This window comes from Pantoea cypripedii, from assembly GCF_011395035.1.
Classification (GTDB): Bacteria; Pseudomonadota; Gammaproteobacteria; order Enterobacterales; family Enterobacteriaceae; genus Pantoea; species Pantoea cypripedii_A.
This window is the reverse complement of sequence record NZ_CP024768.1, coordinates 2,593,673-3,055,045: the sequence shown is the minus strand read 5'-3', so window position 1 is coordinate 3,055,045 and position 461,373 is coordinate 2,593,673. Positions and strand designations below refer to the sequence as shown.

Below are 461,373 nucleotides of genomic sequence, written 5' to 3'. Positions count from 1 at the left end.
CGGCAGGAGAATCCGTGTGAATATCCGTCGTCGTAACCGCCTGACTGTGGTGGTGGCGGTGCTGGTGGGCTTAGGCCTGGCCACCGCGTTGGTGATGTACGCGCTGCGTTCCAATATCGACCTGTTCTACACCCCGAGTGAAATTTTGTATGGCAAGGGCGAGGATCATCAGAAACCTGAGCCTGGTCAGCGTCTGCGCGTGGGGGGCATGGTGATGCCGGGAAGCGTGAAACGCGATCCGAAAACCCTTGCCGTGTCGTTCAAAATTTATGACGCCAACGGCGTGGTGAGCGTCAGCTACGAAGGCATCCTGCCGGACCTGTTCCGCGAAGGGCAGGGCATCGTGGCGCAGGGCGTGCTGGAAGACGGCAACCTGGTGAATGCTAAAGAAGTGCTGGCGAAGCACGATGAAAAATATACGCCACCGGAAATTCAGGACGCGATGAAGAAAAACCACAAAGGACCTGCGGCATCATATCAGCAGGCGGGTGCCCAATCATGATGCCAGAAATTGGCAGCTTTCTGCTCTGCCTGGCGCTGGGACTGGCGCTACTGTTAAGTGTTTATCCGCTATGGGGCGCAGTGCGCCAGGATGCGCGTCTGATGGCGCTGGCACGACCGCTGACCTGGGGCATGTTTGCCTGTATCGCGGCCGCGTTTCTGGTGCTGGTACACGCGTTTATCGTCAACGATTTCACCGTGGCCTATGTCGCCACCAACTCCAACACGCTGTTGCCGGTGTACTACCGCATCGCGGCGACCTGGGGCGCGCACGAAGGTTCGTTGCTGTTGTGGGTACTGTTGCTCAGCAGCTGGACGCTGGCCGTGGCGATTTTCAGCCGTGGCATGCCGCAGGATGCGCTGGCGCGCGTGCTGTCGGTGATGGGGATGATCAACCTTGGCTTTTTGCTGTTTATCACCCTGACATCCAACCCCTTTACCCGCACCTTGCCGAACTTCCCGATAGATGGCAACGATCTTAACCCGATGTTGCAGGATATCGGCCTGATCTTCCATCCGCCGCTGCTGTATATGGGTTATGTCGGTTTCTCGGTTGCTTTTGCCTTTGCCATTGCTTCGCTGATGGCGGGGCGACTGGATACCGCCTGGGCGCGCTGGTCACGTCCGTGGACCACCGCCGCCTGGGTATTCCTGACTATCGGCATCGTGCTTGGCTCGGCCTGGGCCTATTACGAGCTGGGCTGGGGTGGCTGGTGGTTCTGGGATCCGGTAGAAAACGCTTCCTTTATGCCGTGGCTGGCCGGTACTGCGCTGATGCACTCACTGGCGGTGACGGAAAAACGCGGCAGTTTCAAATCCTGGACGGTGCTGCTGGCGATCACGGCGTTCTCGCTCAGTCTGCTTGGTACGTTCCTCGTGCGTTCCGGCGTGCTGGTGTCGGTACACTCGTTTGCGTCCGATCCGGCGCGCGGTATGTTTATCCTCGCCTTCCTGGTGATCGTGATTGGCAGCTCGCTGCTGCTGTACGCGATTAAAGGGGGCCAGGTACGCAGCCGGGTGCAAAATGAAACCTGGTCGCGTGAGTCTTTCCTGCTCGGCAATAACGTCTTGTTGATCGCCGCCATGCTGGTGGTGCTGCTGGGAACCCTGTTGCCGCTGGTGCATAAGCAGCTGGGGCTGGGCAGCATTTCTGTCGGTGAACCCTTCTTTAATACGATGTTCACCTGGCTGATGGCGCCGTTCGCGCTGATGCTCGGCATTGGGCCGCTGGTGCGCTGGCGTCGTGACGAGCCGCAGAAGTTGTGGAAACGCCTGGGGATCGCGCTGCTGGTTACGCTGATCCTCTCTATCGCCCTGCCGTGGTTGTTGCAGGATCGCATTGAAGCAATGACGGTGATCGGGCTGCTGATGTCGATTTGGGTGATCCTTCTGACGCTGATGGAACTGCATGAACGCGCCACCCATCGTCACACCTTCTTTGCTGGTCTGCGTCATCTGACGCGCAGCCACTGGGGTATGGTGCTCGGCCATCTTGGTGTCGCGGTGACGGTGATTGGCATCGCCTTCAGCACCCAATACAGCGTGGAACGCGATGTGCGTATGAAGTCGGGCGATAATGTTGATATCCATAATTATCACTTCATTTTCCGCGATGTTCACAATCTGCAGGGGCCGAACTACAGCGGTGGCGTCGCCATTATCGACGTGACCCGTGATGGCAAACCGGAAGCGGTGCTGCATGCGGAAAAACGCTTCTATACGGCGGCGCGTACCATGATGACCGAAGCCGCGATCAGCGGTGGCTTTACCCGCGATCTCTACGCCGCGTTAGGAGAGGAACTGGATGACGGTTCCTGGGCGGTGCGTATTTACTACAAACCGTTCGTGCGCTGGATTTGGTTCGGCGGCGTGTTTATGGCGGTGGGTGGCCTGCTGTGTCTGCTCGATCCGCGTTATCGTTCGCGCAAAAAAGCGCCACGGGAGGAGCAGGCATGAACAAGAAGATCCTTTTTATTCCGCTGGTGTTGTTTCTGCTGCTGGCTGCGGCGCTGCTGTGGCAGCTGTCGCGCAATGCTAACGGTGACGACCCGACGTTGCTGGAATCTGCGCTGATCGGTAAACCGGTGCCGGTATTTAAGCTGGAAGCCCTCGACAAGCCGGGCAAAATTTACAGCCAGCAGGTTCTGACCGATGGCAAACCGATTCTGCTTAACGTCTGGGCCACCTGGTGCCCCACCTGTCGCGCTGAGCATGAATACCTCAACACCCTGGCGGAAAAAGGTATTCGCGTAGTCGGTCTTAATTATAAAGACGATCGCACCAAAGCCGTGACCTGGTTGAATACGCTGGGCAATCCCTATGCTCTCAGCCTGTATGACGGTGATGGGATGCTCGGTCTCGATTTGGGCGTCTATGGCGCGCCGGAAACCTTCCTGATTGATGGTAAAGGCATTATTCGCTACCGCCACGCGGGCGACATGAACGAACGCGTCTGGCAGCAGGAAGTGAAACCGCTGTGGGATAAATACAGCAAGGAGGCGGGCGCGTGAAACGGCTGCTTCTTTTGCTCGCGGGGGTGCTGCTGAGCACCAGCCTGTGGGCAGCCATCGATACTTACCAGTTCGATTCAGTACAGCAGGAGGAGCAGTACCGCGACCTGACGGGTTCGCTGCGCTGCCCGAAATGCCAGAACAACAGCATTGCCGATTCCAACGCGATGATTGCGGCGGATATGCGCCTGAAAGTCTATGAATTGATGAAGCAGGGGCAGAGCCGACAGCAAATCATCAATTACATGGTGGCGCGCTATGGCAACTTCGTGACCTATGAGCCACCGGTTACGCCATCGACCCTGATTTTGTGGGTTGGCCCGGCGCTGTTTGTGGTGCTGGGTGGCCTGATCATTATCCTGCGCAGTCGCCAGCGTAAAACGCGCAGCGAACTGGATGAAAACGAACAACAGCGCCTTGCGGCGATTTTGAAGCGTGACGGGAAGTCGTAATGAGTGGATTCTGGATTACCCTGATTATTTTGCTGGCTGCGGCCTGTGCGCTGTTTCTCAGCGCGGGCTGGCGTCAGCGCGAGGCCAGCAATGGTGACCGCGATCGTCTGAATACTGATTTTTATCAGCAACGCCTGCGTGAGCTGGAGCGTGACGAAGAGGAAGGCGTGGTGGCGGAGCGCCCGGAAATGGTGCGCGAGCTGCAGCAAACCTTGCTGACTGATGTTCCGCAACAGAATGAAGCGACGCGCAAACATCAAAGCAGCCGTTGGATCCTGTTGCCGGGTGTCGGATTGCTGGTGGTGGTGTCGCTGGGAATGTATCTGAAAACCGGTGGGTTGGCCCAGCTGGCGGGCTGGACGTCAGTGCAGGAGGAATATCCGGCGCTGCGTGCCCGCGTGATGGACCCGCAGGCCAAACCGCTGACCATGGAAGAACTGGCGCGTCTGCAGCTGGGGTTGCGCACTTCATTGCAGTCTGACCCACAAAACCTGAATGACTGGACCATGCTGGGCCGCCTCGGCATGGTGCTGAACAATGCCAGCGATGCCAGCCAGGCATTCGAACGGGCGTTACAGCTGGCTCCGAATAATCTGGAACTGCAACAGGATTACGCCGAGGTACTGACGCGTTCCAGCGATCCGCAGGATAATCGTCAGGCCAGCGTGTTGCTGCGTGACCTGCTGAAACGCGATCACAGCAACGTGCGTACCCTGAGTTTGCTGGCCTTTAACGCCTTCGAGCAGCAGCAGTATGACGAGGCGATTGGTGCCTGGCAGATGATGCTGAAACTGTTGCCGGCAGGGGATAAGCGTATCGCGATGATCGAGCGCAGTATTGAACAAGCGAAAACTGACGCGGGACAGCAAAATACGCATCTGGCATTGACGGTGAGTTTAAATCCGCAGGCAGAAAAAATGTTGCCGCAAGGCGGAGTGATGTATATTTCTGTTACTGACGGTGTATCACCGGTGCCTGTGGCTGTGAAGCGTTTTCCGCTCAGCCATTTCCCGTTATCGCTCACGCTGGATGACAGTAACGCTATGATGCCTGACCGTTTATTGTCGGCGCAGCATCAGGTGCAGATCCGGGTTCGTATTTCGCGCGATGGTAGCGCCAATCCTCAGTCTGGCGACTGGTTTGGTTTAAGCGCGGTTACCCCCTGGGATGGTCATCAGCAACTTGCTGTGGAAATTAATCAGCAGCAGCCCTGAAGCGATACACCATTTTCACGCACAGGGAGATAAGAATGAATTACCGCCTGACCGGTCTGGCGCTGGCCAGTGTAATGCTGGTGGGATGTGCCAGTTCCAAACCGGCTGACAACGACGTACCTGCGCAGCGCAGTGACCCGCTTGAAGGCTTTAACCGCACGATGTTTAACTTCAACTACAACGTGCTGGATCCTTATGTGGTGCGTCCGGTAGCGGTGGCCTGGCGTGATTACGTGCCAGTGCCGGCGCGTACCGGGCTGAGTAACTTCCTCGGCAACCTCGATGAACCGGCGAGCATGGTCAACGCCTTCCTGACCGGCGAGCCGCGTCGGGCGATGATCCACTTTACGCGCTTCTTCCTGAACACCACCTTAGGCCTGGGTGGTTTTATCGACGTTGCGGGTAAAGCGAACCCGGAGCTGGCGCGTGAAGAGCCCCATAAATTTGGTAGCACGCTGGGGCGCTACGGAGTCGGTTATGGTCCGTATGTGGAGCTGCCAGCTTATGGTAGCTTTACGCTGCGTCAGGATGGTGGGGATTACGTTGATACACTCTATCCGGTGTTAAGTTGGCTCACCTGGCCGATGTCGATCGGTAAATGGACGCTGGAAGGGGTGGAAACCCGCGCCCAGTTGCTCGATTCCGACGCTATCCTGCGTCAGCAGCAGGACCCTTATGCGTTTGTGCGTAATGCTTACTTCCAGCGTAACGACTTTCTCGCCAATGGCGGTAAGCTGAAGCCGGAAGAGAACCCGAACGCGAAAGCGATTCAGGGTGAGCTGAACGAGATTGATGCGGAATAAATAATAAGAAAGGCGGCTGATTCAGCCGCCTTTTTTTCAGGTCGCCATTAATGGCGACCCTACATCTGTAGGGTGCGCATTCATGCGCACCTGAACACATCAGAACTTATAGTTAAAGCCCGCCGCATACAGCATCGCTTTACCTTCAGATCTAAAGGTGTAATTACCTTCTTTGATGGTCACGTTCTGGCCGTGCATATAAGAAACACCCACATCCACTGACGCATCCTTATTGAAGGCATAAGACGCACCGGCGCTCAGCCACAGACGATCCTGGTCAGGAATGGAGATGGAGCGTTTATCGGCCGGAACCGGGCTGTCATCAAAGGCGATACCGCCACGGAAGGTCCAGTTATCATCGTAGAAGTAAGTGGTACCCAGCGCGATGCGGTAGGCATCGTGGAAGCCTTCATCTTTGTAGAACAGGGTCTGACCATTGTTAGTGGCTTTCAGCTCCTGGAACTGGCTCCAGCTGGTGTAGGTCAGGCTGTAGTGAACCGCCCATTGTGGTGCCACTTTATGCCAGCCAGACACTTCCCACATTTCCGGCAGATTCAACGTCAGAGAACCCGGAATAGTCGATCCACCGGTGGCATATGGCAGACCTAAACCCATTGCCTGGTTGATCGGGTTAACGTATGTCGGCAGGTTACTTTTATATTCGCCGTCGAAGTCGATTTTTACTTCAGAGCGATAGGTAAAGCCAAAGCGGTTATTTTTATCCACTTCATACAAAATACCGGCATTCCAGCCATAGCCCCATTCGTTGCCTTTCAGGCGGGCGATTTGTGTATCAGCAGGAATACCGAGTGCGGCACCCGATTCACCGGCGTAACGTTCGATTTTGGCTTTGGCATATACCGCATCAAAACCGACACCGAAACTGAAATGTTCATTCAGGCGATAAGCCGTGCTGAGGTTAAAGTTGCCGGTCGTCAGATCGGTAGTACCGCCATAACCGCCTGCGGTATAACCGTTATTAAATTCGGTTGCCAGTCCGTAGTTAGAGGTCACGGAAGCGCCCACCCACCATTGATCATTGATGGGATGAACGTAGTGGATATTGGGGATCCACTGATTAGGTGCGATATTTTTAGCATCAAGGCTGCGGCCGGTAGGGCTGGTGCCGCTGATATTTACGTCGGGATCAATATAAACCGCGCCGATGGAAAATTCAGGACGATCCATCAATGCCATGGTTGCCGGGTTACGGCTGGCGGAGGCGGCGGTATCCCCCATTGCTCCTTCACCAGAATATGCACGACCTAAACCAATTGCTGAAAATTCGTTAAGTTGAAAGCCCGCTGCGTAAACATGAGAAGAGACGAGCGCCACTGCAGCTGCCACAGCCGACTTTGCAAACAGGTTCTTATGGTTCATGACCACAACCTCATATGAATTATTATTGAACGTTGTTACATCGCGTAACAAGGGACGGCGGATTGTAGGGACTGACGACAAAGACACATATCAGACCAGTGCGACGAGTATAGGTCGGACCTGTGTCATTGTTGCAATAATGTTTTTAAAATATTTCCAGTTTGATCGATAAAATCAGATCTGCTTAACAAAATCTTTGCCATCAGCTTTCAGCATAGCGAGTCAAATTTGTTCTGGATCAATTTATAGTGTGATATTCGTCACTTAGCAGGCTGTGCGTGGCGATGGTGGGGTATCAGGCGTACACTTTGAGGCAGAAATAATCCCTTTTTGTCTGTTTTATCATCAGGAGAAGACGATGACTGATGCCATTAAAAACTGTAGTGCGAACGAGACAGCAGCCTGCTGCTGTGTGGATGTTGGCACCGTCATGGATAACACCGACTGCGCTGCAAGCTGGTCCGGCTTGTTTGCTGACCGCCACGCGGCGGAAGCGATGCTCAAACATTTAACTGATCGGGCGCGCCAGGTCGAATCCGATCCCTGCGATATCCGCTCACGCTTTGTTGAAGAAGCCGCCGGTGTGCGCCTGAATATTGATTTCACCTTTGCCTGCCAGGCAGAAGCACTGATCTTCCAGCTCGGCCTGCGTTAATCCTCCCTCGTCTGCCGGACACCGTTCCGGCAGCGTTTTTCAATTTCGTGTTTCTCCTCGCACTTTTTCTCTCTGCATATTGGCGACTTACACGCTCCTGGTTAACACTGATGATCAGGTCAGACCTCTTTGGGCAATGACGCCCCGGTCAAATAGCACAGGTGACAGTTGATGAGCAAAGCGCAGCCGCTGCTGACGCGTCAGGGCGAACGCATCGCCATAACCCACGGACTCCGTACTCCTTTTGCCCGCCAGGCGAGTGACTTCCATGGCATTCCGGCGCTGGAACTGGGGCGCATGGTGGTGAGTGAACTCATGGCGCGCAGTGAACTGCCGATAGACGTCATCGATCAATTGGTGTTTGGCCAGGTGGTGCAGATGCCGGAGGCCCCGAATATCGCCCGTGAAATCGTGCTGAGCAGCGGCCTGAGTGTGCACACCGATGCTTACAGCGTCAGCCGTGCCTGCGCCACCAGCTTCCAGGCGGTGGCGAATGTGGCGGAAAGCCTGATGGCGGGCAGCATCGATGCCGGGATTGCTGGCGGGGCTGATTCCTCATCCGTGTTGCCGATTGGTGTCAGCAAAACCCTGGCGCGGGCGCTGGTTGATCTCAACAAGGCACGCCGCTTCAGCCAGAAATTACAGATTCTGCGTCGCCTGCGTCCGCGTGACCTGCTGCCGGTGCCACCTGCCGTCGCGGAGTACTCCACCGGCCTGCGCATGGGCGACACTGCGGAGCAGATGGCAAAATCGCACGGCATCACCCGTGAACAACAGGATGCGTTAGCGCTGCGTTCACACCAGCGTGCGGCGCGCGCCTGGGAATCGGGGGTGCTGGCGCAGGAAGTGATGCCCGCCTTTGTGCCACCGTGGAAAGCACCGGTCGAGCAGGACAACAACGTGCGTTTCAACGCCAGTGCGGCGGATTATGCCCGGTTACGTCCGGCATTTGATCGTCGCCACGGCACGGTGACCGCGGCCAACAGCACGCCATTAACCGATGGTGCGGCGGCGGTGATCCTGATGCGTGAAGGCCGCGCCCGCGAGCTGGGCATCACGCCGCTGGGCTATCTGCGCAGCTATGCCTTTAGCGCTATTGATGTCTGGCAGGATATGCTGTTGGGACCGGCGTATGCCTCGCCGCTGGCACTGGAGCGCGCAGGCGTTAGCCTGAGCGACCTGACCTTAATTGATATGCACGAAGCCTTTGCGGCACAGACGCTGGCAAATCTGAAAATGTTCAATGATGAGCGTTTTGCGCGTGAGGTGCTGAACCGCCCACACGCCCTCGGCGAAGTAAATGAAGAACGATTCAACGTGCTGGGCGGCTCGATCGCTTATGGGCATCCTTTTGCCGCCACCGGTGCGCGTATGATCACCCAGACTTTACAGGAACTGCGGCGGCGCGGTGGCGGGCTGGGCCTGGTCACCGCCTGTGCAGCGGGTGGATTAGGGACAGCGATGGTACTGGAGGCCGAATAATGAGTGATTCCGCATTCCACCTGCACATGCGCCTCGACCATATCGGTGTGATCACCATCGATGTACCGGGTGAAAAGATGAACACCCTGAAGGCGGAGTTTGTGCCGCAGATTATGGCGGTGCTGGCTGAAGCGCGGCGCGATCCGCAGCTGGCGGGGCTGGTGTTAATCTCCTGCAAACGCGATAACTTTATCGCCGGGGCGGATATCAGCATGATTGACAGATGTACGACTGCCGAAGAAGCCGAGGCCCTGGCACGCCAGGGGCAGGAAGTGATGGCGATCATTGCCGCGCTGCCTTTCCCGGTGGTGGCGGCGATTCACGGTGCCTGTCTCGGCGGTGGCCTGGAACTGGCGCTGGCATGCGACGCGCGTATCTGTTCGCTCGATGACAAAACCCGTCTTGGCCTGCCGGAAGTCCAGCTGGGCTTATTGCCGGGCTCCGGAGGCACGCAACGGCTGCCACGGTTGATTGGGGTGCAGCAGGCGCTGCCATTGATCCTGACCGGCAAACAGCTGCGGGCAAAGCAGGCATTGAAACTGGGGATAGTGGATGATGCGGTGCCGCAATCCATTCTGCTGGAAACGGCCGTTGCGCGGGTATTGCAGGGTAAAAAGACTTTGCGAACGCTGCCGTGCCGCGACCGCCTGATGCAGGGGCCGATCGCCAGACATCTGTTGTTCGCGCTGGCAAAACGTCAAACCGACAGCAAAACCCACGGCAACTATCCGGCTGCCGATCGTATTTTGCAGGTGGTGCGCACCGGGCTGGAGCAGGGCAGCAGTGCCGGCCATGAAGCCGAAGCGCGTGCTTTTGGTCAACTGGCGATGACCAGTGAATCCGCCGCGCTACGTGGCCTGTTCTTTGCCTCCACGGCGATGAAGAAAGAAGCCTTTGCCGATGCCGCTCCGCATGAGTTAACGCATATCGGCGTATTAGGTGGCGGTCTGATGGGCGGGGGTATCGCCAGCGTGACGGCGCTCAATGCCGGATTGCCGGTACGTATCCGCGATATCAATCTCAGCGGCATCAACCATGCGTTGCAGTACAGTTGGGATCGGCTGACGCAGCGGCTGAAGCGGCGGCAGATCAATGCTGCCCAGCGTCAGCAGCAGATGGCGTTGATCAGTGGCAGCCAGGATTATCAGGGCTTCGCCCGGCGCGATCTGGTGATTGAGGCGGTATTTGAAGATTTGGCGCTGAAGCAGCAAATGGTGGCAGAAATTGAGTCCCATTGTCAGCCGCATACCGTTTTTGCTTCCAACACCTCATCGCTGCCGATTAGCGCTATTGCGGCCAATGCGCAGCGCCCGGAAAACGTTATCGGCCTGCATTTCTTCAGCCCGGTGGATAAAATGCCGCTGGTGGAGGTGATTCCCCATAGTGGCACCTCGGCGCAGACGCTGGCGACTACGGTGCAACTGGCACGTGAGCTGGGTAAAACCGCGGTGGTGGTGGCGGACCAGCCGGGTTTCTACGTCAACCGCATTCTTGCGCCCTATATAAATGAAGCGATACGTTGCCTGCTGGAAGGTGAGCCGATTGAGCATATTGATCGTGCGCTGGTGAAGTTCGGTTTTCCGGTGGGTCCGTTACAACTGCTGGATGAAGTGGGTATCGACGTCGGCAGTAAAATCAGCCCGATTTTGCAACAGGCATATGGTGAACGTTTCAGCGCCCCGGAAGCGGTTGGGAAGATTCTCGCCGACGATCGCAAAGGGCGTAAGAACGGCAAAGGTTTCTATTTATACCTGCGCAGCCGCTGGCCGACGAAGCGGAAAGCCGATGTGTCGATTTACCGTTTGCTGGGGATTAAACCGCAGGCGCAGCAGAGCGAGCTGCAAATTGCAACGCGCTGCGTGATGATGATGCTGAACGAGGCCGCGCGCTGTCTGGATGAAGGGGTGATCCGTAGCGCGCGCGACGGTGATATTGCTGCCGTGTTCGGTATCGGTTTTCCCCCCTTTCTTGGCGGGCCTTTCCATTATATGGATCAACGCGGGGCCGGGGAGATGGTCAATACATTAAATGCTTTAATGCAGCGTCATGGCGATCGTTTCACCCCTTGTGACGCCCTGATGACGGCGCTACAACAACAAACGAAATTTTACATTTCTGCACAAATTTGAATAGGCTTACAGATTCAGCGGGTTAGATAGCATGCTAAGAAATGGCTTATGCAGCAGCATTCCGAGATATGCTTATTTAATAAACAACCGGTTGACTATACTGAAGCCATTGCGGTAAAACACAGCGTTCATTCGCAGAATGAAGCGTCTGGTGCTGTGGTACCGGACGATATCGACAAACAACAGCGGTGCTTTATGCAAGTTTTTATCATGCGTCATGGCGATGCGGCTCTGGAAGCAGCAAGTGATTCAGTCAGGCCACTCACGATTTGTGGATGTGACGAATCACGCCAGATGGCGAGCTGGCTTAACGGCCAGGCGCTGGATATCGAACGGGTGCTGGTCAGCCCCTATCTGCGTGCCGGGCAAACCCTCGCAACGGTACGCGAAGCTCTGCCTCTGCCGGCAGAGCAGGACGTGTTGCCAGAGCTGACGCCAGGGGGCGATCCGGGGCTGGTGGCCTGCTATTTGCAGACGCTGGCGAACGAAGGGGTGAAATCGGTACTGGTGATTTCGCATCTGCCGCTGGTGGGATATCTGGTTTCTGAACTCTGCCCGCAGGAAACACCACCGATGTTTGCTACCTCGGCGATTGCCTGCGTCAATTTTGACCCGGCAGCCTGTGAAGGTAAGCTGGAGTGGCAGGTCAGTCCATCCAAACTGGCTAAAGCGATGTAATCCCGCCGTGGGCCGCTGGTGCGGCCCTGATTCTTTATGGCAGCTCTGGCGGTTGCCACTCTTCAACTTCAATCAGCACCAGTAACGCGGCGTCGCCGCCAAACATTTTCGGTGCCTGATGAAATGCCATCACCCACGGATGTTGTGCCAGCCACAGCGGCGTTTGCTGCTTGAGGATGTGTTTGCCGTGGCCGGTCATCACGCTGGCGCAAAACAGATGCTCACGACGACAGGCGGCAATCAGCGCGCCCAGTTCCTGCTTGGCCTGCATCTGGGTTAAGCCGTGCAGATCGAGAAAAATTTCCGGGGTATAGTCGCCGCGCCGCAGTTTTTTCAGCTCATAATGGCTGACATCCGCGCGCACGTAGCGCATCGGACCGTCACTGGACAGCAGAGGCTGAAACTCATCAGAGAAGTAATGGCTGTTGTCGGCCTGCTCGGAAAGCAACCTTTTCAACGGGACTTCGCGTGTTTTCACCACCGGTTTATGCACGATGGTGTCCTGTTTCATTTTGCGCGTTCCGCTCATTAACTGGCGAAACAGCGCCTGATCGTCCTGGCTTAGCGGCGTCTTCTTACTCATGTCTCAATAAATATCATCAGAAATGGCGGGGGAACCCGATGCCATACCTTACCTTTAAGTGTTAACTAATGTCAGCTTTTTCACCTTGCCGCGCTGAATTCTGCCCGGCTTCGTGGCAAACTATCGGCCGATTGATTTTATGGCCTGCTGGAGGGCTACGTGGACAAAATTTTCGTCGATGAGGCAGTCAATGAACTGCACACCATTCAGGATATGCTGCGCTGGGCTGTCAGCCGTTTCTCTGCGGCCGGTATCTGGTATGGCCACGGCACAGACAACCCCTGGGACGAAGCGGTACAACTGGTCCTGCCCACCCTCTGGCTGCCGCTTGATATCCCGGAAGACATGCGCCATGCGCGCCTGACGGCCAGCGAACGTCATCGCATCGTGGAGCGTGTGATTCGCCGCGTGAACGAGCGCATTCCGGTAGCGTATCTCACCAATAAAGCCTGGTTCTGCGGCCACGAATTTTATGTTGATGAGCGCGTGCTGGTGCCGCGTTCACCGATTGGTGAATTGATTGAAAACCGTTTCGCCGGGCTGATTAGCGATAATCCTGCGCATATTCTCGACATGTGTACCGGCAGCGGTTGCATCGCCATCGCCTGTGCTTATGCTTTCCCGGAAGCCGAAGTGGACGCGGTGGATATCTCCACTGACGCGCTGGCGGTGGCGGAACGTAATATTGAAGAACACGGTTTGCTTAATCATGTGACGCCGATCCGTGCCGATCTGTTCCGTGGTCTGCCGGGCGTGAAATACGATCTGATCGTCACCAACCCGCCGTACGTCGATGCGGAAGATATGGACGATCTGCCGGGTGAATATCGCCACGAGCCGGAGCTGGGCCTGGCGGCAGGCAGCGATGGCCTGAAGCTGGTGCGCCGCATCCTCGCCTGCGCGCCGGATTACCTGAGCGAGCAGGGCGTATTGATTTGTGAAGTGGGTAACAGCATGGTGCATATGATCGAGCAATATCCCGATGTGCCCTTTACCTGGCTGGAGTTTGACAACGGTGGCGACGGCGTATTTATGCTGACCCGTCAGCAGATCGTTGATGCTCAGCATCACTTCTCTTTCTACAAAGACTAAAAACGAGGGCGAATATTCGCCCGCAACAAGGAATTAGCATGGCCGGAAACAGCATCGGACAATTTTTTCGCGTTACCACTTTTGGCGAGTCGCACGGTATTGCGCTGGGCTGCATTGTTGATGGCGTGCCCCCCGGCATTCCACTGACCGAAGCGGACATTCAGCACGATCTGGATCGTCGTCGTCCTGGTACGTCACGCTATACCACGCAGCGTCGTGAGCCGGACCAGGTGAAAATTTTGTCTGGTGTGTTTGAAGGCGTCACCACCGGGACGTCAATTGGTCTGCTGATTGAGAACACCGACCAGCGTTCACAGGACTACAGCGCCATTAAAGACCTGTTCCGTCCTGGCCATGCGGATTACACCTACGAACAAAAATATGGCCTGCGCGATTACCGTGGTGGTGGCCGTTCTTCGGCGCGCGAAACGGCGATGCGTGTGGCGGCGGGTGCCATCGCGAAAAAATACCTGCAGATGAAGCACGGTATTCAGGTACGTGGCTATCTGGCACAGATTGGCGATGTGGCCTGCGAGCTGAAGGACTGGAGCATCGTGGAAGAAAACCCGTTCTTCTGCCCGGATGCTGACAAACTGGAAGCGCTGGATGAACTGATGCGCGCGCTGAAAAAAGAAGGCGATTCCATCGGTGCCAAAGTGACGGTGATGGCGGAAAACGTGCCACCGGGTCTGGGCGAGCCGGTATTTGATCGCCTGGATGCGGATCTGGCGCACGCGCTGATGAGCATCAATGCGGTGAAAGGGGTGGAAATTGGCGACGGCTTCGCGGTGGTTAACCAGCGTGGCAGCCAGCATCGTGATGAAATCCGCGCCAATGGTTTCCAGAGCAACCATGCGGGCGGCATTCTCGGCGGTATCAGTAGTGGCCAGACCATCAGCGCCAACCTGGCGATGAAACCGACCTCAAGCATCACCGTGCCGGGCAAAACCATCACCCGCGATGGCGAAGAAGTTGAGATGATTACCAAAGGTCGTCACGATCCTTGCGTAGGTATCCGTGCAGTGCCGATTGCCGAAGCGATGATGGCGATCGTGCTGATGGATCACCTGCTGCGCCAGCGGGCGCAGTGTGCTGATGTTCATTCCACTGTTCCGCGCTGGTAAATCGATGCATCGCTTGCTGCTGACTCTCGCCGCGCTGCTGTGCAGTGCGGTTGCCGGGGCTGCCACGCCCTGGCAGCAAATTTATCAACCGATTAGCGGTGCGCCGCAGTCGATTGGCAGCTTTGCCAATGGCTGTATCGTCGGTGCTGCGCAATTACCGCTGAATTCACCCAATTACCAGGTGATGCGCCAGGATCAGCGGCGTTATTACGGCCACCCGGATCTGATCGCCTTTATACAGCGTCTCAGTACCCAGGTGCACCAGCTGCAACTGGGGCAGGTGCTGATTGGCGATATGGGAATGGCGGCGGGAGGGCGCTTCAGCAGCGGTCACGCCAGCCACCAGACCGGGCTGGATGTCGATATCTGGCTGCAACTGCCGCAAAGCCGCTGGACGGCGCAACAATTGCTGAAACCGCAGCCACTCGATCTGGTCGCTCCCGACGGTAAACAGGTCGTGGCGCGCCACTGGCAGCCGCAGATTGATAGCCTGATCAAACTGGCGGCGAAAGATGATGAAGTGACGCGTATCTTCGTCAATCCGGCGATTAAAAAGCAGCTTTGTGCCGACGCGGGTAGCGATCGTGCCTGGCTGAATAAAGTGCGTCCGTGGTTTGCCCATCGTGCGCATATGCATGTCCGTCTGCGTTGCCCGCCAGGTAGCCTGGAGTGCCAGGATCAGGCTCCTCCGCCGCCAGGTGATGGCTGTGGTGCTGAGCTGAACAGCTGGTTCCTGCCGAAGCAACCTGGCAGCACGCCACCGGTTAAAAAAGAACCGCCGCCGTTGCCACCTTCTTGTCAGGCGTTGCTTGATAAACATCTTCTGTAGGAATAGCCATGGAATGGTTCGTTGCCAGCCCTTTGGCGCTGGTCGTGTTGTTTGGTGTGTCGGTTCTGGCCGCATTTATTGATTCCATCGCCGGTGGCGGTGGCCTGCTTACCCTGCCGTCGCTGCTGGCGGCAGGACTCTCTCCCGCTCAGGCGTTAGCGACCAATAAACTGCAATCGGTCGGCGGATCTTTCTCCGCCAGCCTGTATTTTGTGCGGCGCGGCGCGGTGAAGTTGCATGCACAGCGACTAAATATCGCCATGACCTTTATCGGTGCGGTGTGCGGTGCGGTGCTGATTCAGCATATGCATGCTGACGTATTACGCCAGATGCTGCCGCTGCTGCTGATCGGTATTGGGCTGTGGTTCCTGCTGATGCCGCGCATCGGCGAGCAGGATCGCGCGCAGCGCCTGCACGGCCTGGCCTACGCCCTGGTGGGTGGCGGTTGCGTCGGTTTTTACGATGGCTTCTTTGGCCCCGGTGCCGGGTCGTTTTATGCGCTGGCTTTCGTCACCTTATGCGGCTTCAACCTGGCAAAGGCTACCGCGCACGCCAAAATCCTCAACTTCACCTCCAACTTTGGTAGCCTGCTGTTTTTTATGTTTGGCGGCAAAGTGGTGTGGGGCACCGGGCTTATCATGCTGCTGGGTGCGTTTTGTGGTGCCAGGCTCGGCGCGCGCCTGGTGCTGAGCCGTGGACAGAAACTGATCCGCCCGATGGTGGTGACGGTGTCAGCGGTGATGAGCGCCAAACTGTTATGGGATAGCCACGGCAGCGCGCTGCTGGCATGGATGGCCACCCTGTGATCAAACACTCGTCAATACCGGCGCCCGATGCGACAATGACGCCGGTTTTCAACAGAACAATGACATCATGAGTACAACACATCATTACGAGCAGCTGATTAGCGTGTTCGATAGCTGCTTTCAGGATGAGTTTCAGACGCGTCTAATTAAAGGCGACGATGAACCCATCTATCTTCCCGCTGATGAGACTTCGCCGTGGCATCGTGTGGTGTTTGCTCACGGCTTTTATGCCAGTGGATTGCATGAAATTTCTCACTGGTGCATCGCGGGTGCCGAGCGGCGCAAGCTGGTGGATTTTGGTTACTGGTATTGCCCGGATGGGCGCGATGCGCAGACGCAAAGCCAGTTTGAATCGGTAGAGATCAAGCCGCAGGCGCTGGAGTGGTTGTTTTGTGTGGCGGCGGGCTTTCCCTTCAACGTAAGTTGTGACAATCTCGAAGGAGATTGTGAGCCAGATCGCATCGCGTTTCAGCGTAAGGTGCATGCCCAGGTGATGGCCTACCTTGAACAAGGCATCCCGGCACGTCCGGCGCGTTTTATTCAGGCTTTAACCGATTATTACGGTACGCCTGCGCTGACGGCAGCACACTTTCCCTGGCCGGAAGATCTGTGATCAAAAATGCGTAGCAACGCGATTTATCGCGCCGCTACAACTGAACAGCATATGAGGATAAAGATGATCGTAGAGTTTGAGTCACGCATTCTGGCGCTGATTGACGATATGGTGGACCACGCCAGTGACGACGAGCTTTTTGCGGGCGGTTATCTGCGCGGACATCTGACGCTGGCAGTGGCGGAAATTGAGCAAACCGGTGAACACACACCGGAAGCGTTGCAGCTTCAGGTGACCAACAGCCTGCAAAAGGCCATCGCGGCGGGTGAACTGTCACCGCGTGACCAGGTGCTGGTGGTCGGCATGTGGGATAATCTGTTTAACCAGGCGCGCAAGTCTGCCTGATGAATCGGGGCGGGGATCGCTTACCGTCCCGCCTTCTTTCCTTTCAGCAGTTTTCTTACCCAGTATCGATTCGGATTCATCGCCGCCAGTGTGGCTGCGTCCAGCGGCTGCGGCTCTCCACTCATTTGTGCGGCCAGCACTTCAGCAGCCATTGGCGCACTGCATAATCCGCGCGACCCGAGCGCACCCAGCACAAACAATCCCGGATAGAGTGGGGCATCTGCCACCGCTGCGCCTTGCGCGCGTTGTTCGGCGAGTGTGGCGTATTGCGTCAGCGTTGCCTCGTAGTCCGGCACGCTGCCTGCCATTGGCAAATGGTCGCGCGTGGCACAGCGCACACCGTTACGCGCTTCGCCACGGCTGACATCAACCTGGGCTGGCCATCCGGCATCCGGCAGGCAATTCATCAGGCGCTGGCGATTTTCCTGCTGGTCATCGGCGCGATACGCCGTATCGGTTGCGCCACGATGGTAGCTGGCCCCGATGCAGTGGGTGGCGTAATTTGGGCTGACCGGCGTGAGATAACCGTCATAGCACAGCACGCAACGCAACGCCCCCAGCGCTGGGTTGGTGGGGACATGACTCACCTGGCCTGCCACCGCATACACCGGTAGCGGCTGGCTTTGGGGGATATCCAGCAGCGCATGACCGTTAGCCAGCACCACCTGTTGATGCTGCACTTCCTGCTTATCAACGAAACTCAGCTTCCAGCCATCTTCCTGACGTTGTAACTGGCTGAGGCGATGCAGCCAGTGAACCCGCAGGCCCTGGCTTTGGGCAAATTCCAGCAGGTTGCTGGTCAGTTCAGAAGGCGACAGCCAGCCGCCGTGCGGGTAGTAAATACCGCCCATACCCAGTTCAACACCGGCCAGCGCTTCCGCTTCTTCTTTATTCACGCCATAGGCGATGTCGCGCGGCAGGCCCATATCCAGCATCTGGGCAATTTTGTCAGCGCTTTTCTCGTCCCAGCCCAGTTGCAGCACGCCGCTCCAGTCGTGCTCAAATATCACCGGCAGCGCATCATACAAGCGGCGGGCGAAGCTGAATGCAGCCGGGAAAAAACAGGCCAACGCCGGATCGTGCTGATTCAGTAGCGGGTAGAGCGCGCCCTGGCGATTGCCAGAGGCACCCAGTGCCGGAGCGGCATCGGCACAGTACAGGGTCACGCGCCAGCCACGCCGCAACAGCGCCAGCGACAACACTGCGCTGGCAACGCCGCCGCCAATCAGCGCCACTTCCTGGCTCTCCGCTTTGGGTCGTGCATACCACGGCTGACGCGGCGGCAGGGCCGGGGTAGTGGTTAATTCACCGGTCAGCATTTCGCGTTTATGACCAAATCCTTTGCGTTTGGTGATGCTAAAACCGGCTTCCTGCAAACCACGGCGGACAAATCCAGCCGAGGTGAAGGTGGCCAGCGTGCCGCCTGGCCGCGCCATGCGTGCCATGGCGGCAAACAGTTCTGGCGTCCACATCTCCGGGTTTTTCGCCGGGGCAAAGCCATCAAGAAACCAGGCATCTACCTGACGATGCAGACTGTCATCAAAGGTATCAATTAGCGCGTTAATATCCCCTAGCCACAGGTCAAGCGTGACCTCGCCGCCTGCAAACAGCAGTCGCTGGCAGCCCGGCAACGCCGCGGGCCACTGCTGCTGGAGTTGTCTGGACCAGGGTTGCAGTTCCGGCCAGTGGGCGTGGGCAGCGACCAGGTCCGGATGCGTCAGCGGGAATTTTTCACAGCTAATAAAGTGCAGACGCCGCAGGCGGGCAGTGGGGTGCTGAGTACGGAAATGGTCGAACGCCTGCCACAGCGTGAGAAAGTTGAGGCCGGTGCCAAATCCGCTCTCTGCAACAATAAACAGGTCGCGATCGTGTTCAGGGAAGCGCCGCGGAATCCGATTGCCATCAAGGAAGACATAACGCGTCTCCTCCAGACCATTATCGTTGGAGAAGTAGACATCGTCGAAGGCTTGCGAAACAGGTGTACCCTGTTCGTTCCAGTTTAATTGTGCGTGCTCAACCGGGGATAACTTCAAGGGAAAGGTCCATATTTCAGGCAGTGGCGTGATTTTAGCGAGAGCTGTCACATGACGCAAATTTACAAAAGGAAATGGCTGATCGGACTTGTTCGGCTTACAACTGTAAGCTAGAGTGCACGTCAATCCAAAAGAAGTGGAAGAGGACTATTTTAATGAAACGTGCAGTGATTACTGGCCTGGGTATTGTTTCCAGCATTGGTAATAACCAGCAAGAGGTGCTGGCATCTCTGCGTGAAGGGCGTTCTGGTATCACTTTCTCCGAAGAGATGAAAGAAGCCGGGATGCGCAGCCACGTATGGGGTAACGTAAAACTGGACACCACCGGCCTTATTGATCGCAAAATCGTGCGTTTCATGAGCGATGCCTCTATTTACGCGTACCTGTCGATGGCGGAAGCCGTTAAAGATTCCGGCCTGACTGAAGAACAATATCAGAACAACCCGCGTGTGGGCCTGATTGCTGGCTCCGGCGGCGGTTCCCCGCGTTATCAGGTGTTCGGTGCCGACGCTATGCGTAGCCCGCGTGGTCTGAAAGCGGTTGGTCCGTATGTGGTGACTAAGGCGATGGGTTCTGGCGTGTCTGCCTGCCTGGCGACCCCGTTCAAAATCCACGGCGTGAACTACTCCATCAGCTCCGCCTGTGCGACCTCCTCGCACTGTATCGGTAACGCGGTTGAGCAAATCCAGCTGGGCAAACAGGACATCGTGTTTGCTGGCGGCGGCGAAGAGCTGAGCTGGGAAATGGCGTGTGAGTTTGATGCAATGGGCGCGCTCTCCACCAAATACAACGAAACCCCGGAAAAAGCGTCACGTACCTATGATGCTAACCGTGACGGCTTCGTTATTGCTGGCGGCGGCGGTATGGTGGTGGTGGAAGAACTGGAGCACGCACTGGCTCGCGGTGCGCACATCTACGCTGAAATCGTCGGCTACGGCGCTACCTCAGATGGCGCGGACATGGTCGCTCCGTCAGGTGAAGGCGCAGTACGCTGCATGAGAATGGCGATGCAGGGTCTGGACGCACCGATCGACTACCTCAATACCCACGGTACTTCTACCCCGGTTGGCGACGTGAAAGAGCTGGGTGCGATTCGCGAAGTGTTCGGTGAAAACACCCCGCTTATCTCTGCAACCAAAGCGATGACTGGCCACTCACTGGGTGCAGCAGGCGTGCAGGAAGCGATCTATACCCTGCTGATGCTGGAGCACAACTTCATTGCGCCAAGCATCAACATTGAAGAACTGGACGAAGCGGCGAACGGCATGAATATCGTGACTAAGCCGACCGAAAAAGCGCTGACTACCGTGATGTCGAACAGCTTCGGCTTCGGCGGTACTAACGCCACCCTGACCATGCGTAAATATAACGCCTGATTTCAGGACGCTTTTCCCACGAGGGCCGGTTAATCCGGCCCTCGCTGTTTTGACATTCTGCGCTTCGCTTGCCACAATCAATTCCCTCATCTCGTTATACGTAAGCGTTCACGTGAATCAACGCACCCGTTTCTGTTAATCACAGAAGACGTGCGTGTGTCTGGTTTTCGCCTGCATGGCACGTCTCACAACAAGGAGTGACGTCCATATGTCTATGGCTGCAAACGCGCAGACGCAATCTGTGTTCCCTTTAGCCTGCACCTCATTTGCGGTGTTTCTGACTTATCTCACCGCAGGGCTGGCGCTGCCGGTCATCCCGTTATATGTCCACCAGGAGCTGGGCATGAACAACGTCATGGTTGGCGTGGCGGTGGGGATTCAGTTCTTTGCCACCCTGCTGACGCGCAGTTTCGCCGGTCGGCGCGCCGATCAGCACGGCGCGAAACTCACTACTCAACATGGCATGATGGCGATCGCGCTGGTGGGCGTGGCCTATCTGGCGGCGGCGCTGTTGCCGGTGTCGCCGTGGGCGAAATTCGGCCTGCTGGCGATAGGTCGCCTGCTGCTCGGCTTCGGGGAAAGCCTGCTGCTGACCGGCAATCTGACCTGGGGTATGGGCCTGGTGGGCAGTAAACGCTCCGGGCTGGTGATGTCATGGAACGGGATGGCGATTTATGGATCGCTGGCTGCCGGTGCGCCCCTTGGTTTATTGATCCACGATTACGCCGGATTTGCCGCGCTCGGCGGGGTAGCCCTGTTGCTGCCGCTGTTGTCGCTGGCGCTAAACAGCTGGATTTCAGCGGTGCCAGTGGTGGGCGGGGAACGCCCCTCACTGTTCAGCGTGATAAAAACCATCTTTCAACCGGGTCTGGCACTGGCGCTGCAGGGCACCGGTTTTGCGGTCATCGGCACCTTTACCTCGTTGTATTTTGCCGCTGAGCAGTGGGGCAATGCCGGTTTCGCGCTGACTGCCTTTGGCTGTGCCTTTGTGCTGGTACGTGTGTTCTTCGGTGGCTTGCCGGATCGTCACGGTGGTGTCCGGGTGGCGATGGTCTCGCTGCTGGTGGAAGCCGCCGGTCTGACGCTGCTGGCGCTGGCTGGTCAAGGCTGGGTTGCGCTGCTGGGGGCGGCGCTCACCGGATCCGGTTGTTCGCTGATCTTCCCGGCGCTCGGCGTGGAGGTGATCAAACGTGTTTCGCCGCAGATACGCGGTACGGCGTTGGGTGGTTTCTCCGCGTTTCAGGATATCGCTTACGGGGCCAGTGGTCCGCTGACCGGGCTGCTGGCCACGGCGCTCGGTTATGGCTCGGTGTATGTCGCGGGAGCCTGCTGTGCGGCGCTCGGCATGGTGGTTACCTGGCGCTTTGCCCGTCACGCGACAGCAGCATAACCAGCTTATCGCAGGCAGCAACAATTTCGCCGGGCGTCAGCGCGGCGAAACCCAGTATCCAGCCAGGCTGCCGCGTCTCCCCCGCGTACAGCGGCGACAGACGCGGCAGTTGCAGGCCTATCGCTCGCCCCTTATCAGTCAGCCCCGCTTCATTGTCCTGCCATAACTTCACCGTCAGTTGCAGGCCGCCTGCTGCCGGGAGCGGCGTCAGCCAGTCGGCGCAACGGGTGTGTAGCTGTTGCAGCAGCACATCACGACGGCTGTGATACAGCTGGCGCATCAGGCGCAGATGGCTGGCAAAATGCCCTTGCTGAATAAATTCGGCGGTAATCGCCTGTGGCAACAGCGCGCTGTGCCCATCCAGCACGCTGCGCGCGCGGCCCAGTGCCTCCACCAGCGCCGGGGGCACCACCATCCAGGCCAGACGGAGCGAGGGGAACAGCGTTTTGGAGAAGGTGCCGAGGCTAATGACCCGACTCTCCGCTTCCAGCCCCTGCATCGCAGGCAGCGGGCGTTCACCATAGTGAAACTCGCTATCGTAATCATCCTCAATCAGCCAGCTATCCTGCTGGCGCGCCCACGCCAGCCACTGTAAGCGCCGGGCAAGGCTCATGGGCGTACCGGTGGGATAATGGTGTGAAGGGGTGAGGTAAACCAGTTTTGCGCGGCCAGCGAGGGGCTGCGCGCCCTCCGCATCCAGCGGCATTGCCCGGCAGTGCGCACCGGCAGCGAGAAAGGCATTGCGTGCGCCAGGGTAACCCGGTTCCTCCAGCCAGACGTCATCGCCGCTATCCAGAAACATCAGCGCCAGCAGCTGTAACGCCTGTTGTGAGCTGGTCAGAATCATCACCTGCCCGGCCTCACAGCGCAGGCCACGCGACAGCGCCAGATAGTCCGCCACTGCCTGGCGCAGCGGCGGGTAGCCACAGGGATCGCCATAACCCATCACCTTGCTGCCCAGCGAACGTTGCACACTGGCGCTGATACGTCGCCAGTGCGTGTGGGGAAAAGCACGTAATTCCGGTGAACCGGCGGCAAATGCATGGGGGAAGGGCGGGTCCTGGCATCCTCCCGTTGCCAGCACCTGACGACCGCGTGAGGAAAAACTTAGCGCGTCATGTTGCTTCCCTGGCTGCGCGCGCAGCGGCATGGCGATGGCAACAAAGGTGCCGCGCCCGCTCTGGCGTTGCAGATAGCCTTCACTCTCCAGCTGGGCATAGGCGGCCTCCACAGTGACGCGGGAGAGACTGAGATCCAGCGCCAGCTGGCGGCTGGAAGGCACCTTTTGCCCGAAACGCAGGTGGCCGCTGGCAATCGCCTGGCGCAGCGTACCGCATAACCGTTCGCGCAGGCCGCCCTGGCTTTGATGGCTGAACAGGGTCAGCAGGGGAGATGATGTCATGGTGGTCTTATCTGGTGTGACAAAGTGGTATCAGAATTCAGACCACTTTGCCGTACACTGAGGGAAATACACAACAGGAGAATGCGATGTCATCGGTTTTAGCCTTCCCCCCGGCCAGTGCGGCTGAAAGCCTGGCTTACCTGCAACACAAGCTGGCGTATTACACCGACGCCTGGGATTTAGCCGAAGACCTGGCGGCAGGTATTACGGAGATTGTGGTCTTTGATGCACGCGCTCCTGAGGCCTATCAGGCCGGGCATATTTGTGGCGCGATCTCGTTCCCGCATCGCACCATGACTGCCGACACCACCGCGCAGCTGGATCGACAAAAAGTCTACATCACCTATTGTGACGGTATCGGCTGCAATGGTTCGACCAAAGCGGCACTGAAGCTGGCGGCATTGGGTTTTCAGGTGAAGGAATTGATTGGCGGGCTGGATTTCTGGCAGCGTGACGGCCATCCAATGACGTGGGGCAGTGCGGTCGGCGAATGGCCCAGCGCTGCCCCGGTCGCACAATGCGGTTGCTAGATCAGAGGAAAACCCACAGCAGGAAAATAAACACCACCAGCGCCAGGCTTAGTGTCAGCGCCGGACGCTGTGCCAGCGGCGTCGGTAACTGATTGAAGATCGGTGCCCAGATGGGTTGTGGCCGCAGTTCGCTGGCGGACAGCGGCTGTTCGAGGTTTTTTTCGGCACGACGGCTGAACAACAGGTTGAGCAAATCCTGGGTTTGCGCTGGGGTCAGCACCATCTGCGGCGTGGCCTGGAAACGCTGCTGGCTGTAATCCTCCAGCAGACGCTGCTCAGCGGATGTCAGCGGTTGTTTCAGCGAGCTTTCCAGCGTGTGCAACGTGGGTGAACTGAGCTGGCTCAGCGTCTGACGTACCTGTAAATACTGGGTTAACAGCGGAAAATGGCGTGATGGGATCGGATCGCCACTTTTCAGGTTAACCAGCTTCAGGACATCCGCCAGCACTTTCACCGGCGATTCACCGGTGCTGGCGGCGAGGCGCGTCACCTGCTGATTCAGTGCCTGATGCTCGGCAGGCAACAGAGACCGATCGCTGATACGCGTCTGCTGCGGCTGCGGAATCGCCATCTGGCCGTTCTGTAGCATGGTCAGCACCTGGCGCAGCTGGTCTGGCGACAATGCGCTCAGTACCGTCTGGTTAAACTGCTGACGGATAAAATCACTCACCGCCTGGCGGTTATTACCCAGCGGCAGTTTCTCCAGCAATTGCTGTAACAACTGACGCGTGGCGTGGCTGTCCTGCACCTGGGTTAAGCGACTATTGAGATGCTGCTCGGCAGCGGGAAAGTGACGCGATTGCAGTTCAGCATCGTTTTTCACGCCAACTTCATGACGCACGCCAGCCCACAGTTCCGGCGCTTTCAGGGTGCTGAGCGACATAATACGCACGATCAGGCGTTCCAGCGTGGTGCGCTGAGCAGGAGATAATGGCTGCTCGCCTGCCGGGCCGCCAGGGCGCGCAGAGCCAGCTGCGTTGGTAAGAGGGGAACGATCGCCCGAGGGCACACCGGGACCGCTGAGAGGTTGCATGGCGGAATCCTTGAAAACCGAGTCAGATCCGGGTGCGCCGGAAAAACGAGGCCATATGATAGCAAAAGCCCCCGGGAAATCCACGGGGGCAGCAGGTAGCAGGAAATTATTTTGCCTCGGCCAGCTTCAGGCGCTTGCGTCGCCACCGTTTCCACAACGGTGGCACCACCAGCACTGACACCGCCAGCACCAGCAATACCTTGCAAATCAGGCTTTCCCACAGGATTGGCAGGTTGCCGTTGCTGATTGACAAGGCACGGCGCAGGTTCTGCTCCAGCATCTCGCCCAGCACAAAGCCGAGGATCAGCGGTGACATCGGAAAATCCATCTTGCGCAGGATATAGCCGAAAATGCCCAACCCCACCATCAGCAGCAAATCAAAAGTGGTACTGTGCACCGCGTAAACGCCCACCGCCGATATCGCCGCAATCGCCGGAACCAGGAACCACAGTGGAATGGTCAGCATACGGGCGAAAATATTGATCATCGGGATGTTCATGATCAGCAGCATGACGTTGCCGATCAACAACGCGGCAATTAATCCCCAGACGATATCGGGCTGCTCGGTAAACATCGCCGGGCCGGGGGTGATGTTATACAGCGTCAGCGCACCCACCATCACCGCCGTGGTGCCGGAACCGGGAATGCCCAGCGTCAGCATCGGAATGAAGGAGCCACAGGCCGAGGCGTTATTCGCCGCTTCCGGCGCAGCCACACCGCGAATATCGCCTTTACCGAATTGATCGCTGCCGCTGATCTTCTTCTCGCTCATATAGGCGATGGCGCTGGCAATGGTGGCACCGGCACCGGGCAGCACGCCGACAAAGAAGCCAATAAAGGACGCGCGCAGCGTCGCCCCGGTCGACATGGCCGCCTCTTTCATATTGAACATCATTCGGCCACTGGCACGTACCATTTTCTGGCCGCTGCTGGTGGATTCCAGCATCAGCAGAATCTCACTGACCGAGAACAGCCCAATCACCACCACCACGAACTGGATGCCATCGGAGAGATGCACGCTGTCAAAGGTAAAGCGATACACGCCGGTATTGGCGTCAACGCCCACCGTCGCCATACCCAGCCCTATCAGCGCCGCAAGAAACGACTTCAACGGATTGTGGCTCATCATGCTACCGAGACAGGCGATGGCGAAGACCATCAGCGCAAAGTATTCCGCCGGACCAAACGCCAGTGACCAGTTAGCCAGCAGCGGCGCGAACAAAATAATGCCGATGATGGCGATGGTGGACCCGACGAAGGAACTGACCGCAGAGATGGAGAGCGCCACCCCCGCTTTACCCTGCTGCGCCATCGGGTAGCCGTCAAGCGCGGTCATAATCGCCCCGGCATCGCCCGGCACATTGAGCAAAATTGAGGAGATGCGCCCGCCGTATTCGCAGCCGATATAGACGGTCGCCAGCAGGATCAGTGCCGACTCTGCCGGCAGGTGCAGCGCAAACGCCAGCGGCATCAAAATCGCTACGCCGTTAATCGGTCCAAGGCCGGGCAACAGCCCGACAATGGTGCCAATAAAGCAACCGATCAGGGCGATCATCAGGTTTTCCGGCGTCATGGCGACGGCGAAACCCTGCATCAAAAAGGACCAGGTATCCATCATAATCTCCCGTTAACTGAACCAGCTGCCGAGCGGCAGCGTGACATCCAGCAGATGATCAAAGGCGTAAAACAACGCAATCCCCATCACGCCGCCGGAAATTACCGCCGCCCACCAGCGTGCGCCAAACAGCAGGCCAATGCCGAAGGTCAGCAGTGTGGTGCACAAGGCAAAGCCAAGGCGTTCAAAGAACCAGCCGTACAGCATCAGCATCACGCTAAGCATCAGTAACTTCTTCAGCGTGGCAGGCGCCGGCCATTGCACGTTATCGGGCTTACGCAGCAACATCAGTAACGCACATACCGCCATCAGCCCCAGCAGCATCATCGGAAAAGGACGGGGTCCAACCGGTTCATAGCTGTATTCGCTTTGAATTTGCCAGGCGATAAATAATCCGGCGATACAAAGCGCCAGCCAGATGGCGGCGAAAATACGATCGCTCATCATCGCCTCCGTTATTTCGCCAGACCGAAAGATTTAGCCTGCTCGCGGTAGTCAGCCACTTGCTTCTTCACATAGCTATCCAGCTCGCTGCCGAACAGGTTGAATTCGAACAGGCCGCGCATATCGCGCTGCTGCTGGAATTCTTTCGTCGTGACCAGCTTTTTAAACGCCGCTTCCCACCATTGGTAGTCGGCATCACTCACTTTCGGGCCAAGATAATAGCCACGAATGATCGGCCAGCTGACGTTAAAACCTTGCTCTTTGGCGGTGGGGACCTGCGCCAGTTCACCCGGCAGACGCTGATCGGCCATCACGGCCAGCACGCGTAACTTGCCACTTTGCAGATGAGGCACCATTTCACTCATATCTCCCGAGACAACCTGGATATGGTTGCCGAGCAGTGCAGTGACAGGTTCACCGCCGCCTTCAAAGGCGACGTACCGCATTTTGCGGGGATCGATACCGCCCTCGCGCGCCAGCAGCGCGGTCTTCATCCAGTCCTGGCTGCCGATTGACGCACCCGCACCCACCACCACTTTGGTGGGATCTTTTTTCATCGCCTCCATCAGCTCGCCGAGGTTTTGCCACGGCGCATCATTGCGTACCGCGACCATGCCGTAATCCGTACCGATTGCCGCCAGCCACTTCACATCATCCACGGTATAGCGACCAAACTTGCCCTGGGAAAGATTGAGCAATGACCCGCCGGAATAGGCCACCACCGTCCCGGCTTCCGCCGGACGCTGCGCAATGATGGCGTTATACGCCACTGCACCAACGCCGCCGGGCATATAGGTAACGCGCATTGGGGTGGTGATTTGTCCGGTTTCCTGCATCGAGACCTGCAACAACTTACAGGTGAGATCAAAACCGCCGCCCGGTTTTGCCGGGGCGATACATTCAGTGCGTTCTGGTGCCGCCGCGAACGCGGAGGAAACCGACATAGCCAATAGGGTGGTGGCGAGGACGGTGCGAATGTTGTTTTTCATTTGTCGCTCCATTGATGATTCCAGAGTGTGATTGCCGCCGAACATTCGGGGTTAATGGATTGTTAATGTGGAAACCTTTCATTTACCTTTCACTTTTCAGGGAAAATGGCAGGGTGTGATATGCGTCTCTTACTGGTAGAAGACACAACCGAGCTGGCGAGCTGGCTGCAAAAAGCGCTGACGCAAAAAGGATTTGCGGTGGACTGGGTTGCCGACGGTGTCGCCGCCGACCATGTACTGCAAAGCGAAGAATATGCCCTGGTGGTACTGGACGTGACGCTGCCGCGCATGAATGGCCTTGAGGTGCTGGCACGGCTGCGCCGACGTGGGCTGAAGGTTCCGGTATTGTTGCTGACGGCGCGCAACGCGCTGGCACAGCGGGTGCAGGGATTGAACGCCGGGGCCGATGATTATCTCACTAAACCCTTCGAGCTGGATGAGCTGGAAGCCCGGCTGCGCGCCTTGCTGCGCCGCAGCCACGGGCAAACACCGCAATCGCAGGTGATTGGCCAGCTGGAACTCGACAACGAAGGCTGTTTTCTGCTGAATCGTCAACCATTACGTCTGACCCCGCGTGAAGCCAGCGTGCTGACCACCCTGATGCGGCGTCCAGGCCACCCGGTGTCGCGCCAGCATCTTTATGAACAAACCTTCTCCCTGCGGGATGAAGCCAGCCCTGAAAGCATCGAGTTATATGTTCATCGGGTACGCAAAAAACTGGCGGGTAGCGATGTGGCGATTATCACGTTGCGCGGGTTGGGCTACAGCCTTGAGTGCCAGCCATGCGGCTGATTCGTTCGCTACGCGGCGAGTTGCTGGCATGGCTGGGTGTACCGCTGCTGCTGCTGTGGGGATTATCGGTATACACCCATTATTACAGCGCACTTCAGGCGGCGAACCAGGCTTATGATCGTTCGCTGGTCGCTTCCGCGCGAACCGTGGCCGAGCGGCTGGTGGTGCGGCAGCGACAATTGCAGGTGGATGTTCCCTGGGTGGTGCTCGACAGTTTTGAACGCAATATGAACGATCAACTTTTCTATCAGGTGATCTCGCCAGAAGGGCAGACGTTGTCAGGATACGAAGATCTACCGCCGCTGCCACGCAATGCGCCGCTCTCCACGCTGTTTCCGGCACTGGTCCATTTCTACGATGCCCATTATCGCCAGCAGCCTATTCGGGTAGTTGCCCTGTGGCAACCGATCAGTGAGGAGGGAGTAGAGGGCATGGCGCTGGTACTGGTGGCGGAAACCCTTAATTCGCGCCACGCCTTTGCCGAGGGATTATTACGTACCGCACTGATCAGCCAAAGCATTCTGGTGTTGATCACCCTGATTCTGGCAGGGTTGTTGCTGCGCAAGGTGCTGCGTCCACTGCGGCGTTTGTCACGCATCGTTCTGCGCCGTGCGCCAGGGGAGCTGCAACCTTTGCCGTCGGTGCTGCCCTGGCCTGAATTACAGCCGTTGATTATCGCGTTCAACCGCCATCTGGAACGGTTGCGCGGCCTGCTGGCACGTCAGGAACGTTTTAGCGCCGATGTTTCTCATCAACTGCGCACGCCACTCACCATTCTGAAAACCCAGCTGGGTGTGGCACTGAACAGCGACGATCCACGGCAATGGCGTGAGAGTTTGCAGGGAATGCGCCACACCCTGGACGACACCGTACATCTCACCGATCGTTTGTTGCAGCTGGCGCAGATCAAAGCCCGCCACGGTGAAGATAAACCGCTGGAGCGTGTCGATCTGGCTGCCATCGTGCAGCAGGCGTGTTTCAGTGGTTATGCGGCGGCGCGCCACAAGCACATCGACCTCGGTTACGAAGGGGATAGCCAATGTCAGGTACAGGGTGATGCGCTGCTGATGGCGGAGTTATGCAGCAACCTGCTGGATAATGCCATCAAATACACCCCGGCGCACGGCACCGTGACGGCACGCATCGGGTCCGGGATGATGGAAATTGAGGATAGCGGGCCGGGGATTGACGATGCCCAGCAGCAGCAGGCGCTGCAACCCTTCGCGCGGCTGGATAACGGCCAACAACAACCCGGTGCGGGTATCGGCCTGGCGCTGGTAAAAGATATTTGCGCCTGGCATGGCGCAGAGTTAAAGCTGGACCGCAGCCCACAACTGGGCGGGCTACGGGTGACGATCAACTTTCGCTGACGGGCGGCGTGGCAGCGCGGCTACGACGCAACGGAGTACGCAGCCGCTGCGCCAGAATCACCCCCAGCAGCGTCATACCACCGCCAATCCAGTGGTAACCATGCAATTGTTCATGCAGGAACAGTATCGCAATCACGGCGGTAAAGGCCGGGACAAAATTCATAAAGATGCTGGTGGTACTGGCTCCGAGGCGCTGCACGCCGAGGATCCACAGGAACGGGGCGATGATTGAGGCGAATAGCCCGGCAAACAGCACCAGCGGGATATTGTGCGCGTTGAGCGAGACATCCGGCGTGCGCAGAAAGCCGGGCAGCAGCAACAGCACGCCAAAGAAAATCTGCACATATAAACTTTGCCAGGTCGGCAACGGGATGGCCAGGCGTTTGGTCAGCACGCCGTACAACGCGTAGGAGGCTGAAGCGGCCAGCATCATCAGTTCACCATTGCCGAGACGTTGATGCAGCAGCTGTGCCGGGTTACCTGCGCTGACCAGCCATACCAGACCGGCAAACGACAGCAATCCGCCAATTAAAATTCCGCGCGTCGGGGCCAGACGTAACACCACCAGGCTGAGCAGGATTGTCAGCAGGGGAATGGTGGCCCCGAGGATGCCCATCATCACCGCCGACACGCTATGCGCCGCGTAATAGGCAAGGCTTTGATACAGCACCATACCGAGCAGGCCGAGGATCAGCAGGCGTCCGCTACTGGCGATGATTTGCCGACGATGACGCCAGACGCCGGGCAGCACAAACGGCGTCAACACCACCAACGCCAGGACCCAGCGATAAAAGGAGATGGCGGCAGGATCGATGCTTCCGGCAGAGAGTTTGCTGACGATGGTATTGATCGACCAGATCAGCACCGCCACCAGCGGAAAGAGAAAATTCATCGTACGGCTCCAGAAAGTAAACGCGAAAAGTTTACATTTGACCGGTTTAAGACAGATAACTAAAATCGGACAAAAATCATTAATGACCGGACAGAATGAGTTTACAGGTTGAATATCAGCCGCCGCTCGATGCCTCACAACTGCGCTACTTTATCCGCTTCGAGCAGGCCAATGCGAAAACCGAATATCTGCCCCACGCCCACGCCTGGGGGCAGCTGATTTTCGTCAAAAGCCATGTGCTGGAGATGGAGGTGGAAGGGGAGCGCCTGCTGACACCCGCCGATATGCCGATCTGGATCCCACCCGGCCAGCGCCACAGCAGCTATAACCACCGTCAGGCGCAGTTTCGCACCTTCAACATTGCCGCCGATCTTTGCCTGGGTTTGCCGCCGCAAGCCTGCCTGCTGAATGCGGATGCTATCGTTCATGCCATTATGGATGAATTTGCCCAACGCAACCTGGAGCAACCGCGCAGTGACGCAGACTGGCGACTGTGCGAGGTGCTGTGTGACCGGCTGCGCCTCGCACCATTACATAAAAGTTACCTGCCTACCTCGGACGACAAATTTCTTGCACCGATTCTGCACGCCTTACAGGCACACCCCGGCGATAACACCACGCTGGCACAATGGGCTAAGCGGGTGTTTACCACCGAGCGTACGCTGGCGCGGCGTTGTCAGCAGCAACTGAATATGTCCTTCAGCGAGTGGCGACAACGCCTGCGCTTTTTGCGCGCGATTACCTTGCTGGAGCAAGGGATGAGTGTCCAGGCGATAGCTTTTGAGCTGGGCTACAGCTCTGCTTCGGCGCTGATTGTGATGTTTCAGCACCAGGCGGGGACCACACCGGATCGCTATCGCAGCCGGTTAGGTTAATCAAAGGCTTTGTGCCAGAATATGGGCCTTTCGAATTTACAGGACTGCCGTGGTGAAAATTCTCGTCGATGAAAACATGCCGTATGCCCGTGAACTCTTTAGCCGCACCGGTGAGGTGCTGGCGGTACCGGGACGTCCCTTACCGGAAGCTGAGCTCGCTGACGCCAGCGGGCTGATGGTGCGATCGGTGACCAAAGTTAACGCGGCGTTGCTGGCCGGTACGCCGGTGAAATTTGTCGGCACCGCAACAGCGGGCACTGACCATATCGATGAGACCTCGCTGGCGGAAGCGGGCATCGCCTTCTCCGCAGCACCGGGCTGCAATGCCATTGCGGTGGTGGAATATGTTTTCTCTTCGCTGCTGCTGCTGGCGGAGCGCGATGGTTTTAACCTGCGTGACCGTACCGTAGGGATTGTTGGCGTGGGCAATGTCGGTGGGCGTCTGCAAAAACGCTTGCAGGCCTGGGGCGTGAAAACTCTGTTGAGCGATCCGCCGCGTGCCGATCGTGGTGATGCAGAGGATTTCCACTCGCTGGATGAACTGGTGGCGCAGGCCGATATTCTCACCTTCCATACGCCGTTATTTAAAGATGGCCCATATAAAAGCTGGCATCTGGCCGATGCGGCGCTGCTGATGGCGCTGCGGCCCAATACCATTCTGATCAACGCCTGCCGTGGTCCGGTGGTGGATAACGCCGCGCTGCTGGCAGTGCTGAACATGCGCCAGGATCTCAGCGTGGTGCTGGATGTGTGGGAGCCGGAACCCGAGCTGTCGCTGGAACTGCTGGATAAAGTGGACATTGCCACTGCGCATATCGCGGGTTACACCCTTGAAGGCAAGGCGCGCGGCACCACCCAGGTGTTTGAAGCCTGGTGCGAGTTTCTCGGCCAGCCGCAGCAGGTGCCGCTGGAAAGCCTGCTGCCCGCCCCGGAATTTGGCAGCATTCGCTTACACGGCAAGCTGGATCAGCCGGTGCTGAAACGTCTGGTGCACCTGGTGTATGATGTGCGCCGCGATGATGCCCCTCTGCGTAAAGTGGCGGCGCAGCCGGGCGAGTTTGACCGCCTGCGTAAGCAATATGAAGAACGTCGTGAATGGTCGTCGTTGCAGGTGATTTGCGATGATGCTGCCGCGGCTGACATGCTTAATCAACTTGGGTTCCGCGCCACGTTGCAATCGGCAGATGCCTGAGTTGTCCGAATTAATGGGCGGTGAATATCACCGCCTTCTGTTTTTATGTCATTGTCTGGAGTAAACCAACATGTCTGACGGCTGGAATATTGCGCTACTGGGCGCGACAGGCGCAGTAGGGAACGCTGTACTGGAACTGCTGGCGGAACGCCAGTTCCCGGTTGGTGAAATTTATTTGCTGGCGAGCGAAAACAGCGCCGGAGAAACGTTGCGTTTTGATGGCCGCTCGGTGCGGGTGCAGGATGCGGCAGAATTTGACTGGTCGCAGGCGCAGCTGGCGTTCTTTGCCGCTGGCCCCAGCGCGGCGGCACGTTATGCCGAAGAAGCTGCCAGCCAGGGTTGCCTGGTGATCGACAGCAGCGATGTGTTCGCGCTGGAGCCGGACGTGCCGCTGGTGGTGCCGGATGTGAACCCGCAGGTGCTGGCGGATTACCGCAACCGCAACATTATCTGTGTGGCGGATAGCCTGGTCAGCCAGCTGCTGAGCGCCATCAAACCGCTGGTTGATGCCGCGGGTCTGGGACGTTTACAGGTGACCAACCTGATCTCCGTTTCCAGTGACGGCAAAAAAGCGGTGGATGCGCTGGCGGGAGAGAGCGCGCGTTTGCTGAACGGCGTCCCGGCGGATGAACATTATTATGGTCGCCAGCTGGCGTTCAACCTGTTGCCACAGCTGGTGGACAATCAGGGCAGCGTGGAAAGCGAACGTCGCCTGGTGGATCAGGTGCGTAAGGTGTTGCAGGACGAAGGCTTGCCGATTGCGGTCAGCAGCGTGCAGGTGCCGGTGTTCTACGGCAATGCGCAGATCGTGCATCTGGAGAATCTGCGTCCGCTGTCTGCCGAAGAAGCGCGTGATGAACTGGCGCGGGCGGATGATATCCGTCTGAGCGACGAGGGTGACTATCCAACCCAGGTACAGGATGCTTCCGGCAACGGTGAACTGAGCATCGGTTGTGTCCGCAATGATTACGGTATTCCTGAGCTGCTGCAATTCTGGTCAGTGGCTGACAACATTCGTTTCGGCGGCGCGCTGATGGCGGTGAAAACTGCTGAGAAGTTGGTGCAGGAGTATTTGTATTAATGTTGTCTGAAGGTAACACGCATAAGCTGGCGTTGGGTATTGAGTATGACGGCAGCCGTTACTACGGCTGGCAGCGGCAGCAGGAAGTTCGCAGCGTGCAGGAAAAGCTGGAAAAAGCACTGTCGATAGTGGCGAACCATCCGGTCAGCGTATTCTGCGCCGGGCGGACTGATGCCGGGGTGCATGGCACTGGCCAGGTGGTGCATTTTGAAACCACTTCGCAGCGTGCTGACGGTGCCTGGACGCTGGGTGTCAATGCCAATCTGCCACCGGACATTGCGGTGCGTTGGGTTAAAGCGGTGCCGGACGCGTTTCACGCCCGCTTTAGCGCCACGGCACGCCGTTATCGCTACGTGATCTACAACCAGCGGCTGCGTCCGGCGATTCTCGGCAATGGCGTAACGCATTTTTACCATCCACTGGATGCGGAAAAGATGCAGCGCGCCGGTCAATGTCTGCTGGGCGAAAATGATTTCACCTCATTTCGCGCGGTGCAGTGTCAGTCACGCACGCCGTGGCGCAATGTGATGCATCTCAACGTCACGCGTCAGGGGCCATACGTGATTGTTGATATTAAGGCCAATGCGTTTGTGCATCATATGGTGCGCAACATCGTGGGCAGCCTGATGGAAATTGGCTGTGGTAATCAGCCGGAAGACTGGATGGCGACGTTACTGGCAGCGAAAGATCGCACACTGGCGGCCGCCACTGCCCGAGCCGAGGGTTTGTATTTGGTGGCGGTGGATTATCCATCTCACTTTGCGTTACCTCAGCCTGCGCTGGGACCGTTGTTCCTCGCAGATTAATTGTTACCGAAGGATGTAAGGAGCCTGGCTTTATGGAGTTCATCCATTTTATCGTCGATTTTATCCTGCATATTGATGTGCATTTGGCCGAACTGGTGGCGCAGTATGGCATCTGGATTTACGCTATTTTGTTCCTGATTCTGTTCTGTGAAACCGGGCTGGTGGTGACACCTTTCCTGCCAGGCGATTCGCTGTTATTTGTGGCCGGTGCGCTGGCAGCGTTGCCCGGCAACGATCTCAATGTGCATATGATGGTGGCATTGATGGTGATCGCGGCGATTCTCGGTGATGCGGTTAACTACACCATTGGTCGCCTGTTTGGTGAGAAGTTGTTCAGCAACCCCAATTCGAAGATTTTCCGTCGCAGCTATCTGGACAAGACCCACGCCTTCTATGCGCGGCACGGCGGTAAAACCATTATACTTGCGCGCTTTGTACCAATCGTGCGAACCTTTGCCCCCTTTGTGGCAGGGATGGGACATATGTCTTATCGCCACTTCGCGCTCTTTAACGTCACAGGTGCGCTGCTGTGGGTGCTGCTGTTCTCTTACGCGGGTTACCTGTTTGGGGATCTGCCGGTGGTGCAGGAGAACCTGAAATTGCTGATCGTCGCGATTATCGTGGTGTCGATCCTGCCGGGCGTGATTGAAGTCTGGCGTCATCGTCGTCAGGCACGTCAGCAGAAATCTCAGTAAGCGCGAAACCAGATTTTTATCCACAGCGAGAAGCGGTTGTGGTTTAATGAGCGACATTTACGGCCTGCTGAAGGTGATTTCAGCAGCAATGAGAAGACTGGACCAGGTCGGTTTTAAACAGAAAGGTCATCAATGAGCTGGATTGAACGCATACTTAACAAAAGCAATATTACGCCGACGCGCCGTGCCAGTATCCCGGAAGGGGTGTGGACCAAGTGCGACAGCTGTGGCCAGGTGCTGTATCGCGCCGAGCTGGAGCGTAATCTTGAGGTCTGCCCGAAGTGCGACCATCACATGCGCATGCATGGCCGTGAGCGCCTGCATAGCCTGCTGGATGAAGGAACACTGGTAGAATTAGGTAGCGAGCTGGAACCGAAGGATCTGCTGAAGTTCCGTGACTCGAAAAAGTACAAAGATCGTCTGTCTGCGGCGCAGAAAGAAACCGACGAGAAAGATGCCCTGATCGTCATGAAAGGCCAGCTGCACGGTATGCCGGTGGTGGCTGCGGCGTTTGAGTTTGCCTTTATGGGCGGCTCAATGGGTTCGGTGGTGGGTGCTCGCTTTGTGCGTGCAGTTGAGCAGGCGCTGGAAGATAACTGCCCGCTGATCTGCTTCTCCGCCAGTGGCGGTGCACGTATGCAGGAAGCGCTGATGTCGCTGATGCAGATGGCGAAAACCAGTGCGGCTCTGGCAAAAATGCAGGAACGCGGTCTGCCGTATATCTCGGTACTGACTGACCCGACAATGGGTGGCGTCTCTGCCAGCTTCGCGATGCTGGGCGATCTCAACGTCGCGGAACCGAAAGCGTTGATCGGCTTTGCCGGTCCGCGTGTTATCGAGCAGACCGTACGCGAAAAACTGCCGCCGGGCTTCCAGCGCAGTGAATTCCTGATTGAGAAAGGCGCGATCGATATGATCATCCGTCGTCCGGAAATGCGCTTTAAGCTGGCAAGCCTGCTGGCGAAAATGATGAACCTGCCAGCGCCGCTGCAGGATGGTGATCAGCCGACAGCGGCTGAGCCGGAAAGCAACGAGGCCTGACAGGCAACGGAAAGGCGCAGCAATGCGCCTTTTTAATTAATGCCGCGACAAATGCTAACGGGACACATGGATACTCTTCATCTTCCTCCTCAAGCCACGTCGCCTTTGGCCACGTGGCTTCATTATCTTGAACATCTGCATTCTCAGACCATCGAACTGGGTCTGGATCGTATTCAACGCGTCGCTGCACGCCTTAACCTGCTAAAACCCGCCCCCTTCGTCTTCACCGTTGCCGGAACCAATGGCAAAGGCACCACCTGCCGCACGCTGGAAACGTTACTGATGGCCGCCGGTTTCCGCGTCGGGGTTTACAGCTCACCGCATCTGGTGCGTTACACCGAACGGGTGCGCATTCAGGGCGAGGAACTGGATGAAGCCCTGCACAGCGCCAGTTTTGCCGCCATTGAAGCCGGGCGCGGCGATATTTCGTTGACCTATTTCGAGTTCGGCACCTTATCCGCGTTAAACCTGTTCCGTGAAGCGGGCCTCGATGTGGTGATCCTTGAAGTCGGCCTGGGTGGACGCCTCGACGCGACGAATATCGTTGATGCCGATGTGGCGGTGGTCACCAGCATCGCGCTGGACCACACCGACTGGCTGGGGCCGGATCGCGAAAGCATTGGCCGCGAAAAAGCCGGCGTGTTCCGTGCAGGCAAACCGGCTGTGGTGGGTGAACCCGATATGCCGCATACCATCGCGGACGTTGCGGCAGAGAAGGGCGCATTGCTGTTGCAGCGTAACCGCGACTGGCAATGGCAGCAGCAGGGCGACAGCTGGACGCTACAGGATGCGCAGGGTGAATTGCGTGACCTGCCTCTACCGCAGGTGCCGTTACCGAATGCCGCCACCGCGCTTATCGCGCTGCGCGCTTCCGGTTTACCGGTCAGCGAAGCGATTATTCGTCAGTATCTGCCGCTGGCTATTTTGCCGGGGCGTTTTCAGACGGTAAGTACATCGCCACGCGTGATCCTGGATGTGGCACATAATCCCCATGCCGCTTATTATCTGGCTTCACGTCTGGCGGAACTGCCGCGTTCCGGTAAGGTTCATGCGGTAGTGGGTATGCTGCATGATAAAGATATCGCGGGCACGCTGGCGGCGCTGGCACCGCAGGTGGATAGCTGGTACTGCGCGCCACTGGATGGGCCGCGCGGCGCGACGGCCGAGCAGCTGATTGCCCATCTGGCGAGCGGCGACGCATTTGCCAGCGTGGATGCTGCCTGGCAGGCGGCGCGTTTGCAGGCCCGTCCCGAGGATGTGATTCTGGTGTGTGGTTCTTTCCACACCGTGGCACAGGTAATGGAATCGATGGCAGCGGAGAACGGCAGTGGCAAGTAAGTTTCAGAACCGTTTGGTTGGCACGGTAATTCTGGTGGCGGTTGGCGTCATCGTGTTGCCTGGCCTGCTGGATGGCAAGAAAAAGCACTACAAAGAGGAGTTCGCTGCGATTCCGCTGGTGCCGAAACCGGATGACCAGCAGGACAGCGAGATGGTGCCACCGGTAACCCAGCCGTTGCCCGCTCAGCCGCCGGAAGGCGCGGGTACGACGACGGAGCCAGGTGCCTCCAATAGCAAAACCACCAGTCCGGCTGAGAGTGGCAGCACTCAGCCTGCGCAGAATAGCGAACCCAGCGTGGTGACACCGCCGCCAGTGCATCAGAGCGTGCCGGTGCCGAAACCAAAACCTGTTGAGCAACCGAAGCCGAAACCGGTAGAGCAGCCCAAACCGAAACCGGTTGAACCTAAGCCCGTGGAGCAACCCAAACCGGTCGAAACGCCGAAGCAAAGTGAAGCGGAAGCGCCAGCACCAGCGGGTCAGGCTTATGTGGTGCAGCTTGGTGCGTTGAAAAACGCGGCGAAGGTCAACGAGATTGTCGCGCAGTTGCGTCTCTCGGGGTATCGCGCCTTTACGGTGCCGTCAACGCCGGTTCAGGGACAGATCACGCGTATTTATGTCGGGCCGGATGCGTCAAAAGCGAAGATGCAGGCGGCGTTAGGTGAGCTGAAAAACCTTTCCGGGCTCGGTGGGGTCGTCAAACCCTACAGCACGCGCTAAACCGTTGATAAGCCGCGCCGATAGCAGAAAAAGGCGCGGCATAGCACAGGTTGTTCATCAAATTGATGACAGAAAAATTATTTTATTTCAGTTGGTTACCTTGCTGAGATACGTCGGGGCGAGGTGATTTTTTTTCTTCGCCCTTTTTATGGATACGGAACCGGAAAACCCTACGCAAACGTTTTCTTTTTCTGTTAGAATGCGCCCCGAACTGGATGCAGGGTGCAATCGCGCTGGCGCTGGAAGAGTTCATGATCTGGATTGATTACGTCATTATTGCGGTAGTTGGTTTTTCGGCTCTGGTCAGCCTGGTTCGCGGGTTTGTCCGGGAAGCCTTATCTCTTGTTACCTGGGGATGTGCGTTTTTTGTCGCCAGTCACTACTACGCCTACCTTGCAGTCTGGTTTACAGGTTTTGACGATGAACTGGTTCGTAACGGTATCGCTATCGCGGTGCTGTTCGTTGCTACCCTGATTGTGGGTGCCATCGTGAACTATGTGATCGGCACGCTGGTTGAAAAGACCGGCCTGTCGGGAACCGACAGGGTGTTGGGGGTCTGTTTCGGGGCGTTGCGTGGCGTGCTGATCGTTGCCGCTATTCTCTTCTTCCTTGATACATTCACCGGCTTCTCGAAAAGTCCGGACTGGCAGCAGTCCCAACTCATTCCCCAGTTCAGTTACATCATCAGGTGGTTTTTTGACTATCTGAAAAGCACGTCGAGTTTTTTACCCCGGTGACGCCACCGGGAGTGCGGCTAATGAGGAAATGACAACATGTGCGGTATTGTTGGTATCACCGGTTTTATGCCAGTAAACCAGTCGATCTATGACGCGTTAACGGTGCTGCAGCACCGCGGGCAGGATGCCGCCGGCATTTGTACCATCGATGCGCTTAACTGCTTTCGCCTGCGCAAAGCCAACGGGCTGGTGAGCGATGTGTTCGAAGCACGCCACATGCAGCGTCTGCAAGGCAACATCGGGATTGGTCACGTGCGTTACCCTACAGCAGGCAGCTCCAGCGCCTCTGAAGCGCAACCTTTCTATGTGAACTCCCCTTACGGCATTACGCTGGCGCACAACGGTAACCTGACCAACGCGCACGAACTGCGTAAGCAGCTGTTCGAAGTGGGTCGCCGTCACGTCAACACCACCTCTGATTCCGAAATCCTGCTCAACATCTTTGCGCAGGAGCTGGACCGTTTTCAGCACTACCCGCTGGAAGCTGACAACATTTTTGCCGCGGTGGCTGCCGTGCACCAGCAGGTGCGTGGTGCTTACGCGGTGGTTTCGATGATCATCGGTCATGGCATGGTGGCCTTCCGCGATCCGAACGGCATCCGTCCGCTGGTGCTGGGTAAACGCCAAATCGCAGATGGTCGTATCGAGTATATGGTTGCGTCTGAAAGCGTGGCGCTGGATACGCTGGGCTTTGAGTTCATTCGTGACGTGGCACCCGGTGAAGCCGTCTACATCACCGAGCAGGGCCAGCTCTCAACGCGTCAGTGCGCTGAGAACCCGAAAAGCAATCCGTGCCTGTTCGAATATGTTTACTTCGCACGTCCGGACTCCTTCCTCGACAAAATTTCGGTCTACAGCGCTCGCGTGCGCATGGGCACCAAGCTGGGTGCGAAGATTGCCCGCGAGTGGGAAGATCTCGACATCGATGTGGTGATCCCGATTCCGGAAACCTCTACCGATGTGGCGCTGGAAATCGCACGTATCCTCGATAAACCTTATCGTCAGGGATTTGTGAAAAACCGCTACGTTGGCCGTACCTTTATCATGCCGGGCCAGCATCTGCGCCGCAGCGCGGTACGCCGCAAGCTGAACGCCAACCGTGCTGAGTTCCGTGATAAGAACGTGCTGCTGGTGGATGACTCTATCGTGCGTGGAACCACCTCGGAACAGATCATCGAGATGGCCCGTGAAGCGGGAGCGAAGCGTGTCTATCTGGCGTCAGCCGCGCCGGAAATTCGCTTCCCGAACGTGTATGGCATTGATATGCCGATCGCAACTGAGCTGATCGCGCATGGTCGTGAAGTGGAGGAAATTCGTCAGCTGATCAAAGCTGATGCGTTGATTTTCCAGGATCTGGACGATTTGATCGAAGCAGTACGTGAAGAGAATCCGGATATCGCGCAGTTCGAGTGTTCGGTATTTAACGGTATCTACGTTACCAAAGACGTTGACCAGCGTTATCTCGACTATCTCCAGGCACTGCGGAATGACGATGCGAAAGCCATTGCGCGTCAGACTGAAGTAGAAGGTCTGGAATTGCATAACGAAGGTTAAGTTCTTTTGCCCGCTTTTAATGGATAATTAAAAGCGGGCGTTTAATTATTATCCCATCCGAAATAACTACCCCACAGCCTGCGTCATGGTTATTCCCCATCCTGCTATTCCTCAGCGTTTACCTGACTGAATGATAAAGATATGTCTGACATCATAGCGTCAATTATCTGAAGTTAATGAAGTAATCCTGTATTCCGGGCGTCACAAAGAAATCATGACAATCTCATTACCCGGTTTTATCGTCCGTGTTTAAAAATCCCACAGAAATGGAGTGAAAAAATAATCTCTGTTTGTTCCATTTTGCATGTCGGTTTTTTATTAATCAGGATGATTTCAAATGACGTCTGGAAAGAAATATAAACTTTCAGCAATTACCCGCGCTATTCTGGTGCCGCTCTCCCTCTCGTTGTTTTGCCTGCCAGTCAGTGCGCAGAAAAGGGGGGATAATTATCAGGAAACCACTGTTCAGTCCGTGAAATTAAAACCGGGTGAAAATATTCAGGATATTGCGCGTTCAAATAAAGTCTCGATCGATCACTTATGGGAGATTAATTCTTTCGCGTTTAGCGACAAAGCCACCTTCCTGGCCGCGACTGCGGGTCAGACTGTCTGGCTGCCGGTAAAAAAATCCACTGCACAGCCGCAGGTGCAACAGACGAAACAACCGGAACCGGTTCGCCAGGTTGAGCCGCAGGCGGGAGGGAAAGCGAATCCGCGCAATATGGATGCGCGTCAGTTTGGTCAGAATCAGCTCTCTTCACTGGCGGGGCAGCAAGCTGAAGAGTGGTTAAGCAGTTTCGGTGGTAGCGCGCGGATTTCCATCAGTGCAGACAAAGATTTTTCAGACTACAACTATTCCGGTGATGTGCTGGTGCCACTGTGGGACAGCCACAAAAATATTCTGCTGTTTACTCAGCTCGGCGCGCGACGTGTTGACGATCGTAACACCGGCAATATTGGCCTCGGCGTGCGTTATTTTGCTGATGGCTGGATGCTGGGCAATAACGTCTTTTTTGATAATGATTTTAGCGGTAACAACCGTCGCGCGGGGATCGGGGCTGAGTTGTGGACCGAAGCGCTACGATTGGCGGCGAATGGCTATTACGGTTTGAATGGCTGGCATCAGTCGAAGCTGATGGCTGACTATGATGAACGTCCGGCTAATGGCTGGGACATTGAGCTGTCCAGCTGGCTCCCCCTCTACCCACAATTGGGTGGCAAGGTAAAATATGAACAATATTATGGTGATAACGTTGCGCTGATCAGTCGCAATAACCTGCAGAAAGATCCTTCTGCCGTGACAGTCGGCCTTAACTGGACGCCGGTTCCATTGGTTTCAGTGGAAGCCGCACAGCGCAATAGCATGCAAAGCGGCAAAGATACGACGGTTGGCTTGAATCTGAACTGGAACTTTGGCCGATCGCTTGGCTGGCACCTGTCGTCAGCTGCGGTGGCGGAACAGCGAAGCCTGGCGGGTTCGCGTTATGAGCTGGTTTCCCGTAATAACCAAATCGTGATGGATTATCGCGAACAGACGGTGATCACGTTCTCACTGGCGAGTGCGATTCAGGGCGTGGAAGGCAGTTCACAGCCACTTGGCGTCAGTATCTGGGCAAAACATGGTCTGGGGAAAATTGTCTGGGATGACGCTTTGCTGGTAGCGGCAGGAGGAAAAATCCTCGGCCAGGGCGCAAATTCAGTGCTGGTGTTGCCAGCGTACCAGGAGGGTACGAATAACCATTACACCCTGAGCGCGGTGGCGTATGACACCAAAGGTAAAGCTTCGCAGCGTACGCAGGTCCAAATCACGGTAGAAAAAGCAGAACAAATTCAGCCGGAAGAGCCAACTGAGCCTGAGCAACCGGTTCAGCCGGAAGAGCCGGGACAACCCCAACAGCCTGATGCCGCAAAAACCGTGTTTAATCTTGATATTCATGAGCTTGTAGCGGATGGCAGCGGACATGCGCAGGCTGCGATTGAGTTGAAAGATGCAGAGGGTAAACCCGTCAGTGGGCAGGCCGCCAATCTGCGTGTGGAAGCCTCTTTGCAAAGTGCGCGAAGTGGTGCCGGTGTTACTGTCGGGGAAATCAAAGAAGAAGGGACGACAGGCCGTTATCTGGCAGATGTGACGGCGGGTGCCGAATCCGGCGTAGTGACGCTGGTGCTGTATCATGGTGCAAATGTGCTTGGGCAGCAGCAACTGACGCTGAAAGCCGCTGAGCCTGAAGTTGTTGAGCCTGCCAATATTGAACTGTTGTCTGCGTCAGCTGAATATCATGCTGGTAGTGTGATGAGTTTCAGCGCGACAGTGACTGACAAACAGGGTAACCCGATGAAAGATGTCGTTGTGGCATTCACGGATGAAGCAGGCAATGTCCTTGCAGCCAACAATGACGGTAAAACCGATGAACAAGGTAAAGTGACCCTTTCCCTGAAGCGGGAAAAAGCGGGCACCTATCTAATCATCAGTCAGGTGGGCCAATTAAAATCACAGAAGTCGGTCAATGTGGTGGCTGATGAGGCCTCGGCCATGATCAAGTCTTCTCATTCTCAGGATGGAAAATTCAGGCAAGGCCAGGCGGGCTCCACGGTTACAGCTCAGTTTTCGCTGACGCTGGTCGATCAATATGATAATCCACTGGCTAATTTCGCAGGCATCGACCTGAAAGAATTGAATCATTATGATCACCAGATTGTTATCGAGTCGAACAATAAAACCGACGCCAACGGCGTTATTGAGGGCACCGTGGCACTGGCTGGCAGCTTCACGCCACAGAATAATAAGACGGTCTATAAAATTTACCCGCTGATCTATGGCATTGGTGTTGGTAAGACCGGCATCGAAATTACGTTTCTGGCTGAATAAGTTCTAAAAGTAGCCCCCTGCAAGGCGATCGCTGCGGTGATTGCCTTTTTTTATCCGCCCGAAGGATAATTTGCTCCTGACTATTCCCACCTGGTTTGTCTTCCTCTTTGCCTGCAGGTTATGATTGCGGTTTACCTGCATGGCACAATAATTATGAAACGACTTATCATTGGTATTTCCGGCGCCAGCGGCGCGATCTACGGCGTGCGCCTGTTGCAGGTATTACAACCGCTGGCCGAGGTGGAAACCCATCTGGTGATGAGTCCGGCGGCACGTCAGACACTGGCGCTGGAAACCGATTTCAATCTGCGCGAGGTGCAGGCACTGGCCAATGTGGTGCATGACGTGCGCGATATTGCTGCCAGCATCTCCTCCGGTTCATTTAAGACACTTGGCATGGTGATCCTGCCCTGTTCGATGAAAACCCTGTCCGGCATTGTGCACAGTTACAGCGATAGCTTGCTGACGCGTGCTGCGGATGTGGTATTGAAAGAGCAGCGCAAACTGGTGCTGTGTGTGCGCGAAACCCCGTTGCACGTAGGCCATTTGCGTATGATGACCACGGCCGCCGAGCTGGGCGCAGTGATTATGCCGCCAGTGCCCGCGTTTTATCATCGTCCGCAAAATATTGCCGAGCTGGTGGATCAAACGGTCAATCGCGTGCTGGATCAGTTCGATATTGAGTTACCGCAGGATCTGTTCACTCGCTGGCAAGGCGCATAAATGGTGCAGAGTTGCACTGATATGGTGCAAAATAGCGCGCAGGATCACTCTTCGTGCATTTCATGCACCAAAAGTTAACAATGTCGCTTTTTCCTGCTCACCCGACTGTTATATTTTCCTCACAAACTAAGTGCTTGCGCCCCTGGTGGACGCAGTATTTAGTGCGTCTGTACAGGCTTTCGCCAATTTGCACAACTGGCATGAAACATGCAAATTAAACAGCGCAAACACATCACGCACCACATAACAAAAAGCACTTCACTTGAGGGTTACCTATGAAAAAGCGAGTTCTGGCTCTTTCTCTGATGCTGGCAATGTCCAGCGCCGCGAGCGTGTTCGCGGCGGTACCGCATACGCTGCGCATCGGGACTGACCCGACTTACCCGCCGTTTGAATCGAAAAACGCGCAAGGACAGTTAGTGGGTTTTGACATCGATCTGGCTAACGAGATCTGTAAACGCATCAAGACTAAATGTACTTATGTGGAAAGCGATTTCGATGCGCTGATCCCGTCGCTGAAAGCGAAGAAGATCGATGCCATCATCTCTTCACTCTCCATTACTGAAAAGCGTCAGGAAGAGATTGGTTTCTCTGAAAAACTCTACGCAGCAAACGCCCGTCTGGTTGCACCAAAAGGTTCCACCATTCAGCCAACCATTGAATCGCTGAAAGGCAAAAATATCGGTCTGCTGCAGGGTACCACTCAGGAAACCTATGCGAATCAATACTGGCGTCCGCAGGGTGTCACCGTTACGCCGTATGCTAACCAGGACCTGGTGTATCAGGACCTGAATGCTGGCCGTATCGATGCCGCTTTCCAGGACGAAGTACAGGCGAGCGAAGGCTTCCTGAAGCAACCGGTAGGTAAAAACTACGCCTTCGCTGGCCCGGCGGTAAAAGATGACAAAATCTTTGGCGTCGGTACCGGTATGGGCCTGCGTAAAGATGATGCGGACCTGAAAGCCGCCATCGACAAAGCCTTCGAAGCCATGCGCAAAGACGGTACTTACGATAAGATTGCGAAGAAATACTTTGATTTCAATGTGTACGGTGACTGATTATCCTGTCTACCAGACTGCCCGCTACGTGCGGGCAGTGCTTCGTTAATTTCCCCACGACAGGATCAAATTCATGTTGTATGGCTATTCTGACGTCATTCTAAAAGGCACCCTGGTTACGCTGGAACTGGCGCTCAGTTCAGTGTTGCTGGCTGTAGTGCTTGGTTTAATTGGCGCTGGCGCCAAACTTTCCCGCAATCGCCCGCTGGCGATGCTGTTTGAAGGCTACACCACGCTGATTCGCGGCGTGCCGGATCTGGTGCTGATGCTGCTGATTTTCTACGGTCTGCAGATCGCCCTGAACTCCCTGACCGATGCGATGGGCGTAGCGCAGTTTGATATCGACCCGATGGTGGCCGGTATCATCACCCTCGGCTTTATCTATGGTGCTTACTTTACTGAAACCTTCCGTGGTGCGTTTCTCGCTGTGCCGAAGGGGCAGATTGAGGCGGCAACCGCGTTTGGCTTTACCGGCGCGCAAACTTTCCGCCGTGTTCTGTTCCCGGCGATGATGCGCTTTGCGCTGCCGGGAATCGGTAATAACTGGCAGGTCATCCTCAAAGCCACCGCGCTGGTTTCGCTGCTCGGCCTTGAGGATGTGGTGAAAGCCACCCAGCTGGCGGGCAAAAGTACCTGGCAGCCGTTCTACTTTGCGATTGTTGCCGGGGTGATTTATCTGGTTTTTACCACGGTGTCGAATGGCGTGCTGTGGTGGCTTGAACGCCGCTACTCAGTCGGTGTGAAAAGGGCAGAGCTATGATCGATATTATTCACGAGTATTGGAAATCCCTGCTCTGGACCGATGGTTACCGTTTTACCGGCGTGGCTATCACCCTGTGGCTGTTGATTATTTCTGTGGCCATTGGCGGCTGTCTGGCGGTGTTGCTGTCGATTGCCCGCGTCTCACCCAATCGCTTTATCTCCACCCCGGTATGGTTGTTCACCTACGTATTCCGTGGTACGCCGTTATATGTGCAGCTGCTGGTGTTCTATTCCGGCATGTACACGCTGGAAGTGGTGAAAGGCTCCGAGTTACTGAACGCCTTCTTCCGCAGCGGACTTAACTGTACTCTGCTGGCGTTTACTCTGAACACCTGCGCCTATACCACTGAGATGTTTGCCGGGGCCATTCGCGCCGTACCACACGGTGAAATCGAAGCGGCACGCGCCTATGGATTCTCAACCTTTAAATTGTATCGTTGCATCATTCTGCCTTCGGCGCTGCGTACCGCGCTGCCTGCCTATAGCAATGAAGTGATCCTGATGCTGCACTCCACCGCGCTGGCGTTTACCGCCACAGTGCCAGACCTGCTGAAAGTGGCGCGTGATATCAACTCCGCTACCTATCAGCCGTTTGTCGCTTTTGGTATTGCTGCAGTGCTGTACCTGATTATCTCTTACGTGTTGATTAGCCTGTTCCGCATGGCGGAGCGTCGCTGGCTGGCCCACGTGAAACCTTCTTCATCGCATTGAGTAACCTATGGCTGAAAATAAATTAAGCGTTACCGAACTGCACAAGCGTTACGGTGAACATGAAGTCCTGAAAGGCGTGTCATTACAGGCGGATGCCGGTGACGTTATTAGTATCATTGGCTCGTCCGGTTCCGGGAAAAGTACCTTTCTGCGCTGCATTAACTTCCTCGAAAAGCCGAGTGAAGGCACCATCGCAGTCAACAATGAGCAGATCAACCTGGTGCGCGACACCGATGGTCAGCTGAAGGTATCGAATAAGGAGCAGCTGCGTTCGCTGCGTACCCGTCTCACTATGGTGTTCCAGCACTTCAACCTGTGGAGCCATATGACGGTGCTGGAGAACGTGATGGAAGCGCCGATTCAGGTGCTTGGCCTGAGCAAAACCGAAGCACGCGAACGGGCTATTAAGTATCTCGATAAAGTCGGGATCGATGAACGTGCCCGGGCCAAATATCCGGTGCATCTGTCCGGTGGTCAGCAGCAGCGTGTCTCTATCGCCCGTGCGCTGGCGATGGAACCGGAAGTGCTGTTATTTGATGAACCGACTTCCGCACTCGATCCGGAACTGGTCGGTGAAGTGCTGCGTATCATGCAGAAACTGGCTGAAGAGGGCAAAACCATGGTGGTGGTGACCCACGAAATGGAGTTTGCCCGCCACGTCTCCAGCCATGTGATTTTCCTGCATCAGGGGAAAATTGAAGAGCAGGGTGCACCCGATGAAGTGTTCAACAACCCGAAAAGCCCGCGCTTGCAGCAGTTCCTGAAAGGCTCGCTGAAATAACCCGTGGTCACCAGGTCGCCATGAATGGCGACCCTACGCGTAGGGTGCACATTCATGTGCACCTGGTTTAAGCCGCAGTATCCTGTAACGCCTCCTGCAAGTCATACCAGCGAAAACCAAATCCTGACTCCTCCAGCCGTTTCGGCAGCACATGCTGGCCGCCCAGCACCAGCACGGCGGATTCGCCCATCATTAGCCTGATCGCGCTGGCGGGGGTACGCATAAAGGCCGGACGATGCATCACCTGGCCGAGTGTGGCAGCAAATTGCTCGTTACGTACCGCATAGGGTGACACCAGATTGAATGGTCCCTGTAACGGATTATCAATCAGCCACCAGATAGCATTCACCAGATCGTCAATATGAATCCACGGCAGATACTGTTTGCCGCTACCGATGGGGCCGCCGACCCCGAGTCTGAACGGCAGCTTCATTTTCGCCAGCGCGCCGCCTTCTTTCGCCAGCACCACGCCGGTGCGCAGCAGGCACACCCGGGTGCGCTCGCTTTGTGCTGCCAGCGCCAGCTGTTCCCAGCGGGCACACAGCGTATGGGTAAATTCTTCATGACCGGGATCGTCTTCGGTCAACACCAAATCACCGGTATCGCCATAGAAACCGGTGGCGGAACCGGATATCAAAAATTTCGGTGGCTGGCTGCTGGCATTGATCAACGACACCAGCCGCTCGGTGATCTGCCAGCGACTTTCGCACAGCAGCTGCTTCTGTTCTGCTGTCCAGCGTTTGTCGGCGATAGGTTCACCGGCAAGGTTAATCACCCCATCGACACCATTGAGGTCCTGCTGCTGCGCAAGGCCAGACCAGCACGCAACGCGTGGATCCAGCTTCTCGCGTGCTGCTGCTACGTCACGCGTCACCACGCTCACCTGTTGACCAAGTTGTAACAGGCGCGGGATCAGATGGCGGCCAATCAAACCGGTGCCGCCGGTAATAAGCAGATGCATGTTGAGCCTCCTTGTGCTTGTTATGTGCTCAGTTTCAGCATAGAAGAGAAGCGTGCGGCTGGCGTGACCGCGCCGACGCTTACGATGAAAAAACCGTAGTCTGCGCTGGTCTTACCGGTTCAGATCCACATTGCCTTACTAAATAAAAATCGGTAAACATGAAGCACTCCAGATGCACATCCGAGGCAGCCGATGAATTACCCGAACATGACGTTGTGGTCCGATGCTTCATTCTTCAGCCCTTATGCTATGTCGGTCTATGTGGCACTGACCGAAAAGGGCATTCCCTTTACCCTGAAACGTGTTGATCTGTCGCGCGATGCGCAATGGGATGATGATTATCGTGCGCTGTCGCTCACCTGTCGGGTGCCGACGTTGCAAATTGATGATTTTATCCTTAATGAATCTTCAGCCATTGCCGAATATCTTGAGGAGCGCTTTCCGGCACCGGAGTATGAACGTCTGTACCCCCGCGACCGGGAAAAGCGCGCCCATGCCCGTGAAATTCAGGCATGGCTGCGCAGCGACCTGATGCCGCTACGTCAGGAGCGCCCAACCGAAGTGTTGTTTGCCGGTGAACGTTTTGCGCCGCTCAGCCCCGCAGGCGAACAGGCGGCACAGAAGCTGATTACGGCGGTGCTGCGGCTGTTGCCGGATGGGCAGCAGAACCTGTTTGGTGAATGGTCGATTGCGGATACCGATTTGGCGGTGATGATTAATCGTCTGGCGTTACACGGTGATGCGCTACCGGTGAAGCTACAGCATTACGCCGAGTTCCAGTGGCAGCGGGCGTCAGTGCAGCTGTGGCTGACAGAATCGGGCAAACAACGCTGAGCACGAAGAGGTCTTGCGGTGGGGAAAAGAACCCTTTACCTTACCGCACACTCTAATAAAGAACAGTAAACAGGCGCGTGCCCGGCACGCCTAAACAGAAAAGGGTTACGGATGGTGGATCAACCTGCAGATAGCGGTATCGAATGGGTAGATATCGTTAACGAAGAGAATGAAGTGATTGCGCAGGCCAGTCGCGCGCAGATGCGTGCGCAGTGTTTGCGTCATCGCGCCACCTACATCGTGGTGCATGACGGCATGGGTAAGATTCTGGTGCAGCGTCGTACCGAAATCAAAGACTTCATGCCCGGTATGCTCGATGCGACCGCAGGTGGCGTGGTGCAGAGCGGTGAAGACATGCTGGAATCAGCGCGTCGTGAAGCGGAAGAAGAACTGGGTATCGCCGCGGTGCCGTTTGCTGAGCATGGAAAATTCTACTTCGAAGATGAACATTGCCGCGTCTGGGGCGGTTTGTTCAGCTGCGTATCGCACGGTCCTTTTGCGATGCAGGAAGAAGAGGTGGATGAGGTCTTCTGGATGACGCCGGAAGAGATCACTGCCCGCTGTGATGAGTTCACTGATGATTCACTGAAAGCCTTATCGTTATGGCTGAGTCGCAATAGCGAATCATAAAAGTAAAGGCACCGCTTGCGGTGCCTTTTGTCTTAATGGGCGGGATGCGACTGACGCATGCGCTCACCACGCCGCCGCAGTATCTCCATCACAATCAGCAGCACCAGCGAAGCCGCAATCATCAGCGTTGCCGCTGCTGCAATGGTGGGATCGAGGTTTTCGCGAATCCCGGCGAACATCTGAATTGGCAGGGTGCGCTGGCTTGGGCTGGCGAGAAACAAGGTCACCACCACTTCATCAAATGAAGCAGCAAAGGCAAACAGCGCGCCAGAGAACACCCCCGGAGCGATGAGCGGCAGGGTGATTTTGCGAAAGGTCAGCAGCGGTGACGCGCCGAGGCTGGCCGCCGCGCGTGACAGGTTAGTGTCATAGCTTTTCAGCACCGCAACCACGGTAATCACGACAAAGGGTACGCCAAGCAGCGTATGCGCCAGCACCAGTCCCAGATAGCTGTTCAGCAGCGATAAACGGGCGAAGAAGAAAAACATCCCCACCGCGATGATCACCACCGGCGCGACCATCGGCGAAATGATAATCGCCATCACGATGCCTTTGCCGCGAAATTCGCCGCGTACCAGCCCCATGGACGCCAGCACCCCAAGAATGGTGGCGAGCAGGGTCGCCAGCGGCGCAATCAGCAAACTGTTCCCCAGCGCGCCCAGCCACTCCTGAGAATGAAAGAAGGTTTGATACCAGCGTAGCGAAAAACCGCTCAGTGGGTAGCTGAGGAATGAGCTGGAGTTAAACGACAGTGGCACGATCACCAGAATCGGCAGAATTAAAAACAGCAGCACCGCCGCGCCATAGAAGTTGAAGAACGCGCCCCACAGGCGCAGCAGGGTGGAACCTTGTTGTCTCATTTCTTCGCTCCTTAGCGCGCCGCCGCTTCTGCGGAGGTACGGGTGACACGGATATAAACGATGTACAGCAACATCACGATAATCAGCAGCTGGCTGCCCAGGGCGGCGGCCATGCCCCAGTTCATGGTGCTGTTGGTGAAGAAGGCCACAAAGTAGCTGACCATCTGGTCATCCGGGCCACCGAGCAGCGCCGGGGTGACGTAATAACCAATCGCCATCATAAACACCAGCAGCGCACCGGCCGTGATGCCCGCGAAGGTTTGCGGCACATAGACGCGCCAGAAGGCGAGGAACGGATGCGCTCCGAGCGAGATAGCTGCACGCATATAGCTGGGGGAAATGCCTTTCATCACCGCGTACAGCGGCAGCACGATAAACGGCAACAGAATATGGGTCATCGAGATATAGACGCCAAGGCGGTTAAACACCAGCGTCAGTGGATGGTCGATGATACCGATGCCCATCAGCGCCCGGTTAATCAGACCGCCTGATTGCAGCAGCACAATCCAGCTGGCGGTACGCACAATTAATGAGGTCCAGAACGGCAGCAGCACCAGAATCATCAGCAGATTGGCGCGGCCAGAAGGCTGTTTCGCCAGCCAGTACGCCAGCGGATAACCAATACCGACGCACAGCAGCGTCACCACCGTCGCCATCCATAAGGTCCGCAGCAGCACATTCACGTACAGCGCCTGGTCAGCAGGCTGGCTGACGATGTCACCGGTTTTGGCATCGACTTTACGGTCAAACACCGACAATAAGTAGAGACTGGTCAGTGGCTTCGCGGCACGTTGCAGCGTGCGCCAGGTCGTTAGATCGCCCCACAGTGGCTGTTTGGCGATCAGGGTGTTTTTCACATCCACGCCGTCGGCAGGGGCCTGACGCGGCACGGCGAGGATCAGGCGACGGTAGCTGGCATCTTCGTAGCTGAGACGTTTTGCCACGCTGGAGATTTGTCCCTGATCGCGGGCGGCAATCAACTCTTTCGCCAGCAGCGCATAGACACGCTCATCCGGCAGCGCCTCGCCAGACCACTGCTGCAACGCTTTGCTGGTTTGTGGCAGCGCTTCCGGCAGCTCCGGGTTATTGATGCTCATGCTCAGGATCGAGCCAATCGGGAACAGAAAGCAGACCACCACGAACACCAGCAAGGGTGCAATCAGCAGCAGCGAACGTCGCGTCTTTGCAAACTCGCTGCGTTGCAGGCGCTGGCGCAGCGTCGGGACGCGCGGGTTGGGCACTGATTGTGCTGGGGGATCCAAAACGGGATTTTGGCTCATGGCCGGACTCCTTACTGATATTTCTGCGATTCGTAGCGGCGCGATTTATCGCGCGGTCTTCAGACATAAAACCTGCGCGATAAATCGCGCCGCTACAGAACGTGCCCTTGCAGGCCGGGAGTGTTACTTCGCGGCCCAGCTGTTAAAGCGCTGTTCCAGTTCTTCACCATGTTCGAGCCAGAAATTGGCATCCACCTGCACCGATTTCGCCAGGTTATCCGGCGAGGTAGGCAGCTGCTTCAGGCGTTCAGGTGCCAGCAGGGAACCGGCCTTGATATTGGTCGGGCCGTAAGGAATATTTTCGGCGTAGACTTTCTGATTTTCTGGCTGGTTAGCGAAGGCGATAAACTGTTCTGCCAGGGCTTTATGTTTCGAGCCTTTGACGATGGCCCAGTTATCCAGGTCATACAGGCCGCCGTCCCAGACGATTTTGAAGTTGTGGCCTTCCGCCTGAGCGGTGCCGACACGGCCGTTGTACGCCGATGCCATTACCACGTCACCCGATACCAGCCACTGCAGCGGCTGTGCGCCGGATTCCCACCACTGGATATTCGGTTTCAGCTCATCCAGCTTTTTGAAGGCGCGATCAACACCGGCCGGGGTCGCCAGCACTTTGTAGACATCTTCACGTTTTACGCCATCCGCCATCAGCGCGATTTCGAGGGTATATTTGGCGCTCTTACGCAGCGCGCGTTTACCTGGGAATTTCTTCACATCCCAGAAATCGGCCCAGCTGGTGGGGGCAGTTTTCAGTTTGTCGGCGTCATAGGTCAGCACGGTAGACCAGACAAAAATCCCGGCACCACATTCGCTGACGCTGCCAGGAATGAAATCACTTTTGTTGCCCAGCTTGCTCCAGTCGAGCGTCTCGAACAGACCTTCATCGCAGCCACGCAGCAGTTCCGGGGTTTCCAGCTCAACCACATCCCAGCCTACCTGTTTGGTTTCCACCATGGCACGGATGCGCGCCATTTCGCCGTTGTATTCGCCCGCGTCGATGGTGCCTTTCCCGGCTGCGGTAAAGGGTTTATAGAATGCTTTGTCCTGGGCGTCTTTATTGGTGCCACCAAAAGAGATCACAGTCAGGGTTTCTGCCTGTGCTTGCAGTGCTATGGTAGCGAAAATGAGTACAGCTAACTTTTTAACCATCCCACAACTCCTGAATTATTATTGATGTGCAGGCGAACCTGCGTGGTGTTTGCAATGCAGCTTTTATGCCAGGTACCGATGCATAGCGGGAACGGCGCTATGCATCGGCGGAGAGACTTAGTGTTGCGCCAGAATGCCGGACAGCAGTTGCAATGCGCTGTTGAACTGCGCATCCGGAATGGTGAGCGGGTAAAGGAAGCGGATCACGTTACCGTGTACGCCACAGGTCAGCAGAATCAGCCCCTGTGCCAGAGCCTGCTGCTGAATGGCGCGGGCGATATCGGCAGACGGTTTGCCTGCGGCATCATTAAACTCAGCCGCAATCATCGAACCGCGACCGCGCACGTCAGCCAGTGAACGACACCCGGCACCCTGCAGGGTTTCACTCAATTTTGCGCCGAGCTGGTTCGCTCGCTGACACAGTTGTTCTTCGTCGATCACGTCGAGCACCGCGTGGGCCGCAGCAATTGCTGGCGGGCTACCGGCGTAGGTGCCTCCGAGGCCGCCCGGTTGCGGTGCATCCATCACCTCAGCGCGCCCGGACACCGCTGACAACGGCATGCCGCCCGCCAGGCTTTTCGCCATGGTGATCAGGTCAGGCTTCACGTCGTAATATTCGCTGGCAAACAGCTTACCGGTACGGGCAAAACCACTCTGAATCTCGTCGGCAATCAGCAATATGCCGTGCTGGTCGCACAGCTTACGCAACGCAGTGACGAATTCCGGGGGGGCGACGTTGAAGCCACCTTCACCCTGGATCGGCTCGAAAATAATCGCCGCAACCTGTTGCGGGCTGATATCGCAACGGAAAATTGACTCGATACTTTCCAGTGCTGCTGCCACGCTGTGGCCATGCAGCGCATTGGGGTAGCGGGCATGAAATACTGAACTGGCGAACGGACCAAAGCCGGTCTTGTAGGGGACCACTTTGCCGGTCAGCGTCATGGTCATATGGGTGCGGCCATGAAACGCGCCGGTGAAGGCGATGATGCCGGGACGACCGGTCGCTGCGCGGGCAATTTTCACCGCATTTTCCACCGCTTCGGCACCGGTGGAGAAGAAGGTGGTTTTGGCCGGGCCGGTAACCGGTACGCGCTCATTCAGGCGCTCGGCCAGGCTGATGTAATTCTCGTAAGGGATCACCTGGAACGCGGTGTGGGTGAAGCAATCCAGCTGCTGTTTCACCGCAGTCATCACTTTCGGGTGACGGTGGCCGGTGTTCAGCACCGCGATACCGGCGCTGAAATCGGTGTATTCACGGCCCTGATGATCCCAGAGCGTGGCGTTTTCCGCTTTCACGGCATAGAAATCGCACATCACACCGACACCGCGTGGGGTGGCGTTTAAACGACGTGCCTGTAATTCGCTGTTACTCATAGCTCAACCTCATCATGTGATTCGCCGGCTGACTTCACGCCGGAAAACTGCCCTGCTTGCTTTTTAGCGTTTTCAGGGTTTTATAATCCAGAGCCAGTTTTTTTTATTTTGAGGTACCAATTTTGCGCAGCTTACTGGGTGACCTGCTGTTTCAGCGTTTAAATCAGCTTGCCGGCGGTTCGTTGGCGAAGCGCCTGTACGACGTGTTGCAGGGAGCGATTCAGGAAGGTGCCATTGCCACCGGCGTGCGGCTGCCCGCCAGCCGTGACCTGGCGCGTGAACTTTCCGTGTCGCGTAATACCGTGCTGGCGGCCTACGAAAAACTGCAATCGGAAGGCTATCTGGAAACCCGCACCGGAAGTGGTACCTTCGTCTGCCTGGTGCTGCCGGAAGAAAGCCCGGAAGTGGCTCCGACGCCGACGCCGCGGGCACGTGGTATGAATACTATCCGCCTGTCACGACGTGGGGCGCGTCTGCTGTCACAAAGTGGCGCCGGGGCGTTTCAGTGGGGCGCGTTTATGCCGGGCGTACCGGATGTGAGTTACATGCCGCACGATATCTGGCGCAAAATCCAGCTGCGCATCAGCCGTCGCCTGCCGGTGGAATCCCTGAGTTATGCCAACCACGGCGGATGTGTCGAGCTGCAACAGGCGCTGGCCGAGTATCTGCGGGTTATCCGTTCGGTCAACTGCACGGCAGAGCAGGTGCTGGTGACAGCGGGCACCCATCAGTCACTCGATTTACTGGCGAAAATGCTGTGCGATCCGGGTGATAGCGCGCTGGTGGAGGAACCGGGTTACTGGGGCATCCGCAATGTGCTGGCGGTCAATGGTATCGACCTGATCCCCACCGAGGTGGACGACCAGGGGCTGGTGCTGCCCGCAGAGCAGAGCGACCGTCCCGCGCCGCGCCTGATTTGTGTCACCCCCTCGCATCAGTACCCGCTGGGTGCAGTGATGAGCCTGCAACGCCGCCATGAGCTGCTAAACCGCGCCAAAAGTACCGGTAGCTGGGTGGTTGAGGATGATTACGACGGTGAGTTTCGCTTTGCCGGTAGCCCGATTCCGGCGCTCCAGGGGTTGTCGCCCGATGCGCCGGTGATTTATCTCGGCACCTTCAGCAAGACGCTCTATCCGGGCATTCGCCTGAGTTACATGGTGGTGCCAAAACCTCTGGCGACACGCATGAAAATGGCCCATTCGGAACTTTATCGTGGCGGGTATGGCCTGGTGCAGCTGACGCTGGCGGAGTTTATTCGTGAAGGGCACTACGCGGCCCATGTGCGGCGGATGCGGCAGATTTACAGCCGTCGCCGTGCTGCGCTGGTGGCGCTGATTACCGACACCCTCGGCGCGTCCTGGGTGGTGCATCACAGCAATGCCGGGCTGCACCTGATTCTCGGCCTGCCGGAAAGCATCGACGATGTGGCTTTCAGCGCTGAACTGGAGCAGAACGGCGTGCTGACACGTCCGCTCTCCTCGTACTACCAGCGCGGGACCTTGCGTCGTGGCCTGCTGCTGGGCTATGCCTGCGTTGACGAAGCGCAGATGGCCACCGCCTTCGCGCCGATTCTGCAACGCCTGCAACACCATCTCAACACCACACCGGTTCCGATGTGACCGACGCTGCCCTGTCCCGGTGCAGGGCACGTAATCAGTGCATTAGCGGTATTATTAACATTTTGATAACGTTAATTTTTAAAAGACAATAGAAATCAATAGCCTGCGATTTTTGATTCAGGCTAACTTTGTATTCAAATTGTCAAATTTCTCTTGTGTTCCTGAAATGCGTTGTGGTAGTGCTAAAAAAAGAGCCGCCAGTATGCGCATGTCAGACATGTCGATGCAGGAATCGTGCCTGGATTACTTTTCCTTCACGCTTTACGAGAGAACGTCATGAGAAATTTCGTTAGTTTCAGGAACATAAAAAAGAGTTACGACGGCGATAAGCTGGTAGTACGTAACCTCAATCTTGACGTGGAGGAAGGGGAGTTTCTCACGCTGCTTGGTCCATCCGGTTCAGGTAAAACCACCAGTCTGATGATGCTGGCGGGCTTTGAAACGCCAACCGATGGTGAGATTTTATTGCGGGATAAACCGCTGCATACCTTGCCGCCACACCAGCGCGATATCGGCATGGTGTTCCAGAACTATGCGCTGTTTCCCCATATGACGGTGGCGGAAAACCTCGCCTTTCCGCTGTCGATTCGCCGCATGAACAAAGCTGACATCAAATCCCGCGTCGATCGCATTCTGGACATGATCAAACTGACGTCGCTGGCGGATCGCTACCCGGCACAAATGTCCGGTGGGCAACAGCAACGTGTGGCCCTGGCGCGTGCGCTGGTGTTTGAACCGAAGCTGGTGTTGATGGATGAACCGCTCGGTGCGCTGGATAAGCAGCTGCGTGAACATATGCAGATGGAAATCAAACAGTTACACGATATGCTGGGTCTGACGATCGTCTATGTTACGCACGATCAGAGCGAAGCGATGACCATGTCCGATCGGGTCGCGGTCTTCAACGATGGCATGATCCAGCAGATGGACAGCCCGGATAAACTTTACGAGCAGCCGGAGAATGCGTTTGTCGCGCAATTTATCGGTGAAAACAACAGCTTACTGGCGACTCAGGTGACGCAGAACGGTGATTTTTATCAGGTGAAACTGGATGATGGTACGCAGCTTGATGCGCTGAAAGTCCGTCCCAGCTCACCGGGCAAAAAGATCCAGCTCAGCATTCGCCCTGAGCGTGTCAACGTCAATGCGCCGGAGCAGGGCGATCAGATCGTGCAGGCGCAGATCCAGCAATTTATTTATCTCGGCGATCATGTGCGTATGCTGACCAGCGTGGCGGGGCAGGAGAACTTTATGGTGAAACTGTCGCCGTCGAAGATGGACAAAAGCTGGCAGCCGGGCGCGCAGGTCACCCTGTCATGGCAGCCGCAGCATCTGCGTGCGCTGGATGTGATGTTGCAGTAAAGCCTGGCGAGCCAGGCTTTACCCGGAGCGGCGCGATTTATCGCGCGGGTTTTATCCCGGCGTGCTGCTAAAGACGCGCGATAAATCGCGCCGCTACGATAGTTGCACGTATTTATCGCACAAAAAAGGCGTCCCGCAGGACGCCTTATCCGTATTTAACGACCGTTAGCCTTCAGCCTGCTGAGACTGAATCGCTGTCAGGGCGATGGTGTAGACGATATCATCCACCAGCGCGCCGCGTGACAGGTCGTTGACCGGCTTACGCATACCCTGCAACATCGGCCCGATGGAGATCAGGTCTGCTGAGCGCTGTACCGCTTTGTAGGTGGTGTTACCGGTGTTCAGGTCAGGGAAGATAAACACGGTAGCACGGCCCGCAACCTGCGAGTTCGGCGCTTTAGATTTTGCCACGTCTTCCATGATCGCGGCGTCATACTGCAACGGACCGTCGATCACCAGATCCGGGCGTTTTTCCTGCGCAATACGCGTGGCTTCACGGACTTTTTCCACGTCGCTACCGGCACCGGAATTACCGGTGGAGTAGGAGATCATCGCCACGCGCGGATCGATACCGAAGGCTTTGGCAGAATCGGCAGACTGGATAGCGATTTCGGCCAGCTGTTCCGGGTTCGGGTCCGGGTTGATGGCGCAGTCGCCATACACCAGCACCTGCTCCGGCAGCAGCATAAAGAACACAGATGAAACCAGCGAGCTGTTCGGCGCAGTTTTGATCAGCTGTAACGGCGGACGAATGGTATTGGCGGTGGTATGAACGGCACCCGATACCAGACCGTCAACTTCGCCACTTTCCAGCATCATGGTGCCGAGCACCACGTTGTCTTCCAGCTGCTCCTGCGCAACCACTTCGGTCATGCCTTTGCTCTTACGCAGTTCAACCAGACGCGGCACATAGTTCTCACGTACCACTTCCGGATCGACAATGACGATGCCTTTGCCCAGTTCCACGCCCTGAGCCGCAGCCACACGCTGGATCTCATCCGGGTTACCCAGCAGCACACAGGTGGCGATACCACGTTCGGCACAGATGGCGGCCGCTTTCACGGTACGCGGCTCGTCGCCTTCCGGCAGGACGATACGCTTGCCCGCTTTGCGCGCCAGCTCAGTCAGCTGGTAGCGGAAGGCTGGCGGTGACAGACGACGGCTGCGCTCGGAAGTGGCGGTCAGCGATTCGATCCAGTCGTCATTGATGTAGCTGGCAACGTATTCCTGCACTTTTTCAATACGCTGGGTATCGTCAGCCGGGACTTCGAGGTTGAAGCTTTGCAGGCTGAGTGAAGTCTGCCAGGTGTTGGTTTTCACCATAAATACCGGCAGGCCGGTCTGGAAGGCGCGCTCGCACAGACGACCGATACGCTCATCAATCTCGTATCCACCGGTCAGCAGAATGGCACCGATTTCCACACCATTCATCGCGGCCAGACAGGCTGCCAGCAACACGTCAGGACGGTCTGCTGAGGTCACCAGCAGAGAACCCGGACGGAAGTGCTCCAGCATGTGCGGAATGCTACGGGCACAGAAGGTGACAGATTTCACCCGGCGCGTCTGGATTTCACCTTCGTTGATGATGTCGGCGTTCAGGTGGCGGCACATATCAATCGCACGGGTGGCGATCAGATCAAAGCTCCACGGCACACAACCCAGCACCGGCAGCGGGCTGTTGGTGAACAGCGTTTTCGGGTCGATGTTGGCGATGCTGGCTTTGGAAGAGTCATCAAAAATCTCTGACAAATCCGGACGCGTGCGTCCCTGTTCATCCACCGGTGCATTCAGTTTGTTGATGATCACGCCGGTGATATTTTTGTTCTTGCTGCCGCCAAAGCTGCTTTGCGTCAGTTCGATACGTTCTTTCAGCTGGGCCGGAGAGTCATTACCCAGCGCGGTGACGAAGACGATTTCGGCGTTCAGGGTTTTGGCAATTTCATAGTTCAATGCGGAAGCAAACTGGTGTTTGCGCGTCGGCACCAGACCTTCCACCAGTACCACTTCGGCATCTTTGGTGTTTTCGTGGTAGCGGGCGATGATCTCTTCCATCAGCACGTCCTGCTGGTTGGAACCCAGCAGCGACTCAACACGCGACATCAGCAGCGGTTCAGCGGCTGGGATCGTGGAGTTCTTACGGATGATGGTGGTGGTCTGGTCCGGTTTGTCGCCGCCAGTGCGTGGCTGCGCAATCGGTTTGAATACGCTCAGGCGCACGCCTTTGCGTTCCATCGCACGGATCACGCCAAGACTGACGCTGGTCAGGCCGACGCTGGTGCCGGTTGGAATGAGCATAATTGTACGTGACACTTTATAACCTCTCAGGTGTTGCAGGGTGTCAAAAACAACTCCGTCAGCCTGAGCTGACGGAGAGAAGCATTTACGCGGTGAGACGCGCGGCGTCCTGGGCGATAACCAACTCTTCGTTGGTGGGGATCACCACCGCCGGGCGGGTGCCTTCTTTATTAATGAAGCCGGATTTACCGAAGCGCGCCGCCAGGTTGCGTTCGTGGTCCACTTCAAAGCCCAGCAGGCCCAGTTTTTGCAGCGACAGCTCACGCACCATCGCGGCATTTTCACCGATACCACCGGTGAAGACGACCGCGTCCAGGCGGCCTTCCATCAGCGAGGTGTAGCCGCCGATGTACTTCGCCAGGCGATGGCAGAACACGTCCATGGCGCGTTTGGCATCGGCTTTGGTGGTGTAGTTGTCTTCTACGTAGCGGCAGTCGCTGGTGACTTCAGTCAGACCCAGCAGGCCAGACTCTTTGGTCAGCAGTTTGTTGATCGCATCAACGCTCATGCCGAGGGTGTCATGCAGGAAGAAAACGATGGCCGGATCGATGTCACCGCTGCGGGTACCCATTACCAGACCTTCCAGCGGCGTCAGACCCATTGAGGTATCGACACAGACGCCGTTACGAATAGCGGAAACAGAACCGCCGTTGCCGAGGTGGCACGTGATCACGTTCAGTTGTTCTACCGGTTTACCCAGCATTTTTGCTGCTTCCTGGGTGACATAGTAGTGGCTGGTACCGTGGGCACCATAACGACGCACGCCGTGTTCTTTATACAATTTGTACGGCAGAGCGTAGAGATACGATTCTTCAGGCATTGTCTGATGGAATGCAGTATCAAAAACCGCCACATTCTTATCTGAAAGGTGCGGGAAATTTTTCATTGCTTCGTCGATACCGATCAGATGTGCCGGATTATGCAGCGGAGCAAATGAAGAGGCATCTTTAATGCCCTGGATAACGGACTCATCAATCACCACAGATTTCGTCAGCTGTTCGCCGCCATGAACGATACGATGGCCGATTGCAGCGATTTGTGCCGAAAGCTCTGGTTTTTGTGCCAGAATAGTTTTAACAATGAAGTTGAGGGCTTCGCTGTGCGCTGCGCCCGCGCCCAGAGGGGCTTCCTGTTTGCTACCCTCGAGTTTCCATTTAATACGCGCTTCAGGCAGGTGGAAGCATTCAGCCAGACCGGAGAGGAATTCGTCGCCGTTGGCGGGGTTGAGGATGGCAAACTTGAGTGAAGAGCTGCCGCAGTTCAGAACCAGAACTAACTTCGTCGACATGGAAGTACCTATTGGTTAAATAGTGGCGAGAAATAACGCAATCAGACTAACAGCGTAGTTCATGAAAGCTGGTAAATTAATGATTAACATCATGCGGTAGTCAAAAAGAGACCGATCCGCAAAAAAATTTTGGTAATTTTACGCGATTTTTTTAAATCGGCTTAGCGAAACATGGCTCTAAACCGCGCTTTTATTGAGCAGAAGCTTCCGGTAATGTTGCTGAAACGGCGTCAGAATACCCAGTGTCACCCTTAAAGACAAAAACTTTTGAAGGATGTCACGTAAAGTTGTGTGGTTGTCAGTTTATTTTAAATCTTGCAGTAATAGTTGAGGTCTACCATGGCGAATGATACAGGTAATCCAGGCTGGTTCGGCTTATTTCAGCGCGGCCAGCACTACATGAAGACCTGGCCAGCCGATAAACGCCTGGCTCCGGTGTTTCCTGAAAATCGTGTGGTGACGGCGACACGTTTTTCCATTCGCTTTATGCCGCCATTGGCAATTTTTACCCTGACGTGGCAGATCGCCATGGGCGGACAGCTGGGGCCAGCAGTGGCGACGGCATTGTTTGCCTGTAGCCTGCCGATGCAGGGGTTGTGGTGGCTGGGTAAACGCTCCATGACACCGTTGCCGCCCTCTTTACTGCAATGGTTCCATGAAGTCCGCGCCAAACTGGAAGAAGCCGGACAGGCGATTGCGCCGGTTGAAGGTAAGCCCACTTACCAGGCACTGGCCGACGTGCTGAAACGCGCATTTAAACAGCTGGATCGGACCTTCCTTGACGATCTTTGATCGTTAAACGTTTCTCACCGGGACAGAATTCGCCGCTGATCCCGGTTCAAATCAAAGAAAAGTGGTGCGGACATACCCGCATCCGTTCCCTTGTGCAATCATTTCTCTATTACCTAAATTGATGCCCCGGGAGAACAACCATGGAAATGACCCACGCACAGCGGCTCATCCTGTCAAATCAGTACAAAATGATGGCGATGCTGGAGCCGGACAACGCTGAACGGTACCGCCGTTATCAGACCATCATTGAACGTGGCTATGGCCTGCAATTGCGCGAACTGGATAAAGAGTTTGGTGAGCTGAGCGAAGACACCTGTCGCACCCTGATCGATATTATGGAGATGCACCACGCGCTGCATGTTTCCTGGTCCAATCTCAAAGATTCCGCGCTGATTGAGGAACGCCGTCTGGCCTTTCTCGGTTTTGACGCCGCCACTGAAGCACGCTACCTCGGCTATGTGCGTTTTATGGTCAATACCGAAGGGCGTTACACCCACTTTGATTCCGGCACCCACGGGTTTAATGCCCAAACGCCGATGTGGGAAAAATACCAACGTATGCTGGCGGTGTGGCACACTTGTCCTCGTCAGTACCATTTGAGTGCGAATGAGATCGCGCAAATCCTTAATGCCTGAAGAAGGAGCATCGAGTGAAGTACAGGGGTTTTCTGTTTGATTTAGATGGCACGCTGGTGGATTCACTGCCTGCTGTAGAGCGCGCGTGGACACAATGGGGTGAGCGTCATGGTTTTGCGGCGGAAGAAATCCTGAGCTTCATTCATGGCAAACAGGCGATAACCTCGCTGCGTCATTTTATGGCGGGCCAGAGCGAGGAAGCGATCCAGGCGGAATTTTTGCGTCTGGAACGTATTGAAGCGGAAGACACTGACGGGGTGCGTGCCTTACCTGGCGCACAGTCACTGCTGGCGACGCTGAATGAGCTACACATTCCGTGGGCGATTGTCACTTCAGGTTCAGTACCGGTTGCCCATGCGCGTCACAAAGCCGCCGGACTGCCTGCGCCCGCCGTGTTTATCACTGCTGAGAATGTAAAACGCGGCAAGCCGGAACCCGATGCCTATTTGCTGGGCGCAGAGAAGCTGGGTCTGGCTGCTGGCGAGTGCGTGGTGGTGGAAGATGCGCCTGCGGGTGTGCTGGCCGGATTGAATGCGGGCAGCGCGGTGATTGCGGTAAATGCACCGCAGGACACGCCCCGTCTGGATGAGGTGACCTTCTCCCTGACTACGCTGGAAGCGCTGGTGGTGACCGGTGACGGGAAGGGCGGTTTTACCTTGTCGCTGAACGCATAATCCGTAGCGGCGCGATTTATCGCGCAATTTCGTGCGCGATGCCAGAAAAATCCGCGCGATAAATCGCGCCGCTACAACGGCGTATCCTGCGAAATTTCATCCAGCGACAGGCTGAAGCTGGGGATGAAAACCTCGACAAAATAATCCATTTCCGGCGAGCGGCGTTGGGACAGGGTTTTTTCCAGACGCGCTTTTGCCAGTAAAAACTCGTTGTTACCGGCAGACAGCTCCTCAAGGCATTTTACGTACGCACACAGGGCATCGGCCTGCTTCACCACCGCCTGTTCTGCTTCGCTATGCAGATGTTCGTCCAGCAACGGACGAAAATCCTCCTGAAGTTCCGCCGGAAGCATTTCAATCAGTTTGTGTTGGGCAATCTTCTCGATCTTCTTGTATTCATGGGCGATTTGCGCGTTGTAATACTTGACCGGGGTCGGTAGATCGCCGGTCAGCACTTCACTGGCATCATGATAAAGCGCCAGCATGGCAATGCGATCGGCATTGAGATTGCCGTTGAATTTTTTGTTTTTAATCACCGCCAGCACATGAGCGACCATCGCGACCTGAAGACTGTGCTCAGAGACGTTTTCGGTGCGCACATTACGCATCAGTGGCCAGCGGTTGATCAGTTTAAGACGGGAGAGATGGGCGAAAAAGTGGCTACGGGTCATGAGCAGTTCCTGATCGAACGGCGGGGAGAGCGGCCTCTCCCCGAAATACAATCACTATACGCGTATGACGCTACTGACGATACCCTTGCAGGAAGCGGCCAAATTTGGTGATGGCCATTTCCAGATCGTCAACGCGGGGCAGGGTGACGATGCGCACATGATCCGGCCACGGCCAGTTGAATGCAGTGCCCTGCACCAGCAGCACTTTTTCCTGGAGCAGGAAATCAAGCACCATTTTCTGATCGTCGAACAGATTGAATTTCTTCGCATCAATGCGCGGGAACATATAAAGCGCACCCTGCGGCTTCACACAGCTGACGCCTGGGATGTCATTAATCAATTCCCAGGCGCGCTGGCGTTGTTCATAGAGACGACCGCCCGGCACGATAAATTCACTGATGCTCTGATAACCACCCAGCGCGGTCTGAATCGCGTGTTGCGCTGGCACGTTGGCGCACAGACGCATCGAGGCCAGCATTTCCAGGCCTTCAATGTAGCCTTTGGCGTGTTTCTTCGGTCCGTTCAGCACCATCCAGCCCTGACGGAAACCGGCAACGCGATAGGTTTTTGACAGGCCGTTAAAGGTCACGGTTAACAGGTCCGGGGCCAGCGCGGCGATGGAATGGTGCTGCGCTTCGTCATACAGGATCTTGTCGTAGATCTCATCGGCAAAGATGATCAGATTATGCTGGCGGGCAATCTCAACGATTTCCATCAGCAATTCTTTGCTATACACCGCACCGGTGGGGTTGTTCGGGTTGATAATCACGATACCGCGCGTGCGCGGAGTGATTTTGCTGCGGATATCATCCAGGTCCGGGAACCAGCCTGCGGATTCATCGCACAGATAATGCACCGCTTTACCGCTGGACAGGGAGACGGCAGCGGTCCACAGCGGATAATCCGGCGCAGGCACCAGCATTTCATCACCGCTGTTCAGCAGTGCCTGCATGGCCTGCACGATCAGCTCTGAAACACCGTTACCAATATAGATGTCTTCAACGGTCATATCGCGCATTTCGCGCGCCTGATAATGCTGCATAATTGCTTTGCGCGCCGAGTAGAGACCTTTCGAGTCACAATATCCCTGGGCACTGGGCAGGTTGCGGATCACATCAACCAGGATTTCATCGGGGGCTTCAAAACCAAACGGGGCAGGGTTGCCAATGTTGAGTTTGAGAACTTTGTTGCCTTCTTCTTCGAGACGTTTCGCCTCTTTCAGTACCGGGCCACGGATGTCATAACAGACATTATCCAGCTTGCCGGATTTATCAATTTGAAAATTCATCGCTACCGCCTTAACGGGCAGAGTCCATTTAACCTGCCTCAAAAAACAAACCCGCCCAATTTACTCCTCTCCCCGTAACAAAAGAAGGGTAACGAAAGGTTTTGGCGAGTTTGGCAATTTTTTATGCTGATACTGGCTGAAAAGGCATTTTACACTGATTAATCTGGTTGAATTATCCAGTAAAGTTACCAGGGTTGATATTTAATGCTGATGGCGGGCCGGGGAGCTGTAAACTCCTTAATCCAGACGTAAAGGAGGGGATTGCGCATATTTTTATTCACAACTGTCGCATTGAATCGTTAGCGACGTAATGAAATAGTTAAAGAATCCTTGTAGGAAGTCGAATAATTAGTCATTGCCGGTTTATTGTCCGCTGGCGTCAGAAATTGTCACCGATTCTCATTCAGTTTTCGAGGCAGAATCAGATAACCATCGGCAGCAAGGCGGTGTCCGTAGTCTGCATTAAATAGCATTTGCGCTGAAACTTAAGCTTTCCCTATGAAGTTTCAGAACCTGGGGGGCTTAAAAAATGAACAGCTTTGTGGCAGGATGTGCGGGAAAAGGGATCAGGTCAAAAATTATGAGCTTTCTAACAAAAACATTTCCATTTCTGGCGCAAAAATGATTAAGTATAATTTATTATTTGATGCACTTTACCTCTTCGCATCACCATAACATACAGTTATCATTTTTTGACCCGCGCACGGTTTTGGCGGGAAACCAGGCAACTACACAGCTTCCTGCATTTGCGCGATTTACGCTTTCGGCCCGAGAAGTTGTTCTGTCTTTGTGACGCCGCTGCTCTGTTTTCAGAGTGACGTAATCGTTGGAATCCGCCTGATCCAGTTTTTTTCATGACAGTCTCCACACAGGACTGTCATTAAGCACCATTACCTCTTATCCCAATGATAAGTAAGGTAATACACCAGGGTAGTAGTTTGTAAAAAATCTTATAAGTGAAGAAAAAACATGACTAATGCAAATCGTCCGATACTGAATCTCGACCTCGATCTGCTGAGAACTTTCGTCGCCGTTGCTGACCTGAACACCTTTGCGGCTGCGGCTGCGGCCGTGTGCAGAACGCAATCAGCAGTAAGCCAGCAGATGCAGCGTCTGGAACAATTGGTAGGTAAAGAGCTGTTTGCCAGACATGGACGTAATAAATTGCTGACGGAGCATGGCATACAACTGCTGGGCTACGCCAGAAAGATCCTTCGTTTTAATGACGAAGCTTGTACCTCTCTGATGTATAGCAATATTCAGGGCGTGCTGACTATTGGCGCTTCTGATGACACCTCAGATACCATTCTGCCTTTCCTGCTTAATCGCGTGACCTCGGTTTATCCGAAGCTGGCGATTGATGTCCGCGTGAAGCGTAATCCATTTATGATGGAAATGCTGAACCAGGGAGAAGTGGATTTGGTGGTCACGACTTCCAGTCCAGGTAACTTTACTCACCAGGTTCTGCGTACCTCGCCGACCCTGTGGTATTGCGCGGCTGATTACATCTTCCAGCGCGGTGAAGCGATTCCACTGGTGCTGCTGGATGAACCCAGTCCGTACCGCGATATGGCGATTGACCATCTTAACGAAGCGGGTATCCCGTGGCGCATTTCTTATGTGGCCTCCACGCTGGCGGCAGTCCGTGCGGCAGTAAAAGCCGGGCTTGGCGTTACCGCGCGTCCGGTGGAAATGATGAGCCCGGAACTGCGTGTGATGGGGGCTGCTGAAGGTCTGCCCGTTCTGCCGGATACGCAATATCTGCTGTGCCGTAATCCGGACAGCGATAACGAACTGGCACTGGCCATCTTCAATGCTATGCAGTCCACTAACGATCCGTACAATCTGAGTGCAAATCCAGACGGCACACTGTTGCTGGATGACGAAGAGTAAGCACAATCTGCGCTGGTAATCTTTCTCAAATAGAATACCGGGCAATTGTTAAAACTTAGATAAATAAGCCTTAGCATGGTTTTTTCCGGCTAAGGCTTTTTTTATGCCATTTATCTCAGCCTTTCTGACGCCACTGAGCCACCCGTAAATTTATCCCCCCCTGAAAAAATGAAATGCGTTTCATTTTCATCTGAAGTGGAACGATTTTCTCATTTCGTGCCATCTTTCCCTGGGCATCTGCCTGCGAGAATTGTCTCTTTTTACAGCAAAAAGCATTGTTATGTGTCCTGGATCAAGAAAATAGCCCTGAAAAGGACAAGGAAATCCGGTTAATTCCTGTCAAAATATGATTGTTAAATGCACGATCCATGCATGTGAATACCCGCTACACTAAAATTAACCTCACAAACTGAAGCGATTTAGCTGGCGCAACGGGCCTTGTATGTTAATAATATGCTGCGGATGTAAAATAATGTTTGGATACTTTTGTCAAAGTTGACAAAAGGTTATAGAAAGGAGTAAAAAACCCCATAAAATTGCTGCTTAATTGATAATGACAGCAAAGTTTATAAGGTTTTTTATCCTTCCCTTGAATCGATGTGGTGCGTTTGCTGCGAATGTGCAGGATGCCATCGCCACTTTTGATGAGTAAGCAAAGAGTATGTCAACAACCACAGAAGTGATCGCTCATCACTGGGCATTTATTGTTTTCATTGTTCTCGCGTTCGGTCTTTGCGCCTTTATGTTGACCGGTGGCTGGTTGTTAGGTGGTCGTGCCCGCGCGCGTTACAAGAACACTCCGTTTGAATCGGGTATCGACTCGGTCGGTGACACCCATATTCGCCTCTCTGCAAAATTCTATCTGGTTGCGATGTTCTTCGTTATTTTCGACGTCGAAGCCCTCTTTTTATACGCATGGTCGACTTCAATCCGCGAGAGCGGCTGGGTCGGCTTTGTCGAAGCCGCAATTTTCATTTTGGTGCTACTGGCAGGCCTGGTTTACCTGGTTCGTATCGGTGCGCTGGATTGGGCACCGGCGCGTCGTCGCGTGGTGGTCAAGTCAAGCCCGGTCAGTCACAGCCACACCAATCCTCAAAAGCAGTAAAAGCGAGGCAATAAGATGGACTACACGCTGACACGCGTAGACCCGAATGGGGGCGATAACGATCGCTATCCGCTGCAAAAACAGGAGATCGTCGCGGATCCACTGGAGCAGCATGTTCACCGCAGCGTCTACATGGGCAAACTCGAAAATGCCCTGCACGACATGGTGAACTGGGGTCGTAAAAACTCTCTCTGGCCGTATAACTTCGGCCTTTCCTGTTGCTACGTGGAGATGACCACGTCATTCACTGCGGTGCATGACGTGGCGCGTTTTGGTGCGGAAGTTATGCGTGCCTCACCGCGTCAGGCTGATTTCATGGTGATTGCCGGTACGCCGTTTACCAAAATGGCCCCGGTTATTCAGCGTCTGTATGACCAGATGCTGGAACCCAAGTGGGTGATCTCGATGGGTGCCTGTGCCAACTCTGGCGGCATGTATGACATCTATTCTGTGGTGCAGGGCGTGGATAAATTCCTGCCAGTGGATGTGTATATCCCAGGTTGCCCGCCGCGTCCGGAAGCTTATATGCAGGCGCTGCTGCTGTTACGTGAATCCATCGGCAAAGAGCGTCGTCCGCTCTCGTGGGTGGTGGGTGATCAGGGCGTTTATCGCGCGAATATGCAATCAGAACGCGAAAGAAAACGCGGTGACCGTATCGCTGTCACCAACCTGAGAACACCCGACGAAGTTTAAGCTACCCGTACACGGATGGAGCCACGGCCGCAGCAGAACACCACAATTTAATGTGTGCCGCCATCCTGACGCCTTCTTTTGAGTGCCTGATAACAGGCCGGAATGGTGAGTAACGTATGACAGATTTAACCACGCAAGATCTCGCTCAGCCTGCATGGCAAACCCGGGATCACCTGGACGACCCGGTGATCGGCGAGCTGCGTAACCGTTTTGGGCCGGATGCCTTTACCGTTCAGGCCACCCGCACCGGTATTCCGGTGGTGTGGGTGAAGCGTGAACAATTGCTGGAAGTTGTCGAATTCCTGCGCAAACTGCCGAAGCCTTACGTCATGCTGTATGATTTGCATGGCATGGATGAGCGTTTACGCACTAACCGCGCGGGCTTGCCTGCCGCGGATTTTTCCGTTTTCTATCATCTGCTATCGATTGAACGCAATCGCGACATCATGCTCAAGGTCGCGTTGTCTGAAAACGATATGCGTCTGCCGACCATCACCAAAATTTTTGCCAATGCCAACTGGTATGAGCGCGAAACCTGGGAAATGTTTGGCATGACCTTTGATGGTCACCCGCATCTGACGCGTATCATGATGCCGCAGACATGGGAAGGGCATCCGCTGCGTAAGGACTATCCGGCGCGTGCGACCGAGTTTGATCCCTTCACGCTGACCAAACAAAAAGAAGACCTCGAAATGGAGTCGCTGACCTTCAAACCCGAAGACTGGGGCATGAAGCGCAGCACCGCCAACGAGGACTTTATGTTCCTGAACCTCGGTCCGAACCACCCGTCTGCGCACGGTGCGTTCCGTATCATTCTGCAACTGGATGGCGAAGAGATCGTCGACTGCGTGCCAGATGTGGGTTATCACCACCGCGGTGCCGAGAAGATGGGTGAGCGCCAGTCCTGGCACAGCTACATTCCGTATACCGACCGCATCGAGTATCTCGGTGGCTGCGTTAACGAAATGCCTTATGTGCTGGCGGTGGAAAAACTGGCGGGTATCACCGTACCGGATCGCGTCAATGTGATTCGCGTGATGCTGTCGGAACTGTTCCGCATCAACAGCCATCTGCTGTACATCTCCACCTTTATCCAGGACGTCGGTGCCATGACACCGGTGTTCTTCGCCTTTACCGACCGCCAGAAAATCTATGACGTGGTCGAAGCCATCACCGGTTTCCGTATGCACCCGGCATGGTTCCGTATTGGTGGTGTGGCGCACGATCTGCCGAAAGGCTGGGAACGTCTGCTGCGTGAATTCCTCGACTGGATGCCAAAACGTCTCAAAGAGTACGACAAAGCCGCACTGCGCAACCGCGTGCTGATGGGCCGTTCTCAGGGCGTTGCCGCGTACAACATGGATGAAGCGCTGGCCTGGGGCACCACCGGTGCCGGTCTGCGCGCCACGGGTCTTGATTTTGACGTGCGTAAATGGCGTCCCTACTCCGGTTACGAGAATTTCGATTTCGAGATTCCGGTTGGTGCCGGGATCAGCGATGCCTACACCCGCGTGATGCTGAAAATGGAAGAGATGTGGCAGTCGCTGCGCATTCTGGAACAGTGTCTGAAAAATATGCCGGAAGGGCCGTTCAAAGCGGATCACCCGCTAACCACGCCGCCGCCAAAAGAGCGCACGCTGCAACACATCGAAACCCTGATCACTCACTTCCTGCAGGTTTCCTGGGGTCCGGTCATGCCGGCCAACGAATCCTTCCAGATGATCGAGGCGACCAAAGGGATCAACAGTTACTACCTGACCAGCGATGGCAGCACCATGAGCTACCGCACCCGCGTGCGCACGCCGAGCTTCCCGCATCTGCAACAGATCCCTTCGGTGATCCGTGGCAGCCTGGTATCCGACCTGATCGTTTACCTCGGTAGTATCGATTTTGTTATGTCAGACGTGGACCGCTAATTATGCACGATCAAAAAATTGCCATCCAAACGATCGACCCGAATGAGGTCTTTGTGCTGAGCGAGGCAGAACACCACGCGATTGAGCACGAAAAACACCATTACGAAGATGCGCGCGCGGCTTCGATTGAAGCCCTGAAGATCGTGCAGAAACAGCGTGGCTGGGTGCCTGACGGCGCGATAAATGCCATCGCGGACGTGCTCGGTATTCCGGCCAGTGACGTAGAAGGCGTGGCGACGTTCTATAGCCAGATCTACCGTCAGCCAGTCGGGCGTCATGTGATTCGCTACTGCGACAGCGTGGTGTGCCATATCACCGGTTATCAGGGGATTCAGGCCGCTTTAGAACAAAACCTGCACATCAAACCGGGTCAGACTACGCCGGATGGTCGCTTTACGTTGCTGCCAACCTGCTGCCTGGGCAACTGCGATAAAGGCCCGACCATGATGGTGGATGAAGATACCCACGTTCATCTGACGCCGGAAGGTATTGCCAATTTACTGGAGCAATATCAATGACAATCAAACAGATCATTCGTACTGCGGAAACGCATCCACTGACCTGGCGTCTGCGCGATGACAAACAGCCGGTATGGATCGACGAATATCGCAGCAAAAACGGTTACGTTGGCGCGGAAAAAGCGCTGAAGGGCATGAGCCAGGACGAAATCGTCGCAGCGGTGAAAGATTCCGGTCTGAAAGGTCGTGGTGGTGCGGGCTTTAACACCGGCCTGAAGTGGAGCCTGATGCCAAAAGACGAATCCATGAACATCCGTTACCTGCTGTGTAACGCCGATGAGATGGAACCGGGCACCTATAAAGACCGCCTGCTGATGGAGCAACTGCCGCACCAGCTGGTGGAAGGGATGCTGATCAGCGCCTTTGCACTGAAAGCCTACCGTGGCTACATCTTCCTGCGCGGTGAATATATTGAAGCCGCTGTGCATTTGCGCCGCGCGATTGCCGAAGCCACCGAAGCCGGTTATCTCGGCAAAAACATCCTCGGCACCGGTTTTGATTTCGAACTGATCGTGCATACCGGGGCTGGCCGCTACATTTGTGGTGAAGAAACCGCGTTAATTAACTCACTGGAAGGGCGTCGCGCTAACCCGCGTTCCAAACCCCCGTTCCCGGCCAGTGCTGGCGTCTGGGGCAAACCGACCTGTGTAAACAACGTCGAGACCCTGTCGAATGTACCGGCCATCTTCCTCAATGGGGTGGAGTGGTACAAGAACATCTCTAAAAGTGACGATACCGGCACCAAAATGATGGGCTTCTCGGGGCGCGTGAAAAACCCGGGCGTCTGGGAACTGCCGTTCGGTATCACTGCGCGCGAGATCCTGGAAGATTATGCCGGTGGCATGCGTGATGGCCTGAAGTTCAAAGCCTGGCAACCAGGCGGCGCAGGCACTGACTTCCTCACCGATCAACACCTCGACCTGCCGATGGAATTTGCCAGCATTGGTAAAGCCGGTAGCCGTCTGGGGACCGCGCTGGCGATGGCAGTTGACCATGAGATCAACATGGTGTCGCTGGTGCGTAATCTGGAAGAGTTCTTTGCCCGCGAATCCTGCGGCTGGTGTACGCCATGCCGTGATGGTCTGCCGTGGAGCGTGAAGATCCTGCGTGCGCTGGAGCAGAAACAAGGTCAGCCGGGTGATATCGAAACCCTGCAACAGCTTTGTCGCCAGCTTGGCCCAGGTAAAACCTTCTGTGCCCATGCGCCTGGCGCGGTAGAGCCGTTGCAAAGTGCCATTAAATATTTCCGTGAAGAGTTTGAAGCTGGCATTGCGCCGCAGGTGTTTGGCAATACCCGTGCCATCGGCGGTATCCAGCCGAACCTGCTGAAAGCGCGCTGGTAATCAGCCGCCGTACACGGATTACCCGGCGCGACAGCCTCGCGCGGGGAAAGAAATAGATGTTTAACGCTCGTCCCCGGACGGGCCTTACGGAAGCATATTCACTATGGCTACTATCCATGTAGACGGTAAAGAGTATGAAGTGAACGGGTCAGACAACCTGCTACAGGCTTGTCTGTCTCTGGGCCTTGATATTCCTTATTTTTGCTGGCATCCGGCGCTGGGAAGCGTAGGTGCCTGTCGCCAGTGCGCGGTTAAGCAATTCCAGAATGCCGAAGATACCCGCGGTCGCCTTGTCATGTCATGCATGACGCCCGCAATGGACGGCACCTTTATTTCCATCGACGATGGCGAAGCGAAAGAGTTTCGTGAAAGCGTGGTGGAATGGCTGATGACCAACCACCCGCATGACTGTCCGGTGTGCGAAGAGGGCGGTAACTGCCACTTGCAGGATATGACGGTAATGACGGGCCACAGCTTCCGTCGCTATCGCTTCACCAAACGTACTCACCAGAATCAGGATCTCGGCCCCTTCATTTCTCATGAAATGAACCGCTGTATCGCCTGTTATCGCTGTGTGCGTTACTACAAAGATTATGCCGATGGCACAGATCTCGGCGTCTATGGCGCGCATGACAACGTCTACTTTGGTCGTCCGGAAGATGGCACGCTGGAAAGCGAATTCTCCGGTAACCTGGTAGAAATCTGTCCGACCGGGGTCTTCACCGATAAAACCCACTCCGAACGTTATAACCGTAAGTGGGATATGCAGTTTGCGCCGAGCATCTGCCAGCAATGCAGCGTCGGCTGTAACACCAGCCCCGGTGAGCGTTACGGTGAACTACGCCGTATCGAAAACCGCTATAACGGTACGGTCAACCACTACTTCCTGTGTGACCGTGGTCGCTTTGGTTACGGTTACGTCAACCTGAAGGACCGTCCACGCCATCCGGTACAGCTGCGTGGTAATGACTGGGTCACCCTGAATGCCGAGCAGGCCGTGAATGCGGCGGCGGATGTACTGCGTCAGGCGAAAAAAGTCATCGGGATTGGTTCTCCGCGTGCCAGCATCGAAAGCAACTTTGCGCTGCGCGAGCTGGTGGGAGCAGAAAACTTCTCCACCGGGATGCCAGCAGGCGAACAGACGCGTCTGGAACTGATGCTCAAAGTGCTGCGCGAAGGCGGTATCTATACCCCGTCACTGCGTGAGATTGAAAGCTACGATGCGGTGCTGGTGCTGGGCGAAGACCTGACTCAGGTGGGTGCGCGTGTGGCACTTTCTGTGCGTCAGGCGGTGAAGGGTAAAGCACGCGAAATGGCCGCAGCACAGAAAGTGGCTGACTGGCAAATCGCGGCGATCCTCAACATTGGCCAGCACGCCAAACATCCGCTGTTCGTGACCAACGTCGATGAAACCCGTCTGGATGACATCGCGGCGTGGAGCTATCGCGCTCCGGTGGAAGATCAGGCGCGTCTCGGTTTTGCCATCGCGCATGCGCTGGATGAAAGCGCACCCGCCGTCGGCGATTTCGATAAGACATTGAACGGCAAGCTGGATGTGGTGGTACAGGCCCTGGCAGGGGCGAAAAAACCGCTGATCATCTCCGGTACGCACTCGGGCAGCACCGCAATGATTGAAGCGGCCGCCAACGTGGCCAAAGCGCTGAAAGCGCGCGGTGCGGATGTCGGTATCACCCTGCTGGCGTCAGCTGCTAACAGCATCGGCCTTGGCCTGATGGGCGGTGCATCGCTGGATAGCGCCCTGGCGCAACTCAGTAACGGCGAAGCCGATACGCTGGTGGTGCTGGAAAACGATCTGTATCGTCACGCGCCGAAGGCGACGGTGGACGCGGCACTGGCGCAGGCTGCTAACGTGATTGTGGTCGATCACCAACGCACCGCCACGCTGGAAAAAGCCAATCTGGTGTTCTCGACAGCCAGCTTTGCTGAAAGCGACGGCACCTCAATCAACCATGAAGGCCGCGCGCAGCGTTTCTTCCAGGTTTACGATCCTTCTTACTACGACAACAGCGTGGTGATGCTGGAAAGCTGGCGCTGGCTGCATTCGCTGCACAGCACCGTGGAAAGCCGCCAGATTGACTGGACGCTGCTTGATCATGTGATTGATGCCACCATCGCGGCATTGCCGCAGTTGAAAGGCATCAAGGACGCGGCACCGGATGCCAGCTTCCGTATTCGTGGTCAGAAACTGGCGCGTTCACCGCATCGCTCCAGTGGCCGTACGGCGGCGCGTGCCAATATCAGCGTGCACGAACCGCGTCAGCCGCAGGATAAAGACACCATGTTTGCCTTCTCGATGGAAGGGAACAACCAGCCAGGCGCGGCGCGTTCGCAGATTCCGTTTGCCTGGGCTCCAGGCTGGAACTCCCCACAGGCATGGAACAAATTCCAGGCCGAGGTGGGCGGTAAGCTGCGTAATGGCGACCCGGGTGTGCGTCTGTTCGAGGCGGCAGAAGGTTCACTGCCGTGGTTCAGTGCCGTGCCGGAAAGTTTTGTCGGTGGCAGCCAGTGGCGTGTGGCCCCTTACTATCAGCTGTTTGGTAGCGAAGAGATGACCCAGCGTTCACCGGTGTTCCAGAAACGTATGTCTCCCGCCACGCTGGTGATCAATCCAGCCGATGCTGAAAAACTCGGTGTGAACAACGGTGCGGCGGTGGAGCTGGTGTGTGCCGGTGAAACGCTGCGTCTGCCGGTACGTTTCTCCGCTTCGTTGCAGGCCGGCCTGGTGGGGCTGCCACTCGGTATGCCGGGTGTACCGCCGTTCCTCTCGGGTGCGCACATTGACAAATTGCAGGAGGCAGCGCAATGAGCTGGCTGACACCGGACGTTATTGACATCCTGATTAGCATCGTCAAAGCCATCGTCATCCTGCTGGTGGTGGTGGGCTGTGGTGCCTTCATGAGCTTCGCCGAGCGTCGTCTGCTCGGCTTATGGCAGAACCGTTACGGACCGAACCGTGTAGGTTGGGGCGGCTCGCTGCAATTGGCAGCGGACATGATCAAAATGTTCTTTAAAGAGGACTGGGTTCCGCCGTTTACCGACCGCTTCATCTTTACCCTCGCACCGGTAATTGCCTTTGTTTCGCTGCTGCTGGCCTTCGCGATTGTGCCGGTCACGCCGACCTGGATGGTGACCGACCTGAATATCGGTCTGCTGTTCTTCCTGATGATGGCGGGTCTCGCGGTGTACGCGGTGCTGTTTGCGGGTTGGTCGAGTAACAACAAATACTCGTTACTGGGGGCGATGCGTGCTTCCGCGCAGACCCTGAGCTACGAAGTGTTCCTCGGTCTGTCGCTGATGGGCGTGGTGGCGCAGGCGGGTTCGTTCAATCTGAACGCCATTGTGGAAAGCCAGGCGCATCTGTGGAACATCATTCCGCAATTCTTCGGCTTCCTGACTTTCTGTATCGCAGGCGTTGCCGTGTGTCACCGTCATCCGTTTGACCAGCCGGAAGCCGAGCAGGAACTGGCCGATGGTTATCACATCGAATATGCCGGGATGAAGTTCGGTCTGTTCTTTGTCGGTGAATATGTCGCCATCACCACCGTATCAGCGCTAATTGTGACGCTGTTCTTCGGTGGCTGGCAGGGACCGTTCCTGCCGCCGATCATCTGGTTCGCCGTTAAGACCGCGTTCTTTATGGTGATGTTTATCCTGATTCGTGCTGCGCTTCCGCGTCCACGCTATGACCAGGTGCTGTCGTTCGGCTGGAAAGTGTGTCTGCCGTTGACGCTGTTGAACCTGCTGGCGACCGCCGCAGTGATTCTGTCTGCGCAGTAAGGGGTTTTGAGATGACTTTAAAAGATATTGTCGTTGGCTTCGGCACGACAGTGCGCAGTATCTGGATGATAGGCATGCATGCCTTCGCCAAACGCGAAACCCAGATGTACCCGGAAGAGCCGGTGTACCTGCCGCCACGCTACCGTGGCCGTATCGTGCTGACGCGCGATCCGGACGGTCAAGAGCGTTGCGTTGCCTGTAACCTGTGTGCAGTAGCCTGCCCGGTAGGTTGTATTTCGCTGCAAAAAGCTGAAATGCAGGATGGCCGCTGGTATCCGGAATTCTTCCGCATCAACTTTTCACGCTGCATTTTCTGTGGCCTGTGCGAAGAAGCCTGTCCGACTACGGCCATCCAGCTGACCCCGGATTTCGAACTGGGTGAGTTTAAGCGTCAGGATTTGGTGTACGAAAAACAGGATCTGTTGATCTCCGGACCGGGTAAATATCCGGAGTACAACTTCTACCGCATGGCAGGTATGGCGATTGACGGGAAAGGCAAAGGCGACGCGGAAAACGAAGCCAAACCGATCGACGTCAAAGGCTTGTTACCTTAAGGAGCCAGGTATGGAATTTGCGTTTTATCTTTGTGGACTGGTGGCGGTGTTGACGACGCTACGCGTCATCACTCACACCAACCCGGTACATGCGCTGCTGTACCTGATTGTTTCGCTGCTGTCGATTGCGGGTGTGTTCTTCTCGATGGGCGCTTACTTTGCCGGTGCGCTGGAAATCATCGTCTACGCCGGTGCCATTATGGTGCTGTTCGTGTTCGTGGTGATGATGCTGAACCTCGGCAAAACCCAGCAGGATCAGGAGCGTGAGTGGCTGAAGCCGTCATTGTGGATTGGTCCGGGCATCGTGTCCTTGCTGCTGCTGGTGGTGATGATTTATGCCATCAGCACTGCGCACGATCAGGGTATTGATGGCACCGTTATTGACGCCAAAGCGGTGGGTATCAGCCTGTTCGGTCCTTATGTTCTGGCTGTGGAGCTGGCGTCGATGCTGCTGCTGGCCGGCCTGGTTGTCGCCTTCCATATCGGACGTGAAGAGCGTCAGGGCGAAGTGTTAAGCAACCGTCCGGCAGAGGCGCAAGCGAAAAAAGAGGAGCACGCATGATCCCGTTACAACACGGCCTGATTCTGGCTGCTGTGCTGTTTGTTCTCGGCCTGACCTCACTGGTGCTGCGCCGTAACCTGCTGTTTATGCTGATTGGTCTGGAAATCATGATCAACGCCTCCGCACTGGCGCTGGTGGTGGCAGGCAGCTACTGGGGACAAGCAGACGGCCAGGTGATGTATATCCTGGCCATCAGCCTCGCAGCGGCGGAAGCCAGTATTGGTCTGGCGCTGCTGCTCCAGCTCTATCGTCGTCGTCAGACGCTGAACATTGATACTGTGAGCGAGATGCGCGGATGAATCTTCTCTACTTAACCGTTTTATTTCCGCTAATTGGCTTCGTGCTGTTGGCATTTTCCCGTGGTCGCTGGTCGGAGAACCTGTCTGCCGCTGTGGGGATGGGGTCAGTCGGTCTGGCTGCCCTGACCACAATTTATGTCGGCATGGATTTCTTCAGCCAGGGGCAACAGCCGTTTACTCAGGCACTCTGGACCTGGATGAACGTCGGGCACTTTGATATCAAAGTCAACCTGGTGCTGGATGGCCTGTCGCTGACCATGTTGTCAGTGGTGACCGGTGTCGGCTTCTTCATCCACATGTTCGCTTCCTGGTACATGCGCGGTGAAGAGGGATACTCACGCTTCTTCGCTTACACCAACCTGTTTATCGCCAGCATGGTGGTCCTGGTACTGGCCGATAACCTGATGCTGATGTATCTCGGCTGGGAAGGGGTGGGGCTGTGTTCCTATCTGCTGATCGGTTTCTACTACAGCAACCCGGAAAATGGCAAAGCCGCGATGAAAGCCTTCATCATTACCCGTGTGGGTGATGTGTTCCTGGCTTTGGCTTTGTTCATCCTCTACAACGAACTGGGCACGCTGAACTTCCGCGAATTGGTGGAGCTGGCTCCGGCACACTTTGCGGCTGATAACCATATGTTGCAGTGGGCTACCCTGCTGTTGCTGGGTGGTGCAGTGGGTAAATCCGCGCAGCTGCCGTTGCAGACGTGGCTGGCCGATGCGATGGCCGGTCCGACACCGGTTTCTGCGTTGATCCACGCCGCAACCATGGTGACCGCCGGTGTCTATCTGATCGCCCGTACCCACGGCTTGTTCCTGCTGACGCCGGAAGTGCTGCATCTGGTCGGTATCGTGGGTGCCATTACCCTGGTGCTGGCCGGTTTTGCCGCGCTGGTGCAGACCGATATCAAACGCGTGCTGGCTTACTCCACCATGAGCCAGATTGGCTACATGTTCCTGGCACTTGGCGTGCAGGCGTGGGACGCGGCGATTTTCCACCTGATGACCCATGCGTTCTTTAAAGCGCTGCTGTTCCTCTCTTCAGGTTCGGTGATTCTGGCCTGCCACCACGAGCAGAACATCTTCAAGATGGGTGGCCTGCGTAAGAGCATCCCGCTGGTGTATGTCTGTTTCCTGGTGGGTGGTGCCGCACTGGCTGCGCTGCCGCTGATTACCGCAGGTTTCTACAGTAAAGATGAAATCCTGTTTGGTGCGCTGGCGAATGGTCATATCAATCTGATGGTTGCCGGTCTGGTCGGGGCGTTCCTGACGTCTATCTATACCTTCCGCATGATTTTCATCGTCTTCCACGGCGAAGAGAAAATCCATGCGCATGCCGGTAAAGGCATTACTCATCATCTGCCGCTGATGGTGCTGCTGGTACTGTCGACCTTTATTGGTGCGATGATTACCCCGCCGCTGGCTGGCGTCCTGCCGCAGAACGAGTTTGGCGAAGGTGGCAAAGTGGGGCTGGAAATCGCCTCTGGCGTAGTGGCTATCGTCGGTATCCTGATCGCTGCGGCGCTGTGGCTGGGCAAACGCCAGCTGGTGACCAGCGTTGCCAACAGTGCGCCGGGTCGTTTCTTCGGCACCTGGTGGTTTGCGGCCTGGGGCTTCGACTGGCTGTACGACAAAGTGTTCGTCAAACCATTCCTCGGCATTGCCTGGCTGCTGCATCGTGACCCACTGAACTCGCTGATGAATCTGCCCGCGCTGATTTCGCGCATTGGCAACAAGGGCCTGGTGGTCAGTGAAAACGGTTATCTGCGCTGGTATGTGGCGTCCATGAGTGTCGGTGCTGTGGTCGTGCTGGCACTGCTGATGGTGGTGTAAAGCTTGATGAGCGGGGTGGGCATGGTTCGCCCCGGTTAAGAATGTCAAAAATTGCCTGATTTCAGGCAGAAAAAAGGGAACAAACCGCCGTGTTATTACCTTGGCTAATTATAATCCCATTCGTCGGTGGGCTGCTGTGCTGGCTGGCTGAGCGCCTTGGCGCGAAGGTGCCACGCTGGATTGCCCTGATCACAATGGGGCTGACGCTGGCGCTTTCACTGCAGCTGTGGTTGCAGGGAGGCTACTCATTGACGCAGGCGGCAGGTATGCCGCAATGGCAATCGACCTTCTCAGTACCGTGGATCCCGCGTTTTGGTATCAATTTCCATCTGGCGATTGATGGTCTGTCACTGCTGATGGTGGTGCTGACCGGTCTGCTCGGCTTGATGGCGGTGCTCTGCTCGTGGAATGAAATCGAGAAGTATCAGGGCTTTTTCCACCTTAACCTGATGTGGATCCTCGGTGGCGTGATTGGCGTATTCCTCTCCATCGACATGTTCCTGTTCTTCTTCTTCTGGGAAATGATGCTGGTGCCGATGTACTTCCTCATCGCACTCTGGGGTCATAAAGCGTCGGACGGTAAAACCCGTATCACCGCCGCCACCAAATTCTTTATTTATACCCAGGCATCGGGGCTGGTGATGCTGATTGCCATCCTGGCGCTGGTGTTTGTGCACTACAACGCGACCGGCGTATGGACCTTCAGCTACGAAGAGTTACTGAAAACGCCGATGTCCCACACGGTGGAATACCTGCTGATGCTGGGCTTCTTCATCGCCTTTGCAGTAAAAATGCCGGTGGTACCGTTACACGGTTGGTTGCCTGATGCGCACAGCCAGGCACCGACGGCAGGTTCGGTGGACCTCGCCGGGATTCTGCTGAAAACCGCGGCTTATGGCCTGTTGCGCTTCAGTCTGCCGCTGTTCCCGCATGCCTCGGCGGAGTTTGCACCGATTGCCATGTGGCTGGGCGTCATCGGTATCTTCTACGGTGCCTGGATGGCGTTCGCGCAGACGGATATCAAACGCCTGATTGCCTACACCTCCATTTCGCACATGGGCTTCGTGCTGATTGCCATCTACACCGGCAGCCAGCTGGCGTTCCAGGGCGCGGTGGTACAGATGATTGCGCATGGCCTGTCCGCCGCCGCGCTGTTCATCCTGTGTGGCCAGCTGTATGAACGTCTGCATACCCGTGATATGCGCCAGATGGGTGGCTTGTGGTCACGCATCAAGTGGATTCCGGGCCTGTCGCTGTTCTTTGCCGTTGCCAATCTGGGGATGCCTGGCACCGGTAACTTTGCCGGGGAATTTATGATTCTCACCGGGAGTTTCCAGGTGGTGCCGGTGATTATCGTGATTGCGACCTTTGGTCTGGTTTTCGCCTCGGTCTATTCGCTGGTGATGATGCAGCGCGCTTATTATGGTGAAGCAAAATCACAGGCGCCGCTGCCAGGCATGTCACCGCGTGAGTTCATTATGATTATGGTTCTGGTGGTGCTGCTGGTTCTGCTCGGGGTATATCCGCAGCCGATCCTCGACACTTCCCATGCTGCAATGAGCAACATTCAGCAGTGGTTTACCGCTTCAATTTCAACTACAAGGCCGTAATTCGCCATGACAATAACTCCTCAACAATTGATCGCGTTACTGCCGCTGTTGATCGTCGGATTGACGGTGGTGGTTGTGATGCTGTCCATTGCATGGCGACGCAACCACTTTGTTAATGCCACGCTGACGGTCGTTGGTCTTAACCTGGCGCTGCTTTCGCTGTGGTTTGTTGCCCATGTCGGGGCAATGGATGTCACGCCGATGCTGCGTGTCGATGGCTACTCCATCTTCTACACCGGGCTGGTGATGCTGGCGAGTCTGGCGACCTGTACCTTTGCCTACCCGTGGCTGGCCGGTTTCCCGGACAACAAAGATGAGTTCTATCTGCTGGTGCTGATTGCTGCACTGGGCGGTATCGTGCTGGCCAGCGCCAACCATCTGGCGGCGCTGTTTATCGGTATTGAACTGCTGTCGCTGCCACTGTTTGGTTTGATTGGTTACGCTTTCCGCCAGAAACGTTCACTCGAAGCGGCACTGAAATACACCATTCTGTCGGCGGCGGCGTCATCGTTCCTGCTGTTCGGTATTGCGCTGATTTATGCGGATTCCGGTAGCCTGAGCTTTGTTCAGCTGGGTAAAAGCCTGAACGATAGCATGATGCAGCAGCCGCTGTTGCTGGTTGGCCTCGGCATGATGATTATTGGCCTTGGCTTCAAACTGTCGCTGGTGCCGTTCCATCTGTGGACGCCGGATGTGTACCAGGGGGCACCTGCTCCGGTATCAACCTTCCTCGCGACTGCCAGCAAAATCGCGATCTTCGGCGTGATCATGCGTCTGTTTATGTACGCACCAGTCACCGACAGCGAGGCAGTACGCACCGTGCTGGGTGTGATTGCTTTCGTCTCCATCCTGTTCGGTAACCTGATGGCGATTTCGCAGAGCAACATCAAGCGTCTGCTGGGTTACTCCTCCATCGCCCATCTGGGTTATCTGCTGGTGGCGCTGATAGCAGTGAAAACCCATCAGCTGTCACTGGAAACTGCCGGGGTGTATCTGGCCGGTTACCTGTTCAGCAGCCTGGGTGCCTTCGGTGTCGTCAGCCTGATGTCCAGCCCGTATCGTGGCCCGGATGCCGACACGCTGTACTCTTATCGTGGCCTGTTCTGGCACCGTCCGATTCTGTCAGCCGTGATGACTATCATGATGTTGTCGCTGGCGGGTATCCCGATGACGCTGGGCTTTATCGGTAAGTTCTACGTGATCGCGTCGGGTGTGAATGCGCACCTGTGGTGGCTGACCGGCGCAGTGGTGGCGGGTAGTGCCATCGGTCTTTACTACTACCTGCGTGTCACGGTGAGTCTGTACCTCAGTCCGCCGGAACTGCATACGCGCGATCGTGATACCCCGGCCAACTGGGCATTCACTGCCGGTGGGGTGGTGGTACTGATTTCCGCCATTCTGGTTCTGCTGTTGGGTGTCTATCCGCAGCCGCTGATCACGCTGGTGCAAATGGCTCAGCCGCTGATGTAAGCATTTTGCTAGTGACAAATCAGGCCCCCGGGCCTGATTTTTTTTGCCTGTCATCTCAGACAACCCCGCCACCGATTGCTAACTTTTAAGTCATGTTCATCCCGCTGCGCTGAGGTAATGTGATTAAGTTGATCTTTCTTCTGACCGGTGCCCAGGTGATCCGTCGGCGCTGGTATTGGCTGGCTTTGACTGGCATGGCGTTGCTGCTGTTAGCGGCATTGATCTTCTACGATATTGCCAGTGACGGCCTGCTTTCGGTGCCACTGGATATGCTCGCGCTATTTTTTATTATTGAAGGCATGGTGCAGATGACGCTGGCCTTTATCCGCGAAATGCGCGTTGACGGACTGACGCTGCTCAAGGCGCTGGGTTTGTGGCTCATCGGTTTTCTGATTCTCAATATCCCGCAGGATAACAATGATGTATCGGCAATGCTGTTTGGCATTGCGTTTATGATCGATGGTTTGTTCCGCTTTATGGCCGCTATCGTGTTACGTGGCTGGCGCTGGAAAAAACAATGCGTTACCGGCGTGGTGGAATGGTTTATCAGCATTCTGATCATCAGTGACTGGCCGTTCCATCACCATATTGCGGTCCCACTGTGCTTTGCATTGTTGTTGCTGAGTATCGGCACCACGTTGCTACAGATGGCGCGTCAGGCGAACCTGCTGACGGCTAACAGCACGGTGACCACGCTACCCCTGTTTAAAGTAGGGGGATTACGGCAATGGCACAGCAGCCAGTATGTGCATCCGCCATTTCCTCATCATCCGCCCCCGCAGTTACTTAAAGTCTATATCTGGACCCCGTTAGGCTCGGTCAGGCTGCGTGAGAGTTACCAACTGATCAATCGTTATATCGCCGCGGTCGATCAACATGGGGTGATCTCGACCGGGCATGCTTCGCTTGCTGTCGGAGAGGATCTGTATATCAGCCACTATCCGCTCGACGATATTGATCGCGATAGCAGTAACTTCCGCGCAGTGTTGCGCTCGGGTGAGCATAACGATGTTGCCGGGCGCTTTCTGGCTTCGCTGTCGCTGGAGGTGGCCGACTGGTGTCAGCCCGATAAACAGATCCTTTTTCCGCATTACAATTTTAAGGCATTGCAAAATTTCTGGCACAGCTACCGGCTGGACAGCACCTACAACCTGACGGCGCGTAATTGCTCATCCGCCGTGATCCAGGCGCTGGATGTGGCGATTGAAGGGATTCTGGCACGACAGCCTTATGCCGGATTTCGTCTGCTTGCTGACCCCAATTTTTGGTTATTGGGCGTGGTGCGCGGCCGGGCAGAGGAGATGACCTGGACACCGGGCCTGGTACTGGATTACGTGCGCCTGCTCAAGCGGGTGATTGAACCACAGCCCAGCACCTTGTGGCCTGTGCGTTTGTGGCAAAGTTTACGTTTACGTCATGCCCTGTGGCAGCAGAAACGGACGCCTTCGCGCAGCGTGATAAAATGACGCGTAATCGCGCGATGATCCTCCTCGCCATTACCATCTTTGGTCTGACCTACGGCTTAAGTGCGCCGTTAATCGCGCTGCGGCTGTCGGCAGCGGGATACAGTGAAACGCAAATCGGTATCAATGCCGCGATGCATGCGCTGGGTGTGCTGCTTATCGCGCCCGCATTGCCTGCCTTCATCCGTCGCTTGTCGCCTAAGTGCTTACTCACCGTGTCGCTGCTGGTCACGGTGTTGCTGTTGGTCCTTTTTCCTTTACTGCCGATCAGCAGCAGCTTCGTGCTACGGCTGTTGCTGGGTATGGCTTCTGAAGTGATTTTGGTGGTGACGGAAACCTGGCTGAATCAACAATCTGCGGAGCATAACCGGGCGAAAATACTGGCCACTTACACCGCAATGCTGTCAGCAGGATTCGCACTTGGCCCCTTCATCCTGACATTGCAGGGCAGCGGTGACGGGGCATTTATCACCGGCGCGGCCTTATCAGCCCTTGCTGTATTGGCGTTGTGCGCCAGCGGTAAACTGCGCTTCAGAGCTGAACAGGGTGTACCGCGAAAATTATCGCGCTGGCTGCGGTTGTTACCGCTGGCACTGGCGGCAACCCTCCTCAATGCGGCATTGGAAGCGGCTGGGATGAATCTGCTGGTACTGTATGCGATAAATCTTGGCTGGTCTCAAGGGCAGGCGACATCGTTGATCACCATTTTGCTGGTCGGGGCGATTTTGTGGCAGCTCCCCATCGGCTGGCTGGCCGATCGCATGGATCGTCATCACTTAATTGTCTGGCTGGCGGCGTTATCCACCCTTGGGGCGCTGGCCTGGCCGTTCGCGCTTCAGTCGCTATGGCTGGCGCGCTTGCTGCTGTTTTGCTGGGGCGGAGTATTTGTCGGTATTTACACCGTGATCATCACTCTGGTGGGCCAGCGTTTTCAGGGATCTGAGCTGGCTGCGGCTTATGCCGCGCTTTCAGTGGCCTGGGGGATCGGTGCCTTTATTGGCCCGGCATTGGGTGGGCTGGCGATGTCGCTGACGTTGCACGGTCTGCCGTGGCTGGCGGCGTTGTTGTGTGCGTTCTTTACCGGTTTTGCAATGCAACAACGACGCTCATGAGGTAAATTGATTGCCCAACAAGGAGGCTTTATGGAAATTAACTGGCTGGATATTCATCATCGTGATTTGAGCCTGCAACAATTGTATGCGTTGCTGGCACTGCGCAGTGAAGTGTTTGTGGTGGAGCAGCAATGCCCTTACCTTGATGTCGATGGGCAGGATCTGGTGGCAGAGAATCGTCATCTGTTAGGGATGCACGGTGATCAACTGGTGGCTTATGCGCGTCTTCTGTCACCCGCTGATGCGCAAAGTCCGGTGAAGATAGGCCGTGTTATCGTCTCGGATCGTGCACGCGGTATCAATCTGGGTAACCGTTTAATGACCCAGGCATTGCAGGTTTGCCAGCAGCACTGGCCGCAACAGACACAATTCCTCTCTGCCCAGGCGCATCTGCAATCGTTCTATGGTCGCCATGGCTTTGTCGCGGTGAGTGACATTTATCTGGAAGACGATATTCCGCATATCGACATGCAAAAATAATGGCGAGGTATGCACCTCGCCATTTTCATCAGCCCGGCGTCATCTGCCGGTCATCAACGTATTTACGCTGATCCGGCGGCGGCGGGAAGTACTGATACAACCAGGTTTCACTCAGGGTTTCGTCTTTGGTGCGCAGGAACAGGCGCATATCCACCGGCTTAGTGGAATCGCTGTTCGGATACCAGTCAAACAGGATGCGGTAGCCATTCAGCGGTTCCACGTAGAGAATCTCAATCTGTTTAATGGTACCGGCTGACACGGTAATCACCGGTTCGATACCCTTAGGTGCAGCGGCTTTCAAATCGCCACCGACGAAATCCACCGCAAAACGACGGCTCCACTGCTCCGGGAAATGCTCGCCCGGCGCCCAGCCTTCCGGGAAGCCACCGATACCGGTACGGGTGGCATCAACGCGCGCCAGACCGCTACGCACCGGCGGCAGACCGCTCCAGTACAGTTTGTACTGGAAGTTGAATTCGCTGCCGGCTTTCACCGGTTCAGCCGGTTGCCAGAAGCAGACGATGTTATCCAGCGTTTCACCGGTGGTTGGGATTTCCATCAGATTGATGGCCCCTTTACCCCATTTGCCAATTGGCTCGACCCACAGGCTCGGACGTTTGTCATACCAGCCAATCACATCCTGATAATCTTTAAAGTCATGATTGAGCTGCAACAGGCCAAAGCCACGCGGGTTCTCGTCCTGATAGGCGTTGAACTGCAAACGCTGCGGGTTGTTCAACGGACGGGCGATCCATTCACCGTTACCGGTCCACATCGCCAGACGATCGGAGTCATGGATCTGCGGATGATAGGTGTTGCACATGCGACGTTCATTGGTGCCGCAGCTGAACATGCTGGTCATTGGCGCGATACCCAGCTGACGGATCTCGTTGCGGGCAAACAGGTGATTTTCCACCTCCATCACCACGCGTTCTGCTTCGCAGTGAATGGTGAACTTGTAGGCACCGGTGACGCTGGCACCATCCAGCAGGGCATACACCACAAAGGTGGTGTCTTCGGCTTTCGGGGTTTCAAACCAGAAGGCAGTGAAGTCCGGAAACTCTTCATGACCGTTGCTGAAGGTATTTACCGCCACGCCACGGGCAGAAAGGCCGTACTGATAAGTTTCATCGACGGCGCGGAAGTAGCTGGCGCCGAGGAAGGAGACGATATCGCGACGCGCCAGCTCCGGCTTTTTAAACGCGCGGAAACCGGCAAAGCCGAGATCGGTTTTACCGACCAGCTGTTTGGTATCAACGTTGGCATTGTTGTAGTTGAACAGTTCCGGGCGGAAGTGGATTTCACGCGCCTCACGGCTGTCGGCATCGACGGAAAACATGCGGATACGGCGTTTGAACCCCATGCCGACATGGAAAAATTGCACATCCAGTTCGCGATTGGGGATGTTATTCCACAGCGAATGGTTGGCGTCGTACTGAATTTCGTTATAGGCCTGTGGGGTCAGATTGGCCAGGGTATCAGGCAGCGGGCCAGGTGCGCCACCCCAGGGCTGTTTGGCGAGTGCGGCGGCTTTCTTTTTCAGTACATCGAAATCGAAGCGAACCGCAGTCCCGTCGGCGATGCCATCATCGGCCCAGGCGGACTGCGCAAACAACGTGGACAGACCCGTCATGCCGCTCAGGGCAGAGAGGGCCATTGACGCTTTCATAAACTTTCTACGATTCATGCCAGAAATCTAATCCTTAGCTGCTCGGGTTTAAGGTGACTGCCGTGCATTACGCACACATTTCAGACCTGATAGCTTCAGGCTACAGGGGGATACGACAGTCGCCGAATGAAAAAATTCAGTCCGGAGAAATTTATCAGATAAATCAGGGAAGCGAAGCAGATTTCAGATCTTTACGCTTTCGCGACGAAACTCGGGCGATTCCTGGCCGCTTCTGGTTTTTAGTGACTATAGTTAACCGACAGGTAAGTTAAATACATGGAGGAACTGCGTAATGTCATCTTCTGATCAATTTGAAACCCGTCTTGATGACGATCTGGCCTTGCTGACCGAAACGCTGGAAGAAGTGCTGCGTTCATCGGGCGATCCGGCCGATCAAAAGTATATCGAACTGAAAACCAAAGCGGAGCAGGCGCTGGAAGAGGTGAAATCACGCGTCAGCCATGCCTCTGACAGTTACTACTATCGGGCGAAAAAAGCCGCTTATCGTGCCGATGATTACGTGCACGATAAACCCTGGCAGGGGATTGGCATCGGTGCCGCCGCCGGGTTGTTCTTAGGGTTGCTGCTGGCCCGTCGTTAATGCTTTTCCGGGCGTGAATCCTTCGCGCCCATTCATCCTGTCTTACTGAAAATCCTCCGCTTCCGCACCCACAGTGATTGTGTTTCTCTCGCCTGGTTCCTACAGTAAAGCGACAGGGAATAAGGAGAATAAACGTGATACGAGTTGAAATGCTCTCAACGGGCGATGAAGTGTTACATGGGCAGATCGTGGATACCAACGCAGCCTGGCTGGCTGATGTGCTGTTTCAGCACGGTTTGCCGATGACCAGCCGCAGCACGGTAGGTGATACACTGCCATCGCTGGTGGAGGCGCTACTGGGCCGTAGCCAGATTGCCGATGTGCTGATTGTCAATGGCGGCCTTGGCCCTACCAGCGATGATCTCAGCGCCCTGGCGGCAGCCACGGCCAGCGACAGCCATCTGGTGCTGCATCAGGAGTGGCTGGAGAAAATGGAAGCCTGGTTTGCCGGACGTGGACGCATCATGGCACCGAGCAACCGTAAGCAGGCAGAAATACCCGCTAACGCTGAATTGATCGATAACCCGGTCGGTACTGCCTGTGGTTTTGCGCTGCAACTCAATCGCTGCTGGATTTTCTTCACCCCAGGCGTGCCATCAGAATTCAAAGTGATGGTCGAGCAGGAGATCCTGCCGCGTCTGAAAGCGCGCTTCGCATTGCCGGAACCCCCCTTGTGCCTGCGTCTGACCACCTTTGGTCGCGGCGAAAGCGATTTAGCGGCGGAACTGGAGCCGCTGCCACTCCCTGACGGCGTGGTGATGGGCTATCGTTCCTCGATGCCGATTATTGAAATCAAGCTCACCGGCCCGGCCAGCCAGCGTGTGGCGATGGAGCAGGTGTGGCAGCAGGTCAAACTGCAACTGGCGGAATGCACCATTTTTCACGGTACCGAAGGCTTACCGGCGTTGCTGGCGCGTGAGCTGGCGGCGCGTGAGTTGACGCTGACGATCAGCGAATCTTACACCGCCGGTTTGTTGCAGTGGCAGCTGGCATCAGCCGACGTACCGTTACGGGCTGGCAATGTGTTGCCGGAGCAGACGGAAACGCTGGAGCAACAGGTGCAGCGCATCCGTGATTTTGCCGCGCAGCAGCAGGCCGATGTGGCGCTGGCAGTGGGCACGTTGCGTGAAGGAGAAGTGTCGATTGCGCTGCACACCCCGCAAGCCAGCTGGGGTCAGCGGGTGAAATTTAACCACGGGCGGCATAACCTGGAGATTCGCCAGAAGGTGGTGGCGATGATGGCGATGAATATGCTGCGTCGCTGGCTGCACGGTAGCGAAGTCAGCACCGGACACGGCTGGATTGATGTGCTGGAGACGGTGAAGCTGTAAATATTTACCCGGTGCGCATGAATGCACACCCTACAAGCGTAGGGTCGGCATTCATGCCGACCGGACGGATTACAGCTCGATCTCAATCTCGCCTTTGGCTTTACAACAGCAGGGCAAAAACTCGCCCTGCTGGATAAACGCCAGCGGTGTCTCAGCGTACTGCACTTCACCCTTCAGCAAACGCATCCGGCAGGAACCGCAGTAGCCTTCGCGACACTGGAACTCAACACACAAATTATGCGCTTCGAGTGTAGCGAGCAGGTTGGGATGTTCTTCTGCGCACTCCAGCCGGGTGCCGGAGCTGCGCAGAATGACGACGGAACGGCTCATACTTACAGCTGGAAGTCGTTGAAGTCGTCTTCGCCCACTTCAGAGTCGATCTGACCTACCAGATAAGAGCTGACTTCCACTTCCTGCGGTGCGACCTGCACGTTATCAGACACCAGCCAGCTGTTGATCCACGGAATCGGGTTGGAGCGGGTCTGGAAAGGCAGATCAAGACCTACCGCCTGCATACGAATATTGGTGATGTATTCGATGTACTGGCACAGAATGTCTTTGTTCAGGCCGATCATGGAGCCGCCGCTGAACAGATATTCTGCCCACTCTTTTTCCTGCTCGGCTGCCTTTTTGAACAGGTCAAAGCATTCGTCACGGCACTCTGCCGCAATCTCTTTCATTTCCGGATCGTCTTCACCGGTGCGCATCAGGTTCAGCATGTGCTGAGTCCCGGTCAGGTGCAGCGCTTCATCACGGGCAATCAGGCGGATGATTTTGGCGTTACCTTCCATCAGCTCGCGCTCGGCAAAAGCAAAGGAGCAGGCGAAGCTGACATAGAAGCGAATCGCTTCCAGCGCGTTGACGCTCATCAGGCAGATGTAGAGTTGCTTCTTCAGGCTACGCAGACTGACGGTAACGCTTTTGCCCGCCACCTGGTGGGTGCCTTCGCCCAGCAGATGCCAGTAGTTGGTCATCTCAATCAGGTCGTCATAGTACTTGGAGATATCCTGCGCACGGGCGAGGATCTGCTCGTTAGTGACGATGTCATCGAACACCAGCGCCGGATCGTTAACGATGTTGCGGATGATGTGGGTGTAGGAGCGCGAGTGGATGGTCTCGGAAAACGCCCAGGTTTCTATCCAGGTTTCCAGTTCCGGGATCGAAATCAGCGGCAACAGCGCGACGTTCGGGCTACGACCCTGAATCGAATCCAGCAGCGTCTGATACTTCAGGTTGCTGATAAAAATGTGTTTTTCGTGTTCCGGCAGCGCCTGATAGTCGATGCGATCGCGGGAAACGTCCACTTCTTCCGGACGCCAGAAGAAGGAGAGTTGCTTCTCGATCAGCTTTTCGAAGATGTCATATTTCTGCTGATCGAAACGGGCAACGTTGACCGACTGACCGAAAAACATCGGCTCTTTCAGCTGGTCATTCTTGGTTTGCGAGAATGTGGTGTAAGCCATAGGGATGTCCAAATGTGAACGGGCCGACAGCTGTCGACCCCGAAACCGAAGGGCGGAGCGGTGTGCTCCGCCCTTTAATTAAATCTTACAAGCGCCGCTTTCGCAGCCGTCATCCTGAATGGAAGGGGCCAGATCGTCCTGTGCATCCTCGGCACCGTCGCGGGTGTTTTGGTAGTACAGGGTTTTCACGCCAAACTTGTAAGCGGTCAGCAGATCTTTCAACAACTGCTTCATCGGCACTTTGCCGTTGGCGAAGCGGTTCGGATCGTAGTTGGTGTTCGACGAAATCGCCTGGTCAATAAACTTCTGCATCACGCCAACCAGCTGCAAATAACCGTCGTTGGAAGGCATTTCCCACAGCAGCTCGTACTGATCTTTCAGACGCTCGTATTCCGGCACCACCTGGCGCAGGATGCCATCTTTCGAGGCTTTGATGCTGATATGACCGCGCGGCGGCTCGATACCGTTGGTGGCGTTAGAAATCTGCGACGAGGTTTCAGACGGCATCAGGGCAGACAGCGTGGAGTTACGCAGGCCGTGGGTTTTGATCGACTCACGCAGCGTTTCCCAGTCGAGATGCAGCGGTTCGTTGCAGATGCTGTCGAGATCCTTTTTATAGGTATCGGTCGGCAGAATGCCCTGCGCATAGGTGGTTTCGTTGAACCACGGGCAGGCACCTTGCTCTTTCGCCAGTTCGTTAGACGCCTTCAGCAGATAGTACTGAATCGCTTCGAACGTTCTGTGCGTCAGGTTGTTGGCGCTGCCATCGGAGTAACGAACACCGTTTTTCGCCAGGTAGTAGGCGAAGTTAATCACACCAATTCCCAGGGTACGACGGCCCATCGCGCCACGCTTAGCGGCCGGGATCGGGTAGTCCTGGTAATCGAGCAGGGCATCGAGGGCGCGCACGGCCAGGGTCGCCAGTTCTTCCAGATCGTCGAGGCTGTCAATCGCGCCGAGGTTGAACGCAGACAGCGTACACAGGGCGATTTCACCGTTTTCGTCGTTAACATCATCCAGCGGCTTGGTCGGCAGGGCGATTTCCAGGCACAGGTTAGACTGACGCACCGGCGCGATAGCCGGATCAAACGGGCTGTGGGTGTTGCAGTGGTCAACGTTCTGGATGTAGATACGGCCAGTTGAGGCACGTTCCTGCATCATCAGCGAGAACAGATCGACCGCTTTCACGCGCTGTTTACGGATGCTGTCGTCTTTCTCGTAAGTGGTGTACAGACGCTCAAATTCGTCCTGATTGGCGAAGAAGGCATCATACAGGCCAGGCACGTCAGACGGGCTGAACAGGGTGATCTCTTCACCTTTCAGCAGACGCTGATACATCAGTTTGTTGATCTGCACACCGTAGTCCATATGACGGACGCGGTTGCCTTCGACGCCACGGTTGTTTTTCAACACCAGCAGGCTTTCAACTTCCAGATGCCACATCGGGTAGAACAGGGTGGCTGCACCACCGCGCACGCCACCCTGCGAGCAGGATTTGACCGCAGTCTGGAAATGTTTGTAGAACGGGATACAACCGGTGTGGAACGCTTCACCGCCACGAATCGGGCTGCCCAGCGCACGGATGCGGCCAGCGTTGATACCGATACCGGCACGCTGTGAAACGTATTTCACAATGGCGCTGGAGGTGGCGTTGATGGAGTCGAGGCTGTCGCCACACTCGATCAATACGCAAGAGCTGAACTGACGCGTCGGGGTACGGACACCGGACATAATGGGCGTCGGCAGCGAAATCTTGAAGGTGGAGACCGCATCATAGAAACGTTTGACGTAATCCATGCGCGTGTCACGCGGGTAGCCGGAGAACAGGCAGGCCGCCACCAGAATATACAGGAACTGCGCGCTCTCGTAGATTTCACCGGTCACACGGTTCTGCGCCAGGTATTTACCTTCCAGCTGCTTCACCGCGGCATAGGAGAAGTTCATGTCGCGCCAGTGGTCAATAAAGCCGTCCATCTGCTCGAACTCTTCTTTGCTGTAGTCTTCCAGCAGATGGCGATCGTATTTGCCCATCTCGACCATTTTGACCACCTGGTCGAACAGCGACGGCGGTTCAAACTGGCCGTAGGCTTTCTTACGCAGATGGAAAATCGCCAGGCGTGCGGCGAGGTACTGATAATCCGGGGCATCGCGAGAAATAAGGTCTGCAGCGGCCTTGATGATGGTCTCATGGATGTCGGAGGTCCGAATACCATCATAGAACTGAATGTGGGAACGCAGTTCAACCTGTGACACTGAAACGTTGCTCAGCCCTTCGGCTGCCCAGTCCAGTACACGGTGAATTTTGTCGAGATCAATGCGCTCCTGGCGGCCATCGCGTTTAGTAACGAGCAGACTTTGGTTCATGTCGCGTTTTTACCTTTGCGTGAGTATCCAAAAATTAAAAGAAATCCCGGTTTATGCACAGCATATTCATTGTGAATAATGTTGTGGATAAACACTATATCTAGGGGGTGAAGGGTAAAACCATAACAACATGGAGGCATATTTTAGTATTTTAGCGCGGGTTAACAAGAGGAAAAAATGATGTTTGCAGGGGTTGTAATTTTTGCGAAATTTCTTAGGCCTTGTCTTATAAGGCCCGACATCATGTCAACCAGAATGCTTTTTTTTTTCAGAACTTGATCGAGCGCGTATTTCTTATTCAATCCTCTCCGGCAACTCAAATTTCTGGTGAAAAAATGCCAGGATACGCTACGCCGTTACGGACTTTTCCGAGTTTGCTTATGAATTTTTTATGACTCGCCCGTAGCGGCGCGATTTATCGCGCGGGTGTTTTCTGCATCGCGCACAGGATTGCGCGATAAATCGCGCCGCTACATTAGTGTGCGGGGGTTGGCACCCTAACGCCATGTCGCACCAGGCTGTAGCGGCGCAATTTATTGCGCGGGTTTTACAACCCCGGTGCTTTCCACATGGAGGTGGTCAGGCCGCTATCCACCAACGTCAGCTGGTCAGCATACACCTGCTGCCATACGGTTTTTTGCTGCTGGTAGAGCGTATGATTATCCGCATTCGGCTGGAACTCCCGTTCCCAGCGCACCAGGTCACGTCCGGTCTCGGCCAGATTGCTGTAAAGTCCGGCAGCGACCCCCGCCGCAATGGCACAGCCCAGCGCTGTCGCTTCTTTTACCTGCGGCACTTTCACCGTCAGGCCGGTGACGTCGCTTAAGATTTGGCTCCACAACTTTCCTTTGGCACCGCCGCCCGCAAACACCAGATGCGACGCCCGCACGCCGGAAAACGCCGCCACCTGATCAAGATTGCAGGCTGAAACAATGGCGGCGTTCTCTTCGAGTGCCCGGAACAGGGTTTGCTTATTACAACGGTCCGGGTCGATGGAGAGATTAATGAACGACGGGGCGGCGTGATACCACTTGTTAAAGTGCATCGCATCAGAAAACACCGGCATCACCCCCCAGGATCCGGCCGGAATCCGGGCGGCCATCTCTTCCAGCAGGCTATAGCAATCGACCCCCAGCCGTTCCGCCAGCAGTTTTTCCTCACCGCAAAAGGCATCGCGGAACCAGCGCATGGTCAGGCCGGTAAAAAAGCTGATGGCTTCCGCTTGCGCCATGCCGGGAATCACATGTGGATTGATGCGAATATTCATCGCCGGATCGACCTGTGGCTGCGGCAGATTCACCACCTGCTGCCAGAAGGTGCCACCCAGCACCGCCGTCTCTCCGGCATTGACCACCCCCAATCCCAGCGTGCCCAGCTGTACATCGCCGCCCCCCATCGCCACCACCGTGCCCTGTAGCAGACCACAGGCATCGGCCGCGTCGGCGGTGACAAAACCTAACGCTGTACCGGTTTCCGCCACCGGAGACAGCATATTGCCGCGTAAACCGGCCATCTCCAGCAGCTCCGGCCGCCAGTTGCGGGTACGTAAATCGAGCAGCCCGGTGGTGCCAGCATTGGAAGGATCAACCGCCAGCTCGCCACTGAGGCATTTTGCCAGCCAGTCGCTGATCATGGTCAGGGTGGCGGCCTGGCGATAGATATCAGGACGATGATGTGCCAGCCACAGCAGGCGTGGCATGGCACCGAGCGCCAGCGTTTGCCCGGAGCATTGATAGATTTCACGCTCGAACTCGCCGTGATGGATCTCTTTCAGTTCACTGACTTCACGGCTGGCGCGGGCATCAACGTTGGCACAGGCCCAGATGGCCTCACCGGCTTTGTTATACAACACGATACCTTCGCGCATGGAACAACAAGCCACACTACGGATGGCGCTGGCGGGGAGCTGTGCCCGTTGCAGGACCTGGCGCATACACTGACAGGCCAGCTGCCAGTTTTTACTCAGGTCGAACTCCATCGAACCGGGCACATCGGGTAGCGCCAGGTGCTGCCATTCGGCCTGCGCGACGGCAATTTGCTCACCTTGCAGGTTAAAAATCACCGCGCGAATGCTGCCGGTGCCGGCGTCGAGCGCCATTAAATGCGGGGCGTGCGAGTGCGTCATCTCTGTTTCTCCAGTAAGAAATCTGACCGGATCGACCCCGCCGCAGGGCTACTGCAATAACGCCAACATCGCGCGGGCTGTGTCCTCTTCTGTTACCAGGGCATTAATGCGCGCCCCCTTCAGGGCGGCAATGATGGCTTCTGCTTTTTCGGTGCCGCCAGCCACCCCCACGACGACAGGTATCGTCGCCAGTTCGGCAGGACTGACGGCAATCAGTTCGTCATGGATTGGCATCGCATCCGCCAGTTGTCCATCGGGGCGCATAAAGTAGCCAAGAATGTCGCCCACCGCGCCTTTTCGGCCATACATCAGCTGTTCACCCTCGCTGATATAACCCGAGCGCAAAATGGTGGCCTGCCGCTTCTGGCTGAGCGCACCGATGCCGACAATCGCCACATCGGCGGCGCAGGCGGTCAGCATCACGTCCTGCACGCTGCGCTCCTGACGCAGGATTTGCGCCACGCTGGCATTGGAAGCCCGCAGCGGTGCCGGAATAATGCTGATGCCACAAGCCGGATCCAGCTGACCGATACCGGTCATATAAGGTCCGACGCCGCCGGACAGCGTCACCATACGGATCTGCTGCGAGGCAATAAAGCCGCTCAGATGTTGCAGGGTGTTCATACTGGTCTCGCCAAAACCTACCCCCAGCAACTGCTGTGGCTGGAGTAGTGACATCAGCATCTGGGCAGCTCCCACCCCGAGCCGCTGGCTAAGATTCGGTCCGTGAAGCTGCGGTAGCACCCGTACCTGCTTCAGATTGAAGCGTTCGAGCAGCGCATGTTCCAGTGCGAGGCATCCCTCAAAACGCGAATTAATCTGCACGCGAATCACCCCGGACTGGCGTCCTTTCTCCAGCAGGCGTGACACTTTCAGGCGAGTCAGACCGAGTCGCTCACCAATTTCGTTCTGTGTCAGTCCGTCGTGGTAATAGAACCAGGCGGTACGCGCCAGTAGCTCTTCTTCACTCATACTGTTTTCCACAGTGAAACCCGTAGCCGGGCTAAGATCGCTTTTCATGATGAACACTTTATAAAAAGTAAATCAATTGTTCGTTTTGGTTGTTGACGAAAATGTGACTGTGCTGGCAGTTCACACAACAAGTCAGCCACAATCATACGCGCCATACTGGCGAAATAACAATCTGTGACCGCTGCGAGAGTTTTATCGAAAAAGCTTATCCAGGATTGTGAACATAATGTTATTTAAAAATCATTTGTTCTCATCGGGAGCGGCAATGGTGCAGGATCAGGTCAACGGGCAATCCAGCGTGCTGTTACACATCACGGCGGTCTGTAAGGCGTTTTCTGGTGTGCCGGTGTTACGTGGCATTGATTTTCAACTGCATGCCGGGCAAATCCACGCCTTGCTGGGAGGCAATGGCGCAGGCAAATCGACGCTGATGAAAATCATTGCCGGTATCGAACAACCTGATAGCGGCACGCTTACCCTCGCCAATCAGCCCCTGACCTTAATGACCCCTGCCAAAGCACACCTGTGCGGTATCTACCTGGTGCCGCAGGAGCCCTTGTTGTTCCCCAGCCTGACGGTGCGCGAGAACATCCTGTTTCGCCTGCCGCGCGCCCAGGCCGATAACCAAAAACTACAAAACTTACTAAGCCAGATGGGCAGCGCACTGCCGCTGGATGCGCTGGCCGGTACCCTGGCAGTGGCTGACCAGCAACAGGTGGAGATTCTGCGTGGCCTGATGCGCGACGCCAGAGTGGTGATTTTCGATGAGCCAACCGCGTCATTAACCCCGGTGGAAACCGAACGTCTGTTCCGTCTGGTGCGCCAGCTGGCCGGGCAGGGCGTTGGGGTGGTGTTTATTTCCCATAAGCTGCCGGAGATTCGGGCGCTGGCGCATCAGGTTAGCGTGATGCGCGACGGCTGCGTGGTGCTACAGGGCAGCATTGGCGTGCTGGATGATGACGCGCTGGTGGCGGCAATGATGCCGCCCGAACGGCAAGCCCCGTTGAGTGCAGAGCAGCAGCTGTGGTTACAGGCGGGTAACCTGCCTGCGGAGCGAAAAGGCCAGGTGCTGTTGCAGGTTGATGAGTTAAGTGGCGAAGGTTTTCGTCAGATTTCGTTGCAGGTGAAAGCGGGAGAGATCCTTGGCCTGGCGGGCATTGTCGGGGCCGGGCGCACCGAACTGGCGGAAACGCTGTACGGATTACGCACCGCCAGCAGCGGCACGGCGCGTTTGCAGCAACAGGATCTGCTGTCGCTGCCGACAGCAGCGCGTCTGCGCGCCGGGTTGGTCTATCTGCCGGAAGACCGGCAAACCTCCGGTCTCTATCCGGATGCCCCGCTGGCGTGGAATGTCACCGCATTAACGCTGCCACGGCGCAGCTGGTGGCTGCGACCCCAGCAGGAGAGGGCAGTGCTGACCCGCTACCAGCGCGCGCTGGGGATCAAATTCAGTCACAACGACCAGCTGGCACGCACCTTGTCTGGGGGCAATCAGCAAAAGTTATTGCTGGCAAATTGCCTGGAGGCGACACCGAAAGTCCTGATTGTCGATGAACCGACACGCGGGGTGGATGTGGCGGCTCGTGCCGATATCTATCAGTTATTGCGCTCGGTGGTGGCGCAGCAAATCGGCCTGATCATTATCTCTTCGGATCTGGATGAGGTTGCGCTGCTGGCGGATCGCGTGGTGGTGATGCATCAGGGGGCGCTGGTGGGGGAATTATCCGGTGCGGCGGTGAGTGCGGAAAATATCATTCAGCTGGCCTGGGGACGTAGCGCCCAGGCGGCGGGAGAATACTGATGCTGAAATACCTGCAAACCCATCGGGAGCTGAGCACCCTGCTGGCGATCCTGGTGCTGTTTATGCTGCCGTGGTTGCTGGATCGACAGAACGTTAGCCTGCAATTAGTGGGGATGATTTTTGGCAGTGCGCAGATCGCCATTCTGCTGGCGATGGGCGCTACGCTGGTGCTGCTGACGCGTAATATTGACGTGTCCTGCGGTTCCACCATGGGGCTGTGCGCTGCGGTGCTGGGCGTTCTGCTGAATCAGGGAGTCTCACTGCCGCTGGCCTGTCTGGCGACGCTGGGCACCGGCATGTTAGCCGGATTGTTTAACGGTGTGCTGGTCACCGGGCTGCGTATTCCGGCGATTGTCGCCACCCTGGGCACCCTCGGGTTGTATCGCGGCCTGATGTTGTTGCTGACCGGCGGCAAATGGATTGAAGGGTTGCCGGAGCAACTGAAAACCCTGGCTGCGCCGGTGGCGGCGGGGTTGTCACCGCTGGGCATCATGATTCTGCTGATCGCGCTGGCGATGATGTTGTTCCTGGCAAAGACTGCTGCTGGTCGCAACTTTTATGCCACCGGCGATAATTTGCAGGGCGCACGCCAGTTGGGTGTGCCGGTCAATCAGGTGCGTTTACTCGCCTTCACCGCCAACGGCGCGCTGGCGGCACTGGCCGGGATGGTGTTTGCTGCGCAAATTGGTTTTGTGCCCAATCAAACCGGCACCGGGATGGAGATGAAAGCCATCGCGGCCTGTGTGCTGGGCGGTGTCAGTTTATTGGGCGGCTCTGGCACCCTGCTAGGGGCGATACTCGGAGCCTGGTTCCTGACGCAAATTGATAGCGTGCTGGTGCTGCTCAGGCTACCCGCATGGTGGAATGATTTTATCTCGGGACTGGTGTTGCTGGCGGTGCTGGTCATTGACGGACGATTACGTCAGGCGCTGGCCCGTCGTCTGCATCGGCAAAAGTACGCCCGTTTTTTATCCCCTCCGGCACGAAAAAAAACTGTTAAACCCCCACCGACAGCGGCCTCGCGCCGGGGAGCGACCGAATGAAGCGCTATCTGAACTGGGAAGGCGCGCTGGCGCTGCTATTGGTGCTGGAAATCCTGCTGTTCGGCTGGGGTAACCCACGCATGCTGAATATCGACACCCTGCTATTCAGCACCAGCGATTTTATCACCGTTGGCATTGTCGCCTTGCCGCTGACGCTGGTGATTGTCAGTGGCGGTATCGACATCTCCTTTGCCGCCGTGACCGGCTTATGCGCTATTGCGCTGGGTATCATGTTGCAAAGTCACTGGCCTTTAGCGGTTGCTTTGCTGTGTACGCTGTTGCTGGGCAGCCTGTGTGGATGGCTCAATGGCGCGCTTATCCTGTGGACCGGTGTGAACCCGCTGGTGATCACCCTTGGCACGCTTTATCTCTACGGTGGCGGTGCGCTGCTGCTTTCCGGGCTGGCCGGGGCCACCGGCTTCGAGGGGATCGGTGATTTTCCGGCGACCTTTACCGATCTGGCCAATCTCGCTCCGCTTGGCATCCCGATGCCGCTGCTGCTGTTTACGCTGCTTTGCCTGTTGTTCTGGCTGCTGATGCACCGCACCCGTACCGGACGCTATGTGTTTCTGCTCGGCCAGAACCTGCGAGCGGCGCGCTATGGCGCATTGCCGGTCAACCGTACTCTGCTGCTGCTTTACAGCCTGGTTGGGCTGGCATCGGCGCTGGCGGCGGCGGTGATGAGTGCGTACTTCGGCTCGGCGCGTGCCGATCTCGGTGCGCCGTTGTTAATGCCCGCGATCACCGCCGTGGTGCTGGGCGGTGCCAATATTTACGGCGGGGCGGGTTCGGTGCTGGGCACCGCGCTGGCCACGCTGGTCATCGGCTTTTTGCAGCAGGGTTTGCAAATGGTGGGAGTGTCGAGTCAGGTCAGTAGTGCGCTTTCCGGCGCATTGCTGATTCTTGCGGTGATCGGACGCTCCTGGAGCCTGAATCCAGGCATTGTGCGCCAGCTTAGCCGGCGTTTGCGTGCGCGATTCACGCGCGATCGCGCATCTTACCAGGAGTAAAAATCATGAAAATGCAGCGGTTATCACTGGCTCTGTGCTGTGTACTCGGTGCCAGTCTGAGCGTTCAGGCAGCCGAACGTATCGCCTTTATCCCCAAGCTGGTGGGGGTAGGCTATTTCACCAGCGGCGGCAAAGGGGCGACCGATGCCGGAAAAGCGCTGGGCGTCGATGTGACCTATGACGGCCCCACTGAGCCGAGCGTCTCCGGCCAGGTACAGATGATCAATAACTTCGTCAACCAGGGATACAATGCCATCGTGGTGGCAGCGGTTTCACCGGATGGTCTTTGCCCGGCACTGAAACGCGCGATGCAACGTGGCGTGAAGGTGCTGACCTGGGACTCTGACACTAAGCCGGAATGCCGTTCAATTTATATTAACCAGGGCACCCCTGCGCAGCTGGGCGGCATGCTGGTGGACATGGCGGCCAGCCAGGTGAAAAAGGACAAAGCGAAGGTGGCGTTCTTTTATTCCAGCCCGACGGTGACCGATCAGAACCAATGGGTGAAGGAAGCGAAAGCGAAGATCGCCAAAGATCATCCCAACTGGGAGATTGTCACCACGCAGTATGGCTACAACGATGCCACCAAGTCGTTGCAGACGGCAGAGGGGATCCTGAAATCCTGGAGCGATCTGGATGCGATTATCGCGCCGGACGCCAACGCATTACCGGCTGCGGCTCAGGCAGCGGAAAATCTCGGACGTAAGGATGTGACGATTGTTGGTTTCAGTACCCCGAACGTGATGCGACCTTATGTGAAGCGCGGCACGGTGCAGCAGTTCGGGCTGTGGGATGTGGTGAAGCAGGGCCGGATTTCGATTGCGGTGGCGAATCAGTTGCTGAAAGGCGATCTCAATCCCGGAGACAGTTTACAGGTGCCGGATGTTGGCAAAGTGACGGTCTCCGACAACAGCGTACAGGGCTACAATTATGAAGCCAAAGGCAACGGTATTGTGCTGCTGCCTGAACGCGTGGTGTTTACTAAAGACAACATCGACAACTACGATTTTTAAGGAGAACGTGAATGGAAGTCACTCTGGTGGAAATCAATGTAAAAGCCGACAGTATCGACGAATTTTTACAGGTATTCCGCGAAAATCATTTAGGGGCGGTACAGGAGCCAGGTAACCTGCGTTTTGATGTTTTGCAGGACAGCAACGTGCCGACGCGTTTTTTTATTTATGAAGCTTATGCGGATGAGGCGGCGGTGCTGGCCCATAAAAAAACACCGCACTATCTGGCTTGTGTCGAGGCGCTGGAGGCGCTAATGACCGAACCCAGAAAGAAAACGGTGTTTAAAGGGATATATCCTTGATGGTTACGGGCTGGCCCGGGATTTTTAGTTCAAAGGTGATTTCGTTCGCTACGGGCTGAGGGAGTTTCAGTTCGCCGGTGCGGCGACCGAGCAAAGGGGACCTGGCCGTCCCCTTTGCATTCCCCGGCCTTGCGCCGCCTACCTCGCCGCTTCGCGGCTTTTTTGCGCGATAAATCGCGCCGCTACGACAGCGTGCAGTTATTTGTAGCGGCGCGATTTATCGCGCAACTCAGATAGCACGGGCTTTCAGGCGGTGGTGTTGGCGGCATTCGCAGCGCCGAGTGCAGAGGGAAGGCCAGGACGAGCCGCATGGATGCGGCGAGAGCGCGGCATGAGCCATGGATGGCGAATCCGCGAGGTCCGTTCGGCCTGAGTGATAAGCGAGGGAACAGCGCGAAGCGCTGCGCGAGGACGCCGCAGGGCGCGGATTGCAAAGGTGCGCGCCATCGCACCTTTGCCCGTCCGCCTGTATGGCGATCCTGAAACTACCTAAAGCCTGGCGGGCGGAACCTTCTCATAGCCAGACAGCTGCCAGCAGGCGGAACCCCTGCGGAGCTAAACCTCCGTCTGGCGGTGCGTATGCACCATATAATTTACATCTACGCCACGACCCAACCGGAACTGATTCGTCAGCGGATTATAATGCAAACCGATCATCCCCTGCTCACGCAGCGGGGTTTCATCCACCCAGTTCAGCAACTCCGCCGGACGGATAAACTTCTTCACGTCATGGGTACCGCGCGGCACCATGCGCATCACATATTCGGCGCCAAACACCGCCAGCAGCCAGGCTTTCGGGTTGCGGTTGATGGTGGAGAAGAACACTTCACCGCCAGGCTTAACCAACTGGGCGCAAGCCAGCACCACCGAACGCGGATCCGGGACGTGCTCCAGCATCTCCATGCAGGTCACCACGTCATATTGGCCAGCATGGCTGATGGCATGATCTTCCACCGTTTGCTGCACGTAGTTGACGCTGATACCGCTTTCCAGCGCATGCAGACGCGCCACTTCCAGCGGTTCCGCACCCATATCTAATCCGGTGACGTCTGCACCTTCGCGCGCCATGCTTTCCGCCAGAATGCCGCCGCCGCAGCCCACATCCAGCACCTTCTTGCCAAACAAACCATGGCTGTGCTGGGCAATCCAGCCAAGACGCAGGGGATTAATGCGGTGTAACGGCTTAAATTCACCCTCTAAATCCCACCAGCGCGATGCGACTGCCTCAAACTTGGCAATTTCGTTGTGATCGACGTTCTGGCGGCTTTCCTGCGGTTGTTCATTCATTGAATCATGACTCCAGACAAAATGTGGCTTCAGTATAAACGCTTAAGCGCGGCCCGCGCACCTCTCAGAACAAAGGAAAAGCCGGATTAAACCGTGCTTAACATTCACCCTGGGTAAGCAATGTGATATACTTTCGCACCTTTGAATTCCGGGATTATGTAGAGGGATAGCGGCTCCATGAGCGACCTTGCGAGAGAAATTACACCGGTCAATATCGAAGAAGAGTTGAAAAACTCGTATCTCGATTACGCCATGTCGGTCATCGTTGGCCGAGCCTTACCCGACGTCCGTGACGGCCTGAAGCCAGTGCACCGCCGTGTGCTTTTTGCCATGAGCGAACTGGGTAACGACTGGAACAAACCCTATAAAAAATCCGCCCGTGTGGTCGGTGACGTTATCGGTAAATATCACCCGCATGGTGATTCTGCCGTTTATGACACCATCGTTCGTATGGCGCAGCCGTTCTCCCTGCGTTACATGTTGGTAGACGGTCAAGGCAACTTCGGCTCCATCGACGGCGACTCTGCTGCAGCGATGCGTTACACCGAAGTGCGTATGGCCAAAATCGCCCACGATCTGTTAGCGGACCTGGAAAAAGAGACGGTCGATTTCGTTCCTAACTATGACGGAACCGAGCAGATTCCTGAGGTTCTGCCGACAAAAATCCCTAACCTGCTGGTAAACGGTTCTTCCGGTATCGCCGTCGGTATGGCCACTAACATTCCGCCGCACAACCTGCGCGAAGTGATTAACGGCTGCCTGGCTTATATTGATGATGAAAACATCAGCGTTGAAGGGCTGATGGAGCACATTCCGGGGCCAGATTTCCCGACCGCCGCCATCATCAATGGCCGTCGTGGTATCGAAGAAGCCTATCGTACCGGTCGCGGCAAAATCTATATCCGCGCGCGTGGCGAAGTGGAAGCTGACGCGAAAAGCGGCCGTGAAACCATCATCATTCACGAGCTGCCGTATCAGGTGAACAAAGCGCGCCTGATCGAGAAGATTGCCGAGCTGGTGAAAGAGAAGCGTGTCGAAGGCATCAGCGCGCTGCGTGATGAGTCGGATAAAGACGGCATGCGCATCGTTATCGAGATCAAACGCGATGCGGTCGGCGAAGTGGTGCTCAACAACCTCTACTCGCTGACGCAGTTGCAGGTGTCGTTTGGTATCAACATGGTGGCGCTGCATCAGGGCCAGCCGAAGATTATGGCGCTGAAAGAGATCCTGGAAGCTTTCGTTCGCCATCGTCGTGAAGTGGTGACGCGTCGTACTATTTTCGAACTGCGCAAAGCGCGCGACCGTGCCCATATCCTTGAAGGTCTGGCGATTGCGCTGGCTAACATCGATCCGATTATCGAGCTGATCCGTCGCGCCCCGACGCCAGCAGAAGCGAAAGCCGGCCTGGTTGCACAGGCGTGGGATCTCGGCAATGTGGCAGCGATGCTGGAACGTGCCGGTGATGACGCTGCGCGTCCGGAATGGCTGGAAGCGGAGTTCGGTATTCGCGATGGTCAGTATTACCTGACTGAGCAGCAGGCTCAGGCCATTCTGGATCTGCGTTTGCAGAAACTGACCGGCCTGGAGCACGAGAAGCTGCTCGACGAATACAAAGAACTGCTCGACCAAATCGCTGAGCTGCTGCATATCCTTGCCAGCGCAGAGCGCCTGATGGAAGTGATCCGTGAAGAACTGGAAGCGATGCGCGACCAGTTTGGCGATGAGCGTCGTACCGAGATTACTGCCAACAGCGCTGATATCAACATCGAAGACCTGATCAACCAGGAAGATGTGGTGGTCACGCTGTCGCATCAGGGTTATGTCAAATACCAGCCGCTGACGGACTATGAAGCTCAGCGCCGCGGTGGTAAAGGCAAATCCGCCGCACGTATTAAAGAAGAAGACTTTATCGACCGTCTGCTGGTGGCCAACACCCACGATACGATTCTGTGCTTCTCCAGCCGTGGCCGTCTGTACTGGATGAAGGTGTATCAGCTGCCGGAAGCCAGCCGTGGCGCACGCGGTCGTCCGATCGTCAACCTGTTACCGCTGGAAGCGAACGAACGTATCACCGCCATTCTGCCGGTACGTGAGTACACCGAAGGCTTCAACATCTTTATGGCAACCGCTGACGGCACCGTGAAGAAAACGGCGTTGCAGGAATTCAGTCGTCCGCGTAGTGCGGGCATCATCGCCATCAATCTGCGTGAAGATGATGAGCTGATCGGTGTGGCGCTGACCAATGGCAGCGACGAAACCATGCTGTTCTCTGCCGCCGGTAAAGTGGTGCGCTTCGCTGAAAGTGCCGTCCGTGCGATGGGGCGTTCAGCTTCAGGTGTACGCGGTATCAAGCTGGCTGAAAACGACAAAGTGGTCTCTCTGATTGTGCCGCGTGAAGAGGGCGCTATCCTGACCGTCACGCAGAATGGTTACGGTAAACGTACCGCCAACAGCGAATACCCGACTAAATCCCGTGCGACTCAGGGTGTGATCTCCATTAAGGTCACCGAGCGTAATGGGCCGGTAGTGGGTGCGGTGCAGGTGGACGACTGCGATCAGATCATGATGATCACCGATGCCGGTACGCTGGTGCGTACCCGCGTGTCAGAAGTGAGCGTGGTGGGTCGTAACACCCAGGGCGTGATTCTGATTCGTACCGCAGAAGATGAAAACGTGGTGGGTCTGCAGCGCGTGGTCGAACCGGTGGAAGAGGAAGAACTCGACGCCATCGACGGTAGCGTTGCCGAAGGCGAAGAGGATATCGCGCCGGAAACAGACAACGACGATGACGCACCGGAAGCGGACGAAGAAGAGTAATCCGTCACGGTGACAATCAACGGCAGGTCAGGGCAACCGACCTGCCGTTTCTTTTTCTGAGTTTTGGCCTGAAGCGGCGCTCTGTCTGGCTTTTTCGGGATGATAAAGCTAGTGTATGGGCATAATAATTCCCTGACCTTTACCCTTGCCGTGAGTTGAGCCTGCATTGAAATATCTCGTCTCCTTCCGTACCACGCTGCGTATTTCGCGCTACCTGTTTCGCGCACTGGCGTTGCTGCTTTGGTCGCTGGGTGCGTTGCTGACCACCTTTTACATCATCAATGTGCTGCACGAGAAAGAGAATGCGGTTCGCCAGGAGTTTGACACCAACTACGGTCAGGCGGAATGGTATGTCCGCCACTCGGCGGATGTGATGCGTGAGCTGAAGTACATCACGGAAAATCGCCTCACCAGCAGTGCCAGCGGCCTGGATGTGCTCAACGGCATGCCGACCAGCAAAGGGACGCTGCCGCAATTCACTCCGCTGTTTTCCGACGGTGATTGCACCTCAATGAGCAGCACCTGGCGTAACTCGCTCGATTCCCTCAGTTACTACATCAATTACTGGAAAAGTAACTTTGCTTCGGCCTATGAGCTGAATCGGGTGTTCTTTATCGGCGGGGAAAATCAGTGTCTGGCTGACTTCACCATCGGCAGCAATACGGTGGACCGGGAACGCAGCCTGAAAGCACTGCGCGAGCAGGTGCTGCACTATCGCAGCAGCAATGAAGACGAACGCCGCAATCCAATGTACTGGATCACCGCAGGCATGCAGCCAGGGGTGGGCAGTTTCTATATGGTGATGCCGGTCTATGTGGCGAATAAACTGCAGGCACTGCTCGGGGTGGAGCAAAATATCCGCCTCGACGAATTTATTCAGCCGGGTGGATTGCCGCTGGTGGCCACCATCACCGATGAAAATTATCGTCCTCTGCTCACTACGCGTCGCGGTGGTCCGGGCTACTCCCTCGATGATCTGCCTGATGACAAAACCTGGTTTGGTTATCTTGATGGTTACCGCCAGCTGGTGCTGAAAAAGCCACTGCCGCCATCGGATCTCAATATCGTCTGGTCGCTCTCCACCGATGTGCTGGTGGATCAGCTGAAACTGATGTTGATTAACGCGCTGCTGCTCAACATTTTCAGCGCGTTGTTGCTGTTTACCCTCGCGTGGATATTTGAGCGCCGGATGTTTTTGCCGGCAGAAGATAATGCGCATCGGCTGGAAGAACATGAGCAGTTCAACCGCAAGATCGTGGCATCCGCCCCGGTGGGGATTTGTATCCTGCGCACCAGCGACGGCACCAATATCCTCAGCAATGAGCTGGCGCACAACTATCTGACGCTACTCACCCAGGAAGACCGGCAGCGCCTGAACGAAATCATTGGCGGCCAGCAGGTGAACTTTGTTGATGTGCTGACCGGCAGCAATACCAACCTGCAAATCAGCTTCGTTCACTCACGCTATCGCAATGAAAACGTAGCGATCTGCGTGCTGGTGGATGTGTCGGCGCGCGTGCGTATGGAGCAGTCGTTGCAGGAGATGGCGCAGGCGGCGGAGCAGGCCAGTGCGTCGAAATCGATGTTCCTTGCCACCGTCAGCCATGAATTGCGCACACCGCTGTACGGTATCATCGGTAACCTCGATCTGTTGCAGACCAAAGCGCTGCCGAAAGGGGTGGATTCGCTGGTCACGGCGATGAATAACTCCTCCAGCCTGCTGCTGAAAATTATCAGCGACATTCTCGATTTCTCGAAAATTGAGTCCGAGCAGTTGAAGATCGAGCCACGTCCTTTCTCGCCGCGTGAGGTCATCAACCATATTGTTGGCAACTACCTTTCGCTGGTGGTACGCAAACGCCTCGTGCTGTATGTCTTTATCGAAAATGATGTGCCGCTGGCGCTGGATGGCGATCCGCTGCGTCTGCAACAGGTCATCTCTAACCTGCTGAATAACGCCATCAAATTTACCCATACCGGTTGCATCATCCTTCATGCTTATGAGAAAGAGGGCTATCTGGCGTTTCGCGTGCGTGATACCGGCGTCGGCATTCCGGCGAAAGAGGTGACGCGGCTGTTTGACCCGTTCTTCCAGGTCGGCAGTGGTGTGCAGCGAAACTTCCAGGGCACTGGCCTCGGGCTGGCGATCTGTGAAAAGCTGATCAATATGATGGATGGTGATATTGAGGTGGATTCCGAGCCGGGCATGGGCAGCCAGTTTGTGGTGCGTATCCCGATTTACGCCGGACAGCAGGCTGCGCCGCCTCTGCTGGAAGGGCTACAGGAAAAAGCGCTCTGGCTCGATCTGCGTAACGATTACCTTGCCAGCTTCCTGCTGCGCCTGCTGCAACAGCAGGGCATGCAGGTGGCCCGTTATCAGGGACAGGCCGGTAGCGACGATGTGATCATCAGCGACCATGACGATTTGCCGCTGCAAAGTATCAGAGCGCGTGTCCGTATCAGCGGTGAACACATCGATATGCCGCAGGAGATTACCGCAGGGCAGTGGCTGCACAGCAGCGCTACGCTGCATGAATTGCCGGTGTTGCTGGGTCGTATCTATCGCATCGCGATTGATAGCGAAACCACCACGCCGCTGGCGCTGCCGGGCGCAGTCGCAGAGCAAGCCAGCTATGAAGATATTATGATATTGATCGTCGATGACCATCCGATCAACCGTATGCTGCTGTCAGAACAACTCAGTACGCTGGGGTATCAGGTGAAAACCGCCCAGGATGGTGTCGACGCGCTGAATGTCATCAGCCGTACTCACATTGATATCGTACTCAGTGACGTTAACATGCCCAATATGGATGGCTACCGTCTGACACAACGTCTGCGTCAGCTGGGACATGCCTTCCCGGTGATTGGCGTGACAGCGAATGCGCTGGCCGAAGAGAAGCAACGTTGTATGGAAGCGGGTATGGATAACTGCCTGTCCAAGCCGGTGACGCTGGATGTACTGAAAACCACCCTGGCGCAATATGCCGAACGTGTGCGTAAGGGACGTGTGCATACTGATTAATGCAGCGTAGTGCGGAATAACAGGCGGTGCGTGGGCACCGCCTGCCACAGATTACTCTTTGTCGACCTGAGTGGCGCTGACGGAAGAGAGGTAATTCAGCAGCGCGATATCGTTATCCACGCCCAGCTTCATCATTGCCGATTTTTTCTGGCTACTGATGGTTTTGATACTGCGGTTCAGCTTCTTGGCGATTTCGGTAACCAGGAAACCTTCTGCGAACAGACGCAGCACTTCACTCTCTTTCGGTGACAGGCGTTTGTCGCCATAACCACCGGCACTAATTTTCTCCAGCAGCTTGGCCACGCTTTCCGGCGTGTATTTTTTGCCTTTCTGCAATGCTGCCAGCGCTTTTGGCAGGTCAGTCGGTGCACCCTGTTTCAGCACGATCCCTTCAATGTCCAGGTCCAGCACGGCACTCAGGATCGCCGGGTTATTGTTCATGGTCAGAACGATAATCGAGAGGTCCGGATAATGACGTTTGATGTATTTGATCAGGGTGATACCGTCACCGTATTTCTCACCTGGCATAGAGAGGTCAGTAATCAGGACATTGGCATCGAGTTTGGACAGGCTATTAATCAGTGCTGTTGAGTCTTCGAACTCACCTACAACGTTGACCCATTCAATCTGTTCCAGAGACTTACGGATACCAAACAGAACAATTGGATGGTCATCGGCAATAATTACATTCAGGTTATTCATCTTATGGGTTACCTTGCTGCAGCAGTTGATTGACATAAGCGTCAATTTCACTGGTGGTATTTTTAATGGTTGAATCGTCACATACTTTAATGTGCTGTTCTAACTCTTCACAAAGCTGTTTACCTGGCACCAGATTTAGCATGGCAAACACGCCTTTCAGGCGATGCGCTGTCTGAGCAAGCGAGGGGTAATCCTTCTCCGCTGCTTCAGTATACAGTCTCTTGACATCAGGCGGAACTGTCTCGGTAAACAGCTGAAAATAGCCTCCGCTTAGTAGCGGTGTGGCAGCCTCATCTTCGTTAGTCTCCTCCATTAAATCATGGGCCAGTTGCTTCTCGATCAATGCCAGCAACGCATCGAGTAATGCATTACTGAGGTTAAAGTTAACGCGGTATTGTTGATCGTTCAGCGCGTGGTGACCCATCTCATCACCCGCCAGTAACAACGCCCAGCCGTTGAGGCGTGAAGGGTCGTCAGTTACCAGCACATCATGTTCCTGCCCTGACAAACGTTCGTCAGAGGTCAGGCACTTCGCCCCCCAGTTCTCCAGGTGGCGACAAACAATTTTATGGACATCTTCCATGGCGATATCGACCAGCACATTCACACCTTCCAGCAGCTTTTCTTCCTGCTCGGTGTGCTGTTCCAGCGCCAGCGGTAGCTGGATATTGTAGCGGGTGCCAATATCAGGTTTTGCTACGATTTCCAGAGAACCTCCCATCTGTTTACACAGCTGTTTGCACAGAAAGAAGGCCATGCCCGATGCCTGACCAAAACGATCCTGTGTGGTATCACCCAGGAACGGGAAATCGACGTTGGCCAGTTCGTCAACCGTCAGGCCGGAACCGGTATCGACCAGCTGCAACAGGATGCGATCGGGTTTGCTTTCACTGGCCTTGATATCGAGGGAAATCTTGCCCCATAGCGTGGTGGTCAGGGAGTAATGCATCAGGGTTGTCAGCACTTTGCGCAGCGCACGACGATCGCCAAAACGCATCTCGTCATTGGCGAGATGATTATTCACCACCAGCGCCAGCCCTTTGCGTCGCAGCAGCGGCAGGCTTTCCAGGGCTATTTCATCCAGCAGCTCCTGCAGGTTGAAACGGCTGGCATCGGGTGACCAGTCATGAGCTTCCAGGCGGTTCAGCAGCACGATGTCATCCACCAGACGCGCCAACCCCTGGCTCTCGTCGAGCAGGTCAAGCACGCTTTCATCGCTGTCGCGCTGGCTGAGCTGGACCAGCTGCGCCACCATACTTTCCAGTGGACGGTGCAGGGCATGGCCAAGGTTATGCATCAGCTGCTGACGCATCTGGTGATTACGATCCAGTACCTGCTGGGCTTTTTGCAGCTTTTTGTTAACCAGCAACTCACGATCCTGATCGCGCATCATAAACAGCTGGGTATGCGGCGACAGCACGCTACGCGCGTGGCGGATTTCATACACCTCGTTGTTGATGGTGGCCTGCAACACGCCCTGATGTTGATCGGACATATTGATGATTTTTTGCAGATTCAGATGCGGCAGCAAATGTTCAGCGATCTTGTTGCTCAGCAAGGTACGGTTGGTGGCGAAATCGTACACCAGCAGACCAACCGGCAAGCTGGCGACAATCTCTTCATTCAGCAGGCGCAGGGAGTCCAGCTCCGCGCTCTGGTTTTCATTCGGGCGCAGCGACTGCTGGCGCAGCAGGGTGATACCGGCTATCGACAGCAGGAACAGCACCAGATTGATCAGTAACGGCCACAGCAGATTATGCAGGCTATCAACGATCAGGTTGGTGATCGGGACACGGTACACCAGCTGCAACGAGGTGCTCGGCAGCGATGCCGCAATCTCCAGATTAGGATTAACCAGTGAGACATGGGTGGTTTCGCTGGTTTCATCATCAGTGCTGCTGCTGGACTGGGTGGTGTCCTGACGCAACAGGAAATTCTCCAGCGGCATGCTGCGCGGGATCAGATCATTCACCGGTAAATCGAAAGCTACCACCGTGGCTAAATGGCCTGGCTGATTAAAGGTGGTGCGCAGTGTGAAGTAATGATCATTCTGCCAGGCAAAGTGGCGCAGCGGTGAAAAGCTTTCGCGCTCGTCGAGGGCATTGGCCTGCTGCAACATCTCGGCACGGCGGCTATCCACCAGCGAATTGATTGCGCTTTCTTTATAGCGTGTCGCCATATCCTTCAGCGGCAGGGTAGAGATCATGATCAGGCTGTTGTCCTGACCATTAAGGAAATACATCGACCAGGTGGGATTTTCCGCGCCCCACAACGTATCGAGGTAGTTGGACATGCGCATGGTCATATCCAGCGTACTGCTGTCGTGGGAACCAAAAATCAGCGCTTCGGTTTTACGACGCGTTTTTTCCAGGTAATACACATCCGGACGCAGACGGGTTTCCTGCAGGCTGCTGTTCGGTGTGGAACCGGCTGCGCTGGTCGCAAGGTTTTCATAGATCTGCCAGGTGGCGAAGCGGTAGGCATCAATGCGCTTCTGCATGGCGCGCGCCAGATCGGTCATGGCGTAGCGCTTATCGGTGATCCAGGCATTCACACTGTTGTGCACCATCGCGCCCAGCGCCAGGAACAGCACCAGGTTGAACACCACAAAAAAGCGGGTCACATTGCCGGATGTCAGAGGAAATTTGTAAGGCAACATAGGGTCTCAGGCACCTGAAATTATCGCGCAACCAGTCGGGCGCTGGCAGCTACGGCCAGCAGCAGCAGGGCGATAAGCAGAAATGCGCCGCTCAGGCTGATCCACTGGGATATTAATCCGATCAAAGCCGGACCTGAAAGAATACCTGCATAGCCTAAGGTTGTCATGGCGGAAATCGCCAGATTTGACGGCATATCGTGTTGATTTCCAGCAGCATTGAACAACATCGGCACCGTATTGGCCAGGCCAAACCCCACCAGCAGGAAGGCCAGCAACGCCAGACCAGGCCAGGGAAGCATCACTGCCAGCGTCATGCCTGCCGCGGCAGCCAGAGCACCACCCAACATCACCGGATAACGCCCACAGCGCTCGATGATTTTATCCCCGGTAAAACGCCCCAGGGTCATGGCGATAGAAAACACCGCATAGCCCAGTCCGGCCCAGGTGGCTGGCATCTCCGGACTTTGTAACAGCAGCAAGGCACCCCAGTCGAGTACTGCCCCTTCGGCGAGAAACAGAATAAAGCACAGCAGGCCGAGAAAGGCCACCCAGCCGCGTGGCATCACCAGCCACGGCTGATCGGGCTGATGTAAGCGGGTGGTCATCATCCCCGGCTGGCAGCGCAACAGCAGCAACACCATGACCACCATCACCACACCCACGGCGGCGAGTGGCGACAAACCGACACTCATCAACAGGCTGACCGTCGCGGCTCCGACAATACCGCCCAGACTAAAGAACGCGTGGAAGCCGGACATCATCGGACGGCGCGCCGCCTTTTCCACTTCTACGGCCTGGTAGTTCATCGCAACATCAAGCGTGCCCAGCCCGGCACCAAATAGCATCAACGCCAGCGCCATCACCGGTGTCTGACTGGCCGTGGCCAGCAGTGGCAGCATCATGAGCACCAGTGTGGTGGAGCAGAGCATGACGCGTCGACACCCATAGCGTGCCACCAGTTTGCCGGTAACCGGCATCGCGGCCAGCGAACCAATACCCAGACAGAGCAGCAATGCACCGAGCATGCTGCCGGTTAAATGCAGACGATCGCGGGCAAACGGCACCAGAGGGGCCCAGGCAGACATACCCAGGCCATTGATCAAAAACACGGTACGGGTTGACCAGTGCAGAAGGCGAGCGTCTCGCGGATGTTGTGCGGCGTCCAGTGCTGTCATGAAGTTATTATCTTTCTCGTCAAAAGGGCGATTTTAGCATCAACCCGCTGCAACGGCAGGTTTAGAGGTCGTCCCATGCCATGAATTACCGGCAAAAGGGCATTTTACCGACTTTTCAGCCACTGCATTTTTTTTCCAGAACTTTCCTGGCAGAGGAACGGGACCTAAAAGCGACTTAACTCAAATTTTGTTATATGGATTCAATAGGTTAGCTGAAAAGCAGCGTCCCGGCTGCCGAATAATTTGTGATGTTGATCACGAGATAAATAGAAAATTTCAGGTTTTGCGGAAGATTAATTGAGCGATTTATCAGGAAAGGAATAACCAACAACATTATCTCACCTTATTGTCGATTAATGGACTGGCTATTTCCCCCGCTGGAGCGAGCCATGTATAAATTAAAACGGCCAGAATGACGTAATGAATGCTGAGCTTAAGCTGCTGAATAAAGTCAAAGAAGCGATGTAGCCGGGGTAATATTACGGTCCGCAAATAATTACTATGATCTTTGTTGCAGCGGGAAATTAACATGGTTAATTCCTGACTTGTTATTGAACAAAATGTGCGAAAATAAACAAATAATGTGATTGAGGTATTGTCTTAATTAAGGGCGGTCAAGTAAGTTTACGGAAGATGACAAAAGACGGTAAGTGGCAGGCAAAAAAATGCCGGACAAACATGTCCGGCGGGAATTTAGGGTAAACATCTCATTCGGGGTGAATGAAGGTAATAATGAAATAAATGATGATAGCGGGAGTAATTGTATTCTCTGATGGCTGAAAAGTTTTATCATTCAGTGCTGAAAGGGTTCTGTATGTAACTTATTGATGTTTAATAACTAAAAAGCGGTTTATCAATCTGTGCTATATTTTTTACCGATGCGTGCTGCTTATTAGTTCCCCGAAATTTACATCTGGAAATATTTATTTCATACAATGAAACACTTTCGGAAATTTAGTATCATTTTCGTGATAGATTATTGCCCTCTATAAAATAACAATGGCTTGCCGGCTGAATTTTTAATCATTCAGTTAGCAGTGGCATAAATAAAGGCACATTACAGAGGGTAATAAAATGAAACTTCGTGTTCTCTCCCTGATGATTCCTGCGCTTCTTGTTGCAGGTGCTGCAAACGCAGCGGAAATTTACAATAAAGATGGCAACAAATTAGATCTGTACGGCAAAGTCGACGGTCTGCACTATTTTTCTGATAACTCTGGCAGTGACGGTGACCAGTCTTACCTGCGTTTTGGTTTCAAAGGTGAGACTCAGATAACCGACCAACTGTCCGGTTACGGCCAGTGGGAATATCAGGCTGCGCTGAATACCACAGAAAACCAGGGCACCGCCAACAGCTTCACCCGTGTGGGCTTTGCTGGTCTGAAATTCGGTGATGCCGGTTCATTCGACTACGGTCGTAACTATGGCGTGCTGTATGACATCGGTTCATGGACCGACGTACTGCCTGAGTTCGGTGGTGATACCTACGGCGCTGACAACTTTATGTTCCAGCGTAGCAACGGTCTGGCGACTTACCGTAACACCAACTTCTTCGGTCTGGTGGATGGCTGGAACTTTGCCGTGCAGTACCAGGGCAAAAATGACAACCCGACTGAATCCTCATCTGGCCGTGATGTGCTGGGCGAAAATGGTGACGGTTATGGCCTGAGCACCACTTATGATATCGGTTCTGGTTTTGGCATCGGTGCAGCGATGATGTCGTCTGACCGTACCAACAACCAGAACGGCGGTTCTGCCGGTATCCTGGGTCGAGGCGATCGTGCGGATGCTTACACCGGTGGTCTGAAATATGACGCCAACAACATCTACCTGGCCGCGATGTATACCCGTTCGTTCAACGCAACCCGCTTTGGCTCCAGCGATGCCACTGCTTACGGTTACGCGAACAAAGCGGATAACTGGGAATTGGTTGCTCAGTACCAGTTTGACTTCGGTCTGCGTCCGTCTCTGGCCTTCGTCTCCTCTCGTGGTAAAGACATCGAAGGTTATGGCAGCCAGAACCTGAAAAAATACATCGACGTAGGTGCGACCTACTACTTCAACAAAAACATGTCCACCTATGTTGATTACCAGATCAACCTGCTGGACGACAACAACTTCACCCAGGCCGCCGGTATCAACACCGACGACGTCGTGGCTCTGGGGCTGGTTTACCAGTTCTAAGAAGTTTGCTGGAGCGTGGCCTGCCGGTCACGCTCCGGTTTTTAGTAACGTAGTTAGTGCGCCACGTAACGTCTCAATAATCTGCTCTGCCTTCTCGCCCAGTTGAACCTGCACAATCGCTCCCTCCACCAGTAAGACAATCTGTCCGACTATTTTCTGCTGTTCTGCCGTGAGCTGCTGAGCGATCGCCGCCGCCATTTCTCTTTTATGTTCCAGAATCAGGGCACTGGCTTCCGGCAGGGTGTCCGCCAATTCCGCCGCACTGTTTATAAAGGCGCAGCCACGGAAATCCGCTTCGGCAAACCAGCTGTGCAGCGCCGCGGGCAGGGCATCTGCCAGCACCGGCTGCTGTTCCAGTGCGGCGCAAAATGCCGTCATCCAGCGTTGATGACGCTGTTGCAGAAACGCCAGAATCAGGGCGTTCTTGGCCGGGAAGTGTCGATAGAAGGTCACTTTGGTGACGCCCGCCTCGGCAATTACTTTATCAATGCCGGTGGCGCGAATGCCCTGCTGATAAAACAAGCGCTGGGCGGTATTGAGGATGCGATCGCGCGCGGCGGCCTGCGGATCAAAGGTCAGAGGAGCGAGCATAACGTCACCATAAAAAAAGAAAGTAGACAAAATTGTCTACATACGGCAGGATGAATCAAGTAGACAGACCTGTCTACATAAAAAAGGAGACTATGATGCTGATCCCCCCGTTTGATGAACAAAGTGCCACGCAGAAAGTGCGCATGGCTGAAGATGCCTGGAACAGCCGTGACCCTCAGCGGGTGGCGCAGGTGTACAGTGAAGATACCTATTGGCGTAATCGCAGTGAATTTGTCAACGGACGGGCCGAAGCCGCGGCGTTTCTGCAACGTAAATGGAGCAAAGAGCGGGAATATCGGCTGATTAAAGAGTTATGGGCGTGGCACAACGACAAACTGGCGGTGCGCTTTGCCTATGAATGGTGTGATGACAAGGGTAACTGGTTCCGCAGCTACGGTAATGAGAACTGGCACTTCGGGGCAGATGGTCTGATGATAACGCGCTACGCCTGTATCAACGACCTTGCCATCACCGAGGCACAGCGTTTATTCCATTGGCCGCTGGGAACACGCCCGGATGATCATCCGGGCCTGAGTGAACTGGGGCTGTAAACGCAGAATTACTGCGCAGTGCGCCACTTTTTCGCTTTTGGCAGTTGCTGTTGTTGCGCTGGAGGGAGGCTGCCTTCCAGCGCCACGCCTGCCAATGTAAATGCTGAGAAGCTCAGCCACTGCTGCCATTTGCCATGTTGTGTTTTCGACTTTTCCATTCTGCTGCCTCACTGATATTCAACTCAGCTTAAACATTGCAGAATTCATGCCACAACACCGCTCTCAGCGCCACGCGGATCGAGCTGACTTTGCTACACTGCGCCAGCGCTGAAGCGGTGCAACGCGGGTTTTTCTGGTGCAGAAATTTAACGCCCGCGCAGATGACGCATATGACGCTGACGATAAAGCCGCCAGCATTGCAGGCTGCTGTAGAAAAACAGACCAGTGGCCACCACAAGAATTGTATAAATCATCTGACGCTCCCGTATTCGCGGTTGTGCAGGAACGGGTTATCCTGTGACAGCCTTCAGTCAACTTCAAGCAGCTTTAGCCTGATTTACAAGCGAGTTATGCTTTGTAACACGCTTAATTAAAGCGTTACAGATGAGGATTAGATGCGTTTTCAGAATATTCTGCTGATTGGTCTGGCAGTGATCGGGGTGAGTGGTTGCGATCAAACGCCTACCCGGCAAAGCCTGGTGCTGGAGGGTAAAACCATGGGCACGGTATGGCGAGTCAGCCTGGCGGGGGTCGATGCGCAGCGTAAAGTGGCGCTACAGCAGGCGATCCAGCAGCAGCTGGATCGTGATGATGGTGAACTCTCCACCTGGAAGCCGGATTCGGTGTTGTCGCGCTTCAATCAATATCAGGGCACCTCACCGCAGCCGGTCAGCGCCGATATGGCGGATATTGTTACCGCAGCACTGCGCATCGGCAATAAAACCGGTGGTGCGATGGACATTACCGTTGGGCCGCTGGTCAATCTGTGGGGTTTTGGGCCGACTAAACCACCTGCGCACACGCCAACGGATGCTGAAATTGCTGCGACTAAAGCGCTGACCGGTTTACAGCATTTACGGGTGATTCAGGCGGTTGACGGCCAGTGGCTGCAAAAGGATCTGCCGGGCTTGTATGTTGATCTCTCCACCATGGGCGAAGGCTATGCAACCGACCATCTGGCACGCCTGATGGAGCAGCAGGGCATCACCGATTATCTGGTGTCGGTGGGCGGAGCGGTACTGAGTCGCGGACTGAACGCGCAGAACCAACCCTGGCGCGTAGCGATCCAGAAACCGACCGATCGGGAGAATGCGGTGGAAGCGCGGGTAGATTTGCAGGGCCACGGGATCAGTACATCCGGCAGCTATCGCAACTATTATGAACTGGATGGCAAACGCATTTCGCACGTTATCGATCCCGCCACCGGGCGGCCGATCCAGCATAAACTGGTGTCGGCAACGGTGATCGCCACCACCGCGCTGGAAGCGGATGGCTGGGATACCGGGTTGATGGTGCTGGGCACCGAGCGTGCCAAAGCGCTGGCGCTGAAGGAGCATCTGGCGGTTTATCTGATAAGCAAGCAGGGCGACGGCTTCAGTCACTGGATGTCGCCGCAGTTTAAACCCTTCCTGATTTCGCAGGATGACAACTGATTACGGAGGCGCAGATGCTGGATCTGTTTAGTGACGAAGCGCCGTGGCAGGAACCACTGGCTGAGGGGGCGGTGATTTTGCGGCGTCGCGCCCGTGAGCAGGCGGAGGCATTGCTGGCGGAAATTCATACCATCGCCGCACTTAACCCGTTTGCTCATCGCATTACGCCGGGCGGGCACCGTATGTCGGTCGCCATGACCAACTGCGGTGATTTGGGCTGGTCGAGCGATTCACGTGGCTACCAGTATACCGGGCAGGATAACCTCAGCGGGCAGACATGGCCGCCAATGCCAGCGTTGTTCCGTGAGCTGGCGCAGCAGACGGCGCTGGAAGCCGGGTTCAGCGGTTTTAACCCGGATGCCTGTCTGATCAACCGTTATGAACCGGGTGCCAAACTGACGCTGCATCAGGATAAAGATGAGAAGGATCTGCGTCAGCCGATCGTTTCCGTGTCACTCGGGCTGCCCGCCGTGTTTCAGTTTGGTGGGTTCGAACGCGGTGATGCGACACAGCGCGTGTTACTGGAACACGGCGATATCGTGGTATGGGGTGGGCCTTCGCGCCTGCGCTATCACGGCATTCTGCCGCTCAAATCGGGTATTCATCCGCAGGCCGGTGCCTTTCGCTACAACCTCACTTTCCGGCGCGCCCATTAAGGGCGCATTGGATGAGAATTATTCTTGCTATCATCTGATGCACCATTAAACTGCAGGCTGCAAAAGTTTACTGCTGGAACCGTTTAATGGCTCTGCTTCAGGTTGTCTATCGCCAGTACCGCTGGCCCTTTATTGGCGTCATCCTTCTTACTTTACTTAGCGCCGCGCTCGGCATTGGCATGATCGCCTGGATTAATAACGAGCTGATCACGGCAGTTAATACCTCGGTTAGCGTATTACCGGCTTTTCTGCTGCAGCTGTTTCTGCTGATGGCGGTGACGCTGGGTTCACAGTTATCGCTGACGTTGCTGGGTCATCACTTTGTCTGGCGTCTGCGTGGCGAGTTTATCAAACGTATTCTTGATACCCGCGTGGAGCGTATCGAGCAGATTGGCAATGCACAATTGCTGGCCGGGCTGACCAGTGACGTGCGTGCCATTACCATTGCTTTTGTTCGTCTGCCGGAGTTAATCCAGGGCATCATCATTACCCTGGGTTCCGCGCTGTATATGGCGTGGTTATCACCGAAAATGCTGGCGGTGACCTCGTTGTGGCTGGTGGTGACGCTGGTGGGTGGCTGGTTACTGGTGTCGCGGGTTTATCAACACATGGCGAAGCTGCGCGAGGTGGAAGATGACCTCTATCGTGACTATCAAACCATCATTGAAGGGCGTAAAGAGCTACAGCTGAACCGCGATCGCGCGCAGCAGATTTACGACAGCGTTTATCAGGAAAACGCCAAAAGCTATCGCCACCATATCGTGCGTGCCGACACCTTCCATCTCAGTGCGGTGAACTGGTCAAACATTATGATGTTGGGGGCGATTGGCATCGTGTTCTGGATGGCCAACGGTCTTGGCTGGGCCAATACCGCCATCGCGGCAACGTACTCGCTGACACTGTTGTTTCTGCGCACGCCGCTACTGGCGGCTGTGGGCGCATTACCGACGCTGCTCAGTGCCCAGGTGGCGTTCCGCAAGCTGAATACTTTTGATCTTGCGCCTTATGAAGCAGAGTTCAAAGCCTTGCCCACGGCCAGCGAGTGGCAATCCCTCGAGTTACGTGATGTTTGCTTCCATTATGGCGAACATGGCTTCGAAGTGGGGCCGATCAACCTGACTCTGCGCCGGGGCGAGCTGGTGTTCCTGATTGGTGGTAACGGTAGCGGTAAATCGACGCTGGCGATGTTACTGACCGGCCTGTATCAGCCGCAGTCCGGTAGCGTGTTGCTGAATGGCAAAGCGGTTGACTGGCACAATCTGGACGCTTATCGCCAGCATTTCTCTGCGGTGTTCACCGATGTGCATCTCTTTGATCGTCTGATTGGCCGTAGCGGTCAGCCTGCCAATCCGGCGCTGGTGCAGCAGTGGCTTGAGCGTCTGAAGATGCAGGATAAACTGAAGCTGGCAGGCAACAAGGTACTGAATCTGCAACTGTCGAAAGGGCAGAGTAAGCGTCTGGCGCTGTTGCTGGCAGTTGCGGAGGAGCGCGACATCCTGCTGCTCGACGAATGGGCCGCCGATCAGGACCCGCATTTCCGCCGGATTTTCTACCGCGAGCTGCTGCCCTGGTTACAGGAGTCCGGCAAAACGGTGTTTGCTATCAGCCATGACGATCACTACTTTATTCACGCCGATCGCCTGCTGGAAATGCGTGACGGTAAGCTGAGTGAGTTGACGGGCAGCGAACGTGAAATGGCGACGCTGGATGCGGTAAAACGCACCGATACCGGCCATTAGCGCCAGCTGGCAAAGCTTAGCGAAAAGGGTTATTGGGCACGTTGGGCTTGTCGGGATAGAGTGAAAGCCAGCAGAAACTTAGGTTTCTGCCTCCCTGGAACACTTTTCTGTCGTCTTGTGTTATTGCCGGCTCTGGTTATTTCTGAGCCGGTTTTTTATTGCCTGACAGCGGGATGGGTGACCAGCGTGACCACGCGCTGCTCGCTTTGGCTGAAACGTGCCTGAAGCGTGGTTTGCCGATTAAATTGCGCAGAAAAATCCGTGGTTAAACGCAGCCGGGCGGTATGGGTCGCCAGATCGAGATGGATCAGCTCCGCCTGGAGAAAATCCATTGGCTGATGCAACTGCGGCCACAACGTTTTATACACACTTTCCTTCAGTGAAAACAACAGCGTCGCCCCCAGAGCAAAGGGCAGCGCAAGCTGTTGCAGCAACGCGCGTTCCTGGGCGTTCATCAGCATATCCGCGGTTTCCTGAGCCGTGTTGGCAGCCATCATTTGTTCCACATCGATCCCCACATACAGCGGCTCACGCGTTACCGCAATCACCGCCATATCATGGCTATGCGACAACGATCCCTGCACGCCTGCGGGCCAGCAGGGTGAACGGTCGGTGGCATTGAGCAGCACAAAATCCGGCACGCCAAATTGCGTCATCACTTCGCGTGCCAGCCAGCGGCTGGCCAGATGTTCGGATTTCCGTTTGATGACGGCGTTTTCCAGTGTTGCAGGCAGTGGCAATTGCCAGCGCTGATGCAGGTCAGCTTGCCAGTGCTGTTTATCGAACTGACACCAGGCGAGCAACGGGGAGCCAGGCGTGGTGCCAGCGGCCAGCAAAAAGGGTGATTCAGGAACGGTAAGCGGTGTTGCGGGTATAAACATAAGGAATCACGGCTGACGGAAAAAGGCATTTAACCAGTCAGCCGAAGAGAGGGCAAGCTCAGTGCTCACCGTCTTTAGTCATTAGGGGGAATGGCAAAACTCTTGATCGATACCACAAAGTGCTGATGGCCTTTACTGATGCGCGCGCCGCGATCGCACCAGCGAGACGCCAGGCGGAAGAAATCGTCGCTGCCGATATCATAAGCCAGCTCGACTTTACTCATACCGGAGTGCAGGAGTTCTTCAGCGTCCTGCAGATTTTTTGCTTTGATGACCATAACGGTTTTCCATCGTAAAACAGGAGACTAAAGGTTAGGGTAATAGTGTGACAGTTTTGTTTCACTCTGATGAATTGCTGTCACAATCTGGCAGAAATGTGATCTGGGGCAGAATTTGTTGCGCCCGGTAACTTACTGATTATTTGGTGAAAGCAATGTTAATACTGGTTATTTTCTGATACCCATTAAGGGATTAGACAACAGGAGGTTGAGATGACAGTACCCCGGCTCGAAACGCCACGATTGATTCTGGAACCGCTACAAAGCAGTGATGCAATTCAGGTACAACAAATCTTCCCACGCTGGGAAATCGTGCAGCATCTGACTAACGCGGTACCCTGGCCATATCCTGCGAACGGTGCCAGTTATTACATTGACGACATCGCGTTACCTGCCATGGCAGCTGGGCAAGCCTGGCACTGGAGTTTACGGCATCGTTCGGCACCCGAGACAGTGATTGGGCTGATCTCCCTGCGTGCCGGTGCAGAAGATAACCGGGGTTTCTGGCTGGTGCCTGAGTGGCAGGGGCAGGGGTTGATGAGCGAAGCCTGTGCCGTGGTGACGGATTTCTGGTTTATGACGCTGAAGCAGCCTCGTCTGCGCGTGCCAAAAGCGATGGATAACCTGGCGTCATGTCGTATCTCCGAACGCAGCGGAATGCGGCTGATCGACACTTTCAGTAAAACCTTTGTCGGCGGTGAAATGCAGGCGGGCAACTGGGAAATTACCCGGGAAGAGTGGTTGGTGCGGCAGACGCAAAAATCGTAAATGCCGCTCGGTAACTTGATATCGCACCAGGTCGTAGCGGCGCAATTTATTGCGCGCCTTTTGGCGGAGGCACCGCTGATAATCGCGCGATAAATCGCGCCGCTACGCGTGCGTGCACAACCCGAAACCGCTATTTAACTGATTAACATGAAGTCATTGTGAGCGGCATTTTTTTACGACGGAGATACGCGGATGAAAAGGATTCCAGTTTTAATAGCATCCCTTGTGCTAACAGGATGCCCCGGAATAAGGGATCGTATTCCTCTATCGGAAAAAGCCGGAGTTACCCTCAAAGGTGATCATGTCTGTGTCACTGTTCAGCCACGTAATGATGAAAAGCTCGAAGCAATCTCGATCTATAAAGTGGATCTTCCTGATGATAGAAAAAACATTTTTTTCTCGCCTCCTGAGTCAATTGATGCTGCCAGATGTGTTCCTGATAACGGATATATTTTTGAGGAAAATATTACTTATTACTTCTCAACTAAACTCACATCTGCTGCTCGAGAACGAGCCGGAGAATGGCCTTTCAGCCGGGAGTTTGCCGTTGAGTTTCGTTTAAGATCCAGCAACGGAAAAGTCACTATTGAGGAACCGGGTGAGGGGACACGGTAAATCGAGGCGAGTGTTCAGGTTGGAAAATAGCACCCTCTGTCATGACCTGCCACCGCGCCGGGTAAACAGCCACATCATATAAGGTGCGCCGAGCAGGGTGGCGACCAGCCCGGCGGGGAGTTCGCGTGGGGCCAGTAACGTGCGTCCGGCCCAATCTGCCAATACCATAATCAACGCGCCACTTGGCAGGGCAAGCAGGAGTTGCTGCCCGGGTCGCCGCGCTCCCAGCAGGCGCGCAATATGCGGAGCGGTGAGGCCGACAAAAGAAACCGGGCCGACGATCAAGGTGGCTGATGCCGTCAGCAGGGCGATAAATGTCAGAGTGAGCAAGCGTGCCTGCGCCAGAGTGACGCCGACGGAAGCCGCACAGGCTGCACCCAGCGGTAAAATGCTCAGCCAGCGCCGGAAAAACAGCGTCAGTACACTTAATATCAGTGCCATCCCCGCCGCTACTGCCGCATCGCGCGGCATGATGGAGTAAGTCGAGCCGGATAACCAGTTCAGTAAGGTGATGGCGCGCTCATCACCAGCTGCGATGACGGTTGCCACCAGGGCCTGAAACAACGCGCTGATGGTCACGCCAGCCAGCAAAACGCGCTCCGGGGAGAAATGATGGCGGCGTGAAAAAGATAAAATAATCAGCAGCGTAACCAGCGCCCCGCCGGTGGTCACGCCAAGGCGCAGCGCATGCGATGTGCTTCCCACCATCAGCGTTAATGCCAGCATCCCCAAAGCCGCGCCAGCACTCACCCCCATCATTTCCGGGCTTGCCAGCCGATTGCCGGTTAACCGTTGCAGTAAAACGCCCGCTGCGGCCAACATCATTCCGGCGGCACAGGCGGCTACCGCTCGTGGTACGCGCCACGGCAACAGTGGTGCCAGATGCGAGAGCGGCGTAAACGCCCAGCCGCTGGGGGATCGCCCAAAAATCAGCGATAGCAGAAGAAACAGCGCCAGCAGCAGAAACAAACCGAGGCTGAGTGGATAGAGACGATGATCTGCCTGGATCGACTCACCCGCACCGGCAGGCATTGGGGCCAGCGGCATGGACGCTGTGCGCAGCCTGAGCAGTAACCATAATATCAGTGGAGCACCAAACAGCGCCGTGGCCGCTCCGGTCGGTACCAGCTCTCCCAGTGCATTGGCAAAAGGCTGGACTGCCTGATCGGTGCCCCACAACAACGCGGCACCACACAGCGGGGCCAGCAGCAACTGGTGCAGCAGGCGACGCGCACCCAGCAACCGCGCCAGGGCAGGAGCCGCCAGTCCGACAAAGCCAATCACCCCGACCGCACTGACCACCGCCGCCGTCAGCAGCACCGCCAGACCAAAACCCGCCAGCCTGGCGTATTGGGTGCGTAACCCAAGGCTGCTGGCGTGCAGCTCGCCCAGTCCCAGCAGTTGCAGCGGACGTCGTAATAGCAGCGCCAGCAGCCAGCCAGGCAGTAGCTGGCCGCCAAGCTGACGTACCGATCCCCAGCCTGCCTGTACCAGCGAACCGGCTCCCCAGATAAACAGGCTATGCAGATAAGGAGCGTACAGCAATTGCAGCACGGTGATCACTGACCCACAGAATAAGCTCACCACCAGACCGGCAATCGCCACCCGCGAAGGCTCCAGCCCACGCGAGGCTGAAAGGGCCAGCACCAGTCCGGCTGCCGCCATCGCCCCGACCAGTGCCACGGTTTGCGTCCCTGCTGCCAGCCAGTGCGGAAGAAATACCGTCACCAATGAGAGCGCGAGCTGTGCACCGGCAGCGACGCCCAGCGTCATCGGTTCTGCCAGCGGATTACGCAGCGTTTGCTGAAACAGCAGACCGGCCAACCCCAGGGCCGCACCGCACAACAGGCTGATCACCAGACGCGGCAGCCATCCCTGCAAAACGATCAGTTGCCGCATAGCGTGCGTTGGCATCGGCAACAGCAGCGCAAGGTTATGCAGACTCAACAGCACCAGTGGCAGCAGTAACGCCAGCAGCAGCAGTATCCGGCCGCGCAGAGGCAATTTTTTCATGCTGAACGGTCTCTCAGGACGGCGGACAGTTGCCGGGCAAAACGCATGGCAGAAGGGAGCATGCCAAATCCCCAAAAGGCGGGTAACGCGGCACTATGACCTGCCTGGACCGCAGGTAACGCCTGCCATAATGCATTATCCGTCAGGCCGTGCGGCATACTGGCGGGCAACGGGGTGAAATAGAGAATCTGTGCCTGATTGGCCGAGGCCAGGCTATCCAGCCCGGCGACGCTGATCCCCCAGTAATCGGTCGCTCGCTGCCAGCCATTATTGATGCCCATGGCGGTGAGAACGTCCTGAAACAGGCTGTGCTGACCATACACACCGATATGGCGGGCATCAAAAAAGCGGATAAGAAAAACGGTTAAGTCGGACGCGTGGCCTGATGCCGACTGGCACAGGGTCGCTGCGGCCGCGCTGATCAATTGTGCGGCGGCGGCCTGACGGTGACATAACATTCCCAGCTGGCGGGTGGCCTCGATGGCGTGTTGCCAGGGGGTTCCCGTGTCGCTGTAAATGGTGAATGCACGCACCGGAGCAATGCGCTCAAGGATTTCGCGCTGTGACTCCTGGCTGGAGTTGATCAGGATATAATCCGGGGACAGCTGTTGTAGCCACTCCAGATTGGGGGCCAGACGCAGGCCGACATCCGCTACCTGCGCCGGAACCCTGGGTTCGACAACGTTGTCGTGGTAGCCATCAATTTCAGCTACGCCTGTCGGGATCACCCCTAGCGCCAGTAGCGTTTCTACCAGCCCCCAGTCGAGCACCACCAGACGTGGGGCTGGCAGTGAAGACGCACGCACACCACGCGTGATCCCCACCAGGGAGAACAACGCGCACCACTGTAAAAACATGCGTCTTCTCATGCCATTACCAGCGATAACGTGCGGTGGCCAGTACATTTGCCCCTGCGGCATAGGTACAGGTGGTGGCGCTGTAGCACGAGGCGACATAATGGCGGTCCAGCAGGTTGCTGGCATTGAGACTCAATAGCCAGTGGTCACCCGTATCGTAATGGATACCGGCATCCATCACGGTTGCCGACGCCACGCGGATGGTGTTTGAGGTATCTTCACTGGATCCGATGTACCGGACACCGGCGTTGACGCCGAATCCCTGCATCACACCCTGATGGAAGCTGTAGTCCAGCCAGGCCGAGGCGGTATTGCGCGGCATCCCCCACAGACGTTTGCCTTCCAGTGAGGTGGTGCCGCCGTCCAGCGTGCTGGCGCTGTCGTTGGAGTCAATGGTGACCGCGTTCAGCCAGGTATAAGCGCTGATCAGCGTCAATGATGGCGTCAGGTTGGCATGCGCTTCCACCTCGACACCTTTCGATCTGACGCGTCCGGCTTGCGTGTTGTACCCCGAATGCTGCGGATCGCTGGTCAGCACATTCTTCTCGGTGAGATCAAACCAGGACGTGGTGATAAAGCCGCTAAAGCCGGTCGGCTGATATTTGACACCCACCTCATATTGGTTCGCCGTGGTGGGTTTGGCCATGCCGCCGCCATATAACGTTCCAACCTGAGGAATGAATGATTTGGCGAAGCTGGCATACGGGGCAATGCCGTTATCAAACTGGTAAACCAGCCCGGTACGCCAGGTAAAGGCACGGGCGGATTGTTCGGTAGAGGAATCGGTCACCGGGTTGACGTCATCGGCGTGCGCCCAGTCTTCCCGCATGCCCAGCAGGTAACTCCAGTTGCCCAGACGCATCTGATCCTGGGTATATACGCCCAGCTGTTTCTGGCGGATATGATCGTCTGAAGTGGTGTTGGGCATGGTAACTGAGCTGTAATCTGGCGCGAAGGCATCCAGCGTTGGCGCAGCCCCCAGCCCCACGGTTTCGCGATACAGCACCCGCTGGAAATCGACGCCTGAAAGTAACTGGTGCGAGATCGCGCTGGTATCAAAATCGGCTTCCAGCTGGTTATCCACTGAAAGGGTTTTCGCCTGTTCATGGTTAAAGAAGGCATAGCGATTCAGTACCCGGCTGGAGCCACTGGCGTAACCGTTGGTGAAGACATTTTCGAGATTATCTTTTACATCGCTGTAATGCACATTTTGCCGCATCATCAGGGTGTTATTCAGGCGATGCCAGAACTCATAGCCCACGGAGAACTGGGTGCGTGAATGATGATCAAAGTTGGGATCGCCGAGGTTGGTATGCGGTGAGATCTTACCGTTCGCCGTACTTAATACGCTGCCGACGGCCGGAACAAAGTTGTAGTAACCGACATCAGGATCGCGCTGATACTTAGCCAGCACCGTCAGCGAGGTATCTTCGTTGGGTTTCCAGGTCAGAGCCGGAGCGACGTACACATGTTTTTGCCGCGTATCATCGACCTGCGTTTTACTGTCGGTGCCGCTGGCTGTCAGGCGATACAGTAGCGTGCCATCGTCGTTGGCTTTGCCACCGATATCAAAACCGGTTTGCAGATGGTCGTGGCTCCCTGCGGTGACAAACACTTCGTGCACTGGCGTTGCCGTCGGTTTTTTACTGGTCAGATTGACCACGCCGCCGGGATTGACCTGGCCATATAACACCGAGGCGGGTCCATGCAGTACCTCAATGTTGCTAAAGCCATAGGTATCATAATTGGCAATGGCATAACCGAAGCTGCTGTCGCTCGGCATTCTGGCACCGTCGAGAAATTGCTCCAGATAGAAACCCCGGCTGAACAGATAACCCGCGCCGCTGCTGGATGCGCCACGTATTTCTGACACCACACCCGAGGTGTAGCGCAAGGCTTCAGCCGTGGTCTGGGCCGCCTGTAAATCCATCTGCTTACGCGTCACGCTGGATACCGATTGCGGCACCTCGATTTTCGGCGTTGCGGTTTTCGTTGCGCTGGTGCTGCTGGTGGACACCACGCTGGTGTCATCTGTCGATAGTGGCGCGGCCTGGCTGGCCGTTACCACCATTTGCTGATCTGCTGCACTGACTTTAAAAGCCATCAGCGTTAACGCAAGCGCGCTCAGTACGAATGGACCCTTACCCATGCCTGTCATCTTGCACATCAATTTTCCCTATCTCTGAATAAGTTAAATAAATGCTCACCACATAAAAGTTTGTCTGGATAAGGCTTTTTTGACTCGCGTTACGCAAGCTATGACAGCAGCGTAACGGGCAATCCCGACCAGGAGAAGGCGAATGATAATGATTTTATTTCTTATTAAAAGGTGGTGACTGTCTGTTATTCTGTGTCGTAGTAAAACACCCTGAAAAAGCGACAAAGGTTGTCGCAAACGATAAATAGTGGCGAAATTTTTGGGTTACGAGCGGGGGAGAGGAGAAGGCAGTGGGAGAGATGAATAGCGCACTCAAACTAAAAAGTAAAATTCCGCAGCTGAAAACGGAGATGTTAATCCCGGCACCCTCTGTTGTTTCCTACTACTACACACGCCAGCAGGCGCAGGCCTGGCATTCACACGCCACGGCGCAGTTGACTTATTGCAGCAGCGGGGCGATCACAATTCATACCGCGGAGGCGAGCTGGACATTAGCGCCTTACCGCGCGTTGTGGATCCCCTCCGGGCTGACACATCAAACCCATGCGCAGGCAGGGACGCAGACCCATAATGTGTATCTGTCCGATCGGGGTGAGAAAAAATGTATCGAGGCACTTTGCCCTTTGCTGATCACTCGTCTCGTCCATCAGCTGGTGACCGAACTGGATGATGTATCCCAACATCAGCGACGTAATGCGCTAATCCTGGCGCTGTTGTTCCATGAGTTGAGCCAGGCAGATTCGGCTCGGGTGAGCTGTCTGCCGGTGGCAAAAGAGCCGCGGCTGCTCGCCTTAACCGGGCAGATGTTACAACATCCTGGCAATAGCGAAACGCTGGAGAGCCTGAGCCGCCAGGCTGGCATAACCCCGCGCACCTTGTCCCGTTTATTTCGTCAGGATACCGGGTTGAGCTTTGCCGAGTGGCGTCAGCAGTTAACGATCACCATGACGATTAATTTGCTGTCGCAGGGGGGAGCGGTGGAGGTGATTGCCAGCCAGCTGGGATATTGCAATGGCAGTGCGCTGATAGCCATGTTTAGTAAGGCAATGGGGCTGACGCCGCAACGCTACTTTGCATTGCAGGCTTGAGGCAATACCTCAGGAATTAATGTGCTCTTTACAATAGCGTCGCTTCCAGCCAGCCGGCGTCAGGCCGGTGTGTTTACTGAAGATTTGCCGAAAATAACTGGTATCACTAAAACCGCACTGCCGTGCCACTTCGGTTAACGACAGCGAATTGCTAATCAGCAGCTTTTCCGCTGCCAAAACGCGCTGACGATGGATAGCTTCCGTCAACGTCAGGCGAAATGCCCGGCGGTACACCCGGCCAAGATAATCGGCATTGCAGTGCAGCTCTTTTGCCAGTATTGAGGTGGAGAGCGGCAGGTGGAATCGGCTGCGGATGAGCTGATGCGCTTTCCAGGCCAGCGCGACGCCGGGGCTGTTATCGGCACTCTCCTGCGGACCCGGGGCAGCGATTTGTTGCAGAATCAGCAATAAAATGCACTCCAGCGCGATGCTGCGATGAATGTTCTCCTGCTCACTAAGAAACTGGCGAAACAGCGCAATAACGTATTGCGGATCGCCAATGCGCGTGTGCTGCGGAAGCGTTAATAACGCGTGATGCAGCCCGGTCTCCCTGGCCCCTTTCAGCCATTCAAAATGCAGCCAGTAGAATTTCAGATCTGGCGGAAATGTCCCTTCGCCAATATGTCGATAGCCGGGCCGCAGCAGCAGGCTTTCACCTGCCTGCACGGTAAATAAGCGCTCCTCTTCACGAATTTGCAGCTGACCCCGCTCGACAAAGATCACCTCCCAGGAAGTCAGTGTCCGTGCCGGATGGCTGCCATAACCGCGCGAAATAAATAAGCCGCCGTTTTGCACCTGAATCGGAAACGCTATGGATAATTCGAACATCGATATTCAATTTCCTGCTTTTCATTGGCCGTAAAATCACTTTGTGTCTGATTATTAACCATAAAGTGATGTGATGCCCGATCCAGTTCACATTTCAGCTATCAGGTCGGAATTACCCTGTTTTTATACTTTTCCGTTCCCTTGTTGGTCGCCAGATTGCAGGCAGAATGAGTCAGGTACCTGTAAATAAGCCCGCCATGATGCGGGTAATGTACTCTGACCCTTACGAGGAGTTTTCGATGACTTCTACCCCGATTACACAAACCGAGCTGACGCAGCAGGCCACCAGCGATGTGCTGTCGATGCGTGAGAAAATCGGTTATGGGCTGGGGGACGCCGGCGGTACGGTGATCACCTGCCTGATTATGAATTTTCTTACTTTTTTCTATACCGATGTCTTTGGCCTGACTCCGGCACTGGTCGGCACCTTGTTTATTGCTCTGCGCGTGTTTGATGCGGTATCCGATCCGATCATGGGGGTCATCGCCGACCGTACCCAAAGCCGCTGGGGACGTTTTCGCCCCTGGCAGCTGTGGGTTGCTGTGCCGATTGGCATCATTGGCGTACTGACCTTTACCGTCCCTGACGTCAGCATGAACATGAAAATCGCCTGGGCTTTCGGGACTTATCTGCTGCTCTCCGTCAGCTATACGGCGATTAACGTGCCTTACTGTGCGCTGATCAACACCATGACCACCCGTCATACGGAAGTGATTTCCTGTCAGTCATGGCGTTTTGTGTTGTGCGGCGTGGCGGGTTTTCTGGTCTCCGTCGGCCTGCCGTGGCTGGTGTCAGCGCTGGGTAAAGGCAATGTCGCACTCGGTTATCAGGCTGGCGTTGGGCTGCTGTGCACGGTGGCGGTGGTGATGTTTCTGTGCTGCTTCTTCTGGGTACGTGAACGCGTACCGCTGGACAGCATGGGTAAATTTACCCTGCGGGAACATCTGGCCGGGCTACGCCGCAACGACCAATTGTTGCTGATGTTATTGATGTCCTTCCTGCTGATTAATGTGTTTAACATCCGTGGTGGTGGCTACATGTACTTCATCACATATGTGCTGAAGGGCAGCACCGCTTATACCTCGCTATTTTTCACCATGGTGACCTTTGCCTCGATTCTTGGCTCGGTGATCGTCAGCCCTCTGTCAAAACGTATTGATACCGTCAAACTTTACTACCGGACCAACATCGTGCTGGCTGCACTGGCGGCTTTGATGTGGTTGCTGCCCACTGGCCCGGCGTGGCAGACGCTATGGCTGGCGGTGATCCTGGGTAACGGCATTATCCTGGGCTTTACGCTGCCGCTGCATTTTGCGCTGATGGCGTTCGCCGATGATTACGGTGAGTGGAAAACCGGTGTGCGCTCGTCAGGGATGAACTTTGCCTTCAACCTGTTTTGTATCAAGCTCGCCTGGGCTTCCAGTGCCGGGATCATTAGCCTGGTCTTTATCTTTGTGGCTTATCAGCCGGGAGCCGGTAATCAGACCACGGCCTCATTGCAGGGGATTACCACCATGGAAACCTTGCTCCCCGCCTTATTTCACCTGCTGCTGGCGTTCAGCATTCGTGCCTGCAAACTCAATAACCCCATGATGGCGCGCATTGCCAGTGACCTGCACGTCCGCCATGTTCAGTCTTAAGGAGAACATTATGTCTGTGATGGAAGTTAACCTGCACAAGCTTAAAATTAGCGACCCTTTCCTCGGCCAGTATCAGCAACTGGTACGCGATGTGGTGATCCCTTATCAGTGGGATGCGCTTAATGACCGTATACCAGAAGCCGATCCCAGCCATGCAATAGAAAATTTCCGCATCGCTGCTGGTCTGCAACAAGGGGAGTTTTACGGCATGGTGTTCCAGGACAGTGATGTGGCGAAATGGCTGGAAGCGGTCGCCTGGTCGCTGTGTCAGAAACCCGACGCGGAGCTGGAGAAAACCGCAGATGAGGTGATTGAACTGGTGGCGGCCGCTCAGTGCGACGATGGCTATCTCAACACTTATTTCACGGTTAAAGCGCCAGCGGACCGCTGGACCAATCTGGCCGAGTGCCATGAACTTTACTGCGCCGGACACATGATTGAGGCGGGTGTTGCCTTCTTTCAGGCTACCGGCAAACGCCGTTTGCTGGAGGTGGTCTGCAAACTTGCCGACCATATCGATAGCGTCTTTGGTCCGGGTGACACCCAGCTGCATGGCTATCCGGGGCATCCGGAAATTGAACTGGCGCTCATGCGTTTACATGAAGTGACCCAGGAACCCCGTTATATGAAGCTGGTGAACTACTTCGTTGAACAGCGCGGCACGCAGCCGCATTTCTACGATATTGAGTATCAAAAGCGGGGTGAAACCTCCTACTGGAATACTTACGGTCCGGCATGGATGGTGAAAGACAAGGCCTATAGCCAGGCACATCAACCCATCGCAGAACAACAGACCGCGATTGGTCACGCGGTACGTTTTGTCTATCTGATGACCGGTGTAGCGCACCTGGCAAGACTCAGCCAGGACGAAGCAAAACGGCAGGACTGCCTGCGTCTGTGGCACAACATGGCGCAGCGCCAGCTTTACATCACCGGTGGCATCGGTTCGCAAAGCAGTGGGGAGGCATTCAGCAGCGATTACGATTTGCCGAACGACAGCGTCTATGCCGAAAGCTGTGCGTCGATTGGCCTGATGATGTTCGCACGGCGTATGCTGGAGATGGAAGCTGACAGCCAGTACGCCGATGTGATGGAGCGTGCGTTATATAACACCGTGCTGGGAGGGATGGCGCTGGATGGCAAACATTTCTTTTACGTCAATCCGCTGGAAGTGCACCCTAAAACCCTCAGTTTTAACCATATCTACGATCATGTTAAACCGGTACGCCAGCGTTGGTTCGGCTGCGCCTGCTGCCCGCCGAACATCGCCCGTGTGCTGACCTCGCTGGGGCACTATATCTATACGCCACGCGCGGATGCGCTCTATATCAATCTTTATATCGGCAATAGCGTGGAAGTGCCGGTGGGCGAGGAGACGTTGCGACTGCGTATCAGCGGTGACTTCCCATGGCAGGAAACGGTGACCCTCTCCATCGATTCAGCGCAGCCGGTACGGCATACACTGGCGTTGCGCTTACCAGACTGGTGCGATGCGCCACAAGTGGCACTCAATGGCGTGGCGGTAGCCAATGATATCCGGAAGGGGTATCTGCATATCAATCGGCTCTGGGTGGAGGGCGACACGCTGACGCTGACGTTGCCCATGCCGGTACGTCGCGTTTATGGTAATCCGCTGGTACGTCACGTTGCAGGCAAAGTGGCGATTCAGCGCGGTCCGCTGGTGTATTGTCTGGAGCAGGCGGATAACGGCGAACAGCTGCACAACCTGTGGTTGCCTGACACCGCCACCTTTACAACTTTCGCTGGCAAAGGGCTGTTCGCGCATAAGGTGCTCATTCAGGCCGAGGGCAGCAAGCAAACTTCTCCAGCGCCGGAGCAGCAATTGCTTTGGCATTATGATCGTGCCCCCACCACCCGACAAACTCAGACCTTAACGTTTATTCCGTGGTTTAGCTGGGCGAATCGTGGTGCAGGGGAGATGCGGATTTGGGTCAATGAGGGGTGATTACTGATTTGTAACACCGAACTGGAGCAAGAACACCACCAGGGGGCTTCCCTGGTGGTGGTATAAAATAGCGTAATTTGATTTAAGACTAATAACTTATTTCACACCATGATTGAGCACGGCGCTGGCATTGATGATCAGGCAAGGCTCAGTGCAATGGTTGTTGATGCCAATAAACGGTGTTTCCGTAATGACATAATTCATCGCGTGCTCTTTTTTGACAGAATAAGCCATGCCAGCAAATGTCCATGGCATGCCTAATGAAAGCGCGCCGAATTCATCATACTTAGTGGATTTGGCAATTCTCGGTAAATTATCTTCATCGATTTTGTAATACACATTGCCGGTGAATTCTTTTGGCACCGCACTCATAATGGCTGAAGTGATCAGTTTATATTCCTGCTGCTGAGGTGAAGAAAATCCCTCTCTGATATTCTTGTTGCTGATGAACACCGTCAACAGAATGAAAATAAAATAAGGTATTTGGGGGTATTTAATCTTGCTAAACATCATCAGCAATCCAAAGAGGAAAGCCGAGGTGGTGATCAATGTGACAGCCACTATCGTGCGATAAGCCGCCCAACTTTCACTAACCAGTAAGTTGGGTAATGCCGCTGCGAAAACAAAAATGATAAACAAATAAGGTTTATCTTTGCCATTCTTTCTCATCGCAGCGACACCAACGCCAATAATGATAATGGAAAGGGTGACGGATAATAACGTTCTGCCCAAATCATAATTGGAGATGGCATTTTTTAACGGTTCCTGAATGAACCACAATAATTTTTTTCCCAACGCCAGAGTCATGTTGGTTCTGCCCAGCGTGTCATGGTAAAGCTGATATGGCAGCACTTTCGCAAACAGCAGCGCACTGAGCATGCCAAAGCATAACATCAACATCGTCTTGAGGAAGATCTTACGATCAGTCTTTCGTTTTGACAGACAAAGGTCAACCATCGCAAAGAACAAAAAACTCATGCCAGCGGGTTGATAAATGGCAAAAGAAGCCGAAATAAAAATCGCCGATAATAATAGCCTGCTGAATGAAGCTTTGTGATGGGTGAGGTGGCTATAACTCAGACCAGAGAAAATGACAGCCAGTACATAGGGGAAGCATACCGACCAGGCGGTGAATACCTGAAACGAAGGCAGCAAACATAGCATAGTACTGAAAGTAAAACGTTGCAGGTCATTTTCAAGAATTTGTCGTTTGCTGATAAAATTATAGAGGTAACATCCCAGCGTAATCAGTGACAGCAGCGAGAATACCCGGAGAATGATAAGGCTATGAACGCTGTCAATCAGGAATGAGAAAAGATAATGAAAACAACCATACAATGGCCTGCCAGATAAAACATCCCATTTTAATATACTGTAGGGATCTGTGTTCGATGCGTATAAATAAAACCAGTCATCAGAAAAGGCATAACTTGAGAGATATGTCGGGCTGTAGCCTGTTAATATTAAAAAAGCGATAAAGAAATAAAATTTGATATTGTGGTTTGATTTTAAAATATTAATCATGTCCTGTTCTTCTTAGAATATCCTGGTCCACGCGTGGAATGGTCATTGGGGCCATAAAGGTTAGCATGTTGAACCACGATATTGCCATCCCGGGATTCAGGCAATAAAAAAGCAGCCGTTGAAGGCTGCTTTTTTTGGGAATTTTGGTCGGCACGAGAGGATTTGAACCTCCGACCCCTGACACCCCATGACAGTGCGCTACCAGGCTGCGCTACGTGCCGAACGTGGAGGCATATACTACCGTTTCCGCGCACGATTGCAAGATGCGACCGGTTTAACTGCCTCATATTTAATCAGTTTGCGATGAAGCGCTTCTCTTCAGTCAGCACCTGCAACAACAACGCCAGCTGAGGTTTATGATCCTTCAGCGCTTTACCCTGTGCATCGTAAGCACGGTAGCTGCCATTGTTGTTGAGCACCAGAGTAATGTCTGGTGTGGTCACCACCAGCCTGCCATCTTCGCTGCTCGCTACCCAATTATGGTTGCGTTGCGCGGCAAACAGATCTTCACCCTGAGAATAGTTCACCGGGTTGGTGCGTACATGCAGCAGACGCTGCATCAATGTCACCATGACATCCTGCTGATCGGTAAGACGATCGATAGTCTGTGCTGGCGTATTCGGCCAGTGCACCACCAGCGGTACCTGCAGGGTAGCGCGGTTGCCTGGGTTGTCATCGCCATCCAGGGCAATGGCGCGCTGAGCGGTAATCACCACCACGGTATTTTTCAGTAAATCGCGCTGTTGCAGGGTTTGCAGTATGGCGGCGATTTGCGTGTCAACACTCGCGGCCTGACGTAAATAGCTACGCTGTTGCGCTTTCACGCTGTCACCATTGACGGTGACGCCATTCAGTGCCACCCAGGAGAACCAGGGGGTGCTGTTGTCCTTCTGACCATTAAGCCAGCTTTGCCATTGAGTCACAGTTGCGCTATTCGGCTGACTGTCCATGGCGGGCAGGGAGTAATCCGCCAGCAGTGCCTGACGATATAACGGCTGATTAAAGCCATCAGAGGAGAACAACCCAAACTGATAACCCTGGCTGTTCAGCGCGCTGAGCAATGTGGAAGGGGTACGTGCTGCCAGCACACCATCCATATAGCTTGATGAGATGCCGTAGAACAGACCAAACAAGCCTTTTTCAGGCTGGTTTCCGGCGCTGTAGTGCTGCGTAAAGCGGACGTTTGCAGTCGCGAACTGATTAAGCGACGGCAGGGCTTTTTCCATGTTGGCGTTATTCAGCCCATCCACCGTCAGCACCAGCAAATTATGGCGCGTGCCACCATCGCGGAAGGTGATATCGCTTAATGGATATTGCACCGATAACGCTTCCGGGTCGCCTTGCTGCACCAGGCGTTGCTGGTACGCCTGCGCATCCAGCAGGCCGTGGCGTTCAAGGAAACGTCGCGCAGTCATCGGATAAGAAAGTGGCAGGTTAGCGCGTTGCATGGTAATCGGGCGATAGAAGTTGGCATCGGCCCAGATATACAGCAGATGGCTGGCGAAGAACGCACAGATAAACAGCGCTGCCAGCGGTTTGCCAAACGAACGACGGTTAAGGCTGCGCAGTTTCTGCCAGCTCCAGGTGGCAAACAGCATTTGTACCAGAAATATCACCGGTACACTGATAAACATCAGCTGCCAGTCGCGCGCCATCTCACTTTGGTCGGGGTTTATTACCAGCTCCCACACCACCGGATTGAGATGGAGATGGAAGCGGTTGAATACCGCACTGTCGACCATAATCAGCGTCAGACCCGCGGTGGCAATCATCGCAGAGAGGAATCTGAGTAATCGCTGCGACATCACCACAAAGGTGAGGGGGAAGATCACCAGCAGATATACGGAAAACACCAGAAAGCTAAAGTGGCCAATCCAGCTGGTGTAGGCATAGATACGACCAGCCAGCGACGCTGGCCAGTCGGAAACCAACAGGTAGCGGCTGCCTAAAACTAACGCGAAGAGAATATTAAACAGGGCAAACCAATGCCCCCAGCTGATCATCTGGGAGACTTTGTCACGGTAGCGCTGCCGGTTGGTTACCATATTATAAGGTCAAATCTGCAAATTAATGGGCGTTGTCATCGCGAACCGACGCTTGCAACGCATCGGCAAAAGATCGTGCCAGGCTGCGGCGCTGTGCCGGAGAGACGCTGGTGTTGATCAAATTGGTTACCATATTCCCCAGTACCATCAGGGAAAGGTCGGTTGGCGCTTGGTCTTTTTCAAGAATCTGCGCCATTTGCGCGAGGAGTTTCTCCACGCGTTCGTCACTGTAACGGGATGATTGTGGCATATCGTCGACTAATCAAGTATCAAAAGGCGGTATATTACCGTAACAACGCGATTTTTTCCGCAATTTTATCAAACGCGAAACGTTCGTGTTGTGTATGGAGTTGAAAGCAGCGGCGTGCGGTGATTGAATACGCGCCTGAGCTTAAAGGAGAGTCTATCATGAGTCTGGATATCGACCAGATTGCCCTGCATCAGTTAGTGAAACGTGATGAAAATCAGCTTGAACTAGTGTTGCGTGATACCCTGCTGCCTGCCACCAAAGCGGTAGAGGAAATGGCGGAAGAGTTGCATCGGGTGTACAGCGCCAAAAACAAAGCCTATGGGTTGTTCAATGAAGAAAGCGAACTGGCCGCTGCGCTGCGTAATTGCCGCAAAGGGGAAGATGACTTTCTCGCCTTTAGCCGGGCAGCGACCGGGCGTCTGCGCGATGAACTCGGCAAATATCCTTTTGCTGAAGGCGGTATCGTGCTGTTTATCCATTATCGTTATCTGGCGGTGGAATACCTGCTGATTGCGGTGCTCAACAGCCAGTCCAGCATGCGTGTTAACGAACAGCTGGATATCAGCAGTACCCATTATCTCGATATTAATCATGCGGATATTGTCGCGCGCATTGATCTTACTGAATGGGAAACTAACCCGGAATCCACCCGTTATCTGACGTTTCTGCGCGGGCGGGTAGGGCGCAAAGTGGCCGATTTCTTTATGGACTTCCTCGGTGCCAGTGTGGGTCTTGATACCAAAGCACAAAACCGTGGTTTATTGCAGGCGGTGGATGATTACTGCGCGGAATCAAACCTGGATAAAAATGAACGCCAGAATTACCGTCAGCAGGTTTACAGCTACTGTAATGACCAGTTACAGGCCGGTGAGGAAATTGCGCTGGAAGATCTCTCCAGTGAACTGCCCCCGCTGGGCGAGAAGACTTTCCAGGCGTTTACCCAGGAACAGGGCTATGAGCTGGAAGAACACTTTCCCGCCGATCGCAGCACCCTGCGCCAGTTGACTAAATTTGCTGGCAGCGGCGGCGGTTTAACCCTGAACTTCGATGCCATGCTGCTGGGCGAGCGTATTTTCTGGGATCCGACGACGGATACGTTGACGATTAAAGGCACGCCACCCAATCTGCGCGATCAGCTGCAACGCCGCACTGGCGGCAACTGATTTCCGCCCATAAAAAAACGCCGCAGATGCGGCGTTTTTTCTTCAACTCGTCAGGCGATTAAGCGCGAACGAAGTCGATGTGGTGCAGTTTCGGCTTGAACGGGTGACGCTGTACAGCCTGAACTTTAACTTTGATTTCTTTACCGTCAGCAACGATGGTCAGAACTTCAGTATAAAAACCTTCTTTAGCCTGCATGTTCATCACTACATCGTGGTCCAGTTCGATAGCAACTGGTGCTTCAGTTCCGCCATAAACGATGGCCGGGAACTTGTTAGCGTGGCGCAGGCGGCGGCTCGCACCCTTACCCTGCTCTTTACGTACTTCTGCGTTGATAGTAAACATCTTAATATCTCTTCGTTGATTCCTGTTACAGGCGACCCAGCAACAGAACGATTATTCAAACGCTAATGCGGATGCAAAAGCGGGCGGCATTATAGCCGCTATACACCTTACGGGCAAATGATTCCGTGGCTCAGCGCAGTTCATTGGCGCGGCGAAAGCGACCCTGATAATCAAATATCTTTTCGCGCACCTGCCAGAAATGCCCTTTAGCACGCGCCACCACGAAATCAGGGTGGCGCAGCAACGGTTGCAGGGCCACCACATCGCTGGCGGTCTGCCATCCGAGCGGCACACCGGGTGCGCGCTGATGCGGTCGCATAAACAGTTGTTCAAACGCCTTACGTTGCGCCGGTGTGTGCAGGCGAAAACGTTCGCTGACGTCCAGCCCATCCTCATCATAATAGGTCGCCTTCAGCCACTCGCCTTTCTCATCACGTCCCTGCGTCAGCGTCATGCCGCCGCAACGCAACACACGAGCATCTTTGAGTTTCAGCGCGGCTTTTAGCATGTCATCCGGGTCCACCAGCACCTTGTCGCACTGGTGACAACGGCGCGCGGCGATATCGTTTTCCGCGCCACAATCCGGGCAGCTTTTGAAGCGGAAGCGATAATCACATTGCTCACGCTGCCCGTCATCGTCTTCCAGCACCCCCTGGCAACGGCGACCAAAATGCTCAATGACGTGACCATCAGCAGTGGCTTTGCCCCAGAAGGTATTGGCGAAGCCGCAGGCTGGACAGAAGACCTGGACGGGCTGATTGTCGCTGGCCCCTTTGGGTGCGCCCACTTCCGGCGTGAAGAGATCGTGTGGGTTACCGGCGTAATCAAGGATCAGGCAGTCAATTTTGCCGGGGGAAAGGCGCAGGCCACGTCCGACAATTTGCTGATACAGGCTGACAGATTCTGTCGGGCGCAGAATGGCGATCAAATCGACATGCGGGGCGTCGAAACCGGTAGTCAGCACCGCGACGTTCACCAGGAACTTCAGTTGCTGAGCCTTAAACGCGCTAATCAGGCGGTCACGCTCTTTCACCGCCGTTTCTGCCGAAACCAGGGCGCTATTTTCTGGCAATAACGTCAGCACCTCACGCGCGTGTTCGACGGTGGCCGCAAAAATCATCACACCATGACGATCTTCAGCAAACTCAACGATCTGGCTGATAATGTGCGGCGTAACGCGTTGCTGCTGCTTCAGCTCACGATTCAGGTCGGCTTCGCTGAACAGGCCGTTATTTTGCGGGACGAGACGACTGAAATCGTATTGAACCACCGGCATATCCAGCCGTTCAGGCGGCACCAGAAAGCCATGTTTGATCATGTATCGCAGCGGCAATTCATAGATGCAATCACGAAACAGCGCTTTTTCATCGCCGCGTACCATCCCGTGATAATGAAACTGATAGATCCAGCCTTTGCCAAGGCGGAACGGGGTAGCCGTCAGCCCCAGCAGCCGTAACTGCGGATTATGCTGGCGCAGATGGGTGAAAAGTTGCTGATACTGGCTTTCGCTTTGGTCACTGATGCGGTGGCATTCATCGACAATCACCAGGGAAAAGGCGCTGTCGAAACGATCGAGATTGCGCGCGACCGATTGCACGCTGCCAAACACCACTTTGCGTTCGCTTTGTTTGCGCTGTAGCCCTGCTGCGAAGATATCGGCTTCCAGCCCGTATGCCTGGTATTTGCTGTGATTCTGCTCCACCAGTTCTTTGACATGCGCCAGCACCAGCACGCGTCCGCGCGCCAGTCGGGCCAGCTCGGCAATCACCAGGCTTTTTCCTGCCCCGGTGGGCAGCACAATCACTGCGGGTGTCGCATGCTGACGGAAGTGAGCAATGGTCGCGTTAACGGCTTCTTGCTGGTAGGGGCGCAGGGTGAAAGACATCGGGCCAAAACTTTTTTCTGAAACGGACGCGTATTATGCCATGAAAGCGCCTGAAACGCAGGATCAGCTCTGTTAGCCGCCGATGGTTCAGGCTATACTGCCCTCACATTTTCAACGGATAAAAACACCGTTTCAGTTTCCCTCCGCAGTAACAGGCAAAGCGAATTCATGCGACTCGACAAATTCATATCTCAGCAACTGGAAATCAGCCGTGCCATTGCCGCACGTGAAATACGTGCAAAAAAAATCACCATTAATGGTGAAACGGTGCGCGACACCGCCTACAAAGTGCTGCCGGATGACGAAGTAGAATACGACGGTAATCCGCTGGTGCAGCAGCATGGCCCGCGCTATTTCATGCTGAACAAGCCGCAGGGTTATGTCTGCTCCACCGACGATCCGGATCATCCGACCATCCTGTTCTTTATTGAAGAACCGATGGCCTGGAAACTGCACGCAGCAGGGCGTCTGGATATTGATACCACCGGGCTGGTCTTGCTGACTGATGATGGCCAGTGGTCGCACCGAATTACTTCGCCGCGTCATCACTGTAAAAAAACCTACCGTGTCGGCCTTGAATCTCCGATCGACCCGGCGCTGGTGGACACCTTTGCCGCCGGTATCCAGCTGCACAATGAAAAAGATCTGACCAAACCCGCAACGCTGGACATTATCGGCCCGCAGGAAGCGCTGCTGATCATCAGCGAAGGGCGTTATCACCAGGTGAAACGCATGTTTGCGGCGGTGGGTAATCATGTAGTGACCCTGCATCGCGAACGTATTGGCGACATCGCCCTCGACGCCGATCTTGAAGCAGGGGAGTACCGTGAATTGACGGCGGAAGAAGTCGCGAGCATTGGTTTACCTGACGAATTAAAACAACAGAAATAGCGGGAGCACGGGGTGCCAAAGGAAAAGAACTCACCGGTCGGGTTAGTGGTTATTCTCGGATTGCTGGCGATGTTGATGCCGCTCTCCATCGATATGTATCTGCCAGCAATGCCACAAATTGCACGTCAGTTTGCTGTTTCATCCGGCAGCGTGCAGATGACGCTAAACCTTTATATTCTCGGCTTTGCTATTGGTCAGCTGGTATATGGACCGCTGGCGGATAGCTATGGCCGCAAACCGGTGATCGCCCTTGGTACGCTGATTTTTGCTTGTGCGGCAGCCGCCTGTGCGTTGTCGCAATCGATTGATCAACTGATCTTCATGCGTTTCCTGCACGGCCTGTCGGCGGCGGCAGCCAGCGTGGTGATTAACGCCCTGATGCGTGACAGCTACTCGAAAGAGGAATTCTCGCGCATGATGTCGTTCGTGATGTTGATCACCACGATTGCGCCGCTGCTGGCACCCATTATCGGTGGCTGGTTGCTGCTGTTGTGGAGCTGGCATGCCATTTTCTGGACGTTGTCGATTGCCGCAGTGGTTACCACGGTGCTGGTGGTGACCCAAATCCGCGAGACGCTCAAGCCTGAGCAGCGTCAGCGCTTCCATCTGCGCACCACGCTGGGTAATTTTGTCGCGCTGGTGCGGCATAAACGTGCGTTCAGTTACATGCTGGCAAGCGGCTTCTCGTTTGCCGGGTTGTTTGCTTTCCTTAACGCCGGTCCTTTCGTTTATATCGAGGTGAATCACGTTTCGCCGCAGAACTTCGGTTACTACTTTGGCCTCAACGTGGTTTTCCTGTTTGTGATGACATTGATTAACAGCCGTGCTGTGCGTCGTTTTGGCCCGCTGGCGATGTTCCGTATCGGGCTGGTGATCCAGTTCTGTATGGGTGTCTGGCTGCTGGTAGCGAGCGCACTCAACCTCGGCTTCCTGCCGCTGGTACTGGGTGTGGCGATGTTTATCGGCTGCGTCTCAACCGTCTCCTCCAACGCGATGGCGGTGATTCTTGATGAGTTTCCGCATATGGCGGGGACTGCATCGTCACTGGCCGGTACGCTGCGTTTCGGCGTCGGTGCGCTGGTGGGGGCGCTGCTTTCTATGGTGAACGTCAGCAGCGCCTGGCCGATGGTCGCGACCATTGCGCTCTGCGCCACCGTTTCCATCGTGTTGTTCAGCTACGCGGCACGGCCTCGTCATAATATCGCCTGAATGCGTTGTGCGAACGCGTAGCGGCGCGATTCCGGCACTGTGCATGGAATTGCGCAATAAATTGCGCCGCTACAATACCTGCCAACTGTAAATCCTCTTCGTACAAATCGCGGCGCTACCCACCCTTTCCCGTTGGTGATGTTTCCATATTGTGAAAATTAATAAGTAAAAAAGTAACCATGTTGCGTCTAAAATGATTGTTAACTGCCGCTGAACAGGGTACATATAGCGATAAATGCGAGCACTCTCGCAAATAATAAATCTGCTACATGTTTTGTGCTTAAAACGAGAAGGCGAGCCTTGACGTCCGTATTCTGAGTTAACCAGGAAAGGGATTCACTGCGTGTGCGCTATTCGTCGTGAATGAAGTTAACGTCTCTGGGGATTACGTATCTATGCTGCAACTTTCGGTTGTGCATCGTCTGCCGCAACATTATCGCTGGTCGGTTGATCATGCTGGTGAGATTGAGCGACAGGAATCTGCCGATGCTGAAAATGACCAGGATCTGGTCGCACTACGTCTGCTCAGCCATGATGGGCATCCGGCGATGGAAATCCTGCGCCAGTTGCAGGACACGCTGGCGCAGATTCAGGTTGAATGCCAAATCGTCCATTGTGAAGGGCAGCCTTGTTTGCTGATCCAGCGCAGTGACGAAAGCGCCACCAATTGCTGCCTGAAAAATCAGGGTGTGGCTATCGCCGAAACCTTTGACGGCCATTAAGTCAGGCTTTCGCCCTGAGCGGAAGCCAGTAGCTGACGGGTGTATTCCTGCGTCGGTGCATTGAATAGCGCATCACATTCCCCCTGTTCCACCACTTCCCCCTGACGCAGCACAATCAGCTGATGGCACAGGGCGCGTACGACCTGCAAATCATGGCTGATAAACAGATAAGCCAGTTGATGCTGCTGCTGTAAACGGCGTAGCAGGTTGAGGATCTGTTTCTGAACGGAACGGTCCAGCGACGAGGTGGGTTCATCCAGCACCATCAGTTGTGGTTCGAGGATCAAAGCGCGGGCAATAGCGATACGCTGGCGTTGCCCCCCTGAAAATTCAGCCGGATAGCGTGACCGGGTCTCAGCATCCAGCCCCACCTCCTGCATCACCGCAATGACTTTCGCTTCCTGTTCGGCTGCGCTGAGTGTCGGGCGATGAACGGCCAGCCCTTCAGCGATGATCTGTTGCACCGTCATGCGCGGATTGAGCGAAGAGTTGGGATCCTGAAACACCACCTGAATCTTTTCCCGCAGCGGCAGCAACTGTTTGGATGACAGCTGATGCAGCGGTTGATTATCGAACCAGATTTCCCCGCGAGCGGCAATTAAACGCAACAAGGCCAGCCCGGTGGTACTTTTGCCGGAGCCGGACTCACCCACCAGACCCAGGCTCTCGCCGCGTCGCAGGGTAAAGCTCAGGTCTTGCACCGCCATCTTTTCAGCCACAGTACGCTTCAGCAATCCGCGCCGAATCGGAAACCCGACATGCAGATTCTTCACCTGCAACAATGGCGCGCTGTCGCTGAGGGGAGCCGGTCGGCCATCAGGCTCGGCGGCGAGTAACTCGCGGGTATAAGCATGTTGCGGCTGGTTGAACAACGTCGCACAACGGTTATGTTCCACTTCACGGCCATTGCGCATCACCGTCACGTTATGCGCCAGCTGACGCACAATGCTGAGGTTATGGGTGATAAACAACATGCCCATATTCAGTTCGCGTTGTAATTCGCGCAGCAATTGCAGGATCTGCGCCTGCACCGTGACATCGAGTGCGGTGGTGGGTTCATCGGCAATTAACAGCTTAGGCTGTGTCAGTAGCGCCATGGCGATCATCACGCGCTGACGCTCACCACCGGAAAGCTGATGCGGAAAATCCTGCAGGCGTGTCGCCGCCTGGCGGATACCGACGCGGTCGAGGCAGCTGAGAATTTCCGCCCGCGCCGCTTCACGCCGCATGCCCCGATGCAGCGAGAGCACTTCATACAATTGCTTCTCTACGCTATGCAGCGGATTAAGCGACACCATCGGTTCCTGAAAAATCATCGCCATCTGGTTACCGCGTAAACCGCGCAGCGCACGCTCACTGGCCTGAAGCAGGTTCTGCCCGTTAAACAGAATTTCGCCTCGTGGGTAGGTGACGGGTGGCTGAGGCAATAACTGCATGATCGATAACGCGGTGACGCTTTTACCGGAACCGGATTCTCCGACCAGCGCCAGGGTTTCACCCGCATCTACCCGCAGCGAAATGTCTTCTACCACGGTACGTTGCTGAAAGGCGACGGCGAGATGATTGACGGTGAGTAAATTGCTCATTCAGCTTCCCCGGCTTGGATCGAAGGCGTCGCGCACGGCTTCACCAATAAAAATCAGCAGTGACAGTAAAATCGCCAGCGCAAAAAAGCCCGACAGCCCGAGCCACGGTGCCTGTAAATTATTTTTTCCCTGCAACAGCAGCTCACCCAGCGAAGGTGATCCGACTGGCAAACCAAAGCCGAGAAAATCCAGTGAGGTCAGCGTGGTGATGGAGCCGCACAGAATAAAGGGTAGAAAGGTCAGGGTGGCGACCATCGCGTTGGGCAACATATGGCGCAGCATGATGCGGCTATCGCTGACCCCAAGGGCGCGTGCGGCGCGGATATAGTCGAAATTACGTGCGCGCAGAAATTCTGCGCGTACCACGCTGACCAGGCTCATCCAGCCAAATACCACGGTCACCAGCAGCAGCCACCAGAAACCGGGCTGGATCACGCTGGAGAGCAGAATCAGCAAAAATAGCGATGGCATACCGGACCACACTTCAATCAGGCGTTGCCCCACTAAATCGACACGTCCACCAAAGTAGCCCTGTACCGCACCCACCACGATGCCAATGACGCTGGAGAACAGCGTCAGCAGCAGGCCAAACAGCAGAGAAATTCGCGTGCCATAAAGTAGGCGGGCCAGTACATCGCCGCCGTTGGCATCGGTGCCGAGCCAGTTCTGCTTCGAGGGCGGGGAAGGGAAGGGCACCTGAGTGGCAAAGTTGATGGTACTGTCACTGAAGCGAATCGGTGCCCAGATGGCCCATCCCTGCTGATCGATACGCTGCTTCAGCCAGGGATCCTGATAATCTGCCGGGGTGGGAAAATCTCCGCCGTAGTCGCTTTCGCTGTAGTTAAACAGCAGCGGGACATACCAGCGCTGCTGATAATGCACCAGCAGCGGCTTATCGTTCGCCAGTAGCTCGGCCCCCAGCGATAACAGGAAAACCACCAGGAATATCCATAATGACCAGTAACCGCGGCGGTTATGGCGAAAGCGCTGCCAGCGCTGCTGGTTCAATAGAGACAAGCGCATCAGCGACCCTCAAAATCAATGCGCGGATCGACCAGGGTGTAGGTCAAATCGCTGAGAATATTCATCAGCAGGCCGATCAGCGTGAAAATGTACAGCGTGCCAAACATTACCGGATAGTCGCGTTGAATAGTGGCGTCGTAGCCCAGCAGGCCCAGACCATTCAGTGAGAACATGACTTCAATCAGCACTGAACTGGTGAAGAACATGCTGATAAAGGTGGCCGGGAAACCGGCAATCACCAGCAGCATGGCGTTGCGAAAGACGTGGCCGTACAGGATACGCTTTTCATCCAGCCCTTTGGCGCGTGCAGTGACCACATATTGTTTGCGGATCTCATCAAGGAACGAGTTTTTGGTCAGCATGGTCAGGGTGGCAAAACCGCCAATCACCGTCGCCAGCACGGGCAGGGTGATATGCCAGAGGTAGTCTGTGATCTTGCCGTACCACGGCAGGGAATCAAACTGGGGAGACGTCAGGCCGCGTAACGGGAACCAGTCGAGATAGCTGCCACCGGCAAATAACACGATCAGCATGACGCCGAACAGAAATGCCGGAATGGAGTAGCCGATGATAATAAAGCTGCTGCTCCAGATGTCGAAGGCGCTGCCGTTACGCACCGCTTTTTTGATGCCAAGCGGAATCGACACAAGATAAATAATCAGCGTGCTCCACAATCCCAGGCTGATGGAGACCGGCAAGCTGTCCTTAATCAGTTGTAATACCGAAGCGCTACGGAACAGGCTATCGCCAAAATCAAAGCGGACATAATTCCACAGCATGTCTACGTAGCGCTGCCACAGCGGTTTGTCGAAGCCGTAGCGTTTTTTGATTTCGGCAATCACTTCCGGATCCAGGCCGCGTGCGCCACGATACTGGCTATCACCGGGATTTTCGCGACTCAACGCACCGCGTGTGCCGCCACCACCGCTATCGCCAGCACCAGGAATGATGCTGCTGTGGCCGAACTGGATATTCGCCAGCGCCTGATCCACCGGACCCCCCGGTGCTATCTGCACAATAAAAAAATTGAGGGTGATAATGGCCCACAGGGTGGGGATGATTAGCAGTAACCTGCGCAGGAAATAAGCACCCAAACCGCACTCCTCAGCGTCGATCCGCCGGCAAACGCGCGGCTTTGTTCACATCGTACCACCAGTTTTCCAGCCCGGTGGCGAAGGCTGGCTTAATTTCGGGGTGCGAGAATTTATCCCAGTACGCTAGTCGCTGTTCAGCGTTGAACCACATCGGGATCATATAGGCACGCCACAGCAGAATACGATCCAGCGCCTGGCCCAGCGGCAGCAAGGCTTTCTCATTCCCCTGGTCCGCAACAATCTGCTGCACGAAGTGATCAACGATCGGATCTTTCACCCGCGCGGTATTCCATGTTGAATCGATGTACTCCGATTGCCAGATGGTTTGCAGATCGGTCGATGGCCAGGGCATAGCGTAATACACCGATGGCGTCATATCATAATCGCCGTGGCGCAGGCGGCGCAGATATTGCGAGCTATCCACCTGACGCAGCGAAACCTGAATACCCAGCCGTGCGAGGCTATGCTGGAATGGCAGCGTCCAGTCATTGCTGGAGCCGCTGTTCAGCAACAGTTCAAAACGAAACGGCTGGCCGGTTTTAACATTGACCAGTTGCTGGTTCCTGATCTCCCAGCCTGCTTCTTTCAGCAGATTCATCGCCTTCAGCAAATTACCGCGATCAAAACCGCTGCCGTCAGAATGCGGTGGGGCGTACTCGTTATTAAACACTTCCGCAGGTAACTGCGCCTTGTACGGTGCCAGTAAAATCAGCTGTGCGGCATCAGGGTAGCCTGCTGCGGCATAAGCGGTGTTCTGAAAATAGCTGCTGGTGCGTTTATAAGCGTTGTAGAACAGCGCTTTATTCATCCATTCAAAATCAAAAGCCAGGCTGAGCGCCTGACGAACCCTGATATCGCTAAACAGCGGTTTCTCATTGTTGAACGCCAGCCAACTGGTGTTGGTGGAGACATCATTGGGTGTGACCTGTTTGACGATGGCGTGACTGTCAAAGTTGCGCCCCCGATATTGGGTGGCCCATTTTTTTGCTGAGCCTTCAATGCGTAGATCGAAGGCTCCGGCTTTGAACGCTTCAAACGCCACGTTATCGTCAAGGTAGTAGTCATAGCGGATGGTATCGAAGTTAAAACGCCCGCGGTTGACCGGCAAGTTGGCTGCCCAGTAATTTTTTACCCGGCTGTACTGGATAAACTGCCCGGGTTTGTAAGAGGTGATGCGGTAAGGTCCACTGGCCAGCGGCGGATAGCCAATAGGCTCATTGAATTTTTTGTTCTGCCAGAACTTCTCTGGCAGCACCGGCAGCGTCAGCCAGCTCAGCGCCAAATCTTTATCCGGCTTAGGCAAATTAATACGCACCGTCAGACGATTCAGGGCCTTCACTTCCACGCCACGAAATGCCACGCGGAACTGGGGTACCCCTTCGGTCATAAACTTGTTGAAGGTGAAAGCCACATCCTGGGCGGTAATCGGTGTGCCATCCTGAAATTGCGCATGAGGATTAATCGAGACTTCCATCCAGTGAAAATCGCTGGGATAACGCGCCGACTCGGCAATCAGAGGGTAGTAACTGGCTGGTTCATCGTCAGAGGTTGTGAACAGGCCGTCATACAGGGTATCGGTTGCAGCACCTGGGTTACCGCGCGAGGCATAACGATTGAAGTTATCGTAAGTACCAATGACGGCCAGGGTCAGCTTGCCGCCTTTTGGCGCTGCCGGATTGGCATAGTCATAATGGGTAAAGTTCACCACATACTTCGGCTCACCCAGTTTGGCAAAGGCATAGCTTTCGTTGATGGTTTCCGCATGCAATGGCGACATTACACAGCCAAGCAGCAACGCTGTGACTAAACGAAGCAGCATAAGAGGGACGCTCTCCTTTCGTTATCCGCACCTTATGGTAGCAGTTTCATGACGTTTGCGTGACGTTAACCGGCAGTAACCAGTTGCTGCTGCTGATAATAGTCCACCAGATTTTCCGGCTTCAATGGTCGGCTAAACAAATATCCCTGTAAATGGGTGACGCCACGATTGACCAGCCAGGCAGCCTGGTCACCGGTTTCCACGCCTTCTGCCACGGTTTTCAGGTTGAGCTTTTTCGCCAGTTGCAGCACGGCATCCAGCACCGGTGAGGTGACGGTTTCAGTGCCGATGCTTTGCACAAAACCACGGTCGATCTTCAGATAATCGAAGGGATATCTTTCCAGGTAAATCAGCGCGCTGTGTCCGGTACCAAAGTCATCAATGGCAATCTTGATATCGTTATCATGCAACCAGGCAAAGATTTCACCGGCGTTTTTTTCCTTCACCATCGTGCGTTCAGTTATCTCAAACACATAGTTGAAGTGATTAGCGGGCATATCGGCGATCCAGTTTTGTACATCGTTGCGGAAGCTCTCTGAGGCCAGATGCAACGGTGACAAATTCAGCCCCATCCGGGTGCCGCGCGGCAGTTGGTCACACATCGCATGGGCATCGCGAGCGACCAATTTAAACAGATGACGGGTGAGAGGGATGATCAGATTCTGTGCTTCGGCATAACTGATAAACGCATCGGGCGGGATCAACCCTTCGCTGGGATGGGTCCAGCGTAGCAGGGCTTCGACGCCATAGGGTCGGCCATCATGTGCCGTCACCAGCGGCTGATATTCCACATGGAACTGACCACGTTTGATTCCCTGCATAATCTCTTTGCCGGGGCGTTGATGCAGCATCAGCAACAACCAGCAGGTTCCTCCCGCTACCAGTGAAAACAGGATAGCGCTCAGCAGAATCAGATGGTAGTCACGCAAGGCGAGGGTGGTACCGAAGAGGACAAAGCGCATCGCATCATTATTTAGCGACAGGGAGGCCAATGCGGGTGGCAAATCGCTGACGCGCACCACCTGATTGCTACCACTCATGATGGCCCGGTCACCCACTATCAGCGCCATCCCGGTAATTTCCGGATGGTATGAAGCCAGTAGCTGATACGGCGTCAGGCTGAGATTCATGGTGGTGAGGATGCCGGTTTCTGCTTTGCCGGGGGTTTTTAGCCACAGCGCCAGCGCCGGTTTGGCGGGTTGCAGCGGAGTGCCTTCCAGCAAACGCAGATCGCGATCGCGTTCAAGTTCAGATTCAGGGGAGATATCCGCCACCGGTAACCTGAAGGCACCTGTGGCCGAAGAACAATAAGCATCACCATCGCGTACCAGCAAAATGGCGCGAATATTACCGGCAAAGGCTGCGCGTGAGGTGAGTTCGCGACCAACGTTGCTGCACTCCAGCTGAGTATATTGCTGCAGTGGATAAAGGGTACCGACCAGGGTTGTCATCACCTGCTGTAAATCGTCCCGACTGTGTGTCAGTAACAGCGCATGCTGCTGTACTCTTTTTTGCCAGGCCAGTGTCAACATCACAGTGACGAACAACAGAAAGAACACAACACCTACAATCACGCTGCTCCAGGCGATCCGGCGCGAATAGGTTGCATGACGTTTAAACGTCCCCGACAGTGGCATGGAGTGAATTCCCCTTGTCTTGCCATTTTATTATGTTAACTGCGCACTACTACTCTCTGGTGTAGCCCGTCATTAACTCGGTCGATGCAGCCGGTAATTGCCTGCATATGACACGAATTAGTTGGGGTAAGTAAGTAAACGAGAATATAACGAGAGCGCGCGAAAAGTCTTGTTATATTTTTGATTCTCAAAAACTTTTTATGAATTTCGCCAGGAAAAAAAATGACAGACGAAAAAAAACGCTGCCGGGGCAGCGTTTTCTGATTCTCTGGCTGAGAGGATCTTCAAAGGGTATTCATTAGCTGGGATTTCGCCCTAAAACACGCCGTGCTTCACGGTAACGTGCTTTCCAGTAACTGTCGTTAAGGCTGGAAATCATCACACCACTGCTGGTGGAGGCGTGCACGAAATTGTCATTGCCCAGATAGATGCCGACGTGGCGACCGGTGGAACCGGCGCGGAACAGCACTAAATCACCCGGACGCAGTTTCGTGCGTGAAACCTGCTTACCTGTATCTTCCTGTTCATAGGTTGAACGCGGAAGATCTAAACCAAACTGTTCGCGAAAGGTGCGCTGAACAAAAGCAGAACAATCGATGCCGCGCTTGGTGTCACCGCCTAAACGGTAACGCACGCCTTTCCAGTCATCGTATTGGTCCATGATGCGGGATTTGATATCCACGTTCCGCACCATCTGTTCGAATTCGTCCTGAGACGCCTGAAGTAAAAAACCATTCTGGTTGTTAACTTCATGATTCTCGTTATTCGCGTTCTGACCGTTATGGGTACTGCTACATGCTGATAAAAGTGCTGCTAAAGCTACCGCGGGAATAATCCGCCTGAGGTATCTCAGAATTGGTTGAGACTTGACCATTATGGGTGTTTTCCTTCGAAATCCTTACGACAAAATGTCGCCAGCCAGATGACAAAACGAGTCGAGATTAATAAGAGCGACCAGCTAAGACAATTCCTTAATTACCAAAATGTGTTTAAGAACACATTTTTGTTGCCTTCGGAACCACATTTTATGCTGTTCACCTACTAATTGCGTTTGAGGTTAACCGATTACAGACCGCGTGGCGAGTGCTTTTATATAAATTTTTATAGGTTTTTTCGATGTGAAATCAATCCGTAACACAATGGCTACTTTATCGACAACTGGCAGCGTTTAAACAGGGAAATAGCGGCGGGATCAGGGGCTAATTCTGGCGTTAAGGCCGATTTTAAGAGGGTTCTGACTGGACAGCTTAGGAAAAAGGCTATTGTGCGGCAGATTCCATCATAATCTTTTCTTTTTATAAAAATTTATTAGCAGGCTAATAATCTATTTCCGGTTTCATTAAGCGCGAGCGATCGCTATTTTACGCTTTGATCACTCGCGCTAAACAATTATGGCTGCGGCTTATGTTTGCCCGGTAAAGAGCGATACAGCCAGTTAACTAATTTGTCACTTGCTGGTGTTAATAACCACCAGCTCAGGCCCACTAATACCACCGACAGTGAACCCACAGCGATATCGGTAAACCAGTGTGCGCCTGCCATCACGCGCGGCAGACCAAACACCACCACAATCAGCAAACCCATCAGGAAAGCGCGGAAACCGAAATAGCGCCACATAAAGCAGGCGAAAATCATCAGCATCATACCGTGGTCACCCGGGAAGCTGTCGCTTGACGCATCTTTCGCCGGAATACCGGTGAGTTCGCTCACGCGATGGACGTGTTCAAAAAACAGCGTCGGGCTGGCGTGTTGTACCGGGATTAAATGCCCCAGCTGGTTGAGAATGACGGCGGTCAGCAGCATGGTGATACCAATCGCCAGCATACGGCGACGTCCCTGTGGCGTTTCACGTCGCCAGAACCACATATAAAGCAGACCCATCGCCAGCAGTGAAACCAGGTCAAAACCACGGAAGTTAGTGATGGCCACCAGCAAGGCAAAACCGTGGTGCACGACCATCTGATCGTTGAAACCGAAGAAAATGGCTTTGTCGAGACCAAACCAGAAACCGTGCTCAGGCGGCAGATACCAGGAAAAGAAAATCACCACACCCAGCACATTGAGGAGCAGGATGGTGAATAAACGAGAAGCGCGCATAGTCCAACTCAAAAAAGAAAAATAACGGGAAAACCTACCGCATCTATTTTAAACGAATCTTCAACAGCCCACTCTGTAACAGGTTCCAGTCAGCGGGTTGATGATGGATCAATTCAATACGGCTGTCGGGTGGTGTCGTCGGACGCGTCTCGATAAACACGTCCTCACCCTGACGATTGATGGTCACTAAACCCTCGGCAGTGCGTAGCACCCCTTTAACCCGGTCAACCGGCGCAAGCCGCGCCCAGTCAAGGATCCTGATGGTATCGAACACCGTATCACTATCAAAAATCCAGCCGCAGGCGGCATAACCCTGGCCTTCATTGAGCGCACGCCGCCAGCGTGCCTGGCCGTCAAGTTTGAGTGCCGCCAGCCCCTGCGGGCGTGATTCAGCGTGATGATGCAATGCATCAGGAACCGCACGATCGGCCAATCCCCTTTGGCTGAGCAGCGCGGGATCGATCTCTCCCCAGGCGGCTTCCACCCATTGGCGATCGGCAAGATGCTGCTGACGCCAGTCTGCAAGTAACTGACGATCTTCGTCGCCCCAGCGATCGCTTTTGGTCGCAATGACAATATCGGCGGCGGTGAGTTGATCCTGGAAATTTTCATTCTGCACAATGCGCGGATCAGCCAGATGGCGGGGATCGAGTAATGTCAGCGTGGCATCAACCTGTAACCAGGGCTGATACACAGCAGCGCGCAGCATATTCAGCAACTGTTTGGGATGGCCAAGACCGGTGGGTTCAATCAGCAGGCGATCGGGTTTGGTCTGCTTCAGCAGCATATTAAGACCTACCTGCAACGGCAGGCCGTTGACACAGCACATACAGCCGCCGGGGATCTCTTTCAGCGTGGCACCCCGATCGGCGAGCAAGGCGCCATCAATACCTATTTCGCCAAACTCATTGACCAGCACCGCCCAGTTTTCATTGGCAGGTTTACTGGCTAACAAATGCAACAGAGCGGTGGTTTTACCGCTGCCGAGAAATCCGGTAATAACATTTACGTGCGTCACAATCATGCCTCAACGAACGAGAACAACGCGCGCGGGAAATATCCATCCGGCGCACACAACAGATTGTTATACTATAACATTTGCTGCGCGCCGGACAGAGCAGTCTGCTTAGTCAGAGCGTCCCATATAGCGACGTTCGGCGATATGAATACGAATACGGTCGCCGTTGCTGAGATATTCCGGCACCTGGATAACCAGACCGGTGCTCATCCCGGCAGGTTTGGTGCGCGCACTGGCGGAGGCCCCTTTGATGCCCGGTGAAGTATCAACAATCTCCAGGTCAACGGTTTGTGGCAGCTCCAGCGCCAGCAGCTGGCCATCCATTGTCAGGACCTGCATGCCAGGCATGCCGCCTTCAGGAATAAACAGCAACTCTTCTTCAATCTGATCTTTTTTGAAGGTGTATGGCGTGAAATCTTCATCATCCATAAACACGTACTCATCCCCATCTATATAAGAGAAGGAGACGAAGCGACGGGTCAGGGTGATGGCTTCCAGGATGTCATCGCCTTTAAAGCGTTCTTCGACTTTCATGCCAGTACGCACGTCAGTAAAACGCATCTTATACAGGGTAGCCGCACCGCGTGCGCTGGGGCTTTGAATGTCGATATCTTTCACCAGCAGCAGTTTGCCGTTCCAGGTGAGCGCCATTCCTTTTTTAATCTCGTTTGCCTTTGGCATCGTCGTGTAACTCGCGAAGTAGAAATAGATCGCGCCAAGTTACTCGCGCCGGGAAAAACAGGCAAGCGGGCTGACACAAATTTTGTTGTGATAAAGGACATGGTATTACTACGGGCAGCCTGCTATTGTCGCCGCGAAATCCCCATGCAGGAGCGCCTGATGTTGTGTCGTGACCATTGCGGTGCTTGCTGCATTGCTGCTTCCATCTCTTCCCCGATCCCAGGTATGCCCGACGGCAAACCGGCGAATACCCCTTGTATTCAGCTTGATGCGCAGCTGCGTTGTAAAATATTCGGTTCCCCGTTGCGCCCGGCGGTGTGTGGCAGCCTGCAGCCCAGTGCTGAAATGTGCGGCAACAGCCGTGCGGATGCCATGACTTATCTGCTGAAATTAGAAGCCGAAACTGCCCCCTGAATCGTTGCTGACATTTTGCTGAAGCATTTGCCTTAAATGTCGCTGGCGTTACAGCAAAAACGTCAGCGTTGCATGTGGCTAAAATCCTAAATCACCTCTGAAGTGTGCGTAGCTTCAAAAATCTGCTACGTCATTTACGCATTTTCTTGCCTGCCTGGCACAGCTGTACCATATTCCCTGAAACGTTTCAGCGTTGTCGTCCCGGCTAAGCCGATGTCGTACAGCGTATTTTTTCGCCATCAAGCTGAAACGATTCAATTCAGCAAGCGAGGAGAAATATGTTCCAGCTCGAAGTTCAGGCCATTCATACCGGTGCCAGTGCGCAGAATAAAGAAGAGGCCATTCGTCAGGTTGCGGCGGCATTAACCGCTGCGGGCAATGTCGCGGAAGGCTACGTTAACGGCATGCTGGCGCGCGAACAGCAAACCACCACTTTCCTGGGCAACGGCATCGCCATCCCTCACGGCACCACGGATACCCGTGATTTAGTGCTGAAAACGGGCGTGCAGGTTTTCCAGTTTCCGCAGGGTGTGGCATGGGGCGACGGTCAGACAGCCTACGTCGCGATCGGCATTGCTGCAAAATCTGACGAACATCTCGCGCTGTTGCGCCAGCTGACTCATGTACTTAGCGACGACAGCATTGCTGAACAACTGAAAACCGCTTCAGCGGAAGACCTGCGCGCGCTGCTGATGGGTGAGAAGCAGGCGGCGGAATTCCAGTTCGATACCTCGCTGATCGCCGTTGATGTGGCCGCCAGCGATCTGATGACGCTGCAGGCGCTGAATGCCGGTCGCCTGCAGGCGGCAGGTGCTGTCGATGCCAGTTTTGTCGCTAACGTCGTGTCTAACACCCCGTTGAGCCTCGGGCAGGGTATCTGGCTGAGCGACAGCCCGGTGGGTAACCTGAACAGCGGCGTCGCAGTCAGCCGCGCAGCAACGCCATTTGACCATGCCGGTGCCAACGTCGCGCTGCTGGTAACGGTTGCCGCCAGCGACAACCGTCCGCTGGAAGTGCTGGGTTACCTCAGCAGCTTGCTGCATGCCAGCAAAGCTGAACGTCTGCTGAAAGCCGATGCCGCCGGGATTCTGGCGCTGCTGACCAGTGAAGTGGATGAGCAGGCCGATGTGCTGACCGCAGAGTTCACCATCCGTAACGAACATGGCCTGCATGCCCGTCCGGGTACGGCGCTGGTTAGCGTTATCAAACAGTTCAACAGCGATATCACCGTCACTAACCTCGATGGCAGCGGTAAACCTGCCAATGGGCGCAGCCTGATGAAAGTAGTGGCGCTTGGCGTCAAAAAAGGTCACCGCCTGCGCTTTACTGCCAGCGGCGAAGATGCACAGCAGGCACTGAATGCCATTGAAGAGGCCATTAATAGTGGCCTGGGCGAGGGGGTAGCATGAGTCGTCGCGTAGCCACCATCACTCTGAACCCGGCTTACGATCTGGTTGGCTTTACGCCGGAGATCGAGCGCGGGGAAGTGAACCTGGTCAAAACCACCGGTTTGCATGCCGCGGGTAAGGGCATCAATGTCGCCAAGGTTCTGAAGGATTTAGGTATCGATGTCACCGTAGGCGGTTTCCTCGGTAAAGAGAATCAGGATGGTTTCCAGCAACTGTTCAGCGAGCTGGGCATCGCCAACCGTTTTCAGGTAGTGCAGGGCCGTACCCGTATTAACGTCAAACTGACTGAAAAAGATGGTGAAGTGACTGACCTGAATTTCTCTGGTTTTGACGTCACCGCCCAGGACTGGGATCGCTTCACTGCAGATTCTCTGACCTGGCTGGGTCAGTTCGACATGGTGTGTGTCAGCGGCAGCCTGCCTGCGGGTGTCGCACCAGAGGCCTTCACCCAGTGGATGAGCGATCTGCGTACCCAGTGTCCATGCATTATTTTCGACAGCAGCCGTGAGGCGCTGGTCGCGGGCCTGAAAGCTGCGCCATGGTTGGTGAAACCCAACCGTCGCGAGCTGGAAATCTGGGCCGGACGCAAGCTGCCGACGCTGCAAGATGTGATTGGTGCCGCGCATGAGCTGCGCGAACAGGGCATAGCCCATGTAGTGATTTCACTCGGAGCAGAAGGGGCGCTGTGGGTGAATGCTTCAGGCGAATGGATTGCCAAACCACCTGCGTGTGAAGTGGTCAGCACCGTAGGTGCCGGGGATTCGATGGTTGGCGGGTTGATTTACGGCCTGCTGATGCGTGAGTCCAGTGAACATACCCTGCGCCTTGCAACGGCGGTGGCGGCAATGGCTGTCAGCCAGAGTAACGTAGGGGTTACCGATCGTACCCAGTTGGCCGCGATGATGGCGCGTGTTGACTTACAACCCGTTAACTAACAGCAGGAGAGGTATAATGAAAACGCTGCTGATTAAAGATTCTTCCCTGGGCCTCGCCTCAGGACATTTAGCGATGGAAAGTCTGCGTGCTGTTGCGGCGCAGGCTGGTCTTACCCTTACCGAAAATGCCGCTGACGCCGATCTGGTGCTGGTGGCGGGTCACAACGCACCCAATGATGCACAGCTGGCAGGCAAATCACTGGCGCTGGTTGATGTTCAGCAGTTGCTGCGCGATCCGCTGGCAACGATCAACCAGGCAAAAGCCAATGCGCAGACGGTGCAGAATGTGGCTGTTGCCGCACCGGCTGTGGCGCAGAGCAGCGGTCAGAAACGCATCGTGGCGGTGACAGCCTGCCCGACGGGCGTCGCTCATACCTTTATGGCGGCAGAAGCCATTGAAGCCGAAGCCAAAAAACGTGGCTGGTGGGTGAAAGTGGAAACCCGCGGCTCCGTGGGTGCCGGCAATGCTATCACCCCGGAAGAGGTGGCGGCGGCTGATCTGGTGGTGGTAGCGGCAGATATCGATGTGGATCTGGCGAAATTCGCCGGTAAGCCGATGTATCGCACCTCAACCAGCCTGGCGCTGAAGAAAACCGCCCAGGAACTGGATAAAGCGCAGACTGAAGCCAAACCTTACCAGCCGAGCGGTGCTCGTGCTGCGGGTGGTCAGGAAGATAAACAAGAGAGGGCCGGTGCGTATCGTCACCTGCTGACTGGCGTGTCTTACATGCTGCCAATGGTGGTCGCGGGTGGTCTGAGCATCGCACTGTCATTTGCGTTTGGTATCACCGCGTTTAAAGAGCCGGGCACCCTGGCGGCAGCATTGATGCAGATTGGTGGCGGCAGCGCGTTCGCCCTGATGGTGCCAGTGCTGGCGGGCTTTATCGCCTTCTCCATTGCAGACCGTCCCGGTCTGACCCCTGGTCTGATTGGCGGTATGATCGCCACCAGCATCAACGCCGGTTTCCTTGGTGGGATTATCGCTGGTTTCATTGCCGGTTATGCCGCGAAGATGCTCAGCAGCAAAGTGAAGCTGCCGCAGAGTATGGAAGCATTGAAGCCGATACTGATCATTCCGCTGGTTGCCAGCCTGATCACTGGCTTGCTGATGATTTATGTGGTGGGTAAACCGGTCGCGGGCATCATGAGCGGCCTGACCCACTGGCTGGCAAACATGGGGACAGCTAACGCGGTTCTGCTGGGTGCCATCCTCGGTGGCATGATGTGTACGGATATGGGCGGTCCGGTGAACAAGGTGGCCTACGCGTTTGGTGTTGGCCTGTTGAGTTCGCAGACCTACGCGCCAATGGCCGCGATCATGGCTGCGGGTATGGTTCCGCCACTGGCGATGGGGCTGGCGACTATCGTGGCACGTCGTAAGTTCAACAAAGGTCAGCAGGAAGGTGGCAAGGCCGCGCTGGTGCTGGGTCTGTGCTTCATTTCTGAAGGTGCGATTCCGTTTGCCGCTCGTGACCCGATGCGTGTACTGCCGTGCTGTATCATCGGTGGTGCGGTGACAGGCGCGATCTCAATGGCGATTGGTGCCAAATTGATGGCACCGCACGGTGGCCTGTTTGTGCTGCTGATTCCGGGAGCGATTACGCCGGTGCTGGGTTACCTGATGTCCATCGTGATTGGTACTGCGGTGGCGGGCCTGGGCTACGCTATCCTGAAACGTCCGGAAGAAGAGCTGGCTAAAGCCGCCTGATAACGTTTATCGACGCCAACACCAGGCATAGCAAAGGGGCGGTCCGCAAGGCCGCCCCTTTTTTTACCCTTGTTGCTCCGACTTCAGCCACGCAATCTCGTCTTTCCAGATATCCGGATTGATGGTCTCCAGGATCATCGGAATACCATCAAAGCGTGCATCTTTCATTAGCCAGCTAAACACCGTCTTGCCAATATTGCCTTCGCCAAGGCTATGGTGGCGGTCAACGCGGCTACCGAGCGCACTCTTGGCATCGTTGAGATGCATGCCACGCAAATATTGAAAACCGACGATGCGAGCAAATTCATTAAAAGTTGCCACACAGGCATCTTCCGTGCGCAGGTCATAACCGCCGGCAAAGGCATGGCAGGTATCAATACAAACACCGACGCGTGATTTATCTTCCACATGCTCAATAATGGTGGCGAGATGTTCAAAGCGAAAACCAAGGTTACTTCCCTGGCCAGCGGTATTTTCAATCACTGCGGTGACGTTGTGCGTCTTATCCAGCGCAATATTGATGGATTCTGCGATACGCTTCAGGCACGCCTCCTCATCAATCTGTTGCAAATGGCTGCCTGGATGGAAATTCAGCAGCGTCAGGCCGAGTTGTTCGGCACGTTGCATTTCATCAATAAACGCATCGCGGGACTTCTCCAGTGCTTCCATCACCGGATGGCCAAGATTAATCAGGTAGCTGTCGTGCGGCAAAATCTGGCCCGGGGTGAATTTATAGGTTTCGCAGGCAGTTTTGAACGCATCAATCACTTCACCAGAAAGCGGCGCGGCCTTCCACTGGCGCTGATTTTTGGTGAACAGCGCGAACGCGGTGGCTTCCAGTTCATGGGCGCGGATTACCGCCTGGTCTACGCCGCCTGATGCGCTGACATGTGCGCCGATATATTTCATGACATTCTCCTGCTATTAACCGCTTAATGTACGCGGCGTATCTGTTTTTCTGTTGATTAAATAAGTTTAAAATCAATGCAATGTTAATAAGTATCTCAGATATATCTTGTGTGTGCAAAGACTGAATATTGCTGCGCTCGACTTAGCGCATGCAAACCTTAGCCTGACGAAAAGTAAAACGCCTGACATCGCACTGCCTTATTATTACTGTATCCAAATATGAGTTGGGAAATTCGCTTAAGAAAGGAAACGGTTAATAGAAATCATTTACTCAAGTGAAGTTAATGTTTTTCATGATTCCGATCACAGATATAAGTATTTAACGATCTCAACTTAATTAAATTGGTTAGTATCTTTCCTGGTTAACAAGTTTTATGGTTTGTAATTCATTAATTTATGAAGTTGAAGGTAAATGGAGTTTTATTATGGAAGATAAGGTCTGTCATTACGTTCTGGATATTGTGATCAACGATGTGAGTTTTCTGCAGGATGAAGTACGACTGCAAAAGTTTTTCTCAGAAATCCTGAGCGTAACGGAACTTAATGTTATTGGTTATCTCTCACAAAAATTCACTGCAGAAGGTGAGGGTGTAACGGGGTTGTTTTTACTCAGCGAATCACATCTTTCATATCATACCTACCCGGAAAGTCACTACATCAGCATTGATCTCTATACCTGTGACAGCAGATGCTTGTCTGCACTGCGTGAAATCAAATCACGTCTGGATTCCGCAACTAACCTGCTGGTTCGTTGCATAGAACGTGGCAGTAATATTGCGGGATATAAAAATACCAGCGTGTATATCATCCCGGAACCAGACAGTGCCAATTGATAGGGATTCATAAGATGATGATAGTGTCAGGCTCGATGAATTTATCACTTCATTGCCTGGCTTTTTTTCAGCCACCATTATCCCGACCAATGTATCTACGCCATGAAATGTTGCACCAGTATATTCAGTGTCCCGCCACCGACAATCAGCCAGAAAAATACCAACATTCCCAGCAGCAGCGGTTTGCAACCTGCCTGCTTCAATGCGCTGAAACGCGTAGTTAAACCGAGAGCAGCCATTGCCATTGCCAGCAGCAGATTCGCCAGCTGATTAAATCCATTGACTACGTTCACGGGCAGCAAATGCAGTGAATTAAACAAGGCCACGATAATAAACAGCAGCGCGAACCAGGGAAAAGTAACCGACTGTGCACCTGAATCAGCAGGATTGTGATAACGCCGTAACCAGCTCCCCAGGATTAACAGAAAAGGGGCCAGCATCATTACGCGCAGCATTTTGGTTATCACCGCGTTGTTTTCTGTTTCCGCACTGATGGCGTGACCCGCAGCCACCACTTGCGCCACCTCGTGGAGGGTTGAACCGGTGAACACGCCAAATTGTGCAGTGTTCACCTGTGGCAGCAGGGTCCAGATAAAGGGGTACAGTACAATCCCGATAGTGCCAAACAGCACCACCGTAGCCACTGCAACTGCTACCTTAGAGGGGGCCGCTTTGACAACGGGTTCGCTGGCCAGCACCGCTGCTGCTCCGCAAATACTGCTGCCTGCGCCAATCAGCCATACGGTTTCACGATCCATTTTCAGCAGACGGATACCGAGAAAACAGGTCAGCAGGAACGTGGAACTCAGCACCAGCACATCGATCAACACGCCACTCAGGCCGACATCAGCAATCTGTTGGACGGTGATGCGAAAACCATACAGGATGATACCCAGTCGCAGCAGACGTTGTTTGGCCAGCATCACGCCGCTATCACAATGCGTTGCCAGCCGGGGATAAACACTATTCCCGAGCAGGATTCCCAATATAATGGCGAGCGTTAACGCGCCAAATCCGGCACCAGCCAGCCACGGCTGCTGCGCCAGTAACGCGGCACAGCCTGCAATGGCAGCGGTCAGTAACAAACCGGGTAGCCAGTGCTGCAAGGGAAACGGTGTTTTGCTTACACTTATCTCAGCCATACTTTTCTCCTTAAGTCTGGCTTTAGCGTGCGCGTGGCTAGCTTAAAAGTAAAATTGATAATATATTTATAATTAACCATTATAAGTGGTAAGAAATGTGAGGAGGACGCGTGCACATTACGCTGCGTCAGATCGAAGTTTTTACCGAAGTGTTGAAGAGTGGTTCCACCACTCAGGCTTCACAGGTGCTGGCTCTGTCCCAGTCAGCAGTAAGTGCGGCACTGGCAGACCTCGAAAGCCAGCTTGGCGTGCAATTGTTCGACCGTGTCGGCAAGCGGCTGGTATTGAACGAACATGGCCGCTTACTTTATCCGCGTGCGGTGGGGTTACTGGAGCAGGCCGGTGAAATCGAGCAGCTGTTTAAAGAGGACAACGGTGCCATTCGATTGTTCGCCAGCAGCACCATCGGCAATTATCTGCTGCCGGGGATGATCGCTGCTTATCGTCGCGATTTTCCCTCACTGCCGCTGGAGCTGAGTGTCGGCAATAGCCAGGATGCTATTAATGCGGTGGCTGACTTCCGGGTGGATATTGGCCTGATTGAAGGGCCGTGCCATGTACCGGAACTGATCAGCGAACCGTGGCTGGAAGATGAGCTGGTGGTTTTTGCTGCGCCGGATGCCACCATCCTGCAACAACCCGTCACTCTGGAGAGCCTGGCTGCGGCGCCGTGGATCCTGCGTGAGCGCGGTTCCGGTACGCGTGAAATCGTCGATTATCTGTTGCTGTCCCATCTGCCGCAGTTTCAGCTGGGTATGGAGTTGGGCAACTCAGAAGCGATCAAACATGCGGTGCGCCACGGCATGGGCATTAGCTGCCTGTCACGACGGGTGATCGCTGATTTGCTGGAGGCGGGTACGCTGGTGGAAGTGGCGGTGCCGCTGCCGCGTCTGACACGCACCCTGTATCGCATCCATCATCGCCAGAAACATCTCTCCAAAGCGCTTAACCGCTTTTTAACCTATTGCCGCGAGTGAGCAGAAACGCACGCGGCTAATAATTTCGTGGCGATTATGAAGGTAACTAATAACCCGACGTGAATGCTATACAGAGCAGGCTTAGCTGCTACAATCGCGCCTTATTTTTATCCGGCATAGCGTTTACACATGCATAATGACTCAAAAACAACACAACAACCTGCGTTACGACGCGAATTAAAGGCACGTCATCTGACGATGATCGCCATTGGCGGATCGATCGGGACAGGCCTCTTTGTCGCCTCGGGTGCGACGATTTCACAGGCAGGCCCGGGTGGCGCACTGCTTTCTTATGCGCTGATTGGCCTGATGGTTTATTTCCTGATGACCAGCCTCGGCGAGCTGGCCGCATTTATGCCGGTGTCCGGCTCTTTCGCGACTTACGGCGCAAAATATGTTGAGGAAGGCTTCGGCTTCGCCCTCGGCTGGAACTACTGGTACAACTGGGCGGTCACCATCGCTGTTGACCTTGTGGCATCCCAACTGGTGATGAACTACTGGTTCCCCGATACCCCCGGCTGGATCTGGAGCGCGTTGTTCCTCGGCCTGATGTTCCTGCTCAACTACATTTCCGTGAAAGGCTTCGGTGAAGCGGAATACTGGTTCTCGCTGATCAAGGTCGCTACCGTCATCATCTTTATTGTGGTGGGTGTGCTGATGATCGTGGGTATCATGCGCGGCGCGGAAAACGCAGGCTGGCACAACTGGACGGTAGGTGATGCGCCTTTTGCCGGTGGTTTTGCGGCGATGATTGGTGTGGCGATGATTGTCGGTTTCTCTTTCCAGGGGACTGAGCTGATCGGTATCGCTGCCGGTGAATCAGAAGATCCGGCGAAGAATATTCCGCGCGCTGTGCGTCAGGTGTTCTGGCGTATCCTGCTGTTCTATGTCTTTGCCATTCTGATCATCAGCCTGATTCTGCCTTATACCGATCCGAAGCTGCTGCACAACGATATCAAAGATATCAGCATCAGCCCCTTCACCCTGGTGTTCCAGAATGCCGGTCTGCTGTCGGCTGCGGCGGTAATGAACGCGGTTATCCTGACGGCGGTGCTGTCAGCCGGTAACTCCGGTATGTATGCTTCCACCCGCATGCTGTTCAACCTGGCAAGTGAAGGCAAAGCGCCGCGTATTTTCGCCAAACTGTCGAAGGGCGGTGTTCCGCGTAATGCGTTGATTGCGACCACCGTGGTGGCTGGCCTGTGCTTCCTGACCTCCAAATTTGGTAATCAGGAAGTGTACCTGTGGTTGTTGAACACCTCAGGTATGACGGGTTTTATCGCCTGGCTGGGTATTGCCATCAGTCACTACCGTTTTCGTCGTGGTTACATGGCGCAGGGGCGTGATCTGGCCGATTTACCCTACCGTTCGGGTTTCTTCCCCATCGGACCGATTTTCGCCTTTGTGCTCTGTCTGATCATCACCCTCGGCCAGAACTACCAGGCCTTCCTTGCCGACCGTATCGACTGGTATGGCGTAGCGGCAACCTATATTGGTATTCCGCTATTTTTGGTGATTTGGTTGGGTTACAAACTGGTACGGGGTTCCCGCTTTGTGAAATACAGCGAAATGGAATTCCCGACGTTTAAAGAGTGATCGCAACATATTGAAAGGCGCGGCAATGTCCGCGCTTTTTTTTGGCGTTTTGTAACACAGATAAAATTGATAATTATTATCACCTGCTCTATTGTGGCAGCCGTTATGATTGCGACGAGAAACAGGTAAAACAATGCGTACCTCGGAAGCCGCGCTGGTGGCGGAAAACGGCAACGATGTCGATACCATGACGCACTATCATCAGGTGCTGCGTCAGCGGATGTTGCTGATCGGTGTTCTGGTGCTGGCCATACTGGCATCGTTAGTTCTTGATTTCACGCTCGGTCCGGCCGGGCTTTCCCTGCACACCCTGTGGCAGACCCTGACACAGCCCGACAGCGTTGATGCGGGTACGCGGGTCATTGTCTGGGACATCCGCCTGCCTTATGCGCTGATGGCGATTGTGGTGGGCTTCTCCCTTGGCCTCGCCGGGGCAGAGATGCAAACCATCCTGAATAACCCACTGGCGAGTCCCTTTACCCTCGGTGTCTCTTCCGCTGCGGCCTTTGGTGCGGCACTGGCGATTATTCTCGGAATTGGTATCCCCGGTGTGCCGGATCAGTGGTTTATCTCGGCCAATGCTTTTATTTTTGCGCTGTTTGCCGCGCTGATGCTGGATGGCGTGACGCGCTGGACACGGGTTTCCACCTCGGGCGTGGTGCTGTTCGGTATCGCGTTGGTGTTTACCTTTAATGCGCTGGTCTCCATGATGCAGTTTATCGCCAGTGAAGATACCCTGCAGGGGCTGGTGTTCTGGACTATGGGCAGCCTGGCGCGCGCCTCGTGGGAGAAACTTGGCGTGCTGACGGCAGCCTTTGTCATCCTGATTCCGTTCTCCATGCTCAGCAGCTGGAAACTGACGGCGCTGCGCCTTGGCGAAGATCGCGCGATCAGCTTTGGTATCGATGTGCGTCGCCTGCGTCTCGCCACATTATTGCGCATCAGTATTCTCTCAGCGCTGGCGGTGGCCTTCGTCGGGCCGATTGGTTTTATTGGCCTGGTGGCCCCCCATATTTCCCGTATGATGTTTGGTGAAGACCACCGCTATTATCTGCCTGCCAGTGCGCTGACCGGTGCGCTGGTACTGTCGCTGGCGTCAGTGGCATCGAAAAACCTGATCCCTGGCGTCATCATTCCGGTTGGTATCGTCACCTCGCTGGTTGGCGTGCCGTTCTTCCTGAGCATTATTCTGCGTCATCGGGGGAATGTGTAATGGAACAGGGATTAAGCCTCAGCCATTTTTACGCGGGCTATCCGAAGCGTAAAGTCATCGAGGACCTCAACGTTCCACAGCTGCCGCGTGGCAAGATCACCGTACTGCTGGGGCCGAACGGTTGTGGCAAATCGACGCTGCTGCGCGCACTGGCGGGTTTGAGCAAAGGGCAGGGCGAGCTTTGGCTGAACGGTGAAGAATTAATGACTCAGCCGTTTGCCCGTCGTGCGCAGCGCGTGGTGTACCTGCCGCAAACGCTGCCTGCCGGGGTGCATCTGCACGTGCTGGAATCAATCATCGTGGCACAGCGCGCCTCAGGCGGTTTGCATAGTGCTGCCAGCGAGACCGAGATTATGCATCTGCTGGAGCAGCTCGGCATCGCTCACCTGGCAATGCGCTATCTGGATCAGCTTTCCGGCGGACAGAAGCAGCTGGTGGGTCTGGCCCAGTCGCTGATTCGTCGTCCCGAGCTGTTGCTGCTGGATGAGCCGCTCAGCGCGCTGGATCTCAATTACCAGTTCCACGTGATGGACCTGGTACGCCGTGAAACGCGGCTGCGTAATATCGTTACGGTGGTTGTGGTGCATGATATTAACATCGCCCTGCGCCATGCTGACCACGCCCTGATGCTGAAGAACGGCACTTTGCTGGCCGATGGCGCACCGGCGCAGGTCATTACCCCGGATACGCTGGCGCAGGTTTACGGTGTGCGTGGCCGTATCGAATGTTGCTCACAGGGGATGCCGCAGGTCATGATTGATGGCCTGGTAGCGGAGTCGATTATTTAGCCCTTTCATCACGGCGCGATATATCGCGCCGCTTTCTTAATGATATTTTGTCGACCCCATCACTGATCGTCGGGCTAATCCAGGATAAAACCACGGAACGCATTTTTATGGAGAAAAAATGATGAAGATACCCCGTGCGGCGCTATCCTTTTGGACCGATCGCCCAGCAACCCCTCCTGACGTGATTTTTCAATGTACGCCAATGATCGAACAAATTAAAAATTCCCCGGTATCATTATTTGAAGAGGTAAGAGCTAATGACATTGTTTGTCAAAATCTTATCTTTGATCCTGCGGGAGCGATGTTAATTAGCCGCGATAACCCCATTAGCTCGGTACGCGTGGTCAGGCAGGATATTCTTGATGCAGTAAAAATATTGTTTGGCCGTAAGAAAATAAAAAAGATCGAGACGAAAACGCTGATTGTCGCGCCGAATTACCATGTTAGCGCCACAGAGCGCATGGCAGCAGAGGGAGAAGTGCGTTGTCGTGTGATGGTGGCCAATAATAGACCTGAACACGAATCGATGGATTTTTGTTATTTTTATCGACCGATAGTGAATTATGACACGTTACTTGCAGATAAAACCGCGCATTTTTCCGCCGACACCATGGTGATTAAATCATTAAAGGCGATGAGCATCACCACCAATAAAGTCTTTAATGTTGAGAATGAACAGGGAAGTTTCACCCTGAAACATGATTTCGCGACTCCCCACAGCTTCACACCACGCTTTTTATAAGCAAAAAAAAGCCGCGAACGTTCGCGGCTTAGTTTTATTTTTCCCTACACCAGCAAATGTTTCGCGTGAAAACGCAGATGGTCTTCAACAAAACTGGCGATAAAGAAGTAGCTATGGTCGTATCCCGGCTGAATACGTAATTCCAGCGGGAAACCCTGCTCACGTGCCACCGCCTCCAGACGTTCCGGACGCAGCTGATCGGCAAGGAACTGATCGCTGTCGCCCTGGTCAATCAGGATCGGCAGACGATGTTCTACTTCTTGCATCAGCAGGCAGCTATCGTATTGGTGCCAGCTGGCGCGATCGTCACCGAGATAGGCGCTGAACGCTTTCTGTCCCCAGGGGACTTCGGTTGGGTTGACGATTGGCGCAAAGGCCGAAGCCGAAGCAAAACGCCCGCCAAGACGCAGCGCCAGCAGCAGGGCACCATGACCCCCCATCGAATGCCCCATTACCGCATGTCGCTCGCTCAGCTTAAAGTTATCGGCGACCAGCGCCGGTAACTCATGGCTGACGTAATCAAACATGCGATAGTTCGCCGCCCACGGTTGTTGTGTGGCGTTGAGATAGAATCCCGCACCCTGACCGAGGTCGTAACCGCTGTCATTGGCTACATCGTCACCGCGCGGGCTGGTATCCGGCATAATCAGCACCAGACCCAGTTCCGCCGCAACGCGTTGAGCGCCCGCTTTGGTGGTGAAGTTCTCATCGGTGCAGGTCAGCCCGGCGAAGAACCACACTACCGGCGGCGGTGTGTCGTCCCTGGGCGGTGGCAGAAAAATGCTGAACGTCATCGGGCAATTAAGCACCGATGAAGCATGCCGCCAGCGCTGTTGCCAGCCGCCAAACATGCGATGTTCTTCAAGCAATTCCAGCGTGGTTGCCATAACGCCTCCTGGTTATTTGTTGAAATGCACCACGGAACGGATTGATTTCCCTTCGTGCATCAACTCAAACGCTTCGTTGATATCTTCCAGCGGCATGGTATGGGTAATGAAGTCATTGAGCGCGAATTTACCGTCGAGGTAATCCTGCACAATGCCTGGCAGCTGTGAACGGCCTTTTACGCCGCCGAATGCCGAACCACGCCAGACGCGACCGGTAACCAGCTGGAACGGACGGGTGGAGATTTCCTGACCGGCACCAGCGACGCCGATAATCACCGATTCACCCCAACCCTTGTGGCAGCACTCCAGCGCGGAACGCATCACGTTAACGTTACCGATACACTCAAACGAGTAATCTACGCCGCCATCAGTCAGCTCAACGATCACGTCCTGAATCGGCTTCTCATAATCTTTTGGATTAATCAGATCGGTTGCGCCCAGTTTGCGCGCCAGGTCGAATTTGCTGGTGTTGATATCGATACCAATAATGCGACCGGCCTTCGCCATTTTCGCGCCGATAATCGCTGACAGGCCGATACCACCGAGACCGAAAATGGCCACGGTATCGCCTTCTTTCACTTTGGCCGTGTTCATTACCGCGCCCATGCCGGTCGTCACGCCACAACCCAGCAGGCAGACTTCTTCCAGCGGAGCTTCTTTGCTGATTTTCGCCAGTGAAATCTCCGGGACTACAGTGTATTCAGAGAAAGTGGAGGTACCCATATAGTGGAAAATCGGCTGGCCGTCTTTGAAGAAGCGCGTGGTGCCATCCGGCATCAACCCTTTACCTTGCGTGGCGCGGATCGCCTGGCACAGGTTGGTTTTGCCTGACAGACAGAACTTACATTTGCCACATTCCGGGGTATACAACGGGATCACGTGGTCACCGACGGCTACGCTGGTGACGCCTTCACCCACGGCTTCCACGATGCCGCCACCTTCATGACCAAGAATCGCCGGGAACACGCCCTCCGGATCGGCCCCCGACAGGGTATAAGCATCGGTATGGCACACACCGGTCGCCACGATGCGCACCAGCACTTCGCCTTTCTGCGGTGGCATCAGATCCACTTCTTCGATTTTCAGTGGTTCGCCAGCTGCCCAGGCAACGGCGGCACGGGTTTTAATCATGTTCATGCAATTCCTCTTCCTGTAGATGCGGGCCAGCAGGCGGCCCGTTGGTCGTGATAACGGTTAAAATTACTCGGTCGCATGCAGCGGATGCATCAGCTCATCGTTGAGCGGCCGGTCATCAAATAATTCAATAATCAAATACTTCAATGCTTCGACATTGGGGGTGAACGCATCCCGACGCCACATGAGCCAGGTGGCGGTATCACGGTACGCCGGTGGCAGCGCATGTTCCTGTACCCGGACTTTGCCCGGCATCTGGTTCAGCACCGATGCCGGAATCATCGCCACACCCGCACCACCTGCAACGCAGGCCATCATGGCGTGATAAGACTGGATTTCCATCACGTTATCCGGCGCGGTCTGGCTGTCGCGATACCAGGATTCCAGTTTGACGCGATACGAGCAGCTGTTACGAAAGGCGAACAGTGTATCGCCCTGCGTATCCCGCGCATTGGTGATCGGCTTATGTTCGAGGCTGGTGATTAACACCATCTCCTCACGAAAGGCGATACAGCCGTTGAGATCATCGTGGGTCACCGGGCCATCGACCAGCGCGGCCGCCAGCGTGCCTTCGCGCACTTTATCGATGATTTCGCCCGAGGTGCCGGTAATCAGCGACAGTGCCACCGAGGGAAAACGCTGGTGATACGCCGCCAGCAAGCCTGGCAGGCGTGTTGCTGCGGTGCTTTCCATTGAACCAAGAGCAAAATTGCCACCGGGTTCACCGGCGCGTGCCATACTCAGCGCTTCATCGCTCAGTGCCAGAATACGCTGGGCATAGTTGAGAAAGTTATGGCCCATCGGCGACAGGCGGATGCGTTGCTTCTCGCGGATAAACAGATCCACGCCCAACTCTTCTTCCAGCTGGCGCAGACGGGTGGTGAGGTTCGAGGGAACCCGATGCAGCTGTTCTGCCGCACGAACCAGCGAGCCGGTTTCAGCCACAGAACAGAACATGCGTAGTTGGACCAGATCCATATTCTCTTCTCGTAAACAACTTAGTTAGTATTATTCACTTTTCGTGAGTTTAAACATCACGCATGCTTGAAGCAAGTGATAAAACAACATCAGGGGTTGGTAATGGCGTTTCGCGTTGCACTCAGTGCGTTCTTAAGTTTAGTGGTTGCGATGGGGATTGGGCGGTTTGCTTTTACGCCACAGGTCCCATTAATGATTCAGGACCATCAGCTGACGCTGACCAGTGCCAGCCTGGTGGCGGCCCTGAATTATCTGGGGTATTTATGCGGCTCGTTTGATGCCATGCGCGCACGCACACGCGTCGAATGGCGTTTGCAGCTGGGGATTTGGGGCGCGGTGGTGTTGACGTTGCTCTCCGCCTGCGTATCCGGTCCGTGGCTGCATGGTCTGATTCGTTTTCTGATCGGTGCTGCCAGCGGCTGGGCAATGGTGCTGGTGGCGGCGTGGAGCAATGAACAGCTGCTGCATCATGGACGTCCGGGATTGTCAGCGGCGGTATTTGCCGGGCCGGGCACCGGAATTTTCCTCAGCGGGATGCTGGCAGTGTTGCTACATGCCACGGGGGCCAGCGCCGCGCTGGCGTGGGGCGCGTATGGTTTGCTGGCGCTGCTGCTGATTGCGGCCATTGCCCGTTTCCTGCCCCGTCATGGCCAGCTGCACCGGCCCGATCAGGCCCCTGAGCCGCTGGTGCTGAATAGCAATCTGAAACGGCTGGTGCTGAGTTACAGCCTGGCCGGATTTGGTTACATTCTGCCCGCGACCTTTCTGTCGCAAATGGCGGCCGCGCGTTTCCCGCATAGCGCCTTCGCGCAGTTTGTCTGGCCGGTATTTGGCGGGGCGGCGGTCATCGGCATCCTGCTGGGGATCATTACCCGCCACTGGGGCAGCAGCCATCTCCGCCTGGCGCTGGTGTTGTGGGCGCAGGCACTGGGGGTGATCGCCGCAAGCGTGCTGCCAGGGTTGAATGGCCTGATGATCGGTGCCGTGCTGATCGGGGGTGGTTTCCTGTGCGTGGTACAACTGACGTTGCAATATGGTCGTGAGCTGGCTCCGCAGCATACTCGTTATCTGGCGGGGCTACTGACCACGGGTTATGCCGTCGGGCAACTCGGCGGACCACTGCTGTCGTGGCTCTCTTCTCTGCTGTGGCACCAGCTGGAACCGGCATTATGGGTAGCCGGAGCAGGTTTGCTGCTGGCGGGAGCGCTGGTGCTCCGTCGTAGCACGCCATGAAAAGCTTTCATCTCCAATCAGATTGATTGCTGGATTAAGGGCGCGGAGTGTTTCACAATACGCGCTCAGAAATTCCCCCGCAGGCACAGACCCTGCGGGCGCATCACCTGCCGGAGAAGATTACGATGAGCACCTTAAGTCAGGAAGCCGCCCTGGTTCATGAAGCGCTGCTGGCGCGTGGCCTGGAAACGCCGTTACGCGCCCCGGTGCGTGAAATGGACGATGAAACCCGCAAACGTCAGATCGCCGGTCATATGACCGAAATCATGCAACTGCTGAATCTTGACCTGGAAGATGACAGCCTGATGGAGACCCCTCATCGCATCGCTAAGATGTATGTTGATGAAATTTTTTCAGGTCTCGACTACGCCAACTTCCCCAAAATCACCGTTATCGAAAACAAGATGAAGGTTGATGAGATGGTAACGGTGCGTGATATCACGTTGACCAGTACCTGCGAACATCACTTCGTGATCATTGATGGTAAAGCGACTGTCGCTTACATCCCGAAAGATAAAGTGATTGGCCTGTCGAAAATCAACCGCATCGTGCAGTTCTTTGCGCAGCGTCCACAGGTGCAGGAGCGTTTGACTCAGCAGGTGCTGATCGCGTTACAGACCCTGCTGGGTACCAACAATGTGGCGGTGTCGATTGATGCGGTGCATTACTGTGTCAAAGCGCGCGGTGTGAAAGATGCTACCAGCGCCACCACCACCACCTCGTTAGGTGGCTTGTTTAAATCCAGTCAGAATACTCGTCAGGAGTTTCTGCGCGCGGTACGTCATAACTAAGACGGTTTGGGCGGCGTTTGCCGCCCGTTTTCTTTTTTCCCTCAGGACACCCGATGCAACGCTATCTCGCGCTGGATTTCATTCGTGGTTGCGCCATTCTCGGCATTCTGCTGTTAAACATCGTTGGCTTCGGCTTACCGGCCGCGGCATACCTGAATCCGGCCTGGCAGGGTGATATCTCGCTGTCTGATGCCTGGACCTGGGCGGTGATGGACGGACTGGCACAACTCAAATTCCTGACGCTCTTCGCGTTGCTGTTTGGAGCCGGGCTGCATATGCAGATTCCCCGTGGCAGCCGCTGGATTTCGGCGCGCTTATCGTGGCTGGTGCTGCTGGGTTTGATCCATGCGCTGTTTTTCTGGGAAGGGGATATCCTGCTGGATTACGGCCTGATTGGGCTGGTTATCTGGCGTATGTTACGTGAAGTTCCTTCGAATCGCGCATTGTTACAAACCGGCGTGCTGCTGTATCTGGTGGGGTGCGGCGTGCTGCTGGTGTTTGGCGCCATTTCCACCCCGCAACCGAGCCGTTCCTGGTTGCCGGGTGCGGCCGATCTCCAGTATGAACGTTACTGGAAGCTGTTGGGAGGCTGGGAAGCGGTGCAAAACCGTCTCGATCATCTCTCCTCCAGTTTGATGGCGCTGGCCTCGCAATACGGCTGGCAGCTGGCAGGCCTGATGCTGATTGGTGCTGCCCTGATGCGCACCGGCTGGCTAAGTGGGCAGTTCAGCGTGCAGCATTACCGCCGGGCAGCCGTGATATTGCTGAGCGTGGGCTGGCTGATCGCCATTCCGGGCATCATCGGGCAATGGCATCTTGGCTGGGAATTCATCTGGAGTGGTTTTTATTTGCAGGTGCCGCGTGATATCGCCAGCCCGTTTATCAGCCTCGGTTATGCTGCGCTGTGTCTTGGGTTCTGGCCACAGATTGCTGCAACGCGGATCAGTTTCGCCATTCAATGCGTCGGGCGAATGGCGCTGAGTAACTACCTGCTGCAGACCCTGATCTGCACCACGCTGTTTTATCGTTTCGGCTTGTTTATGCAGTATGACCGCCTGCAATTGCTGGCTTTTGTACCGCCTGTCTGGCTGGTTAATATCCTGTTTTCCGTGCTGTGGCTGCGTCGGTTCCGCCAGGGGCCGATGGAGTGGTTATGGCGCAAACTCACGGCACTTGCTGCGGGTAAAACGCCTAACACGATCGCGTAAGATAATGACGGCCATCACAAAGGTTGCAGAATTGTATGTAACCGTTTTCATTCGTGTGACGTAATTCACGCTGCATCCCCAGAGGCCCTGACAGAATAGCGCCGTTACGCGCACCAGGCGCATTTTCTCCTCTGTGGAACAGCTGCATGATAACGATTCGTGATGTCGCCCGTCAGGCCGGCGTGTCGGTAGCCACCGTCTCGCGTGTGCTCAATAACAGCAGTGCCGTTACCGCGGATACCCGCGACGCCGTGCTCCAGGCGGTAGATACCCTCGGCTATCGGCCAAATGCCAATGCCCAGGCACTGGCTACTCAGGTCAGCGATACCATTGGCGTGGTGGTCATGGACGTCTCCGACCCCTTTTTTGGTGCGCTGGTGAAATCGGTGGATACCGTGGCCCAGCGCATGCAAAAGCATGTGTTAATCAGCAATTCGTGGCATCTGGAAGAGAAAGAACGCCATGCCATTGAGGTGCTGATCCGCCAGCGTTGCAACGCGCTGGTGGTGCACGCGAAAACGCTTTCAGACGCCGAACTGGCGCATTTCCTCGAACAGGTTCCTGGTATGGTACTGATAAACCGTACTATTCCGGGTTTTGAACATCGTTGCGTCTGTCTCGATAACGTGACCGGTGCGCTGGTTGCTACGCGCATGCTGTTACAACAGGGGCATCAACGCATTGGTTTTCTCAGCTCCAGCCACCCGATTGAAGATGTGGCCCAGCGACGTGAAGGCTGGCTCCAGGCCCTGGCAGAGCAGGGCATTCGCCCGCCTGAGAGCTGGATCGCCCAGGCCGAGCCAGATATGCAGGGCGGCGAAGCGGCGATGGTGGAGTTACTGGGACGTAACCAACATTTAACCGCGGTATTTTCCTACAACGACGGCATGGCCGCAGGCGCGCTCACGGCACTGAAAGATAATGGTATTCAGGTACCTCAACACTTCTCCGTCATCGGTTTTGATGATATTCCCATCTCACGTTATACCGATCCGCAGTTAACGACTGTGCGCTATCCCATTGTTTCTATGGCGAAACTGGCCACCGAGCTGGCGCTGAAAGGCGCAGCCGGAGAACTGGACCAGAATGCAACGCATTGCTTTATGCCGACGCTGGTGCGCCGCCATTCGGTAGCCCAGCGGCAAAATGTGGAGTCTGTCACTAATTCAGGCGATGGGGCTGTGTAACCGTTTTCAATCTGTGATTGTATTCACAGTTAATTAACATGCCGATCACTATGATGGCAGCGTCTTACCGGACTGAAACATTATGTAACGCCGGGTTTTCCTTCCCCGACATGGTTTCAGCAGCCGATTGAAATGGTTCACAACATTCTTCAGGAAGCGGTTACGCACAGGGAAGTCAGGAAAACGGTGGTGGTTTGGCTTTGAGCTTGCTGCATCCGCCCCACCAGAGAGTTTCAACCGACTGCGCTGTCTGCCAAAGAGCAGCATGGCGCGATGAAATACCCTGCATAAAAAAACCGGAGATACCATGAATAAGAAGGTTTTCACGCTCACAGCACTGGTTGCCAGCATGATGTTTGGTGCGACTGCACACGCCGCAGATGCCCGCATTGGCGTCACCATTTACAAATATGACGACAACTTTATGTCCATGGTGCGTAAGGACATTGAGAGTGAAGCGAAGAAAATTGGTGGCGTACAGCTGCTGATGAATGACTCGCAGAATGACCAGTCAAAACAGAACGATCAGATTGACGTGCTGATGGCTAAAGGCGTGAAAGCGCTGGCGATCAACCTGGTAGATCCGGCTGCTGCTGCAGTGGTCATTGATAAAGCGAAAGCCAATGATGTACCGGTGGTGTTCTTCAACAAAGAACCGAACGCTAAAGTGCTGGCCAGCTATGACAAAGCCTACTACGTGGGTACCGACTCCAAAGAGTCTGGCGTAATCCAGGGCAAACTGATTGAGAAACACTGGAAAGCGACCCCGGCATGGGATCTGAACAAAGATGGCGAAATCCAGTTCGTGCTGCTGAAAGGCGAGCCGGGCCATCCGGATGCCGAAGCACGTACTAAATACGTTATCGATACCCTGAACAAAGACGGCATCAAAACGCAGCAGTTAGCGATGGATACCGCAATGTGGGATACCGCACAGGCGAAAGACAAAATGGACGCCTGGCTGTCAGGCCCGAACGCGAAGAAAATCGAAGTGGTTATCGCCAACAACGACGCCATGGCAATGGGTGCAGTTGAAGCGCTGAAAGCGCACAACATGACCTCTATCCCGGTGTTCGGTGTTGATGCCCTGCCAGAAGCTCTGGCGCTGATCAAATCTGGCGCACTGGCCGGTACCGTGCTGAACGATGCGGAAAACCAGGCGAAAGCGACGCTGGATATGGCGAAAAATCTGGCTGATGGTAAGCCTGCGACCGAAGGCACCAGCTTCAAGATGGTTGATAAGATCGTCCGCGTTCCTTATGTACCGGTAGATAAAGATAATCTGTCTCAGTTTGTGAAGTAATCCGTCCCGGGCGCGGCATTTCGCCGCGCCTGATTGCATCTGACCAACGCTTTTTTTAGCCAGGTAAATTATGGCCAGTGATAATCCGACCACACAGCGTGAATATCTGCTGGAGATGACGAATGTCTCGAAATCATTTCCAGGGGTTAAAGCCTTAGATAATGTGAATTTAAAAGTGCGGCCTCACTCGGTTCACGCATTAATGGGTGAAAACGGTGCCGGCAAATCCACATTATTAAAATGTCTGTTTGGGATTTATAAAAAGGATACGGGGAGCATCCTGTTTCAGGGTGAAGAAATTGATTACAAAAGTTCCAAAGAAGCGCTGGAAAATGGCGTGTCGATGGTGCATCAGGAATTAAACCTGGTTCTGCAACGCAGCGTGATGGATAACATGTGGCTTGGCCGCTATCCCCGCAAAGGCGTATTTGTGGATCAGGACAAAATGTATCGTGATACTAAGGCGATCTTTGAAGAACTGGATATCGATATTGATCCACGCGATAAAGTTGCCAATCTTTCTGTTTCACAGATGCAGATGATTGAAATCGCCAAAGCTTTTTCCTATGACGCCAAAATCGTTATTATGGATGAGCCAACATCATCGCTGACGGAAAAAGAAGTTAATCATCTTTTCACTATCATTCGTAAGCTGAAAGATCGTGGCTGCGGTATTGTGTATATCTCGCATAAGATGGAAGAAATTTTTCAGCTGTGTGATGAAATAACTATCCTGCGCGACGGACAATGGATTGCCACCCAGCCACTGGAAGGGCTGGATATGGATAAGATCATCGCCATGATGGTTGGCCGTTCACTGAACCAGCGCTTCCCGGACAAAATTAACGTACCCGGTGAAGTGATTCTGGAAGTGCGTCATTTGACGTCGCTGCGCCAGCCGTCGATTCGCGATATCTCGTTTGATCTGCATAAAGGTGAAATTCTTGGCATTGCCGGGCTGGTGGGTGCTAAGCGTACTGATATCGTCGAGACCCTGTTTGGTATTCGCGAGAAATCAGGCGGCACCATTAAGCTGCATGGTAAAGCGATTAATAACCACAGCGCTAACGAAGCCATTAACCATGGTTTTGCCCTGGTCACGGAAGAGCGCCGTTCCACCGGTATTTATGCTTACCTCGATATTGGTTTTAACTCACTTATTTCCAATATCAGAAAGTATAAAAACAACATGGGGCTGCTGGACAATAAACGGATGAAAAGCGATACCCAATGGGTTATTGATGCGATGCGGGTGAAAACCCCGGGTCATCATACGCAAATTGGATCGCTCTCTGGGGGTAACCAGCAAAAGGTGATTATTGGCCGCTGGTTATTAACTCAGCCGGAAATTCTGATGCTGGATGAACCGACGCGCGGTATTGACGTCGGTGCAAAATTCGAGATTTACCAGCTGATTGCCGAGCTGGCGAAGAAAGAAAAAGGCATCATTATTATCTCTTCTGAAATGCCAGAACTGTTGGGCATTACCGATCGCATTCTGGTGATGAGTAATGGACAGGTAGCGGGCATTGTTGATACTAAAACGACCACGCAGAATGAAATCCTGCGTTTAGCGTCATTACACCTTTAATGAAGCAAGGGCTTTAACATGAAAGCGACTACTAAAAAGAATGCGCTAACCTGGTTAAAAGAGGGCGGCATTTATGTTGTCCTGTTTGTACTGCTGGCTATTATTATTTTCCAGGATCCGACATTTTTAAGTTTAATGAACCTGAGTAATATTCTGACCCAATCGTCAGTGCGTATTATTATTGCACTGGGCGTGGCCGGGTTGATTGTCACCCAGGGTACTGACCTGTCGGCGGGGCGTCAGGTGGGTCTGGCGGCGGTGGTCGCGGCAACCTTGTTGCAGGCCATGGATAACGCTAACAAAGTCTTCCCGCATCTGGATACGGTGCCGATTCCGCTGGTAATCCTGACGGTGTGTATCATCGGTGGCATCATTGGTCTGGTGAACGGCGTGATTATCGCCTATCTGAAAGTGACCCCGTTTATCACCACACTGGGTACCATGATCATCGTTTACGGCATCAACTCGCTGTACTACGACTTCGTGGGTGCTTCGCCGATTGCGGGTTTTGATGCTGGCTTCTCGAAATTTGCCCAGGGCTTCTTCCGCTTTGGTGATTTCAAACTGTCATACATCACTTTCTACGCGATTATCGCCATCATCTTCGTCTGGATTCTGTGGAACAAGACGCGCTTCGGTAAAAACATCTTTGCTATCGGTGGTAACCCGGAAGCAGCGAAAGTCTCCGGTGTGAACGTACCGCTGAACCTGATTCTGGTGTATGCGCTGTCCGGGGTGTTCTATGCCTTCGGTGGGATGCTGGAAGCCGGTCGTATCGGCAGTGCGACCAACAACCTCGGCTTTATGTATGAACTGGATGCGATTGCGGCTTGCGTGGTCGGCGGCGTCTCCTTCGCCGGAGGGGTGGGTACGGTAGCAGGCGTGGTGACCGGTGTGATCATCTTTACCGTCATCAACTACGGTCTGACCTATATCGGCGTTAACCCTTACTGGCAGTACATCATCAAGGGCGGCATCATCATCTTCGCAGTGGCGCTCGACTCACTGAAATACGCCCGTAAGAAATAATAACGTTCCGTGTAGCGGTGCGATTTATCGCGCGGGTTTTAAAAGACGCGCAATAAATTGCGCCGCTACAGTCTATTTCTTCAGCTTCTGTTCCAGCTCCAGCAACTGTTCTGGTGTCACTGCCGGGTAACTCTGCGCATCCTCAGGCACTTCATGTACCGCCGGAATCGGCACCAGCGGACCGAGGAAACGGGGTTCGCGTTTCATCAGGTATAAATCTGCCAGCGCACCTAAGCGCGCGCCCACTTCGCGGAAACGCACTGTCAGCATATTTTTCGGTGATGGCACGGCATAGCACTGCGCCTGAATCCCCAGATGTAAGGCAATAAACAGCGCACGTTCACAGTGGAAACGCTGGGTAATGATGATGAAATCATTGGTATCGAACACTTTGCGGGTACGCACGATCGAATCCAAGGTGCGGAACCCGGCATAGTCGAGCACGATATCTGCCGGATCGACGCCTGCTTTGATCAAATCACGGCGCATCGTCATCGGCTCGTTATAATTTTGCTGCGCATTGTCGCCGCTCAGCAGCAGGTAATTCACCTTGCCGCTGTTGTAGGCGTTGAGGGCTCCCTGAATGCGATACAGGTAATATTGGTTGATAACGCCGGTTCGATAATATTTGGCCGTTCCTAACACCACACCCACCTGGCGATGCGGTAATGAGGCGACATTTTCATAAATGAAGGGTGCTGTTTTCCAGCTGATCCAGCGATCGAGGCCAAGTGCGGTCGCCACCATCAGTAAGATGATGAAAAGCAGACCAAAGAAAACGCGTTTAATCATGCGCGCAGGCACTCGGTTGGCGGAAACAGGAATGGTTCAAGGCTACTTGAGGCATCTGCGGGAAGCAAGTTAACGCCAGTCGGCTGGCGCTTTTTTGCGCATTGCCGGGCGTGTTTGCCCGGCAATCAGCCTCAATCAAATCGAGGTACGACGGTAATGACGATACTGCGGTAGCCAGAAGTTGTTATTGATGGCCCTGGACAGCACGTCTTCCGACGTGACCACCGCCACGCCAGCCAGCTGTGCCGCTTTACCCACTTCCATAGCGATCACTTTGGAGACGCCCTGGATGTCCTTGATTTCCGGCAGCACCGGGCCTTCACCGTCATTCACCAGCGGTGAACAATCTGCCAAAGCACGGCTGGCGGTCATCAGCATGGTATCGGTAACGCGCGAAGCACCCGAGGCGATCACACCCAAACCGATACCCGGGAAGATGTAGGAGTTGTTGCACTGGGCAATCGGATACGTTTTGCCTTTCCAGCTAACCGGTGCAAACGGGCTACCGGTTGCCACCAGCGCAGCACCATCGGTCCAGGCAATAATATCTGCCGGGGTGGCTTCCACGCGTGAGGTCGGGTTTGACAGCGGCATGACAATCGGGCGTTTGCAGTGCTTGTTCATCTCACGGATGATCTCTTCCGTGAACAGCCCCGGCTGGCCTGATACGCCAATCAGGATGTCCGGTTTGGCGTTACGCACCACATCCAGCAGGGAAATCGAATCGCTGGAGATATCCCACTCTTTCAGGTTGCCACTCTTCTGCACCAGACGGCTCTGGAAATCGAGCAGGTTCGGCAGCTTATCGGTCAGCAGACCGAAACGATCCACCATCAACACGCGAGAACGCGCTTCATCATCGCTCAGGCCTTCAGACTTCATCTGCGCGATAATCTGCTCGGCGATCCCACAACCGGCTGAACCGGCCCCGAGGAACACCACTTTTTGTTCGCACAGGCGGCTGCCAGCAGCACGGCTGGCGGCAATCAACGTACCGACGGTCACGGCTGCGGTGCCCTGGATGTCATCGTTAAAGCAGCAGATTTCATCGCGATAGCGTTCCAGCAGCGGCATGGCATTTTTTTGCGCGAAGTCTTCAAATTGCAGCAGCACTTGTGGCCAGCGGCGTTTTACCGCCTGGATAAATTCGTTAACGAATTCTTCGTACTCTTCGCCAGAGATACGTGGATGACGCCAGCCCATGTACAGCGGGTCATTCAGCAGTTGCTGGTTGTTGGTACCCACATCCAGCACCACTGGCAGGGTGTAAGCCGGGCTGATACCACCACAGGCGGTATACAACGACAGTTTACCGATCGGAATCCCCATGCCGCCGATACCCAGGTCGCCAAGGCCGAGGATGCGCTCGCCGTCAGTCACCACAATTACCTTCACGTTCTGCTTAGTGGCGTTTTGCAGCATGTCTTCAATGCGATCGCGGTTGTTGTAGGAAATAAACACGCCACGCGCACGACGGTAGATCTCAGAAAAGTGTTCACAGGCTGCGCCGACAGTCGGGGTATAGATGATTGGCATCATCTCTTCCAGATGATTGTCCAGCAGGCGGTAGAACAGGGTTTCGTTGGTGTCCTGGATATTGCGCAGGTAAACGTGCTTGTCGTTATTGTTCTTAAAATCCTGGAATTGACGCCACGCACGCTCAGCCTGTTCTTCAATGGTTTCAACTGCTTCGGGTAGCAGGCCATTGAGATTGAACTCATTACGTTCTTCGAGGGAGAAGGCGCTGCCTTTATTCAACAGCGGAAATTCCAGCAGGATCGGACCGGCGTAAGGAATATACAGCGGACGTTTACTTTCGTACTCGAGTTCCATGCAGTTTTTGCTCCGGTTGCAGTGTTTTCTGGCGTGTCGCCGGGAAAGGTAACGCCAGCCTTTCTTATTGTGAAGTGATTTCTGCCGCCAGATCCTATGAAATTTCCTGCAGATGTACAGCTTTTGTTAATAAAAGGTCACAAAAGCGGTAAAAAGATCACTTAACTGCGCAGACTGACAAGGTGACAGTGGTCAAATCGTCACATCCCAACGCGGAGAGTGTGGCACGCGTGGCGTCCAGCTGGCTCAGTGTGGCGCTCTGACATTCTGCCAGCACGGCCTGCTGCACGCTGTCCAGCGCCTGGTTGTGCATATTCAGCAGAATCAATGCCGCCTGTAACGGGGGAAGGCTGGGGTTGAAGGCCGCATTTTCCGCATAGCGACCGGTAAAAATCTGCCCGCTACGGCTGCGCAGTGCCACTCCGCTGTAGCTCTGGCTATAGGGTGCATGGCTCTGATTCGCCGCATCAATGGCGGCCTGTTGCAAGGTATCTCCCTGTAAGCTAAAGCCATGATTGACCGGGGTCAGCAGGCGTTCAGCGATATTCAAATCCGCCGGGCCGAAGGCATCCGGCAAATAATCGCCCAGCGTGCTGACAGCGCGGCCCGGCAGGCTGATACGCATGGCAGTACCGCTGTTCAGTTCATTCATAAACTGGCGGCAGTGGCCGCATGGCGTGTAATTGACGGTGATGGCTTCCAGCTGCGTTTCACCGCGCAGCCAGGCATGGGTGATGGCGCTTTGTTCCGCGTGAACCGTTTGTTGCAGCGGTGCACCCCGGAACTCCATATTGGCACCGAAATACCAGTTGCCGCTGATGCCGCGTGCAATGGCACCGACGTTAAAGTTTGAAACCGGCGCGATGGCACAGGACGCAGCCAGTGGCAGCAAGGTGAGGGCGAGGGCATCGGCTTCCAGGGCGGTAGCCTGCTGTAACTGCGTCACTTCACTGGCCTGCAAGACACCATGAAAATCAGCGGCATCCAGAATGGGTTGCAACGCCTGTTGCAGATTGACCGGCAGGGCAGAGAAAGCGGAAGTGAATCTTGGATGCATGATGGCCTCGTTAACGCGTCAGCGGCGGTGCGCCGCCTGAACGGTTATATGTGATCTGTATCGCTCTGACAATGTAAGCTGCCTTGCTTGTTTCAACTTTGCGAGATCTCTCGCAAGTTTAGCCCAGCCAGTGCATCAGCACCGGGTAGAGAAACGGTGCCAGTAGCGATGTAATGATGCCGCAAATCACCAACGCCAGCGAACTGAACGCCCCTTCCTGATAATCAATCTCCGCCGCGCGTGCGGTACCCAGCGCATGTGAGGCATTACCTATCGCCAGCCCGCGTGATGCTTTGCTTTTTATCTGCAACAGGTTCAGCAGCATATGACCGAATACCGCGCCCAACACCCCTGCAATCAGTACGCAAATGGCGCTGATTGCCGGAATACCGTGCATGGAGGCGGAAACCGCCATGGCAATCGGCGTCGTGACTGACTTCGGCATGATGGTGGCGGCAATCTCCGGGGTGGCACCCAGCCATAAGGCGATGGCCGTGCCGGAAATCATCGCCGTGAGGCTGCCAATAAAACAGACGCTAATAATGGTTTTCCAGCGTGCACGGATTTGATGCATCTGCTCATACAACGGCAGCGCCAGCGCCACCACAGCGGGTTGCAGTAACTGATTGAGCAGTGCGCTGCCAGCAAAATAGCGGGCATAAGGCATATGCGTCAGTAGCAAAATCGGGATCACAATCGCCATCGCAACCAGCAACGGGTTAATGATGGAAATTTTGATTTTGGCCGCCAGCTTCCGGGCGAGGAAATAGGCCAGTAAGGTGAGCGGCAACGACCACCAGATATCACTCATCTCCCGGCTCCTTTGGTACGCCAGGCCGTTGCATACGTTCGGCGCTCAGGCCAACCACCACCAGCACCAGGAAGGTACTGACCAGGCAGGAAACCACGATGGGACCGAATTGTGCGGTAAGAATATCGGTATAACTCATCACCCCGACGCTTATCGGCACGAAAAGCAGCGCCATATAGCGAATCAGCAAATGGCAGCCCGGTTTGACCCAGTCAACAGGCAGGATTTGCAGCGCCAGCAGCAGAAACAGCAGCAGCATGCCAATGATGCTACCGGGAATGGTAATAGGAAGCAGAGCAGAAATGCCGATCCCGGCATAAAGAGCAGCGTAAATGATGACAAAGGCGCGCAAATAGCGCCAGCTGACAGACAGCACGGTAGGCATGACAGGCTCCTGTTTTCATAGGGCTTCATCATACGCATTAAGCGCTTAGCGTGCTAGCGATCACATTTCGTACGGGCGGCATTTATGCCGACCCGGTAAATTAAAAAGCCGCCATGGTGTGGCGGCTTAGATCCTTATTTCACCGGCATCCCAGGCTGCGCACCGCTATCTACGGACAGCACAAACAGGTCTTTGCCACCAGGTCCTGCTGACAGCACCATGCCTTCCGACACACCGAAGCGCATCTTACGCGGTGCCAGGTTCGCGACAATGATAGTCATCTTGCCGACCAGTACTGATGGGTCCGGGTAGGCTGCACGAATACCGGAGAAGATCTGGCGTTTCTCGCCACCCAAATCCAGCTCCAGGCGGAGCAGCTTGTCCGAACCTTCCACCAGCTCCGCTTTTTCGATCAGCGCCACGCGCATATCGACTTTGGCAAAATCATCGATGGTGATCGCATCACCAATCGGTGCGTCAGCCAGAGGGCCGGTGACTGCGGGCTTGTTCGCGGCGGCGGCATCTTCTTTCGACGCTTCAACCAGCGCGTCAACTTTTGCCATTTCGATGCGGCCATACAGCGCTTTGAACGGCGCAACGCGATGATCCAGCAGCGGCTGCTGAATGGCATCCCAGCTCATTTCGCTCTGCAGGAAGGCTTCAGCGCGGGCGCTCAGGGACGGTAACACCGGTTTCAGCCAGGTCATCAGCACGCGGAACAGGTTGATACCCATTGAGCAGATGGCTTGCAGATCGGCATCACGGCCTTCCTGTTTCGCCACCACCCACGGTGCCTGCTCATCCACATAACGGTTGGCGAGATCCGCCAGCGCCATGATTTCACGGATGGCACGATTGTATTCGCGGCTGGCCCAGGCTTCACCGATTTTCTCTGAGGCATCGACAAAGGTCTGATACAGCACCGGATCGGCCAGTTCGGACGACAATTTGCCGTCAAAGCGTTTGGTCAGGAAGCCAGCGTTACGTGACGCCAGGTTGACCACTTTGTTGACGATGTCCGCATTCACGCGCTGTACGAAATCTTCCAGGTTCAGGTCGATATCATCGATACGTGAAGAGAGTTTCGCCGCGTAGTAATAACGCAGGCTGTCGGCATCCAGATGCTGCAACCAGGTGCTGGCTTTGATAAAGGTGCCGCGTGATTTCGACATCTTCGCGCCATTGACCGTGACATAGCCGTGAACAAACAGGTTGGTCGGCTTACGGAACTGGCTACCTTCCAGCATCGCCGGCCAGAACAGGCTGTGGAAATAGACGATGTCTTTACCGATAAAGTGGTACAGCTCGGTGGTGGAATCTTTCTTCCAGAACTCGTCGAAATCGATATTGCCGCGCTTGTCACACAGGTTTTTAAACGAACCCATGTAGCCGATGGGCGCATCCAGCCACACGTAGAAGTATTTGCCCGGCGCACCTGGAATTTCGAAGCCGAAGTAAGGGGCATCGCGCGAGATATCCCACTGCTGCAGGCCGGATTCGAACCACTCCTGCATCTTGTTCGCTACTTGCTCCTGCAACGCACCAGAACGCGTCCACGCCTGCAGCATTTCACTGAAGGAAGGCAGATCGAAGAAGAAGTGCTCGGAATCACGCATTACCGGCGTCGCGCCAGAAACCACGGATTTCGGTTCGATCAACTCGGTCGGGCTGTAAGTGGCACCACAGACTTCACAGTTGTCGCCATATTGATCCGGCGATTTACATTTCGGGCAGGTGCCTTTAACGAAACGATCGGGCAGGAACATGCCTTTTTCCGGATCGTACAGCTGAGAAATGGTGCGATTTTTAATGAAGCCGTTCTCTTTCAGGCGGCCATAGATCAGCTCCGACAGCTGGCGGTTCTCGTCGCCGTGGGTCGAGTGGTAGTTGTCATAGCTGATGTCGAAGCCCGCGAAATCAGTCTCGTGCTCCTGCTTCATCTCAGCAATCATCTGCTCAGGTGCCACACCGAGTTGCTGTGCTTTCAGCATGATCGGTGTGCCGTGCGCGTCGTCGGCGCAGATGAAGTAAACCTGATTGCCACGCATTCGCTGGTAACGCACCCAAATGTCTGCCTGGATATGCTCGAGCATGTGGCCGAGATGGATTGAACCGTTCGCGTATGGCAGCGCGCACGTCACCAGAATTTTTTTAGCGACTTGAGTCATAGTTTGCGTAGCTTTCTGTAAATGAAAAATCGGGCTTAAGATGGTAACCGAAGCACTCTCTGGCGTAAACACAACCTGACAGCCACGTCACTTTATGCCCTATCTGATATTATTGAAAACACACCGCTGAAATTCAGCGTCAGAATAAAGAGTAAGGAGCGGGGATGACTTCACAATCCCGGGAACAACATTCACCCGAAGCCTTGCGCGCCGTGGTGATAGGCGTGCTGAGTGGCTTTGAACATCCGACACTGAAGCACAATCTTACGACACTGAAAGCCTTGCGCCACGTCGCGTTGCTGGATGACAAACTGCATCTGGAACTGGTGATGCCATTCGCCTGGGCCAGCGCGTTTGAAGAATTAAAAGCACAAACCAGTGGCGAGCTGCTGCGCCTGACGCAGACGCGCGCCATTGACTGGCGGTTGCGCCACGATATCGTCACCCTGAAACGGGTGAAAAATCATCCCGGCGTCAATGGTGTGAAGAACATCATTGCGGTCAGTTCCGGCAAAGGGGGCGTGGGTAAATCCAGTACTGCGGTGAATATGGCGCTGGCGCTGGCGGCAGAAGGGGCTCGTGTCGGGATTCTCGATGCTGACATCTATGGTCCGTCGATTCCCAACATGCTCGGTACGGAAAACCAGCGACCCACCTCACCGGATGGGACCCATATGGCACCGATCATGGCGCACGGCCTGGCGACCAACTCGATTGGTTATCTGGTGACTGACGATAACGCGATGGTGTGGCGCGGGCCAATGGCCAGCAAGGCCCTGATGCAGCTACTCAATGAAACGATGTGGCCTGAGCTGGATTATCTGGTGCTCGACATGCCGCCCGGCACCGGCGATATCCAGCTGACGCTGGCGCAAAATATTCCGGTAACTGGCGCGCTGGTGGTGACGACGCCACAGGATATCGCGTTGATTGATGCGCGTAAAGGTATCGTGATGTTCGAGAAGGTCAACGTACCGGTGCTGGGTGTGGTGGAAAATATGAGCATCCATATCTGTAGCGAATGTGGTCATCATGAGCCGATCTTTGGCACGGGTGGTGCGCAGAAACTGGCGCAGGACTACAACACCCGACTGCTGGCGCAGCTGCCGCTGCATATTAATCTGCGCGAAGATCTTGATGATGGTGAGCCAACGGTGGTGCGTCGTCCCGACAGCGAATTTACCGCCCTGTATCGTGAGCTGGCCGGGCGCGTGGCGGCGCAGCTTTACTGGCATGGGGAAGTGATCCCCGACGATATCGCCTTCCGCGCCGTTTAACCGCAAACTATCCGCTGGCGCGTGCCGTCAGCGGATAGTGCATCAGCAGGTATTTCCCCTGATCGCTCTCGCCCTGAGCCACCTTTTGCCAGCCGTGTTTCAGATAGAAGGTTTGCGCTGGCTGGTTCAGCAGCAGGCATTTCAGCGCCCCGGTGCTGGTAAAACGTGCCTGCACTGCGTCCAGTAACGCACTGCCCACCCCCTGGCCCTGAAAATCGGGGGCGACATACAGGCTGTGCAGGAAATTATCATTATCGAGCACACCGGCAAAACCGGCGCGGTGGCCGTCAATCTCCGCCACCAGCACGGTCTCGCCGAGGATCACCCGGTCAAAATCCTCCAGCTGCCAGTCATCACCGTCGAGCCAGGTCCAGTTGGTCCGGCGCGCCGCCAGAAACAGCGTGCGCAGAAAAGGGCGGTCAGCTTCCTGAAACAATCGAATATGCACAGATGGACTCCAGCAGTCACGTCACTCAAAAGTAGCAGTTCCGCTACAAAAAGATAAACCACGTTAAATCAAGGTGGTTTCTGTGTAGAATGCCGCGGCAGGCCGCAGCAATCGGGCCTTGCCGCGTTTGATAGCTTTTGTTTATCTAATTGATAACGGCTGCATATTAGATGTTGGCCCGAAAATTATGTAACCTGCATCACATCTTTTATATGGAGGTCACCCGATGTCTATCATTAATACCAAAATCAAACCGTTCAAAAACGCAGCATTCAAAAACGGCGAATTTATCGATGTAAGCGAGAAAGACGTTGAGGGTAAATGGAGTGTTTTCTTCTTCTACCCAGCTGACTTTACCTTCGTATGCCCGACCGAACTGGGCGACGTGGCTGATCATCACGAAGAATTCCAGAAACTGGGCGTAGATATCTACTCTGTTTCTACCGACACCCACTTTACCCACAAAGCCTGGCACGGTTCTTCTGAGACCATCGCTAAAATCAAATATGCGATGATCGGCGACCCGACGGGTGCACTGACCCGCAACTTTGAAATCATGCGTGAAGCTGAAGGCCTGGCAGATCGTGGTACTTTCATCGTTGACCCGGAAGGCATCATCCAGGCTATCGAAATCACTGCTGAAGGCATTGGCCGTGACGCCTCTGACCTGCTGCGTAAAGTGAAAGCGGCTCAGTATGTTGCTTCTCACCCAGGTGAAGTTTGCCCGGCTAAATGGCAGGAAGGCGACGCGACTCTGGCTCCATCACTGGACCTGGTTGGCAAAATCTAAGCCACCACGCAGCCCTTCGATGTTTCTCCAATCGGGTGCTACGGCACCCGATTTTTCGACCAGCAACAGGAACTCATTATGCTCGACACCAACTTAAAAACCCAACTCAAGGCTTACCTTGAGAAATTAACGAAACCGGTTGAGTTAATTGCCACACTGGATGATGGCGCCAAATCCGCAGAGATTCGGACCCTGCTGGCTGATATCGCGACCCTGTCTGACAAAGTCAGCTTCCGCGAAGAGAACGATCGTCCGGTGCGTAAACCTTCGTTCCTGATTACCAACCCTGGCAGCCACAGCGGCCCGCGTTTTGCCGGTTCGCCGATGGGCCATGAATTTACTTCACTGGTACTGGCACTGTTGCAGACCGGTGGACACCCTTCGAAAGAAGCGCAGAGCCTGCTGGAGCAGGTGGCTCAGCTTGAAGGGGAGTTCCATTTTGAAACTTATTATTCCCTGTCATGCCACAACTGCCCGGATGTTGTTCAGGCGCTGAACCTGATGGCCATCCTCAATCCAAACGTCAGCCATACTGCGATTGACGGTGGCATGTTCCAGAAAGAAATCACCGAACGTAACGTGATGGGCGTTCCGGCGGTCTATCTGAACGGCAAAGAGTTTGGTCAGGGCCGTATGAGCCTGGCGGAAATCGTCGGTAAAGTGGACACCAACGCTGACAAACGTGCGGCGGAAGAACTGAATAAGCGTGATGCCTATGAAGTGCTGATCGTGGGTAGTGGCCCGGCGGGCGCAGCAGCAGCGATTTACTCAGCACGTAAAGGTATTCGTACCGGCCTGATGGGTGAGCGTTTTGGTGGCCAGGTGCTGGATACGGTGGACATTGAAAACTACATCTCCGTACCGAAAACCGAAGGGGCGAAGCTGGCTGGCTCACTGCGTGCCCACGTTGATGATTACGATGTGGATGTGATTGATACCCAGAGCGCGATCAAGCTGATTCCCGCAGCCAAAGAGGGCGGTCTGCATGCCATCGAAACCGCTTCTGGCGCGGTATTGAAATCACGTAGCATCATCCTGGCAACCGGCGCTCGCTGGCGCAATATGGGTGTGCCGGGTGAAGAAGAGTATCGCACCAAAGGCGTAACCTATTGCCCGCACTGTGACGGTCCGCTGTTTAAAGGTAAGCGCACGGCGGTTATCGGTGGCGGTAACTCGGGTGTTGAAGCGGCCATTGACCTCGCGGGTCTGGTAGAGCACGTCACCCTGCTGGAATTCGCCAGCGAAATGCGAGCTGACAAGGTATTGCAGGACAAACTGCGCAGCCTGAAAAACGTGGATGTGATCCTTAACGCACAGACCACGGCAGTGAAAGGCGACGGCAGCAAAGTGACCGGCCTTGTTTATACCGATCGTACCAACCAGAACAGCCATGAAATCGCGCTGAGCGGCATCTTTGTGCAGATCGGTCTGCTGCCGAATACCACCTGGCTGGAAGGCGTTGTTGAGCGCAACCGCATGGGTGAGATCATCATTGATGCGAAATGCGAAACCAGCCTGAAAGGTGTGTTCGCGGCGGGTGACTGTACTACGGTGCCGTACAAGCAGATCATCATTGCCAGCGGTGAAGGTGCCAAAGCTTCACTGAGTGCGTTTGATTACCTGATCCGCACCAACCCGGCTGAATAATTTTGTTGCGATAGCCACGCAAATGCCCCGCAACCTGTGTTGTGGGGTTTTTTTTTGATTAAACCCGTGTGCCTGCACACATTCGTAGCGGCGCAATTTATTGCGCGTCTTTGGATGTGAAAGTGCTGAAATTAGCGCGATAAATCGCGCTGCTACAAGGGGGGATTAATACCCCGCCAGCGTCATCAGCATCATCCACACGGGTGTGGTCACCGCCGCGAACAGCGTGGAAAACAACATACTGGCCGCAGCCGGGCCGGTCAGTACCTGAAATTTTTGCGACATCAGGTAGACATTGACACCCACCGCCATCGATCCCAGCAGCACCACCACTTTACTCTCCAGAGCCGGTAAATCTGTCAGCCAGGCGATTGCCCAGATGCACATCGGCTGAACAATCAGCTTGAGCAGGCAGATGCTGTAACTCTCTTTCAGGCCATCACGCACCCGATAGTGCGCCAGGCTCATGCCAAGCGTGACCAGCGACAGGGGGGCGGCAATCGATCCCAGCAGGTCAATCGGTTGCGCCGCAATCAGTGGCAGCGGTTGTTGCAGAAAGCTCCAGGCCGTGCCACTGAGGATGCCGATAATCAGCGGGTTTTTCAGTACGCTAATCAGCGTTCGGCCCAGCCCCTGTACCGAAAAACTGCCGTGTTTTGACCACTCGACTGACACCGTCAGCAGTGTCCAGAGGATCAGGCTATTAAACACCAAAACCAGCGCCACCGATGGTAGCGCCTGCTCGCCCAGCAACACGGTAGCAATCGGAATACCCAGCATCACGTTGTTGGAAAAAATACCGCCCAGTGCAAACACCGATCCGGCAATGCTTTCCAGTCGGAATACTTTTGCTGCGATCACGCGTCCGGCAATAAATACCAGCAAACAGCTGCCAAAAAATGCCAGCAGCAGACGAAAATCCACCGGCGGGCTTTTGTAGAAATCACTCATCACATCAAACAGCATGCAGGGCAGGGCGACATTGAACACAAAACGGTTCATCCCTTCACTGATACTGGCGGGCCATTTGCCAAAGCGCGTCAAACAGTAACCGAGAAAAATAAGAATAAATAATGGGGCCGAGAGGTAAATCTGGTGACTCAATGTGGTTAACAAATCAGGCATAGCAGTGATATTGGCAAGAGGTCAATATCGGCAGAGTACCATGTCATAACATCTCTGCAACATACAATCCGCTAATATCTGCCTGATTATCCTAACCAGCGACGTGCTTCCGCATCACTGATATCACGATAATAAACCCGATGAATACGTTCCCCGCATCCTTTGCAATGCGCCTGGATATGTGTGGAATGGTAGTGGCGACCAGAGGGTGAAACCGCGCCTTTACGTGAGATCTGAATATTACGCCATTTATGTGCATGCGGGATAAAACTGAATAATTTTAATTTCATTATGTCTGCCGGATTTAATTATATTCTTCAGGTCCGGAATGAAATTAGGCCGTTTTTTACCCGTTCATAGTTTGATATTAATCAAGCAACAGTGATGTTGCTCCCATTTTGAAATTATTTATTAATTTCAGATAAAAAAGCGCGCAGGGGACTCAGCCTGCGCGCAATATAATTTGATTTACCCGGTCTTATTTTATTAATGCGGATAACTATTTTGAGTTATTTGTTGCGCCACCTCCTTTTTCACTATTCAACATCCGGGATGTTATTTGCGCTGGATCAGTTATGACGACTGAGGGCGTCAGTGGTGTGAAATGATCCAGCGCAATTTATTCGATTACAGGCTTTCGCTGCGACTCACCCTTTTTCCATCCAGACTCAGGCTGCGTACCATCACCTTATCGCCTGCGGCAATGGTCGGCTGTGCCTGCGGGTGATAGTCAATCCAGCTGTTGCCATTATCCAGACTGTATTGCAGCGGCAGACCCGGCAGGGCGATGTTCATTTCCAGCCTGCCAGCATTGATGCGTGCGCCAGGGACAGGGAGCCGGTAATGGATACCGGCTTTATCCAGTTTGCCCAGTTCACGCTGGCCCAGCAGATTGGCAAAACGCTGCCAGTCGCCAGTGAGTTGCTTTTGGTTGACATGATGGGTTTCACCGCCTTTGAAGCTGCGGCCTTGCTGATAATCCAGCTCCCAGCTGGCGCGATGCCAGCCACGTTCCGCCACGGATAACAGACGCGGGAAGATCATATATTCCATCTGTTGATCGGTGCGCACGGTTTCGCTCCATAGCTGGGCAGAGATGCCATATGCGCCGCCCCACGGCTTGTCTGATGTTGTCGCGAAAGCGTTACCGTCGCGGTCGACTGAGGTTTCAGCATTTTGCGGCAGGTTATCCGGTGCGAAACTGAACATTTTGCGTTCATCGCTAAAACGCGTACCCCAGTAATAGCCGCGTTCCAGAGGATTGACCTCATAGGGGAAGTCCATGTAGACGTAATCAGGGTTGGAAATCACCACATCATAATCTTTCTGCGTCCAGTCGCTGGCGCTGTCAAAGCCGCCCCAGTACAACGTATCCCAGAAGTTAATGCGTGTGCGTGAGGTGGCGAAAGCATGGGCGTTGGTGGCATCTTTCAGGCCATCCTGCCACGCCTGCATCACAGGTATACCGTGCGCTTTCACCAGTTGGCTGACCTCCAGCGCAAAGTGGCTCGGCAGATGTTCCAGATCCTGCACCTTGCCGGATTTCACCAATGCCTGGCAGACTTGTGATTTAGCCCAGGGCTTGTCTTGCTGGCTCTGATCAAGAATGCCTTTGCCTGCCTCAGGATTTTTTATATCGATGTAGCCGGCACCAAGACGAATGTTTTTCGCTTCGTCACCACCAAAATGCCAGGTGGTGAGCGGCTGACCTGCTTCACGGTGCATGCGTTGAATTTCACCTATCAACTTGTCAACAAAACGTTGTGAGGAGTCGAGGCAGGGATTGAGATAGCTGGTGCGATCATACAGTTGCACCGATGTGGTATTGGAGGTGTCAGTCGGATCAACCAGGCGGAATTCGCTGGCCGCACGCGTTTTGCCTGCTTTCATCAATCTGTTGTAACGTGCTTCCATCGAGATGACGGCGGCACGGGCATGGGCGGGCATATCGATTTCCGGAATCACTTCAATATTGCGCGCCCGGGCATACTTCAGAATCTCAATGTAATCGGCGCGGCTGAAATACCCGCTGCCATGATTATCACTGAACGGACCGGAGCCTAACTGCGGCACCAGGCATTGTTGCTCGCTCAGGTCGTGACAGCGTTTGCTACCGACGTCAGTCAGTTCCGGCAGGCCAGGGATTTCAATGCGCCAGCCTTCATCGTCGGTGAGATGGAAGTGGAATTTGTTCATTTTCCATGCGGCCATCTGGTACAGCATGCGCAACACCGCCTGTTTGCTGTGGAAGTTACGTGCCACATCAAGGAAAGCCCCGCGATAGGCAAAACGCGGGGCATCCTGCGCTTCCAGCGTGGCAATCACGGGTTTGCCCTCGGCCGGAACCAGTGAGAGCAGCGACATCAGGCCGTAGTATGCGCCAGCAGCATCATAGCCCACGATATCGGTACCACGAGGGGTAATGCGTAGCTGGTAAGCGCCAGATACTGCTTCTGTGCCGTGGAATCGGCGGGAGTTAATGTGGGTTGTGATGCCATAGCCCTGTGGATTTGGCGGGATGCCCAGCAATGCAAAACGCTGCTGTACCGCATTAGCCTGGTCTGAGGGCAGAGCGTTAAGATGCAATACCACGCCCTTGCTCAGATCGACATCCGCCGCATGGATGTTGACGGAGCGTGGTGTCGGAGTAATTTGCCCACGCAGGCTGGCTGCCGGCAGCCATTTGATATCGGCATTTTTGGCGAAACGGCTTTCAGGTTGCATCAGCACGTTTTTATCATCGGCCACACGCTTCCACTGCTCGCCAAAGGGCTGGACGAAGTCAGTTAAATTTTCCGTGTCGGTGCTGCTGATAATTTTTGGCGATGCACCTTCGGCGGTGACGTACCAGCGTGGCATCACATCCGTGATAAACAGCTGCCAGTATTCGTTCACGATAGGGATCTCGACGGTGGCACCCGCGGCAAAACCGGTGAACTTGTCAGTCGGTTCCAGGCGGGTTAAATCGCCGACGACATGTGTCATCGTAAACTGGTCGCTATCTACGCGCAGCGTCTCATGCACGTTGCTCATATAGATCGCCCAGTTTTTGCTGGTGATGGCCGGGCCATTGTTGGTCAGCCTGATGATGGCGCGATTGCAGGAAGCCCAGTCAGCGCCGAGCTGGGCGCAGTCCACGCCGTGGCTGGCGGCCTGATTGTCAGTGACCTGGTACTGCACGCCAAACTGGCTGATTTGATCCACCACCTCTTGCTGGTTTTGTGGCACTGATTTGCAGGCACCCAGCGCGATAACGCTCAAGGCCAGAAGGCTTAATTTCAATTTTTTCATGCTGTTATCCTTATACGCGGATGAATTCTGGCTCCAGCCAGCTCAGGGTCAAAAGAGGGTAAAGGGCGCGATGACCATAAATTTGATGTCTTTCTCGTCCTGGAAAACATTGCCGTAGCCACCGCTGTAGCTGGGCAGGTTGCTGTGGTTGTTATATTGGGTGTAATGCAGTTTGAACTGGGTGCCTTTGGCGCGTGTTTCCTGCAGGGTATAGACCAGATCGAGACTCCAGGCGGATTCCGTCAGGCGTTGTTGCTGGTTGTAGATGGGATTGGTAGAGGGCTTTGCATCCCAGCCATAGGCATAAGATCCACCCGCCTGCCAGCCCGGCAATTGCCAGTGGCCAAGATCGACCATGACCCCGGCAAACAGCGCTTTCTCGCCGTTAGCGTTCCAGTCTGAACGTGAATCCCACCATACATCCATGCGGCCATTAGAGCTGGCGTAGGAAGGCGTCATGCGTTGCAGGAAAAAGCCCTGATTACCTTCGGCTTTGACCCAGGTTCCTTCAAGGCGGAAATCGAAAGCCCCCAGGGTGTAACCCAGCGTCATGGCCTGCAGCCAGGCTAAACCGTCATAAACATGGTTAACATTGCTGGCACCGCCGCTTTCGCGATCTTTGGCCCCGTAAAATTGATAGCTGGTACGCAGCGGTGATCCGGCCAGCGGCAGCTGATAAGAAGCTTTGGCAAAATACTGATCCATGTAGTCTGCCGCCTGACCATATGCGCCTTCCAGGATCAAATCGTTTTTAAAGTCATACTTCGCGCCGAAAGATTGCAACCAGGGAATGCCCGTTTTGCCATCTGCTTTGCGGAAGTTGTACATGTGCTGATACCAGGGGGCTTTGTACTGATCGGTCCACATCCAGGAGAAGGAAAGCGCACCGCTGTCAGCAAAATCAAAAGTGGTTCCTGCTTCAACGCCGCGGTAGGTGCCTGGCAGGAAGCTCCAGTGCGGTGCCAGCAACGTCTGGCCTGTCGGTTGCAAATAACCGGCACGCAGCCAGTTATCCTGCCATTTGGTTTTGAGCGCAGCCTTGTACAGGCTGGCTCCACTCTTATCGCCGGTCCATTTTTCGTCCCAGCGCGTGCGGGCATCGCTAAAGCCGATCTCATTGGGGGCGGCCGGGCCGCTGTTGGTCAATTCCAGCGCACCGAAAGCGGCGAGATCGAGACCAATAAAATTCGCCAGATAGCCGGAAGAGAAATCAAGGCTGGCATTGGCTGAAGCATGATGCAGGTTGGCATCATACTGGCCGTACTTGCCATGCTGCGGGTCCATCTCTTTACGATCGCGCTGGCGCTGCCAGTAGAAAATCGAACCGGTGAGAGATGAGTCATCAACAAAGCCTGCCGCCAGAGCGGGTGTGCAGGGAATCAATGCCGTGACAGCCAGGATGGCAGCAATTGCAGCGGACAGGGGAGTGCGAAGAGTCCGGTTCATGGTAAATCCTCCGTGATAATTCCTTTGAGTAATGATCTTGTGTGTAACTGTTACCTCGTGTAACAAGTGGGCTAATGCTATTTTTCGCGACGCGAATTATCAATAGCATTTTTTGCAAATTATGACGTGGCACGCAAAATACAGGATCTCAGGTTTTGACAGGATGGTTACCGTCATCTTTATGATTTTTAATTAAATAAAGATATTTCAGGTCAGGTGGAGGAATTTCCTGTCGTGATGAATTCACTGACGAAACGAGGGAAAGGGCAGGTGAAATGACTCGGGTGATCGGTTGCGTTACAAGGTGACGGGCAAAGGTCCTTCTTTACAAAGCAGGGAGTTCATGAATCCAAAGATAAAAATTTTCTTATGGATGATAATTACGTGTTGTTGCACTTTGGTGTAGTTTCTATACCTTGATCTTGATGGGGAATTTGCCTAGGATTTTCGCCGGTGGCCAGCACAGTTCTGGCTGCTGATCTGAAGGGGGCGTTACGCCACAAAATTTAACCTCAGGAGCTGTAAAATGACTGATTCTTTGAAGAAAAGACAACCTGAAGACGAACGCGTTATTCGTCTCAGTGAAACCTGGGAAGTCGAATATTGGACTAAAACCCTGGATGTCTCCGCCGCACAATTACGAACCGCAATAGCCAACGTGGGTAAAGATACTCAGAAAGTTAAGCAGTATCTCGGTAAGTAGGTGTCAATTCTGCCTGGAAACCCCGCTCTGCGGGGTTTTTTATATTTAAGTCAGTCACAGCATTATTGTTGTGAAGTGGGCTCCATCAATGGAAACTCCCGGGGCAAACAACCCTTAAAAGATGTTCCGGCACTTTATAAAAAGATTGTGACAGGCAGGGGAATGTAAGTGTTTAAAAATTACGTAATAATAGCGGCAACCGTTCTGCTTTCGGGTTGTCCGGGGCCTGGCGATAGAATTCCACCTAAAGAGCCTGCCAATGTCGCGATAAGAGATAACCTGGTTTGTATTACAGCACCAATCCAAACGGGTGAATATGTATCCGCGGTACAGATCTCCGATGGAGAAGATAATCATCTTCTCAGGACATTAGCCAAAAAACCTATAGATGTAACTAATGGACAATGTCTGCCAACGTTTGGTTATGATTTCAAACGGGGCCATACATATACTGCGTATTACACGATTGAAAAAAACGATATTGATAGTGGGCGTTACCTTTCAGTTGTGTTTTCAACATTCAATGGTTTGCAGCAGATCAGCCCACCAGCTGGACGCTAAAGTTAATCATCATGGGATTTACGTGGATTTTAGCGCTTGTTTGTCGGGCTTTCTGCTGGCATTATCCTGTTCGTGAGTTAATGAGGAACATTAACGCAACTATTTGATTTTAAATGACTCGGGGTGCCCTCTTAAATGGGGCTGAGATACACCCGCTGACCTGATCTGGATAATGCCAGCGTAGGGAAGTCAGATGCCTGACCGCATTCGCCTTCTTGATCGCCGGTTGGGAGCCTTATGAAACAGCCTGACCTTCTCTCCACTGCGCAACTCGCGCAATCTCTTCGGTTACTTCGTCAGCATATGCCGCTGGTGCACTGCATGACGAATGATGTGGTACAAACCTTTACCGCGAATGTCCTGCTGGTGCTGCGTGCTTCTCCTGCCATGGTGATTGATGCTGAGGAAGCCGCGCAGTTCAGTGGCTTCGCCGATGCGTTGCTGATTAATGTCGGCACCCTGACACGCGAACGTCGTGATGCAATGCAGGCAGCTGTCGCAGCAGCTAACCATGCGGGAACACCCTGGACGCTCGATCCGGTCGCTGTCGGGGCGTTAACATTGCGCACAGAATTCTGTCAGCAACTGCTGAGCCAGCAACCCGCTGCTATTCGTGGCAACGCCTCAGAAATCCTTGCGCTGGCGAATCAGGCAGCAGGCGGGCGTGGTGTGGATAGCCTGCATCAGGCCGATACGGCGATCAGTGCCGCGCAGCAGCTGGCGCGTGATTATCACAGTATCGTCGCGGTCACTGGCGAAGTGGATTATGTCACTGACGGCCACCACACCCTGGCTATTCCCGGCGGCAGCCCGCTCATGACGCGTGTAGTGGGCACCGGCTGTGCACTATCGGCAGTGGTTGCGGCCTTTGCCAGCCTGCCGGGTGAGCGCCTGCAACATGTGGCGGCGGCCTGCCGCGTGATGTCGCTGGCAGGTGAAAGCGCGGCGCGTCAGGTGCCGGGGCCGGGGAGCTTTGTGGCCACCTTCCTTGATGAGCTGTGGACGCTGGAGGTGACGCCATGAAACGCATCAACGCATTAACCATTGCAGGCACCGATCCAAGCGGTGGCGCAGGGATTCAGGCCGATCTTAAAGCCTTTTCGGCGCTCGGCGCTTATGGCACCAGCGTTATCACCGCGCTGGTGGCGCAGAACACCTGTGGCGTGCAATCGGTTTATCGCATCGAGCCGGATTTTGTTGGTGCGCAACTGGATTCGGTGCTCGACGATGTTCGCATCGACAGCGCGAAAATCGGCATGCTGGCGGAAACGGCCGTGGTGGAAATCGTCGCTGCGAAGCTGAAGCGTGCCAGCCTGCCGTTTGTGGTGTTGGATACGGTGATGATTGCCAAAAGCGGCGATGCATTGCTGTCACCGGATGCCATCGACAGTATCCGTGAACTGCTGCTGCCGCAGGTTTCCCTGATCACACCAAATTTGCCGGAAGCGGCGGCACTGCTTGGGCGTAGCGTGGCGCAGGATGAAGCCACCATGCTCCAGCAGGGCGATGCGTTGCTCGATCTCGGGTGTGAAGCGGTCCTGATGAAGGGAGGACATCTGAGTGATGCAGAAAGCCCGGACTGGCTGATCACCCGCACCGGGCGTCAGCGCTTTACCGCGCCGCGCGTCAACACCCGTAACACCCATGGCACTGGCTGTTCGTTGTCAGCGGCGCTGGCGGCGCTGCGCCCACGGCATGATAGCTGGTCAGCCACCGTCTCGGAGGCCAAAGCGTGGCTGCAACAGGCGCTGATCCATGCGGATTCGCTGGAAGTCGGCAAAGGGATTGGGCCGGTGCATCATTTTCATCGCTGGTGGTAGGGCGTAACGCCTGATTGCCGTTTTTTGTCTGCGCATCTGTCTGAAAAATGGAGTCAGCAATTTGCCTGCCTGGCGGATTTGGGTCCAGGCTGTTGGGGGCGAATCGGCAGGTGCCGGTTCCAATCCAGCCATTTATTCAGGAGTCAGCATGACGGACATCGTTCAGTTATTGGGCAAAGAAGCGGACAGCCTTCTTCAACATCGCTGCATGACCATTCCAGCGGAAAGCCTTTATTTACCGGGCGCGGATTATGTTGATCGCGTAATGACGGACAACAATCGTTCTCCAGTCGTGTTACGTAATATGCAAACTCTCTACAACACCGGCCGTCTGGCGGGCACCGGTTATCTGTCGATTCTGCCGGTTGATCAGGGAGTCGAGCACTCGGCAGGCGCTTCCTTTGCTGCCAACCCGCACTACTTCGATCCGAAAAATATCGTGGAGCTGGCGATTGAAGCTGGCTGCAACTGCGTGGCTTCCACCTATGGGGTGCTGGCCTCAGTTGCGCGTCGTTACGCGCACAGAATTCCCTTTATGGTGAAACTGAACCATAACGAGACGCTGAGTTATCCAACCCAGTACGACCAGACCCTGTACGCCAGCGTGGAGCAGGCGTTCAATATGGGGGCCATTGCGGTCGGTGCGACCATCTATTTCGGCTCTGAGCAGTCGCGTCGCCAGATCGAAGAGATTTCCGTCGCGTTTGAGCGCGCGCATGAGCTGGGAATGGTGACGGTGCTGTGGGCCTATCTGCGTAATAATGGTTTTAAGAAAGATGGTGTGGATTATCATGCCAGCGCCGATTTAACCGGCCAGGCCAACCATCTGGCGGCGACCATTGGCGCGGACATTGTGAAGCAAAAAATGGCGGAGAATAACGGTGGTTACACCGCTGTAAACTTCGGTCATACCGATGAGCGCGTCTACAGCAAGCTGACCACGGAAAACCCGATTGACCTGGTGCGTTATCAGCTGGCGAACTGCTATATGGGACGCGCCGGGTTGATTAACTCGGGTGGGGCAGCCGCCGGGGCAACCGATGTCGCCGAGTCGGTACGAACGGCGGTGATTAACAAACGTGCGGGCGGCATGGGATTGATCCTGGGGCGCAAAGCGTTTAAAAAATCGCTGAAAGAGGGCGTGGAGTTAATTAACGCGGTGCAGGATGTGTATCTGGCGAAAGATGTGACCATCGCGTAATTAAACCTGGCTTACTGGCCATTTCTCGTCCGGGCAGTGCTCACCGCTGGTCACATACTGATGTATGCTCCCAGCGTCTGCGCGCTGGCCGGACGCGAACTGCCTGCGACGCCGACGGTTTAATCGCAACCTCCGAATAACGGCACGAATTCGTGTAGCGGCGCGATTAATCGCGCGATGGTTTCCGGCACTGTGCATGGCATTGCGCAATAAATTGCGCCGCTACAATGCGTGCCATCTGTAAATCCTCTTCGTACAAACCGCACCTGACGTAGCGGCGCAATTACTCGCGCAAATTACGCGGCCGGGACAAATTAAGGCGCTTCAAACCACTCGCTATTACGTTCTGCAATGGGCGTGATGGTCAGAATCATTTCCTGCAAATGACGACGCATCGCTGACTCTGCGGCCTCGACATCATGCGCTTTCAGCGCCGCAAAAATCTCTTCATGCTGCTGGATCAGACTCTCTGGTGGCGAAACTTCGCTTAGTGTCAGAAAACGGACACGGTCCATGGTGGCTTTAATGTTCTCCACCGTTTCCCATGCCAGCAGGCAGTTGATGCTTTCTGCAATCAGGCGGTGAAACTCATCATCGAGGGATAGGAACGACTGGCTGTCATGGCGTTCGGCCGCTAAACGTTGCAGCCGAAGATTATGCTCCAGCGCCATCAGCGCCTCTGGCGCGATTTCCTGCGCAGCGCGGCGCACCACGGCGATTTCCACCGCTTCACGGATAAACCGGCCATCGGCGACGCGCTGGGCAGAAATCTTGCGCACAAAGGTGCCGCGTTGCGGTAATACCTGTACCAGTCCGGCCTCTGCCAGCTTGATAAAGGCTTCACGCACGGGCTGGCGTGAGACATTAAAGCGCGCTGAAACCTCTTTTTCCGACAGCAGCGAGCCGGGATGGATGGCGCAGGTGACAATATCCCGACGCAGATAGCGGTAAATCTGCTGATTTACGGGTTCGCTGGTGGTTATGGTATAGGCAATCGACATGCAGCAATATCCGTATCGAATTATGGAGGTGATAAGGGAGCAGTCTAATCAGCACGCTGCCTCTGCGCTACAAGTTTGTTGCAGGCCGGGTAAGGGCATGCACCGTGGCGCGTGCACCTTCAGCACACAGTTGCTGATAGAGTTCGGTTACGCGTGCCACGAAGTCAGCATGATGCAGTAAGTCCTCACCGAACACCGCTTTCAATCCCAGTAAGGCGCGAACACGCGGTGCCCCCTCTTCGCTCGACGCTACAATCTGCGCCAGCTGATCTTTCAATGGGTCGCGGATTTCAATCGGCTGGCCGTGTTCATCCACGCCACTGACATAACGCATCCAGCCTGCTACACCCAGCAACAGGAAATCGCAGCCTGAGCCATGGCGCAAATGCCAGCGCACACTGTCCAGCATGCGCTGCGGCAACTTTTGCGTGCCATCAGTCGCGATCTGCCAGGTGCGATGTTTGATTGCGCGGTTCTCGTAGCGGGCAATCAGCGAGTCGGCATAGGCCGCCAGATCAACCCCCTGGGTACGCAAAGTCGGGGCTTGATCCTGCATCATCAGCGCGTGGGCAGCACGGCGATAATGGGGATCGGCCATGCAGTCGCTGATATGTTCGTAACCCGCCAGGTAGCCAAGATACGCGAGGAAAGAGTGGCTGCCGTTCAGCATGCGCAGTTTCATCTCTTCAAACGGCAGCACATCGCTGACCAGTTCCGCTCCGGCGTTCTCCCAGGCCGGGCGGCCACTGACAAAGTTGTCTTCGATCACCCACTGGAAAAACGGTTCCGCTTCCACGGCGACCGGATCGCTGCTGCCGAGGCGAGCAGCCAGGGTAGCGAATGCCGCATCGGTCATGGCCGGAACGATGCGATCAACCATGGTCGAAGGAAAGGAGAGGTGGGCTTTAATATAGTCGGCCAGTTCAGGGCTGTGACGCTCCGCCAGCTGAACGATGACGTTGCGCGTCACATGGCCATTCTCCGGCATGTTGTCACAGGACATGACGCTAAACGGCGCTAAGTCACGTTCGCGTCGACGAATGATCGCTGCCAGAATCAGGCCCGGTAAAGAACGCGGTGCTTGCGGCTGCGCCAGGTCGTGAACGATGTCCGGATGATCCGGGTTGAGGTTGCCGCTGGCAGGCAGGTGGCAGTAGCCCTTTTCGGTTACCGTCATGGACACAATCGCCACATCCGGCTGGCTCATGGCCTCAATCACCGCCTCAATGCCATCCCCCTTGCCATGCAGGGCGGCGGTGATCACCCCGATCACCCGGGTATGCAGGCTGTCGTCGGCCATTTCGGTCAGGGTGTAGAGTAAGTCCTGCTGGCGCAGCGCCTCAATTAATGCGCCGCTATTGAGGTTCACTTCACAGTAACCCCAGTCACTGCCCTGAGCGGCCAGTTTGTCGCTCGCCAATGCCTGATGGGCGCGATGAAATGCACCAAACCCGATGTGAACCATGCGGGTTTTCAGTTTGCTGCGGTCATAGTTCGGACGTAGGACGTCGGTGGGAAGCCTGCTAAGTTCTAACATAATCATTCCTTTAGGCAAACGGGGCGGAGAACCGCCCCGTTATGATCAATTTGTTAAGCTGAAATCGGTTTATTGCTGACTTTGGGGCTGCGGATGACAAACAGCACCAGCAGGGCACCCAGACCAGCGACCACACCGGCCAGCACAAAGGCGCTGTCAAATTTGCCGGTGTGTTGAACGATAAAACCCGTCACAATCGGACCAATGATGCCCGACAGGCTACCCACCAGATGGATAAAGCCGCTGATACTCCCGACACGGCTTTTGTGCACCACGTCCTGAATAATCGCCCAGTAGATTGCGCCAGTGATGTAGAGGAAGAAGATGGAGATCGACATCATGATCACCGCTGAATTGACCTCTTTTATCGTACCCGCCAGCGCGACACAAATTGCGGCGGCCAGCAGTGAGACCACCAGCACAATTTTACGCGACAACAGTAGCTTACCGGTGATGTTGAAAATTTTATCGGAAATCCAGCCACCCAGCGCCAGACCGACGAAACCGACAATCCACGGGATCATGGTGGTGATACTCATGGCTTTGATATCCAGCCCATGCGCCTGCACCAGATACGCCGGGAACCAGCTCAGGAAGAAGAACAGAATGTAGTTGTAGCAAAAGAAGGCGAATGCGGTAACCAGGATGATTGGCTGGCGCAGATAATAACCCATACCGTGCGCGGCACCGGCCAGGTCCTCTTCTTCATTCGACTGTTCCGCTTTCAGTTTTTCCACCAGCGCACGCTCTTCCGGTGAGACACGTTTGCTTTTCGCCGGGTTATCCGCAGCGATAAAGAACCAGATCGCCATCCACACCAGACCAATCACGCAGATGGCAACGAAGGCCGGACGCCAGCCGAATGACAGCGCCAGATAGCCGATAATCGGGCCAGCGACCGCGCCACCCAACGGGGAACCGGCACTTAATAAGCCCATGGCGGTGGCGGCCTGTTTTTTCGGGAACCAGCCGTTGATGGCCTTGTTGGCCGAGGCGCAGATGGGGCCTTCCGCCATGCCAAACAGTACGCGCAGGATCATCATCGACCAGAAGCCGGTGGCCAGCGCGGTCATACCGCAAAACAGCGACCACATTCCCACGGCGGTGCCGAGCACAATGGTCGGGCCGAATTTATCGGTGGCGAGGCCGCCGATAAAGTTGAACAGCGCATAGCCGAAGAAGAAACTACCGAAAATCATGCCGAACTGCTCGGCATTGATCATCAGATCTTTTTCCACCAGCGGCACGGTCAGGGACAGGGCAATACGATCGAGGTAGTTGATCATATAAACCAGAAACAACAGCAGTACGAGGGTCCAGCGCAGGTTCTTAAACATAGAAACTCCGACATCATCATCTTTATAGTAGTGCTGCCGGTGGGTACGTACCGGCAGGAGGACACCTGGTGTGAAGGTTAACTCAAGCCATGTGCAGAATCACTTTGCAGCAGGTGCGCGGGTCTTTTTCGAACAGCGTCATCGCGCGCTCAATCTCCGCCAGCGGGAAGTAGTGCGTGACCAGTTTCTCTGGCTGGATCTGGCCTTTTTCCATCCACTCAATCACTTGCGGAAAACGGTTGCTGTTGAGGCGCGAAGTGAACAGCGACAGTTCTTTGCTGGTCAGGCTTTGCTGCGTAATGCTGCAGGGTTCACCCGAGAAACCCAGCAGGCCGATGCGGGCCGCCGGTGACGCGAGAGCGGCAGCTTCCGCCAGAATGGTGGGATGACAGGCGGCATCAATGATGAGCGTGGGCTGCACTCCTTCAAGCTGGGCAGCCAGCGGGATCTCGCTGTTGTTAAACAGCTGGTCGGCACCGTTTTGCTGCGCCAGCGCCAGACGTTCTGGCAGACGGTCCACCACCAGCACCTGTTTAACGCCGTAAACGCCTTTCAGTACCTGAATGGCAGTCAGCCCCATCGGACCTGCACCATAAATCAGCGCTACATCCTGCGGCTGCGGTTGCAGGAAAGCGGTGATGTTGGCGGCGATGGTGAAAGGCTCAACCATGCTGGCCAGTTTATCGGGAATGCTGTCGGGCAAACGGAAGGCGTTTTTGGCGGGAGCGACAGCAAACTCGCTAAAGCCGCCATCGCGGTGTACGCCAATCACCTGGAGTTCTTTGCAGACGTTGGGGCGACCAATGGAGCAGGGATAGCAGTGGCCACAGCTCACTACCGGATCGACAGCGACGCGTTCGCCAATACGGCTCTCATCAACGCCGAGACCTGTGGCATCGATCAAACCAAAAAACTCATGACCGATCACACGTGGATATTTGGCAAACGGATTATGACCGTGCCAGATATGGACATCGGAGCCACAGATACTGGCAAACTGCACTTTAACGCGTACTTCTCCAGCGGCAGGCTGTGGCACAGGACACTCCGCCAGCACCAGCTCGCCCGGTTGTTCAATCACGACACTTTTCATCATTAGCTCCTTGCCTGACGCCTTATCAGCGGAGGTATCTGGCATTAACGGGAAATCAATGAGGAAAAAATACGCGCACAAATACTACCATACAAGTCTACGTTGCGGAGTTGTGAAGAGGGTCACAAGATGAGATGGGCCGGGCGTACCTGCGGGTACTGATTCGTAGCGGCGCGATTTATCGCGCAATGTCGTGCGCGGTGCCAGAAATAACGCGCGATAAATCGCGCCGCTACGGGACCAGGTGTGGTTCAGATCACGCCAGCAACGGGCACTGCGGCGGTAAACGGCAGCTTAGCGCGCCAGGCAGCACCTCAATCTGGAATTCACTGCCGGTGAGGGGTTCGCCATCGAGATTGAAGGTCATCTCATGGGGTGAGCGAATATGCAGCGACGGTAACTTCGCAGTGACAATGTTCGGGTTTTCATCATCACGCGTCAGCGAATGCAGCAGGGTAGGCAGCAGTTCCTGAGCGGTAACGATGCTCAGGTTGAGCTGACCATCATTGATCAACGCATCCGGACATAATTTCTGCCCGCCGCCCGCCTGGCGACCGTTACCAATGCCGATTACCAGCGCATCGCCCTGCCAGTTAAAATCCGCGGCGCTGATTTCGCAACTATCCGGCTTTAAGGTATCCACGCGCGTCAGACCATGAATAAAGTAAGAGACGCCGCCGAGCGCCGATTTAAGTTTTTCCGGGGTTTCTGTGGTGATACGGGTGCCAAAGCCCCCGGTTGCCATGTTGATAAAGTAGCGATCGCCATTCACCCGCGCCAGGTCGATGGTGCTGGCCTTGCCGAGCACCGCCAGGCGTAGTGCCGGTTCCATCTCCAGCGGGATACCCGCGCTGGTAGCAAAATCATTGGCCGTGCCAAGCGGTAAAATTCCGAGCACGGGACGCTGTGACGCCGTTAATGCGGCAAGCGCAGTGGCGATTTCATTGATGGTGCCATCACCGCCACCGGCCACGACGGTTTCTGCCTGCAGGCTGACCGCTTCCTGGACATAACGGTCACCATCGCCTTTTTCCCAGGTGACGCGAACGGCCAGATTAAAGCCTTCGTCACGCAGTTGATTGACGGCGGCACGTAATTCCTCATTTCCGGCACCTTTGCCATTGAGGATCAATAACGTAAGCGGTTTGTTTGGCATGATTCGTCCCTTAATGCTTCCTCAGAAAAGTGGTTATAGCATAGCTGGGCGGGGAACTTTATCGGCGGGTGACGAAAAAAGAAAACCCGCACGGGGGAGCCGGGCGGGTGAATGAGGTGGTTCCTGGTACTACCTGCTGTTTATTGTTACTCGTTAGCAGCGGAAGCGAGTTTACGCCAGGGCGAAACGGCGGTCTGTGATCTTGTTCTAATTTCAACCATTTCTTTTCATTACGTGCGATTGCTGGCGTGAGGGTCGCGGGTGCTGTCGCCATCGGTGAAATTGCGTAACAGCAGGGCAAAAGCCAGATCGACATATTGCGGCACGGGCAGCCAGATGCGGTGACCATCACCCGGAGCCACCTCTACCGCACTGCCTTTGTCATTCTGCATGGCTTCCAGCCGACAGTTGAGGTTGCCGTTGGGGGTCATGATCTCCAGTTCATCGCCCAGCAGAAATTTGTTCTTCACTGCGACCTGCGCCCAGTCACCAAGGCGTTCCCCGGTGAACTCACCGACAAATTGCTGGCGTTCCGACACCGAGTAACCCTGCTGATAATTCTGGTAGCTGTCGTGGGTGTGGCGACGCAGAAAACCTTCGGTATAGCCGCGATGGGCCAGCCCTTCGAGCGTTTCCAGCAGCGCGGGGTCGAAGGGTTTACCGGCCGCCGCATCGTCAATGGCCCGGCGATAAACCTGGGCGGTACGGGCACAATAATAAAACGACTTGGTACGTCCCTCGATTTTCAGGGAATGTACCCCCATCTGGCTCAAACGTTCGACATGTGCCACTGCGCGCAGATCTTTGGAGTTCATGATGTAGGTACCATGTTCATCCTCAAAGGCGCTCATGGTTTCGCCGGGTTTCATTTTCTCTTCCAGCAGGAATACGCGGTCAGTCGGGCTGCCGATGCCCAGCGTCGGTGCGCTGTCCTGCATCTCAACCGGCTGATGAAAACCGACAATATTGCCGACTTCATCCTGGCGACCTTCTTCCACCTTGTATTCCCAGCGGCAGGCGTTGGTACAGGTGCCCTGGTTGGGGTCGCGTTTGTTCAGGTAGCCCGAGAGCAGGCAGCGACCGGAGTACGCCATGCACAGCGCGCCGTGTACAAAGATCTCAATTTCCATCTCCGGCACCTGCTGGCGGATTTCGGCAATCTCTTCCAGCGACAGTTCGCGCGACAGGATCACCCGCGTCAGTCCCATTTGCTGCCAGAACTTCACCGTCGCCCAGTTGACCGCGTTGGCCTGCACCGAAAGATGAATCGGCATGGCCGGAAAGGCTTCGCGCACCAGCATAATCAGGCCGGGATCGGACATGATCAGCGCATCGGGCTGCATCGCCACCACTGGCGTCAAATCGCGGATAAAGGTCTTCAGCTTGGCGTTATGCGGCGCGATATTGACCACGACGTAGAATTTTTTACCAAGCTGATGGGCTTCATCGATGCCTTTGGCGAGGTTTTCATGGGTGAATTCATTATTGCGCACGCGCAGGCTGTAACGAGGCTGACCGGCATACACCGCGTCGGCTCCATAGGCGAAGGCATAGCGCATATTCTTCAGCGTTCCCGCTGGAGAAAGCAGTTCAGGTTTAAACATGGGATCTCACTGATGTCAGGTCAGCATGCCATCGTGGATGGCACGTGCAGTGGCCGCGTCAGACGGCCCTGCAAAAGGTGGGGAATTTTAGGCAGGGCCACTGACGAAGTAAATTGACCTGGATCAAGGTAATGCGCTGCCTGCTACACTAAGCGGCACACATCCGCTTCCCAGCGATAGCCCATCCCGTACACCGCGCGAATAAAGGGTTGCTCGGCATCGAGATTTTCCAGCTTACGACGCAGGTTTTTGATGTGGCTGTCGATGGTGCGATCGGTCACTACGCGGTAGTCGTCATACAAATGGTTGAGCAGCTGCTCGCGCGAAAACACTTTGCCCGGCTCCAGCGCCAGGGTTTTCAGCAAACGAAACTCGGCGGGTGTCAGTTCCAGCGGCTGTTCACGCCAGCTGGCCTGAAAGCGGCCTTCATCAATCAGCAGATGGGACGCCTGCTGGGCTTCTTCCGGCGAACGTTTGACGCGGCGCAGAATGGTTTTCACCCGCGCCACCACTTCACGCGGGCTGAAAGGCTTACAAATATAATCGTCGGCACCGATTTCCAGCCCGAGCAGGCGATCGATCTCCTCAGTGCGCGCTGTCACCATGATGATCGGCAGATCGGAGAAACGGCGGATTTCGCGACACAGGGTTAAGCCATCACGGCCTGGCAGCATCAAATCCAGCAGCATCAGATCCGGCGGAGACTGCTGCACATAACTCAGCACCTCGCTGCCATCGCCAATGTGATGGGTGCGGTAGTTGGACGCCTGCAAATAATCAATCATCAGCTGCGCCAGTTTTGGCTCGTCTTCAACAACAAGGATTAAAGGGTCTTGCTTTTCCGTGCTCATAGGCTGCGCTTAGTGAGGAACATAAGGCAAGTTTAGCGTGATTTGCAGGCCACCTAAATCAGAGAGATCTGCACTGATGCTGCCGCCATGCGCTTCTGCAATATTTTTGCAGATGGCCAGACCGAGGCCCGAGCCGCCGCTGGCGCGGTTGCGCGAGCTTTCAGCACGGAAAAAGCGCTCAAAAAGCTGAGCCTGATGGGCCGGATCGACCCCGGGTGCGCTGTCAGCAAAGCACAGCTGCCAGTTATCGCCGGTGTTTTTCATGGTCAGACGTACCTGACCACCCGCATCGGTATAGCGCAGGCTGTTTTCCAGCAGATTGGTGAACAGCTGCATCAGCCGATCCGGATCGCCGAAACTCGCCGCTTCAGCAGGCAGCGACAGCTGCAAAGCCAGCTGGCGGCTGCGATAGCGCTCAGCAAAACTGCCTGCCACCACTTCCAGCAGATGCACCAAATCCACTGCCTGCTTGCGATAGGCGAGGGCACCCGCATCCGACAGCGACAGCTGGTGCAGATCATCCACCAGCTTGGTCAGCACCACCACTTCGCTTTGCAGCGAGGTAATGGCCTCCGGCGTCAGTTTGCGCACGCCATCCTGCATCGCTTCCAGTTCGCCTCGCAAAATCGCCAGCGGTGTCCGCAGTTCGTGGGAAATATCCGCCATAAAGGCGCGGCGATTGCTCTCATTTTTTTCCAGTGAACTGGCGAGCAGATTGAAGTCACGCGCCAGCTGACCGAGTTCGTCACTGCTGCCCACCTCAACGCGGGTGGCGAAATCGCCTGCCGCCAGATGATGGGTGCCATCCACCAGCCGTTTCACCGGGGCCAGCAAACCACGCGCCATCAGCCAGGTCGCCAGCGCCGCCATCAGCGCGGTAAACGCCACAATCATCCAGCTGGTACGGCGTTGTTGCTGGTCAAAATTGATATCCGTGCTGCGTGTCAGACGTTCCGCCGGGGAGCCAATGACCCAGCCGACGACTTTACCGTTGCTGGTGGTGATGTTACGGCGTGTGCCTTCCGGCGGCACTGGCGAGCGCGGACCGGACAGCACTTTGTACTGCTGGTCGATAATCCAGAACTGGGTACGCCAGCCGTGCGGTGGCAGCTGATTTTCGCTGCCAGGGTTCTGCTCCAGCGAACGCAGGATGGTAAAAATCAGGCGGTCATTGTTGCGCAGGAAATCCCAGTTGCCGTGCTGCTCGTATTGATCGGCCAGGGCATCGCTCAGCAGCGTCAGACGTTGTTCGTTCCCTTTGCGGATGTAATCAACAAAGCCGTGTTCAAAGCTGAGCCGGACTCCCCAGTGCATGATGATGATCACCAACATGCAGGTGGAAAAAATGGCCATAAACAGCTTGGGACCGATCCCGAGTTTGACTGGGCGCTTCATCCTTCACTCCTTTTGCGTCGCAAATCGACGTTTTTGCTCACATCTTTCGGCACGCGCCAGAACACCAGCGCAGGCAGGATAATCACCAGCGCCATGCACAGGTAGGAGTAGATAAAGGTTTGATGGGCCGCCGCGCTATTCACCACCGCGCCATGACCGAAAGCACCGAGCAACAGACCGGCCACCGTCACCCCGATACTGGTGGAGAGCTGCATAATCATCGACAGCAAACTGTTGCCGCTGGATGCCAAATCGTCCGGCAGCTCTTTCAGCGTCAGGGTGTTCATGGAGGAGAAGCGGATAGCGTTGACCATGCCCTGAAGTAACAACACCACCGGCAACAGCCAGGTCCAGCCGAGCAGCGCCACCGCCGGAAACAGCAGCACCACCAGCGCCAGGGCGCAGGTACCGCCAACCAGCGCGTTGCGATAGCCAAACATATTGACGATCCTGACCACGACGCGTTTGATCCCCATATTGCCCAGTACCATCGGGATCATCATCAGGCCAGCATGAAACGGGCTAAACCCGAGGCCAACTTGCAGGAAAATCGGCGTCATAAACGGCAACATGCCGCTGCCGATGCGGCCAGTAAAGCTGCCGAGCAGGCCGATGGAATAGATGCGGTTATCGAATAATTTCAGGCTGAACAACGCGTTGTCGTTGTTGCGACCATGCATCAGGTAGAACAGCAGAGAAAATACGCCAACCAGGATCAGCAGGCCGAGCAGCAGCGAGGAGCCACCGGAGCTGCGCTGCCCATCCAGCGCCAGCGTCAGGGTCGCCATGCCGACGGCCAGCAGGCCAAAGCCGAGAAAATCGAAACGTCGGGTTTGCATGGTGTAGTTGGGCATGATGGTCAGAGTGGCGATTGCGCCGATAATGCCCACCGGGATGTTAATCAGGAAGATCCAGTGCCAGCTGGCGTATTGCACCAGGATACCGCCGAGCGCCGGGCCGAGCAGTGGGCCAACCTGGCCGGGCAGGGTGACAAACGTCATTGCCGACATGTACTGCTCGCGCGGGACAATTTTCATCACCGTTAAGCGCCCGACCGGCACCATCATCGCGCCGCCCACTCCCTGAATCACCCGCGCCAGGATCAGTTGATCCAGCGAGGAGGAGAAAGCGCAAAATATCGAGCCGATGCTGAATAACACGATGGCGGTGAAGAAGATATTGCGCACGCCAAAGCGGTCCGCCAGCCAGCCGCTCAGGGGTAACGTGACAGCCACCGTCAGGACATAGGACACAATCACCGAATGCATATGCAGCGGGCTGACATTAAGGTCACGCGCCATCGACGGGATCGCGGTGTTGACGATAGTGGTATCCAGCGACTGCATAAAAAAGCCAAAAGCGACAATCCATAGCTGCCAACGCACCGTCGCGTTCTGAGTGGTCATGGTCTCTTCATCCCGTCAATTCTCCTGAATATTGATCAATACCGGACGCTTCCTGCGCCGCAGCTTATCCATCATCAGATACACCACCGGGGTGGTGTAGAGCGTCAGCAGCTGGCTCATCACCAGGCCACCGGCGATCGTGATACCCAGCGGCTGACGCAGTTCCGCGCCGTCACCGCTGGTCAGCACCAGCGGCAGCGCACCAAACAGCGCCGCCAGCGTCGTCATCATGATCGGGCGGAAGCGCAGCTGACAGGCCTGAAAGATCGCTTCGCGCGCCGTCAGGTTGCCGTTACGTTCTGCTTCCAGTGCAAAATCGACCATCATGATGGCGTTTTTCTTCACGATGCCTATCAGCAGCAGAATGCCGATCAGTGCGATCAGGCTGAACGGCGTATTAAATAACTCCAGTGCCAGCAGCGCGCCGACCCCGGCTGAGGGCAGGGTGGAGAGAATGGTCAGCGGATGGACGTAACTCTCATACAAAATCCCCAGCACGATATACACCGCCGCAATCGCCGCCAGAATCAGGTACAGCTGGCTGGATTGGGACTGCTGAAAGACCTGCGCGGTGCCAGCAAAACTGCCGCGGACGCTGGTGGGCACCCCGAGTGCCGTCATGGTGCGGTCAATAGCATCCGACGCCTGGGATAACGATACCCCTTCCGGCAGGTTGAATGAGATAGTCGAAGCGGCCGATAAACCCTGATGGTTAACGGACAGCGGCGCGTTGGCCGGTTGCCACTGAGCAAACCAGCTCAGAGGGATGGCTTTGCCGTCACTGTTGATCACGAACATCTGGTCCAGCGCACTGATATCCTGGGTGTAGCGTGGATCGACTTCCATTACCACTTTGTACTGATTCAGCGGCTGATAAATGGTGGAAATCTGGCGCTGACCAAAAGCGTTATTCAGCAGTGCGTTGGCGGCTGAAACATCGATCCCCAACCGCGCCATGCTGTCGCGGTCATAGGTGAGCGCCATTTCGCTGCCTTTATCCTGTTGATCCGAGTTAACGTCGGCCAGCTCCGGCAAACTGGAAAATGCCTGACGGATCTGGGGTTCCCAGGTGCGCAGATCCGTCAGATTGTCGGACAGCAGGCTGTACTGGTAACTGGCGTTGGATTCACGCCCACCGATGCGAATATCCTGCACCGCGTTGAGGTAGAGGTTGGCACCCGGCTCCTTCGCCAGTTTGATGCGCAGGCGCGCAATCACCTGCTGCGCATTTTCGCTGCGCTCGGATAAGGGTTTGAGTGAGATAAACATCGAACCGCTGTTGGTACGCGAACCGCCGGTAAAGCCGGTGACGTTATCCACCGCCGGATCGGCTTTGATGATGTTCATAAAATCCTGCAATTTGCCGCGCATCGCCTGGAAGGAGATGCTCTGATCGGCGGAAATAAAGCCAGTCAGCCGCCCGGTATCCTGTTCTGGCATAAAGGTTTTGGGGATGGAGATAAACAGCCAGATGGTCAGACCGACGGTGGCTAATAAGACCAGCAATACCCAACGGGCATGATCCAGTACCCAGCCCAGCGAGCGACCATAGCCCTGTTGCACCGCCATCAGCAGTCGTCCGGCCCCTCGTAAACGCGGTTGCGCGTGCCGAGCCTGCGGCTTGAGCAGATAAGCGCACATCATCGGCGTCAGGGTGATGGAGATAAACAGCGAAATCAGGATCGCCACTGACAGCGTGATGGCGAACTCGGAGAAGAAACGTCCAATCAGGCCGCCAAGCATCAGCAGCGGCAGGAACACCGCAATCAGCGACAGGCTCATCGACAGCACGGTAAAGCCAACCTCGCGCACACCCTGTAAGGCAGCCTGCAAGGGTTTCATGCCGGCTTCGACATGGCGCGCAATGTTCTCCAGCACCACGATGGCATCATCCACCACAAAGCCCGTGGCGATGGTCAGCGCCATCAGTGACAGGTTATTCAGGCTGAAGCCACACAGATACATGGCGGCGAAAGTACCAATCAGCGAAACCGGCACGGCTGCTGCGGGGATCAACGTGGCACGGCCATCGCGCAGGAAGAAAAATACCACCAGAATGACCAATGCCACGGCAATGATCAGCGACTGCTCCACCTCATGCAGCGAGGCGCGAATAGTGGGCGAACGATCCTGAGCGACCTGTAAATCAATGGATGCGGGGATGACATCATGCAACTCCGGCAGTTCGGCGCGGATGCGATCCACCGTATCGATAATGTTGGCATCCGGTGATTTACGGATAATCAGCAACACCGCGGGTTTACCATTGGTCATCCCGGCGTTACGCACGTCCTGCACCGAGTCCTGCACGTTCGCCACATCACTCAGCCTGACGGCTGCGCCGTTGTTGTAGTGCACCACCAGCGGCTGGTAATCGCTGGCGGTTTGCAGTTCATCGTTAGTGCGGAGTTGCCAGCGCAGTTGCTGATCGTCAATCGCGCCTTGCGGGCGGCGCTGATTGGCGTTGGCAATGGCGGTGCGTACTGCGTCCAGTGACACTCCCTGATTAAACAGCGCCTGCGGATTGAGATCGACACGCACCGCCGGTAACGAACTTCCCCCAACGGTGACATCGCCCACCCCATCAATCTGCGACAGTTTCTGCGCCAGCTGAGTTGAGGCGTAATCATACAGCTGACCGGGATTATAAATGTCCGAGGTCAGCGTCAGAATCATGATCGGCGCGTCGGACGGGTTAGCTTTGCGGTAAGTCGGACGGCTCGGCATACCCGTCGGCAACAGGCTTTGTGCGGCATTGATCGCCGCCTGTACATCACGCGCAGCACCGTTGATATCACGGTCAAAATCAAACACCAGAATAATACGGGTGCTGCCGAGCGAACTGGTGGAGGTCATCTCACTCACCCCGGCGATACGCCCCAGCGAGCGCTCCAGCGGGGTCGCCACCGATGACGCCATGGTTTCCGGCGAGGCACCGGGCAGTGAGGCGGAAATCACGATCACCGGAAAATCCACCTGCGGCAGTGGCGCGACCGGCAACAAGCGGAAGCCGAGAATGCCCGCCAGCGCAATCGCCAGTGTCAGCAACGTCGTGGCGACAGGCCGGTGGATAAACAGGGAGAAAAACTTCACGGTTGTGCCTCCGAACGGCGGAAGCGGCGGCGCGTAGCCTGTGCCAGACGGTCGAATAACAGGTAGATCACCGGCGTGGTGAACAGCGTCAGGATCTGGCTGAGGATCAGGCCACCGACCATGGCGATACCCAGCGGACGCCGCAGTTCAGCACCCGCCCCCTGGCTGAGCATCAGCGGCAGCGCGCCAAGCAGGGCCGCCAGGGTTGTCATCAGTATCGGGCGGAAACGCAGCAGGCAGGCCTGATAAATCGCCTCATAGGGTGCCATCCCCTGTTCACGTTCGGCGGCCAGCGCGAAATCGATCATCATGATGGCGTTTTTCTTCACGATACCGATCAGCAGGATGATGCCGATGATGGCGACAATATCCAGCTCGTTACCGCTCAGCATCAGCGCCAGCAGCGCACCTACCCCGGCGGTGGGCAGCGTCGAGAGGATGGTGATGGGGTGAATAAAGCTTTCGTACAATACGCCGAGCACGATATACATCGCCACCACCGCCGCGATAATCAGCCACACCGTGCTGGTCAGCGCCGCCTCAAACGCCAGCGTGCTGCCCTGGAATTGCGTCATCATCTCCGCCGGCATCCCCACCTGATCTTCCGCCGCGCTGATGGCTTTTACCGCTTCACCGAGGGAATAGCCCTCGGCGACGTTAAACGAGAAAGTCGCCGACGGGAACTGGTCAAGATGGTTGATACTCAACGCCGCGTGGCGTTCTTCCACTCCGGCAATGGCGCTCAGCGGTACGCTGCCGCCATCGGTGCTGGTGAGACGAATACCGTCCAGGCTGGCAAGGCCAGGCGTGGCGTCGTTGTTTTGTTCCAGCACCACGCGATACTGATTTGCCTGAGTGTAGATAGTGGAAATCAGGCGCTGACCAAAGGCGTTGTACAGCGCGTTATCGACATCTGCCATGGTGATACCGAGTCGGCTGGCGCTGTCGCGATCGACGCGGATAAAGGCTTCCAGCCCCTGGTCCTGCCAGTCACTGCTGACGTCACGTAATTCAGGCAGGGTATTGAGCTGGTTGAGCAGCGCGGGAACCCAGGTACTGAGCGACTCCAGCGAACCCGATTGCAGCGTGAACTGGTAAGGGGTGCGGCTGGCCTGGGTATCGATGGTGAGATCCTGCACCGGCTGCAACCACAGTGAGACCCCTGGCACCTGCGCCACTGCGGCCTGTAGCCTTTTTTGCACCGCCGGGATGCGGTCAGCGCGCTCGGACAGCGGTTTCAGGTTGATTTGCAGCCGGGCGCTGTTGAGGGCGGCATTGGTGCCATCAACTCCAACAAATGATGTCAGGCTTTGTACTGCCGGATCTTTCATCACAATCGACGCCACATCACGCGTGCGCTGCGCCATGCTGGCATAGGAGACTGACTGCGGAGCCTGCAACGTGCCCTGGATAATGCCGTTGTCCTGCTGCGGAAAGAAGCCTTTGGGAATCATAACCCACAGCAGCACCGTGAGCAGCAGGGTGCCGAGCGCCACCGACAGCGTCAGCCACGGATGGCGGAGGACCTGTGTCAGCCAGCGACCGTAACCGGCGATGATGCGGTCAAACATCGCTTCGCTGGCGCGGGAAAAACGGTTCTGTTTGCGCAGCGATTCGACACTCAGCATGCGCGCGCACATCATCGGCGTCAGTGTCAGCGATACCACGGCGGAAATCAGGATCGCCACCGCGAGGGTAACGGCAAATTCGCGGAACAGGCGGCCAATCACATCGCCCATAAACAACAGCGGGATCAGCACCGCAATCAGCGAGAAGGTGAGGGAGATGATGGTAAAACCGATTTCACCCGCACCTTTTAGCGCGGCGGTGAGCGGTGTCTCACCTTTCTCCAGGTATCGGGAAATGTTCTCGATCACCACGATGGCATCATCCACCACGAAACCCGTGGCGATGGTCAGCGCCATCAGCGTCAGGTTGTTGATGGAGAAACCGAGGAAATACATCGCGGCAAAGGTGCCCACCAGCGACAAGGGTACGGCGACCGCCGGGATAATCGTCGCCGGGACGTTACGCAGAAACAGGTAGATGATCATCACCACCAGACCAATCGCCAGCATCAGCTCATGCTGGGTATCCGCAACCGAGGCGCGGATATTGGTGGTGCGGTCGGTCAGCAGTTGGACCTCAACCGACTTCGGTAGCGAAGCGGTGAGTGAGGGCAGCAGGGCGCGGATGTTGTCCGCGGTGGCGATGATGTTGGCCCCCGGCTGGCGTTGCACGTTAAGCACAATCGCGGGCTGCCGATTGGCCCAGGCACCGAGCCAGCTATTTTCCGCCCCTTGTTCAATGGTGGCGACATCGCCCAAACGTACCGGCGCACCGTTGTTGTAGCTGATGATAAGCCGCCGGTAATCCTCGGCGGATGTCATCTGATCGTTGGCGGACAAAGTGATCGAACGCGTTGGACCGTCCAGACTACCTTTGGCGGAATTGACGTTAGCATTGCTGATGGCGGTACGCACCGTTTCGCTGGTCAGCCCCAGCCCAGCCAACGCCTGGGCGTTCATTTGAACCCGCACGGCCGGGCGTTGCCCGCCCGAAAGGGTCACCAGCCCGACACCGGAAACCTGGGAGATTTTCTGCGCCACGCGCGTTTCCACCATATCCTGCACCTGAGTTAACGGCATGCTGGTGGTGGTAACGGCGAGGGTCATAATCGGCGGATCCGCCGGATTGACTTTACTGTAGACCGGCGGATTGGGCAGGTCGCTGGGGAGCAGATTGGTGGCGGAGTTGATCGCCGCCTGCACTTCCTGCTCGGCCACATCCAGCGCTAGCGAGAGCTGGAATTGCAGTGTGACCACCGAAGCGCCACCGGAGCTTTGCGAGGACATCTGCTTCAGCCCGGACATCTGACCGAACTGACGCTCCAGCGGTGCGGTAATTGAGGAGGTCACCACATCCGGGCTGGCTCCCGGATAGAGGGTGACCACCTGAATCGTCGGATAATCCACTTCCGGCAACGCTGACACCGGCAGGAAGCGATAACCGAGAATACCGGCCAGCAGGATGGCGATCATCAGCAGCGTGGTCGCCACCGGGCGCAGAATAAACAGGCGCGACGGACCGCCGCTGGCGTCGGGAGGCATCACCTGCATTATTGACGTTCTCCGCGTGCCAGTTGGGTGGCGCGCCGGTTAAGTGGCGTCGTGCTTTGCGGCGCGACAATCTCGACCTTCGCCCCTTCGGTTAAGCGATCCAGACCATCGGTCACCACACGATCACCTGCGGCCAGCCCGGCGCTAATCACCACTTTCTGGCTGTCCTGCAATCCGGCGGTGACCCGTTTTTTACTCACTTTGTTCTCGCTGTTCACCACCCAGACGAAATGGCCCTCGTTACTCATTTGCAACGCGGCGGTGGGGATCACCACCGCGTCCTGCAGGGTATCGACTTTCAGGCGCGCATTGACAAACTGGTTGGGGAAGAGCGCGTCATCCTCATTACTGAAGCGCGCCTTTAGCTTGATGGTGCCGGTGGTGACATCGATCTGGTTATCAATACTCAGCAGGGTGCCGGAGGTGAGCAGGGTTTTATTGCTGCGATCCCAGGCATCCACCACTAAGGGCTGGCCGCTTTGCTGTGCTTTGAGGATCTGGCTGATATTGTTCTCTGCCACGCTGAACACCACATCGATCGGATGGGTTTGCGTGATCACCACTAAGCCGGTGGTATCGCCGGAGGTGATGTAGTTACCGGCATCCACCTGTTTCAGGCCCACTCGCCCGGAGATCGGGGCGGTGATGCGGCTGTAGGTCAGGTTGAGCTGGGCGCTGGCGACGTTACCTTCATCGGCTTTGATGGTGCCGAGCGTTTCACTGACCAGTGAACGTTGGGTATCCAGCTCCTGCTGCGACACCAGCGCGGTCTTAGCCAGTTGTTCATAACGGGTTAAATCACGTCGTGCGTTAGCCAGCGTCGCCTGATCTTTTGCCAGTTGTCCCTGGGCCTGAATCAATGCCACCTGATACGGACGTGGGTCGATTTCCGCCAGCAGCGCCCCAGCCGCCACCTGCTGACCTTCGTTGAAATGCAGCGCCATCAGTTGGCCATCAACCCGGCTGCGTACCGTGACGGTGTTGGCGGCAGTGACGGTGCCCAGGCCACTCAGATAATGCGGTACGCTTTGCAATTCGGCGGTTGCGGCCTGTACGGGTGCCAGTGGACGGCCCCCGCCATTGGCGGCCCCGGCCCCGCGGCCATGATGGCGCTGGCCTTCGGCCTGGGGTTGTTTATTCGGTTCTGCCGGATGCTGCCACCAGTAGTAACCGCCGGCCAGCACAGCGACGATCGCCAGGGTGATGAGACTTTTTTTCCACAACGGATGTCGATTCTTCATGAATTGATGTGCTCTCCAGCGTAGTCGTTTCCCAAAATGCGCAACCCAACCAGCCGGAGCGCAAACCAAAGAATTGTAGTCGCCTGGCATGGGCAAAAATTGAAGGAATTAAGAATATCGTTCTGAGCCTGCTAATTATTCATATTCTGTACGAATTTATCAGGATTTTTTCATCAGCTGTTTTGGCCGCTTTGCTAAGCTCGGAAGCTATACCGTCTCGTTTCAATTAAGGAGAAATAAAATGAGTCAACAACCTACCCGTCAGCTTGGCGACAGTGGTATTGCAGTGCCGGTTCTCACCTTTGGAGGTAACGTCTTCGGCTGGACCGTTGATGAGAAGACTTCGTTTTCCCTGCTGGACGCGCTGGTTGAGAAGGGATTGTGGTTTATCGATACCGCCGATGTGTATTCACGCTGGGTTCCAGGAAATAAAGGCGGTGAGTCCGAAACCATCATCGGTAAATGGCTGAAAAACAGCGGTAAACGCGACAGTATCGTGCTGGCGACCAAAGTGGGCATGGAGCTGTCACCGGAAAAAACCGGACTGAAGCCACAATACATCCGCCAGGCGGTAGAAGATTCACTGCGCCGTCTGCAAACCGACTACATCGACCTGTATCAGGCACACCGTGACGATCAGGATACCCCGCTGGCCGAGACGCTGGCCGCGTTTGACTCGCTGATCAAAGAGGGCAAGGTGCGAGCCATCGGCGCTTCTAACTACACTGCCGATCGTTTGCAGGAAGCACTGAAGATCAGTGAGCAGCAGGGATTAGCACGATATGAAACTCTGCAACCAGAGTACAACCTTTATGATCGTCAGGGTTACGAAAGTGGCCTGGAACAGGTTGCGGTGGCGCATGGCCTGGGCGTGATTAACTATTATTCACTGGCGAGTGGCTTCCTCAGTGGAAAATATCGCAAAGCGGCAGATGCCAGCAAAAGTGCACGCGGCGAAGGCGTCATCGCTAAATATCTCAATCCTCGGGGCTTACGTATTCTCGAAGCGCTGGACGATGTTGCTGACTCACACGATGCGTCCCCAACCCAGGTCGCCCTGGCCTGGCAGATTGCGCGTCCGGGCATTACCGCGCCAATCGTCAGCGCCACGTCTCTGTCGCAGATTGATGAGCTGGTGAAAGCGACGCAGCTGACGTTAAGCAAGCAAGAGATTGAAGAGCTGTCTCGCGCCAGCGCCGTGTAATCGCTGAACCACAGCGGCGCGATTTATCGCGCCGCGACAATACGTTAGCTTCAGGACTGTCCCATTATTTTTTCCAGTCAAAAAATGCCATTTTCGGCAAAAGATTTTCATTCATAGATCAGTGTCACAATTGCGTTAAAAAACTGTCACTCTGCGGAACTCTGAGCACATATTTGCAAAAACGCCCCCCATCCCAGCACTATTCTCTGCTCGATCTTTCCAGTAACTCACAAAAGAATAATCATCATGAACAGAAAAAAAGCAGTGCAGCGCATTCCAGGCCGTCTGGCCGCAGGAACCATTATGTTTGCTCTGCTGAGTGCTTCTGCCGTGGCAGCGGATGCATTCAGCTACGATTCACCCTACATGTTCGGTGACTGGGGCGGTTACCGAACCCAACTGGAGAATGACGGCGTTAAGTTTGATGTTAACTACACCATGGAAAGTGCTTCTAACCTGGGTGGCGGTTACGATAAAAACACCTCAATGCGTTACAGCGACCAATGGGCGTTTGGCGTCAATTTAGACCTGGAAAAACTGCTCAACTGGCAGGATGCTGAATTCCAGATGACCATCACCGATCGTAATGGCCGAAACATTTCTGATCAGGTGGGTGACCCGCGTAGCGGCATGCTCTCCTCTGTACAGGAAGTTTATGGCCGTGGACAGACCTGGCGTTTAACGCAGTTCTGGTTACGTCAGGGATTGTTTAATGATGTGGTCGATATCAAAGCCGGTCGTGTCACGGTGGGTGAAGACTTCGACAACTTTGATAGCAAGTTCCAGAACCTGGCGTTCGGCAGCGGCCAGGCCGGTAACTGGCGCGGCGATCGTTGGTACAACTGGCCGGTTTCCCAGTGGGGCGGTCGTATCAAATTTAACATCACCCCGGAAGTGTTCTTCCAGGTGGGCTTCTATAACGATAACCCGAAAAACTACGATACCGGCAATGGCTTCCGTCTGGATATGGGCAATTCCTTAGGCAACATGGTGCCGGTGGAATTGGGCTGGAAACCGACCTTTGGTCCGGACAAACTGCCAGGTAATTACCGCATCGGTTATTACTACTCTTCCGTTGATGGCGATGTCTACGGCAGCTGGCGTAACGGCGGTTACCAGGATCAGGCCCATGCCTACGGCGGTTATGTGTTGTTACAACAACAGCTGACAGCACAGGGTGGCGATGCCAGCCGTGGACTCGGCGTGACCGTTCAGGCGGTAATGAACGACCACAAAACCTCGAAAACCGACAACTATCAATCCATCAGCTTTACCTGGAAAGGACCGTTTGATGCGCGTCCTGCCGATGAAATTGGTATTGGCGCGGCACGCATCCACGTCAACAGCTCTTACACCACGGCATTACGCCAGCAGAATGCGGCTAACGGTGAGACGGACTACAACAGCCCGACTTATCTGCCGATTCAGGATGGTTCAGAATACAACTATGAAATCTACTACAACGCTCAGCTGACCAAATGGCTCCAGCTGCGTCCGAACCTGCAATACGTAACGGCTCCGGGTGCAGTGAGCGAAGTGAAAGATGCGTTTATTGGTGGTATCGCGGCAAATATCAGTTTCTAAGCAGAAACTGTTTAACCAGGCGTCCTGCGGGACGCCTTTTTTCTATCTACGGTATCGGCCTGGTCGGCATAAATGCCGCCCCTACACATGTAGGGTGCGAATTTATTCGCACCTGGGATTATCATTCGACTCAGGCGAACATAATTTCAGCCCAGCGTGCCAGCCCGGCGGTAACCGAGCCAAAATCATCGCCGCTGGCGATGGGGGTATCCGGCAGTGCCTGTTGCAGCGCCGCGCGCAGAATGGGGGAACGCGCGCTTCCTCCGGTCAGATAGATCACCTCAGGTTTGGTGGCGCAGGTCGCCAGTGCCAGATGCACCTGCTCCAGAATCCGCTCCAGCGGCTGATTGATCGCCTCTTCCAGTTGGCTGGTGCTGGTTTCCGCCTGCAACGGTGAGGCAATAAATGCCAGCGAAGCGGAGGTGATCGGCTGATCAGACAGGGCGATTTTGCTTTCCTCTGCCGCACGCACCAGGCGATAACTCAGTTTTTGCTGCCACACTTTCAGCAGGTGAGAGACCTGGTCGGGATTCTGGGCATCGCGTATCAAATCACGCAATAGCTTGCCGCAGGCGGCTGAGTAGAACTCGCTTTGTGCCGGAACATCGTTGATCGCTACCGCGTTCCACCACGGCAGGGCGGGTAACGCAATGCCTTTTTGCGTGCTGCCGCCAAGACCGAGCAGAGGCATCAGGGTTTTAAATGCCAGCATGATATCCAGATCGTTCCCCCCGACGCGGCAACCGCTGTGACCGAGTAAACTGGCACGACGATCGGCTTTATTGCGCCACTCAGGTCCCATCAACAGCATCGAACAGTCAGTGGTGCCGCCGCCGATATCGACCACCAGCACGCGCGTCTCTTTCGTCAGTGTGGCTTCAAAATCAAGGCCAGCAGCGACCGGTTCAAACTGGAATTCGACATCGCGGAACCCGGCGCGTTTTGCGGCTCGCAGCAGAATGCCCTGTGCCTGCTCATTCGCCTCATCACCGCCCAGACCCTGAAAGTTGATAGGGCGACCGATCACCGCCTGTTCAATCGGTTGATCCAGCTGGCTTTCACCCTGCTGACGAATATGCAGCATCATGGCGCACACCAAATCTTCAAACAGCGCGATCTGTTGTGGTTTCAGGCCGCTGGCCCCGAGAAAGGATTTTGGCGATTTAACAAACCATACTTCTTCCGGGTCGACCATATAGTTCTGCAACGCGGTGAGCCCGAACTGCACGCTGCCTGGCGTGACGTCAATGTCTTCTTCGCGGTTAAAACGCAACGCGCGTTGCAACAAGGCCTGACCTTCGTTATCCGGGGTCGGTACCTGGTGATGGCGATACAGCCATTCGCTAATGGCTTCGCGGGTCGGGGCACAAATCATGGAGGGAAGCAGGCGCTGACCATTCTCCAGCGTAAGCAGTCGTGGTTCGCCCCGATCGCTGACTGCGATGGAACAGTTGGCTGTGCCGTAATCGAATCCGATAAACATCATTTCCCCCATGCCTGAAAAAAGGGGGCGACTTTAGCGCAGCTCAGGCGGGCAGGCAAGGCAGATTACATCTGTATTTCCTGATAAACGTGATACTGACCACGTCCGGCATGTTTGGCGCTATAACAGGCGACATCCGCTTGTGACATCACCAGGTTGCTGATGCAGTTATGCTCGTCAATTTGCGTCATACCCGCACTGGCACCGACCTGGTAAACATTCTCCATCCACATAAAGCGGTATTGATTCACCGCCGTGACCAGACGATGCACCACATCCCGCACCTGGTCCACCTCGCAGTCCGGCAGCAGCAGCCCAAACTCATCCCCCCCGAGGCGGGCGAGGAAATCACTGCTGCGTAAATGATGCTGCATCAGTTCACCCAACTCGCGCAGCAACGCGTCTCCGGCCGCATGGCCTGCGGTATCATTCACCGCTTTAAATTTATCGAGGTCGATAAACACCAGAACGTGTTGATGCTGATTCACCGTGGCATCACTCAGCAGACGTTTCAGTTGTTGTTCAAAGCTGAGGCGATTGGGGAGACGCGTCAGCATATCGTGTGAAGCGCTGTAACTAAGACGCTTCATCATTTTACGTGATTCGCTAACGTCCTGGATGACCATCACCGCGCCAATATTTTCGCCGGTCAGGGTTTTCAATGGGGTGATGCTGTAATGGATTTCGAACACGCCACCGTCGGCGGTATGCAGCACCAGCTCCTCTTCCAGGCCTGGCGTGGTTTTTTCCCCCGGTAACTGGCACAGCAGCAAATTGTCCAGACGAGGACCACTGGCTCCACGGGTGATATTGAGCAAGCCGGATATTGGCAGCCCTGCAGCGGCATCCTGTGTCCAGCCGGTCATCATTTCCGCCACCGGGTTCATAAAGGTGACGCACATGTCGTCATTGGTGCTGATCACTGCCTCACCGATAGAATCGAGGGTGATGGCCATGCGCTCTTTTTCCTGAAATAACGCATCGTTGAGGGTGCGCAGATGGGTGATATCCTGGCTGATACCGAGCATGCGTTCGATTTGCCCATCCTGGCTGAGGATGCGGTTAGCTTCGGTGCGCACATAACGAATGCCATCCGGCAGGTTGATACGATATTCCATATGAAAAGCGCTGCGCCGCTCAATGGCTTCCTGAACCGTAAGCGCGGCGTACTCCTGCTCTGATGGGTGCACGCGCTGCATCCACAGGTCGTAGGTCGGTATTTCATGGGCAGCCAGGCCGTACAATTCATGCATGCGCTTATCCCACATCAGTTCGCCTGTCAGCAGGTTCCACTCCCATACGCCGATACCACCGGCTTCATTTGCCAGGGTGATACGTTCCATCAGCCGACGGTTAACCTGCTCGCTCTGCTTCAGCTCGGAGATATCGACAATCTGCGAAATGAAGTACAACGGTAACTGCTGTGTATCCCGTACCATTGATACCGTCAGTCGCGCCCAGACAATGTCGCCATCTTTGCGGAAATAGCGCTTCTCCAGGGTGTAAGTCATGATCTCTCCCTTTAGCAGACGTTGCAGTTGCTGCAGGTCGGTCTCAAGATCGTCGGGGTGGGTAATCTGCTGGAAGGTGAGTTTTTTTAACTCATCAGCCGGGAAGCCCAGCGTGCGACACAACGATTGGTTGACCTGCAACCAGCTGCCCTGAGGCGACACCAGCGCCATGCCGATGGCGGAATATTCCATCGCATTACGGAAGCGGGTTTCATTTTCGGAGATATGGTTTTTCTCGCGCTGAAAGGCATCCATGACCAGGGCCATCACGTGGCTTGGGATCAGCACCAGCAGGAAGGGGAGCCAGGTACCCGCCTGACCCAGCATGCGATCCTCGTGGCCGAGATTGACCAGACCAAACGCCAGCAGCAACGAAATAAAACTGGAGTTAAGCAGGAAAAGTAAGAAGGCTTCGAACTTCGGCAAGCGTATCGCGCACCAGAACAGAATCACCACAATAAAGGTGAAGGGCCACGGCAGATAGCGCAGGCTCAGGTAACTGGCGAGCAGGGTGACGGCCAGGGTGAAGACCGTTTCCAGACCGCGATGGCGTGCTACCGGGTTTTCCTGTTTACCTAATGGCCACAGCAGCAGTACCGGGCCGAGCGCCAGCATACCGATAATTTCGGAAATCACCCAGGTAGAGAAAAACGTCAGGGTGGCTTTACCATCGACATTCAGGAGCCACAGTGCCAGCACCCCACCCGCCAGTGGCGCCAGAATCCCGGCACACACCACGTAGCGTCCCCAGTCGAGTAGTGAATTCAGCGGGGCATTTCTGGCGAGCAGGGCGCGGAGCATCACACCGCCAATCAGCGCCTGTAGCACATTCAGTAAGGCAAATTTGAGGTTACTGAATGCCGGGCCAATCACCAGCAGGTTGGCCAGCGCAGTGCCAATCAGGCAACCCAGCAACAAAAGGGGCACGCGGGGGGCAGGGGCGCGAAACACCACAATGGTCATCAATGCGGTGGAGTACCACAGCGGCGAAATACGTCCGCTGACGATGATCAGCTCCAGACAAAACAGCGTTAGCAGAAACGCGATTACCCCCAGGTAGAGGGCGCTGAGCCAATATTTCTTTGAGCCATACTGCGAGGTCAATATGTCGAGGGTCATGCACGAATCCAGCAGCGCGCATTCGTAACACGACGAAAAATGCGCCAGTCATTCTCTACAGGCATGCTAGCACATCTGAAACAGATGTCTGCCGCCAATTCACTTTTGCCCCTTATTCAATACATTGACTGCCCTTTTGTTAACAAAGGGCAGTCAGGTTACTGACGAAAGAGGTCGGCGCGGGTGTAGGGTTTTTCCAGTCCGGCGAGATCAGCGGAAAAACGCTCAAGGAACTGCTGTGTGGTGGCGACGCGGCCATGGCTGACGAGTAACAGTGGTACCAAAAAAGCCACACCCATCTGAGGCAGACTGAATGCTTTTAGCGCGGTGTCGCGCTGGCTGAGCAGGAAGGCGCTGCTGAGGGTGAAACCGAGCGCCAGACCGGCGATCACTTCGCTGGGCGAATGTGCATGGATGGCCAGACGGGATAACCCGACCATCATCGGGATCAGATAACCGAGGCTGATGGTCGCGGTACGCCAGAAGCTGGACCAGCGGCCGGAAACCAGCCACATCATCACCGGCCAGAGCGTGGCGGACATCGCGCTATGGCCGCTAAAACCGGTAAAGTTAAATCGCGCGCTGCCAATGCCAAAGCCGAGAAACATTATTTTAGAAATGCTGACCAGCAAACCAGCAAGACCAAACGCCAACAGCCAATACCAGACGGTACGACGGTTGTCGCTTTTCCACGGCAGCACCAGTGCGATGATCACCGCAGTGGGGATCAGCAGCATACTGTCACCGAAATAGGTCAGGGTTTTCCAGCTCATACATCTCCTTTGGACTTACGATCGTTCAGGCACAACATTGCACGCAATATTGGCAGAAGAACAGTGTATCGATTAAGCGGCTTGCTGCAAAAGGGGATAATCTGAAAAGCCATGGGCTGCATTTCTCTGGCATCAAACCGGTGAAATACCTATAATCGCCGCAAACTTTACCCTCTCATTATCGGCCCGTCGAAGTTCCGACTTCAACAGGCTCCAGTTATCAGGTCTTAAAAAAGTATGACTGACAAGTCTCATCAGTGCGTGATCGTTGGCATTGCAGGTGCATCCGCATCCGGAAAAAGTCTTATTGCCAGCACGCTCTATCGTGAAATCCGTGACCAGGTCGGTGACGAGCATATCGGGGTGATCCCGGAAGATGCCTACTACAAAGATCAAAGCCACCTCACCATGGAAGAGAGGGTGAAAACCAATTATGACCATCCGAGCGCGATGGATCATGATTTGCTGCTGCAACATCTTCAGGCGCTGAAGGCCGGGCAGAACATCGAATTGCCGGTTTACAGCTATGTCGAGCATACCCGGACGACCGAGTGCATCCACCTGAAACCGAAGAAAGTGATTATCCTTGAAGGGATTTTGCTGCTGACTGATGCGCGTCTGCGTCAGGAAATGAATTTCTCCATTTTCGTCGATACCCCGCTGGATATCTGCCTGATGCGTCGTATGAAGCGTGACGTGAATGAGCGCGGCCGTTCGATGGATTCGGTGATGAGCCAGTATCAGAAGACGGTTCGCCCGATGTTCCTGCAATTCATCGAACCCTCCAAGCAGTACGCCGACATTATTGTGCCGCGCGGCGGGAAAAACCGTATTGCCATTGATATCCTCAAGGCAAAAATTAACCAGTTCTTCGAATAAACCGCGTCCGGATGGACGTGACGCGCAGAGGTTGTCACAACAGCGACAGCCTTTCGCTACACTTAAATCATGGAGTCACAGCGATGAGATTATGCGATCGCGATATAGAAACCTGGCTGGACAGCGGTAAGCTGGCGATCTCGCCACGTCCGCCGGTTGAGCGTATTAGTGGTGCCACCGTCGATGTGCGCCTGGGTAATCAGTTCCGCACGTTTCGCGGTCACACCGCGGCATTTATCGATTTAAGTGGTCCAAAGCATGAAGTGAGTGCTGCCCTGGACCGCGTAATGAGTGATGAAATTGTGCTGCCGGAAGGTGAAGCGTTCTTCCTGCATCCGGGAGAGCTGGCGCTGGCGGTGACGCTGGAGTCGGTGACGTTACCGGATGATCTGGTCGGCTGGCTGGATGGCCGCTCATCACTGGCCCGTCTGGGGTTGATGGTGCATGTGACGGCACACCGTATTGACCCAGGCTGGCAGGGGCGCATCGTGCTGGAGTTTTATAATTCCGGTAAGCTGCCGCTGGCACTGCGTCCCGGTATGCTGATTGGTGCCCTGAGTTTTGAGCCGCTTTCTGGCCCGGCGGCGCGTCCGTACAACCGTCGTGAAGATGCCAAATATCGGGGCCAGCAGGGTGCTGATGCCAGTCGTATCGACAAAGATTGATCGCCGGATATTGAGGATGTAATGAGAAGAGTGATAACCACGCTGGCCATCCTGTTAGTGGTGGTCGTAGCGGGAATGACAGCGCTGGTGTTGCTGGTGAATCCCAACGACTTTCGTACCTATATGGTACAACAGGTGGAACAACGTAGTGGTTATCGGCTTCAGGTCAGTGGCGATCTGCGCTGGCACGTCTGGCCGCAGCTGAGCATTCTGGCTGGCCGGATGAGTCTGACCGCGCCTGGGGCCACTCAGCCGGTGGTCATCGCGGAAAATATGCGTCTCGACGTTAACCTGTGGCCGTTACTCTCTCATCAGCTGAGCGTCAGCCAGGTGATGCTGAAAAATGCCATCATCCGCGTCACGCCCGATAGCGATGCACAAAAACCGACGGGAGCACCGGTAGGGCCGCGTGATGCCGAACCGGTCGCCAGCAACAATGGCTGGTCATTTGATATTGGTAAGCTGCGCCTGGTCGATAGTCTGTTGATTTGGCAGCAGCAGGGCGGTGACGAATACAACTTTCGCGCGCTGAATCTCAATCTGAGTCAGGATGCCAGCAAACAAGCCAGCATTGATCTCAGCACCCGTATTTCACGTAATCAGCGTAACCTGGTGGTCAGCCTCAAAGGGCAGCTTAACGCTGCACAATATCCCCATCGCCTGAGCGGACAGATTGATTCGCTGGATTACGCGCTGGATGGTGCCAATTTGCCGCCCCAGGGCATCAAAGGGACGCTGAGTGGTGAGGGTGAATGGAATAATGACCGTCAGCAGTTTGCGCTGGATAAACTGCAACTGAGTGCCAATGACAGCTCGCTCGATGGCAGCGCACAAGGGCGTATTTCGCTGCCGCAGCAACTCGCCCTGAAGCTGCATGCCTCAACGCTGAATCTCGATAATCTGATGGCCAGTGCCCCCGTCAGCGATAACAGTGCACCGCAGCATGCCAGCGTGATACGCACTCCGGTGATCGCCGAGCCGCGTGAGCGTGATAACAGCGATTCACCGCTGAATATGATGGACCTGTCACTCAATCTCAACGCTGATAAAGCGGTATGGCGTGGATTGACGCTCAGCAATCTGCAACTGGCCGCCAGCAACCAGCAAGGATTGATGACCCTGAGCCAGTTGCAGGGCAAGCTGGGCGACGGGCAGTTCTCGCTACCGGGAACGGTGGATATCCGTCGTCCGGTCACTGAGGTGACGCTACAACCGGAACTGTCCCAGGTGGCGATTGCGCCGCTGCTGAAGGCGTTTGAATTGCCGGAAGCGTTGCAGGGAACGGTGTCACTTCAGGGGGATTTAAGCGGCAGCGGTCTGAGCATCGATGATGCTAAGCAGAACTGGCAGGGGAGTGCGGAACTCACCGCTAATAACCTGCAACTGGCGCAGATCAATCTTCAGCAGATGGTGCGTCGTGCCGTGGATCGTATCAGCAATCGCGTCACCAACGACGCCAGCGACGACCAGAATATCCAGCAGCTGAGTGGCCGAATCAGCCTGAATCACGGCAACATCGTATTGCCTGATTTGCAGGGCGGCAGTAGCCATCTGGCTGTGCAGAGCCAGGGCAATATTAACCTGGTTAATCGTCAGCTGGATGTCACCATTAATATGATGCTGCGTGGCTGGAAAGGTGACGATAAGCTGGCTGCGGTGATGAATGAGCAGACTATCCCGCTGCGTATGTATGGCAAGTGGGATAATTTGCAATATTCGCTGCCGGTGGATCAGGTTCTGCGCCAGCAATTACAAAGCGAAGCGAAAAGCCGACTGGATCAATGGCTTGACCGGCAGCAGTCGCCCAAAGAAAAACCCTGATGTTGTAGCGGCGCGATTTATCGCGCATGTCTTTCCGCTGCGCCTATTCCCAAAGGCGCGCGATAAATCGCGCCGCTACGAAAACGTGCGGTTATTGGCCTGGTTTGTACCTGGTAGTTACGAGGTAGGTTCCAGCGGCACGATCTCCACCTTCTGCACACGATGATTTTCTACCTGCAAGGTACGCAGCAGGTAATCCCCTACCTGTAAGACTTCCCCCTCCTGCGGCACATGTTGCAGGCTATCCATCAGTAAACCGGCCAGCGTGTGATAACTACGTTTCTCATCCAACGGCAGGTGTACATATACCGCCAGATCTTCCAGCGGCATGTGCCCATTAGCAATCCATCCACCTTGCGGGCTGGGCTGAATGTCATAGCGGGGATCAATCTCTTCCCCCTCATTGGGGAGATTACCGGCGATGGTTTCCATCACATCGCTGAGCGTGACCACCCCTTCCACAGAGCCAAACTCATCGACCACAAAGGCAAAGTGGGTGCGTGCCTGGCGAAACTGCTCCAGAGCCTGGAGTAACGTGAGGCGCTCGGGAAACACCAGTGGCTGACGTATCAGCGAACGTAAATCGAGCGATTTATCATGTAAAGCCTGATGCATCAGGTCAATGATGTGCACCACGCCAAGCGGCTCGTTACCCTTTTCGGTAATCAGGATACGCGTATGCTGGTTGCGATCGAGCTTTGCCATAATTTCTGCTGGATCTTCACTTAAATCGATATGTTCGACATCATGGCGTGAAGTCATGATGCTGCTGATTTGCCGCTGCCCAAGCCCCAGCACGCGTGCAATCATGCGCCGTTCCTGGCGGTTAAACAGCGCACCTTCCTCGCTGTCTGCGAGGAGCGATGCCGTGTCGGCATCCAGTTCTGCACGCTGTGCTTCACCGCGTAAGATGCGCAGCACCGCTTCCGCAGTGCGCTGGCGCAGAGGACGACCCGCAGAAAGAAAGCGTCGGCGGTTAAATGTCGCCAGCTGGTTGAACATTTCAATCAGGATCGAGAAGCCGATGGCGGCGTACAGATACCCTTTAGGAATGATAAAGCCAAGACCTTCCGCTACCAGGCTGAAGCCAATCATCAGCAGGAAACTCAGGCAGAGAATGACGATGGTGGGATGCCCATTGACGAAACGCGTGAGGGGTTTACTGGCCAGCAGCATCAGTAAAATGGCGATGGTCACGGCTGTCATCATCACCGGTAATTCATTTACCATACCCACGGCGGTGATCACCGCATCAAGCGAGAAGATGGCATCCAGCACCACGATTTGCGCCACCACCGGCCAGAATTTAGCACCATTGTTAGTTTGACCGTCGTCTTCGTCGCTACCTTCCAGTCTGTCGTTCAGTTCCGTAGTGGCTTTAAACAACAGAAAGACGCCGCCAGAAAACAGCAGCAAATCGCGCGCACTAAAGCTATGTTGCCAGAGGGTAAAGAGGGGTTGAGTCAGGGTAACCAGCCAGGAGAGCGAGGCCAGCAGCAGCAGACGCGATACCAGCGCCAGCAACAGACCAATCACGCGGGCGCGATCGCGCACCGACAAGGGTAATTTTTCTACCAGAATGGCAATGAAAACCAGATTATCAATGCCCAGCACCAGCTCCAGAACGATTAGCGTAACTAATCCTGCCCAGAGCGAGGGATCAGCGATCCACTCCAACATGCTTTCATCACCTGAATGTCTGAGAATGAGCTTAGTCTTATCATAGTTAATCCGCCGCCGGGGAACAAATAGCGCCTTAGCTGCGTATGACAACGGTTGCCAGTGATAATAAGGAATATTCCTAAATGCTATTTTGCACAGATAAGTTGAATGTATGGATAAACAACATGCGTCTGATATCACCGCTATTAATTTTTTTTGCCATGCGGCGGCGTGCATTTTTAATGCGAAATGAACAGAAGGTGAGTATCGAATTATTCTGATTTTTGCGTGGGAATGGCCTGAAAGGGATGGCATCAATACTAATGACTGGTAGTCTTTTTCCTAAAATAGTGCAGGGAAGACGGGGTCTACTTGTAAACAAGCCAGTAATAACTAGTATAGCAACGTGTTAGTAAATGTCTGCGCTTATGTTGTTAATAGCGCGCTGTTTAGCTTCTTAATGTTGAGAATTGTGATCGTGCCCAGCTTAAGGCCAGTTATTGTCATGGCTTTAAAGGTCGATCGCGGACAGGAAATAGGGTGAGTAAAGCGGTATTGGCAGCGACAGCCAAGGGCGGTAGCGTGTCCGAAGTGCTTTTCTCTCCGGGGGATTTGCTTTGCAGGGATATCAATAGGAACTCGGACTAATCTGTTGGTATTTATCATAATTTTCTGGGTGTAACTGCAAAGCAATTGGCATAAATGCCGTAGATTTACCCCCCAGATTGCTGCTTTCGTGACAGTTTTTATATCGCTCATTTATTACGCAGTCTTGTGGCATTAAGGATTAGGGAAATAAAATAAAGAGTTAATTATGCGCGATAACGAATTTACCTATAAAAGTCTCCTCACTAAAATTTTACTGGCGTGCTCGGATTTAATTTGTTTCAACGCGGCGTTGTTTATTGCTCTGGCGCTGATTAATTCGCTCACGAACTCCCCACTGGCAGATATTTCTGAAAAAGACCTCGATTTAAAAATCGCCACACACATCTGTCTGTCGATTATTTGTGTTGGCTGGTTCTGGGTTCGCCTGCGACATTTCACCTATCGCAAGCCTTTCTGGTTCGAGCTAAAAGAGATCTTTCGTACCATTCTTATTTTCTCTGTTATCGATTTATCTATTACCGCTCTGTCGCAGTGGCAGATGTCGCGTTTTGTCTGGGTACTGACCTGGCTTCTGGCATTAATCCTAATTCCACTGGGTCGTGCCCTGTCAAAACGCGTCCTGAACCATTTTGGCATGTGGAAAAAGCAGACCATCATCATCGGCAGCAACAAAAATGCCCAGGAAGCCTGGCAGGCACTGCAGAGCGAAGAAGTGATGGGATTTGATGTGATTGCCTTTTTCGATGTGGATGGCAGCTGTCCTGATACCAGTATCGCCGGTGTGCCGGTGCTGCGTAATGAGCAGGAATTGTGGCAGCTCACCAACGTTGAGACGCAATTTATCGTCGCGGTGGAATTTGAGCAGAGCCAGCATCGTGATAACTGGCTGAAGACACTGGCAATGCATAACTGCCGTTCAGTTTCCGTTATCCCGACGCTGCGTGGCGTGCCGCTCTACGGCACTGATATGGCGTATATCTTCAGCCATGAAGTGATGATCCTGCGGGTTAACAACAACCTGGCGAAGCGGACGTCGCGTTGCCTGAAACGTGTCTTTGATGTGGTTGGCGCGCTCAGCATCATCATCGCACTGTCACCAGCATTACTGGTGCTGGGATTCCTGGTGGGACGTGACGGTGGCAACCCGATTTACGGTCATGAACGTGTCGGTATGAATGGCCGCAAGTTCAAATGTCTCAAATTCCGCTCGATGGTGATCAACTCCAAAGAGGTGCTGGAAGAGGTACTGCGTACCGATCCGGTGGCGCGCGCCGAGTGGGACAAAGATTTCAAACTGAAGAACGATCCCCGTATTACCAAAGTCGGTCACTTTATCCGTAAAACCAGTCTGGATGAGTTACCGCAGCTGTGGAACGTGGTCCGTGGCGATATGAGCCTGGTGGGACCGCGTCCGGTTATCGAAGATGAACTCTGCCGTTATGCCGGTGATGTCGATTATTACCTGATGGCGAAACCAGGCATGACGGGATTGTGGCAGGTCAGCGGTCGTAACGACGTTGACTATGAAACGCGCGTCTATTTCGATTCGTGGTATGTCAAAAACTGGTCGCTGTGGAATGACATCGCGATTCTGTTTAAGACCATTGGCGTAGTGCTGAAACGCGACGGAGCTTATTGATAGACAGCGAGGACACGGCGACAACATAAAACCCAGGGAGCAAATGATAATGACCCACAGTTTCGGTGTTTAACCCGTCGGCTTTATTTTTGTAAGACGCTTACACAGCGGCGTTTTCGCCTCTATCAATCATTAACTGATAGCGAAGATCCAGATGATTACAATGAAAATTAAAATGATACCGTTACTGGTATCGGCCACTATTCTCTCCGGGTGCACGATCGAGCCAGGTCAGCGCCTTTCCACTAGCGGAAAAGATGTCATTGAGCAGCAGGACAGCAATTTTGACATCGACAAATACGTTAACGTCTTTCCTTTAACGCCGCGTCTGGTTGAGCAGATGCGTCCGAAACCGCTGGTGGCGCAGGCCAACCCGGCGTTGCAGAACGAAATTCAAAGTTATGAATATCGTGTCGGCATCGGCGATGTGCTGAACGTTACCGTGTGGGATCACCCTGAATTGACCACCCCGGCGGGTCAGTACCGCAGTGCCAGCGACACCGGTAACTGGGTGCAGGCGGATGGTACGATCTTCTATCCCTATATCGGCAAAGTCCGTGTTGCCGGTCGAACCGTGACGGAAATCCGTGCCGAAATTGCGCGTCGTCTCGCGCAGTACATCGAAAGTCCGCAGGTCGACGTGAATGTTGCCGCTTTCCGTTCACAAAAAACCTATATCAGTGGTTCGGTCACCACCTCAGGTCAGCAGGCGATCACCAACGTACCGCTCACCGTGCTGGATGCAGTCAACGCCGCAGGTGGCCTGACGGCGGATGCCGACTGGCGTAACGTGGTGCTGACGCACGGTGGCCGTGAACAACGTATTTCGCTGCAGGCGCTGATGCAAAACGGCGACCTGAGCCAGAACCATCTGCTGTATCCGGGCGATATTCTTTATGTACCTCGTAACGATGATCTGAAGGTCTTCGTCATGGGCGAAGTGAAGCAGCAGACCACGCTGAAAATGGACCGCAGCGGTATGACGCTGGCTGAAGCGCTGGGCAATGCTCAGGGCATGGATCAGACCACAGCAGATGCCACCGGCGTGTTCGTCATTCGTCCTATTCGTGGCAGTAACCGTACCAAGATCGCCAACATCTATCAGTTGAATACCAAAGATGCCGCTTCAATGGTGATGGGTACTGAATTCCAACTGGAGCCGTACGACATCGTGTATGTCACCTCCACTCCGCTCACCCGCTGGAACCGTGTTATTTCCGCGCTGCTGCCGACCATCGTAGGTATCGACGATGCAAGCTCCGCAGCCCTGCGTTTCCATACATGGGATAACTAAGGTTTAACCATGATTAGCTCCGTGTTAGTCGTCTGTGTCGGCAACATTTGCCGCTCCCCGACCGGGGAGCGTTTGTTCAAACGCGCTTTACCTGAAACCCGGGTAGCGTCTGCGGGGCTGGGTGCTCTGCGTGGCTCCCCGGCAGATCAGACTGCCAGTGATGTGGCTGCCAGACATGGCGTGTCACTGGCCGGTCACCATGCTCAGCAGTTAACGGCCGAAATGTGCCGTGACTATGACCTGATTCTGGTGATGGAAAAGCGTCATGTTGAGCAGGTAAATCGGATCGATCCAGCCGCACGCGGGAAAACCATGCTGCTTGGGCACTGGCTCAACCAACAGGAAATAGCGGATCCGTACAAAAAAAGCCGTGAGGCCTTTGAAGAGGTTTACGGGTTACTGGAACACGCTACCCAGAAATGGGTCAACGTACTAAGCCGATAGTTGGGATTATCCATGAATATAAAAAACAAGGTTATGACAGCGCCGAAAGAGGATTCGAATGGATGGGATCTGGCGCATCTTGTGGGACAACTCATTGACCATCGGTGGGTCATTGTTGCCGTTACCGCCTTCTTCATGTTGGTGGGAACCCTCTACACACTGTTTGCCACGCCGATCTATAGCGCGGATGCCATGGTGCAAGTCGAGCAGAAGAACACCAACTCGGTGCTGAACGATTTGCAGGATATCCTGCCGTCCACACCGGCATCCGATACCGAGATTCAGATCCTTGAATCGCGCATGGTCATCGGTAAAACGGTAGACGATCTCGGCCTGGATACCGTGGTGCAGCAGAACTATTTCCCGATTATCGGTAAAGGTCTGTCGCGCCTGATGGGCAATAAACCGGCGCAGATCGCCATCACGCGTCTGGAAATTCCGCGTTCAATCGATAAACGTACCGTGCAGCTGGAAGTGACCGGCCCGCAGACCTACACCGTGACCAGCAATGGTGACGAGCTGTTTAAAGGCCGCGTAGGTCAGCTGGAGCAGCACGGTGAAGTCACCATGCTGGTGAGCGGTATCGAAGCGGATGCCGGCACCAGCTTTGATGTCACCAAGCTGAGCGATCTGCAGGCGATCAAAGCGGTGCTGGCCAATCTGACCGTCGCCGATAAAGCGAAAGATACCGGCGTACTGGGGCTGGAATACCAGCACGAAGATCCGGATCAGGCCAGCCGCGTGCTGAATCAGATCGTGAACAACTATCTGTTGCAGAACGTTGAGCGCAAGTCAGAACAGGCCGCGAAAAGCCTTGATTTCCTGCGCAATCAGCTGCCTCAGGTACGCGATAACCTGAATGAAGCGGAAGACAAGCTGAACGCCTATCGTCGTGAAAACGAATCGGTAGATATGTCACTGGAAGCGAAATCGGCGCTGGATTCTTCCGTGAGCGTGCAGAGCCAGCTGAACGAGTTAACCTTCCGTGAAGCGGAAGTCTCACAGCTGTACACCAAAGATCACCCGACTTACCGCGCACTGCTGGAAAAACGCAAAACGCTGGAAGACGAGCAGGCCAATCTGAACAAGAAAATTGCGCAGATGCCGCAGACCCAGCAGGAGATTTTGCGTCTGACGCGTGACGTGCAGGCAGGGCAGGAAATCTACATGCAACTGCTGAATCGTCAGCAGGAACTGGGTATCAGTAAAGCCAGTACCGTCGGTGACGTGCGCATTATCGATCCGGCAGAAACCGCGGGTTCACCCGTCGCGCCGAAGAAATTGCTGATCATCGCCGCCAGCCTGATTCTGGGTCTGGTTCTGTCCGTGGGCATCGTTCTGCTGAAAGCTGTATTCCACCACGGCATTGAAAACCCGGAGCAGCTGGAAGAGCTGGGTATGAACGTGTATGCCAGCGTGCCGCTGTCTGACTGGCAGCGTAAGAAGGATACCGAAGCGCTGGCGCGTCGCGGGCACAAAGAGAAAAGCGATCCGCACAATACGCTGCTGGCGCTGGGCAACCCGACTGACCTCTCCATCGAAGCGATTCGTAGTCTGCGTACCAGCCTGCACTTCGCGATGATGGAAGCGAAGAACAACATCCTGATGATCACCGGTGCCAGCCCGGGCATTGGTAAAACCTTTATCTGTGCCAACCTGGCGACGCTGGTATCGAAAGCGGGTCAGCGCGTGTTGTTCATCGATGGTGATATGCGCCGCGGTTATACCCATGAACTGCTGGGGGCGGAAAACAAAGTTGGCTTGTCTAACGTGTTGTCCGGCAAGAGCGAGTTCTCTCCGACCATGATTCAGAAAGGTGCCTACGGTTTTGATTTCCTGCCGCGTGGTCAGGTGCCACCTAACCCATCGGAGCTGCTGATGCATCGCCGCATGAGCGAGTTGCTGGATTGGGCGGGTAAAAACTATGACCTGGTGTTGATTGATACGCCACCGATCCTGGCCGTTACCGACGCTTCCATTATCGGTAAGCTGGCCGGAACGTCGCTGATGGTAGCGCGTTTTGAAACCAACACCACCAAAGAGCTGGATGTCAGTTACCGTCGCTTTGCCCAGAACGGTATCGAGATTAAAGGCGTCATCCTCAACGCCGTGGTGCGTAAAGCGTCGAATGTCTACGGTTATGGCTACGACTACTACAACTACGAATACGGTAAAGAAACCAAAAGCTAAGAGTCAGACACTCTTCCGGGGCGGTTTATCCGCCCCGTTTTTATCGTGGTTAGGGCACATTGCGTAGCGGCGCGATTTATCGCGCTGGTTTAAACAGACAGCGCAGTTCCTGAAAAGAGCGCAATAAATTGCGCCGCTACAAATCAGGCGCTGATAAAACAGTTTCACCCTTTTTATCGTGCTTTTTTGGGCACGCTATTACACACAGCACACGCTTAGGTAATTCCGTAATGGTATGTCACTGCTTAATGATAAATGGATATAACGGCATGATTTTTAGGAAAAAAGCCGATTCCCATCATCAGACTGCAAAGTATACCGTTGAATCTGGAACAGCTGTTTAAGAGGTGCTGGCAATGCAGGATATCCACTTCTCAATTGTAATTCCCGCTTATAACGCGTCGAAGTCGATTGTGACGACGCTGGATTGCGTCAATGCGCAGAGTTATCGCAATTTTGAAGTCATTATTGTCGATGACAAATCAGCCGATGCGGCAGAACTGGCGCAGGTGGTGCGCAGCGATCGCTATCAGGACCTGGACATCAGGCTGGAGCTGTCTGAGGTAAAACTCAACGGGGCAGGGGCGCGCAATAAAGGGATTGAACTCGCCACCGGTGATTTCATCAGCTTTCTGGATGCCGACGATGAATGGCATCCGGACAAGCTGCTGGAAGTCTCGCGCACCATCGCCAGGCTTGAGGCACAGGGCAAGTCGCGTTATGTCATTTTTAGTCAGGTGAATATTCACCAGGACGGTTGTTTCCTGAAAGTAATGCCCATGCAGCCACCTGGCAAAAACGAAACTGTCGCAGAATATTTGTTTGGTTGTTACGGCTTCATTCAGACCAGCACCATCGTGCTGAAGCGTGCCGATGCTGAACAGATTAAATTCGATACGCGCTATATCCGCCATCAGGATTATGACTTCTGCATTCGTGCCGATCGCATGGGCTATCACTTCGTGATGCTCGATAAGCCGCTGGCGACCTACCATCTGGTGACCAAATTTGGTTCGAAGCACAAAGGGGAGTCGGTGAAATACTCCTTCTTCTGGCTCGATACCATGAAACCCTATCTGACTGCGCGCGATATCCATACCTACAAAGCGTTCAAACTGCCGCTGCGCTACAAAATGGATGGCAACTCGTTACTGGCGAGTATCAGCTTCGCGCGTTACTTCTTCCTGACTAACAAAGATAACCAGGCTTACTTTATGAGCCGTGTGATGGACAAGGTGAAGTCCCGTTTCTTTGGCCGCAGGGCTGTTTCCTGATTTGGTGGTTCCTTTGATTTCACTTGCTCCCAGACCGGGGCAATTTTTTTTACTTCCTGTCATCTCCTCTTACGGGTATTCAGATGAAAAATCATGTAGGCACCATCGGCATTGTGATGCCGATGTATAACGCGCGCCAGACGGTATTGCGTGCGGTGCAGTCGATTCTCGATCAGAGCTATAGCGACTGGCATCTGTATCTGATCAACGATAAATCGACCGACGATTCACTGGCTTTGGTGCGTGAACATTGCCGGGACGAACGTATCACTATCCTCAACAATGAGATGAACCAGGGCGCAGCAGAGACCCGTAATGTCGGGCTGCGCGCTGCACAGCAAGATATCATTGCTTTTCTTGACAGCGATGATGAATGGCATGCGGAAAAGCTGGCTGAACAGGCTGCCGCGATTCATGCCGGTGACGATTTTGTTATTACCCATTATCACTACAAAACCAAAAGCGCTGACCACGATATCAACTACAACAAACCCTATCTGCAACAGCAAAACTTCGTGAAGAAGCAATATCGCGTCTGCTTCTCTTCGGTCTGTTTTCGCCGTCCTCCGCAGGGCATCTTCTTTCAGCGTAAAGGCCATGAAGATTTCCTGTTCCTCTTCGAGCTGTTTCTCCGTTACCGGCAAGCCCGGGTGATCCAGAAGACGCTGGTGAACTATTACGAGCTGGGCGATTCGCTATCACGTAACAAAAATAAAGCGGCGAAATGGCACCTCGAATTATTAAGAATTATCTATAAAAACAATCCCTTAAAAATCTATTACTATTACGGCTGGTATATGGTGAACGGTGTGCTTTTCACCTTAAAACATCGTTGATATCCGGCATCCTTTGCGTTTGAGGTGGAAAGCGTTTCATGAAAAAGATTGTACTGGTGATTAAGGATGCTTATTCGTACGCGGGTACGGAAAACATCTGCAACTTTATGTCGGAGTGCCTTGGCGAGCAGCATGAGGTGACCGTCTATTCGCTGGAAGGCAGCGGAAAGCCGTTCTATCCGTTCACCCATGCCAGACAGATTGTCAGCTTTGCAGGTGAGAGCAATCCGATTAAAAGCGCCGTGGCGCGCATCCAGCAGGAAGGGTTCGACAGTGTGTTCCTGATCAGTATGGGGCGTCTGAGTGTGATGTTTGCCTTCTGGAATCTGATGTCCATGAAGAAGAAACGCTTCAAAGCCTATGCCTGCGAGCACATTGCCATCAACTCCTTCAGTAAACCGATCAAATTGCTGAAATGGCTGCTGCTGCGCTTTTATGACCAGGTGATCGTGCTGACCGATAAAGACCATCAGGTATTCAGCCGCTGGAACATCCGCAGCCAGCAGATTCCTAACCCAGTGGTTTACAAATCCTTTGCGCGTCAGACGCGTAACCGCCAGGCGCTGGCCATTGGTCGCCTTGAGCACCAGAAAGGCTTCGACCTGCTGCTGGATATCTGGGCTGATTTCAGCAAAACCCATCCTGACTGGACGCTGGTGATCGCCGGAGACGGCGAGGTCCGCCAGCAGTTGCACGATCAGGCAGCGTCGCTGGGTATCACCGACAGCGTCAACTTCGTTGGCAGAGTCAGCAACATCAATGATTACTACCGTGGCAGTGACATGGCGTTGATGACGTCACGCTATGAAGGGCTTCCGCTGGTGTTGCTGGAAGCTAAATCCTGGTCGCTGCCGGTGGTGGCGTATGACTGCCCGACCGGGCCGCAGGAAATTATCAATCATGGCGAAGATGGTTTCCTGGTGCCGATGAATGACAAAACGACCTTCCTGGCGCGGATGGATCAACTCGCCAGCGATGATGCGCTGTTCTACCGCATGAGCGAAAAAACCAAAGAAACTGCGCTGAAGTTTGACGGCAACGAGATCAAACAAAGCTGGCTGGCGCTGATTTAGCGCCGGCTTACGCCTATGGCTACCTCGGGGACACACTTATGGCCGCCCGGCGGCCCCATGACCACGGGATTTGATGCATGAAAAGAAGAGAAGTTTTGCAAACCGCAGCCTCCTCCATTGTTGCTGCGCTCTCGGTGAGTGCATTTTCCAGCTATGCGGCAAAAAATGGCCAGCCAGCCTTGAAAGCGGTCGATCCTTCCAGCGTGCCGCAGGGAGATGTACCGATTCTCACGCCGGAAAATGTTTACACCATGCCGCCGCAATTCTGGCAAAACTTTGTGGGCAAATTGTGGATCGGTAAGGCCGGTAGCGATGCCAGCAAAGCGGGTAACCAAATCCCGGTTTATCTGCGTGATGCCAGCGGTAAAATATCGCAAATCAGCCAGCCAATTGCGCTGAATAAGGGCAATTTTGCGCAGTTTATCCACGATAATGCTGCGTTAATTGCCGATCCTGCTCACTCTATGGCCGTTGAGGACGAGAGCGGCAATACGCTGTTTTCCATTGATGACGTGAGTCGTCCCAATCAAAGCAATTTCAGTCAGCGTCTGGCGCAACCCAATGGTTATCAGCTGATTGGGGAAATCCCTTCCGTTGAGGAATTGCGTAAAACCCGTCCGCTGTTTGTCGGTGCCAAGATCAAGCTGAAAAGCTGGCATGAAGGGCTGGAAGTGGGCGGTGGCGAATTTGTCGGTGCTTTTGGTGACGGCAAAGATGACAACGGCGTGATGTTCAGCGGCAACGGCTTTACCTGGCGTCGCGTAGTGGAAGATTTCAACCGCCTGACGCTGTTCGATTTTGGCGCGATTGCCGATGGCAAAACCGATGCTGCACCGGCGATCAAAGCGATGTATCAATGGTCACAGGATGCCAGTCAGCCGATTTGTGTCCAGTTCCCGGCGGGCACCTTCTTTGTTTCCGGTTGTGATTTTGGTGACAAGCAGCAACGCTTCTTCCGCATCTCTGGCGCGATGGTGAACTTTGGCTATTTCCCGGCCACCACGCTGGTTTCGGATGGGAGTTCCGAATTCCTGTTTCAGGTAAATGCTCGCTGGACCGAAATCTCTAACCTGATTTTTAACGGTAACACCGACAAGCATCCGAATAAGCAGGGGTTATTCCGCAACACCTGCGCGGGCGGCCAGTTCTTCCGTGGCGCTTGTCTGCGCTTTAACCAGGTGGGCGGTGTCTCGCTGAGTATGCTGGATACGCTGGATTGTAAAATCGACCAGTGGTACGCCAACGGCTGTACTGGCGATGTGATTAAAGCCAGCTGGTCCGGGCAGAAAGCGGGCAACTGGGATCACAGCACCGCGATTGAACTCTCCAACTTCAATGCCCAGCACTGTAAAGGCGGGATGGTGCTGAATCTGCCACGTTGCAGCCAGTCGATTATTCATAACGGCTGGATTGAGCACACCGAGCATCCGGGAGACATCTCCAATGGCCAATGGATCATTGATGCACTGAGTCTGGAAGATTGTAAGAACCCGCTGATCGCCCGTAACTCGCGCCTGAATATGCGCCAGACCAATTTGCAGGCCGGAAGCTGGATCGATAACTCACTGGAAGGCGAGCGCTGGCTCAATATTTGGGAGATGGGGTCAACGCGCGTTGAATCTTACGGCGTCGCTATCGACGGTAGTCTGAAATACAACTACCTCACTTCACGTTTTCGCCTGTCAAACAACACCAACCAGGAAACCTGGTTTGAGCTGGGGAATTTCTATTCGCCCGCCGTCGGTGATAGCTGGGAAATCGAGGTGTTTGGTCAGTCGCAGTTCAGCAATGGGACAGACAACCAACCGCTGATGAACCCCATCGACGGCAAAGGCACTGGCGGCCGTGCGGTAATCCATTTGCAGCGTAAGAAAAGCAAGGCGGAAGCCAGCTGGTCTGCGGAGGGGAGTTCACCGCTGGTGGATGTGCGCTTTGAACCACGCACTGATACGGATACCAAAGTGTTCGTCAAACTGGCGGGCTGGACGCCGATTGCGGTCGTGATGATTAAAAGCACGGCGAAGGACCGCTTCCTTGCCGGTCGCTGCGCGCGCGTTGATGCTTCCATGACTCAGGGGTCACCCGCCAGCGGGAGTCAACAGGCGCCGCAGCGCTTCAGTCTGCACAACGGTAAAGCGGGTATTGGCGGCAATGAGCAAGGCGATTTACTGATGGCTTCACGCATGCTGAAACCGGAACAGGTCGATACCCGTGAACCCAAAGGTTATGTCTCGGTGGTGATTAACGGAGAACCGTGCGCACTGCCTTATTTCGCCGTGAAATCTTGATGCGGGAATCAGCAAACCGGCTGCGAACAGGAGTGCGGCCGGATTAAAAGGAACCCCTCTTTTTCAGGTGTTTCGCCTCGTTTGTAGTCCTTTTTTACGCAGAGTTAACTTTTGCCAGTCCAGGAAAATGGCGGCTTGTAGAATTACAAAAATTTATCTGGAGTTTTTATGAAGATTTTATTGGTGGGTAACCATACCTGTGGAAATCGTGGGGATGGCGCGATTTTACGCGGTCTGATTGATTCACTTCAGTCCGCACGTGGTGATCTGGATATCGACGTCATCAGTCGTTATCCAACCAGCTCTGGGTACTTACTGCAACAGGAAATCCAGCAGGATTCCCTGTTTCTGCACAATAGCAATTCGGCCAAAGGGTTAGTGGGAAGTGTAAAGCGCAAGGTGGCGAACCGCCTGATGCCGGAAATTATGATGGCGCATCTGGGTAAGGGGGGAATGTACAAATCATTCTCCGTGCCGCCGCATCTGGCCGCATTCACCAAAAGCCTTGAACCTTATGATGCCATTATCCAGGTGGGGGGGTCTTTCTTCGTCGATCTGTATGGCGTGACCCAGTTTGACCATGCCTTGTGCGCATTAATGGCGAAAAAGCCACTCTATATGATCGGTCATTCGGTCGGACCTTTTGAGAATCCGCGCGTTAACGCCCTGGCTAATTTTGTGTTCGATCGTGTCGATAGTCTGGTACTGCGTGAAGAGGTCAGCTATGAGCGTCTGAAGCAGGATGGCGTGACCACCAGCAAAGTTAAGAAGGGCGTTGATACCGCGTTTCTGGTGAAAGCGCGTGAGGTGGAGCATCCCAGCCATAACCTGTTGCACTGGAAAGAGATTCTCAGTTCACGTAAAACCATCGCCATTACCGTGCGCGAGCTGGCCCCCTTTGATAAACGCCTTGGCGTGACGCAAAAAGAGTATGAAGCCGCGTTTGGCCGGGTGATCAATGCAATGATTGCTGACGGGTATCAGGTGGTAGCCTTCTCAACCTGCACCGGTATCGACAGTTATGCCAAAGATGATCGCATGGTGGCACTGACGTTGCGAGAAAGTGTCGAGCATCCGGAGCACTACCATGTGATCATGGATGAGTTCAACGACCTCGAACTGGGCATTTTGTTAAGTCATTGTCATCTGACCATCGGCACCCGTCTGCACTCCGCCATCATTTCCATGAATTTCGGCACACCGGCCATTGCTATCAACTATGAACACAAGTCACTGGGTGTGATGAACCAGCTTGGGCTGCCACAAATGGCGACGGATGTGAAAAGTCTGATGGACGGCTCGCTTATCGACAAAGTGCAGACCGTGCTGGCTGACTACGACCAGGTGAAGCAGCAAGTTGACGCAGCGGTGGCGCAGGAACGTGAGATTGGTAATCGAATCACTGAAGAAATTCTCAACGTCTTAGGGTGAAGTGATGAAGCTAACCTTTTTCACCATGCGTTTTCCGGTTGCCTCAGAGACCTTTGTTCTCAATCAGGTCACGCATTTCATTGACGCCGGTTATGACGTTGAGGTGATCTCCGTGTTTCCGGGCGACATGATCAATCGTCATGCCGCGTTCGATGACTACAATCTGGCGGCGAAAACGCATTATCTGCTGCCGGAAGAGAAGGTCTCAAACTTCGATAAACTCACCCAGCGTATTGGGTTGATGCTGCCGAAAATCGCCAAACCTGCTCTGCTGAAATCCCTCAATGTGCGCCGCTATGGCGCACAAGCCAGCAAACTGCTGCTGCCAGCCATCGTGGCCAATGCCCGTCAAACCTTCACTGCTGACGTATTCCTCGTGCACTTTGGCTACGCCGGGGCGCTGGCAAATAAGCTGCGCGAGCTTGGCGTGCTTCGGGGCAAACAGGCCACGGTGTTCCACGGTGCAGACATCTCACGTCGTCATATTCTGGAAGAGCATAAGCAGGACTATCTCAATCTGTTCCGCCAGAGCGAGCTGATGCTGCCTATCAGCCATCTGTGGGAAAACAAGCTGATTGAGATGGGTTGTCCGGCAGAGAAGATACACGTCACGCGTATGGGCATTGAGCCAGAGAAATTTAATTTCAAGCCGCGTGAAGCTTTCCATACTCCGTTGCGCATTGTTTCAGTGGCACGTCTCACCGAAAAGAAAGGTCTGGATGTGGCGGTGAAAGCCAGTGAAATTTTGCGTAATCAGGGCGGGCAGTTTCAGTTCACCATCATTGGTAACGGTGAGCAGGACGGAATGATGCGCGAGCATATTGCGCGTGCCGGTCTGGAAGATTACGTCAGTATGCCGGGCTTTAAGCCCCAGGAGGAGATCCGCCAGGCGCTGAGCGAAGCAGATATCTTCCTGCTGCCCTCCAAAACCGCAGCAGATGGCGATATGGAAGGCATTCCGGTGGCGCTGATGGAAGCAATGGCCGTGGGTCTGCCGGTGGTTTCAACCTTCCACAGCGGCATTCCCGAGCTGATTCAGAACAACGTTAGCGGCTGGCTGGTCTCGGAAAACGATCCTGAGGAGCTGGCGCAAACTTTGTTGCGTCTGTCGCGCGGAGATATCGATGTTGGGCCGGTGGTCGCTGCCGCTCGTCACAAGGTAGAAACCGAGTTCAATCAGCATATTGCCTATGGCGAGCTGGCAAAAATTCTGGAGCGCATGGTGTGAGCGGATTAAAGTCACAGGCCATTTGGCTATTTGGCAGCACCTGCTTTGCCGCAGTGCTGCAGGTCTTACAGCTCAGCGTACTGGCACGCCGGCTGGAAGCGCATGAGCTGGGGTTACTGGCAATTATCAACGCCATTCTGGCGGTGGCCGGGGTACTCCAGGATATGGGGATGAGCAGTTACATTGTGCATCGCCAGAATATCACCCGGCGTGAGCAGAGCACCATTTATTGGGTGAACGTCTCACTCAGCTTCTGTACCGGGTTAATTATGCTGATGATTGCCTGGCCGGTAGCGTGGTTTTATCACCTGCCGGAGTTGACCGGGCTGATTATGCTGACCAGCCTTAACTTTTTGGTTCTTGGGCACCTTTCGCAGTATCAGGCGCACTTTGTCAAAACCAAACGCATGGTGCTCCTGGCGAAGATTGAGATGGCGACCAAGCTGTTTGCCTTCCTCTGCACTGTGGCGATGTTGTTCTTCACATCCCTGACCGTGGCGGCAGCCATCGTTGGACTGTTTATCAATGCCTTCACGCGCATTCTGTGCATGATTTACTTTGGCGAGAAGTCCTGGCGTCCCACATGGGAATTCGATCGGGCAACGTTTATCGCCGCGGTGCGTTATGGGATCTACCAGCTGGGATCGCAGACCATTAATCAGCTTCGTACTCAGGCGGATGCCTTGATCGTCGGGAAAGTGATGGGGGCGGATATGCTGGGTATCTACTCACTGGCAAAAGAGCTGATCCTGCAACCGCTGAAGCTCGTCTCGCCGGTGATCAACCGCCTGGCGCTGCCGCGTTTTGCTGAGAAACAGCACGATCCTGAGCAACTGAAAAAGCTGTTCCTGAAAGGTACGCTCGTTATCATGTTATTCAGCAGCACCATGTATCTGGCTATTGGTATTTTGTCGCCGGTGATCGTGCGTCTGCTGTATGGCGCATCCCATGAGCAGGTCTACCATCTGATCCCGCTGATGCTGCTGTTTGGCATGCTGCGTCCGATGGGCGGGCTGACCGGGGCAATTTCCCAGGCGAATGGGCGTACCAATGTTGAGTTCTACTGGAACGTTGTCGCCAGTCTGGTCGTGCTGGCGGTGCTGGCAACCACGCTGATCTGGCCGAATGTCATCTACGTGGCGCTGACACTGTCGATTTCACAGGTGTTGATCTCCGCTTTTGCCCATCCCTTCTTCATCAAACCCGTTATCGGCATTCGCTTTATGCCTTATGCGCGCCAGTGGGTTTCGGTCTCGGTGGTGTTTGTCGGCCTGATGTTGCTGATAAACCACTTTAACCTGTTTGTGATGCCAGAATGGTTTGAGGGTTGGTTGTAACCTCAGACAACCTCAGGTCGCGGCGTAATAAAGCACGCCGCGACGACACGATCAGTCTGAAAATGACTGGTCTCATCAATTCTGGCTTTCTCCCATCTCCCCCACTGTTTTACAGTAGGTTAGCGATTCTAATTACCCGCCAATTGGCGTCACGGTTGGGGCCGAAAAAAGCGTTTTTTCATGTTATGACAGAGAGTTAGTGCCGGTTTTTCAGATAAAGATTATACTTGCTGTTCCGGCCGATCCTGCATAATCGACCCCACGTATTCACTTCATGAAATGGAATAAATATGACCAAGCTTAAAGCTGTAATCCCGGTTGCGGGTCTCGGTATGCATATGCTCCCTGCGACAAAAGCAATTCCAAAAGAAATGCTGCCTGTCGTCGACAAACCGATGATCCAATATATCGTTGATGAGTGCGTGGCTGCAGGCATCAAGGAGATTGTGCTGGTCACCCATGCTTCCAAAAATGCGGTGGAAAACCACTTCGATACCACTTACGAGCTGGAAGCACTGCTTGAAGCACGTGTGAAACGTCAGCTGCTGAGCGAAGTGCAATCAATTTGTCCGCCGGGCGTGACCATCATGAACGTCCGTCAAGCCAATCCGCTGGGCCTCGGCCACTCGGTGTTGTGCGCGCGTCCGATGATTGGCGACAACCCATTCGTGGTGGTGCTGCCGGATGTGCTGCTGGATGACTCGACGGCCGATCACCTGCGTTATAACCTCGCGGCCATGGTGGCGCGCTTTGAGGAAACCGGACGCAGTCAGGTACTGGCAAAACATATGCCGGGCGCTGACCTCTCTGAATACTCGGTGATCACCACGGAACAACCGCTGGATAACCCTGGCGACGTCGGCACCATCACCAACTTTGTTGAGAAGCCGGAAGAAGCCAACACCCTGGATTCTGATCTGGCTGCGGTAGGGCGTTATGTCCTTTCTGCTGATATCTGGGCGGAGCTGGAGCACACCGAGCCGGGTGCCTGGGGACGTATCCAGTTGACCGATGCTATCGCTGCACTGGGCAAGAAAAAACCGGTCGATGCGACCCTGCTGACAGGGACCAGCTTCGACTGCGGCCGTAAACTGGGTTACATGCAGGCATTCGTCTCTTACGGTCTGCGTAATAACAGCCAGGGCCGTGATTTCCGCGCCGCAATTCAGAAAATCCTGGCAAAATAAGCTTTTCTCATCATGTGCCGCGCCATTGCGCGGCTGAAAGGAGTAAACATGGCTATTTTGGTAACGGGTGGAGCAGGTTATATCGGCTCCCACACGGTGCTGGCGCTGCTACAGCGCGGTGACGACGTTGTGGTCCTGGATAATCTTTGTAATGCGTCGCGCGAAGCTATCGATCGCGTTGAAAAGCTGGCGGGGAAAAAAGCGGTTTTTGTTGAAGGCGATGTCCGTGACCGTGCCTGCCTGCGCGATCTGTTCGCCGCGAATGATGTTTCCGCGGTTATCCACTTTGCGGCGTTGAAAGCGGTAGGCGAATCGACCCGTATGCCGCTGGAATACTACGACAACAACGTTTCCGGTACGGTGGTGTTGCTGGAAGAGATGCGCAATGCCGGTGTGTGGAATTTTATCTTTAGTTCCTCTGCCACCGTATATGGCGCTGATGCACCGGTTCCTTACGTGGAAACCACGCCGATTGGCGGGACCACCAGTCCGTATGGCACCTCCAAGTTGATGATTGAGCTGGTCATGCGTGATTTCGCCAAAGCGGATAGCAACTTCAATGCGATTGCACTGCGTTACTTCAACCCGGTGGGTGCGCATGAGTCGGGTGAAATTGGTGAAGATCCTGCTGGTATCCCCAACAATTTGCTGCCGTATATTGCTCAGGTGGCGATTGGCCGTCTGGACAAACTGGGTGTGTTTGGCGATGACTACGATACGCCAGACGGCACCTGCCAGCGTGATTACATCCACGTGGTAGACCTTGCTGAAGGTCATCTGAAAGCGCTGGACCATCTGCCCAAGGTCACCGGTTATAAAGCCTACAATCTGGGTGGTGGCAAAGGTTTCTCGGTGCTGGAAATGATTAAGGCCTTCGAGAAGGCTTCTGGTAAACAGATTCCGTTTGAATTCAAACCGCGTCGTGATGGCGATCTGCCTGCGTTCTGGGCCGATGCTTCGCTGGCGAACACCGAACTGGACTGGCGTGTGACGCGCGGCATCGATGAAATGATGCGTGATACCTGGAACTGGCAGTCAAAAAACCCGAACGGGTTTAAGTAATTTCTCTCCGGCGGGTTTTTAACCCGCCAATATCTTCTCCCCCTTCACATCCAATCAGGCTTATGTCTGTTTCATCAAAATCTGATTGAGTTGATTCTGTGACTCAGTAACCATCTTCCGCGCAACGCAGCGGTCAATATTTGCACTAACTCCCCGATGAGAAATGCAATTTATTCGTCATTGATCTTAGTGAGTGATAGAATTAATGACTGTTTAAAGATAATCCGCCTTTATTAATTACCTTGATAAATGAGTGATTATTCAGAAAGATAGCTGCAAATAAGTTTGATATGCCGCTTCTACATTTTGACCCCGTCTCAGCTATGTGGGAGCTGTAACCCAGGGGCGGTAGCGTGCCTGTTTGGCAGGCATTTTCCATTTCATTTTGGTGTAAGTCTTACTGAGTAAGTCGGGATAAACGAGACGTTATGAAAATCTTAATTACGGGTGGTGCAGGGTTTATCGGTTCAGCCGTGGTTCGCCACATTATCAACAACACTAATGATGAAGTGATCAATGTTGATAAATTGACCTATGCTGGCAATCTCGAATCTCTTGATGCAGTCAGCCAGAGCGCGCGCTATAACTTTAGAAAAGTTGATATTTGTGATGGTGCCGGGTTGCAGGAAGTCTTCAATGAATTTAAGCCTGATGCGGTAATGCACCTGGCTGCCGAGAGCCATGTCGATCGGTCAATTACCGGTCCCGCTGAATTTGTCCAGACTAATGTTGTGGGTACCTACGCATTGCTGGAAGCGAGCCGTCAATATTGGTCTTCGCTCCCTGCCGACAAGAAAGACGCATTCCGTTTTCACCATATTTCTACTGATGAAGTGTATGGCGATCTGCCACACCCGGATGAAATGGCTGGTGACTTACCGCTGTTTACTGAAACGACCCCTTATGCACCAAGCAGCCCCTATTCATCAACGAAAGCCGCCAGCGATCATTTAGTCCGCGCCTGGGGACGTACCTACGGCCTGCCTGTGATTGTAACCAACTGTTCCAACAACTACGGTCCTTACCACTTCCCGGAAAAACTCATCCCACTGATTATCAGCAATGCGCTGGAAGGGAAACCGTTGCCGATTTACGGTAAAGGTGACCAGATTCGTGACTGGCTTTATGTTGAAGACCATGCGCGTGCGCTTTATACCGTGGTGACTAAGGCAGCGACGGGCACCACTTATAATATCGGCGGACATAACGAAAAGAAAAACCTTGATGTGGTACTGAAGGTTTGCGAATTACTGGATGAACTGCGTCCAAAAAATGCTCCCTACGCTGAGCAGATTGTCTATGTCCAGGATCGCCCGGGGCATGACCGTCGTTATGCCATTGATGCTGATAAAATCAAAAAAGAGCTGGGATGGTCGCCACAGGAAACCTTTGAAAGCGGATTGAGAAAGACCGTCGAGTGGTATCTGAATAACCAGACATGGGTTGAGCATGTGAAAAGTGGTTCTTATCAGAACTGGCTAAAAGAAAACTACGAGAATCGCAAATAATGAATATTTTGTTATTTGGCAGAAATGGTCAGGTTGGCTGGGAGCTGCAGCGCGCGCTCGCACCATTAGGTCAGGTAGTGGTACTGGATCGCCACTCTCGCGATTATTGCGGTGATTTCGAAAATCCAGCGGGTATTGCTGACAGTATCCTGAAGATAAAACCTGATGTGATTGTCAACGCGACGGCCTATACCGCCGTGGATAAAGCTGAGAGTGAAGCCGATAAAGCCCGGCTGATCAATGCCACCAGCGTTAAAGCGATGGCAGAAGCGGCAAAAGAAATTAACGCGTTAGTGGTTCACTACTCAACAGATTATGTCTTTGATGGCAGTGGTACCATACCGTGGAAGGAAACGGACGCCACGGCGCCTTTAAATACCTACGGACTGACCAAGCTTGAAGGTGAAGAAGCGATTATCAGCGCAGCTGAAAAATATCTTATCTTCCGCACCAGTTGGGTTTATGCCGCGAAGGGAAATAACTTTGCGAAAACCATGATTCGCCTGGCTCAGGAGCGCGAGTCATTATCGGTGATTAATGACCAACATGGTGCGCCAACAGGTGCAGACTTAATTGCAGACTGTACAGCACATGCGATTCGTATGACGCTGGCACAACCTGAAAAGTCAGGAATTTATAATCTCATTGCCTCCGGTGTCACGACCTGGCATGCCTATGCTGAAACAGTTATTGAACATGTCAGACAAAAAGGCTTGCCACTGAAAGTCACAACCGTGAATAAAGTTGCAACATCGGCCTTTCCTACACCCGCTAAGCGACCATCGAACTCACGCCTCAGTACAGATAAGTTCACTGCCACATTTGAACTTAATCTGCCGGATTGGCAGTTCGGGGTGATTCGTATGCTGGATGAATTATATAACTGAGTGTTGTGACATCAGATTAACAAATTGAAGGATAACGTTGTGAAAAGTAAAAAAGGAATAATTCTCGCGGGTGGATCAGGAACACGCCTTTATCCTGTGACAATGGCAGTCAGTAAGCAGTTATTGCCTATTTATGACAAACCGATGATCTATTACCCGTTAAGCACCCTGATGTTAGCGGGAATTCGGGATATTTTGATCATCAGCACTCCGCAGGATACTCCGCGTTTTGAAAGCCTGCTCGGCGATGGTTCCCAGTGGGGATTGAACCTGCAGTATAAAGTTCAGGAAAGTCCGGACGGGCTCGCTCAGGCTTTTATCCTTGGTGAGGATTTTGTCGGCGATGATAATTGCGCGTTGATTCTTGGCGACAATATTTTTTACGGTCACGATCTTTATAAGCAGCTGGAAGAAGCGTCGAATAAAGAGCAGGGTGCAACCGTTTTTGCCTATCACGTGCATGATCCAGAGCGTTACGGAGTTGTTGAATTTGATAAAACCGGAAAAGCAATTTCACTGGTTGAAAAGCCTAAAGAACCGAAAAGTAATTATGCTGTGACCGGTCTGTATTTCTATGACAACAGCGTTGTTGAAATGGCTAAAAACCTCAAACCTTCTCCGCGTGGCGAGCTGGAAATCACTGATATCAACAATCTCTATCTGGAGAAAGGCGAGCTTTCTGTTTCAATTATGGGCCGTGGTCATGCCTGGCTCGATACCGGAACTCACGAAAGCCTGATTGAAGCAAATAACTTCATTCAAACCATCGAAACGCGTCAGGGCTTAAAGGTTGCATGTCCGGAAGAGATTGCGTATCGCATGGGCTTTATTGACCGGGAAAGTTTGAAATCTCTGGCCGAACCCATGATGAAGAACAAATATGGCCAGTATCTGATGGCGCTGTATGAAGGTAAGTTAGTATGAAGATTATTGACACGAAAATTGCGGACGTAAAAATTATTGAGCCGAAAGTATTTGGCGATGAGCGTGGCTTTTTCCTGGAAACTTTTCAGAAAGAACGTTACCTGTCAGCTCTGAATATTGAGGGTGATTTTGTTCAGGATAACCATTCACGGTCCTCTAAAGGTGTTTTGCGCGGATTACATTTCCAGCGTGAAAATCCGCAGGGAAAACTGGTGAGAGTGGTGAGAGGCGAAGTATTTGATGTAGCCGTTGATATTCGTCCTGAATCACCTACCTTCAAGCAGTGGGTTGGCGTGTATCTCTCTGAAGAGAACAAAACGCAATTCTGGATTCCACCGGGCCTGGCGCATGGCTTTGTGGTGATCTCTGACTTCGCTGACTTTGAATATAAATGTACGAACTATTATGACCCGAGTAGCGAAGGTTGCTTACTGTGGAACGACCCGGAAATCGGGATCGAGTGGCCGATTACTGAGCCTCTGCTATCTGCAAAGGATATTCAGGGCAGACTTTTATCTGAATTAGTTTGATAAGTTAATTAGCCTCAGAAGTTGAGGCTTTTATTTTTGTATTGCTTACGGAAGTGTTTGCGTAAAATCCAGATGGTACCGCACTTATCTTTAACCCAATGGTGCCAGTGTTCATAAGAGACTATTCATGGATCCTCATATTTCGAAACCCTCCTCCTTGCGCTCATTGATCGTTCATTCCTGGAGAAATAGAAACCTTATTTACCAGATGACGAAGCGTGAAATCGTTGGACGATATCGCGGGTCAGCAATGGGACTGCTGTGGTCATTTATCAACCCTGTCTTTATGCTGACCGTCTACACATTTGTCTTCTCCGTGGTATTTAAAGCACGCTGGGGAGCTTCAGCTGTTCAGGAATCAAGAACAGACTTTGCCGTCATTTTGTTCGTCGGGTTAATTGTCCATAGTCTATTTGCAGAGACGTTAAACCGGGCACCTACGTTGATTCTTGCTAATGTAAACTATGTTAAGAAAGTTGTTTTTCCACTGGAAATACTGCCGATTATTAACCTCGGCTCAGTACTATTCCATAGCTTTATTAGTCTTCTGGTTTTATTGATTGCTTTCTTTATATTTAATGGTTTTATTCATTGGACTCTGGTCTTTATTCCTTTAGTGTTATTCCCTTTGGTGTTGTTGATTCTGGGGCTTTCATGGTTCCTCGCATCACTAGGTGTGTATTTGCGAGATGTCGGACAAACAATCACAATTATCATGACGGTTATGATGTTTCTGTCTCCGGTGTTCTATCCTATTAGTTCACTGCCGAAAAATCTTCAACCAATTATCATGCTAAATCCACTGACCTTCATTATTGAACAGGCTCGCGCTGTACTTATTTGGGGTAAACTTCCCTCGTTTTCCGGGCTGGGTATTTATGCTCTAATTTCATTGGTGATTATGTGGTTGTGCTATGCATGGTTCCAGAAAACAAGAAAAGGATTTGCTGATGTCCTCTGAAGACAATGCAATTGAAATTCACAATGTCAGCAAGTGTTATCAGGTGTACGAGAATCCCACTCGACGCCTGAAACAGTTCATTATGCCACGTATAGATAATCTGGTCGGACGCGAGTCACGAGTCTATCATGAAGATTTCTGGGCACTTAATGACGTGTCATTTGTTTTGCCTAAAGGTGAAACAATGGGCATTGTGGGGCGAAATGGTTCTGGAAAATCGACACTCCTGCAAATTATTGCTGGGACGTTAACACCCACTACTGGACATGTGGTAGTGAATGGGCGTGTTGCTGCATTACTGGAATTGGGAGCAGGCTTTAATAGTGACTTCTCTGGTCTGGAAAACGTTTATCTGAATGCCTCGCTTCTTGGCCTCTCTCGTGAAGAAACAGATGCGAAATTAGACGATATTCTTTCCTTTGCCGATATTGGACGTTTTATTGATTCACCCGTCCGCTCGTACTCAAGTGGTATGCTGGTGCGTCTGGCCTTTGCCGTTCAGGCACAAATCGATCCTGAAATTTTAATTGTTGATGAGGCATTGGCTGTGGGCGATGCTAAATTTCAGGCTAAATGTTTCGCCAGACTGAAAAAGTTGAAGGAAAACGGGACATCAATACTCTTTGTTTCCCACGCAACAGAACAAATCGTCACGCACTGCGATCGTGCAATTTTGCTGGATGGCGGGGTATGCCAGGCTAACGGCAAACCACGCGATATTGTTAACCGCTATCTGGACATTCTTTTTGGTAAGAAAAAGAATAATGACAGCGAGCGTGATGAAGTAGATCGTCAAATTGAGCAGGCATCCGCAGGTGAAAAAGAACGCCTCGAACGTGAATCGGGTGTAGTAAATGAAAAAGACGGCGAAACATCTTCTCATGCAAAACTGCGCGGTATATATGACCAGCGGCCAAACTATAACCCAGCCGAGTATCGATGGGGCGATGGTGCGGCGAAAATTTCAGACTTTTATATTGAGCAGGCAGGAGAAGCATTCCCTGGTAGCTTAGAACCACGTAAACAGATTGATTGTTATTTTAAAGTTGAATTTCAGGATACCGTATTTCGACCTATTTTTGGTTTCGCTGTTAAAACCAAAGAGGGGGTTACCATCTATAACACCAACAGCGAATGGCAGTCTGTTGCGTTAATTGATGAAGGTAAGCAGGGTCAGGAAATGGTTGTCACCGTTTCTCTCCCAAATCTTCTCTTCGAAGGTGACTACTTTTTATCCGTAGGAATTGCCAGCAGCAATACTCATGGAGAGGTAATACCGCATGATCGCCGATATGATTCCATTCATTTAGCTGTAGGTACGGTTGGGACCTTTACTGGTTTGGCCGATTTGAACGCGAGAATAAAGATTGAACATGACTAATTTGATTGAAATATTGTCAACCTCAGGTTTCAAACAACATGAGGATAATCAACTCTGGTATCCGGCTGAGCACAATGAATTTGGCTACAGTGATGGTGATGATGCAGAAAATTATATTGCTGAAGCCATTGCAAGCGTCAGTGACTTGAGCATCAATTCTGAAGAACTTGAGGCAAAGATGGTTGACTGGCCATCGACTTATCATTTGAGTTCATCTCGTTCCAATTTGCTCAAACCTTTTAGTTCCTGGTTCAAAAATAAGCGTGTTTTAGAGATTGGCTGTGGTTGCGGCGCGATAACCCGATTTTTAGGGGAATGCGGAGCACAGGTGGTTTCTGTCGAAGGGAGCCTGCGACGTGCATCAATTGCGCGTTCGCGTAGCCGCGATCTTCCGAATGTAACAGTTATCTGTGCACCAGCTGATACTTTGCCTGACCTGGGCGAATTTGATGCCGTTCTTTTGATCGGTGTACTGGAGTATGCCAGAGTCTTTGTGGCAGAAAATGGTGAATATGCTCTGCTGGAAGATTGCCGTAAGCGCTTAAATAGCGACGGTAAATTATTTGTTGCTATCGAAAACAAATTAGGAATTAAGTATTTTTCAGGCGCATGCGAAGACCATGTTAATCTACCTATGTTTGGTATTAACAATAGTTATAATGAAAAAGGGGTTGTGACCTTTGGGCGTCAGGAATTAATTAGGCTGCTGGGTGATTGTGGTTTTTCTCACCAGGAAGAGTATATTCCGTTACCCGATTATAAGTTACCTTGCACAGTCGTGACTCCGCTTGGATGGAAAAAATACTCCAGAGAGTTAAGTCAGTTGGCGCTTGAAAGTGCACACAAAGATAAGCAGGTTGTGCCTGAGCATTTATTTTCACTTGAACAGGGTATTAAAAATATCTGGGATAACGGGCTGGCTGCAGATATGTCAAGCTCATTCCTTATGGTCGCTAGTGTTCAGATTCAGCCAGAGTTAAATCAGGGTGTTGCGGCTTTCCATTACTCTGACAGTCGTCAGGTCGCGTTGCGTAAAACCATTGCTTTTGTTAGTAAAGAGAATGAATTAACGACAAGCATTATTCAGGATGGTGGTAATTTAACCACAGATGTTGTGCCTGTTGAATATTCAGAAGTTTTCATTAAAGGTCAGTCATTGTGGGTTGATTTTGTGCATATAATCAATCGTCCACATTGGCAAATTGAGGAAGTTGCCGACTGGGCGAGAGGGTGGATTAATCAGGTTTTGCTTCGTACAGGAAAATCATTAGAGCTCGATCCTGAGACCTCGTTACCTGTCGAATATTTAGATGCACTACCATTTAATGTTATTCTCGATAGTACTGGCAATTATGTCTTTTTTGATCAGGAATGGGAAGCTGCTGATAAAGTTACATTAGGTTATTTGGCATTCCGTGGTGTATTCCATTCATTCCTGCGTATCACATCAGTAGGCAATAGCCGCTATTGTTTGACCAACAACATTTCAGAACTGTGTCTCGCAGTGTTAAAAGCGGTAGGTTTTCAGGTGGATAGCGAAAATCTGAGAAGTTATTTAAAAGAAGAGGCCTCATTTCTTTCTCAGGCGCAACATAAAGATGAACAAGAAATTTATACCACGCTGAAGACATTAAATCTTACAATACGTGCTGAATATTGGGTGAATGCTGAGGACTTCACGTCATTAAAAGGACTGGCTGAAACCACGCATAATAATGATAGTGTGCAAATTGACGAATTAAAAACATCGCTAAACCGCGAAGAAGCTATTTCGGCTGAGCTGCGTCAACAACTGCAGGCTATTCAAGCTGCTCATCAGCATGATGCCAATTTACTGGCGCAATACAAGCATGATATGGATAGTATTTTGACCTCCGCCAGTTGGAAAATCTCAGCACCATTCCGTGTGTTGGGCCGGCGGGTGCCATTTGCTGTGCGTGGACCTGCCAAACGGATATTTTTCCGTTGTTTTTACCTTGGTCAGCGTATTAAAGTTAAGGCCGGACAAGTGGTGAGAAGAGCATTACAACATTCAGCAATGGCTAAGCTTAAGCGTAATTTACGGAGCAGTGCTCGTTCCCTCTACTATCGTTTACCTGAGCGTTACAAGGCGAAAGCGCTGACGCTAGCGATGAAAATCCGCCCGAGCTGGTTCGCTCACCATCCGTCTTTCATTCAGGCTGTTTATGACAAGCAGCTGCAAAATCCGATCGATGCATCCCGTCCTCCGGTATTTATAAGCCATCATAATGATGGGACTTATCATTTTTCCGAGCGTCCGGATGAGTATGTTTATATCCCGGCGAGAAAACCTCATCATTATGAAGATTTAATTTCTGAGCTGGAAATTAAGCCAACATTCAGCATCATTGTCCCAATTTATAACACGCCGTTAGATTTGCTTGAGTTGATGGTTAACTCGGTAAAAAATCAATGGTATGAAAACTGGGAACTGGTATTAGCTAATGATTGCAGTCCGATGCCTGAGATTGTCCCAGCGCTAGATGCGTTTAATGATCCTCGTATTAAGGTGATTCATATGCCTGAAAACCAGGGGATTGCGGGTGCGACAAATGTGGCGATTGAGACAGCGATGGGCGATTATATTGTCTTCCTGGATCATGATGATGAATTGACCGATGATTGTCTGTACGAATTTGTGCAATGCATCAATGAGGAAGATCCCGACTTTATCTACAGCGATGAGGATAAATTCACACCAGAGGGTGATTTCTCACAACCACATTTCAAACCGGATTGGTCACCTGATACCATGATGGGCACGATGTATACTTGCCATGCAGCTTGTGTTCGCCGCAGCAAAGCACTTGAGTTAGGTGGATTGCGTTCAGAATACAATGGTTGTCAGGATTGGGATTTCATATTACGTCTTAGTGAAATTACCGATAAAATTAGTCATATCCCTAAAATCCTTTATCACTGGCGTATTATTCCTGCTTCTGTGGCATCGGATATTACAGCAAAACCTTACGTTCTCGCTGCATCTAAGGCAGTGCGTGAAGCTGCTCTTGAGCGTCGTGGTATCAAAGGTGAAGTTGAAGAACTTAACGGGTATTTAGGATATTTTCGCGTTAATTATCACATTAAAGATAATACGCTGGTATCGATCATTATTCCTAGTCGGGATAATCATGAAGTGCTCGCGCGCTGTATTGATTCTATTTTTGAGAAGACTCGCTGGCATAACTTTGAAATCGTGGTTGTTGATAACGGTTCTCAACAGCCAGCAGCGCTGGATTATTTAGCAACACTGAATAAGCGAGAAGGCGTAAAAGTAATTCGGCATGATGTACCATTCAATTTCTCGGAACTGAATAATATTGGTGTGGCGAACTCATCAGGCGAATTGTTGTTATTTCTGAATGATGACACCGAAGTGATGCAGGCCGATTGGCTGGAACGCCTGGGTGGCTACGCTCAGCAAAAACATATAGGTGCGGTTGGTGCGAAGCTTCTCTATGCGGACGGACATAGCATGCAGCATGCGGGCATTATCAATCTGCATGCGGGTCCGATGCATGCGTACTTGCGTCAGCATAAAGATCATCCAGGTTATTTTCTGCGAAACCAAATTGAGTATAACTGGCTTGCTGTTACTGGTGCCTGTTTAATGGTTGAGCGTGCTAAATATGAAAAAATCGGTGGTTTTGATGAGACCTTCCCGGTTGCTTATAATGATGTTGATCTTTGTATGCTTTTGGTTGAAGAAGGCTATTACAATGTGATGTGCCAGGCTGTAACGCTGATTCATCACGAGTCATTATCGCGCGGTCTGGATCATATGAGCACTGAAAAATACAATCGACTGATGAATGAACTCAGTCGCCTTAATAATAAACACCCACAGTATTATCAATATGATCCATTTTTTAATATCAATTTTTCATCTAATGGTTATAACTTTGAGATCATGAAATGAATGATGAAGACATATTAAAAACGATGAATTTTAAGGATGATGAAATGGAATTAGCATCATTGCGCCACCAGGCTAAGCAGGCCAGAGTTATTTCTTTTGATTTTTTTGATACCCTGTTTGTTCGGCCTCTCAATGATCCAGAGGATGCTTTTGACCTTGTTGGTTGTAAGTTTGGGCTTGATAACTTCCGCCAGTTACGCAGGAAGGCCCAGGCTCTTGCTTTCAAACAAATGGTTAAAGAGGGAAGAAAGGAAATTACATTAGAGAATATCTATAATCAATTCCCTGATGTAAGAAGTGATGTTGGCACTTTGGCTCGTGCAGAATACGATATTGAGCTGGCACTTGTTGAACCAAATCCTTTCTTTCTCAAGTTTTTTAACGAGATGCTAGCTGCCGGAAAAACCGTTGTCATTACTTCAGATATGTATATGGGGGAGGAGTTTTTCCGTGCTGCATTAGATAAATATAATATACCTCAGGTTCCCCTTTATATTTCAGCTACACGCAATGCAACCAAACGTGATACAGGCGAGATCTTTGATTTTATTATTCAGGATTGCGAAGTATCAGCAGATGACATTTTGCACATTGGCGATAATGAGCTTGCCGATGTTGTTCGGCCCCGGGAGAAAGGGTTGAAGGTTTGGCATTACCAGCCTGAGCATCTCCGTACTAAGCATCTGCGTTCTAAGCTCAAAGGTCAGTCACTTGGCACCTCTTTGATCGAGGGGCTCTATCGGACAAGTGCGCCTGAAGAAGTCCCGAATCATACTTTTCAGCAGTTAGGATATGTTTATCAGGGTTCGGCAACGCTAGGCTTTCTTGAGTGGATCAGAAAGCAATGTATTAAAGACGAAGTAGATAATCTTCTGTTTGTCTCTCGTGATGGTTTCTCGCTAGAACGTCTGGCCCGGAACTATTTTAGCGATCGACTCCCTGATTTTTCATATTTTATGGGGTCCCGCATCGCGTTCAATCTGGCGCTGATGACAGAAGATAATTTTGGTCAACATATAAATTTCCTGATGTCAGGTTCGGATGGCTTGTCACCTGGTGAGTTATTGGAACGAATTGGTATTGAGCCGCCCACCGATGATGTGATGTATTCGCTGGGTGTGCCACCACAAATGATCATCAAACCAGATAATTACGCATTAGTTCAAAAATTCCTGCTTGGCTACAAGGCTGAGATTTTAAAAGTTTGTCAGCGAAATCGTCGTGGACTTTTTATTTATCTCAATAGTCTGGGCATTAAACCCGGCGATACCATTGCCCTGGTGGATGTGGGTTGGAGCGGCACGACACAGGAAGCATTTGAGCAAACTGTGAAATCTTTCTTCAATATCAATGTGGTGGGTTATTATTTTTGCCTTGCTAACACAATTGAACGCAGACGTCGTGATTCACATATGAATATGAAGGCATTAATTAATGCCGAATCATTCCCTCAGGCCGTTATTGATAAAGTCTATGAAAATCGCGTTGCAGTGGAACTCTTCTTCTCTGCACCACATAATACAGTTATTGGCTATAAACCGGTTGGTAAGCGTGTAATTCCTGTTACCGATGTGGGGCGTTCCAAGGCAAAAGATCATAACGTTATTAATGATAAGCTCAATATCGGTGTCGATGCCTTTTGCAACGATTACCATAACCTGATTGGTAAACTTCAGGTTAGCCTGACTCCATTGCAGTTATCCTCTCCTCTCGTCGAGCTGGTAACAAAAGATAGCTGGCGCCAGAATCCACTTTTTCAACAAGTTGAGAATTTTGATTCCTGGGGGAGTTCTCGCAATCAAACCGTGAAATTTGCAGATTATTTCAAGAAGCCATGAATATTAATGATGAATAACTCTTCATCTTCTGTTGCTATTCTGCTGGGCACCTATAATGGTGCCCGCTTCATCAATCAGCAACTGGATTCATATAAGCGACAGACGTACAACAACTGGTCTTTATGGGCTTCAGACGATGGGTCCTCAGATGAGGGATTGGGCGCTATTAAAGATTTTTCCCTGTCTGTGTCGCAGTCTGTTAACCTGCTCGAAGGTCCCCGGCAGGGAGTTTGTCGCAATTTTGTTTCATTAATCAATAATGAAAATATTAATGCGTCCTATTATGCTTTTTCTGATCAGGACGATATCTGGATAAATGATAAGTTAGAACGGGCCGTAAACTGGCTTGATACAATTGATGCAGAGATTCCTGCACTCTATTGCAGCCGGACAGAACTTATCAACACTAACGGAGAAAAGGTCGGCTTTTCTCCTGATTATGCTAAACCCCCTTCATTCGCTAATGCTTTACTGCAGAATATCGCAAGCGGTAATACCATGGTGTTCAATAATAAAGCACGCGAATTGTTGAGGCAGGTAGCTGATGGCGAGATGGTGATTCATGACTGGGCATTGTACCTCGTCGTGACAGCCTGTGGTGGCCATGTTTTCTTTGATCGTAAACCAACCGTTTTATATCGTCAGCACGATAACAACGTCATTGGTAATGGCATGGGTCTTATGACGCGCATTGCTAATTTTCGGAAAGCACACCATGGGCGAAAGGCTGCCTGGAATGATACTAATATTGCCATGATGAGGTTGATAGGTGGGCAGATGACTGCTGACAACCAACGCAGACTTAATGATTTTTTTGCTATCCGCAATAGCTCATTAATACAGCGTTTACGTTTGCTCAGGCATTCAGGTGTCTATCACCAACAGTTGGCTGGTACGCTAACCACTGTGTCTTACACACTATTGAACCGTATGTAACCAACTGGTGTTTCAGTGAAAATTATTGCCTCCTTAGTTTTATATCGCCATAGCCAGGCGGATATCGAAAAAACGCTGGAATCGTTATTTTCCGAGGAAAGTATCGATAAGATTTGTATCGTCGATAACGGTGGTCATTGCAGCTGGCTGGATGGCTTAAGCCACCCTAAAATTGAAGTGATCAAGCTGGCTGTTAATCGTGGGTTTGGCAGCGGTCACAATGCGGTATTCCAAAAGTTCAATCAGGACTGCGACTACATTCTGGTGTGTAATCCTGACATCTCTTTCTCTACCGGGCAGGTTGATAAGCTGTATAGCTTCAGTATGCAGCGGCAAACAGGGCTTTCAATACCAAAAGTTGTCTATCCTGATGGCAGCTTGCAGCATGGTTGTAAGCTGTTGCCTAAGCCCTGGCAGCTTTTTGTCCGTCGCTTTGGTTCGTCACTTGCTGACAAAATGAATCAGGATTACGAACTGCGCCATGCCGATTACAGCTGTTCTTTTTTCGCACCTTCATTGTCAGGCTGCTTTATGCTGATCAGCCGGCAAGCCCTGCAAAAGACCGGTGGTTTTGATGAGCGTTTTTTCCTCTATCTGGAAGATGTGGATCTCAGCCGTCGGGTCTGTACATCGGCATTACCGGTTGAATATTGTCCCGGTTCAATCGTGGTACATGAATCGCAGCGACGCTCATACCGTGATGTCAAGTTCCTGATGTACCATGTTTTTTCTGCTGTTCGCTACTTTAATAAGTGGGGATGGTTCCTGGATACAGACCGCGATGCATTGAACACGCGTTGTTTATCAGAGCTTCCTCAGGCACGAAATGTTTGACAAGTCATTCCGATAATACGAGGTTGTACGGACGATAAAATCTCATGATGGTCAAGATTGTACAAATTAAAACCTCATTTTTATCAGTGATTTGAAATTATCGATTCGTGTTTTTTGGGAGAGCGCTTAGCATCATTGGTGATGTATGATGGTGCGGTCATTGATAATGTAATCGATACTTCCCTTAGATAAGGCCAAAGCTGTTAGAGCTTTTATATCCAGACAGGAGTAAGAAATGTCCAAGCAACAAATCGGTGTTGTTGGTATGGCGGTAATGGGCCGTAACCTTGCGCTTAACATTGAGAGTCGCGGCTACACTGTATCTATCTTCAACCGTTCTCGTGAAAAGACTGACGAAGTCATTGCTGAGAATCAGGGCAAGAAACTCGCGCCTTACTACACCATTGAAGAGTTTGTTGACTCACTGGAAAAACCCCGTCGTATCCTGCTGATGGTACAGGCTGGTGAAGCTACTGATAAAACCATTGCTTCACTGACGCCGCATCTGGATAAGGGCGATATCCTCATCGATGGCGGTAACACCTTCTACAAAGATACCATCCGTCGTAATAAAGAACTGTCTGACCAGGGCTTTAACTTCATTGGTACTGGTGTTTCCGGTGGTGAAGAAGGCGCTCTGAAAGGTCCTTCTATCATGCCTGGTGGCCAGAAAGAAGCTTATGAGCTGGTTGCGCCAATTCTGGACAAAATCGCTGCACGTGCCGAAGATGGCGAAGCCTGTGTGACCTATATCGGTCCGGATGGCGCGGGTCACTACGTGAAGATGGTGCACAACGGCATCGAATACGGTGACATGCAGCTGATCGCGGAAGCTTACGCGCTGCTGAAAGGTGCGCTCGGTCTGACCAACGAAGAACTGGCGAAAACCTTCACCGACTGGAATAACGGTGAACTGAGCAGCTACCTGATTGACATCACCAAAGATATCTTCACCAAGAAAGATGAAGACGGTAAATATCTGGTTGATGTGATTCTGGATGAAGCGGCTAACAAAGGCACCGGTAAATGGACCAGCCAAAGCTCGCTGGATCTGGGCGAACCGCTGTCACTGATCACCGAATCAGTATTTGCACGTTACCTGTCTTCTCTGAAAACTCAGCGTGTTGCCGCATCTAAAGTGCTGAGCGGTCCGCAGGCGAAAGCCTTCACCGGTGACAAAGCTGAATTCGTTGAGAAAGTACGCCGTGCGCTGTACCTGGGCAAAATCGTTTCTTACGCTCAGGGCTTCTCTCAGCTGCGTGCTGCTTCAGAGCAATACAACTGGGATCTGCAGTATGGCGAGATTGCTAAAATCTTCCGTGCAGGCTGTATCATCCGTGCCCAGTTCCTGCAGAAGATCACCGATGCTTACGCGGAAAACGCGAACATTGCGAACCTGCTGCTGGCTCCGTACTTCAAGAATATCGCTGACGAATATCAGCAGGCGCTGCGTGACGTCGTCGCTTATGCGGTACAGAACGGCATCCCGACGCCGACCTTCTCCGCAGCGATTGCCTACTACGATAGCTATCGTTCAGAAGTTCTGCCGGCAAACCTGATTCAGGCTCAGCGTGACTACTTCGGTGCGCATACTTACAAGCGTATCGATAAAGACGGTGTGTTCCACACCGAGTGGCTGGACTGATAATGATAAGGCTTCCCTCGGGAAGCCTTATTTTTTTAACCCACCAGCAAATCGCCTTCCCGACCCGCACTTTCCCCCGCAAGTCTTACCACCAGCATGCCCGCCGTTGCAAACTTCATCAGATGACGTGCATACAGCACCCCGCCAAATTCCGCCACCAACGGTGTGACCTGATCAGTAATGGGATCGACAATCTCTGCGACCACTTCCCCTGCCTTTATCTTTTCGCCGAGTTTACGGCGATTAAGAATCAGACCTGAGTGTGGGGCGAAAATATACTCACATCCGGCTAATGGTGTCGCGGGGTTAATCAGGGCAGGGGATTTACCCACCTCTCCGGCAATATAATCACCCTCAATCAACGCATTGATAATGGCATCGGCATCTTTCTCCGCCTGATCGGCGGCAACATCTGCCACACCACGAAGTTCCAGCGTCACCGGTAGCAAGCCACGCGGCATGGGATATTCGTCGCCAAAACGTTCAGCCAGCGTCAGCCAGGGTTCACAGCAGGCCTCATCAAAAGGTTCACCACCGGAAATTTGCGCCAGCAGCTGGACTTCACTTCCCAGCCAGCGAGCCAGCGGCTCAATATCAGGCCAGGCGTGAGGTGTGGTGTACAAATGTGGCAGCGCATCCCAGTCGCAGTGCAGGTCGATCATCAAATCCGCCTGGCTTGCCATCCTCATCAGTGTGAAGCGTTGTGCATCCAGTTCGGTTTTGGCGATTTTGTCACGGTAGTGACGGTCGATGGCATCACGAATCAGTCGTTTGTTTTCATATTCGCTCTGGGTCAGCGTACCAGCCAGTTCACTGGCCAGTGTTTCACCCAATGCCGGGAAACGGCGGTTGAAGTCCTGACCCGAGAGGGTATGAAAGCGCCCCAGGTGCGTACCGTGCCAGTGTTGACCCAGCGCCAGTGGATTGGCGACCGGTACCAGCGTGAATGAGGCTCTGAGTTGTCCGGCGGACTCCAGCGCCAGCAACTTCTGTTTCAGAAACCATGCCACCGCCATGCCGGGTAACTCATCACCATGCAGTGCCGCCTGAATATAAACACGTTTATGTCCATCGCCACTGAAGTGGAAGCTAAAGATTTCGCGCTGTGTTCCCAGCGACGCGCTAAGCAGAGGATGATGTTGTTGTTGCATGACGTTGATGATGTCCTGTTGTTTGCCACGGTGCAGGGTGATTCACACCGGCAAAAGTTGTCCGAATGGCAATTATTATAGTGTGATTGAAAAGAAGGGCGGCAATAGCCGCCCTGGGTTTACTGCTGAATGGAGATATCTGTCGCGAAGTATTTCTTCTGGATTTTGTCGAAAGTGCCGTTCTTTTTGATTTCGTTAAAGGCGTTATCCAGCGCGGTTTTCAGCTCGGTATCACCTTTACGCAGGCCGATAGCCGTTCCCGGTCCGATAATCGGATCCTGCACCGTCGGTCCTGCCAGTTCAAAGTCTTTGCCCTGCGGTTGCTTGAGGAAGCCGATGGCAGCCTGTGCGGCATCGGTAAACACCGCATCAAGACGACCAGAAACCAGGTCGCTCTCAACCTGTGCCTGGTCGCCATAAGGCACCACGTTCACGCCATAGGGCTGCCATTTGGCGCGCGCATAGCGCTCCTGAACGGTGCCCTGTTCCACGCCCACGGTTTTGCCTTTCAGCGATTCTGCGGTTGGCAACAGGCCTGAGCCTTTGCGCGCGATCAGCTGTGTTTTGGTATCGTACAGCGGCATGGTGAAATCGATCTGTTTCAGGCGTTCTTCTGTTACGCCCATGTCGGACAAAATGGCATCAAATTTGCGTGCCTTCAGCGCTGGGATCATGCCGTCAAACTCGCTTTCTACCCAGACACATTTGGTTTTCATCTGCTCGCACAGGGCGTTACCGAGATCGATATCAAAACCGACCAGTTTGCCCTGCGGCGTTTTAGATTCGAAAGGAGGGTAGGTAGGATCAACCGCGAAGCGCACCTGATCAATGTTGGCCTGAGCACCAAACGCACAGCCTGCCAGTAATGCCAGCGCCAGCGTCTGACGTAAACGGACGGTAAAACGTGAACTTGCCATAAAATCGGTCTTCTTTTGTCGTGATGTGGAGCACAGCAGGTTACCTTGCTGTGCACAGCAAATCAAATGAGGCAAGATATTAATATCGTTATAATTTTGCAGGAAATGTGTCGGGCAAAATTTGACGCATATCAATCCAGTTTATTCCTGGGGTCAGGCAGGTTGCCTGGGTAGTACAAAAATGGTAGAAAGGCCACCTCTCCAGTGAGTCTTTATCTATGCTCATTGTGATGACCAGGGATAGTGCGAAGAAAGCGGTCAGAAATGCGCGGAATTTCGGGCTACGGCGCTAGTGACCTACTGTAATGAGATAAAAAATGCATGACGCAAACCATAAAAAAATTCTCTTCGTAAGCGAAACGCTGCATGGCCATGGCGGAATGGAAAACGTCACCAGGCAGGTCATAAATTTAATCAATAATGATAACGCGTTAAGTGCGGGCCTGTTTCTGCTGGATTCCCGGCAGGAAATTGCCTCAGAACGTTGGTTAGATGGGCTGGTCTGGGGTCAGAGCAGCAATGTTTCCCGCAATCCTAAAATTGCCCGCTTTGTGCATATTCTCCGGCTGGCGCGTTTTATGCGCCGACACAAGCCTGACTATGTCATCGCCCTTAACACTATCCCCTGCATGCTGGTGCGCAAAGCGCTGTCCCTTTCTGGACACAAGGCGATGCTGTTTTCCTGGATGCACCTGCCGCCAAAAAATCGCTACCGCCCGCATTATTTATTGATGGCGGATGCCCATCTGGCTATTAGCACGGAAATCAAATCACAGTTGATCGCGCTGGGTGCCCAACCTGACAGCATCCATGTGGTATTTAATCCGGTAAAAGCCGTGCCATTGGTGATCCCGCGTCCTGCTCACACGCGTTTTTTGTACGTCGGGCGGGTGCATCTGGAAGATCAGAAACAGCTGAAGGACCTGTTCGATGCATTGCAGCAGGTGCAGGGAAACTGGACGCTGGATATCGTGGGTGATGGCTATGATCGGCAACGTTGTGAAGACTATGCGCAGCAGTTGGGAATTGCCGCTAACCTGCAATGGCATGGCTGGCAACCCAACGCCTGGAAGTATATTGAAACACATATCAAAGAAGTGACCAGCCTGGTACTGACCTCGAATCATGAAGGTTTCCCGTTGATACTGCTGGAGGCGATGGCACGTGGTATTTTTTGCGTCTCTTCCGATTGCATCAGCGGTCCATCGGAGATAATTTACCCAGACGTCAATGGCTTGCTTTATCCGGTGAATCAGGTTGGGCAACTGGCTGAAATATTGCAGGGCATTGCGGATGGCAGGGCGTTGCCCGATGCGCAGAAAATCAAACAAAGTCTCGCGGCATTTTACGAGGCAAATTACATGGAAAGACTGGAACGTATCATTGTTCAGGACACCCACATTGAATAACTCTCTTCCCTTCGTCGCACCTGCCAAATGGGTTGCGATGATTGTGACCACCATCTCACTTTTATTATGCGCTTCATTGGCGAGTAGCCTTTCTACTTACGGCTATGCGCAAAAAATATTCTATTTTGCCTCCTATTTATCGCTATTTCTGTTTGTTTATACCTTAACCACTTCGGACAATCGTAAAAGGCTGAATAAGTACGCCTTGCTGCTGTTTATCGCGGTGTTTGCTTTGGGTTTGGTACAGGTCAGCTGGGCGTTCTATATCAACAAACACTATGCTGACTTTTCGTTAACCACGATAAACACCATAAGTAATTACCAGCTTGGCGGTAAACGGTTGATACTGGGTGCTTTTATTGTTTTAGTGATCAGCATCTATAACAAAGGAATTGCTGAAGCCAGTATTAACTGGTGTAAAGCGATTCTGTGGGTGGGTGCCGCTGTGGCGCTGGTGATGGGGGTGCATGAGCATCTGTTAACGGACGATCGTATCAGGCTTACCGCAAATGTGGCGTCCAGTTCCTCCTACATGGTGATGTTTCTTTATTGCACGTATCTGTGGCTGTCGGTTAAAGAGGCGGATCTCAGGTGGCAGATTCTGGATATTGCTTTGATCGCTATGACGCTGAGTCTGGTGCTGCTCACCGGAACGCGGGTCACTCAACTGGCCTTTTTCTTTATTACGCTGTGCCAGATCAGCCGTTTTTACGGCTTATTAAAGATTTTACAGCCGAAACGGAATCGCTTAATCGCGTTAGTTATTGTGGTTGCGCTGGCGGCACTGACGGGTGAGCGTTGGCTCCAGGGCATCAATAATCTTGAGAACTACGATTCCGATAGTTCGACGTCGCTCGGTGCGCGCGTTGCTATCTGGGATAGTGGTCTGCATTTCCTGCCGCAACATATGGGTTATTCATCTCCTGATGAGCGTACGGTGACAGCCAGAGCCTTTATTGCACGTGTTCATCCCGGCAATACCGAAGGTTACAAAAACGTGCAGTACAACATGCACAATGAATTTCTCGAAATTGCCACTTTGCAGGGCATGGCCGGACTGGCAGCGCTGGTCTTTTTCTATGCTGTTGCACTGTGGGTATGGTTTAAACGCAGCGCCCTGATGGGTGTTTCCATGCCGGTCGCGGCGCTTTTCATTATGGGAATGACGGACTCGGTGCTGATCTACTCACCCACATCGATGATGTTTGTCAGCGCCCTGGCATTATGTGCCATACGACCAAAGCTTCACCACGTATGATATCCGTGGCGCGTGCTAACTAAGCCGTTAAACGCGCCACGTTCCCACCGCAAATAGCGCGATAGTCGGCGGTTTTTAACACCACTGATTTCTCCAGCAGACCCGCATTAAAGGCGATTTCGTCGTAGCGTTCGAACAGCAGCGGATCGACCACCACCAACAAATCCGGATGAAAGCTGAACGGGGGAATGGCACCAAAGACACAACCCGTCAGCGCATCGACTTCAGCCGGGCTGGCGAGTGAGGCGCGTCGTCCACCCACCGCTTCGGCCACTTTGCTTAAATCCGCCTGTTGATCGGCGGGCAGCACTGCCAGGACATGCTGTTTGATACCATTGCCTTTCACATGACATACCAGCGCTTTCGCACCCTGGCCGACTTCCGTTCCGCGAATCGCCGCTACGGCCTCACATTTGCCGGTGGCAACATGTGTCATCACGTTATATCGCGCATGGTGTTGATCGAGCAGCGCCAGTAGTTTTTCATGGGTGGTCATGGTCTTCTCCGTGACGAGCGAGGTGGGTGAGGAGGGTCTGCATCATATGAGGCTGGCGCGGTAATACACCAACCTTTAACCCTAATGGCTTAAATGCGCGGCTTAAGGTGGTGAGAGTGATGCTCTCTTTATTCAGTTCAACATCAGAGAGTGTACGGCGACTGATGCCAGCCAGTGCGGCATAGCGTTCCTGCGAGAAACCAAGGACTTTCTTGCGCAGTTGCATCAGTAATTCTCCCTGAGTCATCTGCTCCTCGATAAACTTCTGTAACAGATCAAGTAGCATGGCTTCACGTTCGAATGGGGAAATGTTTTTTTTCATAGTTGCCATCCAGCAATGCGTTGATCAAGGAAATTAAAACCAATCCCCGGCATTTCCAGAATTGAAGCAGGTACACCGCGTGCAGCCAGTCGTGTTTTCAGTCCGCGTAAACTTTCAGCCAGCATTCTCATTGCCTGCAGAAGTTCCTGTTGCGGTATTAATTCGTTCAACTGTGCGGCAATCAAATGCCATTGAAAATGGCCCCCTTCTTCATACGGCGATCCCCATTGGGTCGTACGCACCACACCTTCCGGATCGGCTTTCATTGGCGCAAAGTCATATACCGGCGCCAGCCACATGCCGTCTGGTTTCTTTATAATCGCGCTGTTACGCCCATGGTTATCAGAATTGCCGAAAGCAATGTTGAGCATATCCCGTTGCACCCATTCAATAACCAGATGCTTACGTTCTGTATCAGTGAGCTGCAGTTTTTCAATCAAGGTACGAATCACGTCAAAATGATTCAGATAGCTGCCAGGGGACTTTTCCATAATGGAATAGACTGACTCAAGCCCGAACAACACTTTTTTTCCTGCAATAAAGTCCACATCAAAGCGAGGCAGCCACAAGGATGGATAGCGTTCACCTTCACACAACAGCATTTTGCTGGTGCTGATAGTGTTTATACCGAGGGAATGTATCTCATGATAGAAATGGTATTCAGCGCGCAGAATATCGCAATCTATCTCACTGCGAGAACCGCGCGGATACTTCACCAGATAATGCGTATCCTGAATGTGTAAATCATCTTGCCAGGTGTCGATCCATACTTCGCTGTTTTCTGTACGGCGCAACAGTAATTTTGGTGCTTCACCTCCCGCCCCGGTTGCTCCACCACTGGCGGCTCCCATCTGCTGAGCGTATTCGAGGAAATCCGTATCACGTTCAATTGCCCATTCCGCCGGAAAGCGGCGGGTTTTCAACTGACTTTCCTCAGGGAGTTGAGGCAAAGATTCTTTGACTCTCAGATTACCAATTGGCGCAATGGTGCCCGCTTTCAGTAATGCGTAGTCTTGTTCTGCAGGAGATTTAGATTGCAGACCCAGTTGTGCTACCCAGTAACGTCGGCTGGCACCCGCTGGCATGATATCGTCAATAAAACCGAACCATGGCTGGGAAAAGTGGCTGCCAATCAGCATCACGGCATTATTCAGACTGCAGCTGGCGAGGTCATTACGATCCAGATACTGTGAAGCGTAGTCGAAGTCATACGCGAGCAAAGCGGCACTCTCCCGGCCCTTGCGCGGCTCTTTCACGTCCAGCAGAGCTGCATCCTGCCAGCGACCATCAATGAATAATTGGAGAGTTAACATACCCGACCTCACTTGAGCAGTATATTGCTCAATATTAGCTGGATTTGTTTTTTTTGAGAAGCATGCTGCTCAAAATTAGCCATGAACGACGATTTTGAGCAGCATAGTGCACAATCGGTTATTTATGGCGTGCACGCAGATTATTGATGATGGCGCTTAGATCAAGATCCTGATCCTGCAACAACACCAGCAGATGGTAGATCAAATCTGAAGCTTCATTGGTCAGTTCGAAGCGATCGTTAACTGTGGCGGCGAGGGCGGTTTCAACACCTTCTTCACCCACTTTCTGTGCGATGCGCTTGGTGCCGCTGGCATACAGCTTGGCGGTATACGAACTGGCGGGATCGGCGCTTTTACGCTCGGCCAGCAGTTGCTCCAGCTGATACAGGAAAGTCCAGTCCGGTGCTGCCGGGGAGAAGCAGCTCGACGTACCGAGATGGCAGGTGGGACCAATCGGGTTTGCCAGTACCAGTAAGGTGTCGTTGTCGCAGTCCGGCGTAATGCTGACCACTTTCAGGAAATGACCCGAGGTTTCGCCTTTGGTCCACAGGCGATTTTTGGTGCGCGAGAAAAAGGTGACATTGCCGTCCGCGAGGGTTTTCTGCAATGCTTCCTCATTCATATAACCGTGCATCAGCACTTCGCCAGAGACGCTATGCTGGACGATAGCAGGCATCATGCCTGCGGTTTTGACCCAATCCAGGTTGGCCAGTTGTTCTGCAGTTAACACGCGCGAATCTCCACACCGTTGTCAATCAGGAAGCTTTTCAGCTCACCGATATTAATAATCTGTTTATGAAACACCGAAGCCGCCAGCGCGCCATCGACGTTAGCCTGTTCAAAGGCTTCAAGGAAGTGTGCCATGGTGCCTGCGCCACCGGAAGCAATCAACGGCACCTTACAGACATCCCGCACTTTCTTCAGCTGTACCAAATCGTACCCGTTACGCACGCCATCCTGGTTCATCATATTCAGGACGATTTCACCAGCGCCCAGCTTCTGCACTTCCTGCACCCAGTCCAGCGTTTCCCACTGGGTCACACGGGTACGGGACTCATCGCCGGTGTACTGATTAACGTGATATTTGCCGGTAGCCTCGTCGAACCAGGTATCGATACCGACTACGATGCACTGCACGCCAAAGCGATCCGCCAGACGGGTAATCAGTGAAGGATCGGCCAGCGCCGGTGAGTTGATGGAGATTTTATCGGCACCAAACTGCAAAATGCGTGCGGCATCTTCGGCACTTTTGATCCCGCCAGCCACACAGAACGGAATATCGATCACTTCCGCCACGCGTGACACCCAGCTTTTGTCCACCACACGGCCATCCGAAGAGGCGGTGATATCGTAGAACACCAGCTCATCAGCACCTTCCTGCGCATAACGTTGCGCCAGCGGTACGATGTCACCGATGATTTCATGGTTACGGAACTGAACCCCTTTCACCACCTGTCCATCACGCACATCAAGACAGGGAATTATCCGTTTTGCCAGCATGCAATAGCCTCCGAAACCGTAAATTTATCTTCCAGTAGTGCACGACCGACGATCACGCCTTGTGCACCGCTGCCGCGCAGCGCTGCGATATCATCCAGCGAACCGATGCCGCCGGAAGACTGGAATGCGATGTCCGGGAATGCGGCAGACACTTCCTGATACAGGGCGACGTTGGAGCCGCTCAGGGTGCCGTCGCGTGAGATATCGGTGCACAGTACATGTTTCAGCCCCACCGGCTGGAACCAGCCAATCACTTCTTCCAGTGTGACACCAGCCGCTTCCTGCCAGCCGCTGATTGCCACTTCTTTGCGATTATCAGCATCAATGCGCACATCCAGCGCCAGTACAATGGCATCCGCACCAAACTCGCGGAACCAGCTTTTTACCTCTTCCGGTTGTTTCACTGCGGTGGAGCCTACTACTACACGGCTGGCACCCGCAGCCAGCAGCGCGGCAACATCTTCACGGTTACGAATCCCCCCGCCGACCTGCACCGGCACGCTCACGCCGCGTAGCAGAGTTTGCAACAATGGGATCTGGCGTTTGGCCGGATCTTTTGCCCCGGTCAAATCCACCAGATGCAGTACCTGCGCGCCCTGGCGTTCGTAATCCTGCAGGCGTGGCAGCGGATCGCTGCCGTAATCACGTTGCTGACCGTAGTCACCCTGATGCAGGCGCACGACTTTGCCGTCGATTAAATCTAAAGCCGGAATAATCATCACATCTCCAGGAAATTTTTCAGCAGCTGCGCGCCTGCTTTGCCAGAACGCTCCGGGTGGAACTGCACACCAAAGAAGTTATCTTTCTGCAATGCGGCAGTGAACGGCAGGCCATATTCGCACTGGGCAATGGTGTTAGCATTTACCGGCATGGCGTAGCTATGCACAAAATAGAAATAGCTACCATCATCAATGCCGCGGAACAGGTGATTCCCGGCCTGCGAGGTGATCTGGTTCCAGCCCATATGCGGCAGCGGTAAGCCTTTGGTATCCATCAGCGAGACTGGCTGATCGAGAATGCCGAGGGTGGTGATGCCGCCATTCTCATCGCTGCCGCGTCCCAGCAGCTGCATACCGAGGCAAATGCCCAGTACCGGCTGGGTACAGGCTTTGATCAGCTCGATCAGATCACGTTCTTCCAGCTGGTTCATGGCCGCCTGCGCGGTGCCGACGCCCGGCAGAAAGAGTTTATCGGCACGCAGTACCACATCCGGGTCACGGCTGACTTCCGGGGTATAGCCGAGGCGTTCAACCGCCCACTTTACCGACGACAGGTTGGCGCAGCCGGTGTCGAGAATCACCACGTTCATCACAGCACTCCTTTCGAGCTCGGCAGGGTGTTACCGTCCACGCGGATCGCCTGGCGCAGCGTGCGGCCAAAGGCTTTGAACAGGCTTTCCACACGGTGGTGATCGTTGCGGCCTTTGGTTTTCAGGTGCAGCGTGCTCATCATGGCGTAGGAGAGCGAACCGAAGAAGTGCTCGACCATCTCAGTGCTGAGATCGCCCACGCGCTGATAACTGAATTCGGCTTTGTATTCGAGGTGTGGACGACCGGAAATATCCAGCGCACAACGCGCCAGGCATTCATCCATCGGCAGGACAAAACCGAAACGGCCAATGCCACGTTTGTCACCCAGCGCTTTCAGCAAGGCTTCGCCCAGCGCCAGTCCGGTATCTTCCACCGTGTGGTGATCGTCGATATACAAATCGCCTTTGACATCGATATTCATGCGAAAACCGCCATGCACCGCAATCTGGTCGAGCATGTGATCAAAGAAGCCGACGCCGGTGTTGATTTTGCTGCCGCCTTCGCGATCCAGCCACACTTCAACTTTAATCTGCGTTTCTTTGGTGTTGCGATTCACCAGCGCGTAGCGGTCACGTTTGGTCAGACGTTGCTGGATGGCATTCCAGTCTTCGCCTTCCGCCCCGTAGCGCAAGCCCTGGATGCCCATATTCTGCGCCAGCTGAATGTCGGTGTGGCGATCGCCGATCACATAGCTGTTAGCGATATCGAGCGCGCCCTCGGCCAGCCAGGCTTCCACCATCTTCGTTTTCGGTTTGCGGCAGTCGCAGTTATCTTCCGGCTTGTGCGGGCAAATCAGGATGTCGCTGAAGCGAATACCCTGCGATGTCAGGATCTGCATCATCAGATTATGCGGCCCGTCAAAATCGGCCTGCGGGAAGCTCTCGGTACCCAGGCCATCCTGATTGGTGATCATTACCAGCTGGTAACCGGCGCTTTGCAGCGCCAGCAGGGCAGGAATCACGTTCGGCTCAAAAGCCAGCTTTTCCATGCGGTCCACCTGAAAATCCACCGGGGGTTCAGAGATGATGGTGCCGTCGCGGTCGATAAAAAGGGTCTTCTGACTCATGCTTGCTCCACGGGTAAGGCTTGCAGTGCGGCGATCAAACGCTCGCATTCTTCACGGGTGCCAATGGAGATGCGCAGACATCCCGCAAGGCCTGGGTTTTTGTTTTGGTCACGCAGGATAATGCCTTCATCCCACAGGGCTTTAAACACTTTCGGTGAATCGGTGAAGCGCGCCAGGATGTAGTTGGTTTCGCTTGGAAACACCGCTTCGACGCAGGCAATCTGCGGCAGCTGTTCCAGCAACCAGCTGCGGTTGGCATTCAGTTGCAGTGCGTGTTCACGCATCAGTGCCAGACCCTGATCGCTCAGTGCCTGGGCGGCCACATCGGCCACTGGCGTGGCGAGCGGGTAGGGGGCAATCACTTTCATCAGCAGATCAATCACCGGCTTATTCGCCAGGGTAAAGCCGCAGCGCAGACCGGCCAGCGCAAAGGCCTTGGACAGGGTACGCAGGATGACCAGATGTGGATAATCTTTCAGCCAGCCCGCCAGCGTCGCCTGTGGGCAGAATTCGATATAGGCTTCATCGGCGACAACCAGCGCTTTTCCGGCCGTCATATCCAGCAGAGCGCGGATATCGTCCGGGTTGATCAGGTTGCCGGTGGGGTTATTCGGGCTGCACATATACACCACTTTCACCCCGTCCAGCTGATCAGCAATCGCCGGCAGATTCAGCTGCCAGTTATCCAGCGCCGCAACGGTACGGTATTCGATGCCGATGGTTTCCGCGCTGACGCTATACATGCCATAGGTCGGCGGGCAGAACAGAATCGCGTCTTTGCCCGGTTCACAGAACGCGCGCATCACCAGCTCGATACCCTCATCTGCACCACGGCTGACCAGCACCTGCTCCGGGGTCAAACCGGCGTAAGCGGCATAGCGCTCGATCACCAGTTTCGGCTGGCATTCCGGGTAACGGTTCAGCGTTTGCTGCGAGAGTTCAAATGGCACCGGCAACGGGAATTCATTGGCATTCAGCCACACATCACCATTCCCCCCCAGACGACGGGCTGATTGATACGGCGTCAGCGCGCGCACATTGGCGCGGGCCAGATCTTCAACATTCAGGCTCATGCTTGCTCCTTCAGGGCTGCAACTCGCAGGGTAACGGCATTTTTGTGGGCTTCCAGCTGTTCAGCGGCGGCCAGGGTTTCAATGGTGGCGGCAAGGCCGAGGAAGCCCTGCGGCGTCAGTTCCTGCACCGTCATGCGCTTCTGGAAATCGGCCAGTCCCAGGCTGGAACAGGTGGCCGTGTAGCCATAGGTCGGCAGCACATGGTTGGTGCCAGAGGCATAGTCGCCTGCCGATTCCGGCGACCAGTCGCCAAGGAAGACCGAACCGGCGCTGGTGATGTCATCCACCAGATCACGCGGGGTGCGGGTCTGAATAATCAGGTGCTCCGGGCCGTACTGGTTGGAGATGGCAATACATTGTGCCAGGTCGCGAGCCACAATCAGACGGCTGCTCGCCAGCGCCTGGCGCGCCGTGGCCGCACGCGGTAAGCGTGCCAGCTGTTCTTCCACCGCAGCAGCAACGCCGTTGGCCAGCTCCAGCGAAGGCGTCAGCAGAATGACCTGCGAATCCGGGCCGTGCTCGGCCTGAGACAACAAATCGGAAGCGACAAATGCCGGGGTTGCACCCGCATCGGCAATCACCAGCACCTCAGAGGGACCAGCAGGCATATCAATGGCTGCGCCATCGAGACGCTGACTCACCTGGCGTTTGGCTTCGGTAACATACGCGTTGCCTGGGCCAAAAATTTTGTCCACTTTCGGCACGGTGGCGGTGCCAAAGGCGAGCGCGGCGATGGCTTGAGCGCCGCCGACCTGGAACACTTCTTTCACGCCACACAGCTGTGCGGCATACAGGATCTCATCGGCAATCGGCGGTGGAGAACACAACACCACGCGGCCACAACCGGCGATGCGTGCCGGGGTTGCCAGCATTAACACCGTCGAGAACAAGGGGGCAGAGCCGCCTGGAATATACAGGCCAACCGATTGCACCGGGCGGGTGATTTGCTGGCAACGTACGCCGGGTTGTGTTTCCACGTCTACCGCTGGCAGCTGCTGCGCGTTGTGGAAGGTTTCGATATTGCCCACCGCCACAGCCATTGCCTGCTTCAGGGTGTCGCTGAGACGCGCACTGGCTGCCTGCATTTGTTCTGCGGTGACACGCAGGTTCTCCACCTGCGTTTTATCGAAGCGCGCACTGAATTCACGTAGTGCGTCATCACCGTTTTCTCTTACCTGTGCCAGCACATCACGTACCACCTGGCTGATGCTGTCAGAGGCGGAAATCGCCGGACGCATTAACAGCGCCTGCTGTTGTTCGCTGCTGCATTGCTGCCACTCAATGGGGGTCATCAGGGTGCTCATTCGGTCACTCCAGCATTTTTTCAATCGGCAGCACCAGAATTGAGCTGGCACCCAGGGATTTCAGTTTTTCCATGGTTTCCCAGAACAGCGTTTCGCTGCTCACCATGTGCATCGCCACGCGGCTCACTTCACCCGCCAGCGGCAGTACGGTTGGACGTTCTGCACCCGGCAGCAGGGCAATCACTTCTTCCAGACGCTCACTCGGCGCGTGCAGCATGATGTACTTAGATTCGCGTGCTTTGATCACACCCTGAATACGCGTCATCAGTTTATCGACCAGCTCCTGCTTGGCGCCGCTCAGTTCGCCGTCGCGCTGAATCAGCACCGCTTTAGAGCGGTAAATGACTTCAACTTCGCGCAGACCATTCGCTTCCAGCGTGGCACCGGTAGATACCAGGTCACAGATTGCATCAGCCAGACCGGCACGCGGTGCCACTTCGACAGAACCATTCAGCAGGCAGGATTTGAAAGCGACGCCTTGTTTATCGAGGTACTTTTTCAGCAGGTGAGGGTAGGAGGTGGCGATACGTGACTTATCAAGGCATTGCGGGCCGGTGTACTCGGCATCAACCGGCATCGCCAGCGACAGGCGGCAACCACCGAAATCGAGGCGACGCAGGGTAAAGTAACGTGGGTCTTCTCCCTGGGCACGGCGCGTCAGCAACTCTTCTTCCAGCACGTTTTCGCCCACGATACCGAGATCCACCACGCCATCCATCACCAGGCCTGGGATATCGTCATCGCGCACACGCAGGATATCGATGGCCATGTTCTCCGCAAACGCAATCAAACGCTGCTGCTGAAGGTTAATTTTGATGCCGCAGCGCGCCAGCAGTTCGCGTGATTCATCACTCAAACGGCCAGATTTCTGCATAGCTATGCGTAAACGGGTGTTATCTAACATGGTTCCTGTCCTCTTATTCAATCCTGTCTGAACTCAGTTGGGTTGCGTCAGCCCATAAAAAAACCCCCGGAAGATGATCTTCCGGGGGCTCTCTTTGCGCTCACACCACTGGAAGATCTTAAATGTCTTCCAGCACACATCGCCTGAAAGACTAGTCAGGATGATGGTGATGATGGTGGTTGAACTGAACGCGTGTCATAAAAAATTCCGTTGCTGAATGGGTATTCATTTGCGTGCTGATTAACCTAACGAAGATAACGTCGGCTGGCAAGAATTTTTTAACGTCAGTTTCCGGAATCCCCCGAAACAGTTAGCGCTGGTCTGACACAGACGACAGCACTAAGATGAAATGTCTTTGAGTAGCGAAGCCAGGAGTCGATATGAAAAAGGTCGCGATTGTAGGGCTGGGATGGCTGGGCATGCCGCTGGCGATGGCGCTAACGGCACGCGGCTGGCAGGTGACGGGCAGCAAAACCTCGCCGGATGGGGTGGATGCGGCCCGTCGTTGCGGTATTGAGGCGTGTCAGCTGGTGCTGACGCCGGAACTTGAGTGCGAAGCTGATGATCTGAATACGCTACTGTCGGTGGATGCATTGGTGGTGACTTTACCCGCCAGTCGCACGGTGCAGGGCGGCGAAGACTATATGCAGGCGGTGCAAAACGTGGTGGACACGGCGCTGGCCTATAAAGTCCCGCGGATTATCTTCACCAGTTCGACATCGGTGTATGGCCCGGGTCCGGGAGTGATGAAAGAACGCAGCCCGTTACGGCCAGAAACGGTAGCCGGTAAGACGCTGGTGGCGCTGGAAAACTGGCTGCACGATCTGCCGGGCACCAGCGTGGATATTGTGCGTCTTGCCGGGCTGGTGGGGCCAAACCGTCACCCCGGCCGTTTTCTCGCCGGGAAAACGGATTTAAGTGATGGATCGCATGTGGTGAATCTGGTGCATCTGGATGATGTGGTGGAAGCCATCGTATTGCTGTTGCAGACGCCGAAAGGCGGGCGCGTTTATAACTTGTGCGCACCAAAACATCCTGCACGCAGTGAGTTTTATCCCACGGTGGCACGCCAGCTTGGGCTGACAGCGCCGACATTTGTTGCCGAGCCACTGGGCAACGTCGGAAAAAGCATCGACGGCAGGGCGATTTGCGATGAGCTGGGTTTCGAATATAGCTGGAGTGATCCCATGACGATGCCTTTGGGTTAAGTCACTTTATTTCACGTTCCCCTTCACGTGTCGCCGCCGATTTTTCAGCGTGTGACACGTGAAAATATTTTCATGATTTTTTATCTTTATTTCTAATAATATATCTCGGTCTTTGTTTAGCCTCGACATAAATTCTTCCGATGTACTCACCCAGTACACCAATACCAATTAACTGAATGCCACCAAGAAACAAAATTGACACGAGGATTGATGGATAACCCGCTACCGGGTTGCCCCAAATCAGCTTGTCAATAATCATCCATATACCATACAGGAATGAGAGCCCGGCGACGAAAAAGCCAATATATGTCCACACACGTAAAGGGAAAGTGGAGAACGACGTAATGCCTTCAAGCGCCAGATTCCATAACTTCCAGCCATTAAACTTTGTCAAACCTGCAACTCGCTCGGCACGGTTGTATTCCACGACGGCAGTACGACCACCGACCCATGAAAGAATGCCTTTCATGAACAAATTTTTCTCAGGAAGAAGTTTTATATTATCAACGATTTCACGAGACATAAGGCGGAAGTCACCCACATTCTCTTCAATCTGCGGCTTGCTGATCAAGTTGTGAAATTTATAAAAGTATTCAGCACTTTTGCGCTTCAGGTGACTATCGGACGAACGATCAATACGTTTTGCCAGAACGACGTCAGCCCCTTCTTTCCACCTGGCGATAAGACGAGGGATGACATCGATGGGATCCTGCAAATCCACATCGATAGGAATAACCACGTCACCGGTTGATGATTCAAGTCCGGCAAATAATGCGGGTTCTTTACCAAAGTTACGTGTAAAGCAAATATGTTTAACGAGGGGATCGGTCTTTTCAATTTGCTGAATTAATGACTCGGTATTATCGGTGCTTCCATCATTGATAAAAATTATTTCAACATCATTATCGCCAAATCCCTGAAAATTGCGGATGGCAGCGTAAAAAACAGGCAGTGCTTCCTCTTCATTAAGAACAGGAACAACAAGAGATATTTTCATTTATCTTCCCTGAAAATAATGTATTTAGAATAGATAAATCCACATACTAGGCTGGTGGCTGAGAAGACAACCAGCGTCACCACTGGGCTAATTTTCATTCTGTCAGCATATGAACCTATCATCACCGCTACCATTCCCATGAAGAACACATACATGATGTAGCGAATGGTGGTCGCATTTGAGCCGAACGTCCATTTGGCATTAGCGAAAAATGAGAAGGTTACAGCAACGAGAAATGCAATGAAGTTGGACAATGATTGCTGGAGACCCCGTTCGACGCAGATGGCGAAGGTGATCCAGTGTATTAACGTGTTGATCACACCTACCGATGTGTATCTTGCAAAGAGTTTCAGCATGGCAATGTTCTGTAGCAAGTGAGGAGCCGATCCTTACACTTGGCTGCAACTGAATCAAGGGATTGTTAATGCAGGTTATCATTTCACCCTGGTGTATGGTTTTGGTGCGGGGATGATGAAACAACACAGCCATTACGGCCAGCAACCGTGGCCGGTAAAATGCTGGTGGCGCTGGAGAACTGCTACATGATTTGCCGGGTAGCAGCGAGGACATCGTGCGCCTTGCCGTGCCAGTTGGACCAAACCGTCACACCGGACAATTTCCTGTCAGGAAAACCGATTCAAGTGATGGCTCGCATGTGGTACATCTGGATGATGTGGTGGGAGCTATCGCATTGCTGCTGCTGACGCCGAAAGGTGGGCGCGTTTAAAACCCTTGCGCGCCTAAACATCCAACATGCAGTAAGTTTTACCCCATGGTGCACTTCAACTTGCTCCGATACCGCCTACGTCTGTTGCCGAGCTCCGGGAAATGTCGGAAAAAACATGATGACAGTGCGATTTGCGATGAGCTGGGCTTTGAGTATGGCTGGAGTAATCCAATGACTATGTGTTTGTGTTAAGTCACTTTTTTTCACTGCCTTTATCTACCTTTTACCACCGAATCTTCAGTGTGTGGCATGAGAAACATCTGTTTCCTCCTGGAACCTGATCTAACGCAATCTTAACTTTTCCTTTTCGTTTCCTTTTAATTCCAAAGTCAGTATCATTCCTGACACAAAAAAAGTATCAGACATTGCCTAAGAATGGTTTGTCAGGTTTGGGGATCACATATGCAACAGGCCTCAAAAAATAAGGCTGGCCCGGCGAAAAATATTGTTATCGCTGGCGGTGGTTTTTTCGGCTTATATCTGGCGGAACAGCTGGCGTTAAAGGGTTGTCAGGTCACTATTTTTGAGAAAAGCCAACAGCTAATGTCACGAGCGTCATATGTTAACCAGGCGCGCGTGCATAATGGCTATCATTACCCTCGAAGTATTCTTACTGCTTTACGATCGCGTCTCTCTTTTCCGCGTTTCGTTAATGAATTCCGCGACTGCATCGATGATGATTTTGCCAAGTATTATCTGGTTGCCGGGTCGTTAAGCAAAGTCACTGGCGATCAATTTCTGCGTTTCTGTCAGCGTATTGGTGCCGAATGTGACGAGGCACCTGCCTCAGTAAAACGTCTGATGAATCCGACACTGATTGATTCGGTGTTCACCACCCGGGAATATGCATTTGATTCCCACAAGCTACGTGACCTCATGATTGAGCGACTGTCGGCGGCTAATGTACGTATCGTTACCAACGCGGTGGTGGAGAAAGTCCGGGAATATGGTGAAGGACTGGAGGTTTTTACCTCTATATCCGGGCAATCGGAGACGGTTTATGCAGACCATGTGTTCAACTGCACCTATTCACGAATCAACTATTTGCTGGATGGTTCAGGGCTGGCATTGATTCCGTTACGTCATGAGATGACGGAAATGTGTCTGGTCGATGTTCCTGATGAATTTAAAAAAATGGGTCTGACGCTAATGTGCGGTCCGTTTTTCTCGGTCATGCCGTTCCCCTCAGCGCAGCTCCATTCGTTTAGCCACGTTCGCTATACCACTCATTGATACCATAACTCACTGTCATACTTGAAATTATCCTGGAACCCTTACGTTTTGGGGCATGGATGGGGCATAGTTGCCGAAACTGCTGTTGAGAATGTCGAGTTGGGACTGGTTGTTCTCGCTCATCCACTTCCCGTAAACCTCATAAATCATCTTCGCTGACACATGACCCATCTGCACAGCAACAAAGCTTGGATTGGCACCGGAACTTAACGCCCAGCAAGCGTAGGTGTGTCGTGACTCATATGCTTTCCGATGCCTTAGTCCGGCGCGTTTCATGGCAAAGTTCCACATAGCTCCAAGGGAGCCTGGAGAGTACCAGTCTCCAGCCTGGTTCTTTGATGTTGAGTAGAGCGGTGAGAATACAAACGTACAGTCATCTCTTCGTGGCTCTATACCTGGGCCAAGATGGACATCAACCGGCACTGGTTTATTCATACGGGTGAATGGCATCTGGCGCTTAAGTGCATCAATTGCTGGCTGGGTCAGCTGGATGGTCCTTCTCCCTGACTCCGTTTTTGGTAATGCAAAGTGCCCCCGAACGGGAAGGTTCCTCTCTACTGACGCGGTCCAGTTTTTTGTGTCTATGTCCTCCCATGCCAGGCCAGATATCTCCCCATGACGCAACCCCGTGAAGCAGGCGAATGTCCATACATTTTTGGCCTGATCATTTCTGCACCCTCCGATGAGTCTTGCAAATTCATCTCTTGTAAGGGGATCTGGCTGTGTCCTCTGCTTTTTGAGGTAGCCAACATCTGCAAAGGGATTCGCTCCGGTATACCCATTGCGATGAGCAAACATAAACATTCCCTTCAGCACGTTCAGTGCTTCGTTTACTGTCCTGACAGAGCGACCCTTCTTTTGTGTCCTCGTCTTTCTTCCTTCGTGCACAATGTGATATCCAGTCAGCAACTCATTTCTGAAAGCGATCGCATCCTCGTTAGTGATGGCTGAGGCCAGGGTATCTTTCCCAAGAAAATACATGGTGAGATTCAGATCGCTGGTGTAACGCTTGAACGTTGATTTTGCCAGATCGGGTTTTTTCAGCTCCATCCAACGCATGCAAAGCTGCTCAAGGGTCGTAGACTTTTTGCTTTTCTCCTTATGGGTTACATTCTTCGATTCAGGAAACCTTTCTTCATAAACGAATGTCCCTGTCTTTATGGCGTAACAGACTGATGCCCTCAGTTCTGCTGCCATCTTCCTGTTCTTTGGCGTATCAGGAACGCCAAGGGATTCTCTGACGCGCTTCCCCTGGTAGATGAACCAGATGCGCAGAGTCTCCCCATGGCGCTCCACTCCGGTTGGATATCCAGACATATGTGACCTCATTGGTTGATAGGGAAGGCTATTTAAGCAGATTTATCGCGGGGAGTGGCAGCAGGTTGATTCTCGATCCATTTTTCAACAGCAGAGAGACGGTAGAAGCATGCGCTGTTATAAGCTGGCGCTCCGTCACCAGATACATGCTTATACTCCCGTCCTTCCATCCAGCATTTTTCCCGTGCTGATTTGATGGTGTTTTTCTTCATTCCGGTGATAGCCATCAATAAAGATTCTGACACCCATTCGCTGGGCTTTATCTGGATGACATTCTCCATATTTACTCCTGATGCAGGCATATAGTGACAAAGGTGAATGATTAGCGGTTATGTCGCCATATGGTTACGAAGCATATGGCGGCAAGGATGATGAAGCAGGTCAGGGCGATGAGGTGGTGATGGGTCATTCGACTTTGTGAAACTGTTCAAGATGAACGTCAAAAGTTGAACCGGCGAGCAATTCTAATTCAATGGCTCTCTCAAGATTAGTGGTAATCGCTGACAGCCTTGCCTCTCTCGCATTATCAGAATCAACAATTCCATCAATTAATCTTGCGGCATTACCATTCCTGTAAACTTTTCCGCTATAGAAATATGTTGGCATAACAACTCCTCACGCATAGCGCGATAATTAAATGGGGTGGGGGATTATTTCAGAGTGATGTGAGGGTGCTTAAGGTCAATCCTTATGTAACACCTGTCACCAATAACAGAGGTGATATACAGGCCCAATATCCCGGAATAGTGATCGTAATAATTCCATCCAACCTGCTTAAAAGCTCTTAAGCCAGTCATTCCTGTTAAGGGCCACTTATCGCAGTAAAGGTGCGCGATACCATTGCTTTGGTATTCAACCTCCAGGCCTCTAAATGCCTTTTGTGCACTAATGTAGCCATGATAGAGCCTATGAGCACGTTCGATTACACCCTGAACCCTGTCTTGCTCAACCTTATCCAGATATCCATTCTGAAGGTCACGTAATAGAGGGCTACTCATTCCACTCTCCGATTCTTATTTGGCTTTATCTTCTGCCGACAGTCATTCCAGACCTGTTCAGCAAACTTAATACGCTCAATGGACCAGCCATCCTTGCGCAATATTGGCTTGCCTGCTTCCGTCCATGCGACACCATTGAGATATTCGGTAAAGGTTGGGTCGCGAACTTTAAGCATTTATGCCACCCTCCGATGCCTGTTGGCCCGCTCCAGCCGCTCATAATCGTGACAGCATCCTTCGTCACAGAAATTCCCTTTCGGAATCACCTCACCGCAGTAATAGCAGCGCCCGGTGAATTTCATCTCAGGCCGCTTGCGGTTAGCCAAAGCTACGGCAATCATCTGTTGTTCGCGTTCCGCTGCTTCGTCAAGCATATCTGCGTGCATGATTATTTCTCCGAACTGTAGGCGTAAAAAAACCGCATATAGCGGCTGGGTTAATCTGGAAGGGGTATTAAATTTTCAGAAGACGAATTTTTTCAGTGATGGCGTCTGCATCAACACCCATATCATCACACCACTGTTCCACCATGTCGCTGTCATCCATAATTCCCTCTATGGCTTCAGCTTCATTTTCTGTAAAAAAGTCATCGCGATAATCCACAAAAGCCGCAGCTACAATCCTCCCTCCCAGCACGTCTAATGAGCCGTTAATTGCTGGTTCCTTTCCATCTTCAAACTCAACTACCAGGGTGTATTTTCCCATCATCACATCTCATCAGTTGGTGGCTTGCGGTAGAGAAATATATCGCCATGCTCTTCCGCTTCCGGGCAGTAAACTCGACCATCATTACCATTGGCAAGGTAATCAAGTTCAGGTGTCTCTATACAGCATACAGGCTCACTAAACGCCTTCCGCAGCGCCAGAAGTTCACGGGCCAGCTCAACATGCTCCGGGTAAAACATATCCGGGTTGCGGTCGATGAATGACAGCCTCTCATCACTTATCATCTGGTACCTCCGGGAGTAGTTGCCAGTGAGTGATATAGTCAGCTCTCTGGCGGTCATACCAGCGCATAACCGGTGTTTCATAAGCGGTGTGCAGAAAGTTCATAACGTGCTGAACAAAACACCTTTCATGAAAATTAGGATAGTGACACAAAACAAGATAATCGCCGCTCTTGTCAGGTAAGCGGTCACTACACTTAACCCATCCGGTCATTTTCCCTGCGTCAGGAATATGATTGCCATCAAACACAGCCGCCACTCTATCCATCAATTGCCGCTGCATTTCTTCCGGCGATTCCGGTTCGCCCGGTGAACCAAGTCCCGCGCAGAAATCAGCAATCTCGCTTTCAACCAGTACCCTCAGCCCATTCACATACTCAACCAACTCATTCAGTAGCTGCATTGTCATTTCAGTAACCCCAAGTTAGCCATGAGAATAACGCAGGCGATGAAGCCAATCGCCAGTGCTACACATTCGCCAGTTGTCATTCTTCCACCTCTCCACCGGCTTCTTTGATTGCTTCTTTGACTTCAGTTAGGTTGAGCCAGTGACCGTCTGTAGCAAAAAACATCGCTGTCTTTCCGCCATTCAGCACCGGCTGGAATCTTCCAGGCAATTTAACCGGCTTCATCACAGGAACTGATGCGACTAAGTAGATATCCCCAGTTGTTTCAGACCTATGTAAAAGTTCTCCATTTGCTGTATTGTCGGCCTTCAGAATTTCCAGTGCTATTTTGTTGATTTCACGCTGACGCTTATTAAATTCAATCATAGAATCGAAAAAAGTATCGCCGTTAAGGCACATATTCAGATGTTTAATCAGCGCCTGACGCTCACTTACCGTTAATGGTTTCATTTGGTTGGCTCCTTGCATGGGTCATATTCATCACCTTCCCGCCAGAAAATAGGGCGCACATCCCGTAGTAGCCGACTGTTTTTTATTTTATTGCTGCCTGATGTGCAATAGACGTCAACAAAGATGCTATGGTATGCAGTATCACCTTCCAGGCTCGGCCAGATGTGAAAGCCCTCAACGATATAGGGGCACCATTTATCTGCACTTCCCAAGTGGATAAGAACTTCGTCACCAACTCCTGGTAATTGTTTTCCGTCCCATATTTTTTTATTTCCCATCATTCCACCTTATCCGCATCACCGGCGCGGAGTTGGGATGAGAAACTGATGAGCGTGAATACGATGCTTTTTAGTGATTTCCATTCTTTGCTGCCTACTTTTAATTCACTGCACTTTTGACCGATAGCATCGGCTACCATCTCAACACCCTCCGCCCGCAGCGAGTTCAGGATGGATTCAGTATCAGTGGAAGAAGGAAACAATGGTGACTCTTCAGCACTGACATATGAGTCGCAAATATCGCTCCCATCGCCATCATAGGTATAGCAACTTTCGATAATGAATTTACGCAGCGCTGCATTCTCTGCCACCACTGCATCCAGCTTCTGTTGCAGTTCTCCAATCTGCCGATACAGACCTGGCTCGCAATTGTGTGCGCCGTTACGTCCTCGCTCCCATGAAAATCCACAGGAGCAAGTAAAGGTGTCGCCATTTTCAGTAACTCTCATCTCATCACTCCCCAAATCATCATCACAGCCGCTACCCAAAACAAAGCGCAGCCAGTAAATATCGATATCCAGTAACGTCCTCTTTTGCTGTAGTGCATGGTGTTACTCCAGGCATCCGGGATTGAATCCGGCTTTGATTAATCGTCTCCGGCGTTTGGCTGCCGCCTCACATTCGAGGCGCTTCTCTTCGCCGGTATTGGCAAGCTGTTTCCAGCTGACAATCAGCGGGCTTCCTTTCTTCGGATTAACCCGCTTTGGCTTCCTTGCCAGTGAGTAGGTTTTGTCGATAAAGCGGCCAACCTTTACCGGGTCAGTCGCATTTACCTGGAGGGTTTCACCATGCTTGCTGATAACGTCACGGATGTTTGAATTGAAATCACGGAGAGACATGCTGAGGATGACGCAGAGTTCGCTGCCTGTTTTTGGGCCTTTACTTAACTGGTAGGCTAGCTTCTCCTTGAAGCCGCTGTTTGGGTGATTGTTTCGACGGTACATGGCTATTTTTCGCATGGTCAGGCCGCCTCTTCTTCGAGTTCAGCCTTGCGGAACAGATAAACCTCCGTGGCTTTCTCCAGCACTTCCGCCTCACTTACCAGCATTTTTGCTGCGTACTTGTAGCACTTATCCAGACCGGCGACCGACTCCGAACCGGCAGCCGCAGCAGTGAAATCAGACAGCAACTCGTCCGGCGTGCGCGGATGTGCACTGGTGTTATTCGCCGGGTTAATTTCGCGCTCGGGTTGTTGTGTTTCTGGCCTGCTGTTAATCAGGTTGTTGAGGTCATTCCGGCTACGCGCTGGAGTAACATCTCGCTCTGAGCGCTGTACCTGATCGAACTCGTCATGGGTATAGACGCCCAGAATCACATCAGGGCAGTAGAGTCGCGCCCAGTATTTGACGGCCAGATATGCCAGCTGCTGTTTCGGTGCCGTCTTCCATAGCGGCGAATTGCGCGTGGTGACAAACTCCATGTAAAGCGGCTCGCCCCATGTGATTTCTGTCTCTCCACGAAGAACCGCGCCAACGCGAACGCATAAACCTTTTTCAGTGTTCGGGTTCTTGTCTCCCGGACGGAATGCATCCCAGTTGCCGCCGTATTCATACTTAAATCGTCCCTGAACAGCCGTTGAGCTGGTAATCACTGCATTAACCAGTTGCGCCTCATAGCCCAGCGTGCCGTTAACCAGATGCGTTTTTTGCGCCACCGCATAGGGGTTCATTCCCCACTGCGCCGCCTGCAATGCGATAGCCAGACAATCGGCCGGCTTATTCGCCAGGTGAGCCGGAACGGTTGCTTTACCCAGCGCCATGACTTCAGCGAATGCCTGTAATTTCTGCAAACCGGTCGGGCTGAAGATTGCCGCCTTGGTGTCGGCCTCGTTTACCGGCGACTGCATAACTTCGTTGCTCATACGTTATCCTTTCTCTTCGCCCAGTCCGGGCGTGTTAATTCTTCGATGCCGCCCCAGTTACCTGACTGCCTGCATTCGTGATAGACGGCGAGGTCACGGCGAAACAAGGCATCACCAACGGAAACGTCTTCCTCGGTGAGCTGGAACGTGCGCACCGGATACCGGCCGCAGTCGATGGATTCACTGACGGCAATGAAAACGAAAAGGGGATACTCGCCAAACTGGTGGCTGAATCCCTCACGGTAGTAGGCGTCCTGGACGTGGTAGCGAAACTCTTCGACGTGACGGGCAAAGCGGCTCATGTCAGCAACCTTTTTCACGTCAACCACGACAGGCTGGCCTGACAGAAACTTGTCAGGGCGAATGCGGCAAAGCTCCCCGGTATCCACGTCATTCCAGAAGATTGATGCTTCGCAATGACCTTCAGCTTCCAGCAGCCAGCGGGCGGCGGGGTGGGCGAGGGCGCTGGCTCTCATCAGCTTCAGTTTTCTCCCCTGCTCGGCATCCATTACCGTCATACCCATGCCTGAGCAGTCTTCAAAAAAGGTTTTCTCGCTTGCCTTCCCTTCGTTGGTGCGCCGATTAAATTCAGGAGCGACGATGAATCGCTTATCGAATTCGTCAGGCTCAAGGAGTAGGCAATGCAACGCCGTTCCCATGTTAAGAGCATCCTTTTTCTCTTCATCCTCCGGGGCATCCTTGCGCCACTGAAAGATGGCCGGGTTGATCGCAATATCATCCAACTGCGATTTACTGATTCCCGGCCCTGAGTGGTAATCCTCGTTGCTGATGTCGTAATAGATGCCGGGTTCCATCAGGCTGCCTCCCTCGTCGAATGCCTCGCCTTGAATGTCTCCAGCGCGTGATTCCACTGGACCACTTTAGTGACGTAATCCCATACGAATGCCTGAGCCATGTCCTGAGCCGTTACGTCATCCTGAGCGGCACTCACCAGGGTGAAGTCAAACAGAGGCGTCAGGAACACGGTCATCGCGTTTTCTGCCGGGTTTGATTTGCTGCCTTCAACGATGCTTTCCACTTCCGTGTAAATGCTCTCGTTATCCTGCTCAGTAAACCCGGCGATGATTTGCTGAATTTCCTGCTTGTCGTTCCAGGTGAGTTTCATTTCCGCTCTCCCATGCCGAGGCTTCTCAGCATCAGATTGATAAAATCAAAGTCCTTCGACTTCTCCAGCATCTCTCGCTGGCGCTCTGCTTCTTCCTGTTGCTTGCGGTACTTTTCCGCCTGTTGCTGGCTCATAACGGATGGCCTTTGCTGCGTAGGAAATCGACCAGCTTCTGAAGCAGGCTTTTATGTGGCGGCTGTGCAAAGTCAGCGCCAGTAAGAATGTTGCTCGGGTGAAACTCAATAGATTTGATTGCGTCAAAATCAGGGCAGCCCGATGCTGCCCCTGCGAAAGAAAGCCGCATGGGGATACCTCATAAATTTTTTGGTTGGTTTCAGAAAAAAGAAGCCCAGCATTGCGCCGGGCATAAAGGATGATTCGTTCTGGTTCTGTCTCAATGGTCGAGGCGTAAACCTCTGGTGTGGTGACTAGCACCGAAATGCCAAGCATGAGCCAGGCATTGCGCTGCTATTCATTCCATCCTGGATGCCATTTCCCTTTTTCATAAATTTCGACGTTTATCTGCCCTGCCACCCAATGCCATTCCTTACTGCCTGGTTTGGCATGATGATATTTGCCAGATAAATCCTTAAATCTCAGCTCCCCTTCTATCGGTTGCTGCATACCCACTCCTGTCAGCTGTTACTGGCCCCGCACCCGAAGCATTGCGTGGCGAGCCATGTGATGTTGGTGACATAGCCATATAACATCTAATGGTTGAGAGTAATCGTCATGATGAGCGTGGATTCTGTGAGTGCTTCCACACTCCTGGCACGGCTTTTTAGTAAGCTTACCGTTTCGCACAGCGGTCTGAACGGCTTGGTGAGCTGCTTTCTTTTGAGGGTGATTTGCCCTCCACTTGGCCGTTGTTTCTGATCGATTAGCTGAGTTCTTTGCTTGATATCTATTATTCGATGCGCGTTTCTTTTCTCTATTTTTTCTGGCCCAATCAGTAGCCCTTTCTACCTCGCAGCGGTTGCAGACATAAGAACTCCTGCGAACCATAACCTCTGTTACGATGATGCTCACTTTGCATCGCGAGCAGGCCCTATCATCTCCAATGAAGTTCCTCCTAACGTTATTTCCTGCCATTTATTTACCCCTTGCATTCAACATTGCATCCGCCATTTTGTAAGCCGTGGTCGCGTAATAATCGAAGTCACCTTTAGCTTCTTCACAAACTACAGGCCCGTTAAGCGTACCGATAATTGCTGGCATTAATTTAGCTGCGAAGTAATCCCTTAAATCCATTCCAGAGCCAGACCACTTTTCGTCATAGTTTGGGTCGGTTGTTGGAAATGCTGGTCCACCTGTTTCTTTGCTCATTTCTCTCTCCTTCTGTAATGCTTATAAAGCCGCAAGGTGGCGGGTTAAGCTGTATAGCCATGCTGGGCGGCAAAGTTATATGCCTCTTCAGCTGTGTCGAAATATTCGTAATCTGCCCATCCATCACGAATGAATTTGCAGCACCAGTGAGGAGGTATTCCGTCACCCGGCCCGTAATTCTGAAAGAACACATCCACCACGATTTTTTCTGTATTACCTTCCATTCACCCCTCCCACTTACCGCACAAAAATAAACCCGCTCGGGGCGGGCTATGCTGCATGCTCTATTGCCTGAAGTGACGCAATGCGCTCATTGATGCGTTTTTTCGCAATATAGAAGTTGGCTTCAAGGTCACTGCGTTCAGCAATAAGAGATTGAATTTGCAGCTCGGTCAGCTCTTTCCCATCCAGTTGCGGGGCATCGATAATAACTTCAGTTCGCATCACTTCACGCCAGAGGCCGAAATGCTCATCTCTCTTTCGCGTCCATGCAGATTCAGGCTTTCCTTTGCCTTTCATCTCATAAACCTGATGTTCCATATCTCCAACCTTTCTGAACAGTCCTGCGTTTATGCAAACCAATGTAATAATGTGCAGTTTGATTTCCATACTCACCTCTCTCAATTATCTGCTCCCACTCTGTTAAGGGGAGTGGGAAATAAAAAGGCCGGTTATTCGGCCTGCTCGTTATTCACAATTTCGAAATTAGCAACCTCAAAAGCGTGATATCTCGTGAATCCACTTCCAATGAAAAAACTAATTTCTCCATCGCCGTGGTCAATAGCCTCGTAAACATTTTCGATTGCCTCTGACTTTCCATCGGCATAATTAATTTTCAGGTTAGGCATATTCACCTCGCAGTTACTGATTCTTTATTTCCGATGCCAATAAAAAAGGCCGCCTAAGCAGCCTTGATGAATGGTGCAAATGCAACTGGTGCCCGTTTCGGCCTGAAGTCGCGAATATCTTTCAGCACTTCGCGGAATTCACTCAGCTTCATTCCACGGCGTTTTGCTTCAGCTTTAACAAGGTCTTTATCCAGCTTCAGGTAAAGCTCATTAGCTATCGCTTTGTCATCGCTGAATGCTGTTTTGCGAACGAACATCTCATCTTCTTTCCGGCGCTTTTCTGCTGCAAGATGGTCATCCAGTTCCTTATGGAAATTGCCGCGCTTATCCAGCGGGACATTTAACATGCCGTGGTCGAGTGCCATGGTTCACCTCAAACTAAAGGAATCGACTTGCCTCTTTGCCTCTGCACCGCATGTATCTGACGGCCAGCTTCGTTGGTTACTTTCTGGTGCTTAGGGTTGCTGCGGTATTCAACGTATGCCGCGGCACCTGCAAGAATCTGCTTGTGATACTCGGTATCGGTATCAACTGCTTTCACAACACGGTCGGTCGGTTTGCGATTCAGCGTGAGGATAGGGCGGCAATCAGGTTTAGCTTTCACACCAACCAACAGGGGGTTGGCTTGCTTCCATGCTGATTGCTTCTCAGCACGGGCTGCACGGCGACGCTCTTGTGCGTTCAAGTTGGTTCTCCTGTTAGTTAGCTCATTAATGCCGTCTAAGTTTCTGTGGCGGCATGGTGAGATAACTACAGGGAAAGGGGAGCCAGCTTCATGTAACGCTGTTTTGGGTTGATAACACAGGTAGCCTTGCGGCCTTTGTATGAAAATTCGGTTTTGGTGTGGCCAACATAAGTGCGACCGATATAAACAGAGTTTCCTGATGCACGTACTGTGATTTTTACCAGTTTTGTATTCATGGTCATTCTCCTGTCAGTTAGCTTTGTGGTGGAGTGCCCCGGATTCGAACCAGGGTTTTCATGGGTGATCAGTCCATGCAGGCCCAGCCACACCCCACTACAAAGCTTGCTGCTTTGAATGTTTGCGCTTTTTCAGCGCCATCTGTTAAGGAGCTGAGACTCAATTCCGTGTCCCGGTGATTAATCAACATCGTGTCGATGGATAGATTAAACAACATGTGGATTTCATAGTCAACAGTATGTGGATTTATTTTCTTGATTGATATTCATTTGGTTGATTTCGTGTGGATTTTATTTTATTTGGGCGAAAAAAAATCCCGCCATAGCGGGATTGTGTTGATGCGGAGATGTTAGTAATCGACAACAGACCACCAGAAGACGCGACCAATAATTTCTACTTCATGCGCTGACTTCTCTTCATCCGGGTGATCCTGTTTGTTGTAGCTGCGTATGCTGAGCATGTCAGGGCCAACGCGATACAGCATCTTAATTCGCTTCCAGCCGTTCTCGTTGATGGCGTAAATCTTCCCATCAATAATACGCTTGTCGTCAGTATTAACTGCGACAGTGGTGCCATTTGGAATGTTCGGCTCCATGCTGTCTCCGCGAGCCGGGAAACATAGGACGCCGCTGCCATCTGTCCTCGCGCCAACTCTGCGCAAGGTGGCCTTAGAAAACCGAAGCATAAATCCGTTGTAATCCTCATCGGTAACGCTGCCGTCGCCGCAGGCAAATTCAATATCTTTTAAGAATCGCACTGCAACTTCGCCGTCGTCAACCGGGGTGTTGTCGTCCCACGGATCAACACCAAACCATTCCGACTCAGGTGGAATGCTGGAATCGTGCTCAGGCTTTGCATCTCCTTTGCCGGTCAACAGCCAATCCAGGGAGTAGCCAAAACGTTCAGAAATCTGTTGGGCAGCCTCCCGGCTGATGGAATCTCTCTTAATCCAGTTGTTAACCGTCTGCGGCGTAATGCTGAGCATTTCAGCAAGCTGCTTCTGCTTTAACCCCTCTCGATTAAGTATGTTTTGAATGCGATCTGCGATGCTGGTCATAAATATCTCCGATGAACCAGAATAATAAACATCATGTTTATCCGCAGCCATCATCATAATGTTGATTTTATCCTCTCCATGAATTAACATGACGTTGATTTAATGCAATTGGAGTTAGCTATGATCAACAAGGTGAATAAAGCGGTAACTCCGCTTGACCTAGCGGTCGAAGCTGTTGGTGGTAGCCAAAAGGAACTAGCCGCGAAAGTTGGCGTAACACCTCAGGCCATCAACATGCTTAAAAAACGAGGCGGCAGCCTGCCGGTAGCAAAGATGCGTGAGTACATCGCAGTTACCGGACTCAGCAAAGAACAGCTCTACCCTGAAATCTTCGCAGCCTAAGCAGTTCCCGCTCTTAAACATCCCCGCCCTGAAAAAGGGCAGTAATCAAACAAACGATTCAATGACGTGACTGCTTCACGCAATGTCACGCAATAACTCATTTCAAAAGGAATATTACGTAATGGAATCAGCAAACTACAGCAAACCAACCGAGAGCGAGATTAATCGCACTCAGACAGACCTGCTACTGGCTGTATCTCAGATGACTGGCCGTGAATTTGCCAAAGGTGTTGGCTGCCACGAATCGAAAATCAGCCGAGTTGACTGGCGTTTTGTGGCGGCAATTATCTGCACCGCACGCATGGCGTGGGAAGTCAGCCCTATGGGCCGGTTAGTGCAGGAAACGATTGAGGCGATCAGCGCCAAAGAAAAAGCCCCAAAGAGCGACGAACTCTTTGAGGCCTGATGCGAAAAGACTGGATCAATTCACAGGAGTAATTATGCCAAAGAAACCAACGCCTGACCAGGTAAAAAAGGTTCGCTCAGGTGTAACCAAGAAAATCCGCTTTGAAGTATTCAAGCGTGACGGATTTAAGTGTCAGTACTGCGGAAGTTCTGCGCCTGACGTGATTCTTCATGTGGATCACGTTACACCTGTCAGTAAGGGTGGGGATAACGACTTGATGAACCTTATCACCTCGTGCGAAAGCTGTAATGGTGGTAAGAGCGATCGAGAGTTGAATGATAACTCTGTGTTGGAAAAGCAACGCCAACAGCTTCAGGAATTGAATCTAAAGCGTGAACAGCTGGAAATGATGATCAGTTGGCGCGATGGCCTTAAAAGCCTGAAAGATGATGTTGTAGATATCGTCGCCACCAAAATCGAAGATTGCATTAATCCATTCACGGTTAATGATAATGGCAAGAAAGCCATTAAACGATGGCTCCGAATCTACAAGCTTGAAGAAGTTTTGGATGCAATCGAGATCGCCGCAGATAGAAAGCTCACTCAGGAAATAACACAGGAGTTAACTGGTGAGTTTTTCGATTACATACCACGTGTCGCCGCAACAAAGCGCAAGCCTCCAGAGGAACAGCGCATTTATTACATCCGCGGCATTCTGAAAAACAGAATTTATATCAACCAAGCTCACGTCATGAGTTACCTCAAGGCGTGGAATAGTTACGGCCTGGATCTGGATGAGCTAACTGAGTTCGCCAAAGTCGTACCTAACTGGACCACATTCAAATTATGGGTGTCTGACCGGCTTGAAGAAGCGCGGCAGGATATCCCTTTTTAAGGTGACTTTATGGCTCGATCCAGAAACATCAAACCTGGCTTTTTCACAAATGATGAACTGGCCGAATGCTCGCCACTTGCCCGGCTGTTGTTTGCCGGGTTGTGGACTATCGCAGATAAAGAGGGGCGGCTGGATGATCGCCCCAAAAAGATTAAAGCTCTCGTGTTGCCGTTCGACAATGTCGATTGCGATGACTGCCTGAAGCAACTCCATGATCGCCAATTTATCAATCGCTATTCAGTGGATGGCAATGCCTATATCCAGATTTCAAACTGGAAGAAGCATCAGAATCCACACTGTAAAGAAGCGGCCAGTGAGATACCAGAACCATGCACCGCACAACCTGAACCGGAAGAAGCACCAGTAAAGAATGATGCTGACCCAGTGGAAGAACCGGAAATAAATCCTCAACCCATTGAATTAAATGAAGTACCAGAAAAGCACAGTGCAAGTACGGTGCAAGAACCAGTTGAGAACAATTTAAATCCTGCTGATTCCCTTAACCTGATTCCTGATTCCCTTAACCTGATTCCCTATAACACCCAAGCCGCTGACGCGACTTGCGAGGGAGAGGTGCAGGCTACGGTTCATGCTATGTCAGGCCGGTATGCGTTCGAGGGAAATATCGTTCGGTTAAACCACAAGGACTACGAAGCTTGGAAGCGCCTCTACCCGAACATCGACCTGAACTATGAACTGGAAAAGCTCGATATCGAGTTCACGCATGAGAAGCCAAAGAACTGGTTTATCACTGCCAGTCAGAAACTCAGCTACCAGAACAAACAACCCCTGAATCGTGGAAGCAAACAGGTTGTGAATGCTCCAGTTAATCACTGGAATGACCGTCGTGAGTGGGAGGAAAAATTCATATGAGAAACCTCATTGCAGCAGTTAACAACCGCGATGGCGGAGCACTGGCCCGTATGGCTGGCGATGGGCCGCAACCTGTAGACCGTGGCGTTAACGAAAACGTAGAGCGCCTGGTTGATGCTCTGTTCGCAAACCTGAAGCAGGTTTTCCCGGCCTCGGTAAGCACTGCATGGAGGCGCCCTGAAGACGAGGCATCGGCCAAACGTCAGTGGATCGCCGCGTTTGCCGAAAACGGCATTCACAGCAAGCAGCAGTTGTCAGCCGGGATGCGTCAGGCGCGCGCCAATGCCTCACCGTTCCTGCCATCGCCGGGAGAATTCATTGCCTGGTGCAAAGAGGCGACATCACTCGCCGCTGGCCTGCCTGACGAAGACGAACTCTACGGAATGGTGATGACCTACTGCGCCCGCCGTGGTGGTTACAACTCAGCTGAAGATTATCCTTGGGAGAGCAACGCCGATTACTGGATGGTCACCGGCCTGTACAGCATGATGCGCGCCGGGAATCTGAGCGAGTCAGAGCTTCGCGTGAAGTGTCGATCGGAACTTCGCAAGATGTCGCAGCGCATCGAAGCGGGCGAGATTATCCCGGAGCCACGCAAGCAGCTGCTGAAGCTATCCATCCCATCCACCAAAGAGAAATCACTGGAAGGCGTTGCCATGCTTCGCGCCACTCTGAAAGCCGGGAGGACATCATGACACAGGTAACCCACGGCCTTACCCGTGATGAGCTGGTTAAGCGGGTGTATGGGGAGAAGTCAAAAATTGACTGGGGTAAAACGACCCAGAAAGAAATCGAAACGGCAGCCCGCGAAGTGGTGAGAAAGTGGCGGTCGCCTGCCAGCAACCAGCAGAGGGGTGGGTGATGAAAGTAACGAGCGAAATTAAAAATTACGATCAACCTTCCAAGTCAGATGTTCAAGTGCATAGCCACTGGTCAAACAATCGCATGGTAGTAATTGAGTTTATTGGCGGTGAGAAGCGAACTGTGTGGGCTGCGGATTTGATAGCGGCAATCCAGAACGCCAAAAACACAGGTGGACTATGACCAGCAACGATGAGACAGAGTTGAAAACCTTCACGCATTGGTTCAGAAACACATTCATTAAGCCTGAGGAATTCAGGGGGCTGCCAAGTCGTGAGCAACAGGTAATTGAGCTTGCAGCATGGTCAGCATGGCTGGCGCGCAGCAAACAGGAGGCCCAATGAACTCACAGGAACTCTTTGAGAAATGGTACTCCGGCAGGAGGCTTAACATGACTTACTCAGCAGCTCTTGAAGTATGGGAAGCGAGCCGGGCGTCGATTGAAATCGAATTGCCAACAGGCGGCTATTACTGTGGCTACGGGTGCGAGCACATGATGGAAAGTCGGGACGTTCGTGAAGCTATCACAGAAGCAGGGCTGAAGATAAAAGGTGAATCATGACAGACACATACATCGGAGAACTGATATCGGGCCTCGCATCTATGCTGGCCCTTTTCTTTGGCCTTCGTGAAATGGTCAGGAGGGGAATGTGATGTGGATTAAATGCTCTGACCGCCTGCCAGACCGGGATGGATTATTCATCTGTTGGGATGGCCGGTTTGTAACTACATATCCGTTTATTTGGGGGAACTGGCAAGCGAACCAATTTGTCGCTCCCAATATCACTCACTGGATGCCGCTACCAACCCCGCCAGAGGACTGATACAGGAGAAAAACGATGGAGAAAATGACGTTCTTCCTGCGAAATGAGCAGGTACGAAGAAACCTGATAGACGCGATAAACAAACTCCCCATCAGCGACCACCATCCCCTCACTGTCCGCATCACTGACTTCGACCGCTCACTCCTTCAGAACAGCATGTTCCATGCGCTATGCGGCGACGTGGCACAACAGGCCATCTGGATGCAGGAGAAGAGAACGCCTGTTCAGTGGAAAACGCTGTTCGTGTCTGGTCACGCCGTGGCGACTGGTTTGGGTGCTGAGGTTGTACCCGGCCTGGAAGGCGAATTCTGCAACATCAGGGAATCAACGGCAAAAATGGGCATCAAGCGCATGACTAGCCTCATTGAGTATTCATCAGCGTGGGCGGTTGGAAATGGCGTAAAGCTCCGCGAGGTGCGGTACAGCAATGATTATTTCGGGAGAGCAGCATGAAAAAATACACGTTGATTTATGCGGATCCACCCTGGACATATCGCGATAAAGCCGACGATGGCAAGCGTGGTGCCGGGCATAAATACCAAACCATGAGCGTGGCAGACATTAGTCGGTTGCCAGTGTGGGGCCTGGCAGATCCTGCCTCGTGCCTCCTGGCTATGTGGTGGGTACCAACGCAGCCGCTTGAAGCCCTCAAAGTAATGGATGCCTGGGGATTCCGGCTGATGACCATGAAGGGATTCACCTGGCACAAAACCAACAAACACAAGGGTAATAGTGCGATCGGCATGGGCCATATGACTCGCGCCAATAGCGAGGACTGCCTGTTTGCCGTTCGCGGTAAATTGCCACAGCGACTGGATGCGTCAATCTGCCAGCACCTTACAGCTCCCCGTATGGAGCACAGCGCCAAGCCTCCAGAGTTCAGGGATCTGCTCGTCAGGCTGCTGGGTGACGTTCCGCGTTGCGAGTTATTCAGCCGGGACAGCGTTTCAGGATGGGATATGTGGGGCAATCAGTGTGATAACGCGTTTGATCTGTTGCCGGGCATTGCCAGCATCAAAGAGAACAGGAGCGCAGCATGATGATACGCGAAGAGATTATCAAGTACCTGAAAGAGCAAGGTCATGCCACATCAACTCAGATACACAACCACATTGAGACATTAGGATTTCTTCGATGCTCATCAATGGGGATGCTGTCAAAAATGGTGACAGCCGGAATCGTTAGTCGCCAGGGTCATAACCACGACCATGTTTGCAGACTGAGAGTAGGCTACATGGATGGCAAACCTGCCAGAGTGCGCCAGGAAAATTTCCAGAAACCACGAAAGGATTCTGTGAATACGGTTTTCGAAGAGTGCCGCCATAGTCCAGTTCAGGAGTTTGACCGGCTAATCAGGCAGGGGAGGGAAGCCAATGAGATATAGCTGGTATTGCCACGAACCCCTTAACACTGAAACAGCAAACGAACTCCTCGCCTCTTACGCCTCCCGAAACATCCAGACCAGAAAGACCCTCGCAACGGATCCGCGCCTGTGGATTGTGAGCGCGTTGTTGCCCTATTCAGAGCGGGAACCAACGGGAGAACGTGGATGGAAGAAAAACAGTCTGTGGAATTTGATAGGAGAAGAAGCCAATGGCTGAGGAAAAACTATCTCACGATGAGCTTTGCGATATCGCCTGCCGCTTCCTGCAAAACAATGGATTCAAGGTGGCATTTCACGACAAGTTCCGCGCATGGACCGCATACGGAGAGCAGCCTGACGCTATTGGTTTCCGCAATGGTGCGTCATGCCTGGTAGAGGTCAAATGCTCACGCGCTGATTTGCTGGCAGACCGTAAAAAGCCATTCCGCATCGACCCCGAGAAGGGAATGGGGGACTGGCGATTTTTTATCAGTGAACCAGGCGTCGTGGAGGTTGCTGATTTACCTGATGGCTGGGGATTGCTTCATGTGGTGAAAGGACGGGTGAAGAAGGTTTATGGCTGGCCTGCCAACTGGTCCTGGGTGAATGAGGAATCAAAACCATTCAGGGGAAACAAGCAGGCTGAGTGCGACATGATGTTCAGCGCACTGCGACGCATGGATATTCGCGGGCACCTGAAGGAAATCTATGACGGTCTGCCGGTGAATACTGAAGCACAGGAGGTCGCCAATGGCTAAAGGCAAAACGCCCAAGCCTAAGACCTGCCCCATCTGCTCCACCCAATACATCCCCCGAAGTTCTCTTCAGAAAGTCTGCCACAACTTCAAATGCGCAATAGCCTTCAACAAAAAGGTTGATGAGCGTAATGCTGCGCGTGAACAGAGGAAGCAGGACAAGCTACAGCGCGATGATTTACGGCAGAGAAGGGAAGCGTTAAAGGGTTTAGCAGAATGGCAGAAAGAGGCTCAGGCAGCGTTTAACAGGTACATCCGGTTCCGTGATTTGGGCAGAGAATGCGCCAGTTGCGGCGGCGTTCTCATCAGCAACAGCAATTACCTCACCGGCAGCGCAGTAGACGCCAGCCATTACCGCTCTCGCGGTGCAGCATCTCACCTCAGATTTAACGTGTTCAATGTCCATGCGGCGTGCACCCGCTGCAACCGGCAACTCAGTGGCAACGCTGTGGAGTTCCGTATCCGGCTTATTGAGCGCATTAGCCTGGAGAGAGTTGAACGGCTTGAGGCTGACAACGAACCACGAAAATTCAACATCGACTACCTGAAGCGGGTGAAGGCCATATTCACGCGCCGGGCACGTCATTACGAAAAGCTACGCAAACGGCAAATGGAGCAGGCAGCATGATGACCATTGAAGAAGTACTGGATAACGCCAGAAAAACCATGGCGAGAAATAGGTTCACGCCAAAAGTGAAATGCTCAATCTGTTTTGGCAGAGGGACCATAAGCTGTTACCCGATATTCAACAATGCAGGAACGGGCGAGATCGTGAGGAAACCATGTCAGCACTGCGGCGGAACGGGAGAGCACGCAGCATGGTAAACGCCTGGCTAACCAAACTTCTCACCCACTTCACCCCCATCAAACCAGAACCCCAGCCAACTCATGTTCAATCGTGGGATTTATCACCCAGGAGGAAGAAGAAATGTCGGTAAGAGAGCTGAATCTCGATAAAGGCCAGCACGACTGGATTAATGGGTGGATGGAATTATGGGGTGCATGGGTCTATAGCGGAAGGCTGGAGAAGCGGCAAAGCAGCATGATAGCGCACTTCATGGCTACCGTTGAGCCGCAACCCTACACAACCAGGCCAATGTGCAACGATGATGACGGACTCTTGATTTCTCAGGTCGTGGACTCCGTCATGTCTATCGATAAAAAAGCCTATGGCATCCTGCTCAGTTACTACGCACACGGCTCATCCAAGCGTGCAATTGCATCTTACTATCACAAGGTCGCAAGTCCCCGCAAAATGTCCGGCAGAAGTGGAGAGAGTTTCAGAAAGCCGTCATTCGCTACGTGCAGGAATGAGGTAGATGAGATTCTCAACGCTAGTTTGTTCATTTTGTACCAGCCGCTGCAAAATGCCTTTAACGATCGCAAACGCGTATCGAAAGTTAAGCATTCTGCAAATAACATGTTGACTTCTGTTAGCCATTTAGCCACAATTTAAAGGTAAGCTGCCGTAAGTGTTCTTAGGAATGCACCGGCAGCTTTTTTGCATTCTAAATCCTACAAATTTCAGGGGTCGCCATTGAGCGGCCCCTTTTTTATTTGCGCTCGCCAATCACTGCTCACTTACTCCTTGTAACGACGTGGCGTTGCGCACTTTTCTTTGAGACCACAGACAGCACCGCCGCTAACAAGCGAGGTGATGAGATGAAAACTATGCCAGACAAAATCGCGTTGGGTACAAAAGCGGTCACGTACACCGGTTTTTTCTACTGGCTTGGCGACCTGCTTAATTCGTATACCCCTCAGCAATGGACGGCGATAGGTGTCATAGGGACGTTGATCATATCAATCCTTGGCTGGTTAACGACTGTAGGCTTCGGCGTATGGGACCGGATCAGCAAAGCCAAACGTGAAGCGCAGAACGATGTCCATTAAGAAGATTGCTAAAGCTGGCTCCGTGGTGTGTTCGGTGTCGGCAATCATTGCCATTGTGGTGACGTCCGGTAATGTGCGAACCAACCAGGCTGGACTTGAGCTTATCGGAAATGCTGAAAGCTGTCGGCGTGATCCTTATGTGTGCCCGGCTGGCGTGCTGACCGATGGCATTGGCAACACGCACAACGTCTGGTCGGGCAAGACTGACGAACAGATCGCCAAGGACTGGGAAAAGAACATCAGCATTGCGGAAGACTGCGTTAACCGTAGCTTCCGTGGTCGCTCAATGTCCGATAACGCATTCAGCGCGATGACCAGTGCTGTCTTCAACGTTGGATGTGATGGCCTTCAGAAATATTACAGCCCTGCGCGAAAAGGTTGGTTTGAAACCTCAATACACAAATACGCTCAGGCCGGTAACTGGACGATGATGTGCAACCACCTGCCTGATTTCGTCAATTCTGGCGGGAAGAAATTGCCCGGACTCGTTGCCCGTCGCGACAAAGAAAAGGCGCTGTGCCTGAAGGCGGACCAATGAGCACATCAGCCAGCACGTTTCTGTTCGCAATAGCAGTTGGGGCTGGCGTCGTAATCGGTGCCTTCGGCAATAACCTGGTTAAATCGAACCAGATTTCAGAGCTGAAGCTCACCCAGGCTAACGAGCTGAAATCCATCAGTGACAAGGCAGCTGAAAACCTGTCGAAAGCCATCGACGGACTTAACGGCGTTCAGGCATCCGTTGCCGCACTCGATAAGAAAATCACCGGAGAACTCACCGATGCGTTGCAGGAAAACGAAGCTCTGCGTCGTTCTGTTGCCTCTGGTAATAGTCGCGTGCAGCTCGACGCCAAAGCCGTCACAAATTGCAAGCCCGGCACAGACTCAGCAACCAGCACCGGCAGCATGGGCGATGCAGCCAAAATCAACCTCACTGCAAACGCTGGACAGTCTGTTCTCGACATCCGCGCCGGAATCATCAGTGACCAGGCAAAAATAGATTACTTGCAGGGTTACATCAGATCACTTCAGAAAGCTGGCGTCATTGCTGGCGATGCAAATTCAAACCCCGGAGAAAAGAAATGACTCTCACCGACATTCTGGCGTGGTACTCCGCCGTGATTTCAACTCTCGTTCTGGTCTGTGGTGGCTGGGTGACCATCCGCAACTGGTTTCAGAAGAAAGTGGCCGCAGCGGCTGCTGCATCAGCGGGTAACACCTCGGCTTAATTTTTCATTCCCCAGCACCAAGGAAACAGAAATGACCACGACCGTATCACTTACTTCGGCTGAAGTTGTAGCCATCGTAAACAAAAACGACGACCTGAAAGCAGCTGTGGTTACCAAATATCTGGCAGAGAACGCGCCAGTGCTGGAAATCACCGACATCGTTGCTGATGTTGCAACGGAACAGGCCGCCACCGAGTAACGCCTTCCCCGAACGGGCCGATCCTCCCGTGCATGCCCTGATGTTAGCCGTGACCTACAGGCCGCATCGCGGTGAACCTCCCTGTACCAGCGCATCAGTAAGCAAAAGGAGCAGGCAAGGTTTTGCCAGCCACTCGCTGGATTTCCCTTTCATCGCATGAACGACGATGTGGCCGGTTCGAGTCGTGACGCTGGAGAGACAGAGAAGTGAAGAAAGTTTTAGTAAATACCTATCACGGTATTGGCGACACGATATTCCAGAGGCCATTTATCAGGGAGCTACTGAAGCAGGGCAAGGATGTTTATGTACGGACTCCACTGCCAGAGTTTTTCTGTGATATGCCCGGCCTGAAGTTCATCAGGGCAAATAGCAACCTGAGAACACAAAGGCGGAATGAACAGAAAAGCACGGTCAAATTCAGTGACCCACCTGATAAGTGCAAGGTAATACAGCCTCGCTACAACAACGATGACCTGAAACAGAAAAGCATCATGCAGGCATTTGCAGACTGCTTTGGTTTCGAACCATCAACGCTAATGGACATGCCGTCCTATCCGGCACCCATTGCGCTACCCGATAACAAACCCGTTGTCATCATTCGCCCGACAACAGAGCGTGACGAGTGGTGCAATAAATCCCGTGGACCGCTGAACGATTACGTTGACCAGTGCTCACGATTACTGGCCGAGCGTGGTTATCACTGCATCAGCATTGCTGACACCTGCGATACAGGCATCCAGAAAGAATGGATACCGGACTGTGAGCCATTCGCACATGAGAAATACCACTCTGGCGAACTGAGCATTACTCAGGTGATGGCGCTGATTGAGCGTTCTACTGTGGTGGTGACCGGCGTAAGTTTCGCCCTGGTAGCTGCGACAGCATACCGCACACCGACAATCTGCCTTCTCGGCGGCCACGGTGGCAACAATCACCCCGACCTGGTATCCGACCCGCGATACATGGATACCTCCAACACCAAATTCATCTACCCGGACGTTTACTGCATGTGCCAGTCAATGGATCACAACTGCGACAAAACGATTACCGGCCTCAGTGAAAAAGTTAAAGGATGGCTGGATGAGAAACATCTCTGAGCTGGTAAAGCGCGAACTGGCTTTCTTCCCCGAGTTGGGCGTCGGGCATTACCCCGTACCGAAAGACAGGCCATACGATGGCGACTATTTCGCAAAATACCAGAAGATGGCCGACACGGAGATGGGGCGCAAACTTACCCAGGCTCGCGTTGACCTGGTGCGCCGATACTATACGGGGCCTGTAACAGATGTGGGTATCGGCTGCGGCCAGTTCGTTGAAGCAATTAACGGTAAAGGCTATGACGTTAACCCGCGTGGTGTCGAGTGGCTGATTAACCGTGGTGCCTATCACGACATTTACGCTCACAAATGCAAAGCGCTGACATTCTGGGATGTACTGGAGCATATCGACATCCCGGAGAATGCCATTAAGCAGGCAACTGAATGGGTATTCGTATCGGTCCCCATCTTCACGGACTCATCGCACATACTCAGATCCCGCCATTTCCGAAAAGACGAACACATCTGGTACTGGACTCATTACGGCCTGCTCCGCTGGTTCGATGACAACGGGTTCCTCTGTGCTGAGAACAACACCATCGAAAGCAACTTAGGTCGCGATGGGATTGGCACCTACGCATTCTTTCGTAATCATTGATTTATAAAATTCTGCAAAAGCCATTCATGTAGTGGCTTTGACAGAATAAACACTCTGAATCCTGATGTGGTGGTATCGCTACATCACGGCAATATATCCGACAAAGCAGCAGGAAATTCTAAAATGGCGCTCAACGACAAGCAGGAAATGTTTTGTCGCGAGTACCTTATCGACCTGAACGCAACTCAAGCGGCTATTCGAGCAGGGTACAGCGAGAAGACTGCTAAAGAGACAGGTTACGAGAACCTCACCAAACCTCACATTCAGGAGCGGATTTCAGCGCTTCAGGCTGCGCGTAACGAACGCGTGGATATCGATGCTGATTATGTGCTTCGCCGCCTGGCTGAAATCGACCAGATGGATGTGCTCGACATCCTGAATGATGACGGTGGTATCAAGCCAATCAGCGAATGGCCGAAAGTCTGGCGCACCACGCTGAGCGGTCTGGATATCAATACCAGTATCACCAACTTCGACGAAACGACGACTGAAAACATCCTCAAGAAAATTAAATGGCCTGACAAGGTTAAGAACCTTGAGCTGCTTGGCAAGCACGTCAATGTGCAGGCATTCAGGGAGAAAGTTCAGACCGAGCATTCTGGCGAAGTCACTGTTAAATCCGAAGACCTCAACACCATAGCCCGCCGCCTGGCATTCACTCTTACCAAAGCGATGAAGTGATATGAGCATATCGTTCGATGATGTTCTGGAGCGCCTGAAAACGCTGTCGCCGGAAGAGCTGAAGGCTGTCGAAAAAGACGTGATGGCAGCTACTGAGGGTATGTCATGGGTGCCGAATCCCGGCCCTCAGACGGATGCTTACTACTGTGAAGCTGACGAACTGTTCTATGGCGGACAGGCTGGCGGCGGCAAGAGCGCGCTGATTAATGGCCTGGCTGTCACATCGCATGAGCGCTCACTGATTCTGCGGCGCATCCGTGGTGATGCCCAGAAGCTGGCCGAGGCCGAGCTGATTGGCAAACTGTTCGATGGCGATCGCACTGGGTGGAATGGTTCAGACCTCGTGTGGCGCAGTGGGAAGCAGCTAATCCAGTACGGCGGCTGCGAGCTGGAAGAAGACAAGCAGCGCTACAAAGGCGACCCGCACGACCTGATTTGCTTTGATGAGGTCACTGACTTCCTCAAAGCGCAGTACGAATTCATCACCATCTGGAACCGCTCCACGACCAAAGGTCAGCGCTGCCGGGTGGTGGCAACAGGTAACCCGCCAACAAATGCCAATGGCCTGTGGGTTATTCAGCATTGGGGAGCATGGCTCGACCCGAATCACCCCAATCCGGCAAAGCCTGGCGAATTGCGATGGTATATCCGCAACGAAGCAGATGAAGAGGTTGAGGTTGATGGGTATGGCCCGCACGGCTATGCGCCAGATGGTTCGCCGATTCATGCAAAGTCGAGAACATTCATCCCTGCAAAGCTGAGTGATAACCCCGACCTAGCTCAGGACGGTGAATATTCACGAATACTGAACAGCCTGCCGAAAGAACTCCGCGACGCATACCGTGACGGCCAGTTCAGAGCCTCATTGCAGGACGAGCCTAATCAGGCAATCCCTACTGCGTGGGTTCAGGCAGCTATGAAGCGCTGGACTGAGGCACCACCTGTTGGCATTCCAATGAGCGCCATTGGGGTGGACGTTGCACAGGGTGGCTCTGATAACACAGTGCTTGCACCTCGCCATGACTCCTGGTTCGCGAGACTCATTAAGGTTCCCGGCAAAGAAACGCCAGGCGGCACTGATGTTGCCGGTCTGGTTATCTCAAAGCGTCGCGATGGCGCAAAGGTGATCGTCGATATCGGCGGTGGCTGGGGCGGCGATGCATACGCCCACCTCCGTGAAAACGGCGTGGATACCGTCTCATATATGGGCGTCAAAGCCTCACCTCGCAGAACGCAGGATGGCCTGCTGAAGTTTGCCAACGTGCGAACAGAGGCCTACTGGAAGCTGCGCGAAGCACTCAATCCTGACCAGCCGGGCGGCTCAACAATCTGCCTGCCTGATGACCCGACACTCCTGTCTGACCTTACCGCACCAACCTATGAGGTGAAACGCGGTGGCAACGGCGGCGGGATGATTCACCTCGAAGCCAAAGAATCGCTGGTTAAGCGTCTCGGGCGCTCTCCGGATGACGGAGACGCCGTGGTGATGTCGTGGTTCGACGGCATTAAGCAGGAACAAATCAGAGGCGGCTACCGTGTCAGAAGTGGCGCGCCAAAAGTAAATCTCGGTCATTCGAAGATGAAGAGGAATCGCTGATGGGCGGAGTAACAAAAGCAGTTGGCAATGTGGTCGGCAGCATTCTCGGTACAAGCACGCCAACCGTGCAGACCGAAGAGACGGAAGCGGCACCAACCGAGGATACCGATGCAGTGAAACAGGCACGCCTGCGCAGCATTGCACAGAGTCAGAGCCGAAGCGGTCGCTCCAGCACAATTCTTACCGGAAGCAGTAGCAATAAATTAGGTGGTTAAATGGACGCAAGAGCGCAGCAACTGATTAAAAACGGCGATCACCTGTTCAGTAAGAAATCGTCTCTGCTGTCGCTCTGGCAGGAAATCGCTGACAACTTCTATCCGGAGCGCGCTGACTTCACAATCACCCGCTCACTGGGCAATGAATTCGCCGATCATCTCATGACGAGCTATCCGGTGCTCGCGCGTCGTGAGCTCGGTGATGCGTTTGCTTCAATGCTTCGACGTGATAAGTGGTTCAACCTGAGCGTTGAAGGCAATCAGCCGGACCATTCATCGAAAGTCTGGCTTGAGGCGGCGCGAGACATTCAGTACCGGGCGATGTACTCCCGTGGTTCTCAGTTTGTCCGGGCCACCAAAGAAGGCGACCACGATTTCGCAGCGTTCGGGCAGTGTGCAATCACCGTTGAACTGAACAGAGATGCAGCTGGCTTGCTCTATCGTTGCTGGCACCTGCGTGATATCGCCTGGGCAGAGAATGGTAATGGTGAAATCGACACTATCCATCGCAAGTGGAAGCCAACGGCGCGAGCACTTCAGCAATTGTTCCGCGGCAAGATAAGCCCGCAGGTCACCGCTAATCTCGACAAAGACCCGTACCGGGAAATTGAGTGTCGCCACATCATTGTTCCCCATGATGACTATGCCATCGGCAAAAGCCGCGCGCCGTTCGTCTCGCTCTATATCGACTGCGAAAACGAATTCATCATGGAAGAAACGCCGGTGCTTAACCGGATGTACTGCATACCGCGCTGGCAGACAGTCTCGGGGTCACAGTACGCCTATTCACCGTCAACGATTGTTGCACTGCCTGATGCTCGCCTGATTCAGTCAATCACCCGGGTGCTGCTTGAGGCTGGCGAGAAAGCAGTAGACCCGCCACTGGTTGCTAACAAATCAGTGTTCCGCGATGACTTCAACCTGATGTCAGGCGGGATTACGTGGGCGGATATTGAAGGTGACCAGGACATCCGCAATCACATTGCTGAATTCACCAAGTCTGCTCAGTTACCGGCAGGCATGAATATCCGCGAAGACGTCCGCAACATGATTCACCAGGCTTTCTATCTGAACAGCCTGACGCTTCCGCAGACATCTGGCATGACCGCATATGAAGTAAGTCAGCGCGTGCAGGAATACATCCGCCAGGCGTTGCCGCTGTTCTCTCCGGTTGAGCAGAACTACAACGGCGAGCTGTGTGATATGACGTTCTCTTTACTGATGCAGGCTGGCGCGTTTGGTTCGAAGTATGACATCCCGCCAGCGCTTCAGGGGCAGGATGTTCAGTTCACCTTTGAAAGTCCGCTTCAGGCTGCGATTGGTCAGGAGAAACAGGGCCAGCTTCAGGCCACTGCCGGGATGCTCCAGATTGCAGCGTCCGTTGACCCCAGCGTTACCGCTGATGTTGATATCCGCACAGCATTCCGCGACGCGATGGATGGCTACGGCGTACCGGCTAAATGGCTGCGCAGTGAGGATGACGCCAACCAGATTATTCAGCAGCAGGCACAACAGCAGCAGGATGCAGCAGCAATGCAGTCTGTTCAGGGCGGTGCTCAGACACTTCAGACGGTGGCCGATGCAGCCAAATCATTCAATGAGGCCGCAGCATGATAAAGCCACCTGAGCCGTATCTGCCGTACAAATGGTCTGAGAATATCCCCTTTGTCTACGCCCTGAAAGCGATGGGGAAAGGCGTTGCAACCGAGTCACAGCAAAAGCTCATCCTCGCAGAACTGATGAGCCTTACCGGCTATTACGACCTGAGCTACCGGCCGGACAGTGAGCGTGATACAGCGTTTGCTGAGGGTAAGCGATTCATCGGTGCCCAGCTTGTCAAGCTGATAAACCTCTCGCCGGATGTAATCGAGAGTTCAAAGAAACCCCGCAAAACACGATAGCCCGCCACTGAGCGGGCTTTTTTATTGAGGTAATTCCATGATCTTCAGAAACATGCTTCTGAAATATTACGCCGCAGCCGATGAGAATGGTGATGGCGGTGCAGGTGGTGAGCCAGCAGCACAGGAGCAGCCAGGCGCAGAGACGGAGCAGGGTAAGCCGAATGGCGAACCTAATCTGCTCAACACACCTGAAAAAGAAGCTCCTGTTGCACCGCAGAAATTCCCGGACAACTGGCGTGACCAGCTTGCAGGCGATGACGCCAAATTCCGCAAGCAGCTGGAGCGCTATGCGTCACCCGAAGCGCTGGCTAAGTCGCACCGTGAGCTGCAGGCAAAACTGAGTTCCGGTGAATTCCGCGCAGCGAAGCTATCAGAAAATCCGACCGATGAAGAGGTGGCTCAGTGGCGCAAGGACAATAACGTCCCGGAGAAAGCCGCTGATTACCTCAATGACCTGCCGTCCGGCATTGTCCTGGGTGACGATGACAAAGACCGCGTGAATTCATTCCTTGAGGCAATGCACGGTAAGAATGTTTCCAAAGAAAACGTGCAGGCCGCCATCGAATGGAACCAGCAGATGGTTGAGCAGGAAGCGCAGGCCCGCTATGACCGAAATGTGGAAGCCCAGCAGAAGACTGAGGATGCACTTCGTCAGGAGTGGGGGCCGGAATATCGCCGAAACATCAATCTGATTAACGGCATGCTCGATGGTCTGCCCAAAGAAGCCAAAGATTTATTCACTGCAGCTCAGACTGCCGATGGCGTCAGCATCTTCAACAACCCCGAGATTGCCAAATGGCTGGTCGATACCGCGCGTGCCGTCAATCCGGTAGCAACTGTGGTGCCGGGCGCAAGCAATCCGAAAGCCATCACTGACGAAATCGCAGCCATTGAAAGCAAGATGAAAACAGATCCACAGGCCTACTGGAAAGACTCTCAACTCCAGAGCCGCTTAAACGAGTTGTACACCGCTCAGGAACGTCTGGGCTAATCACTTTCCCCTTTCTGTAATCACCGCACAGCACGACCCCATTTCTCAGATAACCGGCCCCTCTTCACTGAGGGCACCCCGCTATTGTCTGCCGGAACGGATACCTCGTCGGAGCGGAAGTAAATCTATCCGATGGAGACAATTTTATGTCTGATACCGCGTTTCAGAAACAGTACCGGCAGGAGTTCATCGCCGGTTTTGAGTTCGGTCAGTCCATGCTGCGTAGCACGGTAGTGACCGAGACCGTAATCAAGGGTAACGAAGCTGTGTTCCTGGTAGCTGACACCGGCGGCGCAGAGGCTGTTACCCGTGGCGTAAACGGCATGATCCCCGCTCGCGCTGACAACCTCGTGCAGAACTCGGCTATCTTGACCGAATGGCATGACAAACCGCGTCGCACCAACTTCAACATCTTCGCATCACAGGGTGATGGCCGCCGCATCATGCAGCAGGGCACCATTAAGGTGATGAACCGCAAAATTGATGATGTGATCCTGTCCAATCTCAACACTGCGACTCAGTCCGTAACCGTTAGCGGTACGGCGGCAGACTCCCGTCTGATTGCCGTTACCAAAGCGATTGCGATCCTGGGTAACAACGATGTTGACGTGGAAGAACAGGACAACATGTTCGGCGTAATGTCGCCTGCGTTCAACGCCTACCTGTACCAGAACAACCAGTTCACCTCTGCCGACTGGGTTGATGTGAAACCGTTCACTGGCCCGACGCGCAAAATGCTGCGCTGGGCTGGCGTGCAGTGGGTTGTTCACTCCCGCGTTCCTGGTGTTGGTACTGCCAACGAACATCTCTTTGTCTATCACCGCAACTCTATTGGTCATGCCGTTAACGCTGGCGATATGCAGGTGAAGGCTGGCTATAACGACGAAGACGATTACTACTGGGCGCGCACATCCATGTATATGGGTGGCACGCTGCTTCAGCCAAACGGCGTTGTGATTCTTAATCATGACGGCTCTGCAATGGTCGCTGACGCCTAAGGGGGAATAAATGGCATACGCAACAACTAACCCGCCTGCACTGCTTCAGGATCGCATCGGTGGCGGCGGCGCTGTCTGGTCGTACAAATCCACTGACACCATCGGCACTGTGCTGGCAGCCAACTATTTCACCAATGGTGAAGCGCTTGGCCTGAAAGCCGGTGACCAGGTGAATGTCATCGTGGATGCATCTCCTGCACTGATGTACCCGTGCTACGTGTCAGCTGTGACTGATTCCGGCGCAACCATCGTCCAGGTTAAAGCTGGCGCAACCGGCTATTGATAATCAGCCCCCTTAACGGGGGGCTTTATTTTCTGAGGTAGAAATGGCTCACATCATCCCTTCAAAGCTGAAGCTTGCAGAACACGCCCGCAACGAATTCCGCATTACTGCGACATCAGACCAGGACATTGAGTTGTTCCGCAATCCTGTTTCGTGGGCGCATCTCGCGCACCTGCTGAAGGCTGGCGACAAGGTAGAAGTGTTTGCAGACGACCGCACCTGGTATGCAGAAGGCGTCGTGACATCAGTTAAAACCGCCGCAGCAACAATTGAGTTCTATGTTGTCGAGCAGTTTGGCAAAGCCGAACCGCAGGATAAGAAAGACGACGGCAAGCCTTATGAAATCAAGTTTGCCGGACAGGCCAGATGGCGCGTCATCCGCAAGGCCGACGGTGAAGTCATGGAAGGAAACATCCAGACCAAAGAAGAAGCGCAGTCAAAAATGGAGTTGCTGATTAAAGAGGTGTAACCGATGGCTGTGGATCCGAACGTTCGACTCGCCGTTTATAACGATGCCCTCATCCTGTCGGGCGAGAGGATTCTCATTTCACTGAGTGAGAACCGGGAACCGAGGCGCATCCTTGATTCCATATGGGACAGCTCTCTCAAATACTGCCTTGAGCAGGGGCAATGGAACTTTGCCATCAGGGCTTCGCAACTGGATTACTCGCCCTCAGTTGAGCCGCCATTCGGTTACATCAGGGCTTTCGATAAGCCTGATGATTGGGTGAGAACGTGTTCTGTTGCATCTGACCCTTATTTCAATAACACCATCATCGATTATACCGATGAGGCCGGTTACTGGTACTGCGACCATGACGTTATCTACATCCGGTACGTTTCAAACGACGAGGACTACGGGAATAACGCATCAGCATGGCCTGAGACATACCGCGCTTTCATTGCTGCACGACTGGCGAAGTTAGCCTCTCCACGATTCCAGAATGGTTCCGATGCCCAGCTGATAGCTGCTGAATATAAAGACCGCCGATCTGATGCGCTGACCAAAGACGCATTGCAGGACCCGGTTAAGCGCGTACCTCCCGGTCAGTTTGTCAGATCCCGACGCGGTGCTCACGGCCCGTTCAGACGATAGGGTTATCCCATGCCACGCAATAACGTTGCGCTCCTGGCTTTCAACAGGGGCATTCTCTCGCCTTTGGCTTTAGCCAGGACGGACATTGAGCGCGTAGCTTTGTCAGCTGAAGTTCAAACCAACTGGATGCCACGCCTCCTCGGTTCAATGATGTTGCGCCCCGGACTCGGCTACATTGGACGCACTAAAGGTGACAGCAAAGCAAGATTTCTTCCGTTTGTGTTCGCAACCGATGATACCGCTCTGCTGGAGTTTACCGACAAGACGATGCGCGTTTGGGTTGATGATGAGCTGATTACGCGTGATTCGGTATCAACCGCGATCACGAATGGCAGTTTCACTACTGACCTTTCCGGGTGGACAGATGCAGATGGCTCTGCATCTTCCTCTGTCTGGTCTGCATCTGGCATGTCACTTACCGGTTCTGGATATACCAGCGCTGCGCGATATCAGCAGGTGACAGTAGCATCTGGCGACATTGGAAAAACCCACGCGTTGCGGATCACTATCGCCAGAGGTCCGGTGACATTGCGCATTGGGTCAACAGCTGGCGGCGATGATTACGTTTCAGAAACGTCCATGCTTGAGGGTGAGAACTCAATCGCTTTCGTTCCGACCGGTGACTTTTACGTCAGGTTTTCAAACTCAGCGACTTACCCTGTTCTGGTCAGGAGCGTTGCTGTAGAAGCATCAGGAACACTGGAAGTAGTAACGCCGTGGACTGAAAGTGATATCGGCAATATCAAATATACGCAGAGTGCAGACGTTATTTTTGTTGGATGCGATGGCTTCCAGCAGTACCGCATTGAACGCCGTGATAATGGCTCATGGTCAGTCGTTAAATATTACTCTGACGATGGTCCGTTTGAACTGATTAATACCACGGGAACTACCATCACGCCGAGCGCGATATCCGGTGAAATTACATTGACTGCGAGTGACAACGTATTCAATGCAAAGATGGTTGGCAGCCTGGTTCGCCTGGTATCTTCAGGGCAGCTGGTTAGCTCTACACTGACTGGTGAAGCGCAGTATACCGATTACATCAAAGTGACGGGTAGTGGTGACTCGCGGCGGTTTTACTATGCCGTTCAGAACTCTGATGCGGTTGGTACGCTGACACTACAGCGCTCTGTAGGCGATCCGGGCGCGTGGGTGGATGTCACCACCTTTGACGCCACTAACAAAAACACAAGCTATCTCGATGACTACGACAATACGACGATTTATTATCGTATTGGGTTTAACTCAGGAGATTACACCAGTGGGTCCGCAACGGTAAATCTGGAGTTTACCGGCGGAAGCATCACGGGCATTGCCCGCATCACTGGATATTCCTCAGCAACACTGGTATATGCAATCGTCCTGCAGGATATGGGTAACGCCAAAGAAACATCCAGCTGGTACCTCGGTTCGTTCTCTGCTTCCCGTGGTTATCCGACAGCCGTGGCTATCTATGAGGGCCGTCTCTGGTGGGCGGGTAGCGACAGAATTTACGGCAGCTACTCGGATGCCTATGCGTCATTCGATGACGGATACAACACGGTAGAGCAGGAAGCAGGTGATGCGAGTGGAATCAGCTACAGCATTGGTTATGGCCCTGTTGATACCATTAACTGGCTGTTGCCACTGCTTCGTCTTCTTGCCGGAACGCAGGGGTGCGAGGCTTCAATCCAGTCATCCTCATACGGCGAAGTCATTACCCCGGACAACTTCCACATCAAGTATCCCTCCACTCAGGGTAGCAACGCAGCGGGTGCAGTTATCCTGGATTCGCGTGGGATATTCGTCCATCGCAGCGGTCGCCGGGTATATGAGCTGTCGTATAGCAGCGACTCATACGATTACTCCAGCACTGACCTCACAGAAATGTGGCCTGAGTGCGGCGATTCGGTGATTACCCGCATTGCTGCCCAGCGCCTGCCTGATGATCGCATTCACTGCGTGAGAGAAGACGGCACGGTTGCTGTTCTCGTCCGTGACCCGTCCGAAGATATGCGGGCATGGATTGAGGTTGAGACAGACGGAACCGTTGAGGATGTCGTAACACTGCCCGGTGATGAGGAAGACAGAGTCTACTACGTGGTTAACCGCAATGGATTCCGGTGCCTTGAGCGTTGGGCGAAAGAGTCTGAATGCATCGGTGGGAATGTGTGCAAGCTGGCTGATTCTCATGTGGTTTATGAGGACTCAACTGGCAGCGGCGTTACCTCAATTTCCGGCCTCGATCACATTGAGGGGAAAACGGTTGTTGTGTGGGCTGACGGTAAAGATGCCGGTACACAAACGGTATCAGGTGGATCAATATCGCTCGGCGCAACATATAGCAATATCGTAGCGGGCCTCGCTTATACCGCCCAGTACAAAAGTTCAAAGCTAGCCTATGCGGCTGGTATGGGAACTGCGCTGGCGCAGCGTAAGCGCGTAGACCATCTCGCCCTCATCATGAGGAATACTCACTATCAGGGCATTAAGTATGGCTCTGATTTTGACCGCCTTGATGATCTGCCTCTCGAAGAAATGTTCTATCCAACTGAAAGCAACAAGGTCTGGGACTCGTATGACCATGATTCATTTGAGTTTGATGGAAGCTGGGATACAGATTCCCGCATCTGCCTTGAAGCCTCTGCTCCGAGACCTGTAACAGTCCTTGCTGCCGTAGTGAGCATAGCCACCCATGACAAGTAATCTCAGAACCGCAACAGCTGATGACGTTCGCGCGTGGTACGGAAGTGTTCCTGCCACGATGCGGGCGGTAATCCTTGAGGTTGACGGGCTGCCTACCGCTCTTGGCGGCGTGATGAAACAGAACGGAAACAATGTGGCGTTTATGGATATGAAACCAGAGGCTCAATCCGTGCCGTTCTCGCTGTGGAAAGGTTCGGTTAAGGCTTTAAAAGAGATTATCAGCCAGAGCGGAACGCCCGTGTATGCGCGGGTGAGTGATGAATTACCCACAGCCCCGGCATTTCTGAAGCGTCTGGGATTTGTGCCTGTCGATGAAAAGAATGAGGTGATGATATGGCGACGTTAGCGGCATCTGGTCTGGCGAGTATGGGGTCGTCAATTCTTAGCAGTGGTGTAGGTTCCTCCATTGCATCTATTGGGTCCGGCATCGCGTCGAAAGTTGCCAGTGCTGGCGTGATGAAGAACCTTGGCGGGGCGTCATCATTGCTTGGTGGTGTCCTCAGCGCTGCCGGTTCATCCAGTCAGGCAAACCAGCAGGCTGCGCAGTACGCTCAGCAGGCATCACAACTACGCACCCAGGCTAACAATGTGTATGCATCTGCCGCTCAACAGGCACAGCAGGAGAACAGCAAGGCGCAACAGGCAGAGTCAACATCACTCGCAAATGCGGCCGCTTCAGGTGCAAGCGGTAACAGCATATCAGCCGTTAACAACCGTGCAGATATTGCGCAGAAGGGCGAGCTTAATTCCCTGACGACACTTTGGAACGGTGAGAGTCAGATGAACTCACTGAAAAATCAGGCCAACGCACTGGATGCTCAGGCTAAGGCTTCAAAAAGCGGCGGCCTTTTGGGTTCTCTGTCTTCAATCCTCAGCACCGGATCATCGCTTTATAAAATTTACGGATAACCATTATGCCTCGTCTGCCATCTTCCAATGATCTTGACACTGTAACGCTGCGCCCGGCGACGGGTGTTGCCAGCGCTGACCTGAGTGCGCCATATCGTGCCACCCAGCAGATAGGCAACCAGCTTACTCAGATTGGCGAAGGGCTTGCCGATGATGAAAACAAACTGGAACTTGGCAAGGCTCAGTCTGACTTCTACCAGGCACAGACTGAAGTGCATGGAATGTTTCAACGGGACAATGACTACTCGACAATGCAGCAGCGCTATGACCAGGCAATGCAGAATGTCACAAACAGTGCAGTGTCAGGCATCAGCAGTGGCCGACTGAAATCTCAGTTTGATAACTGGGCGCGCCAGCAAACCGTTCAGGGTAGCGCTCAGATTCAGAACCTTGCATGGAACAAAGAGCGAGACGATAATCTTGCCCAGCTCGACACGCTTCAGGCCAACAACCTGAATGCGGCGATGTCTACAGGTGATGAGGCAACGCGCTCAGGTATTATTGATGCGACCAATAACGCTATCGTAGGTGCACAGCAGAAAGGCTATATCACTGCCCAGCAAGCCGTTAATCTGCGTCAGACATGGGCGCAGAACTACGCCAAAGGCTCTCTGGCGATGATGACGCCGGACCAGCGTATCAGCGCGTTACAGTCAGGGTCTGGGGTGGTGTCATTCATCCCGCCTGACCAGCGTCTGGAAATGGTACGCAACTCCGCTTTTGAGTCCACTGAGTTAAAGCTCGCCAGCCTGAAGCAGCCAAACGCAGATGGAACGGTAGATCTCAATTCACTTGATGCGAGCAGTGATGCGCTGACGAACGCCATTTTCCAACAGGAAAGCGGCAACAAACATCGCAACGCTGATGGTAGTCTGGTGACTTCACCGAAAGGTGCGCAGGGTGTAGGTCAAATCATGCCAGCCACCGGGCAGAATCCCGGATTTGGCGTTAAACCTCTTCAGGACAGTAGCGAGCAGGAAAACCGCCGTTTCACCGGAGACTACCTGAACGCAATGTTGAAGAAGTATGACGGTAATCAGGTTCTCGCCCTTGCTGCATACAATGCTGGCCCAGACAATGTTGACAGCTGGATTAAGCAGATTGGAGATCCGCGCAGTGGACAGGTAAGTAATCAGCAGTTCGCTGCAGCCATTCCGGTGAACGAGACACGTAATTACGTTTATCAGGTGGCGGACAAGGCCACCAAAGGCGCAGCCTATCAGGCAATCACTGACTCTCCTGACTTCGCAATGATGAGTCCGCAGCACCAGTTGCAGGTAACATCAGCGCTGGCATCCATGCGCAATCAGGATGCAACCCTTTCGCTGCGCCGTGACAACGCGGCTGCGAGCGCGGCTAACAGCATACAAATCCGCATTGCTAACGGCGAAATCCCCAGCAACAACGACTGGAATACATACAACCAGACCGTTGCCGGTACTTCATACGACGGCACCACACAAACGTTGCAGGCCATCACCGCCAGCACTCAGCATCTTTTCAGCCTCCCACCCGCACAGGCTCAGGCAGAAGTTGACCAGATGATGGTTAATCTGCGCCAGAATGGCGGCAATGATACACAGTACAAAGTTCTGAGCGCAGTACAGAGCAACCTCAACCAGCGGCGCACCGAACTCCAGAAGAACCCGCAGCAGGTCTATTCGCTGGACTCAGGCCAGCCGCTTCAGCCGCTCAGCGTGGATGATGCTTTGCAGCAGCCCGGCTCATGGGGCCAGGGTCTCGTTCAGCGACAGGTTAACTCTGATGCGATCGCACAGAAGTACGGCCCGACCGCCGGGAAGAATCTTCTTACCCCTGACGAGCTTCACAACACCCAGGATGCTTACGACAAGATGACATCTGACCAACGCATCCAGTTCTGGCGCAATACTCAGGCAAGCAGTAATCCGGCGATCGCGACCCGACTGGCCCGCGAAGTTGGTGGAGACTCTCTTCAGGTTGCGTCCGTTGCTGGCCTTGCAAACACGCCCGATGGTTACAGCACGGCGCTTTCTGTGGATAAGGGTTTCCGGCTCATCAACCCGGCTGACGGTGCGGCAAAAGTGAAATTCGGAACCGGATTTGATGATGACACAACGCGCGCCATCAAGTCAGAGTATCCCGGACTAAGCACCATGCAGATTCAGAGCATGTTACCAGTGGTCAAGGCTTATTACGCAGGTAGTGGCGGCGACCTCCAGAGAGTGCCAGATGACGATGCTCTGCATAAAGTCATCGGGACGCCGATTAAAATTGGTGACGCCTCCATTATTGTTCCGCCTGGCTCAAACGAAAACGCCTACAAAGACAACATCAACACAGGCATCAACAAGCTTGGCGAGTTCTCGCAGAGTGTGCGCAATGGCCTGAACAATGGGACCTATACGCTGGCCCCTGATGTTGATGGCAACCAGGTGCTTATCGCATCTGCTTCTCAGCGTAGGGTGATCGGCAATGATGGCAGGCCCGTTGTCTTCGAGGTGAGTAAATGAGTCTGCTTTACGACCCGCAACTTGAAGGTGAGCTTGATGCCAATGGCGGAGAGCGCCTTCGCCGCATTGATGCTGGTGCTTTTCAGGGTGTCGGAACGGGTATTGAAACCGGGCTTGAAAATGCAGGTACATCTCTTTCCCGTATAGCAGCCAATGTCGGCAATGTTCAGATGCGTGTTTCTGGCGCAGAGATGCTGGCAGGTGCAGCACTTACGGGTAGTGATGATGCTGAGAATGCCGGGGCTACCATGGCAACAGCGCCAGCGCCTACGGAATCACAGCTTCCGCAGTACAAAGCATTCGACAGTGAGCAGGTCGGCACGGTTGGGACGATCCTTGGCGGTCTGGCGCAGCAAACGCCATCACTGGTTGCCATGACGTTTAACCCGGTTGCTGGTGCAGTTCTGGCAGCAGCGCAGGGGCAGACCGAAGCTAAAGCAGAAGGTGCTCGCCTTGGCCTTACCGGGTCAGACCTTGAAGACTATGGCGGCGTTGGCGGTCTCACCGCTGGCATCGGTGCTGCAATTCCTGGATTCGCCGGGTTTGGCCGTGGTGCCATGCTTTACGGCTCCCGGTTTCTGCTTGGCGGTACAGCCAACACCGTGACGGGTGAGCTTGACCGCTGGGGCCGCGCTGCAATCCTGGATGATGCAGGCTTTCACGATCAGGCTCGCCAGATGCGTCAGTCGGATGCAGCAAGTCGTGTTACAGAGTTTGTCCTCGGCGGGGCATTTGGTTTGCTCGGCGGCAGAGCGAGAGGAGACGAGCCAGCGCCAGCTGTAAGGGATGATTCTCCAGAGCCTGTTACAGCACCTCTGAATGATGCCGGAACACCTGCGCAGGAAGTCCCGACCGCAAGAACACCTGCACTGAATGACCAGCCGTCATCTGATGCTTATACATCCAGCCTTGAAGGCAAGGCGTCACAGCTAATGTCCCGTGGCGATCGCAAGGTCTGGCAGTCAGAGGCAGCGAACAGCCAGCGCATCATCGACAACCTCACACAGCAGCGTAACGACATAACGTCTGTTGAGCCGAAAGGTTCTGGTAAGGCTCTGTCACAGGCTCGCCAGCAGCGCGCCAGTCAGTTGGCAGATATTGACCGGCAGATTGCAGAAGCTCAGGCGAGACTCAAGGATGCTACTGACACGTTGGCTCCTCATATGCCAGGCGGCGAGTTATATGAGGCCAAGGCTGAATTATCACGCATTCAGCAACGCCAGCGCGAGCAGCAGATCACTTACGGAAGCATTCATGAAGACGCGGCAACCGCGCATGTTCTCCATGACAACTACGTGACAGAGTCAGCGCCGGGGCTTGCGACGGATGGAATCAGTGAGACCGCACACGTCAGGGCCATGGATTCCGCTGGTGATTCTGTGCAAGCGGGCAGGGCAGTCGATGTAAGCGATCATATCGACGATAACAGCATCTTCCTTGCGCGCGGTGATATCGATGCAGGAACTCAGGCAAGGACTGAGATCGCCGGGGATGCATCTCAGCGCATTGACCGTGTCGCACAGGCTGCTGACTCGCAGGCTATCCCTGCGCCGGTTAAAGGCGAGCCTCGGCCTGGTGCAATCAGTGATGTGGTTGACAACCCGTTTGCAGCATTGCGTGAACAGGCGACAGCGCTGCGCGAAACACACCCTGATCTCGCTGATAAGCTCGATGCCCATCTGAACGAAATCGAAGCCACACACACCACATCAACGCAGGAAGCACAGCTATACGATGTGGCAGCCGCATGCGCCCTGAATTACGGAAATTGAGATGAAACCACAATGCATTCAGGCAGTAGAAGCACACCTTTCTAACGTTCGTGGCGCGCCGGTTAAGCTGACTCCAGCAGCCATTGCACGCATTGACTCTCGCATGCTGGAAGGAGCAAAGGTACTGGCCCGGAGAGATCGCGCTCGCTGGCAGGGATGGACTTCTGATGAGCGTACTATCGCTATCGGTAAGTGGGTACGAGAGCAGGAAGAAATTCAGGCTGACGCAACGGCCCGCAGCCAGATTCGGCAGCTGTCAGCCATCTCCGATGCCGCTCGTCGTATGAATGACCTGGCGGCGGCGCGCGAAGATAAGCCAGGGAAGTGGAGTAAGGCTCTTATTGATGTGCTGGAAGGCGTTGATAACATCCTCCGCGGTGCAGAGCAGGTTGCTGTTCGTGGTTTGGGTGATATGCTCAAGGCGGCAAAGGTTGGCGGCTTTAATCTGGACTTTGGCAACCGTCGCAGCGATGCCTATTTCTCGGATGTTGTTCGGGAGATTTACGGGCAAGACACTGGCAACGCAGGCGCTAAGGCATTTACGAAACAGTGGTCTGATGCGATGGAAGGTTATCGGCAGGCGCGCAACCGGGCCGGTGGCACGGTAGGCTCGATTGATAATTATGCCCCTCAGTCGCACGACCCAACAGTAATGCAGCGTGTCGGAAAGCAGGCGTGGACCAGCTTCATGATGAAGAATCTGGACCGCAATCAGTACCTGAGTGACTCGGGATTGCAGCTTGATGACAAGGCACTTGAAGGTGTGATCGGCAAGATGTATGACTCCATCGTTACCGATGGGGTTAACAAAATAACTCTGGACCAGCAGGGGCTTGCAGAGGGTGCAGGAGGCGGATTTGGTTCATCCAACATTGCCAAATCACTCAATGACAGTCATCGGGAAATTCACCTTCGCGACGCCGATGCCGTTATCGAATACAACCGCCAGTTTTCCGATCGCTCTCTTGGCTCGTCGTTCTTCGCTCACCTGAACCGCTCAGCGCGAGATGCCGCATTGATTAACGAGCTGGGGCCAAATCCCGGCGTGACATTTTCAACGCTGCGCGATACAGCACGTAAACGCGACAGCCAGATGCCTGGTGCGAGCTTTGACGGTGACGGGAGCGTAAAAGGCTCGACACGTGGCGGGTTCTCACCTGATGCCTATTTCCGGCAGATGGTGAACAACAATAACGACTTCACCACATTCGACCGCATCAGCAGCGCACTCACTGCGTACCAGGCTGCTACCAAGCTGACGAGTACCGCGTTGCGCGCTCCATTCCAGGACACGCCTGGCATTCTTCTGAACATGTCTGATGTTGGTCAGCTCGGGAATATTGGTTCCATCATCCGTGCCGCTCTAAGCCCGAAAGAGGTTTCTCAGTTTGGCATCGGTGCCGAGGTGGCAACACAAGCTGCCCGTGATGGTTCAGAACGCATCATGACTCAAGGCCGGTTTAATATCGGCAATGCCATGACCCGTTACGCTCAGGCCACGATGAAATACACACTGCTGGATGCGTGGACGAATGCCGCGCGACGTGCCGGTCAGACTTCACACGCGTTTGCATTGGCCGACTGGTCAAAGCTGCAATGGAGCAGCCTGGATAATAGCCAGAAGGCGTTGCTGAACAATGCCGGTATTGATGCAGACGACTGGCAAAACATCATGAGGATTCCCCGCAAACAACTGCGCGGTAACGACATACACGATGTATCTGACGTGGCATCGCTCGGGCTGTCCGATGATGAAGCAATGCGCCTTCAGGGGCGCATGATGGGCTTTGTGCGCATGGGCGGTGACATTGTGACATCAGAGCACAACCTGACCGCACAGACGATTATGAGCGCCGGTGGCCGCACCAATGCACTGACCAAGCAGGTGATGCTGTTCAAAAATGCTGGCGCAATCCAGACGGCACACATGCTGGACCGACTGAGCCGTAAATCAGGAGGAACGCGGGTGGGGTATGTCGGCGCAACGGCAGCCCTGTCACTTGGTTTCGGTTACATGGCTCTCGTCGCGCAGGCTCTTACCAATGGTCAGAACCCGCCGCCGCTGGATGACGTCAGGACTATTGGTCGTGCAATGGCTGTGGCCGGTGGCTATGCCATGGTTCAGGACATGATTACCAGCATGTATGACGCCGTCAGCGGCGACAACAGCGGGCACAGCTCAAGCGCAGTTCCTATCTTTGGCGACCTGGCAACACTCGGCAAGATCGCATTCACTGCGCCGACTGACCCTAATAAGGCCGGATACATGGCGATCAAGTTCGGACGTCAGCAGATTGCTCCGCTGAATTACTGGTACACCAAAGCAGCAGTAGACCATCTGTTTTTCAACGATGCAGCCGAAGCGCTCAACCCTGGATACCAGCGTCGCCTGAGAAAGTATGCAGACCAGAAAGGCCAGCAGTATTTTTACGACCCGGACGGAAGCCTGCGATCTCCCGGCGTAGGCGAGTACACGAAACCACTTCAATAGTTTGCCAATTCTGATTATTCTTATTGAAATTTGACTTAACTAACTTTCAAGGGGAATGATGAAAGCAACTGTGTTGATGGTTTGCATAATGCTCGGGTTGAGTTTTGGCCTCAGTGGGTGCTCTGTATATATGGCATCTCAGCAGCCAGATAAAAAGGATGTCAGTCTGTTTAAGCGTGGAACACCCCGCAGCGTTCTCCTTGGTGAATTTGGCTATCCGATCGCACAGACTGAGCATGATGGCAAGAAATGGGATATATGGCGTTTTCGTCAGGGTTACAGCGATGGGGTCAAGACTGGGCGAGCTATCGGACATGCAACCATGGATGTGTTGACGCTAGGTATCTGGGAAGCTGCTGGAACGCCAATTGAGACTGCTGCTGATGGTAACATGGTTTCATATGAAATCGCTTATGATGATCACGGCAATGTTTCAGACGTCATCCTCCTCAGCAAGAAAGACGGAAAATAGCTGACTTAATTAGTAAAACCTGAAATCTCAATAACCCGCTCCGGCGGGTTTTTTATTGCCTGGAGAAAAGTAAATGCCAGCAACTCCAACGGATCGCCTGTATGGATTGACCACAAGTGTGGCAGTTAAGCCAGCGGTTGATATTTCAGCTGATGTAAATATTCAGCTTTACGGCCCACAGACAATCACCACGTCAACACAGACAGGGACGCATACCCTGACTACAACAGAGGGCGACAGGGTTCTTCTCACCGCTCAGGATAATCCTATTGATAATGGCATCTGGATTTCAAAACCGGCCACCTGGGTCAGATCGCCAGACTTCAATGGACCAAGAGATGTTGTTAATGGGACGCTGGTGTTTTCAATATTCGGCGACTGCTGGCAGGTAGAGGCTGTTAACCCTGTAGTCATCGGTACGTCTCAAATTCATTTTCGATCAACTTACCCATTCAGTGACTCGCTGAATACATTGCAGCGTGCATTGCGCGTACCGGAAACATTCCTGAATGAACTTCCGGTAATAGCAACCCGAGACGGTAAATTCATTACATTTGATTCCAGCGGTCAACCTGTGATGGTCACCGCTGATGATATTACTGCTGATGAAGCAGCAGCAAGACAGCATGCCGATGCCAACCTTCAGGACCAGCTCACCGGAAACGTCCCGTTAGAGGCATCAGCCTTCTCAGTTATCTCCTGGCATAAGCAGACCGTCGATAACAGCGTCGAAATCCCCGACAACATGAATGCCTGGTCATTCGGTCCCGTTATTACCGTCTCTCCTGGGCAGTCCGTAACCATCCCCGAAAACAGCTACTGGACGATTGCAAATGGCCAGCAGGTAACCAACTCCGGCGCAGACGTCGATTACGGCGAACTTTAAGGAATCCACATGGCAGCATCACTTCAGTTAAAAGGCGGCACTGCCGCTAAGGTCGCAGCATATACGCCACTGGCTCGCGAAGTAGTAATCGACACAGATAATTACCGATTGGTGATTGGGGATGGATCTACAGCTGGCGGCAAGCCACTGACGGTTGTCTCGGCTCCAAAATGGACCACTGCACGAAAGTTAGAATTTACCGGGGCAGCAACTGGAGAATCAGATTCTGTGGATGGGTCAGCAGATATCTCCATCGCCCTGACTCTCGGCGCAGTTGATCTCGGCACTCTGGCATAAGGGTGGGAAATGGCAACCTCCATTCAAATCAAAAGAGGCGCAACTGCAAAGGTTGCAGCCTATACGCCGCTTGAAGGCGAGCTGGTATTAGACCTGACCACCAAAAAGCTCTATGTCGGCGACGGATTAACGGCAGGGGGCAATCAGATTGTCGCAAGTCGTAAAGGCGTTACGGACGGTACAGATGCTGCAGCAGGGGAAATTGGTGAGGTGCTTTCCGCCTCATCAAACGCAACCCCTGTCACGCTAACTTCAGGAACAGCTTCGAACCTGATCCAGTTAACACTTACTCCAGGCGATTGGGACATCAGAGGTGTTGGGAGATTTGAGCCATCAGTTGGATCGGTAACCGCTGTTTCTGCATCATGGAATACAACATCAGCAACCTTTGCTGGATTTCCTGATAACGCACAACTTCAGGGAATAACAGCAGGTGGAACGCAGCAGATTCCCGCACCAATTAAAAGAATGAACATTACCACAAATACCATTATCTACCTCGTTGGGTTGGCTGTATTTACGAGCGGGACCTGCGCAGGGAAAGGATTTATTGAAGCACGTCGCGTGCGTTGATATAGGAAAAATTATGAGCATATTACGTGTTGACCAACTTTCACCTACTGATAATTCAAAAACAATAAATGTGGAAGACATTCTTTACACTGATGATGGAACCATATCATCTGACGTTGTTGAAATTAACTTTCCCTCAGGTGTAACGCTTACTGAGGATATGGCTGAAGATGTTAAGATTACAAGGTATATCCTTGATTCTGATAATGGTGATTGCAGCCTTGCGCTAAATCGTATCTTTACAGAATATGCTAATGCAGAAAGATTAAGCGTCAGATTTCCAACAGGAAATTTCAATTTAATTACCAATGCCGTATATAGCGGGACGGCTCAGATATCCCTGCTGGGGAATGGCGCAACAACTATTTCCTTACAATCTGACAGCTCATCCCCAAACATCTCTATCACGTCAACACGAAGAATTATTATTAAGGATTTAAATGTTGAGGTTGCTGAGTCGTCAAGTGAAGACTTGAAAATTGCTATCTATTTAAACTGCACAGGGCAAGATGCATCACATACCATTCATAATGTGAGGGCAGAAGCAAATATCCTTACTGAAGACAAGGCTGTTATAATGTTCGATCTTGTCAATGTGAGCCTGGGAGCCTTTAGTGATGTCTATATCCGTTATTTCGGTGATTACCGAAATGCACCTGGTAGCAACAACCTTGCATGGAGAATGAGCGCCACAAGCAAGGTCAGCACTGACAGCATGTATCGAAACTGTTCAGTTATTGGCTGTGAGGTTCCGTGGATTATTAACCCACCAGTTGGCGGAACGAATGGTGCTTATCTTGAAGGAGTAACGTGGATAGGTTGCACAGTAGTTGATTGTCAGGAAGGGCCTTATATTTCTGGCGATGCTGCAAATGTATATCGGTCACCGATGTATCGTTGGATTGGTGGGCACGTTAGTGCATATAGACGTTGCTTTTATGCATACTGGGTATCACAGGTATATATCAGTGATGCGCACTTCTATCTTACTTACACCTCAACATCATCACCATTTGGCAACTATCCAGTCTGGCTTGAGCAGGTTTTTGAGGCTGACTTGCATAACCTCAGCCTGCATATGTTTGATCAAACATCCACAGACTCTCATGGTGTCCATGTTGGCCCAGGATGTGACCTGACAAACGTAACCAGCATTACCTGCTACACACCAGTGGCGTCTTACGCAGTAGTTTCATATCCAGCAAGTCGAAGAACCCGAGCTGGGAACTGTTGCTTAATTTACTCAGGCGCAGCCCCATCATCAGCTGTATCGCTTGGCAATACCGGCGATCTGGACATGGGTAACAACACAGTATATGCAGCATAAAAAAGCCCCGAAAGGGGCTTAATGTTAATTTGACAATTTAACAAGGACGGTCCCCGCAACATCTTTTATAGACCCGCTGGAAGGCCAGCTCGGCATCGTCCTTAAGGCTAATTTTTGTTCATTGCTAATGCTGTATTTTCCTACCTGGATAATATTAGCCATCCCTGTGTTTCTAATGTAGTTTCCAACTCTGTCTGATTCACCTCTCTCTAAGAAAGAAATGCCAAACTCATCTGATCCGTTTTGTCTCCACGGATTCTGGATTTTGATCCGACCAGAGAAGTACACAGGTGTTTCATACTGCATTTTTTCAGGATAGGAATGATAAATATCAGTCATTAACTGCTGAGAAAGATATTTTGTCTGATCTTCCGCAACCTTGTCTGAATAAAAAAGCATGTTCACATAAGCACATGATGAAATTGCGATAATAAGTGTTGAAATCAATCTCAATGTTTTGTTACTAAACCACATCACTCCCATTGTAACCGTGGCGGCGAAAACTATTGGCATCTGACTTAATGTTCTTGCTGGCGTGCCTGCACCTATTAATATATTCAAAATAAAAGGGCATAAGAGAACTATGATTGAAAGAAATAATGTAAATGCGGCCTTTTTTATCCCAAACTTAAGTGAAGATAAAACTACAACTACAATTGATATTGCGGTAAGGAAGTAAAGATTAAATCCGTACCAGGTTACAAGGTAGCAGTTGTAAAGAATGAACTTATAAACACCAATGATTGCATCAATCGCACTCATCTTTCCCCACGCTATCAACGCAGCAAAGTAACTCACGTCATTTATGTGGTAATAGCTCTTAACCTGTTTTGATATGATGAGATATATGGTAACTGACACAACGCTTAATAGCGAAAGTATAATGGAGTTGCAAATCCATGACTTCCATCCAGATTTTTCAGTTAAAGAAAGTTTAAGGTGATTTATTGATAATAGTGTTATGGGTAGAAAAACAAAAGACTGATATATAGAGATAACAAAAATATTCAATAAAATGAAGATTGCCTTCCCAGAACGACTCCCATTATCAAAAAAAATCATGCTATAGACAGATAGCAAGAGGGCCAATCCCACGGTCTCAGCTTGATTGCTAAACTGTAACTGGTAAGCCATCTGAGGAAACGTTACAAAAAGAGAAGAGAAAATAATAGATTCTTCTTTAGTTAGTTTAAGGTAGATACTAGAAGCCACTGATGCAGCAGAAATGCAGATAAGAGAAAAGACAAGTGAAAAAAATGGAACCCACGGTTCATGAAATACAAATCTTTTAAGAATGGCATGACCCCACCTGCCAAGATCAATCGTATGAAGATAGTTGTCCATAACATCAACATCGATTGATATTGTATGGTTAGATAGCTCAAATCCATATGCAAATGCAGAGCATACTAAAGCAATTAGAAAAGTGATTATATATTTCTGCTGTAGTCCAGAAAGATTGATGAAATCTTCTTCATTTTCTTTAATCATGATATATCCAAGTTCTTTATAAATATTGCTCTTAGGATTAATCCTAAAAACAGGTTGGCTGATGCTGCCACTTTGTCAGGATAAGATCAAGAATTTGTTATCCACTGTAAGCTATTAGTAATTTTTCGTCATGATCACAGCAGGGCAGTGCTGACAGTAATGATGGGTTAGATCAAGAAAAGGCTTGGATTGGTCTCGATTCTTCCTTGAAGTTCACCTAGCGACATGTATCGGCAATATGATTTTTTGGTGATTAGTCAAGAAATATCGCACCAGTAGATGGCAGTGATTTGTATCATCACGAACGAAGAGAATGACAACGTTGAGGTCACCAATGGATAAGGTGAAGGCAATTGCATAAAGGCCCAGTCGGGCCTTTTTATTATCAAATAATTCTTTTTAAATTGAAAAAGGCATATGCAATTAGAGAGATATTGAATATATATAATACTCTTTCACCAGAAGCATATACTGTTGGGGAGAGGCCTATAGCAACAGTTACCAAGCATCCGGCTAATAAGGTTATAAATGCCCTATAATCTCTGCTTCCATCTATGTCTTCAATAGAAGAAACAGCCATAGAAACGAGGGTTATGAGATAAAAAAGATAGCATCCATATACCTTCATACCTCCGAAATCTATGCTATAGAACTTTCCATAGTATGTAATATAATCAATGTCTTTCATGTAAAAAGACAAAGAGGTTAGGCTCGCTATGAGCACTGCTACAGAAAATATTATGCTCACCTTGCTTATCATATCCCTGCTACCTCTTTTAATTAAGAAGGCAAGAAAGCTAAAAACAGAAAAAATAAAACAAATATTTCTTCCATATGCAACATTTTCAACAAGTCTGTCCACGCCAAGAATGGACTTCTGGAATATGTTCATATCTAATATTTGAGGCATATATCTCGCAGCCTCAACGGAAAATCTACTTGAAGACCCAGGACTCAATAAAGTCAATGCTGATCCCATCAAAACTACAATATAAGCGCAATATAATGTTCTATTGCTTGATCTCTTTGTTATATCAATGCAGTAAATAAAAGGAATGCTCACTAATAAGAATACAGCAACTTGCTCAGATGATGTTGCGATGAGGGATAACAACACTGAAATAATGAATGTTGATTTTTTACTAGAAAAAGACAATAACTCGTTTAATAAAAAAAGAGCGCAGGTTGATGGTAGTAAGTAATTGTAGAACCCAGTTACCCACCACTGAGCATCCCCCGCAACGGGTGCGTTAATAATGAGAAGTGAAAATATAACCAGTGGCATACCGACTTGGTACGGCATTCTTTCCTTAAGGGTTATCGACCACAAAAGATATGAAGAAAGAATGAAACACACCGGGATCATTATTTTCCAGAATGCGTTAATAGTGATCGTAGAAACCATAATGGCTTCAATAATAACTCTTCCACTCCATGTTTTATATCTATTGATCAGGTAATCAAAAAGGTTAACATGATCGAGAGCATGTGAAAATGTTACGTCATCTGCATAAGTCATTAGTCTCAGCTTGCAAGCGATAGCTATGAAAACCAAAATAACAGACGAATACAACAACCATGAGGAAAAAGTTTTATTGTTTACATTCATAGCTCAGAACCTTAGTGACTTTTCCGCCATTATCTCGAATGTAGAAATTGAATTCTGCACTCTCATTATATTCAATAAGTTTTTTACTGATTGAGGCATTGAAGCCTACCTTGTCAAAATCATCCGTTCTGGCAAAAATCTGTGATACATCACCTCTTGCGAAAGTAAACAATGGAAGTATGAATTCTTTACCAGAAGTATTGACTGTGATTATCAACGATCCTTCATGAGGATAAGTGCTGTCAAACATCCATCCCTTAACAAAAAAAGTGTCTTTTCTTGTGCCGCATGAATCAATGCTGTACTTTAAGTCTAGGTCTCTTGCAACTTGACTATTATATGAGAACGATCTAGCTTTGTTCCACGAAGCAAATGAAAGAACCAACGCAGCTATACATGCCGCAATCAGCGTGACAAAAATCACTCTTGGATTACAGACGTGGTTATAAACCTTCACTATTCTCTCCATTAGAATTTTTAACTATATATCTCGGTCTTTGCTTAGTCTCGATATATATTCTTCCGATATATTCACCCAGTACACCAATCCCGATTAGCTGGACGCCACCGAGGAAAAGAATGGATGTTAGGATTGACGGATAACCGTGAACCGGGTTACCGAAAATAATTGTATCTACTATCAGGTATGTGCCATAAAGGAATGACAACCCTGCGACAAAAAGGCCGATATATGTCCAGACACGCAGAGGGAAAGTTGAGAAAGAAGTGATCCCTTCAAGCGCCAGATTCCATAGCTTCCATCCGTTAAACTTTGTCGTCCCTGCGACGCGTTCTGAGCGTGTATATTCAACAACTTCAGTTTTTCCGCCAACCCACGACAGCACTCCTTTCATGAACAGGTTTTTCTCAGGCAGAAGCTTAATATTCTCAACTACCGCACGAGACATAAGCCTGAAATCACCAACGTTTTCTTCAATCTTTGGTTTGCTGATCATATTGTGCAGCTTGTAAAACCACTCGGCACTTTTACGCTTCAGATGGCTATCAGATGAGCGGTCTGCGCGTTTAGCCAGAACCACATCAGCGCCTTCCTTCCATTTCGTAATGAGTAGAGGAATAACTTCAATCGGGTCCTGCAGATCTACATCAATAGGGATAACCACATCACCAGTTGAAGCCTCAAGACCAGCGAACAGAGCTGGCTCTTTACCGAAATTACGTGTGAAGCAGACGTGTTTTACGAGGGCATCATTCTCTTCCAGCTGGAGGAGTAATGTCTCGGTATTGTCAGTGCTCCCGTCATTGATGAAGACGATTTCAACATCATGATGCTGCAGTTCTTTGAAATTTCTGACGGCACTATAGAAGACCGGAAGGGCCTCCTGCTCGTTTAGCACCGGAACTATCAGAGATATCTTCATTTACTCTCCCTGAAGATAAACAGTTTGGAATAAGCGAAGCCGCAAATGAGGCTTACTATTGAAAAAATGATGAGTGTTAATATTGGGTTTAGTTGCGCATGATCTCCGGCCCAACCAACGGCAAGAGCCATTGCACCCATGAAAAATGTATAAAGAATGTATTTTGCTGTTGTGGCCTGTGCATTAAATGTCCACTTTGCGTTTGCAAAGAAAGAGAAGGTGACAGCAACACAAAACGCAATGAGATTTGATAACGATTGCTTGAATCCCAGATGGTACAGTGACCCAAAAATAACCCAATGAATCAATGTGTTAACAACGCCTATCGATGCGTACCTGGTGAACAGCCTGATCATTTTGTCACCCATAAAGAAAAATGACCCTGATCTTGGCATTGCCAGGTCATGAGCGCAAGGTTTGGTAAAGGAATTGTCATGAATCGTTGCCTTGCATGGCATGGGGCATCTGTGGGGCAAAAAATTACCGCAAAGCAACTCAAATACACTTAGTGATATTTGAAACTCTGCGGTAATTGCTCGCGATTGCTTATTTAAACTTACTTCAACGCACTCTCATTTTATATTCCCCTGTATTCGCTACACCCCGCATAACCAGTGGAGTGATGTCGCCAGTAAATCTTATGAAGACCCCCACACCAAATATGATCAGAGTCCGCGTCAGTCGGCATGGGGTCATATGCTGCGGGATGCACAACGTTATGTTCCCGGTTTAAGCGAATGCCAGTATCAGCGCTCCATCTGGGAAGTGAAAACCATTTTACCCCGCAGTGACAGCGATGATTCCCGCCCGATTCTTTTCCGTGCCAACCACGGTTTAAAAGGGTTGCACTGCGTGATGGGTGGCAAGATTGACAATATTTATGACGCGTTGCATGAAATTGAGCGCCTGATTGAGCTGAATTAATAATGATTAAAAGTGAATCATTTGTCTCCGTTGTGATTGTTATCCAAAATCATCTGGAGAACATCTATGAGCCATTATCAAAACTTGGGATGTTGTTAGATGAGAACTATAGCGATTATGAATTAGTTGTCATCGCCCCAGGATTAAACACGACACACGCTGAAGTAGAAGACCGTGTGCTGAAACATATTCCCTGTGTGCGTATTATTCAGCTGTCCAGCGCGGTATTTTACGATGTTGCGCTGGCGGCGGGTCTGGAAAGTGCTATCGGGGATTTTGTCGTTCTGTGGAACCCCTTGTCTGATCCGATTCATATTGTGCCCGAAATTGTTAATCAATGTCGTAGTGGTACTGATGTGGTGGTCGGGGTGTCGAGCCATGTGCGCACGCTGCGCTATCGTATTATCCGTCGTTTGATGAATGTTGCACTGCGTACTATCGATTATGATATACCTCGCAATGCTACCGGTTTACGCTGCTTAAGCCGTCGTGCAGTCAATGCCGTGACGCGAATTGGTCGTTTTCACCATCAGTTTTACCTGCGCATTCAAAAAACAGGCTATCCAGCGGGCGAGTTGAAATATACCCCGTTTAAAGAGTCTGAAGGTGCTAACGTGGTGGAGTCTCTGCGACGTTTATTACGATTGATGGTGTTTAACTCTTCACGCCCGTTGCGCTGGATGTCCGTTCTGGGAATGTGTGGGAGTGTGGCGGGTTTTGTTTTTGCCTGTTACAGCGTGTTTATTCATCTGCTCAATGGCAATGTCGCTGAAGGATGGACGACCACCATTCTGTTTATGACCTCATTATTTATCGTGCAATTCGTCATGATGGCATTTTTTGGCGAATATTTAGGCCGATTACTGGACGAAAGTAGCGCCCAGGCTGAGTATGCGGTGGTCTATGAGCGCACCAGCGAGATCATGGTGAATACCAATCGGGTAAATGTCATGGATACTTCGCTGGCACCGGAAGACAATCACGTTCAGACTGGCCGCGACAATTAATTTACTCAGAGGTTAACATGGACGCACTAATTGGATTTTCTGGTTTTGTTGGCACCACGTTGTTGAAGCAGCGTCATTTCGACTCGCTCTTTCGATCCACTAACATTGATGAGATCGTTGGTCAGACTTTCGATACTGTTGTTTGTGCTGGCGCACCCGCGCAAAAGTGGCTGGCGAATAAAGATCCCGCTGACGACTTACAGAAAATCGAAGCACTAATCGAAAAATTAAAAACGGTCAACTGCCGTCAGTTTATTTTAATTAGTACCGTTGATGTATTTAAAGAACCGGTAAATGTCGATGAAGCGACCTCGATCGATACGACAGGGTTACACGCTTACGGTTTACATCGTTACTATCTTGAGCAGTTTGTCAGCCAGCATTTCCCTGATGCACTGATTGTGCGCCTGCCAGGACTCGTTGGACCGGGCCTGAAAAAAAATATCATTTATGATTTTTTGCATGAGAATAACGTCGCGCAAATCGAAAGTCGCGGTGTGTTCCAGTTCTATCCCATGATCAACCTGTGGTATGACATCGAGATTGCTTTGCAGCACAAACTCAAGCTGCTGCATTTGACTGCGGCACCGGTAAGTGTGGCCGATGTGGCAAAATACGGTTTTGGCTTCGAATTTACGAATCATGTGCAGGACAAGCCGGGCAATTACAGTATGAAAAGCCGTTATAGTCACCTGTTCACCAGCGATGCAGATTATCAATACAATCGCCGTGAATCACTTATGGCTGTTCGTGCCTATGCACAATCTGAAAACGGCGGGAAAATGGGATGAGAATTTCGATCTCGAATATCGCCTGGGACCCGGCCGATGACGAAGCGGTCTGTCGCCTGTTACATACCTGGCAAGTTGATGCTATCGATATCGCGCCAGGCAAATATTTTCCAGATCCATTGCAGACCAGCGATAACGATATCGCCGTAGTACGTCGTTACTGGGAGCAGCAGGGCATTGCGTTGGTTGGGATGCAGTCACTGCTTTTCGGTACTCAGGGACTGAATCTTTTTGCTGACGCAGCGGTGCAGACAAAAATGCTGAACCATTTGCAGGCTGTCAGTCGCATCGCTGCCGGTCTGGGTATTCCTGCGCTGGTATTTGGTTCACCAAAAAATCGTGATCGCCAGGGGTTAAGTGAGGAAGCCACCTGTGAAATGGCCGGTGATTTTTTCCTTCGCTTGGGCGATATCTCACAGCGTGAAGGTGTGGTGATTTGCCTGGAGCCGAATCCTGAATGTTATGGTGCTAATTTTATGACCGGAACGGCTGAGGCAGCGGCGATGGTGCGTCAGGTTAATCATCCTGGCATTAAAATGCAGCTTGATACCGGTGCTATTGCGATCAATCAGGAGAATATCAGTGAAATTATGCAGCGAGATGCTGACATCATCGGGCATATCCATCTGAGCGAGCCTAACCTTATTCCACTTGGTCGTAGCACGGTTGAGCATGCCACTGTAGCCGCAGCGATTAATCATGCTCTGCCACAGCGGGTTGCTACCATTGAAATGCTGATGACACAGAACGAATCCCCCTTGTCTGCCATTGATGAAGCCTTAGAATTTGTGACCCGACACTATCGTGACTCAGCAGGAGCCGCGGTATGAAATGGTTGATCCTTATTTTGGGTATTGCATCAAATGCTTCCGCAAGTGTGCTGATTAAAATGGCGATGACGCCACCGCGCAAATTGCCGAGCCTGGCTGAGCCACTGGCCGTGTTGTCTAACTGGCCATTGTGGCTGGGTATTTTTCTTTACGGTATGGCTTTCCTTCTTTATGCCGCCGCACTGGCCTTCCTGCCATTAAATGTTGCTCATCCGGTGCTGACTTCAGGCGCTATTGCTTGTGTGGCGCTACTCTCAGTATTGGTGTTTCGTGAACCCATTTACTGGTCAACTATCGCCGGGATTATTATGGTGATAGCGGGCGTTGCCTTAATTACTCTAAAAGTTAAATAAGCTGAAAACATTATGACTGAATCAATACCTCAAACCCTTCGTGCTGAATGGGAAGTTCCTGAGTTTGAGCGCCAGATGTGGCAGGGCAAAACACATGATTATTGTGTTGTGATTCCGGTAATTAATGAAGGTGAACGCATTCGTAATCTTCTGACCCGGATGGCGGCGATCAATGTTGCTTCATATGCAGACATCATTATTGTCGATGGCGGCAGTCGCGACGGTTCACTGGAACTGGAAGCGCTGAAACAGTTGCAGGTTAGTGGATTATTATTAAAAACCGGGCCGGGTAAACTCAGTTCACAGCTGCGTTGCGGTTATGCGTTTGCGCTGGATCAGGGATATGAGGGCATTGTCACTATCGATGGTAACGATAAGGACGATCCTGATGCCATCCCACAGTTTATTGCGGCACTGAAAGACGGTGTGGATTTTGTGCAGGCGTCACGTTTTGTTAAAGGTGGTGTGGCAGAGAATACCCCAGCTTCGCGCGATTTCGCGATCCGTTTTATTCATGCGCCGATGCTCAGTCTATTCTCAGGTTTTAAATGGACGGATACAACCCAGGGGTTCCGAGCTTATAGCCGTAAGATGTTGTTGGATGCGCGTATCGCACCGTTCCGCGACATTTTTTTAACCTATGAACTCCTTGCCTATCTTTCTTATCGTGCGCCCAAACTGGGTTTTCGTTGCCTTGAGATCGCGACTGTTCGTCGTTATCCCAAAGGTGAAGTCCCCACTAAAATTAGTGCAATCCGTGGTAATTGGTCAGTTTTGTCGATTCTGTTTGCTGCCTGCTTTGGTAAGTATAACTGAAGATTAATTATGCTATAACCACGACCAGGATGGCGTATGTTTGGATTCTCTCGTGCTAATCTTATAAAAACTGACAACACGAGAGCGGAATTATTTAATCTCGCTCAGTTGTTCGTTTTTTTATTTGCAATTGTTTTTACTGCCACATGTCAGCAGCCGCTTAGTGTTGGCTCAGCAGGCGGCGCTGAGCAATGGGTAAATGTGTTGCCAGATTTTTTTACTGGCCAACAAGATTTTCTTTTTAGCTACGGACCTTTGTACTGGCTAAATGGCAGAATTGTCGCCCAATATTCTCTTCTTTCATATTGGTTGTCAGCTATCTTCATCAGTTTGTATGCTGCAGCTGGCTGGGCAATCATGTTGCGACTGGCGATCAGGCATCGGGCTGTTATTCTTTTAGCAATCGTTTATGTTGCCGTGATAAGGGTTTTTGACTCGGCAGCAATTTACTTTACCCTGCCTCTTTTTATCATCATTTATTGCTGTTCAATTGGCCAGGAACGCTGGTTAGAAAATAAACGGGTGTTGTTTTTTCTCGGCGTTTTCGTCGCTTTTTTATTTTTCGTGCGGTTTTTCTATGGCATGGTCGCATTGCTCACCTTTGGTAGCTATTTTTTTTCGACGGGTGTAATAAAACGTCAATTCTCAGCAGTAGTGCTTTTTACCATCACTGCGATTGTTTTATATTTTCTGTTAGGTTTTCTTATCTTTCATCATGTTAGTAGTGTGATTGATTATGCCGTTATTAATTCACAGCTTAATTTTGGCAACTCTGTGGATATGACGTATGATGTGCGTTTAAAAAATGCTACTTACATCATCATCTTCTTTGTTTTCGTTTGCTTTAATATTTTTCTCGCTAAAAATCAACCAACATTATTACTAACCATCAATGGTCTGATTTTGATTTTTTTAAAAATCGGTTTCTCACGCGCAGACCATTATATTAGTTATTTTATTTTCCCTGTTTCACTGATGTCATTAATATTTGTGGTCAGCTCAAAACGCAGATGGTTCGCAATGGCATTTTTTATACTGGCGTTGATGCTAACGATGGGACATATGTCAATTTTCCCCAGTGTACGAAAACTTGCTGACTTAATGATGCATGAGGATTTTTCACAGAACTACACTGAGCGTGCCGCCGCAAAGTATCCTCAATACGTGCTACCTGCTGATGTTGTTGTTCAAATTGGAAATCAGACAATTGACGTCTATCCCAATAGCAATGAGTATTTATTGGCAAATAAACTTAATTACCATCATCGTCCGTCATTTCAAAACTATATGACATTGACTCCGGTGTTGGATAATCTTAATGCGGCCTTTTTTGCTGGTGATGATGCCCCTGACTATGTCTTGTGGACGGCCTCAATAGCGTGCTTCGATATCCACTGCCCGGCCTATGACGATTTTGACTACAAATATGTCCTCAATGAAGATCCTCTAACGTCGACGGCGATATTGAGCCATTATCAGGTGATCCGAACTTTCCCGGGAGAAAGAGGAACACCTGTTATGCTGTTAAAGAAAAAACCACAGAGTGTGCCAGTAACCCCTCAGGTACTCGGCAAAGTGAGTTTGCATTTTGGTGAATGGATTCCAGTACCTAAATTGACGTCTGGTGCATTAAAATTAAAACCAGAATTAAAATTTACGCTACTGGCAAAAGTACAGAATATGCTCTATCGTGGCGGTATTCTTTACGTAAATTACAAACTGGCCAGCGGCGAAATTAAGCATTATCGCCTGAATATTATTAATGCACAAAGTGGTGTATGGGTTTCCCCCTTACTTGATAGCTTCCCTCAACAGGGGGAACGTGTCATTGAAGTGATGCTGGAAACCTCTAACAGACATTACTTCAAAGATGGTTTCGAGGCGAGCTGGGAGAGTTATCCCTTTGATAATATCAAAGCGGAACAATCATCGTTGCAGACATTCACAGCCGAACCCCCCTTAGGGCTGACTGAGATATCGACGGCCTGTGATGCCAGTATCGATGCTGTTGAATCGATACACTTTATGCTCGATGGCGAGAGTAAAACACGGCTGACGAGTGCGGGCTGGACCGCGTTTTCTATCGAACATAATCAACCCGCGGAACGGGCATGGTTAACACTGACCAATGATCAAGGGCAACGTTTTTACACTCCCATGACGCCCACACCGCGTGGTGATGTCGCGAATTATTTCAGGAAGCCCGGCTTAGTCAATTCTGGTTATAAAGTCGTGGCAGATGTAACTGGTATGAAAGGCAATTACAAAGTCGGTGTATCGATTGCCGGTGACGGAAAACTGTTGCAATGCAACAACTTTGCCAAACCTATTACGCTTCAGTAACCATAAATAAAGGGAGCTTTCGCTCCCTTTTTTATACGCCCAATCTGTCCCTCAGCGCATACCAGGCTGCACCCATTGCTGTCAGGGGGATTTTAAAACGTCTTCCGCCAGGGAAGGGCAGGTGAGGCAACCTGGCGAAGGCATCAAAACGTTCCGCCTGACCCCGCAGCACTTCCGCAATCAGCTTGCCGGACAGATGGGTGCAGGTCACGCCATGCCCGCTGTCGCCTTGCATAAAATAGACATTTTTTTCCAGCTGACCGAATTGCGGCATGCGCGACAGCGTGAGCAGGAAATTGCCGCTCCAGCGGTAACTTAGGCGCACATCACGCAGCTGTGGGAAGGTACGCAACAGTTTTGGTCGGATCAGCGTCTCAATATCATCCGGTTCACGCGCGCCATATACCACACCACCGCCGTAGAGCAGGCGGTTATCGGCAGTGAGACGGAAATAATCCAGCAGGTAGTTACAATCTTCAACGCAATGATTATTTGGCAGTAGCCCAAGCGCCTGATCGCGGGTAAGCGGTTCGGTAGTAACGATTTGCGAGCCACAGGGCATGCTTTTGCGGCTCAGGCGGGGTTCCAGCTGGGAGGGCAGATAGGCGTTTCCGGCGAAAATCACAAAAGTAGCGCTGACATCACCCTGCGCCGTTTTCACCCGATTTGGCGTGCCATAGGCGACTTTCAGCGCGGCAGATTGCTCATAAATACGCCCACCATGCCGACGGATAGCTTCGGCTTCACCCAGCGCCAGATTCAGCGGATGCAGGTGCCCACCGCGTTTATCCAGCAGGCCGCCGACATAGCGATCGGTTGCCACCTCCCGGCGGATACCGCGTTCGTCAAGCAGTTCTAAATCATGGTTACCATAACGCGCCCAACTGGCTTTTTGGCTGCGCAGATGGCCCATCTGGCGGTTGTTGAGCGCGGCAAAAATACCACCGGGCCGATAATCACAGGCAATGGCATAGCGATCAATGCGATCGCGAATAATCTCTGCCCCTTCAAACATCATGCTGCCCAGCATTTTTGCAGTATCTTTGCCATAGCGCTGTTCAATAACATCAACGTCGCGGCTATAGGAATTCACCACCTGGCCGCCGTTACGGCCGCTGGCACCAAAGCCGATTTTCGCCGCTTCCAGCACCACCACATCATAGCCGGCCTCGGTGAGAAACAGTGCCGATGACAACCCGGTAAACCCGCCGCCAATAATGCACACGTCACACTGAATGCTCTCCTGCAGTGTTGGCCAGGGCTGGTGCGCATTCGCAGTTGCGGCGTAATAACTCTCCACATGTTGCATCACAACCTCCTCATGCGCGGAACGTCAGAAATTTGCCGGAGAGTGAGCGCTAACAATCCGGCATGGCTGATCGGTCATATTGGTAAAACTGTGCGGCAAGCCGGTATCGATCACATAGCTTTCACCGGCGTACAGGTGATAACTCTGGCCATTCACTACCAGCGTGATCTCTCCTTCCAGTACCGTCCCGGTCTCTTCGCCGGGATGGCGTAATTTTTCACCGGTGCTGGAGCCTGGGGCATAATGCTCCAGCAGCATCGCCAGTGCGCGCTGCGGCGCACCGTTATCAATCAATTGCAACGACACGCCCAGGCTGCCGATCTCGACACGATCGTCAGGGCGGATAATCACCCGTGGGGTGTTATCTTGTTTGGGTTCTGAGAAAAACTCCGACAACGACAGCCCGTATACCTTAAGGAGTTTTTGTAAGGTACTTACCGCCGGACTGACTTTATCCTGCTCGATGGTGCTGATGGCGCTGTGAGTTAAACCGGATAATTCGGCAACGCGGCGCTGAGACAATCCCAGCTCCTGGCGGATTTGCGATAAACGTCGTCCTGGCGCCAGAGTGGCGTCGTTCATGGTCGTTTTTCCTTGTGATAACGAGCAGCAGCATGAATAAATGCTTCGAACAACCGGCGCGAAATCGGATCGTCGGTCGAATGCCACTCCGGATGCCATTGAACGGCCAGGGCAAACGGGTGCTGACGTAAACTCACCGCTTCTATCAGGCCATCGGCCGCACGCGCCTCGATGCGCAATTGGGGACCCGGCTCACGTATCCCCTGTTGATGGAGCGAATTAACCTTAAAAGCGGCATCGCTACCGAGCAACTGGCTGAGCAGGCCATCCGCTTCCGGTTTTACCTCATGCACCGGGGCGTATTGCTGTTCCAGTGGCAGCGAATCATCTTCGCGATGTTCCCCGAACTGATGCGTCAGGTGCAGGTAGCGATGGAGCGCGCCGCCATTAGCCACCACCAGTTCCTGTAAACCCCGACAAATACCCAGTATCGGCATCTTTTTACCCATCGCGTGGGTGATAAGACCAAAGGCGAGACGATCGCGCGCCGGATCAGCATGGGTCTCCACGCCCTCCTCGCCATAGTGCCAGGGTTCGATATTGCTTGGGCTGCCAGTCAGCAAGATTCCGTCCAGCAGCGTCATACTGTTTTCTAATAGATGAGGGGCCTGCATCAGTTGATGCGGCAAAGGCAGGGGCAGGCCACCGGCGAGCACGATGGCATCAAGATACTTGTTATGAACGGTCTGACCCGGATGGCTGCCAATGTTGTTCTGGCACATCACTACACCAATCAAGGGTTTGTCAAAAATAATGCCCATTACGTCTCCGCGTCGCTGTTCAATATTTTCGCCGATAATGCGCACCTGAGGTAAAAGTGTGCAATATATTGTCAATCTAGCAACCGCCTGGCTAATCTTCAAACAGATTTGTTACATTTGCACACTTTTTGTGTTGGAGCTATGTTAGATAGGTGGCTGTTATTTTGAGCATTGCGCAAACCTGACAAACGGTAAAGGGCGGGTGGGATCATGACGAACCTCGTGGAAGTAGAAGACTTCACGCGACATAGTGAAGAGAAGCGAACCAGCGCGTTCCAGCTGGAGGTGAATACCTGGCTGGAACGCCATCCTGAAACGCAATATGTCGATATACTTTTAAATGATCTGAATGGGGTATTTCGCGGTAAGCGCATTCCCGTCTCAGCGTTAGCAAAACTGGAAAAGGGCTGTTATTTCCCGGCTTCGGTCTTTGCCATGGATATTCTGGGTAACACCGTCGAAGAGGCCGGACTGGGACAGGCACTCGGCGAGCCAGACAATATCTGCTTTCCTGTCCTGGGTTCTTTAATGCCTTCCGCTGCCGACCCTCAACGCGTTGCACAACTGCTTTTGACCATGTGCAACCAAGATGGCACTCCCTTTGACGTTGAACCCCGAAATGTCCTCAATCAGCTGTGGCAACAGTTGCGCAATCGCGGATTATTTCCGGTGGTAGCGGTAGAGCTGGAGTTCTATCTGGTCGATAAAAAGCGTGATGCAGAGGGGTATATCCAGCCGCCTTGCGCGCCCGGCAGTGATGAGCGCAACATGCAAAGCCAGGTCTATTCGGTGGATAACCTCGATCACTTCGCTGATGTGTTGCGCGATATTGACGACCTGGCAAAACAGCAGGGCATTCCGGCGGATGGTGCGCTGGCCGAAGCCTCACCAGGACAATTTGAAATCAACCTGCATCACACGCGTGATGTGCTGAAAGCCTGCGACCACGCTATCCAGCTTAAACGCCTGGTGCGCCAGGTGGCGGAAAATCATGGTATGACCGCGACGTTCATGGCGAAGCCCTATGAGGAGTATGCGGGCAGCGGGATGCATGTGCATATCAGTATGCTCGATGCGGCCGATCATAATGCCTTCTCGCTGGATGACGGTAGCGATTCGCCACTGCTGAAGCGTGCGCTGGCAGGGATGATCGACCTGATGCCGGCTTCAATGGCACTGCTGGCACCGAATGTGAATGCTTATCGCCGCTTCCTGCCAGATGCGTTTGTGCCGTTGCAGGCTTCCTGGGGGCACAATAATCGCACGGTGGCGCTGCGTATTCCCTGCGGCGACGTGGAAAATCATCGTGTGGAATATCGTGTTGCCGGTGCCGATGCAAATCCTTACCTCGTGGTGTCAACTATTCTTGCCGGTATTCTGCACGGTCTGGACAACCAACTGCCGCTACCGCACCCGGTGAAAGGCAATGGCCATGAGGCGGAAGGGCTGGCGTTGCCGATTCGGCAGAGTGATGCGCTGTATGAATTTGAGAACAGTTATCCGCTGCAAAAAATATTGGGGGAGCGTTTCAGTGGCGTGTGGCATAGCTGCAAACAGTATGAACTGATGCAGTTTGAGCGGCTGATCACCGCCACCGAGATTGACTGGATGTTGAAGAACGCCTGATCGCAGGAAGAATAGCGGCAACATCTTGTATTGAAGCCAGTAATTAAGGCAAAATATGCGCCCTGCAAAATACCAACATAACCGACGCTTATCGCGTCGGTTATTTTTTGCAGAGTGATTTCACCATAATTTAACCGAGGCCGGACACGCATCCGGATAGATAGACACTGAAACACGCGTTGCGCGTGAGATTTTGAGGATACAAAGATGGGGCTGTTTACTACTGCACCAGCGCAGGCTGGTTCTCGCTTTCGTGATGACTACGGCGCTGCGGTAAGCACAAATGCTTATCAACCCACCTCCTGTCGCAATTTGCGCAGTTTCCCTGTGGTACAACCCAGTTCGGTTGTTGCTGTAGGGGGCCTGAACAATGTCGCTTAATACCTCCGCCGCACCGCAGCGTGCACACCTGAAAAAATCCCTGACCTTGATCCCGGTGGTCATGATGGGCCTGGCGTATATGCAGCCAATGACCCTGTTTGATACCTTCGGCATCGTCTCAGGTCTGACCGACGGCCACGTCGCCACTGCCTATGCGTTCGCGCTGATCGCCATTCTGTTCACTGCTATTAGCTACGGTAAGCTGGTACGCCGCTTCCCATCTGCGGGCTCCGCTTATACCTATGCACAGAAGGCTATCAGCCCACACGTTGGTTTTATGGTGGGCTGGTCATCGCTGCTGGACTACCTGTTCATGCCGATGATCAACATCCTGCTGGCGAAAAGCTATTTTGAAACGCTGGTGCCGGGCATCCCGTCGTGGATTTTCGTGGTGTTGCTGGTGGGCTTTATGACGCTCTCCAACCTGCGTGGTATCAAAACCGTCGCAAACTTCAACAGCGTGATTGTGGTGTTGCAGGTATTGGTGATGATCGTGATTACCGGCATGGTGATCTACGGTGTGTCGCACGGTGTGGGGGCAGGTACGCTGACCAGCTCGAAACCGTTCTGGTCATCTGACGCCCATGTGGTGCCGATGATCACCGGTGCGACTATCTTGTGTTTCTCATTCCTTGGCTTTGATGGCATCAGTTCGCTGTCGGAAGAGACAAAAGACGCTGAACGCACCATTCCACGCGCGATTTTCCTCACTGCGCTGATTGGTGGCGTGATCTTTATTGCGGTGTCCTACTTCCTGCAACTGTACTTTCCGGATATCTCGCGTTTCCAGAATCCGGACTCCTCACAGCCAGAAATTATGCTGTTTGTCGCGGGCAAAGTGCTGCAGGTTGGCATCCTGATCTTCTCGGTGGTCACGGTGCTGGCATCTGGCATGGCGGCGCACGCTGGCGTTTCCCGCCTGATGTATGTGATGGGGCGTGATGGTGTGTTCCCGGAGCGTTTCTTTGGCTATGTACACCCAAAATGGCGTACACCGTCACTGAACGTGTTGCTGGTCGGCGCGATTGCACTGCTGGCAATCAACTTCGACCTGGTGACCGCAACCGCACTGATTAACTTTGGCGCGCTGGTGGCGTTTACCTTTGTTAACCTGTCGGTGATTGCTCAGTTCTGGATCCGTGAGAAGCGCAACAAAACGCTGAAAGATCACTTCCATTATCTGGTGCTGCCGGTACTCGGCGCAATGACCGTTGGCGCGCTGTGGATTAACCTGGAAGAGACTTCAATGGTGTTAGGTCTGGTGTGGGCAGCTGTAGGGATTATCTACCTGGCGTTTGTGACCCGCACCTTCCGTAACCCGGTGCCGCAGTACAGCGAAGAAGTTTAAATTGAAGTGGTGCGCGGTAACGCGCACCTTCCGTAGCGGCGCGATTTATCGCGCAGGTTTTACCCGCATTGCGCGATAAATCGTGCCGCTACGCCTCAGACAGGGGTGATTACGAAACCAGTTCCTGCGCATACAAATACAGGGATTTTAACAATCCCAGCTTTTCGTTATTCCCTTCATGCAAACTCGCCAGTGACTCCAGCTCCAGCAGGAATGCCTGTACACGCTCGGCATTCAGCGCTTCGCGGCGATGCTGTAACCAGCGCTGCTGCTCAGCATCATCCAGCGTCCCCGGGAAGTTGCGCGCCCGGTAGCGGAACAACAGCTTAGCGATGCGCTTATCATCAAAGGTCAAATCCAGTGCGGGCAGATTCTGTGCCGGTGTCTGACGCACGATATTCATTGCTGCACGGTCGGCATCACTGAAGAAACCGTTATACAGCTGCGCATCCACATCATCAGATGGCGTAAACGGCTCGGCTTCAGCAAATAACGTCACCGCTTTTTCCCGTACTTCCGCATGCTGACGCAACAGCGCAAGGTTTGCCAGGCAGGCCTGGCGATCGATATTCAGCCGCTCGGCATCTTCCGGACGCAGTGTATTCGCCGGGGCCAGCACCGGGCATTTATTGATATGTACCAGTTTGAGCGGGACGGCCGCACGATCGCCCAGCTCGCTGTGGCGGGTATACAACCGTTCGCGCAGTTCATCAGGAGACAGTTCCAGCAGCGGGCTCATGTCTCCCGCCAGATCGACCACGATCAACGCATTACGGTTATCCGGGTGCCATGCCAGCGGCACAATCCAGCTGGTGTTGCCCCGCGCTGCGCCGAACATCCCCGAAACATGCACCAGCGGCTTCATTTGCGGGATGTCGATCAACGTCATCAGTTTCTGTTTATTACGATGCGTAAACAGGAACTCAAACAGTTTGGGTTGTTTCTCTTTGACCAGCTTTGCCATTGCCAGCGTGGCATAGACATCAGACATCGCATCATGCGCCTGTTCGTGTGCCACGCCGTTCGCTTTGGTCAGATGCTCCAGTTTAAAGCTGGGGAAACCGTCATCATTTTCCGGCCAGATAATGCCTTCCGGGCGCAACGCGTAGCAGGCGCGCATCACATCCAGCAAATCCCAGCGCGAGTTACCGTTCTGCCAGCTCCAGCCGTAGGGATCGAAGAAATTTCGATAGAAAATGTTGCGGGTGACTTCATCATCAAAACGGACATTGTTGTAACCCAGCACGCAGGTCTGTGCTTCGGTAAACAGGCCATGAATACGCTCGGCAAATGCCGCTTCCGTGACACCGCGCGCCTGCGCTGTCTGCGGGGTAATGCCGGTAATCATCACCGCTTCAGGTTGCGGCAGATAATCATCTGCGGGCTGGCAATAAAACACCTGCGGTTCACCTATGGCATTGAAATCTTTATCGGTACGTAACCCGGCAAACTGTGCAGGTCGGTCAAGTGACGGACTCTTACCGAAGGTTTCGTAATCGTGAAAGAGAAAGGTAGGTTGTTCGCGATCGTTTGCCAAAATTTTTACCTGTTTACTTTTTTTGTTAAGGTATTGATTAGAAAGCAATAAAATCTACTCTCTCACCGGACTTACCTGCATATGTTAATAGTTATTAGCGTTTAATGGTTTTAGTTCAGGCAATCTTAGCAGTATCAAGTGACCAGACTAATTTTTCCTTTCCAGGAAGAACTAAAAGCCCCAAAAGGGGCTTTTTTTAAACGTAAAGCGGAAGATATGTCTGGATACTCAGGAAACTCACGTAGCTTATCAATGCAAGATAGATAAAGGCAGTAACCAGCATTAACCGGCCATCCGTTGCTGCATTCATTATCGAAGAGTTAACGATGCGGGATGAGGAGGAGAGGCTTAATACAATAAAAAGCATCATCACCATAAGGCTGATGATGAAATAACGCCCCTGAACGCCAGCCACAATGCCGAGATCCAGACGAGAGAATCCAACCCAGAGAGCAAGAAATATGAGGGCAATGCTGCCAATACTCATCACGGGAAGAAGTGCCAATCGAAACCAACCAAAATCCAGCCTGGATTTTGTAACACTAATAACCGACGCAAGTCCTGCCAGCATTATTGCGGAGCGACAGAAGGGGCCACCATATGTCCAAGTGAAAAGTTGTGGGCCGCCACCAAAGGTTGCGAACATCTTATTAAACATGTCCGGTGTCTGGATCCAGATGCTTTTCAGAATGAACAGCGTTGTACCTAGTGGGTCACTTATTAACCTGGATTTCGCGGCATTAATATCTCCTCCTGAATGCCAGAATTCACTTGGTACCCACGAATAATGACCATTCCATGCCAACGCAACAGCACACCCTGCAATGATACTTCCTGAAATATATCCCAACCATTTAACTTTGCTGCTAAATAATGATGCCGGTATCAATGCCAGGAAGGGCAGAAAGGCAATGTTAGTCATTTTGAGTAAGCCGATCAGACAGGCCATGACAAAGGTAATGAGGAGAATCCTCTCTTTGAGAATAGCCATGCGCAGGCAGCAGGCTATGAACATTACGGTAATCAGGTTGGTGACCGGGTCCGGGCTGTATGATGAAGCCAGATTAATCAGCGTTGGGAAGGAAAGTACCATCAATGTTGGGATTCGCATGACCGGCATCATCATCACTGCGATGTAGATCATACCGACGAAAAATACCAGGTTCAGTAATCGTCCGGCATACATTTGAGTATCTATTCCCATGCCTGTTAGTCGGGCGGAAGCGATACCGATGGCTGATGGAAAATAGAGCAACGGCGAATAGGTTGCAGAAGGCGCGAAGTTGAAACATGTATTGTGGTCGTTTTTCGAACCATCTAATTCAGCTGCTCTGCGACGAGCTGCTTCACGACTTGCTGGCTCATTTTTATCCTGAGAGATAAAAAAAGGCCATACATAAGCCAGCGCCTTGTCATTTACGCATCCACCCCATGCACCTTTCTCGTTGTTAATCTGCTTAGGTAGCATTTCGCCTTGGGAAATTTGATAAGCACGAAAGAAATGGAATCTCTCATCTAACCCGGTGAGAGGTGTGTTTTTGAAAACGAAAAATAACCCAATAATGGTTATCGCCAGTAGGTAAAGCAGGATTATACCCTTCTCCAACCTGATCATTTCTTCCCCATTTTTACTCTAATAGCCCCAGAACCACTTAAATTTGTCTTTAAAATAATCGGCTATTAATTAGTACTTAGCCAAAAATCATTGTGATCGTAAAAAGACGACTAATTTACCATCACCGGGTCTGCAGTAGTAGTGAACTCTTTACCATTTTCCCTCTTGGCAGGCATATGGTCTGAGTGTCAGGTTCTTGTCACTCTTGGCTATGTAAAATCAACGCACAGAATAGTCGTCCGGCTGGCACAGTACAACCTTCCTCCTCAGCTCTGCGCACCCGCGCGCAGAATTTGTCCTCAGTTCATACTTTTTTTCAATTTATTCAAACCTCTTAAAGGCATTTGCCGTACAAAGTGCGGCGGTAAATTCATTTTTTGAGGAAGAAGTGTTGAAAAGGCGTCTGCTGGTAACTGTATCTGGAATGATTTTTTGGGCATCGCTGGCGCAGGCTGACGACAGCATGCCATTCCCCCTGACGCCTCCGTCGATTGATGCGGCTTCCTGGGTGCTGATGGACGCGACTACCGGGCAGATTCTCACCGCCGGGAACCCCGATGAGGAGCGTAACCCGGCCAGCCTGACCAAGCTGATGACCGGCTACGTGGTGGATCGGGCTATCGATCAGCACAAAATCACGCGCGACGATGTGGTTACCGTTGGCAAAGATGCCTGGGCCGCAGGCAACCCGGTATTTAAAGGTTCTTCGTTGATGTTCCTCAAGCCTGGCGACAAAGTGACGGTGCGTGATCTGAGCCGTGGGGTGATCATCGATTCAGGCAATGACGCCTGCGTGGCACTGGCCGACTATGTGGCGGGCAGCCAGCAAAACTTCGTCGACATAATGAACAGCTACGTGCAGAAACTGGGCCTGACGCATACCCACTTCGAAACCGTGCACGGTCTGGATGCACCGGGGCAGCATAGCACTGCGCGCGATCTGGCGGTGCTGGCACGCGCCATCATCCATGGCGAACCCGATTTCTATGCCATGTACAGTGAAAAAACCCTCACCTGGAACGGAATCACCCAGAACAACCGTGTCGGTCTGTTGTGGGATAATAACCTGCACGTTGACGGCATGAAAACCGGCCATACCGAAACCGCCGGTTTTAACATTATCGCCTCGAATATCATTGGTCAGCATCGTCTGATAGCGGTGATTATGGGGGGTAAAAGCCCGAAAGGTCGTGAGGAACAGGCACGCAAGCTGCTGGTCTGGGGTCAGAACAACTTTGACACCGTCCAACTGTTCCATGCAGGCAAGAAGATTGGCACCGAAAACGTCTGGTACGGTAATCCGCATCAGGTGGATGTCGGCACCACCCAGGACATCTATCTCTCGCTGCCGCGCAGCGAAGTGCAGAACGTAAAAGCGAAATACGTTATTGACCGCAAAGATCTGGAAGCGCCATTGAAGGCCAACGAGCAGGTGGGTGAGATTCAGGTGATGGACAAGGACAAGCAGCTGGCAAGCTATCCGCTCTACGCGCTGACGGCAGTCAATAAAGCCGGGATCGTGACGCGTATTGAAGATTACCTGAAGCAAAAACTGTAAGCATGGTCTAACTTCGGTATCAGCATCCCCATTTTGCGGCTGATACCGAGGTGAATCATGAAAACATCCATCGTTGATCGTCCGGCGCAAAGCTGGGTCGGTTATCGCCTGAAGGGACCCTGGCAGGAAACCGTGCCCCAGGGTTTTGGGCAACTGAAGGTGTGGGCGGCGCGTCATGGCTTTTCCGGGGAGTGGATGGCCATTTACTATGGCAATCCCCAGGCGTTACCCCCTGAAGAGTTAGTCGTGGAAACTGTGCTCACGGTTGCGGCTGATTTTGCCCTCGCAGCAGGGGACAATATTCAGCACGGCACGCTGGCGGGAGGCTACTACTTCCACACCTGCCATGAAGTCATTAATAACGACTTCTTTGGTGCCTGGAATGAGTTGTTCACATTATTGCAGCAACGCAGTGACTGGCAAATCGATGAACGGCCCTGCTATGAGCATTATCTTTCCGATGGAACGCAAAGTGGCAACTGGCTGCTGAACATGTATATTCCGGTGCGGCCACGTTAAAAACGTTCATGGCGTTACATCTATGTTTCGATTGGGAAAAAAGGATGTAGCGCGCATGTTGGTTTTTGTAAGCAGTGGTCAAAAAGTCAGTAAAAATGCGCGTCAGGGGTTAAGGAATCCTGTTTTGCCAGGGTAACATAGCGCGCAAAATTTTCCCGTTCCCGGATCATCATGTTACGCGCTGATAAGCCTATTTCATCCATTGAGTTCTGGCTCTACCGCCATTATCGCGCCGTACATGGCGTGCGTATCGCTATCGCTTTTGTCCTGAGTTTTTTGTTTGTCCGTCTGACTGACATCCCGGAAGGAACCTGGCCGCTGATTACCTTAGTGGTGGTGATGGGGCCGATCTCAACCTGGGGAAATGTCTTTCCTCGTGTTGTCCAGCGTATCATTGGTACCTTTGCCGGGGCTGTCTCGGGACTGATCGCATTGAAGCTGGAACTGATCTCGCTGCCGGTCATGCTGGTGTGGTGTTTCACGGTAATGGTGGTGTGCGGTTATCTCACTCTCGGCAAACATCCTTATATGGCGCTGCTGATTGGCATCACCCTGAGTGTGGTGGTCGGCGCACCGGCAGGGGATTTCACCGTGGCGATGTGGCGCGGCGGGGATGTGATTCTGGGGTCGCTGATGGCGCTGTTGTTCACCGCCATCTGGGCGCAGCGTGCCTACATTCACTGGCGTATCCAGCTCTCCGATGCCTTTATCAATATGGCGAAAATTCATCACACCGGTTTTTCTGCCAACCTGGTGGATAAGCCACGGTTGAATAAACCGTTTCAGAAACTGCTCACCAGCGTGATCAAAATGCGCGCGCTACTGGAACCCGCCAGCAAAGAGACCCGCATTCCCAAATCGGTGTTTGAAGCCATTCAGACCATAAACCGTAATATGGTTAACACCATGCAGATGCAAATTGATGCGTGGTGGGCGTCACGCGAGAGTCATTATTTGCTGCTGAATGCACCCGCGTTACGCCGCACCCAGCAGATGACGGAAAACACCCTGAAGGCACTGGCGGTGCTGATGGTCAAAGGGGAGACGGAGCAGGTCACGGCGAACAGCCATGAACTGGGCAATATCATGCAGGAGCTGGAGCAGTTGATTGCTAATGGTAGCAAGCAGCTGGAAACCACCTCGATTTACGGTTATGTCTGGCTGAGCCTTGAACAGGCACGCCAGCTGGAGCGTATGACTGATTTGGTTCGTCTGGCGTTACGTAAATAGTTTTCGCGGCAATGACTTAATGTGAATCGCCCTTTCTTTGCGCTAAGATAAGTCCCTGTCCGATTTTAGCTGTGAAAATTGCTTACCAGGCTGGCAAGCCGCTAAGCTGAAGGTTAGACCCGTCATTGACTATTCCGCCTGCTCAGGCAGGCCTAAAGAAAGGTGCCAACATGGAAAATGCCAAGCAATCATTTCAGGACGTTCTGGAGTTTGTGCGTATGTTTCGTCGTAAAAACAAACTACAGCGCGAAATTACGGACAATGAGAAGAAAATCCGTGATAACCAGAAACGTGTGTTGCTGCTGGATAACCTGAGCGAATACATCAAACCGGGCATGAGCGTTGAGGCGATTCAGGAAATTATCGCCAGCATGCGCGTGGACTATGAAGACCGCGTGGACGAGTACATCATTAAAAACGCGGATCTTTCCAAAGAACGCCGTGAGCTGTCGAAAAAACTCAAGGCGATGGGCGAACCCAAGCCGCAATAACCATTCAGGGGCCGAAAGGCCCCTGAATATTTTCGGTAGAGGCGCGATAAATCGCGCTGCTACGGGCGCATTAAGCGTCGAGCCAATTGCTGCAACTGTTGCGCCACCTCGGCGACATCTGGCTTTTCCTGTTGCGGCGCTGCCGTGGTTTCCCGTACCACCAGCGTAGTGTCCAGGGGTGGTTCGTCGTGGCTCGTACCGTCCAGCCGCACCAATAATCGATCAACACTGACCGCACCGAGCTGCTGCAAATCCTGGCGCACCGTCGTGAGGGGAGGCTGGTACCAGGCACTTTCCGCTGTGTCGTCATAACCAATCAGCGAGATTTCTGCGGGAATTTGCACGCCATGCTGATGCAGTGCGCGCATCGCGCCGAGCGCCATCTGATCGTTCGCCACCAGCAGCGCCTGCGGCAGGTGGTGTGGTAACTGGCTGAGCAACGCCTGATAACCTGACGCCGCACTCCAGTCCCCCTCCAGCACGCAACAGGCTGTAAGCCTGTGTGCTGCCAGCGCCTGTTGCCACGCCTGAAAGCGTGCACGAGCAGAAGCTGAGCTTGCCGGACCGTTCAGCACCCCAATCTGGCGATGGCCGAGCGCCACCAGATGATCCACCGCCTGGCGGGCGCCAGATTCGCTGCGATACTGACATTGAGCGACCGCTGCATTGCGTTCAACATCAAGAAACAGAACCGGTTTATCGCCACATTGCTGCTGAATCTGTTCTGCCACGCGGGTGTCCAGTGGCAGATTGATCAGCAGCGCATCAACCCGCTGCGCCAGCAGTTCATTGACCGTGTCCTGTGCGCTGCCTGACGCCATGGCCATCACCAGATGATAGCCAAGCGCTGCGGCACGCTGCTGGATGGCTGAGGCGATTTGCGCCGGTGCCATCAGCGCCAGATCGCTGGTAGCCAGCCCCAGCGTGCGGGTGGCTTTACCGGCCAGTTGCTGCGCTACGCGGTTCGGCACATAGTTGAGTTGCTGCATCGCGGCCTCAACTTTTTCCCGGGTACGCGGTGATACCTGTACGGAACGGTTAAGCACACGGGAAACGGTCTGATAGGAAACCCCCGCCAGTTGAGCGACGTCATCGAGGGTTACGGAGCGCGAAGTCATTGAACTCTCCTGAAGATGATAGCGGCGAGTGTAGCAAATTTTTCCCTGTCGGCGTGGTCTTAAGGCGTACACTGCGAGAGATAACCTGAGGAGAACAGCATGCAACTCAATAAGGAACACATTCGCGATATCAACACCCTGGCGCAGTGGCTGGCGCTGGATCATATGCCGCAGCAGGGCACGCTGGAAGCTGACCTGGCGATTCTGGCTGGCCATGCGGTGCTACCGAATATTGAAGGTGTGGTCGCGCTGGCAAAGAAATACCAGCTGCCATTATTAATCAGCGGCGGGATTGGTCATTCTACGCCGTTACTGGCACAGATGATGGCCGCGCATCCGCTGTATCGGCAAATTAATACGCAGGGCAAAAGTGAGGCAGCAATGCTGGGTGACATTGCGCGCGTATTTGCGGCGTTGCCGGACGATCAACTGTTGCTGGAAGAACAATCACGTAACTGCGGAGAAAATGCCGCGTTCAGTCAGCAATTGCTGGATGCCGAGCAATGGCAGCCGCAGCGGGTGATTCTGGTGCAGGATCCCCTGATGCAACGTCGTACCTGGGAAACTTTCCGCTGGCAATGGCGCGATCGCGCCGACGCCCCGGAATTTATCAGCTGGCCGGTATTTATCCCTCAGGTGATTATCGATTCCGGGATGTTGCGTATCACCGGGGCGCCGCCGCAGGGATTATGGTCAATGGAGCGGTTCCTGTCGTTGCTGATGGGGGAAGTGCAGCGGCTGCGTGATGATGAAAATGGTTATGGGCCACGCGGCAAAGGATTCTTTGGTCATGTTGATGTGCCGGAAGCGGTAGAAGCCGGGTGGCAACGGTTGATGCGTTTGCCGGGCGTGCAGTCACGCGTCGCGGGTTAATGTCTGTCGCGGCGCGATTTATCGCGCCGCGACGGTTCAGCACTAACGATTCTTCAGATATACCTGCAAATTGACATACACCGCATTCAGCAGCGGCGTTACCACGCCATTACGCGTGCCGCGCACCAGCAGGTCGCCGATAATCTGGTCGGCTTCGATATCATACCCCTGGGTCAGGTCACGATACATCGACGAGGTCATCGGCGTCGCCGGGTTATTCAGCGTCTCAAAAATCTTCGCGGTCACTGCCGGGCGTTCCTGGTAACCTTCCGCGCTGATGACGGACAGCACTTCACCGAAAATGCCCCGCAATAACGCTTCCCCGCCCTGTGACGTCAGGACCTGCTGGGTATTACCACGGCCAATACAGCAGACGGCACCGAGCGTACTGAGCAGCAGCCACTTTTCCCACAGTTCGCTGCTGATGTTATCGGCAAAAACGCTGTCGAACTGCGCACCACTCAGGGCTTCATTCACCCGTTGCAGACGTGCATCGTTATGACCATTCAGTGCGCCATAGAACAGGATATGCAGCGGGGTCATCTGTATCACTTCACCGTTTTCACCCAGGGTTGCATTGATTTTGCACAGGCCGCCAATCACCTGGTCGCCAAAGCGGCTGCGCAACGTATCGATATGCCGCATGCCGTTCAGGATCGGCATAATCAACGTCTCCGGGCCAACCGCAGGGGCGATATCTTCAATCGCCTGTGACAGACCAAAGCTTTTCACCGTCAGGATAATCAGATCATAAGTGCCGTGCAGCGCACCGGCCTGCACCAGCTGCGGTTGCAGGATTTCGCTGCTGGTGGGGGTTTTAAGTACCAGCCCGCCGCTTTTTAACTGCTGAAAACGGCGCTCGCGCACCAGAAAAGTCACATCACGTCCTGCTTGCGCCAGACGCGCACCGAAATACCCGCCGGTTGCGCCGGCGCCGACTACCAGAATGCGCATGGTTGTGTTTCCCGTTGAGAATGAGATCCCTACCTTAAAACGCAGCGGCATGGGATGCCAGTAGTCAAATGCGTATTGATGTAATGACGATTGTTGAAAAACAGCTCAAACTGTTCGTATTCATTCGTACAATGGGTCTAAGCTGTTTAGCAGCAGCGGGCAATGGTGCCCGCTTTTTTCCGTCGAACAGACTAAGGACGCATCATGCCCCGACCGCTACCCATCGAACGTTATCGCAATATCGGCATTTCCGCGCACATCGATGCCGGTAAAACCACCACCACCGAGCGCATCCTGTTTTACACCGGGATGAGCCATAAGCTGGGTGAAGTGCACGATGGCGCGGCAACCACCGACTGGATGGCGCAGGAGCAGGAGCGTGGTATCACCATCACCTCGGCTGCGGTGAGCTGCTACTGGCCAGGTATGGATGGCAGCTTTGCGCCGCATCGTATCAATATCATCGATACCCCCGGACACGTCGATTTTACTATCGAGGTGGAACGTTCTATGCGCGTACTGGATGGCGCGGTGATGGTGTATGACGCTGTCGGTGGCGTGCAGCCGCAATCGGAAACCGTCTGGCGTCAGGCCAATAAATATCATGTGCCGCGCATTGCCTTCGTCAACAAAATGGACCGTCAGGGTGCGGATTTCTTCCATGTGGTGCAGATGATGAAAGATCGTCTGCACGCCAATCCGGTGCCGATTGTGATCCCGATTGGTGCCGAGGAACACTTTACCGGCGTGGTTGACCTGATCAAAATGCGCGCCATTTACTGGGATGAGGCGACCCAGGGGATGACCTTCAATTACGCCCCTATCCCGGATGACTTGCAGGCACTGGCGGCGGAGTGGCGCGAAAACATGGTCGCCGCAGCGGCAGAAGCCAGTGAAGCGTTGATGGATGCGTACCTTGAACAGGGTGATCTGAGCGAGGAGCAGGTGATTGCCGGTTTACGCCAGCGTACTTTGCAGAACGAGATCCAGCCGATGCTGTGCGGCAGCGCTTTCAAAAACAAAGGCGTGCAGCGCATGCTGGATGCGGTGATCGAGCTGATGCCGTCGCCGGTGGATGTGCCGCCGGTAGCCGGGGTGGATGAGCGTGGTGAACACGCTGAACGCCATGCCGATGATGATGAGCCATTCTCGGCGCTGGCCTTCAAACTGATGAGCGATCCCTATGTCGGCCAGCTGACCTTTGTGCGCGTCTATTCAGGCGTGCTGCGCAAAGGCGACAGCGTATGGAACGCGGTGAAAGGGCGTAAAGAACGTATCGGACGCATTGTGCAGATGCAGGCCAATGATCGTATCGAAATCGAAGAGATTCGAGCCGGGGATATTGCTGCCTGTGTGGGGCTGAAAGAGGTGACCACCGGCGAAACCCTGTGCGATCCCAACGCGGTGATCACGCTGGAGCGCATGGAATTCCCGGAACCGGTCATTTCGCTCTCCATCGAGCCGAAAACCAAGAGTGATCAGGAAAAAATGGGGCTGGCGTTGCAGCGGCTGGCGGCGGAAGACCCGTCATTCCGTCTGCATACCGATGAAGAATCGGGCCAGACGATTATTTCCGGTATGGGTGAGCTGCATCTGGAAATTATCGTTGATCGCATGAAGCGTGAGTTTGGTGTTGAAGCCAACATTGGCCGACCGCAGGTCACCTACCGTGAAACCATCCGTAAAACGGTGCGTGACGTGGAAGGGAAGTTTGTGCGTCAGTCCGGTGGTAAAGGTCAGTATGGGCACGTAGTCCTGACGCTGGAACCCCAGCAGGCGGGAGCCGGTTTTGCATTTGAGGATGCCACCAAAGGCGGCGTGGTGCCGCGCGAGTTTATCCCTTCGGTAGAGAAGGGTATTCGCGAAGCACTCAACAGCGGCGTGCTGGCGGGCTATCCGGTGGTGGATATCAAAGCCACTCTGACATTTGGTTCCTACCATGATGTCGACTCGTCGGAAATGGCGTTCCGTATGGCGGCGATTTTTGGCTTTAAAGCGGCAGCGAAACTGGCTGACCCGGTGATCCTCGAACCGGTGATGCAGGTCGAAGTGGAAACGCCGGAAGAGTACGCCGGTAACGTGATGGGGGATCTTTCATCACGCCGTGGCACGTTGCAGGGCATGGACGAACGTTTTGGCGCCCGTATCATCCGCGCCGAAGTGCCGCTGGCAGAGATGTTTGGTTACTCCACCACGCTGCGTTCGATGTCGCAGGGACGTGCCACCTACAGCATGGAGTTTAACCACTACGCCGAAGCTCCGAAAAATGTGGCTGACGCGATCATTGCCTCACGTCATTAAACTTACAGCGCCGTCACGCCTCGCATGGCGGCCTGCTGTTCCCACAGCAATACCTCATCATAAAAAGCGCGATCCGGCGTGGCGAAACCGCCAATCAGGCTGGCAGCGCACAGCTCCTGGTACGCCTCATCTTCTGTCAACTGCGTGAGCGCAGCGCGTAATTGTGCCAGCGTATGCGCGTCGGTCTGTGCCGCAGTGATCAACGGCAGCGCGGCGCACAGTGGCGTTTCACCGATAATCGACAGTCCGGCCAGTTCCTCGGGAAAATTGCGCTGCACCAGCGCCCAGGTGATGCAGTCGATGGCGGCGATAGCCGCCCGGCCCTGACGCAGTTCAGCCAGTGACTGGCGATGACTACCGCTGAAGTGAGTCTCAGCAAAAAAGCGCCCCTGCTGTGCCAGCGGAGCCACCACATAACGCAGCGAGTTGTAGCCGGAGTGCGAATCATCGCTGTTGCACACCGCGCGGCGACCGCGAAAATCAGCCAGCGTCAGTGCCTTGTCCTCATCACGCACCACCAGCCAGCTGCGATAGCGCAGACCCTCACACCCTGGCGCACTGGACTGAAATGCCCCGACCAGTTGTACCTCCGGCAGCAGTTTCACCAGCGGGTAACCGCAGGTCTGGCTCAGCAATAAATCGTTAGCGCGCCAGTGCGGCAGCAGGTCGCTGTGCCACTCCACCTTTGCTGTGATACCACGTGTTGCCATCAGCTGTGCCAGCGCGCCGATTAACGCTTCGGTCACGGTGTGATTGATGTCGTACATCGGTAATGACAACCGTTTAGTCATCCTGTGCATCCTGTTTGCGGCCCGGATGGGCGTTAACATTGACCGGCCTGGCCCAGAAGCGTCGCAGCCACTCGGCATAACCGGCGACACGAAAGCCCTGATTACGCTGGAAGTAGCCATCCCGGTGCAGCAGGTAAACCCTTCGCAGGCCATACCACGGCAGGCCAGGCAGATCGTGATGTACTGAATGATAGTTGAGGTTGAGAAACAACAAACGCCACGGCAGTGCAGCTTCGTTATTGACCGAACGAGCCAGCGGTTCCTCTTCGGCCCGATGTTCGTAAAAGGAGCGGACTTTAGTCAACGCCAGCGCCGGATAGCTGACGCCCAGCACCCACCACAATGGTGAATAGCCCTGATGTGCCAGCCAGATAAACAGCACAGCCAGCAGGCCGAGATGAATCATCCACATGGCGATGGCGCGCCCGTCACGCTGGCGGAAAGCGTTCAGCATGGCGTGCAGGGTGGCGAGGATATCCAGCACGGGTCCCAGCAACAGACGACCGGGGAAGGTATTACGCAGGTGGATTATCCGGCGCTGCCATGGCGGGAGCCGCGCCCAATGTTCCGGCGTCAGGTAATAGCTTTCCGGGTCGTCCTGTGGATCGGTCAGGGTGTGGTTGCGATGGTGCGCCAGATGCGAATCACGATACAACCCATACGGATACCACACCGCCAGCGGCAGGGTGCCAAACAGCTGGTTAAGGCGCGGCCAGCGCGTGGGGTGACCGTGAATCAGTTCATGCTGCAACGACATATACCAGGTGGTGAAGATAATCATCAGCAGGGTGGTGGCGGGTAACCCCAGCCGTTGCCCATACCACAAGGTGCCAAACCAGCCGCCATACACCGCCATTATCAGCAGCCAGGTCGGCAACTCCGTGCGCCACAGCCAGCTGCGTCTTAATTGATGAATGTGTTCACGTTGTTGTGCGTTGATATAGGCGGAGGAACGCTGAGTCATGATGATGGCCTGAGTAATATTGCTCCGCCAGACGATGATGCAGCGCCGGAAAAAAGACAAAGACCTTAATTTTCTTACTTATGTCGAAAAACTTGATGATACGGTTGAAAACTATTGGCTATCAGTACGGACGCGTCTGACGTAACCTTTCAGCATCGAATCTGAACTGACTTATGCCGGGGCGTAACCCGCCCACCAGGAGAATATTTCCATGAAAAAGATTGGCTTCTTATCCTTTGGTCACTGGACACCATCATCGCAGTCCGCCACCCGTTCCGCGCAGGATGTGCTGTTGCAATCAATCGATCTGGCTGTCGCGGCTGAAGAATTAGGTGCCGATGGCGCTTATTACCGCGTGCATCACTTTGCCCGTCAGTTGAGTTCTCCCTTCCCGCTGCTGGCTGCGGTGGGTGCACGTACCAAAAAGATTGAGATTGGTACTGGCGTGATTGATATGCGTTATGAAAATCCGCTGTACATGGCGGAAGACGCCGGTGCAGCGGACCTGATCTCCAATGGACGTCTGCAACTGGGCATCAGCCGTGGTTCGCCGGAGCAGGTGGTCGAAGGTTATCGCTACTTTGGTTATAACCCGAAGGAAGGCGAGAGCGATGCGGATATGGGCCGTCGCCACACCGAGGAATTCCTTGAGGTGCTGCGCGGTGAAGGTTTTGCCAAACCCAACCCGCAGCCGATGTTCCCGAATCCGCCGGGCCTGCTGCGTCTGGAGCCGTTCTCAGAAGGGCTGCGTGAGCGTATCTGGTGGGGTTCTGGCTCGAACGCGACAGCAATCTGGGCGGCACAGCAGGGGATGAATCTGCAAAGTTCTACGCTGAAAGATGATGAAACCGGTGAGCCGTTCCACATCCAGCAGGCGAAACAGATTCGTGCTTACCGTGAAGCCTGGCAGGCGGCGGGACATCAGCATACGCCACGCGTTTCGGTCAGCCGGAGCATTTTTGCCCTGACGAACGATATCGACCGTGCCTATTTCGGTCGCAGTGGCCAGGAACAGGATTCGGTTGGTTTCCTCGATGAGAAAACCCGCGCCATCTTTGGCCGCAGCTATGCCGCGGAGCCGGAACAGCTGATCAAACAGCTGGCGCAGGATGAGGCGATTGCTGAAGCGGATACTTTGCTGCTGACCATTCCGAACCAGCTGGGCGTTGATTACTGTGCGCATGTGATGGAAGCGATTCTGACTCATGTGGCACCAGAGCTGGGCTGGCGTTAATATCATGTAGGGTGCGCATTCATGCGCACCTGAATTTTTTATTCCGTTGGAAACCGGGCAAACAGCGGCGTCGCTTCCATCGTCTGCGCCACCCGCTGCAAATGTGGATGCGATTCTGCCGGCACCACCTGCGGAATAATCGACTGAATAAATCCCCAGATCACCGCGCTGCTGATCGCCACCTGATCCGGTTGGTGTGGGTTGATCGCACGTTCCGCCAGCAATCTATCCCAGGCTTTACACGCCGCCAGCAACTGCTGCGTTACGCGGTCTAACCATGGCTGATGCCGTTTTTCCTCAGGACGCAGGCTCAGTTCGTACTGGTATTGCACCGCTTTATCGCTGGCAGCCAGCGCCAGGCCGAGAATCTGCGTATCTTTGGCCAGTGCCGTCGCACCTGTGGGCAGCAGCTTGCGTGGTGTATCCGCGAGGGTTTCGAGGTAGTTCAGAATCAGCGATGAATCCATCAACGTGCCGCCATCTTCCAGCAACAAGGTTGGCGCTTTCACCACCGCATTCAGTTGGGCAAACTGATCAAAATTACGAAACACCGACAATGACTGATGCTCAAACGCGATACCGTAATGTGCGAGGGAAATTGCGACGCGACGCACGTAAGGGGAATCCAGCATACCAATCAGTTTCATCATGACTCCTTGTTAATCCTCGTTTTCTTTGTCCAGACAGTAACCCAGCTCCCGCTGCTCAGCCAGCGACGCTTTCTAAGGATTTTTGTTAGTAAAACTAACGCTGGTTATGGCAGGCTAAGGTTTTCCCCTGTGGCGTAGCTTGTATGTCTGATTTTCCCCCGGTTGCCAGCCTGCGTAGTTTTGAGGCAGTGGCAAGGCTTGGCAGCGTGACCCTGGCGGCAAAGGAGCTGCATGTGACCCATTCGGCGGTCAGTCAGCAGATTAAAGCGTTAGAAGATCTATTGGGGGTGCAGCTATTTACCCGCCAGATACGCGGTGTGCAGATCAACGAGGAAGGGCGACTGTATGCGATGCAGATTCGGGAGGCGCTGGCGCGTATCGCCGATGCAACCCGCCAGGTTCAGGTAAAACCGCGCCGTGCGGAGTTGACGCTGGCGGCGGTGCCTTCCTTCGCCAGCCACTGGCTGATGCCACGCCTGCCACGTTTTCGCCAACGCCATCCGCATATCCATTTGCGCCTCCAGGCCAGCCTGAGTGTGAACGATATGCAGCAGGCCACCACCGATATCGCCATCCGTATGGGCAAAGGGGACTGGGCAGGGGTTAACAGCCAGCTGCTGTTTGCCGACAGTCTGATGGTGGTGGCTGCGCCACATTTCAATGGTGGTGACTTGCCACAAACACCGCAGCAAATTGCGGCCAGTGAACTGTTATTCACGCTGGAATCCTGGGATAACTGGTGCCATGCGGCGGGATTAACTCAGCCGATTGTGCCAGATGGTCTGGTGACTAACGACTCTAACCTGATTTTGCAGGCGGTACGGCTCGGACAGGGGATAGCGCTCGAACGACGTTCGCTGGTCCAGGATGCACTGGATCGCGGGGAATTGGTGCAGTTAACCCAGGTCAGCGTGGACTACCCCTGGCCGTACTGGCTGGTGACGCGCCGGGAGAGTGCAAAGTGCGAGGAAGAGGCGGCATTTATTGCGTGGTTGGTGGAGGAGGTTGCAGGTTATCTCGCTGGCCCATAGCGGCGCGATTTATCGCGCTGTTTTGACGTTGGCACATGGTGTCAGGCAAAAAAAAGCAGCCTTTTCAGGCTGCTCTTCTTCGAATTTGGCTCCTCTGACTGGACTCGAACCAGTGACATACGGATTAACAGTCCGCCGTTCTACCGACTGAACTACAGAGGAATCGTTTGAACGGGGCGCATAGTAACGAGCAGGCAGCAGCTTGTCAAAGCCCTTTTGCACAAATTGTTCTGACTGCTGAATAAAGCATCAGTGGTGTCATGGGCTGGTGGAAAACGCAGGATGGTTGGCAGATGCATAATGAAACATGACAACCATATAAGAACAAAAACGACATGATAATTTGTGATTAAAATCACTAACTATATGAAAAATTACATTCTGATTTGTCGTTTTTGTCAGTTTGATCGCAGGCATGATCACAGATATTTCATTTCACCATTGTAGGTGAATAAGGTGAAATTTATATTCCAGATCACTTCTTCTGTGAACCCAGGATGTGCAGTATGAACAAAGTCAGAATCGGTATGATTGGCAGTGGCTACATTGGACGTTGTCACGCGATTGCTTATGCCCAGGCACCCACAGTGTTTGCGCTGAAAGGGGAAATCGTGCGGGAGATGCTGGCGGAGGTCAATCCGGAGCTGGCGGCAAAACAGGCGGCGACCTTTGGTTTTACCCGATCCACCGGCGACTGGCGCGAGCTGGTGCGCGATCCCGGCATAGATGTGGTTGATATCTGCGCCCCCAATTTCCTGCATAAGGAAATGGCGCTGGAAGCGATTCGCCACGGTAAACATGTCTACTCAGAAAAACCGCTGTCGCTCTCGGTTGCTGATGCTGAAGAGATGGTGCAGGCCGCACGCCAGGCGGGTGTCAAAACTCTGGTGGGCTTCAACTATATGAAAAACCCGACCAGCCAACTGGCGCGTGAAATTATCGCCCGGGGGGAAATTGGTGAGGTGGTGCATTTTTATGGCACCCACAATGAAGATTACCTGGCGAAACCGGAAACGCCACTGGACTGGCACTGCCAGAAAGCGCTGGCCGGACTGGGGGCGCTGGGTGACCTTGCGGCGCATATCGTTAATATGGCGCACTATCTGGTGGGTGATATTGCCGAAGTCAGTGGCGACATGATGACGGTCATCAAACAGCGTCCCGATCCGAAAGACCCGACTCGTCTGTTGCCAGTAGAAAATGAGGACCAGGCCAGTGCGTTGCTGCGCTTCAAAAACGGGGCGCATGGGGTGTTTGAAACTTCGCGCATCGCCTGCGGCAGCAAAATGGGGCTGACCTACGTGGTAACCGGCACCAAAGGCACGCTGCGTTATACCCAGGAGCGTATGGCGGAGCTGGAGCTTTACCTCCACGACGATCCGGCCGGTCGTCAGGGTTTTAAAACCATTCTTACCGGACCCGCTCACCCGGACTATGCCAACTTCTGCGTTTCGGCCGGGCACGGCATTGGTTTCAACGATCAGAAAACCGTGGAAATTCGCGACCTGATTAATGGTATCGCGGCGGGCGATCGTATGTGGCCCGATTTTGCCGAGGGATTACAGGTGCAGAAGGTGCTGGAAGCGGTAGCGGTGTCGGCAGTGGAACGACGCTGGATGACGGTGTAATTCGCGAATTGTCGCGGTTGCGATTTATCGCGCGGTTCCGTGCACGCTGCCGGAAAAACCTGCGCGATAAATCGCGCCGCTACGGGCTGAGCTGTTCTTTAGTTATTCGGTGGCCATCTGCCACCACAGCTTATCCAGTGCATAATAACGGTCGCGCTCCATTTCGGGCTGGTACAAATCGCGCTTCCAGGGTTTCGCCAGAATGTAATGCAGATTCTTCACCTCGTCAGCTTGCCAAATCTGCGGGTGCTGAAAAGGCAGGGTTTTCAGCGCATTGTAGATATAGGGCAGTGGCAGCCAACGTTCGGCAAAAACCTCATTCAGTAAATCCTGTTCGGAAAAAGGATACCGGCGCAGATCGTCAATGGCGGCGACTTTATCCTGCAACTGCTCAAACACCGCCATATCAGGCTTCAGTACCAGAAATCCGCCATTCAGATAGCGATCCAGCTCTGGCGGTGCCGGCTGGTGGCGTTCCTGCCAGCTATAGTGACAATTTTCCGGCTGCCAGCTGGCCGGGTAACTGGCAATCTGATTCGGGTTACAGCGACAGGCATGGCAGGCGGCGAGGGCATAATCACCCAGATCCAGGGTGAAAAGTTCGTCCATATTGCGTAACACCAGCATATCGGCATCAAGAAAAACCACGCGCTCACAGCCGGTGAGTTCCCAGGCACGCAATTTACTCCACACCTCACCAAACTGCGCCGAAGCGTAATGTTGATCCAAATCGGCGCGGGGAGTCAGGGGCGTCACGGGATGAAGCACGCAACCATCGGCCTGTAACGCTTCACGCGTTGCGACATCAATGGTGTCGGTTACCATCACAATCAGCGGCCATTGGGTGGCGCTTTTTTGCAGTGAACGATGTAAGGCTCTCACTCCGACCAGGTAATCGGGCTGTGTTAATAAAGTGACCCAGGCAAACATACTTTCCTCTCGTCAGGCTTAATCGAAAAGGGCGGTAACGTAGTCGTTGCTAAAACGGTGACAGGGATCGAGCTGCTGGCGCACGGTGCGAAAGGCATCCCACTGCGGGTAAATGTTGCGCCAGTGATAACGTTGGGCATCGTAATATTTGCCCCAGTGCGGACGCCCGCCCTCAGCCGCCAGCAATTTTTCCACTTCAGTGAGAAAATGCAGCCCATCCTGCGACAGCGAACCATCATCAGCGTAATACACCACAAAGCCAAAAAAGCAGGTGGCTTGCTGCCAGGCCGGGCTCAGCCAGGCCGATGAAGGGCCGGTGCAGCGCAGAATGATGGGATAATGCATATGCGGATGATTTGCCGCATACCAGGCTTTGATTTTGCTGATTATTTGCGGAGTTTTGTCGAGTGGAACACCAATCTCAACATTGATTTGTGGCACCGCAATGCCGCGACAAAACAACTGGTAAATATCGCCGCTGATATCAGTGAAGTCGCGGAAACGGGTGACGGTGCGGAATTGCTTGCCGCCTTTGCCCTGAATCTGCGTATCCCGATGCATCTGCGCCAGCGTTTGATCGATGGTGTCATTCAGGCTGCTGTTGGTTTCTTCTCCATGCTCAATCACTTCACGCTGACTGGCGTAATAACGTTGCTGGTCTTGTTCGCTGGCTTCTTCGGCATTCCAGACATGCATCAGGTTGTCATCGACAAACCACCAGGCTTTGCTCAACTCATATTGCTGGTTCCAGTTGAGCAAATCCTGTTCCAGATTATCTGCGGACACGGCATTCTTGTGGCAGGTAAAGAGGCGAAAAGGACGGGTACGCAGCGTGACGGCGGTAATAATACCCAGTGCTCCGAGCGCGACCTGGGCGGCAGGAAAATCGGCGTCGTCACGGGTAAATTCCCTTACGCTGCCATCGGCCAGCACCATCCGAATACGCAGCGCTTCGTCTGCCAGCGAACTCTGATCCAATCCCTGGCCGTGGGTACCGGTCGACATGGCCCCGGCCAACGTTTGCACCGCAATCACGCCCGGCGATGATGCCAGCATAAGATCCATTTCAGTGAGCGTGGCATAGACCTGCTCCAGCCGGGTGCCTGCGCCAAAAGTCACGCTGACATCATCGCGGGCAATCACCCCTTGTAACGCGCTGAGGTCCAGCAACACATCCTGCGCATCGACTTGCAACATCCGTCCGGGTGACAGACGGCTACCCAGTACGCGCACTTTGCCCTGCGAATGACGCAAAATATGCTGCAGTTCGGCTTCATTTTGTGGTCGCTGCAACTGGCTGCGCTGCCCGACGACGGCATTTTGCGCCCAGTTCCATAAGGCAGTGGCATGATCGATGCTGGCGGTGTGACGTAATGGATAAAGGTGGGAATCTTTCACTACGGCGCTCCTTAGTCTGAGGTCTGTGACGGTCCCATTTCACTAAAGCGTAGACCATCACAGCGTAGCCGCAGACTAAGGGGCTTTGCGGATATAGCGCAGCGTGGCGGTGACAGCCAGCTGCCGATTGCGGTGGATACTCTCCTCTTCACTATTATCCGGGCTAAACAGCGCGTTAAAGGTGTAGCGGTTCGAGACATGATGTACGCAGATACTGCTGATCAGGCGGTGAACATCAATGGTATTCACACCGGTGATAAAGATGCCCTGTTGTTGCCCGCGCAGCAAAATATCATCGAGCAGATCAAGGGCGCTTTTATTCAGTGCTTTTATCCGTTCCGACTGGGTGATGTAGCGGCCACGTAACAGGTTTTCGGTGCAGACCAACCGCATAAAATCGGGATGGGAGACGTGGTAATCAAAACTGGCTTCAACCAGTTTGACCATCGCTTCTTCCGGAGCCATTGCCGCCAGATTCAGTCCGGTTTCATGCTGACGAATAGCCTGATAAACCTGCTCCAGCACTTCGATATATAACTTCTCTTTATTACCAAAGTGGTACACCACCATCCGTTTGGTGGTCTGGGCGTGCTCGGCAATTTGCTCCAGCCGCGCACCCTGCATACCAAATTCGGCAAAGGTTTTCAGTGCGCCAGCGAGGATGCGTTTTTTTAGCCCTTCAGGGTCATTCTTACGTTTGGTGGTATCCGACATAGTGCTCAGTAACAAGGTGCAAAAGGAGAATGTTAGCACAGCGCAACGCGTGATAGCGCAGAGGCTGTGGGCTTTATATGCATTTTGTGAATAACAATTCTGAAATCGAGATTAAGTGATAATAACGCGCTGCGTATACTGCGCTGATTCCCGGCCCGTTAACCGGGCAGTACTCGCCCGATGCAGGATGACCCATGACACTACTCCTTCCCCATGACATTTCAATATCGCGCCGTGCGGTAAGCGATACCCAGGATCGCCTGCACTCCTCGCCTGTGGTGGTAAGCGTACGTGATATTTCACGCCGCTTTGGTGCCACACATGCGCTACGTAAGGTTTCTCTGACGGTAAATCAGGGCGAAATCCTTGGCATTATCGGCCGCAGTGGCGCCGGGAAATCCACACTGATTCGCTGTCTTAACGGCCTGGAGCAACCTGATGAAGGGGTGATAGAGATTGAAGGGCGCGCCATCAGTGGTTTATCAGAGAAAGCCTTACAGGCGGTGCGTAGCCGGGTAGGGATGGTATTCCAGCACTTTAATTTGCTGGCAGCAAAAACGGTGGCGCAGAACGTGGCGCTGCCGCTAAAAATCGCCGGAGTGGCTAAAGCACAGCGCCAGCTACGCGTTAACCAGTTATTGAATCTGGTGGGATTGGCTGACAAGGCAGATCACTATCCGGCAGCGCTGTCAGGGGGACAGAAGCAGCGCGTGGGTATTGCTCGCGCTCTGGCGGCGGAACCTGCGCTGCTGCTGTGTGATGAAGCCACATCGGCACTCGATCCCGAAACCACCCGTTCGATTCTCGCGCTGCTGAAATCGCTTAATCAACAGCTTGGCATCACCATCTTACTGATCACCCATGAGATGGAGGTGATCAAATCGGTCGCTCATCGGGTGGCGGTGATTGACGGCGGGGAAATTATTGAAAGCGGCCCGGTGTGGCAGGTATTTGCCCATCCACAGACCTCATTAACCCAAACATTATTGCGAGGTCTGCTGCCACAGCTCCCGGAAAGCCTGGCGGCGCGTATACAGCCGCAGCCTGAGGGGGAAGCCGTTTATCGTATCAATTTTGCCGGTGATGACGCGCAGGCTGACCTGCTGACGCGGCTCGCCAGTCAGTGGCCAGGCGCGTTTCGGCTGCTACAGGGCGGGGTGGATCATATTCAGCACTATGCAGTCGTGCGTTTCTTTATTGCGCTGCCACATACGCAGCAGCAACCGTTAATCAGCTGGCTGCGACAGCAGCGGGCGCAAGTGGAGTTGATCGGTTATGTCGCCAGTAATGATTGATTTATTGCTTAACGCCATTGGTGAAACCTTACTGATGACGCTGGTTTCCGGGCTGTTCTCTTTGGTGGCAGGCTTACCCCTGGGGTTGATTCTGGTGGTAACCAGTCCCGGAGGGATTGCCGAACACCGCCTGATTAACCGGGTTCTTGGGGTGATCATTAATGGTTTTCGTTCGCTGCCGTTTATTATCCTGCTGGTCGCGTTGATTCCGTTTACCCGTTTTCTGGTGGGTACCTCTCTTGGAACCTGGGCCGCGATTGTCCCGCTTTCAATCACGGCGACACCTTATTTCGCCCGTGTGGCAGAGGTTTCACTGCGTGAGGTGGATCGCGGCTTGATTGATGCCGTCCGTGCCATGGGAGCCAGCAGAGTACGCATCGTGTGGGAGGTTCTGGTCCCCGAAGCATTGCCGGGTATCCTGGCCGGATTTGTCGTCACCCTGGTCGCGCTGGTCGGGGCATCCGCCATGGCGGGAGCGATAGGTGCCGGTGGGTTAGGGGATCTGGCGATTCGCTACGGTTATCAACGCTTCGAAACCAATGTCATGCTGGCGGTCATTGCGGTACTGATTATCCTGGTGTGTGGCATTCAGTGGCTCGGCGATCGTCTGGTTGCGCGCGTAGATAAGCGGCGTTAAGCCTTCATTTCCTGCCGGCGCTGGCCGAAAAGCATCAGAAAATTACGCATTCATTTCATTCCCTTCACATTTCACATGGGCGTTTATTTCCAATAATCAGGTGAAATCCGTATCCTGGTGGGATAAACGTCTTAATTGTACGGTTATGTAAGTTTTTTAACCTTCAGATTACCCATCATGGCCACTTTCGCGAATTCCTTCCTGATTCAGATCCATTCTTTGTATGAAATTTTATGAATTTTCTATGTACGAAATCTCATCATAAGTGATTATTTTCTTATGTTTCTAATCATTTTTTGGGAGCATTCTTATTTAAACCCGTTAAATTCAGATGAATTTGCATTAGTTTTATTTGTTAACTTTTATTTAAGTATGTTTCCAGGATAACATCGCGTTGATATTTCGTCAGGGTTATGTAAACCTTTGGCGATTGTTAACAATTCGATTGTGGTTATGTGCTCACGGGCGGGTATTACCTGGCTCGTGCGGTAGCCATGCTGATGTTCATGTTTTTAACATATTGATTTAGATCGATTATTTTAAATCCCGTAACAGTTAATATTCGTCACTGCTATTACCCCCTGATTCAATACTGTTTAATCAGTCTCATTGAATAGGGTGATTTTCAGACCGGGAATGTCATAAGAAAATCTTGTGATCGCTGCATAACCTCCTTTGAGTTGCAAATATTGATCATTTTGATGAATGATTCGCTTGCTGCTCAGAAACTCCTGCCTGGTCTCTCGATTCCTTTTATTGCATCCTGAATACTTAATTATAACTGATCAGTTATAAGCGTTATTTTGCTTATTTCTGCCACACCATCCTTGTGGTTATTTTTTGAAATGGTCCTGAATTGCAGCGTCAATAACTGCAACCAGTGATTTGTTTTGCCAACAACCGGCCAATGGCCATTTTTTAGAGATTAATGGAACTAAACATGAAGAAAATGGTGAATCTCCGCATTGCGTTAAGCCTGCTGTTTGTCTTTGCTGTTGCAGGTTGTAAAGCGCCACCGCAAATCACTGATGACACTTTGGTCACCAGCACCGTCGATGGTGTGGCATTGATCCATCGTCATGCCGTTACACCCCCCGCGCAGTTAAGCCCCATCAATGAAGAGTATCGTGCGCTCTATCCGGCATCGGTCATGACCCGCCCTGACTTCGGCGGCAAAGTCGTGACTACGTTACAAACTGGCGGAACCTATACCGTGCTTGGCATGGTAGAGAACAACTGGCTGGCTGTGGGTGAGCAACCACAGCAGGCCGCAGCGCCGGATGCGGATACGAAGACCACCGCAGGATCAGAACCACAAGCCACGTCGAAGCCCGCCCAGCTAACCGGTTATGTGCCGTTCCGCGCGCTGGTGAAAAGCGATATGTATGACCAAACCCTGAAGGCTGACCAACCCAAACGCCGTGCCCGAACCAGCGCGAAGAAAAAAACCTGTGTGTCGGTAGATGGTGACAGCAAAGCCTGTCAGAACGGCAATAGCGGGACCTGGATCATCAACTAATCACGATGAGCATGGAGGGACAGGAGATGGCATTGACGCTAACAACATTCCGACTGAGGCAGTGGCTTTGGCCGCTGCTGGCCCTGCTGCTGACCGCCTGTAGCAGCAGCCAGGCCCCGGTGGGGCGCTACAACCTGAACTTCGAGGCGCACCCGCAAATCAATGCCGGTGCGCCGCTCAAGGTTCGGGTGATGCTATTAACCTCTGATGCGGCATTTATGTCCGCAGATTTCTATTCCCTGCAAAATCAGCCCGCCACCGCCCTGGGCAACTCACTTCTCAATACTCAGGAATTTTTCCTTCGGTCGGGGCAGCTCAGCAAAACGCTCACCGGCAAAAGCCTGCCGGAAGCGCGCTTCATTGGCATCATGGCTGAATATCAGACGCTGGACGGCAAGGTATGGCGTCTGGCATTGCCCTTCCCGGATGGTGACAACAGTTCATTCTGGCAATTCTGGAAAAGCAATGATGGTGAGCTAAACGCCAGCATCGTTGCTGATATCAACGGTCTGCGCCCGGTTAAGCAGTAAAGGATGATTATGAACAGAGCCGAAAAGGTGGTGTGGACAGAGGGTATGTTCCTGCGCCCGCATCATTTCCAGCAGTCGGAAAACTTTCTGCACAGTACGCTGCGTGAATGGGGCCAATCCCAGCGCGTCTACACCTGGGGTTTTTTTGACGTTGAATTCGATGAAGCCTTGCTACGTCAGGGCAAACTGGCGTTAAGCGCTGCCAGTGGTTGTCTGCCGGATGGCACCTTCTTTTCCTTCAGTCAGCCGCAGCAGGGACCTGCCCCCCTCGACCTGCCCGATAATATTGACCGGGTTAAAGTGGTGCTGGCGATTCCGACGCGACGCAACGGGCGTGAAGCGGTGGCCTTCGAGGATTCACAGGACTCGCTGGCGCGCTATCTTGCCTGGGAAACTGAGGTGGAAGACGACAATGCACTGGCTGTCGGTGCGGCTACGGTGCAGTTTGGAAAATTGCGTCTGCGTCTGATGCTGGAGCAGGATCTTACCGCCGAATGGACTGCGATGGGCGTTGCTCGGGTGGTGGAAAAGCGTAGCGACAACCACATCCGCCTCGACAGTGACTACATTCCACCGATGCTGACCCTTACCGGTAGCCATGCCTTACAAAGCATGATGAACGATCTGCATGGACTGATGCAGCAGCGCAGCCAGCAGCTTAGTCAGCGAGCGCCCAATACTGGCCGTTTTAATAGCGCCGATATGGTCGATTTTATGCTGCTGGCGTTACTGAATCGTCAGCTCGGTTTGCATGCTCATCTGCAACATTTACCGCTGCTCCACCCCGAATCACTTTACTGCCACTGGCTTCAGCTGGCGGCTGAACTTTGCACCTGGATGCCAGCGCGCACGCCGGATGTGTTTCCCCGCTATGACCATGACGATTTGCGCGGGTGTTTTACCCGTCTGTCGTTGTTGTTACGTCAGGGGTTATCACAGGTGATGGAGGAGAGCGCGATTCAATTGCCGCTAACGCAACGTTCCCATGGACTCAATGTCGCCACTGTGCCGGAAAGTAGCATGGTGCGCGAGTTTGGTTTTGTGCTTGCGGTGAAAGCCAGTGTCCCCGCCGAAGCCTTAAAAACCCATTTCCCGGCGCAGATGAAAGTGGCTCCGGTCACCAAAATCCGCGACCTGGTGCAGTTGCAACTCCCCGGACTGGCGCTGATCGCCATGCCCGGTGCACCGCCGCAAATCCCATGGCATGCGGGCTACAGCTACTTTGAGCTGGATAAAAACAGTGAGCTGTGGAAGGAGATGGAGCGCTCTGGAGCCTTTGCGCTACATCTTGCCGGTGAATTTCCGGGCCTGAATATGGAGTTCTGGGCCATTCGCAGTCAGTCAGAATAATCAAAACTGAGCACGCATGATGCAGCCACTACCAAACTCGAATAGCGAAACCGCAACGCCAGATCTCAGCCACCAGAATATCCTGGTGGCAGCGGCGAATCCGCTGATTAACGCCATCCCTCAAATCCGCCATTCCGTGTCACACGACGACCCCGCGCGTCTGCGTCAGCAATTGATTGATCAGATTCGTCGTTTCGAGCTGAGTTGTCAGCAATCGGGGCTGAGCTATGAGGTGATCATTGGTGCGCGTTACTGCCTGTGCACCGCACTGGATGAAGCCGCTGCGCTCACGCCGTGGGGTAGCCGGGGGGTCTGGACCAGTAACGGTCTGCTGGTGACCTTTCATAACGAAACCTGGGGCGGTGAGAAGTTTTTCCAGCTGTTGGCAAAACTCTCACAGAATCCACGCCAGCATATCCTGTTGCTGGAGTTGATCTATTTCTGCCTGTTGCTCGGTTTTGAAGGGCGCTATCGGGTGCTGGACAACGGGCGTTCGCAGCTTGAAACCATCAAACAGCGTCTGTTGCAGATGATCAGAGGTGTGCGTGGCAGCTATGCACCCGCGCTATCGGTGCATCCCACCGATCAGCCAGTGCTGCGTAAGTTATGGCGGCCGATGATCCCCCTGTGGGCAAGCGCTGCGGTGGCGGCGTTGGGTGCCTGCCTGTTTTATATCATCCTGAACTGGCGTCTGGGGGACTACACCACGCCGGTGCTGGCCAGCATTTATCAGACATCACTACCCGAGATCCAAATCCGTAATCCGGCACCGCCACCCCCTGCGGCACTTAACCTGAAAACCTTCCTGAAACCGGAAATTGATGCGGGTCTGGTGGCAGTGCGTGATGAGGCTGATCAAAGTGTGGTGACGCTCAAAGGCGATGGCCTGTTTACCTCCGGCGCAACGACGGTGCGTGGCCGCTATGAGGCGGTGATCCAGCGTATTGCGGCGGCCATGAACAATGTTAGCGGGAAAATACTGGTCGTGGGGTACACCGATAATGTCCCGATCCGCAGCGCCCGTTTCGCCTCCAACTATGAACTCTCTCTGGCGCGTGCTCAGTCAGTCCAGACCCTGCTGCAACAGCAGCTGGCGCAGCCAGCGAGGGTGAAGGCGGAAGGACGAGGCGAAAGCAATCCGCTGGTGCCAAACACCAATGCCGCAAATCGCGCCCGTAACCGCCGCGTAGAAATTACGCTGCTGGTGGCCCCGGATGCGACGCAAGCTGAACTCAACGGCCTGGCGAGAGGGAACTAATCCATGCTGAATCTGCTTTTTGCCGTGCTGACCAGCCGCCTCGCCTGGGGATTTGTCGGGATCACTGCGCTTTCTTTCATTATCTGGGTTATTGGCCCGGTGTTCTCAATTGTTGACTCCCGGCCACTGGAGCCGGAACAGAATCGTGTTATCAGCATTGCATTGCTCTATCTGGTTTGGGGCCTGAGTCAGGCGATTCCCCGTCTCTACAATATGTGGCTGAACCGCAAGCTGATGTCGAGCCTCGACACCTCACCAGCGGATACACCAGAGCAGGATCGCAAGCGCCTGACCAACGAGGAGCAAGTGCTGGCAAGTCGCTTTGGTGAAGCGACAGACATGCTAAAAAAGGCGCATTTCCAGCGCCATAACAGCAAAGGTACCCCCTTCTGGGCGCAGCGTTTCAGCCGTCAGTATCTGTATCAGTTGCCGTGGTACATGATCATTGGCGCACCCGGTGCCGGTAAAACCACGGCGCTGGTGAATTCTGGTCTGCAATTTCCGCTGGCGGATAAGTTTGGCAAGGCGGCACTGCGTGGGATTGGTGGGACACGTAATTGTGACTGGTGGTTTACCAACGAAGCGGTGCTGCTGGATACCGCCGGCCGTTACACCACCCAGGAGAGCCAGCAGGAGCGTGACGCCAGTGAATGGCACCATTTTCTCGGGCTGCTGTGTAAGTACCGTGGACGGCAGCCGATCAACGGCGTGATCGTCACCCTTAGCGTGGCGGATCTGTTAAGTCAGACACCAGAAGCGCTGCGTAATCAGTCGGTTGCCTTACGTCAGCGCCTGATGGAGCTGCATGATCGTCTCGGCATCCGTTTTCCGGTGTATGTGCTGGTAACCAAAGCAGATTTGCTGAAGGGCTTTCGCAGCTACTTTGGCGGGCTGGATAAAGCGCAGCGGGAACAAATCTGGGGCTTCACCTTTCCGTGGGCGCAGGCTTCAACGGCTGATTTTGAACTGAGCAGCCAGTTCCAGCAGGAATATTCATTGTTGCAGCAACGTCTCGATGCGGGCCTGGCGGACACCCTGCCGTTGGTGAGTGATGCGCAGGGACGTGCCGAAAGTTACCTGTTCCCGCAGGAGTTCGCCGCTTTACGTCCTCATCTGGCGGAGGCGCTGGATACGTTATTTGCCCGTTCGGATTTTGAGACCCAGTTTGCGCCGCGCGGCATCTATTTTGCCAGCGGCACCCAGGAAGGTTTGCCATTTGACCGCGTGATGGGGGAACTGACCCGTGCGTTGCACCTGCCCGGACAACGGGACGGCGAGTCCGGCAACTGGGATCAGGTTGGAAAAGATGCACCGATTCCGCCGCCTAAGGGACAAAGCTTCTTCCTCAAGGATATGCTCGAAGATGTTGTGTTCCAGGAGTCAGGATTGGCGGCCAGCAACCGCTGGTGGGAACTGCGCAACCGTGCCGGTCTGTGGTCCGGGTATCTGGCGTTACTGGTTATCGTGCTGATCGCCGGTGCACTGTGGCTGACCAGCTACAGCAAAAATAAAACTTACCTGCAGGAAATGGCGGCAAAAACACCCGAGGTGGAAAAACTGGGTGCACAGCTGCAACGAGAGGGGACAGGCGATCTCTTTGCCCTGGTGCCTTATCTCAATACGCTTTTGCACCTGCCGGAAAGCAATGACTTTTCGCTGCAGGACCCGCCGCTGACGCGTCGCATGTGGTTATATCGCGGTACTGAAGTCAGTGACGCGACCCAGGCGCTGTATAACAAAGCGCTGAAGCAGCTGCTAATGCCGCAGGTGGCGCAGAATATCACCCGCTGGTTACGTAATGATAATGGCAGCGATGCGGACTACAGCTACGAAGCGCTAAAGGCGTATCAGATGCTGTACCAGCCGAAGCATTACGACGGCAAGTTCCTGCAGGCGTGGCTGATGCTGAATATCACGCGTGAACTGCCGCAGAACGTGACGCAGCAGGAAGTGAAACAACTGGCCTGGCATCTGCAACAACTGCTGGAAACGCAAATTCAGTCCTCGCCCTATGCGAAGGATGACGCGCTGGTAAAGCGCGAGCAGGCGCTGATTAATCAGATGCCGCTATCACAGCGCGTTTACGGACGCCTGAAGCGTCTGCTGCAACGTGATGGCACATTACCTCCGGTAACACTGGCGGCGTTGGGTGGCCCGCAAAGCGAACTGGTCTTTTCCCGTAAAAGTGGCAAGTCGGTCAATGATGGTGTGTCCGGATTGTACACGCCGGAGGGGTACTGGCAGCACGTGGATAAACAAATAGCTCCGGTAACCCAGGCGCTGTTCCAGGATGATATGTGGGTGCTGGGCGGCACCAGCCAACAGGAAAACAGCCAGCAGACCGATTTGGCGGTGCGCCAGCTGTATATGCAGGATTACATCCGCCAGTGGGAGCAATTCCTCAGCGATATCCAGCTCAACAGTAGCGCTGACCTCGCGCAACGCATCAACACGGCGCGTCTGCTTTCCGGCAATCATTCACCGCTGCGTCAGCTGGTGGTGAATCTCAGCAAGATATTGACCCTCACGCGCGTGCAGGCTGATGACAAAACGGCACAAAAGCAGCCGTCGTCTTCAGACAACAGCGCAACACGCACCCTGCAGGCGCTGTTCAGCACGCCGAAAGCCAATGCGGCACAAAGCCAGGGCGCGCCTGCTCCAGAGCAGGCAGTCGGGGCGCATTTTGCATCCATCATCGAACTGGCGCAGCCGTTGCAGCAGGGCAGTAAGGTGCTGGCGGTGGACGATTTTCTGCGCCAGATTGACGATCTTTATCGTTATCTCACGGCAGTGCAGGATGCGGCTAACAGCGGTATGCCGCCGCCGTCAGGGGATGCAATCAGCCGTGTGCAGGCGAGTGCCGGGCGTTTACCCGGCTCATTGCAAAATATGGTCTCAAGTATGGCCGTCGGGGCCAGCAGCGATGCACAGCAGCGCGACATGGAAAACGTGCGCAAGCGCATCCGCATGGAGGTAGGCAGCTTCTGTCAACAGGCAATCGCTGGCCGTTATCCGCTGGTACGGAGTGGCCGCAATGAAGTCACGCCGGATGATTTAGCGAGAATGTTTGCGCCCGGCAGTGGCCTGATGGATAGCTTCTTCCGCGACAATCTGGCGAACAAAGTGGATACCACCCACACAGCCTGGCGTTTTACGCCGGGTATTGATGGTAAAACCCTGCCAGGTGGCGAAGCGCTGTTGCGTCCGTTCCAGCAGGCGCAATCAATCCGCGATGCCTTCTTTGCCAATGGCGCTACCACGCCGTCATTCCGCGTCACACTGCGCACGGTGAAAATGGATAACGATATCCTTAACCTGACGCTTGATGTCGACGGGCAGATTCTGCGTTACAGCCACGGCCCTCAGGCGGTGCAAATGGTCAGTTGGCCGGGGTCTGGCGGTACCAGCCAGGTGCGTATGCAGCTCGGCTTAACCAATGGGACGACGTCGACACTGGTTACCAGCGGCCCCTGGGCACTGAACCGATTTTTTGACCGCGCCCGACTGACGGATGCGGGGGGTCTGACACGCGAAGCCAGCTTTAATGTTGAGGGCCATCAGGTCACGCTGTCGTTCACTCCCGGCAGTATTCGTAACCCGTTCCAGCTTCCCGCTTTTAGCTGCCCCTGAATTGGAGCCTGACAATGACGCAATACGCAGCACCCGGCTGGTACGGCAAACTACCCAATGCGGGTGATTTTGTGAAGCGACGCTTTCCCGACACCTTGCTACGACAATGGTCAAACTGGTTCCAGGTGGGTTTACACCACTGGCAAACCAGCACCGAAGGAGAGGGTGCACCTTCGCGTGATTTTCTGAGTGCACCCGTCTGGAATTTTGTGGTGCCGCCGATGCTGGGTAGCCAGTTCATCCAGATGGGCAGTCTGACTGCCTCGCGCGATAGCGTGGGCCGTCATTATCCGCTGTGCGCGTTGCGCCATTTTAGCCCTGCGGAATGGTCATCGACGCTGCTCGCCCAGTCCGGTGACTGGTATCAGCAGGTCGGCAACACCTTATTGCGGGTGGTGCGGGACGGCAGCACGCCGGAGCAACTGGATCAGGCATTATTCAGTATCCCGCAGCCACAGCAGCAGGCGAGTGGAGAACCATCCGACATTCTGGCGATTATCGGGGAAGGGGGAAGTGTCTCGACCCTGAGCTGGCAACTGCCTGCCGACAGCTTCGACCCGCAGTTTTACACCAGTTTCTGGTGGACAAATCAGAGCGACGGATTCCCGCTGTACACCCATGTGCATAGTGGCAACTTTACCGCGCAGTTGTTTTCGCTGCTGTTTGATCCCGCAGGCGGCGCGAAACCCGGACGAAACGGGCTTTATCCCCCGATGTTTGAATCCTGAGGTGTACCGGCATGACGATGACTATTGAGGAGCTGCTGGCACCGGTCAGCAATGACCATCCCTGCGGTGAAAACCTGGAATACCACGCAGATTATCAGGCGATGGAACAGGCCAGCGCCGGTAAGGCTGAACAGCAATTTGGTGACACCATCATCCCGGCAGAAGCGGCCGACTGGAACCGGGTAGAAAAACTGGCGACTGAGTTGCTGAGTCGCAGCAAAGATTTGCGCGTGATACTGGCACTGACGCAGGCGTGGGCAAATCTCCAGGGGCTGCCGGGTTATGCCCAGGGGCTGAAACTGATTGAACAAGCCCTGCTGTTGTATTGGGAACCGCTCTGGCCTCGTCTGGAAGAGGATGGCGAGCAGGACCCTTTCTACCGTATTAACGCGCTGGCGGTGCTGGGTGACCACTCTTCACTGACAGCGGCGGTACGTCAGGCCTGGCTGTTACGCCATGCGTCGGATGGCATCATCCTGCGCGATGCTGCCGCACTGTGCGACGGCAGCAAAGCGGAAATTGCTGATTACCCAGGCGGCATGGCGCGCTTGCGCGATGAACTGGCACAGCCAGGTCAACCTGCGGCGGAAGCGGTGTTGAACATTAATGCGCGTCTGCAAGCCATCCACGACATCCTGGTGGAGCGTCTGGATGAAACCGCCGCGCCAGATATGGCGCAGCTACAGAAAAGTTTTGCGCTGCTGGCAGGGCTGGCTCAGCCCGCTGAACTGGGGGCGATACAGCCTGACAGCCCCGGTGAGCAGGCCGGAGATGAATCTTCCCCTGCTGTTTCCTCTGGTGCCACACGCAACGCCCCTGACTGGCGCAGCGCGCAACTCGGCACGCGAGCGGATGCGCAACTGATGCTGGAAAAGGTAAAGCAATACTTCAGCCAGCACGAGCCCAGCCATCCGGCACCGCTGATGATTGACCGTGTGCAACGACTGATCGAGCTCGACTTTATGGACATCATCCGTGATCTGGCCCCGGACGGGGTTCACCAGTTGGAAAATATTTTCGGACGCCGTAACTAACGCGCGTTTATCTCTTCATCACGCAGTGAGACCTGCGCTTTACCCGCGCATCATTTATGGAGAAAACCATGGCCACAATGAAATCCAGTGGGCAGAAATTTATCGCCCGCAATCGCGCGCCTCGCGTACAGATCGAATATGACGTGGAGATCTATGGCGCGGAACGCAAAATTCAGCTGCCGTTCGTCATGGGCGTGCTGGCAGACCTCGCAGGCAAGCCGCTGGAACCGCAGGCAGCCGTTGATGATCGTAAATTCCTTGAGATCGATATTGATAATTTTGACGAGCGCATGAAGGCGATGAAGCCTCGTGCGGCGTTCCAGGTGGATAACACCCTGAGCGGTGAAGGCAAACTCAATATCGAACTGACTTTCGAAAGCATGGATGATTTCTCACCCGATGCGATTGCCCGTCATGTTGAACCGCTCAACAAACTGCTGGAAGCACGTACGCAACTCGCCAACCTGCTGACTTATATGGATGGCAAAAACGGTGCGGAAGAGTTAATTGGCAAGATTCTGCATGATCCCACGCTGTTGCAGGCGCTGACGCATCTGCCAAAACAGGCGGACGCAGCAGAAGGGAAGGAGGAGTAATCATGAGTCAGAGCACCGAACAGCAACAATTACAGGGTGGCACCAGCTTCAGCCAGGATGAGTTTAGCGCGTTGCTCAGTAAAGAGTTTCGCCCGAAAAACGATCAGGCACGGGAAGCGGTAGAAAGCGCGGTAAAAACTCTGGCGCATCAGGCGCTGGAAAATACCGTGACCATCTCAAACGATTCATATCGCACCATTCAGTCGCTGATCGCGGAAATTGACGAGAAATTATCGCAGCAGATTAACCAGATTATTCATCACGATGAATTTCAGAAACTGGAAAGTGCATGGCGTGGTCTGAATTATCTGGTGAACAACACCGAAACGGATGAGATGCTGAAAATCCGTTTTATGAGCATCTCCAAGCAGGAGCTGGGACGCACCCTGAAGCGCTACAAAGGCGTTGGCTGGGATCGCAGCCCGCTGTTCAAGAAAGTCTATGAGCAGGAATATGGTCAGTTTGGTGGTGAACCCTTTGGTTGCCTGGTGGGCGATTACTACTTCGATCACGGCCCGCAGGACGTGGAGCTGCTGGGTGAAATGGCGCGTATTGGCGCGGCCGCGCACTGCCCATTTATCACCGGTGCGGCACCAGAAGTCATGCAGATGGAGTCCTGGCAGGAACTGGCTAACCCACGCGATCTGACCAAGATTTTCCAGAACACCGAATACGCGGCCTGGCGCAGCCTGCGTGAATCGGAAGATTCGCGTTACCTCGGCCTGGTGATGCCGCGTTTTCTTGCGCGTTTGCCGTATGGTATCCGCACCAATCCGGTCGACAGCTTTGATTTCGAAGAAAAGACCGACGGTTCCGATCATAACAATTACGCCTGGAGCAACGCGGCGTATGCGATGGCGGCCAACATTAACCGCTCGTTCAAAGAGTACGGCTGGTGTACCTCCATTCGCGGCGTGGAATCAGGCGGAGCGGTAGAGAATCTGCCCTGCCATACCTTCCCGAGCGATGATGGCGGCGTGGATATGAAATGTCCGACCGAAATTGCCATCAGCGATCGCCGGGAAGCCGAGCTGGCGAAAAATGGGTTTATGCCGCTGGTACACCGTAAAAACTCTGACTTTGCCGCCTTTATTGGCGCGCAGTCGTTGCAGAAACCGGCTGAATATCATGACCCTGACGCCACAGCCAATGCGCGTCTGGCGGCTCGCCTGCCGTATCTGTTTGCCTGCTGCCGCTTTGCACACTACCTGAAGTGCATCGTGCGCGACAAAATTGGTTCTTTCCGTGAGCGCGATGAGATGGAGCGCTGGCTGAATGATTGGGTGATGAACTATGTTGACGGTGATCCGGCTAACTCATCACAGGAAACCAAATCGCGTAAGCCGCTGGCGGCAGCCGAAGTCAATGTTGAAGAGCAGGAAGACAATCCGGGCTATTACGCTGCGAAATTCTTCCTGCGTCCGCATTACCAGCTGGAAGGTCTGACGGTATCACTGCGACTGGTATCAAAACTGCCTTCACTGAAATCGAACGATAAATAAGAGTTACGCGGTTAAGGGTAAAACGGACTTGCATTATTAATATGGAATTATTCAGAGAATCAGCTTTCCTGTTTCTCTGAGCCGCATTCTTATTACCTGTGTAAGTAATAAGAACCCCTCTGAATAACACATGTAGCGCTATTCAGAACACGAGGCAGAGGTAAAATATGGACTGTTTTATTCAGCCCCATGCTTTCCTGTTTGCCATAACGATGCTTTTTCAAAGCAAAACGTAAATCAAGCAAGAGAAGATAATTATGGCTATTGATATGTTTTTAAAAGTTGATGGTGTGACGGGCGAGTCAAAAGACTCTAATCACACCGGCTGGACTGATATTACCTCCTTCAACTGGGGAGCAACTCAGCCTGGTAATATGGCGGTAGGTGGCGGCGGCGGTGCCGGGAAAGTGAATTTTAACGATCTGAGCGTAAATGCTCTGATCGATAAATCCACCTCCGCTATTCTGAAGTACTGTGCCAACGGTAAACACGTGACTAAAGTGGAACTGTCCGTGTGCAAAGCGGGTGGTTCTCAGGTTGAATATGCGCGTATCACGCTGGAGGACGTGCTGGTTTCTCGTCTGGATTACACCGGTGCTGCCAATGGCGATACTCTGGCTGTGACCTACGGTTTCCAGGCAGCGAAAGTGAAACAGCAATACTGGGAGCAAAGTTCTTCTGGTGGCAAAGGTGCTGAGAGCAGCGCTGGCTGGAATATTAAAGAGAACAAAGAGTCGTAATCGTTTTATAAGGCGGCCTTACGGGGCCGCTTTATTCGATATTAAAAAAATAACTGCATTTAATAGCAAAAGGATATTGTGATGAGCGGAAATAGCATGGTTGAACCGGGTTTTTGTGTGGTGCAACGTCCCGGCAGACTGACAGAACAGGCGATGTTTCTGTTCGGAAACCGCAATATTGCGGCAGCCAATTACTTTTTGCAATTGAATGCGGATGTCGCCTGGGCAAAACCTGGGCAGATACTGATAGTAGCCGATCCCTACGGTAATAACAGCCCGGCAGCCATGAATGCGTTGAAAGCTGCAAAAACTGCGACCAATAACAGCCTGGATCATCTCTCTGCTGATGAAGCCAACTTTTTTAATCAGCATTACTCTTCAATTGCGGCAATCACCAACTTTATGGACAAATCATCGGGTGTTATCGGTGATGCCGGAGAGAAATATTTTGCGGAGATTGGTAAAAAACTGACCGCCATTGAAGTTGCTTACCGCAACCAATACCTGACTGCGGGTACACTTATTGGTGAACAGTTCTTTGTTAAGCGTCGCCGTTTGTTTGGCGAACTTGATGCGCTATTAAATAAATTCTCCCGTCTGGTACTGAAATTGCAGCCTTATCAGAAGTTAAAACACGCTTTAAACCTGTCCAGTTCAGCGATTGTCCACGACTGGGAAAGTGCGGGCGTTGGCGTGATTCGTGGCTACTCCACCTACGTTGATGGTGCCGCGAAGGCCGCGAAATTTATGAAAATGGGCGGCTGGGTGTCCATTGGTTTTAGTGCGCTGAATACGACAAATGATGTTTATGATGCTTGTACTGTCGGGCGCAAGGATGAGTGTGCCAAAGTGGCCATCAAGAAGTATGCCCAATTTGGTGCGAGTACTTATGCGGCGATGTATGGTGCTCAAATTGGTGGTACATTACTCCCTATGGCATGTATGATCCTTGGAATCGCCACAGGGCCTGTGGGTATATTGACTTGTGGTATAGCTGGCGCTGCGGTCGCTGGATATGGAATGGGTGAGTTAGCTGGTGGGATTGTGGGTGCCGCCATGGATAAAATTTTATGATTTCGTATGATGTATTATTTTATTTGCAGATTTTTTTATTACTTCTGGCATTTGGCATCCATCTGTATGGAGTCTTCCTGTTTAAAAAAAATTCAAGTAGTTATGATGATTTGATAAAGGAATTTCATAATAAAGGTTTGCAGCTTGATGTAATGACTAATATTGCTTCTCATTTTGGCGGTTTTTTTAATGAGTTCAAAATTATGTATTTTACCCGGTTGTACTATGGGAAGAAGTGGTATTATAAGAAAAATGAGCTGGTTAGTATTGAAACATACCGCTTTATTCAGGGGCTTCCAGAGGGAAGAATTGGCTGGATTATTAATCTGCACCGTATAAATATGCTGGCTTTCTCTATTGCTGGGGGGTTTGTTGTGGTCGCTTTAATCTGGAGATTTTTATATTTTTAATTTATTAAAGATGAACCGGATTGATATGTATGATTTTTTCATGTATGGCTCTGTGGTTTTATTCTTTTTGATTGGTGCTCTGCATGTTTACGCAGCAGCCATCTTCAGAAAAAATAAAGAAAAATATAATCAGTTTGTCAGTGAATATCAGAAAGCAGGGTTGCCGTTGGATTTAACAACAAAAGTTTCAGGCTTTATGGGTTTTTATGCAAACTATCAAAAACTCGCATTTTTTATGAGATTATATCGCGGTGTGAAGATTCGCTTTTCGAAAAAAGAATATGTTAAGCAAGATGCTTACGATTTTGTTCAGAGGCAACCTCATGAAAAAATAAAATGGATGTTGGAATTGCTCAATTTTTATAAAGTCATTTATTTATTAACGACTATCTTTGCTGTATTTTTGGTGGTTTTTTCATATGTGTTAAATTAATAACCCTTTACCCCAAAAAAGTATGTTGAATGCGTTGGTGGAGGGTTTATTATGACACCAGCTGATTTTTCCCTATATTTATCTCTGTTTTTGTATTTTATTGCTTTCGTTTCACAGTTAGTCGCTTATTTTGTTTTCAAAAGGAATCAAAGTAAGTACGAGTCTCTATTGAGCGATTTCAGACAGCGCGGTATGCAGTTGGATATCATCACGAATTTTGCATCTTTTCTTGGGCCAATTTTTAATGCGCATAAAATAGCTTATTTTGTTGATGTTTATCACGGAAAGAAAATTTATCTGAATAGAAATAAATCCGTGAGTGAAGACGCTAACTTGTTTGTTAAAAGTCAGCCGCTGAGCAGAATTTCATGGATATTGAGTTTACATAAGTTAAATGTTGCCAGTTTTACGGTGCTGTTTCTCGCTGTTGCAATAAGTTTTATATCCAATTCTTTTCTGAAGTAGCTCAGCGGTGGAGTAGTTGGTCATGTTGTGGATAAATACGATGTTTTTATGGTGTTCTTTATTCATCTATGTAAGTGAGTTGCAGAGATAATTTCCCCAGTGTCGGCCAAATGTTCCTTAAAAGGAGAGAGGGTTCATGAATAAAAGCGTAGTAATAGCAACATTACTGACACTGTATCAAGGTTATGCAATTGCTCAGGATGTATGTAGCAATGCAGTAAGCGTTGCCGAGAGCTATGCTTGCCGTAAAGAAGAAAGAATCACTTCAGAAAAAATATTAAATTCAGAATACCTTGCAGCGAAAAAAAGAATAGAAGATGAATACAAATCTTCACCTGTAGACCTGAAAGATTACCTCGATATTCTCATGAAGTCCCAGCGTGGATGGCTTATCTATCGTGATGGCCAATGTAATCTTGAATCCTTTCTCGCCGAGAAAGGAACCATTGTTCACGATACCCTTAATGATACATGTCTCTCCCGAATAGATATGGTACGTGTCGAACAACTTAAAACCATACCCAATAACTGACTGAATCTGCACTGAACCATTCCAGTTTTATAAATTAAACCTCCACGACTCAAAAAATCAGCTCCCTATATCCCGCCCCTTTCCGCTGAGAGGTGCGCAATATAGATGCCGAACAGCTAACCGCAGGAATCCGTTATGCGCTTTACGATAATAACGACTAAACCCGGCCATCAGCCGCCGCAAGCCCTTTTTGACTTCTTACCACCTGGTGGCACCATTGGTCGTGGTGTTGATAACAACCTGGTGTTACCCGATGACGACCGTACCATCTCCCGTTTGCAGGCCATTGTCCATATTACCGCTGACGGTGAATGTCGCCTGACTAATCGCGGCAACGTCACGCGTGTGATGCTGAACGATATTCCGCTGGAACGTGGACGTCAGGTGGAATTACAGGACGGCGATATTCTCGGCATTGATGACTATCAGCTGCTGGTTAATGATATTAACGCCAAGCTGCCAGCTCAGACGCCGAAGAGCACCACTCAGCCTGTCACTAAACCCGCTGTTATGGCCGATGAACCTCCAGCCGCGGTGGCCAGCAGCACCGCAGCGATCCCAAGTGAAATCTGGGACAGCCTGGCGAAAGAATTCTCCATCTCCGATGATCTCTCAAAGCCAAACAAAGTGGCACCCGCAGTGCCAGAAGCGAACCCGCTGACGGCTCCTGCGGCACCTGAGCGCAACCCGGAAGATCCGCTGGCAGCGCTGATTAATGATGCCCCGCTGGATATTGGTCAGCGGCCCAAAAATAACAGTTTGTTCGATGCCGGTGACGCGTTGTTCGCCCAGGACAGTATTTTCGACGATGCAACGCCGAGCACGCTGGCAGGGCAAAAAAGTGTCGTTGCGGCACCGCCTGAAGCGAAGCCCGCAGAACTGGACCCGCTCAGCCTGTTTGGCAGCCAGAGCGCTCCCGACCCCCGTATTCATGACGACCCGCTGGGTCTGATGATGGGCGGGGCCGTTCCGCTGGCACAGCCGGAGCCCCAGCCCGCGCATTCCACCAGCATCACCCAACCTGAACCTGAAGAAGAAACCTCTGACGTCAAACTGGCCGATCTGAGCAGTTCACCGTTATTTGACGACACCGAAACACAACCTGCCGCTGAACCTGTGCCATTAATGGATGAGGCCGTGGAAGCTGGTACGACAAGCCAGGTTGATTACGGTGGCATCACTTTACCGACACCACAGGCGGTGCAACGCACACCATCGCCGATACCGAAAGGTCGTCTGCGTATTGACCCGGTAGCCTCCAGCAGCCAGAACGGTGCTTCGGCCCAGAGCAGTGGTGATGCACTAAAAGGCGAATTGCTGGATGCCTTGCTGGAGGGCATGGGTTTACAGGATTTACAGCCCACGCCGCAGTTTGATCGTGATCAGATGCGCCAGTTTGGTCAGATGCTCAGCATGTTCTCGCAGGGGACGGTGGCGCTGCTTTCTTCACGTTCGATTCTGAAGCGTGGCGTAAAAGCGGATATGACGGTGATCCTCGACGACGCCAACAACCCCTTCAAGCTGCTGCCCTCAGGCAAAACTGTCCTGATGCAAATGTTTGGCAGCCGCATGCCGGGCTTTATGCCACCGCGTCAGGCGGTACGTGATGCGCTGATTGATTTGCAGGCGCATCAGCTGGGAATGATCGCCGGTATCCGCGCCATTATCGCCTCGATGCTGCAATCCTTTAACCCGGATCAGCTGGAAGAGGAGGCGCGTCAGGCCGGTTCAGTATCGCGTCTGGGGCTGCCCGGCAGTCGTAAGGCGGCACTGTGGGAACATTTTGTTGAGCGCTACGGCGAAACGGCCGGAGAAATCGAAGACGACTTCCATACCCTGTTTGGTGAAGCCTTCCTGCACGCCTATGACATGGAAGTTAATCAGTACAAAGACTCACAAACCCACACGGATGACGCATGAATATCACTATTGCTTCCACGTCGAATCAGGGCGACCGCGCCAGCAATCAGGATCAGACCGGTGAAATCATCGGTGAACGTTCAGCCTGCTTTGTCGTTTGTGACGGCGTCGCGGGCTTCCCCGGCGGTGAGGTGGCGGCCACTATCGCCCGCAGCAGTCTGATGGATGCCTTCAACGGTGACAGCCACCTGAATGCCCAATCGATCCGCAATTATGTCAATCACGCCAATCACGCGATTCGCCAGCAACAGAAAGCCAGCACCGAACACAGCCGCATGGGCACGACGCTGGTCAGTCTGTTTATCGATCGTGACTACGAGCTGGCCTATTGGGCACATGCCGGGGACAGCCGCCTCTATTTATTTCGGCGCGGTTATCTCTATCACGTCACGACCGATCACAGCCTGGTGCAGCAAATGAAAGATGCTGGCCATCAGACCGAAGGCATCAATACCAACCTGCTTTATTTTGCCCTCGGTATGGGGGATCAACAACGCGATGCCAGCTATAGCGATGTGGTGGAAATTGAAGATGGCGATGCCTTTCTGTTGTGCACCGATGGATTCTGGCATGGCGTTACGCTGGAGCAAATGCAGCAATCGTTGCATATGGTCAATACGCCACAGGAGTGGCTGACGCTGATGCAACAAATCATTAGAAACGACCAACCGGAAAACAACGGTCAGCAGGATAACTTCAGTGCGCTGGCCGTGTGGGTTGGTTCACCTCAGGACACCACCTTACTGCACTCGCTCTCTGATGCGGCGCAGTTCTTCCCTCTTCGCGATTGAGAACGCCAACATGAAATATGGATTACTGGGTCTGGCTGCGCTGCTGCTGAGCACACATGCTTTTGCAGAGAATTACCGCATTGTTCAGTCCCCGGCACAGAAACTGGATGTCTGGATTGATGACGTAAAAGATAACCAGCTGGCAAGCTGGTGCCAGAAGAGTGTGGATCTGCGCATCGTCACCAAAGGTGAAAAAAATGCAGCGGTTCTGGATGGATTTTTACCGCGTGTGGCGGGGCTGATGGCTTCCCAATGTAAGTCGCTGCAACAGTTGCATTGGCAGCTGGACGATGAAGAAGGCAACGCGTTGGCCGAGGGCAGTGCAGAGCAGGCGAAGAACTGGCAGCCCGTCACTACGCCAGCGCCAGAGGTTGCCGTTCCCGCACAGGCGGCACCTGTGCTCAATTCGCCACCGGCGGATACCACGCCCTGGCAGCAATTCAGCCTGCTGGATGGTTGTCATTTCCGCACCTGGTGGAGCCAACCGGCACAGACCAGCGCGATTTTTGTCCCATCGAAACAAGGGCTGGTCTGTGCTCAGGATGGCTGGTTGAGTGGCCACAGCACCCTGACGCAGATGGGAAATGGCGCGGCAAAATCGGTGGAAGTCACCTTCCTGCAAGGATTCCCGATTGCGGGCTTGAATGGCAAACCTTCCCCCCGTGAACTGACCATTACCACGGTCAACCGTGAGCGCATGGTGCTGAGTAACGAGAAGTCACCGGAGAGCTGGCTGGTATTACCATTCAGCCCGCAGTTTAACGGCTGGCAGGCACCGGATCAGGTGGTGGTACAGATGCCCGCCAGCGATGCCGCGGATGAAAGCACGCTGCGCGCCCGCTTGCAGGAAGTGCGCAAAGTCTGGTCGCCCTGGCTGAACACCTCCTCACCACTGAAAATCCTGCTGGTGGAGCAACTGCATCCCGAACTGAAAGATCCGGCCGCAGCCGTTTATCGCACCGTTAACTAACGCAAAGGAGCTTGCATGGACTCGTTACAACAGCGTCTTACCACCGCGTCACTGGCGGAGAATCTTGCCAGCATCACGGCGCAGATCCAGGCGAATCCGGCTGATGCTGATTTGCGCGCTGCCTTTGTCCAGCGGCTGTGCCTGGCAGGAAACTGGACCCGCGCGCAAACCCAGCTGCAATCCTGGCTGGCATTAACCCCACAGGCGCAACCGACGGTCACTCTGCTGCAACAGGCAATTGCCGGTGAACAACAGCGTGCAGCGGTGTTGCAGGGCGAAGCACAGCCACAGCTGCCGGGAAGTGCGTGGGCGTGGTGTGAAACCCTGCTGGCGGCGTTGCAGGCTGATATTGCGGGTGATATTGCGCGCGGTAGCGAACTGCGTCAGCAGGCACTGGAAAACGCTGCCGCGAACCCTGGTACACTGGCGCAACAGGAACAGCAGGCGAACTTTCCCTGGCTGATGGATGGCGACAGTCGTTTTGGCCCGGTTTGCGAGGCGCTGGTTAACGGGCGTTATTACTGGATCCCCTTTGCCGCCATCCGTGAAATGCAGTTTCAGGCACCAGTCAGCGTGACGGATTTGGTATGGCGACACACGTGGGTACAACTGGTGGATGGCAGCGAGCAGGTATGTCAGATTCCGGTGCGCTACCCACTGACGGCAACGCCAGAAGAACGCTGGTTGCGTGGCAGTGTCACCGAATGGCAACCGCTGGGCAGTGACGACAGCCAGTTTATTGGTCATGGTCAGAAAGTCTGGCTGAGCGACAGTGCTGAATATCCACTGCTGGCGCTACAGCGCATCACCTTCGATAACGTCGAGTCATCTTATGAGCCGTGATTATCCCGCGCAGCAGGACGGCTATGCTCAGCTGCATGGCGGCTATCGTGCGCGTAAAAATCGCGACACCCTCACTTCGCGCGATAAGTTGCAATCATCGCTGCTGGATCGTCTGACTGATGATGCTCCCGACAAGCGCACGGAGCCGGGCAACAGCATTCTGATCAGCCACAGTACCTTGCGCCGCCATGTACTGCGTGATTTGCAGTGGCTATTCAACACCATCAACAATGAAGCGCAGCAGGATCTCGGCTTTTTTGCCCATGTGCAGCGTTCGGTATGGAATTTCGGTGTTGCGCCGCTGGCGGGGCAAAATATGTCCGATATCGAATGGCAGGATGTGCAGCGCAAAATGACCGATGCCATTCTGCATTTTGAACCCCGCATTCTGCCGCAGGGTTTGCAGGTGCGTTGCGTCAGCGACCTGACTGCACTCGATCTGCACAACGTGCTGTCACTGGAAATCAAAGGTCGCCTGTGGTGCGTACCTTATCCGCTGGAGTTTCTGTTCCGTACCGAAGTGGATCTTGAAAGCGGCCATTTCGAACTACAGGATGCGGGGTAATCATGGACAGTAAACTGCTCGACTACTACAACCGTGAACTTGCTTATCTGCGTGAGATGGGGGCGGAGTTTGCTGCTCATTATCCTAAGGTGGCGGGGCGACTTGGGATGCGCGGCATTGATGTCGCCGATCCTTATGTTGAGCGGTTGATGGAAGGCTTCGCATTTCTCACATCGCGCGTGCAGCTGAAAATGGATGCGGAGTTTCCTCGCTTCTCACAGCGGCTGCTGGAAATGATTGCACCGGGTTATCTGGCACCCACGCCTTCGATGGCGATAGCTCAGCTAACGCCGGATAGCCGCAAAGGGGATATCAGCAACGGTTTTCTGGTGCCACGCGGCACCATGATGGAGAGCCAGAGCCTGAAAAAATCTGGCGTCACCTGCAGCTATACCACTGCGCATGACGTTATGCTCCACCCCCTGCGTATCAGTGACGTGTCGCTGGGTGGGGTACCGGGTGATATCCCATTGGGTGAGCTGAAACTCAGTGGACGCGGTGCCAGCAGCGCGTTACGTGTGCGTATTGAGTGCGAGGGTGTTTCCTCTCTCAGCCAGCTGAAGCTCGATGATTTGATGCTGTATCTCAGCGGACCGGATATTCAGGCGCTGAAGTTACTGGAACTGCTGATGCAGCATCGTGTTGGCATCCTGCTGCAGTCGGTGGAGACGCAGCCGCAGCGTCAGGTGCTGGCAGAGAGTGCGTTGCAACAGCAGGGCTTTGCACCGGAACAGGCGCTGTTGCCGGATGATTTGCGCAACTTCGACGGCTATCGACTGTTGCAGGAATATTTTGCCTTCCCGGCACGTTTTCAGTTTATCAGCCTGCATCAGCTGGCGTTGTTTCTGTCGGGATGTCACAAAGCGCAGGCATTCGACATCATCATTTTGCTCGATAAAGCAGACCCTGAGCTGGAAAGTGTGGTGGATCGCAGCCATCTGGCGCTGCACTGCACGCCGGTGATTAACCTGTTTCCCAAAACGGCTGAACGCCTGAAGGTCAGCGACAGCCAGCATGAATATCATCTGGTGGTAGACAATATCCGCCCGCTGGATTACGAGGTGCACTCGGTGCAGCGGCTGTTTGCCACGGTGGATGGGCAACGCGAAGAACAGGTTTTCCGCCCGTTCTGGAGCACCTTCAGCCCGGATCAAGGCGACTATGGCGCGTATTTTTCCCTGCGTCGTGAGCAGCGCACCCTCTCGGAACATGCACAGCGTTACGGCACCCGCACGGGTTATATTGGTTCCGAAGTGTTTCTCTCGCTGGTAGATGAACACCACACGCCATGGCGTGATGACATGCGCTACTTCTCTGCGGAAGTGATGTGCACCAGCCGTGATTTACCGCTGATGTTGCTGCAACAGGAGCAGGGCAACTTCGTCATGCCAGATTCCATCCCGGTGAGCCAGCTGACGCTGTGCAAAGGGCCGACGCCACCGCGTCCGGCGCTGGCGGAAGGGCTGTCCTCCTGGCGATTGATAAGCCATCTGCAAATGAATTATCTCAGCCTGATGGATAGCGCTGACGGTGAAGGTGCTGCTGCATTGCGCCAGTTACTGAGCCTGTACGCGAATCTGGCTGAGGCACCGGTGGCCCGCCAGATTGAGGGCATCCGCCATTGCCGGCTGAAAGCGGTGCATCGTCGTGTTCCTGAGCCGGGTCCGGTGGTGTTCGCCCGTGGTGTGAGCATCGCGCTGGAGGTGGATGAGCAGGTGTTCTCCGGTGCCAGTCCGTGGTTATTTGGTAGCGTGCTGGAGCGCGTCTTCTCGCGGTTAGTGGCGCTTAACAGCTTTACCGAACTTACCCTGAGTAGCCAGCAACGGGGCGAAGTTGGCTACTGGCCGCCACGTATGGGCCAGAAGGCGCTGCTATGAGTGAGGTCGCACAAGTCATCCCGCTTCAGCGCGCCAGCCGCCTGCCTGATGATTTCTGGCAGGCGGTGATGGCTGCGCCCTGGCGCTATGATCTTTTCCAGCTGCTGCGCAGGCTGAATGCGCAGAGTGGCCAGCGTTATTCTCTCGGGCGTGCGCCACTGCCGAAATTTGAAGCCGTTCGTCTTGGCCAGACACCCTCGCTGGCGTTTGCCCCGGCGACGCTTGCTAAAGTCAGCGAGCGCGAAGAGGATGGCCGTCATGACGTCTCCATCTACAGTTTTGGCCTGTTTGGTCCGAATGGTCCGCTCCCGACGCATCTGACCGAGTATGTGCGTGATCGCATCGTTCACCATCAGGACCACAGCCTTTCAGCCTTTGCCGACCTGTTTCACCATCGCGCCACGCTGTTGTTTTATCGTGCCTGGGCCGATGCCCAGCCAACCGCATCACTCGATCGCGGCGATGATAAACGCTTTCAGGATTACCTGGCGTGTCTGGCAGGTATCGGTTTTCCGGCGCAGCAGCAGGCCAGTTCGCTGAGTCTGCATGCCCGGCTGATGCTGGTGGGGCATCTCAGCCGCCACGGACACGATGCAGAAGGTTTAGAACGTATTCTGCGCCTCTATTTTGGTGTGCCGGTGATGCTGGATCAGAACGTTCCACAATGGCTGACGCTGGACCACCGCGATCAGGCCCGCCTCGGTGCCGGGCGGCAAATGCCCCGTCTTGGCGAATCCGCCTTTCTTGGCGTCGCCGTCCGGGATGTTCAGCATCGTTTCCGTTTGCGCTTTGGCCCGCTTACTGCCGGGCAATATGCACATTTCCTGCCAGATGGAAAAGGGGCATGCGAGGTGCGCGATTGGGTGCGTCACTACCTCGGTATCGAAATGCAGTGGGATCTCAGCCTGATCCTGGCTGCTGCTGATGTTAAAGGTGTGACCTTAGGCGGCGAAGCCCGGCTGGGTTACACCAGCTGGCTGGGACAGCCCGACCAGCCTGTCGATCGCGAAGATTTCGTTTTTGAGGTTGAGGCAGCCTCGCGCTAGCCCAACCACTTTTCCCTGCCACATAGCCAGCTTCTTCATATTACAGGACCCGATATGTCTGAAATCAGCCGAGCCGTGTTATTCGGTAAACTGGATACGCTGTTATTTTCCTCGCTGGAAAGCGCCACCGCCTTTTGCAAGCTGCGTGGCAATCCGTATGTCGAGCTGGTGCACTGGCTGCACCAGCTGATGCAGCAGCAGGAGGGGGATTTACAGCAGATAATCAGCCACTTTTCACTGGATGAAAACGCGCTGACGCGGGATATCGTGGCGGCGCTGGATCGTCTGCCACGCGGCGCAAGTGCCGTCTCCGATCTCGCCGAACACATCGACAGCGCGGTGGAGCGCGCCTGGGTTTATGCCTCGCTAAAATATGGCGCCACACGCATCCGTGGCGGCCATTTGCTGATCGGTATGTTGAAAACGTTCAACCTCGCCAGCGTGCTGAAAGGCATTTCATCGCAGTTTGCGCGTATTAATGCCGACGTGCTGCTGGATCAGTTCGACACTTTGCTCAGCAACAGCAAGGAAGTACAGCAGGCGCTGACTCAGCCGGAGGTTTCAGCACCCGCTGCGACCGGTAACAGCACCCTGGCGCAGTACGCGCAGGACCTCACCGCCCGGGCGCGCAGTGGTGCTATCGATCCGGTGACGGGCCGTGATGAAGAGATCCGCCAGATGGTGGATATCCTGATGCGGCGTCGTCAGAACAACCCGTTGCTGACCGGAGAAGCAGGCGTAGGGAAAACAGCCGTGGTTGAGGGGTTGGCGCTGCGTATGGCGGCGGGGGACGTGCCTGCGCCGCTGCGTGATGTGCAGCTCTGGCTGCTGGATATCGGCATGCTTCAGGCTGGTGCCGGGATGAAAGGCGAGTTTGAGGCGCGACTCCAGGCGCTGATCAACGAAGTGCAATCCAGCCCAACGCCGATTGTGTTGTTTGTGGATGAGATCCACACCCTGGTCGGTGCAGGTGGTCAGCAGGGCACCGGTGACGCGGCAAACCTGTTAAAACCGGCGTTGGCCCGCGGGCAACTGCGTACCATCGGTGCGACCACCTGGGCCGAATATAAAAAATATATTGAGAAGGATCCCGCGCTGACCCGCCGTTTCCAGACGGTGCAGGTTCAGGAGCCGGATGAGGCGAAAGCCATCCAGATGCTGCGCAGCACCGTAAGTGCGCTGGAAAAACATCATCAGGTGTTGTTACTGGATGAAGCGGTGAGCGCGGCCGTTAAGCTGTCTCATCGTTATATCCCGGCCCGTCAGTTGCCGGACAAAGCCGTCGCGCTGCTGGATACCGCCTGCGCACGCGTGGCGGTCAGCCAGGGGGCACAGCCTGCCGCGCTGGAGGATTGCCTGCATCGGCTGGCGGCGCTCGATGTCGAAGCGGAAATTGCCGAGCGCGAGGCAAAAGTCGGTCTGGGTTCACCTGAGCGCTTACAGGAAATTGCGCTACTGCATGCTGAGCTGTCTGCCACCCGTGATGCACTCACGGCCCGCTGGCAGCAGGAGCGGGAGCTGGTTGATCAATTGATTGCCTTGCGGGCACGTTGTGTCAGCGAGGGGGAAGCCTCGTTGCGTGCTGAACTGGATGCCACTCAGCAGCAACTGCGCGCACTCCAGGGGGAAGAACCGCTATTGTTTGCGGCGGTGGATGCCAGCGTGGTCGCGGCCGTGGTCGCGGACTGGACCGGCATCCCGCTGGGTCGCATGGTGAAGAACGAAATCGACGCGGTACTCAATCTGGCCGATACCCTGAACCAGCGGGTGATCGGCCAGCGTCATGGTCTGGATCTGATCGCCCGACGGGTACGCACCTCGCGTGCACGGCTGGATAACCCGAATAAGCCGGTTGGCGTGTTTATGTTGTGCGGTCCGTCCGGGGTAGGGAAAACCGAAACCGCCCTGGCGCTGGCGGAGTCGCTGTATGGCGGTGAGCAGAACGTCATCACCATCAATATGAGTGAATTCCAGGAAGCGCACACCGTCTCCACCCTGAAGGGTGCACCTCCCGGCTATGTCGGTTACGGCGAAGGCGGTGTCCTGACCGAAGCGGTGCGCCGCCGTCCATACAGCGTCGTGCTACTGGATGAAATCGAAAAAGCCCATCCCGATGTACATGAATTATTTTTCCAGGTGTTCGACAAAGGCTGGATGGAAGATGGCGAAGGACGCCATATCGATTTTCGTAACACCATCATCATTCTGACTTCCAATGTCGGCACGCAACTGATCAGCGCGTTGTGCGCCGATCCGGAACTGCTGCCCGAGCCTGACACGCTGAGTAGCGCGCTGCGTAAACCGTTGCTGGAGGTGTTCCCTCCGGCGCTGCTGGGACGCTTACTGGTGGTGCCTTACTACCCGCTGAGCGATGCGATGCTGGCGGAGATCGTTCGCTTGCAGCTGACGCGCATTGTGCGCCGTCTGGCTGAGAACCACGGCATTGAAGCGGACATTGAGGACTCGGTTGTCAGCCAGATCGTGCAGCGCTGCACTGAAGTGGAGTCCGGTGGCCGCATGGTCGATGCCATTCTCACCAATACCCTGTTGCCACAAATGAGCCAGATGTTGCTCAGTGCCCATGCCCGTGATGAACGCTATCGCCGGGTACAGGTGCGCTGTGAGCAGGGCGAGTTTGTTTGCCAGTTTGATGTCTAAAGCCGTTCGTTATCAGAGAGTTTTCGTCTATGTCGGAACACGATAATCACCTCAATGTACCCAATGCCTTGCCGCTGGGTTACCGATTCAATGAGTTTGAAATTAAAGAAGTCATCGGTGGCGGCGGCTTTGGCATTGTCTATCGCGCCAGGGATCATCAGCTGGAGCGTGACATCGCGATTAAAGAATTCATGCCTGCCTCGCTGGCGGTGCGCAGCGAGGGGCTGAATCTGGTGCTGCGCAGCGAACGCTTTAGCAAAACGTTCGCGGCGGGTTTGAACAGTTTTATCCAGGAAGCACGGCTGCTGGCGCGTTTCAATCATCCTAACCTGCTGCATGTGCTGCGCTTCTGGGTGCAAAACGACACCGCCTATATGGGCACGGTGTTTTACAGCGGTACCACGCTCTCCATCGCGCGTGCGCGCAATCCGCAACAGATTGATGAGGCATGGATCCGTCGTCTGCTGCCACCTCTGCTGGGGGCGATTAAAACCATTCATGATGCGGGTTATCTGCATCGTGATATTTCGCTGGATAACATCCAGATCCAGAGCAACGGCGAACCGGTACTGCTGGATTTTGGTTCGGCACGTAAGACCATTAGTAACCTGTCCGACGAAAGCGAAACCATGCTGCGTCCGGGCTATGCGCCGATTGAACAGTACAGTGACAACGATGAAAGCGAACAGGGGGCATGGACGGATATCTATGCTCTCGGCGCGGTGCTGCATACGTTGATCACGGGTGCACCGCCGCCGGTAAGCGTGGTGCGTAGCATTGAAGATAACTACCAGCCGCTGGCGCAGTGTCGCCCGGCTGGCTATTCCCCGGCGCTGCTCAATGCTATCGATGCGGCTCTGGCGCTGAAAGCGGAAGATCGTCCGCAAAGTATCGACGCCTTTGCCGCACTGATGGCATTGCCAGAAAGCGCCACTGAGACGCCGCTCGCAGTGAAAGTCAGCGGGCCTGGCACCATGCTGGTACCGGTTGAAGAGGTGGAGGAAGAAGCGGTTCCCCTTTCACCGGTTAAAGCCTTGCTGCGTCATCGTTTCGCCCTGCCGGGATTAGTGGCGGCAGGCGTGGTGCTGGGATTATGTGTTGGCCTGCTGGTGGCCGGTGGTGGGGATGATGATATGCAGGCTCAGTCACAGCCTCAGGCGGAGTCTCCTGCCGCCACCGCTGCCAGCGCTGCCAGCGCGGCACCTGCTGTTCAGCAGCAACCTTCTGCCCCAACAGAACCACAAACAGCGCAACGTGAAACTCCGCCTGCACCGCCGCCAGCACCGGTGGCGCAGGTGTACATCAGGCTACAACCGGGTGAACAGGTGCAGGTCAATGGTAAGCAACAGGCGTTGGTACCGGCTGTCAATGGCTTCGCCGCACTGCAACTTGCACCGGGCCATTACACCTTCTCGATTCACGGCCAGCATGGCGCACGTGAACAGACGCTGACCATCGGTGATGAAGGCGTCTGGCTGCTCGATCCTCATAGCTAACTACAAGGGATTTGCTTATGTTTTCACGCATAACCGTTCAGCTGCCCATGGAGGGCTTGCTGTTCTGGAAACTCAAGGGGTCTGAAGCCCTCTCGGAATCATTTGTCCTGGACGCGGAGCTGCTTTCCACCGATGCGCGCATCGATCGTCAGTCTCTGCTGGGCAAACCGATCACCTTTACGCTACCGACTGAGCATCTGCTGAGTCCGCGTTATATCAACGGTAAGATCACCCGCGTGGCGGTACGCAATGAGGAGCTGAACGGCACTCGCTACGCGGTCTATGCGCTCAAAGTGGAGCCGGACCTGTGGCCGATGAGGCGCGACCGTAACCTGCGTATCTTCCAGAGCCAGACGGTGCCGCAGATTGTGCAGACGCTGCTGAAGGAGTACAGCGTCAATGTGGAATCGCGACTCAGCAGCAGCTACCGGGTCTGGGATTATTGTGTGCAGTACCAGGAAAGCAGCTATGACTTCATCAGCCGTCTGATGGAGCTGGAAGGCATTTACTACTGGTTCCGCCACGAAGCCGACAAACACACCCTGGTGCTGTGCGATGCGGCAGATCAGCATCAACCTTTCTCCGGCTATGAAACGATCCCTTATCACGTTGCGCCGTCAGGCGGCAGCGTGACGGAAGAGGGCATCAGCCAGTGGTCGCTTGAGGAGAGCGTGACGCCGGGAATGTACAGCACCGACGATTATGACTTCCGCAAACCGAATGCGTGGATGTTGCAGGCGCGCCAGAATCCGGTGGCACCGAGCCCCGGTTCCGTGGATGTTTATGACTGGCCGGGGCACTTTGTTGATCACAGCCACGGCGAGTTTTACACCCGCATCCGCCAGGAAGTGTGGGAAGTGGAGCACCACAGCGTCAGCGGCGTGGGGACGGCGACGGGTATCGCCCCGGGCTACACCTTCGGGCTGCTCAATGCGCCGCATTTCAGCGACAACGGTAAATATCTGACAGTCACAGCGGAATACGATTTCGAGGAAAACAGCTACGCGAGTGGTGACGTGACGACCACGCACAACATCCGTTTTACCGTGCTCCCGGCGTCAATCACCTGGCGTACACCGCCACGAACGCCGTGGCCGAAAACGCACGGCCCACAGACGGCGAAAGTGGTGGGACCAAAAGGTGAATCGATCTGGACCGATCGCTATGGCCGGGTGAAGGTGAAGTTCCATTGGGATCGTCTGGCAAAAGGCGATGATACCAGCTCGTGCTGGGTACGCGTCTCCAGTGCCTGGGCAGGCCAGGGATTCGGTGGCGTGCAGATCCCGCGCGTGGGCGACGAAGTGGTGGTGGATTTTATCAACGGCGATCCGGATCGCCCGCTGATCATTGGCCGCGTGTATAACGAGGCGAGCATGCCTCCCTGGGCGCTGCCTGCGGCGGCCACCCAGATGGGGTTCCTCAGCCGGACCAAAGACGGCACAGCAGACACCGCCAATGCGCTGCGTTTTGAGGACAAGGCGGGCGAGGAGCAGTTGTGGATCCAGGCGCAGAAGAATATGGATACCAACGTCAAGAATGACGCCACCCATACTGTTGCCAATAATCACAGCCACTATGTCGGCGTTAATGAGCTATATCGGGTTGAAACCAACCGTGTGCACGGCGTTAAAGGCGGTGAAGAACTGCTGACCGGCAAAGGAAAAATTGATGCCGCAGTGGAAACTTATGTGCTGGGGTCGGGCACAAAATTGCGGCTGGAGTGCGGTGAAAGCGCGATAGAACTGAACGCCAATGGGCAGATCAATATTGTTGGTAAAGGCTTTAATATTTTTGTTCAGGGCGACGGGAATATCACCACTTCTGGCGGCAAACTGAACCTGAACACCGCAGGCGCACAACCGGGTACGGGCGCACCGGGAAGCAGCCATAAGCAGAACATTACGGAGGCGGTGACGAATCTATTCCCGGCAAAAAAGGAGGGTGAGGCAGGGGTAAAGCAACTGGCTCAGAAAACAAATAAAAAACAGCTCGATGAGAGAATTATCAGGTCAATAATGAAGTCAGAGGGTGTCTACCACGTCCAGGGAGGTAGGCCTGAGGCCTATGGTTTCAGGAAAGGTAATGGCCATGCTTATGAGGATATCATGGCTGCACGTGCTAAATATGGTGTTGGTAGTAATGAAGAGTTTGTTATAGTTTCAAAGTATATGAGGAGAAAGGCATTAGAAGCGGGTGCACTCCATTTTCCTGATCTTGGAAAACAAGCTGCGATTATGTCGATGGTACATTTGCGAGGTTCTGGTGGTGCTCAGGCGATCTTGAATTCAATGCAAAGTGGTGAGATTGTTGAGTCTGCGAGGTTAAAACCTGAAGCCATTGATTATTTGAACAAAATGTCACCAGAGGATTTTCAGACTAACTTAATTGATGCCCGTAATGCTTACGATGATGTTGTTTATGGCAATTCCCCAACAACCGTCAAAGGCGTGAAAATGACGTGGTCAGAAGCATACAGGAAAGGTTTAAATGCTCGTTATATCAGAGAGTCAAAAGAATTTTTGAAATATTCACATGAGTAAGGCGAAAGTAATGATTAAGGGAATTTTCAAAGCGGTAGTTTTAGCTTTATTAATGATGTCTTGTTACGCATGGTCTGCTGACTTCAATAATCTGAGGAATTATCAAACTTCGGACTCAGTAGTGAATATTTTTGATGATTCAAATATCAATAACGCAGTCAAAGTGTTGACGGGAAATGAGTATAATAGTTTTATCGCTAACTTTCAGGCTTTTGGCGATCCCAAGGTGCTCAAAGATGGGGGGCTGTTTATTGAAGGATGGTTACCCCATCTGAGACTAGAGAATGCATCTGCTTTTGTCATTGAGCCAGATGGTAAACTATATGCAGCTTGGCTAAATCCTGATAATAATTACATTCACTATATCACTAACGATCATGCCAAGAATAAGATTCAGGAAAATATACAGCAGTGGTCATTTCGATTTGAGGGGGTAAATTTCAACCACAAGCCCTCTGGGAATATAATTAAGCAAAAAATACCTGATGTTAGTTACTTTAATACTAAAAATTACTCCGCAAAGATCACTCTTCTATGTTCAGATCGTAGCATAATTTGCACTAAGGCTCTCCTTAAGATCACATATAAACCTGATAATTCATCTCATTCAGTGTTAGGTGTTATTAATAATCAGGATTGCCATAAGTCTGATTGTCCTGCAGAAAGTTTGACATTTGAAAACAAAAACACAAATACACGTTATTTCTTCTCATTGGAAGACAATGATCTACTTGTTTCCACTGTGGGTAAATCAGATGTTTATGAGAAAGGAAAGTGGCAATAATCTTTAGGTGTAATAATCATGGTGTTTCGATTAGCCACGTTGTTAATATCGTTGCTTCCCTTTTTCTGCTGTGCCTCAGACATGTTTTCTGGGCATTGGAGTGGAGCAGACAGCAATGATGACGGTACCCCATACTCGACGTTAACACTAAAAATCCATCAGTCTGGCAACAGGATCAGCGGCCAGTATTGCTTTATTACGCAAAACGGGAATCGTATTGATTGCCCGACTGACGATGAAGAAAATCTGCATGGTGTTATCAAAGATAATAAAGCCAGAGTAACTTTTGACTCGTCTTTTGGCGGAAAGGGTGGTGTCGCACAGCTACTTTTACACGGCAATAAACTCTCCTGGCACTTAAAAAATGAGCCGCAACAAGGGAATTTTTATGCTCCTGATGTATATGAACTCACCAGACAAAATGATAAGGAGATCAAATTACAAAAAATAAAGGTTATGTCAACAAAAGACTTTACAGTCACTTTAGTGAGCACTTGCGGCGATTTTAATAAATCTTGTCAGGATGTGGAATATTACGGTTTAAGAAATAAAGACCAAAGTCAGATCTCCCTTAAAGGTCATACGGTTGAAGATGACAATTCCACGGTGGCGAAAGGGATGCTTTTTAAAAATGGCAACATTGAATATTTAATAAATTTTGATCCATTAAAGTTGAAAGTTTCGCAAGGAGCCAGGGTCCTGGTGGAGCAGGATGGACGTTGGGAGTAAGGCAATTCACATAAGGACGAGTAAATGAAACTGGATAACTATCTATTATTTTTGGGTATTTTTATATCTCTATCCCTCCATTCGGCAGAGGCTCGTGAAGGGAACTTTTCTCCAGCTTTCAAAAAGTGCATGTCCAATTCGAACGGGATTACCGTTGCGATGCGCGATTGTTATAACGATGAAATAATCAAACAAGATGCGCGACTAAATAAAAACTACAAAACCTTTTTAGCATCACAGGATAGTGATACCAAAAAAGCCTTTGTGGAAGCGCAGCGGTTATGGTTGAAGTACCGCGATGCAAACTGTAATGCATTGATGGCCACTGAAGCGGGTGGCACGCTGGCATTATTGGTCGGTGAGAGTTGTAATCTGAAAATGACTGCTCAAAGAGCGGATGAATTAGAAATACCTGCACCTTTCAGCGGGGTCTGGCGAGGGGAGCGTGGGGAAGATACATCTTTATCCCTGATCCTCAAACAGACAGGCAGCAAGATTACGGGGACCTACTGTTATATGGATGGTGCCAATCAGATTGACTGCCCCGGGATTGGTGAAGCGCTTCCCTTGCACGGGCAAGTAAAGGGTTCTACGGCCATTGTGAGGTTTCCCTCTACAATCGATGAACCGGACAAACGCAAAGCCAGAATCACGTTAAAAAAAGACGGAAAACTTTCCTGGGAATTGCTGGAAGACCCCGATTGTTGTTTTTCTCCTACACCGCATTCTTTTGAAACGTTGGATCGCACAGGCTAAGAATCAATCAAATTTCCAGAAGCACCCCGCAGCGAAAAAATATGGCGATCCCTTCGCCTCTACACCCCGATTTAAACCTCCAGAACGGATGACCAACATGCACTACCAATTCAACGAGGGCGCGTTTTCCCTGTTTCCGGCTGCCTGGCAGGATACCACCATGAATATCCTGCGTGATGAGGCCAGTGGCCTTGCGCTGATTGTCAGCCGTGGTCCGATCCCGGAAGGAAGCGACTTTGAACAGGAGTTCCAGCATCAATGGGATGCGCTGCGCAAGCAGATGGGGGACATCCATCAGAGCACCTTTGCGCATGTCACCGCGGGTGCAGACCATGCCCTGCACGCCATCGAAGTTGAAACCGCTTATGAACGCAATGGTCAGGCGCTATGGCAAAAGCAGCTGGCCGCCGAAGTACCTGGAACCCGCACCCTGATGGTTTTTACCCTCTCCGCCCTTCGTCCTTTTAGTGAAGAGGACACCGGACGCTGGAACGCATTCCGGCAGAGCCTGACGTTACATAACCCACGGAAAGCATAAGGCATGGATAACCGCGCAGCCCGGCAGGGCGATGAGATCATTCACTCCAGCATCCTGGCGGATATCACCAGCATCGTCGCGGAGGGCGTGACCTATGCCGCAATGGGGGCGATTGTCGCGGGTGCGGCTACCTTTGCCGGGCCGGTCCTCGGTATCGGCGCACTGACGGCGCTCGGCAGCAGCTGTCTGCTGAGCGGGATTGTGGCGGGGGTGGCCGCCAATGCCACCGGTCTGAGCAGCAAAATCAGTGCGGGTGCAGACGAAATCGGCAACTTTCTGTTCCCGCCGTCCCCGTCCGGGGTGATTATCAGCGGCTCTGAGGATGTGATTATCAACGGCCTCGCTGCTGCGCGGGCCGCCGGTACCCTGACGTCCGCCGATACGCCCGCGCCTGAACCCCAGACGCCCGCCAGCTTCGCCGATTACGGCGGTATGCTGCTGGCGGCGGCCGAGCAGTTCGGCAGCGCCATGTGGCAGCCTGGCGTGGCATCGGCCGCGGCGGGTACCTCACCGCTGATGCAGGACAAAGTGTTATGTGAAAAGCACAGCGGCCCGCAGTTTCTGGCGGAAGGTTCCAAAAGCGTCTTTATCAACGGCCAGCCAGCCGTGCGGGCCAAAGATCGCACCACCTGCGAAGCCACCATCAGTGATGATGTCTCACCCGATGTGATCATCGGCGGGGAAACGCTGACGGTGCGCGATATTAAAAGCGGCAAACAACCCGGCCTGGCGCTGGCGATGATCGCGCTTTCGCTAATCCGCGGTCGTCCGTCGCAGATCCTGAAAAATATGCCCTGTGCCCTGGCGATGGCCGGGGGCGGTATGCTGGCGGACATGGCGATCAACGCCGTGTTCTCCTCACTTCATCCGGTGCACGCCGCCACGGGCGTTAAAGTCCTGAACGACGACGCCGAGCGCGACTTTGTCCTGCCGGGACGCTTTCCGCTGCGCTGGCAGCGCAGTTACAACAGCCTGACGCAGCGGGCAGGGCTGTTCGGCACCGGCTGGGCCACGGTGTTCGACAGCTACCTGACGCTGGACGGTGAGCAGGCCACCTGGTTTGACGACAATGGCCGCGAGCTGACATTTACCCTGCCCGGTGAGCAGGAGGTGTTTTACAGCATCAGCGAAGGGCTGATGATCCGCCGGAATGCTCAGGGATATATTGCCATCGCCGACGATGACGGTGCCGTCTGGCGGTTGTACCGGCCGACGGCGGCAGATCCACAACTGCTGCGGCTGGTTTCGCTCAGTGACGAGTACGGCAATATGCTCGAAACGGGCTGGGACGAGCTGGGCCGTCTGGTACGTATCCATGATGAACCGCTGGCGATTGATGTTGCGCTTCATTATGACGATCCGCGCCATCCGCAGCGGGTCACCTCGGCTCATCACTTTGATGGTGAGCGGCACTGGCCGCTGATGCACTGGACATATGATACATCGGGGCAGCTGGCGGACGTCACCGATGCGGCGGGCGTGGTCACCCGTCGCTTCCGCTACAACGCAGACGGCCTGATGGTGTGGCATCAGCTGGCGGGTGGGGCGGAGAGCGAATATCGCTGGGAAATGTTTGACCACTGGCGTGTGGTGGAGAACCGCACCAGCAGCGGCGACGGCTGCCACATGCATTACGATCTGGCCGCCGGGATCACGCGTGTCTCAACCTATGACGGGCAGCAGCGTGAACACCACTGGAATGCACAGGGCCTGATTACCTGCTTTATCGATGAGCGCGGCGAAAAATGGCGCTATGAATGGAATGAACACGAGCTGCTGGCGCGGCGTATCGACCCGCTCGGCCATGCGGTGAGCTTTACCTATGATGAATCCGGCAACCGCGTAGAGGAACAGGACGCAGACGGTGGCGCACAGGCGGTGCAATGGCTGCCGCATCGTGCGCTGCCGGTCGCGGTCACCGCACCGGGCGGCAGCGTAACGCAGTATTTTTACGACAGCCACCACGGGCTGGAACGGGTGGTGGATGCGCTGGGGCAGAGCACGTTTTACCGGCGTGATGAATACGGGCTGGTGACGGAGGAGCAGGACGCAGCGGGAAATATTTACCACCGTGGCTATAACGATGCCGGGCAGGTGATCCGCGAGACCGACTGTTCCGGACGTACCACGCGTTACCGCTACCATGCGCGGGGCTGGCTGAGCGTTGTCATCACCCCGGACGGTGAAGAGACACGTTATGAATACGATGCCGCCGGTCGTCCGCAGCGGCTGGAACGTGCGGAAGGCTGGGAAGAGAACCTGAGCTGGAACGGGGAAGGATTACCCGTTGCCTGGCACGCCGCTGACGGCCAGCGCAGCCTGTTTCGCTATGATAACCAGGGCCGCCTGATCGCCACGCGCAACGCGCAGGGCGAGGAAGTGCAGCGCAGCTGGGACAGCCGCAGCCGCATGACGGCGCTGACCAATGAGAACGGCGAAAGCTACCGTTTTGAGTGGGGGGCGGACTCGCTGCTGCTGGCTGAGGTCGGCCTGGACGGCGTGGCGACGCGTTATGAGTACGATGCGGCGGGGCAGATGCGCTCGCGCACGTTTGCCGCCGGGCACCCGGCCGCCATTACGCACCGGTTCAGCTGGAGCCCGGCGGGTCAGCTGCTGGATCGCACCACCCCGGAAGGGCAGACGCGCTACCGCTACACGCCGGAGGGGCAGCTGTCCCGCATCACCCGGCATCTGCCGCTGTCGGACACGGCGTGGAGCCGTCAGGCGGAGCAGGAAATCACCTTCCGCTACGATGCGCTGGGCCGGGTAACGGACGAACAGGGCGGACAGGGCCGTCTGGCGTGGCAGTATGATGCGCTGGGGAACTGCACCGCGCTGACGCTGCCGGACGGACGCCAGCTGAAGCAGCTGTACTACGGCAGCGGCCATCTGCTGAGCATCGCGCTGGACAGCCTGACGGTAAGCGAATTCACCCGCGACACGCTGCACCGGGAGCTGAGCCGCAGCCAGGGCGGGCTGACGACACGTACTGAGTACGATCGTCTGGGTCGTCTGGTGAAAAAGGATGTGTTCAACGGCGATGCGCAGCGTCCGGCACCACGCTGCTGGTCGCGTCACCGCGATTTTGACTACCGCAATAACCTTATCCGCGAAGAGCGGGACGACAACCCGTTCAGCCAGACGTTGTGGCAGTACGACAGCGCGGGCCGCCTGCTGTCGCAGGAGGGCGTCCAGCCGGGGAATGGCCAGTGGCGCTGGGACGCGGCGGGGAATCCGCTGGAGCGCCATGCCGGTGCAGTGTCACACAACCGGGTGACGCAGCTGAACGGCATCCGCTGGCAGTATGATGTGCATGGTCGCACCACGGAGAAGGACAACGGGCAGGTCCGCTGGCGCTACCGTTATGACGGTGAACATCGTCTGACGGAGGTGCTGAGCGAACCGCACGACCGCAATCGGCCGTCGGTGCGGGTGAGTTTTCAGTATGACCCGCTGGGCCGCCGCATCAGTAAAACGCGACAGCCGCTGGTGCAGGGCAGGCCGGGCGGGAAGGCGGTGACCACGCGCTTTGTCTGGGAAGGGTTCCGCCTGTTGCAGGAGATTCAGGATGACGTGCCGCTGACGTATGTATACAGCGGGACACAGAGTTTTGAGCCGCTGGCGCGTATCGATGGCGTGGACAGCCCGGAACTGTTCTGGTTCCACTGCGCGGCAAACGGCATGCCGGAGCGGCTGACGGACCGCGAAGGCCGCATCAGCTGGGAAGGGGTGAACGGCGCATGGGGCAAACTGCTGCGTGAGTCGAACCTTCAGACGCCCGGTTTTGCGCAGAACCTGCGGATGCAGGGCCAGTACCTGGACCGGGAAACGGGACTGCACTACAATCTGTTCCGGTACTACGATCCGGACAGCGGACGGTTTACGCAGCAGGACCCGATAGGGCTGGCGGGGGGGCTGAACCTTTACGCTTATGCGCCGAATGCGTTCAGTTGGATCGATCCGTGGGGGCTTAGCAAATGTAGTCTAAAGGGCAAATATAAAGAAATAGATAAAGCTAATTTACCTGGTTGGATAAAAGATTCTTTTAAAAATGGAGAGTATAAAACTGTATTGACCACCGAAGATGTAACCTTATATCGTGTGTTTGGTGGTAATGCTAAAATAGACGGCTCATTTGTTAGTACATCTCCAGCGCTGAATAAAATACAGGCAAAAATAGATTCAGCACTTTTGCCTGAATGGAAAAATACAAGGCAGTTTGAGGCTACCATAAAAGTTCCTAAAGGAACGGTTCTTCAAATTGGGAAGGTTGAAAAGCAAACTATGATGTCCGGCACAGTTCTTGATGGTGGAGCTGACCAGATATTATTACCACAGGGCTATCCTACTAGTTGGATAAGTGATGTGAGATTTTTATAGTTGAGATTTAAAATATGGATAAAAATGAAATTTTGATCGAAATTGATAAAGTATTTGATTATATTGAAAATATTATGAAGAGTGAAAATAAAGGAGCCTTAAAAGCATTACTTGATGATCTTAAAAGATTAAAAAATAAAGTTATGGATGATAGTCTTGTTAATAATCCATTAAAAGGTTTTCCTCGTCGCTATGCTGAGATGTACAATGATTATCTTCACCCAATAACTAATGTTCTGGATAAGATGGAAAAATATGTCGATATCTATTTAGACACAAATTAATATTTTTTTTAAAGCCGGAGGCGATTCTTGTGATCGCTTCCGGCTTTTTATTTTAACCGCCAGCCGTCAGGGTAAGACAACACTCCTCCACCCGGACGGTAACCGCCTGGCCGGTCTCATCCCCCCGCCTCAGCCAGCCACTTCCCCGCGATGCTCAACTGCGTAGTGCTGCGGTCACGGCGGGGCGGAAGCGTGCGCGGGGCATAAGTGCGCGTCGGGGTGTGCGTGTTAACGGGCGGCAGAACGCGGGAAAAGCTGCCTGTAAAAAAGAAAACACATCAGCAGGTTAACGCCGCTAAAAAGCATGACGATGTCGGAATCGTCCCTATGACCCGATAGGGCTGGCGGGGGGGGGGATAAACCTTTACGCTTATGTGCCGAACCCATTAAACTGGATTGATCCGCTAGGGTTAAGTCCCTGCAAGCCAACAAAAGGATTACCTGATGCAGAACCCGGACAATATAATTACAGAGGGATACATAAGGGGCATCCTGAATGGGATAATGCTTTGAGAGGGAAAGTAGTTCCAGGCAATATAAATTCTAAGCTCTCAGCAGATGAGCATAATCTTGGTGGTTTCTCTGCAAATAGCCCTTACACTTCCTGGACAGATGATCCAAATATTGCGAGAAGATTCGCAGGTGAAGATGGTGTTATCTTAAGAGTCAAGACAGGTGCACCTAATGCAGGCGATACTTGGTCATGGGATATATCCATTGATGATTATTTTGAAAGAGAAATATTACTAAAAGGCATTCGTAGCAATGGTGTGGAGGTGTTCTTACCATGAAACATTCTAACGATATATCTTTATTAAAAAAATTCACTCCTAATGAGATAAAGAGTGAAGTGTTTTCTTCGGAGATTACCTTTTTTAAATATTATCAAAGAAATAAATCCGAAGAGCTTCGTGAGCTAATAATTCATATTGATAATGCTAATTATTCAGGGTTGTTTATTAATGGTGGTGATTCATCTGTTCGTATCTTGACGGAATTTACAGGTGAAACCATTGGTATTCTGGCAGGAAGGAATAGTGTTTATTTTTTTAAGTTGTATATAAATGAAAATGTGGGGGAGCTTATTTCCTTTATATTAATTAAGCGAAAAAAGCGTACAGAAGAAGAATTACAATTAATGGCAAAGAAATTAGGAGTCAAAGAGATACCACACTAATGCTAAAAAGCCGTCGGTGGTCAGGATAAGACAACTCGCCTCCACCCGGACGGTAACCGCCTGGCCGGTCTCAAACCCTGCCTCGGCCAGCCACTTCCCCGCGATGCTCACCTGCGGTGTGCTGCGGTCACCGCCCTTTGGGCGGTAGCCCACAATGCAGCGCCGTTCCGTTTTGGAAATCTTTCCTTCTGGCTTGCCATCGTATCCAGCCATGATAATTACCTCGTTTAGTTGTTGTAGTGAGCTGTGTCAGGAGGTTGCCGCCTTCTGATACTGTGCGCTTCAAGCTAGGCGCTCTGGCAGTATGACCCGCTGGGCCGCCGCATCAGTAAAACGCGGCAGCCGCTGGTGCAGGGCAGGCCGGGCGGGAAGGCGGTGACCACGCGCTTCGTCTGGGAAGGGTTCCGCCTGTTGCAGGAGATTCAGGATGACGGACCGCGAAGGCCGCATCAGCTGGGAAGGGGTGAACGGCGCGTGGGGCAAACTGCTGCGTGAGTCGAATCTTCAGACGCCCGGTTTTGCGCAGAACCTGCGGATGCAGGGCCAGTACCTGGACCGGGAACAATAGATCATATGTCCTTCATCATCGAACACCAATTCAGCATGGTGGTGGTGTCTATGATGTTGATAATATTTTAATTGTCACTCCGAAATATCACCTTGATGTATTGGATCGGGCTTATCATTTTTGAGGCTGAATATGCAAAGAAAAGATCTTATAGAGTTAATTGAAAAAATCCAGCGTGGTGAAGGCACAGAAGAAGAAGCGGATAATAATATTGACTTTCTTTGTAGAAGCGTTGCAGATCCTCAGGCTGCAAATTATATCTTCCAGGAAGATCTTAGTGCTGAGGAAATAGCTGACAAAATACTGGACTATAAACCTATCCAGTTATAAAAAATGAAGCCGGAAGCGATCTGAATGATCCTTCCGGCTTTTTTTTCAACATGGATAAATATCATTATCCAGCATTTAAAAATTAACGTTCTCAAGGCTAACACCAATCGGTTACAGCAGAGGCTAACTGCTTATAATATTGATGTTTTTGATTCCCTGTATTTCTTCTTCTGTTTTTTTTCAGAAAATTATCCGAAATAAGAGGTGGTTCTGGCAGCAATGATAATGATAGCTTCCGAACTTCCACACAGGAAAACCCCTCTATCAACCCTGTATCATCATACTGTAGATGTAAGTTATTATAAAGACTAACATATTCCTCAGAAGCTGAGATTTTCAGGGAAATAAGCTTCACGCAGAGTAAATCTGGAATAATCAATCATATGCAAGGATGGTTAAGATGATAGCAGATAAATATATTTCCCTGGGCGCAGTGTTGATTTCAATTGCTTCGGTCCCTGTGCAGGCCGTTAACGTTCTAAATAATAATGCTTCATTAATTACCCGTGTGCCTGGAACAAGCGCTGATAGTAAACCACAGCAGCGAATATTTAACATTGACGACGCTCTGCTCAAGGCTGAGAACGTTTATTCCATTGATATGCACCCTGAGGAACCCCTGACGTTCAGTAAGGCACAGGCGGTACAAAGCCTGACGGTGAATTTCAGAACCCAGTCGCAGATTGAGAAAGTTGTTAAAGCCACACAGCTGAGGTTAATCCTGCCTGAAGGCGTGGTACGGCAGGGAGATATCCAGATCCGCTGTTCACAGCACGCGGATTGCAAATCTGACATCGATAATACCTGGACAGGTAAAGAGGGGCATCAGCTGATTCTGCTGGCGCTGGATTTGCAGCCAGGTGAAAGCTACAGCCTGGCCGTACCGGTGACGCTGGAAAAAAGCCTGCCTCCGGCGTTTGCTTCTGTTGAAGCGTTTATCGGGCAGTCGGCAAGCGTGCAGGCGGATTCACCGGACCGGATTGTTGCACCGGACAGCGTAACGGGTACGAAAAAAGCGATAAAAGTTGAAACACGGGTGAGGGTCCACGCGCTGAACGCTGAGGCGCAAAAGATAAAGGAGGAGAAGATATTTACCGCTCAGGTTGTCGTTGAAGGAATGGAATCAACCGACAAACTCAGTCTGACGGACGGCACCCATAGCTGGCCGATGACGTTACAGACGGAGTGTCATGTGAAAGCTGCCAGCTGTTTTACCGCCGACCTACCTATTCCCACCAATCCTTTTAACTTCAGCCTGACGGCGGTGGTGATTGCACAGAATGAAGAGATAAACCGCACGCAGCTGGTTACCCCCCTGAAAGAGGATTCCACCGGGCCTTTTGACTTTATTATGCAGTGTGAGGAGCCTGCTGAAGCGGCCAGCGGATGTACTCTGTCCTGGGGGGAGGAAACACGTCTAGCCCCGATACCTTACCTTGCTGATAATAGCTGGTTAACGCTGAGCAAAATTTATCAACATGGCAGGATAGCTGCCGGGACTTATCAGGACATCAATGACCTGATTAAAGACAATGGGCCGCTAATGCTGATTTATAAAAACGTGGGTCCTTCAGGCTGGAGACCGCTACAGATGTTTGAAAACAGCAACAAAGCACCGGAATTAAACAGAGAACAGATGGATACCGGCGACAAAGATGTACAAGGTCTCATCACCCCCGGCGACATACTGCCGCGCTATGGCACTCTGTATTTCTCTTATTCCGAATGACCTAACCCGCGCCGTAACAGGCAAAAAAAAAGCAGCCTTTGCAGGCTGCTTTTCTTCGAATTTGGCTCCTCTGACTGGACTCGAACCAGTGACATACGGATTAACAGTCCGCCGTTCTACCGACTGAACTACAGAGGAATCGTTGGAACGAGGCGCATATTAGCGATGCCGATCCCCGTTGTCAAAGCCCTCCTGCACACTTTTGGTTTAAGTGCGCGGAAAAGCAGCGGATTGCTGTTTTTCTGCCTTGAATGATCACAATTCAAACTGCCAGCAAGATCTCACTTTAAACGCAATTCCTCGCAGATGTTAGATGCGTGTCAAAGTTTTGTTATTTGCCGATTTTAAAACAACCGTTTCAGTGCTTTTATGATGAAAATTTCAAATGACGTTAAGATGGAATAAATGAACTGCTTATCATCACGGGTGGAACAACTTTTATAACCCGAAACGCCGTTTTGAAAATAACTTGTTGAAAAGGAACAAGTTGCAATAAGGAGTCGTTGTAAGCCGATAACGTTAAACCAGAAGTCTTATCTCTACAACCAGATAAAAAACGCCAGCGACGTTGAATGAATGTAAAAGAATTTTTTCATTCGCGGTATCAGCCAACCGGCGCACATTAACGATAAAGAAGGGTTACCCATGAACATCAAAAAAGCGTTAGTGACTTCCCTGTTAGTTTGCATGTTACCCGCCGCAGCCATGGCAAAAGATCTTCAGGTTGGCGTCTCTATGGCATTGTTTGACGACAACTTCCTGACGATTCTGCGTACATCAATGCAGAAAGAGATGCAAAAAGACAGCATCCAGGGTCAGGTTGAAGATGCAAAAGGTGACGTAGCACAACAGCTGCAACAGGTGCAGAACTTTATTGGTCAGGGTGTGGACGCCATCATCGTTAACCCGGTGGATACCAATGCGGTGAAACCGATCATCGATGCCGCCAGCAAAGCAGGTATTCCGTTGGTGTTTGTTAACCGTAAACCAGCAGGTGAGCTGACCGATAAGATGGCCTTCGTCGGCTCCGACTCTGAACTGGCCGGTCGTCTGCAAATGGAAGCGCTGGCAAAAGCGATGGGTGAAAAAGGTAACGTCGCCATTCTGCTGGGTGACCTGGCGAATGAATCCACACGTGAACGCACCAAAGGTGTTGAAGCGGTAGTGGCGAAATACCCGAACATCAAAGTGGTACAGAAGCAAACGGCAAAATTCACGCGTAATGATGCGGTTGACGTCGTGAGCAACTGGCTGACGGCGGGCGATGACATCCAGGCTATCGCCTCCAACAACGACGAAATGGCGATCGGTGCCTTACAGGCGCTTGGCAAAAACCCGAATCACATCCTGGTCGCCGGGGTGGATGGCACGCCTGATGCGCTGCAAATGATTAAGAACGGCAAGATGGTAGCCAGTGTGTTCCAGGATGCGAAAGGTCAGGGTGAAGGCGCGGTACAAACGGCCGTCAAACTGGTCAAGGGTGAGAAAGTGCAAAAAGTGGTTGATATCCCGTTCCAGCTGATCACCAAAGACAACTACACCAAATTCGCCAGTCTGAACCAGAAATAAACCGATCCCGACAAAGCCGTACGGAGGTGATGTATGACCGCTTTTGCGCTTGAAGCCGAAGGCATCAGCAAGTTCTTCCCTGGAGTGAAGGCACTCGACAATGTCTCACTGCGCGTTAAACCGGGGTCGGTACATGCCCTGATGGGCGAAAATGGCGCGGGCAAATCCACTTTAATGAAATGCCTTATCGGGATGTATCGTCCCGATAAGGGCACCATCCGCATTAAAGGGGAGCCAGTGCAGTTTCAGGACACCATGGATGCCCTGCGTTCCGGGATCTCCATGATTCACCAGGAGCTGAATCTGGTGCCTCATATGACCGTGGCTGAGAACATCTGGCTCGGTCGCGAACCGATGAAATACGGCTTTGTTGACCACGGCCAGCTCAACCAGCAGACGCAACAGCTGCTGAACAAACTGAATATCCGCCTGAAAGCCGACCGGATGGTCGGTGAACTGAGCATCGCGGCCCAGCAGATGGTGGAAATTGCCAAAGCGGTGTCGTGGAACTCCGACATCGTGATTATGGACGAACCGACTTCCGCACTGACGGAAACGGAAGTTTCACACCTGTTTACCATCATTCGCGACCTGCGTGAGCAGGGCAAAGCCATCATCTATATCAGCCACAAAATGGATGAAATCTTTTCCATCACCGACGAGATCAGCATTTTCCGCGACGGTGCCTGGGTGGGCAGCAACAGCACCACAGAGTTTACCCGTCAGTCGCTGATTACCCAGATGGTGGGACGCGAACTGACCCAGCTGTTCCCGAAATTCAACAATGCGATTGGCGAAGATGTGTTGACGGTGCGCAACCTCAACAGCAAAGGCCGCTTTAAAGATGTCAGCTTCACGCTGCGTAAAGGGGAAATCCTCGGCGTTGCCGGGCTGGTGGGTGCCGGTCGCAGTGAAGTGATGGAAAGCCTGTTTGGCATGGAGAGCTTTGACAGTGGCGAAGTGCTGATTGACGGCGTGCCGGTGAAAATCGATTCACCTTCCACGGCGATTGAGAAAGGCATGGCGTTCCTGACGGAAGACCGTAAAAAATCGGGACTGTTTCTGGTGCTGTCGGTGCTGGAGAACATGAGCATCGTCAACATGCCGGATTACATCGGCAAAAGCGGTTTTGTCAGCCATATGAAGATGGCGCAGGACTGCATGGAGCAGATCCGCAAGCTGAACATCAAAACGCCGACCATGGACCAAATCATCAATAACCTCAGCGGCGGTAACCAGCAGAAGGTGCTGATTGCCCGCTGGTTGCTGGCTCAACCGAAAATTCTCATCCTTGATGAACCGACGCGTGGTATCGACGTGGGTGCCAAAGCGGAGATTTATCGTTTGATCAGCGAGCTGGCGAACCGTGGCGTGGCCATCATTATGGTGTCCTCGGAACTGCCGGAGATTCTCGGCATGAGTGACCGTGTGATGGTAATGCACGCAGGGCGTATAACCGGCATCCTCAATAAAGAAGAGGCCGACCAGGAAACCATTTTGTCGCTGGCATCTGAGTAAGGCGTGAGGCAACTATGAGCAACATAAAAATTACGGCCCCCCAGGCAACGGAACAACAGGCGTCATTTTTCAGCAATCTGCGTCATAAGATGCCGAAAGATACCGGCATTTTTGTGGTGATGCTGGGTATTGCCTTGATCTTTGAAATTGCCGGTTGGTATGTGCGCGATCAATCCTTCCTGATGAACACCAATCGTCTGGTGCTGATTGTGTTGCAGGTGGCGATTATCGGTATTATCGCAGTGGGGGTGACGCAGGTCATTATCACTACCGGTATTGACCTCTCATCCGGTTCGGTCATCGCATTGACGGCGGTGGTTGCGGCCAGCCTGGCACAGACTTCCGATAGCCTGTCGCCGATGTATCCCTCGCTGGTTAACCTGCCGGCCGCCATACCGATTGTGGCGGGTATTGGGGTAGGGCTGGTCTGTGGTCTGGTCAACGGGGTGCTGATCACCAGAACGGGCATCCCGCCGTTTATCGCCACCCTCGGTATGATGGTATCCGCACGCGGTCTGGCGCAGTACTACACCCAGGGCAACCCGATCAGCTTCCTGTCTGATGGCTTTACCTCGATCGGTCAGGGCGCGATGCCCGTGGTGATTTTCCTGGTGGTGGCCTTCCTGTTTCATATCGCGCTGAAACACACCCGCTATGGCAAATATGTCTATGCGATTGGCGGTAACATGACCTCCGCCAAAGTGTCCGGCATCAACGTCAATAAATACCTGATCATTGTTTACACCATCGCCGGTGCGCTTTCGGGCCTGGCGGGTGTGGTACTGGCGGCGCGCGTCAGTAGCGGACAGTCAAGCATGGGCCTCGCCTATGAACTGGATGCCATCGCCGCAGCGGTTATCGGTGGCAGCAGCCTGATGGGCGGCGTGGGCCGCATCACCGGCACATTAATTGGTGCGGTGATCCTCGGTCTGATTAAGAGTGGATTCACTTTTATTGGCGTCGATGCTTACGTACAGGACATCATTAAAGGCATCATCATCGTCGCGGCAGTTTCAATTGATATGCACCGCAACCGCAAAAAACGCTGATACGCTTCATACTTCGCACCGTAGCGGCGTTGGAGGTCCCGGCTTATCCCTGGTCACATAGTTAGCTATGCTCCCAGGGATAAGCCGGGACCTCCGCCTTGCTACAGCGCGAATTATTTTGCGTATCGGTCTGAATAGCGTGTGATAAGTTTTCCTGTTGGTTTTGTCATATAACCTTCATTTAACTTCCTGATTTTCCTTGTCTTTGCCCATGCTGACGCCATTCAGTGCACTAAAAAGAGTCGTCGGGTCATCACTTTTTTGCACATCTGGCTCGCATTTTATGCACCATTGCGGTGCATTGCGCGTAATCTTTCAACAATCCGTGCCATGTGCTGCGCTTATTACCTCTAAAGTGGTAATCAGAAACGCTTATTTTCCGCGTCGTTAGGAAAAATCCGGTAAAGCTTTTACGTGTTTTGATAAAACCTGGCCTGCATATTGCAACCTGTATCACCACAAGCCAGCAGGCTAAGAGCACCAATAATTATTGGGCATTCGGGGATCCGTGACGGAGGCAAAATGAACTTAAGACGACTGAAATACTTTGTAAAAATCGTCGATATCGGCAGCCTGACTCAGGCAGCAGAAGTGTTGCATATTGCGCAGCCCGCGCTTAGCCAGCAGGTGGCGACGCTGGAGAACGAACTGGATCAGCAACTGCTGATTCGTACCAAACGCGGCGTAACGCCGACGGAAGCCGGTAAAATTCTTTATGCCCACGCACGCACCATCCTGCGTCAGTGCGAACAGGCGCAGACGGCGGTGATCAATGCGGGTCAGGCGCTGAATGGCCAGGTTTCGATTGGTCTGGCTCCGGGCACCGCAGCGTCATCGCTGACTATGCCATTGCTGCAAACCGTGCGCGAGCAGTACCCGGATGTGCTGGTGTATCTGCATGAAAACAGCGGTACTTCACTCAATGAGAAAGTGATGAACGGCCAGCTGGATATGGCGGTGTTGTACGACCGTGCACCGACTGCCGGCATCAACAGCATTCCGCTGATGAAAGAAGAATTGTATCTGGTCGGTGCGACCGATTGCCCGGGAGCGACGGTGGATCTGGCCGATGTGGCGCAGATGAACCTGTTCCTGCCACGCGATTACAGCGCGGTACGTAAGCGTGTGGATGAAGCCTTCTCCCTGCGTCGCCTTAGCGCGCGCATTATTGGCGAGATTGAATCGATTTCAACGCTGACAGCTGCGGTATCGAGCGGTATGGGCGTTACCGTTCTGCCGGAATCGGCTGCCCGTGCGCTGGTTAGCTCGACCCATGCCTGGATGGCGCGTATCAACAGCCCATCGCTGAATCTGCCGCTGTCACTGAATGTGTCTGCGCGCTTGCCGCTGTCGCCGTCAGCGCAGGCGGTGAAAAATATTCTGCTGTCACTGCTGAATAAGCCGATGGTGGAAGATCGTGAATTAATGTTGGTGGGTTGATTGCGGTCGGGGGCGACCGGTCAGGCTGCGCCCGACACTTGCTGGTTCGTTTCGGAGTGATTTTGTTCGCTTCAGAGCGATTTCGTTCGCCAGGGGCTGAAGTAGTTTCAGTTCGCCCGTGCGGCGATCGAGCAAAGGGGGCCTGGCCGCCCCCTTTGCATTCCCCGGCCTTGCGCCGCATCCATGCGGCTCATCCTGGAATCGCTCCCGCGCTCAGCGAGTCCGGATGGCGCTAACCCCTCGCTGCATGTCTTTTACTTTCCGTTGATTTCTCCATTGCTTTTTGCGCGATAAATCACGCCGCTACAAATAACTGCACGCAGTTGTAGCGGCGCGATTTATCGCGCAATTCAGATAGCACGGTCTTTCAGACGGGGTGCTGAAACTCGGCCATGCCTGGCGGGCGGAACCTTCTCAGAGCCAAACCGCTGCTGGCGGGCAGACCCCCTACGGAACCAGACCGCTGCTCTCAGGCAGGACTCCCACCCTTATTACTTATCCGCATAACAAACCGTTTTTTATTATTTGTTGTACTGCTACCAACTTCATAACATGGATGAAACAGGGGCAGGAACAAGGAGAAAAGGGTGTGAATTTCCAGCAACTTAAAATTATACGTGAAGCAGCCCGTTGCGAGTTCAACCTGACTGAAGTCGCCAACACGCTCTTTACCTCGCAATCCGGGGTCAGTCGCCATATTCGCGATCTGGAAGATGAACTCGGCGTCGAAATTTTTATCCGTCGCGGTAAACGTCTGCTGGGGATGACGGAACCGGGCAAAGCGCTGCTGACCATTGCTGAACGCATCCTTGATGAAGCGGGCAAAGTCCGCCGCCTCGCCGATGTGTTTACCAATGAAACCAGCGGGGTGCTGACCATCGCCACCACCCACACTCAGGCGCGTTACAGTCTGCCACGGGTGATCAAAGCCTTCCGCCAGCTCTATCCGAATGTGCGGCTGGAACTGAACCAGGGATCGCCGCAGGAAATTGTGGCGATGCTACTGGCGGGGGAAGCGGATATCGGTATCGCCAGTGAACAACTGGTGAATAACGCCAGCCTGGCGGCCTTCCCGTGGTTTAGCTGGCATCACTCTCTGCTGGTGCCGCACGACCATGAATTGTTGCAGACGGAGCCGGTATCGCTGGGTCAGCTGAGCCGCTATCCGCTGATCACCTACCGTCAGGGTATCACCGGACGTTCGCGTGTTGACCGTGCGTTTCAGGCTGCTGGATTAAAGCCGGATATCGTGCTCAGCGCCCAGGATTCTGATGTGGTGAAAACCTATGTCGAACTGGGTCTCGGCGTCGGCATCCTCGCCGACCAGGCGTGCAATATCTACGATGGTGAAGACCTGGTGAAAATCGATGCCCGTCATTTGTTCGATGCCAACACCGTCTGGCTGGGTCTGAAACGCGGCCAGCTGCAACGTAACTATGTCTGGCAGTTCCTTGAACTCTGTAACGCCAACCTGTCGCTGGAAGAGATCAAACGTCAGGCGCTTTCTTACGAAACCGGCGAAGAACCCGCTATCGACTTCCAGATCTAATCTCCTGCCTGCGGCTCGTTCGAGCCGCACAGCATAAAATTTCTTTTCCCGTCGCAAAACGCGTAGCTGTGTCATTTCGTTCTCGCAGAAAAACATCCTGCGCTGTGCCGTCACGTTACAGTGAAATGACACAGACACAGGGGAAAAGCATGTCGCGAATTCAACTGAAAGATGCGGAGTTATTGCGCCAGCAGGCGTTGTTTGGCGGTCGCTGGCAGGATGCGCACAGCGGCGCGACGCTGCCGGTTGTCGATCCTTCTACTCAGGAAACGCTGGTGACCATCCCGGCACTGGGTGCGGCTGAAACCGAACAGGCGATAGATTATGCCGAATCGGTGCGCATCAGCTGGGGTAAGACGCCGAACGCCACCCGCGCGGCGCTGCTGGAAAAGTGGCATCAGCTGATCCTGGCAAATGCGGATGACCTGGCCATTATTATGACCGCCGAACAAGGCAAACCGCTGGCGGAAGCCAAAGGCGAGGTGCTGTACGGGGCCAGTTTTGTCAAATGGTTCGCCGAAGAGGCACGCCGTATCTATGGCGATACCATTCCGGCCCCGAGTGAAGATCGCCGTATTCTGGTGCTGAAACAGCCAGTGGGTGTGGCCGCCGCCATCACGCCATGGAACTTCCCGATTGCGATGATCACCCGCAAAGTTGCTCCGGCGCTGGCGGCGGGTTGCCCCATCATTGTTAAACCCTCTGAACTGACGCCGTTATCTGCGCTGGCATTGGCAGTACTGGCCGAGCGTGCAGGCTTCCCGAGCGGCGTGCTTCAGGTGCTGACCGGCCTGCCAGCCGATATCGGCAGTACGCTTACCGCCAGCCGCACGGTACGCAAAATTTCCTTCACCGGATCAACCCGTATCGGCCAGTTGCTGATGCAGCAAAGTGCCGACAGCGTGAAGCGCCTGAGCCTGGAACTGGGTGGCAACGCGCCATTGATCGTGTTTGACGATGCCGACCTGGAGATTGCGATTGCCGGGGTGATGGCGAGCAAGTTCCGCAATGCCGGACAAACCTGCGTCTGCGCCAACCGCATCCTGGTGCAGCGCGGCATTTATGAACGCTTCAGCGCCCGTTTACTGGCCGCGGTGGCGACGTTAAAAGTCGGCGACGGTTTTGATACGCAAAGTACCCTCGGTCCGTTGATCAATGATCGTGCGGTGGAGAAGGTGAACAGCCATATTGATGATGCGCTGAGCCAGGGGGCAACCCTGCTGACGGGGGGCATCAGCCCGCCCAACGGCACGTTTGTTCAGCCAACGGTGCTGGGCAATGTTACCAGCCGGATGCGCATCGCCCATGAAGAAACCTTTGGACCGGTCGCGCCGCTGTTTATTTTTGATGATGAAGCGGAAGCCATCGCCATGGCGAATGATACGCCTTATGGTCTCGGTGCTTATTTCTTCACCGAAAATATTCGGCGGGCGTGGCGCGTAGCAGAAGCGCTGGAATTTGGTATGGTGGGATTTAATACCGGAGCCATTTCATTAGATGCCGCACCTTTTGGCGGAATTAAATTATCCGGGTTGGGACGCGAAGGATCACGTTACGGAATAGAAGAGTATCTGGAGCAGAAAACATTTCATATTGGCAGTCTCTGATTAAAAATTAACAAACAAACCGCTCAGCGCCTGTTGCCTTTGGTAACAGGCGCTTTTTATTTTGTGCGCAATGTCATGTTTTTCCCGGCATTCGCTGTTTTAGTGCAAGTTTCATGCGAGGTGCACCAAAGGGATGCACGTATTTTGTGAAGTAAATCATCTGTTTATTGCTTCGGCAATTCCGCAAAATTTAGCTCGCCAATACGGCAGAAAATTTTTTTGGGCTGTTTTTTACGCATTATTATTTTTTGATGGGCTGGCATACTTTCTGCATTAGCTTATTAACAGCACAGATAAGTATGGCGAGAAGTTTTAATTAGCACGCTAATGACGGGTGTAACAAATAAGGATTTTTCCATGTTAAGTTTCGACCCTGAAAAAGTTTCTTTACCCGCCGGACATTATATTGATGGACAGCATTGCTCTACCCAGGGCGCGTCTTTTGCCGTTAAACGGCCCTCTGATGGCAAAGTCTATGCCAGCCTGAACGACGCCACCGCAGCGGATGTGGATCGGGCGGTCAGCATCGCCCATCGCGCATTAGCCACCAGTGGCTGGCGCAGCTGCCCACCGCGCGAACGTGGCAAAGTGCTGCGTCGCTGGGCCGACCTGATTGAGAGCGATCTGCTGCTGGCGCAGCTGGAAGCACTCGGCTCCACCCGCCCAATCAGTGACGTGGTGCAGCATGAAATTCCCTTCACCGCCGAAGCCATTCGTTTCTACGCCGAGTGCGCTGACAAATACAGCGGCGACCTGTTCCCGACTAAAGAGAGCAGCCTCGGCATGCTGATCTCTGAACCTTATGGCGTCATCGGCGCGATCACCCCGTGGAATTTCCCGCTGTCGATGGCGTCGTGGAAATGTGGTCCGGCGCTGGCGGCGGGCAACGCGGTGGTGCTGAAACCCTCTGAACTGACACCGTTCTCCACCGTGCGTATGGCTGAACTGGCTGTGCTGGCCGGTTTACCGGCGGGCATCCTGAATATTGTGCAGGGCAGCGGGGCGGTGACCGGTCATGCGCTGGTCACCCATCCGCTGGTGCGCAAAGTCTCCTTTACCGGTTCCACCGTGACCGGTGCACGCATCATGAGCGATGCGGCACAGCACGGCATGAAACCGGTCACCCTTGAGCTGGGCGGTAAAAGCCCGCAGCTGGTGTTCGATGATGCGGGTGATATCGAGTTGCTGGCGCAGCGTATCCTGCGCGGCTTCACCGCCAATGGCGGCCAGGCCTGTGTGGCCGGTACGCGTCTGATTGTGCAGCGTGGCATCGCACAACCGTTGCTGGATCGCCTGGTCACGCTGTGCCAGCAACCGCGTCCGGGTGTCACCTGGCAGGATGACAGCCGCTATGCACCGCTTATCGACGAACGTCAGGGGCACAAAGTGGCGTCGGTGATCGCAGCCGCCAAAGCGCAGGGGGCGGAGGTGCTGGTGGGGGGTGAACGCTTTGCCGACACCGCTGAAGGCTGGTTCTGGCAACCCACGCTGCTGTCTGGTGTGGCACCTGATAATCCGGCAGTGCAGCAGGAAATCTTTGGCCCGGTGCTGACCGTGCAGGAGTTTGACGACGAAGAGGAAGGGCTACAGTTGGCGGCGCATGAAACCTATGGCCTGTGCGCCGGGGTACACACCCTGAGCCTGCCACGGGCGATGCGGGCAATGCGCGCCCTTGAATCCGGCACCGTGTGGATCAACCGCTATGGCCGTTCCGGCGATTTTATTATCCCCACCGGTGGCTTCCTTGGCTCCGGTATTGGCAAGGATCTGGGGCGTCAGGCTTTCCAGGCCTGCCAGCGCCAGAAGAGTGTATTAATCGATTTTTAATTTCCGTTTCAGACAACGACGAGGTCGCGTCATGGCACTGTTTAAACCGAAATACATCACCTTTGATTGCTACGGCACTTTGATCAACTTCGATATGGCCGGGGCGGCTGAGCGCTGCTTCAGACAACGCGTCGCGCCGGAAGCGATGCTGGCGTTCACCACCGATTTCGCCCGTTACCGCATGGATGAAGTGCTGGGCGCATGGAAACCCTATTACGACGTGGTGAGCAACGCGCTGCAACGCGCCTGTCACAAGTGGGGCGTGCAGTGGGACAAGGCCGACAGCGACTTTATCTACACCGACTGTGCCACCTGGGGGCCGCATGCGGATGTGCCTGCCGGTCTGGCGAAAGTGGCGCAAGAATTCCCGCTGGTGCTGCTTTCCAACTCGATGAAAGACCTGCTGCCGCATCATATTCCGCGTCTCGGTGCACCGATCCATATGGCGATCACCGCAGAAGAAGTCGGCGCCTATAAGCCGCAGATGAAAGGCTTTGAATACATGCTGGAAAAACTCGATTGCCGCCCGGACGAGATCCTGCACGTTTCCTCCAGCCTGCGTTATGACCTGATGACCTGCCATGACATGGGGATCACCAATAAGGTGTGGGTCAACCGCGGTCATGACCCCGCCAACCCGGCATACGGCTACACCGAGATCAAAGATATCGGCGGTCTGCCCGCTGTGGTTGGACTCTAAGCCAGGAGGGCAGCGCAATGAAACTCGAATCCTTCTGGCAGGCCACCGCACCACAATTTACTGGCGCAGCCACGGGTGCGCTGCCCGCCACGGCCAGCGTGGTGGTGATTGGTGGTGGCTTTACCGGCGTCTCCGCGGCGCTCAGCCTGGCACGGAGCGGTATCGATGTGGTGCTGCTGGAAAGCGGCGACATCATGAGCCAGGCCTCGGCGCGTAACGGTGGCCACTGCAATACCGGCGTCTCGCAAAACTTTGCCGCGCTGGTTGCCAGCCAGGGGTTGGAGCAGGCTAGCCGTTTCTATCGTGCTTTCGATGGGGCGGTGAGCTATGTCGAACAACTGGTGCAGGACGAGCAAATCGATTGTGACTTCCGCTTGTGCGGCAAACTGAAACTCGCCAGCAAGGCCACGCACTTTCCTGGCCTGCGCAGCGCCTGGCAACTGATGCGCGACACCGTGGACCCGGAGATCGAGCTTATCAGCAAAGATGACATCCGCCGTGAAGTGGGCAGCGATGCTTTTCACGGTGGCCTGCTGCAAAAGCGTGGCGGTCAGATGCATATGGGGAAATTTGGTGTCGGGCTGGCGGAAGCCGCCGCGCGCAGTGGGGCGAAGATATTCCCGCACCACGCAGTCACCGGGTTAACCCGTCTGAACGGCTATCGCCATCGTATCACCACCGCTAAAGGCGAAATCGTGGCTGACAAGGTGCTGATGGCGACCGGCGTGTCCAATGAGGGGCCGTTTCCGTGGTTCCAGCGCCGCATCGTGCCGGTGGGCAGCTTTATTGTGGTGACAGAACCGCTGGGCGATGAGCTGCTGCACCAGATCCTGCCGCAGGATCGTACTTACGTCACCTCGCTAAATATTGGTAACTATTTCCGTACCACGGCCGACCGTCGTCTGGTGTTTGGTGGCCGCGCCCGCTTTGCCGTCAGTAACCCAACATCGGACTCACGCAGCGGTGAAGTGTTACGGGCGGCCATGACCGCGCTGTTCCCGCAGTTGGGTAAGGCACGCATTGATTACTGCTGGGGCGGCATGGTCGATATGACCGCCGACCGGCTGCCGCGTGCCGGTGAGCATGACGGCGTGTTCTATTCCCTCGGCTACAGCGGGCATGGCACCCAGATGTCAACCTGGATGGGGCGGGTGATGGCTGATGTGCTGGCCGGGAAAAACAATGATAACCCGTGGCAGCGTGCGGCCTGGCCTGCGTTGCCCGGTTACCACGGCAAACCGTGGTTTTTGCCGCTCGCGGGCTTGTATTACAAAGCTAAGGACCGGCTCTCCTGATATCCCCTTGCGTATAACCGCGCGATAAATCGCGCCGCTACCAATATGTGCATTCCCCCGTAGCGGCGCAATTTATTGCGCAACGAGGGAGGGTGCGGATTTCAATGATGGCTATCAAAACAAGCAACATTTCATATTGAGGGTGTGCAGATGAGTAAATTTAAGAAAGAATCTGACGCTGTGAATCCGGCCCTGATGCGTGCACTGACCGAAGGGTCGCTGTCCCGTCGTAGCCTGATGAAGTTGTTGTCCGCCGGTGCGGTGATGAGCACCGGTCTGATCGGTTTTCCGGAAATGGGGTTTGCGGCGGAAACGCCGGTCAAAGGGGGCAAACTGCGCGCGGCAATGGCCAACGCCTCGGCAACCGATACCCTCGACCCCGCCAAAGGTAACAACAGCGGCGATTACACCCGTCAATTTATGGTCTACAGCGGCCTGACTGAACTGGACAAAAACCTGCAAGTTCAACCGGGGCTGGCGGAATCGGTGGAATCCAGTGACGGCATCACCTGGCAGATTACGCTGCGCAAGGGCGTCACCTTCCACGACGGTAAACCGCTGACGGCGAAAGATGTTATTTACTCTCTGAGCCGCCACAAAGATCCGGCCGTGGCCTCCAACGCCTTCAAGCTGGCCGATCAATTTAAAACCTTCACCGCCATCAATGATAACGACGTGCAGCTGGTACTCGCTCATGCCAACTTTGACGTCCCCTACATGCTGGCGGCGGCACCGTTTCTGATCGTGCAGGATGGCACCAAAGATTTCAGTAAAGGCATCGGCACCGGCCCGTTCAAACTGAAAGAATTCAGCCCCGGCGTGCGCACCGTCGGCGTGAAAAACCCTGACTACTTCAAACCGGGCTTACCGCATCTCGACGAGGTGGAACTGCTGGGCGTGACCGACCAGGCGGCGCGCGTCAATGCGCTGATGTCGGGCGACCTGCATATTATCTCGACCCTCAGTGCCGCCGATTGCAAACGCATCAAGGCGACCAGTGATTTTGGCGTGCTGGAGAGTAAATCCGGCATGTACACCAACCTGATCGTGCGTACCGATGTGAAGCCAGGCAGCAGTGAAGATTTCGTGCTGGGGATGAAGTATCTGCAACCGCGCGAAATGCTGGTGAAAACCGTGTTGCAGGGATATGGCGATGTCAGTAATGACACGCCAGTACCGCCGTGGCATCCGTTGTACAACGCGGAGCTGAAACCCCGTCCGCTGGATGTGGAAAAAGCCAAATTCCACTTCAAAAAAGCTGGCATGGTCGGTGCCAACGTGGAAATCATCACCACGCCAAATATCGAAGGGGCAGTGGAGGGCGGTCAGCTGATTCAGCAGGTCGCGCGTAACACCGGGGTGAACTTCAAGGTGCGTCGTGTGCCCTATGACGGCTACTGGTCAACGCACTGGACCAAAGATCCGGTCGGTTATGGCTCCATCAACCCGCGTCCGACGCTGGATATGCTGTTCTCCCAGTTCTATCTCTCCACCGCTTCCAACAACGAATCCGGCTGGAAAAACGATCAGTTTGACCAACTGGTGGTGGCCGCGCGGGGTGAACGCGATCAGGCGAAACGCAAGCAGATGTACGGCGATATGCAGACGCTGATTTACGACCACTGCGGCACCATTATCCCGACTTTTATCAGCTCCACTGATGGTTACAACAAGAAGGTGAAAGGGGTGGAGGCATGGCCATCAGGCATGATGATGGGTTATCGCTTCCATGAGTTTGCCTGGCTCTCTGCCTGATCTCTAACCCTGAGAGGAGTACGCCGATGAACCGATACATGATGTTCCTGATTGCCCGGCGCGCAGGCGCGGGCGTCCTGACTTTACTTATCGTCTCGGCGGTGGTGTTTTTTATCACCAGCCTGCTGCCCGGTGACGCGGCGCAGATGATTCTGGGGCAAAACGCCACACCGGAAACGGTGGCGGCGTTACGCCAGCAGCTCGGGCTGGATCAGCCGCTGCTGGTGCGTTATTTCAGCTGGCTGGGTGGCATGCTGCGGGGTGATTTCGGCATCTCGTTCGCCAGCCACTTGCCGGTGGCCCAGCTGGTGGCGCAGCGTATTCCGGCCACCTTCCAGCTGGCGGCGATCACCACGCTGATCTGCGTCCCGCTGGCGCTGGTGATCGGCATTGCGGCGGCGATGAAGCGAGGTTCGCTGATCGATCGCTTCCTCGTGGTCAGCACCATGGCGACGGTCGCGGTGCCGGAATTTCTGGTGGCGACGGTGGCGGTGCTGATTTTTGCGGTGAAACTGCATTGGGTGTCGGCGATGTCGTTCGGCAGCCCGGATATGAGCCTGCTCAGTTACCTGAAGTCCTATGCGTTACCGGTGCTGACGCTGTGCTGCGTGCTGGTGGCGCAAATGGCACGTATGACGCGTGCCGCCATCATCAATCAGCTCGACAGCCCTTATCTGGAGATGGCGCGCTTAAAAGGCGTATCGCCACTGCGGGCGGTGCTGCGTCATGCGCTGCCTAACGCCGTCGGCCCGATTGCTAACTCCATCTCGCTCAGCCTGTCGTATCTGTTTGGTGGCGTGATCATCATCGAAACCATCTTCAGTTACCCCGGACTCGCCAGCGCGCTGGTCGATGCGGTCAGCAACCGCGATCTGCCGGTGGTGCAATTTTGCGTGATGCTGTTTGCCGCCTGCTACCTGCTGTTGTTGCTGGCCGCCGACATTCTCACCATCGCCTTTAACCCGAAATGGAGGAGCTGATGAATAGCTTGCTACTACCCTGGCGCTTTTTTCAGTCGCTATCGATCTCCGGTCGCTTTGGCCTGTTGATCTCGCTGTTCTGGGTGTTGATGGCGTTATTCGGCACGCAACTGGCACCGCACAGCGTCGAAGATATTGGCGGCGGTCCGATGCTGGGTGGCTTTACCGCAGATAACTGGCTGGGTACCGACTATCTGGGGCGCGACATACTCAGCCGCATTCTGTATGGCGCGAAGTTCTCCATCGGCCTGGCGCTCAGTGCGGCGATCGGGGCCAGCCTGATTGGTACGTTGCTGGCATTGCTGGCAGCCGTCACCGGGCGCTGGCTGGAGGAACTGCTGGGACGCGTCAACGATGCGCTGCTGGTCCTGCCGGGCAAAGTGCTGTCGCTGATGATTGTGGCGGTGTTCGGTTCTTCCCTGCCGATGCTGATTCTCACGGCGATATTTACCTACTGGCCAGGCGCATTTCGTATCGCCTTTGCCATGGCCAGCAGCCTGCGCAATATGGATTACGTGCGCGCCTCTAAACTGCGCGGGGAAAGTCGCTGGAATATCGCCATCCACGACATTCTGCCGAATATGGTGCACCCGATGCTGACCGATTTCGGTCTGCGTTTCGTCTACATCGTGTTGCTGCTCAGCGGCCTGAGCTTCCTCGGCCTCGGTGTTCAACCGCCGTATGCCGACTGGGGCACGCTGGTACGCGAAAACATCCAGGGTTTGTTTGATGGTTCACCTGCGGTACTGATGCCGGCGGTGGCGATCGCCAGCCTGACCATTGGGGCCAACCTGTTTATCGACAGCCTGCAGGCGATGCGTCCGCTGAGCCGGGTGTTGGAGGGAGCATGAACGTGACACCGCACACCGCGATGCCGGTGATCGCTGTCGAGAACCTGCGTGTCACCGCGCAGACCGACAAAGGCGAAGAAATCGATCTGGTTTCCGACATTCGTTTTACCGTGCAGAAGGGCGAAGTGCTGGCGCTGATAGGTGAATCCGGCTCTGGCAAAACCACTATCGCCATGGCGCTGATGGGTTATGCGCGTCATGGCTGTCGTATCGCTGACGGCATGATCCATGTGGCCGGCACCGATGTCCGCCACCTGTCACCCGGCCAGCTGCGCGAGTTTCGCGGTAACAAAGTGGCGTATATCGCGCAGAGCGCGGCGGCGTCGTTTAACCCTGGCATGCGCATTCTTGATCAGGTGATCGAGCCGGTGGTGATCCACGGCAGCATGAAGCGCAAAGCGGCGAAAGAGAAGGCTATCGCGTTGTTTCGCGAGCTGGCGCTGCCTAATCCGGACACTATCGGTGATCGCTTTCCGCATCAGGTATCCGGTGGCCAGTTGCAGCGTTTGATGACGGCGATGGCGCTGATTGGCGATCCGGATGTGGTGATTCTCGATGAACCGACCACCGCACTGGATGTAACCACACAGGTGGAGGTGCTGAAGGCGTTTCGCCGCGTGGTCGCCCAGCGCGGCGTCACGGCAATCTATGTCAGCCACGATTTGGCGGTGGTGGCACAAATGGCCGACCGCATTCTGGTGCTGTTACGCGGTCAGATGGCCGAATACGGCAGCACCGAACGCCTGATTGCTGCCCCACAGGCGGAATACACCCAATTGCTGATGGATGCCGCGCGTCAGAGCGAGCGCCCGAGCAGCTGGAGCATTGCCACCGCAGAGATGCAGCCCTTGCTGGAAGTCCGCGATCTCTGTGCCGGTTATGGTCCACGCGGCAGCGATGGTCAGCCTAAAATCCGCATCCTCGAAGACATCAACCTCAGGCTGTGGAAAGGGCAGGCGATCGGCATTATTGGCGAATCGGGATCCGGTAAAACCACGCTGGCGCACGCCATTGCCGGGCTGAATGCGCCGAGCCAGGGGCATCTGTTATTCAATGGTCACTACATTAATGGTGACATGCACAAGCGGCCCGACAACGAGCTGCGCCGCATCCAGTATGTGTTCCAGATGGCGGACACTGCACTGAATCCGGCGCACAGCGTTGAACGCATCCTGTCACGTCCGCTGGCCTTGTTTCACGGCCTGAGTGGTGCGGCGCGTGAACAACGGCTGCATCAGTTGCTCGACCTGGTCAAACTGCCGCGCAGCGTGTTATGGCGGCGTCCGTGGGCGCTCTCCGGCGGGCAAAAACAGCGCGTCAACCTCGCACGGGCACTGGCCGCTGAGCCGGATCTGATCCTGTGCGATGAAGTCACTTCGGCGCTCGACACCGTAGTCGCGGCGGCGGTGCTGGATCTGATCAGCGAACTGCGGCGCGAGCTGGGGCTGTCGGTGCTGTTTATCAGCCACGACATGCACGCGGTGCGCGCCGTTTGCGATGATATCGTGGTGATGAAAAGTGGTCGGATTGTGACGCAGATTGCCCGGGCAGTTTATGATAAGCCGACCAGCGAGCTGTATTTCGAACGCCTGAAACGTGCCGTGCCCGAGTTGCGTCAGGGCTGGCTCGATGAGCACGAAGAAGTGCTGAAGGCAGAATAAACGCACATACCGTAGCGGCGCGATTTATCGCGCATCGCAGAATATTTTCAATCATTGAGGTAATAACGTTATGCCTGCGCCGATTCGTTATGTACAGGACAGTGCTGATTTCCCTGAGTCCGCCGATGTGGTGGTGATTGGTGCCGGTATCGCCGGTTCTGCCGCCACCTGGGAGCTGGCCCAGCAGGGTTTAAAAGTGGTGCTGGTGGAAAAAGGGCTGGTGGGGGCGGAGCAGTCGAGCCGTAACTGGGGCTGGTGCCGTCAGCAGAACCGCGATGAACGCGAACTGCCACTGATCATCTATGCGCTCCAGCGTTGGGGTGAACTCAACGCGGCCACCGGCGAAGAACTGGGATTCCGCCGCAGTGGTCTGGTGTATGCCACACGTAACGAAGCAGACATCGCCGCCTGGGAAAAATGGGGCCGGATGGCAAAAAACTATGGGGTGCGCAGCGATATGCTCAGCGCCGAACAGGCCAAAGCGATGACGCCGGGCAGCACCACCCCCTGGCTCGGTGGGGTGTCCTCACCCACCGATGGTCATGCCGAGCCACGCCTGGCTTCTGCCGGGCTGGTGATCGGTGCACAACGTCTTGGCGCGCGGGTGTTCCAGCAATGTGCGGTGCGCGGCCTGGATATTGCGGCTGGCCGGGTCAGTGGCGTGTGGACCGAACGTGGCCTGATCAAAACCAGCCGGGTGATTTGTGCCGCCGGGGCCTGGACCTCGATGTTCTGTCGCCGTCATGGTATCGATCTGCCGCTTGGCAACGTGATCGGCACGGCCTTCCGCACCCAGCCGATTGAACAGGCGATTACGATGCCGCTGTACACCCCAGGTTTTGCCTGCCGCCCGCAGCTCGACGGCAGCTACACCGTTTCGGTGTCTGGTCGCGGTCGTCTTGAACCCGGTGCGCAGGGCATTCGCTACGCGCGTCAGTTCTATCCGACTTTCAAAAGCCGTCGCAAAAATCTTAAATTCAATCCTGGCATCAGACCGTTCTTTTCAGGCCCGGAAGCGCTGGGCAGTTGGGAGTTTGATCGCCAGTCGCCATTTGAACGGGTGCGTATTCTCGACCCGGCAGCCGATGCCAGCATCGTTGAAGAGGGGCTGGCGGCGATGCGTAAAGAGTATCCGGCGCTGGCAAATCTCAGGCTGGCGCAATCCTGGGGCGGCATGATCGACAGCACGCCGGATGCCATTCCGGTGATCTCCACCGTGGCAAAATTGCCGGGGCTGGTGATCTCAGCCGGGTACAGCGCACACGGTTTTGGTATTGGTCCGGGGGCCGGGCGACTGGCAGCCGATCTGGCGACCGACGGCACGCCGGTGGTGGATCCGACCCCTTATCGTTATTCCCGTCTGGTTGATGGCAGTGGCCTTGACGCGCCAGGCATGATGTAAGGAGCAACACATGAGTATCACATTACGTGCGATGACGGCGGACGACATTGAACAGGGTTTTGCCATGACGCAGCACCTGAAGTGGCCGCATCGCCGTGAAGATTGGTTGCAGGCGCAACAGCTGGGTGACGGTGTGGTGGCCGAGGAAGACGGTGCTTACCTCGGCAGCGCTATCGGCTGGCGCTGGGGGGAGCAGTCCGCCACCATTGGTCTGGTGATCGTCAATGACCAGTTTCAGGGGCGCGGCGTTGGCAAGCAGCTGATGCTGGCGTTGCTGGAGAAATTTCCTGGCTGCAACGTGCGTCTGCACGCGACCGAAATGGGCAGAGGGCTGTATGCAAAGCTCGGTTTCAACGTCACCGGCCATATCCAGCAGCATCAGACACGCGCGCTGGCGGCGGTGCCGCAGGTGATTCTCCCTGCCGGGCTGACGCTGCGTAATGCCACCCCGGTGGATGCCGATTTACTGACTGAGCTGGATCATCAGGCACATGGCATGTGGCGTCCGCGTTTGCTGAACCAGCTGATTGCTGACAGCCAGACGGTGATTTTGCAGGATGCCCAGCAGCGTATCCACGGTTTTGCCAGTCTGCGGCGTTTTGGTCATGGCTGGTCGATTGGCCCGGTGATCGCACAAAGCCTGCCGGTGGCGCAGGCGCTGGTAGCCGCATTGATGCAGGGGCTGGGCGGCGAATTTGTCCGCATCGATACCGACGGTGCGCAGCCGCTGGCCGCCTGGCTGGAAACGCTGGGGCTGGCGCAGGTTGATGCCCCCACCACCATGATACGGGGAACGCCGTGGTCACCGCAGGTCGGTGAGATGCAGGCGTTTGGGTTGATGACCCAGGCGATGGCCTGATGCATATCGCCTATAAATCGGACCCGGTGCGCGGGGCGCACTGGCAACGCTGGCTGGCGCAGCACGCGCCGGATATCCAGCTGCATATCTGGCCAGATATTGGTGATGCCACCCAGGTTGAAGTATTGATTGCCTGGCAGCCACCGGAAAATATTCTGGCGACCTTCCCAAACCTGCAAGCGCTGCTGTCAGTAGGGGCAGGCGCTGATCAGTTTGACCTCAGCACGCTGCCGCCGGATCTGCCGGTGGTGCGCATGATCGAACCCGGCCTGACGCAGGGCATGGTGGAGTACGTGACTTTTGCCGTGCTGGGGCTGCATCGCGACATGCCGCGCTACTTCCAACAGCAGCGCGAGCAGCAGTGGCAAACCCACAAAATACATACCGCCGGAGAGCGCCGTGTCGGGGTGATGGGATTGGGAGAACTCGGCCAGGCCGCGCTGAAGCAGCTGGTGTCGCTCGGTTTTAACTGCGCGGGTTGGAGCCGGACGCCACGCGAGATCGACGGTGTACGCTGCTGGCATGGCAGCGAGCAACTGGATGCGTTTCTCGCCCAGAGCGACATCCTGGTGTGCCTGCTGCCGCTTACCGACAGCACGCGCGGGTTACTCAATGCGGAACTCTTTGCCCGCCTGCCCAGCGGTGCGGCACTGGTACAGGTAGGACGTGGACCACAGCTCAATGATGATCACCTGCTGGCGGCGCTGGCGAGTGGTCAGCTCAGCGCGGCGGTGATCGATGTGACCGATCCCGAGCCGCTGCCAGCCGGACATCCGTTCTGGCACCATCCGGCCATTTGGCTGACGCCGCATATCGCCAGTCAGACGCAAACCGACAGCGCGGTAGCGGCACTGCTCGACAATCTGCGCCGCTATCAGCGCGGCGAACCGATGGTCGGTGTGATCGATCGTAACCGGGGATACTGAAAACATTTCCCTGCTAAAAAGGCTGACGATTTTGACAGGAAATGCCGCTGCTCCGGCAATTACGGCAGCGTGAGAAACCAACGGGTTGCGATACTTGAGCCAACCGAACGTTACGTGGATGAGGGTTAAAAATGCAGAATGTCATGGCGGAACAGCAAACATATTCCGATAACAGCCTGTTACTGGACGCGCGTGAGCAGCATGTGCCGCGTGGCATAGTCACCGCGCATCCGCTGGTGATCGAGCGGGCAAAAGGTAGCGAAGTGTGGGACGTGGAGGGCAACCGCTACCTCGATTTCGTCGGCGGTATCGGCGTACTTAACGTGGGCCATAACCATCCGGCAGTGGTCAATGCCGTCACCCGTCAACTGGGCCTGGTTTCACACGCCTGTTTCCAGGTGGTGGCCTATCCAGGCTATATCGAGCTGGCACAGCGCCTGAATCAGCTGGTGGGGAATGGTCAGCCGTTCAAAAGCGTGTTTTTCACCAGCGGCGCGGAGGCGGTAGAAAATGCGGTGAAAATTGCCCGCGCCCATACCCAGCGCTCCGGCATCATCGCGTTTGACGGTGCGTTTCATGGCCGCACCCTGCTGGGATGTACCCTGACCGGCATGAGCCAGCCTTATAAACAGAATTTTGGTCCTTTCCCGGGCGAGGTGTATCGCCTGCCGTTCCCGAATGCGTTTTATGGCGTGAGCGATGAAGATTGTCTGCAAGCGCTGGATCAATTGTTTGCGGTACAGATTGCGCCGGAACGCGTCGCCGCGATCATCATCGAACCGGTACAGGGTGATGGCGGTTTTCTGCCTGCCGGGGCCAGCTTTATGCAGGCGCTGCGTCGTATTACCGAGAAGCACGGCATTTTACTGATTTGCGATGAAGTGCAGACCGGTTTTGGTCGTACCGGCAAAATGTTTGCCTTCCAGCATTCCGCTATCACCCCGGACCTGATCACGGTAGCGAAAAGCCTCGGTGGCGGTTTGCCCATCTCCGGCGTGGTGGGTAAAGCCGCGATAATGGATGCCCCGTTACCGGGTGGGCTGGGCGGTACCTATGGCGGCAACGCGCTTGGCTGTGCGGCGGCACTGGCGGTGCTTGATCTGCTGGAAAACGACAACCTGCTGGCGCGCAGCAATCATTTGGGTGCCAGGCTCAATGCGCATCTGCAACAGCTGGCGGAAAAGTATGCCTGTATTGGCGACGTGCGCGGCGTCGGTTTTATGCAGGCGGTAGAAATTATCGACTTTGAGACCAAACGTCCTGACGCGGTGATGACGCAGAAGATCCTCGACTGCGCCTGCCAGGAAGGATTGCTGCTGATTAAATGTGGCCTGCACCGCAACACCATCCGCTTCCTGGCACCCCTGGTGACGACGGATTCGCAGCTGGAAGAAGCGCTGCATATCTTTGATATCGCGCTGGCACGCGCCAGTGGCCGACTCGGATAAATCCGGCTTCCTCATTGATATTGCTGAAATTATTCTCAGGCTTCCCGAAAATCGTGGCATGCGTCAGTGCTGGCGCAGCCACATTAAAGCGTGATATACCTTCGGGATAACCTGCACAGTTGGTCAACAATGAGGGGTGCTATGAACGGCTTAATGAAACTCGACCGCATCGATATCAACATCCTGGTGCAACTACAAAAAGATGGCCGTATCAGCAACGTCAACCTGGCCGACGCCGTTGGACTTTCTCCCAGCCCCTGCCTGCAACGGGTGAAACGGCTGGAGCAGGCGGGTTTTATCACCGGCTATGAAGCACACATCAATCTCACCAAAATTACCGACTCGGTGACGGTGTTTACCGAAGTGACCCTGTCCGGCCATCGCCGCGAAGATTTTATGAAATTCGAAAGCGCGGTGCGTGATGTGGATGAGTTGATGGAGTGCCACCTGATCACCGGCGGTTACGACTATTTGCTGCGTTTTATTACCCGCAGCATTGAACATTACCAGGAAGTGATTGAGAAGATGCTGGATGCGCAAATCGGCATCGATAAGTATTTCAGTTATATCGTGATTAAATCGCCAATTATGAAAAGCAGCGTGCCGTTGAGGTCGCTGATCGCGAAGCAGAATTCGGTGGAATTTGGGGTGTAGTTGCGCCTTGCCGCTGTTGCTTAAATTCGCGCGATAAATCGCGCCGCTACAAATGACTGCACGCTGGCGTAGCGGCGCGATTTATCGCGCAATCCATCCCCACAGCATAAAATTTCTCCATCGTACAAAATTCCCTTTATCTTAGTGGTTAAGACTGCGGCTTCAGCCGCTTTGCTTGCTCCGACGCCTTTACACTCAATTCACCACTTTACAAGGAGTTGCCATGGACGCCTTAACCATCCCCGCTCAGCAGTGGCAGCGCGATGACTTCACTCTCTCCACCGAACGTCAGCGCCTCGATATTGACTGGATTCATGATCAGCTGGCGGTGCGTTCTTACTGGGCGCAGGGCCAGCCGCGCGCGAAAACCGAGCGCTCGATTGCCGGGTCGCTGCCGTTTGGCCTTTATCATCAAAATCAACAAATTGGCTTTGCCCGGCTGGTGACTGACTACACCCGCTTCGGCTGGTTATGTGACGTGATCATTGATGAAAACTGGCGCGGCCACGGTCTTGGCAGCTGGCTGGCGACCTGCGTGCGCGAGCACCCGGAGTTACAAACGGTGCGCCGCTGGATGCTATTGACGAATGATGCCCATCAGCTCTACCAGCGCCTTGGCTGGCGTGTGGTACAGGATCCGCACAAGCTGATGGAATTTCCGCTCTCCTGATAATGGGAAAACACCATGGGTTACCGCGTTGGCGTAGATATTGGCGGCTCCTTTACTGATTTCGCCGTCCTGAACGAGCAGACCAATCAGATTCACACCTTGAAAGTGTTATCGCGACCGGATCAGCCCGGCAGTGAAATTCTCACCGGGCTGGCGCAACTGGAACAACGCGACGGCATCGCGCCACAGCAAATCGACTATTTCACCCACGGCACCACGGTGGGGATTAACGCGGTCATCCAGCGGCGTGGAGTCAAACTGGCGCTGTTCGCCACCGAGGGTTTTTGTGATGTGCTGGAGCTGGCACGTCTGAAAATTCCCCATATCCACGACCTGTTCTCACGCCGACCAGAACCGCTGATTTCCCGTGACCGGGTGTTTGCCATTAAAGAACGTACTGACCGCAAGGGTGCCGTGTTGCAGGACGTTGATCGTGACAGCGTGCTGGCGGCCATTGCGGGCGCGCGGACGGCGGGGTGCCAGGGCATTGTGGTGGCGCTGCTGCACAGCTACCGCAATCGCCACAATGAAGCGGCGGTGAAAGCCATTATCAATGAACAGGCACCAGAATTACTGACCTCCTGCTCGGCAGATATCTGGCCCATCATTCGCGAGTATGAACGCACCATCACCGCCACCATTAACGCTTATGTTCAGCCGATGGTGATCCATTATCTCGAATCCTTTGAACGCGCCCTGAACACCATGGGCGTGACGCCGCCGCCGCGTATCACCAAATCCAACGGTGGGGTGATGGGGGTGGAGCAGGCGAAAAGCGAATGCGTGCAGATGGTGTTGTCCGGCACCGCCTCCGGCGTCATTGGTGCCAGCTTCCTCGCCAGCACCTGCGGCTTTAACAAAATCCTTAGCCTCGATATTGGCGGCACCAGCGCCGATGTGGCGGTGATCATTGATGGCCAGGTTGCCCAGGGCAACGGGGAAATCATCGGTGATTTCCCTATCTATATCCCCTCGGTGGCGGTGACGTCGGTCGGGCAGGGGGGCGGTTCACTGGCATGGATCGATAATCAGGGCGTGCTGCATATGGGGCCGGACAGCGCAGGCTCCCTGCCGGGACCGGTGTGTTTCCAGCGTGGCGGCACCCAGCCGACCGCCACTGATGCTTTTGCCGCCTGCGGCATGATCGGCCATGGCGATCTGGGCTATAACGCCGTCAGGGTGGATGTTGCCGCGGCACGCGCCGCCTGGCAGCCGCTGGCGGAAACCCTGGGCATCTCGGTGGAGGAAACGGCAGAAACCGCCATCGAACTGGCGATTTCCAGCATGTACAGCGACACCAGCGGCCTGCTGTCGCGCTTTGGCCTCGACCCGCGTGAATTCTGGTTCCTCGCCTTTGGTGGTGCCGGGCCGATGATGGGCTGCTTCCTGGCGCGTGAACTGAATATGAAAGGGGTGATTGTGCCGCCGACGCCGGGCGTGCTGTCTGCGCTGGGTGGACTGGTGGCGGATATTCGCAATGACTTTATCCGCACCTTGTACAGCGATCTGGATGCCTCACTGGCGGATAAACTGGCGACAGAAGCGGAAGCGCTCAGCCTGCGTGCCCGTGGCTGGTTGAGTGAGCAACACGGTGCCGCGATGCCCTTCACATTGCACTACAGCGCCGATATGCGCTATCGCGGTCAGTCATTCGAAATTGAAGTGATGCTGGAGGCGTCCTGGCTGGTACAGGCCAATGTCAGCGCCCTGCATGATGCCTTTGATCGTCAGCATCAGCAGCTGTTTGGACATCATGACGCCAGCGCGCCGGTACAAATCATCAATCTGCGGCTGGTGATCGCCTCGCCGACCCCCAAACCCACGCTAAATCGTCTGGCAGCCGCCAGCGGGCCGGTGGTCGTGGCGCAACAGACCCGCGCGTGGATTGATGGGGCAGAACATCAGGTTGATGTGGTGCTGCGCGTCAGCCTGCGTGCCGGGCATCAGCTGTTAGGGCCGGTGATTATCGCGCAGGATGACTGCACCACCTGCGTCCCACCGCACATGCAGGTGCGGGTAGATGAGTTTGGCAATTTACTGATTACCCCACTGGAGGCGCATTAAGATGGCGATTGACGGACGTAACCTGCAAATTCTCGCCAACTATTGTGCGGCAGCGGCCGACGCGATGGCGTTTACCCTGATGCGCACCGCGCACTCCACCTTCGTCAAAGAGACGGAAGATTTCTCCTGCCAGATTGTCAGCCGTGACGGCCTGGCGTTTGCCTCTCCGCGCAGCTTTGGCGCACCCTGGTACAGCGGCATTGATTATGGTCCGGTGCTGACCCTGATTGACCATTATGACGAGGGAGATATCTGCATCACCAACGACTCCTACGCGGGCAACGTAGCAACCCACTCGCCGGATATCCATATCTGGAAACCGGTGTTTCATCAGGGCGAAATCGTCTGCTTTGTGGTGGGGCATATTCACAACACCGATGTCGGCGGCGCGGTCCCGGCTTCGCTGTCGCGTTCCCTGACCGATATCGTGCAGGAAGGCATTCGTATTCCGCCCCTGAAAATCGTGCGTAACGGTGAGTTAAATGAAGAAGTGGCGCGCATTATGCGGCTCAACGTGCGTGTACCGGATCAGAATTGGGGCGACTTCAAAGCCCAGCTTGCCTCAGTTAACGTCGGTGAGCGTAAAATCCACGAGATTATCGCCCGTTTCGGCGTGGTGGATTTTCTGCAAGGTATCGACGGCATGCTGGAATATGCCGAACGCCAGGCGCGCAGCATTATCGCCACCATTCCCGACGGTGAATATTTCTATGCGGACTTTGCCGATGAGGATGGTGAAGGCGGTTTTCCCTGCCGGGTGGCGATCACCCTGCGGGTGCAGGGTGAAACGCTGGAGCTGGATTACACCGGCAGCGACCCGCAGCTGGCTTCCTCGCTGAACATGCCGACCGGTGGACGTGAGCGCCACCCGCTGGCGCTGGTGGGGGTCACCTATGTGCTCTCCACGCTGGATCGTAACCTGTTGCTGAACGCGGGTACGCTGCGCCCGACGCGCGCCATTCTGCCGCCGGGAACGGTGATGAACTGTGAAGCACCGGCGGCAGTGGGTATGCGTTCGCTGACCTGCGCCCTGTCGCAGATCGCCACCCTCGGCGTGTTTTCACAGGCTATCCCCGATCGTCTGCCCGCCAATTCGCCGGGTGGCAACTCCATCATGAATATTCGCACCAGCGATGCAGCTAACCACAGCGTGGTAGCCTCACTCGGCCCGGTGGGCGGTGGTGCGGGCGGTACGCCACGTCACGATGGCCCGGATGGATCCGGCGGCTTATCCGCCTTCCTGAAAAACACGCCGATTGAGATCAACGAAGCGGAGGTGCCGATCCATTTCCATCGCTATGGTCTGGTGCCTGACAGCGCCGGGGCCGGGCGTTATCGCGGCGGCTTAGCCAGCGAAATGGTGTTTGAGGTTTTCGCCCCGGACACGCTGGTCACCGCGCGTAACCGGAACCGTTCGGTATTTGCCTCAGCGGGGGTTTTGGGGGGCGCGCCGGGTGGTTTGTCGCACTTTCGCACCCTGCGTGAGGGTGAGATCATCGAGCATGGCAACACCGATGTGATTCGCTGCCAGCCTGGGGATGTGGTTGAGGTGTGTGGTCCGGGAGCGGGGGGCTATGGCCGGGCGGTAGATCGTGATGTGCAGGCGGTGCTCCGGGATGTGCGCTGCGGCTTCGTCAGCCTGGCGGCGGCTCGCGAGCAATATGGGGTGGCGATCGTCAATGACGCGGTTGACGAGGTGGCGACCGCTGAGCTGCGTCACGTCATGCGTCAGCCTGCTGCTGAACATTTTGATCACGGCGCGGCGCGCAACGCGTTCGAAACCGTATGGACACCGCAACGTTATCAGTTGCTGACCACCTTTCTGGCGGCTGCGCCGGTTGGCTGGCGTCATTTTCTTAAACATCAGGTGTTTAAGGCAGTGGAGGCCGCTAGCCAGCCAGAGATGGAAATGGCAGCGCAGATGCACGCCATCTTCAGCGAGTTGCGCCAGCGTTATCCGGCGATGAGGGTTTGATGACGCACAACTGGCTAAAACCGTTGTGGCATTCCTGCCAGGCTTAACCTCTTTGCCCGATGGCGGGGTCATCGGGCATCTGACCTTTTCAGGAGAGTCTCAGCATGGCAACAGCAAAACATCCCGTATGGTTTATTTCCGGCTGCTCCACAGGCTTTGGTCGCGAACTGGCGCAGCAGGCGATTGCGCGTGGTTTCCAAACCGTGGTAACCGCTCGCGATCCGGCGAAAGTGCAGGATTTAGTTGAGGGGCACAGCAACGCGCTGGCGGTGGCGCTGGATGTGACGCAGCAGGCCAGCATTGATGCCGCGGTAGCCAAAGCGCTGGCGACGTTTGGCACCATTGATGTGCTGGTCAACAACGCCGGCTACGGTTATCAAAGTTCAGTAGAAGAGGGCGAGGATCAGGAAATCCGCGCTCAGTTTGATGCCAACGTGTTTGGCTTATTTGCCCTGACCCGCGCCATCTTGCCAGCGATGCGTCAGGCACGCAGCGGGCATATTATCAACATCACCTCGGTGGCTGGATTTATGGGTTTTGCCAGCTCGGGTTATTACTCAGCCAGCAAGCACGCGGTGGAGGGCTGGTCGGATTCGCTGGCGCTGGAAACCGCCCCGCTGGGCATTCACGTTACCTGTGTCGAACCCGGCCCGTTCCGCACCGACTGGGCAGGGCGTTCGCTACACCAGACGCCGAGCAAGCTGCCGGAGTATGCCGCAACCGCGGCGGCGCGTATGAAAGCCACTTCGGAATACAGCGGCACCCAGGCGGGTGATCCGGCACGCGCCGCCAGCGCGATGATTGCTATCACCGAAAACGCCAATCCACCGCGCCATCTGGTGATGGGGGCCTGGGGTTATGACGCGGTGACCAGCAAGCTGAAAGAACGCCTGGCGCAGGTCGAGGCGTGGAAACAGACCTCGATTGATACGGATTTTCCGTCGTAAATTAAATACCCGGTCGGCATAAATGCCGTCATTATGTACGGTGCGGTTATTGACCAGGTCGGCATGAATGCCGACCCTACATTGTAGGGTGCGCATTTATGCGCACCTGGAAAAATAAATTCATCATGGTATATATAAACGATCCAATGCCCATTGCAATGGGTTATTTTGAATGTATTCTCTTATTTTCAATAATTCATATTCATCCCTAATAACGCGATCATAAAAACTACGCTGCCAGATTTTCAGGTGGAACTGTCTGGTCACTCCGGATTTAAATAAACCAATAATATCCGATACCGACCGTGGACAGCCATCCAGTAGCCAGAGAATGCCATGAAGGTGGTTGGGCATAAGAACGAAAGCGTCAGTCCTCAGCCATGATGGATATCTGCAGGTTAAGTTATTCCATTCGTACCATGTGGTTTCACCCAATAATGTTGGATGAAATGTACCTGAGCTTATTCTGCCAAACAAAGGTAGCCGTTGATGGCAAACGAGGGTAATGAAATAAGCACCAGTTGTTTTGTAGTCATAGTTTTTCAGTCGTGGGTATTTGCGATTTTTCATTTTTGCCTCCCTGCGAAAACAATTATCGTCTGTTGTGTTAATGCATTCGAATAGAGAATTCATCCAATGCGCGCACTTTTCCAACCGATTTTTATATTTGCAGAGGGTTGCACATCATTTAAAAGCTGAATCACAGGTCGGCATAAATGCCGACCTTACGCCGTAGGGTGCGCATTTATGCGCACCAGGCATCCTTCACACCATCCTTTCAATTTCCTCGATCGGCACTGCCTGGCTGAACAGATAACCCTGCAACTGATTACACCCGGCATCGGCCAGCGCGTTCATCTGGCCTTCGGTTTCCACCCCTTCGGCGGTGACCATTAACCCCATGGCGTGGCCGAGGCGTACCACCGATTCAATAATCGCGGCCGAATTCTGCGCCACCCCTAACGACTGCGTGAAGGAGCGGTCGATCTTGATTTTGTCCACCGGGAAGGTGCTGAGGTAATTCAGGCTGGAATAGCCGGTGCCGAAATCATCCAGTGCGATGCGGAAACCGGCATTGCGTAACGCGATGATGTTATTGCGTGCTTCATGCTCATCCTCAATCAGCACCCCTTCGGTAATCTCCAGCTCCATGCGCTGCGGATCGGCCCCCTCAGACTGCACAATCTCAATCATCCGTTCGACAAAGCCACTGGCGCGGAACTGCACCGGCGAAACGTTGACGGCGACGATCAACTCCGGCATACGTAGCGAGGTTTTACAGGCCTCGCGCAGCACCCACTCGCCCAGCGGGATAATCAGCCCGGTCTCTTCCGCAATAGCAATAAACTCGCCGGGTGCGACCTCTCCGCGGGTGGGATGTTGCCAGCGCAACAGCGCCTCCAGTCCCACCACCCGCTGGCCGCTGATCTCCATCAACGGCTGATACCACACCGCCAGACCGTCGTAATGCAGCAACGCATGGCGCAGGTCGGCGGCAATCTGCTGCCGGGTGCGCAGCGATTCATCCATCGCCCGCTCAAACTGGCGATACTGACCGCGTCCGCCGTTTTTTGCTTCATACAACGCGATATCCGCTTTGCGCATCAACTCCTGGCGATCCAGCCCATCTTTGGGTGCCAGTGCCAGACCGATACTGGTCCCAATCCAGGCTTCACTGCCGAACAAATGGTAAGGCTCACTCAGCGCGCTGATGATGCGGTTCGCCACTGTCTGCACCTGGCTGATATTCTCCACATCCGGCATCACGATAATGAATTCATCTCCGCCGATGCGGCCCACGGTATCGCTGGCGCGTACCAGACTGCTCAGCCGATGCCCGACTTCGATAATCAAGTCATCGCCTGCATGGTGGCCGTAGGTGTCATTGATGTTCTTAAAACGATCGAGATCGATCAGCAATAACGCCACGCGATGGTCGTAGCGTGCCGCCATCGCCAGCGCCTGGCTGAGCCGGTCCTCCACCAGCGACCGGTTGGGCAGGCCGGTGAGCACATCATGAAACGCCAGATGCTGCGCCTGCGCTTCGCTGGCCCCCAGCCTGAGCAAGGATTGCGACAGATTCAGTGATGAGGTCCAGATACGCCGGACCATAAACAGGCACACCAGGGTAATCATCACCACGGACAGCAGCGTGGAAGGGCCGATAGTGCGCAACATCTGCGCGCCGGGCCGATCCGGCTCCCAGCTGATATAGCCCACCGGGTCGCCTTGTTGTGAGTTCAGCAGATAATGCGCCCGGTCATTGGGTTGCGGCGTGCTGCCGCTGAAATGCAACTGCCGCAGCTGGCTGCGCGTTGCCAGCCGGTTCAGATAACCGTCATCGAGATATTTCACGCTCACCAGCCGATAGTGGCCCGCCTGGCTGATATCACCCACCGCAATTGAGGCGGCGCGATCGCCAATGCGCACAAAATCGGCACGATCGGCGGGATGATCACTGGCGCGCAGCAGCGTGCTGTCGAGCATCGCCTGCACCTGTGGCCCCACCTGGCGATCCGGCACCTGCTGGCCATTGCGCCACACCTCAACCAGCTGATTATCCTGCCCCAGTATCAATACCAGTTCATGGTCGAACATTTCATACAACCAGCTGCCGACATTTTCATCCAGCCAGCCCTGATCCGGCTGGGATAAATCCAGCTGATTAGCCAGCGGCGCCCAGCGCGTCAGGCTGCGCAGCTGGCGCAAATGCTCCGCCAGGCTTTGATCAAAGGAAGCTTCAATCATTCGTTGCTGCTGTTCCTGCGCTTCGTTATTGGTCAGGCGGGTGCCCCAGAACAGACCGGCACCGGCTCCGGCAAAGGTCAGCACCAGAATCGCCACTAACGGCAGGATCACTTCACGCACAAAATTGCGCCGAAAACCGTCTGACAGTTTGATTGCATTAATCATTTTAAAGTTCGCGTAACAAGGAGGTGTCATGTTTTAACTTAGCAGAAGACAGAAAAGCTGCATTGCGCAAGGAAGGCGTAAATGGGGTGAAAATAACCGATATTTTTTTGAACAATGTCACAAAGGCAACAGTTAAAAATTTTTTATTAAATTCCCCTCCGAATCGCCCGCATCCTGCTGCCTTAAAGCAAATTCATCAGTGCGTCACTGAGGCGTCACGGATTTGTCATTTGCCTGCGTCAAGGTAGTCGCCATCCCGCAGCGTCTCTGACTGCGATTCCACAACCTTACGCGAGCGAGGTATTGATGGTGATGGAGATATCCAGACATCCGACCACTGTGTATCAGGCGGTCGCCGCCCAACTGGAGCAGGCGCTACAGGAACGCTATCGCTGCGGCGATTACCTGCCTTCCGAACAACAGCTGGCGGCACATTACGAAGTCAATCGCCACACGCTGCGCCGTGCGGTGGACGAGCTGGTGAATAAAGGGTTGCTGCAACGGCGTCATGGCGTCGGCATCCTGGTGCTGATGCGGCCGTATGACTATCCACTGCACGCGCAGGCCCGCTTCAGTCAGAACCTGCTGGAGCAGGGCAGCCATCCCACCAGCGAACGTCTGCTGGCAGTGCTGCGTCCTGCCAGTAGTGACGTCGCCAGCGCCCTCGGCATCAACGAAGGGGACAATGTTATTCACCTGCGTACCCTGCGCCGCGTTAACGGCGTACCGGTCTGCGTCATCAACCATTACCTGTGCGAACTGAGCTGGTGGCCAGCGCTGCAACAGTTCCACAGCGGTTCGCTGCATGACTATTTACAGCAGCACACTGGCCTGCAACTGACCCGCGCGCAGACCCGCATCAGCACCCGCCGTGCTCAGGCCAAAGAGTGCCAGCAACTGGAGATTGCCTTGCAGTCCCCGGTGTTGTGCGTGCGCACCCTGAATAAAAACAGCGACGGCCAGGTGGCGGAATACTCCGTCAGCCTGACGCGTGGCGACATGATTGAACTGACCCTGGAGCACTAATGAAACAACCAACGGCCCGCCAGCACTGGATGTCGGTGCTGGCTCACAGCGAAGCCAGCCAGCTTACCGCCCACTGGCAACAGCTCAGACTCGACCCGAGCTTTGAACGGGTGCGTCCGGCGGAAACCGGGTTAACCCGGTTGCAGGCGCGCATGGGGGGCAGCGGCAAACGCTTTGTGATGGGTGATGCCACAGTGACGCGTGCGGTGGTGAAACTGCACGATGGCACCCTCGGGTTCAGCTATGTGCTGGGACGCGACAAAGCCCATGCCGAACGTTGTGCGTTGATCGATGCCTTATTACAGCAGCCAGAAACCCAGGCGCTGATCGAAGAAAAAATTATTGCCCCGCTGGCGGCTCTGCGTGAAGAGCAGCGTCAGCTGCGCGCCCGCGAAATCGCCAGCTCCAAAGTGGATTTCTTTACGCTGGTTCGCGGAGATAACTGATGACATTACTGGCAAGTTTTAACCATCCGGTGGCTGATGCGCAGCGCGCTTTCCGTCGTATTCTGAAAGCGATGAGTGAGCCGGGTGTGATGGTGGCATTGCCACTGGCGCAGGGCTGGGGCGATCTGTCACCGGCGGCCACTGCGGTGCTGCTGACGCTGGTCGATCAGGAAAGCGCCCTGTGGCTGGATGATAAAGTTGATAACGAAATCCTGCGCAGCAACCTGCGTTTCCATACCGGCGTGCCGATTGTCAGCGAGCGCGATGCCCCCTTTGCCCTGACCCACGCCAGCGCCAACCCTGATCCGGCGCACTTTGCTGCCGGTGACAACCTGTCACCGGAAAAAAGCACCACGCTGATCATTGAAGTGCCGTCGCTGAACGGTGGCCTGACGCTGCGTCTGTCTGGTCCGGGCCTGCGTGAGCCGCGTGCCATCGCACCTCAGCTGCCTGCGGCCATTCTTCATTACCTGCGTGAACGCCCGCATCCGTTCCCGCAGGGTGTCGACCTGATTTTCACCTGTGGCGAAGCGATGATGGCGTTGCCGCGTACCACTGACGTGGAGGTGTGCTGATGTACGTGGCGGTGAAGGGGGGCGAGAAGGCGATAGCCAGCGCCCATCAATTACAGGCCGATTTACGTCGTGGCGATCGTGCGCTGGCAGAGCTGCAGTGTGACCAGCTGGCAGAGCAGCTGGGTCTGGCGGTGGATCGCGTGATGACCGAAGGCGGCATCTATGATCCGCAGCTGGCGGCGCTGGCTATCAAACAGGCGAGCGGCGATTTAGTCGAGGCGATTTTCCTGCTGCGCGCCTATCGCACCACGTTGCCACGTCTGGCGGACAGCCTGGCGTTAGACACCGATGCGATGCGTATCGAGCGTCGCATTTCGGCCGTGTACAAAGATTTGCCCGGCGGCCAGGTGCTTGGCCCGACCTATGACTACAGCCATCGTCTGCTGGATTTTACGCTGCTGGCTAACGGTGAAACCCCGTCAGCTGCGCGCGACGACCAGGCGCTGCCGCAGCATTGCCCGCATATGTTCAGCATGATGACTGCTGAAGGGCTGGCGGCGCGCGAGGAAGATGACGGCAGTGAGCCGTGCGATATCACGCGTGAACCGCCGTCGTTTCCGGCCTCACGTGCGGCACGTCTGCAACAGCTGGTGCGCGGTGATGAAGGTTTTTTGCTGGCGCTGGGCTATTCAACTCAGCGCGGCTATGGCCGTAACCATCCCTTCGCCGGTGAAATCCGCACCGGTTATCTCAGCGTCTCTATCTGTCCGGAAGAGCTGGGTTTCGAGATTGAGATTGGCGAAATTCTGCTGACCGAATGCGAGATGGTCAACGGCTTCGCCAGCCAGGACGATAACCCACCGCAGTTTACCCGTGGTTACGGCCTGGTATTTGGTCGTACCGAGCGTAAAGCGATGGCGATGGCGCTGGTGGATCGTGCGCTGCAAACCCGCGAGTACCAGGAACGCATCACCAGCCCGGCACAGGACGAAGAATTTGTGCTGGCCCACGCCGACAACGTTGAAGCCGCGGGCTTTGTCTCGCACCTGAAGTTGCCGCACTACGTCGATTTCCAGGCGGAGCTGGAGCTGCTCAAGCGGCTGCGCCAACAGCAGCAGGAGCAGAATGATGAGTGAGCTGAGCGGCTATAACAGCGGCTATCTGGATGAGCAAACCAAACGCACCATCCGCCGTGCCATCCTCAAAGCGGTCGCCATCCCCGGTTATCAGGTGCCGTTTGCCGGACGCGAAATGCCGATGCCCTATGGCTGGGGGACCGGCGGGATTCAGATCACCGCCAGCATCATTGGCGATCAGGACGTGCTGAAGGTGATTGACCAGGGGGCAGACGATACCACCAACGCGGTGTCGATCCGTCGCTTCTTCCAGCGTGTCAGTGGTGCGGCCACCACTGAACGCACCGTGGATGCCACCCTGATCCAGACGCGTCACCGCATTCCGGAAACGCCGCTGGAGGAGGATCAGGTGCTGATTTTCCAGGTGCCGATCCCGGAACCGCTGCGTTTTATCGAACCGCGTGAGACCGAAACCCGCACCATGCACGCGCTGGAGGAGTACGGCATCATGCAGGTGAAACTGTATGAAGATATCGCCCGCTACGGCCATATCGCCACTACCTACGCTTACCCGGTGAAGGTCAACGACCGCTACGTGATGGACCCCTCGCCGATCCCCAAATTCGACAACCCGAAGATGCATATGATGCCCGCGCTGCAATTGTTTGGTGCCGGGCGTGAGAAACGCATCTATGCGCTGCCGCCGTATACCAAAGTGGAAAGTCTCGACTTCGACGATCACCCATTCAGCGTACAAAAGTGGGATCAACCCTGTGCGCTGTGCGGTTCACGTCACAGCTATCTCGATGAAGTGGTCATGGATGACGCCGGTACGCGCATGTTTGTTTGCTCCGATACCGATTTTTGCCACCAGCAGCAGGAACAACAGCATGCACAGTGAACAGCCGCTGCTTGCGGTCAATAACCTCACTCACCTTTACGCGCCTGGCAAAGGCTTTGAGGAGGTCAGCTTTGAACTTTATCCCGGCGAAGTGCTGGGGATTGTCGGCGAATCCGGTTCCGGCAAAACCACGCTGCTGCGCAGCCTGTCAGCGCGTTTAGCGCCGCAGCAGGGCAACATCATTTATCGCAATCAGGACCTGTATCAGCTGAGTGAGAGCGACCGACGTCGCCTGCTGCGCACCGAATGGGGCGTGGTCCATCAGCACCCGCTCGATGGCCTGCGTCCGCAGGTGACGGCAGGCGGCAATATCGGCGAGCGTTTAATGGCGGTGGGACAGCGTCATTACGGCAATATCCGCGCTGAGGCGATGCGCTGGTTGCAGGATGTGGAGATCCCGGCTGGCCGCATCGACGACCTGCCGACCACCTTCTCCGGCGGGATGCAGCAGCGTTTGCAGATTGCACGCAACCTCGTCACCCAACCCTCGCTGGTGTTTATGGATGAACCTACCGGCGGGCTGGATGTGTCAGTGCAGGCGCGTCTGCTGGATTTACTGCGCACGCTGGTGCGTGAACTGAATCTGGCCGTGGTGATTGTGACCCACGATCTCGGCGTGGCACGCCTGCTGGCGCATCGTCTGCTGGTAATGAAACAGGGCAGGGTAGTGGAAAGTGGCCTCACCGATCGGGTGCTGGACGATCCGCATCACCCTTATACACAACTGCTGGTCTCTTCGGTGCTCAACTAATGGCGGAGTCAACCATGAATACGCAACTGCGCGTGGAGAAGCTGTGTAAGACCTTTGTGCTGCACAACCAGAGCGGCGTGGCGCTGCCGGTGTTGCAGGATGCCAGCCTGGAGGTCAACGCGGGCGAATGTGTGGTGCTGCATGGCCGCTCCGGTAGCGGGAAATCAACGCTGCTGCGTGCGCTGTACGGCAACTATCAGGCCAACAGCGGCCATATCTGGCTGCAACATGACGGGGAATGGATCGATATGGCGCAGGCACCGGCGCGTCAGATCCTCGCCATTCGTCGCAATACCATCGGCTGGGTCAGCCAGTTTCTGCGCGTCATCCCGCGTGTGCCGACGCTGGAGATCGTGATGCAGCCGTTGCTGGAACGGGGTGTGGAGCGCGCCTTTTGCGAGAAACGTGCTAAAGAGCTGCTGACGCGCCTGAATGTGCCGCAACGCCTGTGGTCGCTGGCCCCCTCAACCTTCTCTGGTGGTGAGCAGCAGCGCGTCAATATCGCGCGTGGCTTTATCGCGGACTATCCGGTGCTGTTACTGGATGAACCGACCGCCTCCCTCGATAACGCCAACAGCGCGGCGGTGGTGGAACTGATTGAGCAGGCGCGCGCCCGCGGTGCGGCCATCGTAGGTATTTTTCATGACGAAGTGGTGCGCAGTCGCGTGGCCGATCGCCTGCACGTCATGCAGCCGGTACAAACAGGAGCAGAAGCATGATCGTCAATAACGTCCGACTGGTGCTGGAAAATGAAGTGGTAGCCGGATCGCTGGAGATCCGCGAAGGGCGTATCGCCAGTTTTAGCGACAGCAACAGCCAGCAACCTGGCGCGCTGGATGGCGAACAGGCATATCTGCTGCCTGGGTTGGTGGAATTGCATACCGACAACCTGGATAAATTCTTCACGCCGCGTCCGAAAGTGGACTGGCCTGCCCATTCCGCCATGAGCAGCCATGATGCGCTGATGGTCGCCAGCGGCATTACCACGGTGCTGGATGCGATTGGCGTTGGCGATGTGCGTGACGGCGGCCATCGCCTCGATAACCTGAATAAGATGATCGATGCCATCCGCGACAGCAACCGCAAAGGGCTGAACCGCGTTGATCACCAGCTGCATCTGCGCTGTGAACTGCCTTATCACACCACCCTGACGCTGTTTGAAGCGCTGGTGAGTACGCCGGAACTGTCGCTGGTGTCGCTGATGGATCATTCCCCAGGCCAGCGTCAGTACGCCTCGCTGGAGAAGTACCGCGATTATTATCAGGGCAAATATCAGCTCAATGATGCGCAAATGGACGAATTTGAACGTGAACAGCTGGCGCTGGCGGCCGAATGGTCTCAGCCGAACCGCAACGCCATTGCGGCGATGTGCCGGGCGCGTGGCATTCCGATTGCCAGCCACGATGATGCCACGGCGGCGCACGTGGCCGAGTCTCATGATGTCGGCAGTGCGATTGCGGAATTCCCCACCACGCTGGAAGCGGCCGCCGCCTCACGTGCCTGTGGCATGCAGGTGCTGATGGGCGCGCCCAATATTGTGCGCGGCGGTTCGCACTCCGGCAACGTGGCGGCCTGGGAACTGGCGAGTGCCGGTTTGCTGGATATCCTCTCCTCGGATTACTACCCAGCCAGCCTGCTGGATGCGGTGTTCCGCTTAACGGCAGATGAGCGCAACACGCTGGAGCTGCCGCAGGCGGTGGCGCTGGTGACACGTAATCCGGCGCGGGCCATCGGCTTGCAGGATCGCGGCACCATTGCCGAAGGACTGCGTGCCGACCTGGTACTGGCGCACACCGATCACGGTCATCCGCATATTCGTCATGTGTGGTCGCAGGGCAGGCTGGTGTTCTGATGGCGCGCCTGATCTGGCTGACCGGGCCATCCGGCGCGGGGAAAGACAGCCTGCTCAACGCGCTGCGCGAAGCACCACCGGAGCGTCTGGTGATCGCCCATCGCTACATCACCCGCCCGGCGGATGCCGGGGGTGAGAACCATGTGGCGCTGAGCGAGGCCGAGTTCCGGCGGCGTGAAGCGCTCGGGTTATTTGCCCTCAGCTGGCAGGCGCACGGTTTTTGTTATGGCCTGGGTGAAGAAATTGACCACTGGCTGGCACGCGGTCTTAACGTGCTGGTCAATGGTTCGCGGCTGCATCTGCCGGTGGCGCAGCAACGTTACGGCAGTCAATTACTGCCGCTGGTGTTGCAGGTGTCTCCGGAGGTGCTGGCGGCGCGTCTGCGGCAGCGTGGACGTGAAAGCGAGGCGGAGATCGCCCGCCGCCTCGCCCGTGCCGCTGAGCCGCTCCCGGCCCACAGCTTTCCGCTCAATAACGATGGTGCACTGGCGGATACGCTCGCTCAGTTGCGTTTGCTTCTGGCGTAGCGGCGCGATTTATCGCGCGGGAACGCTTGTGCTGGTTTCGTTCGCTACCGGCACTTGCAGTTTCAGATCGCCAGTGCGGCGACCGAGCAAAGGGGACCTGGCCGTCCCCTTTGCATTCCCCGGCCTTGCGCCGCCTGCCTCGCCGCTTCGCGGTGCCTTCGCTTACTCACGCTTCCGACGGACCGGCGTCGATTCGCTCCTGCTCAACGCCGCCTTTCGCCGCATCCATGCGGCTCATCCTGGAATCGCTCCCGCGCTCAGCGAGTACGGATGGCGCTCACCCTTCGCTGCACGTCTTTTACTTACCGTTGATTTCTCCATTGCTTTTTGAGCGATAAATCGCGCCGCTACGACAGCGTGCAGTTATTTGTAGCGGCGCGATTTATCGCGCAATTCAGATAGCACGGTCTTTCAGACGGGGGTGTGGGCGGCATTCGCAGCGCCGAGCGCAGAGGGAAGGCCAGGACGAGCCGCATGGATGCGGCGAGAGCGCGGCATGAGCCAGGGATGGCGAATCCGCGTGGTCCGTCAGGCCTGAGTGATAAGCGAGGGGACAGCGCGAAGCGCTGCGCGAGGACGCCGCAGGGCGCGGATTGCAAAGGTGCGCGCCATCGCACCTTTGCCCGTCCGCCTGCACGGTGGTGCTGAAACTCCCTAAAGCCTGGCGGGCGGAACCTTCTCATAGCCAGACCGCTGCTGCCTGGCACACGGCCCCCCTGCAAGGCACAACCCGCTGTCACCGTTTGATCATTTCGCTGTCATCAAGTCTTCATCCCCTTTGGCCGTAATAAGCGGGCAATTCACACCTCAGATGAAACGGAGCGGAATATGGCACAGGCATTACTGAAAACCGTCGTCGACAATCCCTATGTTCCGCACCTCCAGCAGGGCAACAAGGTGCTTTCGGTGCAGGGACTGTGCAAAGCCTACGGCGAAAACCGTGTACTGGATAATGTCAGTTTCGATCTGCATGCGGGGGAACTGGTGGCGGTGATTGGCCGCTCTGGCGCAGGCAAATCGACATTGTTACATATGCTGAATGGCACCATTTCAGCCAGCGAGGGTGCCATCCTCACCCAGCGTACCGGTGCAGCGGAACGCAACGTGGCGACGCTGAACAGTCGCCAGATGCGCGAGTGGCGCAGCGAATGCGGCATGATTTTTCAGGACTTTTGCCTGGTGCCACGTCTCGATGTGCTGACCAACGTGCTGCTGGGGCGTCTCAGCCAGACCTCGACACTGAAATCCTTCTTCAAAGTCTTTTCCGAAGCTGACCGCGCCCAGGCGATTGAGCTGCTGCAGTGGATGAACATGCTGCCGCAGGCGCTGCAACGTGCCGAGAACCTGTCCGGGGGGCAGATGCAGCGTGTGGCGATTTGTCGCGCGCTGATGCAGAACCCGAAGATCCTGCTGGCGGATGAGCCGGTAGCCTCTCTCGACCCGAAAAACACTAAACGCATCATGGACGTGCTGCGCCAGGTCAGCGAGCAGGGCATCAGTGTGATGGTCAACCTGCATTCGATTGAACTGGTGAAAAACTACTGCACCCGCGTCATCGGTATTCAGCGCGGCAAAGTGTTGTTTGACGGACATCCTTCTGAGTTGACCGACGGCCTGCTGCATGAGCTGTACGGCGACGAAATTAACCAGCTCCACTAACTCCCACGGCAAGAGAATAACCACCAATGAAACTGACCTCTTTAGCTTTACTGACTGGCGCTTTGATGGCTTTTGGCGTTAACGCAGCGGATGCCCCTAAGCAACTTAACCTCGGGATTCTGGGTGGCCAGAACGCCACGCAGCAGATTGGCGACAACCAGTGTGTGAAAACCTTCTTCGACAAAGAGCTGAATGTTGACACCCAACTGCGCAACTCTTCTGACTACTCAGGCGTGATTCAGGGCCTGCTGGGCAACAAAATTGACCTGGTACTGAGCATGTCACCGGCATCGTATGCCTCGGTCTACCTGCAGAACCCGAAAGCGGTCGATATCGTTGGTATCGTGGTGGATGACAAAGACGGTTCACAAGGTTACCACTCGGTGGTGATCGTCAAAGCAGACAGCCCGTACAAAAAGCTGGAAGACCTGAAAGGAAAATCATTCGGCATGGCCGATCCGGATTCGACCTCTGGCTTCCTGATGCCGAACCAGGCATTCAAGAAAGAGTTTGGCGGCACGGTGGATGATAAGTACAACGGCACTTTCTCTAACGTCACCTTCTCTGGCGGCCACGAGCAGGACATCCTCGGTGTGCTGAATGGTCAGTTTGACGGTGCGGTAACCTGGACTTCACTGGTCGGTGATTACAACACCGGTTACACCTCGGGTGCGTTTGGTCGTCTGATTCGTATGGACCACCCGGACCTGATGAAACAGATTCGTATCATCTGGAAATCGCCGTTGATCCCGAACGGTCCAATCCTGGTGAGCAACAATCTGCCAGCCGACTTTAAAGAAAAAGTGGTGGCGACCATCAAGAAACTGGATAAAGAAGATCACAGCTGCTTTGTTAAAGCGGTGGGCGGTGAGCAGCATATCGGCCCGGCGACTGTCGCTGACTATCAGAACATCATTGATATGAAGCGTGACCTGATGAAGGGCAGCCGCGGGTAAACAGAGGGGGCGAATCATCGCCCTCCTGTTGCGCGATTTCAAAACCCGCGCGATAAATCGCGCCGCTACGGTTCGGCACACGTTTGTAGCGGCGCAATTTATTGCGCGAAAATTACAGGATTCCCCCCTTGACCGATTTCGAACACTACTATCAACGCATCCGTCGTCAGCAGAAGCGTGACACGTTGCTGTGGTCGCTGTTGCTGGTGGCGCTGTATCTAGCTGCGGGCAAAATCGCGGAATTCAACCTGGTCACTGTCTGGCAATCATTGCCACATTTCTTTGATTACATTGGCGAAACCATGCCAGTGTTGCATTTACCGGTGCTGTTTGCCGATGTCAAAACCGAAGGCTCCTTCGCGTATTGGGGCTATCGCCTGAATATTCAGTTGCCGCTGATCTGGGAAACCTTACAGCTGGCGATCTCGTCAACGGTGATTGGCGTGGCTATCGCCGCCGGGCTGGCCTTTTTCGCTGCCGACAATACGCAATCTCCCTCCAGCGTGCGTATCGCCATTCGCGCGTTTGTCGCCTTTTTGCGCACCATGCCGGAACTGGCGTGGGCGGTGATGTTCGTGATGGCCTTTGGCATTGGTGCCATTCCCGGCTTTCTTGCGCTGGCATTACATACCGTAGGCAGCCTGACCAAGCTGTTTTATGAATCGATTGAAAGTGCCTCGGACAAGCCGGTACGCGGCCTGGCCGCCTGCGGTGCCAGCAAGTTGCAGCGCATGCGTTTTGCCTTCTGGCCGCAGGTCAAACCAACCTTCCTCTCCTACAGCTTTATGCGACTGGAGATTAATTTCCGCTCCTCCACCATTCTGGGTCTGGTAGGGGCAGGGGGCATTGGCCAGGAGCTGATGACCAATATCAAACTCGACCGTTACGATCAGGTCAGCATTACGTTGCTGCTGATTATCGTGGTGGTGTCGCTGCTGGATACGCTTTCTGGCTGGTTGCGCCGTCGCGTGGTGGAAGGAGAAGGCGCATGATTGCTCTCGCCCCGGATATCGGCAAACTGAAGCAGGAACACCCGGCGCTGTTCGCGGCGCAAAAGCGTTATCTGCGCCGCATTGCGCTGATCGCACTGGCGGTGATTCTTTACTACGTCTTTTTCTTTGAAGTTTTCGGTATTGAATGGAGTCGCTTGCTGATTGGTTGCCAGCAGCTGGGACGTTATTTCCTGCGCATGTTTGTCTGGCAGGATTTCGCCAACTGGCCATTCGGTTATTACCTGTCGCAGATTGGTATCACGCTGGCGATTGTGTTTGCCGGTACTTTTACCGCGACGCTGCTGGCGCTGCCGATCTCCTTCCTGGCGGCGCGTAACGTGATGCACGACCCGATTGCCCGCCCGATTTCGCTACTGATGCGCCGTGTGCTGGATGTGCTGCGCGGTATCGATATGGCAATCTGGGGTCTGATCTTCGTGCGCGCTGTCGGCATGGGGCCGCTGGCCGGGGTGCTGGCGATCGTGATGCAGGATATTGGTCTGCTTGGCAAACTGTATGCCGAAGGACACGAAGCGGTGGAACGTTCGCCGAGCCGTGGCCTGGGGGCCGTCGGCGCCAACAGCCTGCAAAAGCACCGTTTCGGTATTTTCACCCAGTCGTTCCCGACTTTCCTCGCCCTCAGCCTGTACCAGATTGAATCCAACACCCGCTCGGCGGCGGTGCTGGGCTTTGTTGGCGCAGGCGGTGTCGGCCTGGTGTATGCCGAGAACATGCGTCTGTGGAACTGGGACGTGGTGATGTTTATCACCGTGATCCTCGCGGCAATCGTGATGATTATGGATGTCATCTCCAGCCGTCTGCGGAAACGTTATATCACCGGGAAGCCGGTGCCGCTGTGGCAGCCCGCCGCGCGCGACTAAGCCGTTCACTGCGCTGCCAGGCGCGTTCCAGCGCCTGCACCAGTTGCGCCTGATGCCAGGGTTTTGCCAGCCGCTCACACAGCGGCAGCATCACCGGCGTCTGGCGCAAATCCTGCCCACTGATCAGCAGCGTCGCCAGTTGTGGCCACTGCTGCTGCGCCTGGCGGATCACATCGGCACCGTTGAGGTGGCCGGGCAGCATCAGGTCACTGATCAGCAGTTCGATATCTGGCGTCTGACGCAGCAGCGTCAGCGCGCTTTCGCCATCGCCACATTCCAGTGTCAGGTAGCCCAGTTGATGTAAATGTTCGCACAACGTCTGGCGCACTGCCGGTTCATCATCCAGTACCAACACCAGCCGGTCGGCGCTGGCGCTAAGCCAACGGGGTAGCGCGGCAGACGCGGGCTGTGCCACCTCCGGTGCGCGCGGCAGGAGCAGGCGCACCGTGGTGCCCTGGCCGGGGGCGGTTTCCAGTTCGATTTGTCCGCCGGACTGACGCACAAATCCATACACCATCGACAATCCCAGCCCGCTGCCGCTGCCAATCGCTTTGGTGGTGAAAAAGGGTTCGAACACCTGCGCCTGCACCTCGGCGGACATGCCGCAGCCGTGGTCGATCACTTCAATGGTGACGCGGTCGCCTTCGTCGCGCCGCTGATGCCAGATACGCAGGCGGATTTCGCCGCTTTGCTTTTCCATGGCATCGCGCGCATTGACCACCAGATTCATCAGCGCATTTTCCAGTTGTCCGGCGTCGATCCAGGCGGGCCAGCCGGGGCGCTCGGCTTCAATCACCAGTTGCTGACCGGGCAGCAGCGAGTGCTGCAACAGACCCTGCAAATTATCCACCAAATCGACTACCGACACGGCGCGTGGATACAGCGCCTGTTTGCGCGAAAAAGCCAGCAGACGCTGGGTGAGCTGGGCGGCACGATCCGCCGCCTGGCGTGCGCGTTCGATACGGCTGGCGAGGGTGCCGGGCGGCAGTTGATCCACGGTGAGGGCCAGGCTGCCAATAATCACCGCCAGCAGATTGTTGAAATCGTGGGCCAGCCCGCCGGTGAGTTGCCCAACCGCTTTCATCTTCTGGCTGTGCAGCAGTGCTTCCTCCAGCGCTTTGCGCGTGGTGCGTTCCAGCACGGTGTTGACCATGCCACGCCGTGGCACCGGGCTGAAGCGCAGCTCCAGCGTGCGGCCATCCGCCAGCCGCACCTCCTGTGCCTCGCCCAGCCCATTCAGCTCAATCTCCAGCCGCTTCAGCAGTTGCTGATAATGCAGGCCGCGATGCAGTTCGCGCGGTGCGATACCCAGCAACTGTGCGTACTGCGCATTCCACACCACCAGCCCGCCGCTGTTATCGAACAGGGCAAAGCCATCACGCATCGCCAGAAAGGTGGATTCCAGCTGGTTACTTTTCTCTTTCAGCAGCCGCGAGGTGTGTGCCAGGGAGGCGGTATTGCGGGCGAACACGTTAAAGGCGCGTGCCAGATCCCCCAGTTCATCGCGCCGCGCCAGTCCGGGCACGTTAACGCTTTTCTCCCCCTGCGCCAGCAACGTCATGGCGTGGGCGATGGCCGTCAGGCTGGAACCCAGGTTGCGATAAATGTAGTAACCGGCATACCCGGTGATCAGCAGCGCCAGCAGCATAAACAGCCCGATAAAGCCAATGATGGAGTCCAGTTCCTGATGCGTCGCCTGGCTGCGGGTGTCAGTTTGCTGCGCCACCAGCTGCACATAATGGGTGATGTCATCGTTAAGCATCGCCACCAGCGCTTTGATGCGATAGGTGGCGTAGGCAATGGCGATATCACTCTGATCCAGCTGGGTGGCAACCGGCAGCAGCGAACGTTCGGTACTCACCAGTTGCTGCACCTTATCCGCCAGTACGCCCTGCAAAGGAATGACGGACCCGGCATCAAGTAACGCATTAAGCTGGCGCACCGCCGCCTGTGTGGTGGTGGACTGAATGGCGACGGTGAGCAGGCGGCTGCTTTGCTGGCGCAAATCGGGGGAAAAGGGCTGCTGTAGCGCCAGGCTATCGATATGGCTGAGCAGCAGCTGGGCCTGCCACAGGCCGCTCAGCATCAGGTTACGTTGCAGATGGCGCTCATGCCCCTTCAGCAGCAGCTGATTGATGCTTTGTTCCAGCATCTGGCTGCGTTCGCGGATGCGTTGCAGCAAGGCCGGTTGCAGCAACGCCAGCGGTGCATGCGCCAGTTGATTCAGCGATTGCTGCAACGCCTGCTGGGTTTGTTGCAGGCGCGCCGATTCGCTTTGGTACTCCAGCGCGCCCACCACCTGCGAAAGCCGTACTGCGGCCGTTGCCACGTTGGCGGTATCGCGTGCCAGTGCCAGGCTGCCGCTCATATCGGCGAGGGTTTGCGCCTGCGCCTGTTCCTGAATGTGACCGGCGTGGCGAAATCCACTAATCGCCACCAGACCCACCGCCAGGGTGACGCACACCACCAGCAGATTAAACAGCAGCAGGCGACCACGCGCGCCCACCTGCCAGTGCAGACTTCGACTCATGCTGCGTCCTCCAACCGGCCCTTATCTGCGCGAGTATAGAAGTCTGCCTGCGGAGCTTTATGACAAATATGAATGGCGGCTGACATTTTCCATTTATCTGTCATTGCTTAACTCGCTGCACGATTTGCCAGCAGGAGCGAACCGATGGCGGCCACACCGATTCTGGAAATGCGCGCAATTACCCGACGCTTTGGCAGTTTCTACGCGCTGAAAGGGGTGGATTTAACCGTCTGGCCCGGCGAGGTGCACGCGCTGATGGGGGAAAACGGCGCGGGCAAAAGCACGCTGATGAAGATTCTGGCCGGGGCATATACCGCCAGCAGTGGGGAAATCCTGATTGATGGTCAACCCTATGCCATCAAAGGCCCCAAAGAAGCGCTGGCGGCAGGCATTACCCTGATTTATCAGGAGATCAATCTGGCCCCCAATCTGACGGTGGCCGAAAACATCTTTCTCGGTAGCGAAATCACCCGCGCGGGCCTGGTCAAACGTCGCCAGATGGCGGAAGAGGCGCAGCAGGTGATCGACCGCCTCGGCGCGCAGTTCAGCGCTACCGATCTGGTCAGCCGTCTCAGCATTGCCGAGCAGCAGCAGGTGGAAATCGCCCGCGCGCTGCATCGTAACAGCCGCATTCTGGTGATGGATGAGCCGACCGCCGCGCTCTCCAACCGCGAAACCGAGCAGCTGTTTGCCTTGATCAAGCGTCTGCGCAGCGCGGGGATGGCGATTATCTATATCAGCCACCGCATGGCGGAGGTGTATGAACTCTCTGACCGCGTCAGCGTGCTGCGTGATGGTCAGTACGTCGGCAGTCTGACGCGTGATCAACTTAACGCCAGCGAGCTGGTGCGCATGATGGTCGGGCGTCCGCTCAGCGATCTGTTTAATAAAGATCGCACCATTCCTTTCGGTGAGATTCGCCTGGCGGTTAACCACCTGACAGACGGTAAAAAGGTTCATCCCAGCAGCCTGGCGGTGCGCGCCGGAGAGATTGTCGGGCTGGCAGGCCTGGTGGGCGCCGGACGCAGCGAACTGGCGCAGCTGATTTTTGGTGTGCACAAGCCGACTGGCGGCGATGTCTGGATTGATGGTGAGAAAGTGAAAATTCACTCCCCGCGCGAGGCGATCGCCCACGGTATCGGCTTTCTCACCGAGAACCGCAAAGAGCAGGGGTTGTTTCTCGAACTGGCCGCCCAGGAAAACATTGTGATGGCGACGCTCGAACGTGACGCCAGCTATGGCCTGCTCAATCGCCGCAAAGGCCAGAAGATCGCCAGCGAGGCGATCCAGACCCTCAATATTCGTGTTCCCCATGCTCAGGTGCGCGCCGGTGGCCTGTCCGGCGGCAATCAACAGAAGTTGCTGGTGTCGCGCTGGGTGGCGATTGCTCCGCGCATCCTGATCCTTGATGAACCCACGCGCGGCGTGGACGTCGGTGCCAAAAGTGAAATCTACCGCATGATGAGCCAGCTGGCGCAGCAGGGCGTGGCGATTCTGATGATCTCCAGTGAATTGCCGGAGGTGGTGGGGATGAGTGACCGGGTATACGTGATGCGCGAAGGCACCATTGCCGGTGAACTGAGCGGTGAAGAGATCAGCCAGGAACACATTATGACACTGGCCACCGGCGCACAGCCGGTCGAGCCTTGAGGAGACGCGGATGACCAGTGAAACCACCCGTATGAAAAACCCGACGCTGAAGCGCGCGCTGATGGCGGATCTGTTGCAGACCGTCGGTATCCTGCCGATTTTGATTCTGATCGTCGCGGTATTTGGCTTTGTCGCACCTAACTTTTTTACCGAAGCCAACCTGCTGAACATCACCCGTCAGGCATCAATCAACATCGTGCTGGCGGCGGGTATGACCTTTGTCATCCTGACCGGCGGCATTGATTTGTCAGTCGGTTCGATGCTCGGCACCACGGCGGTGGTGGCGATGGTGGTCTCGCTCGACCCGGCTTTTGCCAGCCTGACCATCCCGGCGGCGCTGGGAGCAGGGCTGATCATGGGGCTGTTCAACGGCCTGCTGGTGGCCTGGGCCGGACTGCCGCCGTTTATCGTCACCCTGGGTACCTACACCGCCCTGCGTGGTGCTGCCTACCTGCTGGCGGACGGCACCACGGTGATTAACTCCGACATCAACTTTGAGTGGATAGGCAACGGCTATATCGGGCCGATCCCGTGGCTGATTGTCATTGCCTTTGCGGTGATTGCCTTGTGCTGGTTCATTCTGCGCCGCACCACGCTCGGGGTTCATATCTATGCGGTGGGCGGCAATATGCAGGCGGCACGTCTCACCGGCATCAAAGTCGGGGCGGTGCTGGCGTTCGTTTATGCCGTCAGTGGCCTGCTGTCCGGGCTGGGCGGGTTGATGAGCGCCTCGCGGCTATACAGCGCTAACGGCAACCTTGGGGTGGGCTACGAGCTGGACGCGATTGCTGCGGTGATCCTCGGCGGCACCAGCTTTGTCGGCGGTATCGGCACCATCACCGGCACGCTGATTGGTGCACTGATTATCGCCACGCTGAACAACGGTATGACGCTGATGGGGGTGTCGTACTTCTGGCAGTTGGTGATCAAGGGTGGGGTGATCATTATCGCCGTGTTGATCGATAAGTACCGAACCCGACATCACGTGAGTTGAAAGAAAAAAACGCGCGATAAATCGCGCCGCTACGGGATGGCGCACGATTTTGTAGCGGCGCGATTTATCGCGCAATGCAATACCAACAAAAAAAGCAGGAGAACATCGACTATGCGTTTTAATCCGATTATCACCGGACTGCTGGCGGCCACGCTTCTCAGCGCACCGCTGGTCCAGGCCAAAGAGTTAAAAGCCATTGGTGTCACCGTCGGCGATCTCGCCAACCCGTTCTTCGTGCAGATCACCAAAGGGGCGGCACTCGAAGCACGTAAGCTGGCGGGGGATGATGTGAAAGTGACGCTGGTGTCCAGCGGCTACGATCTCGGCCAGCAGGTGGCGCAAATCGACAACTTTATCGCCGCCAAAGTGGACATGATTATCCTCAACGCGGCCGATTCTAAAGGGATCGCGCCTGCGGTGAAACGCGCCCGTGACGCCGGGATTGTGGTGGTGGCGGTGGATGTGGCAGCCGAAGGTGCCGATGCCACCATCACCTCCGATAACACCGCAGCCGGGGCGATGGCCTGTAAATACATCTCTGACCGCCTGAAAAACAAAGGCAACGTGGTGATCATTAACGGACCGCCGGTTTCAGCGGTGCAGAACCGCGTCGAAGGTTGCGAGAACGAATTCAAAACCCACCCGGATATCAAGATCCTGTCCTCCAACCAGAACGCCAAAGGCAGCCGTGAAGGGGGGCTGGAGGTGATGACTGGACTGCTGTCGGCTAACCCGAAAATTGATGCGGTGTTTGCCATTAACGATCCTACCGCCATCGGCGCGGATTTAGCCGCCAAACAGGCGCAGCGCAGCGAATTCTTTATTGTTGGCGTCGATGGCAGCCCGGACGGTGAAGAGGCGCTGAAACGCCAGGGTTCGCTGTTTGTCGCCACGCCAGCACAGGACCCGCAGGTGATGGCGGCGAAAGCGGTGGAGATCGGTTATGACATCCTGCAAGGCAAACCTGCGCCGGATAAGCCGGTGCTGATCCCGGTGTCGATGATCGACCGCAACAACGTGAGCAGCTACAAAGGCTGGACGGTGAAATAACCGACGCGGGCGGTGCGCATGCGGGCCGCCCCCACTTTCCCCCCAGAGCGGAGACGCAGCAATGCAACGTTCGGAAGTGAATGCCATTCTGCAACTGACCCGTGAATTCTTTATGCGCCAGGATGTCCATCTGCCCACCTGGGCCGATTATGGCCTGAGTCAGTGGCGTGCGCTGGATAAGCAGGCGGCTGACGAGCTGCTGGCGCTGCATCTCGGCTGGGATGTCACCAGCTTCGGCGCACAGGATTTCTTTCAGACCGGCCTGACCCTGTTCACCCTGCGTAACGGTTCGCGCGGCGGCAAGCCGTGGGCGAAACCCTACGCGGAAAAGATCATGCATGTGCGCGAAGGGCAGGTGACACCGATGCACTACCACCCGCAAAAGATGGAAGACATTATCAATCGCGGCGGCGGCAACCTGATTGTCACGCTGCACAATCGCGACGGCGAGCAGCTGGCCAACACGGCTGTTAACGTCACCCTTGATGGCATCCGTCAAACCCATGCCGCCGGATCACAGCTGCGCCTGTCGCCGGGGGAGAGTGTCACCCTGGTGCCGGGTATCTGGCACAGCTTCTGGGGCGAGGAGGGTTACGGCGACGTGCTGGTGGGGGAAGTTTCCATGCCAAACGATGACGAGCACGACAACGTCTTCCTCACCCCGCTGGCGCGCTTCAACCCGATTGATGAGGATGAAGACCCGCGCTGGCTGTTGTGTAACGAATATGCCCGCTGGCTGGACTGAAGGAGCAACGATATGGCACTGATCTCACTGGCGCAGGGTCTGGCCCATGCGCAACAAAACGGTTATGCCCTGGGCGCGTTTAATGTGCTCGACACCCACTTTCTGCGCGCCCTGTTCCATGCGGCAGAACAACAGCGTTCCCCGTTTATCATCAACATCGCGGAAGTGCATTTTAAGTATGTCAGCCTCGATCATCTGATTGCGGCGATTCGCACCGAAGCGGCGCTACACGATATTCCGGTGGTACTCAACCTCGATCACGGCCTGCATTTCGAGGCGGTGATGCAGGCGATTCGTCTCGGTTTTACCTCGGTGATGTTTGATGGTTCTACCCTCAGCTATGACGAGAACGTGCGCCAGACCCAGGAAGTAGTGAAAATCTGCCACGCGCTGGGGGTGTCGGTGGAA

General features: G+C 54.0%; 429 protein-coding genes, 3 tRNA genes, 2 pseudogenes, 1 riboswitch and 1 other annotated feature (2 of these 436 only partly in view). Of the genes and pseudogenes, 285 read left to right on the top strand and 149 right to left on the bottom strand.

Going from position 1 to position 461,373, the window contains the following annotated elements:
* The 7 genes in view from ccmD to mlaA are tightly spaced (at most 35 nt apart) and all read left to right on the top strand, a layout consistent with a single transcriptional unit that may run on beyond the window.
* Nucleotides 1-20, top strand: the end of a protein-coding gene (gene ccmD / locus CUN67_RS14215; protein ID WP_021185134.1) for a heme exporter protein CcmD. Its footprint begins 214 nt before the window's first position; the window shows 20 of its 234 coding nt (coding positions 215-234); its start codon lies off the left edge, out of view; it ends in the stop codon at nt 18-20.
* Nucleotides 17-502 carry a cytochrome c maturation protein CcmE gene (gene ccmE / locus CUN67_RS14210; protein WP_208715954.1) on the top strand — a complete coding sequence of 162 codons (486 nt, stop codon included), beginning with the start codon at nt 17-19 and terminating at the stop codon, nt 500-502. Before ccmD ends, ccmE begins: the two co-directional genes overlap by 4 nt.
* The gene (locus tag CUN67_RS14205; RefSeq protein WP_208715953.1) at nt 499-2,457 is read left to right on the top strand and encodes a heme lyase CcmF/NrfE family subunit; all 1,959 of its coding nucleotides are present in this window, start codon (nt 499-501) and stop codon (nt 2,455-2,457) included. The genes ccmE and CUN67_RS14205 overlap by 4 nt, the downstream gene beginning before the upstream one ends.
* Nucleotides 2,454-3,011, top strand: a complete 558-nt coding sequence (locus CUN67_RS14200; protein WP_084876181.1) for a DsbE family thiol:disulfide interchange protein — start codon at nt 2,454-2,456, stop codon at nt 3,009-3,011. Before CUN67_RS14205 ends, CUN67_RS14200 begins: the two co-directional genes overlap by 4 nt.
* Nucleotides 3,008-3,463 (top strand): cytochrome c-type biogenesis protein, encoded by a 456-nt coding sequence (locus CUN67_RS14195; protein ID WP_084876180.1) that lies wholly within the window; start codon nt 3,008-3,010, stop codon nt 3,461-3,463. The genes CUN67_RS14200 and CUN67_RS14195 overlap by 4 nt, the downstream gene beginning before the upstream one ends.
* Nucleotides 3,463-4,677 (top strand): c-type cytochrome biogenesis protein CcmI, encoded by a 1,215-nt coding sequence (ccmI, locus tag CUN67_RS14190; protein ID WP_208715952.1) that lies wholly within the window; start codon nt 3,463-3,465, stop codon nt 4,675-4,677. Before CUN67_RS14195 ends, ccmI begins: the two co-directional genes overlap by 1 nt.
* Nucleotides 4,678-4,712: 35 nt before the next feature.
* The gene (mlaA, locus tag CUN67_RS14185; RefSeq protein WP_208715951.1) at nt 4,713-5,480 is read left to right on the top strand and encodes a phospholipid-binding lipoprotein MlaA; all 768 of its coding nucleotides are present in this window, start codon (nt 4,713-4,715) and stop codon (nt 5,478-5,480) included.
* A gap of 99 nt (nt 5,481-5,579) precedes the next feature.
* Here mlaA and fadL read toward each other — a convergent pair whose 3' ends face one another.
* Nucleotides 5,580-6,860, bottom strand: coding sequence for a long-chain fatty acid transporter FadL (gene fadL, locus CUN67_RS14180; RefSeq protein WP_208715950.1), 1,281 nt, complete (start codon nt 6,858-6,860; stop codon nt 5,580-5,582).
* Between the two features lie 358 nt (nt 6,861-7,218).
* On the opposite strand from fadL, the gene CUN67_RS14175 reads away from it, so the two are divergent.
* The 4 genes from CUN67_RS14175 to sixA all read left to right on the top strand — a co-directional run bounded on the left by CUN67_RS14175 (nt 7,219) and on the right by sixA (nt 11,804).
* A complete protein-coding gene (locus CUN67_RS14175) occupies nt 7,219-7,515 on the top strand; it encodes a YfcZ/YiiS family protein (RefSeq protein WP_208715949.1) in 297 nt (98 codons plus the stop codon).
* Between the two features lie 171 nt (nt 7,516-7,686).
* Nucleotides 7,687-8,997, top strand: coding sequence for an acetyl-CoA C-acyltransferase FadI (fadI, locus tag CUN67_RS14170; protein WP_208715948.1), 1,311 nt, complete (start codon nt 7,687-7,689; stop codon nt 8,995-8,997).
* Nucleotides 8,997-11,126, top strand: coding sequence for a fatty acid oxidation complex subunit alpha FadJ (fadJ, locus tag CUN67_RS14165; protein ID WP_208715947.1), 2,130 nt, complete (start codon nt 8,997-8,999; stop codon nt 11,124-11,126). Before fadI ends, fadJ begins: the two co-directional genes overlap by 1 nt.
* 195 nt (nt 11,127-11,321) lie before the next feature.
* Nucleotides 11,322-11,804, top strand: coding sequence for a phosphohistidine phosphatase SixA (gene sixA / locus CUN67_RS14160; protein ID WP_208717228.1), 483 nt, complete (start codon nt 11,322-11,324; stop codon nt 11,802-11,804).
* A 34-nt stretch (nt 11,805-11,838) separates the two neighbouring features.
* On the opposite strand, the gene smrB is transcribed toward sixA, so the two are convergent.
* Complete coding sequence (smrB, locus tag CUN67_RS14155) at nt 11,839-12,387, bottom strand: endonuclease SmrB (RefSeq protein ID WP_208715946.1); 549 nt, start codon at nt 12,385-12,387, stop codon at nt 11,839-11,841.
* Between the two features lie 159 nt (nt 12,388-12,546).
* Here smrB and prmB point away from each other — a divergent pair, with 159 nt between their 5' ends.
* From prmB to CUN67_RS14125, 6 genes are all read left to right on the top strand, one after another.
* The gene (gene prmB / locus CUN67_RS14150) at nt 12,547-13,479 is read left to right on the top strand and encodes a 50S ribosomal protein L3 N(5)-glutamine methyltransferase (RefSeq protein ID WP_208715945.1); all 933 of its coding nucleotides are present in this window, start codon (nt 12,547-12,549) and stop codon (nt 13,477-13,479) included.
* 38 nt (nt 13,480-13,517) lie between these two features.
* Nucleotides 13,518-14,603 (top strand): chorismate synthase, encoded by a 1,086-nt coding sequence (aroC, locus tag CUN67_RS14145; RefSeq protein WP_208715944.1) that lies wholly within the window; start codon nt 13,518-13,520, stop codon nt 14,601-14,603.
* A gap of 4 nt (nt 14,604-14,607) precedes the next feature.
* Nucleotides 14,608-15,432, top strand: coding sequence for a penicillin-insensitive murein endopeptidase (gene mepA / locus CUN67_RS14140; protein ID WP_208717227.1), 825 nt, complete (start codon nt 14,608-14,610; stop codon nt 15,430-15,432).
* A gap of 8 nt (nt 15,433-15,440) precedes the next feature.
* Nucleotides 15,441-16,238, top strand: a complete 798-nt coding sequence (locus CUN67_RS14135) for a sulfite exporter TauE/SafE family protein (RefSeq protein WP_208715943.1) — start codon at nt 15,441-15,443, stop codon at nt 16,236-16,238.
* A 67-nt stretch (nt 16,239-16,305) separates the two neighbouring features.
* Nucleotides 16,306-16,851 (top strand): elongation factor P hydroxylase, encoded by a 546-nt coding sequence (locus CUN67_RS14130; protein ID WP_208715942.1) that lies wholly within the window; start codon nt 16,306-16,308, stop codon nt 16,849-16,851.
* Nucleotides 16,852-16,914: 63 nt separating this feature from the next.
* Nucleotides 16,915-17,196: a YfcL family protein gene (locus tag CUN67_RS14125; RefSeq protein WP_208715941.1), complete on the top strand. Its 282-nt coding sequence runs from the start codon at nt 16,915-16,917 to the stop codon at nt 17,194-17,196.
* A 20-nt stretch (nt 17,197-17,216) separates the two neighbouring features.
* On the opposite strand, the gene mnmC is transcribed toward CUN67_RS14125, so the two are convergent.
* Entirely contained in the window at nt 17,217-19,229 is a 2,013-nt protein-coding gene (gene mnmC / locus CUN67_RS14120; protein ID WP_208715940.1) for a bifunctional tRNA (5-methylaminomethyl-2-thiouridine)(34)-methyltransferase MnmD/FAD-dependent 5-carboxymethylaminomethyl-2-thiouridine(34) oxidoreductase MnmC, read from the bottom strand.
* Between the two features lie 155 nt (nt 19,230-19,384).
* Between mnmC and fabB the strand changes: the two genes are divergently transcribed.
* Both fabB and CUN67_RS14110 read left to right on the top strand, forming a co-directional pair.
* A complete protein-coding gene (fabB, locus tag CUN67_RS14115; protein WP_208715939.1) occupies nt 19,385-20,605 on the top strand; it encodes a beta-ketoacyl-ACP synthase I in 1,221 nt (406 codons plus the stop codon).
* 208 nt (nt 20,606-20,813) lie between these two features.
* Entirely contained in the window at nt 20,814-21,995 is a 1,182-nt protein-coding gene (locus CUN67_RS14110; protein ID WP_439332263.1) for an MFS transporter, read from the top strand.
* Here CUN67_RS14110 and CUN67_RS14105 read toward each other — a convergent pair.
* Nucleotides 21,958-23,397, bottom strand: coding sequence for a PLP-dependent aminotransferase family protein (locus CUN67_RS14105; protein ID WP_208715938.1), 1,440 nt, complete (start codon nt 23,395-23,397; stop codon nt 21,958-21,960). The two genes, CUN67_RS14110 and CUN67_RS14105, sit on opposite strands and share 38 nt — an antisense overlap.
* Before the next feature lie 86 nt (nt 23,398-23,483).
* On the opposite strand from CUN67_RS14105, the gene CUN67_RS14100 reads away from it, so the two are divergent.
* Nucleotides 23,484-23,927, top strand: coding sequence for a rhodanese-like domain-containing protein (locus CUN67_RS14100; RefSeq protein ID WP_208715937.1), 444 nt, complete (start codon nt 23,484-23,486; stop codon nt 23,925-23,927).
* Nucleotide 23,928: 1 nt separating this feature from the next.
* Here the strand turns inward: CUN67_RS14100 and flk are convergent, their stop codons facing one another.
* The 4 genes from flk to CUN67_RS14080 form a co-directional block, all read right to left on the bottom strand.
* The gene (flk, locus tag CUN67_RS14095) at nt 23,929-24,960 is read right to left on the bottom strand and encodes a flagella biosynthesis regulator Flk (protein ID WP_208715936.1); all 1,032 of its coding nucleotides are present in this window, start codon (nt 24,958-24,960) and stop codon (nt 23,929-23,931) included.
* Between the two features lie 106 nt (nt 24,961-25,066).
* Nucleotides 25,067-26,575: a tripartite tricarboxylate transporter permease gene (locus CUN67_RS14090; protein ID WP_208717225.1), complete on the bottom strand. Its 1,509-nt coding sequence runs from the start codon at nt 26,573-26,575 to the stop codon at nt 25,067-25,069.
* A 12-nt stretch (nt 26,576-26,587) separates the two neighbouring features.
* Nucleotides 26,588-27,019 (bottom strand): tripartite tricarboxylate transporter TctB family protein, encoded by a 432-nt coding sequence (locus tag CUN67_RS14085; protein WP_208717224.1) that lies wholly within the window; start codon nt 27,017-27,019, stop codon nt 26,588-26,590.
* An 11-nt stretch (nt 27,020-27,030) separates the two neighbouring features.
* Nucleotides 27,031-28,008 (bottom strand): Bug family tripartite tricarboxylate transporter substrate binding protein, encoded by a 978-nt coding sequence (locus CUN67_RS14080; RefSeq protein WP_439332262.1) that lies wholly within the window; start codon nt 28,006-28,008, stop codon nt 27,031-27,033.
* Nucleotides 28,009-28,128: 120 nt separating this feature from the next.
* Between CUN67_RS14080 and tctD the strand changes: the two genes are divergently transcribed.
* Complete coding sequence (tctD, locus tag CUN67_RS14075; RefSeq protein ID WP_208715934.1) at nt 28,129-28,800, top strand: transcriptional regulator TctD; 672 nt, start codon at nt 28,129-28,131, stop codon at nt 28,798-28,800.
* Nucleotides 28,791-30,170: a sensor histidine kinase gene (locus tag CUN67_RS14070; protein WP_208715933.1), complete on the top strand. Its 1,380-nt coding sequence runs from the start codon at nt 28,791-28,793 to the stop codon at nt 30,168-30,170. Before tctD ends, CUN67_RS14070 begins: the two co-directional genes overlap by 10 nt.
* On the opposite strand, the gene CUN67_RS14065 is transcribed toward CUN67_RS14070, so the two are convergent.
* On the bottom strand, nt 30,157-31,062 hold the full coding sequence (locus tag CUN67_RS14065) for a DMT family transporter (RefSeq protein WP_208715932.1): 906 nt from the start codon (nt 31,060-31,062) through the stop codon (nt 30,157-30,159). The genes CUN67_RS14070 and CUN67_RS14065 overlap by 14 nt on opposite strands.
* 95 nt (nt 31,063-31,157) lie before the next feature.
* Between CUN67_RS14065 and CUN67_RS14060 the strand changes: the two genes are divergently transcribed.
* The 16 genes from CUN67_RS14060 to hisP all read left to right on the top strand — a co-directional run bounded on the left by CUN67_RS14060 (nt 31,158) and on the right by hisP (nt 48,000).
* On the top strand, nt 31,158-31,937 hold the full coding sequence (locus CUN67_RS14060) for an AraC family transcriptional regulator (protein ID WP_208715931.1): 780 nt from the start codon (nt 31,158-31,160) through the stop codon (nt 31,935-31,937).
* Nucleotides 31,938-31,989: 52 nt separating this feature from the next.
* Nucleotides 31,990-33,129: a 4-phosphoerythronate dehydrogenase PdxB gene (gene pdxB / locus CUN67_RS14055; RefSeq protein ID WP_208715930.1), complete on the top strand. Its 1,140-nt coding sequence runs from the start codon at nt 31,990-31,992 to the stop codon at nt 33,127-33,129.
* 70 nt (nt 33,130-33,199) lie between these two features.
* Nucleotides 33,200-34,210, top strand: coding sequence for an aspartate-semialdehyde dehydrogenase (locus CUN67_RS14050; protein WP_208715929.1), 1,011 nt, complete (start codon nt 33,200-33,202; stop codon nt 34,208-34,210).
* Nucleotides 34,210-35,016, top strand: coding sequence for a tRNA pseudouridine(38-40) synthase TruA (gene truA / locus CUN67_RS14045; RefSeq protein WP_208715928.1), 807 nt, complete (start codon nt 34,210-34,212; stop codon nt 35,014-35,016). The genes CUN67_RS14050 and truA overlap by 1 nt, the downstream gene beginning before the upstream one ends.
* A gap of 32 nt (nt 35,017-35,048) precedes the next feature.
* The gene (locus tag CUN67_RS14040) at nt 35,049-35,711 is read left to right on the top strand and encodes a DedA family protein (protein WP_208715927.1); all 663 of its coding nucleotides are present in this window, start codon (nt 35,049-35,051) and stop codon (nt 35,709-35,711) included.
* 132 nt (nt 35,712-35,843) lie between these two features.
* A complete protein-coding gene (accD, locus tag CUN67_RS14035) occupies nt 35,844-36,752 on the top strand; it encodes an acetyl-CoA carboxylase, carboxyltransferase subunit beta (RefSeq protein ID WP_208715926.1) in 909 nt (302 codons plus the stop codon).
* Between the two features lie 66 nt (nt 36,753-36,818).
* Nucleotides 36,819-38,090 (top strand): bifunctional tetrahydrofolate synthase/dihydrofolate synthase, encoded by a 1,272-nt coding sequence (folC, locus tag CUN67_RS14030; RefSeq protein WP_208715925.1) that lies wholly within the window; start codon nt 36,819-36,821, stop codon nt 38,088-38,090.
* On the top strand, nt 38,080-38,808 hold the full coding sequence (gene dedD, locus CUN67_RS14025; protein WP_208715924.1) for a cell division protein DedD: 729 nt from the start codon (nt 38,080-38,082) through the stop codon (nt 38,806-38,808). The genes folC and dedD overlap by 11 nt, the downstream gene beginning before the upstream one ends.
* 251 nt (nt 38,809-39,059) lie before the next feature.
* Nucleotides 39,060-39,545 (top strand): colicin V production protein, encoded by a 486-nt coding sequence (gene cvpA / locus CUN67_RS14020; protein WP_013509911.1) that lies wholly within the window; start codon nt 39,060-39,062, stop codon nt 39,543-39,545.
* Nucleotides 39,546-39,581: 36 nt separating this feature from the next.
* The gene (gene purF / locus CUN67_RS14015) at nt 39,582-41,099 is read left to right on the top strand and encodes an amidophosphoribosyltransferase (protein ID WP_208715923.1); all 1,518 of its coding nucleotides are present in this window, start codon (nt 39,582-39,584) and stop codon (nt 41,097-41,099) included.
* Nucleotides 41,100-41,436: 337 nt separating this feature from the next.
* Entirely contained in the window at nt 41,437-43,965 is a 2,529-nt protein-coding gene (locus CUN67_RS14010; protein ID WP_208715922.1) for an inverse autotransporter beta domain-containing protein, read from the top strand.
* 153 nt (nt 43,966-44,118) lie between these two features.
* Nucleotides 44,119-44,688: a UbiX family flavin prenyltransferase gene (locus CUN67_RS14005; protein WP_208715921.1), complete on the top strand. Its 570-nt coding sequence runs from the start codon at nt 44,119-44,121 to the stop codon at nt 44,686-44,688.
* 275 nt (nt 44,689-44,963) lie between these two features.
* Nucleotides 44,964-45,746 (top strand): lysine/arginine/ornithine ABC transporter substrate-binding protein ArgT, encoded by a 783-nt coding sequence (gene argT, locus CUN67_RS14000; protein WP_208715920.1) that lies wholly within the window; start codon nt 44,964-44,966, stop codon nt 45,744-45,746.
* A gap of 73 nt (nt 45,747-45,819) precedes the next feature.
* Nucleotides 45,820-46,506, top strand: a complete 687-nt coding sequence (locus CUN67_RS13995; protein WP_208715919.1) for a histidine ABC transporter permease HisQ — start codon at nt 45,820-45,822, stop codon at nt 46,504-46,506.
* Complete coding sequence (locus tag CUN67_RS13990) at nt 46,503-47,219, top strand: ABC transporter permease (RefSeq protein ID WP_208715918.1); 717 nt, start codon at nt 46,503-46,505, stop codon at nt 47,217-47,219. Before CUN67_RS13995 ends, CUN67_RS13990 begins: the two co-directional genes overlap by 4 nt.
* A 7-nt stretch (nt 47,220-47,226) precedes the next feature.
* Nucleotides 47,227-48,000, top strand: a complete 774-nt coding sequence (gene hisP, locus CUN67_RS13985; RefSeq protein ID WP_084876139.1) for a histidine ABC transporter ATP-binding protein HisP — start codon at nt 47,227-47,229, stop codon at nt 47,998-48,000.
* Nucleotides 48,001-48,067: 67 nt separating this feature from the next.
* Here hisP and CUN67_RS13980 read toward each other — a convergent pair whose 3' ends face one another.
* The gene (locus CUN67_RS13980; RefSeq protein WP_208715917.1) at nt 48,068-48,961 is read right to left on the bottom strand and encodes a TIGR01777 family oxidoreductase; all 894 of its coding nucleotides are present in this window, start codon (nt 48,959-48,961) and stop codon (nt 48,068-48,070) included.
* Between the two features lie 192 nt (nt 48,962-49,153).
* Here CUN67_RS13980 and yfcF point away from each other — a divergent pair, with 192 nt between their 5' ends.
* A complete protein-coding gene (gene yfcF, locus CUN67_RS13975) occupies nt 49,154-49,795 on the top strand; it encodes a glutathione transferase (protein WP_208715916.1) in 642 nt (213 codons plus the stop codon).
* A 111-nt stretch (nt 49,796-49,906) separates the two neighbouring features.
* Nucleotides 49,907-50,425, top strand: coding sequence for an NUDIX hydrolase YfcD (gene yfcD, locus CUN67_RS13970; protein WP_084876136.1), 519 nt, complete (start codon nt 49,907-49,909; stop codon nt 50,423-50,425).
* Nucleotides 50,426-50,457: 32 nt separating this feature from the next.
* Here the strand turns inward: yfcD and CUN67_RS13965 are convergent, their stop codons facing one another.
* From CUN67_RS13965 to CUN67_RS13950, 4 genes are all read right to left on the bottom strand, one after another.
* A complete protein-coding gene (locus CUN67_RS13965; protein WP_084876135.1) occupies nt 50,458-51,285 on the bottom strand; it encodes an ABC transporter permease in 828 nt (275 codons plus the stop codon).
* A gap of 11 nt (nt 51,286-51,296) precedes the next feature.
* Nucleotides 51,297-52,565, bottom strand: a complete 1,269-nt coding sequence (locus tag CUN67_RS13960) for an ABC transporter permease (protein WP_208715915.1) — start codon at nt 52,563-52,565, stop codon at nt 51,297-51,299.
* A 123-nt stretch (nt 52,566-52,688) separates the two neighbouring features.
* Nucleotides 52,689-53,714 carry an ABC transporter substrate-binding protein gene (locus CUN67_RS13955; protein WP_208715914.1) on the bottom strand — a complete coding sequence of 342 codons (1,026 nt, stop codon included), beginning with the start codon at nt 53,712-53,714 and terminating at the stop codon, nt 52,689-52,691.
* Between the two features lie 117 nt (nt 53,715-53,831).
* Nucleotides 53,832-55,091 carry a 4-aminobutyrate--2-oxoglutarate transaminase gene (locus CUN67_RS13950; protein ID WP_208715913.1) on the bottom strand — a complete coding sequence of 420 codons (1,260 nt, stop codon included), beginning with the start codon at nt 55,089-55,091 and terminating at the stop codon, nt 53,832-53,834.
* A gap of 122 nt (nt 55,092-55,213) precedes the next feature.
* Here CUN67_RS13950 and CUN67_RS13945 point away from each other — a divergent pair, with 122 nt between their 5' ends.
* Nucleotides 55,214-56,710 (top strand): PLP-dependent aminotransferase family protein, encoded by a 1,497-nt coding sequence (locus CUN67_RS13945; RefSeq protein ID WP_208715912.1) that lies wholly within the window; start codon nt 55,214-55,216, stop codon nt 56,708-56,710.
* 276 nt (nt 56,711-56,986) lie between these two features.
* The gene (locus tag CUN67_RS13940; RefSeq protein ID WP_208715911.1) at nt 56,987-58,072 is read left to right on the top strand and encodes an ABC transporter ATP-binding protein; all 1,086 of its coding nucleotides are present in this window, start codon (nt 56,987-56,989) and stop codon (nt 58,070-58,072) included.
* Between the two features lie 165 nt (nt 58,073-58,237).
* Here CUN67_RS13940 and pta read toward each other — a convergent pair whose 3' ends face one another.
* Nucleotides 58,238-60,382, bottom strand: coding sequence for a phosphate acetyltransferase (pta, locus tag CUN67_RS13935; protein WP_208715910.1), 2,145 nt, complete (start codon nt 60,380-60,382; stop codon nt 58,238-58,240).
* A gap of 70 nt (nt 60,383-60,452) precedes the next feature.
* Nucleotides 60,453-61,655 (bottom strand): acetate kinase, encoded by a 1,203-nt coding sequence (ackA, locus tag CUN67_RS13930; RefSeq protein ID WP_208715909.1) that lies wholly within the window; start codon nt 61,653-61,655, stop codon nt 60,453-60,455.
* Nucleotides 61,656-61,994: 339 nt separating this feature from the next.
* Between ackA and yfbV the strand changes: the two genes are divergently transcribed.
* From yfbV to CUN67_RS13915, 3 genes are all read left to right on the top strand, one after another.
* Entirely contained in the window at nt 61,995-62,447 is a 453-nt protein-coding gene (gene yfbV / locus CUN67_RS13925) for a terminus macrodomain insulation protein YfbV (protein WP_084876127.1), read from the top strand.
* A 140-nt stretch (nt 62,448-62,587) separates the two neighbouring features.
* Nucleotides 62,588-63,082, top strand: coding sequence for a YfbU family protein (locus CUN67_RS13920; protein WP_084876126.1), 495 nt, complete (start codon nt 62,588-62,590; stop codon nt 63,080-63,082).
* A gap of 14 nt (nt 63,083-63,096) precedes the next feature.
* Nucleotides 63,097-63,756, top strand: a complete 660-nt coding sequence (locus tag CUN67_RS13915) for a sugar phosphatase (RefSeq protein ID WP_208715908.1) — start codon at nt 63,097-63,099, stop codon at nt 63,754-63,756.
* A gap of 71 nt (nt 63,757-63,827) precedes the next feature.
* Here CUN67_RS13915 and yfbR read toward each other — a convergent pair whose 3' ends face one another.
* Both yfbR and CUN67_RS13905 read right to left on the bottom strand, forming a co-directional pair.
* On the bottom strand, nt 63,828-64,427 hold the full coding sequence (yfbR, locus tag CUN67_RS13910) for a 5'-deoxynucleotidase (protein ID WP_208715907.1): 600 nt from the start codon (nt 64,425-64,427) through the stop codon (nt 63,828-63,830).
* A gap of 70 nt (nt 64,428-64,497) precedes the next feature.
* The gene (locus CUN67_RS13905) at nt 64,498-65,715 is read right to left on the bottom strand and encodes a pyridoxal phosphate-dependent aminotransferase (protein WP_208715906.1); all 1,218 of its coding nucleotides are present in this window, start codon (nt 65,713-65,715) and stop codon (nt 64,498-64,500) included.
* Between the two features lie 969 nt (nt 65,716-66,684).
* Here CUN67_RS13905 and lrhA point away from each other — a divergent pair.
* The 17 genes from lrhA (at nt 66,685) to CUN67_RS13820 (ending at nt 86,363) form a co-directional block, all read left to right on the top strand.
* On the top strand, nt 66,685-67,608 hold the full coding sequence (gene lrhA / locus CUN67_RS13900; protein ID WP_007889314.1) for a transcriptional regulator LrhA: 924 nt from the start codon (nt 66,685-66,687) through the stop codon (nt 67,606-67,608).
* Nucleotides 67,609-68,269: 661 nt separating this feature from the next.
* Nucleotides 68,270-68,713, top strand: a complete 444-nt coding sequence (locus CUN67_RS13895) for an NADH-quinone oxidoreductase subunit A (RefSeq protein WP_084876121.1) — start codon at nt 68,270-68,272, stop codon at nt 68,711-68,713.
* Between the two features lie 15 nt (nt 68,714-68,728).
* Entirely contained in the window at nt 68,729-69,406 is a 678-nt protein-coding gene (locus tag CUN67_RS13890; RefSeq protein WP_084876120.1) for a NuoB/complex I 20 kDa subunit family protein, read from the top strand.
* A 116-nt stretch (nt 69,407-69,522) separates the two neighbouring features.
* The gene (nuoC, locus tag CUN67_RS13885) at nt 69,523-71,322 is read left to right on the top strand and encodes an NADH-quinone oxidoreductase subunit C/D (protein WP_208715905.1); all 1,800 of its coding nucleotides are present in this window, start codon (nt 69,523-69,525) and stop codon (nt 71,320-71,322) included.
* Nucleotides 71,323-71,324: 2 nt separating this feature from the next.
* Nucleotides 71,325-71,840, top strand: coding sequence for an NADH-quinone oxidoreductase subunit NuoE (gene nuoE, locus CUN67_RS13880; RefSeq protein WP_208715904.1), 516 nt, complete (start codon nt 71,325-71,327; stop codon nt 71,838-71,840).
* A 2-nt stretch (nt 71,841-71,842) separates the two neighbouring features.
* Nucleotides 71,843-73,183, top strand: coding sequence for an NADH-quinone oxidoreductase subunit NuoF (nuoF, locus tag CUN67_RS13875; RefSeq protein WP_208717223.1), 1,341 nt, complete (start codon nt 71,843-71,845; stop codon nt 73,181-73,183).
* 103 nt (nt 73,184-73,286) lie between these two features.
* Nucleotides 73,287-76,010 carry an NADH-quinone oxidoreductase subunit NuoG gene (nuoG, locus tag CUN67_RS13870; protein ID WP_208715903.1) on the top strand — a complete coding sequence of 908 codons (2,724 nt, stop codon included), beginning with the start codon at nt 73,287-73,289 and terminating at the stop codon, nt 76,008-76,010.
* The gene (gene nuoH / locus CUN67_RS13865) at nt 76,007-76,981 is read left to right on the top strand and encodes an NADH-quinone oxidoreductase subunit NuoH (protein ID WP_208715902.1); all 975 of its coding nucleotides are present in this window, start codon (nt 76,007-76,009) and stop codon (nt 76,979-76,981) included. The genes nuoG and nuoH overlap by 4 nt, the downstream gene beginning before the upstream one ends.
* Before the next feature lie 11 nt (nt 76,982-76,992).
* Nucleotides 76,993-77,535 (top strand): NADH-quinone oxidoreductase subunit NuoI, encoded by a 543-nt coding sequence (gene nuoI, locus CUN67_RS13860; protein ID WP_084876114.1) that lies wholly within the window; start codon nt 76,993-76,995, stop codon nt 77,533-77,535.
* 10 nt (nt 77,536-77,545) lie between these two features.
* Nucleotides 77,546-78,097, top strand: coding sequence for an NADH-quinone oxidoreductase subunit J (nuoJ, locus tag CUN67_RS13855; RefSeq protein ID WP_084876113.1), 552 nt, complete (start codon nt 77,546-77,548; stop codon nt 78,095-78,097).
* Nucleotides 78,094-78,396, top strand: coding sequence for an NADH-quinone oxidoreductase subunit NuoK (gene nuoK / locus CUN67_RS13850; protein ID WP_103059485.1), 303 nt, complete (start codon nt 78,094-78,096; stop codon nt 78,394-78,396). The genes nuoJ and nuoK overlap by 4 nt, the downstream gene beginning before the upstream one ends.
* On the top strand, nt 78,393-80,228 hold the full coding sequence (gene nuoL / locus CUN67_RS13845) for an NADH-quinone oxidoreductase subunit L (protein ID WP_208715901.1): 1,836 nt from the start codon (nt 78,393-78,395) through the stop codon (nt 80,226-80,228). The genes nuoK and nuoL overlap by 4 nt, the downstream gene beginning before the upstream one ends.
* A gap of 89 nt (nt 80,229-80,317) precedes the next feature.
* Nucleotides 80,318-81,838, top strand: coding sequence for an NADH-quinone oxidoreductase subunit M (nuoM, locus tag CUN67_RS13840; protein WP_208715900.1), 1,521 nt, complete (start codon nt 80,318-80,320; stop codon nt 81,836-81,838).
* A gap of 6 nt (nt 81,839-81,844) precedes the next feature.
* On the top strand, nt 81,845-83,308 hold the full coding sequence (gene nuoN, locus CUN67_RS13835; protein ID WP_208715899.1) for an NADH-quinone oxidoreductase subunit NuoN: 1,464 nt from the start codon (nt 81,845-81,847) through the stop codon (nt 83,306-83,308).
* A gap of 119 nt (nt 83,309-83,427) precedes the next feature.
* Nucleotides 83,428-84,774 carry an HdeD family acid-resistance protein gene (locus CUN67_RS13830; RefSeq protein WP_208715898.1) on the top strand — a complete coding sequence of 449 codons (1,347 nt, stop codon included), beginning with the start codon at nt 83,428-83,430 and terminating at the stop codon, nt 84,772-84,774.
* Complete coding sequence (locus CUN67_RS13825; protein ID WP_208715897.1) at nt 84,771-85,883, top strand: MFS transporter; 1,113 nt, start codon at nt 84,771-84,773, stop codon at nt 85,881-85,883. Before CUN67_RS13830 ends, CUN67_RS13825 begins: the two co-directional genes overlap by 4 nt.
* A 30-nt stretch (nt 85,884-85,913) precedes the next feature.
* Entirely contained in the window at nt 85,914-86,363 is a 450-nt protein-coding gene (locus CUN67_RS13820) for a GNAT family N-acetyltransferase (RefSeq protein ID WP_208715896.1), read from the top strand.
* 28 nt (nt 86,364-86,391) lie between these two features.
* Here CUN67_RS13820 and CUN67_RS13815 read toward each other — a convergent pair whose 3' ends face one another.
* Nucleotides 86,392-88,050, bottom strand: a complete 1,659-nt coding sequence (locus CUN67_RS13815) for a glucan biosynthesis protein D (RefSeq protein ID WP_208715895.1) — start codon at nt 88,048-88,050, stop codon at nt 86,392-86,394.
* Between the two features lie 274 nt (nt 88,051-88,324).
* On the opposite strand from CUN67_RS13815, the gene elaB reads away from it, so the two are divergent.
* Both elaB and CUN67_RS13805 read left to right on the top strand, forming a co-directional pair.
* Entirely contained in the window at nt 88,325-88,633 is a 309-nt protein-coding gene (elaB, locus tag CUN67_RS13810; protein WP_208715894.1) for a stress response protein ElaB, read from the top strand.
* Between the two features lie 134 nt (nt 88,634-88,767).
* A complete protein-coding gene (locus tag CUN67_RS13805; protein WP_208715893.1) occupies nt 88,768-89,964 on the top strand; it encodes a nicotinamide mononucleotide deamidase-related protein YfaY in 1,197 nt (398 codons plus the stop codon).
* Nucleotides 89,965-90,033: 69 nt separating this feature from the next.
* On the opposite strand, the gene yfaE is transcribed toward CUN67_RS13805, so the two are convergent.
* The 5 genes from yfaE to lsrR form a co-directional block, all read right to left on the bottom strand.
* A complete protein-coding gene (gene yfaE, locus CUN67_RS13800) occupies nt 90,034-90,294 on the bottom strand; it encodes a class I ribonucleotide reductase maintenance protein YfaE (RefSeq protein WP_208715892.1) in 261 nt (86 codons plus the stop codon).
* Nucleotides 90,295-90,296: 2 nt separating this feature from the next.
* Entirely contained in the window at nt 90,297-91,427 is a 1,131-nt protein-coding gene (gene nrdB, locus CUN67_RS13795) for a class Ia ribonucleoside-diphosphate reductase subunit beta (protein WP_208715891.1), read from the bottom strand.
* A gap of 78 nt (nt 91,428-91,505) precedes the next feature.
* The gene (gene nrdA / locus CUN67_RS13790) at nt 91,506-93,791 is read right to left on the bottom strand and encodes a class 1a ribonucleoside-diphosphate reductase subunit alpha (RefSeq protein WP_208715890.1); all 2,286 of its coding nucleotides are present in this window, start codon (nt 93,789-93,791) and stop codon (nt 91,506-91,508) included.
* 547 nt (nt 93,792-94,338) lie between these two features.
* Nucleotides 94,339-95,916 carry an autoinducer-2 kinase gene (gene lsrK / locus CUN67_RS13785; protein WP_208715889.1) on the bottom strand — a complete coding sequence of 526 codons (1,578 nt, stop codon included), beginning with the start codon at nt 95,914-95,916 and terminating at the stop codon, nt 94,339-94,341.
* A gap of 48 nt (nt 95,917-95,964) precedes the next feature.
* The gene (lsrR, locus tag CUN67_RS13780) at nt 95,965-96,936 is read right to left on the bottom strand and encodes a transcriptional regulator LsrR (RefSeq protein ID WP_208715888.1); all 972 of its coding nucleotides are present in this window, start codon (nt 96,934-96,936) and stop codon (nt 95,965-95,967) included.
* A gap of 217 nt (nt 96,937-97,153) precedes the next feature.
* Here lsrR and lsrA point away from each other — a divergent pair, with 217 nt between their 5' ends.
* From lsrA to lsrG, 5 genes are read left to right on the top strand one after another with little or no spacing between them, the layout of a single operon-like run.
* Complete coding sequence (gene lsrA, locus CUN67_RS13775) at nt 97,154-98,689, top strand: autoinducer 2 ABC transporter ATP-binding protein LsrA (protein ID WP_208717222.1); 1,536 nt, start codon at nt 97,154-97,156, stop codon at nt 98,687-98,689.
* Entirely contained in the window at nt 98,689-99,732 is a 1,044-nt protein-coding gene (gene lsrC, locus CUN67_RS13770) for an autoinducer 2 ABC transporter permease LsrC (RefSeq protein WP_208715887.1), read from the top strand. Before lsrA ends, lsrC begins: the two co-directional genes overlap by 1 nt.
* Nucleotides 99,729-100,742: an autoinducer 2 ABC transporter permease LsrD gene (gene lsrD / locus CUN67_RS13765; protein WP_208715886.1), complete on the top strand. Its 1,014-nt coding sequence runs from the start codon at nt 99,729-99,731 to the stop codon at nt 100,740-100,742. The genes lsrC and lsrD overlap by 4 nt, the downstream gene beginning before the upstream one ends.
* Nucleotides 100,743-100,747: 5 nt before the next feature.
* Complete coding sequence (gene lsrB, locus CUN67_RS13760; protein WP_208715885.1) at nt 100,748-101,755, top strand: autoinducer 2 ABC transporter substrate-binding protein LsrB; 1,008 nt, start codon at nt 100,748-100,750, stop codon at nt 101,753-101,755.
* Between the two features lie 11 nt (nt 101,756-101,766).
* Nucleotides 101,767-102,057: a (4S)-4-hydroxy-5-phosphonooxypentane-2,3-dione isomerase gene (lsrG, locus tag CUN67_RS13755; protein ID WP_208715884.1), complete on the top strand. Its 291-nt coding sequence runs from the start codon at nt 101,767-101,769 to the stop codon at nt 102,055-102,057.
* Nucleotides 102,058-102,612: 555 nt separating this feature from the next.
* On the opposite strand, the gene ubiG is transcribed toward lsrG, so the two are convergent.
* Nucleotides 102,613-103,344, bottom strand: coding sequence for a bifunctional 2-polyprenyl-6-hydroxyphenol methylase/3-demethylubiquinol 3-O-methyltransferase UbiG (gene ubiG, locus CUN67_RS13750; protein ID WP_208715883.1), 732 nt, complete (start codon nt 103,342-103,344; stop codon nt 102,613-102,615).
* Nucleotides 103,345-103,521: 177 nt separating this feature from the next.
* On the opposite strand from ubiG, the gene gyrA reads away from it, so the two are divergent.
* Both gyrA and rcsC read left to right on the top strand, forming a co-directional pair.
* The gene (gene gyrA, locus CUN67_RS13745; RefSeq protein ID WP_208715882.1) at nt 103,522-106,161 is read left to right on the top strand and encodes a DNA topoisomerase (ATP-hydrolyzing) subunit A; all 2,640 of its coding nucleotides are present in this window, start codon (nt 103,522-103,524) and stop codon (nt 106,159-106,161) included.
* Between the two features lie 166 nt (nt 106,162-106,327).
* Nucleotides 106,328-109,186, top strand: a complete 2,859-nt coding sequence (gene rcsC / locus CUN67_RS13740) for a two-component system sensor histidine kinase RcsC (RefSeq protein WP_208715881.1) — start codon at nt 106,328-106,330, stop codon at nt 109,184-109,186.
* 51 nt (nt 109,187-109,237) lie between these two features.
* Here the strand turns inward: rcsC and rcsB are convergent, their stop codons facing one another.
* Genes rcsB through CUN67_RS13725 form a run of 3 tightly spaced genes read right to left on the bottom strand, consistent with a single transcriptional unit; the run spans nt 109,238 to nt 113,722 of the window.
* The gene (gene rcsB / locus CUN67_RS13735) at nt 109,238-109,888 is read right to left on the bottom strand and encodes a response regulator transcription factor RcsB (protein WP_013509853.1); all 651 of its coding nucleotides are present in this window, start codon (nt 109,886-109,888) and stop codon (nt 109,238-109,240) included.
* A gap of 1 nt (nt 109,889) precedes the next feature.
* The gene (rcsD, locus tag CUN67_RS13730; RefSeq protein WP_208717221.1) at nt 109,890-112,544 is read right to left on the bottom strand and encodes a phosphotransferase RcsD; all 2,655 of its coding nucleotides are present in this window, start codon (nt 112,542-112,544) and stop codon (nt 109,890-109,892) included.
* Between the two features lie 23 nt (nt 112,545-112,567).
* Nucleotides 112,568-113,722 carry an MFS transporter gene (locus CUN67_RS13725; protein ID WP_208715880.1) on the bottom strand — a complete coding sequence of 385 codons (1,155 nt, stop codon included), beginning with the start codon at nt 113,720-113,722 and terminating at the stop codon, nt 112,568-112,570.
* Between the two features lie 1,074 nt (nt 113,723-114,796).
* On the opposite strand from CUN67_RS13725, the gene ompC reads away from it, so the two are divergent.
* Nucleotides 114,797-115,906, top strand: coding sequence for a porin OmpC (ompC, locus tag CUN67_RS13720; RefSeq protein WP_208715879.1), 1,110 nt, complete (start codon nt 114,797-114,799; stop codon nt 115,904-115,906).
* Between the two features lie 27 nt (nt 115,907-115,933).
* Here ompC and CUN67_RS13715 read toward each other — a convergent pair whose 3' ends face one another.
* Nucleotides 115,934-116,497 carry a TetR/AcrR family transcriptional regulator gene (locus CUN67_RS13715; protein WP_208715878.1) on the bottom strand — a complete coding sequence of 188 codons (564 nt, stop codon included), beginning with the start codon at nt 116,495-116,497 and terminating at the stop codon, nt 115,934-115,936.
* Nucleotides 116,498-116,592: 95 nt separating this feature from the next.
* On the opposite strand from CUN67_RS13715, the gene CUN67_RS13710 reads away from it, so the two are divergent.
* Nucleotides 116,593-117,048, top strand: a complete 456-nt coding sequence (locus tag CUN67_RS13710) for a nuclear transport factor 2 family protein (protein ID WP_208717220.1) — start codon at nt 116,593-116,595, stop codon at nt 117,046-117,048.
* An 8-nt stretch (nt 117,049-117,056) separates the two neighbouring features.
* Here CUN67_RS13710 and CUN67_RS13705 read toward each other — a convergent pair whose 3' ends face one another.
* Entirely contained in the window at nt 117,057-117,206 is a 150-nt protein-coding gene (locus tag CUN67_RS13705) for a hypothetical protein (protein ID WP_208715877.1), read from the bottom strand.
* 396 nt (nt 117,207-117,602) lie between these two features.
* On the opposite strand from CUN67_RS13705, the gene apbE reads away from it, so the two are divergent.
* The 3 genes from apbE (at nt 117,603) to CUN67_RS13690 (ending at nt 121,035) form a co-directional block, all read left to right on the top strand.
* Entirely contained in the window at nt 117,603-118,640 is a 1,038-nt protein-coding gene (gene apbE / locus CUN67_RS13700; protein ID WP_208715876.1) for an FAD:protein FMN transferase ApbE, read from the top strand.
* Between the two features lie 14 nt (nt 118,641-118,654).
* Complete coding sequence (gene alkB / locus CUN67_RS13695; protein ID WP_208715875.1) at nt 118,655-119,296, top strand: DNA oxidative demethylase AlkB; 642 nt, start codon at nt 118,655-118,657, stop codon at nt 119,294-119,296.
* 86 nt (nt 119,297-119,382) lie between these two features.
* Nucleotides 119,383-121,035 (top strand): multidrug ABC transporter permease/ATP-binding protein, encoded by a 1,653-nt coding sequence (locus CUN67_RS13690; RefSeq protein ID WP_208715874.1) that lies wholly within the window; start codon nt 119,383-119,385, stop codon nt 121,033-121,035.
* Nucleotides 121,036-121,190: 155 nt separating this feature from the next.
* On the opposite strand, the gene CUN67_RS13685 is transcribed toward CUN67_RS13690, so the two are convergent.
* Both CUN67_RS13685 and CUN67_RS13680 read right to left on the bottom strand, forming a co-directional pair.
* Nucleotides 121,191-121,916: a 4'-phosphopantetheinyl transferase family protein gene (locus CUN67_RS13685; RefSeq protein ID WP_208715873.1), complete on the bottom strand. Its 726-nt coding sequence runs from the start codon at nt 121,914-121,916 to the stop codon at nt 121,191-121,193.
* A gap of 74 nt (nt 121,917-121,990) precedes the next feature.
* Complete coding sequence (locus CUN67_RS13680; RefSeq protein WP_208715872.1) at nt 121,991-122,194, bottom strand: hypothetical protein; 204 nt, start codon at nt 122,192-122,194, stop codon at nt 121,991-121,993.
* A 213-nt stretch (nt 122,195-122,407) separates the two neighbouring features.
* On the opposite strand from CUN67_RS13680, the gene CUN67_RS13675 reads away from it, so the two are divergent.
* Together CUN67_RS13675 and CUN67_RS13670 are read left to right on the top strand one after the other, a co-directional pair.
* Nucleotides 122,408-122,962 (top strand): GNAT family N-acetyltransferase, encoded by a 555-nt coding sequence (locus CUN67_RS13675; RefSeq protein ID WP_208715871.1) that lies wholly within the window; start codon nt 122,408-122,410, stop codon nt 122,960-122,962.
* A gap of 192 nt (nt 122,963-123,154) precedes the next feature.
* Nucleotides 123,155-123,577 (top strand): putative T6SS immunity periplasmic lipoprotein, encoded by a 423-nt coding sequence (locus CUN67_RS13670; protein ID WP_208715870.1) that lies wholly within the window; start codon nt 123,155-123,157, stop codon nt 123,575-123,577.
* Between the two features lie 39 nt (nt 123,578-123,616).
* On the opposite strand, the gene fhuB is transcribed toward CUN67_RS13670, so the two are convergent.
* From fhuB to CUN67_RS13655, 3 genes are read right to left on the bottom strand one after another with little or no spacing between them, the layout of a single operon-like run.
* Nucleotides 123,617-125,590 (bottom strand): Fe(3+)-hydroxamate ABC transporter permease FhuB, encoded by a 1,974-nt coding sequence (gene fhuB, locus CUN67_RS13665; protein ID WP_208715869.1) that lies wholly within the window; start codon nt 125,588-125,590, stop codon nt 123,617-123,619.
* A complete protein-coding gene (locus CUN67_RS13660) occupies nt 125,587-126,447 on the bottom strand; it encodes an ABC transporter substrate-binding protein (RefSeq protein WP_254711353.1) in 861 nt (286 codons plus the stop codon). The genes fhuB and CUN67_RS13660 overlap by 4 nt, the downstream gene beginning before the upstream one ends.
* 16 nt (nt 126,448-126,463) lie before the next feature.
* Complete coding sequence (locus CUN67_RS13655; protein WP_208715867.1) at nt 126,464-128,614, bottom strand: TonB-dependent siderophore receptor; 2,151 nt, start codon at nt 128,612-128,614, stop codon at nt 126,464-126,466.
* Between the two features lie 290 nt (nt 128,615-128,904).
* Between CUN67_RS13655 and CUN67_RS13650 the strand changes: the two genes are divergently transcribed.
* Nucleotides 128,905-129,693, top strand: coding sequence for a helix-turn-helix domain-containing protein (locus CUN67_RS13650; RefSeq protein WP_254711406.1), 789 nt, complete (start codon nt 128,905-128,907; stop codon nt 129,691-129,693).
* 9 nt (nt 129,694-129,702) lie between these two features.
* Here the strand turns inward: CUN67_RS13650 and CUN67_RS13645 are convergent, their stop codons facing one another.
* Nucleotides 129,703-130,521 carry a helix-turn-helix domain-containing protein gene (locus tag CUN67_RS13645; protein WP_208715865.1) on the bottom strand — a complete coding sequence of 273 codons (819 nt, stop codon included), beginning with the start codon at nt 130,519-130,521 and terminating at the stop codon, nt 129,703-129,705.
* A gap of 239 nt (nt 130,522-130,760) precedes the next feature.
* On the opposite strand from CUN67_RS13645, the gene CUN67_RS13640 reads away from it, so the two are divergent.
* Entirely contained in the window at nt 130,761-132,161 is a 1,401-nt protein-coding gene (locus CUN67_RS13640; RefSeq protein WP_208715864.1) for an MFS transporter, read from the top strand.
* A gap of 10 nt (nt 132,162-132,171) precedes the next feature.
* Complete coding sequence (locus CUN67_RS13635) at nt 132,172-134,127, top strand: glycoside hydrolase family 127 protein (RefSeq protein ID WP_208715863.1); 1,956 nt, start codon at nt 132,172-132,174, stop codon at nt 134,125-134,127.
* A gap of 96 nt (nt 134,128-134,223) precedes the next feature.
* Here CUN67_RS13635 and CUN67_RS13630 read toward each other — a convergent pair whose 3' ends face one another.
* The 4 genes from CUN67_RS13630 to CUN67_RS13615 form a co-directional block, all read right to left on the bottom strand.
* The gene (locus CUN67_RS13630) at nt 134,224-135,651 is read right to left on the bottom strand and encodes a hypothetical protein (protein WP_208715862.1); all 1,428 of its coding nucleotides are present in this window, start codon (nt 135,649-135,651) and stop codon (nt 134,224-134,226) included.
* 144 nt (nt 135,652-135,795) lie between these two features.
* Nucleotides 135,796-135,872: transfer RNA gene (locus tag CUN67_RS13625), tRNA-Pro, on the bottom strand.
* 72 nt (nt 135,873-135,944) lie between these two features.
* Entirely contained in the window at nt 135,945-137,696 is a 1,752-nt protein-coding gene (gene yejM, locus CUN67_RS13620; RefSeq protein WP_208715861.1) for an LPS biosynthesis-modulating metalloenzyme YejM, read from the bottom strand.
* 22 nt (nt 137,697-137,718) lie between these two features.
* Nucleotides 137,719-137,946 (bottom strand): YejL family protein, encoded by a 228-nt coding sequence (locus tag CUN67_RS13615; RefSeq protein WP_208715860.1) that lies wholly within the window; start codon nt 137,944-137,946, stop codon nt 137,719-137,721.
* A gap of 158 nt (nt 137,947-138,104) precedes the next feature.
* On the opposite strand from CUN67_RS13615, the gene yejK reads away from it, so the two are divergent.
* On the top strand, nt 138,105-139,109 hold the full coding sequence (gene yejK / locus CUN67_RS13610) for a nucleoid-associated protein YejK (RefSeq protein WP_208715859.1): 1,005 nt from the start codon (nt 138,105-138,107) through the stop codon (nt 139,107-139,109).
* 58 nt (nt 139,110-139,167) lie between these two features.
* Here yejK and rplY read toward each other — a convergent pair whose 3' ends face one another.
* Both rplY and CUN67_RS13600 read right to left on the bottom strand, forming a co-directional pair.
* A complete protein-coding gene (gene rplY, locus CUN67_RS13605; RefSeq protein WP_208715858.1) occupies nt 139,168-139,452 on the bottom strand; it encodes a 50S ribosomal protein L25 in 285 nt (94 codons plus the stop codon).
* A gap of 130 nt (nt 139,453-139,582) precedes the next feature.
* Nucleotides 139,583-141,337, bottom strand: coding sequence for a DEAD/DEAH box helicase (locus CUN67_RS13600; protein ID WP_208715857.1), 1,755 nt, complete (start codon nt 141,335-141,337; stop codon nt 139,583-139,585).
* Nucleotides 141,338-141,505: 168 nt separating this feature from the next.
* On the opposite strand from CUN67_RS13600, the gene rsuA reads away from it, so the two are divergent.
* From rsuA to CUN67_RS13585, 3 genes are all read left to right on the top strand, one after another.
* Entirely contained in the window at nt 141,506-142,228 is a 723-nt protein-coding gene (rsuA, locus tag CUN67_RS13595) for a 16S rRNA pseudouridine(516) synthase RsuA (RefSeq protein WP_208715856.1), read from the top strand.
* Nucleotides 142,229-142,240: 12 nt separating this feature from the next.
* Entirely contained in the window at nt 142,241-143,437 is a 1,197-nt protein-coding gene (locus tag CUN67_RS13590) for a Bcr/CflA family multidrug efflux MFS transporter (RefSeq protein WP_208715855.1), read from the top strand.
* A gap of 395 nt (nt 143,438-143,832) precedes the next feature.
* Complete coding sequence (locus CUN67_RS13585) at nt 143,833-144,159, top strand: hypothetical protein (RefSeq protein WP_208715854.1); 327 nt, start codon at nt 143,833-143,835, stop codon at nt 144,157-144,159.
* Here the strand turns inward: CUN67_RS13585 and yejF are convergent.
* The 9 genes from yejF to yeiP all read right to left on the bottom strand — a co-directional run bounded on the left by yejF (nt 144,156) and on the right by yeiP (nt 155,114).
* On the bottom strand, nt 144,156-145,745 hold the full coding sequence (yejF, locus tag CUN67_RS13580; RefSeq protein WP_208715853.1) for a microcin C ABC transporter ATP-binding protein YejF: 1,590 nt from the start codon (nt 145,743-145,745) through the stop codon (nt 144,156-144,158). The genes CUN67_RS13585 and yejF overlap by 4 nt on opposite strands.
* Entirely contained in the window at nt 145,746-146,768 is a 1,023-nt protein-coding gene (locus CUN67_RS13575; protein ID WP_208715852.1) for an ABC transporter permease, read from the bottom strand.
* Nucleotides 146,768-147,862: a microcin C ABC transporter permease YejB gene (locus CUN67_RS13570; RefSeq protein ID WP_208715851.1), complete on the bottom strand. Its 1,095-nt coding sequence runs from the start codon at nt 147,860-147,862 to the stop codon at nt 146,768-146,770. The genes CUN67_RS13575 and CUN67_RS13570 overlap by 1 nt, the downstream gene beginning before the upstream one ends.
* A gap of 10 nt (nt 147,863-147,872) precedes the next feature.
* Nucleotides 147,873-149,681, bottom strand: a complete 1,809-nt coding sequence (locus tag CUN67_RS13565; RefSeq protein ID WP_208715850.1) for an extracellular solute-binding protein — start codon at nt 149,679-149,681, stop codon at nt 147,873-147,875.
* Between the two features lie 65 nt (nt 149,682-149,746).
* Nucleotides 149,747-151,318 carry a cyclic di-GMP phosphodiesterase gene (locus tag CUN67_RS13560; protein ID WP_208715849.1) on the bottom strand — a complete coding sequence of 524 codons (1,572 nt, stop codon included), beginning with the start codon at nt 151,316-151,318 and terminating at the stop codon, nt 149,747-149,749.
* Nucleotides 151,319-151,616: 298 nt separating this feature from the next.
* A complete protein-coding gene (gene mepS / locus CUN67_RS13555; RefSeq protein ID WP_208715848.1) occupies nt 151,617-152,192 on the bottom strand; it encodes a bifunctional murein DD-endopeptidase/murein LD-carboxypeptidase in 576 nt (191 codons plus the stop codon).
* Between the two features lie 515 nt (nt 152,193-152,707).
* Nucleotides 152,708-153,415, bottom strand: a complete 708-nt coding sequence (locus CUN67_RS13550; protein ID WP_208715847.1) for a phosphatase PAP2 family protein — start codon at nt 153,413-153,415, stop codon at nt 152,708-152,710.
* 43 nt (nt 153,416-153,458) lie between these two features.
* A complete protein-coding gene (locus CUN67_RS13545; protein WP_208715846.1) occupies nt 153,459-154,433 on the bottom strand; it encodes a CobW family GTP-binding protein in 975 nt (324 codons plus the stop codon).
* A 108-nt stretch (nt 154,434-154,541) separates the two neighbouring features.
* Nucleotides 154,542-155,114 carry an elongation factor P-like protein YeiP gene (gene yeiP / locus CUN67_RS13540; protein ID WP_084876066.1) on the bottom strand — a complete coding sequence of 191 codons (573 nt, stop codon included), beginning with the start codon at nt 155,112-155,114 and terminating at the stop codon, nt 154,542-154,544.
* A gap of 159 nt (nt 155,115-155,273) precedes the next feature.
* Here yeiP and CUN67_RS13535 point away from each other — a divergent pair, with 159 nt between their 5' ends.
* The 4 genes from CUN67_RS13535 (at nt 155,274) to fruA (ending at nt 159,580) form a co-directional block, all read left to right on the top strand.
* A complete protein-coding gene (locus CUN67_RS13535) occupies nt 155,274-155,528 on the top strand; it encodes a YkgJ family cysteine cluster protein (protein ID WP_208715845.1) in 255 nt (84 codons plus the stop codon).
* Between the two features lie 278 nt (nt 155,529-155,806).
* Nucleotides 155,807-156,937, top strand: coding sequence for a fused PTS fructose transporter subunit IIA/HPr protein (gene fruB / locus CUN67_RS13530; protein WP_208715844.1), 1,131 nt, complete (start codon nt 155,807-155,809; stop codon nt 156,935-156,937).
* Entirely contained in the window at nt 156,934-157,872 is a 939-nt protein-coding gene (gene fruK / locus CUN67_RS13525; protein ID WP_208715843.1) for a 1-phosphofructokinase, read from the top strand. The genes fruB and fruK overlap by 4 nt, the downstream gene beginning before the upstream one ends.
* Nucleotides 157,873-157,888: 16 nt before the next feature.
* On the top strand, nt 157,889-159,580 hold the full coding sequence (gene fruA / locus CUN67_RS13520) for a PTS fructose transporter subunit IIBC (protein WP_208715842.1): 1,692 nt from the start codon (nt 157,889-157,891) through the stop codon (nt 159,578-159,580).
* Between the two features lie 63 nt (nt 159,581-159,643).
* On the opposite strand, the gene nfo is transcribed toward fruA, so the two are convergent.
* Nucleotides 159,644-160,489 (bottom strand): deoxyribonuclease IV, encoded by an 846-nt coding sequence (gene nfo / locus CUN67_RS13515; protein WP_208715841.1) that lies wholly within the window; start codon nt 160,487-160,489, stop codon nt 159,644-159,646.
* A 425-nt stretch (nt 160,490-160,914) separates the two neighbouring features.
* Here nfo and CUN67_RS13510 point away from each other — a divergent pair, with 425 nt between their 5' ends.
* The gene (locus CUN67_RS13510; protein ID WP_208715840.1) at nt 160,915-161,322 is read left to right on the top strand and encodes an S-adenosylmethionine decarboxylase family protein; all 408 of its coding nucleotides are present in this window, start codon (nt 160,915-160,917) and stop codon (nt 161,320-161,322) included.
* 95 nt (nt 161,323-161,417) lie between these two features.
* Here CUN67_RS13510 and CUN67_RS13505 read toward each other — a convergent pair whose 3' ends face one another.
* Nucleotides 161,418-162,464: a YeiH family putative sulfate export transporter gene (locus CUN67_RS13505; protein WP_208715839.1), complete on the bottom strand. Its 1,047-nt coding sequence runs from the start codon at nt 162,462-162,464 to the stop codon at nt 161,418-161,420.
* A gap of 110 nt (nt 162,465-162,574) precedes the next feature.
* On the opposite strand from CUN67_RS13505, the gene yieE reads away from it, so the two are divergent.
* The 5 genes from yieE (at nt 162,575) to CUN67_RS13480 (ending at nt 167,780) form a co-directional block, all read left to right on the top strand.
* Nucleotides 162,575-163,441 (top strand): DNA-binding transcriptional regulator YeiE, encoded by an 867-nt coding sequence (gene yieE, locus CUN67_RS13500; RefSeq protein WP_208715838.1) that lies wholly within the window; start codon nt 162,575-162,577, stop codon nt 163,439-163,441.
* Between the two features lie 129 nt (nt 163,442-163,570).
* Nucleotides 163,571-165,037, top strand: a complete 1,467-nt coding sequence (locus CUN67_RS13495) for an amino acid permease (RefSeq protein WP_208715837.1) — start codon at nt 163,571-163,573, stop codon at nt 165,035-165,037.
* A gap of 133 nt (nt 165,038-165,170) precedes the next feature.
* Nucleotides 165,171-166,250 (top strand): FecCD family ABC transporter permease, encoded by a 1,080-nt coding sequence (locus tag CUN67_RS13490; protein ID WP_439332261.1) that lies wholly within the window; start codon nt 165,171-165,173, stop codon nt 166,248-166,250.
* Nucleotides 166,250-167,038, top strand: a complete 789-nt coding sequence (locus tag CUN67_RS13485; protein WP_084876056.1) for an ABC transporter ATP-binding protein — start codon at nt 166,250-166,252, stop codon at nt 167,036-167,038. Before CUN67_RS13490 ends, CUN67_RS13485 begins: the two co-directional genes overlap by 1 nt.
* 118 nt (nt 167,039-167,156) lie before the next feature.
* The gene (locus CUN67_RS13480; RefSeq protein WP_208715836.1) at nt 167,157-167,780 is read left to right on the top strand and encodes a hypothetical protein; all 624 of its coding nucleotides are present in this window, start codon (nt 167,157-167,159) and stop codon (nt 167,778-167,780) included.
* Nucleotides 167,781-167,824: 44 nt separating this feature from the next.
* On the opposite strand, the gene fghA is transcribed toward CUN67_RS13480, so the two are convergent.
* From fghA to ptrR, 3 genes are all read right to left on the bottom strand, one after another.
* Nucleotides 167,825-168,667 carry an S-formylglutathione hydrolase gene (gene fghA, locus CUN67_RS13475; protein ID WP_208715835.1) on the bottom strand — a complete coding sequence of 281 codons (843 nt, stop codon included), beginning with the start codon at nt 168,665-168,667 and terminating at the stop codon, nt 167,825-167,827.
* A 12-nt stretch (nt 168,668-168,679) separates the two neighbouring features.
* Nucleotides 168,680-169,804, bottom strand: coding sequence for an S-(hydroxymethyl)glutathione dehydrogenase/class III alcohol dehydrogenase (locus tag CUN67_RS13470; RefSeq protein ID WP_208715834.1), 1,125 nt, complete (start codon nt 169,802-169,804; stop codon nt 168,680-168,682).
* A gap of 63 nt (nt 169,805-169,867) precedes the next feature.
* Nucleotides 169,868-170,779 carry a putrescine utilization regulator PtrR gene (gene ptrR / locus CUN67_RS13465; RefSeq protein ID WP_208715833.1) on the bottom strand — a complete coding sequence of 304 codons (912 nt, stop codon included), beginning with the start codon at nt 170,777-170,779 and terminating at the stop codon, nt 169,868-169,870.
* 102 nt (nt 170,780-170,881) lie between these two features.
* Here ptrR and CUN67_RS13460 point away from each other — a divergent pair, with 102 nt between their 5' ends.
* The 7 genes from CUN67_RS13460 to mglC all read left to right on the top strand — a co-directional run bounded on the left by CUN67_RS13460 (nt 170,882) and on the right by mglC (nt 179,121).
* Nucleotides 170,882-172,012 carry a YbfB/YjiJ family MFS transporter gene (locus CUN67_RS13460; protein ID WP_208715832.1) on the top strand — a complete coding sequence of 377 codons (1,131 nt, stop codon included), beginning with the start codon at nt 170,882-170,884 and terminating at the stop codon, nt 172,010-172,012.
* A 125-nt stretch (nt 172,013-172,137) separates the two neighbouring features.
* Complete coding sequence (gene folE / locus CUN67_RS13455; protein ID WP_084876050.1) at nt 172,138-172,803, top strand: GTP cyclohydrolase I FolE; 666 nt, start codon at nt 172,138-172,140, stop codon at nt 172,801-172,803.
* A 53-nt stretch (nt 172,804-172,856) separates the two neighbouring features.
* Nucleotides 172,857-174,011, top strand: coding sequence for a DUF418 domain-containing protein YeiB (gene yeiB, locus CUN67_RS13450; protein ID WP_208715831.1), 1,155 nt, complete (start codon nt 172,857-172,859; stop codon nt 174,009-174,011).
* A 146-nt stretch (nt 174,012-174,157) separates the two neighbouring features.
* Complete coding sequence (gene galS / locus CUN67_RS13445; protein ID WP_208715830.1) at nt 174,158-175,198, top strand: HTH-type transcriptional regulator GalS; 1,041 nt, start codon at nt 174,158-174,160, stop codon at nt 175,196-175,198.
* Nucleotides 175,199-175,505: 307 nt separating this feature from the next.
* Entirely contained in the window at nt 175,506-176,501 is a 996-nt protein-coding gene (mglB, locus tag CUN67_RS13440; protein ID WP_208715829.1) for a galactose/glucose ABC transporter substrate-binding protein MglB, read from the top strand.
* Nucleotides 176,502-176,571: 70 nt separating this feature from the next.
* Nucleotides 176,572-178,092, top strand: a complete 1,521-nt coding sequence (gene mglA, locus CUN67_RS13435) for a galactose/methyl galactoside ABC transporter ATP-binding protein MglA (protein ID WP_208715828.1) — start codon at nt 176,572-176,574, stop codon at nt 178,090-178,092.
* 18 nt (nt 178,093-178,110) lie between these two features.
* Complete coding sequence (gene mglC / locus CUN67_RS13430) at nt 178,111-179,121, top strand: galactose/methyl galactoside ABC transporter permease MglC (protein ID WP_208715827.1); 1,011 nt, start codon at nt 178,111-178,113, stop codon at nt 179,119-179,121.
* Between the two features lie 72 nt (nt 179,122-179,193).
* Here the strand turns inward: mglC and sanA are convergent, their stop codons facing one another.
* From sanA to metG, 6 genes are all read right to left on the bottom strand, one after another.
* Nucleotides 179,194-179,913 carry an outer membrane permeability protein SanA gene (sanA, locus tag CUN67_RS13425; protein WP_208715826.1) on the bottom strand — a complete coding sequence of 240 codons (720 nt, stop codon included), beginning with the start codon at nt 179,911-179,913 and terminating at the stop codon, nt 179,194-179,196.
* 135 nt (nt 179,914-180,048) lie between these two features.
* A complete protein-coding gene (locus CUN67_RS13420) occupies nt 180,049-181,746 on the bottom strand; it encodes an NAD-dependent malic enzyme (protein ID WP_208715825.1) in 1,698 nt (565 codons plus the stop codon).
* 157 nt (nt 181,747-181,903) lie between these two features.
* Nucleotides 181,904-182,803, bottom strand: a complete 900-nt coding sequence (gene cdd, locus CUN67_RS13415) for a cytidine deaminase (RefSeq protein ID WP_208715824.1) — start codon at nt 182,801-182,803, stop codon at nt 181,904-181,906.
* Nucleotides 182,804-182,921: 118 nt separating this feature from the next.
* Nucleotides 182,922-183,614, bottom strand: a complete 693-nt coding sequence (locus tag CUN67_RS13410; RefSeq protein ID WP_208715823.1) for a CidB/LrgB family autolysis modulator — start codon at nt 183,612-183,614, stop codon at nt 182,922-182,924.
* Nucleotides 183,607-183,999 carry a CidA/LrgA family protein gene (locus CUN67_RS13405; protein WP_208715822.1) on the bottom strand — a complete coding sequence of 131 codons (393 nt, stop codon included), beginning with the start codon at nt 183,997-183,999 and terminating at the stop codon, nt 183,607-183,609. The genes CUN67_RS13410 and CUN67_RS13405 overlap by 8 nt, the downstream gene beginning before the upstream one ends.
* A gap of 134 nt (nt 184,000-184,133) precedes the next feature.
* On the bottom strand, nt 184,134-186,167 hold the full coding sequence (gene metG, locus CUN67_RS13400; RefSeq protein WP_208715821.1) for a methionine--tRNA ligase: 2,034 nt from the start codon (nt 186,165-186,167) through the stop codon (nt 184,134-184,136).
* A 164-nt stretch (nt 186,168-186,331) separates the two neighbouring features.
* Between metG and apbC the strand changes: the two genes are divergently transcribed.
* The gene (gene apbC, locus CUN67_RS13395) at nt 186,332-187,444 is read left to right on the top strand and encodes an iron-sulfur cluster carrier protein ApbC (RefSeq protein ID WP_208715820.1); all 1,113 of its coding nucleotides are present in this window, start codon (nt 186,332-186,334) and stop codon (nt 187,442-187,444) included.
* A gap of 7 nt (nt 187,445-187,451) precedes the next feature.
* On the opposite strand, the gene CUN67_RS13390 is transcribed toward apbC, so the two are convergent.
* The gene (locus CUN67_RS13390; protein ID WP_208715819.1) at nt 187,452-187,892 is read right to left on the bottom strand and encodes a GNAT family N-acetyltransferase; all 441 of its coding nucleotides are present in this window, start codon (nt 187,890-187,892) and stop codon (nt 187,452-187,454) included.
* A gap of 226 nt (nt 187,893-188,118) precedes the next feature.
* Between CUN67_RS13390 and ahpC the strand changes: the two genes are divergently transcribed.
* The gene (gene ahpC, locus CUN67_RS13385) at nt 188,119-188,682 is read left to right on the top strand and encodes an alkyl hydroperoxide reductase subunit C (protein ID WP_208715818.1); all 564 of its coding nucleotides are present in this window, start codon (nt 188,119-188,121) and stop codon (nt 188,680-188,682) included.
* 78 nt (nt 188,683-188,760) lie between these two features.
* Entirely contained in the window at nt 188,761-190,329 is a 1,569-nt protein-coding gene (gene ahpF / locus CUN67_RS13380) for an alkyl hydroperoxide reductase subunit F (RefSeq protein ID WP_208715817.1), read from the top strand.
* A 165-nt stretch (nt 190,330-190,494) separates the two neighbouring features.
* On the opposite strand, the gene CUN67_RS13375 is transcribed toward ahpF, so the two are convergent.
* The 4 genes from CUN67_RS13375 to chiP form a co-directional block, all read right to left on the bottom strand.
* Nucleotides 190,495-191,454: an AEC family transporter gene (locus tag CUN67_RS13375; protein ID WP_208715816.1), complete on the bottom strand. Its 960-nt coding sequence runs from the start codon at nt 191,452-191,454 to the stop codon at nt 190,495-190,497.
* 86 nt (nt 191,455-191,540) lie between these two features.
* The gene (locus CUN67_RS13370; RefSeq protein ID WP_208715815.1) at nt 191,541-191,744 is read right to left on the bottom strand and encodes a hypothetical protein; all 204 of its coding nucleotides are present in this window, start codon (nt 191,742-191,744) and stop codon (nt 191,541-191,543) included.
* 337 nt (nt 191,745-192,081) lie between these two features.
* Nucleotides 192,082-194,745, bottom strand: a complete 2,664-nt coding sequence (locus CUN67_RS13365) for a beta-N-acetylhexosaminidase (protein WP_208715814.1) — start codon at nt 194,743-194,745, stop codon at nt 192,082-192,084.
* A 48-nt stretch (nt 194,746-194,793) separates the two neighbouring features.
* The gene (gene chiP / locus CUN67_RS13360; protein WP_208715813.1) at nt 194,794-196,191 is read right to left on the bottom strand and encodes a chitoporin ChiP; all 1,398 of its coding nucleotides are present in this window, start codon (nt 196,189-196,191) and stop codon (nt 194,794-194,796) included.
* Between the two features lie 526 nt (nt 196,192-196,717).
* Here chiP and CUN67_RS13355 point away from each other — a divergent pair.
* The 5 genes from CUN67_RS13355 to fbaB all read left to right on the top strand — a co-directional run bounded on the left by CUN67_RS13355 (nt 196,718) and on the right by fbaB (nt 200,476).
* Complete coding sequence (locus tag CUN67_RS13355) at nt 196,718-196,894, top strand: DUF3606 domain-containing protein (protein WP_208715812.1); 177 nt, start codon at nt 196,718-196,720, stop codon at nt 196,892-196,894.
* 168 nt (nt 196,895-197,062) lie between these two features.
* Entirely contained in the window at nt 197,063-197,455 is a 393-nt protein-coding gene (locus CUN67_RS13350) for a putative T6SS immunity periplasmic lipoprotein (protein ID WP_208715811.1), read from the top strand.
* A 109-nt stretch (nt 197,456-197,564) separates the two neighbouring features.
* Nucleotides 197,565-197,659, top strand: a riboswitch (TPP riboswitch).
* A gap of 33 nt (nt 197,660-197,692) precedes the next feature.
* Nucleotides 197,693-198,478, top strand: a complete 786-nt coding sequence (gene thiM / locus CUN67_RS13345; protein ID WP_208715810.1) for a hydroxyethylthiazole kinase — start codon at nt 197,693-197,695, stop codon at nt 198,476-198,478.
* Nucleotides 198,475-199,275 (top strand): bifunctional hydroxymethylpyrimidine kinase/phosphomethylpyrimidine kinase, encoded by an 801-nt coding sequence (thiD, locus tag CUN67_RS13340; protein WP_208715809.1) that lies wholly within the window; start codon nt 198,475-198,477, stop codon nt 199,273-199,275. The genes thiM and thiD overlap by 4 nt, the downstream gene beginning before the upstream one ends.
* A 148-nt stretch (nt 199,276-199,423) precedes the next feature.
* Nucleotides 199,424-200,476 (top strand): class I fructose-bisphosphate aldolase, encoded by a 1,053-nt coding sequence (fbaB, locus tag CUN67_RS13335; RefSeq protein WP_084876027.1) that lies wholly within the window; start codon nt 199,424-199,426, stop codon nt 200,474-200,476.
* Between the two features lie 314 nt (nt 200,477-200,790).
* On the opposite strand, the gene CUN67_RS13330 is transcribed toward fbaB, so the two are convergent.
* From CUN67_RS13330 to CUN67_RS13275, 12 genes are all read right to left on the bottom strand, one after another.
* Entirely contained in the window at nt 200,791-201,477 is a 687-nt protein-coding gene (locus CUN67_RS13330; RefSeq protein WP_208715808.1) for a GntR family transcriptional regulator, read from the bottom strand.
* A 67-nt stretch (nt 201,478-201,544) separates the two neighbouring features.
* On the bottom strand, nt 201,545-203,014 hold the full coding sequence (locus tag CUN67_RS13325) for a mannitol dehydrogenase family protein (protein WP_208715807.1): 1,470 nt from the start codon (nt 203,012-203,014) through the stop codon (nt 201,545-201,547).
* 53 nt (nt 203,015-203,067) lie between these two features.
* The gene (locus CUN67_RS13320; protein WP_208715806.1) at nt 203,068-204,351 is read right to left on the bottom strand and encodes an MFS transporter; all 1,284 of its coding nucleotides are present in this window, start codon (nt 204,349-204,351) and stop codon (nt 203,068-203,070) included.
* Between the two features lie 82 nt (nt 204,352-204,433).
* Nucleotides 204,434-205,444, bottom strand: a complete 1,011-nt coding sequence (locus CUN67_RS13315) for a Zn-dependent oxidoreductase (protein ID WP_208717218.1) — start codon at nt 205,442-205,444, stop codon at nt 204,434-204,436.
* Nucleotides 205,445-205,700: 256 nt separating this feature from the next.
* The gene (yegS, locus tag CUN67_RS13310; protein ID WP_208715805.1) at nt 205,701-206,600 is read right to left on the bottom strand and encodes a lipid kinase YegS; all 900 of its coding nucleotides are present in this window, start codon (nt 206,598-206,600) and stop codon (nt 205,701-205,703) included.
* Nucleotides 206,601-206,830: 230 nt separating this feature from the next.
* Nucleotides 206,831-208,204, bottom strand: coding sequence for a prephenate-dependent tRNA uridine(34) hydroxylase TrhP (gene trhP, locus CUN67_RS13305; RefSeq protein WP_208715804.1), 1,374 nt, complete (start codon nt 208,202-208,204; stop codon nt 206,831-206,833).
* A gap of 143 nt (nt 208,205-208,347) precedes the next feature.
* A complete protein-coding gene (gene baeR / locus CUN67_RS13300) occupies nt 208,348-209,055 on the bottom strand; it encodes a two-component system response regulator BaeR (RefSeq protein WP_208715803.1) in 708 nt (235 codons plus the stop codon).
* A 9-nt stretch (nt 209,056-209,064) separates the two neighbouring features.
* On the bottom strand, nt 209,065-210,450 hold the full coding sequence (gene baeS / locus CUN67_RS13295; RefSeq protein WP_208715802.1) for a two-component system sensor histidine kinase BaeS: 1,386 nt from the start codon (nt 210,448-210,450) through the stop codon (nt 209,065-209,067).
* Complete coding sequence (gene mdtD / locus CUN67_RS13290; protein ID WP_208715801.1) at nt 210,447-211,856, bottom strand: multidrug transporter subunit MdtD; 1,410 nt, start codon at nt 211,854-211,856, stop codon at nt 210,447-210,449. Before mdtD ends, baeS begins: the two co-directional genes overlap by 4 nt.
* Before the next feature lie 15 nt (nt 211,857-211,871).
* Complete coding sequence (mdtC, locus tag CUN67_RS13285; protein ID WP_208715800.1) at nt 211,872-214,949, bottom strand: multidrug efflux RND transporter permease subunit MdtC; 3,078 nt, start codon at nt 214,947-214,949, stop codon at nt 211,872-211,874.
* Nucleotides 214,946-218,068: an MdtB/MuxB family multidrug efflux RND transporter permease subunit gene (locus CUN67_RS13280; protein WP_208715799.1), complete on the bottom strand. Its 3,123-nt coding sequence runs from the start codon at nt 218,066-218,068 to the stop codon at nt 214,946-214,948. Before CUN67_RS13280 ends, mdtC begins: the two co-directional genes overlap by 4 nt.
* Nucleotides 218,068-219,309 carry an MdtA/MuxA family multidrug efflux RND transporter periplasmic adaptor subunit gene (locus tag CUN67_RS13275; RefSeq protein ID WP_208715798.1) on the bottom strand — a complete coding sequence of 414 codons (1,242 nt, stop codon included), beginning with the start codon at nt 219,307-219,309 and terminating at the stop codon, nt 218,068-218,070. The genes CUN67_RS13280 and CUN67_RS13275 overlap by 1 nt, the downstream gene beginning before the upstream one ends.
* A gap of 241 nt (nt 219,310-219,550) precedes the next feature.
* Between CUN67_RS13275 and CUN67_RS13270 the strand changes: the two genes are divergently transcribed.
* Nucleotides 219,551-220,513, top strand: a complete 963-nt coding sequence (locus CUN67_RS13270) for an aldo/keto reductase (protein ID WP_208715797.1) — start codon at nt 219,551-219,553, stop codon at nt 220,511-220,513.
* A 246-nt stretch (nt 220,514-220,759) separates the two neighbouring features.
* Nucleotides 220,760-222,097: a carbohydrate porin gene (locus CUN67_RS13265; protein ID WP_208715796.1), complete on the top strand. Its 1,338-nt coding sequence runs from the start codon at nt 220,760-220,762 to the stop codon at nt 222,095-222,097.
* Between the two features lie 130 nt (nt 222,098-222,227).
* On the opposite strand, the gene yegD is transcribed toward CUN67_RS13265, so the two are convergent.
* The 3 genes from yegD to CUN67_RS13250 form a co-directional block, all read right to left on the bottom strand.
* Entirely contained in the window at nt 222,228-223,580 is a 1,353-nt protein-coding gene (gene yegD / locus CUN67_RS13260; RefSeq protein WP_208717217.1) for a molecular chaperone, read from the bottom strand.
* A 65-nt stretch (nt 223,581-223,645) separates the two neighbouring features.
* Nucleotides 223,646-226,210, bottom strand: coding sequence for a diguanylate cyclase (locus CUN67_RS13255; RefSeq protein WP_208715795.1), 2,565 nt, complete (start codon nt 226,208-226,210; stop codon nt 223,646-223,648).
* A gap of 158 nt (nt 226,211-226,368) precedes the next feature.
* On the bottom strand, nt 226,369-226,983 hold the full coding sequence (locus tag CUN67_RS13250; protein WP_208715794.1) for a phosphatase PAP2 family protein: 615 nt from the start codon (nt 226,981-226,983) through the stop codon (nt 226,369-226,371).
* A gap of 237 nt (nt 226,984-227,220) precedes the next feature.
* On the opposite strand from CUN67_RS13250, the gene udk reads away from it, so the two are divergent.
* From udk to asmA, 3 genes are all read left to right on the top strand, one after another.
* Complete coding sequence (udk, locus tag CUN67_RS13245; RefSeq protein ID WP_084876008.1) at nt 227,221-227,862, top strand: uridine kinase; 642 nt, start codon at nt 227,221-227,223, stop codon at nt 227,860-227,862.
* Between the two features lie 83 nt (nt 227,863-227,945).
* On the top strand, nt 227,946-228,527 hold the full coding sequence (gene dcd, locus CUN67_RS13240) for a dCTP deaminase (RefSeq protein ID WP_208715793.1): 582 nt from the start codon (nt 227,946-227,948) through the stop codon (nt 228,525-228,527).
* 21 nt (nt 228,528-228,548) lie between these two features.
* A complete protein-coding gene (gene asmA, locus CUN67_RS13235; protein WP_208715792.1) occupies nt 228,549-230,348 on the top strand; it encodes an outer membrane assembly protein AsmA in 1,800 nt (599 codons plus the stop codon).
* 117 nt (nt 230,349-230,465) lie between these two features.
* Here the strand turns inward: asmA and CUN67_RS13230 are convergent, their stop codons facing one another.
* Nucleotides 230,466-232,028: a TerC family protein gene (locus CUN67_RS13230; RefSeq protein ID WP_208715791.1), complete on the bottom strand. Its 1,563-nt coding sequence runs from the start codon at nt 232,026-232,028 to the stop codon at nt 230,466-230,468.
* Between the two features lie 796 nt (nt 232,029-232,824).
* Here CUN67_RS13230 and wbaP point away from each other — a divergent pair.
* The 24 genes from wbaP to gndA all read left to right on the top strand — a co-directional run bounded on the left by wbaP (nt 232,825) and on the right by gndA (nt 265,286).
* Complete coding sequence (wbaP, locus tag CUN67_RS13225) at nt 232,825-234,258, top strand: undecaprenyl-phosphate galactose phosphotransferase WbaP (RefSeq protein ID WP_208715790.1); 1,434 nt, start codon at nt 232,825-232,827, stop codon at nt 234,256-234,258.
* Nucleotides 234,259-234,412: 154 nt separating this feature from the next.
* Complete coding sequence (locus tag CUN67_RS13220) at nt 234,413-235,552, top strand: polysaccharide export protein (RefSeq protein ID WP_208715789.1); 1,140 nt, start codon at nt 234,413-234,415, stop codon at nt 235,550-235,552.
* Nucleotides 235,553-235,561: 9 nt separating this feature from the next.
* Nucleotides 235,562-235,996, top strand: coding sequence for an arsenate reductase/protein-tyrosine-phosphatase family protein (locus CUN67_RS13215; RefSeq protein ID WP_084876003.1), 435 nt, complete (start codon nt 235,562-235,564; stop codon nt 235,994-235,996).
* A 12-nt stretch (nt 235,997-236,008) separates the two neighbouring features.
* Complete coding sequence (wzc, locus tag CUN67_RS13210; RefSeq protein ID WP_208715788.1) at nt 236,009-238,186, top strand: tyrosine-protein kinase Wzc; 2,178 nt, start codon at nt 236,009-236,011, stop codon at nt 238,184-238,186.
* A gap of 356 nt (nt 238,187-238,542) precedes the next feature.
* On the top strand, nt 238,543-239,460 hold the full coding sequence (locus CUN67_RS13205) for a glycosyltransferase family 2 protein (protein WP_208715787.1): 918 nt from the start codon (nt 238,543-238,545) through the stop codon (nt 239,458-239,460).
* An 83-nt stretch (nt 239,461-239,543) separates the two neighbouring features.
* The gene (locus CUN67_RS13200) at nt 239,544-240,296 is read left to right on the top strand and encodes a glycosyltransferase family 2 protein (protein ID WP_208715786.1); all 753 of its coding nucleotides are present in this window, start codon (nt 239,544-239,546) and stop codon (nt 240,294-240,296) included.
* Between the two features lie 38 nt (nt 240,297-240,334).
* On the top strand, nt 240,335-241,369 hold the full coding sequence (locus tag CUN67_RS13195) for a glycosyltransferase family 4 protein (protein ID WP_208715785.1): 1,035 nt from the start codon (nt 240,335-240,337) through the stop codon (nt 241,367-241,369).
* Nucleotides 241,370-241,446: 77 nt separating this feature from the next.
* Nucleotides 241,447-243,657, top strand: coding sequence for a phage tailspike protein (locus CUN67_RS13190; RefSeq protein ID WP_208715784.1), 2,211 nt, complete (start codon nt 241,447-241,449; stop codon nt 243,655-243,657).
* A 168-nt stretch (nt 243,658-243,825) separates the two neighbouring features.
* Nucleotides 243,826-245,088: a colanic acid biosynthesis pyruvyl transferase WcaK gene (wcaK, locus tag CUN67_RS13185; protein WP_208715783.1), complete on the top strand. Its 1,263-nt coding sequence runs from the start codon at nt 243,826-243,828 to the stop codon at nt 245,086-245,088.
* A 4-nt stretch (nt 245,089-245,092) separates the two neighbouring features.
* Entirely contained in the window at nt 245,093-246,316 is a 1,224-nt protein-coding gene (locus CUN67_RS13180; protein WP_208715782.1) for a glycosyltransferase, read from the top strand.
* On the top strand, nt 246,313-247,653 hold the full coding sequence (locus CUN67_RS13175) for an MOP flippase family protein (protein ID WP_208715781.1): 1,341 nt from the start codon (nt 246,313-246,315) through the stop codon (nt 247,651-247,653). The genes CUN67_RS13180 and CUN67_RS13175 overlap by 4 nt, the downstream gene beginning before the upstream one ends.
* Nucleotides 247,654-247,943: 290 nt before the next feature.
* Nucleotides 247,944-248,840: a UTP--glucose-1-phosphate uridylyltransferase GalF gene (gene galF / locus CUN67_RS13170; RefSeq protein ID WP_208715780.1), complete on the top strand. Its 897-nt coding sequence runs from the start codon at nt 247,944-247,946 to the stop codon at nt 248,838-248,840.
* A gap of 48 nt (nt 248,841-248,888) precedes the next feature.
* A complete protein-coding gene (gene galE, locus CUN67_RS13165) occupies nt 248,889-249,902 on the top strand; it encodes a UDP-glucose 4-epimerase GalE (RefSeq protein WP_208715779.1) in 1,014 nt (337 codons plus the stop codon).
* Between the two features lie 428 nt (nt 249,903-250,330).
* Nucleotides 250,331-251,410, top strand: a complete 1,080-nt coding sequence (gene rfbB / locus CUN67_RS13160) for a dTDP-glucose 4,6-dehydratase (protein ID WP_208715778.1) — start codon at nt 250,331-250,333, stop codon at nt 251,408-251,410.
* Complete coding sequence (gene rfbD / locus CUN67_RS13155) at nt 251,410-252,297, top strand: dTDP-4-dehydrorhamnose reductase (protein ID WP_208715777.1); 888 nt, start codon at nt 251,410-251,412, stop codon at nt 252,295-252,297. The genes rfbB and rfbD overlap by 1 nt, the downstream gene beginning before the upstream one ends.
* Nucleotides 252,298-252,336: 39 nt before the next feature.
* The gene (gene rfbA, locus CUN67_RS13150) at nt 252,337-253,221 is read left to right on the top strand and encodes a glucose-1-phosphate thymidylyltransferase RfbA (RefSeq protein ID WP_208715776.1); all 885 of its coding nucleotides are present in this window, start codon (nt 252,337-252,339) and stop codon (nt 253,219-253,221) included.
* Nucleotides 253,218-253,751: a dTDP-4-dehydrorhamnose 3,5-epimerase gene (rfbC, locus tag CUN67_RS13145; protein ID WP_208715775.1), complete on the top strand. Its 534-nt coding sequence runs from the start codon at nt 253,218-253,220 to the stop codon at nt 253,749-253,751. The genes rfbA and rfbC overlap by 4 nt, the downstream gene beginning before the upstream one ends.
* Before the next feature lie 127 nt (nt 253,752-253,878).
* Nucleotides 253,879-254,712, top strand: a complete 834-nt coding sequence (locus CUN67_RS13140) for an ABC transporter permease (protein ID WP_208715774.1) — start codon at nt 253,879-253,881, stop codon at nt 254,710-254,712.
* The gene (locus tag CUN67_RS13135) at nt 254,702-256,093 is read left to right on the top strand and encodes an ABC transporter ATP-binding protein (RefSeq protein WP_208715773.1); all 1,392 of its coding nucleotides are present in this window, start codon (nt 254,702-254,704) and stop codon (nt 256,091-256,093) included. The genes CUN67_RS13140 and CUN67_RS13135 overlap by 11 nt, the downstream gene beginning before the upstream one ends.
* Nucleotides 256,086-260,033 carry a glycosyltransferase gene (locus tag CUN67_RS13130; RefSeq protein WP_208715772.1) on the top strand — a complete coding sequence of 1,316 codons (3,948 nt, stop codon included), beginning with the start codon at nt 256,086-256,088 and terminating at the stop codon, nt 260,031-260,033. The genes CUN67_RS13135 and CUN67_RS13130 overlap by 8 nt, the downstream gene beginning before the upstream one ends.
* On the top strand, nt 260,030-261,871 hold the full coding sequence (locus CUN67_RS13125) for an HAD family hydrolase (protein WP_208715771.1): 1,842 nt from the start codon (nt 260,030-260,032) through the stop codon (nt 261,869-261,871). The genes CUN67_RS13130 and CUN67_RS13125 overlap by 4 nt, the downstream gene beginning before the upstream one ends.
* Nucleotides 261,872-261,877: 6 nt before the next feature.
* Nucleotides 261,878-262,807, top strand: a complete 930-nt coding sequence (locus CUN67_RS13120) for a glycosyltransferase family 2 protein (RefSeq protein ID WP_254711352.1) — start codon at nt 261,878-261,880, stop codon at nt 262,805-262,807.
* A 15-nt stretch (nt 262,808-262,822) separates the two neighbouring features.
* Complete coding sequence (locus CUN67_RS13115; protein ID WP_208715770.1) at nt 262,823-263,641, top strand: glycosyltransferase; 819 nt, start codon at nt 262,823-262,825, stop codon at nt 263,639-263,641.
* 235 nt (nt 263,642-263,876) lie between these two features.
* Nucleotides 263,877-265,286 (top strand): NADP-dependent phosphogluconate dehydrogenase, encoded by a 1,410-nt coding sequence (gene gndA, locus CUN67_RS13110; RefSeq protein ID WP_208715769.1) that lies wholly within the window; start codon nt 263,877-263,879, stop codon nt 265,284-265,286.
* A 35-nt stretch (nt 265,287-265,321) separates the two neighbouring features.
* Here the strand turns inward: gndA and CUN67_RS13105 are convergent, their stop codons facing one another.
* Together CUN67_RS13105 and CUN67_RS13100 are read right to left on the bottom strand one after the other, a co-directional pair.
* The gene (locus tag CUN67_RS13105; protein ID WP_208715768.1) at nt 265,322-266,437 is read right to left on the bottom strand and encodes a succinylglutamate desuccinylase/aspartoacylase family protein; all 1,116 of its coding nucleotides are present in this window, start codon (nt 266,435-266,437) and stop codon (nt 265,322-265,324) included.
* 119 nt (nt 266,438-266,556) lie between these two features.
* Nucleotides 266,557-267,354 carry an ABC transporter substrate-binding protein gene (locus CUN67_RS13100; RefSeq protein WP_208715767.1) on the bottom strand — a complete coding sequence of 266 codons (798 nt, stop codon included), beginning with the start codon at nt 267,352-267,354 and terminating at the stop codon, nt 266,557-266,559.
* A gap of 317 nt (nt 267,355-267,671) precedes the next feature.
* Here CUN67_RS13100 and CUN67_RS13095 point away from each other — a divergent pair, with 317 nt between their 5' ends.
* Complete coding sequence (locus CUN67_RS13095; protein WP_254711351.1) at nt 267,672-268,763, top strand: glycosyltransferase; 1,092 nt, start codon at nt 267,672-267,674, stop codon at nt 268,761-268,763.
* Nucleotides 268,756-270,021, top strand: coding sequence for an O-antigen ligase family protein (locus CUN67_RS13090; RefSeq protein ID WP_254711350.1), 1,266 nt, complete (start codon nt 268,756-268,758; stop codon nt 270,019-270,021). Before CUN67_RS13095 ends, CUN67_RS13090 begins: the two co-directional genes overlap by 8 nt.
* Nucleotides 270,022-270,040: 19 nt before the next feature.
* Here the strand turns inward: CUN67_RS13090 and CUN67_RS13085 are convergent, their stop codons facing one another.
* The 12 genes from CUN67_RS13085 to hisL all read right to left on the bottom strand — a co-directional run bounded on the left by CUN67_RS13085 (nt 270,041) and on the right by hisL (nt 279,508).
* Nucleotides 270,041-270,517 (bottom strand): YbaK/prolyl-tRNA synthetase associated domain-containing protein, encoded by a 477-nt coding sequence (locus CUN67_RS13085; RefSeq protein WP_208715766.1) that lies wholly within the window; start codon nt 270,515-270,517, stop codon nt 270,041-270,043.
* A complete protein-coding gene (locus CUN67_RS13080) occupies nt 270,504-270,839 on the bottom strand; it encodes a helix-turn-helix domain-containing protein (RefSeq protein ID WP_208715765.1) in 336 nt (111 codons plus the stop codon). The genes CUN67_RS13085 and CUN67_RS13080 overlap by 14 nt, the downstream gene beginning before the upstream one ends.
* Nucleotides 270,836-272,152 carry a type II toxin-antitoxin system HipA family toxin gene (locus CUN67_RS13075; protein ID WP_208715764.1) on the bottom strand — a complete coding sequence of 439 codons (1,317 nt, stop codon included), beginning with the start codon at nt 272,150-272,152 and terminating at the stop codon, nt 270,836-270,838. The genes CUN67_RS13080 and CUN67_RS13075 overlap by 4 nt, the downstream gene beginning before the upstream one ends.
* A 118-nt stretch (nt 272,153-272,270) precedes the next feature.
* Nucleotides 272,271-272,882 carry a bifunctional phosphoribosyl-AMP cyclohydrolase/phosphoribosyl-ATP diphosphatase HisIE gene (gene hisIE, locus CUN67_RS13070; RefSeq protein ID WP_208715763.1) on the bottom strand — a complete coding sequence of 204 codons (612 nt, stop codon included), beginning with the start codon at nt 272,880-272,882 and terminating at the stop codon, nt 272,271-272,273.
* The gene (hisF, locus tag CUN67_RS13065) at nt 272,876-273,652 is read right to left on the bottom strand and encodes an imidazole glycerol phosphate synthase subunit HisF (RefSeq protein ID WP_208715762.1); all 777 of its coding nucleotides are present in this window, start codon (nt 273,650-273,652) and stop codon (nt 272,876-272,878) included. Before hisF ends, hisIE begins: the two co-directional genes overlap by 7 nt.
* Entirely contained in the window at nt 273,634-274,371 is a 738-nt protein-coding gene (gene hisA, locus CUN67_RS13060) for a 1-(5-phosphoribosyl)-5-[(5-phosphoribosylamino)methylideneamino]imidazole-4-carboxamide isomerase (protein WP_208715761.1), read from the bottom strand. Before hisA ends, hisF begins: the two co-directional genes overlap by 19 nt.
* Entirely contained in the window at nt 274,371-274,961 is a 591-nt protein-coding gene (hisH, locus tag CUN67_RS13055) for an imidazole glycerol phosphate synthase subunit HisH (RefSeq protein WP_084875974.1), read from the bottom strand. The genes hisA and hisH overlap by 1 nt, the downstream gene beginning before the upstream one ends.
* The gene (hisB, locus tag CUN67_RS13050; RefSeq protein WP_084875973.1) at nt 274,961-276,028 is read right to left on the bottom strand and encodes a bifunctional histidinol-phosphatase/imidazoleglycerol-phosphate dehydratase HisB; all 1,068 of its coding nucleotides are present in this window, start codon (nt 276,026-276,028) and stop codon (nt 274,961-274,963) included. The genes hisH and hisB overlap by 1 nt, the downstream gene beginning before the upstream one ends.
* Nucleotides 276,025-277,101: a histidinol-phosphate transaminase gene (gene hisC, locus CUN67_RS13045; RefSeq protein WP_208715760.1), complete on the bottom strand. Its 1,077-nt coding sequence runs from the start codon at nt 277,099-277,101 to the stop codon at nt 276,025-276,027. Before hisC ends, hisB begins: the two co-directional genes overlap by 4 nt.
* A complete protein-coding gene (gene hisD / locus CUN67_RS13040; RefSeq protein WP_208715759.1) occupies nt 277,098-278,405 on the bottom strand; it encodes a histidinol dehydrogenase in 1,308 nt (435 codons plus the stop codon). Before hisD ends, hisC begins: the two co-directional genes overlap by 4 nt.
* Before the next feature lie 4 nt (nt 278,406-278,409).
* Entirely contained in the window at nt 278,410-279,309 is a 900-nt protein-coding gene (gene hisG, locus CUN67_RS13035) for an ATP phosphoribosyltransferase (protein ID WP_084875970.1), read from the bottom strand.
* Between the two features lie 54 nt (nt 279,310-279,363).
* Nucleotides 279,364-279,485, bottom strand: a sequence feature (His leader region).
* Nucleotides 279,461-279,508 (bottom strand): his operon leader peptide, encoded by a 48-nt coding sequence (gene hisL, locus CUN67_RS13030; protein WP_100396937.1) that lies wholly within the window; start codon nt 279,506-279,508, stop codon nt 279,461-279,463. (Overlaps the previous feature by 25 nt.)
* Before the next feature lie 181 nt (nt 279,509-279,689).
* Here hisL and CUN67_RS13025 point away from each other — a divergent pair, with 181 nt between their 5' ends.
* Nucleotides 279,690-280,517, top strand: coding sequence for an SDR family oxidoreductase (locus CUN67_RS13025; protein WP_208715758.1), 828 nt, complete (start codon nt 279,690-279,692; stop codon nt 280,515-280,517).
* Nucleotides 280,518-280,587: 70 nt separating this feature from the next.
* Here the strand turns inward: CUN67_RS13025 and CUN67_RS13020 are convergent, their stop codons facing one another.
* On the bottom strand, nt 280,588-281,514 hold the full coding sequence (locus tag CUN67_RS13020) for a glycosyltransferase family 2 protein (protein ID WP_208715757.1): 927 nt from the start codon (nt 281,512-281,514) through the stop codon (nt 280,588-280,590).
* Nucleotides 281,511-281,870, bottom strand: a complete 360-nt coding sequence (locus CUN67_RS13015; protein ID WP_208715756.1) for a GtrA family protein — start codon at nt 281,868-281,870, stop codon at nt 281,511-281,513. Before CUN67_RS13015 ends, CUN67_RS13020 begins: the two co-directional genes overlap by 4 nt.
* A 227-nt stretch (nt 281,871-282,097) precedes the next feature.
* Here CUN67_RS13015 and CUN67_RS13010 point away from each other — a divergent pair, with 227 nt between their 5' ends.
* Both CUN67_RS13010 and CUN67_RS13005 read left to right on the top strand, forming a co-directional pair.
* Nucleotides 282,098-282,241 carry a hypothetical protein gene (locus CUN67_RS13010; protein ID WP_208715755.1) on the top strand — a complete coding sequence of 48 codons (144 nt, stop codon included), beginning with the start codon at nt 282,098-282,100 and terminating at the stop codon, nt 282,239-282,241.
* 402 nt (nt 282,242-282,643) lie between these two features.
* The gene (locus tag CUN67_RS13005) at nt 282,644-283,474 is read left to right on the top strand and encodes an FAD-dependent oxidoreductase (RefSeq protein WP_254711349.1); all 831 of its coding nucleotides are present in this window, start codon (nt 282,644-282,646) and stop codon (nt 283,472-283,474) included.
* A 27-nt stretch (nt 283,475-283,501) separates the two neighbouring features.
* On the opposite strand, the gene CUN67_RS13000 is transcribed toward CUN67_RS13005, so the two are convergent.
* The 26 genes from CUN67_RS13000 to CUN67_RS12875 all read right to left on the bottom strand — a co-directional run bounded on the left by CUN67_RS13000 (nt 283,502) and on the right by CUN67_RS12875 (nt 295,065).
* Nucleotides 283,502-284,791 (bottom strand): site-specific integrase, encoded by a 1,290-nt coding sequence (locus tag CUN67_RS13000; RefSeq protein ID WP_208715754.1) that lies wholly within the window; start codon nt 284,789-284,791, stop codon nt 283,502-283,504.
* A gap of 32 nt (nt 284,792-284,823) precedes the next feature.
* The gene (gene xisR / locus CUN67_RS12995; RefSeq protein WP_208715753.1) at nt 284,824-285,072 is read right to left on the bottom strand and encodes an excisionase family protein; all 249 of its coding nucleotides are present in this window, start codon (nt 285,070-285,072) and stop codon (nt 284,824-284,826) included.
* A gap of 124 nt (nt 285,073-285,196) precedes the next feature.
* Nucleotides 285,197-285,397: a hypothetical protein gene (locus CUN67_RS12990; RefSeq protein WP_208715752.1), complete on the bottom strand. Its 201-nt coding sequence runs from the start codon at nt 285,395-285,397 to the stop codon at nt 285,197-285,199.
* A gap of 388 nt (nt 285,398-285,785) precedes the next feature.
* Nucleotides 285,786-285,965, bottom strand: coding sequence for a hypothetical protein (locus CUN67_RS12985; protein WP_208715751.1), 180 nt, complete (start codon nt 285,963-285,965; stop codon nt 285,786-285,788).
* Entirely contained in the window at nt 285,966-286,163 is a 198-nt protein-coding gene (locus tag CUN67_RS12980) for a hypothetical protein (protein WP_208715750.1), read from the bottom strand.
* A 79-nt stretch (nt 286,164-286,242) separates the two neighbouring features.
* Nucleotides 286,243-286,497 (bottom strand): hypothetical protein, encoded by a 255-nt coding sequence (locus CUN67_RS12975; protein WP_208715749.1) that lies wholly within the window; start codon nt 286,495-286,497, stop codon nt 286,243-286,245.
* The gene (locus CUN67_RS12970; RefSeq protein ID WP_208715748.1) at nt 286,497-286,739 is read right to left on the bottom strand and encodes a hypothetical protein; all 243 of its coding nucleotides are present in this window, start codon (nt 286,737-286,739) and stop codon (nt 286,497-286,499) included. The genes CUN67_RS12975 and CUN67_RS12970 overlap by 1 nt, the downstream gene beginning before the upstream one ends.
* Nucleotides 286,729-287,139, bottom strand: a complete 411-nt coding sequence (locus CUN67_RS12965) for a DUF551 domain-containing protein (RefSeq protein WP_254711348.1) — start codon at nt 287,137-287,139, stop codon at nt 286,729-286,731. Before CUN67_RS12965 ends, CUN67_RS12970 begins: the two co-directional genes overlap by 11 nt.
* Nucleotides 287,140-287,221: 82 nt before the next feature.
* Complete coding sequence (locus CUN67_RS12960; RefSeq protein WP_208715746.1) at nt 287,222-287,593, bottom strand: hypothetical protein; 372 nt, start codon at nt 287,591-287,593, stop codon at nt 287,222-287,224.
* Complete coding sequence (locus tag CUN67_RS12955; RefSeq protein WP_208715745.1) at nt 287,590-287,874, bottom strand: hypothetical protein; 285 nt, start codon at nt 287,872-287,874, stop codon at nt 287,590-287,592. Before CUN67_RS12955 ends, CUN67_RS12960 begins: the two co-directional genes overlap by 4 nt.
* Entirely contained in the window at nt 287,871-288,320 is a 450-nt protein-coding gene (locus CUN67_RS12950) for a hypothetical protein (protein ID WP_208715744.1), read from the bottom strand. Before CUN67_RS12950 ends, CUN67_RS12955 begins: the two co-directional genes overlap by 4 nt.
* Nucleotides 288,317-288,418 carry a hypothetical protein gene (locus CUN67_RS30680; RefSeq protein WP_208715743.1) on the bottom strand — a complete coding sequence of 34 codons (102 nt, stop codon included), beginning with the start codon at nt 288,416-288,418 and terminating at the stop codon, nt 288,317-288,319. Before CUN67_RS30680 ends, CUN67_RS12950 begins: the two co-directional genes overlap by 4 nt.
* A gap of 4 nt (nt 288,419-288,422) precedes the next feature.
* Nucleotides 288,423-288,830, bottom strand: coding sequence for a hypothetical protein (locus CUN67_RS12940; protein ID WP_208715742.1), 408 nt, complete (start codon nt 288,828-288,830; stop codon nt 288,423-288,425).
* A 2-nt stretch (nt 288,831-288,832) separates the two neighbouring features.
* Nucleotides 288,833-289,732 carry a RecT family recombinase gene (locus CUN67_RS12935; protein ID WP_208715741.1) on the bottom strand — a complete coding sequence of 300 codons (900 nt, stop codon included), beginning with the start codon at nt 289,730-289,732 and terminating at the stop codon, nt 288,833-288,835.
* On the bottom strand, nt 289,729-290,547 hold the full coding sequence (locus tag CUN67_RS12930; RefSeq protein ID WP_208715740.1) for a PD-(D/E)XK nuclease-like domain-containing protein: 819 nt from the start codon (nt 290,545-290,547) through the stop codon (nt 289,729-289,731). The genes CUN67_RS12935 and CUN67_RS12930 overlap by 4 nt, the downstream gene beginning before the upstream one ends.
* Complete coding sequence (locus tag CUN67_RS12925) at nt 290,547-290,858, bottom strand: hypothetical protein (RefSeq protein ID WP_208715739.1); 312 nt, start codon at nt 290,856-290,858, stop codon at nt 290,547-290,549. Before CUN67_RS12925 ends, CUN67_RS12930 begins: the two co-directional genes overlap by 1 nt.
* Nucleotides 290,855-290,992, bottom strand: coding sequence for a hypothetical protein (locus CUN67_RS12920; protein ID WP_208715738.1), 138 nt, complete (start codon nt 290,990-290,992; stop codon nt 290,855-290,857). Before CUN67_RS12920 ends, CUN67_RS12925 begins: the two co-directional genes overlap by 4 nt.
* A 334-nt stretch (nt 290,993-291,326) precedes the next feature.
* A complete protein-coding gene (locus tag CUN67_RS12915; protein ID WP_208715737.1) occupies nt 291,327-291,482 on the bottom strand; it encodes a hypothetical protein in 156 nt (51 codons plus the stop codon).
* 468 nt (nt 291,483-291,950) lie between these two features.
* Nucleotides 291,951-292,184: a hypothetical protein gene (locus CUN67_RS12910; protein ID WP_208715736.1), complete on the bottom strand. Its 234-nt coding sequence runs from the start codon at nt 292,182-292,184 to the stop codon at nt 291,951-291,953.
* Between the two features lie 44 nt (nt 292,185-292,228).
* On the bottom strand, nt 292,229-292,408 hold the full coding sequence (locus tag CUN67_RS12905) for a hypothetical protein (protein WP_208715735.1): 180 nt from the start codon (nt 292,406-292,408) through the stop codon (nt 292,229-292,231).
* 46 nt (nt 292,409-292,454) lie between these two features.
* Nucleotides 292,455-292,793, bottom strand: a complete 339-nt coding sequence (locus CUN67_RS12900; protein ID WP_208715734.1) for a hypothetical protein — start codon at nt 292,791-292,793, stop codon at nt 292,455-292,457.
* 62 nt (nt 292,794-292,855) lie between these two features.
* Nucleotides 292,856-293,032 (bottom strand): hypothetical protein, encoded by a 177-nt coding sequence (locus tag CUN67_RS12895; protein WP_208715733.1) that lies wholly within the window; start codon nt 293,030-293,032, stop codon nt 292,856-292,858.
* A 53-nt stretch (nt 293,033-293,085) separates the two neighbouring features.
* Nucleotides 293,086-293,397 (bottom strand): hypothetical protein, encoded by a 312-nt coding sequence (locus CUN67_RS12890; RefSeq protein ID WP_208715732.1) that lies wholly within the window; start codon nt 293,395-293,397, stop codon nt 293,086-293,088.
* Between the two features lie 8 nt (nt 293,398-293,405).
* A complete protein-coding gene (locus CUN67_RS12885) occupies nt 293,406-293,717 on the bottom strand; it encodes an antitermination protein N (protein WP_208715731.1) in 312 nt (103 codons plus the stop codon).
* Between the two features lie 65 nt (nt 293,718-293,782).
* Complete coding sequence (locus CUN67_RS12880; RefSeq protein ID WP_208715730.1) at nt 293,783-293,953, bottom strand: hypothetical protein; 171 nt, start codon at nt 293,951-293,953, stop codon at nt 293,783-293,785.
* Nucleotides 293,954-294,303: 350 nt separating this feature from the next.
* Nucleotides 294,304-295,065 carry a LexA family transcriptional regulator gene (locus tag CUN67_RS12875; RefSeq protein WP_439332280.1) on the bottom strand — a complete coding sequence of 254 codons (762 nt, stop codon included), beginning with the start codon at nt 295,063-295,065 and terminating at the stop codon, nt 294,304-294,306.
* Nucleotides 295,066-295,131: 66 nt separating this feature from the next.
* Between CUN67_RS12875 and CUN67_RS12870 the strand changes: the two genes are divergently transcribed.
* The 44 genes from CUN67_RS12870 (at nt 295,132) to CUN67_RS12655 (ending at nt 327,952) form a co-directional block, all read left to right on the top strand.
* Nucleotides 295,132-295,353 (top strand): helix-turn-helix domain-containing protein, encoded by a 222-nt coding sequence (locus CUN67_RS12870; RefSeq protein ID WP_208715729.1) that lies wholly within the window; start codon nt 295,132-295,134, stop codon nt 295,351-295,353.
* A 121-nt stretch (nt 295,354-295,474) separates the two neighbouring features.
* Complete coding sequence (locus tag CUN67_RS12865; protein ID WP_208715728.1) at nt 295,475-295,759, top strand: CII family transcriptional regulator; 285 nt, start codon at nt 295,475-295,477, stop codon at nt 295,757-295,759.
* Between the two features lie 34 nt (nt 295,760-295,793).
* The gene (locus CUN67_RS12860) at nt 295,794-296,594 is read left to right on the top strand and encodes an HNH endonuclease (protein ID WP_208715727.1); all 801 of its coding nucleotides are present in this window, start codon (nt 295,794-295,796) and stop codon (nt 296,592-296,594) included.
* A gap of 9 nt (nt 296,595-296,603) precedes the next feature.
* Nucleotides 296,604-297,467, top strand: coding sequence for a hypothetical protein (locus CUN67_RS12855; protein ID WP_208715726.1), 864 nt, complete (start codon nt 296,604-296,606; stop codon nt 297,465-297,467).
* Nucleotides 297,464-298,162, top strand: coding sequence for a replication protein P (locus CUN67_RS12850; RefSeq protein WP_208715725.1), 699 nt, complete (start codon nt 297,464-297,466; stop codon nt 298,160-298,162). Before CUN67_RS12855 ends, CUN67_RS12850 begins: the two co-directional genes overlap by 4 nt.
* A complete protein-coding gene (locus tag CUN67_RS12845; RefSeq protein ID WP_208715724.1) occupies nt 298,159-298,329 on the top strand; it encodes a hypothetical protein in 171 nt (56 codons plus the stop codon). Before CUN67_RS12850 ends, CUN67_RS12845 begins: the two co-directional genes overlap by 4 nt.
* Nucleotides 298,329-298,511 carry a hypothetical protein gene (locus CUN67_RS12840; protein WP_208715723.1) on the top strand — a complete coding sequence of 61 codons (183 nt, stop codon included), beginning with the start codon at nt 298,329-298,331 and terminating at the stop codon, nt 298,509-298,511. Before CUN67_RS12845 ends, CUN67_RS12840 begins: the two co-directional genes overlap by 1 nt.
* Nucleotides 298,508-298,672: a hypothetical protein gene (locus CUN67_RS12835; RefSeq protein ID WP_208715722.1), complete on the top strand. Its 165-nt coding sequence runs from the start codon at nt 298,508-298,510 to the stop codon at nt 298,670-298,672. Before CUN67_RS12840 ends, CUN67_RS12835 begins: the two co-directional genes overlap by 4 nt.
* Nucleotides 298,673-298,719: 47 nt before the next feature.
* A complete protein-coding gene (locus CUN67_RS12830) occupies nt 298,720-298,890 on the top strand; it encodes a hypothetical protein (RefSeq protein WP_208715721.1) in 171 nt (56 codons plus the stop codon).
* Between the two features lie 91 nt (nt 298,891-298,981).
* Nucleotides 298,982-299,152: a DUF551 domain-containing protein gene (locus CUN67_RS12825; RefSeq protein ID WP_208717208.1), complete on the top strand. Its 171-nt coding sequence runs from the start codon at nt 298,982-298,984 to the stop codon at nt 299,150-299,152.
* 15 nt (nt 299,153-299,167) lie between these two features.
* Nucleotides 299,168-299,605 (top strand): recombination protein NinB, encoded by a 438-nt coding sequence (locus CUN67_RS12820; protein WP_208715720.1) that lies wholly within the window; start codon nt 299,168-299,170, stop codon nt 299,603-299,605.
* Nucleotides 299,602-300,192: an MT-A70 family methyltransferase gene (locus tag CUN67_RS12815; protein ID WP_208715719.1), complete on the top strand. Its 591-nt coding sequence runs from the start codon at nt 299,602-299,604 to the stop codon at nt 300,190-300,192. Before CUN67_RS12820 ends, CUN67_RS12815 begins: the two co-directional genes overlap by 4 nt.
* 553 nt (nt 300,193-300,745) lie before the next feature.
* Nucleotides 300,746-301,273 carry a hypothetical protein gene (locus CUN67_RS12810; RefSeq protein ID WP_208715718.1) on the top strand — a complete coding sequence of 176 codons (528 nt, stop codon included), beginning with the start codon at nt 300,746-300,748 and terminating at the stop codon, nt 301,271-301,273.
* Nucleotides 301,266-301,898 carry a recombination protein NinG gene (locus CUN67_RS12805; RefSeq protein ID WP_208715717.1) on the top strand — a complete coding sequence of 211 codons (633 nt, stop codon included), beginning with the start codon at nt 301,266-301,268 and terminating at the stop codon, nt 301,896-301,898. Before CUN67_RS12810 ends, CUN67_RS12805 begins: the two co-directional genes overlap by 8 nt.
* Nucleotides 301,895-302,095 carry a hypothetical protein gene (locus CUN67_RS12800; RefSeq protein ID WP_208715716.1) on the top strand — a complete coding sequence of 67 codons (201 nt, stop codon included), beginning with the start codon at nt 301,895-301,897 and terminating at the stop codon, nt 302,093-302,095. Before CUN67_RS12805 ends, CUN67_RS12800 begins: the two co-directional genes overlap by 4 nt.
* 103 nt (nt 302,096-302,198) lie before the next feature.
* Entirely contained in the window at nt 302,199-302,726 is a 528-nt protein-coding gene (locus CUN67_RS12795; protein WP_208717206.1) for an antiterminator Q family protein, read from the top strand.
* A 206-nt stretch (nt 302,727-302,932) separates the two neighbouring features.
* Nucleotides 302,933-303,163, top strand: a complete 231-nt coding sequence (locus CUN67_RS12790; RefSeq protein ID WP_254711347.1) for a phage holin — start codon at nt 302,933-302,935, stop codon at nt 303,161-303,163.
* Nucleotides 303,153-303,701 carry a lysozyme gene (locus tag CUN67_RS12785; RefSeq protein WP_208715715.1) on the top strand — a complete coding sequence of 183 codons (549 nt, stop codon included), beginning with the start codon at nt 303,153-303,155 and terminating at the stop codon, nt 303,699-303,701. The genes CUN67_RS12790 and CUN67_RS12785 overlap by 11 nt, the downstream gene beginning before the upstream one ends.
* Nucleotides 303,698-304,246, top strand: coding sequence for a lysis system i-spanin subunit Rz (locus CUN67_RS30775; RefSeq protein WP_439332260.1), 549 nt, complete (start codon nt 303,698-303,700; stop codon nt 304,244-304,246). The genes CUN67_RS12785 and CUN67_RS30775 overlap by 4 nt, the downstream gene beginning before the upstream one ends.
* Nucleotides 304,243-304,389: a DUF1378 family protein gene (locus CUN67_RS12775; protein ID WP_208715713.1), complete on the top strand. Its 147-nt coding sequence runs from the start codon at nt 304,243-304,245 to the stop codon at nt 304,387-304,389. Before CUN67_RS30775 ends, CUN67_RS12775 begins: the two co-directional genes overlap by 4 nt.
* A 31-nt stretch (nt 304,390-304,420) precedes the next feature.
* On the top strand, nt 304,421-304,588 hold the full coding sequence (locus CUN67_RS12770; RefSeq protein WP_208715712.1) for a hypothetical protein: 168 nt from the start codon (nt 304,421-304,423) through the stop codon (nt 304,586-304,588).
* 206 nt (nt 304,589-304,794) lie between these two features.
* A complete protein-coding gene (locus CUN67_RS12765; RefSeq protein WP_208715711.1) occupies nt 304,795-305,685 on the top strand; it encodes a hypothetical protein in 891 nt (296 codons plus the stop codon).
* A complete protein-coding gene (locus CUN67_RS12760; RefSeq protein ID WP_208715710.1) occupies nt 305,669-306,283 on the top strand; it encodes a methyltransferase domain-containing protein in 615 nt (204 codons plus the stop codon). The genes CUN67_RS12765 and CUN67_RS12760 overlap by 17 nt, the downstream gene beginning before the upstream one ends.
* A gap of 123 nt (nt 306,284-306,406) precedes the next feature.
* On the top strand, nt 306,407-306,964 hold the full coding sequence (locus CUN67_RS12755; RefSeq protein ID WP_208715709.1) for a terminase small subunit: 558 nt from the start codon (nt 306,407-306,409) through the stop codon (nt 306,962-306,964).
* A gap of 1 nt (nt 306,965) precedes the next feature.
* Nucleotides 306,966-308,561 (top strand): terminase family protein, encoded by a 1,596-nt coding sequence (locus CUN67_RS12750; RefSeq protein ID WP_208715708.1) that lies wholly within the window; start codon nt 306,966-306,968, stop codon nt 308,559-308,561.
* Nucleotides 308,561-308,776, top strand: a complete 216-nt coding sequence (locus tag CUN67_RS12745) for a hypothetical protein (RefSeq protein ID WP_208715707.1) — start codon at nt 308,561-308,563, stop codon at nt 308,774-308,776. Before CUN67_RS12750 ends, CUN67_RS12745 begins: the two co-directional genes overlap by 1 nt.
* Complete coding sequence (locus CUN67_RS12740; RefSeq protein ID WP_254711346.1) at nt 308,777-310,390, top strand: portal protein; 1,614 nt, start codon at nt 308,777-308,779, stop codon at nt 310,388-310,390.
* Nucleotides 310,387-310,677 (top strand): Bbp19 family protein, encoded by a 291-nt coding sequence (locus CUN67_RS12735; RefSeq protein ID WP_208715706.1) that lies wholly within the window; start codon nt 310,387-310,389, stop codon nt 310,675-310,677. Before CUN67_RS12740 ends, CUN67_RS12735 begins: the two co-directional genes overlap by 4 nt.
* A gap of 52 nt (nt 310,678-310,729) precedes the next feature.
* On the top strand, nt 310,730-311,668 hold the full coding sequence (locus CUN67_RS12730; protein ID WP_208715705.1) for a hypothetical protein: 939 nt from the start codon (nt 310,730-310,732) through the stop codon (nt 311,666-311,668).
* A 146-nt stretch (nt 311,669-311,814) separates the two neighbouring features.
* Nucleotides 311,815-312,666, top strand: a complete 852-nt coding sequence (locus CUN67_RS12725) for a phage capsid protein (protein WP_208715704.1) — start codon at nt 311,815-311,817, stop codon at nt 312,664-312,666.
* Nucleotides 312,667-312,676: 10 nt separating this feature from the next.
* Complete coding sequence (locus CUN67_RS12720; RefSeq protein WP_208715703.1) at nt 312,677-312,949, top strand: hypothetical protein; 273 nt, start codon at nt 312,677-312,679, stop codon at nt 312,947-312,949.
* Between the two features lie 43 nt (nt 312,950-312,992).
* Nucleotides 312,993-313,418 (top strand): hypothetical protein, encoded by a 426-nt coding sequence (locus tag CUN67_RS12715; protein ID WP_208715702.1) that lies wholly within the window; start codon nt 312,993-312,995, stop codon nt 313,416-313,418.
* Nucleotides 313,419-313,421: 3 nt separating this feature from the next.
* Nucleotides 313,422-314,045, top strand: coding sequence for a hypothetical protein (locus CUN67_RS12710; RefSeq protein WP_208715701.1), 624 nt, complete (start codon nt 313,422-313,424; stop codon nt 314,043-314,045).
* A 9-nt stretch (nt 314,046-314,054) separates the two neighbouring features.
* Complete coding sequence (locus CUN67_RS12705; protein WP_208715700.1) at nt 314,055-316,733, top strand: hypothetical protein; 2,679 nt, start codon at nt 314,055-314,057, stop codon at nt 316,731-316,733.
* Nucleotides 316,723-317,079 (top strand): hypothetical protein, encoded by a 357-nt coding sequence (locus CUN67_RS12700; RefSeq protein WP_208715699.1) that lies wholly within the window; start codon nt 316,723-316,725, stop codon nt 317,077-317,079. Before CUN67_RS12705 ends, CUN67_RS12700 begins: the two co-directional genes overlap by 11 nt.
* Nucleotides 317,067-317,642 carry a virion core protein, T7 gp14 family gene (locus CUN67_RS12695; protein ID WP_208715698.1) on the top strand — a complete coding sequence of 192 codons (576 nt, stop codon included), beginning with the start codon at nt 317,067-317,069 and terminating at the stop codon, nt 317,640-317,642. Before CUN67_RS12700 ends, CUN67_RS12695 begins: the two co-directional genes overlap by 13 nt.
* Before the next feature lie 5 nt (nt 317,643-317,647).
* The gene (locus tag CUN67_RS12690) at nt 317,648-320,134 is read left to right on the top strand and encodes a lytic transglycosylase domain-containing protein (RefSeq protein ID WP_254711345.1); all 2,487 of its coding nucleotides are present in this window, start codon (nt 317,648-317,650) and stop codon (nt 320,132-320,134) included.
* Entirely contained in the window at nt 320,131-321,906 is a 1,776-nt protein-coding gene (locus tag CUN67_RS12685) for a hypothetical protein (protein ID WP_208715697.1), read from the top strand. The genes CUN67_RS12690 and CUN67_RS12685 overlap by 4 nt, the downstream gene beginning before the upstream one ends.
* A gap of 1 nt (nt 321,907) precedes the next feature.
* Nucleotides 321,908-324,397 (top strand): hypothetical protein, encoded by a 2,490-nt coding sequence (locus CUN67_RS12680; protein ID WP_208715696.1) that lies wholly within the window; start codon nt 321,908-321,910, stop codon nt 324,395-324,397.
* Nucleotides 324,398-324,452: 55 nt separating this feature from the next.
* A complete protein-coding gene (locus tag CUN67_RS12675) occupies nt 324,453-324,869 on the top strand; it encodes a hypothetical protein (RefSeq protein ID WP_217621292.1) in 417 nt (138 codons plus the stop codon).
* A 73-nt stretch (nt 324,870-324,942) separates the two neighbouring features.
* Nucleotides 324,943-325,755, top strand: coding sequence for a hypothetical protein (locus CUN67_RS12670; protein ID WP_208715695.1), 813 nt, complete (start codon nt 324,943-324,945; stop codon nt 325,753-325,755).
* 9 nt (nt 325,756-325,764) lie between these two features.
* A complete protein-coding gene (locus tag CUN67_RS12665) occupies nt 325,765-326,052 on the top strand; it encodes a hypothetical protein (RefSeq protein WP_208715694.1) in 288 nt (95 codons plus the stop codon).
* Nucleotides 326,053-326,061: 9 nt separating this feature from the next.
* Nucleotides 326,062-326,625: a hypothetical protein gene (locus tag CUN67_RS12660; RefSeq protein WP_208715693.1), complete on the top strand. Its 564-nt coding sequence runs from the start codon at nt 326,062-326,064 to the stop codon at nt 326,623-326,625.
* 13 nt (nt 326,626-326,638) lie between these two features.
* A complete protein-coding gene (locus tag CUN67_RS12655) occupies nt 326,639-327,952 on the top strand; it encodes a hypothetical protein (protein WP_208715692.1) in 1,314 nt (437 codons plus the stop codon).
* A gap of 24 nt (nt 327,953-327,976) precedes the next feature.
* On the opposite strand, the gene CUN67_RS12650 is transcribed toward CUN67_RS12655, so the two are convergent.
* The 5 genes from CUN67_RS12650 to CUN67_RS12630 all read right to left on the bottom strand — a co-directional run bounded on the left by CUN67_RS12650 (nt 327,977) and on the right by CUN67_RS12630 (nt 332,790).
* Entirely contained in the window at nt 327,977-329,443 is a 1,467-nt protein-coding gene (locus CUN67_RS12650; protein ID WP_208715691.1) for a glucosyltransferase domain-containing protein, read from the bottom strand.
* Nucleotides 329,444-329,828: 385 nt separating this feature from the next.
* The gene (locus tag CUN67_RS12645) at nt 329,829-331,052 is read right to left on the bottom strand and encodes a DUF6056 family protein (RefSeq protein ID WP_208715690.1); all 1,224 of its coding nucleotides are present in this window, start codon (nt 331,050-331,052) and stop codon (nt 329,829-329,831) included.
* Nucleotides 331,036-331,509, bottom strand: a complete 474-nt coding sequence (locus tag CUN67_RS12640) for a hypothetical protein (protein WP_208715689.1) — start codon at nt 331,507-331,509, stop codon at nt 331,036-331,038. Before CUN67_RS12640 ends, CUN67_RS12645 begins: the two co-directional genes overlap by 17 nt.
* Nucleotides 331,496-332,434 (bottom strand): glycosyltransferase family 2 protein, encoded by a 939-nt coding sequence (locus tag CUN67_RS12635; protein ID WP_208715688.1) that lies wholly within the window; start codon nt 332,432-332,434, stop codon nt 331,496-331,498. Before CUN67_RS12635 ends, CUN67_RS12640 begins: the two co-directional genes overlap by 14 nt.
* Nucleotides 332,431-332,790, bottom strand: coding sequence for a GtrA family protein (locus CUN67_RS12630; protein WP_208717197.1), 360 nt, complete (start codon nt 332,788-332,790; stop codon nt 332,431-332,433). The genes CUN67_RS12635 and CUN67_RS12630 overlap by 4 nt, the downstream gene beginning before the upstream one ends.
* Nucleotides 332,791-333,130: 340 nt before the next feature.
* Here CUN67_RS12630 and CUN67_RS12625 point away from each other — a divergent pair, with 340 nt between their 5' ends.
* From CUN67_RS12625 to CUN67_RS12595, 7 genes are read left to right on the top strand one after another with little or no spacing between them, the layout of a single operon-like run.
* The gene (locus CUN67_RS12625) at nt 333,131-333,358 is read left to right on the top strand and encodes a hypothetical protein (RefSeq protein WP_254711344.1); all 228 of its coding nucleotides are present in this window, start codon (nt 333,131-333,133) and stop codon (nt 333,356-333,358) included.
* A 2-nt stretch (nt 333,359-333,360) separates the two neighbouring features.
* Nucleotides 333,361-334,365 (top strand): glycosyl transferase family 2, encoded by a 1,005-nt coding sequence (locus tag CUN67_RS12620; RefSeq protein ID WP_254711343.1) that lies wholly within the window; start codon nt 333,361-333,363, stop codon nt 334,363-334,365.
* Between the two features lie 17 nt (nt 334,366-334,382).
* Nucleotides 334,383-335,156 (top strand): NAD(P)-dependent oxidoreductase, encoded by a 774-nt coding sequence (locus CUN67_RS12615; RefSeq protein WP_208715687.1) that lies wholly within the window; start codon nt 334,383-334,385, stop codon nt 335,154-335,156.
* A complete protein-coding gene (locus CUN67_RS12610) occupies nt 335,153-335,986 on the top strand; it encodes a sugar phosphate isomerase/epimerase family protein (protein WP_208715686.1) in 834 nt (277 codons plus the stop codon). The genes CUN67_RS12615 and CUN67_RS12610 overlap by 4 nt, the downstream gene beginning before the upstream one ends.
* A complete protein-coding gene (locus CUN67_RS12605; protein ID WP_208715685.1) occupies nt 335,983-336,339 on the top strand; it encodes an EamA family transporter in 357 nt (118 codons plus the stop codon). Before CUN67_RS12610 ends, CUN67_RS12605 begins: the two co-directional genes overlap by 4 nt.
* 12 nt (nt 336,340-336,351) lie before the next feature.
* Nucleotides 336,352-337,155 (top strand): glycosyltransferase family 2 protein, encoded by an 804-nt coding sequence (locus CUN67_RS12600; RefSeq protein ID WP_208715684.1) that lies wholly within the window; start codon nt 336,352-336,354, stop codon nt 337,153-337,155.
* 36 nt (nt 337,156-337,191) lie between these two features.
* On the top strand, nt 337,192-339,498 hold the full coding sequence (locus CUN67_RS12595; protein ID WP_208715683.1) for a hypothetical protein: 2,307 nt from the start codon (nt 337,192-337,194) through the stop codon (nt 339,496-339,498).
* A gap of 31 nt (nt 339,499-339,529) precedes the next feature.
* Here CUN67_RS12595 and CUN67_RS12590 read toward each other — a convergent pair whose 3' ends face one another.
* Genes CUN67_RS12590 through puuD form a run of 3 tightly spaced genes read right to left on the bottom strand, consistent with a single transcriptional unit; the run spans nt 339,530 to nt 342,150 of the window.
* Nucleotides 339,530-340,807 carry an NAD(P)/FAD-dependent oxidoreductase gene (locus tag CUN67_RS12590; RefSeq protein ID WP_302882258.1) on the bottom strand — a complete coding sequence of 426 codons (1,278 nt, stop codon included), beginning with the start codon at nt 340,805-340,807 and terminating at the stop codon, nt 339,530-339,532.
* Between the two features lie 24 nt (nt 340,808-340,831).
* Nucleotides 340,832-341,389, bottom strand: coding sequence for an HTH-type transcriptional regulator PuuR (gene puuR, locus CUN67_RS12585; RefSeq protein WP_208715681.1), 558 nt, complete (start codon nt 341,387-341,389; stop codon nt 340,832-340,834).
* Complete coding sequence (puuD, locus tag CUN67_RS12580) at nt 341,386-342,150, bottom strand: gamma-glutamyl-gamma-aminobutyrate hydrolase (RefSeq protein WP_208715680.1); 765 nt, start codon at nt 342,148-342,150, stop codon at nt 341,386-341,388. The genes puuR and puuD overlap by 4 nt, the downstream gene beginning before the upstream one ends.
* Before the next feature lie 210 nt (nt 342,151-342,360).
* On the opposite strand from puuD, the gene CUN67_RS12575 reads away from it, so the two are divergent.
* Both CUN67_RS12575 and CUN67_RS12570 read left to right on the top strand, forming a co-directional pair.
* On the top strand, nt 342,361-343,776 hold the full coding sequence (locus tag CUN67_RS12575; RefSeq protein ID WP_302882254.1) for a glutamine synthetase family protein: 1,416 nt from the start codon (nt 342,361-342,363) through the stop codon (nt 343,774-343,776).
* 370 nt (nt 343,777-344,146) lie between these two features.
* The gene (locus tag CUN67_RS12570; protein WP_208715679.1) at nt 344,147-345,505 is read left to right on the top strand and encodes an APC family permease; all 1,359 of its coding nucleotides are present in this window, start codon (nt 344,147-344,149) and stop codon (nt 345,503-345,505) included.
* A 109-nt stretch (nt 345,506-345,614) separates the two neighbouring features.
* Here CUN67_RS12570 and sbcB read toward each other — a convergent pair whose 3' ends face one another.
* Nucleotides 345,615-347,042, bottom strand: coding sequence for an exodeoxyribonuclease I (sbcB, locus tag CUN67_RS12565; protein ID WP_208715678.1), 1,428 nt, complete (start codon nt 347,040-347,042; stop codon nt 345,615-345,617).
* Between the two features lie 196 nt (nt 347,043-347,238).
* Nucleotides 347,239-348,657: a DUF2142 domain-containing protein gene (locus tag CUN67_RS12560; protein WP_208715677.1), complete on the bottom strand. Its 1,419-nt coding sequence runs from the start codon at nt 348,655-348,657 to the stop codon at nt 347,239-347,241.
* A 391-nt stretch (nt 348,658-349,048) separates the two neighbouring features.
* On the opposite strand from CUN67_RS12560, the gene dacD reads away from it, so the two are divergent.
* The 4 genes from dacD to tmaR all read left to right on the top strand — a co-directional run bounded on the left by dacD (nt 349,049) and on the right by tmaR (nt 352,455).
* Entirely contained in the window at nt 349,049-350,215 is a 1,167-nt protein-coding gene (dacD, locus tag CUN67_RS12555) for a serine-type D-Ala-D-Ala carboxypeptidase DacD (RefSeq protein ID WP_208717191.1), read from the top strand.
* Between the two features lie 57 nt (nt 350,216-350,272).
* Nucleotides 350,273-350,734, top strand: a complete 462-nt coding sequence (locus CUN67_RS12550) for a GyrI-like domain-containing protein (protein ID WP_208715676.1) — start codon at nt 350,273-350,275, stop codon at nt 350,732-350,734.
* A 171-nt stretch (nt 350,735-350,905) separates the two neighbouring features.
* Nucleotides 350,906-351,964: an FUSC family protein gene (locus CUN67_RS12545; RefSeq protein WP_208715675.1), complete on the top strand. Its 1,059-nt coding sequence runs from the start codon at nt 350,906-350,908 to the stop codon at nt 351,962-351,964.
* 170 nt (nt 351,965-352,134) lie between these two features.
* Entirely contained in the window at nt 352,135-352,455 is a 321-nt protein-coding gene (tmaR, locus tag CUN67_RS12540; protein WP_013509702.1) for a PTS system regulator TmaR, read from the top strand.
* A gap of 59 nt (nt 352,456-352,514) precedes the next feature.
* On the opposite strand, the gene CUN67_RS12535 is transcribed toward tmaR, so the two are convergent.
* On the bottom strand, nt 352,515-353,573 hold the full coding sequence (locus tag CUN67_RS12535) for a LacI family DNA-binding transcriptional regulator (RefSeq protein ID WP_208715674.1): 1,059 nt from the start codon (nt 353,571-353,573) through the stop codon (nt 352,515-352,517).
* 99 nt (nt 353,574-353,672) lie between these two features.
* Between CUN67_RS12535 and CUN67_RS12530 the strand changes: the two genes are divergently transcribed.
* Nucleotides 353,673-354,446, top strand: coding sequence for a YdcF family protein (locus CUN67_RS12530; RefSeq protein WP_208715673.1), 774 nt, complete (start codon nt 353,673-353,675; stop codon nt 354,444-354,446).
* A gap of 42 nt (nt 354,447-354,488) precedes the next feature.
* Here CUN67_RS12530 and CUN67_RS12525 read toward each other — a convergent pair whose 3' ends face one another.
* Nucleotides 354,489-355,400 (bottom strand): ketopantoate reductase family protein, encoded by a 912-nt coding sequence (locus tag CUN67_RS12525; protein WP_208715672.1) that lies wholly within the window; start codon nt 355,398-355,400, stop codon nt 354,489-354,491.
* 204 nt (nt 355,401-355,604) lie between these two features.
* Between CUN67_RS12525 and fusA the strand changes: the two genes are divergently transcribed.
* Nucleotides 355,605-357,701 carry an elongation factor G gene (gene fusA, locus CUN67_RS12520; RefSeq protein ID WP_208715671.1) on the top strand — a complete coding sequence of 699 codons (2,097 nt, stop codon included), beginning with the start codon at nt 355,605-355,607 and terminating at the stop codon, nt 357,699-357,701.
* Nucleotides 357,702-357,703: 2 nt separating this feature from the next.
* Here the strand turns inward: fusA and CUN67_RS12515 are convergent, their stop codons facing one another.
* Together CUN67_RS12515 and CUN67_RS12510 are read right to left on the bottom strand one after the other, a co-directional pair.
* Entirely contained in the window at nt 357,704-358,492 is a 789-nt protein-coding gene (locus CUN67_RS12515) for a phosphate/phosphite/phosphonate ABC transporter substrate-binding protein (protein ID WP_208715670.1), read from the bottom strand.
* A complete protein-coding gene (locus CUN67_RS12510; protein ID WP_208715669.1) occupies nt 358,485-359,456 on the bottom strand; it encodes a fatty acid desaturase in 972 nt (323 codons plus the stop codon). The genes CUN67_RS12515 and CUN67_RS12510 overlap by 8 nt, the downstream gene beginning before the upstream one ends.
* Nucleotides 359,457-359,667: 211 nt before the next feature.
* Here CUN67_RS12510 and CUN67_RS12505 point away from each other — a divergent pair, with 211 nt between their 5' ends.
* Entirely contained in the window at nt 359,668-360,690 is a 1,023-nt protein-coding gene (locus CUN67_RS12505; protein ID WP_208715668.1) for an LLM class flavin-dependent oxidoreductase, read from the top strand.
* Between the two features lie 38 nt (nt 360,691-360,728).
* On the opposite strand, the gene CUN67_RS12500 is transcribed toward CUN67_RS12505, so the two are convergent.
* Entirely contained in the window at nt 360,729-361,337 is a 609-nt protein-coding gene (locus tag CUN67_RS12500; RefSeq protein WP_208717189.1) for a glutathione S-transferase, read from the bottom strand.
* 146 nt (nt 361,338-361,483) lie between these two features.
* Here CUN67_RS12500 and gcvA point away from each other — a divergent pair, with 146 nt between their 5' ends.
* Nucleotides 361,484-362,371 carry a transcriptional regulator GcvA gene (gcvA, locus tag CUN67_RS12495; RefSeq protein WP_208715667.1) on the top strand — a complete coding sequence of 296 codons (888 nt, stop codon included), beginning with the start codon at nt 361,484-361,486 and terminating at the stop codon, nt 362,369-362,371.
* Nucleotides 362,372-362,457: 86 nt separating this feature from the next.
* Here the strand turns inward: gcvA and CUN67_RS12490 are convergent.
* Nucleotides 362,458-362,533: transfer RNA gene (locus CUN67_RS12490), tRNA-Asn, on the bottom strand.
* A 344-nt stretch (nt 362,534-362,877) separates the two neighbouring features.
* Here CUN67_RS12490 and CUN67_RS12485 point away from each other — a divergent pair.
* A complete protein-coding gene (locus CUN67_RS12485) occupies nt 362,878-363,999 on the top strand; it encodes a Gfo/Idh/MocA family protein (protein ID WP_208715666.1) in 1,122 nt (373 codons plus the stop codon).
* A gap of 102 nt (nt 364,000-364,101) precedes the next feature.
* On the opposite strand, the gene CUN67_RS12480 is transcribed toward CUN67_RS12485, so the two are convergent.
* From CUN67_RS12480 to CUN67_RS12470, 3 genes are all read right to left on the bottom strand, one after another.
* A complete protein-coding gene (locus CUN67_RS12480; RefSeq protein WP_208715665.1) occupies nt 364,102-364,929 on the bottom strand; it encodes a glycosyltransferase family 8 protein in 828 nt (275 codons plus the stop codon).
* 18 nt (nt 364,930-364,947) lie between these two features.
* Complete coding sequence (locus CUN67_RS12475; RefSeq protein WP_208715664.1) at nt 364,948-366,327, bottom strand: D-arabinono-1,4-lactone oxidase; 1,380 nt, start codon at nt 366,325-366,327, stop codon at nt 364,948-364,950.
* A 75-nt stretch (nt 366,328-366,402) separates the two neighbouring features.
* Nucleotides 366,403-367,041: a TetR family transcriptional regulator gene (locus tag CUN67_RS12470; protein WP_208715663.1), complete on the bottom strand. Its 639-nt coding sequence runs from the start codon at nt 367,039-367,041 to the stop codon at nt 366,403-366,405.
* Between the two features lie 194 nt (nt 367,042-367,235).
* Between CUN67_RS12470 and CUN67_RS12465 the strand changes: the two genes are divergently transcribed.
* The 35 genes and pseudogenes from CUN67_RS12465 (at nt 367,236) to CUN67_RS12295 (ending at nt 408,128) form a co-directional block, all read left to right on the top strand.
* On the top strand, nt 367,236-368,336 hold the full coding sequence (locus CUN67_RS12465; RefSeq protein ID WP_208715662.1) for a methionine ABC transporter ATP-binding protein: 1,101 nt from the start codon (nt 367,236-367,238) through the stop codon (nt 368,334-368,336).
* A complete protein-coding gene (locus CUN67_RS12460) occupies nt 368,317-368,973 on the top strand; it encodes a methionine ABC transporter permease (RefSeq protein ID WP_208715661.1) in 657 nt (218 codons plus the stop codon). Before CUN67_RS12465 ends, CUN67_RS12460 begins: the two co-directional genes overlap by 20 nt.
* Nucleotides 368,974-369,901: 928 nt before the next feature.
* Nucleotides 369,902-370,492, top strand: a complete 591-nt coding sequence (locus tag CUN67_RS12455; RefSeq protein WP_208715660.1) for an SH3 domain-containing protein — start codon at nt 369,902-369,904, stop codon at nt 370,490-370,492.
* A 32-nt stretch (nt 370,493-370,524) separates the two neighbouring features.
* Nucleotides 370,525-371,022, top strand: a complete 498-nt coding sequence (tssJ, locus tag CUN67_RS12450; protein WP_254711342.1) for a type VI secretion system lipoprotein TssJ — start codon at nt 370,525-370,527, stop codon at nt 371,020-371,022.
* Between the two features lie 9 nt (nt 371,023-371,031).
* Nucleotides 371,032-372,372 (top strand): type VI secretion system baseplate subunit TssK, encoded by a 1,341-nt coding sequence (gene tssK, locus CUN67_RS12445; RefSeq protein WP_208715657.1) that lies wholly within the window; start codon nt 371,032-371,034, stop codon nt 372,370-372,372.
* Nucleotides 372,373-372,391: 19 nt separating this feature from the next.
* The gene (locus tag CUN67_RS12440; RefSeq protein ID WP_208717187.1) at nt 372,392-373,630 is read left to right on the top strand and encodes a DotU family type VI secretion system protein; all 1,239 of its coding nucleotides are present in this window, start codon (nt 372,392-372,394) and stop codon (nt 373,628-373,630) included.
* A gap of 3 nt (nt 373,631-373,633) precedes the next feature.
* Entirely contained in the window at nt 373,634-377,260 is a 3,627-nt protein-coding gene (gene tssM / locus CUN67_RS12435) for a type VI secretion system membrane subunit TssM (RefSeq protein WP_208715655.1), read from the top strand.
* A gap of 14 nt (nt 377,261-377,274) precedes the next feature.
* Nucleotides 377,275-377,988, top strand: coding sequence for a type VI secretion system-associated protein TagF (tagF, locus tag CUN67_RS12430; protein ID WP_208715653.1), 714 nt, complete (start codon nt 377,275-377,277; stop codon nt 377,986-377,988).
* Nucleotides 377,989-378,005: 17 nt separating this feature from the next.
* Complete coding sequence (gene tssA, locus CUN67_RS12425) at nt 378,006-379,022, top strand: type VI secretion system protein TssA (protein WP_208717186.1); 1,017 nt, start codon at nt 378,006-378,008, stop codon at nt 379,020-379,022.
* 68 nt (nt 379,023-379,090) lie between these two features.
* A complete protein-coding gene (gene tssB, locus CUN67_RS12420) occupies nt 379,091-379,618 on the top strand; it encodes a type VI secretion system contractile sheath small subunit (protein ID WP_084875888.1) in 528 nt (175 codons plus the stop codon).
* 2 nt (nt 379,619-379,620) lie between these two features.
* Nucleotides 379,621-381,120 (top strand): type VI secretion system contractile sheath large subunit, encoded by a 1,500-nt coding sequence (gene tssC / locus CUN67_RS12415; RefSeq protein ID WP_208715650.1) that lies wholly within the window; start codon nt 379,621-379,623, stop codon nt 381,118-381,120.
* A gap of 257 nt (nt 381,121-381,377) precedes the next feature.
* The gene (locus CUN67_RS12410) at nt 381,378-381,860 is read left to right on the top strand and encodes an Hcp family type VI secretion system effector (RefSeq protein ID WP_208715646.1); all 483 of its coding nucleotides are present in this window, start codon (nt 381,378-381,380) and stop codon (nt 381,858-381,860) included.
* An 81-nt stretch (nt 381,861-381,941) separates the two neighbouring features.
* Nucleotides 381,942-382,934: a hypothetical protein gene (locus tag CUN67_RS12405; RefSeq protein ID WP_208715644.1), complete on the top strand. Its 993-nt coding sequence runs from the start codon at nt 381,942-381,944 to the stop codon at nt 382,932-382,934.
* Nucleotides 382,931-383,344, top strand: a complete 414-nt coding sequence (locus CUN67_RS12400; protein WP_208715642.1) for a hypothetical protein — start codon at nt 382,931-382,933, stop codon at nt 383,342-383,344. Before CUN67_RS12405 ends, CUN67_RS12400 begins: the two co-directional genes overlap by 4 nt.
* Before the next feature lie 25 nt (nt 383,345-383,369).
* Nucleotides 383,370-383,777 (top strand): hypothetical protein, encoded by a 408-nt coding sequence (locus CUN67_RS12395; protein WP_208715641.1) that lies wholly within the window; start codon nt 383,370-383,372, stop codon nt 383,775-383,777.
* 51 nt (nt 383,778-383,828) lie between these two features.
* The gene (locus CUN67_RS12390) at nt 383,829-384,242 is read left to right on the top strand and encodes a hypothetical protein (protein WP_208715640.1); all 414 of its coding nucleotides are present in this window, start codon (nt 383,829-383,831) and stop codon (nt 384,240-384,242) included.
* 136 nt (nt 384,243-384,378) lie between these two features.
* Nucleotides 384,379-384,774, top strand: coding sequence for a lysozyme inhibitor LprI family protein (locus tag CUN67_RS12385; RefSeq protein ID WP_208715638.1), 396 nt, complete (start codon nt 384,379-384,381; stop codon nt 384,772-384,774).
* 135 nt (nt 384,775-384,909) lie between these two features.
* Nucleotides 384,910-386,694, top strand: a complete 1,785-nt coding sequence (tagH, locus tag CUN67_RS12380) for a type VI secretion system-associated FHA domain protein TagH (RefSeq protein WP_208715636.1) — start codon at nt 384,910-384,912, stop codon at nt 386,692-386,694.
* On the top strand, nt 386,691-387,485 hold the full coding sequence (locus CUN67_RS12375) for a PP2C family protein-serine/threonine phosphatase (protein ID WP_208715634.1): 795 nt from the start codon (nt 386,691-386,693) through the stop codon (nt 387,483-387,485). The genes tagH and CUN67_RS12375 overlap by 4 nt, the downstream gene beginning before the upstream one ends.
* Nucleotides 387,486-387,495: 10 nt before the next feature.
* Nucleotides 387,496-388,455 carry a hypothetical protein gene (locus tag CUN67_RS12370; RefSeq protein WP_208715632.1) on the top strand — a complete coding sequence of 320 codons (960 nt, stop codon included), beginning with the start codon at nt 387,496-387,498 and terminating at the stop codon, nt 388,453-388,455.
* Between the two features lie 15 nt (nt 388,456-388,470).
* A complete protein-coding gene (locus CUN67_RS12365) occupies nt 388,471-389,298 on the top strand; it encodes a type VI secretion system accessory protein TagJ (RefSeq protein WP_208715630.1) in 828 nt (275 codons plus the stop codon).
* The gene (gene tssE / locus CUN67_RS12360) at nt 389,288-389,863 is read left to right on the top strand and encodes a type VI secretion system baseplate subunit TssE (RefSeq protein ID WP_208715628.1); all 576 of its coding nucleotides are present in this window, start codon (nt 389,288-389,290) and stop codon (nt 389,861-389,863) included. Before CUN67_RS12365 ends, tssE begins: the two co-directional genes overlap by 11 nt.
* Nucleotides 389,864-389,865: 2 nt before the next feature.
* Entirely contained in the window at nt 389,866-391,740 is a 1,875-nt protein-coding gene (gene tssF / locus CUN67_RS12355) for a type VI secretion system baseplate subunit TssF (protein ID WP_208715627.1), read from the top strand.
* Nucleotides 391,737-392,786 (top strand): type VI secretion system baseplate subunit TssG, encoded by a 1,050-nt coding sequence (tssG, locus tag CUN67_RS12350; protein ID WP_208715625.1) that lies wholly within the window; start codon nt 391,737-391,739, stop codon nt 392,784-392,786. Before tssF ends, tssG begins: the two co-directional genes overlap by 4 nt.
* Before the next feature lie 54 nt (nt 392,787-392,840).
* Complete coding sequence (tssH, locus tag CUN67_RS12345) at nt 392,841-395,444, top strand: type VI secretion system ATPase TssH (RefSeq protein ID WP_208715624.1); 2,604 nt, start codon at nt 392,841-392,843, stop codon at nt 395,442-395,444.
* A 29-nt stretch (nt 395,445-395,473) separates the two neighbouring features.
* Nucleotides 395,474-396,940, top strand: a complete 1,467-nt coding sequence (locus tag CUN67_RS12340; RefSeq protein WP_208715623.1) for a serine/threonine protein kinase — start codon at nt 395,474-395,476, stop codon at nt 396,938-396,940.
* 17 nt (nt 396,941-396,957) lie between these two features.
* Complete coding sequence (locus CUN67_RS12335; protein WP_208715622.1) at nt 396,958-399,480, top strand: type VI secretion system Vgr family protein; 2,523 nt, start codon at nt 396,958-396,960, stop codon at nt 399,478-399,480.
* Nucleotides 399,481-399,490: 10 nt separating this feature from the next.
* Nucleotides 399,491-400,264, top strand: a complete 774-nt coding sequence (locus CUN67_RS12330) for a hypothetical protein (protein ID WP_208715621.1) — start codon at nt 399,491-399,493, stop codon at nt 400,262-400,264.
* Between the two features lie 18 nt (nt 400,265-400,282).
* Nucleotides 400,283-400,993 (top strand): hypothetical protein, encoded by a 711-nt coding sequence (locus tag CUN67_RS12325; protein ID WP_254711340.1) that lies wholly within the window; start codon nt 400,283-400,285, stop codon nt 400,991-400,993.
* Nucleotides 400,994-401,017: 24 nt separating this feature from the next.
* Nucleotides 401,018-401,749: a lysozyme inhibitor LprI family protein gene (locus tag CUN67_RS12320; RefSeq protein ID WP_208715619.1), complete on the top strand. Its 732-nt coding sequence runs from the start codon at nt 401,018-401,020 to the stop codon at nt 401,747-401,749.
* Between the two features lie 97 nt (nt 401,750-401,846).
* Nucleotides 401,847-402,287 (top strand): DcrB-related protein, encoded by a 441-nt coding sequence (locus CUN67_RS12315; RefSeq protein ID WP_208715617.1) that lies wholly within the window; start codon nt 401,847-401,849, stop codon nt 402,285-402,287.
* Nucleotides 402,288-402,290: 3 nt separating this feature from the next.
* On the top strand, nt 402,291-406,667 hold the full coding sequence (locus tag CUN67_RS12310) for an RHS repeat-associated core domain-containing protein (protein WP_208715616.1): 4,377 nt from the start codon (nt 402,291-402,293) through the stop codon (nt 406,665-406,667).
* A 14-nt stretch (nt 406,668-406,681) separates the two neighbouring features.
* Nucleotides 406,682-406,951, top strand: a complete 270-nt coding sequence (locus CUN67_RS12305) for a hypothetical protein (protein WP_208715614.1) — start codon at nt 406,682-406,684, stop codon at nt 406,949-406,951.
* Nucleotides 406,952-407,280: 329 nt separating this feature from the next.
* Nucleotides 407,281-407,742: pseudogene (locus tag CUN67_RS12300) on the top strand (hypothetical protein); the annotation flags it as partial.
* Entirely contained in the window at nt 407,739-408,128 is a 390-nt protein-coding gene (locus CUN67_RS12295; RefSeq protein WP_208715612.1) for a hypothetical protein, read from the top strand. The pseudogene CUN67_RS12300 and the gene CUN67_RS12295, both read left to right, overlap by 4 nt.
* On the opposite strand, the gene CUN67_RS12290 is transcribed toward CUN67_RS12295, so the two are convergent.
* Nucleotides 408,102-408,341, bottom strand: a complete 240-nt coding sequence (locus CUN67_RS12290) for a SymE family type I addiction module toxin (RefSeq protein WP_208715610.1) — start codon at nt 408,339-408,341, stop codon at nt 408,102-408,104. The two genes, CUN67_RS12295 and CUN67_RS12290, sit on opposite strands and share 27 nt — an antisense overlap.
* An 84-nt stretch (nt 408,342-408,425) precedes the next feature.
* Between CUN67_RS12290 and CUN67_RS30770 the strand changes: the two are divergent.
* The 4 genes and pseudogenes from CUN67_RS30770 to CUN67_RS12275 form a co-directional block, all read left to right on the top strand.
* Nucleotides 408,426-408,690: pseudogene (locus CUN67_RS30770) on the top strand (RHS repeat domain-containing protein); the annotation flags it as partial.
* A complete protein-coding gene (locus tag CUN67_RS30675) occupies nt 408,620-408,820 on the top strand; it encodes an HNH endonuclease signature motif containing protein (RefSeq protein WP_439332259.1) in 201 nt (66 codons plus the stop codon). The pseudogene CUN67_RS30770 and the gene CUN67_RS30675, both read left to right, overlap by 71 nt.
* Before the next feature lie 8 nt (nt 408,821-408,828).
* A complete protein-coding gene (locus CUN67_RS12280; protein ID WP_208715608.1) occupies nt 408,829-409,026 on the top strand; it encodes a hypothetical protein in 198 nt (65 codons plus the stop codon).
* Between the two features lie 601 nt (nt 409,027-409,627).
* Nucleotides 409,628-410,755, top strand: coding sequence for a hypothetical protein (locus CUN67_RS12275; RefSeq protein WP_208715606.1), 1,128 nt, complete (start codon nt 409,628-409,630; stop codon nt 410,753-410,755).
* 62 nt (nt 410,756-410,817) lie between these two features.
* On the opposite strand, the gene CUN67_RS12270 is transcribed toward CUN67_RS12275, so the two are convergent.
* Nucleotides 410,818-410,893, bottom strand: a tRNA-Asn gene (locus CUN67_RS12270).
* Between the two features lie 507 nt (nt 410,894-411,400).
* On the opposite strand from CUN67_RS12270, the gene CUN67_RS12265 reads away from it, so the two are divergent.
* The 22 genes from CUN67_RS12265 to CUN67_RS12160 all read left to right on the top strand — a co-directional run bounded on the left by CUN67_RS12265 (nt 411,401) and on the right by CUN67_RS12160 (nt 439,501).
* Nucleotides 411,401-412,324 (top strand): sugar ABC transporter substrate-binding protein, encoded by a 924-nt coding sequence (locus tag CUN67_RS12265; RefSeq protein WP_208715602.1) that lies wholly within the window; start codon nt 411,401-411,403, stop codon nt 412,322-412,324.
* Between the two features lie 33 nt (nt 412,325-412,357).
* Nucleotides 412,358-413,842 carry a sugar ABC transporter ATP-binding protein gene (locus tag CUN67_RS12260; protein ID WP_208715600.1) on the top strand — a complete coding sequence of 495 codons (1,485 nt, stop codon included), beginning with the start codon at nt 412,358-412,360 and terminating at the stop codon, nt 413,840-413,842.
* Between the two features lie 23 nt (nt 413,843-413,865).
* Nucleotides 413,866-414,891, top strand: a complete 1,026-nt coding sequence (locus tag CUN67_RS12255; RefSeq protein WP_208717183.1) for an ABC transporter permease — start codon at nt 413,866-413,868, stop codon at nt 414,889-414,891.
* A 522-nt stretch (nt 414,892-415,413) separates the two neighbouring features.
* A complete protein-coding gene (gene nac, locus CUN67_RS12250) occupies nt 415,414-416,331 on the top strand; it encodes a nitrogen assimilation transcriptional regulator NAC (protein ID WP_084875810.1) in 918 nt (305 codons plus the stop codon).
* A 589-nt stretch (nt 416,332-416,920) separates the two neighbouring features.
* Complete coding sequence (gene cbl / locus CUN67_RS12245) at nt 416,921-417,880, top strand: HTH-type transcriptional regulator Cbl (protein ID WP_208715598.1); 960 nt, start codon at nt 416,921-416,923, stop codon at nt 417,878-417,880.
* 149 nt (nt 417,881-418,029) lie between these two features.
* Complete coding sequence (locus CUN67_RS12240; protein WP_208715590.1) at nt 418,030-419,487, top strand: NAD-dependent succinate-semialdehyde dehydrogenase; 1,458 nt, start codon at nt 418,030-418,032, stop codon at nt 419,485-419,487.
* 357 nt (nt 419,488-419,844) lie between these two features.
* Nucleotides 419,845-421,314: an aldehyde dehydrogenase family protein gene (locus tag CUN67_RS12235; protein WP_208715588.1), complete on the top strand. Its 1,470-nt coding sequence runs from the start codon at nt 419,845-419,847 to the stop codon at nt 421,312-421,314.
* 31 nt (nt 421,315-421,345) lie between these two features.
* Nucleotides 421,346-422,014 carry a haloacid dehalogenase type II gene (locus tag CUN67_RS12230; RefSeq protein WP_208715586.1) on the top strand — a complete coding sequence of 223 codons (669 nt, stop codon included), beginning with the start codon at nt 421,346-421,348 and terminating at the stop codon, nt 422,012-422,014.
* A 17-nt stretch (nt 422,015-422,031) separates the two neighbouring features.
* A complete protein-coding gene (locus tag CUN67_RS12225; RefSeq protein ID WP_208715584.1) occupies nt 422,032-423,309 on the top strand; it encodes an NAD(P)/FAD-dependent oxidoreductase in 1,278 nt (425 codons plus the stop codon).
* Nucleotides 423,310-423,459: 150 nt separating this feature from the next.
* Entirely contained in the window at nt 423,460-425,064 is a 1,605-nt protein-coding gene (locus CUN67_RS12220; protein ID WP_208715582.1) for an ABC transporter substrate-binding protein, read from the top strand.
* Between the two features lie 26 nt (nt 425,065-425,090).
* Nucleotides 425,091-426,044, top strand: coding sequence for an ABC transporter permease (locus tag CUN67_RS12215; protein WP_208715581.1), 954 nt, complete (start codon nt 425,091-425,093; stop codon nt 426,042-426,044).
* Nucleotides 426,044-426,895: an ABC transporter permease gene (locus tag CUN67_RS12210; RefSeq protein ID WP_208715580.1), complete on the top strand. Its 852-nt coding sequence runs from the start codon at nt 426,044-426,046 to the stop codon at nt 426,893-426,895. Before CUN67_RS12215 ends, CUN67_RS12210 begins: the two co-directional genes overlap by 1 nt.
* Nucleotides 426,892-428,556 (top strand): ABC transporter ATP-binding protein, encoded by a 1,665-nt coding sequence (locus CUN67_RS12205; RefSeq protein ID WP_208715579.1) that lies wholly within the window; start codon nt 426,892-426,894, stop codon nt 428,554-428,556. Before CUN67_RS12210 ends, CUN67_RS12205 begins: the two co-directional genes overlap by 4 nt.
* A 70-nt stretch (nt 428,557-428,626) precedes the next feature.
* On the top strand, nt 428,627-429,958 hold the full coding sequence (locus tag CUN67_RS12200; protein ID WP_208715578.1) for an NAD(P)/FAD-dependent oxidoreductase: 1,332 nt from the start codon (nt 428,627-428,629) through the stop codon (nt 429,956-429,958).
* Between the two features lie 10 nt (nt 429,959-429,968).
* The gene (locus CUN67_RS12195) at nt 429,969-430,817 is read left to right on the top strand and encodes a GNAT family N-acetyltransferase (protein ID WP_208715576.1); all 849 of its coding nucleotides are present in this window, start codon (nt 429,969-429,971) and stop codon (nt 430,815-430,817) included.
* Nucleotides 430,817-431,743: a 2-hydroxyacid dehydrogenase gene (locus CUN67_RS12190; protein WP_208715574.1), complete on the top strand. Its 927-nt coding sequence runs from the start codon at nt 430,817-430,819 to the stop codon at nt 431,741-431,743. The genes CUN67_RS12195 and CUN67_RS12190 overlap by 1 nt, the downstream gene beginning before the upstream one ends.
* 131 nt (nt 431,744-431,874) lie before the next feature.
* Nucleotides 431,875-433,191, top strand: a complete 1,317-nt coding sequence (gabT, locus tag CUN67_RS12185) for a 4-aminobutyrate--2-oxoglutarate transaminase (RefSeq protein WP_208715572.1) — start codon at nt 431,875-431,877, stop codon at nt 433,189-433,191.
* Between the two features lie 141 nt (nt 433,192-433,332).
* A complete protein-coding gene (locus CUN67_RS12180; RefSeq protein ID WP_013509631.1) occupies nt 433,333-433,845 on the top strand; it encodes an Lrp/AsnC family transcriptional regulator in 513 nt (170 codons plus the stop codon).
* 223 nt (nt 433,846-434,068) lie between these two features.
* A complete protein-coding gene (locus CUN67_RS12175; RefSeq protein ID WP_208715570.1) occupies nt 434,069-434,515 on the top strand; it encodes a GNAT family N-acetyltransferase in 447 nt (148 codons plus the stop codon).
* 15 nt (nt 434,516-434,530) lie between these two features.
* A complete protein-coding gene (locus CUN67_RS12170; RefSeq protein WP_208715568.1) occupies nt 434,531-436,579 on the top strand; it encodes a hydantoinase/oxoprolinase family protein in 2,049 nt (682 codons plus the stop codon).
* A gap of 1 nt (nt 436,580) precedes the next feature.
* Nucleotides 436,581-438,554: a hydantoinase B/oxoprolinase family protein gene (locus CUN67_RS12165; protein ID WP_208715566.1), complete on the top strand. Its 1,974-nt coding sequence runs from the start codon at nt 436,581-436,583 to the stop codon at nt 438,552-438,554.
* 104 nt (nt 438,555-438,658) lie between these two features.
* Nucleotides 438,659-439,501 (top strand): oxidoreductase, encoded by an 843-nt coding sequence (locus CUN67_RS12160; RefSeq protein WP_208715565.1) that lies wholly within the window; start codon nt 438,659-438,661, stop codon nt 439,499-439,501.
* Between the two features lie 123 nt (nt 439,502-439,624).
* Here the strand turns inward: CUN67_RS12160 and CUN67_RS12155 are convergent, their stop codons facing one another.
* Both CUN67_RS12155 and CUN67_RS12150 read right to left on the bottom strand, forming a co-directional pair.
* Nucleotides 439,625-440,071: a transposase gene (locus tag CUN67_RS12155; protein ID WP_208715564.1), complete on the bottom strand. Its 447-nt coding sequence runs from the start codon at nt 440,069-440,071 to the stop codon at nt 439,625-439,627.
* Between the two features lie 195 nt (nt 440,072-440,266).
* Nucleotides 440,267-442,414, bottom strand: coding sequence for a putative bifunctional diguanylate cyclase/phosphodiesterase (locus CUN67_RS12150; protein ID WP_208715563.1), 2,148 nt, complete (start codon nt 442,412-442,414; stop codon nt 440,267-440,269).
* A gap of 312 nt (nt 442,415-442,726) precedes the next feature.
* Here CUN67_RS12150 and phnF point away from each other — a divergent pair, with 312 nt between their 5' ends.
* The 13 genes from phnF to phnE (CUN67_RS12085) all read left to right on the top strand — a co-directional run bounded on the left by phnF (nt 442,727) and on the right by phnE (CUN67_RS12085) (nt 453,996).
* Nucleotides 442,727-443,440: a phosphonate metabolism transcriptional regulator PhnF gene (gene phnF / locus CUN67_RS12145; RefSeq protein WP_208715562.1), complete on the top strand. Its 714-nt coding sequence runs from the start codon at nt 442,727-442,729 to the stop codon at nt 443,438-443,440.
* A complete protein-coding gene (gene phnG, locus CUN67_RS12140) occupies nt 443,440-443,886 on the top strand; it encodes a phosphonate C-P lyase system protein PhnG (protein WP_208715561.1) in 447 nt (148 codons plus the stop codon). Before phnF ends, phnG begins: the two co-directional genes overlap by 1 nt.
* Nucleotides 443,886-444,461, top strand: coding sequence for a phosphonate C-P lyase system protein PhnH (phnH, locus tag CUN67_RS12135; RefSeq protein WP_208715560.1), 576 nt, complete (start codon nt 443,886-443,888; stop codon nt 444,459-444,461). Before phnG ends, phnH begins: the two co-directional genes overlap by 1 nt.
* Nucleotides 444,461-445,537: a carbon-phosphorus lyase complex subunit PhnI gene (locus tag CUN67_RS12130; RefSeq protein ID WP_208715559.1), complete on the top strand. Its 1,077-nt coding sequence runs from the start codon at nt 444,461-444,463 to the stop codon at nt 445,535-445,537. The genes phnH and CUN67_RS12130 overlap by 1 nt, the downstream gene beginning before the upstream one ends.
* Complete coding sequence (locus CUN67_RS12125; RefSeq protein WP_208717182.1) at nt 445,530-446,378, top strand: alpha-D-ribose 1-methylphosphonate 5-phosphate C-P-lyase PhnJ; 849 nt, start codon at nt 445,530-445,532, stop codon at nt 446,376-446,378. The genes CUN67_RS12130 and CUN67_RS12125 overlap by 8 nt, the downstream gene beginning before the upstream one ends.
* On the top strand, nt 446,368-447,129 hold the full coding sequence (phnK, locus tag CUN67_RS12120) for a phosphonate C-P lyase system protein PhnK (protein ID WP_084875754.1): 762 nt from the start codon (nt 446,368-446,370) through the stop codon (nt 447,127-447,129). Before CUN67_RS12125 ends, phnK begins: the two co-directional genes overlap by 11 nt.
* 14 nt (nt 447,130-447,143) lie before the next feature.
* Entirely contained in the window at nt 447,144-447,848 is a 705-nt protein-coding gene (phnL, locus tag CUN67_RS12115; RefSeq protein WP_254711338.1) for a phosphonate C-P lyase system protein PhnL, read from the top strand.
* Nucleotides 447,845-448,981, top strand: coding sequence for an alpha-D-ribose 1-methylphosphonate 5-triphosphate diphosphatase (gene phnM, locus CUN67_RS12110; RefSeq protein WP_208715557.1), 1,137 nt, complete (start codon nt 447,845-447,847; stop codon nt 448,979-448,981). Before phnL ends, phnM begins: the two co-directional genes overlap by 4 nt.
* Nucleotides 448,981-449,508, top strand: coding sequence for a ribose 1,5-bisphosphokinase (gene phnN / locus CUN67_RS12105; RefSeq protein WP_208715554.1), 528 nt, complete (start codon nt 448,981-448,983; stop codon nt 449,506-449,508). The genes phnM and phnN overlap by 1 nt, the downstream gene beginning before the upstream one ends.
* An 828-nt stretch (nt 449,509-450,336) precedes the next feature.
* On the top strand, nt 450,337-451,167 hold the full coding sequence (gene phnC / locus CUN67_RS12100) for a phosphonate ABC transporter ATP-binding protein (protein ID WP_208715552.1): 831 nt from the start codon (nt 450,337-450,339) through the stop codon (nt 451,165-451,167).
* Between the two features lie 26 nt (nt 451,168-451,193).
* A complete protein-coding gene (gene phnD, locus CUN67_RS12095) occupies nt 451,194-452,123 on the top strand; it encodes a phosphonate ABC transporter substrate-binding protein (protein ID WP_208715549.1) in 930 nt (309 codons plus the stop codon).
* Between the two features lie 128 nt (nt 452,124-452,251).
* Nucleotides 452,252-453,115 carry a phosphonate ABC transporter, permease protein PhnE gene (gene phnE / locus CUN67_RS12090; protein ID WP_208715547.1) on the top strand — a complete coding sequence of 288 codons (864 nt, stop codon included), beginning with the start codon at nt 452,252-452,254 and terminating at the stop codon, nt 453,113-453,115.
* A complete protein-coding gene (gene phnE / locus CUN67_RS12085) occupies nt 453,112-453,996 on the top strand; it encodes a phosphonate ABC transporter, permease protein PhnE (protein WP_208715546.1) in 885 nt (294 codons plus the stop codon). The genes phnE (CUN67_RS12090) and phnE (CUN67_RS12085) overlap by 4 nt, the downstream gene beginning before the upstream one ends.
* Here the strand turns inward: phnE (CUN67_RS12085) and CUN67_RS12080 are convergent.
* A complete protein-coding gene (locus CUN67_RS12080; RefSeq protein ID WP_208715544.1) occupies nt 453,950-456,526 on the bottom strand; it encodes an ATP-binding protein in 2,577 nt (858 codons plus the stop codon). The two genes, phnE (CUN67_RS12085) and CUN67_RS12080, sit on opposite strands and share 47 nt — an antisense overlap.
* 144 nt (nt 456,527-456,670) lie before the next feature.
* On the opposite strand from CUN67_RS12080, the gene CUN67_RS12075 reads away from it, so the two are divergent.
* The 5 genes from CUN67_RS12075 to CUN67_RS12055 form a co-directional block, all read left to right on the top strand.
* Entirely contained in the window at nt 456,671-458,176 is a 1,506-nt protein-coding gene (locus tag CUN67_RS12075) for a sugar ABC transporter ATP-binding protein (RefSeq protein ID WP_208715542.1), read from the top strand.
* Between the two features lie 10 nt (nt 458,177-458,186).
* Nucleotides 458,187-459,170 (top strand): ABC transporter permease subunit, encoded by a 984-nt coding sequence (locus CUN67_RS12070; protein ID WP_208715540.1) that lies wholly within the window; start codon nt 458,187-458,189, stop codon nt 459,168-459,170.
* A gap of 111 nt (nt 459,171-459,281) precedes the next feature.
* Complete coding sequence (locus CUN67_RS12065; protein WP_208715538.1) at nt 459,282-460,220, top strand: ABC transporter substrate-binding protein; 939 nt, start codon at nt 459,282-459,284, stop codon at nt 460,218-460,220.
* A 61-nt stretch (nt 460,221-460,281) separates the two neighbouring features.
* Nucleotides 460,282-460,965, top strand: a complete 684-nt coding sequence (locus CUN67_RS12060; RefSeq protein WP_208715536.1) for a D-lyxose/D-mannose isomerase — start codon at nt 460,282-460,284, stop codon at nt 460,963-460,965.
* Between the two features lie 12 nt (nt 460,966-460,977).
* Nucleotides 460,978-461,373, top strand: partial view of a ketose 1,6-bisphosphate aldolase gene (locus CUN67_RS12055; RefSeq protein ID WP_208715534.1) — the start only. It continues 465 nt past the right edge of the window; 396 of the gene's 861 nt are visible here — the first part of the coding sequence; the start codon lies at nt 460,978-460,980; its stop codon lies beyond the right edge, outside the window.

What these genes read in the sequence shown, in the direction of transcription:
- CUN67_RS14205 (WP_208715953.1), top strand. Translation starts at nt 499, where the DNA reads ATGATGCCAGAAATTGGCAGCTTTCTGCTCTGCCTGGCGCTGGGACTG.
- CUN67_RS14200 (WP_084876181.1), top strand. Translation starts at nt 2,454, where the DNA reads ATGAACAAGAAGATCCTTTTTATTCCGCTGGTGTTGTTTCTGCTGCTG.
- ccmI (WP_208715952.1), top strand. Translation starts at nt 3,463, where the DNA reads ATGAGTGGATTCTGGATTACCCTGATTATTTTGCTGGCTGCGGCCTGT.
- mlaA (WP_208715951.1), top strand. Translation starts at nt 4,713, where the DNA reads ATGAATTACCGCCTGACCGGTCTGGCGCTGGCCAGTGTAATGCTGGTG.
- fadL (WP_208715950.1), bottom strand. Translation starts at nt 6,860, where the DNA reads ATGAACCATAAGAACCTGTTTGCAAAGTCGGCTGTGGCAGCTGCAGTG.
- CUN67_RS14175 (WP_208715949.1), top strand. Translation starts at nt 7,219, where the DNA reads ATGACTGATGCCATTAAAAACTGTAGTGCGAACGAGACAGCAGCCTGC.
- fadI (WP_208715948.1), top strand. Translation starts at nt 7,687, where the DNA reads ATGAGCAAAGCGCAGCCGCTGCTGACGCGTCAGGGCGAACGCATCGCC.
- fadJ (WP_208715947.1), top strand. Translation starts at nt 8,997, where the DNA reads ATGAGTGATTCCGCATTCCACCTGCACATGCGCCTCGACCATATCGGT.
- sixA (WP_208717228.1), top strand. Translation starts at nt 11,322, where the DNA reads ATGCAAGTTTTTATCATGCGTCATGGCGATGCGGCTCTGGAAGCAGCA.
- smrB (WP_208715946.1), bottom strand. Translation starts at nt 12,387, where the DNA reads ATGAGTAAGAAGACGCCGCTAAGCCAGGACGATCAGGCGCTGTTTCGC.
- aroC (WP_208715944.1), top strand. Translation starts at nt 13,518, where the DNA reads ATGGCCGGAAACAGCATCGGACAATTTTTTCGCGTTACCACTTTTGGC.
- mepA (WP_208717227.1), top strand. Translation starts at nt 14,608, where the DNA reads ATGCATCGCTTGCTGCTGACTCTCGCCGCGCTGCTGTGCAGTGCGGTT.
- CUN67_RS14135 (WP_208715943.1), top strand. Translation starts at nt 15,441, where the DNA reads ATGGAATGGTTCGTTGCCAGCCCTTTGGCGCTGGTCGTGTTGTTTGGT.
- CUN67_RS14130 (WP_208715942.1), top strand. Translation starts at nt 16,306, where the DNA reads ATGAGTACAACACATCATTACGAGCAGCTGATTAGCGTGTTCGATAGC.
- CUN67_RS14125 (WP_208715941.1), top strand. Translation starts at nt 16,915, where the DNA reads ATGATCGTAGAGTTTGAGTCACGCATTCTGGCGCTGATTGACGATATG.
- fabB (WP_208715939.1), top strand. Translation starts at nt 19,385, where the DNA reads ATGAAACGTGCAGTGATTACTGGCCTGGGTATTGTTTCCAGCATTGGT.
- CUN67_RS14110 (WP_439332263.1), top strand. Translation starts at nt 20,814, where the DNA reads ATGTCTATGGCTGCAAACGCGCAGACGCAATCTGTGTTCCCTTTAGCC.
- CUN67_RS14105 (WP_208715938.1), bottom strand. Translation starts at nt 23,397, where the DNA reads ATGACATCATCTCCCCTGCTGACCCTGTTCAGCCATCAAAGCCAGGGC.
- CUN67_RS14100 (WP_208715937.1), top strand. Translation starts at nt 23,484, where the DNA reads ATGTCATCGGTTTTAGCCTTCCCCCCGGCCAGTGCGGCTGAAAGCCTG.
- flk (WP_208715936.1), bottom strand. Translation starts at nt 24,960, where the DNA reads ATGCAACCTCTCAGCGGTCCCGGTGTGCCCTCGGGCGATCGTTCCCCT.
- CUN67_RS14090 (WP_208717225.1), bottom strand. Translation starts at nt 26,575, where the DNA reads ATGGATACCTGGTCCTTTTTGATGCAGGGTTTCGCCGTCGCCATGACG.
- CUN67_RS14085 (WP_208717224.1), bottom strand. Translation starts at nt 27,019, where the DNA reads ATGAGCGATCGTATTTTCGCCGCCATCTGGCTGGCGCTTTGTATCGCC.
- CUN67_RS14080 (WP_439332262.1), bottom strand. Translation starts at nt 28,008, where the DNA reads ATGAAAAACAACATTCGCACCGTCCTCGCCACCACCCTATTGGCTATG.
- tctD (WP_208715934.1), top strand. Translation starts at nt 28,129, where the DNA reads ATGCGTCTCTTACTGGTAGAAGACACAACCGAGCTGGCGAGCTGGCTG.
- CUN67_RS14070 (WP_208715933.1), top strand. Translation starts at nt 28,791, where the DNA reads ATGCGGCTGATTCGTTCGCTACGCGGCGAGTTGCTGGCATGGCTGGGT.
- CUN67_RS14065 (WP_208715932.1), bottom strand. Translation starts at nt 31,062, where the DNA reads ATGAATTTTCTCTTTCCGCTGGTGGCGGTGCTGATCTGGTCGATCAAT.
- CUN67_RS14060 (WP_208715931.1), top strand. Translation starts at nt 31,158, where the DNA reads ATGAGTTTACAGGTTGAATATCAGCCGCCGCTCGATGCCTCACAACTG.
- CUN67_RS14050 (WP_208715929.1), top strand. Translation starts at nt 33,200, where the DNA reads ATGTCTGACGGCTGGAATATTGCGCTACTGGGCGCGACAGGCGCAGTA.
- truA (WP_208715928.1), top strand. Translation starts at nt 34,210, where the DNA reads ATGTTGTCTGAAGGTAACACGCATAAGCTGGCGTTGGGTATTGAGTAT.
- CUN67_RS14040 (WP_208715927.1), top strand. Translation starts at nt 35,049, where the DNA reads ATGGAGTTCATCCATTTTATCGTCGATTTTATCCTGCATATTGATGTG.
- accD (WP_208715926.1), top strand. Translation starts at nt 35,844, where the DNA reads ATGAGCTGGATTGAACGCATACTTAACAAAAGCAATATTACGCCGACG.
- folC (WP_208715925.1), top strand. Translation starts at nt 36,819, where the DNA reads ATGGATACTCTTCATCTTCCTCCTCAAGCCACGTCGCCTTTGGCCACG.
- cvpA (WP_013509911.1), top strand. Translation starts at nt 39,060, where the DNA reads ATGATCTGGATTGATTACGTCATTATTGCGGTAGTTGGTTTTTCGGCT.
- purF (WP_208715923.1), top strand. Translation starts at nt 39,582, where the DNA reads ATGTGCGGTATTGTTGGTATCACCGGTTTTATGCCAGTAAACCAGTCG.
- CUN67_RS14010 (WP_208715922.1), top strand. Translation starts at nt 41,437, where the DNA reads ATGACGTCTGGAAAGAAATATAAACTTTCAGCAATTACCCGCGCTATT.
- CUN67_RS14005 (WP_208715921.1), top strand. Translation starts at nt 44,119, where the DNA reads ATGAAACGACTTATCATTGGTATTTCCGGCGCCAGCGGCGCGATCTAC.
- argT (WP_208715920.1), top strand. Translation starts at nt 44,964, where the DNA reads ATGAAAAAGCGAGTTCTGGCTCTTTCTCTGATGCTGGCAATGTCCAGC.
- CUN67_RS13995 (WP_208715919.1), top strand. Translation starts at nt 45,820, where the DNA reads ATGTTGTATGGCTATTCTGACGTCATTCTAAAAGGCACCCTGGTTACG.
- CUN67_RS13990 (WP_208715918.1), top strand. Translation starts at nt 46,503, where the DNA reads ATGATCGATATTATTCACGAGTATTGGAAATCCCTGCTCTGGACCGAT.
- hisP (WP_084876139.1), top strand. Translation starts at nt 47,227, where the DNA reads ATGGCTGAAAATAAATTAAGCGTTACCGAACTGCACAAGCGTTACGGT.
- CUN67_RS13980 (WP_208715917.1), bottom strand. Translation starts at nt 48,961, where the DNA reads ATGCATCTGCTTATTACCGGCGGCACCGGTTTGATTGGCCGCCATCTG.
- yfcF (WP_208715916.1), top strand. Translation starts at nt 49,154, where the DNA reads ATGAATTACCCGAACATGACGTTGTGGTCCGATGCTTCATTCTTCAGC.
- yfcD (WP_084876136.1), top strand. Translation starts at nt 49,907, where the DNA reads ATGGTGGATCAACCTGCAGATAGCGGTATCGAATGGGTAGATATCGTT.
- CUN67_RS13965 (WP_084876135.1), bottom strand. Translation starts at nt 51,285, where the DNA reads ATGAGACAACAAGGTTCCACCCTGCTGCGCCTGTGGGGCGCGTTCTTC.
- CUN67_RS13960 (WP_208715915.1), bottom strand. Translation starts at nt 52,565, where the DNA reads ATGAGCCAAAATCCCGTTTTGGATCCCCCAGCACAATCAGTGCCCAAC.
- CUN67_RS13955 (WP_208715914.1), bottom strand. Translation starts at nt 53,714, where the DNA reads ATGGTTAAAAAGTTAGCTGTACTCATTTTCGCTACCATAGCACTGCAA.
- CUN67_RS13950 (WP_208715913.1), bottom strand. Translation starts at nt 55,091, where the DNA reads ATGAGTAACAGCGAATTACAGGCACGTCGTTTAAACGCCACCCCACGC.
- CUN67_RS13940 (WP_208715911.1), top strand. Translation starts at nt 56,987, where the DNA reads ATGAGAAATTTCGTTAGTTTCAGGAACATAAAAAAGAGTTACGACGGC.
- ackA (WP_208715909.1), bottom strand. Translation starts at nt 61,655, where the DNA reads ATGTCGACGAAGTTAGTTCTGGTTCTGAACTGCGGCAGCTCTTCACTC.
- yfbV (WP_084876127.1), top strand. Translation starts at nt 61,995, where the DNA reads ATGGCGAATGATACAGGTAATCCAGGCTGGTTCGGCTTATTTCAGCGC.
- CUN67_RS13920 (WP_084876126.1), top strand. Translation starts at nt 62,588, where the DNA reads ATGGAAATGACCCACGCACAGCGGCTCATCCTGTCAAATCAGTACAAA.
- yfbR (WP_208715907.1), bottom strand. Translation starts at nt 64,427, where the DNA reads ATGACCCGTAGCCACTTTTTCGCCCATCTCTCCCGTCTTAAACTGATC.
- CUN67_RS13905 (WP_208715906.1), bottom strand. Translation starts at nt 65,715, where the DNA reads ATGAATTTTCAAATTGATAAATCCGGCAAGCTGGATAATGTCTGTTAT.
- lrhA (WP_007889314.1), top strand. Translation starts at nt 66,685, where the DNA reads ATGACTAATGCAAATCGTCCGATACTGAATCTCGACCTCGATCTGCTG.
- CUN67_RS13895 (WP_084876121.1), top strand. Translation starts at nt 68,270, where the DNA reads ATGTCAACAACCACAGAAGTGATCGCTCATCACTGGGCATTTATTGTT.
- CUN67_RS13890 (WP_084876120.1), top strand. Translation starts at nt 68,729, where the DNA reads ATGGACTACACGCTGACACGCGTAGACCCGAATGGGGGCGATAACGAT.
- nuoC (WP_208715905.1), top strand. Translation starts at nt 69,523, where the DNA reads ATGACAGATTTAACCACGCAAGATCTCGCTCAGCCTGCATGGCAAACC.
- nuoE (WP_208715904.1), top strand. Translation starts at nt 71,325, where the DNA reads ATGCACGATCAAAAAATTGCCATCCAAACGATCGACCCGAATGAGGTC.
- nuoG (WP_208715903.1), top strand. Translation starts at nt 73,287, where the DNA reads ATGGCTACTATCCATGTAGACGGTAAAGAGTATGAAGTGAACGGGTCA.
- nuoH (WP_208715902.1), top strand. Translation starts at nt 76,007, where the DNA reads ATGAGCTGGCTGACACCGGACGTTATTGACATCCTGATTAGCATCGTC.
- nuoI (WP_084876114.1), top strand. Translation starts at nt 76,993, where the DNA reads ATGACTTTAAAAGATATTGTCGTTGGCTTCGGCACGACAGTGCGCAGT.
- nuoJ (WP_084876113.1), top strand. Translation starts at nt 77,546, where the DNA reads ATGGAATTTGCGTTTTATCTTTGTGGACTGGTGGCGGTGTTGACGACG.
- nuoK (WP_103059485.1), top strand. Translation starts at nt 78,094, where the DNA reads ATGATCCCGTTACAACACGGCCTGATTCTGGCTGCTGTGCTGTTTGTT.
- nuoL (WP_208715901.1), top strand. Translation starts at nt 78,393, where the DNA reads ATGAATCTTCTCTACTTAACCGTTTTATTTCCGCTAATTGGCTTCGTG.
- nuoN (WP_208715899.1), top strand. Translation starts at nt 81,845, where the DNA reads ATGACAATAACTCCTCAACAATTGATCGCGTTACTGCCGCTGTTGATC.
- CUN67_RS13825 (WP_208715897.1), top strand. Translation starts at nt 84,771, where the DNA reads ATGACGCGTAATCGCGCGATGATCCTCCTCGCCATTACCATCTTTGGT.
- CUN67_RS13820 (WP_208715896.1), top strand. Translation starts at nt 85,914, where the DNA reads ATGGAAATTAACTGGCTGGATATTCATCATCGTGATTTGAGCCTGCAA.
- CUN67_RS13815 (WP_208715895.1), bottom strand. Translation starts at nt 88,050, where the DNA reads ATGAATCGTAGAAAGTTTATGAAAGCGTCAATGGCCCTCTCTGCCCTG.
- elaB (WP_208715894.1), top strand. Translation starts at nt 88,325, where the DNA reads ATGTCATCTTCTGATCAATTTGAAACCCGTCTTGATGACGATCTGGCC.
- yfaE (WP_208715892.1), bottom strand. Translation starts at nt 90,294, where the DNA reads ATGAGCCGTTCCGTCGTCATTCTGCGCAGCTCCGGCACCCGGCTGGAG.
- nrdB (WP_208715891.1), bottom strand. Translation starts at nt 91,427, where the DNA reads ATGGCTTACACCACATTCTCGCAAACCAAGAATGACCAGCTGAAAGAG.
- nrdA (WP_208715890.1), bottom strand. Translation starts at nt 93,791, where the DNA reads ATGAACCAAAGTCTGCTCGTTACTAAACGCGATGGCCGCCAGGAGCGC.
- lsrK (WP_208715889.1), bottom strand. Translation starts at nt 95,916, where the DNA reads ATGACGCACTCGCACGCCCCGCATTTAATGGCGCTCGACGCCGGCACC.
- lsrR (WP_208715888.1), bottom strand. Translation starts at nt 96,936, where the DNA reads ATGAAAAGCGATCTTAGCCCGGCTACGGGTTTCACTGTGGAAAACAGT.
- lsrA (WP_208717222.1), top strand. Translation starts at nt 97,154, where the DNA reads ATGGTGCAGGATCAGGTCAACGGGCAATCCAGCGTGCTGTTACACATC.
- lsrC (WP_208715887.1), top strand. Translation starts at nt 98,689, where the DNA reads ATGCTGAAATACCTGCAAACCCATCGGGAGCTGAGCACCCTGCTGGCG.
- lsrD (WP_208715886.1), top strand. Translation starts at nt 99,729, where the DNA reads ATGAAGCGCTATCTGAACTGGGAAGGCGCGCTGGCGCTGCTATTGGTG.
- lsrB (WP_208715885.1), top strand. Translation starts at nt 100,748, where the DNA reads ATGAAAATGCAGCGGTTATCACTGGCTCTGTGCTGTGTACTCGGTGCC.
- lsrG (WP_208715884.1), top strand. Translation starts at nt 101,767, where the DNA reads ATGGAAGTCACTCTGGTGGAAATCAATGTAAAAGCCGACAGTATCGAC.
- ubiG (WP_208715883.1), bottom strand. Translation starts at nt 103,344, where the DNA reads ATGAATGAACAACCGCAGGAAAGCCGCCAGAACGTCGATCACAACGAA.
- gyrA (WP_208715882.1), top strand. Translation starts at nt 103,522, where the DNA reads ATGAGCGACCTTGCGAGAGAAATTACACCGGTCAATATCGAAGAAGAG.
- rcsB (WP_013509853.1), bottom strand. Translation starts at nt 109,888, where the DNA reads ATGAATAACCTGAATGTAATTATTGCCGATGACCATCCAATTGTTCTG.
- CUN67_RS13725 (WP_208715880.1), bottom strand. Translation starts at nt 113,722, where the DNA reads ATGACAGCACTGGACGCCGCACAACATCCGCGAGACGCTCGCCTTCTG.
- ompC (WP_208715879.1), top strand. Translation starts at nt 114,797, where the DNA reads ATGAAACTTCGTGTTCTCTCCCTGATGATTCCTGCGCTTCTTGTTGCA.
- CUN67_RS13715 (WP_208715878.1), bottom strand. Translation starts at nt 116,497, where the DNA reads ATGCTCGCTCCTCTGACCTTTGATCCGCAGGCCGCCGCGCGCGATCGC.
- CUN67_RS13710 (WP_208717220.1), top strand. Translation starts at nt 116,593, where the DNA reads ATGCTGATCCCCCCGTTTGATGAACAAAGTGCCACGCAGAAAGTGCGC.
- CUN67_RS13705 (WP_208715877.1), bottom strand. Translation starts at nt 117,206, where the DNA reads ATGGAAAAGTCGAAAACACAACATGGCAAATGGCAGCAGTGGCTGAGC.
- apbE (WP_208715876.1), top strand. Translation starts at nt 117,603, where the DNA reads ATGCGTTTTCAGAATATTCTGCTGATTGGTCTGGCAGTGATCGGGGTG.
- alkB (WP_208715875.1), top strand. Translation starts at nt 118,655, where the DNA reads ATGCTGGATCTGTTTAGTGACGAAGCGCCGTGGCAGGAACCACTGGCT.
- CUN67_RS13690 (WP_208715874.1), top strand. Translation starts at nt 119,383, where the DNA reads ATGGCTCTGCTTCAGGTTGTCTATCGCCAGTACCGCTGGCCCTTTATT.
- CUN67_RS13685 (WP_208715873.1), bottom strand. Translation starts at nt 121,916, where the DNA reads ATGTTTATACCCGCAACACCGCTTACCGTTCCTGAATCACCCTTTTTG.
- CUN67_RS13680 (WP_208715872.1), bottom strand. Translation starts at nt 122,194, where the DNA reads ATGGTCATCAAAGCAAAAAATCTGCAGGACGCTGAAGAACTCCTGCAC.
- CUN67_RS13675 (WP_208715871.1), top strand. Translation starts at nt 122,408, where the DNA reads ATGACAGTACCCCGGCTCGAAACGCCACGATTGATTCTGGAACCGCTA.
- CUN67_RS13670 (WP_208715870.1), top strand. Translation starts at nt 123,155, where the DNA reads ATGAAAAGGATTCCAGTTTTAATAGCATCCCTTGTGCTAACAGGATGC.
- fhuB (WP_208715869.1), bottom strand. Translation starts at nt 125,590, where the DNA reads ATGAAAAAATTGCCTCTGCGCGGCCGGATACTGCTGCTGCTGGCGTTA.
- CUN67_RS13660 (WP_254711353.1), bottom strand. Translation starts at nt 126,447, where the DNA reads ATGTTTTTACAGTGGTGCGCGTTGTTCTCCCTGGTGGGGATCACGCGT.
- CUN67_RS13655 (WP_208715867.1), bottom strand. Translation starts at nt 128,614, where the DNA reads ATGTGCAAGATGACAGGCATGGGTAAGGGTCCATTCGTACTGAGCGCG.
- CUN67_RS13650 (WP_254711406.1), top strand. Translation starts at nt 128,905, where the DNA reads ATGAATAGCGCACTCAAACTAAAAAGTAAAATTCCGCAGCTGAAAACG.
- CUN67_RS13645 (WP_208715865.1), bottom strand. Translation starts at nt 130,521, where the DNA reads ATGTTCGAATTATCCATAGCGTTTCCGATTCAGGTGCAAAACGGCGGC.
- CUN67_RS13640 (WP_208715864.1), top strand. Translation starts at nt 130,761, where the DNA reads ATGACTTCTACCCCGATTACACAAACCGAGCTGACGCAGCAGGCCACC.
- CUN67_RS13635 (WP_208715863.1), top strand. Translation starts at nt 132,172, where the DNA reads ATGTCTGTGATGGAAGTTAACCTGCACAAGCTTAAAATTAGCGACCCT.
- CUN67_RS13630 (WP_208715862.1), bottom strand. Translation starts at nt 135,651, where the DNA reads ATGATTAATATTTTAAAATCAAACCACAATATCAAATTTTATTTCTTT.
- yejM (WP_208715861.1), bottom strand. Translation starts at nt 137,696, where the DNA reads ATGGTAACCAACCGGCAGCGCTACCGTGACAAAGTCTCCCAGATGATC.
- CUN67_RS13615 (WP_208715860.1), bottom strand. Translation starts at nt 137,946, where the DNA reads ATGCCACAATCATCCCGTTACAGTGACGAACGCGTGGAGAAACTCCTC.
- yejK (WP_208715859.1), top strand. Translation starts at nt 138,105, where the DNA reads ATGAGTCTGGATATCGACCAGATTGCCCTGCATCAGTTAGTGAAACGT.
- rplY (WP_208715858.1), bottom strand. Translation starts at nt 139,452, where the DNA reads ATGTTTACTATCAACGCAGAAGTACGTAAAGAGCAGGGTAAGGGTGCG.
- CUN67_RS13600 (WP_208715857.1), bottom strand. Translation starts at nt 141,337, where the DNA reads ATGTCTTTCACCCTGCGCCCCTACCAGCAAGAAGCCGTTAACGCGACC.
- rsuA (WP_208715856.1), top strand. Translation starts at nt 141,506, where the DNA reads ATGCGACTCGACAAATTCATATCTCAGCAACTGGAAATCAGCCGTGCC.
- CUN67_RS13585 (WP_208715854.1), top strand. Translation starts at nt 143,833, where the DNA reads ATGCTGCAACTTTCGGTTGTGCATCGTCTGCCGCAACATTATCGCTGG.
- yejF (WP_208715853.1), bottom strand. Translation starts at nt 145,745, where the DNA reads ATGAGCAATTTACTCACCGTCAATCATCTCGCCGTCGCCTTTCAGCAA.
- CUN67_RS13575 (WP_208715852.1), bottom strand. Translation starts at nt 146,768, where the DNA reads ATGCGCTTGTCTCTATTGAACCAGCAGCGCTGGCAGCGCTTTCGCCAT.
- CUN67_RS13565 (WP_208715850.1), bottom strand. Translation starts at nt 149,681, where the DNA reads ATGCTGCTTCGTTTAGTCACAGCGTTGCTGCTTGGCTGTGTAATGTCG.
- CUN67_RS13560 (WP_208715849.1), bottom strand. Translation starts at nt 151,318, where the DNA reads ATGCCACTGTCGGGGACGTTTAAACGTCATGCAACCTATTCGCGCCGG.
- mepS (WP_208715848.1), bottom strand. Translation starts at nt 152,192, where the DNA reads ATGGTCAAGTCTCAACCAATTCTGAGATACCTCAGGCGGATTATTCCC.
- CUN67_RS13550 (WP_208715847.1), bottom strand. Translation starts at nt 153,415, where the DNA reads ATGCGCGCTTCTCGTTTATTCACCATCCTGCTCCTCAATGTGCTGGGT.
- yeiP (WP_084876066.1), bottom strand. Translation starts at nt 155,114, where the DNA reads ATGCCAAAGGCAAACGAGATTAAAAAAGGAATGGCGCTCACCTGGAAC.
- CUN67_RS13535 (WP_208715845.1), top strand. Translation starts at nt 155,274, where the DNA reads ATGTTGTGTCGTGACCATTGCGGTGCTTGCTGCATTGCTGCTTCCATC.
- fruB (WP_208715844.1), top strand. Translation starts at nt 155,807, where the DNA reads ATGTTCCAGCTCGAAGTTCAGGCCATTCATACCGGTGCCAGTGCGCAG.
- fruK (WP_208715843.1), top strand. Translation starts at nt 156,934, where the DNA reads ATGAGTCGTCGCGTAGCCACCATCACTCTGAACCCGGCTTACGATCTG.
- fruA (WP_208715842.1), top strand. Translation starts at nt 157,889, where the DNA reads ATGAAAACGCTGCTGATTAAAGATTCTTCCCTGGGCCTCGCCTCAGGA.
- nfo (WP_208715841.1), bottom strand. Translation starts at nt 160,489, where the DNA reads ATGAAATATATCGGCGCACATGTCAGCGCATCAGGCGGCGTAGACCAG.
- CUN67_RS13510 (WP_208715840.1), top strand. Translation starts at nt 160,915, where the DNA reads ATGGAAGATAAGGTCTGTCATTACGTTCTGGATATTGTGATCAACGAT.
- CUN67_RS13505 (WP_208715839.1), bottom strand. Translation starts at nt 162,464, where the DNA reads ATGGCTGAGATAAGTGTAAGCAAAACACCGTTTCCCTTGCAGCACTGG.
- CUN67_RS13495 (WP_208715837.1), top strand. Translation starts at nt 163,571, where the DNA reads ATGCATAATGACTCAAAAACAACACAACAACCTGCGTTACGACGCGAA.
- CUN67_RS13490 (WP_439332261.1), top strand. Translation starts at nt 165,171, where the DNA reads ATGCGTACCTCGGAAGCCGCGCTGGTGGCGGAAAACGGCAACGATGTC.
- CUN67_RS13485 (WP_084876056.1), top strand. Translation starts at nt 166,250, where the DNA reads ATGGAACAGGGATTAAGCCTCAGCCATTTTTACGCGGGCTATCCGAAG.
- CUN67_RS13480 (WP_208715836.1), top strand. Translation starts at nt 167,157, where the DNA reads ATGATGAAGATACCCCGTGCGGCGCTATCCTTTTGGACCGATCGCCCA.
- fghA (WP_208715835.1), bottom strand. Translation starts at nt 168,667, where the DNA reads ATGGCAACCACGCTGGAATTGCTTGAAGAACATCGCATGTTTGGCGGC.
- CUN67_RS13470 (WP_208715834.1), bottom strand. Translation starts at nt 169,804, where the DNA reads ATGAACATGATTAAAACCCGTGCCGCCGTTGCCTGGGCAGCTGGCGAA.
- ptrR (WP_208715833.1), bottom strand. Translation starts at nt 170,779, where the DNA reads ATGGATCTGGTCCAACTACGCATGTTCTGTTCTGTGGCTGAAACCGGC.
- CUN67_RS13460 (WP_208715832.1), top strand. Translation starts at nt 170,882, where the DNA reads ATGGCGTTTCGCGTTGCACTCAGTGCGTTCTTAAGTTTAGTGGTTGCG.
- folE (WP_084876050.1), top strand. Translation starts at nt 172,138, where the DNA reads ATGAGCACCTTAAGTCAGGAAGCCGCCCTGGTTCATGAAGCGCTGCTG.
- yeiB (WP_208715831.1), top strand. Translation starts at nt 172,857, where the DNA reads ATGCAACGCTATCTCGCGCTGGATTTCATTCGTGGTTGCGCCATTCTC.
- galS (WP_208715830.1), top strand. Translation starts at nt 174,158, where the DNA reads ATGATAACGATTCGTGATGTCGCCCGTCAGGCCGGCGTGTCGGTAGCC.
- mglB (WP_208715829.1), top strand. Translation starts at nt 175,506, where the DNA reads ATGAATAAGAAGGTTTTCACGCTCACAGCACTGGTTGCCAGCATGATG.
- mglA (WP_208715828.1), top strand. Translation starts at nt 176,572, where the DNA reads ATGGCCAGTGATAATCCGACCACACAGCGTGAATATCTGCTGGAGATG.
- mglC (WP_208715827.1), top strand. Translation starts at nt 178,111, where the DNA reads ATGAAAGCGACTACTAAAAAGAATGCGCTAACCTGGTTAAAAGAGGGC.
- sanA (WP_208715826.1), bottom strand. Translation starts at nt 179,913, where the DNA reads ATGATTAAACGCGTTTTCTTTGGTCTGCTTTTCATCATCTTACTGATG.
- CUN67_RS13420 (WP_208715825.1), bottom strand. Translation starts at nt 181,746, where the DNA reads ATGGAACTCGAGTACGAAAGTAAACGTCCGCTGTATATTCCTTACGCC.
- cdd (WP_208715824.1), bottom strand. Translation starts at nt 182,803, where the DNA reads ATGCATCCAAGATTCACTTCCGCTTTCTCTGCCCTGCCGGTCAATCTG.
- CUN67_RS13410 (WP_208715823.1), bottom strand. Translation starts at nt 183,614, where the DNA reads ATGAGTGATATCTGGTGGTCGTTGCCGCTCACCTTACTGGCCTATTTC.
- CUN67_RS13405 (WP_208715822.1), bottom strand. Translation starts at nt 183,999, where the DNA reads ATGCCTACCGTGCTGTCTGTCAGCTGGCGCTATTTGCGCGCCTTTGTC.
- metG (WP_208715821.1), bottom strand. Translation starts at nt 186,167, where the DNA reads ATGACTCAAGTCGCTAAAAAAATTCTGGTGACGTGCGCGCTGCCATAC.
- apbC (WP_208715820.1), top strand. Translation starts at nt 186,332, where the DNA reads ATGACTTCACAATCCCGGGAACAACATTCACCCGAAGCCTTGCGCGCC.
- ahpC (WP_208715818.1), top strand. Translation starts at nt 188,119, where the DNA reads ATGTCTATCATTAATACCAAAATCAAACCGTTCAAAAACGCAGCATTC.
- ahpF (WP_208715817.1), top strand. Translation starts at nt 188,761, where the DNA reads ATGCTCGACACCAACTTAAAAACCCAACTCAAGGCTTACCTTGAGAAA.
- CUN67_RS13375 (WP_208715816.1), bottom strand. Translation starts at nt 191,454, where the DNA reads ATGCCTGATTTGTTAACCACATTGAGTCACCAGATTTACCTCTCGGCC.
- CUN67_RS13370 (WP_208715815.1), bottom strand. Translation starts at nt 191,744, where the DNA reads ATGAAATTAAAATTATTCAGTTTTATCCCGCATGCACATAAATGGCGT.
- CUN67_RS13365 (WP_208715814.1), bottom strand. Translation starts at nt 194,745, where the DNA reads ATGAAAAAATTGAAATTAAGCCTTCTGGCCTTGAGCGTTATCGCGCTG.
- chiP (WP_208715813.1), bottom strand. Translation starts at nt 196,191, where the DNA reads ATGAACCGGACTCTTCGCACTCCCCTGTCCGCTGCAATTGCTGCCATC.
- CUN67_RS13355 (WP_208715812.1), top strand. Translation starts at nt 196,718, where the DNA reads ATGACTGATTCTTTGAAGAAAAGACAACCTGAAGACGAACGCGTTATT.
- thiM (WP_208715810.1), top strand. Translation starts at nt 197,693, where the DNA reads ATGAAACAGCCTGACCTTCTCTCCACTGCGCAACTCGCGCAATCTCTT.
- thiD (WP_208715809.1), top strand. Translation starts at nt 198,475, where the DNA reads ATGAAACGCATCAACGCATTAACCATTGCAGGCACCGATCCAAGCGGT.
- fbaB (WP_084876027.1), top strand. Translation starts at nt 199,424, where the DNA reads ATGACGGACATCGTTCAGTTATTGGGCAAAGAAGCGGACAGCCTTCTT.
- CUN67_RS13330 (WP_208715808.1), bottom strand. Translation starts at nt 201,477, where the DNA reads ATGTCGATTGCCTATACCATAACCACCAGCGAACCCGTAAATCAGCAG.
- CUN67_RS13325 (WP_208715807.1), bottom strand. Translation starts at nt 203,014, where the DNA reads ATGTTAGAACTTAGCAGGCTTCCCACCGACGTCCTACGTCCGAACTAT.
- CUN67_RS13320 (WP_208715806.1), bottom strand. Translation starts at nt 204,351, where the DNA reads ATGTTTAAGAACCTGCGCTGGACCCTCGTACTGCTGTTGTTTCTGGTT.
- CUN67_RS13315 (WP_208717218.1), bottom strand. Translation starts at nt 205,444, where the DNA reads ATGAAAAGTGTCGTGATTGAACAACCGGGCGAGCTGGTGCTGGCGGAG.
- yegS (WP_208715805.1), bottom strand. Translation starts at nt 206,600, where the DNA reads ATGCCAAACAAACCGCTTACGTTATTGATCCTCAATGGCAAAGGTGCC.
- trhP (WP_208715804.1), bottom strand. Translation starts at nt 208,204, where the DNA reads ATGTTTAAACCTGAACTGCTTTCTCCAGCGGGAACGCTGAAGAATATG.
- baeR (WP_208715803.1), bottom strand. Translation starts at nt 209,055, where the DNA reads ATGAGCACGGAAAAGCAAGACCCTTTAATCCTTGTTGTTGAAGACGAG.
- baeS (WP_208715802.1), bottom strand. Translation starts at nt 210,450, where the DNA reads ATGAAGCGCCCAGTCAAACTCGGGATCGGTCCCAAGCTGTTTATGGCC.
- mdtD (WP_208715801.1), bottom strand. Translation starts at nt 211,856, where the DNA reads ATGACCACTCAGAACGCGACGGTGCGTTGGCAGCTATGGATTGTCGCT.
- CUN67_RS13280 (WP_208715799.1), bottom strand. Translation starts at nt 218,068, where the DNA reads ATGCAGGTGATGCCTCCCGACGCCAGCGGCGGTCCGTCGCGCCTGTTT.
- CUN67_RS13275 (WP_208715798.1), bottom strand. Translation starts at nt 219,309, where the DNA reads ATGAAGAATCGACATCCGTTGTGGAAAAAAAGTCTCATCACCCTGGCG.
- CUN67_RS13270 (WP_208715797.1), top strand. Translation starts at nt 219,551, where the DNA reads ATGAGTCAACAACCTACCCGTCAGCTTGGCGACAGTGGTATTGCAGTG.
- CUN67_RS13265 (WP_208715796.1), top strand. Translation starts at nt 220,760, where the DNA reads ATGAACAGAAAAAAAGCAGTGCAGCGCATTCCAGGCCGTCTGGCCGCA.
- yegD (WP_208717217.1), bottom strand. Translation starts at nt 223,580, where the DNA reads ATGTTTATCGGATTCGATTACGGCACAGCCAACTGTTCCATCGCAGTC.
- CUN67_RS13255 (WP_208715795.1), bottom strand. Translation starts at nt 226,210, where the DNA reads ATGACCCTCGACATATTGACCTCGCAGTATGGCTCAAAGAAATATTGG.
- CUN67_RS13250 (WP_208715794.1), bottom strand. Translation starts at nt 226,983, where the DNA reads ATGAGCTGGAAAACCCTGACCTATTTCGGTGACAGTATGCTGCTGATC.
- udk (WP_084876008.1), top strand. Translation starts at nt 227,221, where the DNA reads ATGACTGACAAGTCTCATCAGTGCGTGATCGTTGGCATTGCAGGTGCA.
- dcd (WP_208715793.1), top strand. Translation starts at nt 227,946, where the DNA reads ATGAGATTATGCGATCGCGATATAGAAACCTGGCTGGACAGCGGTAAG.
- asmA (WP_208715792.1), top strand. Translation starts at nt 228,549, where the DNA reads ATGAGAAGAGTGATAACCACGCTGGCCATCCTGTTAGTGGTGGTCGTA.
- CUN67_RS13230 (WP_208715791.1), bottom strand. Translation starts at nt 232,028, where the DNA reads ATGTTGGAGTGGATCGCTGATCCCTCGCTCTGGGCAGGATTAGTTACG.
- wbaP (WP_208715790.1), top strand. Translation starts at nt 232,825, where the DNA reads ATGCGCGATAACGAATTTACCTATAAAAGTCTCCTCACTAAAATTTTA.
- CUN67_RS13220 (WP_208715789.1), top strand. Translation starts at nt 234,413, where the DNA reads ATGATTACAATGAAAATTAAAATGATACCGTTACTGGTATCGGCCACT.
- CUN67_RS13215 (WP_084876003.1), top strand. Translation starts at nt 235,562, where the DNA reads ATGATTAGCTCCGTGTTAGTCGTCTGTGTCGGCAACATTTGCCGCTCC.
- wzc (WP_208715788.1), top strand. Translation starts at nt 236,009, where the DNA reads ATGAATATAAAAAACAAGGTTATGACAGCGCCGAAAGAGGATTCGAAT.
- CUN67_RS13205 (WP_208715787.1), top strand. Translation starts at nt 238,543, where the DNA reads ATGCAGGATATCCACTTCTCAATTGTAATTCCCGCTTATAACGCGTCG.
- CUN67_RS13200 (WP_208715786.1), top strand. Translation starts at nt 239,544, where the DNA reads ATGAAAAATCATGTAGGCACCATCGGCATTGTGATGCCGATGTATAAC.
- CUN67_RS13195 (WP_208715785.1), top strand. Translation starts at nt 240,335, where the DNA reads ATGAAAAAGATTGTACTGGTGATTAAGGATGCTTATTCGTACGCGGGT.
- CUN67_RS13190 (WP_208715784.1), top strand. Translation starts at nt 241,447, where the DNA reads ATGAAAAGAAGAGAAGTTTTGCAAACCGCAGCCTCCTCCATTGTTGCT.
- wcaK (WP_208715783.1), top strand. Translation starts at nt 243,826, where the DNA reads ATGAAGATTTTATTGGTGGGTAACCATACCTGTGGAAATCGTGGGGAT.
- CUN67_RS13180 (WP_208715782.1), top strand. Translation starts at nt 245,093, where the DNA reads ATGAAGCTAACCTTTTTCACCATGCGTTTTCCGGTTGCCTCAGAGACC.
- galF (WP_208715780.1), top strand. Translation starts at nt 247,944, where the DNA reads ATGACCAAGCTTAAAGCTGTAATCCCGGTTGCGGGTCTCGGTATGCAT.
- galE (WP_208715779.1), top strand. Translation starts at nt 248,889, where the DNA reads ATGGCTATTTTGGTAACGGGTGGAGCAGGTTATATCGGCTCCCACACG.
- rfbB (WP_208715778.1), top strand. Translation starts at nt 250,331, where the DNA reads ATGAAAATCTTAATTACGGGTGGTGCAGGGTTTATCGGTTCAGCCGTG.
- rfbD (WP_208715777.1), top strand. Translation starts at nt 251,410, where the DNA reads ATGAATATTTTGTTATTTGGCAGAAATGGTCAGGTTGGCTGGGAGCTG.
- rfbC (WP_208715775.1), top strand. Translation starts at nt 253,218, where the DNA reads ATGAAGATTATTGACACGAAAATTGCGGACGTAAAAATTATTGAGCCG.
- CUN67_RS13140 (WP_208715774.1), top strand. Translation starts at nt 253,879, where the DNA reads ATGGATCCTCATATTTCGAAACCCTCCTCCTTGCGCTCATTGATCGTT.
- CUN67_RS13135 (WP_208715773.1), top strand. Translation starts at nt 254,702, where the DNA reads ATGTCCTCTGAAGACAATGCAATTGAAATTCACAATGTCAGCAAGTGT.
- CUN67_RS13130 (WP_208715772.1), top strand. Translation starts at nt 256,086, where the DNA reads ATGACTAATTTGATTGAAATATTGTCAACCTCAGGTTTCAAACAACAT.
- CUN67_RS13125 (WP_208715771.1), top strand. Translation starts at nt 260,030, where the DNA reads ATGAATGATGAAGACATATTAAAAACGATGAATTTTAAGGATGATGAA.
- CUN67_RS13120 (WP_254711352.1), top strand. Translation starts at nt 261,878, where the DNA reads ATGATGAATAACTCTTCATCTTCTGTTGCTATTCTGCTGGGCACCTAT.
- gndA (WP_208715769.1), top strand. Translation starts at nt 263,877, where the DNA reads ATGTCCAAGCAACAAATCGGTGTTGTTGGTATGGCGGTAATGGGCCGT.
- CUN67_RS13105 (WP_208715768.1), bottom strand. Translation starts at nt 266,437, where the DNA reads ATGCAACAACAACATCATCCTCTGCTTAGCGCGTCGCTGGGAACACAG.
- CUN67_RS13100 (WP_208715767.1), bottom strand. Translation starts at nt 267,354, where the DNA reads ATGGCAAGTTCACGTTTTACCGTCCGTTTACGTCAGACGCTGGCGCTG.
- CUN67_RS13095 (WP_254711351.1), top strand. Translation starts at nt 267,672, where the DNA reads ATGCATGACGCAAACCATAAAAAAATTCTCTTCGTAAGCGAAACGCTG.
- CUN67_RS13085 (WP_208715766.1), bottom strand. Translation starts at nt 270,517, where the DNA reads ATGACCACCCATGAAAAACTACTGGCGCTGCTCGATCAACACCATGCG.
- CUN67_RS13080 (WP_208715765.1), bottom strand. Translation starts at nt 270,839, where the DNA reads ATGAAAAAAAACATTTCCCCATTCGAACGTGAAGCCATGCTACTTGAT.
- CUN67_RS13075 (WP_208715764.1), bottom strand. Translation starts at nt 272,152, where the DNA reads ATGTTAACTCTCCAATTATTCATTGATGGTCGCTGGCAGGATGCAGCT.
- hisF (WP_208715762.1), bottom strand. Translation starts at nt 273,652, where the DNA reads ATGCTGGCAAAACGGATAATTCCCTGTCTTGATGTGCGTGATGGACAG.
- hisA (WP_208715761.1), bottom strand. Translation starts at nt 274,371, where the DNA reads ATGATTATTCCGGCTTTAGATTTAATCGACGGCAAAGTCGTGCGCCTG.
- hisH (WP_084875974.1), bottom strand. Translation starts at nt 274,961, where the DNA reads ATGAACGTGGTGATTCTCGACACCGGCTGCGCCAACCTGTCGTCGGTA.
- hisB (WP_084875973.1), bottom strand. Translation starts at nt 276,028, where the DNA reads ATGAGTCAGAAGACCCTTTTTATCGACCGCGACGGCACCATCATCTCT.
- hisC (WP_208715760.1), bottom strand. Translation starts at nt 277,101, where the DNA reads ATGAGCCTGAATGTTGAAGATCTGGCCCGCGCCAATGTGCGCGCGCTG.
- hisD (WP_208715759.1), bottom strand. Translation starts at nt 278,405, where the DNA reads ATGAGCACCCTGATGACCCCCATTGAGTGGCAGCAATGCAGCAGCGAA.
- hisG (WP_084875970.1), bottom strand. Translation starts at nt 279,309, where the DNA reads ATGTTAGATAACACCCGTTTACGCATAGCTATGCAGAAATCTGGCCGT.
- CUN67_RS13025 (WP_208715758.1), top strand. Translation starts at nt 279,690, where the DNA reads ATGAAAAAGGTCGCGATTGTAGGGCTGGGATGGCTGGGCATGCCGCTG.
- CUN67_RS13020 (WP_208715757.1), bottom strand. Translation starts at nt 281,514, where the DNA reads ATGAAAATATCTCTTGTTGTTCCTGTTCTTAATGAAGAGGAAGCACTG.
- CUN67_RS13015 (WP_208715756.1), bottom strand. Translation starts at nt 281,870, where the DNA reads ATGCTGAAACTCTTTGCAAGATACACATCGGTAGGTGTGATCAACACG.
- CUN67_RS13005 (WP_254711349.1), top strand. Translation starts at nt 282,644, where the DNA reads ATGCAACAGGCCTCAAAAAATAAGGCTGGCCCGGCGAAAAATATTGTT.
- CUN67_RS13000 (WP_208715754.1), bottom strand. Translation starts at nt 284,791, where the DNA reads ATGTCTGGATATCCAACCGGAGTGGAGCGCCATGGGGAGACTCTGCGC.
- xisR (WP_208715753.1), bottom strand. Translation starts at nt 285,072, where the DNA reads ATGGAGAATGTCATCCAGATAAAGCCCAGCGAATGGGTGTCAGAATCT.
- CUN67_RS12990 (WP_208715752.1), bottom strand. Translation starts at nt 285,397, where the DNA reads ATGCCAACATATTTCTATAGCGGAAAAGTTTACAGGAATGGTAATGCC.
- CUN67_RS12985 (WP_208715751.1), bottom strand. Translation starts at nt 285,965, where the DNA reads ATGCTTAAAGTTCGCGACCCAACCTTTACCGAATATCTCAATGGTGTC.
- CUN67_RS12980 (WP_208715750.1), bottom strand. Translation starts at nt 286,163, where the DNA reads ATGCTTGACGAAGCAGCGGAACGCGAACAACAGATGATTGCCGTAGCT.
- CUN67_RS12975 (WP_208715749.1), bottom strand. Translation starts at nt 286,497, where the DNA reads ATGATGGGAAAATACACCCTGGTAGTTGAGTTTGAAGATGGAAAGGAA.
- CUN67_RS12970 (WP_208715748.1), bottom strand. Translation starts at nt 286,739, where the DNA reads ATGATAAGTGATGAGAGGCTGTCATTCATCGACCGCAACCCGGATATG.
- CUN67_RS12965 (WP_254711348.1), bottom strand. Translation starts at nt 287,139, where the DNA reads ATGCAGCTACTGAATGAGTTGGTTGAGTATGTGAATGGGCTGAGGGTA.
- CUN67_RS12960 (WP_208715746.1), bottom strand. Translation starts at nt 287,593, where the DNA reads ATGAAACCATTAACGGTAAGTGAGCGTCAGGCGCTGATTAAACATCTG.
- CUN67_RS12955 (WP_208715745.1), bottom strand. Translation starts at nt 287,874, where the DNA reads ATGATGGGAAATAAAAAAATATGGGACGGAAAACAATTACCAGGAGTT.
- CUN67_RS12950 (WP_208715744.1), bottom strand. Translation starts at nt 288,320, where the DNA reads ATGAGAGTTACTGAAAATGGCGACACCTTTACTTGCTCCTGTGGATTT.
- CUN67_RS30680 (WP_208715743.1), bottom strand. Translation starts at nt 288,418, where the DNA reads ATGCACTACAGCAAAAGAGGACGTTACTGGATATCGATATTTACTGGC.
- CUN67_RS12940 (WP_208715742.1), bottom strand. Translation starts at nt 288,830, where the DNA reads ATGCGAAAAATAGCCATGTACCGTCGAAACAATCACCCAAACAGCGGC.
- CUN67_RS12935 (WP_208715741.1), bottom strand. Translation starts at nt 289,732, where the DNA reads ATGAGCAACGAAGTTATGCAGTCGCCGGTAAACGAGGCCGACACCAAG.
- CUN67_RS12930 (WP_208715740.1), bottom strand. Translation starts at nt 290,547, where the DNA reads ATGGAACCCGGCATCTATTACGACATCAGCAACGAGGATTACCACTCA.
- CUN67_RS12925 (WP_208715739.1), bottom strand. Translation starts at nt 290,858, where the DNA reads ATGAAACTCACCTGGAACGACAAGCAGGAAATTCAGCAAATCATCGCC.
- CUN67_RS12920 (WP_208715738.1), bottom strand. Translation starts at nt 290,992, where the DNA reads ATGAGCCAGCAACAGGCGGAAAAGTACCGCAAGCAACAGGAAGAAGCA.
- CUN67_RS12915 (WP_208715737.1), bottom strand. Translation starts at nt 291,482, where the DNA reads ATGCAGCAACCGATAGAAGGGGAGCTGAGATTTAAGGATTTATCTGGC.
- CUN67_RS12910 (WP_208715736.1), bottom strand. Translation starts at nt 292,184, where the DNA reads ATGAGCAAAGAAACAGGTGGACCAGCATTTCCAACAACCGACCCAAAC.
- CUN67_RS12905 (WP_208715735.1), bottom strand. Translation starts at nt 292,408, where the DNA reads ATGGAAGGTAATACAGAAAAAATCGTGGTGGATGTGTTCTTTCAGAAT.
- CUN67_RS12900 (WP_208715734.1), bottom strand. Translation starts at nt 292,793, where the DNA reads ATGGAAATCAAACTGCACATTATTACATTGGTTTGCATAAACGCAGGA.
- CUN67_RS12895 (WP_208715733.1), bottom strand. Translation starts at nt 293,032, where the DNA reads ATGCCTAACCTGAAAATTAATTATGCCGATGGAAAGTCAGAGGCAATC.
- CUN67_RS12890 (WP_208715732.1), bottom strand. Translation starts at nt 293,397, where the DNA reads ATGGCACTCGACCACGGCATGTTAAATGTCCCGCTGGATAAGCGCGGC.
- CUN67_RS12880 (WP_208715730.1), bottom strand. Translation starts at nt 293,953, where the DNA reads ATGAATACAAAACTGGTAAAAATCACAGTACGTGCATCAGGAAACTCT.
- CUN67_RS12875 (WP_439332280.1), bottom strand. Translation starts at nt 295,065, where the DNA reads ATGATGGCTGCGGATAAACATGATGTTTATTATTCTGGTTCATCGGAG.
- CUN67_RS12870 (WP_208715729.1), top strand. Translation starts at nt 295,132, where the DNA reads ATGATCAACAAGGTGAATAAAGCGGTAACTCCGCTTGACCTAGCGGTC.
- CUN67_RS12865 (WP_208715728.1), top strand. Translation starts at nt 295,475, where the DNA reads ATGGAATCAGCAAACTACAGCAAACCAACCGAGAGCGAGATTAATCGC.
- CUN67_RS12860 (WP_208715727.1), top strand. Translation starts at nt 295,794, where the DNA reads ATGCCAAAGAAACCAACGCCTGACCAGGTAAAAAAGGTTCGCTCAGGT.
- CUN67_RS12855 (WP_208715726.1), top strand. Translation starts at nt 296,604, where the DNA reads ATGGCTCGATCCAGAAACATCAAACCTGGCTTTTTCACAAATGATGAA.
- CUN67_RS12850 (WP_208715725.1), top strand. Translation starts at nt 297,464, where the DNA reads ATGAGAAACCTCATTGCAGCAGTTAACAACCGCGATGGCGGAGCACTG.
- CUN67_RS12845 (WP_208715724.1), top strand. Translation starts at nt 298,159, where the DNA reads ATGACACAGGTAACCCACGGCCTTACCCGTGATGAGCTGGTTAAGCGG.
- CUN67_RS12840 (WP_208715723.1), top strand. Translation starts at nt 298,329, where the DNA reads ATGAAAGTAACGAGCGAAATTAAAAATTACGATCAACCTTCCAAGTCA.
- CUN67_RS12835 (WP_208715722.1), top strand. Translation starts at nt 298,508, where the DNA reads ATGACCAGCAACGATGAGACAGAGTTGAAAACCTTCACGCATTGGTTC.
- CUN67_RS12830 (WP_208715721.1), top strand. Translation starts at nt 298,720, where the DNA reads ATGACTTACTCAGCAGCTCTTGAAGTATGGGAAGCGAGCCGGGCGTCG.
- CUN67_RS12825 (WP_208717208.1), top strand. Translation starts at nt 298,982, where the DNA reads ATGTGGATTAAATGCTCTGACCGCCTGCCAGACCGGGATGGATTATTC.
- CUN67_RS12820 (WP_208715720.1), top strand. Translation starts at nt 299,168, where the DNA reads ATGGAGAAAATGACGTTCTTCCTGCGAAATGAGCAGGTACGAAGAAAC.
- CUN67_RS12815 (WP_208715719.1), top strand. Translation starts at nt 299,602, where the DNA reads ATGAAAAAATACACGTTGATTTATGCGGATCCACCCTGGACATATCGC.
- CUN67_RS12810 (WP_208715718.1), top strand. Translation starts at nt 300,746, where the DNA reads ATGGCTGAGGAAAAACTATCTCACGATGAGCTTTGCGATATCGCCTGC.
- CUN67_RS12805 (WP_208715717.1), top strand. Translation starts at nt 301,266, where the DNA reads ATGGCTAAAGGCAAAACGCCCAAGCCTAAGACCTGCCCCATCTGCTCC.
- CUN67_RS12800 (WP_208715716.1), top strand. Translation starts at nt 301,895, where the DNA reads ATGATGACCATTGAAGAAGTACTGGATAACGCCAGAAAAACCATGGCG.
- CUN67_RS12795 (WP_208717206.1), top strand. Translation starts at nt 302,199, where the DNA reads ATGTCGGTAAGAGAGCTGAATCTCGATAAAGGCCAGCACGACTGGATT.
- CUN67_RS12790 (WP_254711347.1), top strand. Translation starts at nt 302,933, where the DNA reads ATGAAAACTATGCCAGACAAAATCGCGTTGGGTACAAAAGCGGTCACG.
- CUN67_RS12785 (WP_208715715.1), top strand. Translation starts at nt 303,153, where the DNA reads ATGTCCATTAAGAAGATTGCTAAAGCTGGCTCCGTGGTGTGTTCGGTG.
- CUN67_RS30775 (WP_439332260.1), top strand. Translation starts at nt 303,698, where the DNA reads ATGAGCACATCAGCCAGCACGTTTCTGTTCGCAATAGCAGTTGGGGCT.
- CUN67_RS12775 (WP_208715713.1), top strand. Translation starts at nt 304,243, where the DNA reads ATGACTCTCACCGACATTCTGGCGTGGTACTCCGCCGTGATTTCAACT.
- CUN67_RS12770 (WP_208715712.1), top strand. Translation starts at nt 304,421, where the DNA reads ATGACCACGACCGTATCACTTACTTCGGCTGAAGTTGTAGCCATCGTA.
- CUN67_RS12760 (WP_208715710.1), top strand. Translation starts at nt 305,669, where the DNA reads ATGAGAAACATCTCTGAGCTGGTAAAGCGCGAACTGGCTTTCTTCCCC.
- CUN67_RS12755 (WP_208715709.1), top strand. Translation starts at nt 306,407, where the DNA reads ATGGCGCTCAACGACAAGCAGGAAATGTTTTGTCGCGAGTACCTTATC.
- CUN67_RS12750 (WP_208715708.1), top strand. Translation starts at nt 306,966, where the DNA reads ATGAGCATATCGTTCGATGATGTTCTGGAGCGCCTGAAAACGCTGTCG.
- CUN67_RS12745 (WP_208715707.1), top strand. Translation starts at nt 308,561, where the DNA reads ATGGGCGGAGTAACAAAAGCAGTTGGCAATGTGGTCGGCAGCATTCTC.
- CUN67_RS12740 (WP_254711346.1), top strand. Translation starts at nt 308,777, where the DNA reads ATGGACGCAAGAGCGCAGCAACTGATTAAAAACGGCGATCACCTGTTC.
- CUN67_RS12735 (WP_208715706.1), top strand. Translation starts at nt 310,387, where the DNA reads ATGATAAAGCCACCTGAGCCGTATCTGCCGTACAAATGGTCTGAGAAT.
- CUN67_RS12730 (WP_208715705.1), top strand. Translation starts at nt 310,730, where the DNA reads ATGCTTCTGAAATATTACGCCGCAGCCGATGAGAATGGTGATGGCGGT.
- CUN67_RS12725 (WP_208715704.1), top strand. Translation starts at nt 311,815, where the DNA reads ATGTCTGATACCGCGTTTCAGAAACAGTACCGGCAGGAGTTCATCGCC.
- CUN67_RS12720 (WP_208715703.1), top strand. Translation starts at nt 312,677, where the DNA reads ATGGCATACGCAACAACTAACCCGCCTGCACTGCTTCAGGATCGCATC.
- CUN67_RS12715 (WP_208715702.1), top strand. Translation starts at nt 312,993, where the DNA reads ATGGCTCACATCATCCCTTCAAAGCTGAAGCTTGCAGAACACGCCCGC.
- CUN67_RS12710 (WP_208715701.1), top strand. Translation starts at nt 313,422, where the DNA reads ATGGCTGTGGATCCGAACGTTCGACTCGCCGTTTATAACGATGCCCTC.
- CUN67_RS12705 (WP_208715700.1), top strand. Translation starts at nt 314,055, where the DNA reads ATGCCACGCAATAACGTTGCGCTCCTGGCTTTCAACAGGGGCATTCTC.
- CUN67_RS12700 (WP_208715699.1), top strand. Translation starts at nt 316,723, where the DNA reads ATGACAAGTAATCTCAGAACCGCAACAGCTGATGACGTTCGCGCGTGG.
- CUN67_RS12695 (WP_208715698.1), top strand. Translation starts at nt 317,067, where the DNA reads ATGGCGACGTTAGCGGCATCTGGTCTGGCGAGTATGGGGTCGTCAATT.
- CUN67_RS12690 (WP_254711345.1), top strand. Translation starts at nt 317,648, where the DNA reads ATGCCTCGTCTGCCATCTTCCAATGATCTTGACACTGTAACGCTGCGC.
- CUN67_RS12685 (WP_208715697.1), top strand. Translation starts at nt 320,131, where the DNA reads ATGAGTCTGCTTTACGACCCGCAACTTGAAGGTGAGCTTGATGCCAAT.
- CUN67_RS12680 (WP_208715696.1), top strand. Translation starts at nt 321,908, where the DNA reads ATGAAACCACAATGCATTCAGGCAGTAGAAGCACACCTTTCTAACGTT.
- CUN67_RS12675 (WP_217621292.1), top strand. Translation starts at nt 324,453, where the DNA reads ATGATGAAAGCAACTGTGTTGATGGTTTGCATAATGCTCGGGTTGAGT.
- CUN67_RS12670 (WP_208715695.1), top strand. Translation starts at nt 324,943, where the DNA reads ATGCCAGCAACTCCAACGGATCGCCTGTATGGATTGACCACAAGTGTG.
- CUN67_RS12665 (WP_208715694.1), top strand. Translation starts at nt 325,765, where the DNA reads ATGGCAGCATCACTTCAGTTAAAAGGCGGCACTGCCGCTAAGGTCGCA.
- CUN67_RS12660 (WP_208715693.1), top strand. Translation starts at nt 326,062, where the DNA reads ATGGCAACCTCCATTCAAATCAAAAGAGGCGCAACTGCAAAGGTTGCA.
- CUN67_RS12655 (WP_208715692.1), top strand. Translation starts at nt 326,639, where the DNA reads ATGAGCATATTACGTGTTGACCAACTTTCACCTACTGATAATTCAAAA.
- CUN67_RS12650 (WP_208715691.1), bottom strand. Translation starts at nt 329,443, where the DNA reads ATGATTAAAGAAAATGAAGAAGATTTCATCAATCTTTCTGGACTACAG.
- CUN67_RS12645 (WP_208715690.1), bottom strand. Translation starts at nt 331,052, where the DNA reads ATGAATGTAAACAATAAAACTTTTTCCTCATGGTTGTTGTATTCGTCT.
- CUN67_RS12635 (WP_208715688.1), bottom strand. Translation starts at nt 332,434, where the DNA reads ATGAAGATATCTCTGATAGTTCCGGTGCTAAACGAGCAGGAGGCCCTT.
- CUN67_RS12630 (WP_208717197.1), bottom strand. Translation starts at nt 332,790, where the DNA reads ATGATCAGGCTGTTCACCAGGTACGCATCGATAGGCGTTGTTAACACA.
- CUN67_RS12625 (WP_254711344.1), top strand. Translation starts at nt 333,131, where the DNA reads ATGCTGCGGGATGCACAACGTTATGTTCCCGGTTTAAGCGAATGCCAG.
- CUN67_RS12620 (WP_254711343.1), top strand. Translation starts at nt 333,361, where the DNA reads ATGATTAAAAGTGAATCATTTGTCTCCGTTGTGATTGTTATCCAAAAT.
- CUN67_RS12615 (WP_208715687.1), top strand. Translation starts at nt 334,383, where the DNA reads ATGGACGCACTAATTGGATTTTCTGGTTTTGTTGGCACCACGTTGTTG.
- CUN67_RS12610 (WP_208715686.1), top strand. Translation starts at nt 335,153, where the DNA reads ATGAGAATTTCGATCTCGAATATCGCCTGGGACCCGGCCGATGACGAA.
- CUN67_RS12605 (WP_208715685.1), top strand. Translation starts at nt 335,983, where the DNA reads ATGAAATGGTTGATCCTTATTTTGGGTATTGCATCAAATGCTTCCGCA.
- CUN67_RS12600 (WP_208715684.1), top strand. Translation starts at nt 336,352, where the DNA reads ATGACTGAATCAATACCTCAAACCCTTCGTGCTGAATGGGAAGTTCCT.
- CUN67_RS12595 (WP_208715683.1), top strand. Translation starts at nt 337,192, where the DNA reads ATGTTTGGATTCTCTCGTGCTAATCTTATAAAAACTGACAACACGAGA.
- CUN67_RS12590 (WP_302882258.1), bottom strand. Translation starts at nt 340,807, where the DNA reads ATGCAACATGTGGAGAGTTATTACGCCGCAACTGCGAATGCGCACCAG.
- puuR (WP_208715681.1), bottom strand. Translation starts at nt 341,389, where the DNA reads ATGAACGACGCCACTCTGGCGCCAGGACGACGTTTATCGCAAATCCGC.
- puuD (WP_208715680.1), bottom strand. Translation starts at nt 342,150, where the DNA reads ATGGGCATTATTTTTGACAAACCCTTGATTGGTGTAGTGATGTGCCAG.
- CUN67_RS12575 (WP_302882254.1), top strand. Translation starts at nt 342,361, where the DNA reads ATGACGAACCTCGTGGAAGTAGAAGACTTCACGCGACATAGTGAAGAG.
- CUN67_RS12570 (WP_208715679.1), top strand. Translation starts at nt 344,147, where the DNA reads ATGTCGCTTAATACCTCCGCCGCACCGCAGCGTGCACACCTGAAAAAA.
- CUN67_RS12560 (WP_208715677.1), bottom strand. Translation starts at nt 348,657, where the DNA reads ATGATCAGGTTGGAGAAGGGTATAATCCTGCTTTACCTACTGGCGATA.
- CUN67_RS12550 (WP_208715676.1), top strand. Translation starts at nt 350,273, where the DNA reads ATGAAAACATCCATCGTTGATCGTCCGGCGCAAAGCTGGGTCGGTTAT.
- CUN67_RS12545 (WP_208715675.1), top strand. Translation starts at nt 350,906, where the DNA reads ATGTTACGCGCTGATAAGCCTATTTCATCCATTGAGTTCTGGCTCTAC.
- tmaR (WP_013509702.1), top strand. Translation starts at nt 352,135, where the DNA reads ATGGAAAATGCCAAGCAATCATTTCAGGACGTTCTGGAGTTTGTGCGT.
- CUN67_RS12535 (WP_208715674.1), bottom strand. Translation starts at nt 353,573, where the DNA reads ATGACTTCGCGCTCCGTAACCCTCGATGACGTCGCTCAACTGGCGGGG.
- CUN67_RS12530 (WP_208715673.1), top strand. Translation starts at nt 353,673, where the DNA reads ATGCAACTCAATAAGGAACACATTCGCGATATCAACACCCTGGCGCAG.
- CUN67_RS12525 (WP_208715672.1), bottom strand. Translation starts at nt 355,400, where the DNA reads ATGCGCATTCTGGTAGTCGGCGCCGGCGCAACCGGCGGGTATTTCGGT.
- fusA (WP_208715671.1), top strand. Translation starts at nt 355,605, where the DNA reads ATGCCCCGACCGCTACCCATCGAACGTTATCGCAATATCGGCATTTCC.
- CUN67_RS12515 (WP_208715670.1), bottom strand. Translation starts at nt 358,492, where the DNA reads ATGACTAAACGGTTGTCATTACCGATGTACGACATCAATCACACCGTG.
- CUN67_RS12510 (WP_208715669.1), bottom strand. Translation starts at nt 359,456, where the DNA reads ATGACTCAGCGTTCCTCCGCCTATATCAACGCACAACAACGTGAACAC.
- CUN67_RS12505 (WP_208715668.1), top strand. Translation starts at nt 359,668, where the DNA reads ATGAAAAAGATTGGCTTCTTATCCTTTGGTCACTGGACACCATCATCG.
- CUN67_RS12500 (WP_208717189.1), bottom strand. Translation starts at nt 361,337, where the DNA reads ATGAAACTGATTGGTATGCTGGATTCCCCTTACGTGCGTCGCGTCGCA.
- gcvA (WP_208715667.1), top strand. Translation starts at nt 361,484, where the DNA reads ATGTCTGATTTTCCCCCGGTTGCCAGCCTGCGTAGTTTTGAGGCAGTG.
- CUN67_RS12485 (WP_208715666.1), top strand. Translation starts at nt 362,878, where the DNA reads ATGAACAAAGTCAGAATCGGTATGATTGGCAGTGGCTACATTGGACGT.
- CUN67_RS12480 (WP_208715665.1), bottom strand. Translation starts at nt 364,929, where the DNA reads ATGTTTGCCTGGGTCACTTTATTAACACAGCCCGATTACCTGGTCGGA.
- CUN67_RS12470 (WP_208715663.1), bottom strand. Translation starts at nt 367,041, where the DNA reads ATGTCGGATACCACCAAACGTAAGAATGACCCTGAAGGGCTAAAAAAA.
- CUN67_RS12465 (WP_208715662.1), top strand. Translation starts at nt 367,236, where the DNA reads ATGACACTACTCCTTCCCCATGACATTTCAATATCGCGCCGTGCGGTA.
- CUN67_RS12460 (WP_208715661.1), top strand. Translation starts at nt 368,317, where the DNA reads ATGTCGCCAGTAATGATTGATTTATTGCTTAACGCCATTGGTGAAACC.
- CUN67_RS12455 (WP_208715660.1), top strand. Translation starts at nt 369,902, where the DNA reads ATGGAACTAAACATGAAGAAAATGGTGAATCTCCGCATTGCGTTAAGC.
- tssK (WP_208715657.1), top strand. Translation starts at nt 371,032, where the DNA reads ATGAACAGAGCCGAAAAGGTGGTGTGGACAGAGGGTATGTTCCTGCGC.
- CUN67_RS12440 (WP_208717187.1), top strand. Translation starts at nt 372,392, where the DNA reads ATGCAGCCACTACCAAACTCGAATAGCGAAACCGCAACGCCAGATCTC.
- tssM (WP_208715655.1), top strand. Translation starts at nt 373,634, where the DNA reads ATGCTGAATCTGCTTTTTGCCGTGCTGACCAGCCGCCTCGCCTGGGGA.
- tagF (WP_208715653.1), top strand. Translation starts at nt 377,275, where the DNA reads ATGACGCAATACGCAGCACCCGGCTGGTACGGCAAACTACCCAATGCG.
- tssA (WP_208717186.1), top strand. Translation starts at nt 378,006, where the DNA reads ATGACTATTGAGGAGCTGCTGGCACCGGTCAGCAATGACCATCCCTGC.
- tssB (WP_084875888.1), top strand. Translation starts at nt 379,091, where the DNA reads ATGGCCACAATGAAATCCAGTGGGCAGAAATTTATCGCCCGCAATCGC.
- tssC (WP_208715650.1), top strand. Translation starts at nt 379,621, where the DNA reads ATGAGTCAGAGCACCGAACAGCAACAATTACAGGGTGGCACCAGCTTC.
- CUN67_RS12410 (WP_208715646.1), top strand. Translation starts at nt 381,378, where the DNA reads ATGGCTATTGATATGTTTTTAAAAGTTGATGGTGTGACGGGCGAGTCA.
- CUN67_RS12405 (WP_208715644.1), top strand. Translation starts at nt 381,942, where the DNA reads ATGAGCGGAAATAGCATGGTTGAACCGGGTTTTTGTGTGGTGCAACGT.
- CUN67_RS12400 (WP_208715642.1), top strand. Translation starts at nt 382,931, where the DNA reads ATGATTTCGTATGATGTATTATTTTATTTGCAGATTTTTTTATTACTT.
- CUN67_RS12395 (WP_208715641.1), top strand. Translation starts at nt 383,370, where the DNA reads ATGTATGATTTTTTCATGTATGGCTCTGTGGTTTTATTCTTTTTGATT.
- CUN67_RS12390 (WP_208715640.1), top strand. Translation starts at nt 383,829, where the DNA reads ATGACACCAGCTGATTTTTCCCTATATTTATCTCTGTTTTTGTATTTT.
- CUN67_RS12385 (WP_208715638.1), top strand. Translation starts at nt 384,379, where the DNA reads ATGAATAAAAGCGTAGTAATAGCAACATTACTGACACTGTATCAAGGT.
- tagH (WP_208715636.1), top strand. Translation starts at nt 384,910, where the DNA reads ATGCGCTTTACGATAATAACGACTAAACCCGGCCATCAGCCGCCGCAA.
- CUN67_RS12375 (WP_208715634.1), top strand. Translation starts at nt 386,691, where the DNA reads ATGAATATCACTATTGCTTCCACGTCGAATCAGGGCGACCGCGCCAGC.
- CUN67_RS12370 (WP_208715632.1), top strand. Translation starts at nt 387,496, where the DNA reads ATGAAATATGGATTACTGGGTCTGGCTGCGCTGCTGCTGAGCACACAT.
- CUN67_RS12365 (WP_208715630.1), top strand. Translation starts at nt 388,471, where the DNA reads ATGGACTCGTTACAACAGCGTCTTACCACCGCGTCACTGGCGGAGAAT.
- tssE (WP_208715628.1), top strand. Translation starts at nt 389,288, where the DNA reads ATGAGCCGTGATTATCCCGCGCAGCAGGACGGCTATGCTCAGCTGCAT.
- tssF (WP_208715627.1), top strand. Translation starts at nt 389,866, where the DNA reads ATGGACAGTAAACTGCTCGACTACTACAACCGTGAACTTGCTTATCTG.
- tssG (WP_208715625.1), top strand. Translation starts at nt 391,737, where the DNA reads ATGAGTGAGGTCGCACAAGTCATCCCGCTTCAGCGCGCCAGCCGCCTG.
- tssH (WP_208715624.1), top strand. Translation starts at nt 392,841, where the DNA reads ATGTCTGAAATCAGCCGAGCCGTGTTATTCGGTAAACTGGATACGCTG.
- CUN67_RS12340 (WP_208715623.1), top strand. Translation starts at nt 395,474, where the DNA reads ATGTCGGAACACGATAATCACCTCAATGTACCCAATGCCTTGCCGCTG.
- CUN67_RS12335 (WP_208715622.1), top strand. Translation starts at nt 396,958, where the DNA reads ATGTTTTCACGCATAACCGTTCAGCTGCCCATGGAGGGCTTGCTGTTC.
- CUN67_RS12330 (WP_208715621.1), top strand. Translation starts at nt 399,491, where the DNA reads ATGATTAAGGGAATTTTCAAAGCGGTAGTTTTAGCTTTATTAATGATG.
- CUN67_RS12325 (WP_254711340.1), top strand. Translation starts at nt 400,283, where the DNA reads ATGGTGTTTCGATTAGCCACGTTGTTAATATCGTTGCTTCCCTTTTTC.
- CUN67_RS12320 (WP_208715619.1), top strand. Translation starts at nt 401,018, where the DNA reads ATGAAACTGGATAACTATCTATTATTTTTGGGTATTTTTATATCTCTA.
- CUN67_RS12315 (WP_208715617.1), top strand. Translation starts at nt 401,847, where the DNA reads ATGCACTACCAATTCAACGAGGGCGCGTTTTCCCTGTTTCCGGCTGCC.
- CUN67_RS12310 (WP_208715616.1), top strand. Translation starts at nt 402,291, where the DNA reads ATGGATAACCGCGCAGCCCGGCAGGGCGATGAGATCATTCACTCCAGC.
- CUN67_RS12305 (WP_208715614.1), top strand. Translation starts at nt 406,682, where the DNA reads ATGGATAAAAATGAAATTTTGATCGAAATTGATAAAGTATTTGATTAT.
- CUN67_RS12295 (WP_208715612.1), top strand. Translation starts at nt 407,739, where the DNA reads ATGAAACATTCTAACGATATATCTTTATTAAAAAAATTCACTCCTAAT.
- CUN67_RS12290 (WP_208715610.1), bottom strand. Translation starts at nt 408,341, where the DNA reads ATGGCTGGATACGATGGCAAGCCAGAAGGAAAGATTTCCAAAACGGAA.
- CUN67_RS12280 (WP_208715608.1), top strand. Translation starts at nt 408,829, where the DNA reads ATGCAAAGAAAAGATCTTATAGAGTTAATTGAAAAAATCCAGCGTGGT.
- CUN67_RS12275 (WP_208715606.1), top strand. Translation starts at nt 409,628, where the DNA reads ATGCACCCTGAGGAACCCCTGACGTTCAGTAAGGCACAGGCGGTACAA.
- CUN67_RS12265 (WP_208715602.1), top strand. Translation starts at nt 411,401, where the DNA reads ATGAACATCAAAAAAGCGTTAGTGACTTCCCTGTTAGTTTGCATGTTA.
- CUN67_RS12260 (WP_208715600.1), top strand. Translation starts at nt 412,358, where the DNA reads ATGACCGCTTTTGCGCTTGAAGCCGAAGGCATCAGCAAGTTCTTCCCT.
- nac (WP_084875810.1), top strand. Translation starts at nt 415,414, where the DNA reads ATGAACTTAAGACGACTGAAATACTTTGTAAAAATCGTCGATATCGGC.
- CUN67_RS12240 (WP_208715590.1), top strand. Translation starts at nt 418,030, where the DNA reads ATGTCGCGAATTCAACTGAAAGATGCGGAGTTATTGCGCCAGCAGGCG.
- CUN67_RS12235 (WP_208715588.1), top strand. Translation starts at nt 419,845, where the DNA reads ATGTTAAGTTTCGACCCTGAAAAAGTTTCTTTACCCGCCGGACATTAT.
- CUN67_RS12230 (WP_208715586.1), top strand. Translation starts at nt 421,346, where the DNA reads ATGGCACTGTTTAAACCGAAATACATCACCTTTGATTGCTACGGCACT.
- CUN67_RS12225 (WP_208715584.1), top strand. Translation starts at nt 422,032, where the DNA reads ATGAAACTCGAATCCTTCTGGCAGGCCACCGCACCACAATTTACTGGC.
- CUN67_RS12220 (WP_208715582.1), top strand. Translation starts at nt 423,460, where the DNA reads ATGAGTAAATTTAAGAAAGAATCTGACGCTGTGAATCCGGCCCTGATG.
- CUN67_RS12215 (WP_208715581.1), top strand. Translation starts at nt 425,091, where the DNA reads ATGAACCGATACATGATGTTCCTGATTGCCCGGCGCGCAGGCGCGGGC.
- CUN67_RS12210 (WP_208715580.1), top strand. Translation starts at nt 426,044, where the DNA reads ATGAATAGCTTGCTACTACCCTGGCGCTTTTTTCAGTCGCTATCGATC.
- CUN67_RS12205 (WP_208715579.1), top strand. Translation starts at nt 426,892, where the DNA reads ATGAACGTGACACCGCACACCGCGATGCCGGTGATCGCTGTCGAGAAC.
- CUN67_RS12200 (WP_208715578.1), top strand. Translation starts at nt 428,627, where the DNA reads ATGCCTGCGCCGATTCGTTATGTACAGGACAGTGCTGATTTCCCTGAG.
- CUN67_RS12195 (WP_208715576.1), top strand. Translation starts at nt 429,969, where the DNA reads ATGAGTATCACATTACGTGCGATGACGGCGGACGACATTGAACAGGGT.
- CUN67_RS12190 (WP_208715574.1), top strand. Translation starts at nt 430,817, where the DNA reads ATGCATATCGCCTATAAATCGGACCCGGTGCGCGGGGCGCACTGGCAA.
- gabT (WP_208715572.1), top strand. Translation starts at nt 431,875, where the DNA reads ATGCAGAATGTCATGGCGGAACAGCAAACATATTCCGATAACAGCCTG.
- CUN67_RS12180 (WP_013509631.1), top strand. Translation starts at nt 433,333, where the DNA reads ATGAACGGCTTAATGAAACTCGACCGCATCGATATCAACATCCTGGTG.
- CUN67_RS12175 (WP_208715570.1), top strand. Translation starts at nt 434,069, where the DNA reads ATGGACGCCTTAACCATCCCCGCTCAGCAGTGGCAGCGCGATGACTTC.
- CUN67_RS12170 (WP_208715568.1), top strand. Translation starts at nt 434,531, where the DNA reads ATGGGTTACCGCGTTGGCGTAGATATTGGCGGCTCCTTTACTGATTTC.
- CUN67_RS12165 (WP_208715566.1), top strand. Translation starts at nt 436,581, where the DNA reads ATGGCGATTGACGGACGTAACCTGCAAATTCTCGCCAACTATTGTGCG.
- CUN67_RS12160 (WP_208715565.1), top strand. Translation starts at nt 438,659, where the DNA reads ATGGCAACAGCAAAACATCCCGTATGGTTTATTTCCGGCTGCTCCACA.
- CUN67_RS12155 (WP_208715564.1), bottom strand. Translation starts at nt 440,071, where the DNA reads ATGAAAAATCGCAAATACCCACGACTGAAAAACTATGACTACAAAACA.
- CUN67_RS12150 (WP_208715563.1), bottom strand. Translation starts at nt 442,414, where the DNA reads ATGATTAATGCAATCAAACTGTCAGACGGTTTTCGGCGCAATTTTGTG.
- phnF (WP_208715562.1), top strand. Translation starts at nt 442,727, where the DNA reads ATGGAGATATCCAGACATCCGACCACTGTGTATCAGGCGGTCGCCGCC.
- phnG (WP_208715561.1), top strand. Translation starts at nt 443,440, where the DNA reads ATGAAACAACCAACGGCCCGCCAGCACTGGATGTCGGTGCTGGCTCAC.
- phnH (WP_208715560.1), top strand. Translation starts at nt 443,886, where the DNA reads ATGACATTACTGGCAAGTTTTAACCATCCGGTGGCTGATGCGCAGCGC.
- CUN67_RS12130 (WP_208715559.1), top strand. Translation starts at nt 444,461, where the DNA reads ATGTACGTGGCGGTGAAGGGGGGCGAGAAGGCGATAGCCAGCGCCCAT.
- CUN67_RS12125 (WP_208717182.1), top strand. Translation starts at nt 445,530, where the DNA reads ATGAGTGAGCTGAGCGGCTATAACAGCGGCTATCTGGATGAGCAAACC.
- phnK (WP_084875754.1), top strand. Translation starts at nt 446,368, where the DNA reads ATGCACAGTGAACAGCCGCTGCTTGCGGTCAATAACCTCACTCACCTT.
- phnL (WP_254711338.1), top strand. Translation starts at nt 447,144, where the DNA reads ATGAATACGCAACTGCGCGTGGAGAAGCTGTGTAAGACCTTTGTGCTG.
- phnM (WP_208715557.1), top strand. Translation starts at nt 447,845, where the DNA reads ATGATCGTCAATAACGTCCGACTGGTGCTGGAAAATGAAGTGGTAGCC.
- phnN (WP_208715554.1), top strand. Translation starts at nt 448,981, where the DNA reads ATGGCGCGCCTGATCTGGCTGACCGGGCCATCCGGCGCGGGGAAAGAC.
- phnC (WP_208715552.1), top strand. Translation starts at nt 450,337, where the DNA reads ATGGCACAGGCATTACTGAAAACCGTCGTCGACAATCCCTATGTTCCG.
- phnD (WP_208715549.1), top strand. Translation starts at nt 451,194, where the DNA reads ATGAAACTGACCTCTTTAGCTTTACTGACTGGCGCTTTGATGGCTTTT.
- phnE (WP_208715546.1), top strand. Translation starts at nt 453,112, where the DNA reads ATGATTGCTCTCGCCCCGGATATCGGCAAACTGAAGCAGGAACACCCG.
- CUN67_RS12080 (WP_208715544.1), bottom strand. Translation starts at nt 456,526, where the DNA reads ATGAGTCGAAGTCTGCACTGGCAGGTGGGCGCGCGTGGTCGCCTGCTG.
- CUN67_RS12075 (WP_208715542.1), top strand. Translation starts at nt 456,671, where the DNA reads ATGGCGGCCACACCGATTCTGGAAATGCGCGCAATTACCCGACGCTTT.
- CUN67_RS12070 (WP_208715540.1), top strand. Translation starts at nt 458,187, where the DNA reads ATGACCAGTGAAACCACCCGTATGAAAAACCCGACGCTGAAGCGCGCG.
- CUN67_RS12065 (WP_208715538.1), top strand. Translation starts at nt 459,282, where the DNA reads ATGCGTTTTAATCCGATTATCACCGGACTGCTGGCGGCCACGCTTCTC.
- CUN67_RS12060 (WP_208715536.1), top strand. Translation starts at nt 460,282, where the DNA reads ATGCAACGTTCGGAAGTGAATGCCATTCTGCAACTGACCCGTGAATTC.